This window comes from Enterobacter sp. FUJ80071 (assembly GCF_038739915.1).
GTDB lineage: Bacteria > Pseudomonadota > Gammaproteobacteria > Enterobacterales > Enterobacteriaceae > Enterobacter > Enterobacter kobei.
Window position 1 is genome coordinate 1,943,745 of sequence record NZ_JBBXKH010000001.1, and the last position, 456,558, is coordinate 2,400,302.

General features: G+C 54.6%; 449 protein-coding genes, 2 tRNA genes, 1 other RNA gene, 14 pseudogenes and 1 other annotated feature (2 of these 467 running past the window's edge). Of the genes and pseudogenes, 229 read left to right on the top strand and 237 right to left on the bottom strand.

Features of this window, described 5'->3' with window-relative positions; all coding sequences use genetic code 11:
• Positions 1-102: the 5' end (the start) of a 6-phosphofructokinase II gene (pfkB, locus tag AAER43_RS09445; RefSeq protein ID WP_050863155.1), read on the bottom strand. It extends 831 nt beyond the left edge of the window; the window shows 102 of its 933 coding nt (coding positions 1-102); it begins with the start codon at positions 100-102; its stop codon lies off the left edge, out of view.
• Positions 103-398: 296 nt separating this feature from the next.
• On the opposite strand from pfkB, the gene AAER43_RS09450 reads away from it, so the two are divergent.
• Entirely contained in the window at positions 399-1,157 is a 759-nt protein-coding gene (locus AAER43_RS09450; RefSeq protein WP_014883489.1) for a YdiY family protein, read from the top strand.
• 61 nt (positions 1,158-1,218) lie between these two features.
• Here the strand turns inward: AAER43_RS09450 and yniD are convergent, their stop codons facing one another.
• Positions 1,219-1,326 (bottom strand): small membrane protein YniD, encoded by a 108-nt coding sequence (gene yniD / locus AAER43_RS09455; protein ID WP_008500658.1) that lies wholly within the window; start codon positions 1,324-1,326, stop codon positions 1,219-1,221.
• Between the two features lie 98 nt (positions 1,327-1,424).
• Positions 1,425-1,517: a stress response membrane protein YncL gene (gene yncL / locus AAER43_RS09460; protein WP_071819746.1), complete on the bottom strand. Its 93-nt coding sequence runs from the start codon at positions 1,515-1,517 to the stop codon at positions 1,425-1,427.
• Positions 1,518-1,838: 321 nt separating this feature from the next.
• Here yncL and thrS point away from each other — a divergent pair, with 321 nt between their 5' ends.
• The 14 genes from thrS to selO all read left to right on the top strand — a co-directional run bounded on the left by thrS (position 1,839) and on the right by selO (position 14,486).
• Complete coding sequence (gene thrS / locus AAER43_RS09465; RefSeq protein WP_014883490.1) at positions 1,839-3,767, top strand: threonine--tRNA ligase; 1,929 nt, start codon at positions 1,839-1,841, stop codon at positions 3,765-3,767.
• A gap of 3 nt (positions 3,768-3,770) precedes the next feature.
• Positions 3,771-4,313 carry a translation initiation factor IF-3 gene (infC, locus tag AAER43_RS09470; RefSeq protein ID WP_059287945.1) on the top strand — a complete coding sequence of 181 codons (543 nt, stop codon included), beginning with the start codon at positions 3,771-3,773 and terminating at the stop codon, positions 4,311-4,313.
• Between the two features lie 97 nt (positions 4,314-4,410).
• Positions 4,411-4,608, top strand: a complete 198-nt coding sequence (gene rpmI / locus AAER43_RS09475; protein ID WP_001124225.1) for a 50S ribosomal protein L35 — start codon at positions 4,411-4,413, stop codon at positions 4,606-4,608.
• A gap of 50 nt (positions 4,609-4,658) precedes the next feature.
• Positions 4,659-5,015 (top strand): 50S ribosomal protein L20, encoded by a 357-nt coding sequence (gene rplT, locus AAER43_RS09480; protein WP_000124850.1) that lies wholly within the window; start codon positions 4,659-4,661, stop codon positions 5,013-5,015.
• A 117-nt stretch (positions 5,016-5,132) separates the two neighbouring features.
• Positions 5,133-5,257 (top strand) — a sequence feature (Phe leader region).
• The gene (gene pheM / locus AAER43_RS09485; protein ID WP_001386830.1) at positions 5,138-5,182 is read left to right on the top strand and encodes a pheST operon leader peptide PheM; all 45 of its coding nucleotides are present in this window, start codon (positions 5,138-5,140) and stop codon (positions 5,180-5,182) included. (Overlaps the previous feature by 45 nt.)
• A gap of 62 nt (positions 5,258-5,319) precedes the next feature.
• Entirely contained in the window at positions 5,320-6,303 is a 984-nt protein-coding gene (pheS, locus tag AAER43_RS09490; RefSeq protein WP_010426091.1) for a phenylalanine--tRNA ligase subunit alpha, read from the top strand.
• A gap of 15 nt (positions 6,304-6,318) precedes the next feature.
• A complete protein-coding gene (gene pheT, locus AAER43_RS09495) occupies positions 6,319-8,706 on the top strand; it encodes a phenylalanine--tRNA ligase subunit beta (RefSeq protein ID WP_050861860.1) in 2,388 nt (795 codons plus the stop codon).
• A gap of 4 nt (positions 8,707-8,710) precedes the next feature.
• Complete coding sequence (gene ihfA, locus AAER43_RS09500; RefSeq protein ID WP_003857805.1) at positions 8,711-9,010, top strand: integration host factor subunit alpha; 300 nt, start codon at positions 8,711-8,713, stop codon at positions 9,008-9,010.
• 103 nt (positions 9,011-9,113) lie between these two features.
• The gene (gene btuC / locus AAER43_RS09505) at positions 9,114-10,094 is read left to right on the top strand and encodes a vitamin B12 ABC transporter permease BtuC (protein ID WP_050861859.1); all 981 of its coding nucleotides are present in this window, start codon (positions 9,114-9,116) and stop codon (positions 10,092-10,094) included.
• A gap of 33 nt (positions 10,095-10,127) precedes the next feature.
• Positions 10,128-10,679 carry a glutathione peroxidase gene (locus AAER43_RS09510; RefSeq protein ID WP_014883493.1) on the top strand — a complete coding sequence of 184 codons (552 nt, stop codon included), beginning with the start codon at positions 10,128-10,130 and terminating at the stop codon, positions 10,677-10,679.
• Positions 10,679-11,434 (top strand): vitamin B12 ABC transporter ATP-binding protein BtuD, encoded by a 756-nt coding sequence (btuD, locus tag AAER43_RS09515; protein ID WP_023332773.1) that lies wholly within the window; start codon positions 10,679-10,681, stop codon positions 11,432-11,434. Before AAER43_RS09510 ends, btuD begins: the two co-directional genes overlap by 1 nt.
• A gap of 74 nt (positions 11,435-11,508) precedes the next feature.
• Positions 11,509-11,973 (top strand): NlpC/P60 family protein, encoded by a 465-nt coding sequence (locus AAER43_RS09520; RefSeq protein ID WP_014883495.1) that lies wholly within the window; start codon positions 11,509-11,511, stop codon positions 11,971-11,973.
• Between the two features lie 292 nt (positions 11,974-12,265).
• The gene (locus tag AAER43_RS09525; protein ID WP_014883496.1) at positions 12,266-12,976 is read left to right on the top strand and encodes an EAL domain-containing protein; all 711 of its coding nucleotides are present in this window, start codon (positions 12,266-12,268) and stop codon (positions 12,974-12,976) included.
• A 67-nt stretch (positions 12,977-13,043) separates the two neighbouring features.
• Positions 13,044-14,486 carry a protein adenylyltransferase SelO gene (gene selO, locus AAER43_RS09530; RefSeq protein ID WP_050861858.1) on the top strand — a complete coding sequence of 481 codons (1,443 nt, stop codon included), beginning with the start codon at positions 13,044-13,046 and terminating at the stop codon, positions 14,484-14,486.
• Between the two features lie 44 nt (positions 14,487-14,530).
• Here the strand turns inward: selO and AAER43_RS09535 are convergent, their stop codons facing one another.
• The 5 genes from AAER43_RS09535 to AAER43_RS09555 are packed head-to-tail and all read right to left on the bottom strand — an operon-like array spanning position 14,531 to position 19,305.
• Positions 14,531-15,301 (bottom strand): 3-hydroxybutyrate dehydrogenase, encoded by a 771-nt coding sequence (locus tag AAER43_RS09535; protein WP_050861857.1) that lies wholly within the window; start codon positions 15,299-15,301, stop codon positions 14,531-14,533.
• Positions 15,302-15,311: 10 nt separating this feature from the next.
• The gene (locus AAER43_RS09540) at positions 15,312-16,703 is read right to left on the bottom strand and encodes a GntP family permease (RefSeq protein WP_045135064.1); all 1,392 of its coding nucleotides are present in this window, start codon (positions 16,701-16,703) and stop codon (positions 15,312-15,314) included.
• A 44-nt stretch (positions 16,704-16,747) separates the two neighbouring features.
• Positions 16,748-17,929, bottom strand: coding sequence for an acetyl-CoA C-acetyltransferase (locus tag AAER43_RS09545; RefSeq protein WP_050861856.1), 1,182 nt, complete (start codon positions 17,927-17,929; stop codon positions 16,748-16,750).
• A gap of 9 nt (positions 17,930-17,938) precedes the next feature.
• Positions 17,939-18,595, bottom strand: coding sequence for a 3-oxoacid CoA-transferase subunit B (locus AAER43_RS09550; protein WP_014883500.1), 657 nt, complete (start codon positions 18,593-18,595; stop codon positions 17,939-17,941).
• Between the two features lie 2 nt (positions 18,596-18,597).
• On the bottom strand, positions 18,598-19,305 hold the full coding sequence (locus AAER43_RS09555) for a CoA transferase subunit A (RefSeq protein WP_014883501.1): 708 nt from the start codon (positions 19,303-19,305) through the stop codon (positions 18,598-18,600).
• A 140-nt stretch (positions 19,306-19,445) separates the two neighbouring features.
• Here AAER43_RS09555 and AAER43_RS09560 point away from each other — a divergent pair, with 140 nt between their 5' ends.
• Positions 19,446-20,369: a LysR family transcriptional regulator gene (locus tag AAER43_RS09560; protein ID WP_045135067.1), complete on the top strand. Its 924-nt coding sequence runs from the start codon at positions 19,446-19,448 to the stop codon at positions 20,367-20,369.
• On the opposite strand, the gene AAER43_RS09565 is transcribed toward AAER43_RS09560, so the two are convergent.
• From AAER43_RS09565 to ppsR, 8 genes are all read right to left on the bottom strand, one after another.
• A complete protein-coding gene (locus AAER43_RS09565) occupies positions 20,336-21,115 on the bottom strand; it encodes a heme ABC transporter ATP-binding protein (RefSeq protein ID WP_045269457.1) in 780 nt (259 codons plus the stop codon). The two genes, AAER43_RS09560 and AAER43_RS09565, sit on opposite strands and share 34 nt — an antisense overlap.
• Entirely contained in the window at positions 21,108-22,100 is a 993-nt protein-coding gene (locus tag AAER43_RS09570; protein WP_050861855.1) for an iron ABC transporter permease, read from the bottom strand. Before AAER43_RS09570 ends, AAER43_RS09565 begins: the two co-directional genes overlap by 8 nt.
• Positions 22,100-22,921, bottom strand: a complete 822-nt coding sequence (locus AAER43_RS09575) for a hemin ABC transporter substrate-binding protein (protein ID WP_050861854.1) — start codon at positions 22,919-22,921, stop codon at positions 22,100-22,102. Before AAER43_RS09575 ends, AAER43_RS09570 begins: the two co-directional genes overlap by 1 nt.
• Positions 22,918-23,946, bottom strand: a complete 1,029-nt coding sequence (locus tag AAER43_RS09580; protein WP_050861853.1) for a hemin-degrading factor — start codon at positions 23,944-23,946, stop codon at positions 22,918-22,920. Before AAER43_RS09580 ends, AAER43_RS09575 begins: the two co-directional genes overlap by 4 nt.
• A gap of 35 nt (positions 23,947-23,981) precedes the next feature.
• Complete coding sequence (locus AAER43_RS09585; RefSeq protein WP_050861852.1) at positions 23,982-25,964, bottom strand: TonB-dependent hemoglobin/transferrin/lactoferrin family receptor; 1,983 nt, start codon at positions 25,962-25,964, stop codon at positions 23,982-23,984.
• A 77-nt stretch (positions 25,965-26,041) separates the two neighbouring features.
• The gene (hemP, locus tag AAER43_RS09590) at positions 26,042-26,230 is read right to left on the bottom strand and encodes a hemin uptake protein HemP (protein ID WP_023332785.1); all 189 of its coding nucleotides are present in this window, start codon (positions 26,228-26,230) and stop codon (positions 26,042-26,044) included.
• Between the two features lie 208 nt (positions 26,231-26,438).
• On the bottom strand, positions 26,439-27,485 hold the full coding sequence (aroH, locus tag AAER43_RS09595; protein ID WP_032636862.1) for a 3-deoxy-7-phosphoheptulonate synthase AroH: 1,047 nt from the start codon (positions 27,483-27,485) through the stop codon (positions 26,439-26,441).
• Between the two features lie 152 nt (positions 27,486-27,637).
• On the bottom strand, positions 27,638-28,471 hold the full coding sequence (gene ppsR, locus AAER43_RS09600) for a posphoenolpyruvate synthetase regulatory kinase/phosphorylase PpsR (RefSeq protein WP_014883510.1): 834 nt from the start codon (positions 28,469-28,471) through the stop codon (positions 27,638-27,640).
• 335 nt (positions 28,472-28,806) lie between these two features.
• Between ppsR and ppsA the strand changes: the two genes are divergently transcribed.
• The 3 genes from ppsA (at position 28,807) to AAER43_RS09615 (ending at position 35,323) form a co-directional block, all read left to right on the top strand.
• Positions 28,807-31,185: a phosphoenolpyruvate synthase gene (gene ppsA, locus AAER43_RS09605; protein ID WP_050861851.1), complete on the top strand. Its 2,379-nt coding sequence runs from the start codon at positions 28,807-28,809 to the stop codon at positions 31,183-31,185.
• Between the two features lie 358 nt (positions 31,186-31,543).
• Complete coding sequence (locus tag AAER43_RS09610; RefSeq protein WP_014883512.1) at positions 31,544-32,944, top strand: MFS transporter; 1,401 nt, start codon at positions 31,544-31,546, stop codon at positions 32,942-32,944.
• A gap of 3 nt (positions 32,945-32,947) precedes the next feature.
• Entirely contained in the window at positions 32,948-35,323 is a 2,376-nt protein-coding gene (locus tag AAER43_RS09615; protein ID WP_050861850.1) for a glycoside hydrolase family 3 N-terminal domain-containing protein, read from the top strand.
• A 5-nt stretch (positions 35,324-35,328) separates the two neighbouring features.
• Here the strand turns inward: AAER43_RS09615 and rprA are convergent.
• Together rprA and ydiK are read right to left on the bottom strand one after the other, a co-directional pair.
• Positions 35,329-35,436: antisense sRNA RprA (rprA, locus tag AAER43_RS09620), an RNA gene on the bottom strand.
• A gap of 209 nt (positions 35,437-35,645) precedes the next feature.
• Entirely contained in the window at positions 35,646-36,761 is a 1,116-nt protein-coding gene (gene ydiK / locus AAER43_RS09625; RefSeq protein WP_014883514.1) for an AI-2E family transporter YdiK, read from the bottom strand.
• 200 nt (positions 36,762-36,961) lie between these two features.
• On the opposite strand from ydiK, the gene AAER43_RS09630 reads away from it, so the two are divergent.
• The 3 genes from AAER43_RS09630 to AAER43_RS09640 all read left to right on the top strand — a co-directional run bounded on the left by AAER43_RS09630 (position 36,962) and on the right by AAER43_RS09640 (position 40,705).
• Positions 36,962-40,018: an FAD-binding and (Fe-S)-binding domain-containing protein gene (locus AAER43_RS09630; protein ID WP_050861849.1), complete on the top strand. Its 3,057-nt coding sequence runs from the start codon at positions 36,962-36,964 to the stop codon at positions 40,016-40,018.
• Positions 40,015-40,425 (top strand): 1,4-dihydroxy-2-naphthoyl-CoA hydrolase, encoded by a 411-nt coding sequence (gene menI / locus AAER43_RS09635; RefSeq protein ID WP_048996576.1) that lies wholly within the window; start codon positions 40,015-40,017, stop codon positions 40,423-40,425. Before AAER43_RS09630 ends, menI begins: the two co-directional genes overlap by 4 nt.
• A gap of 85 nt (positions 40,426-40,510) precedes the next feature.
• On the top strand, positions 40,511-40,705 hold the full coding sequence (locus tag AAER43_RS09640) for a YdiH family protein (protein ID WP_003857766.1): 195 nt from the start codon (positions 40,511-40,513) through the stop codon (positions 40,703-40,705).
• Between the two features lie 50 nt (positions 40,706-40,755).
• Here the strand turns inward: AAER43_RS09640 and AAER43_RS09645 are convergent, their stop codons facing one another.
• Together AAER43_RS09645 and AAER43_RS09650 are read right to left on the bottom strand one after the other, a co-directional pair.
• A complete protein-coding gene (locus tag AAER43_RS09645; protein ID WP_050861848.1) occupies positions 40,756-41,385 on the bottom strand; it encodes a helix-turn-helix domain-containing protein in 630 nt (209 codons plus the stop codon).
• Positions 41,386-41,454: 69 nt separating this feature from the next.
• Positions 41,455-42,114 carry a helix-turn-helix domain-containing protein gene (locus AAER43_RS09650; RefSeq protein ID WP_014883518.1) on the bottom strand — a complete coding sequence of 220 codons (660 nt, stop codon included), beginning with the start codon at positions 42,112-42,114 and terminating at the stop codon, positions 41,455-41,457.
• 418 nt (positions 42,115-42,532) lie between these two features.
• Here AAER43_RS09650 and AAER43_RS09655 point away from each other — a divergent pair, with 418 nt between their 5' ends.
• The 6 genes from AAER43_RS09655 to AAER43_RS09680 all read left to right on the top strand — a co-directional run bounded on the left by AAER43_RS09655 (position 42,533) and on the right by AAER43_RS09680 (position 48,519).
• Positions 42,533-43,063, top strand: coding sequence for a fimbrial protein (locus AAER43_RS09655; RefSeq protein WP_032645360.1), 531 nt, complete (start codon positions 42,533-42,535; stop codon positions 43,061-43,063).
• 78 nt (positions 43,064-43,141) lie between these two features.
• Positions 43,142-43,819: a molecular chaperone gene (locus AAER43_RS09660; RefSeq protein ID WP_050861847.1), complete on the top strand. Its 678-nt coding sequence runs from the start codon at positions 43,142-43,144 to the stop codon at positions 43,817-43,819.
• Positions 43,820-43,864: 45 nt separating this feature from the next.
• Positions 43,865-46,393, top strand: a complete 2,529-nt coding sequence (locus AAER43_RS09665) for a fimbria/pilus outer membrane usher protein (RefSeq protein ID WP_050861846.1) — start codon at positions 43,865-43,867, stop codon at positions 46,391-46,393.
• Between the two features lie 11 nt (positions 46,394-46,404).
• Entirely contained in the window at positions 46,405-47,352 is a 948-nt protein-coding gene (locus AAER43_RS09670; protein WP_023337168.1) for a fimbrial protein, read from the top strand.
• 11 nt (positions 47,353-47,363) lie between these two features.
• Positions 47,364-47,876: a fimbrial protein gene (locus tag AAER43_RS09675; protein WP_023332796.1), complete on the top strand. Its 513-nt coding sequence runs from the start codon at positions 47,364-47,366 to the stop codon at positions 47,874-47,876.
• Position 47,877: 1 nt separating this feature from the next.
• The gene (locus tag AAER43_RS09680; RefSeq protein ID WP_050861845.1) at positions 47,878-48,519 is read left to right on the top strand and encodes a LuxR C-terminal-related transcriptional regulator; all 642 of its coding nucleotides are present in this window, start codon (positions 47,878-47,880) and stop codon (positions 48,517-48,519) included.
• A gap of 94 nt (positions 48,520-48,613) precedes the next feature.
• On the opposite strand, the gene fdhF is transcribed toward AAER43_RS09680, so the two are convergent.
• The 4 genes from fdhF to ycgZ all read right to left on the bottom strand — a co-directional run bounded on the left by fdhF (position 48,614) and on the right by ycgZ (position 51,818).
• Positions 48,614-50,764 (bottom strand): formate dehydrogenase subunit alpha, encoded by a 2,151-nt coding sequence (gene fdhF, locus AAER43_RS09685; protein ID WP_057057777.1) that lies wholly within the window; start codon positions 50,762-50,764, stop codon positions 48,614-48,616.
• A gap of 181 nt (positions 50,765-50,945) precedes the next feature.
• Positions 50,946-51,224, bottom strand: a complete 279-nt coding sequence (locus AAER43_RS09690; RefSeq protein ID WP_014883526.1) for a biofilm/acid-resistance regulator YmgB/AriR — start codon at positions 51,222-51,224, stop codon at positions 50,946-50,948.
• 29 nt (positions 51,225-51,253) lie between these two features.
• Positions 51,254-51,574, bottom strand: a complete 321-nt coding sequence (locus tag AAER43_RS09695) for a hypothetical protein (RefSeq protein ID WP_045282005.1) — start codon at positions 51,572-51,574, stop codon at positions 51,254-51,256.
• A 4-nt stretch (positions 51,575-51,578) separates the two neighbouring features.
• Positions 51,579-51,818 (bottom strand): regulatory protein YcgZ, encoded by a 240-nt coding sequence (gene ycgZ / locus AAER43_RS09700; RefSeq protein ID WP_008500634.1) that lies wholly within the window; start codon positions 51,816-51,818, stop codon positions 51,579-51,581.
• Positions 51,819-52,159: 341 nt separating this feature from the next.
• Here ycgZ and AAER43_RS09705 point away from each other — a divergent pair, with 341 nt between their 5' ends.
• From AAER43_RS09705 to AAER43_RS09745, 9 genes are all read left to right on the top strand, one after another.
• Positions 52,160-53,380, top strand: a complete 1,221-nt coding sequence (locus tag AAER43_RS09705; RefSeq protein WP_014883528.1) for a diguanylate phosphodiesterase — start codon at positions 52,160-52,162, stop codon at positions 53,378-53,380.
• 188 nt (positions 53,381-53,568) lie between these two features.
• Positions 53,569-54,297 (top strand): MerR family transcriptional regulator, encoded by a 729-nt coding sequence (locus tag AAER43_RS09710; RefSeq protein ID WP_014883529.1) that lies wholly within the window; start codon positions 53,569-53,571, stop codon positions 54,295-54,297.
• 314 nt (positions 54,298-54,611) lie between these two features.
• Complete coding sequence (gene sufA, locus AAER43_RS09715) at positions 54,612-54,980, top strand: Fe-S cluster assembly scaffold SufA (RefSeq protein ID WP_008500631.1); 369 nt, start codon at positions 54,612-54,614, stop codon at positions 54,978-54,980.
• An 8-nt stretch (positions 54,981-54,988) separates the two neighbouring features.
• Positions 54,989-56,479 (top strand): Fe-S cluster assembly protein SufB, encoded by a 1,491-nt coding sequence (gene sufB, locus AAER43_RS09720; protein WP_014883530.1) that lies wholly within the window; start codon positions 54,989-54,991, stop codon positions 56,477-56,479.
• Positions 56,480-56,489: 10 nt separating this feature from the next.
• Complete coding sequence (gene sufC / locus AAER43_RS09725) at positions 56,490-57,236, top strand: Fe-S cluster assembly ATPase SufC (RefSeq protein WP_014883531.1); 747 nt, start codon at positions 56,490-56,492, stop codon at positions 57,234-57,236.
• The gene (sufD, locus tag AAER43_RS09730; RefSeq protein ID WP_014883532.1) at positions 57,211-58,479 is read left to right on the top strand and encodes a Fe-S cluster assembly protein SufD; all 1,269 of its coding nucleotides are present in this window, start codon (positions 57,211-57,213) and stop codon (positions 58,477-58,479) included. The genes sufC and sufD overlap by 26 nt, the downstream gene beginning before the upstream one ends.
• Positions 58,476-59,696: a cysteine desulfurase SufS gene (gene sufS / locus AAER43_RS09735; protein WP_045135082.1), complete on the top strand. Its 1,221-nt coding sequence runs from the start codon at positions 58,476-58,478 to the stop codon at positions 59,694-59,696. The genes sufD and sufS overlap by 4 nt, the downstream gene beginning before the upstream one ends.
• Before the next feature lie 14 nt (positions 59,697-59,710).
• Positions 59,711-60,127, top strand: coding sequence for a cysteine desulfuration protein SufE (gene sufE, locus AAER43_RS09740; RefSeq protein ID WP_050861843.1), 417 nt, complete (start codon positions 59,711-59,713; stop codon positions 60,125-60,127).
• Positions 60,128-60,224: 97 nt separating this feature from the next.
• A complete protein-coding gene (locus tag AAER43_RS09745; protein WP_023332800.1) occupies positions 60,225-61,238 on the top strand; it encodes a L,D-transpeptidase family protein in 1,014 nt (337 codons plus the stop codon).
• A gap of 62 nt (positions 61,239-61,300) precedes the next feature.
• On the opposite strand, the gene lpp is transcribed toward AAER43_RS09745, so the two are convergent.
• The 4 genes from lpp to AAER43_RS09765 all read right to left on the bottom strand — a co-directional run bounded on the left by lpp (position 61,301) and on the right by AAER43_RS09765 (position 66,163).
• The gene (gene lpp, locus AAER43_RS09750) at positions 61,301-61,537 is read right to left on the bottom strand and encodes a murein lipoprotein Lpp (protein WP_001082307.1); all 237 of its coding nucleotides are present in this window, start codon (positions 61,535-61,537) and stop codon (positions 61,301-61,303) included.
• 309 nt (positions 61,538-61,846) lie between these two features.
• Positions 61,847-63,259 (bottom strand): pyruvate kinase PykF, encoded by a 1,413-nt coding sequence (gene pykF / locus AAER43_RS09755; RefSeq protein WP_014883536.1) that lies wholly within the window; start codon positions 63,257-63,259, stop codon positions 61,847-61,849.
• 377 nt (positions 63,260-63,636) lie between these two features.
• Positions 63,637-64,782 (bottom strand): PLP-dependent aspartate aminotransferase family protein, encoded by a 1,146-nt coding sequence (locus tag AAER43_RS09760; RefSeq protein ID WP_045282009.1) that lies wholly within the window; start codon positions 64,780-64,782, stop codon positions 63,637-63,639.
• 10 nt (positions 64,783-64,792) lie between these two features.
• Positions 64,793-66,163 (bottom strand): cystathionine beta-synthase, encoded by a 1,371-nt coding sequence (locus AAER43_RS09765; RefSeq protein ID WP_050861841.1) that lies wholly within the window; start codon positions 66,161-66,163, stop codon positions 64,793-64,795.
• Positions 66,164-66,563: 400 nt separating this feature from the next.
• Here AAER43_RS09765 and AAER43_RS09770 point away from each other — a divergent pair, with 400 nt between their 5' ends.
• The 6 genes from AAER43_RS09770 to AAER43_RS09795 all read left to right on the top strand — a co-directional run bounded on the left by AAER43_RS09770 (position 66,564) and on the right by AAER43_RS09795 (position 71,240).
• Positions 66,564-67,586: an ATP-binding cassette domain-containing protein gene (locus AAER43_RS09770; RefSeq protein ID WP_014883539.1), complete on the top strand. Its 1,023-nt coding sequence runs from the start codon at positions 66,564-66,566 to the stop codon at positions 67,584-67,586.
• Complete coding sequence (locus tag AAER43_RS09775; RefSeq protein ID WP_014883540.1) at positions 67,579-68,247, top strand: methionine ABC transporter permease; 669 nt, start codon at positions 67,579-67,581, stop codon at positions 68,245-68,247. Before AAER43_RS09770 ends, AAER43_RS09775 begins: the two co-directional genes overlap by 8 nt.
• A 23-nt stretch (positions 68,248-68,270) precedes the next feature.
• A complete protein-coding gene (locus AAER43_RS09780) occupies positions 68,271-69,083 on the top strand; it encodes a MetQ/NlpA family ABC transporter substrate-binding protein (RefSeq protein ID WP_003857677.1) in 813 nt (270 codons plus the stop codon).
• 110 nt (positions 69,084-69,193) lie between these two features.
• Positions 69,194-69,403, top strand: a complete 210-nt coding sequence (fumD, locus tag AAER43_RS09785) for a fumarate hydratase FumD (RefSeq protein ID WP_014883541.1) — start codon at positions 69,194-69,196, stop codon at positions 69,401-69,403.
• A 117-nt stretch (positions 69,404-69,520) separates the two neighbouring features.
• Positions 69,521-69,688, top strand: coding sequence for a hypothetical protein (locus AAER43_RS09790; protein ID WP_014883542.1), 168 nt, complete (start codon positions 69,521-69,523; stop codon positions 69,686-69,688).
• Positions 69,689-69,833: 145 nt separating this feature from the next.
• Positions 69,834-71,240 carry a DUF1996 domain-containing protein gene (locus AAER43_RS09795; protein WP_045282012.1) on the top strand — a complete coding sequence of 469 codons (1,407 nt, stop codon included), beginning with the start codon at positions 69,834-69,836 and terminating at the stop codon, positions 71,238-71,240.
• Positions 71,241-71,287: 47 nt separating this feature from the next.
• Here AAER43_RS09795 and AAER43_RS09800 read toward each other — a convergent pair whose 3' ends face one another.
• Positions 71,288-71,428 carry a hypothetical protein gene (locus AAER43_RS09800; protein ID WP_003857665.1) on the bottom strand — a complete coding sequence of 47 codons (141 nt, stop codon included), beginning with the start codon at positions 71,426-71,428 and terminating at the stop codon, positions 71,288-71,290.
• A 125-nt stretch (positions 71,429-71,553) separates the two neighbouring features.
• Between AAER43_RS09800 and AAER43_RS09805 the strand changes: the two genes are divergently transcribed.
• Positions 71,554-72,336, top strand: coding sequence for an MBL fold metallo-hydrolase (locus AAER43_RS09805; protein ID WP_045282013.1), 783 nt, complete (start codon positions 71,554-71,556; stop codon positions 72,334-72,336).
• 72 nt (positions 72,337-72,408) lie between these two features.
• Complete coding sequence (locus AAER43_RS09810) at positions 72,409-73,044, top strand: carbonic anhydrase (protein ID WP_014883545.1); 636 nt, start codon at positions 72,409-72,411, stop codon at positions 73,042-73,044.
• 28 nt (positions 73,045-73,072) lie between these two features.
• Here the strand turns inward: AAER43_RS09810 and AAER43_RS09815 are convergent, their stop codons facing one another.
• The 4 genes from AAER43_RS09815 to mdtK all read right to left on the bottom strand — a co-directional run bounded on the left by AAER43_RS09815 (position 73,073) and on the right by mdtK (position 76,471).
• On the bottom strand, positions 73,073-74,668 hold the full coding sequence (locus AAER43_RS09815) for an FAD-NAD(P)-binding protein (RefSeq protein ID WP_050861840.1): 1,596 nt from the start codon (positions 74,666-74,668) through the stop codon (positions 73,073-73,075).
• Positions 74,669-74,786: 118 nt separating this feature from the next.
• Positions 74,787-74,863, bottom strand: a tRNA-Val gene (locus AAER43_RS09820).
• A 4-nt stretch (positions 74,864-74,867) separates the two neighbouring features.
• Positions 74,868-74,944, bottom strand: a tRNA-Val gene (locus AAER43_RS09825).
• A 153-nt stretch (positions 74,945-75,097) separates the two neighbouring features.
• Positions 75,098-76,471, bottom strand: coding sequence for an MdtK family multidrug efflux MATE transporter (gene mdtK / locus AAER43_RS09830; protein WP_014883547.1), 1,374 nt, complete (start codon positions 76,469-76,471; stop codon positions 75,098-75,100).
• 224 nt (positions 76,472-76,695) lie between these two features.
• On the opposite strand from mdtK, the gene AAER43_RS09835 reads away from it, so the two are divergent.
• Positions 76,696-77,337 (top strand): riboflavin synthase, encoded by a 642-nt coding sequence (locus AAER43_RS09835; protein WP_014883548.1) that lies wholly within the window; start codon positions 76,696-76,698, stop codon positions 77,335-77,337.
• A 32-nt stretch (positions 77,338-77,369) separates the two neighbouring features.
• Here AAER43_RS09835 and cfa read toward each other — a convergent pair whose 3' ends face one another.
• Together cfa and punC are read right to left on the bottom strand one after the other, a co-directional pair.
• Positions 77,370-78,518 (bottom strand): cyclopropane fatty acyl phospholipid synthase, encoded by a 1,149-nt coding sequence (gene cfa, locus AAER43_RS09840; RefSeq protein WP_014883549.1) that lies wholly within the window; start codon positions 78,516-78,518, stop codon positions 77,370-77,372.
• A gap of 298 nt (positions 78,519-78,816) precedes the next feature.
• Complete coding sequence (gene punC, locus AAER43_RS09845) at positions 78,817-80,016, bottom strand: purine nucleoside transporter PunC (protein ID WP_050861839.1); 1,200 nt, start codon at positions 80,014-80,016, stop codon at positions 78,817-78,819.
• 114 nt (positions 80,017-80,130) lie between these two features.
• On the opposite strand from punC, the gene punR reads away from it, so the two are divergent.
• A complete protein-coding gene (punR, locus tag AAER43_RS09850) occupies positions 80,131-81,042 on the top strand; it encodes a DNA-binding transcriptional activator PunR (protein ID WP_014883551.1) in 912 nt (303 codons plus the stop codon).
• A 17-nt stretch (positions 81,043-81,059) separates the two neighbouring features.
• On the opposite strand, the gene purR is transcribed toward punR, so the two are convergent.
• Positions 81,060-82,085 carry an HTH-type transcriptional repressor PurR gene (gene purR, locus AAER43_RS09855; RefSeq protein ID WP_014883552.1) on the bottom strand — a complete coding sequence of 342 codons (1,026 nt, stop codon included), beginning with the start codon at positions 82,083-82,085 and terminating at the stop codon, positions 81,060-81,062.
• 297 nt (positions 82,086-82,382) lie between these two features.
• Between purR and AAER43_RS09860 the strand changes: the two genes are divergently transcribed.
• Together AAER43_RS09860 and AAER43_RS09865 are read left to right on the top strand one after the other, a co-directional pair.
• On the top strand, positions 82,383-82,472 hold the full coding sequence (locus tag AAER43_RS09860) for a YnhF family membrane protein (protein WP_014883553.1): 90 nt from the start codon (positions 82,383-82,385) through the stop codon (positions 82,470-82,472).
• 163 nt (positions 82,473-82,635) lie between these two features.
• Positions 82,636-83,802: an MFS transporter gene (locus AAER43_RS09865; RefSeq protein WP_014883554.1), complete on the top strand. Its 1,167-nt coding sequence runs from the start codon at positions 82,636-82,638 to the stop codon at positions 83,800-83,802.
• Positions 83,803-83,841: 39 nt separating this feature from the next.
• On the opposite strand, the gene sodB is transcribed toward AAER43_RS09865, so the two are convergent.
• A complete protein-coding gene (sodB, locus tag AAER43_RS09870) occupies positions 83,842-84,423 on the bottom strand; it encodes a superoxide dismutase [Fe] (RefSeq protein ID WP_032636815.1) in 582 nt (193 codons plus the stop codon).
• A 122-nt stretch (positions 84,424-84,545) separates the two neighbouring features.
• The gene (locus AAER43_RS09875; RefSeq protein WP_014883556.1) at positions 84,546-85,319 is read right to left on the bottom strand and encodes a C40 family peptidase; all 774 of its coding nucleotides are present in this window, start codon (positions 85,317-85,319) and stop codon (positions 84,546-84,548) included.
• A gap of 338 nt (positions 85,320-85,657) precedes the next feature.
• Here AAER43_RS09875 and grxD point away from each other — a divergent pair, with 338 nt between their 5' ends.
• Positions 85,658-86,005, top strand: a complete 348-nt coding sequence (gene grxD / locus AAER43_RS09880; protein WP_003832760.1) for a monothiol glutaredoxin 4 — start codon at positions 85,658-85,660, stop codon at positions 86,003-86,005.
• A gap of 45 nt (positions 86,006-86,050) precedes the next feature.
• Here the strand turns inward: grxD and rnt are convergent, their stop codons facing one another.
• From rnt to eptA, 5 genes are all read right to left on the bottom strand, one after another.
• Entirely contained in the window at positions 86,051-86,701 is a 651-nt protein-coding gene (gene rnt, locus AAER43_RS09885; RefSeq protein ID WP_050861838.1) for a ribonuclease T, read from the bottom strand.
• Between the two features lie 95 nt (positions 86,702-86,796).
• Positions 86,797-87,204, bottom strand: coding sequence for a lactoylglutathione lyase (gene gloA / locus AAER43_RS09890; protein ID WP_014883558.1), 408 nt, complete (start codon positions 87,202-87,204; stop codon positions 86,797-86,799).
• A 100-nt stretch (positions 87,205-87,304) separates the two neighbouring features.
• The gene (locus AAER43_RS09895) at positions 87,305-88,402 is read right to left on the bottom strand and encodes an alkene reductase (RefSeq protein WP_014883559.1); all 1,098 of its coding nucleotides are present in this window, start codon (positions 88,400-88,402) and stop codon (positions 87,305-87,307) included.
• Between the two features lie 53 nt (positions 88,403-88,455).
• A complete protein-coding gene (locus AAER43_RS09900; protein WP_014883560.1) occupies positions 88,456-89,055 on the bottom strand; it encodes a TetR/AcrR family transcriptional regulator in 600 nt (199 codons plus the stop codon).
• Positions 89,056-89,096: 41 nt separating this feature from the next.
• Positions 89,097-90,722, bottom strand: coding sequence for a phosphoethanolamine transferase EptA (gene eptA, locus AAER43_RS09905; RefSeq protein WP_014883561.1), 1,626 nt, complete (start codon positions 90,720-90,722; stop codon positions 89,097-89,099).
• A gap of 149 nt (positions 90,723-90,871) precedes the next feature.
• Between eptA and AAER43_RS09910 the strand changes: the two genes are divergently transcribed.
• From AAER43_RS09910 to sodC, 3 genes are all read left to right on the top strand, one after another.
• Positions 90,872-91,111 (top strand): DUF1289 domain-containing protein, encoded by a 240-nt coding sequence (locus tag AAER43_RS09910; RefSeq protein WP_014883562.1) that lies wholly within the window; start codon positions 90,872-90,874, stop codon positions 91,109-91,111.
• A gap of 48 nt (positions 91,112-91,159) precedes the next feature.
• A complete protein-coding gene (locus AAER43_RS09915) occupies positions 91,160-92,056 on the top strand; it encodes an aldo/keto reductase family oxidoreductase (protein WP_014883563.1) in 897 nt (298 codons plus the stop codon).
• An 80-nt stretch (positions 92,057-92,136) separates the two neighbouring features.
• Entirely contained in the window at positions 92,137-92,655 is a 519-nt protein-coding gene (gene sodC / locus AAER43_RS09920) for a superoxide dismutase [Cu-Zn] SodC (protein WP_014883564.1), read from the top strand.
• Here the strand turns inward: sodC and AAER43_RS09925 are convergent.
• From AAER43_RS09925 to AAER43_RS09935, 3 genes are read right to left on the bottom strand one after another with little or no spacing between them, the layout of a single operon-like run.
• A complete protein-coding gene (locus AAER43_RS09925; protein WP_050861837.1) occupies positions 92,634-94,667 on the bottom strand; it encodes an FUSC family protein in 2,034 nt (677 codons plus the stop codon). The genes sodC and AAER43_RS09925 overlap by 22 nt on opposite strands.
• On the bottom strand, positions 94,667-95,527 hold the full coding sequence (locus tag AAER43_RS09930; RefSeq protein WP_014883566.1) for an HlyD family secretion protein: 861 nt from the start codon (positions 95,525-95,527) through the stop codon (positions 94,667-94,669). The genes AAER43_RS09925 and AAER43_RS09930 overlap by 1 nt, the downstream gene beginning before the upstream one ends.
• A 2-nt stretch (positions 95,528-95,529) precedes the next feature.
• Complete coding sequence (locus AAER43_RS09935; RefSeq protein WP_014883567.1) at positions 95,530-95,766, bottom strand: DUF1656 domain-containing protein; 237 nt, start codon at positions 95,764-95,766, stop codon at positions 95,530-95,532.
• 186 nt (positions 95,767-95,952) lie between these two features.
• Here AAER43_RS09935 and slyA point away from each other — a divergent pair, with 186 nt between their 5' ends.
• Positions 95,953-96,393, top strand: a complete 441-nt coding sequence (gene slyA / locus AAER43_RS09940) for a transcriptional regulator SlyA (RefSeq protein WP_021241135.1) — start codon at positions 95,953-95,955, stop codon at positions 96,391-96,393.
• 37 nt (positions 96,394-96,430) lie between these two features.
• On the opposite strand, the gene AAER43_RS09945 is transcribed toward slyA, so the two are convergent.
• Positions 96,431-97,792 carry a GGDEF domain-containing protein gene (locus AAER43_RS09945; RefSeq protein ID WP_050861836.1) on the bottom strand — a complete coding sequence of 454 codons (1,362 nt, stop codon included), beginning with the start codon at positions 97,790-97,792 and terminating at the stop codon, positions 96,431-96,433.
• 201 nt (positions 97,793-97,993) lie between these two features.
• Positions 97,994-98,461 (bottom strand): outer membrane lipoprotein SlyB, encoded by a 468-nt coding sequence (gene slyB, locus AAER43_RS09950; RefSeq protein WP_014883569.1) that lies wholly within the window; start codon positions 98,459-98,461, stop codon positions 97,994-97,996.
• Between the two features lie 255 nt (positions 98,462-98,716).
• On the opposite strand from slyB, the gene anmK reads away from it, so the two are divergent.
• The 5 genes from anmK (at position 98,717) to pdxY (ending at position 103,299) form a co-directional block, all read left to right on the top strand.
• Positions 98,717-99,841, top strand: a complete 1,125-nt coding sequence (gene anmK / locus AAER43_RS09955) for an anhydro-N-acetylmuramic acid kinase (RefSeq protein WP_050861835.1) — start codon at positions 98,717-98,719, stop codon at positions 99,839-99,841.
• 93 nt (positions 99,842-99,934) lie between these two features.
• On the top strand, positions 99,935-100,258 hold the full coding sequence (mliC, locus tag AAER43_RS09960; RefSeq protein WP_014883571.1) for a C-type lysozyme inhibitor: 324 nt from the start codon (positions 99,935-99,937) through the stop codon (positions 100,256-100,258).
• Between the two features lie 57 nt (positions 100,259-100,315).
• Positions 100,316-100,972, top strand: coding sequence for a pyridoxamine 5'-phosphate oxidase (gene pdxH / locus AAER43_RS09965; RefSeq protein ID WP_050861834.1), 657 nt, complete (start codon positions 100,316-100,318; stop codon positions 100,970-100,972).
• 125 nt (positions 100,973-101,097) lie between these two features.
• A complete protein-coding gene (tyrS, locus tag AAER43_RS09970; RefSeq protein WP_050861833.1) occupies positions 101,098-102,372 on the top strand; it encodes a tyrosine--tRNA ligase in 1,275 nt (424 codons plus the stop codon).
• A gap of 66 nt (positions 102,373-102,438) precedes the next feature.
• Positions 102,439-103,299: a pyridoxal kinase PdxY gene (gene pdxY / locus AAER43_RS09975; RefSeq protein WP_014883573.1), complete on the top strand. Its 861-nt coding sequence runs from the start codon at positions 102,439-102,441 to the stop codon at positions 103,297-103,299.
• A 77-nt stretch (positions 103,300-103,376) separates the two neighbouring features.
• On the opposite strand, the gene gstA is transcribed toward pdxY, so the two are convergent.
• From gstA to blr, 12 genes are all read right to left on the bottom strand, one after another.
• Positions 103,377-103,982, bottom strand: coding sequence for a glutathione transferase GstA (gene gstA, locus AAER43_RS09980; protein ID WP_014883574.1), 606 nt, complete (start codon positions 103,980-103,982; stop codon positions 103,377-103,379).
• A gap of 105 nt (positions 103,983-104,087) precedes the next feature.
• Positions 104,088-105,596, bottom strand: coding sequence for a dipeptide/tripeptide permease DtpA (gene dtpA, locus AAER43_RS09985; RefSeq protein WP_014883575.1), 1,509 nt, complete (start codon positions 105,594-105,596; stop codon positions 104,088-104,090).
• Positions 105,597-106,201: 605 nt separating this feature from the next.
• Positions 106,202-106,837, bottom strand: a complete 636-nt coding sequence (gene nth / locus AAER43_RS09990) for an endonuclease III (RefSeq protein WP_023338272.1) — start codon at positions 106,835-106,837, stop codon at positions 106,202-106,204.
• Positions 106,834-107,520, bottom strand: coding sequence for an electron transport complex subunit E (locus tag AAER43_RS09995; RefSeq protein WP_023337188.1), 687 nt, complete (start codon positions 107,518-107,520; stop codon positions 106,834-106,836). Before AAER43_RS09995 ends, nth begins: the two co-directional genes overlap by 4 nt.
• Before the next feature lie 2 nt (positions 107,521-107,522).
• Positions 107,523-108,143: an electron transport complex subunit RsxG gene (gene rsxG / locus AAER43_RS10000; protein WP_050861832.1), complete on the bottom strand. Its 621-nt coding sequence runs from the start codon at positions 108,141-108,143 to the stop codon at positions 107,523-107,525.
• Between the two features lie 10 nt (positions 108,144-108,153).
• Positions 108,154-109,206 carry an electron transport complex subunit RsxD gene (gene rsxD, locus AAER43_RS10005; protein WP_050861831.1) on the bottom strand — a complete coding sequence of 351 codons (1,053 nt, stop codon included), beginning with the start codon at positions 109,204-109,206 and terminating at the stop codon, positions 108,154-108,156.
• The gene (gene rsxC, locus AAER43_RS10010; protein ID WP_050861830.1) at positions 109,207-111,228 is read right to left on the bottom strand and encodes an electron transport complex subunit RsxC; all 2,022 of its coding nucleotides are present in this window, start codon (positions 111,226-111,228) and stop codon (positions 109,207-109,209) included.
• Complete coding sequence (gene rsxB / locus AAER43_RS10015) at positions 111,221-111,799, bottom strand: electron transport complex subunit RsxB (protein WP_023337191.1); 579 nt, start codon at positions 111,797-111,799, stop codon at positions 111,221-111,223. Before rsxB ends, rsxC begins: the two co-directional genes overlap by 8 nt.
• The gene (gene rsxA / locus AAER43_RS10020) at positions 111,799-112,380 is read right to left on the bottom strand and encodes an electron transport complex subunit RsxA (RefSeq protein ID WP_014883581.1); all 582 of its coding nucleotides are present in this window, start codon (positions 112,378-112,380) and stop codon (positions 111,799-111,801) included. Before rsxA ends, rsxB begins: the two co-directional genes overlap by 1 nt.
• Before the next feature lie 76 nt (positions 112,381-112,456).
• Complete coding sequence (locus AAER43_RS10025; protein ID WP_023337192.1) at positions 112,457-112,897, bottom strand: DUF2569 domain-containing protein; 441 nt, start codon at positions 112,895-112,897, stop codon at positions 112,457-112,459.
• Between the two features lie 86 nt (positions 112,898-112,983).
• Complete coding sequence (gene ydgT / locus AAER43_RS10030) at positions 112,984-113,199, bottom strand: transcription modulator YdgT (protein WP_013096896.1); 216 nt, start codon at positions 113,197-113,199, stop codon at positions 112,984-112,986.
• A 231-nt stretch (positions 113,200-113,430) separates the two neighbouring features.
• Positions 113,431-113,556: a division septum protein Blr gene (blr, locus tag AAER43_RS10035; RefSeq protein WP_168112406.1), complete on the bottom strand. Its 126-nt coding sequence runs from the start codon at positions 113,554-113,556 to the stop codon at positions 113,431-113,433.
• Between the two features lie 243 nt (positions 113,557-113,799).
• On the opposite strand from blr, the gene AAER43_RS10040 reads away from it, so the two are divergent.
• Positions 113,800-114,840: an oxidoreductase gene (locus AAER43_RS10040; RefSeq protein ID WP_050861829.1), complete on the top strand. Its 1,041-nt coding sequence runs from the start codon at positions 113,800-113,802 to the stop codon at positions 114,838-114,840.
• Between the two features lie 52 nt (positions 114,841-114,892).
• Here AAER43_RS10040 and add read toward each other — a convergent pair whose 3' ends face one another.
• From add to AAER43_RS10085, 9 genes and pseudogenes are all read right to left on the bottom strand, one after another.
• Positions 114,893-115,894 (bottom strand): adenosine deaminase, encoded by a 1,002-nt coding sequence (add, locus tag AAER43_RS10045; protein ID WP_023332825.1) that lies wholly within the window; start codon positions 115,892-115,894, stop codon positions 114,893-114,895.
• A gap of 96 nt (positions 115,895-115,990) precedes the next feature.
• Positions 115,991-116,866 (bottom strand): annotated as a pseudogene (locus AAER43_RS10050) (aminotransferase class I/II-fold pyridoxal phosphate-dependent enzyme); the annotation flags it as partial.
• Positions 116,854-117,042: a hypothetical protein gene (locus tag AAER43_RS10055; RefSeq protein WP_342701909.1), complete on the bottom strand. Its 189-nt coding sequence runs from the start codon at positions 117,040-117,042 to the stop codon at positions 116,854-116,856. The gene AAER43_RS10055 and the pseudogene AAER43_RS10050, both read right to left, overlap by 13 nt.
• Positions 117,039-117,701, bottom strand: a complete 663-nt coding sequence (locus AAER43_RS10060) for an MT-A70 family methyltransferase (protein WP_342701827.1) — start codon at positions 117,699-117,701, stop codon at positions 117,039-117,041. Before AAER43_RS10060 ends, AAER43_RS10055 begins: the two co-directional genes overlap by 4 nt.
• Before the next feature lie 218 nt (positions 117,702-117,919).
• A pseudogene (locus AAER43_RS10065) lies at positions 117,920-118,136 on the bottom strand (hypothetical protein); the annotation flags it as partial.
• Positions 118,133-118,300 carry a hypothetical protein gene (locus AAER43_RS10070; protein WP_164474822.1) on the bottom strand — a complete coding sequence of 56 codons (168 nt, stop codon included), beginning with the start codon at positions 118,298-118,300 and terminating at the stop codon, positions 118,133-118,135. The pseudogene AAER43_RS10065 and the gene AAER43_RS10070, both read right to left, overlap by 4 nt.
• Positions 118,297-118,725: a regulator gene (locus AAER43_RS10075; protein WP_231070029.1), complete on the bottom strand. Its 429-nt coding sequence runs from the start codon at positions 118,723-118,725 to the stop codon at positions 118,297-118,299. The genes AAER43_RS10070 and AAER43_RS10075 overlap by 4 nt, the downstream gene beginning before the upstream one ends.
• The gene (locus AAER43_RS10080) at positions 118,722-119,339 is read right to left on the bottom strand and encodes a lambda exonuclease family protein (protein ID WP_231070031.1); all 618 of its coding nucleotides are present in this window, start codon (positions 119,337-119,339) and stop codon (positions 118,722-118,724) included. Before AAER43_RS10080 ends, AAER43_RS10075 begins: the two co-directional genes overlap by 4 nt.
• A gap of 281 nt (positions 119,340-119,620) precedes the next feature.
• Positions 119,621-119,833, bottom strand: coding sequence for a hypothetical protein (locus AAER43_RS10085; protein ID WP_001514161.1), 213 nt, complete (start codon positions 119,831-119,833; stop codon positions 119,621-119,623).
• Positions 119,834-120,177: 344 nt separating this feature from the next.
• Between AAER43_RS10085 and AAER43_RS10090 the strand changes: the two genes are divergently transcribed.
• On the top strand, positions 120,178-120,384 hold the full coding sequence (locus AAER43_RS10090) for a hypothetical protein (RefSeq protein ID WP_016063429.1): 207 nt from the start codon (positions 120,178-120,180) through the stop codon (positions 120,382-120,384).
• Between the two features lie 31 nt (positions 120,385-120,415).
• Here AAER43_RS10090 and AAER43_RS10095 read toward each other — a convergent pair whose 3' ends face one another.
• The 3 genes from AAER43_RS10095 to AAER43_RS10105 all read right to left on the bottom strand — a co-directional run bounded on the left by AAER43_RS10095 (position 120,416) and on the right by AAER43_RS10105 (position 121,986).
• Positions 120,416-120,766 (bottom strand): hemolysin XhlA, encoded by a 351-nt coding sequence (locus tag AAER43_RS10095; protein ID WP_342701910.1) that lies wholly within the window; start codon positions 120,764-120,766, stop codon positions 120,416-120,418.
• Position 120,767: 1 nt separating this feature from the next.
• Positions 120,768-121,193: a hypothetical protein gene (locus tag AAER43_RS10100; protein ID WP_111966483.1), complete on the bottom strand. Its 426-nt coding sequence runs from the start codon at positions 121,191-121,193 to the stop codon at positions 120,768-120,770.
• A gap of 67 nt (positions 121,194-121,260) precedes the next feature.
• Positions 121,261-121,986, bottom strand: a complete 726-nt coding sequence (locus AAER43_RS10105; protein WP_111966484.1) for a helix-turn-helix transcriptional regulator — start codon at positions 121,984-121,986, stop codon at positions 121,261-121,263.
• Between the two features lie 104 nt (positions 121,987-122,090).
• Between AAER43_RS10105 and AAER43_RS10110 the strand changes: the two genes are divergently transcribed.
• From AAER43_RS10110 to AAER43_RS10120, 3 genes are all read left to right on the top strand, one after another.
• Complete coding sequence (locus AAER43_RS10110) at positions 122,091-122,324, top strand: helix-turn-helix domain-containing protein (RefSeq protein ID WP_060617458.1); 234 nt, start codon at positions 122,091-122,093, stop codon at positions 122,322-122,324.
• Positions 122,325-122,362: 38 nt separating this feature from the next.
• A complete protein-coding gene (locus AAER43_RS10115; RefSeq protein ID WP_000449472.1) occupies positions 122,363-122,584 on the top strand; it encodes a CII family transcriptional regulator in 222 nt (73 codons plus the stop codon).
• Between the two features lie 130 nt (positions 122,585-122,714).
• Positions 122,715-123,587, top strand: a complete 873-nt coding sequence (locus AAER43_RS10120; RefSeq protein ID WP_342702028.1) for a helix-turn-helix domain-containing protein — start codon at positions 122,715-122,717, stop codon at positions 123,585-123,587.
• A gap of 242 nt (positions 123,588-123,829) precedes the next feature.
• Here AAER43_RS10120 and AAER43_RS10125 read toward each other — a convergent pair.
• Positions 123,830-124,024 (bottom strand): annotated as a pseudogene (locus AAER43_RS10125) (PTS sugar transporter subunit IIBC); the annotation flags it as partial.
• A gap of 177 nt (positions 124,025-124,201) precedes the next feature.
• On the opposite strand from AAER43_RS10125, the gene AAER43_RS10130 reads away from it, so the two are divergent.
• Positions 124,202-125,230 carry a Mal regulon transcriptional regulator MalI gene (locus tag AAER43_RS10130; protein WP_014883587.1) on the top strand — a complete coding sequence of 343 codons (1,029 nt, stop codon included), beginning with the start codon at positions 124,202-124,204 and terminating at the stop codon, positions 125,228-125,230.
• 104 nt (positions 125,231-125,334) lie between these two features.
• Here the strand turns inward: AAER43_RS10130 and AAER43_RS10135 are convergent, their stop codons facing one another.
• Both AAER43_RS10135 and manA read right to left on the bottom strand, forming a co-directional pair.
• The gene (locus AAER43_RS10135) at positions 125,335-126,867 is read right to left on the bottom strand and encodes a YdgA family protein (RefSeq protein WP_050862541.1); all 1,533 of its coding nucleotides are present in this window, start codon (positions 126,865-126,867) and stop codon (positions 125,335-125,337) included.
• Between the two features lie 99 nt (positions 126,868-126,966).
• On the bottom strand, positions 126,967-128,142 hold the full coding sequence (manA, locus tag AAER43_RS10140) for a mannose-6-phosphate isomerase (protein ID WP_014883589.1): 1,176 nt from the start codon (positions 128,140-128,142) through the stop codon (positions 126,967-126,969).
• Between the two features lie 199 nt (positions 128,143-128,341).
• Between manA and fumA the strand changes: the two genes are divergently transcribed.
• Entirely contained in the window at positions 128,342-129,988 is a 1,647-nt protein-coding gene (gene fumA, locus AAER43_RS10145; RefSeq protein ID WP_014883590.1) for a class I fumarate hydratase FumA, read from the top strand.
• Between the two features lie 139 nt (positions 129,989-130,127).
• The gene (gene fumC / locus AAER43_RS10150) at positions 130,128-131,522 is read left to right on the top strand and encodes a class II fumarate hydratase (protein ID WP_023330260.1); all 1,395 of its coding nucleotides are present in this window, start codon (positions 130,128-130,130) and stop codon (positions 131,520-131,522) included.
• Here fumC and tus read toward each other — a convergent pair whose 3' ends face one another.
• The 4 genes from tus to rstA form a co-directional block, all read right to left on the bottom strand.
• Complete coding sequence (gene tus / locus AAER43_RS10155; RefSeq protein WP_050862540.1) at positions 131,523-132,452, bottom strand: DNA replication terminus site-binding protein; 930 nt, start codon at positions 132,450-132,452, stop codon at positions 131,523-131,525.
• Between the two features lie 73 nt (positions 132,453-132,525).
• Positions 132,526-133,824 (bottom strand): two-component system sensor histidine kinase RstB, encoded by a 1,299-nt coding sequence (rstB, locus tag AAER43_RS10160; protein ID WP_014883593.1) that lies wholly within the window; start codon positions 133,822-133,824, stop codon positions 132,526-132,528.
• A 75-nt stretch (positions 133,825-133,899) separates the two neighbouring features.
• Positions 133,900-134,160, bottom strand: coding sequence for a hypothetical protein (locus AAER43_RS10165; RefSeq protein WP_014883594.1), 261 nt, complete (start codon positions 134,158-134,160; stop codon positions 133,900-133,902).
• Between the two features lie 237 nt (positions 134,161-134,397).
• Positions 134,398-135,114, bottom strand: coding sequence for a two-component system response regulator RstA (gene rstA, locus AAER43_RS10170; protein ID WP_032636775.1), 717 nt, complete (start codon positions 135,112-135,114; stop codon positions 134,398-134,400).
• A gap of 128 nt (positions 135,115-135,242) precedes the next feature.
• On the opposite strand from rstA, the gene AAER43_RS10175 reads away from it, so the two are divergent.
• Positions 135,243-135,578 (top strand): GlpM family protein, encoded by a 336-nt coding sequence (locus AAER43_RS10175; protein ID WP_014883596.1) that lies wholly within the window; start codon positions 135,243-135,245, stop codon positions 135,576-135,578.
• On the opposite strand, the gene folM is transcribed toward AAER43_RS10175, so the two are convergent.
• From folM to ydgH, 3 genes are all read right to left on the bottom strand, one after another.
• The gene (gene folM, locus AAER43_RS10180) at positions 135,575-136,297 is read right to left on the bottom strand and encodes a dihydromonapterin reductase (RefSeq protein ID WP_014883597.1); all 723 of its coding nucleotides are present in this window, start codon (positions 136,295-136,297) and stop codon (positions 135,575-135,577) included. The genes AAER43_RS10175 and folM overlap by 4 nt on opposite strands.
• 40 nt (positions 136,298-136,337) lie before the next feature.
• The gene (locus AAER43_RS10185; protein ID WP_050862539.1) at positions 136,338-137,720 is read right to left on the bottom strand and encodes an amino acid permease; all 1,383 of its coding nucleotides are present in this window, start codon (positions 137,718-137,720) and stop codon (positions 136,338-136,340) included.
• Positions 137,721-137,905: 185 nt separating this feature from the next.
• Positions 137,906-138,850: a DUF1471 family protein YdgH gene (gene ydgH, locus AAER43_RS10190; RefSeq protein WP_014883599.1), complete on the bottom strand. Its 945-nt coding sequence runs from the start codon at positions 138,848-138,850 to the stop codon at positions 137,906-137,908.
• A 535-nt stretch (positions 138,851-139,385) separates the two neighbouring features.
• On the opposite strand from ydgH, the gene pntA reads away from it, so the two are divergent.
• The 3 genes from pntA to AAER43_RS10205 all read left to right on the top strand — a co-directional run bounded on the left by pntA (position 139,386) and on the right by AAER43_RS10205 (position 143,531).
• Positions 139,386-140,915, top strand: coding sequence for a Re/Si-specific NAD(P)(+) transhydrogenase subunit alpha (pntA, locus tag AAER43_RS10195; RefSeq protein ID WP_023330268.1), 1,530 nt, complete (start codon positions 139,386-139,388; stop codon positions 140,913-140,915).
• 10 nt (positions 140,916-140,925) lie between these two features.
• Positions 140,926-142,314 carry a Re/Si-specific NAD(P)(+) transhydrogenase subunit beta gene (gene pntB / locus AAER43_RS10200; RefSeq protein WP_023330269.1) on the top strand — a complete coding sequence of 463 codons (1,389 nt, stop codon included), beginning with the start codon at positions 140,926-140,928 and terminating at the stop codon, positions 142,312-142,314.
• A gap of 107 nt (positions 142,315-142,421) precedes the next feature.
• Entirely contained in the window at positions 142,422-143,531 is a 1,110-nt protein-coding gene (locus tag AAER43_RS10205; protein ID WP_045269495.1) for a mechanosensitive ion channel family protein, read from the top strand.
• 39 nt (positions 143,532-143,570) lie between these two features.
• On the opposite strand, the gene uspE is transcribed toward AAER43_RS10205, so the two are convergent.
• The 7 genes from uspE to AAER43_RS10240 form a co-directional block, all read right to left on the bottom strand.
• Positions 143,571-144,521 (bottom strand): universal stress protein UspE, encoded by a 951-nt coding sequence (uspE, locus tag AAER43_RS10210; RefSeq protein ID WP_050862538.1) that lies wholly within the window; start codon positions 144,519-144,521, stop codon positions 143,571-143,573.
• 109 nt (positions 144,522-144,630) lie between these two features.
• Positions 144,631-144,813: a hypothetical protein gene (locus AAER43_RS10215; protein WP_014883604.1), complete on the bottom strand. Its 183-nt coding sequence runs from the start codon at positions 144,811-144,813 to the stop codon at positions 144,631-144,633.
• A 146-nt stretch (positions 144,814-144,959) separates the two neighbouring features.
• On the bottom strand, positions 144,960-145,712 hold the full coding sequence (gene fnr / locus AAER43_RS10220; RefSeq protein WP_006174991.1) for a fumarate/nitrate reduction transcriptional regulator Fnr: 753 nt from the start codon (positions 145,710-145,712) through the stop codon (positions 144,960-144,962).
• Between the two features lie 183 nt (positions 145,713-145,895).
• Entirely contained in the window at positions 145,896-146,411 is a 516-nt protein-coding gene (gene ogt, locus AAER43_RS10225; RefSeq protein ID WP_014883605.1) for a methylated-DNA--[protein]-cysteine S-methyltransferase, read from the bottom strand.
• Positions 146,412-146,421: 10 nt separating this feature from the next.
• A complete protein-coding gene (gene abgT / locus AAER43_RS10230) occupies positions 146,422-147,948 on the bottom strand; it encodes a p-aminobenzoyl-glutamate transporter (RefSeq protein ID WP_023330270.1) in 1,527 nt (508 codons plus the stop codon).
• 51 nt (positions 147,949-147,999) lie between these two features.
• Positions 148,000-149,445: a M20 family metallopeptidase gene (locus AAER43_RS10235; RefSeq protein WP_023337204.1), complete on the bottom strand. Its 1,446-nt coding sequence runs from the start codon at positions 149,443-149,445 to the stop codon at positions 148,000-148,002.
• Positions 149,445-150,755: a M20 family metallo-hydrolase gene (locus tag AAER43_RS10240; RefSeq protein ID WP_050862537.1), complete on the bottom strand. Its 1,311-nt coding sequence runs from the start codon at positions 150,753-150,755 to the stop codon at positions 149,445-149,447. The genes AAER43_RS10235 and AAER43_RS10240 overlap by 1 nt, the downstream gene beginning before the upstream one ends.
• Before the next feature lie 175 nt (positions 150,756-150,930).
• Between AAER43_RS10240 and AAER43_RS10245 the strand changes: the two genes are divergently transcribed.
• Positions 150,931-151,854: a LysR family transcriptional regulator gene (locus AAER43_RS10245; protein ID WP_014883609.1), complete on the top strand. Its 924-nt coding sequence runs from the start codon at positions 150,931-150,933 to the stop codon at positions 151,852-151,854.
• 340 nt (positions 151,855-152,194) lie between these two features.
• Positions 152,195-152,758: a DNA endonuclease SmrA gene (smrA, locus tag AAER43_RS10250; protein WP_014883610.1), complete on the top strand. Its 564-nt coding sequence runs from the start codon at positions 152,195-152,197 to the stop codon at positions 152,756-152,758.
• Between the two features lie 38 nt (positions 152,759-152,796).
• Here the strand turns inward: smrA and AAER43_RS10255 are convergent, their stop codons facing one another.
• Positions 152,797-154,458 (bottom strand): methyl-accepting chemotaxis protein, encoded by a 1,662-nt coding sequence (locus AAER43_RS10255; RefSeq protein ID WP_050862536.1) that lies wholly within the window; start codon positions 154,456-154,458, stop codon positions 152,797-152,799.
• Positions 154,459-154,602: 144 nt separating this feature from the next.
• On the opposite strand from AAER43_RS10255, the gene AAER43_RS10260 reads away from it, so the two are divergent.
• The 4 genes from AAER43_RS10260 to AAER43_RS10275 all read left to right on the top strand — a co-directional run bounded on the left by AAER43_RS10260 (position 154,603) and on the right by AAER43_RS10275 (position 157,786).
• A complete protein-coding gene (locus AAER43_RS10260) occupies positions 154,603-155,481 on the top strand; it encodes an aldo/keto reductase family oxidoreductase (RefSeq protein WP_023337208.1) in 879 nt (292 codons plus the stop codon).
• Between the two features lie 109 nt (positions 155,482-155,590).
• Positions 155,591-156,025: a translesion error-prone DNA polymerase V autoproteolytic subunit gene (umuD, locus tag AAER43_RS10265; RefSeq protein ID WP_014883613.1), complete on the top strand. Its 435-nt coding sequence runs from the start codon at positions 155,591-155,593 to the stop codon at positions 156,023-156,025.
• Entirely contained in the window at positions 156,009-157,271 is a 1,263-nt protein-coding gene (gene umuC, locus AAER43_RS10270; protein ID WP_014883614.1) for a translesion error-prone DNA polymerase V subunit UmuC, read from the top strand. The genes umuD and umuC overlap by 17 nt, the downstream gene beginning before the upstream one ends.
• Positions 157,272-157,339: 68 nt before the next feature.
• Entirely contained in the window at positions 157,340-157,786 is a 447-nt protein-coding gene (locus AAER43_RS10275) for a hypothetical protein (protein WP_050862152.1), read from the top strand.
• Between the two features lie 17 nt (positions 157,787-157,803).
• On the opposite strand, the gene AAER43_RS10280 is transcribed toward AAER43_RS10275, so the two are convergent.
• Positions 157,804-159,240, bottom strand: a complete 1,437-nt coding sequence (locus tag AAER43_RS10280; protein WP_045134986.1) for a PLP-dependent aminotransferase family protein — start codon at positions 159,238-159,240, stop codon at positions 157,804-157,806.
• 95 nt (positions 159,241-159,335) lie between these two features.
• Between AAER43_RS10280 and AAER43_RS10285 the strand changes: the two genes are divergently transcribed.
• Positions 159,336-160,103: an arylamine N-acetyltransferase gene (locus tag AAER43_RS10285; RefSeq protein ID WP_050862153.1), complete on the top strand. Its 768-nt coding sequence runs from the start codon at positions 159,336-159,338 to the stop codon at positions 160,101-160,103.
• A gap of 50 nt (positions 160,104-160,153) precedes the next feature.
• On the opposite strand, the gene yajD is transcribed toward AAER43_RS10285, so the two are convergent.
• Together yajD and AAER43_RS10295 are read right to left on the bottom strand one after the other, a co-directional pair.
• Positions 160,154-160,501: an HNH nuclease YajD gene (yajD, locus tag AAER43_RS10290; protein WP_006808895.1), complete on the bottom strand. Its 348-nt coding sequence runs from the start codon at positions 160,499-160,501 to the stop codon at positions 160,154-160,156.
• 77 nt (positions 160,502-160,578) lie between these two features.
• A complete protein-coding gene (locus AAER43_RS10295; protein WP_014883618.1) occupies positions 160,579-161,472 on the bottom strand; it encodes a PhzF family phenazine biosynthesis protein in 894 nt (297 codons plus the stop codon).
• A 195-nt stretch (positions 161,473-161,667) separates the two neighbouring features.
• On the opposite strand from AAER43_RS10295, the gene AAER43_RS10300 reads away from it, so the two are divergent.
• Complete coding sequence (locus AAER43_RS10300; RefSeq protein WP_057057698.1) at positions 161,668-162,693, top strand: LLM class flavin-dependent oxidoreductase; 1,026 nt, start codon at positions 161,668-161,670, stop codon at positions 162,691-162,693.
• A gap of 110 nt (positions 162,694-162,803) precedes the next feature.
• On the opposite strand, the gene AAER43_RS10305 is transcribed toward AAER43_RS10300, so the two are convergent.
• Entirely contained in the window at positions 162,804-163,838 is a 1,035-nt protein-coding gene (locus AAER43_RS10305; protein ID WP_014883620.1) for an AI-2E family transporter, read from the bottom strand.
• A 423-nt stretch (positions 163,839-164,261) separates the two neighbouring features.
• On the opposite strand from AAER43_RS10305, the gene mdtJ reads away from it, so the two are divergent.
• Together mdtJ and mdtI are read left to right on the top strand one after the other, a co-directional pair.
• Positions 164,262-164,624, top strand: a complete 363-nt coding sequence (gene mdtJ / locus AAER43_RS10310; RefSeq protein ID WP_014883621.1) for a multidrug/spermidine efflux SMR transporter subunit MdtJ — start codon at positions 164,262-164,264, stop codon at positions 164,622-164,624.
• Positions 164,611-164,940 (top strand): multidrug/spermidine efflux SMR transporter subunit MdtI, encoded by a 330-nt coding sequence (gene mdtI, locus AAER43_RS10315; protein ID WP_014883622.1) that lies wholly within the window; start codon positions 164,611-164,613, stop codon positions 164,938-164,940. Before mdtJ ends, mdtI begins: the two co-directional genes overlap by 14 nt.
• A 38-nt stretch (positions 164,941-164,978) precedes the next feature.
• On the opposite strand, the gene AAER43_RS10320 is transcribed toward mdtI, so the two are convergent.
• From AAER43_RS10320 to puuD, 8 genes are all read right to left on the bottom strand, one after another.
• The gene (locus AAER43_RS10320) at positions 164,979-165,800 is read right to left on the bottom strand and encodes a serine protease (protein WP_014883623.1); all 822 of its coding nucleotides are present in this window, start codon (positions 165,798-165,800) and stop codon (positions 164,979-164,981) included.
• A gap of 277 nt (positions 165,801-166,077) precedes the next feature.
• Positions 166,078-166,452, bottom strand: a complete 375-nt coding sequence (asr, locus tag AAER43_RS10325) for an acid resistance repetitive basic protein Asr (protein ID WP_014883624.1) — start codon at positions 166,450-166,452, stop codon at positions 166,078-166,080.
• A gap of 149 nt (positions 166,453-166,601) precedes the next feature.
• On the bottom strand, positions 166,602-168,089 hold the full coding sequence (locus AAER43_RS10330) for a carboxypeptidase M32 (RefSeq protein ID WP_050862156.1): 1,488 nt from the start codon (positions 168,087-168,089) through the stop codon (positions 166,602-166,604).
• 123 nt (positions 168,090-168,212) lie between these two features.
• Positions 168,213-169,484, bottom strand: coding sequence for a 4-aminobutyrate transaminase (gene puuE, locus AAER43_RS10335; protein ID WP_050862157.1), 1,272 nt, complete (start codon positions 169,482-169,484; stop codon positions 168,213-168,215).
• A gap of 25 nt (positions 169,485-169,509) precedes the next feature.
• Positions 169,510-170,790, bottom strand: coding sequence for an FAD-binding oxidoreductase (locus AAER43_RS10340; protein WP_050862158.1), 1,281 nt, complete (start codon positions 170,788-170,790; stop codon positions 169,510-169,512).
• The gene (puuC, locus tag AAER43_RS10345; RefSeq protein ID WP_050862159.1) at positions 170,787-172,280 is read right to left on the bottom strand and encodes an aldehyde dehydrogenase PuuC; all 1,494 of its coding nucleotides are present in this window, start codon (positions 172,278-172,280) and stop codon (positions 170,787-170,789) included. Before puuC ends, AAER43_RS10340 begins: the two co-directional genes overlap by 4 nt.
• Before the next feature lie 155 nt (positions 172,281-172,435).
• On the bottom strand, positions 172,436-172,993 hold the full coding sequence (puuR, locus tag AAER43_RS10350; RefSeq protein ID WP_013096835.1) for an HTH-type transcriptional regulator PuuR: 558 nt from the start codon (positions 172,991-172,993) through the stop codon (positions 172,436-172,438).
• A 25-nt stretch (positions 172,994-173,018) separates the two neighbouring features.
• Positions 173,019-173,771 carry a gamma-glutamyl-gamma-aminobutyrate hydrolase gene (gene puuD, locus AAER43_RS10355; protein ID WP_196238017.1) on the bottom strand — a complete coding sequence of 251 codons (753 nt, stop codon included), beginning with the start codon at positions 173,769-173,771 and terminating at the stop codon, positions 173,019-173,021.
• Positions 173,772-173,997: 226 nt separating this feature from the next.
• On the opposite strand from puuD, the gene AAER43_RS10360 reads away from it, so the two are divergent.
• Together AAER43_RS10360 and AAER43_RS10365 are read left to right on the top strand one after the other, a co-directional pair.
• A complete protein-coding gene (locus tag AAER43_RS10360; RefSeq protein ID WP_032636739.1) occupies positions 173,998-175,416 on the top strand; it encodes a glutamine synthetase family protein in 1,419 nt (472 codons plus the stop codon).
• Positions 175,417-175,772: 356 nt separating this feature from the next.
• Positions 175,773-177,164 (top strand): APC family permease, encoded by a 1,392-nt coding sequence (locus tag AAER43_RS10365; protein ID WP_032636736.1) that lies wholly within the window; start codon positions 175,773-175,775, stop codon positions 177,162-177,164.
• Positions 177,165-177,239: 75 nt separating this feature from the next.
• Here the strand turns inward: AAER43_RS10365 and AAER43_RS10370 are convergent, their stop codons facing one another.
• Positions 177,240-178,493, bottom strand: a complete 1,254-nt coding sequence (locus tag AAER43_RS10370; RefSeq protein ID WP_023337217.1) for an MFS transporter — start codon at positions 178,491-178,493, stop codon at positions 177,240-177,242.
• 121 nt (positions 178,494-178,614) lie between these two features.
• Here AAER43_RS10370 and AAER43_RS10375 point away from each other — a divergent pair, with 121 nt between their 5' ends.
• The 3 genes from AAER43_RS10375 (at position 178,615) to bioD (ending at position 181,687) form a co-directional block, all read left to right on the top strand.
• Positions 178,615-179,520: a LysR family transcriptional regulator gene (locus AAER43_RS10375; protein WP_014883633.1), complete on the top strand. Its 906-nt coding sequence runs from the start codon at positions 178,615-178,617 to the stop codon at positions 179,518-179,520.
• 120 nt (positions 179,521-179,640) lie between these two features.
• Positions 179,641-180,861 carry a sugar metabolism global transcriptional regulator Mlc gene (gene mlc, locus AAER43_RS10380; protein ID WP_023330287.1) on the top strand — a complete coding sequence of 407 codons (1,221 nt, stop codon included), beginning with the start codon at positions 179,641-179,643 and terminating at the stop codon, positions 180,859-180,861.
• 130 nt (positions 180,862-180,991) lie between these two features.
• Entirely contained in the window at positions 180,992-181,687 is a 696-nt protein-coding gene (gene bioD, locus AAER43_RS10385; RefSeq protein WP_014883635.1) for a dethiobiotin synthase, read from the top strand.
• Here the strand turns inward: bioD and clcB are convergent.
• From clcB to AAER43_RS10450, 13 genes and pseudogenes are all read right to left on the bottom strand, one after another.
• The gene (clcB, locus tag AAER43_RS10390; RefSeq protein ID WP_069683674.1) at positions 181,622-182,932 is read right to left on the bottom strand and encodes a voltage-gated ClC-type chloride channel ClcB; all 1,311 of its coding nucleotides are present in this window, start codon (positions 182,930-182,932) and stop codon (positions 181,622-181,624) included. The two genes, bioD and clcB, sit on opposite strands and share 66 nt — an antisense overlap.
• Positions 182,933-183,034: 102 nt before the next feature.
• The gene (gene osmV, locus AAER43_RS10395; RefSeq protein WP_014883637.1) at positions 183,035-184,183 is read right to left on the bottom strand and encodes an osmoprotectant ABC transporter ATP-binding protein OsmV; all 1,149 of its coding nucleotides are present in this window, start codon (positions 184,181-184,183) and stop codon (positions 183,035-183,037) included.
• Entirely contained in the window at positions 184,183-184,830 is a 648-nt protein-coding gene (gene osmW / locus AAER43_RS10400) for an osmoprotectant ABC transporter permease OsmW (protein WP_014883638.1), read from the bottom strand. Before osmW ends, osmV begins: the two co-directional genes overlap by 1 nt.
• Positions 184,831-184,838: 8 nt before the next feature.
• Entirely contained in the window at positions 184,839-185,738 is a 900-nt protein-coding gene (osmX, locus tag AAER43_RS10405) for an osmoprotectant ABC transporter substrate-binding protein OsmX (protein ID WP_032636729.1), read from the bottom strand.
• An 18-nt stretch (positions 185,739-185,756) separates the two neighbouring features.
• A complete protein-coding gene (gene osmY, locus AAER43_RS10410) occupies positions 185,757-186,467 on the bottom strand; it encodes an osmoprotectant ABC transporter permease OsmY (protein WP_032636727.1) in 711 nt (236 codons plus the stop codon).
• Between the two features lie 273 nt (positions 186,468-186,740).
• Positions 186,741-187,484: a YoaK family protein gene (locus AAER43_RS10415; protein WP_050862161.1), complete on the bottom strand. Its 744-nt coding sequence runs from the start codon at positions 187,482-187,484 to the stop codon at positions 186,741-186,743.
• Positions 187,485-187,654: 170 nt separating this feature from the next.
• A pseudogene (locus tag AAER43_RS10420) lies at positions 187,655-188,154 on the bottom strand (glutathione S-transferase family protein); the annotation flags it as partial.
• A gap of 60 nt (positions 188,155-188,214) precedes the next feature.
• Positions 188,215-189,453: a His-Xaa-Ser system radical SAM maturase HxsC gene (gene hxsC / locus AAER43_RS10425; RefSeq protein WP_050862162.1), complete on the bottom strand. Its 1,239-nt coding sequence runs from the start codon at positions 189,451-189,453 to the stop codon at positions 188,215-188,217.
• Positions 189,450-190,907, bottom strand: coding sequence for a His-Xaa-Ser system radical SAM maturase HxsB (gene hxsB, locus AAER43_RS10430; RefSeq protein WP_045269509.1), 1,458 nt, complete (start codon positions 190,905-190,907; stop codon positions 189,450-189,452). Before hxsB ends, hxsC begins: the two co-directional genes overlap by 4 nt.
• A gap of 218 nt (positions 190,908-191,125) precedes the next feature.
• Entirely contained in the window at positions 191,126-191,503 is a 378-nt protein-coding gene (gene hxsD, locus AAER43_RS10435; protein WP_045269511.1) for a His-Xaa-Ser system protein HxsD, read from the bottom strand.
• A 45-nt stretch (positions 191,504-191,548) separates the two neighbouring features.
• On the bottom strand, positions 191,549-191,863 hold the full coding sequence (locus tag AAER43_RS10440) for a hypothetical protein (RefSeq protein ID WP_127353087.1): 315 nt from the start codon (positions 191,861-191,863) through the stop codon (positions 191,549-191,551).
• Between the two features lie 324 nt (positions 191,864-192,187).
• The gene (locus AAER43_RS10445) at positions 192,188-193,369 is read right to left on the bottom strand and encodes an MFS transporter (RefSeq protein WP_047028291.1); all 1,182 of its coding nucleotides are present in this window, start codon (positions 193,367-193,369) and stop codon (positions 192,188-192,190) included.
• Between the two features lie 50 nt (positions 193,370-193,419).
• Complete coding sequence (locus tag AAER43_RS10450) at positions 193,420-194,547, bottom strand: alpha/beta hydrolase (protein ID WP_057057697.1); 1,128 nt, start codon at positions 194,545-194,547, stop codon at positions 193,420-193,422.
• A gap of 114 nt (positions 194,548-194,661) precedes the next feature.
• Here AAER43_RS10450 and AAER43_RS10455 point away from each other — a divergent pair, with 114 nt between their 5' ends.
• Positions 194,662-195,546 (top strand): LysR family transcriptional regulator, encoded by an 885-nt coding sequence (locus AAER43_RS10455; protein WP_032636721.1) that lies wholly within the window; start codon positions 194,662-194,664, stop codon positions 195,544-195,546.
• 112 nt (positions 195,547-195,658) lie between these two features.
• Positions 195,659-196,333 carry a type A chloramphenicol O-acetyltransferase gene (gene catA, locus AAER43_RS10460; protein WP_050862164.1) on the top strand — a complete coding sequence of 225 codons (675 nt, stop codon included), beginning with the start codon at positions 195,659-195,661 and terminating at the stop codon, positions 196,331-196,333.
• A gap of 11 nt (positions 196,334-196,344) precedes the next feature.
• On the opposite strand, the gene AAER43_RS10465 is transcribed toward catA, so the two are convergent.
• Both AAER43_RS10465 and AAER43_RS10470 read right to left on the bottom strand, forming a co-directional pair.
• Positions 196,345-196,659 (bottom strand): YebG family protein, encoded by a 315-nt coding sequence (locus tag AAER43_RS10465; protein WP_050862165.1) that lies wholly within the window; start codon positions 196,657-196,659, stop codon positions 196,345-196,347.
• Positions 196,660-196,728: 69 nt separating this feature from the next.
• Positions 196,729-197,082, bottom strand: a complete 354-nt coding sequence (locus tag AAER43_RS10470; protein ID WP_014883647.1) for a helix-turn-helix domain-containing protein — start codon at positions 197,080-197,082, stop codon at positions 196,729-196,731.
• A 336-nt stretch (positions 197,083-197,418) separates the two neighbouring features.
• On the opposite strand from AAER43_RS10470, the gene AAER43_RS10475 reads away from it, so the two are divergent.
• Together AAER43_RS10475 and oqxB are read left to right on the top strand one after the other, a co-directional pair.
• Positions 197,419-198,594, top strand: coding sequence for an efflux RND transporter periplasmic adaptor subunit (locus AAER43_RS10475; RefSeq protein ID WP_050862417.1), 1,176 nt, complete (start codon positions 197,419-197,421; stop codon positions 198,592-198,594).
• Between the two features lie 24 nt (positions 198,595-198,618).
• Entirely contained in the window at positions 198,619-201,771 is a 3,153-nt protein-coding gene (gene oqxB, locus AAER43_RS10480; RefSeq protein WP_050862416.1) for a multidrug efflux RND transporter permease subunit OqxB, read from the top strand.
• Between the two features lie 66 nt (positions 201,772-201,837).
• Here oqxB and AAER43_RS10485 read toward each other — a convergent pair whose 3' ends face one another.
• Positions 201,838-202,317 carry an Rrf2 family transcriptional regulator gene (locus tag AAER43_RS10485; RefSeq protein WP_023330297.1) on the bottom strand — a complete coding sequence of 160 codons (480 nt, stop codon included), beginning with the start codon at positions 202,315-202,317 and terminating at the stop codon, positions 201,838-201,840.
• A gap of 198 nt (positions 202,318-202,515) precedes the next feature.
• A pseudogene (locus AAER43_RS10490) lies at positions 202,516-202,728 on the bottom strand (sensor histidine kinase); the annotation flags it as partial.
• Positions 202,729-202,784: 56 nt separating this feature from the next.
• On the opposite strand from AAER43_RS10490, the pseudogene AAER43_RS10495 reads away from it, so the two are divergent.
• Positions 202,785-203,015 (top strand): annotated as a pseudogene (locus AAER43_RS10495) (MipA/OmpV family protein); the annotation flags it as partial.
• Positions 203,016-203,055: 40 nt separating this feature from the next.
• On the opposite strand, the gene AAER43_RS10500 reads toward AAER43_RS10495, so the two are convergent.
• From AAER43_RS10500 to AAER43_RS10520, 5 genes are all read right to left on the bottom strand, one after another.
• Positions 203,056-203,280, bottom strand: a complete 225-nt coding sequence (locus AAER43_RS10500) for a hypothetical protein (protein ID WP_014883667.1) — start codon at positions 203,278-203,280, stop codon at positions 203,056-203,058.
• Between the two features lie 149 nt (positions 203,281-203,429).
• On the bottom strand, positions 203,430-204,548 hold the full coding sequence (asd, locus tag AAER43_RS10505; RefSeq protein WP_050862415.1) for an aspartate-semialdehyde dehydrogenase: 1,119 nt from the start codon (positions 204,546-204,548) through the stop codon (positions 203,430-203,432).
• Between the two features lie 437 nt (positions 204,549-204,985).
• The gene (gene dmsD / locus AAER43_RS10510) at positions 204,986-205,600 is read right to left on the bottom strand and encodes a Tat proofreading chaperone DmsD (protein ID WP_050862414.1); all 615 of its coding nucleotides are present in this window, start codon (positions 205,598-205,600) and stop codon (positions 204,986-204,988) included.
• 93 nt (positions 205,601-205,693) lie between these two features.
• Positions 205,694-208,132, bottom strand: a complete 2,439-nt coding sequence (ynfE, locus tag AAER43_RS10515) for a selenate/tellurate reductase subunit YnfE (RefSeq protein WP_050862413.1) — start codon at positions 208,130-208,132, stop codon at positions 205,694-205,696.
• A 131-nt stretch (positions 208,133-208,263) separates the two neighbouring features.
• Positions 208,264-208,557, bottom strand: a complete 294-nt coding sequence (locus AAER43_RS10520; protein ID WP_023330302.1) for a DUF1161 domain-containing protein — start codon at positions 208,555-208,557, stop codon at positions 208,264-208,266.
• Positions 208,558-208,663: 106 nt separating this feature from the next.
• On the opposite strand from AAER43_RS10520, the gene AAER43_RS10525 reads away from it, so the two are divergent.
• On the top strand, positions 208,664-209,374 hold the full coding sequence (locus tag AAER43_RS10525; RefSeq protein ID WP_050862412.1) for a YnfC family lipoprotein: 711 nt from the start codon (positions 208,664-208,666) through the stop codon (positions 209,372-209,374).
• 100 nt (positions 209,375-209,474) lie between these two features.
• Here AAER43_RS10525 and speG read toward each other — a convergent pair whose 3' ends face one another.
• Positions 209,475-210,035, bottom strand: coding sequence for a spermidine N1-acetyltransferase (speG, locus tag AAER43_RS10530; protein WP_050862411.1), 561 nt, complete (start codon positions 210,033-210,035; stop codon positions 209,475-209,477).
• Entirely contained in the window at positions 210,035-210,373 is a 339-nt protein-coding gene (locus AAER43_RS10535) for a DUF1283 family protein (protein WP_008502414.1), read from the bottom strand. Before AAER43_RS10535 ends, speG begins: the two co-directional genes overlap by 1 nt.
• 295 nt (positions 210,374-210,668) lie before the next feature.
• Between AAER43_RS10535 and rspA the strand changes: the two genes are divergently transcribed.
• From rspA to AAER43_RS10555, 4 genes are all read left to right on the top strand, one after another.
• A complete protein-coding gene (gene rspA / locus AAER43_RS10540) occupies positions 210,669-211,883 on the top strand; it encodes a starvation-sensing protein RspA (RefSeq protein ID WP_014883675.1) in 1,215 nt (404 codons plus the stop codon).
• A 14-nt stretch (positions 211,884-211,897) separates the two neighbouring features.
• A complete protein-coding gene (locus AAER43_RS10545) occupies positions 211,898-212,920 on the top strand; it encodes a Zn-dependent oxidoreductase (protein WP_050862410.1) in 1,023 nt (340 codons plus the stop codon).
• Positions 212,921-212,990: 70 nt separating this feature from the next.
• Positions 212,991-214,358 carry an MFS transporter gene (locus tag AAER43_RS10550; RefSeq protein WP_014883677.1) on the top strand — a complete coding sequence of 456 codons (1,368 nt, stop codon included), beginning with the start codon at positions 212,991-212,993 and terminating at the stop codon, positions 214,356-214,358.
• A 219-nt stretch (positions 214,359-214,577) separates the two neighbouring features.
• Positions 214,578-216,041, top strand: a complete 1,464-nt coding sequence (locus AAER43_RS10555) for a mannitol dehydrogenase family protein (protein WP_032636706.1) — start codon at positions 214,578-214,580, stop codon at positions 216,039-216,041.
• A 43-nt stretch (positions 216,042-216,084) separates the two neighbouring features.
• On the opposite strand, the gene ydfZ is transcribed toward AAER43_RS10555, so the two are convergent.
• Positions 216,085-216,288 (bottom strand): putative selenium delivery protein YdfZ, encoded by a 204-nt coding sequence (gene ydfZ, locus AAER43_RS10560; protein ID WP_014883679.1) that lies wholly within the window; start codon positions 216,286-216,288, stop codon positions 216,085-216,087.
• Positions 216,289-216,576: 288 nt separating this feature from the next.
• Between ydfZ and AAER43_RS10565 the strand changes: the two genes are divergently transcribed.
• Positions 216,577-217,008: a universal stress protein gene (locus AAER43_RS10565; protein WP_014883680.1), complete on the top strand. Its 432-nt coding sequence runs from the start codon at positions 216,577-216,579 to the stop codon at positions 217,006-217,008.
• Positions 217,009-217,042: 34 nt separating this feature from the next.
• On the opposite strand, the gene AAER43_RS10570 is transcribed toward AAER43_RS10565, so the two are convergent.
• Positions 217,043-217,729, bottom strand: coding sequence for a GntR family transcriptional regulator (locus tag AAER43_RS10570; protein ID WP_050862408.1), 687 nt, complete (start codon positions 217,727-217,729; stop codon positions 217,043-217,045).
• A gap of 91 nt (positions 217,730-217,820) precedes the next feature.
• Positions 217,821-218,567: a bifunctional NADP-dependent 3-hydroxy acid dehydrogenase/3-hydroxypropionate dehydrogenase YdfG gene (ydfG, locus tag AAER43_RS10575; RefSeq protein ID WP_023330307.1), complete on the bottom strand. Its 747-nt coding sequence runs from the start codon at positions 218,565-218,567 to the stop codon at positions 217,821-217,823.
• Positions 218,568-218,709: 142 nt separating this feature from the next.
• On the opposite strand from ydfG, the gene dcp reads away from it, so the two are divergent.
• Positions 218,710-220,743: a peptidyl-dipeptidase Dcp gene (gene dcp / locus AAER43_RS10580; RefSeq protein WP_050862407.1), complete on the top strand. Its 2,034-nt coding sequence runs from the start codon at positions 218,710-218,712 to the stop codon at positions 220,741-220,743.
• Positions 220,744-221,039: 296 nt separating this feature from the next.
• Positions 221,040-223,610, top strand: a complete 2,571-nt coding sequence (locus tag AAER43_RS10585) for an EAL domain-containing protein (protein ID WP_057057787.1) — start codon at positions 221,040-221,042, stop codon at positions 223,608-223,610.
• A gap of 77 nt (positions 223,611-223,687) precedes the next feature.
• Here the strand turns inward: AAER43_RS10585 and uspF are convergent, their stop codons facing one another.
• The gene (gene uspF / locus AAER43_RS10590; RefSeq protein WP_023338284.1) at positions 223,688-224,122 is read right to left on the bottom strand and encodes a universal stress protein UspF; all 435 of its coding nucleotides are present in this window, start codon (positions 224,120-224,122) and stop codon (positions 223,688-223,690) included.
• A 319-nt stretch (positions 224,123-224,441) separates the two neighbouring features.
• On the opposite strand from uspF, the gene AAER43_RS10595 reads away from it, so the two are divergent.
• Complete coding sequence (locus tag AAER43_RS10595) at positions 224,442-225,650, top strand: MFS transporter (RefSeq protein ID WP_047028158.1); 1,209 nt, start codon at positions 224,442-224,444, stop codon at positions 225,648-225,650.
• A gap of 19 nt (positions 225,651-225,669) precedes the next feature.
• Here the strand turns inward: AAER43_RS10595 and AAER43_RS10600 are convergent, their stop codons facing one another.
• Positions 225,670-226,659 carry a 2-hydroxyacid dehydrogenase gene (locus tag AAER43_RS10600; RefSeq protein ID WP_023338286.1) on the bottom strand — a complete coding sequence of 330 codons (990 nt, stop codon included), beginning with the start codon at positions 226,657-226,659 and terminating at the stop codon, positions 225,670-225,672.
• A gap of 191 nt (positions 226,660-226,850) precedes the next feature.
• On the opposite strand from AAER43_RS10600, the gene AAER43_RS10605 reads away from it, so the two are divergent.
• From AAER43_RS10605 to AAER43_RS10620, 4 genes are all read left to right on the top strand, one after another.
• Positions 226,851-227,174, top strand: a complete 324-nt coding sequence (locus AAER43_RS10605; protein ID WP_050862405.1) for a hypothetical protein — start codon at positions 226,851-226,853, stop codon at positions 227,172-227,174.
• Between the two features lie 127 nt (positions 227,175-227,301).
• Positions 227,302-229,941 carry a YdbH family protein gene (locus AAER43_RS10610; RefSeq protein WP_050862404.1) on the top strand — a complete coding sequence of 880 codons (2,640 nt, stop codon included), beginning with the start codon at positions 227,302-227,304 and terminating at the stop codon, positions 229,939-229,941.
• Positions 229,938-230,129 carry a YnbE family lipoprotein gene (locus tag AAER43_RS10615; RefSeq protein ID WP_010430706.1) on the top strand — a complete coding sequence of 64 codons (192 nt, stop codon included), beginning with the start codon at positions 229,938-229,940 and terminating at the stop codon, positions 230,127-230,129. The genes AAER43_RS10610 and AAER43_RS10615 overlap by 4 nt, the downstream gene beginning before the upstream one ends.
• A gap of 7 nt (positions 230,130-230,136) precedes the next feature.
• Positions 230,137-230,454, top strand: coding sequence for a YdbL family protein (locus AAER43_RS10620; protein WP_023330315.1), 318 nt, complete (start codon positions 230,137-230,139; stop codon positions 230,452-230,454).
• On the opposite strand, the gene feaR is transcribed toward AAER43_RS10620, so the two are convergent.
• Positions 230,455-231,363 carry a transcriptional regulator FeaR gene (feaR, locus tag AAER43_RS10625; RefSeq protein ID WP_014883693.1) on the bottom strand — a complete coding sequence of 303 codons (909 nt, stop codon included), beginning with the start codon at positions 231,361-231,363 and terminating at the stop codon, positions 230,455-230,457. It lies immediately after the preceding gene.
• Between the two features lie 240 nt (positions 231,364-231,603).
• On the opposite strand from feaR, the gene AAER43_RS10630 reads away from it, so the two are divergent.
• Positions 231,604-233,103, top strand: a complete 1,500-nt coding sequence (locus AAER43_RS10630) for an aldehyde dehydrogenase family protein (protein WP_014883694.1) — start codon at positions 231,604-231,606, stop codon at positions 233,101-233,103.
• A gap of 87 nt (positions 233,104-233,190) precedes the next feature.
• Here AAER43_RS10630 and AAER43_RS10635 read toward each other — a convergent pair whose 3' ends face one another.
• From AAER43_RS10635 to paaZ, 3 genes are all read right to left on the bottom strand, one after another.
• The gene (locus tag AAER43_RS10635; protein WP_050862403.1) at positions 233,191-234,297 is read right to left on the bottom strand and encodes a GGDEF domain-containing protein; all 1,107 of its coding nucleotides are present in this window, start codon (positions 234,295-234,297) and stop codon (positions 233,191-233,193) included.
• Positions 234,298-234,415: 118 nt separating this feature from the next.
• Positions 234,416-236,689 carry a primary-amine oxidase gene (gene tynA, locus AAER43_RS10640; RefSeq protein WP_023338290.1) on the bottom strand — a complete coding sequence of 758 codons (2,274 nt, stop codon included), beginning with the start codon at positions 236,687-236,689 and terminating at the stop codon, positions 234,416-234,418.
• Between the two features lie 205 nt (positions 236,690-236,894).
• Positions 236,895-238,934, bottom strand: a complete 2,040-nt coding sequence (gene paaZ, locus AAER43_RS10645) for a phenylacetic acid degradation bifunctional protein PaaZ (RefSeq protein ID WP_014883697.1) — start codon at positions 238,932-238,934, stop codon at positions 236,895-236,897.
• A gap of 285 nt (positions 238,935-239,219) precedes the next feature.
• Between paaZ and paaA the strand changes: the two genes are divergently transcribed.
• From paaA to AAER43_RS10685, 8 genes and pseudogenes are all read left to right on the top strand, one after another.
• A complete protein-coding gene (paaA, locus tag AAER43_RS10650; protein ID WP_050862402.1) occupies positions 239,220-240,149 on the top strand; it encodes a 1,2-phenylacetyl-CoA epoxidase subunit PaaA in 930 nt (309 codons plus the stop codon).
• A gap of 12 nt (positions 240,150-240,161) precedes the next feature.
• A complete protein-coding gene (paaB, locus tag AAER43_RS10655; protein ID WP_006175064.1) occupies positions 240,162-240,449 on the top strand; it encodes a 1,2-phenylacetyl-CoA epoxidase subunit PaaB in 288 nt (95 codons plus the stop codon).
• 8 nt (positions 240,450-240,457) lie between these two features.
• Complete coding sequence (gene paaC, locus AAER43_RS10660; RefSeq protein ID WP_045269529.1) at positions 240,458-241,204, top strand: 1,2-phenylacetyl-CoA epoxidase subunit PaaC; 747 nt, start codon at positions 240,458-240,460, stop codon at positions 241,202-241,204.
• Between the two features lie 11 nt (positions 241,205-241,215).
• Positions 241,216-241,713, top strand: coding sequence for a 1,2-phenylacetyl-CoA epoxidase subunit PaaD (gene paaD, locus AAER43_RS10665; protein ID WP_050862401.1), 498 nt, complete (start codon positions 241,216-241,218; stop codon positions 241,711-241,713).
• 7 nt (positions 241,714-241,720) lie between these two features.
• Positions 241,721-242,791: a 1,2-phenylacetyl-CoA epoxidase subunit PaaE gene (gene paaE, locus AAER43_RS10670; RefSeq protein WP_050862400.1), complete on the top strand. Its 1,071-nt coding sequence runs from the start codon at positions 241,721-241,723 to the stop codon at positions 242,789-242,791.
• On the top strand, positions 242,788-243,555 hold the full coding sequence (gene paaF, locus AAER43_RS10675; RefSeq protein ID WP_014883702.1) for a 2,3-dehydroadipyl-CoA hydratase PaaF: 768 nt from the start codon (positions 242,788-242,790) through the stop codon (positions 243,553-243,555). The genes paaE and paaF overlap by 4 nt, the downstream gene beginning before the upstream one ends.
• Entirely contained in the window at positions 243,555-244,343 is a 789-nt protein-coding gene (paaG, locus tag AAER43_RS10680) for a 2-(1,2-epoxy-1,2-dihydrophenyl)acetyl-CoA isomerase PaaG (RefSeq protein ID WP_100246810.1), read from the top strand. Before paaF ends, paaG begins: the two co-directional genes overlap by 1 nt.
• Position 244,344: 1 nt before the next feature.
• Positions 244,345-244,836: pseudogene (locus tag AAER43_RS10685) on the top strand (3-hydroxyacyl-CoA dehydrogenase NAD-binding domain-containing protein); the annotation flags it as partial.
• A gap of 77 nt (positions 244,837-244,913) precedes the next feature.
• Here the strand turns inward: AAER43_RS10685 and AAER43_RS10690 are convergent.
• Positions 244,914-245,495: a recombinase family protein gene (locus tag AAER43_RS10690; RefSeq protein WP_059386969.1), complete on the bottom strand. Its 582-nt coding sequence runs from the start codon at positions 245,493-245,495 to the stop codon at positions 244,914-244,916.
• Between the two features lie 422 nt (positions 245,496-245,917).
• Here AAER43_RS10690 and AAER43_RS10695 point away from each other — a divergent pair, with 422 nt between their 5' ends.
• A complete protein-coding gene (locus AAER43_RS10695; RefSeq protein ID WP_342701922.1) occupies positions 245,918-246,346 on the top strand; it encodes a tail fiber assembly protein in 429 nt (142 codons plus the stop codon).
• Here AAER43_RS10695 and AAER43_RS10700 read toward each other — a convergent pair.
• From AAER43_RS10700 to AAER43_RS10830, 27 genes and pseudogenes are all read right to left on the bottom strand, one after another.
• A complete protein-coding gene (locus tag AAER43_RS10700) occupies positions 246,327-246,923 on the bottom strand; it encodes a tail fiber assembly protein (RefSeq protein WP_342701923.1) in 597 nt (198 codons plus the stop codon). The genes AAER43_RS10695 and AAER43_RS10700 overlap by 20 nt on opposite strands.
• Positions 246,923-248,041 (bottom strand): phage tail protein, encoded by a 1,119-nt coding sequence (locus AAER43_RS10705; protein WP_342701924.1) that lies wholly within the window; start codon positions 248,039-248,041, stop codon positions 246,923-246,925. Before AAER43_RS10705 ends, AAER43_RS10700 begins: the two co-directional genes overlap by 1 nt.
• Before the next feature lie 2 nt (positions 248,042-248,043).
• Positions 248,044-248,622 carry a phage tail protein I gene (locus AAER43_RS10710; protein ID WP_006687313.1) on the bottom strand — a complete coding sequence of 193 codons (579 nt, stop codon included), beginning with the start codon at positions 248,620-248,622 and terminating at the stop codon, positions 248,044-248,046.
• The gene (locus tag AAER43_RS10715; RefSeq protein WP_150343933.1) at positions 248,615-249,718 is read right to left on the bottom strand and encodes a baseplate J/gp47 family protein; all 1,104 of its coding nucleotides are present in this window, start codon (positions 249,716-249,718) and stop codon (positions 248,615-248,617) included. Before AAER43_RS10715 ends, AAER43_RS10710 begins: the two co-directional genes overlap by 8 nt.
• Positions 249,709-250,056 carry a GPW/gp25 family protein gene (locus tag AAER43_RS10720; protein ID WP_063617128.1) on the bottom strand — a complete coding sequence of 116 codons (348 nt, stop codon included), beginning with the start codon at positions 250,054-250,056 and terminating at the stop codon, positions 249,709-249,711. Before AAER43_RS10720 ends, AAER43_RS10715 begins: the two co-directional genes overlap by 10 nt.
• A 55-nt stretch (positions 250,057-250,111) precedes the next feature.
• Entirely contained in the window at positions 250,112-250,708 is a 597-nt protein-coding gene (locus tag AAER43_RS10725) for a phage baseplate assembly protein V (protein WP_063617127.1), read from the bottom strand.
• On the bottom strand, positions 250,705-251,877 hold the full coding sequence (locus AAER43_RS10730) for a contractile injection system protein, VgrG/Pvc8 family (RefSeq protein ID WP_063617126.1): 1,173 nt from the start codon (positions 251,875-251,877) through the stop codon (positions 250,705-250,707). Before AAER43_RS10730 ends, AAER43_RS10725 begins: the two co-directional genes overlap by 4 nt.
• The gene (locus AAER43_RS10735; protein WP_168216494.1) at positions 251,865-252,077 is read right to left on the bottom strand and encodes a tail protein X; all 213 of its coding nucleotides are present in this window, start codon (positions 252,075-252,077) and stop codon (positions 251,865-251,867) included. The genes AAER43_RS10730 and AAER43_RS10735 overlap by 13 nt, the downstream gene beginning before the upstream one ends.
• Positions 252,077-252,961: a phage tail protein gene (locus AAER43_RS10740; RefSeq protein ID WP_165712795.1), complete on the bottom strand. Its 885-nt coding sequence runs from the start codon at positions 252,959-252,961 to the stop codon at positions 252,077-252,079. The genes AAER43_RS10735 and AAER43_RS10740 overlap by 1 nt, the downstream gene beginning before the upstream one ends.
• Positions 252,961-255,426: a phage tail tape measure protein gene (locus AAER43_RS10745; RefSeq protein WP_342701925.1), complete on the bottom strand. Its 2,466-nt coding sequence runs from the start codon at positions 255,424-255,426 to the stop codon at positions 252,961-252,963. Before AAER43_RS10745 ends, AAER43_RS10740 begins: the two co-directional genes overlap by 1 nt.
• A 92-nt stretch (positions 255,427-255,518) precedes the next feature.
• Positions 255,519-255,656: a GpE family phage tail protein gene (locus AAER43_RS10750; protein ID WP_001148841.1), complete on the bottom strand. Its 138-nt coding sequence runs from the start codon at positions 255,654-255,656 to the stop codon at positions 255,519-255,521.
• Positions 255,622-255,936, bottom strand: a complete 315-nt coding sequence (locus AAER43_RS10755) for a phage tail assembly protein (protein WP_000084225.1) — start codon at positions 255,934-255,936, stop codon at positions 255,622-255,624. Before AAER43_RS10755 ends, AAER43_RS10750 begins: the two co-directional genes overlap by 35 nt.
• A gap of 98 nt (positions 255,937-256,034) precedes the next feature.
• A complete protein-coding gene (locus AAER43_RS10760) occupies positions 256,035-256,316 on the bottom strand; it encodes a hypothetical protein (RefSeq protein ID WP_000215406.1) in 282 nt (93 codons plus the stop codon).
• Between the two features lie 2 nt (positions 256,317-256,318).
• The gene (locus tag AAER43_RS10765) at positions 256,319-256,843 is read right to left on the bottom strand and encodes a phage major tail tube protein (protein ID WP_162837902.1); all 525 of its coding nucleotides are present in this window, start codon (positions 256,841-256,843) and stop codon (positions 256,319-256,321) included.
• Positions 256,840-257,883: pseudogene (locus tag AAER43_RS10770) on the bottom strand (phage tail sheath subtilisin-like domain-containing protein); the annotation flags it as partial. The pseudogene AAER43_RS10770 and the gene AAER43_RS10765, both read right to left, overlap by 4 nt.
• Before the next feature lie 36 nt (positions 257,884-257,919).
• A pseudogene (locus AAER43_RS10775) lies at positions 257,920-258,801 on the bottom strand (hypothetical protein); the annotation flags it as partial.
• A 13-nt stretch (positions 258,802-258,814) separates the two neighbouring features.
• The gene (locus tag AAER43_RS10780) at positions 258,815-259,912 is read right to left on the bottom strand and encodes a hypothetical protein (RefSeq protein ID WP_032438842.1); all 1,098 of its coding nucleotides are present in this window, start codon (positions 259,910-259,912) and stop codon (positions 258,815-258,817) included.
• 214 nt (positions 259,913-260,126) lie between these two features.
• Positions 260,127-260,585 carry a phage virion morphogenesis protein gene (locus AAER43_RS10785; RefSeq protein ID WP_032438841.1) on the bottom strand — a complete coding sequence of 153 codons (459 nt, stop codon included), beginning with the start codon at positions 260,583-260,585 and terminating at the stop codon, positions 260,127-260,129.
• Positions 260,586-260,587: 2 nt separating this feature from the next.
• Positions 260,588-261,409, bottom strand: coding sequence for a phage minor head protein (locus tag AAER43_RS10790; RefSeq protein WP_032438840.1), 822 nt, complete (start codon positions 261,407-261,409; stop codon positions 260,588-260,590).
• Complete coding sequence (locus AAER43_RS10795) at positions 261,390-262,886, bottom strand: DUF935 domain-containing protein (protein ID WP_006687283.1); 1,497 nt, start codon at positions 262,884-262,886, stop codon at positions 261,390-261,392. Before AAER43_RS10795 ends, AAER43_RS10790 begins: the two co-directional genes overlap by 20 nt.
• Entirely contained in the window at positions 262,886-264,409 is a 1,524-nt protein-coding gene (locus tag AAER43_RS10800; protein ID WP_059329515.1) for a hypothetical protein, read from the bottom strand. The genes AAER43_RS10795 and AAER43_RS10800 overlap by 1 nt, the downstream gene beginning before the upstream one ends.
• Entirely contained in the window at positions 264,406-264,951 is a 546-nt protein-coding gene (locus AAER43_RS10805; RefSeq protein WP_000124057.1) for a DUF3486 family protein, read from the bottom strand. The genes AAER43_RS10800 and AAER43_RS10805 overlap by 4 nt, the downstream gene beginning before the upstream one ends.
• Positions 264,951-265,262 carry a hypothetical protein gene (locus AAER43_RS10810; protein WP_006122433.1) on the bottom strand — a complete coding sequence of 104 codons (312 nt, stop codon included), beginning with the start codon at positions 265,260-265,262 and terminating at the stop codon, positions 264,951-264,953. The genes AAER43_RS10805 and AAER43_RS10810 overlap by 1 nt, the downstream gene beginning before the upstream one ends.
• Positions 265,255-265,587, bottom strand: a complete 333-nt coding sequence (locus AAER43_RS10815) for a hypothetical protein (RefSeq protein ID WP_020803495.1) — start codon at positions 265,585-265,587, stop codon at positions 265,255-265,257. Before AAER43_RS10815 ends, AAER43_RS10810 begins: the two co-directional genes overlap by 8 nt.
• Positions 265,584-266,234, bottom strand: a complete 651-nt coding sequence (locus AAER43_RS10820) for a hypothetical protein (protein ID WP_342701926.1) — start codon at positions 266,232-266,234, stop codon at positions 265,584-265,586. The genes AAER43_RS10815 and AAER43_RS10820 overlap by 4 nt, the downstream gene beginning before the upstream one ends.
• A complete protein-coding gene (locus AAER43_RS10825; RefSeq protein ID WP_117056490.1) occupies positions 266,218-266,946 on the bottom strand; it encodes a transglycosylase SLT domain-containing protein in 729 nt (242 codons plus the stop codon). Before AAER43_RS10825 ends, AAER43_RS10820 begins: the two co-directional genes overlap by 17 nt.
• Positions 266,947-266,948: 2 nt before the next feature.
• Positions 266,949-267,299 carry a putative holin gene (locus AAER43_RS10830; RefSeq protein ID WP_048994561.1) on the bottom strand — a complete coding sequence of 117 codons (351 nt, stop codon included), beginning with the start codon at positions 267,297-267,299 and terminating at the stop codon, positions 266,949-266,951.
• 131 nt (positions 267,300-267,430) lie between these two features.
• Between AAER43_RS10830 and AAER43_RS10835 the strand changes: the two genes are divergently transcribed.
• Positions 267,431-267,754, top strand: coding sequence for a hypothetical protein (locus AAER43_RS10835; protein WP_237423165.1), 324 nt, complete (start codon positions 267,431-267,433; stop codon positions 267,752-267,754).
• Here AAER43_RS10835 and AAER43_RS10840 read toward each other — a convergent pair.
• The gene (locus tag AAER43_RS10840) at positions 267,675-268,241 is read right to left on the bottom strand and encodes a DUF2441 domain-containing protein (RefSeq protein ID WP_342701927.1); all 567 of its coding nucleotides are present in this window, start codon (positions 268,239-268,241) and stop codon (positions 267,675-267,677) included. The genes AAER43_RS10835 and AAER43_RS10840 overlap by 80 nt on opposite strands.
• 243 nt (positions 268,242-268,484) lie before the next feature.
• Here AAER43_RS10840 and AAER43_RS10845 point away from each other — a divergent pair, with 243 nt between their 5' ends.
• Together AAER43_RS10845 and AAER43_RS10850 are read left to right on the top strand one after the other, a co-directional pair.
• A complete protein-coding gene (locus AAER43_RS10845; RefSeq protein ID WP_342701928.1) occupies positions 268,485-269,255 on the top strand; it encodes a DNA adenine methylase in 771 nt (256 codons plus the stop codon).
• Positions 269,256-269,312: 57 nt separating this feature from the next.
• Positions 269,313-269,579, top strand: a complete 267-nt coding sequence (locus AAER43_RS10850; RefSeq protein WP_016191699.1) for a hypothetical protein — start codon at positions 269,313-269,315, stop codon at positions 269,577-269,579.
• 120 nt (positions 269,580-269,699) lie between these two features.
• Here the strand turns inward: AAER43_RS10850 and AAER43_RS10855 are convergent, their stop codons facing one another.
• A complete protein-coding gene (locus AAER43_RS10855) occupies positions 269,700-270,065 on the bottom strand; it encodes a helix-turn-helix transcriptional regulator (protein WP_023214060.1) in 366 nt (121 codons plus the stop codon).
• A gap of 89 nt (positions 270,066-270,154) precedes the next feature.
• On the opposite strand from AAER43_RS10855, the gene AAER43_RS10860 reads away from it, so the two are divergent.
• The 22 genes and pseudogenes from AAER43_RS10860 to AAER43_RS10965 all read left to right on the top strand — a co-directional run bounded on the left by AAER43_RS10860 (position 270,155) and on the right by AAER43_RS10965 (position 284,837).
• Positions 270,155-270,343 carry a DNA-binding protein gene (locus AAER43_RS10860; protein WP_032438825.1) on the top strand — a complete coding sequence of 63 codons (189 nt, stop codon included), beginning with the start codon at positions 270,155-270,157 and terminating at the stop codon, positions 270,341-270,343.
• Between the two features lie 52 nt (positions 270,344-270,395).
• The gene (locus tag AAER43_RS10865; RefSeq protein WP_020803508.1) at positions 270,396-270,701 is read left to right on the top strand and encodes a helix-turn-helix domain-containing protein; all 306 of its coding nucleotides are present in this window, start codon (positions 270,396-270,398) and stop codon (positions 270,699-270,701) included.
• 9 nt (positions 270,702-270,710) lie between these two features.
• A complete protein-coding gene (locus AAER43_RS10870; RefSeq protein WP_342701929.1) occupies positions 270,711-271,622 on the top strand; it encodes a DUF3102 domain-containing protein in 912 nt (303 codons plus the stop codon).
• Positions 271,623-271,625: 3 nt separating this feature from the next.
• Positions 271,626-273,395, top strand: a complete 1,770-nt coding sequence (locus AAER43_RS10875) for a DDE-type integrase/transposase/recombinase (RefSeq protein ID WP_117056492.1) — start codon at positions 271,626-271,628, stop codon at positions 273,393-273,395.
• A gap of 10 nt (positions 273,396-273,405) precedes the next feature.
• Entirely contained in the window at positions 273,406-274,572 is a 1,167-nt protein-coding gene (locus AAER43_RS10880; RefSeq protein ID WP_020803496.1) for an AAA family ATPase, read from the top strand.
• Between the two features lie 2 nt (positions 274,573-274,574).
• The gene (locus tag AAER43_RS10885) at positions 274,575-274,844 is read left to right on the top strand and encodes a hypothetical protein (RefSeq protein WP_000835317.1); all 270 of its coding nucleotides are present in this window, start codon (positions 274,575-274,577) and stop codon (positions 274,842-274,844) included.
• A 17-nt stretch (positions 274,845-274,861) separates the two neighbouring features.
• The gene (locus tag AAER43_RS10890) at positions 274,862-275,473 is read left to right on the top strand and encodes a DUF3164 family protein (RefSeq protein WP_020803510.1); all 612 of its coding nucleotides are present in this window, start codon (positions 274,862-274,864) and stop codon (positions 275,471-275,473) included.
• 78 nt (positions 275,474-275,551) lie between these two features.
• Positions 275,552-275,740, top strand: a complete 189-nt coding sequence (locus AAER43_RS10895) for a hypothetical protein (RefSeq protein WP_020803515.1) — start codon at positions 275,552-275,554, stop codon at positions 275,738-275,740.
• Entirely contained in the window at positions 275,737-276,033 is a 297-nt protein-coding gene (locus tag AAER43_RS10900) for a hypothetical protein (RefSeq protein WP_032438819.1), read from the top strand. Before AAER43_RS10895 ends, AAER43_RS10900 begins: the two co-directional genes overlap by 4 nt.
• The gene (locus AAER43_RS10905; RefSeq protein ID WP_020803512.1) at positions 276,020-276,709 is read left to right on the top strand and encodes a DUF2786 domain-containing protein; all 690 of its coding nucleotides are present in this window, start codon (positions 276,020-276,022) and stop codon (positions 276,707-276,709) included. The genes AAER43_RS10900 and AAER43_RS10905 overlap by 14 nt, the downstream gene beginning before the upstream one ends.
• On the top strand, positions 276,706-276,933 hold the full coding sequence (locus tag AAER43_RS10910; RefSeq protein WP_023304080.1) for a hypothetical protein: 228 nt from the start codon (positions 276,706-276,708) through the stop codon (positions 276,931-276,933). The genes AAER43_RS10905 and AAER43_RS10910 overlap by 4 nt, the downstream gene beginning before the upstream one ends.
• Entirely contained in the window at positions 276,923-277,138 is a 216-nt protein-coding gene (locus AAER43_RS10915) for a hypothetical protein (RefSeq protein ID WP_045285386.1), read from the top strand. Before AAER43_RS10910 ends, AAER43_RS10915 begins: the two co-directional genes overlap by 11 nt.
• Entirely contained in the window at positions 277,128-277,556 is a 429-nt protein-coding gene (locus tag AAER43_RS10920) for a regulatory protein GemA (RefSeq protein ID WP_020803499.1), read from the top strand. Before AAER43_RS10915 ends, AAER43_RS10920 begins: the two co-directional genes overlap by 11 nt.
• Positions 277,553-277,942, top strand: a complete 390-nt coding sequence (locus AAER43_RS10925; RefSeq protein WP_020803523.1) for a Mor transcription activator family protein — start codon at positions 277,553-277,555, stop codon at positions 277,940-277,942. Before AAER43_RS10920 ends, AAER43_RS10925 begins: the two co-directional genes overlap by 4 nt.
• Positions 277,943-277,961: 19 nt before the next feature.
• Positions 277,962-278,291 carry a phage protein Gp27 family protein gene (locus AAER43_RS10930; RefSeq protein WP_023304082.1) on the top strand — a complete coding sequence of 110 codons (330 nt, stop codon included), beginning with the start codon at positions 277,962-277,964 and terminating at the stop codon, positions 278,289-278,291.
• Positions 278,292-278,422: 131 nt separating this feature from the next.
• Positions 278,423-279,370, top strand: a pseudogene (locus AAER43_RS10935) (3-hydroxyacyl-CoA dehydrogenase family protein); the annotation flags it as partial.
• Positions 279,360-279,782 (top strand): hydroxyphenylacetyl-CoA thioesterase PaaI, encoded by a 423-nt coding sequence (gene paaI, locus AAER43_RS10940; RefSeq protein WP_014883705.1) that lies wholly within the window; start codon positions 279,360-279,362, stop codon positions 279,780-279,782. The pseudogene AAER43_RS10935 and the gene paaI, both read left to right, overlap by 11 nt.
• On the top strand, positions 279,782-280,987 hold the full coding sequence (gene pcaF, locus AAER43_RS10945) for a 3-oxoadipyl-CoA thiolase (RefSeq protein WP_050862398.1): 1,206 nt from the start codon (positions 279,782-279,784) through the stop codon (positions 280,985-280,987). Before paaI ends, pcaF begins: the two co-directional genes overlap by 1 nt.
• A 26-nt stretch (positions 280,988-281,013) precedes the next feature.
• Positions 281,014-282,330: a phenylacetate--CoA ligase PaaK gene (paaK, locus tag AAER43_RS10950; RefSeq protein WP_014883707.1), complete on the top strand. Its 1,317-nt coding sequence runs from the start codon at positions 281,014-281,016 to the stop codon at positions 282,328-282,330.
• A gap of 89 nt (positions 282,331-282,419) precedes the next feature.
• Entirely contained in the window at positions 282,420-283,355 is a 936-nt protein-coding gene (gene paaX / locus AAER43_RS10955; protein WP_014883708.1) for a phenylacetic acid degradation operon negative regulatory protein PaaX, read from the top strand.
• A gap of 9 nt (positions 283,356-283,364) precedes the next feature.
• Positions 283,365-283,961 (top strand): phenylacetic acid degradation protein PaaY, encoded by a 597-nt coding sequence (paaY, locus tag AAER43_RS10960; RefSeq protein WP_047344072.1) that lies wholly within the window; start codon positions 283,365-283,367, stop codon positions 283,959-283,961.
• A 219-nt stretch (positions 283,962-284,180) separates the two neighbouring features.
• Entirely contained in the window at positions 284,181-284,837 is a 657-nt protein-coding gene (locus AAER43_RS10965; protein ID WP_057057784.1) for a TetR/AcrR family transcriptional regulator, read from the top strand.
• Positions 284,838-284,906: 69 nt separating this feature from the next.
• On the opposite strand, the gene AAER43_RS10970 is transcribed toward AAER43_RS10965, so the two are convergent.
• A complete protein-coding gene (locus AAER43_RS10970; RefSeq protein ID WP_047344178.1) occupies positions 284,907-285,890 on the bottom strand; it encodes an MDR family oxidoreductase in 984 nt (327 codons plus the stop codon).
• Between the two features lie 426 nt (positions 285,891-286,316).
• Here AAER43_RS10970 and leuE point away from each other — a divergent pair, with 426 nt between their 5' ends.
• Entirely contained in the window at positions 286,317-286,961 is a 645-nt protein-coding gene (gene leuE / locus AAER43_RS10975) for a leucine efflux protein LeuE (protein WP_032640470.1), read from the top strand.
• Positions 286,962-287,191: 230 nt separating this feature from the next.
• Here leuE and AAER43_RS10980 read toward each other — a convergent pair whose 3' ends face one another.
• Positions 287,192-287,713 (bottom strand): hypothetical protein, encoded by a 522-nt coding sequence (locus AAER43_RS10980; protein WP_050862396.1) that lies wholly within the window; start codon positions 287,711-287,713, stop codon positions 287,192-287,194.
• Between the two features lie 53 nt (positions 287,714-287,766).
• Entirely contained in the window at positions 287,767-287,970 is a 204-nt protein-coding gene (locus tag AAER43_RS10985) for a hypothetical protein (RefSeq protein WP_127353096.1), read from the bottom strand.
• Between the two features lie 1,617 nt (positions 287,971-289,587).
• Here AAER43_RS10985 and AAER43_RS10990 point away from each other — a divergent pair.
• From AAER43_RS10990 to AAER43_RS11015, 6 genes are all read left to right on the top strand, one after another.
• Positions 289,588-289,728: a hypothetical protein gene (locus AAER43_RS10990; protein WP_158008929.1), complete on the top strand. Its 141-nt coding sequence runs from the start codon at positions 289,588-289,590 to the stop codon at positions 289,726-289,728.
• A 261-nt stretch (positions 289,729-289,989) separates the two neighbouring features.
• The gene (locus AAER43_RS10995) at positions 289,990-291,423 is read left to right on the top strand and encodes a hypothetical protein (protein WP_127353095.1); all 1,434 of its coding nucleotides are present in this window, start codon (positions 289,990-289,992) and stop codon (positions 291,421-291,423) included.
• Positions 291,424-292,102: 679 nt separating this feature from the next.
• A complete protein-coding gene (locus AAER43_RS11000; protein ID WP_050862393.1) occupies positions 292,103-292,606 on the top strand; it encodes an SMI1/KNR4 family protein in 504 nt (167 codons plus the stop codon).
• 37 nt (positions 292,607-292,643) lie between these two features.
• Positions 292,644-294,182 (top strand): hypothetical protein, encoded by a 1,539-nt coding sequence (locus tag AAER43_RS11005; protein WP_050862392.1) that lies wholly within the window; start codon positions 292,644-292,646, stop codon positions 294,180-294,182.
• A 10-nt stretch (positions 294,183-294,192) separates the two neighbouring features.
• Complete coding sequence (locus tag AAER43_RS11010) at positions 294,193-295,227, top strand: hypothetical protein (protein WP_050862391.1); 1,035 nt, start codon at positions 294,193-294,195, stop codon at positions 295,225-295,227.
• A gap of 612 nt (positions 295,228-295,839) precedes the next feature.
• Entirely contained in the window at positions 295,840-296,982 is a 1,143-nt protein-coding gene (locus tag AAER43_RS11015; RefSeq protein ID WP_050862390.1) for a hypothetical protein, read from the top strand.
• A 464-nt stretch (positions 296,983-297,446) separates the two neighbouring features.
• Here AAER43_RS11015 and AAER43_RS11020 read toward each other — a convergent pair whose 3' ends face one another.
• Positions 297,447-297,944: a hypothetical protein gene (locus AAER43_RS11020; protein WP_049010933.1), complete on the bottom strand. Its 498-nt coding sequence runs from the start codon at positions 297,942-297,944 to the stop codon at positions 297,447-297,449.
• Positions 297,945-298,200: 256 nt separating this feature from the next.
• On the opposite strand from AAER43_RS11020, the pseudogene AAER43_RS11025 reads away from it, so the two are divergent.
• Positions 298,201-298,605: pseudogene (locus AAER43_RS11025) on the top strand (integrase); the annotation flags it as partial.
• 30 nt (positions 298,606-298,635) lie between these two features.
• Here AAER43_RS11025 and AAER43_RS11030 read toward each other — a convergent pair.
• The 3 genes from AAER43_RS11030 to AAER43_RS11040 all read right to left on the bottom strand — a co-directional run bounded on the left by AAER43_RS11030 (position 298,636) and on the right by AAER43_RS11040 (position 300,856).
• Positions 298,636-299,319 (bottom strand): cupin domain-containing protein, encoded by a 684-nt coding sequence (locus AAER43_RS11030; RefSeq protein WP_080361051.1) that lies wholly within the window; start codon positions 299,317-299,319, stop codon positions 298,636-298,638.
• 41 nt (positions 299,320-299,360) lie between these two features.
• Positions 299,361-299,705 carry a carboxymuconolactone decarboxylase family protein gene (locus tag AAER43_RS11035; protein ID WP_007712977.1) on the bottom strand — a complete coding sequence of 115 codons (345 nt, stop codon included), beginning with the start codon at positions 299,703-299,705 and terminating at the stop codon, positions 299,361-299,363.
• A gap of 236 nt (positions 299,706-299,941) precedes the next feature.
• On the bottom strand, positions 299,942-300,856 hold the full coding sequence (locus tag AAER43_RS11040) for a LysR substrate-binding domain-containing protein (RefSeq protein WP_057057783.1): 915 nt from the start codon (positions 300,854-300,856) through the stop codon (positions 299,942-299,944).
• Between the two features lie 176 nt (positions 300,857-301,032).
• Here AAER43_RS11040 and AAER43_RS11045 point away from each other — a divergent pair, with 176 nt between their 5' ends.
• The 6 genes and pseudogenes from AAER43_RS11045 (at position 301,033) to AAER43_RS11070 (ending at position 306,647) form a co-directional block, all read left to right on the top strand.
• Positions 301,033-301,809: an SDR family oxidoreductase gene (locus tag AAER43_RS11045; protein ID WP_014882906.1), complete on the top strand. Its 777-nt coding sequence runs from the start codon at positions 301,033-301,035 to the stop codon at positions 301,807-301,809.
• Positions 301,810-301,854: 45 nt separating this feature from the next.
• Positions 301,855-302,337 carry an OsmC family protein gene (locus tag AAER43_RS11050; RefSeq protein WP_023330332.1) on the top strand — a complete coding sequence of 161 codons (483 nt, stop codon included), beginning with the start codon at positions 301,855-301,857 and terminating at the stop codon, positions 302,335-302,337.
• Between the two features lie 36 nt (positions 302,338-302,373).
• Positions 302,374-302,460 (top strand): annotated as a pseudogene (locus tag AAER43_RS11055) (carboxymuconolactone decarboxylase family protein); the annotation flags it as partial.
• 28 nt (positions 302,461-302,488) lie between these two features.
• Positions 302,489-303,517 carry an alcohol dehydrogenase catalytic domain-containing protein gene (locus tag AAER43_RS11060; RefSeq protein ID WP_050862386.1) on the top strand — a complete coding sequence of 343 codons (1,029 nt, stop codon included), beginning with the start codon at positions 302,489-302,491 and terminating at the stop codon, positions 303,515-303,517.
• Positions 303,518-303,521: 4 nt separating this feature from the next.
• On the top strand, positions 303,522-304,727 hold the full coding sequence (locus AAER43_RS11065; RefSeq protein ID WP_050862385.1) for an MFS transporter: 1,206 nt from the start codon (positions 303,522-303,524) through the stop codon (positions 304,725-304,727).
• A gap of 369 nt (positions 304,728-305,096) precedes the next feature.
• Entirely contained in the window at positions 305,097-306,647 is a 1,551-nt protein-coding gene (locus tag AAER43_RS11070) for an LA2681 family HEPN domain-containing protein (protein WP_072093699.1), read from the top strand.
• 277 nt (positions 306,648-306,924) lie between these two features.
• Here the strand turns inward: AAER43_RS11070 and AAER43_RS11075 are convergent.
• A pseudogene (locus AAER43_RS11075) lies at positions 306,925-307,272 on the bottom strand (serine hydrolase); the annotation flags it as partial.
• 52 nt (positions 307,273-307,324) lie between these two features.
• On the opposite strand from AAER43_RS11075, the gene AAER43_RS11080 reads away from it, so the two are divergent.
• The 3 genes from AAER43_RS11080 (at position 307,325) to AAER43_RS11090 (ending at position 308,948) form a co-directional block, all read left to right on the top strand.
• On the top strand, positions 307,325-307,816 hold the full coding sequence (locus AAER43_RS11080) for a DinB family protein (protein ID WP_050862383.1): 492 nt from the start codon (positions 307,325-307,327) through the stop codon (positions 307,814-307,816).
• Positions 307,817-307,875: 59 nt separating this feature from the next.
• Entirely contained in the window at positions 307,876-308,358 is a 483-nt protein-coding gene (locus tag AAER43_RS11085; RefSeq protein ID WP_050862382.1) for a glutathione peroxidase, read from the top strand.
• A gap of 155 nt (positions 308,359-308,513) precedes the next feature.
• On the top strand, positions 308,514-308,948 hold the full coding sequence (locus AAER43_RS11090; RefSeq protein WP_050862381.1) for a cell envelope integrity TolA C-terminal domain-containing protein: 435 nt from the start codon (positions 308,514-308,516) through the stop codon (positions 308,946-308,948).
• A 115-nt stretch (positions 308,949-309,063) separates the two neighbouring features.
• Here the strand turns inward: AAER43_RS11090 and AAER43_RS11095 are convergent, their stop codons facing one another.
• Positions 309,064-309,465: a RidA family protein gene (locus tag AAER43_RS11095; RefSeq protein WP_014883721.1), complete on the bottom strand. Its 402-nt coding sequence runs from the start codon at positions 309,463-309,465 to the stop codon at positions 309,064-309,066.
• 139 nt (positions 309,466-309,604) lie between these two features.
• On the opposite strand from AAER43_RS11095, the gene AAER43_RS11100 reads away from it, so the two are divergent.
• Positions 309,605-310,207 (top strand): TetR/AcrR family transcriptional regulator, encoded by a 603-nt coding sequence (locus AAER43_RS11100; RefSeq protein ID WP_050862380.1) that lies wholly within the window; start codon positions 309,605-309,607, stop codon positions 310,205-310,207.
• Between the two features lie 107 nt (positions 310,208-310,314).
• Here AAER43_RS11100 and AAER43_RS11105 read toward each other — a convergent pair whose 3' ends face one another.
• Both AAER43_RS11105 and AAER43_RS11110 read right to left on the bottom strand, forming a co-directional pair.
• On the bottom strand, positions 310,315-310,806 hold the full coding sequence (locus tag AAER43_RS11105) for a hypothetical protein (protein WP_342701930.1): 492 nt from the start codon (positions 310,804-310,806) through the stop codon (positions 310,315-310,317).
• A complete protein-coding gene (locus AAER43_RS11110) occupies positions 310,803-311,600 on the bottom strand; it encodes a winged helix-turn-helix domain-containing protein (RefSeq protein WP_057058069.1) in 798 nt (265 codons plus the stop codon). The genes AAER43_RS11105 and AAER43_RS11110 overlap by 4 nt, the downstream gene beginning before the upstream one ends.
• Positions 311,601-312,162: 562 nt before the next feature.
• Between AAER43_RS11110 and AAER43_RS11115 the strand changes: the two genes are divergently transcribed.
• From AAER43_RS11115 to AAER43_RS11145, 7 genes are all read left to right on the top strand, one after another.
• Positions 312,163-312,606 carry a winged helix-turn-helix domain-containing protein gene (locus AAER43_RS11115; RefSeq protein ID WP_057058068.1) on the top strand — a complete coding sequence of 148 codons (444 nt, stop codon included), beginning with the start codon at positions 312,163-312,165 and terminating at the stop codon, positions 312,604-312,606.
• A 66-nt stretch (positions 312,607-312,672) separates the two neighbouring features.
• Entirely contained in the window at positions 312,673-315,480 is a 2,808-nt protein-coding gene (locus AAER43_RS11120) for an ESPR domain-containing protein (RefSeq protein ID WP_231070109.1), read from the top strand.
• Positions 315,428-318,229: a hypothetical protein gene (locus AAER43_RS11125; protein WP_342701931.1), complete on the top strand. Its 2,802-nt coding sequence runs from the start codon at positions 315,428-315,430 to the stop codon at positions 318,227-318,229. Before AAER43_RS11120 ends, AAER43_RS11125 begins: the two co-directional genes overlap by 53 nt.
• Positions 318,230-318,254: 25 nt before the next feature.
• Positions 318,255-318,653, top strand: coding sequence for an autotransporter outer membrane beta-barrel domain-containing protein (locus AAER43_RS11130; protein ID WP_342702029.1), 399 nt, complete (start codon positions 318,255-318,257; stop codon positions 318,651-318,653).
• 68 nt (positions 318,654-318,721) lie between these two features.
• On the top strand, positions 318,722-319,312 hold the full coding sequence (locus tag AAER43_RS11135; protein WP_050863007.1) for a hypothetical protein: 591 nt from the start codon (positions 318,722-318,724) through the stop codon (positions 319,310-319,312).
• A 59-nt stretch (positions 319,313-319,371) separates the two neighbouring features.
• Positions 319,372-319,998 carry a hypothetical protein gene (locus AAER43_RS11140; RefSeq protein ID WP_050863008.1) on the top strand — a complete coding sequence of 209 codons (627 nt, stop codon included), beginning with the start codon at positions 319,372-319,374 and terminating at the stop codon, positions 319,996-319,998.
• Positions 319,999-320,047: 49 nt separating this feature from the next.
• Complete coding sequence (locus AAER43_RS11145; protein ID WP_050863009.1) at positions 320,048-320,611, top strand: hypothetical protein; 564 nt, start codon at positions 320,048-320,050, stop codon at positions 320,609-320,611.
• Positions 320,612-320,686: 75 nt separating this feature from the next.
• On the opposite strand, the gene AAER43_RS11150 is transcribed toward AAER43_RS11145, so the two are convergent.
• Complete coding sequence (locus AAER43_RS11150; protein WP_050863010.1) at positions 320,687-321,862, bottom strand: MFS transporter; 1,176 nt, start codon at positions 321,860-321,862, stop codon at positions 320,687-320,689.
• 133 nt (positions 321,863-321,995) lie between these two features.
• Between AAER43_RS11150 and AAER43_RS11155 the strand changes: the two genes are divergently transcribed.
• Together AAER43_RS11155 and AAER43_RS11160 are read left to right on the top strand one after the other, a co-directional pair.
• Positions 321,996-322,499, top strand: coding sequence for a MarR family transcriptional regulator (locus tag AAER43_RS11155; RefSeq protein WP_032645249.1), 504 nt, complete (start codon positions 321,996-321,998; stop codon positions 322,497-322,499).
• A gap of 54 nt (positions 322,500-322,553) precedes the next feature.
• On the top strand, positions 322,554-323,477 hold the full coding sequence (locus AAER43_RS11160; RefSeq protein WP_050863011.1) for a LysR substrate-binding domain-containing protein: 924 nt from the start codon (positions 322,554-322,556) through the stop codon (positions 323,475-323,477).
• 47 nt (positions 323,478-323,524) lie between these two features.
• On the opposite strand, the gene AAER43_RS11165 is transcribed toward AAER43_RS11160, so the two are convergent.
• Entirely contained in the window at positions 323,525-323,995 is a 471-nt protein-coding gene (locus AAER43_RS11165; protein ID WP_023337245.1) for a hypothetical protein, read from the bottom strand.
• Between the two features lie 267 nt (positions 323,996-324,262).
• On the opposite strand from AAER43_RS11165, the gene AAER43_RS11170 reads away from it, so the two are divergent.
• On the top strand, positions 324,263-324,739 hold the full coding sequence (locus tag AAER43_RS11170; protein ID WP_014883727.1) for a WbuC family cupin fold metalloprotein: 477 nt from the start codon (positions 324,263-324,265) through the stop codon (positions 324,737-324,739).
• A gap of 64 nt (positions 324,740-324,803) precedes the next feature.
• On the opposite strand, the gene AAER43_RS11175 is transcribed toward AAER43_RS11170, so the two are convergent.
• From AAER43_RS11175 to AAER43_RS11205, 7 genes are all read right to left on the bottom strand, one after another.
• Positions 324,804-325,343: a cysteine hydrolase family protein gene (locus AAER43_RS11175; RefSeq protein WP_342701932.1), complete on the bottom strand. Its 540-nt coding sequence runs from the start codon at positions 325,341-325,343 to the stop codon at positions 324,804-324,806.
• Positions 325,344-325,680: 337 nt separating this feature from the next.
• Positions 325,681-326,280, bottom strand: coding sequence for an NAD(P)H-dependent oxidoreductase (locus AAER43_RS11180; RefSeq protein ID WP_048996299.1), 600 nt, complete (start codon positions 326,278-326,280; stop codon positions 325,681-325,683).
• A 73-nt stretch (positions 326,281-326,353) separates the two neighbouring features.
• On the bottom strand, positions 326,354-326,947 hold the full coding sequence (locus tag AAER43_RS11185) for a TetR/AcrR family transcriptional regulator (protein ID WP_032636662.1): 594 nt from the start codon (positions 326,945-326,947) through the stop codon (positions 326,354-326,356).
• Between the two features lie 34 nt (positions 326,948-326,981).
• Entirely contained in the window at positions 326,982-330,071 is a 3,090-nt protein-coding gene (locus AAER43_RS11190) for an efflux RND transporter permease subunit (RefSeq protein ID WP_050863013.1), read from the bottom strand.
• On the bottom strand, positions 330,068-331,177 hold the full coding sequence (locus AAER43_RS11195) for an efflux RND transporter periplasmic adaptor subunit (RefSeq protein ID WP_050863014.1): 1,110 nt from the start codon (positions 331,175-331,177) through the stop codon (positions 330,068-330,070). Before AAER43_RS11195 ends, AAER43_RS11190 begins: the two co-directional genes overlap by 4 nt.
• A 75-nt stretch (positions 331,178-331,252) precedes the next feature.
• Positions 331,253-331,867, bottom strand: coding sequence for a TetR/AcrR family transcriptional regulator (locus tag AAER43_RS11200; RefSeq protein ID WP_014883733.1), 615 nt, complete (start codon positions 331,865-331,867; stop codon positions 331,253-331,255).
• 194 nt (positions 331,868-332,061) lie between these two features.
• Entirely contained in the window at positions 332,062-332,856 is a 795-nt protein-coding gene (locus tag AAER43_RS11205) for an SDR family oxidoreductase (protein ID WP_045135147.1), read from the bottom strand.
• 96 nt (positions 332,857-332,952) lie between these two features.
• On the opposite strand from AAER43_RS11205, the gene AAER43_RS11210 reads away from it, so the two are divergent.
• Positions 332,953-333,321: a MerR family transcriptional regulator gene (locus AAER43_RS11210; RefSeq protein ID WP_045135148.1), complete on the top strand. Its 369-nt coding sequence runs from the start codon at positions 332,953-332,955 to the stop codon at positions 333,319-333,321.
• A 22-nt stretch (positions 333,322-333,343) separates the two neighbouring features.
• Here AAER43_RS11210 and AAER43_RS11215 read toward each other — a convergent pair whose 3' ends face one another.
• The gene (locus AAER43_RS11215) at positions 333,344-334,255 is read right to left on the bottom strand and encodes a LysR family transcriptional regulator (RefSeq protein WP_050863015.1); all 912 of its coding nucleotides are present in this window, start codon (positions 334,253-334,255) and stop codon (positions 333,344-333,346) included.
• Positions 334,256-334,354: 99 nt separating this feature from the next.
• On the opposite strand from AAER43_RS11215, the gene AAER43_RS11220 reads away from it, so the two are divergent.
• Both AAER43_RS11220 and AAER43_RS11225 read left to right on the top strand, forming a co-directional pair.
• Positions 334,355-335,458: an alkene reductase gene (locus AAER43_RS11220; protein ID WP_049010923.1), complete on the top strand. Its 1,104-nt coding sequence runs from the start codon at positions 334,355-334,357 to the stop codon at positions 335,456-335,458.
• Between the two features lie 20 nt (positions 335,459-335,478).
• Positions 335,479-336,018: an ester cyclase gene (locus AAER43_RS11225; protein ID WP_032628944.1), complete on the top strand. Its 540-nt coding sequence runs from the start codon at positions 335,479-335,481 to the stop codon at positions 336,016-336,018.
• A 40-nt stretch (positions 336,019-336,058) separates the two neighbouring features.
• Here the strand turns inward: AAER43_RS11225 and AAER43_RS11230 are convergent, their stop codons facing one another.
• Positions 336,059-336,526: a nuclear transport factor 2 family protein gene (locus AAER43_RS11230; protein ID WP_014883739.1), complete on the bottom strand. Its 468-nt coding sequence runs from the start codon at positions 336,524-336,526 to the stop codon at positions 336,059-336,061.
• 104 nt (positions 336,527-336,630) lie between these two features.
• On the opposite strand from AAER43_RS11230, the gene AAER43_RS11235 reads away from it, so the two are divergent.
• Positions 336,631-337,209: a TetR/AcrR family transcriptional regulator gene (locus tag AAER43_RS11235; RefSeq protein WP_023330349.1), complete on the top strand. Its 579-nt coding sequence runs from the start codon at positions 336,631-336,633 to the stop codon at positions 337,207-337,209.
• Positions 337,210-337,507: 298 nt separating this feature from the next.
• Positions 337,508-337,909, top strand: coding sequence for a VOC family protein (locus tag AAER43_RS11240; RefSeq protein WP_023330350.1), 402 nt, complete (start codon positions 337,508-337,510; stop codon positions 337,907-337,909).
• Positions 337,910-337,927: 18 nt separating this feature from the next.
• Here AAER43_RS11240 and AAER43_RS11245 read toward each other — a convergent pair whose 3' ends face one another.
• Both AAER43_RS11245 and AAER43_RS11250 read right to left on the bottom strand, forming a co-directional pair.
• Positions 337,928-338,686: a hypothetical protein gene (locus AAER43_RS11245; RefSeq protein WP_023330351.1), complete on the bottom strand. Its 759-nt coding sequence runs from the start codon at positions 338,684-338,686 to the stop codon at positions 337,928-337,930.
• A 1-nt stretch (position 338,687) separates the two neighbouring features.
• Entirely contained in the window at positions 338,688-338,885 is a 198-nt protein-coding gene (locus AAER43_RS11250; RefSeq protein ID WP_014883742.1) for a hypothetical protein, read from the bottom strand.
• Between the two features lie 260 nt (positions 338,886-339,145).
• Between AAER43_RS11250 and AAER43_RS11255 the strand changes: the two genes are divergently transcribed.
• From AAER43_RS11255 to AAER43_RS11290, 8 genes are read left to right on the top strand one after another with little or no spacing between them, the layout of a single operon-like run.
• Positions 339,146-339,580, top strand: coding sequence for a nuclear transport factor 2 family protein (locus tag AAER43_RS11255; protein ID WP_050863016.1), 435 nt, complete (start codon positions 339,146-339,148; stop codon positions 339,578-339,580).
• The gene (locus AAER43_RS11260) at positions 339,577-340,296 is read left to right on the top strand and encodes an SDR family NAD(P)-dependent oxidoreductase (protein WP_014883744.1); all 720 of its coding nucleotides are present in this window, start codon (positions 339,577-339,579) and stop codon (positions 340,294-340,296) included. The genes AAER43_RS11255 and AAER43_RS11260 overlap by 4 nt, the downstream gene beginning before the upstream one ends.
• Positions 340,293-341,552 (top strand): FAD-dependent oxidoreductase, encoded by a 1,260-nt coding sequence (locus AAER43_RS11265; protein WP_050863017.1) that lies wholly within the window; start codon positions 340,293-340,295, stop codon positions 341,550-341,552. The genes AAER43_RS11260 and AAER43_RS11265 overlap by 4 nt, the downstream gene beginning before the upstream one ends.
• Before the next feature lies 1 nt (position 341,553).
• A complete protein-coding gene (locus AAER43_RS11270) occupies positions 341,554-342,276 on the top strand; it encodes a DUF1365 domain-containing protein (RefSeq protein ID WP_050863018.1) in 723 nt (240 codons plus the stop codon).
• Entirely contained in the window at positions 342,273-343,493 is a 1,221-nt protein-coding gene (locus tag AAER43_RS11275) for a cyclopropane-fatty-acyl-phospholipid synthase family protein (RefSeq protein WP_014883747.1), read from the top strand. Before AAER43_RS11270 ends, AAER43_RS11275 begins: the two co-directional genes overlap by 4 nt.
• Positions 343,490-343,975 carry a DUF2878 domain-containing protein gene (locus tag AAER43_RS11280; RefSeq protein ID WP_014883748.1) on the top strand — a complete coding sequence of 162 codons (486 nt, stop codon included), beginning with the start codon at positions 343,490-343,492 and terminating at the stop codon, positions 343,973-343,975. Before AAER43_RS11275 ends, AAER43_RS11280 begins: the two co-directional genes overlap by 4 nt.
• The gene (locus AAER43_RS11285) at positions 343,972-344,496 is read left to right on the top strand and encodes a hypothetical protein (RefSeq protein WP_014883749.1); all 525 of its coding nucleotides are present in this window, start codon (positions 343,972-343,974) and stop codon (positions 344,494-344,496) included. Before AAER43_RS11280 ends, AAER43_RS11285 begins: the two co-directional genes overlap by 4 nt.
• Positions 344,493-345,020 (top strand): DUF3833 domain-containing protein, encoded by a 528-nt coding sequence (locus tag AAER43_RS11290; protein ID WP_014883750.1) that lies wholly within the window; start codon positions 344,493-344,495, stop codon positions 345,018-345,020. The genes AAER43_RS11285 and AAER43_RS11290 overlap by 4 nt, the downstream gene beginning before the upstream one ends.
• 2 nt (positions 345,021-345,022) lie before the next feature.
• Here the strand turns inward: AAER43_RS11290 and AAER43_RS11295 are convergent, their stop codons facing one another.
• Together AAER43_RS11295 and AAER43_RS11300 are read right to left on the bottom strand one after the other, a co-directional pair.
• Entirely contained in the window at positions 345,023-345,481 is a 459-nt protein-coding gene (locus AAER43_RS11295; protein ID WP_023330358.1) for a DMT family transporter, read from the bottom strand.
• A 3-nt stretch (positions 345,482-345,484) separates the two neighbouring features.
• A complete protein-coding gene (locus tag AAER43_RS11300; RefSeq protein ID WP_014883752.1) occupies positions 345,485-345,919 on the bottom strand; it encodes a DMT family transporter in 435 nt (144 codons plus the stop codon).
• Positions 345,920-346,014: 95 nt separating this feature from the next.
• On the opposite strand from AAER43_RS11300, the gene AAER43_RS11305 reads away from it, so the two are divergent.
• A complete protein-coding gene (locus AAER43_RS11305; protein WP_023330359.1) occupies positions 346,015-346,947 on the top strand; it encodes a LysR family transcriptional regulator in 933 nt (310 codons plus the stop codon).
• Between the two features lie 4 nt (positions 346,948-346,951).
• On the opposite strand, the gene AAER43_RS11310 is transcribed toward AAER43_RS11305, so the two are convergent.
• Both AAER43_RS11310 and AAER43_RS11315 read right to left on the bottom strand, forming a co-directional pair.
• On the bottom strand, positions 346,952-347,980 hold the full coding sequence (locus tag AAER43_RS11310) for a methionine synthase (protein ID WP_014883754.1): 1,029 nt from the start codon (positions 347,978-347,980) through the stop codon (positions 346,952-346,954).
• A 23-nt stretch (positions 347,981-348,003) separates the two neighbouring features.
• Positions 348,004-348,978: a DUF1852 domain-containing protein gene (locus AAER43_RS11315; protein ID WP_014883755.1), complete on the bottom strand. Its 975-nt coding sequence runs from the start codon at positions 348,976-348,978 to the stop codon at positions 348,004-348,006.
• A gap of 353 nt (positions 348,979-349,331) precedes the next feature.
• Between AAER43_RS11315 and AAER43_RS11320 the strand changes: the two genes are divergently transcribed.
• The gene (locus tag AAER43_RS11320) at positions 349,332-349,871 is read left to right on the top strand and encodes a DUF2058 domain-containing protein (protein ID WP_032636630.1); all 540 of its coding nucleotides are present in this window, start codon (positions 349,332-349,334) and stop codon (positions 349,869-349,871) included.
• A 7-nt stretch (positions 349,872-349,878) separates the two neighbouring features.
• On the opposite strand, the gene AAER43_RS11325 is transcribed toward AAER43_RS11320, so the two are convergent.
• Positions 349,879-350,565: an RluA family pseudouridine synthase gene (locus AAER43_RS11325; RefSeq protein WP_023330362.1), complete on the bottom strand. Its 687-nt coding sequence runs from the start codon at positions 350,563-350,565 to the stop codon at positions 349,879-349,881.
• An 89-nt stretch (positions 350,566-350,654) separates the two neighbouring features.
• Positions 350,655-351,260 carry an FMN-dependent NADH-azoreductase gene (azoR, locus tag AAER43_RS11330; protein WP_008502313.1) on the bottom strand — a complete coding sequence of 202 codons (606 nt, stop codon included), beginning with the start codon at positions 351,258-351,260 and terminating at the stop codon, positions 350,655-350,657.
• Between the two features lie 205 nt (positions 351,261-351,465).
• Between azoR and hrpA the strand changes: the two genes are divergently transcribed.
• Complete coding sequence (hrpA, locus tag AAER43_RS11335; protein ID WP_050863020.1) at positions 351,466-355,368, top strand: ATP-dependent RNA helicase HrpA; 3,903 nt, start codon at positions 351,466-351,468, stop codon at positions 355,366-355,368.
• A 70-nt stretch (positions 355,369-355,438) separates the two neighbouring features.
• Here the strand turns inward: hrpA and AAER43_RS11340 are convergent, their stop codons facing one another.
• The 4 genes from AAER43_RS11340 to AAER43_RS11355 form a co-directional block, all read right to left on the bottom strand.
• A complete protein-coding gene (locus AAER43_RS11340; protein WP_050863021.1) occupies positions 355,439-356,098 on the bottom strand; it encodes an O-methyltransferase in 660 nt (219 codons plus the stop codon).
• A gap of 102 nt (positions 356,099-356,200) precedes the next feature.
• The gene (locus tag AAER43_RS11345) at positions 356,201-357,580 is read right to left on the bottom strand and encodes an efflux transporter outer membrane subunit (RefSeq protein WP_050863022.1); all 1,380 of its coding nucleotides are present in this window, start codon (positions 357,578-357,580) and stop codon (positions 356,201-356,203) included.
• A complete protein-coding gene (locus tag AAER43_RS11350) occupies positions 357,577-358,659 on the bottom strand; it encodes an HlyD family secretion protein (protein ID WP_023338306.1) in 1,083 nt (360 codons plus the stop codon). Before AAER43_RS11350 ends, AAER43_RS11345 begins: the two co-directional genes overlap by 4 nt.
• Positions 358,660-358,681: 22 nt before the next feature.
• Positions 358,682-360,334, bottom strand: a complete 1,653-nt coding sequence (locus AAER43_RS11355; protein WP_342701935.1) for an MFS transporter — start codon at positions 360,332-360,334, stop codon at positions 358,682-358,684.
• A 203-nt stretch (positions 360,335-360,537) separates the two neighbouring features.
• On the opposite strand from AAER43_RS11355, the gene AAER43_RS11360 reads away from it, so the two are divergent.
• Positions 360,538-361,332, top strand: a complete 795-nt coding sequence (locus AAER43_RS11360) for a YdcF family protein (protein WP_050863023.1) — start codon at positions 360,538-360,540, stop codon at positions 361,330-361,332.
• 54 nt (positions 361,333-361,386) lie between these two features.
• Here the strand turns inward: AAER43_RS11360 and gap are convergent, their stop codons facing one another.
• Entirely contained in the window at positions 361,387-362,388 is a 1,002-nt protein-coding gene (gene gap, locus AAER43_RS11365) for a type I glyceraldehyde-3-phosphate dehydrogenase (protein ID WP_050863024.1), read from the bottom strand.
• Positions 362,389-362,577: 189 nt separating this feature from the next.
• Here gap and cybB point away from each other — a divergent pair, with 189 nt between their 5' ends.
• A complete protein-coding gene (cybB, locus tag AAER43_RS11370) occupies positions 362,578-363,108 on the top strand; it encodes a cytochrome b561 (RefSeq protein ID WP_014883764.1) in 531 nt (176 codons plus the stop codon).
• A gap of 90 nt (positions 363,109-363,198) precedes the next feature.
• On the opposite strand, the gene AAER43_RS11375 is transcribed toward cybB, so the two are convergent.
• Together AAER43_RS11375 and AAER43_RS11380 are read right to left on the bottom strand one after the other, a co-directional pair.
• The gene (locus AAER43_RS11375) at positions 363,199-364,266 is read right to left on the bottom strand and encodes an oxidoreductase (protein ID WP_050863025.1); all 1,068 of its coding nucleotides are present in this window, start codon (positions 364,264-364,266) and stop codon (positions 363,199-363,201) included.
• A 13-nt stretch (positions 364,267-364,279) separates the two neighbouring features.
• Positions 364,280-365,023: a DeoR/GlpR family DNA-binding transcription regulator gene (locus AAER43_RS11380; RefSeq protein ID WP_050863026.1), complete on the bottom strand. Its 744-nt coding sequence runs from the start codon at positions 365,021-365,023 to the stop codon at positions 364,280-364,282.
• Positions 365,024-365,761: 738 nt separating this feature from the next.
• Between AAER43_RS11380 and AAER43_RS11385 the strand changes: the two genes are divergently transcribed.
• From AAER43_RS11385 to AAER43_RS11400, 4 genes are all read left to right on the top strand, one after another.
• A complete protein-coding gene (locus AAER43_RS11385) occupies positions 365,762-367,099 on the top strand; it encodes a TolC family outer membrane protein (protein ID WP_023337257.1) in 1,338 nt (445 codons plus the stop codon).
• A 121-nt stretch (positions 367,100-367,220) separates the two neighbouring features.
• Positions 367,221-381,632: an Ig-like domain-containing protein gene (locus tag AAER43_RS11390; RefSeq protein ID WP_057057769.1), complete on the top strand. Its 14,412-nt coding sequence runs from the start codon at positions 367,221-367,223 to the stop codon at positions 381,630-381,632.
• 72 nt (positions 381,633-381,704) lie between these two features.
• A complete protein-coding gene (locus AAER43_RS11395; RefSeq protein WP_057057768.1) occupies positions 381,705-383,885 on the top strand; it encodes a type I secretion system permease/ATPase in 2,181 nt (726 codons plus the stop codon).
• Positions 383,882-385,057, top strand: a complete 1,176-nt coding sequence (locus AAER43_RS11400; protein ID WP_014883770.1) for an HlyD family type I secretion periplasmic adaptor subunit — start codon at positions 383,882-383,884, stop codon at positions 385,055-385,057. The genes AAER43_RS11395 and AAER43_RS11400 overlap by 4 nt, the downstream gene beginning before the upstream one ends.
• A 35-nt stretch (positions 385,058-385,092) precedes the next feature.
• Here AAER43_RS11400 and AAER43_RS11405 read toward each other — a convergent pair whose 3' ends face one another.
• Entirely contained in the window at positions 385,093-385,977 is an 885-nt protein-coding gene (locus tag AAER43_RS11405) for a hypothetical protein (RefSeq protein ID WP_032629235.1), read from the bottom strand.
• Positions 385,978-386,264: 287 nt separating this feature from the next.
• Between AAER43_RS11405 and AAER43_RS11410 the strand changes: the two genes are divergently transcribed.
• A complete protein-coding gene (locus tag AAER43_RS11410) occupies positions 386,265-387,728 on the top strand; it encodes an EAL domain-containing protein (protein WP_045268119.1) in 1,464 nt (487 codons plus the stop codon).
• A gap of 24 nt (positions 387,729-387,752) precedes the next feature.
• Here the strand turns inward: AAER43_RS11410 and AAER43_RS11415 are convergent, their stop codons facing one another.
• A complete protein-coding gene (locus AAER43_RS11415; RefSeq protein WP_050863029.1) occupies positions 387,753-388,025 on the bottom strand; it encodes a CsbD family protein in 273 nt (90 codons plus the stop codon).
• 135 nt (positions 388,026-388,160) lie between these two features.
• Positions 388,161-388,637: a GNAT family N-acetyltransferase gene (locus tag AAER43_RS11420; RefSeq protein WP_050863030.1), complete on the bottom strand. Its 477-nt coding sequence runs from the start codon at positions 388,635-388,637 to the stop codon at positions 388,161-388,163.
• 89 nt (positions 388,638-388,726) lie between these two features.
• Between AAER43_RS11420 and AAER43_RS11425 the strand changes: the two genes are divergently transcribed.
• Entirely contained in the window at positions 388,727-389,683 is a 957-nt protein-coding gene (locus tag AAER43_RS11425) for a LysR family transcriptional regulator (RefSeq protein WP_050863031.1), read from the top strand.
• On the opposite strand, the pseudogene AAER43_RS11430 reads toward AAER43_RS11425, so the two are convergent.
• From AAER43_RS11430 to AAER43_RS11455, 6 genes and pseudogenes are all read right to left on the bottom strand, one after another.
• Positions 389,680-389,796: pseudogene (locus AAER43_RS11430) on the bottom strand (AraC family transcriptional regulator); the annotation flags it as partial. The gene AAER43_RS11425 and the pseudogene AAER43_RS11430 overlap by 4 nt on opposite strands.
• Positions 389,797-389,992: 196 nt before the next feature.
• Positions 389,993-390,613: a tetratricopeptide repeat protein gene (locus tag AAER43_RS11435; protein WP_047625446.1), complete on the bottom strand. Its 621-nt coding sequence runs from the start codon at positions 390,611-390,613 to the stop codon at positions 389,993-389,995.
• Positions 390,610-391,416 carry an SDR family oxidoreductase gene (locus AAER43_RS11440; RefSeq protein WP_032636602.1) on the bottom strand — a complete coding sequence of 269 codons (807 nt, stop codon included), beginning with the start codon at positions 391,414-391,416 and terminating at the stop codon, positions 390,610-390,612. The genes AAER43_RS11435 and AAER43_RS11440 overlap by 4 nt, the downstream gene beginning before the upstream one ends.
• Positions 391,403-392,068 (bottom strand): iron-containing redox enzyme family protein, encoded by a 666-nt coding sequence (locus AAER43_RS11445; RefSeq protein ID WP_032636601.1) that lies wholly within the window; start codon positions 392,066-392,068, stop codon positions 391,403-391,405. Before AAER43_RS11445 ends, AAER43_RS11440 begins: the two co-directional genes overlap by 14 nt.
• On the bottom strand, positions 392,065-393,507 hold the full coding sequence (locus AAER43_RS11450) for an AMP-binding protein (RefSeq protein WP_050863032.1): 1,443 nt from the start codon (positions 393,505-393,507) through the stop codon (positions 392,065-392,067). Before AAER43_RS11450 ends, AAER43_RS11445 begins: the two co-directional genes overlap by 4 nt.
• Positions 393,497-394,135, bottom strand: coding sequence for a thermostable hemolysin (locus tag AAER43_RS11455; RefSeq protein ID WP_224955198.1), 639 nt, complete (start codon positions 394,133-394,135; stop codon positions 393,497-393,499). The genes AAER43_RS11450 and AAER43_RS11455 overlap by 11 nt, the downstream gene beginning before the upstream one ends.
• A gap of 169 nt (positions 394,136-394,304) precedes the next feature.
• Between AAER43_RS11455 and AAER43_RS11460 the strand changes: the two genes are divergently transcribed.
• From AAER43_RS11460 to AAER43_RS11475, 4 genes are all read left to right on the top strand, one after another.
• A complete protein-coding gene (locus AAER43_RS11460) occupies positions 394,305-394,847 on the top strand; it encodes a cytochrome b (RefSeq protein ID WP_045268124.1) in 543 nt (180 codons plus the stop codon).
• A gap of 187 nt (positions 394,848-395,034) precedes the next feature.
• Positions 395,035-395,310 (top strand): metal/formaldehyde-sensitive transcriptional repressor, encoded by a 276-nt coding sequence (locus tag AAER43_RS11465; RefSeq protein WP_003857256.1) that lies wholly within the window; start codon positions 395,035-395,037, stop codon positions 395,308-395,310.
• Positions 395,311-395,340: 30 nt separating this feature from the next.
• Positions 395,341-396,459 carry an S-(hydroxymethyl)glutathione dehydrogenase/class III alcohol dehydrogenase gene (locus AAER43_RS11470; protein WP_023338313.1) on the top strand — a complete coding sequence of 373 codons (1,119 nt, stop codon included), beginning with the start codon at positions 395,341-395,343 and terminating at the stop codon, positions 396,457-396,459.
• 285 nt (positions 396,460-396,744) lie between these two features.
• The gene (locus AAER43_RS11475) at positions 396,745-398,436 is read left to right on the top strand and encodes a methyl-accepting chemotaxis protein (RefSeq protein WP_050863033.1); all 1,692 of its coding nucleotides are present in this window, start codon (positions 396,745-396,747) and stop codon (positions 398,434-398,436) included.
• An 89-nt stretch (positions 398,437-398,525) separates the two neighbouring features.
• Here the strand turns inward: AAER43_RS11475 and AAER43_RS11480 are convergent, their stop codons facing one another.
• The 4 genes from AAER43_RS11480 to AAER43_RS11495 form a co-directional block, all read right to left on the bottom strand.
• Complete coding sequence (locus AAER43_RS11480; RefSeq protein ID WP_110820268.1) at positions 398,526-400,907, bottom strand: glucose/quinate/shikimate family membrane-bound PQQ-dependent dehydrogenase; 2,382 nt, start codon at positions 400,905-400,907, stop codon at positions 398,526-398,528.
• Between the two features lie 250 nt (positions 400,908-401,157).
• Entirely contained in the window at positions 401,158-402,081 is a 924-nt protein-coding gene (locus AAER43_RS11485) for a LysR substrate-binding domain-containing protein (RefSeq protein WP_014883781.1), read from the bottom strand.
• Between the two features lie 182 nt (positions 402,082-402,263).
• Positions 402,264-403,148, bottom strand: coding sequence for an SDR family oxidoreductase (locus tag AAER43_RS11490; protein WP_014883782.1), 885 nt, complete (start codon positions 403,146-403,148; stop codon positions 402,264-402,266).
• A 64-nt stretch (positions 403,149-403,212) separates the two neighbouring features.
• Positions 403,213-403,602 carry a YdeI family stress tolerance OB fold protein gene (locus AAER43_RS11495; RefSeq protein ID WP_050863035.1) on the bottom strand — a complete coding sequence of 130 codons (390 nt, stop codon included), beginning with the start codon at positions 403,600-403,602 and terminating at the stop codon, positions 403,213-403,215.
• A 139-nt stretch (positions 403,603-403,741) separates the two neighbouring features.
• Between AAER43_RS11495 and AAER43_RS11500 the strand changes: the two genes are divergently transcribed.
• Genes AAER43_RS11500 through AAER43_RS11515 form a run of 4 tightly spaced genes read left to right on the top strand, consistent with a single transcriptional unit; the run spans position 403,742 to position 406,235 of the window.
• Positions 403,742-404,245, top strand: coding sequence for a hypothetical protein (locus AAER43_RS11500; protein ID WP_014883784.1), 504 nt, complete (start codon positions 403,742-403,744; stop codon positions 404,243-404,245).
• A gap of 9 nt (positions 404,246-404,254) precedes the next feature.
• On the top strand, positions 404,255-404,701 hold the full coding sequence (locus tag AAER43_RS11505; protein ID WP_014883785.1) for a YetF domain-containing protein: 447 nt from the start codon (positions 404,255-404,257) through the stop codon (positions 404,699-404,701).
• Between the two features lie 11 nt (positions 404,702-404,712).
• Positions 404,713-405,231, top strand: coding sequence for a 2-oxo-tetronate isomerase (locus AAER43_RS11510; RefSeq protein ID WP_014883786.1), 519 nt, complete (start codon positions 404,713-404,715; stop codon positions 405,229-405,231).
• A 17-nt stretch (positions 405,232-405,248) separates the two neighbouring features.
• On the top strand, positions 405,249-406,235 hold the full coding sequence (locus AAER43_RS11515) for an SDR family oxidoreductase (RefSeq protein WP_057057682.1): 987 nt from the start codon (positions 405,249-405,251) through the stop codon (positions 406,233-406,235).
• Here the strand turns inward: AAER43_RS11515 and AAER43_RS11520 are convergent, their stop codons facing one another.
• The 8 genes from AAER43_RS11520 to AAER43_RS11555 form a co-directional block, all read right to left on the bottom strand.
• Positions 406,236-407,861 carry an alpha-amylase family protein gene (locus AAER43_RS11520; protein ID WP_050863037.1) on the bottom strand — a complete coding sequence of 542 codons (1,626 nt, stop codon included), beginning with the start codon at positions 407,859-407,861 and terminating at the stop codon, positions 406,236-406,238.
• Between the two features lie 8 nt (positions 407,862-407,869).
• A complete protein-coding gene (gene cydB / locus AAER43_RS11525) occupies positions 407,870-408,880 on the bottom strand; it encodes a cytochrome d ubiquinol oxidase subunit II (RefSeq protein ID WP_014883788.1) in 1,011 nt (336 codons plus the stop codon).
• The gene (locus tag AAER43_RS11530; RefSeq protein WP_014883789.1) at positions 408,880-410,283 is read right to left on the bottom strand and encodes a cytochrome ubiquinol oxidase subunit I; all 1,404 of its coding nucleotides are present in this window, start codon (positions 410,281-410,283) and stop codon (positions 408,880-408,882) included. The genes cydB and AAER43_RS11530 overlap by 1 nt, the downstream gene beginning before the upstream one ends.
• Before the next feature lie 68 nt (positions 410,284-410,351).
• Positions 410,352-411,224 carry a manganese catalase family protein gene (locus tag AAER43_RS11535; RefSeq protein ID WP_008502274.1) on the bottom strand — a complete coding sequence of 291 codons (873 nt, stop codon included), beginning with the start codon at positions 411,222-411,224 and terminating at the stop codon, positions 410,352-410,354.
• A 15-nt stretch (positions 411,225-411,239) separates the two neighbouring features.
• Positions 411,240-411,746 carry a ferritin-like domain-containing protein gene (locus AAER43_RS11540; protein WP_050863038.1) on the bottom strand — a complete coding sequence of 169 codons (507 nt, stop codon included), beginning with the start codon at positions 411,744-411,746 and terminating at the stop codon, positions 411,240-411,242.
• A gap of 25 nt (positions 411,747-411,771) precedes the next feature.
• Positions 411,772-411,975, bottom strand: a complete 204-nt coding sequence (locus tag AAER43_RS11545) for a hypothetical protein (protein WP_023335667.1) — start codon at positions 411,973-411,975, stop codon at positions 411,772-411,774.
• A gap of 23 nt (positions 411,976-411,998) precedes the next feature.
• Positions 411,999-412,493 (bottom strand): ferritin-like domain-containing protein, encoded by a 495-nt coding sequence (locus AAER43_RS11550; protein WP_050863039.1) that lies wholly within the window; start codon positions 412,491-412,493, stop codon positions 411,999-412,001.
• Between the two features lie 94 nt (positions 412,494-412,587).
• Complete coding sequence (locus AAER43_RS11555) at positions 412,588-412,773, bottom strand: general stress protein (protein WP_014883792.1); 186 nt, start codon at positions 412,771-412,773, stop codon at positions 412,588-412,590.
• A gap of 528 nt (positions 412,774-413,301) precedes the next feature.
• On the opposite strand from AAER43_RS11555, the gene AAER43_RS11560 reads away from it, so the two are divergent.
• Both AAER43_RS11560 and AAER43_RS11565 read left to right on the top strand, forming a co-directional pair.
• A complete protein-coding gene (locus tag AAER43_RS11560) occupies positions 413,302-414,645 on the top strand; it encodes a VOC family protein (RefSeq protein WP_014883793.1) in 1,344 nt (447 codons plus the stop codon).
• Between the two features lie 43 nt (positions 414,646-414,688).
• Positions 414,689-416,194, top strand: a complete 1,506-nt coding sequence (locus AAER43_RS11565; protein WP_050863040.1) for a carboxylesterase/lipase family protein — start codon at positions 414,689-414,691, stop codon at positions 416,192-416,194.
• On the opposite strand, the gene AAER43_RS11570 is transcribed toward AAER43_RS11565, so the two are convergent.
• The gene (locus AAER43_RS11570; RefSeq protein WP_014883795.1) at positions 416,181-417,023 is read right to left on the bottom strand and encodes a LysR family transcriptional regulator; all 843 of its coding nucleotides are present in this window, start codon (positions 417,021-417,023) and stop codon (positions 416,181-416,183) included. The two genes, AAER43_RS11565 and AAER43_RS11570, sit on opposite strands and share 14 nt — an antisense overlap.
• A 114-nt stretch (positions 417,024-417,137) precedes the next feature.
• On the opposite strand from AAER43_RS11570, the gene AAER43_RS11575 reads away from it, so the two are divergent.
• From AAER43_RS11575 to rimL, 4 genes are all read left to right on the top strand, one after another.
• Entirely contained in the window at positions 417,138-418,307 is a 1,170-nt protein-coding gene (locus AAER43_RS11575) for a pyridoxal phosphate-dependent aminotransferase (protein ID WP_014883796.1), read from the top strand.
• Between the two features lie 10 nt (positions 418,308-418,317).
• Positions 418,318-419,091, top strand: coding sequence for a transporter substrate-binding domain-containing protein (locus AAER43_RS11580; RefSeq protein ID WP_023330389.1), 774 nt, complete (start codon positions 418,318-418,320; stop codon positions 419,089-419,091).
• A 242-nt stretch (positions 419,092-419,333) separates the two neighbouring features.
• Positions 419,334-420,989, top strand: a complete 1,656-nt coding sequence (locus tag AAER43_RS11585; RefSeq protein WP_014883798.1) for a glucan biosynthesis protein — start codon at positions 419,334-419,336, stop codon at positions 420,987-420,989.
• 105 nt (positions 420,990-421,094) lie between these two features.
• The gene (gene rimL / locus AAER43_RS11590) at positions 421,095-421,634 is read left to right on the top strand and encodes a 50S ribosomal protein L7/L12-serine acetyltransferase (RefSeq protein WP_047027944.1); all 540 of its coding nucleotides are present in this window, start codon (positions 421,095-421,097) and stop codon (positions 421,632-421,634) included.
• On the opposite strand, the gene ydcK is transcribed toward rimL, so the two are convergent.
• Complete coding sequence (gene ydcK, locus AAER43_RS11595; RefSeq protein ID WP_050863041.1) at positions 421,629-422,609, bottom strand: YdcK family protein; 981 nt, start codon at positions 422,607-422,609, stop codon at positions 421,629-421,631. The two genes, rimL and ydcK, sit on opposite strands and share 6 nt — an antisense overlap.
• Positions 422,610-422,731: 122 nt before the next feature.
• Between ydcK and tehA the strand changes: the two genes are divergently transcribed.
• Entirely contained in the window at positions 422,732-423,733 is a 1,002-nt protein-coding gene (gene tehA, locus AAER43_RS11600; protein WP_050863042.1) for a dicarboxylate transporter/tellurite-resistance protein TehA, read from the top strand.
• A complete protein-coding gene (gene tehB / locus AAER43_RS11605; protein ID WP_045268131.1) occupies positions 423,733-424,326 on the top strand; it encodes a tellurite resistance methyltransferase TehB in 594 nt (197 codons plus the stop codon). The genes tehA and tehB overlap by 1 nt, the downstream gene beginning before the upstream one ends.
• On the opposite strand, the gene pepT is transcribed toward tehB, so the two are convergent.
• A complete protein-coding gene (gene pepT, locus AAER43_RS11610) occupies positions 424,323-425,552 on the bottom strand; it encodes a peptidase T (RefSeq protein ID WP_045134041.1) in 1,230 nt (409 codons plus the stop codon). The two genes, tehB and pepT, sit on opposite strands and share 4 nt — an antisense overlap.
• 111 nt (positions 425,553-425,663) lie before the next feature.
• Here pepT and AAER43_RS11615 point away from each other — a divergent pair, with 111 nt between their 5' ends.
• Positions 425,664-427,259 (top strand): ABC transporter substrate-binding protein, encoded by a 1,596-nt coding sequence (locus AAER43_RS11615; protein ID WP_057057681.1) that lies wholly within the window; start codon positions 425,664-425,666, stop codon positions 427,257-427,259.
• A gap of 135 nt (positions 427,260-427,394) precedes the next feature.
• Complete coding sequence (locus tag AAER43_RS11620) at positions 427,395-428,069, top strand: DUF3313 domain-containing protein (protein WP_023330395.1); 675 nt, start codon at positions 427,395-427,397, stop codon at positions 428,067-428,069.
• 34 nt (positions 428,070-428,103) lie between these two features.
• On the opposite strand, the gene AAER43_RS11625 is transcribed toward AAER43_RS11620, so the two are convergent.
• The gene (locus AAER43_RS11625) at positions 428,104-429,000 is read right to left on the bottom strand and encodes an EamA family transporter (RefSeq protein WP_050863043.1); all 897 of its coding nucleotides are present in this window, start codon (positions 428,998-429,000) and stop codon (positions 428,104-428,106) included.
• A 174-nt stretch (positions 429,001-429,174) separates the two neighbouring features.
• On the opposite strand from AAER43_RS11625, the gene AAER43_RS11630 reads away from it, so the two are divergent.
• Positions 429,175-430,047, top strand: a complete 873-nt coding sequence (locus AAER43_RS11630; protein WP_014883807.1) for a helix-turn-helix domain-containing protein — start codon at positions 429,175-429,177, stop codon at positions 430,045-430,047.
• On the opposite strand, the gene AAER43_RS11635 is transcribed toward AAER43_RS11630, so the two are convergent.
• Positions 429,937-431,193, bottom strand: coding sequence for a benzoate/H(+) symporter BenE family transporter (locus AAER43_RS11635; protein WP_050863044.1), 1,257 nt, complete (start codon positions 431,191-431,193; stop codon positions 429,937-429,939). The genes AAER43_RS11630 and AAER43_RS11635 overlap by 111 nt on opposite strands.
• 92 nt (positions 431,194-431,285) lie before the next feature.
• On the opposite strand from AAER43_RS11635, the gene AAER43_RS11640 reads away from it, so the two are divergent.
• Both AAER43_RS11640 and AAER43_RS11645 read left to right on the top strand, forming a co-directional pair.
• Entirely contained in the window at positions 431,286-431,813 is a 528-nt protein-coding gene (locus AAER43_RS11640) for an XRE family transcriptional regulator (protein WP_047344229.1), read from the top strand.
• Positions 431,814-431,893: 80 nt separating this feature from the next.
• Positions 431,894-433,858, top strand: a complete 1,965-nt coding sequence (locus AAER43_RS11645; protein ID WP_050863045.1) for a U32 family peptidase — start codon at positions 431,894-431,896, stop codon at positions 433,856-433,858.
• Here the strand turns inward: AAER43_RS11645 and AAER43_RS11650 are convergent, their stop codons facing one another.
• Positions 433,859-434,089, bottom strand: a complete 231-nt coding sequence (locus AAER43_RS11650) for a DUF2554 family protein (RefSeq protein ID WP_014883811.1) — start codon at positions 434,087-434,089, stop codon at positions 433,859-433,861. It lies immediately after the preceding gene.
• A gap of 243 nt (positions 434,090-434,332) precedes the next feature.
• Here AAER43_RS11650 and AAER43_RS11655 point away from each other — a divergent pair, with 243 nt between their 5' ends.
• Positions 434,333-434,695: a hypothetical protein gene (locus tag AAER43_RS11655; RefSeq protein ID WP_014883812.1), complete on the top strand. Its 363-nt coding sequence runs from the start codon at positions 434,333-434,335 to the stop codon at positions 434,693-434,695.
• A 228-nt stretch (positions 434,696-434,923) separates the two neighbouring features.
• Here AAER43_RS11655 and ftrA read toward each other — a convergent pair whose 3' ends face one another.
• The gene (gene ftrA, locus AAER43_RS11660) at positions 434,924-435,931 is read right to left on the bottom strand and encodes a transcriptional regulator FtrA (RefSeq protein WP_050863046.1); all 1,008 of its coding nucleotides are present in this window, start codon (positions 435,929-435,931) and stop codon (positions 434,924-434,926) included.
• Between the two features lie 73 nt (positions 435,932-436,004).
• On the opposite strand from ftrA, the gene AAER43_RS11665 reads away from it, so the two are divergent.
• The 8 genes from AAER43_RS11665 to zinT all read left to right on the top strand — a co-directional run bounded on the left by AAER43_RS11665 (position 436,005) and on the right by zinT (position 444,023).
• A complete protein-coding gene (locus tag AAER43_RS11665; RefSeq protein WP_048996998.1) occupies positions 436,005-436,418 on the top strand; it encodes a rhodanese-like domain-containing protein in 414 nt (137 codons plus the stop codon).
• A 156-nt stretch (positions 436,419-436,574) separates the two neighbouring features.
• Positions 436,575-437,678, top strand: coding sequence for a cobalamin-independent methionine synthase II family protein (locus AAER43_RS11670; RefSeq protein ID WP_014883815.1), 1,104 nt, complete (start codon positions 436,575-436,577; stop codon positions 437,676-437,678).
• 202 nt (positions 437,679-437,880) lie between these two features.
• The gene (urtA, locus tag AAER43_RS11675) at positions 437,881-439,152 is read left to right on the top strand and encodes an urea ABC transporter substrate-binding protein (protein WP_045282099.1); all 1,272 of its coding nucleotides are present in this window, start codon (positions 437,881-437,883) and stop codon (positions 439,150-439,152) included.
• Between the two features lie 24 nt (positions 439,153-439,176).
• Entirely contained in the window at positions 439,177-440,751 is a 1,575-nt protein-coding gene (gene urtB, locus AAER43_RS11680; RefSeq protein WP_045134037.1) for an urea ABC transporter permease subunit UrtB, read from the top strand.
• Entirely contained in the window at positions 440,751-441,824 is a 1,074-nt protein-coding gene (gene urtC / locus AAER43_RS11685) for an urea ABC transporter permease subunit UrtC (protein ID WP_023330406.1), read from the top strand. Before urtB ends, urtC begins: the two co-directional genes overlap by 1 nt.
• Positions 441,824-442,621: an urea ABC transporter ATP-binding protein UrtD gene (gene urtD / locus AAER43_RS11690; RefSeq protein ID WP_023330407.1), complete on the top strand. Its 798-nt coding sequence runs from the start codon at positions 441,824-441,826 to the stop codon at positions 442,619-442,621. Before urtC ends, urtD begins: the two co-directional genes overlap by 1 nt.
• 9 nt (positions 442,622-442,630) lie before the next feature.
• Positions 442,631-443,329, top strand: a complete 699-nt coding sequence (gene urtE / locus AAER43_RS11695; RefSeq protein ID WP_050863047.1) for an urea ABC transporter ATP-binding subunit UrtE — start codon at positions 442,631-442,633, stop codon at positions 443,327-443,329.
• 52 nt (positions 443,330-443,381) lie between these two features.
• On the top strand, positions 443,382-444,023 hold the full coding sequence (gene zinT / locus AAER43_RS11700; protein WP_050863048.1) for a metal-binding protein ZinT: 642 nt from the start codon (positions 443,382-443,384) through the stop codon (positions 444,021-444,023).
• 47 nt (positions 444,024-444,070) lie between these two features.
• On the opposite strand, the gene ydeE is transcribed toward zinT, so the two are convergent.
• Positions 444,071-445,264: an efflux MFS transporter YdeE gene (gene ydeE, locus AAER43_RS11705; protein WP_050863049.1), complete on the bottom strand. Its 1,194-nt coding sequence runs from the start codon at positions 445,262-445,264 to the stop codon at positions 444,071-444,073.
• A gap of 194 nt (positions 445,265-445,458) precedes the next feature.
• On the opposite strand from ydeE, the gene eamA reads away from it, so the two are divergent.
• Positions 445,459-446,358, top strand: coding sequence for an O-acetylserine/cysteine exporter (eamA, locus tag AAER43_RS11710; RefSeq protein WP_014883823.1), 900 nt, complete (start codon positions 445,459-445,461; stop codon positions 446,356-446,358).
• Positions 446,359-446,396: 38 nt separating this feature from the next.
• On the opposite strand, the gene marB is transcribed toward eamA, so the two are convergent.
• From marB to marR, 3 genes are read right to left on the bottom strand one after another with little or no spacing between them, the layout of a single operon-like run.
• Positions 446,397-446,615: a multiple antibiotic resistance protein MarB gene (gene marB / locus AAER43_RS11715; protein WP_014883824.1), complete on the bottom strand. Its 219-nt coding sequence runs from the start codon at positions 446,613-446,615 to the stop codon at positions 446,397-446,399.
• 33 nt (positions 446,616-446,648) lie between these two features.
• Entirely contained in the window at positions 446,649-447,029 is a 381-nt protein-coding gene (gene marA / locus AAER43_RS11720) for an MDR efflux pump AcrAB transcriptional activator MarA (RefSeq protein ID WP_008502237.1), read from the bottom strand.
• 19 nt (positions 447,030-447,048) lie between these two features.
• A complete protein-coding gene (gene marR / locus AAER43_RS11725) occupies positions 447,049-447,483 on the bottom strand; it encodes a multiple antibiotic resistance transcriptional regulator MarR (protein ID WP_014883825.1) in 435 nt (144 codons plus the stop codon).
• 256 nt (positions 447,484-447,739) lie between these two features.
• Here marR and AAER43_RS11730 point away from each other — a divergent pair, with 256 nt between their 5' ends.
• The gene (locus tag AAER43_RS11730) at positions 447,740-448,405 is read left to right on the top strand and encodes a MarC family NAAT transporter (RefSeq protein ID WP_014883826.1); all 666 of its coding nucleotides are present in this window, start codon (positions 447,740-447,742) and stop codon (positions 448,403-448,405) included.
• Between the two features lie 127 nt (positions 448,406-448,532).
• Positions 448,533-449,426 carry a lysozyme inhibitor LprI family protein gene (locus AAER43_RS11735; RefSeq protein WP_080361068.1) on the top strand — a complete coding sequence of 298 codons (894 nt, stop codon included), beginning with the start codon at positions 448,533-448,535 and terminating at the stop codon, positions 449,424-449,426.
• A gap of 80 nt (positions 449,427-449,506) precedes the next feature.
• Here the strand turns inward: AAER43_RS11735 and AAER43_RS11740 are convergent, their stop codons facing one another.
• Positions 449,507-450,703 carry a sugar transporter gene (locus AAER43_RS11740; protein ID WP_023337287.1) on the bottom strand — a complete coding sequence of 399 codons (1,197 nt, stop codon included), beginning with the start codon at positions 450,701-450,703 and terminating at the stop codon, positions 449,507-449,509.
• A 177-nt stretch (positions 450,704-450,880) separates the two neighbouring features.
• Between AAER43_RS11740 and AAER43_RS11745 the strand changes: the two genes are divergently transcribed.
• The 3 genes from AAER43_RS11745 to AAER43_RS11755 all read left to right on the top strand — a co-directional run bounded on the left by AAER43_RS11745 (position 450,881) and on the right by AAER43_RS11755 (position 453,053).
• Positions 450,881-451,669: a PhzF family phenazine biosynthesis protein gene (locus tag AAER43_RS11745; RefSeq protein WP_023337288.1), complete on the top strand. Its 789-nt coding sequence runs from the start codon at positions 450,881-450,883 to the stop codon at positions 451,667-451,669.
• A 27-nt stretch (positions 451,670-451,696) separates the two neighbouring features.
• On the top strand, positions 451,697-452,488 hold the full coding sequence (locus AAER43_RS11750; protein ID WP_057057680.1) for a PhzF family phenazine biosynthesis protein: 792 nt from the start codon (positions 451,697-451,699) through the stop codon (positions 452,486-452,488).
• Positions 452,489-452,570: 82 nt separating this feature from the next.
• On the top strand, positions 452,571-453,053 hold the full coding sequence (locus AAER43_RS11755) for a GNAT family N-acetyltransferase (RefSeq protein WP_023330415.1): 483 nt from the start codon (positions 452,571-452,573) through the stop codon (positions 453,051-453,053).
• Here the strand turns inward: AAER43_RS11755 and AAER43_RS11760 are convergent.
• On the bottom strand, positions 453,007-453,885 hold the full coding sequence (locus tag AAER43_RS11760; RefSeq protein WP_014883831.1) for a LysR family transcriptional regulator: 879 nt from the start codon (positions 453,883-453,885) through the stop codon (positions 453,007-453,009). The two genes, AAER43_RS11755 and AAER43_RS11760, sit on opposite strands and share 47 nt — an antisense overlap.
• A gap of 98 nt (positions 453,886-453,983) precedes the next feature.
• On the opposite strand from AAER43_RS11760, the gene sad reads away from it, so the two are divergent.
• Both sad and AAER43_RS11770 read left to right on the top strand, forming a co-directional pair.
• Positions 453,984-455,372, top strand: a complete 1,389-nt coding sequence (sad, locus tag AAER43_RS11765) for a succinate-semialdehyde dehydrogenase (protein WP_050863050.1) — start codon at positions 453,984-453,986, stop codon at positions 455,370-455,372.
• A 112-nt stretch (positions 455,373-455,484) separates the two neighbouring features.
• Positions 455,485-456,558, top strand: the 5' portion of a protein-coding gene (locus AAER43_RS11770; RefSeq protein ID WP_050863051.1) for a methyl-accepting chemotaxis protein. Its footprint extends 516 nt past the window's final position; the window shows 1,074 of its 1,590 coding nt (coding positions 1-1,074); it begins with the start codon at positions 455,485-455,487; its stop codon lies beyond the right edge, outside the window.

Genomic DNA, 456,558 nt, shown 5'->3' on the forward strand with positions numbered 1-456,558 from the left:
CACAGGGGCGCTACAGCGTAGTTTACCTTCAGGGTAAATGTGCGGGGTGATAGTCGCGGAGTCGAGGGAAGGGGAGAGCGTCAGCGTATAAATAGAAGCCATCATAACCTCCTTTTAGTATGGGTTCTTTTAAGCCTGGCACCGATCGACAGGAAGGCAATGTAAATAACAGTATGATTTTAAAAATGAATGCTGAAACAATCGCGATAAAAGATATATAAAATAAAACGCGCTTTGGGATCGTTCTTATTCAAAAAATGAAATAAGAAAATATTGCTATGTTATTTGCGCCTTTTTATAATTTGTTACCTTTCTCTGGACGCCTTGTCATTGATCCTCAAGAAAGTTTCCGAGACCGTGGTGGTCTCTTTTTTTGTTGTACGGACTCCTTAAATAAAATGAAGCTTTTGAAGACAGTACCCGCAGCACTGATGCTGGCGGGTGGCGTATTTGCATCACTGAATGCAACCGCCGATGACACCGTTTTTACTGTCATGGACGATCCCTCCACTGCCAAAAAACCCTTCGAAGGTAATCTGAATGCCGGGTATCTCGCGCAATCAGGTAACACAAAAAGCTCTTCTCTGACGGCGGACAGCACCCTGACCTGGTACGGTAATACCACAGCATGGTCGCTGTGGGGGAATGCCAGCAACACGTCCGCTAACGATGAACGCTCTTCCGAGAAATATGCGGCAGGTGGACGTAGCCGTTACAACATGACCGACTATGACTACATATTCGGTCAGGCAAGCTGGTTAACCGACCGTTATAATGGCTATCGCCAGCGTGATGTATTCACGACGGGTTATGGTCGTCAGTTCCTGAATGGGCCTGTACACAGCTTCCGTTTTGAATTCGGTCCTGGTGTTCGCTACGACGAGTACACCAACGGCGAAGATGAAACCCAGCCGCTGGGTTATGCGTCAGGTACCTACGCATGGCAGATGACCGATAACACCAAATTCACTCAGGGTGTGTCTGTGTTTGGTGCCGAGGATACAACGCTGAACTCTGAAAGTGCCCTGAACGTGGCTATCAATGAACACTTCGGTTTGAAAGTGGCCTACAACGTGACCTGGAACTCTTCACCACCAGCAAGCGCGCCTGAACATACCGATCGCAGAACCACCGTTTCACTGGGTTATAGAATGTAATCATGGCGGGCCGAAAATATCGGCCCGTTTCTCATTTCTGCCAGACGTCCCTTCTGATTCTCTAACCCCAAATCATTGCCGCCCAACGAAGTAGCAGCATCGCGCCGCAGATGGCAATCAGCACCAGCACCATTTTCCAGTGTTTTACGGCAAATCGTTTTGTTGGCATAACCTAATCCTTGTCCGTTGATACGCATAGTCTATCAAACGGGGCCGAAATATGCCCCTTCCCGGAAGCAATCGGGTTATGCCGGTATGGGGTTCAGCTCAGAACCAGTGGAATCGATCGGCGAGAATCAACAATAAACCGGTTGCTGACAGGATATTTAATATCACTACCGTTCTACTGGATACGTTCATGGTAAGCACCTGTGGATTTTAAAGGCCTGTTCAAAGTTAGCTCAGCATCGGCGAAATGCGAGTGCCAGAGAGACGCAATCTGCAACTATCTGCAACATGCCAGTCCTTCATTGTGGCAGCAGAGGGTGCAATCCCCTTGCTGTTAGTGTTAACATTAAGTCCCTTGCCGTAAACCCGCATTTATCTGAATTCGGCAGGTGCAGGATAACGAACCAATTTGACGATTGTTGGTCAGATGTTTCGTAATCTACTGTTTAATCACGATTATTTTCTTTGTATATGCTCTTATGTGTGGGGCATCACTGCAAATAAGGATATAAAATGCCTGTAATTACTCTTCCTGATGGCAGCCAACGCCATTTCGACCGCGCTGTTAGCCCAATGGATGTTGCCCTGGATATCGGTCCTGGCCTCGCGAAAGCGACCATCGCCGGCCGTGTGAACGGTGAGCTGGTTGATGCGTCCGATCTGATTGAAAACGATGCGACGCTTGCAATCATCACCGCGAAAGACGAAGAAGGTCTGGAGATCATTCGTCACTCCTGTGCGCACCTGTTAGGTCATGCTATCAAGCAGCTGTGGCCAAACACCAAAATGGCGATTGGTCCGGTTATCGACAACGGTTTCTACTATGACGTTGACCTTGACCACACCCTGACCCAGGAAGATATCGACGCGCTCGAAAAACGTATGCACGAGCTCGCCGAAACGAACTATGACGTTATCAAGAAGAAAGTCAGCTGGCACGAAGCGCGTGAAACCTTCGTCAAGCGTGGCGAGAGCTATAAAGTCTCTATTCTTGACGAGAACATCTCTCATGATGACAAGCCCGGCTTGTACCATCACGAAGAATACATCGACATGTGCCGTGGACCGCACGTGCCGAATATGCGTTTCTGTCATCACTTTAAACTGATGAAGATCGCAGGCGCCTACTGGCGTGGCGACAGCAACAACAAAATGTTGCAGCGTATTTATGGTACCGCATGGGCCGATAAAAAAGCCCTGAACGCCTATCTGCAGCGCCTGGAAGAAGCGGCGAAGCGTGACCACCGTAAAATCGGTAAACAGCTTGACCTGTATCACATGCAGGAAGAAGCGCCGGGTATGGTATTCTGGCATAACGACGGCTGGACCATCTTCCGTGAACTGGAAACGTTCGTACGCTCCAAGCTGAAAGAGTACCAGTACCAGGAAGTAAAAGGCCCGTTCATGATGGACCGTGTGCTGTGGGAAAAAACCGGCCACTGGGACAACTACAAAGATGCGATGTTCACCACCTCATCCGAGAACCGTGAATACTGCATTAAGCCAATGAACTGCCCGGGCCACGTTCAGATCTTCAACCAGGGTCTGAAATCCTACCGTGACCTGCCGCTGCGTATGGCGGAGTTCGGTAGCTGCCACCGCAACGAGCCATCAGGTGCGCTGCACGGTCTGATGCGTGTTCGTGGCTTTACTCAGGATGATGCGCATATCTTCTGTACTGAAGATCAGGTTCGTGATGAAGTTAACGCCTGTATTCGTATGGTCTACGATATGTACAGCACCTTTGGCTTCGAGAAGATCGTGGTCAAACTCTCAACGCGTCCGGAAAAACGTATCGGTAGCGATGAGACATGGGATCGCGCAGAAGCGGATCTCGCCGTGGCGCTGGAAGAGAACGGTATTCCGTTCGAATACCAGCTGGGCGAGGGTGCATTCTACGGTCCGAAAATTGAATTTACCCTGTATGACTGTCTCGACAGAGCTTGGCAGTGCGGTACTGTACAGCTGGACTTCTCCCTGCCGCAGCGTTTAAGCGCCTCTTATGTTGGCGAAGACAACGAACGTCAGGTACCGGTTATGATTCACCGTGCAATCCTCGGTTCACTGGAGCGCTTCATCGGCATCCTGACCGAAGAGTTCGCGGGCTTCTTCCCAACCTGGCTTGCGCCAGTGCAGGTAGTGGTGATGAACATTACCGATTCTCAGGCAGATTACGTTAAAGAATTGACGCAGAAACTACAAAATGCGGGCATTCGCGTAAAAGCAGACTTGAGAAATGAGAAGATTGGCTTTAAAATCCGCGAGCACACTTTACGTCGTGTCCCGTATATGTTGGTCTGTGGTGATAAAGAGGTGGAAGCAGGCAAAGTTGCCGTTCGCACCCGCCGTGGTAAAGACCTGGGCAGCCTGGACGTAAGTGAAGTGATTGAGAAGCTGCAACAAGAGATTCGCAGCCGCAGTCTTCAACAACTGGAGGAATAAGGTATTAAAGGCGGAAAACGAGTTCAAACGGCACGTCCGAATCGTATCAATGGCGAGATTCGCGCCCAGGAAGTTCGCTTAACAGGTCTGGAAGGCGAGCAGCTGGGGATTGTGAGTCTGAGAGAAGCAATCGAAAAGGCTGAAGAAGCTGGAGTAGATTTAGTTGAAATCAGCCCTAACGCCGAACCGCCAGTTTGTCGTATCATGGACTACGGCAAGTTCCTTTATGAAAAGAGTAAGTCTTCTAAGGAACAGAAGAAGAAGCAAAAAGTTATCCAGGTTAAGGAAATCAAATTCCGTCCTGGTACCGACGATGGCGATTATCAGGTAAAACTCCGCAGCCTGATTCGCTTTCTGGAAGATGGCGATAAGGCCAAGATCACACTGCGTTTCCGCGGTCGTGAAATGGCCCACCAACAGATCGGTATGGAAGTGCTTAACCGCGTCCGTGAAGATCTGAGTGAACTGGCAGTAGTCGAATCCTTCCCTACGAAGATCGAAGGCCGCCAGATGATCATGGTGCTCGCTCCTAAGAAGAAACAGTAAGGCCTTCAAGCAGCAAAATCTGTGGAGCCTTCGGGTTTCATAGGTTTTGTTCGCCTATGTTTCGTTTATTTAACAATGCGAAGTGGAAGTTATTAAAATGCCAAAAATTAAGACCGTACGCGGTGCTGCTAAGCGCTTCAAAAAAACCGGTAAAGGTGGTTTTAAGCACAAGCACGCTAACCTGCGTCACATTCTGACTAAGAAAGCTACCAAGCGTAAACGTCACCTGCGTCCAAAAGCCATGGTTTCTAAAGGCGATCTGGGCCTGGTAATCGCGTGCCTGCCGTACGCATAAGTCGTTAACGTTTAACTTTTTTAACTTAGAATAGATACAGGAGAGCACACATGGCTCGCGTAAAACGTGGTGTAATTGCACGTGCACGTCACAAGAAAATTTTGAAACAAGCTAAAGGCTACTACGGTGCGCGTTCACGCGTATACCGCGTTGCCTTCCAGGCTGTTATCAAAGCAGGTCAGTACGCTTACCGTGACCGTCGTCAGCGTAAGCGTCAGTTCCGTCAACTGTGGATTGCGCGTATCAACGCAGCAGCACGTCAGAACGGTATTTCTTACAGCAAATTCATCAATGGCCTGAAAAAAGCCTCTGTTGAAATCGACCGTAAGATCCTGGCTGACATCGCAGTATTCGACAAAGTAGCGTTCACCGCTCTGGTCGAAAAAGCGAAAGCAGCACTGGCATAAGCCAGTTGAGAGAGGGGGCTTTGCCTCCTCTTTTCATTTAACACCATCAGAAGATTGACATTTATCCGTGCAGGCTTTTCAATAAGTTCTCAACGGTTTTTACCCAACAAGGTAACGCAAGCATGAATGCTGCTATTTTCCGCTTCTTCTTTTACTTTAGCACCTGACTCCAGGAGGCTAGCGCGTGAAAGATGAAACGAAAAACAGCGCCAGATAAGCCTCCCGATGGAGGCTTTTTTTGTATCTGAATTTGAGAGAATAACTCCACCAAATCGGTGTCTGCACCGACATAATGAGGAAAATCATGTCACATCTCGCAGAGCTGGTTGCCAGTGCAACAGCCGCCATTAATCAGGCCTCAGATGTTGCCGCGTTAGACAATGTCCGCGTCGAATATCTTGGGAAGAAAGGGCACCTGACCCTTCAAATGACAACCCTGCGTGAACTGCCGCCAGAAGAACGCCCGGCAGCGGGTGCGGTGATTAACGAAGCTAAAGAGCAGGTGCAGCAGGCACTGAACGCACGTAAAGCCGAGCTGGAAAGCGCGGTGCTGAATGCGCGCCTGGCCGCAGAGACGATCGACGTTTCTCTGCCGGGTCGCCGTATCGAAAACGGGGGGCTGCATCCGGTTACCCGTACCATCGATCGCATTGAAAGTTTCTTCGGTGAGCTCGGCTTTACCGTGGCGACTGGCCCGGAAATTGAAGATGATTATCACAACTTCGATGCCCTGAATATTCCTGGCCATCATCCGGCACGCGCTGACCACGACACTTTCTGGTTTGACGCCACGCGTCTGCTGCGTACCCAGACCTCTGGCGTACAGATCCGTACCATGAAGGATCAGGAACCGCCAATCCGCATCATCGCGCCGGGTCGCGTTTATCGTAACGATTACGATCAGACCCATACCCCAATGTTCCACCAGATGGAAGGTCTGATTGTTGATAAAAACATCAGCTTCACCAACCTGAAGGGCACGCTGCACGATTTCCTGAACAACTTCTTTGAGGAAGACCTGCAGGTTCGTTTCCGTCCATCCTACTTCCCGTTCACTGAACCGTCTGCGGAAGTTGACGTGATGGGCAAAAACGGCAAATGGCTGGAAGTGCTGGGTTGCGGCATGGTGCATCCAAATGTACTGCGCAACGTCGGTATCGATCCGGAAGTGTACTCCGGCTTTGCCTTCGGTATGGGCATGGAGCGTCTGACCATGCTGCGTTACGGTGTGACCGATTTACGTGCATTCTTCGAAAACGATCTGCGTTTCCTCAAACAGTTTAAATAAGGGCAGGACAGAACAATGAAATTCAGTGAACTGTGGTTACGCGAATGGGTCAATACCACGCTGGACAGCGACGCGCTGTCTGACCAGATCACCATGGCGGGCCTGGAAGTTGACGGCGTTGAGCCGGTTTCCGGTGCCTTCACCGGCGTCGTGGTCGGTGAAGTGGTCGAGTGCGGCCAGCATCCGAACGCCGACAAACTGCGCGTGACAAAAGTGAATGTCGGCGGCGACCGCCTGCTGGACATCGTTTGCGGTGCGCCAAACTGCCGTCAGGGCCTGAAAGTCGCCGTGGCAACCGTGGGTGCGGTACTGCCGGGTGATTTCAAAATTAAAGCGGCTAAACTGCGCGGTGAGCCGTCTGAAGGCATGCTGTGCTCCTTTTCCGAGCTGGGTATTTCCGACGATCACAACGGCATCATTGAGCTGCCGCTGGATGCGCCAATTGGCACCGATATCCGCGAATACCTGAAGCTTGATGACAACACCATCGAGATCAGCGTTACGCCAAATCGCGCTGATTGCTTAGGTATCATCGGCGTGGCGCGCGACGTGGCCGTGCTGAACCAGACCGAACTGAACGCGCCGGAGATCGTACCGGTAGAAGCGACCATCAGTGACGTACTGCCTATTCAGGTTGACGCCGCGGATGCTTGCCCACGCTACCTCGGCCGCGTGGTAAAAGGCATCAACGTGAAAGCGCCAACACCACTGTGGATGAAAGAGAAGCTGCGCCGCTGCGGCATTCGCTCTATCGACGCGGTGGTTGACGTCACCAACTACGTTCTGCTGGAACTGGGTCAGCCAATGCATGCGTTCGATAAAGATCGTATCGAAGGCGGTATTGTTGTCCGTATGGCAAAAGAGGGCGAAACCCTGGTTCTGCTTGACGGCACCGAAGCGAAGCTGAACGCGGATACGCTGGTGATTGCTGACCACAGCAAAGCGCTGGCGATGGGCGGTATCTTCGGTGGCGAACACTCTGGGGTAAATGACGAAACGCAAAACGTCCTGCTGGAATGCGCCTTCTTCAGCCCGCTCTCTATCACCGGTCGCGCACGCCGTCATGGCCTGCACACCGATGCGTCTCACCGCTACGAGCGTGGCGTTGACCCTGCGCTGCAGTACAAAGCGATGGAGCGAGCGACTCGCCTGCTGATCGACATCTGCGGCGGTGAAGCCGGTCCGGTTATCGATGTTACTCACGAAGCGACGCTGCCGAAACGCGCAACCATTACCCTGCGCCGCAGCAAGCTCGATCGCCTGATTGGTCATCATGTTGCCGATGCCCAGGTGACCGACATTCTGACGCGTCTGGGCTGTGAAGTGACCGAAGGTCAGGACGAGTGGAAAGCCGTTGCGCCATCCTGGCGTTTTGACATGGAAATCGAAGAAGATCTGGTGGAAGAAGTGGCCCGCGTATACGGCTACAACAACATCCCGGACGAGCCCGTTCAGGCCGGTCTGGAGATGGGTACCCATCGTGAAGCCGACCTGTCCCTGAAGCGTGTGAAAACCATGCTTAACGACAAAGGCTACCAGGAAGTGATCACCTACAGCTTTGTTGACCCTAAGCTGCAGCAACAGATCCACCCGGGCGAGGAGGCGTTGATCCTGCCAAGCCCAATCTCCAGCGAAATGTCCGCAATGCGTCTGTCCCTGTGGACCGGGCTGCTGGGCACTATCGTTTACAACCAGAATCGCCAGCAAAACCGCGTGCGAATTTTCGAAAGCGGTTTGCGCTTTGTACCGGATAATCAGGCAAATTTAGGCATCCGTCAGGATCTCATGCTGGCTGGTGCTATCAGTGGCAACCGTTATGAAGAGCACTGGGACCTGGCAAAAGGTACGGTTGATTTCTACGATATGAAAGGCGATCTGGAAGCCATTCTGGATCTGACCGGTAAATTATCTGAAATTGAATTCCGTGCAGAAGCGATTCCAGCCCTGCATCCGGGCCAGAGTGCGGCGATCTATTTAGACGGCAAACGCATTGGTTTCATTGGTGTTGTTCATCCTGAGCTGGAGCGTAAGCTGGACCTGAACGGCCGTACCATCGTGTTTGAGCTGGAGTGGAGCCCGGTTGCAGACCGCGTCATTCCTCAGGCGCAGGACGTCTCCCGCTTCCCGGCGAACCGCCGTGATATCGCGGTTGTGGTCGCGGAAAACGTTCCCGCAGCAGATATTTTGGCCGAATGTAAGAAAGTTGGCGTAAATCAGGTAGTTGGCGTAAACTTATTTGACGTGTACCGCGGCAAGGGCGTAGCAGAAGGTTTCAAGAGCCTCGCTATCAGCCTTATCCTTCAGGATACCAGCCGTACACTCGAAGAAGAGGAGATTGCCGCTACCGTCGCCAAATGTGTAGAGGCATTAAAAGAGCGATTCCAGGCATCATTGAGGGATTGAACCTATGGCGCTTACAAAAGCTGAAATGTCAGAATATCTGTTTGATAAGCTTGGGCTTAGCAAACGGGATGCCAAAGAGCTGGTAGAGCTGTTTTTCGAAGAGATCCGTCGTGCTCTGGAAAATGGTGAGCAGGTAAAACTCTCCGGTTTTGGCAATTTTGATTTGCGAGACAAAAACCAACGTCCGGGCCGTAACCCGAAGACGGGGGAAGATATTCCCATTACAGCCCGCCGCGTGGTGACCTTCAGACCCGGCCAGAAGTTAAAAAGCCGTGTCGAAAACGCAACGCCCAAAGCAGAGTAATATGAACTAACCAAAAAGGCCGCCCACGCGGCCTTTTTTCTTTGCGCTCTCTGGCAAACCGACCGTAAAATCAAAGACATCACACGCTAATAAAACCACGCTCATGCTTGATTATGCTCATCGCCAACACCGTTCCGACCGACGTCGCCTGCTATTGCTGGCGCTGTTGCTGATTGTCGCCGCGGGTATCAGCCTCTGCGCGGGCGACAGCTGGATTGGGCCCGAACGCTGGCTGGGGCCTGACGGGCAACTCTTCGTCTGGCAAATTCGTCTGCCTCGCACCGTGGCGGTGATGCTGGTCGGTGCTGCACTGGCGCTGTCAGGTACCGTTATGCAGGCGCTGTTTGAAAACCCGCTGGCGGAACCCGGGCTGCTCGGGGTGTCGAACGGTGCAGGCGTTGGGCTGATTGCGGCGGTAATGCTGGGCGGAGGAGAACTCTCCGGATGGAGTATTAGCCTCAGTGCCATTTTCGGCGCATTACTGATCACCATCATCCTGCTTCGCTTTGCCAGACGGCACTTGTCGACCAGCCGCCTGCTGCTTGCCGGGGTTGCGCTGGGGATCATCTGCAGCGCGCTAATGACCTGGGCGGTTTACTTCTCGACCTCCTTTGACTTGCGTCAGCTGATGTACTGGATGATGGGCGGCTTTGGTGGCGTTGACTGGCATCAGGGCTGGCTGATGGCACTTCTGGTGCCTGGGATTGTATGGGCAGCCCTGCAGGCGCAGCCGCTGAACATGCTCGCGCTGGGGGAGATCTCAGCCCGTCAGCTTGGCATGCCGATGGCGTTCTGGCGTAACGTGCTGGTCATTGCCATCGGTTGGCTGGTGGGCGTGAGCGTGGCGCTGGCGGGAGCGATTGGTTTTATCGGGCTGGTTATCCCGCATATGCTGCGTCTGTGTGGCTTCACGGACCATCGAACCTTGCTTCCGGCTTCGGCCGTGGCCGGAGCCGTCACGCTGCTGGTGGCTGATATCATCGCTCGTCTTGCCCTGACAGGCGCGGAGTTACCGATTGGTGTGGTAACCGCCACGCTGGGCGCGCCAGTCTTTATCTGGCTACTATTAAAATCCGGACGTTAAAAAACGACCCGTAAGACAACCTGAGGGAATGCTATGCAGACTGATATCCTGAATACCGAAGTGACGACCATTGATGGCGAGAAAACCACGCTGGAAAGCTACAAAGGCAACGTGTTGCTTATCGTCAACGTGGCGTCCAAATGCGGCCTGACGCCACAGTACGAACAGCTGGAGAACATTCAGAAAGCCTGGGAGAAAGATGGTTTCACCGTGCTGGGCTTCCCGTGCAACCAGTTCCTGGGCCAGGAGCCGGGCAGCGAAGAAGAGATCAAAACCTTCTGCAGCACCACCTATGGCGTAACGTTCCCGATGTTCAGCAAAATTGATGTTAACGGCGAAGATCGCCATCCGCTATACGCGAAGCTGATTGCTGCCGCGCCGAAGGCCGTTGCGCCTGAGGGCAGTGGTTTTTACGAGCGTATGGCCAGCAAAGGCCGCGCGCCGCTCTATCCGGACGATATTCTGTGGAACTTCGAAAAATTCCTGATCGGTCGCGACGGCCAGGTCGTTCAGCGCTTCTCGCCGGATATGACGCCTGAGGATCCGATTGTCATGGAATCGATCAAGCTGGCGCTGGCAAAATAATGTCACTGCTGATGCAGCTCACGGACGTCGCCGAGAAGGGGCGTCTGGAGCCGATGACCGGCGCTATCAATGCGGGGGAAATCCTGCATCTGGTTGGGCCAAACGGCGCGGGAAAAAGCACGCTGCTGGCGCGGATGGCAGGGCTGACCACCGGGCCCGGGCAGATCACACTGCTGGAACATCCTCTTGCTGACTGGTCTCCCGGCTCGCTGGCCCACCGGCGCAGCTATCTGGTGCAGCAGCAGGTGCCGCCGTTTGCGATGCCGGTCTGGCATTATCTGATGCTGCATTTGCACGACAAACAGAATACGGCACTGCTTACGGAGGTGGCGGCGGCGTTAGGACTGGAAGATAAACTGCCCCGCCATGCCAGCCAGCTTTCCGGCGGTGAATGGCAGCGAGTGCGTCTGGCGGCGGTCATTCTGCAGATCCACCCCGCAGGCAACCCTCACGGGCGGATGTTGCTCCTGGACGAACCCATGAGTGGTCTGGATGTCGCCCAGCAGGCGGCGCTGGATTCGCTGTTAAGCGCGTTGAGCCGGAAAGGTATTGCCGTGGTGATGAGCAGCCACGACCTTAACCATACGTTGCGCCATGCCCATCGGGTGTGGCTACTGTCGCGCGGCAGGATGATTGCCAGCGGCGCGCGGGACCAGGTTCTTACGCCGCCACATCTGGCACGTGCCTATAACATGTCGTTCCGCAGGCTGGATATCGAGGGACATAAGATGCTGATTTCTACGGGGCAGGAGTAACCGTTTCTTGCCTGTTAACACACTTGCGCGCTAAATTACCGAAAGAACAATAAAAGCAGAGGATTCGTCTGAAAATGCGATTCTGGTTTATCCTGGTGGCGGCACTCTTTCTTGCGGGATGCAGCAGCCATCGTGCACCGCCGCCTAATCCGCGGCTTTCAGATTCTATCACCGTCATTGCCAGTCTGAACGACCAGCTGAGCAACTGGCGCGGGACGCCTTATCGCTACGGCGGTATGAGTCGCGGCGGAGTGGACTGCTCTGGTTTTGTGCTGATGACGTTTCGTGACAAGTTTGATTTACAGCTTCCGCGCGAAACGCGTAAGCAGGCTGAAATTGGGACTGAAATTGATAAAGACGATCTGCTGCCGGGAGACCTGGTCTTTTTCAAAACCGGTTCGGGAGAAAGTGGCCTGCATGTCGGCATTTATGACACGGACAACCAGTTTATTCATGCCTCAACAAGCCGGGGTGTGATGCGCTCTTCTCTGGATAATGTTTACTGGCGTAAAAATTTCTGGCAGGCACGACGTATTTAATCTGCCCGAACACGTCTCACTGCCGGCAGGGTAACTATTAAATCATGCCGGTTTTTCTTGAATAAGCTGATTAAAGTTAAATTTACCTAAAATTAGCGTCATCCTTATGTGTCTGTTTTATCTAAAACTGGCTATTACTCTGTAACCAGGATAAGATTATTTTAGATTCAGGGATAAATCTGAAAATTAATACGGAACTAATGAAATTAAACTTATTAAAATCAAGACAGTGGAATTGTGTCGGCAATTGCTCCAGGATGTCCTCTCTCATCTTTAATGCGGGGCGAGTGCAATGATGATTACGCTAGATAATGCATACCAGTCTGAACTGATGCTTTTGCCTGCACGTAATAGTGCTGGCGAGCTTAAAGGTTTAGAAGTTCTGGTTAACTTTACTGGCGTCGGCACCGATGTGAGGATCCCCACTGAGCTCGTTATCCCCCGGCTTTCAGCGGCAGAAGAGTTAGCGCTGTTTAACGAAAAACTGCAATTGCTTGATACCTGTAAACTGTTTTTTATTCAGCATCAGTTAATTGCATGGATAAATATTACCCCGGCTATTGTTGAATTTTTATTAAGTAATGGGAATGCTGTTTCAATTCTTGAGCGGTATCCTTTTCTTGAGTTTACTGTTAATGAGAATTATCCAGGTTTAAATAACGGAAAGGATGATCTGCAACTGGCGAGAATGGCGATCCATTTCCCCCTGGTCCTCGCAAACTTTGGTGCAGGCGCGGCATCGCTCAAAGCTGTCTATGATGGATTATTTAAACGGGTCATTCTCGATAAAGGTTTCATCCAGCAGCGGGCTTCAGAGCTCTCTTTCGAACCTTTTATGCGCGCTATCCTCTGGCAAATAACGCCGCACTGCCAGTCGGTGATCGTCTCAGGTATTGACGACCACGGTCTGCTGCAACGCGTCTTGTCCTTCAATTTTGGCGCCATGCAGGGCACGCTGTGGCCCGCTGTCCCGGCGGAGCACGTCACGACGCTGGTTCAGTAGCGATAACCCTGTCTTTCGCCCGTGTTTAAGTTCGGGCAAACCCTCTACACTAAAAGCAGGAGGACTTATGACCCTGTCTTTTACTGCTCACTGGCATGACGAGTTGCCTGGCTTTTACACCGCACTCAAACCCACACCGTTACACAATTCACGTCTTATCTGGCACAACGACCGGCTGGCCGATGAACTGGCCGTTCCGCCTGAGATGTTTAAGCCTTCCGGGGGCGCGGGCGTCTGGGGAGGCGAAACGCTTCTGCCCGGTATGCAACCCCTTGCCCAGGTCTATAGCGGACACCAGTTTGGCGTCTGGGCGGGACAGCTGGGCGACGGCAGGGGGATCCTGCTGGGCGAACAACAGCTTTCCAACGGAGAGACGGTTGACTGGCATCTGAAAGGCGCAGGTCTTACCCCTTATTCTCGGATGGGTGATGGCCGCGCAGTATTACGTTCAACAATACGTGAATGCCTGGCATCTGAAGCCATGCATGCTCTGGGGATCCCCACCACGCGCGCGCTGTCGATTGTCACCAGCGACACGCCGGTTATGCGCGAAACGGTAGAAAAAGGGGCGATGCTGATGCGTATCGCACAAAGCCATCTGCGCTTTGGCCATTTTGAGCACTTTTACTATCGTCGTGAGACGGACAAGGTTCGTCAGCTCGCGGACTACGCTATTCGCCGCCATTGGGCGCATTTGCAGGATGAGGCTGATAAATACGTTCTCTGGTTCCGGGACGTGGTCGCCCGTACCGCCAGGATGATTGCTCGCTGGCAAACGGTGGGCTTTGCGCATGGGGTAATGAACACTGACAACATGTCGCTCCTCGGGCTGACCTTTGATTATGGGCCGTTTGGTTTTCTGGATGATTATCAGCCGGGGTATATCTGCAACCACTCTGACTATCAGGGACGTTACAGTTTTGACAACCAGCCAGCGGTTGGGCTATGGAACCTGCAGCGGTTTGCGCAAACATTGTCGCCGTTTATGGATGTCGATGCCCTGAATGATGCACTCGACAGCTATCAGGACGTTTTGCTGCGGGAATATGGCACGCTGATGCGCAACAAGCTGGGGCTGATGACCCAGGAGAAAGGGGATAACGAGATCCTGAACGATCTGTTTGCACTGATGGCGCGTGAGGGGAGTGATTATACCCGCACTTTCCGGATGCTGGGCCAGACGGAGCAGCACAGTGCTGCATCGCCGCTGCGCGACGAGTTTATTGACAGGCAGGCCTTTGACGACTGGTTTGCACGTTACCGCTCCCGCTTGCAGCAGGAACAGGTCGATGACGCCGCCCGTCAGACGCAGATGAACGCGATGAATCCCGCGATGGTGTTGCGCAACTGGCTGGCGCAGCGGGCGATTGAACAGGCAGAGCAGGGAGAGTATGACGAGTTGCACCGTCTGCACCAGGCGTTGCGCACGCCGTTTGTCGACCGGGATGATGACTATGTCAGCCGCCCGCCAGACTGGGGCAAACGGCTGGAAGTGAGTTGCTCAAGCTAAACATTTCTGGCCGGGTAGCGGCTTCGCCTTACCCGGCCAGAAACTCACTGTGCCACCCAGCCGCCATCCATATTCCACGCGGCGCCGCGAACGTTAACGGCGCTGTCGCTGCATAAAAACAGCGCCAGTTCGCCCAACTGCTCCGGGGTGACAAATTCACCTGAAGGCTGCTTTTCCCCGAGAAGCTGGTCCCGCGCCAGTTCCGGCGGGACGCCATCCGCGATGCGCTTATCGATTTGCTGTTGTACCAGCGGGGTCAGCACCCACCCCGGGCAGAGGGCATTGGCGGTCACGCCGGTGCGTGCGGTTTCCAGCGCCAGAGATTTGGTAAAACCCACCACGCCATGCTTGGCGGCAACGTAGGCGGACTTCTCTTTCGACGCAACCAGCCCGTGAACGGAGGCGATATTAATGATGCGTCCCCAGTTTTGTTCACGCATGGCGGGCAACGCCAGCCGGCTGGTGTGAAACACCGCAGAAAGGTTAATGGCGATAATGTCGTTCCATTTCTCCACCGGGAAGGTCTCCACCGGAGCCACATGCTGTATCCCGGCATTGTTAACAAGAATATCCACGCCGCCAAACTGCGATTTGGCGTAGCGCATCATGGCTTCAATCTGCAACACGTCACGCAGGTCGGCATCGTGGTAGCCCGGCTTTTTGCCCAGTTGTGCAATTTCTTCTCGCGCTGATTCGCTGTCACCGAAACCGTTGAGAATCAACTGCGCCCCTGATTTCGCCAGCACGCGAGCGATCCCCAGGCCAATGCCGCTTGTCGAGCCGGTCACCAGGGCGATTTTACCGTTGAGATTCATTTTTCTCTCCTTACACAATGCCGGTCAGATAGAACACGGCAATGACAAAAAGCACTGCCAGGCTTTTAATGATAGTGATAGCGAAAATGCCGCCGTAGGCCTGACGATGGCTCAGGCCGGTGATGGCCAGCAAGGTAATCACCGCCCCGTTATGGGGAAGCGTATCCATCCCGCCGCTTGCCATTGACGCCACGCGGTGCAACACCTCAAGCGGGATATTGGCCGCGTGGGCGGCAGCAACAAAGGTGTCCGCCATGGCCGCAAGGGCAATACTCATTCCGCCGGACGCTGAGCCGGTGATCCCGGCGAGAACGGTCACGCTGATGGCTTCGTTCAGCAACGGGTTCGGGATGGCAGACAGCGCTTTAGATAACACCAGAAAACCGGGCAGGGCGGCGATAACCGCGCCGAAACCGTATTCCGAGGCGGTATTCATCGCCGCGAGGATGGCGCCGCTCACCGCCGTTCGGCTGCCTTCTGCCAGACGTCCCCGGATATTGCGAAAACCAAAAATCAACACCAGCACAATACCGGAGAGCAGCGCCGCCTCCACGGCCCAGATGGCGGTGATCTTGCTCACCTCGGTCACAATCGGTTTCGCTAGTCCTGGCAGGGTAAGCTCATGACTCGTACCATACCAGCCGGGGATCCAGCGGGTAAACAGCAGGTTCAATATGCCCACGACCAGCAGCGGGGAGAGAGCAATCAGCGGATGCGGGAGATGAATATTGTCCGGCGTTTCAGGTTCGTTTTTCAGGTCCGTGCCATAACCTTCATTGTTATTGATCGCCTTACGCCGCTGCCGCTCCAGCCAGAGCAGGCCAAAGAAGATAATAAACAGAGAGCCGATAAGACCCAGCCACGGGGCCGCCCAGGCGTTAGTGCCAAAGAAGCTGGTGGGAATAATGTTCTGGATTTGCGGCGTGCCGGGCAGGGCGTCCATGGTAAACGAGAACGCCCCCAGCGCCACGGTAGCGGGGATTAACCGTTTAGGGATGCCGCTCTGGCGGAACAGTTCGGCGGCAAACGGGTACACCGCAAATGCCACCACGAACAGCGACACGCCGCCGTAGGTTAACAGCGCACACACCAGGACTATCACGGGGATAGCGTGCCGACGACCGAGGATCTGGATCGCGGCGGCAACGATGGAGCGTGAAAAACCGGAAAGCTCAATCAGCTTGCCAAACACCGCCCCCAGCAGGAACACCGGGAAATAGAGCTTAACGAAGCCGACCATCTTTTCCATAAACAGGCCAGTAAACGTCGGGCCGACGGCACCCGGATCGGTCAGCAGCACGGCACCAAGCGCCGCAATCGGCGCAAACAAAATCACGCTGTATCCGCGGTAGGCCGCCAGCATCAGTAATCCCAGCGCCGCCAGGGCTATTAACACACTCATTACGACTCCTCACTTTAATTATTATTCGGGTACCAACGAGAGGTTTAACGCTCAACGGTCAGGGCAATGCCTTGTCCGCCGCCAACGCACAGGGTGGCAAGTCCCTTTGTTGCCTCCCGGCGCTGCATTTCATGGAGCAGGGTCACCAGGATGCGACAGCCGGATGCGCCAATCGGATGGCCCAGGGCGATGGCGCCACCGTTAACGTTGACGTTCTGTTCATCCCAGCCAAGCTCTTTGCACACCGCCAGTGCCTGTGCGGCAAAGGCTTCGTTGGCTTCAATGAGATCGACGTCGTCGAGCGTCCAGCCCGCCCGCGCCAGCGCCGTCCGGCAGGCGCTGACCGGGCCGATGCCCATCATCGACGGATCAACGCCCGTCACGGCGTAACTCACAATGTGGCCAAGAACAGGTAACCCGCTTTCCCGCGCCTTTTCCTCGCTCATCAGCAGTACCGCGGCGGCCCCATCGTTAAGGGTGGAGGCGTTCCCGGCCGTGACCGTGCCCTCGTCATGCAAAAATGCGGGGCGAAGCTGTGCAAGCTGCCCGGCGGTGGTTTCCGGGCGTGGCTGTTCATCATGGCGGACAATCTGTGGCGCACGTTTGCCCTGTTTCACCGTCACTGGCGCTATCTCGGCGTCAAACCGACCAGTCTCAATGGCGGACGCCGCCTTTTGCTGTGACCGGAGGGCGAAGGCATCCTGTTGCTCGCGGGAAATGCCGTACTCACGGGCGACGTTTTCCGCAGTGATGCCCATGTGGTAATCGTTGAAGGCGTCCCACAGGCCGTCGGTGATCATGCTGTCCAGCAGGCCCGTATGCCCAAAACGCAGCCCTGAACGTGCGCCATCCAGCAGATACGGGGCGTTACTCATGCTCTCCTGGCCGCCAGCGATAACCACGTCTGCGTCACCGCAGCGGATTGCCTGGGCGGCGAGCTGTACCGCTTTCAACCCCGCGCCGCACACCAGATTGACCGTTGTCGCCGGGGTGCTGACGGGTAATCCGGCAGTGATGGCCGTCTGGCGGGCGGGGTTTTGCCCGCTCCCGGCCGTCAGCACCTGACCGAAAACCAGTTCGTCTATTTGCTCTGGGTGAAGGCCGCTGCTCTCCAGCAGACGCTGTACCGTGACGGCACCCAGCTCAACGGCTGAAAGGGGCGAGAGCGATCCGCGAAAACTGCCAATGGGGGTTCGCGTTGCCCCGACAATCATGACCTTTTTCATGTTGAGTCCTCAGTTGAAGCGCATCTCGCGAACGTCGTCCGCCACAATGATTTTTCCGGCCGTTTTACGGACAATCTCGTCGATACCGACACCCGGGGCGTACTCCCGCAGGATGAACGCGCCGTCCGCTATCTCCAGCAACGCGAGATCGGTCAGGACCCGACGGATGCAGCCCACACCGGTGAGCGGCAGCGTGCAGCGCGGCAGCAGTTTGGAGTCACCGTTTTTTGCAGCGTGGGTCATCACCACAATGATGTTCTGCGCCCCGGCAACGAGATCCATCGCGCCACCCATCCCTTTCACCATCTTTCCGGGGATCATCCACGAGGCAATGTTGCCCTCGACATCGACTTCAAATGCGCCCAGCACGGTCAGATCCACATGGCCGCCGCGGATCATGGCAAACGACTGGGCCGAGTCGAAAATGGCCGCGCCGGTCCGCGCAGTGACCGTCTGTTTACCGGCGTTGATCATGTCGGCATCAAGGCTCTGCTCATCGGGAAAAGCCCCCATTCCGAGCAGACCGTTTTCCGACTGCAGCATCACGTCCATTTCCGGGGGAATATAATTCGCCACCAGCGTAGGGATGCCGATCCCCAGGTTGACGTAATACCCGTCGCGCAGTTCGCGGGCGACGCGCATCGCCATCTGTTCTCGGGTTAACATCGTCAGACTCCTTGCGCGCGCAGCGTGCGCTGTTCAATGCGTTTTTCAAACTGGCCGACAATCAGCCTGTCGACGTAAATTCCCGGCGTATGAATAGCCGACGGAGGCAGTTCACCCGGCGGAACAATCTCTTCCACCTCCACAACCGTGATTCGGCCCGCCGTTGCCATCAGTGGATTAAAATTTTGCGCGGTATGGCGATAGATAACGTTGCCGTACCAGTCCGCTTTCCATCCCTTAACCAGCGCGAAATCACCGGTAATGGCCTCTTCAAGAATGTAATTTTTACCGCCAAACTGGCGCACATCTTTGCCCGCTGCCACGGGGGTGCCATAACCGGTGGCCGTATAAAACGCCGGAATACCGGCCCCGCCCGCGCGGACCTTTTCTGCCAGTGTCCCCTGCGGAGTAAGTTCGATTGCCAGTTCCCCGCTCAGTACCTGCTGCTCAAACAGCGCGTTCTCGCCGACGTAAGACGCCACCACTTTGCGAACCTGGCGCGTTTCGAGCAGTATCCCCAGACCGAAACCATCCACGCCGCAGTTGTTTGACACGACCGTCAGATCTTTCACCTGACGGCGTCGAACCTCTGCAATCAGGTTCTCAGGAATACCGCACAGCCCGAAGCCGCCCGCCAGCAAGGTCATGCCGTCCGTCAGCCCATCCAGCGCCTGCGCATAGCTGCTGACGCGCTTATCCAGTCCTGCCATAGTCATCCCTCCCGTTAACCGTGCCGGTATCATTAGGGGTGGCGACTCATTTGTTAATTTTGAATTTGTGACCCACTCATTTGGATTTCTTATTAATTTCCTGTTAACTAAATTTTTTCAATTAGTTAACAGGATGAAAAATGAGAATGAGTGTCAAACAGTTACGCGCGTTTTTAGCGGTAGCTCACACTCTCAATTTCGCGCACGCCAGCGAACGCTTAAATCTTTCCCAGCCAGCGCTGAGCCTGACGATTAAAAGCCTGGAAGATGCGCTCGGTGGGCCGCTGTTGCAGCGGAGCACGCGCAAGGTTGCCCTCACGCAGGAGGGAGAAACATTTCTGCCGATGGCGCGGCAACTGCTGGCCGACTGGGATAACGTGGAAGAGGCAATGCACCAGTGCTTTACGCTCCAGCGCGGCAAAATCTCGGTCGCGGCGATGCCGTCGTTTGCCGCCAACGTTTTACCGGAAGTGCTGAAAGCGTTTCGCGATCGCCATGCCGGGGTCAACGTCACCGTGCATGATGTCATCAACGAGCAGGTGATTGAGATGGTGCGGGAAGGGCGGGTTGAGATGGGAATAGCTTTTGAGCCGGCACCCACGCATAACCTGCTGTTTACGCCGCTGGGGCTGGACAGGTTTGTCGCCATTGTGCCGAAAGATTCCGCGCTTGCGGGAAAAAAGCGCCTGGCATGGGAGGAGTTGCTGACGCTGGATTTCATCACCCTGCAGCGCCCTTCGGCGGTACGTCTGATGATGGAGGAGGAGCTGGCGCGGAGCGGCAGAAAGCTGGACGTGGCGCTGGAGAGTCATCAACTGGTGACGGTAGGGCGCATGGTCGCCAGCGGGCTGGGTGGCAGCGCCGTGCCGGCGCTCTGCGAGGCGCAGATGGCTTCCCTGGGCGCGGTCTGTATTCCGCTGGATAACCCGCCCATTGAAAAGTGCATCGGGGTGATCCATCCCGGGCACACGCAGCTCTCTAAAGCGGCGCATGCCCTGCTGGAAACGCTGAAGGATTTTTATCACCCCGCTCAGGGAGCGAGGAACACCTGCGGCACGGCATGAGCCGGATGGCTGCCGACCAGCACCTGCGCGCCATACCAGCGCGCCAGCGTCCCGGCTTGCAAAACGTCCTCCGGTGCCCCCCGGGAGACCAGCCTGCCGTTATGCAGCAGCAGGATACGATCCGCCCACAGTGCCGCCAGATTAAGATCGTGCAGAACCACGCAGACGTGGAGATGCCCCCGACGGGTCAGGGTTTTCATCAGGCGCAGCAGATGTTGCTGGTGGAAGAGATCCAGTGCGGAGGTCGGTTCATCAAGAAACAGCCAGCCGCGTGGGGCGCCGTCGCACCAGAGTTGGGCCAGTGCCCGAGCGAGCTGGATCCGTTGCTGCTCGCCTCCGGAGAGTGCCGAATAGCGTCTGCCCGCCAGGGGTAAACAGCCTGTGATCGCCATGACCTCCTCAACCACTGACGCCTCAGGGGAGCGCGTCCAGGGGGCGCGCCCCATACCGACCACGGCTTCCACCGGCCAGTCGAATCCGGGCTGCGTATTTTGACGCATCACTGCCCGGTAGCGGGCGAGAGTCTCCGTTGGCCAGTCCGCAAGCGGCGTGCCTGCCAGACTGCACCGCCCGCTTGCGGGTGTGAGATAGCCGGTCAGCAGCCGTAATAATGTCGATTTCCCGGCACCGTTAGGGCCAATCAACGCGACCAGCTCACCCTGAGATAAGGTCAGTGATACATCGTCGATCAGCGTCCGTTGCCCGGCGTGAAAGACCAGGTTTTCCGCACAATAGCGTTCAGCCATGCGCACCTCCACGACGAAAGATACGCCACAGGAACCACGGCGCACCGAGAAGGCTGGTCAACAACCCGACGGGCATTTCCGCCGGGGTGACCAGAGTGCGCGCCAGCGTATCGGCAGCCAGCAGCAGTAACGCTCCGGCCAGCACCGAGCCGGGGATCGCGGCCCGGTGGTCGGCCCCCAGCCACATACGCATCAGGTGTGGGACCACAAGGCCAACAAAGCCAATCACGCCGCTGATGGCCACCGCCGCAGCGACCAGCAGGGCGCTGCACAGCAGCAGGATCCGCTGTACCCGGGCAACATCCACCCCGAGATAGTGCGCCTCTTCATCACCCAGCTGCAGCAAATTGAGTGGACCAGCCTGCCGCCAGATAATCAGAACCGCAGGCACCATCAGCGAGGTCACCGCAAGCAGGGTGGACCACTGCGCCTGCCCGAGGCTGCCCATTCCCCAGAGCGAAAGCTGGCGAAGCTGCGCATCGTTGCTAAGCCAGGAAAGGAGACCGACGGCCGCGCCGCACAGGGCGTTGATGGCGATCCCCACCAGCAGTAAACGGGACAGGGAACCGTGACGCTGCTGGCTGAGCAGGAAGATCACAACGGTTGCAGCCAGCGCGCCGAGGAATGCCGCAACCATCGGGGCGTAAAGCATCATCAGGGCCGGCAACGTGACAGGAATAACCACCCACAGCGCGACCGCCAGCGCCGCGCCGCTGCTGATCCCAAGCAAACCCGGGTCTGCCAGCGGGTTGCGGAACAGTCCCTGCATCACGCACCCGGCCAGCGCCAGCGCGCCGCCAATCACCAGCGCCAGCAGCACGCGGGGCAGGCGAATGGTCAGCCAGATCTGACGCATCGCCTCATCGCTGCCGTTCCACAGCAGGCTGACCGGCAGAGGCAATGCTCCAAAGCCTGTTGCCGTAAGGGTCATGATGCTCAGAATTGCGGCCAGCATCCACAACGACAGTGCGATCCGCCGGGACATCAGGGCAGTTGCTCCGCTTTAGCACGTAACTGCCGGATGGCTTCCGGCGTGCGCACGCTAAAACCCAGCAGCGCCATGTCATCAATCGCCAGCAGCTGTTTGTGCCGTCCCGCCGGGGTTTGCGCCAGTCCAGGCAGCTTCCACAGATTCGCCTCGCCACCCAGCGCGTTCACGCCGTCCTGCGAAATCACCACCAGGTCGGGCTGGCTGGCAATAATCCCTTCCTGCGACAGCGGCTGATACCGTGTGAAACCCTGCATCGCGTTCTGCAACCCGGCGGCACGAATGGCGGCATCGGCGCCGGTTTGCTGTCCGGCGGCCATGGCGGTCATTCCCCCGTGGTTGAGGATAAACAGCACCCGTTTGTTGAGCGGTTCTGCGGGCAGAGCCGCCACCGCCTGACGTAGCGAGCGGCGCAGGCTCTCTCCCTGCGCTTCACGGTGGGTGGCCTCGGCAATAATGCGGATCTTTTCGTCAATGACGCTCAGATCGTTGCGGCCAGGAACGGTAATCACCCTGACGTGACTGCGTTCAACCTGCTTTAGCGCCAGAGACGGCTGCGCCTGGTCGCTGGCCAGCACCAGCGTGGGACGCATGGACAAAATCCCTTCGGCGTTAAGCTGGCGCAAATAGCCCACATCGGGGAGCGCGTTCGCTGCCTGCGGCCACTGGCTGGTACTGTCGCGTGCGACCAGCGAAGAGTCCGCGCCAAGCGCATAAACAATCTCCGTGACGTCGCCGCCAAGGGTGACAATTTTCTCCTGCGCGGCGGCAAACGCCACCAGCGGCAGGGCGGTCAGCAGGGCAAACCACGTTTTCATGCGGCCAGCCCTTTTGGCGTCAGGGCATCAATCTGGCTACGCCACTGGCTCTGCTCCGGCTCGCCTTCCGTACGCTGACCATAGAGTTGGGCAATTTGCGTGCCGTCTGCGGCAAACAGTTCCAGGCTGGTGACGTGACCGTCTGCAGTCGGTTTGCGCGTGACCCAGCTCTCCGCAATCGTCTCCTCCAGCAGATGCAGGGTAAAGGTGGGGTTAAAGATGTTCAGCCAGCCTTTCATCGGCACGACTTTTTCCACCGCGCCGGTGAAGATCTGCACGCAGCCGCGGTTACCCACGAAGATCATGATTTCGTTGCCGTGCTGGCGCGCGGTTTCCAGCAGCAGTGCCAGCGCATTGTTTTCAATCTGGCAGGCGAGGTCGTCGCCCACCAGGCGAAATGCCTGCTGGCGGCTGAGGTTGTGGCGTTTCAGCAGGCCGAAGAACTGGTGCACGTCAGTCATCGCACGCCACGCTTTGTCCACGAGGGCGGCATCTGCATTTTCGGCATGCAGCGGGGCCTTGGCAGCCTTCAGCTCAAGCGGCGGGTTATCGGCAAAGATAAAGCGGGTCAACACGTCAGCCCAGGCGGCGAGGTCGGTGTTGTCCGTGGTGTAAACTTTCAGTACGGCATCACCCTGATGATCGAAAAACTGAATGCTCTGCCGCTCGCCGCGTGCGGTGGTTTCGCTGAGGTGAAACGCGCTTGCCCACTGGTTGAGGAACAGGCGCAGATCCAGTCCGCGCGGGTTCAACACCAGCCCGGCGTGGCCGTTCAGGTGCTGCTGGGTGAAGCTGCCTGCCTGCTCGTGAACAGCATAGTCGTTGCGGCAGATGCATTTTGTTTCCCCTACGGCTTCAAGCGCGCCTAAGATCTCGCGAATTTCACCGCGCAGTCGCCAGGCATCATGGCCCACGCGCGCAAAGGTCAGTTCTGCTTCACTGAGGTTCATTAACCCTGCAATATCGCGCGCATACTTACCCGGGTTTTCTTCTTTTAGCGCCAGCCAGCGCGTGTAGTGATCCATTGTCTTTTCCTTCTGAATAGTTTCCCCGCGGGGAATTACCACTGATAACTCACAAAAATCTTGCCGTTACGACCGTCCTGCGGAATACCCTGAGGAGACCAGTACTCCTTGTCGAAGGCGTTACCCAGCACCAGCGTGGTGGTGATGCCCTTGAGCTGCTCCTGGCCCTTATAGCTGATGTAGATGTCGTTGACCGCATAGCCCGGCTGTTTGCTGTAACTGCTGCTGACATGGGTTGAACGATCGACAAAGGTGCCGATCCAGCCCACGGAGAAGCCGCTTTGCGCCACCGGAATATCCAGCCTGCTGGTGACGGTGTCCGGGTTGATGCTGGAGATGTACTCGCCGGTATCGGTATCTTTTCCGCGCGTGCGGTTATAGGCCAGATCGAGGTTAAACAGGTCGGCCGAGTATTTTGCCATCACGTCCCAGCCCCAGATTTTGGCGTTCGGAACGTTGTACGACATGGTGGTCGCCGCGGCAAAATTGACGGTGGTGGAGATGTAATCTTTGGCTTTGGTATCGAAATAGCTGGCCTTGAACTCCAGCCCGTCGTTGGCGAGCATCAGGTCGTCAAAGCGCAGGCCAAAACCAAACTCCTGCGTTTCGTTGGTTTCCGGGCGCAGGTTCGGGTTAGGCACCCAGTAGTTAGTGTAGAAACTGCCGATGGAGAAGTGTTTGGCGTCGTTATACATCTCGCCCATGGTCGGGGCGCGGAAGGCCTGAGCGTAAGAGCCAAACAGCATCAGCCAGTCGGTAGGGCTGACGGTTAACCCGGCGCGGGAGGACCACTTGTCGGCATCCACGTCGTCGTAGCCCTCGCTGCTACCCCGATAGTTGTCATAGCGCGTGCCGCCCAGCAGGGTAACGGGCAGATCGCGCAGGGTGATTTCATCCTGCAGCCAGCCGGAGCTAAAGTCGATTTTCGCCTCCGGGAAGCCGGTGGTGGTGCCACCCGGACGTTGTTCCTGACGATAATATTCCCCGCCGTAGGTCAAAAGGTGAGAGGCAAAGGTGTCGCCAAACAGGCGGGTACGGTTTTCTACTTTGCCGCCTTTGGTGGTCTGCTTGCGGAACTCACCGGTGCTGTCGATGTTCTGGGCATTTATGCGCGCCTCTGACCAGTAAACTTTTGCATCGGCGTTCAGCCAGTCGTTCCCTTCCGGCGCCAGACGGTAACCCAGCTGTGCATCACGCTGGATGGTGGAGCGGTCGGTGATGGGGTTGCTGCTGGTGGCACCGGAGGTTTGCGGGTTTTTCGGCTCCTGCGCGGCGTTGTTGTAGTAGCGCAGGGAGCCGCTTAACGTCTGAGCCGGGTCGATTTTCCAGCTGCCTTTCGCCAGCATGTTATTAATGGATTCGTCGTTTGGGGCACGCTTGCCGTCGCTCTGGCGGATATCGCCGCGGTCGCGGCTGGACCATGACACCAGACCGTCAAGCGTATCGGTGCGGCCATAGGCGCTGGCCCCCATCCCGAGGCTATGATCGCCCGTCGCACCGGTACCAAACACGCGGTAACCGCTGTTTTTGCCCGGTTCCAGGAAATCGCTGGCGTCAACGGTGTCATAGGAAATCACGCCACCCAGCGCACCGCTGCCGTAGAGCAGCGCCGACGGACCGCGCACAACTTCGATACGTTTGATCAGCGCCGGGTCGAGGAACGTGCTGTTGAGGTGTCCGGTGTCGGTACCCTGACGCACGCCGTCAACCAGCACCAGCACGCCGCGGCGGTCATAACCGCGCAGATTAACGTCCTGACCGTTGGTGCGGCCGGTGCCGTCCAGCGTCAGGCCTGGCACGTTACGCAGCAGGTCGGCGGCAGAGCTGGCGGTCTGTTTTTCCGGGGCAGCGGCGTCAATCACGCTCACCATCATTGGGGCTTCGAAGGCGCTACGGGCGTTGCCGGTCGCGGTGACGGTTATTTCATCTGCGGCAGCAAACGCGACGCCCGGCAGGGTACTGACAATCGCCAGCGCCAGAAGTGACGGGCGTAAACATGCGGTATGCAGGTGTGGCATAGCAACTCTCCATAAAGAATCGAAAGCGCTGGCTGCCTGGGGGTCACCTGGGTGGCTGGCGTATTTTTAGGTGTTGTTTATTTTGTGAGGATCAGTTTTCCGGCATGGGTCTGGCGCAGAAGATAGCGCTGGCCGTCATGCTCGATAATCACCCGGCCCTCATCACCCAGCAGGCTTTTGCTGTCGATGCGACGATCGGTGGAGGCAGGGGCGGGCGCTGTGTGTTTGTTTGCTGGCGTTGCCGCGCGGTTATCCGTAGGTGACATAATGTTTATAAATAACAATCAATGTAACAATGATAATCATTATCAATAAACTGCAATTTCACGGCAAGCGTTTTTGTGAAAATAATGTGACGGGATCAAATTTTGGGGGAAGGTGCGGTCTGATGCCCTCACCCCGACCCTCTCCCATGGGGAGAGGGAGAAGGGCACGAACCGTAGGCCGGGTAAGCGCAGCGCCACCCGGCGGGGGTCAGAAGCGCGTATCTATCGCAGACGCCAGCTTTTCCAGCAGCAGTTCGCTGTCTTCCCAGCTCAGGCACGGATCGGTGATTGACTGGCCGTACACCATCTGCTGTCCGGCAACGATTTTCTGCGTGCCTTCCTTGATAAAGCTTTCGGCCATAATACCCGCGATGGCGGTTGAACCGCTGCGGATCTGCTGGCAAATTTCATCGCAAACGTCCAGCTGGCGGCGGTGTTGCTTCTGGCAGTTACCGTGGCTAAAGTCCACCACCAGATGTTCCGGCAGATCGAATTCGGCCAGTGTTTCGCAGGCGGCGGCGATATCGTCGGCATGGTAATTGGGTTTCTTCCCGCCACGCATAATGATGTGCCCGTAAGGGTTACCGCTGGTCTGGTAGATAGTCATATGACCACTTTTATCCGGCGACAGGAACATGTGGCTGGCACGCGAGGCGCGGATCGCGTCAACAGCGATACGGGTGTTGCCATCGGTCCCGTTTTTAAAGCCGACCGGACAGGAGAGGGCGGAGGCCATCTCGCGGTGGATCTGGCTTTCAGTGGTGCGCGCGCCAATCGCGCCCCAGCTGATCAAATCGGCAATAAATTGCCCTGTCACCATATCGAGAAATTCAGTCGCCGTTGGGACGCCCAGCTCGTTGACCTGGAGCAGCAGCTTGCGTGCCAGTTCGATACCGTGATTCACACGATAGCTGCCGTTGAGATCGGGATCAGAAATCAGCCCTTTCCAGCCCACCACGGTACGCGGTTTTTCAAAGTAGGTGCGCATCACAATTTCAAGGCGATGCTGATACTTATCCCGCAGTCCCTGAAGGCGTTTGGCATAATCCAGTGCTGCATCCAGATCGTGGATAGAGCAAGGGCCAATCACGACCAGAAGACGCTTGTCTTCACCATTCAGGATTTTTTCAATACGTCGGCGGGAGGCCGTAACATGTTCCGCAACCGTGGCGGAAACGGGATGCCGCTGAGCCAGTTCAGCCGGTGTGACCAGGCTGTCAATGCGCGCCGTGCGGAGTTCGTCGGTTTTATTCATGATTTGTCTCAGAAAATTTTTGCTTCATCGGCAGACTACCGGGAAGTGATGGGCATCACATTAAACCAATCCCTGCTGATTTCAAGTTCGGGGCGATACCGCCCCGTTGTTGCAGAGGATGATACCCGAATCTGAGTTAATGTACTAGCATATTAGTACATGCGACGATTAAGTCCCATAATGTCGAGAATTTTGGTGGCGATCTCTTCTACCGAATAGTTAGTGCTGTTCAGCCACGGGATCTGGTTTTTGCGGTACAGCGCTTCCACTTCGGAGACCTCCATGCGGCACTGGCGCATGGAGGCGTAGCGGCTGTTCTCGCGGCGTTCTTCGCGGATCGCGGCCAGACGCTCCGGGTTAATCGTTAGTCCGAACAGCTTGTGCTGCAGCGGCTTGAGCGCAGCGGGCAGCACCAGGTTATCCATGTCGTCGGCAATAAAGGGGTAGTTGGCGGCGCGAATGCCGAACTGCATCGCCAGATAGAGGCTGGTCGGCGTTTTACCGCAACGCGACACGCCAAGTAAAATCACCTGTGCCTGGTCGAGATTGCGCAGAGAAATACCATCGTCATGCGCCAGGGTGTAGTCGATGGCGGCAATACGTGCATCGTATTTGGTCAGGTTGCCGGGGTTCAGCCCATGGGTACGGTGGGCGATAGGCGTCGGGTCAAGCTTCAGCTCGCTCTGGAGCGGGGCCACCAGCGCCTGGACGATATCCTGGCAGAAGCCCTCGCTTTGCAAAATGATGTGGCGAATTTCGGGGATAACGATGGAGTAGAACACCAGCGGACGGACGCCGGTCTGCTGATAGATGGCGTCGATCTGGTCCTTCACCGCTTTGGCGCGGCTCTCATTTTCCACGAACGGCAGCGTGATGCTGTTAATCGATACGGGGAATTGCGACATGACCGCGTGGCCCAGCACCTCGGCGGTGATCGCCGTACCATCAGAAATATAAAAAACGTGACGATCGACAGCATTATCCATTTTACCCACCCTGAATATCATACGTGATTGTCTGAAAGCATAAATTAAAAAAGTAATTTACACAGCAAAGAACTTATCCTAATTATGAATGAAACACTGTTTTTGATTTTCCTGAAAAGTGGATTTCATTTTTCAAATAGCGGCTTTATTTTTGTGGTTAACGGCTGAATATAGAGGAATCATCGGGTTAATCGCTGGTGGGAAACTATCCGAAAAGTTGAAAATTTAAATTGCTTACACGATTCACCGTTTTTTTAGCGCAAATAAATATGCCAGTATAAATACGTAGTCAGGTGTTACTTACTCCGATCAAATATCACAAAAGGATTGTTTCGATGTCCAACAATGGCTCGTCACCGCTGGTGCTTTGGTATAACCAACTCGGCATGAATGATGTAGACAGAGTTGGGGGCAAAAATGCCTCCCTGGGTGAAATGATTACAAATCTGTCCGGTATGGGTGTTTCCGTACCAAACGGGTTTGCCACAACCGCCGATGCGTTTAACCTGTTTTTAGACCAGAGCGGTGTAAACCAGCGCATTTACGACCTGCTGGATAAAACGGATATTGATGATGTGACCGAGCTTGCTAAAGCCGGGGCGCAGATCCGCCAGTGGATCATCGACACACCTTTCCAGCCGGAACTGGAAAAAGCCATTCACGATGCTTACAACCAGCTCTCCGCTGACGATGCGCAGGCCTCCTTTGCCGTCCGTTCTTCCGCAACCGCAGAAGACATGCCGGACGCGTCGTTCGCCGGGCAGCAGGAAACCTTCCTGAACGTTCAGGGCTATGATGCGGTGCTGGTGGCCGTGAAGCACGTATTTGCTTCCCTGTTCAACGACCGCGCCATCTCCTATCGCGTGCACCAGGGCTACGACCATCGCGGCGTCGCACTCTCCGCTGGCGTCCAGCGCATGGTGCGTTCAGACGTAGGCTCATCCGGCGTGATGTTCTCCATTGATACCGAATCCGGCTTCGACCAGGTGGTGTTCATCACCTCTGCATGGGGTCTGGGTGAGATGGTGGTGCAGGGCGCGGTGAATCCTGACGAATTTTATGTACACAAGCCTACGCTGGCCGCGGGTCGCCCGGCGGTGGTGCGCCGCACCATGGGCTCGAAAAAAATCCGCATGATCTATGCCCCAACCCAGGAGCATGGCAAGCAGGTTAAGATTGAGGATGTGCCGCAGGAGCAGCGCGACCGCTTCTCCCTGACCGACGCCGAAGTGCAGGAACTGGCGAAGCAGGCGGTGCAGATTGAAAAACACTACGGCCGTCCGATGGATATCGAATGGGCGAAAGACGGGAACACCGGCAAGCTGTTTATCGTCCAGGCGCGTCCGGAGACCGTCCGTTCTCGCGGTCAGGTGATGGAGCGTTATACGCTGCACACCCAGGGCAAAATTGTGGCGGAAGGTCGCGCGATTGGTCACCGCATCGGTGCCGGTCCGGTAAAAGTGATCCACGACATCAGCGAGATGAACCGTATTGAGCCAGGCGACGTACTGGTGACCGACATGACCGACCCGGACTGGGAACCGATCATGAAAAAAGCGGCGGCCATCGTCACCAACCGCGGCGGTCGTACCTGCCATGCGGCGATCATTGCCCGCGAACTGGGTATTCCTGCGGTTGTCGGCTGCGGTGACGCAACCGAACGCATGAAGGACGGACAGAACGTAACCGTCTCCTGCGCCGAAGGCGATACGGGCTACGTGTATGCCGATATCCTCGACTTCAGCGTGAAGAGCTCCAGCGTGGATACCATGCCGGATCTGCCGCTGAAAATTATGATGAACGTCGGTAACCCGGACCGTGCGTTTGACTTCGCCTGCCTGCCGAACGAAGGCGTTGGCCTGGCGCGTCTGGAATTTATCATCAACCGCATGATCGGCGTGCACCCGCGTGCGCTGCTGGAGTTTGACGACCAGGACGCGAAACTGCAGAACGAAATCCGCGAGATGATGAAAGGCTACGACTCGCCGAAAGAGTTCTACGTTGGCCGTCTGACCGAAGGGATCGCCACGCTGGGCGCGGCGTTCTACCCGAAACGCGTGATCGTGCGTCTGTCTGACTTTAAGTCAAACGAATACGCCAACCTGGTCGGCGGTGAGCGCTACGAGCCGGAAGAAGAGAACCCAATGCTGGGCTTCCGCGGCGCCGGACGCTACGTGTCCGACAGCTTCCGCGACTGCTTCGCGCTGGAGTGTGAAGCGGTGAAACGCGTGCGCAACGACATGGGGCTGACCAACGTCGAAATCATGATCCCGTTCGTGCGTACGGTGGATCAGGCGAAAGCGGTAGTGGACGAGCTGGCGCGTCAGGGGCTCAAGCGCGGTGAAAACGGACTGAAGATCATCATGATGTGTGAGATCCCGTCCAACGCCCTGCTGGCCGAGCAGTTCCTCGAGCACTTTGACGGCTTCTCTATCGGCTCGAACGACATGACGCAGCTGACGCTGGGTCTGGACCGTGACTCCGGCGTGGTCTCTGAGCTGTTCGATGAGCGTAACGAGGCGGTGAAAGCGCTGCTCTCCATGTCCATCCGTGCGGCGAAGAAACAGGGTAAATACGTCGGGATTTGTGGTCAGGGTCCTTCTGACCATGAAGACTTTGCCGCCTGGCTGATGGAGGAGGGGATTGATAGCCTGTCCCTGAACCCGGACACCGTGGTGCAAACCTGGCTGAGCCTGGCGGAACTGAACAAGTAACGCCAGCATGACCCGAAAAGGCGAGGATATTATTCCTCGCCTTTTTTATTTCATTCCTTATACCCGTCATACTTCAAGTTGCATGTGCGTTGGCTGTACTCGTTCACCCCAGTCACTTACTTATGTAAGCTCCTGGGGATTCACTCCCTTGCCGCCTTCATGCAACTCGAATTATTTAGGGTATATTTGCTCCCCATCACAAATAAAGTAAAAAACCAAATATCATAATTTGTCTGTTAATTTAGACAATTGTTAGCGCGCAAAGCGTTGCTAATACTTGAGCCTTACTGCGCATTTCTCTTCAGAAGATGCGCAACTGGTTGAAATACGTTTTAACCTGATAAAAAGGCAAATAACAATGACACTTTCCTCTGTATTGCGTACCAAAGATAAAATAGGTTATGGCTTAGGTGATATGGCCAGCGCGCTGGTCTGGCAAACGGCCACGTTATTTCTTGCTTACTTCTATACGGATGTTTTTGGTTTACCCGCGGCCATTATGGGGACCATGTTTTTAGTGGTGCGCGTGGTTGATGCGTTTGTCGACCCGTGCATTGGCGCACTGGTTGACCGCACCCAGACGCGTCATGGTCGTTTCCGTCCCTGGCTGCTGTGGTTTGCCATTCCTTTTGGCGTAAGCTGCCTGATCACTTTCTATGTACCGGACGTCGGGCCGACGGCTAAAATCGTTTATGCCTGCCTGACCTACGCTATCCTGAGCCTGATTTACTCCGCGATTAACGTGCCTTACTGCGCCATGCCGGGCGCATTGACGCTGGACCCGCGCGAGCGTCACTCCCTGCAGTCATGGCGCTTTGGTCTGTCATTTATTGGCGGGTTGATTGTGACGGTTATCGCCTTGCCGCTGGTCTCACTGCTGGGCCAGGGCAACGTGCAGAAAGGCTATTTCTATGCCATGAGCCTGATGGGGCTGCTGGGCATTGTGCTGTTCTTCTGCTGCTTCCTGATGACCCGCGAGCGGTATTCTCCGCGCAATGATACCTCCGGCTCCATGCTTACCGATTTAAAACTGCTGGGCCGCAACAGCCAGTGGCGTATTGTGTTCCTGTTTAATATTTTGCTGCTGACCGCGGTGGTAACGCGCGGCTCCGCCACGATGTATTATGTGAACTACGTGCTGTTGCGCCCGGATCTGGTATTTGCCTTTATTGTTTCCGGAATGGTTGCCTCCTTAAGCGGCGCATTATTATCTGAACGGCTGCTGGGGAAATTTGACCGCGTTCGTGCTTACCAGTGGACGATTATTTCCTTCGTCATTTTCGGCGCGCTGATTTTCTTCCTGCCGCCTTCGCAGGTCTGGCTGATCTTCGGCCTTAACATTGTCTTTAGCTTTATTCAAAACCTCACCACACCGCTCCAGTGGACCATGTTCTCCGATGTGGTCGATTACGAAGAGCATCGCAGCGGCCGTCGCCTGGACGGGCTGGTCTTCTCCACCGCGCTGTTTGCCATCAAATTTGGCCTGGCGCTCGGCGGGGCGGTGGTGGGCTGGGTACTGGGCATGGTGGATTATGCGCCGGGCCAGGCAGCCCAGACGCCGCACGTGCTGTCGACCATTAACGCGCTTTTCACCCTTATCCCATGCGCGCTGTTCCTCTGCATGGTGGCGCTACTTTCCATCTACAAGCTTAACAGCCGGCTGGTGGATTCCATCGCCCGTGAGCTGGCCAGCAAACGTGAGGTCAGACCCGAAGCGGGGCAGCTCAGCCCGGCAACCCCTTCCGCACTACAGGAGTAAAACATGACAGCTATCTATAAGGACGCGGGACGTCCCGTGCACGAGCGCGTCGCCGATTTACTGGCGCGTATGACCCCGGAAGAGAAGTTCGCCCAGATGCATGCCTACTGGCTGATCCTCGACGAAAACGGTAACCACCGCGAGCGAAGCGATCTGAGCGACGAATTCGCCGGTGTGAGCGAGCAGGCGTCGCTCGGGGAACGGCTAAAACTGGGCGTCGGGCAGATCACCCGCCCGCTGGGCACCCATATTGTTGACGCAAAAACCGGCGTGCGCGCGGCGAACCGCCTGCAACGTATGATGATGGAAGAGACCCGTCTCGGCATTCCGGCGCTGTTCCACGAGGAGTGCCTGGTAGGACTGCTGTGCAAAGACGCAACGCTGTTCCCGTCCTCGCTGAATTACGGTTCCACCTGGAACCCTGAACTTGTGCAGCGTGCAGCAGAGCAGATTGGCAAAGAGGCGCGCTCTGTGGGCTGCCAGCAGGGGCTGGCCCCGGTACTGGACGTTTCCCGCGACGTGCGCTGGGGCCGCACCGAAGAGACCTTCGGGGAAGATCCGTGGCTGGTGGGGGTGATGGCGACGGCATACGTCAAAGGGTTGCAGAGCGACAAGCGCGATCTGCTGGCGACGCTTAAGCATTACGTGGGTCACTCGTTCAGCGAAGGGGCGCGCAACCATGCTCCGGTCCACCTGGGCTTTAGCGAGCTGAACGACACCTTCCTGCTGCCGTTTGAAATGGCGGTCAAGCTGGCCAATGCCGGTTCGGTGATGCCCGCCTATCATGACATTGATAATCAGCCGGGACACAGTGACTGCTTCCTGTTGACCACCGTGTTGCGTGAGCAGTGGGGTTTCGACGGCATCATTGTCGCGGATTATGGCGGCGTCAGCCTGCTGCATCAGCACCATGGCATTTCCCACGATGCGGCAGAATCGGCCGCACTGGCATTTAACGCCGGGCTTGATGTTGAACTGCCGAAAGATGACTGCGCACGACACCTCGCAGAGGCCGTTGAGCGTGGGCTGATTTCCATGGACAAAGTCGATGAAATCGTGGGGCGTGTGCTGACCGAAAAATTCCGGCTGGGGCTGTTTGAACACCCGTATGCCGACGAAAACGGGATCGATCTGCAAAACGAGGCAACCCGCCTGGTCGCGCGGGACGTGGCGACGCAATCTGTCACGCTTCTGGAAAACAACGGCATTTTGCCCCTCGGTGGAAAACCGCGCGTGGCGCTGGTGGGCCCGACCGCAGACGATCCGCTGGCCCTGCTCAGCGGCTACAGTTTCCCGGTTCACCTGATTATCAGCGATATGGTGGAGGAGACTTCGCAGGTGACGACTCCGCGCGCGGCGCTGGAACATTACCTGGGCGCAGCGAACGTGCGCTACGCCAAAGGGTGTCACATTATCGAAAAACGCATGGCGGGTACACCTGTCTTCCCTGGCGACAGCGGCGGTAAACCGATGCAGCAGTCACCGGTGTCGCAGAGCACCGCCTTGATCCCCGAGGCGGTAAACGCTGCGCAGCAGAGTGATGTGGTGGTGGCCTGCGTCGGCGACCTCGCCGGGCTGTTCCAGAGCGGCACGGTAGGGGAAGGCTCCGATACCGACTCGCTAAACCTGCCCGGCGTGCAGCAACAGCTACTGGACGCGCTGGTGGCAACCGGAAAACCGGTCATCGTTGTCATGACCGGCGGGCGTCCCTACAACCTGCAGGGGCTGGAGGATAAGGTCGCGGCGTTGATGATGGCATGGGCGCCAGGGCAGGAAGGTGGCTGGGCGATTGCGGACGTGCTAACCGGTCGCGCCGAGCCGCAGGGGCGCCTGGTGGTGAGCGTGCCGAAAAGCGCCGGCGCGATGCCGTATTACTACAATCACAAGCTGAAAAGCGGCGGGACGCCGTTCGCGTTCCACTTCGGTGCACGTTATCCGTTTGGTTTCGGTCTCGGCTGGACGCAGTTTAGCTGGGGAGCCGCGAAGGTAGCGGCAGCGAGCGTGCCAGTCGACGGCGAGGTGGTCATCAGTCTGGATGTCACCAATAACGGCGAACGCAGCGGCAGCGAAGTGGTGCAGGTTTACGTCAGGGATAAGGTCGCCACGCAGGTACGACCGCTCCAGGAGCTGAAGGCCTTCCAGCGCGTCACGCTCTCGCCGGGGGAGACTGCCACGCTGACCTTTACGCTGCCGGTGGAGATGTTTAACTTCACCCGTCGTGATGGCAAGCGCATTGTTGAGCCGGGTGAGTTTGAACTGCAGATTGGCGCATCGTCGGCGGACATCCGTGAGATCGTGTCGGTCAACGTCACCGGGGAGACGCGGGTTGTACCTGCTGAATGGCGGATGCTCAGTACCTGTGAAGTGACACGCGCGTAGTCAGGATAAAAAAAAGCCCATCGTGGGAGATGGGCAAAGACTACACACAGCAATTCGTTGTTTCACTCAGGGGATTTCCATGCTTATAAATCAAGGTGTTGATCTATAACCGTGAGCTAATAGTAGGCATGTGCGCTTTTAGCGTCGATCAGATTCGTCTCAATAGTTAAAGAGAAGTAAAGATTTCTTGAGGTTTATAGCAGACTTACTGTTGAAAGGGCGGGTCTGACCAGTGTGCAACGAATAAATACTTTAGCAGCATTTAAGTATTGTGGGGAAGGATGTAGGCCGGGTAAGCGTTAGCTCCACCCGGCAACAAAACTTAATGCGTGTTCTTCTCTTCCAGCTCTTCCAGTTCGCCCAGAATCACGTCCGGGTCAGTTTCCGGCGGTGGAATTTCATGCACCCAGGCGGAGAACAGACGCCAGGTCACGGCGAGCAGTACCGGGCCAATAAACAGGCCAATCATTCCGAAGGCAATCAACCCACCGATCACCCCGGAGAGGATCAGAATCAGCGGCAGGTCTGCGCCCATGCGGATGAGGATGGGACGAATCACGTTATCCATGGTGCCGACCACGCAGCTCCACACCAGCAGAACCGTTCCCCACGTGGTGTCACCTGTCCAGTAAAGCCAGATAATGCTGGGAACCAGCACCAGTAAGGGGCCAAGTTGCGCAAGACAGGTCATCAGCATGACAACGGTAAAGACGGTCGCGTACGGGACACCGGAAATCGCCAGGCCGATACCGCCCAGCACCGCCTGCACCAGGGCCGTTACCACCACGCCAAGCGCCACGGCGCGCACGGCCTGTGCCGCCAGCAGCACGGCGGCATCGCCGCGTTTGCCCGCCAGTCGGGTGGCAAAGTGACGAACGCCTAACGCCACCTGCTCGCCGCGCCAGTAGAGCAGGGCGCTGAACAGCAGCATCAGGGTACAGTGCATCATAAAGCGACCAATATGGGCCGCCTGACCCACAAACCAGGTGGTGGTGGTGCCAATATACGGACGCACTTTCGCCATCAGCGCGCTGCCGCCCATCTCCAGCAGGCTGTGCCAGCCGCTATAGAGTTTGGCACCCACAACAGGGATGCTGTTCAGCCAGGCGAGATCCGGCAGCGTCAAATCGCCACTGGTAACGGCACGAATCACCGGACCACTGGAGTCCACCAGGCTATTAACCAGCAAGGCAATCGGAATAATAAACAGCAGGAACAACAGTAGCGTCATCACCAGTACGGCGAGACCGCGACGGCCGAACAGCAGTTTCTGCAAACGCAGCAGCAAAGGCCAGGTAGCCACCACAACGGTTCCGGCCCAGGCGAAGCCGAGAATAAAGGGTTGAACGATCCACAAGCAGGCAATAATCATGAGGGCCAGGAACAGCACCGACAGCAAAATTTGCGCAACATCCCTGGGCTGGCGAACATTGACCATAAATAAAACTTTCCTTAAAAGAACGCCAGTATGGCTGGCGGGAACGGAAAACCGCGTCTCTCTAATCATTAATGATCTCAGCGGTTTTTGACAGGCGGATTTTGCCCGTAATTCTACGAAGCACATAAGAAAAAAATGTGATAAAACTTTCCAGACACAACGCAAACGATTTCACATTACTCTAATTAGGGTCGACAGTAATGATCCCACAGATTTCTCAGGCACCTGGCGTCGTTCAACTGGTGCTTAATTTTTTGCAGGCACTGGAGCAACAGGGTTTTACAGGTGATACCGCCACGAACTATGCCGACAGGCTGACGATGGCCACCGATAACAGTATCTACCAGCTTCTTCCCGATGCCGTCGTTTTCCCTCGTTCAACCGCCGACGTGGCGCTGATTGCCCGGCTGGCCACGCAAGAGCGGTTCGCCTCTCTGGTCTTTACGCCGCGTGGCGGCGGCACCGGGACCAATGGTCAGGCGCTGAACCAGGGCATTATTATTGACATGTCGCGCTATATGAACCGCATCATTGAGATCAATCCTGAAGAGGGATGGGTGCGGGTTGAAGCGGGCGTCATCAAAGATCAGCTAAATCAGTATCTCAAGCCTTACGGTTACTTCTTCGCGCCGGAACTCTCCACCAGTAACCGTGCGACCCTTGGGGGCATGATCAATACCGATGCGTCCGGTCAGGGGTCGCTGGTCTACGGAAAAACCTCCGATCACGTGCTGGGCGTGCGTGCGGTTCTGCTGGGTGGCGATATTCTTGATACCCAGCCGATGCCGGTCGAACTGGCGGAAACGCTGGGTAAAGACAACACCACCATCGGGCGTGTTTATCGCACGGTGCTGGAGCGCTGTCGTGACAACCGCCAGCTGATCCTCGATAAATTCCCCAAACTGAACCGCTTCTTAACGGGCTACGACTTGCGTCACGTCTTTAACGACGATCTGACGCAGTTCGATTTAACCCGGGTGTTGACCGGCTCTGAAGGCACGCTGGCGTTTATCACCGAGGCGCGGCTGGATATCACCCGTTTACCGAAGGTGCGTCGCCTGGTGAACGTCAAATATGACTCCTTCGACTCCGCGCTGCGTAATGCACCGTTTATGGTTGAGGCGCAGGCGCTGTCGGTAGAAACCGTCGACTCTAAAGTGCTGAATCTGGCGCGGGAGGACATTGTCTGGCACTCCGTGCGGGAGCTGATTACCGACGTGCCGGATAAAGAGATGCTGGGTCTCAATATCGTGGAGTTTGCTGGCGATGACGCGGAATTGATTGAGAGCCAGGTGACGACGCTCTGCCAGCGTCTGGATGATCTTATTGCGCAGGGTGAAGGCGGCGTGATTGGCTGGCAGCTCTGTAACGATCTGGCCGGTATTGAGCGTATCTATGCGATGCGTAAAAAAGCCGTGGGCCTGCTCGGTAATGCAAAAGGCGCAGCGAAGCCGATTCCGTTTGCCGAAGACACCTGCGTGCCGCCTGAGCATCTGGCGGATTATATCGTTGAGTTTCGCGCGTTGCTGGACAGCCACGGCCTGAGCTACGGCATGTTCGGCCACGTCGATGCCGGGGTGCTGCACGTGCGCCCGGCGCTGGACATGTGCGACCCGCAGCAGGAGATCCTGATGAAGCAGATCTCTGACGATGTGGTGGCCTTGACTGCCAAATATGGCGGTCTGCTGTGGGGGGAGCACGGGAAAGGGTTCCGCGCGGAATACAGCCCGGCCTTCTTCGGGGAACAGCTCTATGCGGAATTACGCAAGGTCAAAGCGGCCTTCGACCCGCATAACCGCCTCAATCCCGGAAAGATCTGCCCGCCTGAAGGCGTGGATGCGCCAATGCTGCAGGTGGATGCCGTAAAACGCGGGACTTACGACAGGCAGATCCCAATTGCGGTACGTGCCTCCTGGCGCGGCGCGTTGGAGTGTAACGGCAATGGCCTGTGCTTTAACTTCGATGTGAAAAGCCCGATGTGCCCGTCGATGAAAATCACCAGCAACCGTATCCATTCTCCGAAAGGGCGGGCGACCCTGGTGCGCGAATGGCTGCGCCTGCTGGCCGATCGCGGCGTTGATCCGCTCAGGCTGGAGCAGCAGATACCGGAAAAACGGGCCAGCCTGCGCTCGCTGATTGAGCGCACCCGCAATAGCTGGCATGCCAGTAAGGGCGAGTATGATTTCTCCCATGAGGTGAAAGAGGCGATGTCCGGCTGTCTGGCCTGTAAAGCCTGCTCGACGCAATGCCCGATTAAGATCGATGTGCCGGAGTTCCGCTCGCGCTTCCTGCAACTCTACCACACGCGCTATCTGCGCCCGGTGCGAGACCATCTTGTGGCAACCGTGGAAAGTTACGCACCGCTGATGGCGCGCGCGCCTAAGACCTTTAACTTCTTTATCAACCAGCCGCTGGTGCGTAAGCTCTCCGAAAAGCATATCGGTATGGTCGATCTGCCGCTGCTGTCGGTGCCGTCTCTGCAGCGCCAGCTTGTCGGGCATCGCTCGGCAAACATGACCCTGGAACAGCTTGAGGCGCTCACCCCCGAGCAAAAAGCGAATGTCGTGCTGGTGGTGCAGGATCCGTTCACCAGCTACTACGACGCCCAGGTGGTCGCGGACTTCATCCGCCTGACCGAAAAACTGGGGTATCAGCCCGTGGTTCTGCCGTTCTCGCCCAACGGCAAGGCGCAGCACATTAAAGGCTTCCTGACGCGTTTTGCGAAGACCGCGCGGAAAACCGCTGACTTCTTAAACCGCGTGGCGCAACTGGGTATACCCATGGTCGGCGTCGATCCGGCGCTGGTGCTTTGCTATCGCGATGAATATAAACAGACGTTGGGTGATAAGCGCGGCGAATTCCACGTCATGCTGGTGCATGAGTGGCTGCCGTCAGCCCTGGAAGCGCGCGCTGTTCAGGATGTCAGCGGTGAACCATGGTATCTGTTCGGCCACTGCACGGAAGTGACAGCGCTGCCCGGCGCTCCGGCGCAGTGGGCATCCATTTTTGCCCGGTTCGGGGCGAAGCTGGAGAGCGTTAACGTGGGCTGCTGTGGGATGGCCGGTACTTACGGTCATGAAGTGAAAAACCACGCCAACTCGCTCGGCATCTATGAGCTGTCCTGGCACCAGGCCATGCAGCGTTTGCCGCGAAACCGCTGCCTGGCGACGGGCTACTCCTGCCGCAGCCAGGTGAAACGGGTAGAAGGTAACGGCGTACGCCACCCATTACAGGCTTTACTGGAGATAATTGGATGATCTGGAAACGTGCCGTCACGCTGCAGGCGCTGAATGCCATGGGCGAGGGGAATATGGTGGGGCTGCTGGATATCCAGTTTATCCGCATTGGCGACGATGATATTGAGGCCACAATGCCTGTCGATCATCGGACTCATCAGCCGTTTGGTTTATTGCACGGCGGTGCGTCCGTGGTGCTGGCCGAAACGCTGGGCTCGGTTGCAGGGTATCTCTGCACCGAAGGTGAGCAGAAGGTGGTCGGGCTTGAGGTGAATGCCAACCACATTCGCTCAGTGCGCAGCGGACGCGTACGGGGTATTTGCCGCGCGCTCCATGCCGGCAGCCGTCACCAGGTGTGGCAGATTGATATCCTCGATGAGCAGGATCGCCTCTGCTGCTCGTCGCGTCTGACGACGGCGGTCGTGTAAAGTTTTCAGATGAATTGCCTTTGGTCAAAAACTAGCCAGCAGGTTGTGATATACTGGCCAGGATTTGTACATAAGCGAGGACATCATGGATACTGAAATAACCCCAACACAGCTGGCAATTGAATATTTACGTCGCGATAAGAGCAACCTGTCTCCGGCGCAGTACCTGAAAAAGCTGAAACAGCTTGAGCTGGAATTTACAGATTTGCTGGCGCTCTCTTCAAATGAACTGAAAGAAGAGATCTACTTTGCCTGGCGGTTGGGCGTTCACGTCCATTGAGTGAGTGTTGTTGAAAAGGCCGCAATTGCGGCCTTTTTTGTGCCTGACATTCAGTATCTGGCAGGAAGTTTGTTGATTTTAAGGAGACGACCTTCTTCCATTTCGATAAACCCGCCGGTTTTTAAATCGGCCAGAATGCGCATGACCCCGCTTCGGGAGAGCTGGGTTTTCTCCCTGATATACCTTTCCGCCGTCACGCTGCCGCGATAGCTCTCATCTTCCTCCATCAGCTTTATGAGCTGCTGGCGAATCATCTCATACGCCGTCGGTGCCCCCTGAGGCATCACGTTGTTATAAAGACGGCTATAAACAAACATGAGCTGTTTTGAAAGCAGCCCCCACAAGGCCTTTTCTTTGATGATGTCATTAACCCGCTCGGCGGTGAGCGTGCCTATGAGGCAAGGGCTTACGGTCTTGAGGTAGTCATTAAAATAAATGTCGGTCAGATTAGCAAGGCCGAAGAGGGCGGGGCTGCGGGCCGTGGAGAGCATCATATCGTCGCTTCTTCTGTAGATAGCGACCGTCCCCTCAAGAATTAAATAGCATATTCCCTGACCATCGATCTGAAGGTCAAGTCGCTCGCCGCGAGCGGTTTGTCGTGTCGTACAGTCAGGCAGTAAGTGAGAAATAAGCTCTTGCGCGTAGGGTGAGCCACGTTGAGGCTTTTCTGGAAGGGACATGGTCGCTGCTAACCTTTAAATAAACCTGGCTAAGTATAGCGTCTATCGTCTCTGGCGGCACGGCGGCGGTCAATATTTTCGTGGCAGATGATGAATGTCGAGCAACACGCCACGCTCCATGGTGATGTACTTCCCGGTGCGCAGTTCCGAGAGGATACGCATAATTCCGCTGCGCGAAAGATAGGTCCGGCTTTTGATGTAGGCTGCCGCCGTCGTATTTAACCGGATTGCGTCGGGTTCCTGCATCAGTTCTACAAGCTGGAAGCGGATAATATCGTAGGCCGACATTTGCGATATTTGCGCGCAATGTTCGTAGACCCGCGAGGCGGTATAAATAAGCAGCTTAGAAAAGTGCTCCCATAAATTATGTTGCGACACAATTTGATTGAAGCTCTCCAGCGGCACGCGGGCGATCTCTGCGGTCTCCAGCGCCCGGACATACAGGTGCTCAGAGGAAAACTGACTGCTGACACCGAGAATAAAAGGGGTAGATTCAGAGTTTAAAACAATGCCGTCGCCGCGCCGGTGAAGCGCCACGCTCCCCTGGAGAAGCAAAAAGCATTGCCGAATATCATCTTTATAATAATGTACCGTTTCGCCACGGCCGATGATCATTCTGTTGGCCACAGGCAAAACATGTTTAATCAGCGTGTCTATATGGGCGAACGGTTTTAAATCCAGAACTGAGGACTGGTGATTATTCAGTTGGGTGGTTAAACGCGTATTCATAAGATACCTCACAGCGACGCTTTGTATGATCAATTTTTGATCTGCGAAGGGAATTATCTTAAAAATGAAGAACTCAGGGAATATTCCCCGCAGGTCTAAAAGTAGACCGGGGGATATCAGGAGTCTAACGTTCTGAATCACAGGAGAAAGTGTGTCGGGTCTACAATTAGACTCGCTCACTATTCGATAATTTTCTGCTGTGATAAATGTTGTTTTTTCGTTAAATTACAGTCTACAGCTAGACCATCAAAAAGTTGTTTTCAGGAAAATGATTATATAAATTTTATCCAGTCAGTCAGAAAGACCTTATGTCATCGATTGGGAAATAAAAGAATGTTAACTGGTTCTTTTATCGGCTTTCTGCTACGTGAATTTCAATAATAAATAAAGTTATCCAGTAAACAGGAACATGATGATTATGAAAAAGAATATTATTTTAGCAATGGTAGCGGCAGGTTCCGCCTTAATGATGGGCAATGCCTTTGCGGCTGCGGGCACCGTAAACTTTAATGGCAACATCCTGGATTCAGCCTGCGATGTTGCGGTGGCCTCTCAAAACCAGGTGGTGGTATTAGGTGATTATTATAAAACAGAATTTCCAACCACCGGTTCAAGAACGGCGGCAACGAAATTCAATATTATTCTGAAGAATTGCCCGGTAACCGTGACCAGTGCCAAAGTCCGTTTTGACGGCACGCCCGATATGACCAATACGGATCTGCTGGCGATTGATACGTCCGTCGCCGGTGCCGCAACCGGGGTTGCCATCAATTTGATGACTGCTGATAAAGCCGACCTGCCGCTGCATAGCAGCAATAGCTACAACTATTCGTTAAGCAGCAGTGCTGACAATACGTTGGATTTCTATGCGCAGTATATTTCAACGGCGGCAGCGGTAACATCCGGTCCTGCAAACTCCGTCGCTAACTTCTCTGTTGTTTATAACTAATTACTCAGCAGCAAAAAGTCCGCTCCGCAAGGTGTTGTCTGGGGGCAGTCATTGCCCCCTTGTATCAAGAGGTTCAAAATGAATGTTATTAGCAAAGCCCTGCTGAGCGCGGCTGTTATTATGGCGTCGCTGTCACAGGCTTCTGCCGGGGTTATTATTGGCGGTACCCGCGTTATTTTTGATGGTGGAAAAAAAGAGGCCTCCATCAGCATCAATAATGCGGATGAAGCCCCTTACTTAATCCAGTCCTGGATTGAGATGCCAGAAGGTAATGCTAATAAAGCGCCTTTTATCATCACCCCACCGCTCTACAGGCTTAACGGTGGTCAGCAGAATATTGAACGTATTTTGATCACCGGCTCGTTGCCGCAAGATAAGGAAAGTCTGTTCTGGCTGAACATTAAAGCGATACCGTCAGCCACGAAACAGGTTAATTCATTGCAGATTGCCGTGAAGACACGCATCAAGCTTATTTATCGTCCGGAAAAGCTGAAGGCGTCAACGCCGGAGGAACAGGTAAATAAATTAACCTGGTCCCGCAGCGGAAATAAAATCCAGGTCTCTAATCCTACACCCTATGTCATTAACTTTAATGACATAAACGTCGGGGGTAAAAAACTGGAGGAGGCCTCATGGGTGGCGCCGGGCGCAGTGGCTGCATTTAGCTTACCGCCCGGCATTTCTGGCAATCAGATCCAGTTCAGCGTGATTAACGATTATGGCAGCCCGGGAATAAGACACCAGGCCAGTTTTTAATAGTTGAAAAACGGGCGCTCTCATTAGTGGGTCAGGTTTATGATGATGGCAACGAAAAATATAAAAATGCAACCCGCGCGTCTGGCTGTTTATATCACCTTCGCGCTGACGCATGCTGTATCTGTGGCGCATGCCCGGGAAACCTTTAACGCCGAGCTGGTGGAGCTGGATAATCCCGGGATGGCAAAAGCCGATTTATCTGCGTTTGAATCCGGTTCGCAGGCACCAGGGAAATACCATGTTGATATCATTCTTGACGACCAGCTTATTGAGACGGGCGATATTGATTTTATTGCAGTAAACGATGAGAAGGGAAATGACAGCCTGCTGCCTTGCCTGAGTATTGCACAGCTAAAAAGCTGGGGCGTCAAAACCGCACTGTTCCCCGGCCTGACGAGCGAAACGACATCCTGTGTCAACCTGCAGGCAATCCCGCATGCCAGTACCGATTTTCAGTTCGGCGCGCAGCGGCTGGTCATCAGTATTCCTCAGGCCGCGATCGATCTGCCTGCACGAGGGTATGTTTCCCCGGAACAATGGGATGAAGGGATCACCGCCGCGATGCTCAACTACAGCCTGAGCGGGGCGAACAGCCGGGCAAAACAGGCCGGCATTAAGAACAGTAACAGTCAATATGCCAACTTACGCCCGGGCATTAACGTTGGGCCGTGGCGGCTGCGCAACTACACCACCTGGTCGCGGGATGAGACGGGCCAGGACACGTGGGATACCGTCTACACCTACGCACAGCGGGCCATTATCCCGCTCAACGCACAGCTCACCCTGGGCGATAGCGCCGCGCCCGCAGACGTGTTCGACAGTATGCCGTTTCGCGGCGGACAACTGGCTTCCGACGACGACATGCTGCCTGATTCGCTGAAAGGCTATGCACCCGTAGTTCGCGGTATCGCGCGGACCAATGCCCAGGTGGTGGTGCGGCAAAATAGCTATCAGATTTATCAGACCTATGTTGCGCCTGGTGCATTTGAAATTACGGATATGTACCCCACGGGCGGCGCGGGCGATCTGGATGTCACCATTAAGGAAGCTGACGGCAGTGAGCAACATTTCACTCTACCGTATGCCTCTTTGCCGGTATTACAACGCGAGGGGCGCCTGAAATATGCGCTGACCGGGGGCCAGTACCGCTCTTATAACCATAACGTTGATAAGACGCCGTTTGGGCAAATCACCGGGATCTATGGTCTTTCGCGGGGCGTCACGCTCTACGGTGGGTTGCAGGCGTCGAGCAAATACCAGTCTGTCGCAGCCGGGCTCGGGAAAAACATGGGCGATTTGGGTGCGATTTCTGCGGACGTGACCCAGGCCTGGTCCACCCCGCAGGACGGCAAAAAATCCAACGGGCAATCCTGGCGCGCGCGTTACAGCAAGAACTTTGTGGGGACCGGAACCCAGTTTTCGATTGCGGGCTACCGCTACTCGACCCGCGGTTACTACGGCATGCAGGAGATCCTCGATTCCTGGGGTGACAGCACTGCGCTTCAGGACCGGCGTCGCAACCGGGCCGAACTGACGATGAGCCAGACGTTGGGCAACAATCTGGGTTCGCTGACCCTGAGCGCGGCTCGTGAAGACTACTGGAATTCGGGTAAAACGATGGCGTCATACAGCCTGGGTTACAACAACTACTGGCACAACATCAGTTACGGACTGACCTGGACTTACAGTAAAAACGGCAGTGCGGGTTCTTATGATGGTAATAAACGATACGACAGCGATCGGCTCCTGGCTTTCAACGTCAGTATTCCCCTTGAGAAATTTTTGCCGCAAACCTGGGCTAACTATGGCGTGAGCGCCAGTCAGCATAACGGTATCACACACAACATCGGTCTGAACGGGGTGGCGCTGGAAAACCATGCGCTGAACTGGAACGTGCAGCAGGGGTACGGGTCGGATGGCGTGGGCTACACGGGCAACCTGAATGGTGATTATAAAGGAACCTACGCTGAACTGACGGCGGGCTACAGCTATGACAAAAACAGCGAGCGCCTTAACTATGGCCTGCAGGGAGGCGTTCTCGCTCACCGGGAAGGGATCACCTTCTTACAGCCTCTCGGTGAGACCAATGTGCTGGTTAGCGCCCCGGGTGCGCACGATGTTGATATCCGTAATCAGGCGGGGGTCAAAACGGATTACCGGGGCTATACGGTGGTCAGTAATCTCTCCGTTTACCGTAAAAATGAGATCGCCCTTGCTCCGGAAAGTATGCCGGATGATGTTGAGCTGGAGATTAATACCCGCACAGTGACCCCGACGCGTGGCGCGATCGTGGTGGCTGATTATCAGGCGAAGGTGGGGCGCCGGGTGTTGTTTAATTTAACGCATAACGGCCAATTTGTTCCCTTCGGGGCAATGGCGAGCCTGAACGGTGTGGATAACAGCAGCGTTATTGTTGGCGATAAAGGACAGGTCTATCTCACCGGTCTGGATGCACGGGGAACGGTCGTTGTTACCTGGGGGACGGAAAGCGACCGGCAATGCCGCGCACCGTTCGTCCTCCCTCCACCATCATCGGCAGGCGGAATTACCGAACTCAACGTCAATTGTCTTTAGGGTTTTTTAAAATGCGCTTAATTACGATGATATTTCTGCTGTGTATCGCAGCAGGCTGGAGCAGTGCCCATGCAGGCACCTGCACGACGATTACGCCCCAGGAATCTACGTTGTCCATCGGCACCATTACGGTGCAGCGCGATGTGGCCGTTGGTACCGTTTTATTTTCGCGTAATGCGTCAATCACCAGCGCCTATTTAACGGGATGCACGAGTCCGGTAATGCTGGGATTTAGCATGCGATATCTGAATGCAACCCAGAGCGCTTTCGGAAATCACGTCTATGACACAAACGTGAGTGGAATTGGTATTCGTTTTTCATCTGGGGGATATTTTGAAAATCCGACCAATACCTTTTCCTATACCGCGCAGGCCAGCTATGTCGAATGGTGGGGCGGTAAAATAGAACTTATCGTGACCGGACCGGTCGCGTCAGGTTCACTCACGCCGGGAGTACTGGGCGTGGTGATGCTGCAGGGGAGCGATGGCATTTACCGTGATGCTCTGACGACCACGCTGCTGGGGGGAACGGTTAACGTGCTGGCCTGCAGCATCACCACCCCGCAGCTGACGTTCCCTATCGGCGATATTTCTGCGGCGACGTTTGGCTCGACGGTGGGCACCACACCGGCGGGCGCCCGGAATACGCAAAATCTTGGACTTAACTGCGATCCTGGCGCCAACGTGAATGTTTCGATCAGCGGTATTCAGAACCCGGACGTTGCGACGACGAGCGTGCTGGCACTTACGGGGCAAGGGAATACCGGCACGGCGAAAGGGGTTGGCGTTCAGTTGCTCTATAACGGCACGCCGCTGGCGTTAAATACGCGCCTGCCGTTAACCGTTGCCGCGGGCGGTCAGCAGACATTTCCGTTAACGGCGCGTTATTACCAGACAAAAACGACGGTTGAGCCCGGCACGGCCAATGCCTCTGCGACCTTAAATTTGACGTATCAGTGATGGATAAAGCGATGAATATTTTGCGCACGGCCGCGCTCGCCGCCACAGTAATAAGCAGCAATATCTTTGCGGCGGACAGCGTTAATGTCAGCGTTACCGGCAATATTATTGCCGCTCCGTGTATATTTAATGGAGGGAATGCCAGTCTGAATATTAATCTTGGCAATATACAGGCATCAAATATGGCTACGCCGGGATCTTCATCCGATCCTGTGCCCTTTAACCTCTTATTTACCCAGTGCCCGACGGGGACGCGCAGCGTGACGGTCTCCTTTACCGGCACTCCCGATCCGGATGCGGGAGCGGATTATTACATGAACAGCGGTTCAGCCACGCACGTTGCGATTGCGATGAGTGAGGCCGCGACAGGTGTGCTGAAAGGAACGGGTGCAAGCCTCACTCAACCTGTTTCAGCAGACAGAACGGCAACGATAGCCATGCTGGCATCGGTCAGATCCTTCACCGGCGGTGCGACGCCGGGGAGCATCAGTGCCGTCGTGGTCATGACGATGCAGTACAACTGATATGCTGAATATTGTGATTAAAGAGACCGACGCATTTTTCAGAGCGGGATTGCAGTGTTTTCTTGAGGATTTCTTCTTTCATAATTTCAAACATCTGCTTCACTTTGACGGCGAACTTTCTCATGAAAATGTCAGTGCTGCTGATATTATTTTTCTCTCTTTATGTCAGGGGGAAACCCTGACCTGTTATCCCGAATTACAGGCGCGGAAAAAAGGAATTGTGGTTGGGCTGGTGGATGATGAACATCGTTTCTCGACATATCCGTCCTGTTTTCAGGATATGATTTTTATCTCGCGCCGCGCTTCGCTGGACAGGATCACCGAGGCGCTGTTTATCGCATGGTACCGCACACAGCTCTCAAGCTTTCACTGGAGGAAGAGAAGCTGCAGCGAATGCCAGCATAAAATATTATCGCCACAGCAAATTCGCGTTATGGTGAATTTTTACAGAGGATTATCGGTAGGGCAGATCGCGAATAAGCTTAAAACAAGTGATAAAACTATTTTTACCCATAAATATTTGCTGATGCAAAAATTCAACCTGCGCAGTGATTTTGAGCTGGTGGCTTTGATTCACAGGATGGTGGAGAAGAATACCCCTGCAAACCGGTTGCGAGACTATCTGACTCACCATCATGGTTAACCAGTATTCCCAATAACATACCAGGGGCGCAATAGTGTCATTCATTATCGCGCCCCTGATTCTGCGAATTACAAAACCGTTAAGCCTTTTTTCCTTACACGTTCACGGCATTGATCAACCGCGTTTTCATCGTCTGGTAAGACGACGCCGCAAAATCCTCCGCCCAGCGCTGGTCCTCAATGGCTTCCAGCATTACCGCGCAGTACTTGGTTTCCGGCGTTTTAGAGACAGGGTCAAGGTTGTCCTGCGTTAACTCGTTGCAGGCGCCAATCCACCACTGGTAGGTCATATAGACCGCACCGGCGTTGATACGCTCACTGATGCTGGCGCGGGTGATGACCTTGCCCCTGCGTGAACGAACCCACACCAGCTGGCCGTCACGGATGCCCAGCTTATCCGCATCGGCTGGATGCATCTGTACCCGGCCAGGTTCGTCGGCCAGGATTTGCAGCGCGGCGCAGTTCCCGGTCATTGATCGGCACGAATAATGTCCCACTTCACGCACCGTGCAGAGCACAAGAGGGTAGTCATCATCAGGGGTTTCTGCCGGTGCGCGCCACGGTGCAGCAAAGAGCTGCCCCTTGCCGGTTGGGGTGTCGAACTGATTGTCTTTGTACAGGTATGGCGTTCCCGGATGATCCAGCGTCGGGCACGGCCACTGCACGTGGCCCATTTCGCCCATTTTTTCATAGGTCACGCCATAGAAAAGAGGGCACAACGCGCGCATCTCGTCCCAGATCTGCTGGTTATCGTCGTAGTGCATCGGATAGCCCATTTCGGTGGCGAGCAGGCTGATGATCTCCCAGTCACGCTTAACGTTGCCGCTGGCCTGAATGGCCTGGCCAAAACGCTGGAACCCCCGGTCGGCACAGGTAAAGACGCCGCCGTGTTCCCCCCAGGAGGTGGCAGGGAGCAGCACGTCAGCCACTTCCGCCGTTTTGGTCATAAAGATGTCCTGAACCACGACAAAATCGAGAGCGTCAAAACCGCTGCGGACCAGGCCGAGATCGGCTTCCGTCTGGAGCGGATCTTCCCCCATGATGTAATAGGCTTTGACCTTGCCTTCCAGCGCCAGGTGAGGCACTTCGGTAATGCGCGTCCCGACGCGATCGTCCATCTTGTTGACGTCAATTCCCCAGGCATCGGCGAACTTTTGTCTGACGGCGGGATCGGTCACATCCTGATAGCCGGGGAACATATTCGGCAGCACGCCCATGTCACAGGCACCCTGAACATTGTTTTGTCCACGCACGGGACCGACGCCGACGGCAGGACGACCGAGGTTGCCGGTCAGCAACGCCAGGCTGGAAAGTCCTTTAACCACATCCACAGCCTGACCAAACTGGGTCACGCCCATTCCCCACATCACGGTGGCGGAAGGGGCCGCCGCGAACGTACGCATTGCCTGACGAACGTCACTGGCGGAAATGCCGGTGAGGTGTTCAACCCGCTCTGGGGCATACTCTTTGACCGTCTGCCGATAGGCTTCAAGCCCTTCAGTAAAGCGTGCGACGTAGTTTTTGTCGTACAGCTCCTCTTCCAGCAGCACATAGCCAAAAGCGTTGACCAGCGCCATGTTACTGCCGTTTTTCAACTGCAGATGCTGGTCGGCAATGCGCGCCGTTTCGATGCGGCGCGGATCGCAGACGATGATTTTTGCACCGTTTTCCCGGGCTTTCAGCACGCGACGGGCGACGATAGGGTGGGAGTCTGCGCAGTTGTAGCCAAATACCAGCAGACATTTTGAGTTTTCAATATCGTTGATTGAATTACTCATTGCGCCGTTGCCAAGCGTCTCCTGTAAACCGGCCACGGAAGGGCCGTGACAAACGCGCGCGCAGCAGTCTACGTTGTTCGTGTTCAACACCGCACGGGCAAATTTTTGCATCACGTAGTTGGTTTCATTACCGGTGCCGCGTGATGAACCGGTGGTCATGATCGCGCGCGGACCGAATTGCGCTTTGATACTGCTGAGCTTGTGGGCGGTGTAGCGGATAGCCTCTTCCCAGGTCACGGGGGTGAATGCCTCTCCCTTACGATAACGGATCATCGGTTGGGTCAGGCGGGGAGTGAGCAGACGGGTGTCGTTGAGGAAGTCCCAGCCGTAAAATCCTTTCAGGCACAAGGTCCCCTGGTTTGTGACCCCCTCTGCCGCTTCGGCGCGGAGGATACGGTTATTTTCAACAACAAGGTTTAATTTGCAGCCTGCACCACAGTAAGGGCAGACGCTGGCGATTTTTTTCATCAATAACAGACCTGTTAAGAAATGAAGCAAAATGACTGGTAAGCCCAGTCCCGTAAAAGGGATTAAGCAGAAACCATGCCATATTTAAAGTGCTTGTTTTACAGGGTGTTATGAGGGCGGGGGCGTGTCATCGTCAAATGTTCGTCAGTTTTGACGATGACACGAGAGCAGCGGCTGGGAATTAAAGGTCGTCCATGGTGTAACCCACGACGATTTCAAGCGTCTTACGAATAACATCCGCCTGAACAACATCATGGGTGGCTTCCAGGGTCTGGATGAGCCACAGAATGATGGCTTTATTTGACAGATGGCCTTCGGAAGCCAGAACACAGCGTACTGCAGTAGAAAAAACAGCGGACTCTTCAGCAAAACGATCGCCTGCGTGACGGAAATACTCCGACAGCGCGCTTTCTAAAAAAGCAGAATGGTATTCGGGTTGAAGCTGAATATTTTGTCTCATTTGTTCTCACCGTAGCTGTTAAATTGCAGTCAATGTATTTTTTTGGGATCGGACGGTTTTCCATTTCCAAATAACGGCACTACATTGTCTCGGTTATCATTGAGAGGTCCCTCTCTTGTTATTCGTCCTTGCGCGGTTCTGCGACGTTTTAATGGCAAGCTGTTTGAGCCGATTTCGGCAATCACCTTCGCCAGTGTCTCCCGCCGCCGGGGATCCTTTTCATGTACTTTCATATCCCGCAGACGCTGTACAAGAGCCTCAGTGGTGATCGGGCCGTGCTCTTTCAACAGTGAAAGAACGGCTTCCCCAATCAACTGGTCAGTCAGCTTATCTGCGTCACTGCTATTCATAACCTTACCGTTCGAAGAGCAGACCAAGCAGCATGTGATAGTGCTCTTCCTCTTCAGGGCCATCGGCTTTTTCGAGGCGGCTTAACAGCTTGGTACAGAGCGATTTGCGATTAAGGTTTCGCCCGTCGCTCAGGATTTCAACCACAACTTGTCCCAGCGTTTCCTGTTGAGTGGGAAGCGCGGCTTTTTCGAAGTACTGTGCGATCGCTGCTGCGGAATCTGCGACGTAACCTTTCTGCTGCATGTTTCGCTCCTGTAAAATTTTGTAATCAGTAACGTTACATTTAAGGTATACACAATTTCCAAATCTGTACATAAAAAATGTACAGATTTTTAATAAAATCAGGATATATTTTATAAATTCTTTATTTTTCAATTTGTTGCGTGTTGTTCATGAAACGGTAATGTTACAGAATATATTGTACAAATTGACGAGCCACTGTTAAGTTGTACAGCGCCCCATAAATGCACCATTAACGGCCGTAAATGATTGAGATGTAAATTATTTGTCAGGCAATTAATGTGCTATAAAAAGAAGTCTCCCCACATGTTTTTGTGGTCAAACCTTAACCCCCCAGGACTCGCATGCTTACAACCATCATTTACCGCAGTCACATCTGCGAGGACGTGCCAGTGAAAGCGCTGGAAAATATGGTCGCTGCTGCAAATAGTAAAAACCGGCAATCCAGCGTCACGGGGATCTTGCTGTTCAACGGCACACATTTTTTTCAATTGCTTGAAGGGCCTGCGGAAAACGTAACGTCCATCTACGAACAGATCTGCTCTGACACGCGCCACCATAATGTGGTCGAGCTGATGCGCGATCACGGGCCTTCACGGCGTTTCGGTAAAGCGGGTATGGAACTCTTTGATTTGCGCCAGTACGACAGGGAAGAGGTGCTCCAGCAGGTGCTTGATAAAGGCACAACCCGCTACCAGTTGACCTACAACGACCGAGCGCTGCAGTTTTTCCGCACCTTTGTCGAGGCCACAGAGAAAGCCAACTATTTTGAGCTGCCGCCTGCGGATTCCTGGGATTTCGTCCCGGAAGAAACGCGCTTATCTGCGCAGCCTGAAGTCGTGGCAAAAGGGGCGGACTGTAGCTTTGCGTTTCAGCCTATCGTCGATCCTTTCATGCAGCAGGTTGTCTCCTGGGAAGCGCTTCTGCGCACTCCATCCGGTGACTCACCGGGAGCGTATTTCGCCAATCGCACGCGTGAAGAAGTGCATGCTTCTGATTTGCAAAGCAAACAGGTAGCTCTCTCCATGGCCAGCGCGCTGGGGTTACAGGATCAGACTTTATCCATCAACCTGCTGCCTATGACGCTGGTCAACGTGCCCAATGCCGTGGACTTTCTGCTCACCGCTATTGATGCAAATGGCTTTGTGCCGGAGCAAATTGTGGTGGAGTTTACCGAAAGTGAAGCCATTTCCCGTTTCGATGAGTTTACGCATTCGGTCAGACAGCTAAAAAGTGCGGGTATCAGCGTAACCATCGATCACTTCGGTGCCGGTTTTGCCGGGTTGCAGCTCCTGGCGCAATTCCAGCCGGACAGAATTAAGATTAATCGCGATCTGGTCGCGAACGTGCATAAAAGTGGCCCACGCCAGGCCATTATTCAGGCGATAATCAAATGCTGTGCCTCACTGGAAATACAGTTTTGCGCGGTGGGCGTGGAGAAGGCGGAAGAGTGGATGTGGCTGGAGTCTGCGGGCATTTCTCAGTTCCAGGGGCATCTTTTTGCCAGCCCCCGACACGGCGGTATCCCGGCTATCGCATGGCCAGAGAAAAAATACGATTTCTGACGAAGCTGTACAAAAACCTGCAGACTTGACTGTACGACAGGCAAAATTTGTACAACAATGTATTAACAGCTGGATGGCCTTGCAGGCCATTCACCCGTGCAAAATGAGGTCTGAATTCTACAAATGGGTTGTACAATCTGATAAGGTTGGTGTAGTTAGGTATGGAAGTTCTGAGCGTGAGGGAGTTAATGGCCTATTACAGTATCGGCGAAGTGGCCGAACGATGCGGTATCAACCCCGTTACGCTGCGTGCCTGGCAGCGCCGTTATGGATTGTTGAAGCCGCAGCGCAGCGAAGGGGGTCATCGTCAGTTTGACGACGAAGATATCCTGCGTATCGAAGAGATCAAGCGCCTGATGAAAAGCGGCGTTTCGGTCGGAAAAGTAAAATCCTTGCTGGAAAATAAGGAAGTGATGACTCAGGGTAACTGGGCTTCTTTCCAGGAAGAGATGATGACCGTTCTGCGTTACGCCAGCCCGGCAAAGCTGCGCGCCAAAATCGGTGAATTCCGCCGCGATCACGCGATGGATGCGCTGATCGATAACATCATTTCACCCGTCCGTCAGCGAATGAATCAGGATCAAAACACTGTACGCCATATGGCGAGTCTGTTTGACGGTGTCCTGATTGAATTTGCGATTGCAAGCCTCGCGGAATCGCGCAAGAAAGCGGGTAAAGACGCACTGCTGATTGGCTGGGAATGCGATGACCGTACACATCTTTGGCTTGAAGCCGCGCGTTTAGCCCAGAAAGGCTGGCATATTGACGTGCTGGCGGAACCCATTGATTCGCCGCGTCCTGAACTGTTCCCCGGGCAAAAAATCTTCGTCTGGACGGGAACATCGCCAACGCCCCGTCAACAGGAACAGCTCGATCACTGGCGTGAGCAGGGATTTAGCGTTTCATTTCACCACTGATTATCTGAGGCCTTGCGGCCTTTTTTTTGTTTTTTCTCCTTTCCAGAGCAAAAGCTATCTTAAAAATAGGCATTTCCGATGCATATTTTACGTCCTCGTTTTGCGCTTTCTCGCTGATTAAATAAGCCATTATTTTTCAAAGTATTGAACAATTACATCCATCCCGCCCGCATCTTCAGACAGGGTCTATGCTTAATAAAAGTAGACAAAAAGGGCGGTTTAGCCGAATGCCCCTGCTGACAGAGGGTTGAAGTGATAATCGTTATCACTAACATGGTGTTATGCCCTGATGGCTAATCAGATGAGGTGGACCTATGGAACTGCATTCAGAAACCTTCAATCCTGCCGATTTTGCCTGGCGTGGTTTGACGCTCACGCCTGCGGCGGCAGCGCATATCCACGAGCTGGTGGCGAAAAAGCCCGAGATCCTCGGCGTACGTTTAGGCGTTAAGCAGACCGGCTGCGCGGGCTTTGGCTACGTGCTGGATACTGTCACCGAACCCGAAAAAGATGATCTGGTCTTTGAAACCGACGGTGCGAAGCTGTACGTCGCGCTGCAGGCCATGCCGTTTATCGACGGCACGGAAGTGGATTATGTACGGGAAGGTTTAAACCAGTTATTCAAATTTCATAACCCGAAAGCCCAGAACGAATGCGGCTGCGGCGAAAGCTTTGGGGTATAGGCGGTACTATGTCTCGTAATACTGAAGCAACGAGTGATGTAAATACCTGGAGCGGCGGGCACCTTAATTATAAAGAAGGGTTCTTCACGCAGCTGCAGACCGATGAGCTGGCGAAAGGCATCAACGAAGATGTCGTGCGCGCCATCTCGGCCAAACGCAACGAACCCGAGTGGATGCTGGAGTTCCGCCTGAGCGCTTACCGTGCCTGGCTGGAGATGGAAGAACCGCACTGGCTGAAAGCCCATTATGACAAGCTGAATTATCAGGATTACAGCTATTACTCTGCGCCATCCTGCGGCAGCTGCGATGATACGTGTGCTTCGCAGCCCGGTGCAGTACAGCAGACCGGTGCGGAGAACAGCTTCCTCAGTAAAGAGGTGGAAGAGGCGTTCAATCAGCTCGGCGTCCCCGTGCGCGAGGGGAAAGAGGTCGCCGTAGACGCTATTTTTGACTCCGTTTCGGTGGCGACCACCTATCGTGAAAAGCTGGCGGAGCAGGGGATTATTTTCTGCTCCTTTGGCGAAGCGATTCATGATCATCCCGAGCTGGTGAAAAAGTACATCGGCACCGTGGTACCGAGTAACGATAACTTCTTCGCCGCGCTCAACGCGGCGGTGGCGTCGGACGGGACCTTTATCTACGTGCCGAAAGGCGTGCGCTGTCCGATGGAGCTCTCCACCTATTTCCGCATTAACGCCGAAAAAACCGGACAGTTCGAACGCACTATTCTGGTGGCGGATGAAGGTAGCTACGTCAGCTATATCGAAGGGTGCTCCGCCCCGGTGCGCGACAGCTATCAGCTGCACGCGGCGGTCGTTGAAGTCATTATTCACAAAGACGCTGAGGTCAAATACTCAACGGTGCAGAACTGGTTCCCCGGCGACGGCAATACCGGTGGGATCCTGAACTTCGTCACCAAGCGTGCGCTGTGTGAAGGTGAAAACAGCAAAATGTCCTGGACGCAGTCGGAAACCGGCTCAGCCATTACCTGGAAGTACCCGAGCTGCATTCTGCGCGGGGATAACTCCATCGGTGAGTTTTATTCTGTGGCGCTGACCAGCGGTCATCAGCAGGCCGATACCGGCACCAAGATGATCCACATCGGTAAAAACACCAAATCAACCATCATCTCGAAAGGGATCTCCGCCGGGCACAGCCAGAACAGCTATCGCGGGCTGGTGAAAATCATGCCAACGGCGACCAACGCCCGTAACTTCACCCAGTGTGACTCGATGCTTATCGGGGCCGACTGCGGAGCGCATACCTTCCCGTACGTCGAGTGCCGTAATAATTCAGCACAGCTGGAGCATGAGGCGACGACGTCGCGTATTGGGGAAGATCAGCTCTTCTACTGCCTGCAGCGCGGGATCAGTGAAGAAGATGCCATTTCGATGATTGTGAACGGCTTCTGTAAGGACGTGTTCTCTGAACTGCCGCTGGAATTCGCCGTTGAAGCACAAAAACTCCTCGCCATCAGTCTTGAACACAGCGTCGGTTAAGGGAAAGCACATGTTACGTATTAAAGATTTACAGGTTAGCGTGGAAGATAAAGCGATCCTGCGTGGCCTCAATTTTGACGTCAAGCCGGGTGAAGTTCACGCCATCATGGGGCCTAACGGCTCCGGGAAAAGTACGCTTTCAGCGACGCTGGCGGGACGTGAAGATTACGAAGTGACGCACGGCTCGGTCGAATTTAACGGCAAAGATCTGCTGGAGATGTCGCCGGAAGATCGCGCGGGTGAAGGTATCTTCATGGCCTTCCAGTATCCGGTCGAAATTCCGGGCGTCAGCAACCAGTTCTTCCTTCAGACGGCGCTGAATGCGGTGCGCAAGTACCGCGGACTGGAAGCCCTGGATCGCTTCGACTTCCAGGATCTGATGGAAGAGAAGATCAAACTGCTGAAAATGCCGGAAGACCTGCTGACCCGTTCGGTCAACGTTGGTTTTTCCGGTGGCGAGAAAAAGCGTAACGATATTCTGCAGATGGCGGTGCTGGAGCCACAGCTGTGCATTCTGGATGAGACCGACTCCGGTCTGGATATCGACGCCCTGAAGATTGTCGCTGACGGGGTGAACTCCCTGCGTGACGGCAAGCGTTCGTTCATTATTGTCACTCACTACCAGCGTATTCTCGACTATATCAAGCCGGATTACGTCCACGTGCTTTACCAGGGACGCATTGTGAAATCCGGTGATTTCACGCTGGTTAAACAACTGGAGGAGCAGGGTTATGGCTGGCTTACCGAACAGCAGTAATGCACTCCAGCAGTGGCACCGGCTGTTCGAGGCGCAGGGGAATCGCTCTGAGCTAGCGCAGCAGCACCTGCAGCAGATGCTGCGCCTCGGCCTGCCGACGCGTAAACATGAAAACTGGAAATATACCCCGCTCGATGGCCTGCTGAGCGGCGAGTTTGTGGCGCGTCCGGCGGCGATCGGTCCGGAGCGACGAGATGCCCTGGCGTTGACCGTGGATGCGGTACGGCTGGTCTTTGTCGACGGCGTTTATCACCCTGAACTGAGCGATGACACCCGGGAGAGCGGTTACGGGATTGTGATTAACGACGAACGCCAGAGTCTGGGCGCCCCGGTTCAGCCGGAGGTTTTCCTGCATTTGACCGAGAGCCTCGCCCGCAGCGTGACGCATATCCAGGTTAAGCGTAACCAGCGTCCGGCCAGACCGTTGCTTCTGATGCATATCACCCAGGGCGTAGAGGGCGATGAAATCAACACCGCCCACTATCGCCACCATCTTGAACTGGCCGAAGGGGCCGACGCGACGGTGATTGAGCATTACGTGAGTCTCAATGACACCCGCCACTTTACCGGGTCGCGTCTGACGATGAACGTTGCCGCCAATGCGCAGCTCCACCACATTAAGCTGGCGTTTGAGAACCCCCAGAGCCACCACTTCGCGCATAACGATATCCTGCTGGGACCGGATGCCGCGGCGTACAGCCATAGCTTCCTGCTCGGCGGTGCGGTGCTGCGCCATAACACCAGTACCCAGCTTAACGGTGAAAATACCACGCTGCGTATCAACAGCCTGGCGATGCCGGTCAAATCAGAAGTGTGCGATACGCGCACGTGGCTTGAGCACAACAAAGGTTACTGCAACAGCCGCCAGCTGCACAAAACCATCGTCAGCGATAAAGGACGCGCGGTATTTAATGGTCTGATTAACGTCGCGCAACACGCCATCAAGACTGACGGGCAGATGACCAACAACAATCTCCTGCTGGGACGCCTGGCGGAGGTCGACACGAAGCCGCAGCTGGAGATTTACGCCGACGACGTAAAATGCAGCCACGGCGCCACGGTCGGGCGGATCGACGACGAACAGATGTTCTACCTGCGTTCCCGCGGTATCGACCAGCAGGCGGCGCAGAAAATGATTATCTATGCCTTTGCGGCGGAGCTTACGGAAGCGCTGCATGATGGCGTACTGAAGCAGCAGGTGTTGGCCCGTATTGGTCAGCGTCTGCCCGGAGGCGAAGCATGAGTTTTCCCGTAGAGAAAGTACGGGCAGATTTCCCGGTTCTGACCCGTGAAGTGAACGGTCTGCCGCTGGCTTATCTCGACAGCGCGGCCAGCGCGCAGAAACCGAATCAGGTGGTGGATGCGGAAGCCGAGTTCTACCGCCACGGTTATGCAGCGGTACATCGGGGTATTCATACCCTGAGCGCGGAAGCCACCCAGCGCATGGAGAACGTGCGCACGCAGGTGGCTGCCTTCCTCAATGCGCGCTCGCCGGAAGAGCTGGTGTTTGTGCGCGGCACCACCGAGGGGATTAACCTCGTCGCCAACAGTTGGGGTAACGCTCAGGTGCATGCCGGGGATAACATCATCATTACCCAGATGGAGCACCACGCTAATATCGTACCGTGGCAAATGCTGTGTGAGCGCGTTGGCGCGCAATTACGCGTCATCCCGTTGAACCTCGACGGAACGTTACAGCTTGAGCAGCTTGACGCCTTGCTGGACGATAAAACGCGGCTCGTGGCGGTCACCCAGGTCTCTAACGTTCTGGGTACTGAAAACCCGGTTGCGGAGATTGTCGATAAGGCCCATCAGGCCGGGGCGAAAGTGCTGATTGACGGTGCGCAGGCGGTAATGCACCACGCGGTGGATGTCCAGGCGCTGGACTGCGACTTCTACGTGTTCTCTGGACACAAGCTTTATGGCCCAACCGGTATCGGCGTGCTGTATGTGAAAGAGGACATCCTGCAGGCGATGCCGCCGTGGGAGGGGGGCGGGTCAATGATCGCTACCGTTAGCCTCTCGGAAGGGACCACCTACGCCCGTGCGCCGTGGCGTTTTGAGGCGGGCACGCCCAACACCGGTGGGATCATCGGGCTGGGGGCGGCGGTGTCTTACGTTTCCGGAATTGGTCTTGATGCCATTCACGAGTACGAACAGCTGCTGATGCATTACGCGCTGCAGGAGCTGGCCAGCGTGCCGGACCTGACCTTGTACGGGCCGGCTGACCGACAGGGTGTGATTGCCTTTAATCTGGGACAACACCACGCCTATGACGTGGGCAGCTTCCTCGACAATTACGGCGTGGCCGTGCGCACCGGGCACCACTGCGCCATGCCGCTCATGGCCTTTTACCAGGTTCCGGCAATGTGCCGCGCATCGCTGGTGATGTATAACACAATGGAAGAGGTCGACAGGCTGGTGGCGGGGCTAAAACGCATTCACCAGTTGCTGGGCTGACAAAGAGGCGAACGATGGCAGAACTGCCGGATAAAGAGAAATTGCTGCGCAACTTTGGGCGTTGCGCAAACTGGGAAGAGAAATACCTCTACATCATTGAGCTGGGGCAGCGTCTGCCGCCGCTTAGTAAAGAGGCGCATACCCCGGAGAACAGTATTCAGGGCTGTCAAAGCCAGGTGTGGATTGTGATGGCGCAGTCTGACGATGGCACGATAACCCTGCAGGGTGACAGCGATGCGGCAATAGTAAAAGGGCTGATTGCGGTGGTCTTTATTCTTTATCACCAGATGTCAGCGCAGGATATTGTCGCCTTCGATGTCCGCCCGTGGTTTGAAAAAATGGCCCTCACCCAACACCTCACCCCGTCTCGTTCCCAGGGACTGGAAGCGATGATTCGCGCCATTCGCGCCAAAGCGGCAATCCTTAGCTAGACTTACAGAACAGCATTCATTCTGTTTCGCGAGGTGGTTCCCGCCTCGCTGGTTTTTCAGCTTTCTGGCATTCTGCCAGTGAATAAGGAATCTCAGCATGAAGCGCGCGTCTCTCATCACTCTATTACTCCTCAGTTCGCTCGGTGCACTTAATTCGGCCCGCGCGATGGACTATCCGTTGCCGCCCGCAGGCAGTCGCCTGATTGGGCAAAATCAAACCTACACCATACAGGAAGGGGATAATAAGCTGCAGACCATCGCCCGCCGGTTTAATACCGCAGCGCAGGTGATCCTCGAAACGAACAATACGATTGCGCCGGTAAACCCTGCACCGGGAACCGTTATCACGATCCCGTCGCAGATGCTGCTACCCGACACGCCGCGCGAGGGCATTGTTGTGAACCTCGCTGAGCTGCGGCTTTACTATTTCCCGCCGGGAGAGAACATTGTCCAGGTTTTCCCACTTGGCATCGGGCAACTGGGGCTGGAAACACCGGTGAGCACGACCCGCGTCAGTCAAAAAATCCCGAACCCAACCTGGACGCCGACGGCCGGTATCAGAGCCCGTTCGCTGGCGCAGGGAATTAAACTGCCTCCTGTGGTTCCCGCAGGGCCAAATAACCCGCTGGGACGCTATGCCCTGCGTTTGGGTATTGGTAATGGGGAATATCTTATCCACGGAACCAGTGCGCCAGACAGCGTTGGCTTGCGCGTCAGTTCCGGCTGTATGCGAATGAACGCCCCGGATATTAAAGCCCTGTTCGAACAGGTACGGGTTGGTACTCGGGTACAAATCATCAATGAGCCAGTGAAATTCGCGGTCGAGCCGGATGGTAAACGCTATATTGAGGTCCATCGTCCGCTGGCGCAGGTGGAAGGTGAAAACCCACAGATTTCGCCCATTACGCACTCCGCCGACTTTGCGACCTTTGTTTCACAGTCCGGAAGCGATAAGGCGCTGATCGATAAAGCCCTGGCGCGCCGTGCGGGGATCCCGGTTATGGTTTCTGCGGGAAGCGGCACGTCGGCCAGTAACAGCGTATTGTCAGTGCAGAACAGTCGTGTGTCCGCGGCGGTAGCGGAAGAGGCAGGGGAGAAGATGACGCAGTAGAGCCGTTTGACGCAGGCAAAAAAAATGGCGCACAATGTGCGCCATTTTATTAACAGGTACTATTACTTACGGTATTTAGTAGCCTGGTTGTCCAGACGCTGGTTAGCGCGAGCTGCGTCGTCTTTAGCAGCCTGAACGTCGGAACGCATTGCGTTCACGTCGTTGCTCAGCTGGTCAACTTTAGCGTTCAGAGTCTGAACGTCAGAAGACAGCTGATCGATTTTAGCGTTGCTGGAGCAACCAGCCAGCAGAGTAGAACCCAGGATTACCGCGCCCAGTACCAGTTTAGTACGATTCATTATTAATACCCTCTAGATTGAGTTAATCTCCATGTAGCGTTACAAGTATTACACAAAGTTTTTTGGGTTGAGAATATTTTTTTGATGGGAATACGCCTATTTTTGATCGTTCGCTCAAAGAAGCATCGAATCGGCCCTTTTTGAGTAAAAAGCTATGTAAAAAAAGGCATTTTTCATCGGATTCATCTTAGATAATTCGCAATTAAATAGAAAAACCCGATTTGCTTTTTGAATGAGTTTGGCTAATGACTGGAATAAAAAAAGCGCCCATTGGGCGCTTTTTATCAAAATTAATTCGTTCGTGAATTATTACAGCACGTGAACGGATGCAGTATTGGTCGTTCCGCTTGGTACCAGCGCACCAGAAACCATAACCACAACGTCGCCTTTCTGTGCAAGACCGCTTTCCAGAGCCATAGCTTTACCCTGAATGTAGAAATCGTCAGTAGAGGCAATCTCTTTAACCAGGTGTGCAACGACGCCTTTGCTCAGCACCAGCTGACGCGCGGTGGTTTCGTTGGTGGTCAGGGCCAGGATAGTGGCATCCGGGAAGTATTTACGCACTGCACGCGCAGATTTACCGCCCTGGGTCGCAACCACAATCAGTGGCGCTTCCAGTTTCTCAGCAGTTTCTACCGCACCGCGGCAAACGGCTTCGGTGATGCGCAGCTTGCGGCTGTCGTTATTGAAGTCCAGACGGCTGGTCATCACGCGGTCAGTACGTTCACAGATGGTCGCCATAATGCCAACCGCTTCCAGAGGATATTTCCCTTTTGCGGATTCGCCGGACAGCATAACAGCATCGGTACCGTCGAGGATGGCGTTAGCCACGTCGCCTGCTTCAGCGCGGGTTGGGCGTGGGTTTTTGATCATAGAGTCCAGCATCTGCGTCGCGGTAATAACCACTTTACGCGCGCGAACACATTTTTCGATCATCATCTTCTGCGCGAAGATCACTTCTTCAACCGGGATTTCAACGCCCAGGTCGCCACGTGCAACCATGATGCCGTCAGACGCTTCGAGGATTTCGTCGAAGTTGTTCAGGCCTTCCTGGTTTTCGATTTTGGAGATGATCTGGATCTTCTCGCCGCCGTGCGCTTTCAGGTGCTCGCGAATTTCGACCACGTCAGAACGCTTACGGATGAAGGACGCTGCAACGAAGTCAACGCCTTGTTCGCAGCCGAAGATCAGGTCTTGCTTGTCTTTTTCAGCCAGTGCTGGCAGTGCGATAGAAACGCCCGGCAGGTTAACGCCTTTGTTTTCGCCCAGGTCGCCGTTGTTCAGCACTTTACAGATAACCTTGTTACCTTCAATCGCGGTCACTTCCATACCGATCAGACCATCGTCGACCAGGACGGTGTTACCGACGGACAGATCGCTGGTGAAGCCTTCATAGGTGACCGCAACGATTTCGCTGTTACCGACTACGGATTTGTCGGTGGTGAAGGTAAAGGTCTGGCCCGCTTTCAGAGAGACGTCGTTGCCGCCTTCCAGTTTGATGGTACGGATTTCCGGACCTTTAGTGTCGAGCAGGATAGCCGCTTTTTTACCGGTTTTGCTCATCACGTTGCGCAAGTTCTGGATACGCTGACCGTGTTCTGCATAGTCACCGTGAGAGAAGTTCAGACGCATCACGTTCATGCCGGCGTCCAGCATTTTGCTCAGCATCTCTTCGGATTCGGTTTTCGGGCCGATAGTACAAACAATTTTCGTCTTTTTCATGACAGTCTTAGTCTTTAAGTTGGGAAGGATATGGAAATCTCGCTCCGGGGGCGCACCGCCGCAGAGTCAAACCTGTGTTGCAAAAGAGTATATGACACGCACTAAGGATAGGAGACATCAAATGAGCGTGCAGAAGAAAGTGTGCCTGAGTGACAGCCCAACGAAGGAGAGGAGAAGTTGTACGTTGTTTTTTGTATTCCAAGCGCTGAAACCATTCACCAGGGATTTGGCGCGCATTATACGCTGATTTTAAGATAAAAGGAAAATGGAAACGGTGTTTCAGAAATAATCAATGCCGTTTTACATAATATTGTTATCAACGCGTTAAGCCATGATGACAACTTATCGCGGCAGGTGATTGACCTGCCGCATTTTGCTTATTTTTGCAGCGCCTGACTGAGGTCGGCGATGAGGTCTTTAGGATCTTCAATCCCCACCGACAGGCGAATCAGCTGTGGCACAATACCGTTTGCCAGCCGTTGCGCCAGCGGAATCGAGGCGTGCGTCATGCTGTAAGGCTGGCTCACCAGACTCTCCACGCCGCCCAGGCTTTCCGCAAGGGTGAACAACGTCAGGTTGCGAATCACCTCTGTGGCGCGTTGCGCATCACCTTTCACCACGACAGAAATCATCCCGCCGGGCAGCGCCATCTGCGTGCGGGCAAGCTGATATTGCGGGTGCGACTCCAGTCCGGGATAAAAGACCCGTTCAACCAGCGGATGCTGTTCCAGCCATTGCGCAATCGCCAGCGCGTTGCTGCTGTGTCTCTCTATGCGGAGCGAAAGGGTACGAATACCGCGCAGGGTCAGGAAGCTGCTAAACGGGTCCAGTACGCCGCCGACCGCGTTCTGCAGGTAGCCAAGCCTGTCCGCCAGCGCCGGATTATCACCCACCACCGCCAGCCCGGCCACCACGTCAGAGTGGCCGTTAAGGTATTTGGTTGCTGAGTGCACCACGATGTCGAAACCCGACGCCAGCGGACGGTGAATGACCGGCGATGCGAAGGTGTTATCCGCCACGCTGATAACGTTATGACGACGGGCGATGTCAGCGATAGCCGCTAAATCCGCCAGCTTCAGCAGAGGGTTGGTAGGTGTTTCAACCCAGATCATGCGGGTGTCCGGGCGAATAGCCGCCTCAAGCCCGGCTAAATCGTCCGGCTTAACCCAGCTGACCTGCAGACCGGTGCTGCGTTTGCGGACATTTTCAATCAGGCGATATGTGCCGCCGTAGACGTCATCAATGGCGACAATATGGCTGTCTTTATCCAGCAGTTCAAGCACGGTGGAGATGGCGGCGAGGCCGGATGCAAAGGCGTAGCCGCGCGTTCCGCCTTCCAGTTCGGCGATGGCGGTTTCGAGCGCATGGCGCGTCGGATTGCCGCTGCGGGAATACTCATAGCCGGTATGCTCCCCGGGAGAGGGTTGCGCAAATGTCGAGGTGGCGTAAATCGGCGGCATAACGGCGCCATGCTGATCATTGAACGCGCCGCTGTGGACGCTCAGGGTTGCCAGGTTTTTCATCATCTGTTCCTTATGGCTGAAGACGGTTGCGCCACGCGGTCAGCACGTCGCTGCGCGTAATCAAACCGAGAAAACGGTCGTTGTCATTAATGACGGCCACCAGACCGCGGTCAAAGATGGCGTGCAGGGCGCTTTCCGGGGCGCGTTTATCGAGAAATTCCACCTGACGCGTCATGGCCTCTGTCACGGGAAGGGCGAAGCGGTCAGCTTCACCGCCGATATGCCGCAACAGATCCCACTCGTCGATAATGCCGACGACCCGACCGTTTTCCAGTACCGGCAGTTGGGATATGTCGTACAGGCGCATGCGTGCCAGAACGGTGGAGAGCGTGTCATCCGGGGCGGCGGTGACGGTAGCGCCTTCATCGTGGCGCAGGGCAATGTAATCAGAGAGATCGCCTGCCTGAGGGCGCGTGATGAGCCCCTGCTGGCGCATCCAGTCGTCGTTGAACATCTTCGAGAGATATTTATTGCCGCTGTCGCAGGCGAAGGTCACCACGCGTTTCGGCGTGGTTTGCGCCTGGCAATATTTCAGCGCCGCCGCCAGCAGGGTGCCGCTGGAGGAGCCCGCCAGAATGCCTTCCGTTTTCAGCAGTTCACGCGCGGTGGCAAACGCTTCGCGGTCGGTAATGCGCCAGGCGAGGTTCACGCCTTCAATGTGGGCCAGCGGCGGAATAAAGTCTTCGCCAATGCCCTCAACCAGCCAGGCGCCCGCATCGTGGTAGCGACCGGTCTCGACCTGATCGGCGAGCACAGACCCGGCCGGGTCGGCCAGCACAAACTCCGTATGTGGAGAATGCTCGGCAAACCACGCCTGCAGGCCGCCCAGCGTCCCGCCTGAGCCGACGCCGACCACGATGGCGTCAATTCTGCCGTCAAGCTGCTCATACAGTTCCGGTGCCGTGGTGGTGCGGTGTGCCAGCGGGTTGGCATCGTTATTGAACTGGTCGATATAAAACGCGCCGGGCAGCTCATCGGCCAGGCGCTGGGCGTAATCCTGGTAATAGGCCGGATGCCCCTTGTTGACGTCGGAACGGGTCAGTATCACCTGGGCACCCAGCGCGCGCAGGTGGAAAATCTTCTCGCGGCTCATTTTGTCCGGCACCACCAGGATAAGCGTATAGCCTTTCTGGGCGGCGATCAGCGCCAGCCCGAGGCCGGTATTCCCCGCCGTTGCTTCAATAATCGTGCCACCCGGCCGTAGCTGGCCGGTACGCTCCGCGTCGTTAATCATCGATAACGCCACGCGATCTTTAATGGAGCCGCCGGGGTTTTGGTTCTCCAGCTTCAGAAACAGCGAGCAGGGACCGGTATCAAGCTTGTGCAGCTGGATCAGCGGTGTCCGGCCAATCAGTTCGGTGACGGAGTGGTAGATCGTCATGATGTTTTCCTTTCTGGGTGTCATGACGGGATGATAGGGCGGTGAAATTTTCGCAATAAAGAACACTTCACTGCTTTTTATAACAGACGGGAATATCAGTGCTGTTTTTGGATGTCAGGACAGCAAGACGTAAAGTTGTCTGGAAGTGAGGATGGCTATCTCGGCATAAAATGCTGCAATAATGACCGTTTTTTTAGCATATCAGTTAAGCGTTATGCGTCTGGCAGATAATCATTGCTGAAATCAATCTAAATACTTCCCGCCGTGTAGAGTCGTTGTTTATTACTGAAAGTTATAACACATGCTTTTTTGTTCATTTAAAAACTGATAACGCCTGTTTACTATCGTTTGGACATCCATACTTCTAAACCGCCATTGGCGGATCGGATAATGAATTAGAATGATTGTACTCAGAAATATTTCGAAGGTTTTTGACAACGGTAAGGCGGCGCTCACAGCCGTTGATAACGTCAATTTGACGATTGAGCAGGGACAGGTTTACGGCATTATCGGCTACAGCGGCGCCGGGAAAAGCACGCTGATTCGTCTGCTGAATGGTCTGGAGAAACCCAGCGCTGGCAGCGTCACGATTAACGGGCAGGACATCTCCGCCGCAAAAGGTGAAGCCCTGCGTCAGGCACGCCTGAAAATCAGTATGGTGTTCCAGCACTTCAACCTGCTGTGGTCGCGCACGGTAAGTGAGAATATCGCGTTCTCCATGCAGATCGCCGGTGTGCCAAAAGCCAGAATCAAGGCTCGCGTGGCGGAACTGGTGGCGCTGGTTGGGCTGAAAGGGCGTGAGAATGCCTACCCGTCACAGCTGAGCGGCGGACAAAAACAGCGCGTGGGGATTGCGCGCGCGCTGGCCAATAACCCGGACGTTTTGCTGTGTGATGAAGCCACGTCCGCACTCGACCCGCAGACCACCGATCAGATCCTCGATCTGCTGCTGGATATCAACCGTCGTTTCAAGCTGACCATCGTGCTGATCACCCACGAAATGCATGTGGTGCGCAAGATCTGCGACCGCGTGGCGGTGATGGAAAACGGTAAGGTAGTGGAAGAGGGGGATGTGCTGAGTGTATTCACCCATCCGCAGCAGCCGATTACGCAGCAGTTTGTCCGCCAGGTAAGTCAGTACGCCGAGGAAGAAACCTTCAATACCGAACTGGCAAACGATCTGGAAGGCACGGTCATCCGTCTGACCTTTACCGGCCACAGCACGCACAAGCCGGTCGTGGGTGAGCTGACCCTGCGCTACGGTCTGCCGTTTAATATCCTGCACGGGAAAATGACGCAAACCGCCCACGGCGTTTTCGGCCAGCTCTGGGTCCACGTCGTGGCATCTGATGAACAACTGAACAATATCCTCGCCGACCTGAAGCACAGCGATATTGAAGGCGAGGTCATTAAACATGGCTGAGAATCTCTTCCCGCACCTCAAATGGGATCAGCTCTGGGCGGCGACGCAGGAGACGCTGTACATGACCGCGCTTTCCGGGGTGGCGACCTTTGTGCTGGGGATCGTGCTGGGCCTGGCGCTGTTCTTAACCGCGCGCGGCGGGCTGTTTCAAAACCGCACGGTCTACAGCGTGATTTCGATTGTGGTGAACGTGTTTCGCTCAATACCGTTCATCATTCTGATCGTCCTGTTGATCCCGTTCACCAAGACCATCGTCGGTACCATTCTTGGTGCCAACGCGGCGCTGCCGGCCCTGATTGTGGGGGCCGCGCCGTTCTACGCACGCCTGGTGGAGATTGCCCTGCGCGAAGTGGACAAAGGGGTAATCGAAGCAACGCGCTCAATGGGCGCACGACTGAGCACGCTCGTGTTTCGGGTTTTACTGCCGGAATCATCACCTGCACTGGTATCAGGGATAACGGTAACGCTGATTGCGCTGGTGAGTTACAGCGCCATGGCGGGGGTGATTGGCGCCGGCGGTTTGGGAAATCTGGCTTATCTGGAAGGATTCCAGCGCAACCATGGTGACGTCACGCTGGTGGCAACGGTGACCATTCTGATCATCGTTTTCATTATCCAGTTCTGCGGCGACGCTATGACTTCTCTGTTAGATAAACGCTAATAAATACACACAGGAACCACATCATGAAAAAGACACTGACACTGATCGCCGCAGCCACCCTGAGCGCCCTGAGCTTCGCCTCCTGGGCGGATACGCTGACTGTGGGCGCATCCAACACCCCGCACGCCGAAATTCTGGAGCAGGCAAAGCCGATTCTGGCGAAGCAGGGGATTGACCTGGAGATTAAACCGTTCCAGGACTACATTCTGCCCAACACCGCGCTGGCGGGTCATGACATTGACGCCAACTATTTCCAGCATATTCCTTACCTGAACAGCGTGCTGAAAGATCACGCGGGCGATAAGGATTACGATTTTGTCAGTGCGGGTGCTATCCACATTGAGCCAATCGGTATCTACTCCAAAAAGTACAAGTCGCTGAAGGACCTGCCGGAAGGCGGTAAGATCATTATGCGTGATGCCGTTTCCGAAGAAGGCCGTATTCTCTCCATCTTTGAAAAAGAGGGCGTGATCAAGCTGAAGCCCGGCATCGACAAAGTGACGGCGCGTATCAGCGACATCGTTGAGAACCCGAAGAAGCTGCAGTTCACGCCTAACGTCGAAGCCTCTCTGCTGCCGCAGATGTACAACAACGATGAAGGCGCTGCGGTCGTGATTAACGCCAACTATGCGATTGACGCCGGTCTGGACCCGGTGCACGACCCGATTGCGGTAGAGAGCGGTGAAAATAACCCGTACGCCAACATCATTACCGTGCATCGCGGTGACGAGAAGAAGAAGGACATCGTCGCACTGGTGAACGTGCTGCACTCCAAAGAGATTCAGGACTGGATCCGCACCAAATACAAAGGTGCTGTGATTCCGGTTAATAACTAATTAGCTGATTTTACAGATGAAGCCCGGCGAGATCCTCGCCGGGCTTCTTTTTTGTATCCGGCAGGAGAATCATTTAAGCTCAACGTTTAAAAGGCAACGGAGTGATGACGATGGGTAACGTGACCAAAGATGAAGCGCTGTACCAGGAGATGTGCCGGGTGGTCGGTAAGGTGGTGCTTGAGATGCGTGATTTAGGGCAGGAGCCGAAGCATATTGTCATTGCGGGTGTGCTGCGCACGGCGCTGGCGAACCAGCGCATCAAGCGCAGCGAATTGACAACCGAAGCGATGGAGACGGTGGTTAAAGCGCTGGCCGGGTGATGCGCCCGCGTTTCGCGCGTTTCTCAGATCCCGCATATCAACAGTCGTTATTGTTATTTCCCCTCCATTGTTAATGGGTGTTTTACTGAACGCAGGTGAAGCAAGAGGGGCAAGACGATGAAAAAATGGATCAGCACGTTACGGCGGTTTTTTGCCACCCGACCTGTGAATGCGGAGAACAGCGCGCAACGTGTTCTTGAGTCAATACTGCCTGCTGCCAGCCTGTACGGTGTGGACGTTGCTAACATAGACCCGGAGTGGTTCCATGATAAAACGTCACGCTGAACTGCGCCGCACGCGCGAAATGTACTGGAATGAGCTGTGCGTTACGTCTGTAAAGCCACAATGAGGAGAAAAGTACGCGGTGAATCATTCGGTTAATTAACCCGTTGTTTGTTACCTATAGGTCCTTTCATTAATGGAGATAATGATGAAACGGACCACGTTAACCGCGGCTCTTTCAGCCCCTGCGTTACTTCTCGCCATGCATGCGGCGCACGCTGCGCCACAGGCTCATGTCGTCTGCGGCTACTCCCATACCCTTGGCGATGATGCCATTATGATGTTTGGCAGGCCCAACGAGGCCATGCTGCATGACTTCTTCGGCAACACGCACACCGATGCCAGCTCGAGCCGGGAAACCCTGCGCACGCTGGAAGAAACCACCTGCGATAACAAAGCGGATAGCTCGGCATACTGGGCACCTTCGCTGCGGCTGCCTGATGGCACTATCGTAAAACCCGCGTATCAAAAAACCTATTATCAGGCCTCGAATGTGGAAACCTGGCCGCTGCAGCCTTTCCCGGCGGGGCTATCACTGCTGGCGGGGGATCACCATGGATCTGCGCCTAACCCGCATATCACGTTCTTATGTGCTAACGGCAAAGGTTACACGACAAAAACAGGCGAAGTGTGCGGGCTACGCAAGGCGGGAGACGCCGTGCAGTTTAATATCGGTATTCAGTTTCCAAACTGCTGGGATGGCGTGAATCTCAAGCCCGCTCACGGCGTTGCCAATGCGACGTACGATACGAAAGGGCAATGCCCGACCGCGTTTCCGGTGAAAATTCCGACCGTGAACATGAACATCGCTTATGTGCTTCCGACAATTTCATCCCTTGATACCAGCAAAGTACAGCTTTCCCTCGATCCCATTATGCATGGTGACGAACGCGAAGAACGCTGGGGAAGTCTCTACACTGCGCATGCTGATTTCATGAATGGCTGGACGGAAGAGGGGGCGCGCTTTATGACCGAACTGTGTATGAATCGCGGGCTGGACTGCGGCACGACCGTGCCATATGCCTATTCAAAAGCGCAGGCAAACGTCTGGCTAAGCAGCCTTGAGCCGGGGCTCTCCCAGCCTCAGCCGCAGGCTTTGCTGGTACAGGATAACTGGCAGAACGGAGGCCGAACGCAAAACAGTGAAACCCTCTCACTGGTAAAGTTTACGATCCCGCCGCTGCCAGCGGGACAGGATCCTTCTCTGTTTAAATATCGCGTTCGCATATACGGCGGTAAGGTAGAAACTGACGGCGCCGATCAGATCTTCTTCTATCCGGCCAGCAACGACTGGGATCCTGCAACGGTGAGATGGGCTGACCGCCCGGCCTGCAACTATCGATCCGATGCTGTGCTGTATCTCAACCACTCGCGCGAGTACAGAATGGTGGATGTCGACAAAGCCGTGCGCAAGGCGCTGGCGGAAGGGAAAACCGAAATCTCGTGGTATATCGGCGGCGACCGCCAGGGAAACCATTACCAGTTTGAACCGGCTTCTTCGGCGCAAAGCCTTGTACTGATGCTGACGGGATTTAAAAAGACGCCTGAACTGTAGCTCTCCGTTGAGTGCCAAAAAAAGCACCGGCTGACCGGTGCTTTTTATCAGATCTTGCAGGCATCACCGCAGTCGTCGTCGGCGACAATCGCCTGGGCTTTTTTGTCCGCGTCATCCAGACGTTCCGCGTTGCGTTCTTCCGCTTCATCCAGTCCGTTAAAAACCAGGTTATCGAGATCAATTTCCATGTTGCACCTGCTATGTTCAGTTATTGATACGGGCACAGTATAGGGCAAAAAAAGCCAGCAATGTACCACGCAGCACATAAGGATAATCCCTGCCATACTCAGTGCTTTATCACTGAGGAGCGCTCATGATTACACTCTGTAAAACCTGCGGTACCTCCTACGATGCACAGCCGGAAAGATGCCCGATTTGCGAGGATGAACGGCAGTATGTCCCGGCCAGCGGCCAGGCGTGGATCGAGTATGAGACGGTAACGGCCACGCACGCGAATAAATGGCAGCAGCTGGAGCCGCAGTTGTACAGCATCAAAACGGTACCGTCTTTTGCGATTAACCAGCGCGCGTTGCTGCTGCGTACCCCACACGGCAATATTTTGTGGGACTGCATCGCCAACCTTGACCCGGCCACCCACGCTATCATCACCGCGCTCGGCGGCCTCCGCGCCATTGCGATTTCCCATCCGCACTATTACACCACCATGCAGGAGTGGGCCGCGGCGTTTGATGCGCCGGTCTATCTGCACGCCAGCGATCGCGAGTGGGTGATGCGCGCCAGTCCGGCGATTAATTACTGGGAGGGCGATGCGCTGGAGATCGTGCCATCGGTTACTTTGCTGCGTCTCGGCGGCCATTTCGCAGGCGGCACGGTGCTGCACTGGCAGGAAGGCGAGGGCGTTTTGCTGGCGGGGGATATTCTGCAGGTCACCCCCGGGAAGGATGCGGTGTCGTTTATGTGGAGCTACCCGAATATGCTTCCGTTGCCTGCCCGCAAGGTTGAGGAGGTCACCCGGCGCCTGGTGGGCAAATCTTTCACCCGTCTTTACGGCGCGTTCGAAGGGCAGAACATTCCGGCGAATGCCGACGCTATCGTACAGCGGTCGGGCCAGAAATATATTGCTTGTCTGAAGTGAAGCGCGATGGGTAAACTTTACGAGTGTGATCGCGATCATACCTAAACTAAAACAGATAAAAGAGAAATTGCTATGCAACATATCATTGAAGGTTTTCTCAGCTTTCAAAAAGAGATTTTCCCGCAACGTAAAGAGCTCTTTCGCAGTTTAGCGTCCAGCCAGAATCCCAAAGCGCTGTTCATCTCATGCTCCGACAGCCGTCTGGTCCCGGAACTGGTTACTCAGCAAGAGCCGGGACAACTCTTTGTCATTCGTAATGCTGGTAATATTGTACCGCCGTTCGGGCCTGAGCCTGGCGGTGTCTCTGCCACTATCGAATACGCGGTTGTGGCGCTGGGCGTGACGGATATCGTCATCTGCGGCCACTCCAACTGTGGCGCGATGAAGGCGATTGCCGATAACGCGAACCTGGAGCCGATGCCTGCTGTTTCACACTGGCTGCGCTATTCCGATGCGGCCAAAGCCGTGGTTGAGAAGAAAACCTGGGATAAGCCGCTCGATAAAGTGAATGCGATGGTGCAGGAGAACGTGTTTGCGCAACTGAGCAACATTAAGACTCACCCGTCCGTCGCGGTGGGGCTGCGTAACAACTCCCTTCGCCTGCACGGCTGGGTCTATGACATTGAAAGCGGCGAAATTCGTGCCCTGGATAAAGCGACGAAAACCTTTGTCTCGCTGTCTGAAAACCCGGACGTCTTCTTCGAGTAATATCGCGTTGCAGGGCATGGAAGCCCTGTCAGTTCTCTACGTACGGTAATCGACGCCGTAAACCTGTGGCCGGTTTTTCAGCCGCCCTGGCCATCGCCTCTGCAATCTCTGCACACTCCGCCAGCCCCTGAACAAAGGGATGATCGTGCATCAGCCACGGTATCGCGCCAAACGCGATGCGCCCGCGAACCGTTTCAGGTGCATTTAGCGTGTAATCTTCACCGACATCGGGTATCTCATCGCCGGTCGTTTCCAGCGCTCTGCGCAGTGAGGGGAAAGGCAGATCTTTGGTTTTGAGCGGCTTTTGCCCGCGTGCATCGATGAAAACGTCAAAGCGGTAAACGGTCTCTTTTGTGGACACCACCGTGCGGTCGCTGCCAACATCCAGCGTATAGTCGTCGCCCAGGGCCGCCACGCTGATGATGCCAGCCTCGCGAAGCGCAAGCAGTCTGCGGATAGACTGCGGAGGGATCGCCGCATAGTTGTCGATAAACACGCGGGCCAGCCCGTTTTTGAAGCGCTCTCTGTCCTGATCGCTAAGATGGGGAACAATCTCCTGAACGACCTCATGCAGCCGAAGGACGGTATAGCGCCAGGCGACGGTGCGCCGTTCGCGTTTGTTCCGTTCAACTTCATTGAGGTTCTCTTCCGCCCAGCTAAACGGACCGTGCTGTTGACGACCCTCAAACCAGGCGTCACGCAGGCTGTCGGCGTTGTGGCGTTGCAGAGAAATTTTCTCGCACCATGCCGGGTCGGCACGTTGAAGCTCTTTCACCATCAGGGCAAAAATGCGGTCAAGCAGGCCATCCGATCCTTTGGCTATCTCGCCTTCAACCACGGATGCGGTTAAAACGGACAGCGGTTCGTAAGGGATAGGGCAGTAAAAATCGGCTTCCGGCAGAATGCCTGTCCGCGACATCAGCGTAATGTTTAACGCTTCACTGCCTTTATCCAGGATGAATTTACCGTCACGAAACTCACCGTGCTGCATCACCACCGCCATCGCCGCATCCAGACCGCTTAACGATGTTCCCATAATGCCAACGCGGCAAGGGGGAATGCGGGCGTCCATCAGACCGGACCACGGGCTTGGGAAGAATGTGCGCGTGGCTTCGTCCTCGTCTGGCCAGACGTGACCGGTGGCGATAACCGCAAGGTCAAAGCGTTCAGGAAAGATGTTGCCATTGACGGAAAGCGTGACGCCGGTTGAGGAGGGAATGACGTCGGTAACGGCGGCGGATTCATGGATGTTAACCTCGAACCCCTGCTTTTTAGCTTCTTTGACGATGGTTTGAAAGCTGTCGCGAAAATATTCACCCAGCAGGATCCGGGGCAGGAACTGCCGATCGTGGAGCGTGGTTTTATCTACCTTAAAACGCGCCAGGTGCGCTTCGCTCTGTCCCTTCAGCCAGTCGAGGTAGGTCATAAAAATGGGCGGGATTTCAATGCTCGCAATGTTCGCCAGCATCAGGCGAGAATTATCGTCGTCGTTATAAGGCATGCCCACGCCAGCGTCATCGGCCTGTTCAAAGACGGAAACTGAGAGCGGGGTGCTGTTTTTAAGCAGATGATAAAAGGTGTAAATCCCTGTGGGGCCGGAGCCGATAATGGCGATACTCTTCATCAACGCGCTTCCTGTATTTTTTCCATAAGAAAAGCGTAGCAGGAGAATAATGATGAAAATAAGGGATTAAGAAAAATCAGGGTATCTGAAGAGAATTTGCACCATTTCAGGACTGAAATGGTGCGTCCGAGTGGACTCGAACCACCGACCCCCACCATGTCAAGGTGGTGCTCTAACCAACTGAGCTACGGACGCAGAATGGTGCGTTCAATTGGACTCGAACCAACGACCCCCACCATGTCAAGGTGGTGCTCTAACCAACTGAGCTATGAACGCAACGTGTTGTCGGTGACAACGGGGACGAATATTAGCGGCACAGCATCAAGGTGGCAAGAGGGAAAATGCATTTTTCTCTCTGATTTCACGCGATTGCTTCATTACCGCGCAAAGTGAAGAGAAAGTAGCCGCCAGCAGGCGGCTACTGCGTATTTAACGCGCAGCGCGTTGCAAAATTACGGTTGATGGCTGGCGCTGCAGGAAGCGCATGCGCATCATCATCATGATCGCGGCTGACGTCAGACCAATGATAAAGCCCATCCAGAACCCGGCGGGTCCCATGCGGTCAACCACCAGATCGGTCAGGGCCAGGATGTAGCCGCACGGCAGTCCCAGTACCCAGTAGGCGATGAAGGTGATAAAGAAGATGGAGCGCGTATCTTTGTATCCGCGAAGCACGCCGCTGCCAATCACCTGGATAGAGTCTGAAATCTGGTACACCGCGGCGAGCAGCATCAGGTGCGAGGCAAGTGCCACCACTTCCGGGTTGTCGTTATAGAGCAGGGCAATTTGCTCGCGTAATGCAACGGTAAAGAGCGCCGTACAGACCGCCATGCAGACACCGACGCCTAGCCCGGTCCGTGCGGCCGTTTGCGCATCCAGCGTCGAGCCCTGGCCCAGACGGAAGCCGACGCGAATCGTCACCGCCGCCGCCAGCGACATCGGCAGAACGAACATCAGGGAGCTGAAGTTGAGCGCAATCTGGTGCCCGGCCACGTTAACGATCCCCAGGGGTGAGACCAGCAGGGCGACGACGGCAAAGAGCGTCACTTCAAAAAACAGGGCCAGCGCAATCGGCAAGCCTAACTGCATCAGGCGCGTCATGATGCTCCAGTCCGGCGTACTGAATCTTTTCTCATTACGAATATCGCGCATAGAGCGGGCGTGTTTCACAAAGGTAAGCATACAGAAGAACATCACCCAGTAGACCGCCGCGGTTGCCACGCCGCAGCCGACGCCGCCCAGCTCTGGCATCCCGAAATGACCGTAAATAAAGATATAGTTCACCGGAATATTCACCAGCAGGCCGATAAAGCCCATCACCATCCCGGGCTTGGTTTTCGCCAGGCCTTCGCACTGGTTACGCGCCACCTGGAAGAAGAGGTAGCCCGGTGCCCCCCAGAGCAGGGCACGCAGATAGCCCACGGCTTTGTCAGCCAGTGCCGGGTCAATGTTATCCATCGCGCGAATGATATGACCGGCGTTCCAGAGCACGACCATAATCAGCACGGAGACAAATCCGGCCAGCCAGAACCCCTGGCGGACCTGATGGGCAATGCGTTCGCGACGTCCCGAACCATTAAGTTGAGCAATAACCGGCGTCAGCGCGAGCAGCAGACCATGGCCGAACAGGATGGCCGGAAGCCAGATTGATGTACCGATGGCGACGGCCGCCATATCAGTGGCGCTATAGCCACCTGCCATGACGGTATCCACAAATCCCATTGCGGTCTGGGCCACTTGCGCGATGATCACTGGTATCGCCAGTGCCAATAACTGCCGCGCTTCATTCATGTACTTCTGCACGTGAACACCTTTATTTTGTAGTTATAAGAGAGACTAAAAAAGCCGCCGTAACGGGCAGCAAGAAGAAAATGCGGGGGGTGCCAGCTATTGTAGCGGGCTTTAGCTATTTATCTAGTGAAAAAATCGCCAGAAAATGCGCTCCGCTGGCAACCTCTTTTTCCAACTGTTATTGTGGTGGGATTAAACGGTGTAACCACCGTCCGGAGAAAACAGGAGTTGTAAGCATGTTTACTGGTATTGTGCAGGGCACTGCCAAAGTGGTGTCCATTGATGAAAAACCTAATTTTCGTACGCATGTTGTAGAGCTGCCGGAATATATGCTTGATGGCATCGAAACCGGCGCCTCGATTGCCCATAACGGCTGCTGTCTGACCGTCACCGAAATTAATGGCAACAAGATCAGCTTTGATTTAATGAAAGAGACCCTGCGTATTACTAATCTGGGCGAGCTGGCTGTAGGTGATACCGTCAACGTTGAGCGTGCGGCGAAGTTCAGTGATGAGATTGGCGGCCATCTGATGTCGGGGCACATCATGACCACGGCTGAAGTGGCGAAAATCGTGACATCGGAAAATAACCGTCAAATCTGGTTCAAAATGCAGGATCCGTCATTAATGAAATACATCCTCTATAAAGGATTTATTGGCATTGATGGGATTAGCCTGACGGTTGGAGAAGTGACGGCAACGCGTTTTTGCGTGCATTTAATTCCTGAAACGCTGCAACGCACCACGCTGGGTTCGAAAAAACTCGGGCATCGCGTGAATATCGAAATCGATCCGCAAACCCAGGCGGTAGTGGATACGGTTGAGCGCGTGCTGGCGGCAAAAGAAGCGGCAATAATAACGAGCACAGAAGACGAATAAAAAATAACCCCGGGTAACCGGGGTTATTTTTTTTAGCGGGCGACCCGCAAGCCGTGCTCAATCCCCCGGCTGAAAACAACCTGCCAGAGCTGAATATCCCGCGCGCGAAACGCCCCCGCGCAGGCATTCAGATAATAGCTAAACATCCGCTTGAATCGTTCAGAGTAGTTGTCCGCAATCTCCGGCCAGGCTTCCTGAAAACGTGCATGCCATGCCATCAATGTGGTGTCGTAATCCGCGCCAAAGTTATGCCAGTCTTCCATCACGAAATGGGACTCGCTGGCGTTGGCAATCTGGCGCACGGACGGTAAACAGCCATTCGGGAATATGTATTTGTTGATCCACGGGTCGACGTTGTTGTCGGTGCGCTTAGACCCGATGGTGTGCAGCAGGAAAATGCCGTCTGGTTTCAAATTGCGATCCACGACGTCAAAATAGGTGTCGTAGTTTTTCGGGCCAACATGTTCGAACATACCCACGGAGACAATACGATCAAACTGTTCGTTCAGGTCACGGTAATCCTGCAGCCGGATGTCAACATCAAGACCCTGGCAGCGTTCTCGGGCCAGCTTTTGCTGTTCTGCTGAAATCGTGACGCCGACGACGCTGACGCCGTAGTGCTTCGCCATAAAATACGCCAGCCCACCCCAGCCGCAGCCGATATCCAGCACACGCATTCCGGGCTCAAGCTGCAGTTTCTCGCTAATCAGACGCAGCTTGGCCTGTTGCGCCTCTTCAAGCGTCGATGCCTCTTTCCAGTAGGCGCAGGAATATTGCATGAAGGGGTCCAGCATACGGCTGAACAGATCGTTGCCAAGGTCGTAGTGCTCTTTGCCGACGATCCAGGCGCGTTTTTTACTTTGCAGGTTAAACAGGCGGGCTGAGGCGACGCGCAGGGTGTCTTTCAGATGGCGAGGGAGTTGATTTTCCAGACCAGCACGCAAAACGCGGGTGAAAAATATATCCAGCCGTTCGCATTCCCACCAGCCATCCATATAACTTTCTCCCAGGCCTAACGATCCCTCTCGTAACACGCGTTTAAAAAAGTCGGGATGTTTAACCTGAGGATCGGATGGCGATGATCCATTAATCGTGATGCCTGCTCGACCTAACAGTTCACTGACGATCCGGGACCAGTTATCGTCCGGAACGCTGACTTCTTCTATACACGATGAACTCATAGCTTCTCCATCACCCTACTGTGATCAGAACCTTCAAACAGCGTAGACGCTTTTTTTGGTTTGTGAGAAATCTCACGGTATATACCGCGAGGCTAGTATCCGACGTAGAACAGAGGAAGGGAGATAACCCTTGCCGAAATGCCTTCCATGGTAAAACGGGAGCACTCCGGCTCCCGTTAACACTTAATATTTATCGTATTTAATCGAACCAAATTTAGTATAGGCCGCAAAATTTGGTGATTCAATAGAAAATTGTTAGCAACCTAATCACCGAAAAGTTACATAATTTTTGCAGTAATTACGCATGTGACGTTTCTGCCTGCGCGCGGTTATCCTGCGCACGCTGCGCGGCTGACTGCATACGATAGCCCATGCCGGCCAGCGCAACGGTAACCAGCATCACGCTGGTGGTGGTCAGGAGTGGCGTGGCAATCAGTGCCGAGACCACCAGACTGGCCAGGAAGCATAGCCCCAGTTGCAGCGTATTCTGAAGTGCGGCCGCACGGCCCGTCGCCTGCGGGAAGGGACGAAGCGCCTGCGCCACAACGATAGGGTATATCGCGCCGTTCGCGATGGCCATTACGCAGAATGGAATCAAAATTTCAGCCAGACCGACGCCGGGAATAAAGCCGACGGCCCAGGTCCCGATAACGCTCAACGCATACAGCACCAGCAACCACGGCAGCATCTGCTGGCCTTCCCATTTTTGCAGCGCCGCGCGACAGCCGTACCCGCCTACCAGGAACGCGATGGTCTGCGGAACATAGCTCAGACCGATGGCCGCCGGGCTGTAGCCCATATCGTGCAGAATAAAGGGTGAACCGGTCAGCCATGCGAAGAAGCTCGCCGAGCAGGCAGCATAAATCAGCACATTACCGCGATACGCTTTGGCGCTCAGCAGGGAGGCAAAGGTAATTGGGCTGGCGTCGGCATGCGCCTCTTTTTTATGCGCGGGCTTGAGGGCGAACGCCGGCAGCATCAGGATCAGCGTGATGGCAAACAGCGTGGCAAAGATGGCCTGCCAGTCGAAATGCGCGAGGATCCAGCTACCCAGCAGCGGGGCGAGGGCAGGGGAAAGCCCCACCAGCGGCATAATGGTCGCGAAAATTCGGTTTGTACGGTTCGCCGGATAGTAGTCGGTGACCAGCGCCTGCCAGGTGACGGCTGCGGCGCAGACGCCGACTGCCTGAATAAACCGCAGTACCAGCAGCCAGGTGGCGTCGCGAACCCATAGCATCCCCAGACAGCCCACGGCAAAAATGGCCAGACCCAGCAACAGTACCGGCTTGCGGCCAAAGCGATCCGAGAGCGGTCCCCACAGTAGCTGCGCGAAGGCAAAACCGGCGAGGAACAAACTCAGGCTGGCGCTGATCGCGGCGGCAGGGGTTTGCAGATCTTCCTGCATGGCGGCGAAAGCCGGCAGGTACATATCGGTGGCTAAAAAGCCCAGCACGCTTAAGCCGCCGAGCCAGACTAAAAAACCTTTCCTGGGTTGCATTGTTTTCTTCTCCTGAGGAGGCAGGTGTACATTGGCGCAGAGTGTAGGGAGTGCAAAGCGGCTTGTGAAACGCTAATATTTGGCGGGTGCATTCAAATTTTTTGCAGGCAGAAAATGTGGTCAGATTATTCTCTTGAAGTGGTCGATGCTGTCGCGCGTAACGGCAGCTTTAGCGGTGCAGCGCAGGAGCTGCACCGCGTCCCGTCGGCAATCAGCTATACGGTGCGTCAGCTAGAAGAGTGGCTGGCCGTTCCGCTGTTTGAACGGCGACATCGTGATGTGGAATTAACGCCTGCCGGGGCGTGGTTTTTGAAAGAAGGGCGTTCTGTTATCAAAAAAATGCAGATCACCCGCGAACAGTGTCAGCAGATCGCTAACGGCTGGCGGGGGCATCTTTCCATCGCGGTCGATAATATCGTGAAGCCGGAGCGCACCCGGCAAATGATCGTCGATTTCTATCGTCATTTTTCTGACGTTGAGTTGCGTGTTTCGCAGGAAGTGTTCAACGGCGTGTGGGACGCGCTGTCGGACGGCAGGGTAGAAATGGCGATTGGGGCGACGCAGGCGATTCCGGTTGGGGGACGCTATGCCTTTCGCGATATGGGGATGCTGAGCTGGAAATGCGTAGTGGCACGCGATCATCCCCTGGCGGCCATGGAGGGGCCGTTAAGCGACGATACCTTGCGTAACTGGCCGTCGCTGGTGCTGGAGGACACCTCCCGCTCGCTGCCCAAGCGTATCACCTGGCTGCTGGATAACCAGCGTCGCGTGGTCGCCCCGGACTGGGAATCGTCGGCGACCTGCCTCAGTGCAGGGCTGTGCGTCGCGATGGTGCCCGTTCATTTTGCGCGCCCGAGAATCGACACCGGCGAGTGGGTTGAACTGACGCTGGAGAATCCGTTCCCGGATGCGGCTTGCTGCCTGACCTGGCAACAAAATGATGTTTCACCTGCTATGGCTTGGCTGCTGGATTATCTGGGGGACAGCGAAACGCTTAACCGGGAATGGTTACGGGAGCCAGTGTGACTGGCTCCGTAAAGCGATTAACGACGGTAGTCGCGGAACGGACCATCCGCAACGGAACGGCGTTCGATGAGGCGCGGGTGGACTTCAATGGACTGCGACTCTTCACGTTTGTTGACGATCCTGTCGAGCAGCATGTTGAAGGCCGTTTCACCCAGCGAATCTTTCGGCTGGTGAATGGTGGTCAGCGCAGGGGTAAAGAAGCGCGCGTTGCGCACGTTGTCATAGCCGATCACGGAAATGTCCTGCGGGACGCGCAGACCCAGCTCATCGGCCGCACAGAGCGCGCCCATCGCCATGATGTCGCCCCCGCAGAAAACGGCGGTAGGACGATGTTGCTGGGAGACAATCTGCTGCATCGCGCGGTAGCCTGATTCCGGCTCAAAGTCACCCTGTACGATCCAGTTTTCTGGCACGGTGATCAGTGCTTCTTCCATCGCTTTCATAAAGCCAGCCAGACGACCTGCGCCGGTGTTACGCTCAAGCGGACCCGGGATCACGCCAATCTCACGATGACCGCGTTCGATCAAATAACGGCCCGCCATATAGCCGCCTTCAAAGGCGTTGTCGATAACGGAATCCGTGAAATCCGCACGGGCTTCACCCCAGTCCATCACCACCATCGGGATATGCCGATACTCTTCAAGCATCGACAGTACGGATTCCGGGTACTCGGAACACATCACCAGCAGGCCATCCACGCGCTTCTGCGCCATCATGGAGAGATAGGCTCGCTGTTTTTCAATGCTATTCCACGCGTTGCCTAGAATCAGGGTATAGCCTTTCTGGAAGCAGTTTTTCTCTACCGCTTCAATGATCTCAGCAAAATAGGCCGCTTCGCTGCTGGTCGCCAGCAGACCAATCGATTTGGTGTGATTCACCTTGAGGCTGCGCGCAACCGCACTTGGCGAGTAGTGCAGCTCTTTGATCGCTGCCCAGACGGCGTTGCGCGTCTCTTCCGCCACAAAGCGGGTTTTGTTAATTACATGTGATACGGTTGTAGTGGAAACGTTTGCGCGTTTTGCTACGTCTTTAATTGTTGCCATTAAATGTCACTCCAGACCATATCCTAAACTCCTGAAATACTTGAAGGTAAACGTTTGCCTTCTCTCACCCTTATCACGCAATTTTAGATTGCGGTACGCCAGGAAAACGACACGGGACGTCAGGAGGGGGTCAATGGCCGGTACGCTAATAAATTTAGCGTGGAATTTTGTCCTATCTTGATGAAAAGGGGAAGAGGTAAAGTGGTTATCAGCTTAAATCCGGGAAGATTTTTGACGTAAACTGTGCAAAAATGAGCAAGCTCACTTTTCGTGGGGGGATTAAAAGGAGAAAAATTGATGAGTTCCGATCTGAAGTTTTCGCTGTTCACCACCATCGTTGTGCTGGCGCTGATTGTGGCGGCTGGCCTGACGGCTGCGCTGCACTGATTTACGCGGAGGGAGAATCTTCTCCCTCCCGGTTTACCGGATTGTTACTTCTCAGGCAAAAATCTTTTGCCATTTTGTTAACTTCTCATTTTTTGTGATTGATGTCATGCTTTCCGCTTCTTTGTTCTGTGTCACGACATGACACGGCATCCGGAGTTGACGCATGAAAATCAATTTTCCCCTGCTGGCCCTGGCGATTGGCGCTTTTGGGATTGGCACCACCGAATTCTCCCCGATGGGGTTACTGCCTGTTATCGCCCGGGGCGTGGATGTCTCGATCCCTGCGGCCGGGATGTTAATCAGCGCTTATGCCATCGGCGTGATGGTGGGGGCGCCGCTGATGACGCTACTGCTTTCACACCGCGCGCGCCGTAATGCGCTGATTTTCCTGATGGCGATTTTCACCCTGGGCAACGTGCTCTCTGCCATTTCACCTGACTACACCACCCTGATGCTGTCGCGCATTTTGACCAGCCTGAACCACGGCGCGTTCTTTGGGCTGGGCTCGGTCGTGGCCGCAAGCGTGGTGCCGAAACATAAGCAGGCAAGCGCCGTGGCGACCATGTTTATGGGGCTGACGATTGCCAACATTGGCGGCGTACCGGCTGCGACCTGGCTGGGTGAAGCGATCGGCTGGCGTATGTCATTCCTGGCAACCGCCGGGCTGGGCGTGGTGGCGATGGTGGCCTTGTTCTTCTCCCTGCCGAAAGGCAGCGCGGGTGAACGTCCGGACGTGCGCAAAGAGCTGTCGGTACTGGTGCGCCCGCAGGTGCTTTCTGCACTGCTGACCACCGTGCTGGGGGCCGGGGCGATGTTTACGCTCTATACCTACATTTCACCGGTGCTGCACGATATCACCCATGCAACCCCAATCTTTATTACCGCGATGCTGGTATTGATTGGCGTAGGGTTCTCAATGGGTAACTACCTTGGCGGGAAATTTGCTGACCGTTCAGTGACCGGAACGTTGAAAGGCTTTTTAACCTTGCTGATTGCCATCATGATCGCGATTCCGTGGCTGGCGCGTAACGAGTTTGGCGCGGCCATCGCGATGGTTGTCTGGGGCGCAGCCACCTTCGCCGTGGTGCCGCCGCTGCAGATGCGCGTGATGCGTGTCGCCCACGAGGCGCCGGGTCTCTCTTCTTCAGTGAATATCGGTGCGTTTAACCTGGGGAATGCCCTGGGTGCTGCGGCGGGCGGCGCCGTCATTTCTGGCGGTCTGGGATACAGCTTTGTGCCGGTGATGGGGGCGATTATTGCCGCGCTCGGCCTGCTGCTGGTGATGATGTCCGGCCGGAAACAGCCAGAAGCCGTTTGCACGGCGGAATAATAAAAATAACGCAGAAGGGGGACCCCTTCTGCGTCTCTCTTACGCGGCGAAGTTCTTCGCGACGAAGTCCCAGTTGACCAGTGCCCAGAAGTGCTCCAGGTAGTTCGGGCGCGCGTTACGGTAATCAATGTAGTAAGCGTGCTCCCACACGTCCACGGTCATCAGCGGCGTAGCGCTGGTGGTCAGCGGGGTGCCTGCATTAGAGGTGGACACGATTGCCAGTTTGCCATCCGCTTCTTTTACCAGCCACGTCCAGCCAGAGCCGAAGTTCTTGATGGCGGCATCCGTAAACTTCGCTTTGAAATCGGCGAAGCTGCCAAAGGCGGCGTTAATCGCGGAAGCCAGTTCACCGGCAGGTTCACCACCGGCATTGGGTGCCAGGCAGTGCCAGTAGAAGGTGTGGTTCCACACCTGAGCCGCGTTGTTAAATACGCCACCCTCTGAGCTACGGACGATCTCTTCCAGCGTTTTGCCTTCGAAATCGGTGCCTTTGATCAGATTGTTCAGGTTGGTGACATACGTCTGGTGATGTTTGCCGTAATGGTATTCCAGGGTTTCCGCAGAAATGTGCGGTGCCAGGGCGTCTTTTGCATACGGTAGTGCAGGTAATTCGAACGACATTGCTTCTCTCCTTATTGTATTTAGCGTTGCCAATAACCACACAGACAACAAGGACAGGATAGCAAATTGAAAGGGTATGCAAAAGAGGAACTTACCCTGCCACGGATGCGGCAGGGCAGGGGTTAGCGAATAGTTTTCGGCGTCATCACGCGACGTGCGCCGACGTAGTGACGCACCCAGTAGTCTTCACTCAGGGAGGTGATCTGAATATCCTGGCCGCTGCGCGGTGACTGGATAAATTTCCCGTTGCCGACATAGACACCCACATGGTCAGCCGTGCCGCGGCCTTGCGTGCGGAAGAAGACCAGATCGCCGTTTTCCAGCTCACCACGGCTCACCGGAGAGGCGTCGCGCAGGTGGTACATCTCATTAGCGGTACGCGGAATGCGGAACTTAACCAGATCTTTATAGGCGTAATAGACCAGGCCGCTACAGTCGAAGCCGGTTCGTGGCGAACTGCCACCCCAGCGATAAGGTTTGCCAATTTGCCCCATCAGTTTATTCATCGCGGTTTTTTGCGCTTTCTGTACACGGACTTTATGTACTTCCGCGATTTTCGTGACTTTGGTGCATTTCGCTTTGTGGCCTTTACGCGTAATGCATTTTTCAGTGACGAGGTTAGCAGCGGTCAGCGAAGTTTTACTTTTGGTGGTGTGGGCAGTGCGGGAAGATTTTGTTTTGGTCTTGCTGGAAGCGGTTTGTGTCGTCTTGGTGGTCGTCTTTTTCTTTTCGTTCTTTGTGGTGGTTTTTTTCTTACGTTCTGTGGCTTTCACCAGATGGCTTTTTTGTACAGCAGAATGCCGCGCCTGCTGAGAGGCGTTTGCCACTGGCGTGAGAGTGAGTGATGTAAACAGTAAAGCACAGAGCGTGATCGAGATTTTTGTTATCCGCGCCACTGGGCAGTCCCCTGATAAATGCAGGTCATCAATAATACCCGCGAGTGATTTACAAAGCCCGTCGATTCTAATCCATAAAAACCCGAGAAGTTAATAGCATTTTTCAATCTAAAAACCTGTTTCGTTAGCAAGTGCAAAAAAATTCATCGTTCTGTCGCACAATTGTTCACTCCCTAAGCAAAACCCTGACTGCCGCAGGGTTAAACACCATTTGCAATGCAACTTTTGTAGAGTCGAGGTAAAATGTATAAACGTGACGAAAATGTTATTTTCCGATGCCAGCCTGACCCGCTACAATGTCAGACTATTGCCGTAACAGAAGTTAAAGGAAGCAAGACATGAGCACCACTATTGAAAAAATCCAGCGCCAGATCGCTGAAAACCCGATTCTGCTGTATATGAAAGGTTCTCCGAAGCTGCCAAGCTGCGGCTTCTCCGCGCAAGCGGTTCAGGCGCTCTCAGCCTGTGGTGAGCGTTTTGCTTACGTTGATATCCTGCAGAACCCGGACATCCGTGCTGAGCTGCCAAAATACGCTAACTGGCCAACCTTCCCGCAGCTGTGGGTAGACGGTGAGCTGGTAGGCGGCTGCGATATCCTGATTGAAATGTATCAGCGCGGTGAACTGCAGCAGCTGATCAAAGAAACCGCGGCGAAGTACAAAACCGAAGAGCCGGACGCAGAGTAAGTTTGCTGCGCAAATAAAAAAGCGACCTGTTAAGGTCGCTTTTTTTTATTCTTCGCTGTCACCTGTTGGCAGCGGCCAGCCGCCCAGACGCTTCCAGCGGTTGACGATCTCACAGAACAGCTCTGCGGTGCGCTCCGTGTCATACAGAGCCGAGTGCGCCTGCGTGCCGTCAAATTCAATACCCGCCGTAATACAGGCTTTTGATAACACCGTTTGCCCCAGCGCCAGACCGCTCAGTGCTGCCGTGTCGAAGGTCACAAACGGGTGGAAAGGGTTGCGTTTGAGCGAGGCGCGCTCCGCTGCGGCCATGGTAAAGGTGTGATCGAAGGTGGCGTTATGCGCCACCATGATGGCGCGGCTGCAGTTACTCTCTTTCATGCCTTTACGCACCATTTTAAAAATGGCGTGCAGCGCATCATATTCGCTTACCGCACCGCGCAGTGGGTTATGCGGATCGATACCGTTGAAGGCCAGCGCTTCCGGCTGTAAGTTTGCCCCTTCGAAAGGTTCAATGTGGAAATGCAGCGTGGTGTCTGGTATAAGCCAGCCCTGTTCATCCATCTTCAGCGTGATGGCGGCAATTTCGAGCAGCGCATCGGTTTTAGCGTTAAATCCGGCTGTTTCTACATCAATGACAACGGGATAAAAACCACGAAAACGGTCGCACAGACCGCTAAATTGAGCGTTATCGGACATCAGGGTCTCTTACAAGGGGAAAAAGCAGAGCGCATTATGGCAAATTTTGCGGGGTGATGCAGTAAAACTACGGGCGCATATTGCGCCCTGAGGGATCAGTTGCCCAGACCACGACCGGCATCTTTGGCTTCAATCAGCTCGATTTTGTAACCGTCCGGATCTTCCACAAACGCAATCACAGTGGTGCCGCCTTTAACCGGACCCGCTTCACGGGTGACGTTACCGCCGTTGCTGCGGATGCGTTCGCACGCTTCGGCTGCGTTGTCCACTTCCAGCGCGATATGGCCGTAGGCGTTGCCCAGGTCATAGCTGTCCACGCCCCAATTATAGGTCAGCTCAATCACCGCTTCATCCGTTTCCGGGCCGTAACCCACGAACGCCAGCGAGTATTTGTATTCCGGGTTTTCGCTGGTGCGCAGCAGTTTCATGCCCAGTACGTTAGTGTAGAAATCAATAGAACGTTGCAGATCGCCAACGCGCAGCATGGTGTGAAGTAGGCGCATAATTTCCTCATTAACCAATGGATTTGAATATTTTTTTGAACAGAAACGATGTTTTAGTATAGCGGCGAAGTGTCGCCGCTATCAATGAACAATGGCGAGATTAGAGAGAAGGGTAGTCGGTGTAACCTTCAGCGCCGCCGCCGTAGAAGCTTTCAGGACGCTGCGGGTTCAGAGCGGCTTTCTGTTGCAGGCGGGCGACCAGGTCCGGGTTGGCGATATAGTCGCGGCCAAACGCAACGGCATCAATCAGCCCTTTGCCGATCAGGTCTTCCGCTTTCTCAGGCGTATAGGCACCCGCACCGATGATCACCCCGTGGAAGCGCTCACGCACTTTCTGACGGAAGGCTTCCGTATAAGGTTTACCGCCGGCCCAGTCTGGCTCAGACATGTGCAGATAGGCGATACCGCGTTTTGCCAGCTCTTCAATCAGATAGAGCGCATCCGCTTCTTCGTTCGGGCCGTTGTCGACGTTCTGGAAAGAACCGATCGGGGAGACGCGAATGCCGATACGATCCGGGCTCCACTCCTGGCATACGGCATCAACCACTTCCAGCACCAGACGGGCGCGGTTCTCGACGCTGCCGCCATACTGGTCGGTACGCTGGTTAGATGATGGTGACAGGAACTGGTGCAGCAGGTAACCGTGCGCGGAGTGCAGCTCAATCAAATCAAAACCTGCTTCACGGGCGTTGGCAACGGCCTGACGGAAATCGTTCACGATACCCGGGATCTCATCCAGCTCCAGGGCGCGCGGCGTTGAGGTATCGACGCGGATCGCGTTACCGTTTTCATCACGCAGCGAGGTACGGGTGTTAGCATTCAGGGCAGAGGCTGAAACCGGTGCCTGGCCGCCAGGCTGAATGCTGCTGTGGGAGATACGCCCGGTGTGCCACAGCTGGACGGCAATGCGTCCCTCTTCAGCATGCACGCCCGCGGTAATTTTCTGCCATGCGGCGATCTGTTCCGGGCTGTGCAGCCCCGGCGCACCCGCATAACCTTTAGCCTGAGCAGAAATCTGCGTAGCTTCGGTGATGATCAGGCCGGAACTGGCGCGCTGACGATAGTATTCACCCATCAGTGGGGTGGGGATGTCACCCGGCTCAATGCTGCGCAGACGGGTAAGCGGAGCCATGAACACGCGGTTTGGCGCGGTAACGGCACCCACTTTTAAGGGGGTAAATAATTTTTCAGCTGACATAAAGACTCCTGAGTAGACCAGTCGACTAGTAATAAGATAAATAAAAACGCCTGTTAAATGCCAGGCGCAGTAATTGTGTTTTTCACATGTGCCAGCGCGCTTTCCAGCGGCACGGCACTGCGCGAAATCTTGGCCTGCAGGTTAGCGCCTAACCATAGCGCGTATAACACCTGCGCCTGAGTCAGAGGTTCACCCGAAAAGGCCAGCGTTTTTTCATTGCGGCCTTTTTCCAGCGCCTGGGCCAGCAGGGCGATAACACCGCTGGCACCTTTATCCATCGCCGTGCGCATATCTTCGGAGAGATCGCACACTTCGGCAGACAGTTTTACCGTCAGGCATCCGCTGATAATGCCCTGCTGACAGAACTGATTCAGCGTTTCCTGATAGTAGTTAAGAACACGATCCCGATAGTTACCTTCACCCGTGGCGAAGTGGGTCGCGAGACGCTGATGGTAGCCCGCATAGTGCCGCTCCAGCATCGCCACGCCAAACGCCTCTTTGGACCGGAAGTAGTGATAAAACGACCCCTTCGGTACCTCAGCGGTTTTTAATAGCTCGCTTAACCCCATGCCGGTGAAACCGCGATGCATGCAAAGCCGCTCGCCAGTCGCCAGTAGATGTTCGCGGGTATCGTGTTCAGTATTTCTGCTCATGACCTCACTCTAATAGACCGTTCGGTCTAATGCAAGCCTGTTTACTGCCGACACCCATTCAGAATATCCAGCTGCTGTTGATAAACCTTTGATTTAATGTCCATCATACCCAGCACCGTTGAGAATAAATTGTCCTGCGAAACCGCATTTTTTGCCGCATAGTCGCGTAAGCACTGCGCGTTGATGCCAAAGTTTTTTGCATAATCCGGCGATAGCCAGAACATAAACGGGATGTGCGTTTGTTGCTCGGGTGCCAGCATGTATGGCGTACCGTGCAGGTAAATACCGCTTTCACCCAGCGATTCACCGTGGTCTGATAAATAAATCAGGGCGGTGTTCATGTTCGCCTGACGGGCCTTCAGTGCGTCAATGGTTTTGCTGACCATGCTGTCGGTGTACAGGATGGTGTTGTCATAGGTGTTCATCAGCGCCTGATGATCGCAATCCTGAATTTCGTTCGTGTCGCAGGTTGGGGTGAATTTACGGAAATTGTCCGGGTAACGGCGATAGTACGCCGGACCGTGGCTGCCCATCAGGTGGATAACCAGCACCGTATCTTGCTTCACGCCATCCAGCACGTTGTCCAGACGGTAGAAGTTCACATCGTCAATACAGGATTTGTCTTTGCAGAACTGATCCAGATTCCACTGCGTCATGTCGGTATGAGGCACGCGATCGCAGGCGCCTTTACAGCCGCCGTCGTTATCGCGCCACAGCAGGTTGACGCCCGCGTGCCTGAGCACGTCAAGCAGCCCTTCCTGATGCCGAGCCAGGTCGGCATCGTATTTGCTGCGCGTCATGCCGGAGAACATGCAGGGAACGGAAACCGCGGTTTCGGTGCCACATGAAGAGGCCTGCGGGAAGTTAATCACGTCCTGCTTTTTCAGCTCGGGGTTGGTTTCGCGCCCGTAACCGTTCAGGGAGTAGTTTGCCGCGCGAGAGGCTTCGCCGACGACAAGCACCAGAACGGTTTTCTTTTGCTGACCCGCAATCAGCGAGCCTTTATGCGCATCTTCGCCAATGCGCACCAGCGTTTGATCGCCGGCAAACCAGCGCATTTTGCTGTACTTCACCACGGCGCTGACATAGTTCGCCGGGGTAACCATTTTGACGATGCTTTTGTTATTGCGGAACAGCGACGCGTAATCTTTATAAAACAGTGCGGCAATCAGGATGATCACCAGCAGAGCGCCCAGCATCGCGGCTACGCGCGTCAGCAGCGCGTACCACCATTTTCCGGTACGAATTCGGGTGAGAGCCAGCACCACGGAGGGCACGAGGCCAGCAACAACAATCCACAGAATCATCTGCGGGGTCACCAGGGCGGTGGCTTCCTGAGAGTTGGTTTCGAACACGTTGACGATCATGTTCTGATCGATGACCGCGCCGTAGGTATACATAAAATAGGTTGCCGCAGCGCAACCGACAGTTAAAACGATCAGCAGCGGCTTACGGATGTACGGGATATTGAGCAGGCTAAAAACAATTACCCAGCCACAAAACAGCACCACCGGCACGGACGCGGCAAAGAGAATGTCGTGCAGATGCGCAGGGGCAATAATGGCCCAGCTGCGCTGGATAAACAGCCCGTTCAGCAGGGTAAAAAAGAGTGCACAGCCCAGAGTAAATTTAATATCGTTACATTGTAACTTTTTGATTAACTGCATCGATCGAAAAACCTGTTCTTATGATGATGGGCTGAGTATAGAGAGGGAAGATTAGTGAAACCTTAATGCCACAAAACTGTGGTAAAGCCCTTGCACCTGACGCGTTTAGCGTCTTCACTGTAGATGAGAGTGGTCATGCGGAGGTCAGTGTGGCAGAGCAACTGGAGTTTTTCCCCATCCAGAGCCCGTGCCGGGGTATTTGTCAGGTAGATGAACGCGGATATTGCCGCGGGTGCATGCGCACCCGTGACGAGCGCTTTAACTGGCAAAACTTCAGCGACACGCAAAAACAGGAGGTGCTCCGGCTATGCCGGCAGCGACTTCTGCGCAAAATCCGCGCAAACAAAGCCGCTGAGACCGAAGAACCTCAGCAACCTTCACTGTTTTAACACGGTAATTGCGTATACTCATGACATCACGTCCTTGAGGAAAATGTTATGGTTCAGCGAATTACCCTTGCCCCCCAGGGGCCAGAATTCTCCCGTTTTGTGATGGGCTACTGGCGCCTGATGGACTGGAATATGTCCCCCCTCCAGCTGGCGAGCTTTATTGAAGAGCATATCGATTTAGGGGTCACGACCGTCGATCATGCGGATATTTACGGTGGCTACCTGTGTGAAGCCGCATTTGGCGAGGCGCTCAAGCTTGTTCCGGCACTCCGCGACCGCATGGAGATCGTCACGAAGTGTGGGATTGCCACCACCGCAAAACCTGAGCACGCCCTCGGCCATTACATCACCGACAGCGCGCATATCATCAAGAGCGCTGAGCAGTCGCTGGTCAATCTGGCGACGGATCGCATCGACCTGCTGCTGATTCACCGCCCAGACCCGCTGATGGACGCCGATGAGGTGGCGGAAGCGTTCCTGCATCTGCATCAGAGTGGGAAAGTGCGTCACTTCGGCGTCTCAAACTTTACCCCGGCACAGTTTGCACTGCTTCAGTCTCGGCTGCCGTTTACCCTGGCCACTAACCAGGTGGAAATTTCCCCTGTCCATCAGCCGCTGCTGCTGGACGGTACGCTCGACCAGCTGCAACAGCTGCGTATTCGCCCGATGGCCTGGTCCTGCCTGGGAGGCGGACGCCTGTTTAATGATGAGGCGTTCCAGCCGCTGCGCAATGAACTGGAAACCATCGCCCGTGAGCTGAACGCGGAGAGCATTGAACAGGTGGTGTATGCGTGGATCCTGCGTCTGCCGTCAAAACCGCTGCCGATTATTGGCTCCGGAAAAATCGAACGCGTTCGTTCCGCACTGGCCGCGGAAGAGCTGGAGATGACACGTCAGCAGTGGTTCCGCATCCGCAAAGCCGCGCTGGGTTACGACGTGCCTTAAACCGCCATAATCTGACTTTCCGGTGAAATCTTTGCCTCTGGTATACACTTAAGGGGCAAAAAATAACCCGCGGAGGTCATATGAAGCGTTTTGCTCTGGCATTGGTCACGCTGGTTGTTTGCGCAGGAGCGCAGGCAGCCAGCGACGAAGTGGAAATGAATCTCGTCACCTCTCAGGGTGTGGGTCAGTCTATCGGGACGGTGAAAATCACTGAGACCGACAAGGGGCTGGAATTCGCGCCCAATCTCAAAGCACTCCCGCCCGGCGAACACGGCTTTCATGTTCATGCCAAAGGAAGCTGCCAGCCTGCCATGAAAGAGGGTAAACCGTCCGCGGCGGAAGCCGCCGGGGGGCATCTCGATCCGCAACATTCAGGCAAACATGAAGGGCCAGACGGTATGGGGCACCTTGGCGATCTGCCGGTGCTGGTGGTGAACAATGACGGTAAAGCCACCGATCCGGTCGTGGCCCCGCGCCTGAAAAAACTCGATGAAGTAAAAGGCAAAGCGCTGATGATCCATGTGGGCGGCGATAACATGTCCGATCAGCCTAAACCGCTTGGCGGCGGCGGGGCACGTTATGCCTGCGGCGTGATCTGATCTCCAATGGTGCCCGGTGGGGGAGCCTGTTCCAGCTGCGACAGCGAGCAGTGCAGGCGCCAGATGATTGAGGCTAAATCACGGGCTGCGGGAAGATGGTGATGCGCGAGGGTATCGCAGATCCGTTGCAGTTCAGCCAGCGTGACCTCCAGAGGCCGCTGCTGGACACCGCGTTCACTCATCACGTCGCGTAGCAGGGAAATGCAAACATCACGCACCTGCGACAGCGGGTCGGACCGCGTTTCCCATGCGCGAAGCTGCCAGACCACATGCGAACAGTTCAACAGCACCACGCCCCAGCGCAGCAGCCAGCGGCGGGAAAGCGCGTCATGGCTGTTATTGAGCTGGCTGACATGGTGATACACCAGCGATTCATACTCGCTTTCACGCAGATGCGGTTTGCGGCTGAGCTGGTCGACAAACCCTCTGCGTAATTCCCTGATATGTCGTCGGCTCTTACGTGCATCAGAGCCGGGACGCAATACCGCAAATGCGAGCCATGCCAGCCCCACGCCCAGGATCTTTGCCAGGTTATCATTGAGAAAATCGGCGTAATCATACACCGGCGGATTCGTCACGGAGATAAACGAGCCCATAAAGACAATCAACTGGCCCCACAGGCCCGCCAGTTTCGGCATTTGCAGCTTGAGGAGTTGCATCGTCGTTAACAGCGGAAACAGGAACAGCAGGAACTGCCAGAGATCGCTTATCTGCACCATCAGGCCAAACTTCACGGCGAAACTGAACAATGACAGGAGTACCAGCGTGCGCAGCAGTAGCGTAAGAGAGTTAAACGGCGAGGCCGCGACGGAGTAAAGCACGCAGCTTATGGCGGCAAGCGTCAGGGCCGCGGCACCGGATTCCCACTGCGTGGTGATGCTCCACGCCCCAACCAGCGTCAGCGCACAAAAGGTGCGAAAACCACTCCACAGTGCTTCCAGATAATCGGTATGTCGGGCGAGAGCCGGGCTGCCGGGGACATTAAATTCCGTTACCGGCGTGGCATTCTCGACGGCATTAATCCAGCGGCTACTGCGCAGATATAACCGGCAAAAGTAATTCAGGCGCTGCCAGAATGCGCGATGGCGATAATCATACTCATCCGTCGGGGCGAGCGGGGCGATGATCTTCGCGACGGTGTAAATATCCGCGTCAGGACGCGCAAGCGTCGCGAGCAGCGTCTCAATGACGGCGCGGGTATTTTCAGGGGGCGTCGGCCAGTTGAGCAGCATCCGGCGCAGGCTGGAGATGGCGCTGGTCATACGCAGCTGCTGGTGCAGCAAATAGTTGAGCAGCGTGTTCTGACGACGAAAACGGTAATGACTCCAGAAAGCCTGTATGCGCAACAGGTTCATGGTCAGGATCTGCCCGATAACCTTTTCATGCGCGAGACGGATGTCATCACTGGTATCCGGTTGCCACAGCAGGCTTGCATGTTCCAGCAACCGGGTATGCATGGTCTTCAGCGCGGTAATCAGCATCGTACCGTCGGAGGTGCTGGGCAGGATCATCATCATAAACCCGCCGCTGAGGATCCCGACAATCACCTCACAGACGCGCGCCTGTGCAATATCCCACAGTTCGGTGGTATCGAGCACATTGACGACCGGGAAGGCAATGATGGCCGCGGTATAGCCCGCTAACTGGAAAGCGTAGGCCACGTTATTGGTAAAATGGGCGCAGGCCCAGGTACAACATCCCAGCCACGCCGCCATGCTCAGCAGGAATAGCCACGGATCGTTCAGCGTATGCCCCGCGATAATTAACGCCGCGGTGGCGCCTAACAGACTCCCCGCGATGCGGCCAAGGCTTTTGCTGATCACTCCGCCAACGGTAGGGAAACTCACCACCGCGGCTGAGGTCATCGCCCAGTAGGGTTGGTCAAGATTCAGGTAATAGGCGACCGTCAGCGCCAGACACATGGCGATGCCATTACGCAGCGCGTAGCGCCACTGAGGACGCGTCGCTTTCATCCACGGCGTGTTTTGCCAGGAGAGCGCCTGCAGCTTCATTAACGGCTTCCGATGGAGACGGTGCAGGTGGTGCCGGATACCAGCGTGATGCCCTCGGGTAAACGGTCAAACTCCACGCGCACAGGCACACGTTGAGCCAGGCGCACCCAGGGGACGTTCGGCTTTATGTCCGGTACGAGGCCGGAATCCGTTTCAACGCTTTGATCGTAAATGGCGCGACCGATGCTGGAGACGTGACCCTGTAACGTTTGCGAACCGCTGTAAAGGGTAATGGCCGCAGGTGAACCCTCGCGAATGTGGCGAAGCTTGGTCTCTTCAAAATAGCCCACCACGTAGAAGGAGTGGCTGTCGACAAGGGCAAAAACAGGCTGGCCGGTGGTGGCGTAGTTACCCACCCGGGCAGAGAGGTTAGTCACCCATCCATCTACAGGTGCGGTAATCACGGTTTGGGTCAGTTCCCACTGTGCCTGCTTAAGCGTCGCCTGGGCTACGTTGACGCTTGCCTGCATGGCCTTGACGTTAAGGTTAGCGGTATCCAAATCTTCCGCTGAGATGTAGTTTTGCGATAAGTGACGGCGGCGATTGGCTTCGTTATTGGCCTTCGCCAGGTCTGACTGGGCTTTCGCCAGCTGCGCCTGGGCATTCAGAACGGCAATATGGTAGGGGGTATCGTCGATACGGAACAGTTCCTCTCCCTTTTTAACATACTGGTTATCCTTCACCAGGAGCGTGGTAATACTTCCCGACACCTGCGGGGTGATGCTGACCTGCTCGGCGCGAACTTTGCCGTCACGCGTCCAGGGGGACTGCATATAAAAATTCCAGAGCCACCAGCCGGCGATCAGCGCGAGGACCAGGACAAACAGGGTGGAAAAGTACTTCAGCGTTTTCAGAGGCATATTCACCACACGGTCAAAACAGCAAGGCCCAGACTGACACAGAGGGCGAACAGGGAGAGATCCATCAACATGGGATGCCAGATTTCGCCGGAATACATCCAGTCGCGAAGCAGGCGGTGCGCAACGAGCCAGAGGATAAAGCCCACCAGCACGGCTTTAAACAGGGGAGGAAAGTAGACTGACGCACCGAAGATCAGGTCCTGGAGGGGTAAACCCTCTGAGCGATGAAAAAAGGTCACAAGCAGAGATCCTTTGCAGTGAACAGAATGCCGCGTTGGCTTGTCTGAGTATAAAGAAGCATCAGAATTCAGTGTAAGTCATACTTTTGAGTTAGATGAATGCAGTATTGCATTTGTTTTGCCAATACAAATGCTGCACACTATTCTAAAATCAGTATAATAACTTAGCAAGCTAATTATAAGGAGATGAAATTGGAATCGCCATTAGGTTCTGATCTGGCAAGGTTGGTACGCGTCTGGCGTGCTCTGATTGACCATCGCCTGAAACCTCTGGAATTGACACAGACGCATTGGGTCACGCTGCACAACATTCATCAGTTGCCGCCTGACCAGTCGCAAATTCAACTGGCAAAAGCGATAGGTATTGAGCAACCGTCGCTGGTGCGTACGCTTGATCAACTGGAAGAGAAGGGGCTGATCTCCCGGCAAACCTGCGCCAGCGATCGTCGCGCCAAGCGGATTAAACTCACTGAGAAAGCCGCGCCCATTATTACCGAAATGGAAGCTGTGATTACCAAAACGCGCGGTGAAATCCTTTCAGGCGTTTCACCGGCGGAGCTGGAAATGCTCATCAGCCTCATTGCTCGCCTTGAGCAGAACATCCACGAGCTGCAGTCTCGCGACTGACCAGACAACAAGGCCTTGCATCTGCAAGGCCTTTTTCCTACCTAAAGACAACGACGCGGTTTCGGCCAGTCTCTTTCGCTTCATACATCGCTTTATCGGCGCTTTCCACGCACTCCTCTGCGGTCACGGACGATGATGTTGCCGTAAACACACCCATGCTGATGGTAATGGGCTCCGGTAGCTGACCTTCGCTGGTGGTTTTATCAAAGCTGCGCAGCTTCAGCCGTATGCGTTCCGCCACCTGGCATGCTGCGTCTGAAGGGGTATTTGCCAGCATCAGGACAAACTCTTCACCACCGATACGCGCCGCGATGTCCTGCGGGCGCACGGAATCCACCAGCAGATTGGCGACAAACTGTAAGACTTTATCCCCCTGCAGGTGACCGTAGTTGTCGTTGATGCGCTTGAAGCGATCGAGATCGCTGACGATAACCGAAACAGGGCGGCTGGATTTTGCGACAGCCAGCGCCTGATTTAACGATTCATAAAAATAGCTGCGGTTATACAGGCGCGTAAGCGGATCGCGAATCGAATTCTGATACGACTGCTGATACTTTAAATGCGATTCGCGATACAAGCTGAAGACATCGCAGAGCAGAACAAAAATAATCAGCAGCGTGGCGACGGTTTCAAATAACCGGGCGCGATACCACGATATGCCTTCGGCATGTCCACTAAATAACAGTATTGTGAGCGTGACGATGTAGCAGACACAGAGAAAATTACCGGTCACCCAGAACAGATTACGTACGCGCGTAATAAACATTAGCGTGGCTAATGTCACCACCCAGAGGACAATTAATGAAATATTAATGCTGTGGCTCCAGAGAACCATAAACTGCCGCGTTTCATTATCAACCAGATCGAGGGATAAAAAATCAAAATGGCTGGAATACATCCACGCCAACATCACGCCACCGGCAGTAAAGAGAAATGTCGTGCTGACGATAGCGATATGCGTCAGCCGCGAAAGGGGCTGATTACGCAGGGGAAACAGCAGGGCCGAAGCGATGAACAGGACCGCCATGATGAGATGGCGGAACATATAGTAGATCATCGCATCGTTATAGTTCACGACGTTGAACTGGTAGAGATCCAGCCAGGCGGGAAAACTGGACAGCGTTCCAACCATCAGCAATGCCGAACCGGCAAAGGCAAAAGCGATGGCAACCAGATACAGGCGCCTCTTATCACACCAGTATTTCATTGCCATAAAACAGGCAATAAACAGGTGAAATACCAGTAAAAAAATGGTGAGCGTGGGGAACAACAGCGGTGAAAAAGACGGAACCCATTCAACCAGTGTTGAAAATAAACCCTGTAATATTCCGATGACAACAAGGCAACCGAAACAGAACGAGATATAACGACCTTTTACAGTAAGACGATTCGCAAGCATATAATTTTTTTTAAATAATTAAAAATGAATGAACAGAAGGTAATAGCGAAGAGTCTAATCAATTGAAACAATAATTACTTTGCGCAGAAACAATATACGGCGGGGTAAATAATGGGCGGGGTGAATATATTTTGTAAATATATTCATGAAAATGATATATATTGTAAAGGGATGTGGCCTGAAAACCACATCCCTTTTTAATTAACGTGGGGAAACGGTCACCTGGCTTCCGTTGCTTGCCAGCACGACACGCTGACCTGCAGAGAAACGGGTATTTCCCTGTTTCTGAACAACCATAATGGTGCTGCCGTCGTCTTTACGAATTTCCAGCTCAACACCCTGCGTTTTGTTCATCGCACCCTGAACGCCCTGGCCTGCAACACCACCCGCCACAGCGCCCGCAGCGGTCGCCAGAGAACGGCCTGTACCGCCGCCAACGGTATTCCCGAGGAAACCACCCAGAACAGCACCGCCGATTGCGCCCATAACGTTGTTGTCATCGCCACCCTGAATTTGTACAGGACGGGCGTTAACAACGGTACCGTAAGTCACGCTCTGAACCTGTTTTGCTTCAGAAGCGCTGTAAACGTCGCCAGACAGTGAGCTGTCATTCACACAGCCAGCCAGGGTTAAACCAATCAGCGAAACGCCCAGTACACGTACAATCATTTGAATCTCCTGTTCACCAAAAACGCCCAATTGGAGGCATCCATTATGGCTAAATTATATGGCATAAGGGGCCATAGTTCATATCTTTGCACTAACAATAAGAAAATTGTACTTGAATTTGACTTAACGAGACATAAACAGGTTCTGCTCATGTCACCCGCATGACATTGTTAAAAAATATTATCGCTGGATGGCAAAGCCGTGCTGTTTATGGTTGAGTGGATAACCTTAGCCCACGCAACGTAAGGAAAGCGCATGAAATCGGGTCGCTACATTGGTGTGATGTCGGGCACCAGTCTGGATGGGGTAGATGTCGTTCTGGCCGCCATTGATGAACGTATGGTCGCTCAGCAGGCGAGCCTGACCTGGCCCATTCCCATTTCACTGAAAGAGGATATTCTGAGTATCTGTCAGGGGCAGCAATTGACGCTCTCTCAGCTAGGGCAACTTGACGTCCGCCTGGGAGCACTGTTTGCTGATGCGGTACAGGCGTTAATGCAAAAAGAAAATCTTCGACCGCAGGATGTGGTTGCCATCGGATGCCATGGACAGACCGTCTGGCATGAGCCGGTTGGTGATGCGCCGCATACGATGCAAATCGGTGATAACAACCAGATTGTGGCGAAGACGGGCGTCACGGTCGTTGGCGATTTCCGTCGTCGCGATATTGCGCTTGGTGGCCAGGGGGCACCGCTGGTGCCGGCGTTCCATCAGGCGCTACTGGCACACCCTTCAGAACGCCGGATGGTGCTGAATATCGGCGGAATTGCCAACCTGTCAATGCTCATTCCCGGGCAGCCTGTCCGCGGCTACGATACCGGTCCAGGTAATATGTTAATGGATGCCTGGATCTGGCGGCAGTGCGGGCAACCCTATGATAAAAACGCCGAGTGGGCGAGCGAGGGTAAAGTGATTCTCCCGCTGTTGCAGTCGATGCTCAGCGATCCCTACTTTGCTTTACCGGCGCCGAAAAGCACGGGGCGTGAATACTTCAACGTTGGCTGGCTTGAACGTCAGCTGGCGCCATTCCCGGCACTGGCTCCGAAGGATGTCCAGACGACGCTTGCCGAATTAACGGCGGTGTCGATCTCTGAGCAGGTACTTCTCAGCGGCGGATGCGAACGCCTGCTGGTGTGCGGCGGTGGAAGCCGAAATCCGCTGGTGATGGCGCGTCTGGCCGCGTTACTGCCGGGTACGGAAGTGACGACGACAGACGAGGCTGGCATCAGTGGGGATGATATGGAAGCGCTGGCTTTCGCCTGGCTTGCCTGGCGCACCATCGCCGGGCTTCCGGGTAATTTACCGTCGGTAACCGGCGCGCGCGAGGCCAGCGTCCTCGGGGCGATTTACCCGGCAAATCCTCGTCATAATCAGAGTTAACTGAAATTCAGCGCGGCGTCTCGTCGTTAGAATGGAATGAAACAGGAGGGCAGCCATGCCCTCCAGGACCAGGAAAGTCTTCGGAATACGCCCATGAAAAAAATTCTTCTTATTGTCGCGCCTTTATTGCTGTCAGGATGCAGCGTCTACAACCAGTTCCTTGAGCGTATGCAGACCGATACGCTGGAGTATCGCTGCGATGAAAAACCGCTGACCGTGAAGCTGAATAATCCACGTCAGGAAGCCAGTTTTGTTTATGACAATAAACTGCTGACCCTCAAGCAGGGCATGTCGGCCTCCGGGGCACGTTATTCCGACGGTATCTACGTCTTCTGGTCGAAAGGGGATAGCGCCACGGTCTACAAACGCGACCGCATCGTGCTGAACAATTGCCAGCTTGAAAATCCGAAGCGTTGAGATTTTTACAGGGGCGGCGCACAATAGCGCCACCCAATCTCAACGTCAGCTAACGCCATGTCAGATAACGACGAACTGCAGCAAATTGCGCATCTGCGCCGTGAATACACCAAAGGTGGCCTGCGTCGCCAGGATCTTCCCGCTGAACCCCTCGTGCTTTTTGAACGCTGGCTGAAACAGGCCTGTGAAGCGAAACTGGCCGACCCAACGGCCATGGTTGTCGCAACGGTAGATGAAAACGGTCAACCGTATCAGCGCATCGTCCTGCTCAAGCATTATGATGAGAAAGGGCTGGTGTTTTATACCAACCTCGGCAGCCGCAAAGCGCACCATTTAGAAAACAATCCGCGCATCAGCCTGCTGTTCCCCTGGCACATGCTGGAACGTCAGGTCATGGTCACCGGCAAAGCGGAACGTCTCTCGACCCTTGAGGTGGTGAAATATTTCCACAGCCGTCCGCGTGACAGCCAGATTGGTGCCTGGGTTTCAAAACAGTCCAGCCGAATCTCTGCACGCGGTGTCCTGGAGAGCAAGTTCCTGGAACTGAAACAGAAGTTCCAGCAGGGGGAAATCCCACTGCCAAGCTTCTGGGGCGGCTTCCGCATCCCGATTGAGCAGATTGAGTTCTGGCAGGGCGGTGAACATCGCCTGCACGACCGCTTTTTATACCAGCGCGAGAATGGCAGCTGGAAAATCGACAGACTGGCACCGTAATCCCCGAAATTTGTTGATTTAAGCGCTAGCGCACACCGCGCTTGCGCTTTATTCTATGGTCCTTTCGCATCAGGCGAAAAGTCGTGTACCGGCAAAGGTGCAGTCGTTTATACATGGAGAATTTGATGGCAAGCAGTAACTTGATTAAACAATTGCAAGAGCGGGGCCTCGTGGCCCAGGTGACGGACGAGGAAGCGTTAGCAGAGCGACTGGCGCAAGGCCCGATCGCGCTCTATTGCGGCTTCGATCCCACCGCTGACAGCTTGCATTTGGGGCATCTTGTTCCATTGTTATGCCTGAAACGCTTCCAGATGGCGGGCCATAAGCCTGTTGCTCTGGTGGGTGGTGCAACCGGTCTGATTGGTGACCCAAGCTTTAAAGCCGCTGAGCGTAAACTGAATACCGAAGATACCGTGCAGGAGTGGGTGGATAAGATCCGCAAACAGGTTGCACCGTTCCTTGACTTCAACTGCGGCGATAACGCTGCCATTGCTGCCAACAACTATGACTGGTTTGGCAGCATGAACGTGCTGACCTTCCTGCGTGATATTGGCAAGCACTTCTCTGTTAACCAGATGATTAACAAAGAAGCGGTGAAGCAGCGCCTGAACCGTGACGATCAGGGTATCTCCTTTACCGAGTTCTCCTATAACCTGCTGCAGGGCTATGACTTTGCTTGCCTGAACAAACTGCATGGCGTTTCCCTGCAGATTGGTGGTTCTGACCAGTGGGGTAACATCACGTCCGGTATCGACCTGACCCGTCGCCTGCACCAGAACCAGGTCTTCGGCCTGACGGTTCCACTGATCACCAAAGCAGATGGCACCAAATTCGGTAAAACGGAAGGCGGCGCGGTGTGGCTGGATCCGAAGAAAACCAGTCCGTACAAATTCTACCAGTTCTGGATCAACACGGCGGACGCCGATGTTTACCGCTTCCTGAAGTTCTTCACCTTCATGGATATTGCAGACATCAATGCGCTGGAAGAAGAAGACAAAAACAGCGGTAAAGCACCGCGTGCACAGTATGTGCTGGCCGATGAAGTGACCAAACTGGTTCACGGTGAAGAAGGTCTGGCGGCGGCGAAACGCATTACGGCAAGCCTGTTCAACGGTACGCTGAGCGATCTGAGCGCAGCGGACTTCGAACAGCTGGCGCAGGACGGCGTGCCGATGGTTGAGATGGAAAAAGGGGCTGACCTGATGCAGGCGCTGGTGGACTCCGAGCTGCAGCCGTCTCGCGGACAGGCGCGTAAAACCATCGCGTCTAACGCGATCACCATCAACGGTGAGAAACAGGCTGACCCGGAATACACCTTCGTTGACGGCGACCGTCTGTATGGACGCTACACGCTGCTGCGCCGCGGTAAGAAAAATTACTGCCTTGTTTGCTGGAAATAATTCACAGTCTCCAGGGGCGTGGGAAACCACGCCCTTTTTGTTTTTTCAGGGTTTGGTAAGAAAAAGATGAAGAACATCCTCGCCATTCAGTCCCACGTTGTTTTTGGCCATGCGGGCAACAGTGCAGCGGAATTCCCGATGCGCCGCCTCGGTGCTAACGTCTGGCCCCTCAACACCGTGCAGTTTTCCAACCACACGCAGTATGGTAAATGGGCCGGCTGCGTGATGCCGCCCTCGCACCTCACCGAGGTGGTTCAGGGCATTGCGGATATTGACCAGCTCAAACGCTGTGACGCCGTTCTGAGCGGTTATTTGGGCTCAGCCGAGCAGGGGGAGCACATCCTTGGCATTGTGCGTCAGGTGAAAGCAGCGAACCCGGCGGCAAAATACTTCTGCGACCCCGTCATGGGACACCCGGAGAAAGGCTGTATCGTAGCGCCCGGTGTTGCAGAGTTTCACGTTCGCCATGCGCTGCCTGCCAGCGATATCATTGCGCCAAACCTTATTGAGCTGGAGATCCTCTGCGAGCACCCGGTTAACAGCGTAGAAGAGGCGGTAAGCGCGTCTCGCGAGCTGATAGCCCAGGGGCCAGAGATTGTACTGGTAAAACATCTCGCCCGCGCCGGGCTGAGCCAGTCGCGTTTTGAGATGCTGCTGGTGACGAAAGATGACGCCTGGCATATTAGCCGTCCGCTGGTGGATTTTGGCCTGCGTCAGCCAGTGGGAGTGGGGGATGTGACCAGCGGTCTGCTGCTGGTGAAACTGCTGCAGGGAGCAACGGTCAGAGACGCGCTTGAGCATGTGACTGCGGCGGTGTACGAAATCATGATTGCGACGAAAGAGATGCAGGAATATGAACTTCAGGTCGTCGCGGCACAGGATCGTATCGCGAAGCCGGAGCACTATTTCAGCGCCACCCGGCTTTAAACGATGCCGGGTGGCGCTGCGCTTACCCGGCCTACAAAACCCGTAGGCCCGTGCAAGCGAAGCGCCGCCGGGCGATATTAGCTAAGACCTTCCGCTTTCAGTGCCGCAGCCACCGCAGGACGCTCCGCCATACGGGTCATATACGATGTAATATGGTCTAACCCTTCCATATTGAGCTTAACCGCCCGCGCCCAGCGCAGCACGGTAAACAGATAGGCATCGGCAATCGTGAAACGGGAACCACAAATCCACTGATCGTCTTTCAGCGACGCGTTTACATACTGCAGCTTTTTCTCAAGAAGCGCGCGCAGGGTCGGTTTGTACTCTTCCGGCGTATCCGGGCGGAACAGGGGAGTAAAGCCTTTATGTAACTCGGTAGCGATATAGTTTAACCACTCCAGGGTCTTATAACGTGCAATGCTGCCGGTGGGGGCAAGAAGCTGGCGATCCGGTACGTTGTCCGCCAGGAATTGCATGATGGCAACGCCTTCTGTCAGCAGAGTTCCGTCATCCAGCAACAGCGCTGGAACTTGTCCCTTTGGGTTAATGGCAAGGAAATCATCGCCATTCTCCAGACGCTTTTTCATCAGATCAACGCCATCGAGCGTGAAATCTTTGCCGCTCTCGCGCAGGGTGATATGGGAAGCAAGAGAGCACGCGCCCGGTTTGTAGAACAGTTTCATCGGTAACTCCTTTTTGCTGAGGTTTCAGCTATGTTAGTGCGCGAACAGGCAAAAAAAAAGCCGCTAATGCATTAGCGGCTTCTCAACAGTCGTTTCTCAATAATCTTACGCAGTCGCGGTTTCGCTTGCCTTGGCCGTCTTGTCGTCGTCCTGAGTCATACGATTCAGTTTCGGCGCGGTCAGCAGCATCAGAACTGCAATCACCGCTGTCGCGATACCAATCTGCATGAACACGGTACCGTAGACATTCAGGGAGACCAGTGGGTCAGTGACGTTTTCCGGCACGGCCATCAGGTTCGCAATCTTACCTGCGATAATTGCTGCACCGGCAGTGGTCAGGAACCAGCTACCCATAATGAAGCCCATCAGACGCTGTGGAACCAGCTGTGCCACCATCGCCAGGCCCAGACCGGAGATCATCAGTTCGCCGATAGACTGCAGCGCATAGCTCAGAATCAGCCAGTTTACGGAGACGATACCGGCGTCGGTCGCAAATTTCGTACCCAGCGGCAGCACCAGGAACGCACCGGAGCACAGCACCATACCAATCGCAAACTTGTGCGGCATTGGCAGACGGTCGCCCATCTTGTTATAGATAGCTGCCAGAATCGGGCTGCCAATCATAATCCAGAACGGGTTCAGTGCCTGATACTGCTCCGGCTCGAACGCGATACCCAGGATAGAGTGCTCAACGTTACGAATGGCGAAGAAGTTCAGAGAGGTTGGCATCTGGCTGTACAGTACGAAGAAGATAATCGCTTCCAGCATCAGAATGAAGGCCACAATCATCTTACGGCGCGCAGCACCCTGCATCGCGAACGCTTCTTTTGCGAAGATGACCACGATACCCAGCGCAACCACGCCCAGCACCGCACGTGCGATACCCTGGTTGTGCAGCAGCCAGGTGGCGATTGCCGCCAGAATCACAACGCCCACGATGGTCGCCAGCAGTTTGCCCATATGGACGGGTTCGAAATCGGGTTTTGAACCGTAGTCTTTGACCCAGTTGCGGCAGAACAAGAAGTTCACTACGGTGATCAGCATGCCCACGAAGCTCAGCGCAAACGCCACGCTCCAGCCGAATTTAGCGGCCAGCCATGGTGTTGCCAGCATGGAGAAGAATGAACCGATGTTGATGGACATGTAGTACATGGTGAATGCACCGTCCAGACGTGGGTCATCTTTGCTGTAACAGGTAGAGAGCAGGGAAGATGGGTTCGCTTTAAACAATCCGTTACCGACCGCAATGGTCGCCATACCCATATACACCACTGCGGCGTCATGGCCAGACCATGCGACCAGACCATAGCCAATCGCCAGAACAATGGCGCCCAGCATGATGACACGTTTGGTGCCGAGAACTTTATCACCCAGCCAGCCGCCGATAGCAACCAGGCCGTATACGAGGGCACTGAAGGAGGAGAACAGCGTGATGGAATCGGCTTCGGACATACCCAGCTGTTTTACCAGGTAAACCGCCATGATCCCTTGCAGGCCGTAGTAACCAAAACGCTCCCATAACTCGATAGAGAAGATGAGATAAAACGCTTTAGGTTGTTTAAAAGCGTTAAGACTCACGCTTTCATCTGTTGGTTTATTGTTTGCAGTCGACACATATACCTCTTTTTTTACATCCCATATTAACGGGGGTGTTCATAGCGTGATGGCCGTAGTCCATCCGCCTTATAGTTATATTGGGAGGAGAAACGGCGGGTAATGTTCACTATCCTGACCCGTCTGGCAATACGTTTGTAATAATCTGTTACATTTATCTGGGGTGGTATAATCGTCGGTTCATGCAAATGTTATTCAGCGTTAAATTTCATACGGTGCGTAAAGGTAGTTTTTTCAACTGGCATTCCCCCTCCCCGATCGGCTTTTGGCGATATGTTCTGCTATTTGCCGTTTGTGGCAGTGATATAGCCCATATTCTGAAAAATAGCTGGTCTTATCTTCCGGTTCTGATCGGTTATATCTTGTCTGGCAAAGGCTTTGGAATGATTTTGACAACAAAAAATCAACATGAAGTTATCAGAGTGATCGCGATCACAGATGTATAGAAATTTTTGGCTATGAAAAAAGTATTAACCTGTTTGAGCGTTAACGCGCCGAACAAGTGACAAGTCAGCAGGGGCAAGAGGCGGATGATTTATGGTCAGGAGAGGGACGTTTGGAAGGCCTTCTCCTGATGTGGGATTGCGATTCTTCAGACCAGCAATTCAGGGATACACTTTTTCTTTGAATTCGCAGAGGTCTTCAATAATGCAGGAGCCGCAACGAGGTTTACGGGCGATGCAGGTATAACGGCCGTGCAAAATCAGCCAGTGATGGCAGTCAACCTTGAATTCGGCGGGCACCACTTTTAACAGCTTCTCTTCGACCTGCTCAACATTTTTACCGGGGGCGAAGTTGGTGCGGTTAGAAACACGGAAGATATGCGTATCCACGGCGATCGTCGGCCAGCCGAACGCCGTATTAAGCACCACGTTCGCGGTTTTGCGTCCTACACCCGGCAATGCTTCCAGCGCTGCGCGGTCTTCCGGCACCTCACCGCCGTGCTGTTCCAGCAAGATCCGGCAGGTTTTAATCACATTCTCTGCTTTGCTGTTAAACAATCCGATGGTTTTGATATAAGACTTCACGCCTTCCACGCCGAGCTCCAGCATCGCTTTTGGCGTGTTAGCGACCGGATAGAGCAGGGCGGTCGCTTTATTGACGCTCACATCGGTAGCCTGTGCAGAGAGCAACACGGCGATCAGCAGCTCAAACGGGGAGGTAAAATTCAGCTCCGTCGTCGGATGCGGGTTCTCGTCCCGCAGACGGGTTAGGATCGCAATGCGCTTTTCTTTATTCATGAGGCCTTCTCGGGGATCCCTTCCTGGACGCTACGCTCTGCTGCGCGGCGCTTACGTTTTTCATCAATCAGGTATTTTACTGCCAGCATCATGCCAAGGCCAATAAACGCGCCAGGTGGCAGCATCGCCAGCAGGAATGGCGTATCGGTATGGAACACCTCGATACGTAGCGATTTGGCCCAGCCGCCCAGCAGCGCGTCGGCACCGTCAAACAGCGTCCCGTTGCCGAGGATCTCGCGCAGTGAGCCGAGCACGAACATCGCACCGGTCGCACCCATACCAATCGAAAAACCATCCAGCGCCGACATGGCCGGACTATTTTTCACGGCGAAGGCTTCCGCACGGCCGACCACAATACAGTTGGTCACGATCAGAGGGATAAAAATTCCGAGCGACTGATACAGACCGAAGGCGTAGGCGTTAATCAGCATCTGGACGATACTGACCACCGACGCAATGATCATAACGTAAATCGGAATACGGATTTCCGACGGGGTCCAGCGGCGCAGGGCGGAGATGGAGAGGTTGGTCAGGGTCAGCACCAGCGTCGTTGCCAGACCGAGACCAAGCGCATTGGTGGCCGTTGACGTCACGGCCAGCAGTGGGCACATCCCCAGCAGCTGAACCAGCGCGGAGTTGTTCTTCCACAGTCCCTGGACAATAACCTCTTTAACCTGGCTCATGATCACTCTCCACAGGCCGGAAGATTGTTGATTTGCGCGGGTAGCGTTTCAGCATACAGCCCGGCCCGTTTTACGGCGTTCACCACCGCGCGCGGGGTGATGGTCGCGCCCGTGAACTGGTCAAACTCGCCGCCGTCTTTTTTCACCGCAAACGCGGTGTCATCTTCACCATGGATCGCTTTACCGGCAAAGTGCAAAATCCAGTCGCTCAGACGGGTTTCAATTTTATCGCCCAGACCCGGCGTTTCATGATGTTGCGTCACGCGGGTGCCCAGTATGGTGCCGGAGAAATCGCTGCCGACGAGCAGCTGAATGGCGCCGGAATAGCCGTCGGGCGCCGTCGCCTCCATTACCGCGCCGACCGGTTTATCCCCTTTGCGGGCGATAAACAGGCGGTGCGGGCCTTTTCCAAGCTGCGGCGCGTCTACCACGAAGCAGCTCTTTTGCAGGTCATTATCGTAAAAATCCGACGGGATCACCTGATCGAACAGCGCTTTTTGCTGCTTCACCGCCTGTTCATCAATGGTCGATTTGGTCAGCTCATTCACCAGCGCCGTCATTCCGGTGAGTACGGCGGCGAAAACGGCCAGCGTGACGCCATGTTTTTGCATTGTTTTCAGCATCGCGACACCCTTAACGATGGCCGTACACGCGCGGGCGCGTGTAATAGTCGATGAGTGGAACTGTGATGTTGGCGAGCAGGACGGCAAACGCCACCCCGTCCGGATAACCGCCAAAGCTACGGATGAGCCAGACCAGCAGTCCTGCCAGCGCACCGAAGATTAAGCGGCCACGGTTAGTCGTAGACGCCGTCACCGGATCGGTCAGGATAAAGAACGCGCCCAGCATCGTTGCACCGGAGAGCAAATGCATCTGCGGGCTGGCCAGCGACTCAGGGGAGAAGACCCAGCCAAGAGTGGCACAAACCGCCAGCGTCACGAGGAAGCTGACCGGAATATGACAGCGGATGGCCTTCTGCTGCAGCAGGAACAGGCCACCCAGCAGATACGCCAGGTTAACCCACTGCCAGCCTGCACCCGCGAGCATACCGCTGTAGATGGCGGATTTCATGATTTGCTCGACGCTGTGCCCGGCATGCAGGGACGTTTTGAACGTATCGAGCGGCGTCGCCTGGCTGATGCCGTCCACGCCCATACGCAGCGCGTTCATATCCGCGCCGAGCGCCGTATGGCCGGTAAAGATCACGTGCAGGGCATCCATAAAGCCTGGCACCGTGGCGGCAATGTCATGCGGTGGAAGCCAGCTGGTCATTTGTACCGGGAAGGAGATCAGCAGCACCACATAGCCGATCATCGCCGGGTTAAACGGGTTATGGCCGAGCCCGCCATACAGCTGTTTGGCAATAATCACGGCAAAAACGGTACCGAGGACGACCATCCACCACGGGGCAAACGGCGGAATACTGATGGCCAGCAGCAGGCCGGTCAGCAGCGCGGAGTTGTCGGCAATAATGCGGGAGACCGTCATCTTGCGAAGCTTCAGCACCAGCGCCTCTGCCGCTACGGCGCTGATACAGCCCAGGGCTATCTGGAACAGGGTTCCCCAGCCGAAAAACCAGCACTGAACGGCAATACCCGGCAGCGCGGCCAGGCAAACCAGCATCATAATACGCGATGTCTGACGCTGATTATGGGTGTAAGGGGAACTTGCGATTCTGAAAACCATTTAATCCTCGTTAACGGCTTGCTGTGCGGCTTTCTTCGCCTGAACGCGCGCAATTGCGGCAGCGACGGCGGCCTTGCGCGGGTCATCGTTAGCGGCCTGCGGCTGCTCTTCCTGCTGCGCTGCTTTACGCGCTTTGGCGCGGGCTATCGCCGCTTCAACGGCAGCTTTACGCGGGTCAACCGGTGCTTCTGGTTCTGCTGCAGGTGCCTGCTGCGCCGCTTTACGCGCTTTGGCGCGGGCAATCGCGGCTTCAACAGCGGCTTTACGCGGATCGACCGCGTCCTGTTCAACCATCACCTGCTGATCCTCGGCCTTACGGGCTTTGGCACGGGCAATCGCCGCCTCGACAGCGGCTTTGCGTGGATCGACCTCCCCATCCGGTTGCGCTGTTTGCGCTTTTTCTGCCTGACGTGCGCGAGCCGCAGCCTTGCGTGCTTCACGCGCGGCGATGGCTTCAATGTTGTCAGGCTTCTCACCTGCAGGGATCACCACCGTCTGGGCAGCATTGGCTTTTTTCTCGCGAACGCGTGCCAGGGCGGCGTTAATTGCATCCTGATCTTTTTTGCCAGGCTGGACGGCGGCCTGCTTATGACGCTCCTGACGGGCCGCTTTTTCACGTTCCAGCCGCGCCTGACGTGCTTCAAAGCGCGCTTTGGCTTCTGCTGCACGTTTTTCTTCCATGGAGATGGCATAAATTTCGGCCTTCTCCTGGCGGAAGTATTGCACCAGCGGAATATTGCTTGGGCAGACCCAGGCGCAGGCGCCGCATTCGATGCAGTCGGCCAGGTTATGCGCTTTGGCTTTATCGTGTAGCTGGCCTTTGCTGTACCAGTAAAGCTGCTGCGGGAGCAGATCCGCCGGACAGGCATCGGCACAGGCACTACAGCGGATGCAGCCTTTCTCTTCCTGCACTTCGCCCATCTCGGTGGAAGAGGGAGCAAGCAGGCAGTTCGTGATTTTGACTACCGGGACATCCAGCCATGGCAGGGTAAAGCCCATCAGAGGGCCACCCATGATCACCATCTGATCGGTACCCGGGCAGAATTCAGCCTGCTCCAGCAAATGACGCACCGGCGTACCGAGGCGCGCCCAGACGTTACCCGGACGGGAGACCGATTCGCCAGTCAGCGTCACGACTCGTTCGGTTAACGGCTCGCCGTCAATTACCGCACGTTTCACGGCATAAGCTGTGCCGACGTTTTGCATCAGCACGCCGATATCCGAAGAACGTCCGCCGTGCGGCACTTGCTTCCCGGTGAGGATTTGCGTCAGCTGTTTTGCGCCGCCAGACGGGTACTTGGTTGGAATAACGCGCAGGGCGATATCATGGCTACCCGCCAGCACGGCGCGCAGCATGGAGATAGCCTGCGGTTTATTGTCTTCGATACCAATCAGCACTTCTCGCGGCTGCAAAATATGCGCGAGGATACGGATGCCTTCCACTACCTGAGCGGCGCAATCCTGCATCAGACGATCGTCGGCGGTGATATACGGCTCGCACTCTGCGGCATTGATAATCAGCGTCTGGATTTTATCGCTACCGCCGCGCAGCTTGACGCCGGTAGGGAAGCCGGCGCCGCCCAGCCCGGCAACGCCGAACTGGTGAATGCGCTCGATAAGCGCTTCGCGGCTCTGGCTGCGGTAGTCGCTCCAGCCGTCACGTTCGATCCAGCGATCTTCGCCGTCGGCTTCAATGATCACGCTCAGCTCTGACAGTGCCGACGGATGCGCCACCGTATGAGGGGCAATCGCGATCACTTTACCGGACGTTGGGGCGTGTACAGGCAGCATACGTCCGCGACCAAAGGTCAGCGGCTGACCGCGAAGGACGGTATCACCTTCTTTTACGCACAGCTCACCTTCCGCGCCGATATGCTGCTTGAGCGGCATGACGTAACGCGTCGCCAGCGGAATCTGGCGCAGCGGCGTGCCGTTAGACTGGGTTTTCATCTCCGGCGGATGAATACCGCCGTCAAAGTCCCAGATCTTCTCTTTTCTGAAAGCAGAAAATAACTTAAGCATGTTGTTCCACAGGAATGTTGCGAACCGGAATGGTTTGAAGATCCCACTTCCAGCTTTCGGTAGTCGCTTCAACCGGGCGCAGCGTAATACATTGCGTCGGGCAGGGTGCTACGCAGAGGTTACAGCCGGTGCACAGATCCGCCACGACGGTGTGCATGGCGCGGGTGGCACCAACAATGGCGTCAACCGGGCAGGCCTGAATACATTTAGTGCAGCCGATGCAATTTGCCTCGTCGATCACGGCGAGGGCGCGGACCGGCTCCTGCACATCCGCATCGCCATCAACGGGCTGTGGGTCAACGTTAAGCAGGGCCGCAATTTTCAGCATCACCGCTTCGCCGCCGGGAGCACAGCGGTTAATTTTCTCACCCTGAATGCCCACCGCTTCAGCGTAAGGGCGACAGCCAGGGTAGCCGCATTGCCCACACTGGCTTTGCGGCAGAAGCTCATCAATTTTTTCTACAACGGGATCGTCCTCTACCGCGAAACGGCGGGAGGCGTAACCGAGGATAAGGCCAAACGCTAACCCCAGGACGCTAATAGAGGCGATGGCAATCCAGATAGCATTCATTACAACTTCACCAGACCACTGAAGCCCATAAAGGCCAGAGACATTAAACCCGCGGTGACCAGCGCAATCGCGTTACCGCGGAAAGGCGCAGGGATATCCGCAGCGGCCAGACGTTCGCGAATCGAGGCGAACAGGACCATTACGAACGAGAAACCGACGGCGGCGGAAAAACCGTACAGCGCCGACTGCATAAAGTTATGGCCAAGGTTGATGTTCAACAGCGCCACGCCGAGTACCGCGCAGTTGGTGGTGATCAGCGGCAGGAAGATACCGAGCAGGCGATAGAGCGCCGGACTGGTTTTACGCACCACCATTTCGGTAAATTGCACAACAACGGCAATGACCAGAATAAAGGCCAGCGTACGGAGGTAGATTAACCCCAGCGGGATGAGGATCCAGGTATCTATCAACCACGCGCAAATCGATGCCATCGTCATGACGAAGGTGGTTGCCAGCCCCATGCCCATCGCCGTTTCCAGCTTTTTGGAAACGCCCATAAACGGGCACAGGCCAAGGAACTTCACCAGAACGAAGTTGTTAACCAGCACAGTGCCGACAAAGAGCAGTAAGTAATCGGTCATTATTTAGCCTGAAATAAAAAAGCCGCCTATTATCGGACAAACCGGGTCAGGCGACAACAGGTTATCTGTAAGGTTATTACGGGTTCACGAAGGTGTTTTTTACCCGCGTCGACCGTTTGAAATAGGGCACCAGCAGCGCCGCGGCCAGTAACGGGAAAAGTAGCTGGCGGACCGCAAGCACGTCAGACACCGGCGAGAACGCAAACGCCTTGACTGCCAGCAGGACTGAGATTAACAGCCAGATAATATAGTGCTTAGGCACCCCTTTGCGGCGTTTGAAGAAGGCGATGGTCAGCCACAGGGTGTAGTACCACATGCCGATCGCGAAAACGAAGGACACAAACCACATCGCAATATTAAGCACACTTTGCGACATCAGGGTCTGAATAGCGTGAGGGGTGATCAGTGCGGTAGTATAAAGCAGCAGCGCAAGCGATGCGCTTAACAAGGCAACCAGCAGCCATGCCAGTGGGGCGATTAACCAGCCTCCAATGCGTTCTCCAGGCGTTGCGGTCATGAACTCTCCCATAATCTGCGCGAAATGTTGTACAGCCAGTTTGCAGGGCGGAGAGTATATAACATTTCGCGCGGATGGCTACTTTCTTATAAAACGTAACGCCAGACAGACTTAGGCACTTCACCGACGTTGAACAAACGACCGCCGGAGACCAGCTCCGCACGGCGATGATCGGCGGCGCGATACATATTGATGATGTCCTGATTATCCGACAGGGTGTAGTTCAGGTGGTCAAACAGTTTTTCCAGGCTCTCAAGCGAATTGATCTTGCGAAATTTTAATAAATAGTCCTGAACTGTCATATTAATAAGTTTCCATATAAAAGTGAGTAATACCCGTTAAGGTAATTCGTTCGAATAATAAACGGATTAATAAAGACGTAAACAGCCCACTCAGGTAACGCGACGAAATTAGGAGTTTTCTTTGCTGAAATTCAGGCATCAGACGATGCCTGGAAGAGAAGGTTAACCGTGTTCACCTGGGCTGGCAATACGTAACTGACATAATATGTCACTCGTTATTGCAGTAACCGGTTACTTAGGTTGGGCGACTGTGACAGGCTCCGGCGGCTGGTAGTTATCGATATGGCTGGCAACGCCGAGCAAAATGACCGATACCCCAAGAACAATCCATCCCGCTAATTCAATGATTCGATTAATAATTGATGTCATGACTCGTAATTGTACTTTATCCATAAATACAGGGCGCAAATGTTACAGCGAGGCCTCACCAACGGCAAGCGCTTTGGGAACGGTTCCCTTAAACAAAATCAGAAGGTTAATACTATGTAACGAAAACAACCGCCACAACCTGCTATTTTAAGTCATACGGCACATTATTAATCTGCGCTTATGGCAGGCTTGCCAGTGTGAAATAAGAACATCATAAAAGAGGACGGCACTATGAGTGATAATATCCGCGTCGGTCTGATAGGTTATGGGTACGCGAGCAAAACGTTTCATGCACCTCTGATAGCCGGAACGCCCGGAATGATGCTGGCAGCAGTATCCAGTAGCGATGCTACCAAAGTCCATGCCGACTGGCCTTCCGTGCCGGTTGTCTCTGAGCCAAAACATCTCTTCAACGATCCGAATATTGATTTAATTGTCATCCCTACACCTAACGACACGCATTTCCCCCTGGCAAAAGCCGCGCTGGAGGCAGGAAAGCACGTCATTGTTGATAAACCTTTCACGGTGACGTTGTCACAGGCGCGTGAACTGGACGCGCTGGCAAAAGGCCTGGGCAGACTGCTTTCCGTTTTTCATAACCGCCGCTGGGATAGCGACTTCCTGACGGTAAAAACGCTACTCAGCGAAGGTACGTTAGGTGAGATCCTCTTTTTTGAATCGCACTTTGACCGTTTTCGCCCGCAGGTAAGAAACCGTTGGCGGGAGCAGGCCGGTCCGGGGAGCGGCATCTGGTACGATTTAGCCCCTCATCTTTTGGACCAGGCTGTCAACCTGTTTGGTCTGCCGGTGAGCATGACGGTCGATCTGGCCCAGCTCAGACCCGGGGCGCAGACGACCGATTACTTCCACGCGGTGTTAAGTTATCCGCAGCGCCGCATCGTGCTGCATGGGACGATGGTCGCGGCCGCGGAATCTGCCCGTTATATCATTCACGGCACGCGGGGAAGCTATGTGAAGTTTGGCCTCGACCCACAGGAAGACCGTCTTAAAAACGGTGAGCGTTTGCCGCAGGAAGACTGGGGCTATGATATGCGCGACGGCGTGGTCACGCGGGTTGAAGGTGAGGTACTGGTTGAGGAAACGTTGCTGACGATGCCGGGCAACTATCCGGCCTATTATGCGGCTATTCGCGATGCGTTGAACGGAACAGGAGAAAATCCGGTTCCGGCCAGCCAGGCGATTCAGATTATGGAGCTGATTGAGCTGGGTATCGAATCTGCCAAACATCGCGCCACGCTCTGTCTGGCATAGGGTTCAGATACTGTAGGCCGGGTAAGGCGCAGCCGCCACCCGGCAAAAAGGCTTACGCGGTTGCCACTTTATTCCGCAGAGCCTGCTTCTCTTCCGGCGTCAGGAACGCAATTTCCAGACCGTTGATCTGCGCCTGACGGATCTGCTCGCGGCTCAGACCCGCCTGCGGTGCGGCGTTGTTGTACTCGTGGATGATATCCACGCCCTGTACCGCCGGATCGTCAGTGTTCAGCGAGGCCAGCACGCCGTGTTCCAGGAAGGTTTTCAGCGGGTGCTGCGCGAGCGTTGCCACGGTGCTGGTCTGAATATTGGACGTCAGGCACGATTCAATCCCGATACGCTGTTCTGCGAGGAAATCCATCAGGGCGCGATCTTCTACCGCCTTCACGCCGTGACCGATACGCTCGGCGCCGAGCTCACGAATGGCCTGCCAGATACTTTCCGGACCTGCCGCTTCACCCGCATGAACGGTAATGTGCCAGCCGGCATCGCGTGCGCGGTTGAAGTGAGAGAGGAACAGGCTGCCCGGGAAGCCCAGTTCATCACCGGCGAGATCGACGGCAGTGATGGCATCGCGATGGGCCAGCAGCGCCTCCAGCTCCTGCAGGCAGGCCGCTTCGCCAAACGTACGGCTCATAATACCAATCAGACGGGCCTGGACATCGTAGGTTTCACAGCCCTGGCGGACGCCTTCAATCACGGCTTCCACCACGCCTGCAACGGGCAGGTTGTGGGTCATCGCCATATAGCCCGGCGAGAAGCGCAGCTCAACGTAGTGCAGGCCGTTACGGGCCGCATCTTCAATGTTCTCAAACGCCACGCGGCGGCAGGCATCCAGCGAGGCCAGCATCTTCACGCCCCAGTCGAGTTTGCTCAGGAAGCTGACGAGGTCAGGTTCATTAGAGGTGACCTGAACGTGCGGGATCAATGACTCCAGCGTTTGAGCGGGAAGCGTTAAATTGTACTGGCGGCCAAGATCGAGGATGGTTTGGGCACGAATGTTACCGTCAAGGTGACGATGAATATCAGTTAAAGGCAGGCGTGTATCAATCATGGTCGCACTCTTTTCTGGTTAAAGTGCGCCATATTATAAAAACAAAACGGGGTAAAAAGCTATTTGCGCAAGGGAATATTCCGTTGCGCAAACTGATTACAGGAGCGTGTTAATTCCGGCAATGAGGCGTTTCACCCCTTGTTCCAGCTTGCTGCGCGGGCAGCCTGCGTTCAGGCGCACGAAACCGTTACCTTCGTTTCCGTAGGTATATCCCGGCATGATGGCCACTTTTTGGTGCTCAATCAGTACTTTTTGTAGCTCGTGGTCATCAATACTTAGCGGGCGCAGATCAACCCAGGCCAGATAGGTGGCCTCCGGCGGCTGCCAGTTCAGTTTCGGAAAAGCACTGTTTAATTCCTGCGCGATATACAGCAGATTTTCTTCGAGATAGTGCCTTAGGGCATCCAGCCACGGCGCTCCCTGCTGGTAGGCGGCGATATGTGCCGTCAGTGCCAGTACGGAGGGGGAAGAGAGTCCGTCCCGGCCTTTTAAGGCGCTGAGATAGCCGTTACGGCTCTCTTCTTCACCTATCAGGCCGTAAGCGCCCGTCAGCGCCGGAATATTAAAGCTTTTCGAGCCGGAGGTAAGCAGCGCCCATTTGCCGCGCGCCACCTCATTCCACGGCGTGTGACGATGCGCACCCCACACCATGTCCATATGAATTTCATCGCTGATGACCGCAACGTTATGGCGCACGCACAACTCTGCCATGTGGGTCAATTCTTCGCGGGTCCAGACCTTACCGGTTGGGTTTTGCGGGCTGCACAGGAGCAGGATTCTATTTTCCGGTTTCGCCAGTGCCGCTTCCAGAGCGGCCATATTGCCCAGCCAGCCAGAAGCATGCTTTTCCATCTCAACCGGCACCACATGACGCCCATTGCCTTCAATGGCTTTGTAAAACGCATCGTATGCCGGGGTGTGCACCACCACGCCGTCGCCAGGAGCGGACCAGAGACGAATCAGCTCGGATATACGACGAACTCCAGGAGGCTAACTCCCAGAGCTTCAATTTTCTTGTGATGCTTGTTGATGATGGGAGGCACCGTTTCGTTCCAGTTAGGCTTTGGCTTCTTGCGAATGGCCTGCTGTATTTCCTCCGTGCAGCGGCGGCAGGCGGCGCGGATTGCGTTTTCATTTGCTGGTGTCATGCGGCCTCCGTTTTCATAACATCGATGGCGCAGCCGGGCAGCAGTTCTACCGCGGCGGTAGCGCACTGATTTCCCCAGTGATGCCAGCCTGGAGCCGCGCTGCGGCTGAAAAGCTCAATCCGCGGCACATCGCCGTAAAGCAGCTCCAGCCGGTGGCGTACTTCCCAGGGCTTTTCGCTGTGTGCGCCGAGCGGGCTATAGACCACCTGCTTAATCCCGGCGTGCTTACGTTCCAGCCCGGCGCCACGGGTGGCAATCAGCAGGTCTTCGGTATTGGCCCGGGTGTGGTTGCCGCCGTTCATGCGCGTCTCGGCGTTAAGCAGATAGAGGAAGTCGTAAAAGTCGGTGACTTCACCCTCAGCCAGCGCCTTGTTGATGCGCAGCTCGGCGTTCTGATTCAGCTTCACCCAAGTAAAGCCTTTCATCGTGCGAACGGTGAAGCCCCAGGCCTCAGCCAGTTCAATCGCCTCCTGGTTATGCGTGCCGGTGTACCACATCGCCAGCACCGCGTTTTCGGCGGCAAGTTCCCACACCGGCAGACGCTTGATGTCGATTAACTTCATGGTGGAGTAGTGATCGGCAGCGGCTCCGTTGCTGATGGTGTTGCCGTAAGACCAGGGCGGGTCAGCCATTATTAAGCTGTATTTTTGATTCGGCATCTTCTTCCTCCCATCAGATAAACGACGCGGTTGAAATCTTCGTAGCTCTCAATATTCCTTGAATAATCAAGCATCCTTTGCGTGCCGTTGGAATAAATTCTCCCCGGGTAAATACCGCTAGAAGATCTAAACTCCATCGTCTGGATAAGCGTTCCTGGGTTTTTTGTGCTGGCCAGTTCATTCGTAGACATGAAGGCTATCTTCTCTTCATCGATGACAACGAAGGCGTAGAAGTCACATGCACTAAGTGATGCTGCGCGGCCATAACCTTTCCCAGAAGCTGAATGCGCCGTTATCCAGCGCGAAAGACTGGGTGACTTCGCTGGCCAGGGCTAATTGGCCGGGGTTGGCGAAGGAAATGAAAGCGTGCCTGCCTTTCCATGCCTTCAGGGCGCATGTGTCCGGCGTAATCGGTCCGCCGTGAAAATGGATCATGCACCCTCCCGCTCCGGATCGTTAACATCCCAGCCATTACGCTCATTATTGGTTTGCAGCCGCTTATCTCCGACCTCTTCAATGCTGCGGCCGGTAATCTCTGCGACTTCAGCGTTTGAGTGTCGCCACAGCAGCGCCAGCTCTTCGAGAGACCACGCTTTCATAGCACTGACTCCATTTCGTCGATGTAGAGGCCCTGAGCAATCAGGCGGCGACGGCGGGCGGCGCGAGCAATACACTCCTGCCGTCGGCCTTCCTGTGACTGCTCTATGGCGCGCCGGGTGAACAGCCGCGATTTACCCTGTGGCGTTACGACCTTTGGCTTGCTGGCCAGACTAAATGTCCGGTCGCAGATGCCGTCCTCGTTGATCCATTTTTCCGACTCAACTATCTGCGCTATCTGTCCGGAGCCGCGGGTAATGCCGTTGGCGACCCGGTTAAACTCAATGAGCGATACGCCAAACTTCTCAGCGATTTCGCTGCCGGTGACCGGGCGGCCGCGCGTCTGAATCATCCAAATAACGCGTTCGCGGAGGCCCGAGAATTGCCCGGTTCGACCGGGCCTGCGGTAAAAGGGTGTGCGTTTCATGCTGCACGCTCTGTGATTTTCTGAATTTCCGATTCCAGATCTGCAAGGAAGCTCTTAACCTCAGACTCGATTTCGCGCGCCAACTCTTCATCGAAATGAATGCGCTTCTTGAAATAGGCGAGGTCAGGCGGCAGGCGATCATCGAAACTAACGAAATCACACCATTTCCGCCCGGCGCACATCATCTGCGCATGCATTTGCAGCATGTACTGGCGCTTTGGCTCGCCAGTTTTCAGCGTTTCAAGATGGGTCCAGGTGTTGGGGCATTTGATTTCGATAAGCCCGTCATCGTTAACAAGTCCGTCCGGGCTGGCTGCGAATCCTGGTATGGTTGGGTGATCGATGAGTCCAACTTCAGTGATTTCAGCATCGAACTCATTCAGGGCGTACATTTCGCGCGCCACTGGCTCAAGTTCAGTGCCGCGCATCATCGCGGCATTCGAAAACCCTTCCTCCAGCTTCCCGGTCAGCCGTTGGCAAATCAGCTCGGCCATGTAGTTCTGGCGGCTGGTGGAGTAGCCCGACTTAGTCCGGGCCATGACATCAGCCAGGCGACTCGCTGTGACCTTGCCGCAGCGCGCAGCAAACCATTCAGGGGTGCGTTGCTCCATCATTCAGCCTCCGTCTCTGCGGCATTGACAGGTTCGGCGTTATCGACAGCAAGACTCATGTCATACATGCGTCGCTTCTCAACTGCGCCGATAGTGGTGCATCATACCTTCACCTCAACCTGTTTCAGGAGGCCAATCCAACCAGAACAGGATCATCGTCTCCTGTGCGGTTGAGATGGCAGTATTACCATCACCAAGCATCGGCGCCCGGTGCTTGAGGCTGGTTATGTCGTCACCCGCTGATGCGGGAGAAATGCTTTATCAGTCCGCTGTAAACTGCTGAGCTACAACTCATCACGAATCTGTGAGAGTGTGCTGATCGCCTGGTAATGACCGCGACGCTGCTCTTCTGTTTTGAACGCACGCATATCGTCTTTTATCGATGCGATTGCCTTATTCAGAACTTCCACTTGCGCTTCTTTAATCGCCTGTTTGCGTGGCTTCTGACGCTTCTTAGGAAGGTCTCTTAAACACGCCGGAATGTATGTCTGAGTCATAAAAAATCCTCTTGTGATTCAGCACAGCCCACTCAGGTTCAAATGGACTGGAATAAATCTTTTTTCGCTTTGCCATAATTGCCGCTCTCCCTGAGCCCGCCTATGGTCCGACGCATGGTTTACTGTCGCGCCGTTCGACTGACCGAATCTCCACTTCGCCGCTGGCTAACTTCGCTCAGCTGTCGATGTTTCGTTTCGATGGACTTATTAAAAACCATAGTTGTTTTATCGTCAACAACAATAGTTGTATTTATAGTTGTTTTGGTTTTATTTGGTTGTATTTAAAAGGAATTTATTTTTATAAAAGATTGGTGCTATGCTGCAAAAAACATCATGGGGTGGCTATGGAACGTGATGAACTTGCAGATGACCGGATGGCCTTCATGGCTGGAGAGGTTGGGTGTGTGGTGTTCGAACTGATTTACAACGGGATTGAGATCAACAAAGACAACATTGTGGGATTTCTGGAAGGGAAGCGTAAAGCCGTCGGGAACGTGATCCACAAGGGGGTGCTACGGGATGCGGCTGAGATGGTACGGAAGGGCAAATAAAAACCCGGCGCGGTGGCCGGGTGATAAAATTCTATTTCAAAACAAGTCCGTTCAGAGCATCAAGAATTTTAGAAGCATAATTACCGAATACATAAACACAAAAAGCAAACACAACCGATAGAATGGCAGAAGAAGCCTTAAACGTTGTCTTCATGGATTTTACTCCATTTTCGATTTCACTCAGCCTTGAGTCGATGCTCTTAATGTCTGATTTAATCTCAGTAATATCTCGCTTAATGTATTCTACATCAGATTCTAAGCGTGCAACTCTGGATTGCATGTCATCGCCTCCGCCATTACCGTTGCCATACCTTAAAGTATGCACGTTGAACTCTTCGTTAGCAACTGGTTGGCTTCTTTTGAGATATGCTGAATTTGCCATATCAGACTTTCCATTCTTTTGATAAGTAGAAAAAACACTCTGAATCGTGAATCAATCTACTTTTATCTTTATCATCAATAACATGAAGTGACATCGTTACCTTGTAAACGCCCTCTTCTTTAACAAGAATGTTCATGAGGGACATATTTTCAATGCTCACTGAATCACTTCCGGAGGTCGTGCCAGCCACAATAGGGTCCGATTGCAATGACTGACCGCTACCAAAATCAATTCTCTGGTCGCCAAAAAATAGGTCGACATCGACACGATAGTTAACTTTCGTTTTAATAATAAGCCCAAAGGAAACGTCAATACTGATTTTCCCTGAGAGATCATCTGGCTTTATCCATGGCTGGGGATAATTTAAGGAGCGAGATATTTTCCCGGGGAATATCTGGGATACATATAAAAATGAAATCTTTTCCATCGCTTATCCTCGCTAATAAGCCATTTGTTACCATATCTTTACAGCTAAACCAGCCGCAGCTTTGTATCTACAGCAGTACCGAGTACCAGAAAAGACGACCAATTATCTCGACGTCTTCAATATCAGCCTCTTCGTCTGGGTAGGAATCGTTGTTGTAACTGCGGATGATCAGTTTTCCACCTGGCTTACGATACAGCTGTTTAATGCGCTTGAGTTGACCACTCCCGCCATCTGTCTGACCAATGGCATACAGTTTCCCGTCAACTATGCGTTTGTTGTTCGTATCTACGGCTACAGTCGTACCATCCGGTATTACGGGTTCCATACTGTCGCCAGTAGCAGGGAAGCACAGGATGCCAGACCCATCTGTATTAGCTCCAACGCGTCGGAGGGTTGCCTTTGAGAACCTGAGCTTAAAGCCATTGTGATCCTCGCATTGAACGCGTCCATCGCCACAAGCAAATTCAATATCCTTAAGAAAAGGCACTTCAACCTCGTCAGCAGGAAGCGGGGTGTTTTTGTCCCATGCGTCGACAGTTCCCCACTCTGATTCAGGACCAATATTTGATTCTTTAGCGTCTGATCGCATGGGGCCAACACCTGAACTTAGCCATTCAGGTTTAACCATCAAAGCATTTGCCAGCTCTACCAACTTTGTTGTCTGGTTAGCTTTTCCCGTTTCTATCTTCTGGATAGCAGCTTGGCTTACCCCAACCAGATCCCCGAGAGCCTTTTGTGTAAGGCCTCGTAATGTCCTGGCTTCCTTCAGTCTTTCAGCGAGTGTCGTTTTCATATACGCAATCTACAACCGTGGTTTTATTTCATCAAACGAAAATGGTTGTTGACTAAATACAACCATAGTTTTATTCTTCATTTATATTCACTACGGAGGTTGTTATGAATCCAACCATTAAAACCGCCATTACCATCGTCGGGTCTCAAAAAGCCCTTGGTGAAGCATGCGCAGTATCGCAGCAGGCGGTTTACAAGTGGCTACACAACAAAGCAAAGGTTTCTCCGGAGCATGTGAACAGCATCGTGAAAGCAACTGGTGGTGAAATTCAGGCCTACCAGATTCGCCCTGACTTACCGACGCTGTTCCCATCACCGATCGACAACAACGCCGCCTAATGGCGGCATAACCAATTAATTCAGAGGAAGTATCGCAAATGGAAACCTTAACAACACGCAACAAAGCGGAGGCAAGACGAATTGAGAGCTGGGTACAGCGGCAAATCGCTGATCTGGGTACCGCCCGGATAGCCGAAGTAGCTGGCATCAACAAATCCACAGTCAGCCGGTGGCGGGAAAACCTGGTACCGAACATGTCGCTGCTGCTGGCCATCCTGATTTCGAACAGGGATGGAGTGAAGGGAGATTTTGAAGCATGAACGCAGAAAGGGCGAAAGCCGCGGTGCGCTAACACCAACGGCTTTCAGGTGCAATAAACGTCAGTCAATTGCGAGGCAATTATGCCAAGTAAATCGAAGAGAGTAAACAAACCGGAGGTAGCACGTGAGCATGTCACTTATGGCGAAAGCAATGGGGGTCAAAGTGGGAAACTCACTGCGTAAGCTCGTCCTGATTAAGTTGGCCGATAACGCCAACGATAAAGGCGAATGCTGGCCTTCGTATCAACATATCGCCGACCAATGCGAATGCAGCAGAACGGCTGTTCGTAACCATATTGATGCGCTTGAAGAAATGGGGCTTTTGAAGCGGGAAAACCGCATCGGAGTGGCTAACGGGAAGGGTAATACATCCAATGTTTACTACCTGAATCTCGATGTTACCCCTATGCCACTAAAAAGCACAGGGGTGTGCAATGACGTTGCACCCCCTATGCCACCAGATGGCACACCCCCTATGCCACCAGATGGCACCAGAACCAGTCACTCTTTTGAACCAGTCAATGAACCTAACTCTCTCTCTGGGCGCGATGGTTTTGTGAGCGAGGCAGCGAAGACAAGAATGGGCCTGCCAACCGGTAGTGGAATTCCATTCCCCGCTCAATTCAAACCTTCTGCTGAGCATATCGCTATGGCTTCCGAGAAAGGGGTCAGCATCGAAACCGAGCTGCTCAACTTCCGTGACTACCACACAGCGCGAGGCACAACCCTGATTGACTGGAATTCAGCATTCCGTGTCTGGATCCGCAACGCTCGCGTAAACCCGCTGGCATCAAAGCGAAGTCGCAGCGAGCCAGAAACCCCGCACTGGAATATCTCCGGAAATTATCTGCGGGATCGGCATGGACAGCCGCATCCTCGAAACCTCGTCTGGCTTTGCGGTTATCGAGCCGTGCACCAGACTGGTACAGAATCAGGTTCTGCTAATCCTCAGCGGCGGACGGACTCAGTTTGCCAGAGTCATGGGCAGGGCACTGATTTGTGATGATGGTGAAGCGATAGAGGGGGAGGCTGCGGAAGAGGTTGAGGTGATGGGGCGGGTGACGTTCTTCATCAACAGCGTGATGCAGGATGACAGGGTGGTGTGATGGGGCATGGGTGGGGCATAAAGTTACCGCGAAACGACGTTAGTACATTGCACATGACAAATCGTATCGCGGCAACATAGCAGAAGTTACCGCACATCAATCCAACATCAAGCCACTTCATTAAAAGACTTAATAGTCTCCAGATGAAGATCGCCTGCAGTATGGGGGTACCGAGGAACGGGATCAGGGTAATGACGTCTTTACTGCTCAGTGAGCTGCCGATCCCGAGCATGATCCCACAGAACGAGAGGAGTGCCACGGGCAGCATAAAGGTTTTACCCAGTTGCTGGAAAAACTCCCACAGCGATATTTTTTGTGCTGCTTTCGCCGTCATAAAACGACTCCTTTATTGTTAAAATCAGTTTATCTGCTTCAATGCTGCGAGAAGATAAAACGTTTTATCAAAGTTTAGTGCGCGCTAAATCACATTCTCAGGCTTTGACTGGTAGTATAAAGATAACGTATTGATAAAACGTTTTACCGATCTCATTTCAGGGAGTCACGCCGACACATGGCTGTAGCGAAAAAAATCACTATCAACGATGTCGCGCTGGCGGCGGGGGTCTCCGTCAGTACCGTTTCTCTGGTGCTGAGCGGAAAAGGGCGCATCTCGCCTGCCACCGGGCAGCGAGTTAACGAGGCGGTTGAACAATTAGGCTTTGTGCGTAACCGCCAGGCGTCGGCGCTGCGCGGTGGACAAAGCGGGGTGATTGGCCTGATTGTCCGGGATCTGACGTCTCCGTTTTATGCAGAATTGACCGCCGGGTTAACCGAAGCGCTTGAAGCGCAGGGGCGGATGGTCTTTCTGCTGCACGGCGGACGCGAAGCCGATCAGCTCCTTTCCCGGCTGGATATGCTGCTCAACCAGGGCGTGGACGGGGTGATCGTCGCCGGGGCGTCGGGCGTGGGTAGCGAACTGTGCGAGCGTGCCGCCGAAAAAGGCGTGCCGCTGGTCTTTGCTTCGCGCGCCAGCTACCTGGACGAAGCGGATACGCTGCGTCCGGATAACATGCAGGCCGCGCAAATGTTGACCGAGCATCTTATTCGTCGCGGTCATCAGCGCATTGCCTGGCTGGGGGGTAAAAGTTCGTCCCTGACCCGCGCCGAACGGGTCGGCGGCTACTGCGCGACGTTGATCAAATACGGTCTGCCGTTCCACAGTGAATGGGTTGTTGAATGTGAATCCAGCCAGAAGAAAGCGGCTGAAGCGATAAATGCGCTGTTGCGAAGCAACCCGACGATCAGCGCCGTGATTTGCTACAACGATGTGATTGCTATGGGGGCCTGGTTTGGCCTGATCCGCGCCGGGCGGCAGAGCGGTGAGGGCGGGGTGGAAACTTTCTTTGGCCATCAGGTCTCGCTGGGGGCGTTCGCCGACGTTGGTGAAAACGCGCTGGATGACCTGCCGATCGTCTGGGCCACCACTCCCGCGCGGGAGATGGGTTATACGCTGGCGGACAGAATCATGCAGCGCATCGAGAATACGGATGTCCAGGCCGGGCACCAGATTGTGGCGGCGCGCCTGGTAACCGTGAAATAGACGCCTCTGCACATCGCCCGGCGGCAACGGCCCCCGATCGTAGGCCGGGTAAGCGTCAGCGCCACCCGGCAATAAAAAACCCCTCATGCGAGGGGTTTTGACGTTTACTGCTGCGGTGCCGCCGGTTCGGCTGGCGCTGCGGGTTCAGCCGGTCCCGGCATCCCCAGCGTCGGCATACCAAACATGCCGACGAAGTCTTCCAGCGGCATTTTGTCGCCGTTGAGCGTAACCTGACCGTTGGTGTACTGCAGGCTGGTGGAGATAGTATTATTTTCCACCTTCGTGATGCGGAACATCTGGCCCATCGCCGCCAGGCCTTTCACCTGCTGGTTCGCCAGTTTACCGGCGTCTTCGTCGCCGTAGCCTTCCAGCTTCGCAATCTGGGTCATAAACTCGGTTGCCATATCCATCGGGATAGTCAGCTTGCTGTCGAGGGACTTCACGCTGCGATCCACTTCCTGCGCCAGCGTCTGCGGTTCACCCGTTGCGGTTGCCGGATCTTTCAGGAACAGAGACAGGTTGAAGTTGGTTTCGCCTTTGCTGTTTTTCCAGCTCAGAGGTGCAACGGTGATCACCGGCTCGCCTTTCAGCAGGATCGGCAGGTTGTTGAACAGCACCGCCATCGCCTGCTGCTGATACGCTTCCGGGTTCTGTTGCAGGGCGGTATTGGTCAGCAACGCCTGGCTCTCTTTGCTGTATTTCTGGCTAAATTCATGCCACGCCTGGCCGTCGATATTGCCGATCTTCAACGAGAGTTTGCCGGTGCCCAGATCCTGGTTCTGTACCTTCAGGCTTTTCAGCGAGTAGTCCAGCTGGGTGTTGATGCTTTTCCCGTCTTTGGAAACGTCGGATTTGCCGTTGACGTCCATGCCTTCCAGCACGGCCATCTCTTTACCTTCAATCGCGATAGCAATCTTATCAACGGAGAGCGTCTGATCGCCGATACGCTCTTTAAAATCGGTCATACGGCTGTTGCCGTCGGCCTTCAGCTTATTGAAGGTGAGCTGAACTTTTTGGTTGTATTCGTTTACGGCGTTGACCAGGCCGCTTTCCGCTTCACCCGTCAGGGAGAAGACATTGCCATCCCGATCCGCGTCGACTTTGAAATTGCCGCCGCTGAAGGCGACTTTCTCATTCTCTTTCTCATAGTTCAGCGCTTTTAGGGCAATATCGGAACTGGTATCACCGGAGTAGCTGATGCGGGTGTTAATGTCGAAAGGGGATTCATTCTTTGCCAGATCAAACAACGGTTTAGTGACGTCGTTATTCACCAGCACGGTGTGAACTGATGCCATGGACGGTATCAGATTAAACGATTTCAACTGTGCCAGCGGGAGCGGACCGTGGCTGACGACTTCATCCAGCACCACGCTCTGGCCTGGCTTCAGCCAGCCGTTTTCATTACCGGCCATTGGCTTCACCACCAGTTGCATATGGCTGGTGAACACGCCGCGCTGATAGTTCTGATAGCTCAGTTCCAGACCTGCTTCCGGCGCGCTGCGCTTAATCTCTCCATTAGCCTGTGCCACCATCTCAGCCAGACGGCCTTCCAGCTGTTTCCCGGTAAACCAGGAGGCACCCGTCCAGACCACGCCTAACGCTACAATCACTCCAACCGCTACGACCGATTTTTTCATTGCGACTATCCCTAAAATGAAACCAGGCGGTAAAAACCGCCCGGAGATATTAAGCCTGCAACTAGCTTAGCAAGAGTTGTTAAAAAATTCAGTAAGTGCTTAAAGCTTATTGAAAACGCGCGCCAGACGACCGGTACCGCTTACGCTAACCGGAGACTCATTCGCTGCAACGAACGCTGACTCACCGGGCTTAAGTACCAGACGCTGTTCACCTTTATGCAGCGTGGCTTCGCCTTCGACACAGAACAGGATTGCTGCACTTTCCTGCGCAATGGTGGTTTCGGTCGGGCTCAGGTCGTGCAGGGAGAAGGCAAAATCGTCCACCGGGATCGGGAAGTCCAGCTCTGCACCTGTTTTGACAGGCTGGGTGAGCAGCTCACCTGCCGGTTTTGCCACAAACTTCACGTTGGCAACCAGCTCAGGAATATCGATATATTTCGGCGTCAGGCCCGCGCGCAGCACGTTATCGGAGTTGGCCATCACCTCCAGCGCCACGCCCTGCAGGTAGGCGTGCGGGGTTTCCGCGAACAGGAACATCGCTTCGCCCGGGTTCAGTTTCACCACGTTCAGCAGCAGGGGAGAGAACAGGCCGCTGTCGTCCGGGTAGAACGCGGAAATCAGACGGATGGTTTCCCACGGTTCACCGTGCTGGCTGTCCAGCGTCGCTTTCAGCACCGCCAGCGCGTGAGATTTCTCTTCACCCTGCATATTCAGCAGGCTGGCAAACAGCTGGCTCAGCGCGTCGGCATTCGGGTTTTCAAGGAAGTGGGCGATAGCCTTGTTAGCACCCGCGACCGGTTGCAGCAGGGAAACGATCTCGGAAAATTCGCGGAATGCGTTCATCGCCAGGAACGGGGTCAGCGCAAAGACCAGTTCCGGCTTGTGATTCGGATCTTTGTAGTTACGCTCGGCAGCGTCTAACGGGATACCCGCCGCGTTCTCTTTCGCAAAGCCGATTTCAGAGGCTTTTTTGTTCGGGTGAACCTGGATGGAGAGCGGCTGGTCGGCACACAGGACTTTAAACAGGAACGGCAGTTCACCGAAGCGCTGAGCAACGTTGTCGCCCAACAGTGCGGATTTATCGGCATCGATCACGTCACGCAGGCTGCGTACCTGGCCGCTGGCGTCTGCAATTTTTGAGCTGCTCTTCGGGTGTGCCCCCATCCACAGCTCTGCCATCGGCAGGTTGTTGGGGTTAGCGATACCGTAGAGATCCGTTAACGCAGTTTTACTTCCCCAGGCGTAGTTTTGCACTGAGTTAATGAGTTTTTGCATTATCAAGCCCTGATTCAATTGTGGAATTAACTTCGGGTATTAAAGCAATAAACCACATGGAAGTAACCTGTGGATGTAAAAAGTCGTACTAGTCTCAGTTTTTGTTAAAAAATTGTGTAGGATAAGCTGACTCGCTTTTAAGCCGGGCAGCGGAACATCTGCCCTGAATAAACAGACCGAAGCAGTAAGTGAGAGAACAATGTCGAATAAACCCTTCCATTATCAGGATCCTTTCCCCCTCAGTAAGGATCAGACCGAGTATTACCTGTTAACCCGCGATCACGTCTCCGTTTCTGAGTTTGAAGGACAAGAGATCCTTAAGGTGGATCCGCAGGCGCTGACGCTGCTGGCGCAGCACGCTTTCCACGACGCCTCGTTTATGCTCCGTCCTGCGCATCAGCAGCAGGTTGCCGATATTTTGAGCGACCCGGAAGCCAGCGAGAACGATAAATACGTTGCCCTGCAGTTCCTGCGTAACTCCGATATCGCGGCGAAAGGCATTCTGCCAACCTGTCAGGACACCGGCACGGCGATTATCGTTGGTAAAAAAGGCCAGCGCGTCTGGACCGGCGGCGGTGATGAAGCGGCGCTGGCCCACGGTGTTTACAACACCTATACCGAAGATAACCTGCGCTACTCGCAAAACGCGGCGCTGGATATGTACAAAGAGGTCAACACCGGCACCAACCTGCCCGCACAGATAGATCTCTACAGCGTCGACGGTGATGAGTACAAATTCCTCTGCATCGCCAAAGGCGGCGGTTCGGCCAACAAAACCTATCTCTACCAGGAAACCAAAGCGCTGCTCACCCCGGGCAAGCTGAAGAACTACCTGGTCGAGAAAATGCGTACTCTCGGTACGGCTGCATGCCCGCCGTACCACATCGCGTTTGTGATTGGCGGTACCTCGGCTGAGAGCACGCTGAAAACCGTCAAACTGGCCTCAACCAAATACTATGACGGTCTGCCAACGGAAGGTAATGAACACGGCCAGGCATTCCGCGACGTGCAGCTTGAGCAGGAGCTACTGGAAGAAGCGCGTAACCTGGGGCTCGGCGCACAGTTTGGCGGTAAATACTTTGCTCACGACGTGCGCGTGATCCGTCTGCCGCGTCACGGTGCATCCTGCCCGGTCGGCATGGGCGTTTCCTGCTCTGCGGATCGCAACATCAAGGCGAAGATCAACCGCGAAGGCATCTGGATCGAAAAACTGGAAAACAACCCAGGCAAATACATCCCGGAAGAACTGCGTAAAGCGGGTGAGGGGGAAGCGGTTCGCGTTGACCTTAACCGTCCGATGAAAGAGATCCTGGCCCAGCTTTCTCAGTACCCGGTGTCGACTCGCCTCTCTCTGAACGGCACGATTATCGTCGGCCGTGACATTGCGCACGCGAAGCTGAAAGAGCGTCTGGATAACGGTGAAGGGCTGCCGCAGTACATTAAAGATCACCCGATTTACTACGCAGGACCGGCCAAAACGCCTGAAGGCTATGCTTCCGGCTCGTTAGGTCCTACCACGGCGGGCCGTATGGACTCCTACGTTGACCAGCTGCAGGCCAACGGCGGCAGCATGATCATGCTGGCAAAAGGCAACCGTAGTCAGCAGGTAACGGACGCATGCCATAAGCATGGCGGTTTCTACCTTGGCAGCATCGGCGGCCCGGCGGCGGTCCTTGCGCAGGGCAGCATCAAGAGCCTGGAATGCGTGGAATACCCGGAACTGGGTATGGAAGCCATCTGGAAAATTGAAGTGGAAGATTTCCCGGCGTTTATCCTGGTGGATGACAAAGGTAACGACTTCTTCAAGCAAATCCAGTCGTCCCAGTGTTCAGCGTGTGTGAAGTAAGTTAAAACCTTGTCGGGTGGCGTTAGCGCCACCCGACACCAAAAAGAGCGCACAAAGCGCCATAACGTTTCTCAGAAGTCATCAATACTTATCTCTTAAGCATGTGAGCAATCCCGACAGTGTTATCAAGGAGAAAGTAATGACAACGGTACGCCATGAGAAAGACTCTATGGGCGCAATCGAGGTTCCGGCTGACAAGCTATGGGGCGCGCAAACCCAGCGTTCGCTGGAGCACTTCCGCATTTCGACCGAAAAAATGCCCGTCTCGCTGATTCAGGCGCTGGCACTCACCAAACGTGCAGCGGCAAAAGTAAACCAGGATTTAGGCCTGCTGGGCGCAGATAAAGCCACCGCGATCATTAATGCCGCCGACGAAGTGCTGGCCGGTAAACATCCCGACGAATTTCCCCTCGCCATCTGGCAAACCGGTTCCGGTACCCAAAGCAACATGAACATGAACGAAGTGCTGGCGAACCGGGCAAGTGAACTGCTGGGCGGCGTGCGCGGCATGGAGCGTAAGATCCACCCGAACGATGACGTTAACAAAAGCCAGAGTTCCAACGACGTCTTCCCGACGGCGATGCACGTAGCGGCGGTGATCGCGATCCGCGAGCAGCTTATTCCGCAGCTCAACGTGCTCAAAACCACGCTCAACGAGAAAGCGCAGACCTTCCGCGACATCGTTAAAATTGGCCGTACTCACCTTCAGGACGCTACGCCACTGACGCTCGGTCAGGAGATTTCCGGCTGGGTGGCGATGCTGGAACATAACCTGAAGCATATCGAGAACAGCTTGCCCCATCTGGCGGAGCTGGCGCTCGGTGGCACGGCGGTCGGTACCGGGTTAAATACGCATCCTGAGTACGCGGTGCGCGTGGCGAAGGAGCTTGCAGCCATTACCGGCCAGCCATTCGTCACGGCGCCCAATAAATTCGAAGCGCTGGCGACCTGCGATGCGCTGGTTCACACCCATGGCGCGCTGAAAGGTCTGGCGGCTTCGCTGATGAAAATTGCCAACGACGTCCGCTGGCTGGCCTCAGGGCCGCGCTGCGGTATCGGTGAAATCAGCATTCCGGAAAACGAGCCGGGCAGCTCTATCATGCCGGGTAAAGTCAACCCGACCCAGTGCGAAGCCATGACCATGCTCTGCTGTCAGGTGATGGGCAACGACGTGGCGGTTAACCTGGGCGGCGCGTCCGGCAACTTCGAGCTGAACGTCTATCGTCCGATGGTGATTCACAACGTGCTGCAATCTGTTCGTCTGCTGGCCGACGGGATGGAGAGCTTTAACGAGCATTGTGCGGTGGGCATAGAGCCAAACCGCGAGCGCATCAGCCAGCTGCTGAATGAGTCTCTGATGCTGGTCACCGCACTCAATACCCATATCGGTTACGACAAGGCCGCCGAGATCGCCAAAAAGGCGCACAAAGAGGGGCTAACGCTGAAAGCTGCCGCTCTGGCGCTGGGTTATCTAACGGAGGCGGAATTTGACGCCTGGGTTCGCCCGGAAGCGATGGTCGGCAGTCTGAAATAATCATCCCGCCACATACAGGTGCAGCCGCGGAATAATCAGCTGTAGCGGCTGCGCCTGAGGCCGATAACGGTGCTGAACATTTTCAGCATCGTAATTCAGCAGCTCACCAATATCCGGCACGATGGCGCCCTGATCGGCATCATAAAGCGCAATCAGCGGCGTCGGGCAGGCATATTGTACCTGTTTTTGCTGACCGGAATACCAGACGCGAGCGATAGGCTGCACCTTTACCGGACGCTTAATTTTGAGGCGCGTATCCGCCGGTAACGAGGCGATGCTGTGATACTCCTGCTCCAGACGCTCAATCCACTGTTCACGCGACCACGGTGCAACGGTACGCGGTGCCTTAAGACTTTTTTCCAGCTGCGCCAGCACCTCATCCCGGGTGAAGTTTTTAATGATGTGCTTATTCGCCCAGCCGAAGCGCAGCGTGGCGGGGTGACGCAGTACGGTCAGCGTGCGGTAGGCATTAAGGGTAATTAATCCCGGAAGCTGGCGGTGCACCCACTCAAACCGGGCGGCCGGAGCGAGGCCGGACTCTTCGGTCACAATCTTCTCAAACGTTGCTTTCAGGGCGTTGATATGCGCAATCTGGTTTTCCAGCGCCTCGCGCGTGGTGGCATCGGTTTGCAGGCAGATCACGCCCGGCAGGCGCACGGCCGCCTTGCTGCTGCGCTGTTCCGACTGCTGCTGAATAAAAAGGTGGCGGTAGTGCTTCAGGGCCAGCTCAAGCGCGGCGCTGCCGATATGCTGCTTCACCTCAATGGCGTCGAGCGGATCGTGCTCCGCGCCTTTGGCGATATCGGGCAGGGTAAAGACGCGCGCGGCCAGCAGGCGGCAGGTCTGTAAACGCGCGGTCAGCGTCAGCAATTCGTGTTCTATTTCGCGGAACGTGCTGTTCAGCCGTTCGATGAGATCGTAGGTTGCCATAAACACTCTCATTAGTTACAACATACTTATCATATAGCACAGCACGCCGGGTCAGGCCAGCGTGCGGTTAAGGTCAGACAGGGACGGGAAGGGCGATGTTATGGTACACCGGCCAGTTAAAGCAGAAGCGTGCGCCGCCGAGTTCGCTCTCCTCACAATGCACCGTGCCGCCCATGGCCTGCGCAATAGAGTAAACAATGGCCAGCCCCAGTCCGCACCCGCCGGTGGCGCGATCGCGGCTGGGATCGAGGCGGACAAACGGTTCAAATACGGTTTCTCGTGCTTCCGGGGCAATTCCCGGTCCATCGTCTTCAACTGTCAGGCTTGCCTGGTTACCCTGCAAATCCAGTCCAATCTGTAGCGTACTTTCGCTGTAGCGCATGGCGTTGTTCAGCAGGTTATCAAGCACGCGCTCCATCAGCCGCATATCGAGCGCGCCGTAATCGCCGGGCGTGACGCGCGTCAACAGCGTGCGTTGCGGGTTCACGCTCTGGACATCATCAATATGGGTTTGCAGCCAGGCGGGCAGATCTGGCGCACTGAGGTTCAGCTCGTTTTGTGGGCGGTCGAGGCGCGCGTAGGTGAGCAGCTCTTCAATCAGCGCTTCAAGCTGACCAATATCGCGGTTTAGCGCGAGTGACTCCGCTTCTGTCAGATTCTCGCTCATCTCCAGACGATAGCGCAGGCGAACCAGTGGCGTGCGCAGCTCGTGGGCAATACCGTCGATTAGCTGTTTTTTACTGGCGATCAGGGCATTGATGTTATCGGCCATCTGGTTAAAGGCCACGCCCAGCCGTTCAAAGCTGGAACCGCTGTCGAAGTGAATGCGCTCGGTGAAATGTCCCTCGCCAAAACGCTGTGCGGCGGATTCCAGCTTCAGCATGTCCTGCCAGTGGGGACGCATCCAGATAAAGACCGGAAACGCGAGCGAAATGGCGATAAAGGCCATCAACGCCATGTCCAGCAGGCGCATCTGGTGAAGATAATAGAGATAAGGAACCGGCCCGACAGCCAGCACATAATGGCTGCGCGGAATACGCTGGATAAAGGTGTATTTCTCATCCAGCGCCACGATATCGCCATCGCGCAGGCGCTGCATTGCGGGCGGATCTAACTCGAAATCTTTTAATGGCTCGATGCGTAAATCAAATGACAGGTTCAGATCGAGTTCTTTGAGGGTGTTCGCCCAGTCGTGCGGCGGGATCTCTCTGAGTTCGCTCCGCATCAGATACAGCGAGCTTTTCATCAAATCGTCCAGCGACTGCCTGCCCGCACGTTCGGCGGTAAATTTATAGACCAGCCCGACCAGCATGGTCATGACCAGGAAGCAGACAAACAGTAAAAGATAAAACTGCACAAACAGCTTTTTCATTCCATCTCACCGGAAAAACGCGATAGGCAGAATATACATGAAAAACCTCACCTGTTTTCATGTCTGTGACGCTTCTTACATTGCATGCGCACTTCTTTTAACCTTGGCGATGAGTTTTTCCGTGACGGCCAGGCCTTCCGCAATGTGCGTATCAATCACATCCGTTCCGAAGTCCCTGATTAAGTCCAGGAGCATTTCGTAAGACTGAATCAGTTCCAGCAGGTCAAAGAGCGCTTTTAGGTCGGTACCTGAGGGGGAGGATTGCTTAAAGGTTAGCTGATTAACAATCCATTCAAGATTGGTTTTGATGGCTTCTACTTCATGGTAGCTATACATATTTCATAGGCTTAAATCCTCATTTCAAGATTTCATGGGAGGGAAGGTGCGGAACAGGTGTGAGCAAGTAGCGGGGCCGGTGCGGCCTGAAGAAGAGACAATTGAACTTTAATTATGGATTAGATAGCGTGCTTAGCAAGTATTTGTTGCGCAAACGGGTAATTAAACGCGAGAAAGAGAAGGCATCGCGGTGTAATGCCTTCATTTCGAGCATGTTTGGTTAGCCGGTGAGCGTAATCAGGTTTCCCAGGCGTGCGGGGCAAACAGATAACCTTTGTTACGCACGGTTTTAATGCGGTAGGGCTCGGTGGCATTATCCTGCAACTTTTTGCGCAGGCGCGAAATCGCAACGTCGACGCTGCGGTCCATGCCGTCATAGCTCACGCCACGCAGGTTTTTCAGCAGCGCGTCACGGTCCATGATTTGCCCGGCATGCGTTGCCAGTTCCCACAGCAGATCAAAGTCGGCGGTGGAGAGGGCGATAAGCTCGCCGGAAAGCAGCACCTGGCGGTTGATCGGATCGATAGACAGCGTACCAAAACGCATCGCTTTGTGCGGCGTCAGAGAGGGGGCGGGCGATTCGCGTTCGACACTCGCGTGCTGGCGCAAATGCAGGCGCAGACGGGCAAGCAGAACGGCAGGCGGTGTGGTTTTCAGAATGTAATCGTTGGCACCCATCTCCAGCGACAGGATATGGTTCATATCGCTGTCCAGAGAGGTGAGCAACACGATAGGACCTTCCCAGCGGGCGCGCAGGTCGCGGCAGAGGGTCATGCCGTCTTTGCCAGGCAACATGATATCCAGCAGCACCAGGTCCGGGTTTTCACGGACGACCACCTCTTCGGCCCGATCGCCGCGAGGCTCAACAATGACGTCCATATCATGTTTGCCCAGATAGGCGGCGATCAACTGCCCGACTTCGGGTTCGTCTTCAACATAAACAATCTTATTCATACAACGTCTGTTTTCGTGAAAAAAGCCAACATACACCGCGGAACCTTAACCTTCCATTAATCTTTCAAAATTAACGCCGCTTCCGTTATTCTGGCTCATATTGTTATTTGATTGTTATAGGAAAAAGTATGGGGCTGGTGATCAAAGCGGCGCTGGGAGCGCTGGTGGTGTTACTGATAGGCATTCTGGCAAAAACCAAAAACTACTATATTGCCGGGCTGATCCCGTTGTTCCCGACCTTTGCGCTTATTGCCCATTATATTGTGGCGTCTGAAAGGGGAACCGAGGCGCTACGCACCACCATTGTGTTTGGTATGTGGTCTATCATCCCCTATTTTCTCTACCTGCTTTCGTTATGGTATTTCACCGGTTTTCTACGGCTTCCCCTGGCGCTGGGCGGGGCAGTGGTTTGCTGGGGGCTCAGCGCCTGGGTGTTAATTTTCTTCTGGAGCCGCTTTCACTAGCGTAACGGGCGGCCGCCGTCCACGGCAAAGGTTCTGCCGGTGACATAGCAACTGGTGAGCAGGTAATCCACAAGGTCGATCACCTCTTTCTCGCCTGGGGCTATTTTCATGAGCGACTTATTGAGCGCCTGCTGGCGATACTCCGCATCATCGTTTTCATTAAATAAAATCATCGCCGGAGCGATGGCATTCACCTTCACCTCAGGCGCGAGCTTGCGGGCGAACGAACGCGTCATGTTATCCAGCGCGGCTTTACTGGCCGCATAGGCGATGTGCTTGTCGCTGCCGCGTTCCACTACATAGTCGGTGAAGTGAATAATGTCCCCTGCAGCATGACCATGGCCACGCAGCAGATCCTGCAGGGCGTGGTTAAGCAGATAAGGGGCATTGACGTGGATCTGCAGCATCGCGGAGAGCGTTTCGCTGAGTGACGTGCCGGGTTTCTCGGCCCGCCAGGCGCTGGCGTTATGGATCACGGCGCGCAACCCCGTGGTGGTGGCTTTCACTTTCTCCGCAAAGGCCAGAATGCCCTCATCAGTGGAAAAATCGGCCTGAATACAGACGGCTCCGGCTTTGCGCAAACCCTCAATTGACGGGTATTCCGTACGGTAACTGACAATGACCGGATGGCGAAGGTTGAGAAAATGATGGGCGAGGGCGAGGCCGATACGGCGGCCTCCACCCGTGATCAGTATTGGGCGAAGCGGTGTATTTCCCATCGTATTCTCCTTTACAGTTCAACAATGGGAAAGACGAGGGCTATCCCATTAACATCCAGGTTGCCGGAACGGCAGCAACCAGTAACAGTCCGATTAAGGCCATCTCACGCCGTCTCAGCGCGTTCTCCAGCTGATGCGTGCGGCGGGCGTAGATAAACACCAGCAGACCCGGCGCATACAGCACTACCGACAGCAGCAGATGCATAGGCCCGGAAGCATACAACAACCACAGACCGTAAATACAGGCCCCGATACCCACGATATAATGCGCCGGACGCGTGGCGATTTTTAACAAATACGCGCCCACTAAGAAATAGGGTACCAGAATCATCTCTGAGGCGATGGTCAGCAGGGTGTTATAGTCTGAACCTGTGAGCCAGATCAGCACCAGACAGACCTGAACGCTGATGTTGGTCAGCCAGAGAGACGCTGAAGGGGCATTATTTTGGTTTTGACGGGCAAACAGGCGTGGAAACGCTTTGTGCGTCGCGGCCAGGAACGGCACTTCAGCCGCCATGATGGTCCAGCTCAGGTACGCGCCACAGACGGAGACGATCAATCCCGCGGCAATCACAACGTCACCCCACGGGCCAAGCATTTTCACCATCAGCCCGGCCATTGACGGGTTACGCATTTCGGCCAGTTCAGGACGCGCCACCACGCCCAGCGACAGCAGCGTGACCAGCAGATACACGCCCAGCGCCGCCAGGACGGCCAGCAGCGTGGCACGGCCCACATCACGTTTGTTACGCGCGCGGGCAGAGACCACGACTGCCCCCTCAACGCCGATGAATACCCACAGGGTGATCAGCATCGTGTTTTTCACCTGCTCCCAGACCGGAACGCCCAGCGCAATGCCGCTGAAATCAAGCGTAAACACATCAAGACGAAATGCAATAAAGGCCAGTAGGATAAACAGGCCGAGCGGCACCAGTTTCGCCAGCGTTGCCACCAGGTTGATGCTGGCGGCGGTCTGGACGCCGCGCAAAATCAGCCAGTGAACTACCCAGAGCAGCACCGAGGCACCGACAATTGACTGCCAGGTATTGCCGTCACCAAACAGACGCAGTTCAGGCGTATCGGTAAAGAAGCTGAGCGCTGAGAAAACGATCACCAGATAGGAGACGTTGGCGATCACCGCGCACAGCCAGTAGCCCCAGGCGGAGCAGAAGCCGATCAGCTCGCCAAATCCTTCACGCGCATAGGTGAAAATACCGCCGTCCAGATCGGGGCGAATGCGGGTGAGCAGCAGCATGGCGAACGCCAGCAGCAATATCCCGACGCCGGTAATCCCCCAGCCGATGAGTAACGCGGCGGGGCTTGCGACGGCAGCCATGTTCTGCGGTAAACTGAATACGCCCGCACCCAGCATTGAGCTTAAAACGAGTGCAGTCAGAGCACTCAGGCCAAGTTTCTTTTCCATTGGCTTCCTGTTATGAAAAGTCCCAATCCAGAATAATTATTTCGCTGCGGCGCATAAAAATGGTGGATTACACTAAGGCGCGGGATTTTACGGAGTGTCACGAAAGCATGCAATGATGTGTGGCAGAAATTCGAAAAAAGTAACAAAAAAAGGCGGCGTTGCGCCGCCTTTGGTCAATGATTTTGTTACTTGTACAGATCGGCGCTGATGGTCACGTTGTTACCACGTTCCTGCCACTGGCGGGTGATATGGTAATACTTCGCCCCTTTCTTCGCCGCACGCTTCGCGACCTGGTAAGAGACTTCCGTCATGTTGCCGTAGTTGCCGGTAAACTTGATGCTGTCGAACGGCACCATCTGTGCAGCAGTGGCTTTGTTCAGCTCTTCAATTTTGGTGCCGTCTGGCAGCGTCACGGAATAGCGGCCACCTTTCGTGGATTGCGTTTCAAAGAAACGGCCCACTTCTGCGCTTGGCGCCGCAGTCGTCGCTACGCCTGGAATTTCAACTTTCTTCGCTTCTTCGCCGCCTTTCGCTATCGCCGCGCGACCCGCTTCGGAGTCAGCAGGGATGGCATCCGGGCTCTGCAGAACGCGTTTCTTCGCATCTTCTTTATAGATGAATGCGGTAATACGCTGGTTGCCGCCCTGGTTAGCATCCACCTGGCGCACGATATAGAACGAGTAGGCCCCTTTCTCTTTCGCGGCTTTGGTGATGGCATCGTTCACTTCAGGCTGGCTGCGATAGAAGCCCTGAACGGTAACGGTGTCGTACGGTTCCAGCTCAATTGCCTGATCTTTTGGCAGCTCAACGATACCGTTAATCACACGGTTTTTCGGTGCGTCTGCTTTTGGCGCATTGTCTTTATACAGCGCAATGGTTACGCGCTGGTTGCCGCTGTTGCCATAATCAGACTGGTCAACAACGTAAAACGAGGCCGCCCCGTTTTTATCAGCGGCTTTTGATGCGGCGGCGACGGCATCGCCAATAGAATTATAACGACCCACAATGACCGTATGGTCAAAAGGTTTTAACGCTGCCGCTTGCTCTGGCGTTAACTCTGTTGCGGCATTCGCAGACAGGGCGGTCGCACAGAGAAGTGCGGACGCCAGGAGTGTGTTCTTAAGCTTCATAAAAATAATCCTTCGCCTTGCGCAAACCATGTACTGGTATTGTTGTTAATTTGAGACGGCCCCGATTATGGCATTTAAAACCCGTCGCTGTCTGCGCCATTTTTCACTGCCTGTGCTCACTGAATTAACGAATTCGATAACATTTAGTGATATGTTGAAAAAACAGGCGTTTGACAAGTAAAACTGATAAAGCATATGACTTTTACAAGTTAATTTAATGTTAATAACTTGTTCTCTTATGGCGCTATATCATGTTTTTACCGCTTCGCTTGCGCTATTTATCGGTTCTGGCGATGAATTTAAGGTAAATATCACTGTCAGTGACGCCGATCGCTTATTTTTCACAGATAAAGTAAGAAATAGTGTTTTCTGGCGGTAGATCACGGGCGCTATTTTCAGTAGGTTATAGACAGTTTGTTACTGTTTTATTTTCCGGGGTTAATCATCTCTCATCGCTATGAGAATGGCGAAAATTGATACAAACCGCGGGCATTTATCGACAAACCATCATCAAAAACCGATGGAAGGGAAAACTATGCGTATTGGGGTACCAAAAGAACGGTTAGCCAATGAAACCCGCGTAGCGGCAACACCGAAAACGGTGGAGCAACTGCTTAAGCTGGGTTTTACCGTCGCGGTTGAAAGCGGCGCAGGCAAACTGGCGAGTTTCGATGACGAGGCCTTTATCCAGGCGGGTGCGGAAGTGGTGGACGGTGCTGAAGTCTGGCAGTCGCCGGTTATTCTGAAGGTTAACGCACCGGAAGAGAGTGAGATTGCGCTGCTGAATCCGGGCACCACGCTGGTGAGCTTCATCTGGCCTGCGCAAAATCCAGCGCTTATGGAGAAGCTGGCTGCACGTGGCGTGACCGTGATGGCGATGGACTCCGTGCCGCGCATTTCGCGCGCGCAGTCGCTGGATGCCTTAAGCTCCATGGCTAACATTGCGGGTTATCGCGCGATTGTGGAAGCGGCTCACGAATTTGGACGCTTCTTTACCGGTCAGATCACCGCGGCGGGGAAAGTCCCTCCGGCAAAAGTCATGGTGATTGGTGCGGGTGTGGCAGGGCTTGCCGCAATCGGTGCGGCAAACAGCCTCGGCGCTATCGTGCGCGCATTTGATACCCGTCCGGAGGTGAAGGAACAGGTCCAGAGTATGGGAGCCGAATTCCTTGAGCTGGACTTTAAGGAAGAAGCGGGCAGCGGTGACGGTTACGCGAAAGTCATGTCCGAAGCCTTTATCAAAGCCGAAATGGAACTCTTCGCCGCTCAGGCGAAAGATGTCGACATTATTGTGACCACCGCGCTGATTCCGGGTAAACCTGCGCCGAAGCTTATCACCCGTGAGATGGTGGATTCCATGAAGCCGGGCAGCGTGATTGTCGACCTGGCGGCGCAAAACGGCGGTAACTGTGAGTACACCGTTGCTAATCAGGTGACGACCACCGCCAACGGCGTGAAGGTGATCGGCTATACCGATCTGCCAGGCCGCCTGCCAACGCAGTCGTCTCAGCTGTACGGCACCAACCTGGTTAACCTGCTGAAGCTGCTGTGCAAAGAGAAAGACGGAAACGTCACCGTTGATTTCGACGATGTCGTGGTGCGCGGTGTTACCGTTGTCCGTGATGGTGAAATCACCTGGCCGGCACCGCCGATTCAGGTTTCTGCTCAGCCTCAGGCCGCGCCGAAAGCGGCACCAGAGCCAAAAGAACCCGCTAAACCGGCGTCTCCATGGCGTAAATACGCCATCATGGCGCTGGTCATTATCCTGTTCGGCTGGCTGGCTGACGTCGCGCCGAAAGAGTTCCTCGGCCACTTTACCGTCTTCGCGCTCTCCTGCGTGGTCGGTTACTACGTGGTGTGGAACGTCTCCCACGCGTTGCACACGCCGCTGATGTCGGTAACCAACGCCATCTCCGGGATTATCGTGGTCGGGGCGTTACTGCAGATTGGTCACGGCGGCTGGATCAGCTTCCTGAGCTTTATTGCGGTGCTGATCGCCAGCATCAATATTTTCGGTGGTTTCACCGTGACTCAGCGCATGCTGAAAATGTTTCGTAAAGGCTAAGGGGTAGCATATGTCTGGAGGATTAGTCACAGCCGCATACATTGTTGCTGCAATCCTGTTTATTTTCAGTCTGGCGGGGCTTTCCAAACACGAAACGTCTCAGCAGGGGAATAACTTTGGTATCGCCGGGATGGCGATTGCGCTGATCGCCACCATCTTCGGGCCGGACACCGGCAACGTGGCGTGGATCCTGGTGGCGATGATCATCGGCGGCGCGATCGGTATTCGCCTGGCGAAACGCGTTGAAATGACCGAGATGCCGGAGCTGGTTGCTATTCTGCACAGCTTTGTGGGTCTGGCGGCCGTGCTGGTGGGCTTCAACAGCTACCTGTATCACGAACCGGGTCTGGAACCGATTCTGGTCAACATTCACCTGACCGAAGTGTTCCTCGGCATCTTTATTGGTGCGGTGACCTTCACCGGCTCAATTGTGGCGTTCGGCAAACTGCGCGGTAAGATTTCGTCTAAACCGCTGATGCTGCCAAACCGTCACAAGCTGAACCTGGCGGCGCTGGTGGTATCGTTTGTGCTGATGGTCATCTTCGTGCGTACCGAAAGCGTGGGCCTGCAGGTGCTGGCATTACTGGTGATGACCCTCATCGCGCTGGCATTTGGCTGGCACCTGGTGGCGTCTATCGGTGGTGCGGATATGCCGGTAGTGGTCTCCATGCTGAACTCCTACTCCGGTTGGGCGGCGGCGGCGGCAGGCTTTATGCTGAGCAACGACCTGCTGATCGTCACCGGTGCGCTGGTGGGTTCATCTGGTGCGATCCTGTCTTACATCATGTGTAAGGCGATGAACCGTTCGTTTATCAGCGTTATCGCCGGGGGATTTGGTTCTGACGGCTCCTCTACCGGTTCTGATGAAGAAGTGGGTGAGCACCGTGAGATCAGCGCGGAAGATACCGCAGAGATGCTGAAAAACTCGCACTCGGTCATTATCACCCCGGGCTATGGCATGGCGGTGGCGCAGGCGCAGTATCCGGTCGCAGAAATTACTGAGAAGCTGCGCGCGCGTGGGATCAAGGTTCGCTTTGGTATTCACCCGGTGGCGGGACGTCTGCCAGGCCACATGAACGTGCTGCTGGCGGAAGCGAAAGTGCCTTACGACATCGTGCTGGAGATGGACGAGATCAACGATGATTTCGCCGATACCGACACCGTGCTGGTCATTGGCGCTAACGACACCGTTAACCCGGCGGCGCAGGACGATCCGCGCAGCCCAATCGCGGGTATGCCGGTTCTGGAAGTATGGAAGGCGCAGAACGTGATTGTCTTCAAACGCTCCATGAACACCGGCTATGCTGGCGTGCAGAACCCGCTGTTCTTCAAAGAGAACACCCACATGCTGTTTGGCGACGCCAAAGCCAGCGTGGATGCGATTCTGAAAGCACTGTAATTTCGCTTCACCCTGACAAACCGCTCTTCGGGGCGGTTTTCTTATTTCTGCGGTCAGCTTTTCTCCTCTGTCTATACTTTACCCTTTGTGTAAGACGAGGAGGTGTAATGCAATTTCTGTCCCGCTTCGACATCATCGCGTTGATGATGACGCCGACATTTTGGGTAGGCGTCGCCACGGTTGTCTTTGTCACGCTGCTGGTGTACTGGCTGCTGACGCGCCTGATCGCGTTCGTTAAGAAAGGGATCACCACCTGGGGCGACAAACACCCGACCACCAACCGGATGCGTTTTATCCTGAGCGATATGCTTAACAGGACGAGTCGGATCCTGCTTTTTGTCGTAGCACTTCTGTTCAGCCTGCGTTTTGTTGACTTACCCGATCATCTTTTTGGCACGGTCAGCCATGCCTGGTTCCTGGTTTTCGCGATTCAGGTAGCACTGTGGATGGATCAGGGCGTTGTGTCGTGGCTACGTCACGTCATGCTGGCACCGGGAAGTCATAAAAACCCGGTTACGCTGGTGATCACCGGGCTTATTCTCCGTGCCATTGTCTGGTCAGTGATGCTGCTGTCTATTCTTGCTAACGCGGGCGTCAACATCACTGCTCTGGTTGCCAGCCTTGGGGTGGGGGGGATTGCCATCGCTCTCGCCGTACAAACGATCCTGAGCGACGTGTTTGCCTCCCTGTCCATTGGTTTTGATAAGCCGTTTGAAATTGGTGATTTTGTGGTGTTCAACGACGTGGCGGGGACGGTAGAGCACATTGGCCTTAAAACGACCCGCATACGCAGCCTGAGCGGGGAGCAGATCGTCTGCGGCAACGCCATTTTGCTCCAGCAAACGCTCCACAACTACAAACGTATGCAGACACGTCGTATCGTCTTTACCTTTGGCGTGGCCAGCGACACGCCGCCCGATAAGCTGCGCTACGTGGGGGATATGGTCAGGCAAATCATCACCGATGTGGGTGAGACAAAATTCGATCGTGCCCATTTTCTCGGATTTGACCGCGACCGTCTGACGTTTGAAGTCGTTCATATCGTCAATACCGCGGATTACAACAAATACATGGATATCCAGCAGGAGATCAATATCCGTATTCTTGAAGGGCTGAATGCTCAGGAGATTAAGCTGGCACTGCCGAGCATGGTATTGCACGCGCCGTGGATGCAGGATGAGGCGGGTGAACAGCCGAAGCCGGTGATGGAGAGCTGAAAAAAAAGCCCGCCGGAGCGGCGGGCTGACGGGGTTCTGTTAATCGTCTTCCGGATCGTCCAGCTCAATCGGCGTCTGGAACTCATCTGGCTTAATGACCAGCAGGTCACAGCGCAGATGGTCGATCACCTGTTCGGCGGTATTGCCGAGGAACGCGGCAGAAATACCGGTCCGGCCAATGGTCCCCAGGACCACAATCCCGGCCTGCAAATGTTCTGCTAAATCCGGGATCACCTCTTCAGGCAGCCCTTTCTCTACGTGCGTCATGTTCTCATCAATGCTGAACTTCTGGCGCAGCGCTTTCATGGCCAGCAAATGCTGGCCGCGAATGGCGTCGTTATAGACGCTGGGGTCAAATTCAGGCAACTCAATGGCGATATTGATTGGGGTGACTGGATAGGCGCCCACCAGATGCACTTCAGTGTGATTGACCTGGTCAGCGAGCTGGATGGTTTCCTTCACCAGCTTCTCGTTGAGTGAATTATGATAATCCTCTTCGCTGGCGAGGTTTACCGCCACTACGGCTTTCCCGCCCTCCGGCCACGGCTGGTCTTTCACCATCCAGACCTGGCAAGGGCATTTACGCAGCAAGTGCCAGTCGGTTGGGGTGAAGATCACGGATTCCAGCTTGTCGTGCTGGTGCGCCATCTTCAGCAGCAGGTCGTGTCCACCGGCAACGACTTCCTGGATAATGGCTTCAAAAGGTCGGTTATGCCAGACCACTTTGATATCAATAGGAACCCCCGCTTCAAGGTAATACTTCGCCTGTTCACGGATCCACGCGGTACGCTGACTGATGACGCCCTGACGCATAGCGGTGCGCTCGTCAGGCGACAGAAGGGTGGTCATCTCATACGAGAAGTCATAGATCGGCAAAAACGCTTTGATTTTGCCGCCAATCCGTTGATGTAGATACACAGCACGTCGTAATGCCGGCTGATCGTCCTGATTAGGATCGATAGCTACCAGCATGTTTTGATACTTGGCCATACAGGTCTCCTTACTACTGTCACCACAGTCTGTAAGTAAAAGAGTAACCTATATATCCTGAATGAAACAGAGGAGAGCTTTTGTCAGATCAATAATTCATGAAAATTTATCAGAGGAAAAGCACCGTGGTTGTCACCGCGATAAACGCAATAAACAGCAGCACCATCACCGCTATTGCAAACGTCGTGGAGTCCTGCACGTAGGTTTTTTCCTCCCCCTTCATTGGGCCGACAAGCATGATCCAGATGAAGATAAAGGTCACTGAGGCAATCACGACTGAAACGAAAAACAAACTTTCTCTCAATTCATAACCTCAACGACAACCTTTCAGGCGCTGTGTGGGGATGTGCTACGGTGAAGACGGCTTAAAGCGGAAGTGATTATACCAGACTAATAAATCATGTGAATTTATCAGTCTGGTGATCAACATGCGGAGAGTTATGCCACGTTGCGGGCATGACCGGCAAGCACTGCCAGTGCTTCACCGTTTTCGATAGTGATGTATTTACCCTTAACGGCCAGCATCCCGCTTTTCTGGAAACGACCCAGCAGACGGCTGATGGTTTCCACGGTCAGGCCCAGGTAGTTACCGATATCACCACGGGTCATGGTCAGACGGAATTCGCGCGGCGAGAAACCCCGTTCGGCGAAGCGGCGGGAGAGGTTGTAGATAAACGCGGCCAGGCGCTCTTCTGCATTCTTTTTAGAAAGCAGCAGAATCATGTCCTGATCGCCTTTGATCTCACCGCTCATCAGACGCATCATCTGCTGACGCAGGTTAGGCATCTTACCGGACAGGTCGTCCAGCGTTTCAAACGGGATTTCGCAGACCATAGAGGTTTCAAGCGCCTGAGCAAAGCTCGGATGATGGCCTGTGCCGATGGCATCAAAGCCCACCAGGTCACCCGCCAGATGGAAGCCGGTGATCTGCTCATCACCCTGTTCGGTGATGGTATAGCTCTTGATGGTGCCAGAGCGGATAGCATAGAGCGATTTCAGTTCGTCTCCGGCTTTAAACAGCGTCTGCCCTTTCTGAATAGGCTTTTTGCGCTCGATGATATTATCAAGCTGATCGAGTTCATGCTCATTCAGGGTAAACGGGATACAGAGCTGGCTGATGCTGCAATCCTGGCAATGGATAGCACAACCGCCAGACTGAATGCGTCGTATAATTCGCTTTTCCGGGATCATAGGTTTGCTCAAGCCTTAATTGATATTGGTCAATTTTAACATCTTTTTGGTAAGTACGTAAGCCTGACAAACCATCAATAAGGACAAGAGACGGCAATGTGTCGCCATCTTCTTGAAATTCCACAGCTTGATTATGGATTTTTAGCCTAACCGGTAGAAAATTAAGCACAAAAAGCCTGGGATCTACAGCAGAAGATATCCTTCGTGACGCAGCAACCACTCCTTGCGCTGCACGCCACCGGCATAGCCGGTCAGGGTACCGTTGCGTCCGATGACGCGATGGCAGGGAACGACAATGCTAACGGGATTAGAGCCATTGGCGGCCCCCACCGCACGCGCGGCGCCTGCGCGGCCCAGCTGCTCCGCGAGCTGGCCGTAATGCATGACCTGCCCGCAGGGAATGGCCCGCAGCGCCTGCCACACTTCACGCTGGAAAGGGGTGCCAGCCGTGGCGGTGGGGAGTGTATCGATGATGCTGAGATCGCCCTCGAAGTACGCCGCAAGCTTATCGCTCAGCCCACCCGGATTGGTGGCGCGGATACGTTCAAAACCTTGCGCCCGATAATGAATGTTCAGCAGCTCTTCCATGCGGTCGCTGTGCTCTTCCCATTCAACGGCGCGCAGACAAGACTGCTCGTCCGCGATCACCCACAGCGGCCCAAGCGGCGTCGCAATTTTATCTTCGAGTAATCTCAGCATCCTCATTCCTTTAGTTCAGCCTCGGGTAGATCCCCGGCCCAATCGGCAGGCCGACAAGATACCATGCCACCAGCATCACCAGCCATACCCCTAAAAAGATAAGCGGGTAGGGCAAAACCAGCGAATAGTAGGTACCCAGTTTTGCCTCGGGTTTATAGCGCTGCAGAAAGCCTAAAAACAGCGGGACAAACGGCGAAACCGGTGCAAGCGGGATCACTGACGAATCGGCGATGCGGAACAGGATCTGCGCAAACGCCGGATGGAAGCCCAGCATCATAAACATCGGCACGAAGATCGGGGCCAGAATCGACCAGATGGCGGAGCCGCTGGCGATGAACATGCACAGCAGGGACGACAATAGCGCCAGGCCGACAAACGCCGGTACGCCGCTTAATCCGGCAGCTTCCAGCGCGTCGGTCAGGCCCACGGCCATAAACTTGCCCATGTTGCTCCAGTTAAACATCGCCACAAACTGCGCCAGCGGGAACACCATGACGATAAAACCCGCCATCTCTTTCATCGGTTCGATCATCAGCTGCGGCAGATCGCCCTGACGGCGAATTTTGCCGGTGGCGATACCATAAGCGAGCGAAACGACAAAGAAGAAGAGAATGATCAGCGGCACAATACCCTGTATAAACGGCGAGGGCAGGACGGTATGTTTAACCGGATCGCGCAGAATACCGTTTTCCGGCACTACCATCAGCGCGACCATGGCGATGAATATCAGCGAGACAATACCGGCCACGCGCAGGCCGAATTTCTGCTCTTTGCTCAGCGTCTCCAGCGTTTCATCGCTACGGCCTTCCCATTTGCCCAGACGCGGCTCGATGATCTTGTCGGTAATCAGCCCGCCGACAATCGTCAGAACAATCACTGAGCTGGCCATAAAGTACCAGTTGTCAATTACGCTGACGTGCATTGCTGCGTCAATGGTTTTCGCCGCCTCCGTGCTGATGCCCGAGAGCAATACGTCGGTGGTGACAATCAGCAGGTTGGCGGTAAATCCGCAGCCGACACCCGCAATTGCCGACAGCAGGCCCGCCACCGGGTGCCGCCCGACGGCGAGGAAGATCAACGCCCCCATTGGCGGCATGATCACCAGCGCGGCGTCGGAGGAGATATGGCTGAAGAAGGCGATAAACAGCACCATATAGCTGGCGTAACGTGCGCTGACGTGGGATGCCATTTTTACCATCAATGCAGGCAGCAAACCCACGCGCTCTGCCAGCCCGGCCCCTAATACCAGTGCCAGAATGGCGCCCAGCGGGGCGAAGCCGCTGAAGTTTTTTATGACGTTAGGTAAAAACCAGTGCAGCCCGTCAACGCTGAGCAGGTTTTTCACCGCCACCAGGCTGCCATCGGCCGGACTTCGCACGCTCACGTCAAAGGCGGAGAGCACGGCGGTGGCAACCATCAAAATGACAATCAGATAGATAAACAGCAGGAAAGGGTGTGGCACTTTATTGCCGATCCTTTCAACCCAGCCATAGAGCTTACCGGATGGGGAATGCGAAGGTATGGATGACATACTCATGGGCGTTCCTCGAGAGTGTTGTGTTGTTGTGTTGTGTTGTGTTGTGTTTTTTTATTTTAAAGGTGACGGTGTCACGCCCTGTGGGATCGGACACACGTACGGTTTTTCTTGTATTTGTTGTTCGAACTCTTCACGACATTTTTTTAGCAGGGCTGCATCCTGCAGCAGATTCAGTGCCGTGGCGCCCATGACTTTCCCGGCCAGCAGCATGCCTTTGTGAGCAATGGAGGTTCGCCCCTGTGCCACCAGTTGCCAGGTATGCAGCGGCGTCCCCACGGTAAAGCAGGGGCTGAAGCACTGGGCGACCGGCATTTTCCAGCTGACGTCACCCACATCCGTTGAACCCGCCAGCACGTTGTCGGTAATGGCATAGGGCGCAATCTCATCCACCAGGAGTGTCTCCTGATGACGGCGGGCAAAGGCTTTACCGGCGTCTCCGCCCGTGGCGGCTATATTTTTGAGGCTGTTCTGCAGGTCGTTGGGCGTGAGCGTAGCGCGGATCTCACGGGCAAAGTCGCGCTCTTCAGCAGTCCACGCCGGCGTGCCGTAGTGTTGTAACGCCCGATACATTGCCGCCTCAAGCGTGCGGTTTGGCAGGTAGCTGGAGCAGGCTTTATCAAAGCGACACTCCACGGTGGTTTCGGTCATCATTGCCGCGCCCTGGGCGATTTTCTCAATGCGTTCGTAGATCTGCTGCGCATCGGCCATTTCCGGGGCGCGGATCAGGTACAGCACTTCGGCCTGGGCCTGCACCACGTTGGGCGAAATCCCGCCGGTATCGGTGATGGCGTAATGGACACGCGCTTTCTCAATGATGTGTTCATTAAGGAAGTTGGTGCCGGTCGTCATCAGCGTCACGGCATCCAGCGCGCTGCGCCCCAGATGAGGGGAGTTGGCCGCATGCGCCGCCACGCCGTGAAAACGCCAGGCGGCCTGAATATTGGCCAGGGTGCTGACGTTAAACATGCCGGCAAAGGCTTCCGGGTGCCAGGTGACGGCGGCATCGACGTCATCAAACAGTCCTTCCCGCACCATAAAGGTTTTGCCGGAGCCGCCTTCTTCCCCGGGGCAGCCGTAAAAACGCACCGTTCCGCTACCGCCATGCTGTTCAAGCCAGCTTTTTACCGCCACCGCACCGGCCAGCGCCGCGGTGCCGAGGAGGTTATGCCCGCAGCCGTGACCATTCGCTCCCGGCGTGGCGGATTGCGCGGTTGCACAATGCGCCTGCTGGCTTAGCCCGGCCAGCGCATCGTATTCACCGAGCAGGGCGATAACCGGTTTCCCACTGCCGTAGCTCGCAATAAAAGCGTTTGGAATACCGCCCGCCTCGCGAGTCAACGTAAAGCCTTCGGCTTCCAGCGCCCCAGCGAGTCGTTCGGCGGACCAAAATTCTTCAAAGCGGGTTTCAGGGTGATCCCAGATGGCATCGGCTATATCGGTTAGCGTCTGACATCGCGTATCGATGGCATCGGCAATAAAAGCGTAGTTCTCCTGCATTACACACCTCGCGTCCACGGAAAATTGAGCGCAGTACGCGCCAGCGTTTCGATGGCGATAGCCATAACCTGTTCATCGAAGTCGAATTTTTCGTTGTGATGGCCGGCGCTCAAATCCGTGCCGAATACCATATACGACGCCATGCCGCCGTTTTGCTGCACGCGGGTCATCATCAGCGTGGCGTCTTCGGAGCCGGCGGGGGCTTTGACCTTATCGATAGCGCGATCAATGCCGGAAACCTGGCTCGCCTGTTCGCGCAGATAATCAACCCAGGCCGGTGTGGGCGCGCTGGAGGTGGCGGCCCCCATCAGACGCATCTCCGCCTTCACGCCGTAGAGTGCGGCCGCCCCGGTAATGACGGCCTGCGCGCGTTCAAAGACATACTGATTTATGGCTTCGCTTTCCCCGCGGGTTTCCACTTTGATGAGCGCATTCGCGGGCACCACGTTGCGGCCGCTTCCGGCCTGCATGACCCCGACGTTGACGCGGGAAGCCCCTTCACTGTGCGGTGCGATGCTGTGTAAGGCGAGAGCGGCCTGCGCGGCGGCGAGCAGGGCGTTTCGCCCGTCCTCCGGTTTTCCGCCTGCGTGTGCGGCAACGCCCGTAAAACTCACGTCGAACTTGGTGGTCGCCATAAAGTTATCGCTGCCGCAGATCGCCGTTCCGGCAGGCACGCCGGTACCGATATGGATGGCAGTAAAATAGTCCACGCCATCCAGCGCCCCGGCGGCAACCATAGCGCGTGCGCCGCGCGTCCCTTCTTCGGCAGGCTGAAAGATGAGCCTGATGGTGCCGCTGAGCTGCGCTTCATTCTGCTTAAGCACCTGCGCCAGTCCCAGACCAATGGTGGTATGGCCGTCATGCGCGCAGGCGTGCATCATTCCCGGGTTGCAGGAGGCAAAACCGTCGCGGAACGGGCGATGGCTGTTGTCCTGCGCTTCGCTTAAATCAAGGGCATCCATGTCTACGCGAAACGCCAGGGTTGGCCCCGGGCGGCCGGTCTTAAGGGTCGCCACAATGCCGGTAAATCCGCCTTCAAACGGAGCCAGCCATTTTTCGGGTGCGCCTTGCGCACGTGCTCGGGCAAATTCTCGCGCCAGCGTTGCGTCATCGGGCAATCCCATTCGGCTTTCGGCATCCACCACATCACGCCCCATCGCCAGTTCGTACCCCAGCGAATCAAGAATTTCAGCGACTTTCGCTGCAGTTCTAAACTCTACCCAGCCGGATTCCGCAAAATGGTGAAAATCGCGACGCCACGCGCTCAGCTGCGGCGTTAATGTCTGGATGTACTGCGCCAGTGTGTCCATATCTCTTCCCGTCATCATTAAAAAATGTGAACTGCTTCACGCTGTGATAGTTTTTACTTATCACTAACCGATTTTTCACAGTTTTAACCGTTCAGGAATTACCCTCGCACATCCCTTTCCATTAAAGTAGATGACAGTTTCTTTACTCTGATAAACAACGGTTATCGGTCGGGCTATGACATTTCAGATTAAATTTCATCAAATCCGGGCGTTTGTTGAAGTCGCGCGTCAGGGCAGTATTCGCGGTGCCAGCAGGACGCTGAATCTTTCGCAGCCAGCGCTGACCAAATCGATCAAAGAGCTGGAAGAAGGTATGGCGGCACAGCTTTTTGTGCGCCGGAGTAAAGGTGTTGCCTTGACCGAGTGTGGCGAGGGCTTCTACCAGCGCGCCAGACTGATTCTGGAAGAGTTGCGTGCGGCGCAGGATGATATTCGCCAGCGGCAGGGGGAACTGGCCGGGCAGATCAATATCGGGATGGGCGCCAGCGTTTCACGCAGCCTGATGCCCGCCGTTATTACGCGCTTTCATGCACAACACCCCCAGGTCAAGGTGCGGATTATGGAAGGGCAGCTGGTGTCGATGATCAATGAATTACGCCAGGGTGAGCTGGATTTCACCATTAACACCTATTATCAGGGGCCTTACGACCATGAATTTACGTTCGAAAAGTTGTTTGAAAAACCGTTTGCGGTATTTTGCCGGGAAGGGCATCCGGCGACAGGGGCAACATCCATTAATGAACTTTTGCATTATAACTGGACAATGCCGACGCCGCGGGGAAGCTATTATAAGCAATTAGAAGATCTATTTCGCCACCGCTCGCAAATACCGCGAATTGGGGTGGTGTGTGAAACATTTTCGTCCTGTATAAGCCTGGTTGCGCAAAGTGATTTTTTAAGTATCCTGCCGCAGGAGTTGGGCTCTGACCCGCTTCTGGCGCACCGTCTCGTCATTCTGCCGGTTGTCGAATCGCTTCCAAAAGCCGCGTATTATTTAATTCAGCGACGTGATTCACGTCAGACACCTCTTGCCGAATCCTTAATTACGCAATTCAGAAGGGAAGCGAGAAAAATAGATGCAGCGGAAAATTCAAAATAAAAAAACAGAGTCTGCCCGACATCAGACAGACCCTACAGTACACACAGCAGTACGTCCTTTTGCCAGTCCTGAGTATTATTTCCATGGGGCAGGTTTATTTAGTTATAACACCTTTTCCGAAAAAAGACAGGTTGACGAGTGATTGATTTCACGAATTTTTAACGTAAATCACTTATTTTACCTTCACTGAAGTTTTAGTTAAGTCTGGTTTAAGTGCGTATCACCCTTATTATATATTCGCCGGGTAAATATATATGCCGTGAGTGGGCCGCTGACGGTTATTGAGACACATGTCTGGCACAGGTATAGTACCTCCCTCAGAAGTAGCCGGAGGATCCCCATGAACCCTGACGACAAATCACTTTTTCTTGACGCCATGGAGGATGTCCAGCCCATGAAGCGCTGCTCGGATATCCACTGGCAGCCGATGAGAAACGCACGGGCGCGGCAGGAGATGGATACTGAACAGCTGGACAACTTTCTGACGCTGGGGTTTCTGGAACTCCTGCCCCTTGAAGAACCGCTGGCGTTCCAGCGCGAAGGGGTACAGCAGGGCGTTATAGAGAAGCTGCGTTCGGGGAAATACGACCGACAGGCCAGCTTAAACCTGTTGCGTCAGCCCGCCGAACGCTGCCGACAGATGCTGTATTCCTTTATCAGTCAGGCCCGTCGTGACGGATTACGTAACCTGATCATCATTCACGGGAAAGGGCGCGAACAGAATTCGCATCCCAATGTGGTGCGCAGCTATCTGGCACGCTGGTTAACTGAGTTCGAGGAAGTGCAGGCTTTCTGCGTGGCGCTGCCGCATCACGGCGGCAGCGGGGCATGTTACGTTTCACTGCGGAAATCCGATGAAGCGAAACAGGAGAACTGGGAACGGCACGCCAAGCGCAGCCGTTAAGGCGGTTTTCGCGGGCGAGGCGATCGCCCGCCTGTGACTCAGAAGGTTTCCCAGTGACTGTCAGGCGTGGCGTTAGCCGTTGCCGGACGCAGTAGCTGCGGCGTTTTCACATTTGCCGGACGTGAGGCGACCGCGTGTTCTTTTCCGTTCAGACGAAACGCGGCCACAGCCTGACGCAGCTGTTCGGACTGATCTTCCAGTGCCGCCGCCGCCGTAGCGGACTGCTGCACCAGCGCGGCGTTTTGCTGCGTCACGCTGTCCATTTGCGAAACGGCCAGGCTCACCTGTTCAATACCGCGGCTCTGCTCATCGGAGGCCGACGAAATCTCACCCATGATATCGGTTACGCGGGTCACGGCGGCGACAATCTCCTTCATGGTCGCGCCCGCTTCGCTAACCTGCTCAGAACCGGTATTCACCTGGTTGACGGAGTTCTCGATAAGCCCTTTGATCTCTTTCGCCGCCTGTGCACTGCGGCTCGCCAGCGTACGGACTTCGCCTGCGACGACCGCAAAACCACGCCCCTGTTCCCCGGCGCGTGCGGCTTCTACCGCGGCGTTAAGCGCCAGAATATTGGTCTGGAACGCGATGCTGTCAATCACGCCAGTAATGTGGGCAATCTGCTGGGAACTGTCGGCAATTTCGGTCATGGTGCGAACCACGTTATCCACGACGTGGCCACCACGTGCTGCGGTTTCAGAGGCATTCTTCGCCAGTAACGTAGCCTGACGGGCGTTATCGGAGTTCTGTTTAACCGTCGCGGTCAGCTCTTCCATGCTGGCGGCCGTCTCTTCGAGCGAGGCGGCCTGCTCTTCGGTGCGAGCGGAAAGATCGTTGCTGCCTGCGGCAATTTCACCTGCGCCGGTGTAGATGGAGTCGGTACTGCCGCGCACGGCGCTGACGGTAGTCACCAGAGATTGTTGCATCTCATGCAGGCCTGCGGCCAGTTGACCCATTTCATTGCGGCCAGAGAGCGCGATATTCTGCGTCAGGTCGCCCCCCGCAATGGCGCGAATATGGTTCATAATGGTGTTGAGTGGTTTTAACAGCAGGTGTTGTAACCCCTGCCAGATGACCACCAGCACGGCGATAACGGCCAGGAAAATGACTGCCAGCGTCCACTGCATTTGCGTAAAGCTGCTTTGGTTCTCTTCGGTTGCCGCTTTCAGCAGCGTGTTGTTTTCGGCGCGCCAGCGGTTGTAGACCGCTTCCATATCATCCTGTGCCTGCTGAGCATCCAGATCGCCATAGGCCTGGTAGTTGTCGGCGCGAAGATACTGAATCGACAAACGCATGACCTCATGCATCTGATTCCAGGATTTTTGCATCTCGTCAGTTAACGCCGCATTCTGGCCGTTAACCTGCGGCAGTTTCTGCCACGCTTTGTTATAGGTTTCTGCTTTAGCCAGCGAGTTACTTGCGGTATCAAGCAGTTTGTTGATCGCGGCAAGGGAAGCCGGATCGCGCTGGTTTTTCAGGTAGCGGATCGCCACGCGGGTCACGGTGACGCGCGTTTTTACCAGCGTGTTTACGCTGTCGCTCAGATTTTCCTGCTGGGCATTGAGCACGCCGGAGTTCTGGAAGTTATGGCGATCGTTGCTGACGGCGGAGTAGAACAACCCTCCCGTGACAACTTGCAGCAGACAGAATATGGTGAGGGCAAAGATAATACCGGTAATCACGTGCAGATTTTTCAGCATAGCGGTCGTCCGTTAGAGAAGAGGCAGAGGTACACCAATACTATCGTCGTATAGAATTTAAACTTTAATTTAACTCGCGCTTAACGAAGGGCTCCGGTCAGGAACCTGTTGTAAATCCGGATCATTTTTATGAGGAAGGTCAACATGAGCAGCATTGATAAAAGCGGGACGTACGCGCTCGGTACGCGGACGGTTAAACGACTGGGGTACGGCGCGATGCAGCTTGCCGGACCGGGCGTATTTGGCCCTCCGAAAGATAAAAATGCCGCGCTGGAGGTGTTACGCGAAGCCGTGGCGGCGGGGGTGAATCATATCGATACCAGCGATTTTTATGGTCCCCATGTGACCAATCAGCTGATCCGCGAGGCGCTTCATCCGTACCGGGACGATCTCACTATCGTCACCAAGATCGGGGCCCGCCGCAACGATAAAGGTGCCTGGCTGCCGGCCTTTTCCGCGCAGGAGCTGACTCAGGCGGTGCATGATAACCTGCGTAATCTGCAGGTGGATGTACTGGATGTGGTGAATCTGCGGATCATGTTTAGCGCTCACGGCCCGGCAGAAGGATCGATTGCTGAACCGCTTTCCACCCTCGCAGAGTTACAGCAGCAAGGGCTGGTACGCCACATTGGTCTGAGCAATGTCACGGCCACTCAGGTTGCGGAAGCGCAGAAGATGGTGCCTGTTGTCTGCGTGCAGAACATGTACAACATAGTGAACCGCGGCGACGATGCGCTGGTGGATTTACTGGCGCAGCAGGGGATTGCCTATGTGCCGTTTTTCCCATTGGGCGGCTTTACGCCACTGCAATCCAGCGATCTGCAGGCCGTCGCGGATTCCCTTGGCGCAACCGCGATGCAGGTTGCGCTGGCATGGCTGCTGCAACGTTCCCCGAATATTCTGCTGATCCCCGGCACCTCTTCCGTGGCGCATCTGCGGCAAAATCTCGCAGCAGGAGAACTGCAACTGCCGCCTGACGCTCTGGAAACGCTGAATACGCTGGTAGGCCGATCGTTGAACTAAATCCGTTCAAACTTCAATACGTTCGGCTTCACCGCCGGAAAGCATCTTGATCCTGGCCCATAATCCGTAATACTGTATTTATATACAGTATTACGGCAGGAAAGCATTTATGGGCACTCTCTTTTCTTATCACTCTAATCAAGTCATTGAATTACCTCTCTTTCTGGAGCGCGTCGCCTGCGGCTTCCCCAGCCCGGCGCAGGATTATGTGGAGGATCGTCTCGATCTTAACCGGCTGGCGGTCAGGCACCCCAGTGCGACCTACTTTATAAAAGTGAGTGGTGACTCGATGATTGGGGCTGGGATCGGCGACGGCGATCTGCTGGTGGTCGATCGTTCGTTAAATGCCGAACATGGGGATATCGTCGTGGCGTCGGTTGCCGGTGAGTTTACGGTGAAAGAGCTACAGACCCGTCCGGTTTTGAGGTTGCTGCCGCATAATGCCCGCTATCAGCCGATTACCTTCCAGTCAGAAGAGGAGCTACAAATCTTCGGCGTTGTCACTCACACCCTCAAAACGTATAAACATGTTCGCACTGGTTGATGTGAATAGCTTTTATGCCTCCTGCGAGAGGGTGTTTCGCCCCGATCTGGAGGGCAAACCCATCGTGGTGGTCTCGAACAACGACGGCTGCATTATTTCGCTGTCGCGGGAGGCCAAACAGTTCGGCATAAAAATGGGTGAGCCCTACTTTAAATTCAAGGAGAAGGGTTATCCGGCGCGGGTGTATGTTTTTAGCTCGAACTATGCGCTGTATGCCGATCTCAGCAGCCGGGTGATGCAAACGCTGACCGATCTTGCTCCGGCAATTGAGATCTACTCGATTGATGAAGCCTTCGTGAACGTGTCGGGCGTCAGCCGCTGCATGTCGCTGGAGGCTTTTGGCCATCAGATGCGCAACCAGGTCGCTAAAAATACGGGGCTGACCGTTGGGGTCGGTATTGCCCCGACCAAAACGCTGGCGAAGCTGGCCAACTATGCGGCGAAGCGGTGGTCTGCCACCGGCGGCGTGGTCGATCTATCGGATCGCGAACGGCAGAGAAAACTGCTGGCGAAGGTGCCGGTAGAGGAAGTGTGGGGTGTCGGGCGACGCATCACGAAAAAACTCAACGCCATGGGGATTACCACGGCGCTGGAGTTGGCGGAAGCATCCTCCTGGGTCATTCGCAAACATTTTAACGTGGTAATGGAACGCACGGCGCGCGAGCTTCGCGGTGAGCCTTGTCTTGATCTGGAAGAGTTTACCCCGACGAAGCAGCAAATTATCTGTAGTCGTTCGTTTGGACACCGTATTACGCAATACGAAGAGATGCACCAGGCCATTTGTGCCTACGCGGAGCGTGCCGCCGAAAAACTGCGCGGCGAGCATCAGTATTGCCGCTTTATCAGCGTATTTGTGCGCACCAGCCCGCATGCGGACAACGAAATTTATTACGGCAACCAGGCCTCAGTCACCCTGATGACACCCACCAATGACACGCGCGATATCATCCGTGCTGCTACGGAGGCGCTGGGGCGTATATGGCTTGACGGGTATCGCTATATGAAAGCGGGGGTGATGCTGGCGGATTTTTTCAGCAGCGGCGTCGCCCAGCTGAATTTGTTTGATGATAACCGCCTGTGTGCCAATAGCGCAGCGCTGATGGAGATAATCGACAGCGTAAACCATTCCGGCAAAGGGAAGATATGGTTTGCCGGGCAGGGGATTGAGAAATCCTGGGCGATGAAGCGTGAGATGCTGTCACCGGCGTATACGACGCGGTACGCAGATTTGCCGGTGGCAAGGTAGGATATTGTCATAAACGATCGCCGCGTTATACTCACGGCGTTAATAAGAATGTATGACGGGGCAGGGATATGTACGAGAGCCTAAAAATGATATCAGTCGCGCTGCCCCTCATTGCGCTTTTCATCCTGTTAAGATTTGCTGTCAGACGTATTCGCCAGGCAAAGCGCCTTATTTCAGATCATAACGGGATGAAAAAGATATCTGCTAACCCCTCAATTTTTGGCGGGAATGCAGGTAAAACATGGTTTTATGATGACCAGTTTTTATATGAAGTTAAAAACAACGCCACCCGTAAGATTGCGCTGGCTACTATCATTAAAATCGGGCCGGGGAATATCGAGATAAATAGCCGACGGGTCTGGATTGTTATTTACCGTGACGGTGCTAATGAAAAGCAGGTGCAGTTTTATAACAATCTCACCCTCTGGAATCATAACTTCACGGCTTTTCTGGCCGCGATAAAAAGAGCCAATCCTGACGCTGTCGTTAAAGAGCGCGCAATCCTCAATTTGTGAAAAAGGACCGCAGACCGTCACGGCCGCGCATCCGCCAGTTCATAACACAGCGCCCCAATCCGCTCCACGGCATTCAGCAGGCGGGGCGTCGGTTCGTTTGCGCAGTTTAGCCGCAAAAAGTGAGACAGCTCTGCGGCAGGGGAAAACAGCGGGCCGGGGCTGACGCCAATACCCAGCGCCAGCGCGCGACGATGTACCTCCAGCGCGTTGACCTGCAAAGGAAGTTCTACCCACAGCAAGTAACCCGCGGCGGGCGCGTTAACACGCGTGCCGGGAGGAAAACTTGCCTCGACCCGCGCCACGACGGCGTCTATTCCCTCCGCAACGCGACGCTTGAGCCGCCGCAGATGACGATCGTAATCGCCGCTCGCCAGGACTTCGCTCGTTGCGGCTTCCAGCAGCGGAGCACCTGCCCAGTCTCCGGCCATGCGGGCCTGTAAAACCTGCGGAAAGTAGCGCCCGGCGGCAATCCAGCCGATTCGCCAGCCGGGCGCAAGCGTTTTAGACAGGGAGCTGCAATAAATGACATTTCCACTCTGGTCGAACGCTTTACAGGCTGGGGGACGTTGCCCCTCGCCGACAAGATCGCCGTAAACATCATCTTCAATGAGAGGAATATCTGCCGCGTCAAGCAGGGCAACGAGTTCCTGCTTACGCGTGACGGGCATACTGGCGCCCAAAGGGTTTTGCACCGTAGGGGAGGCCAGAACGGCGGCCGGGCGGTGGCACCGAATGGCGTCCGCCAGCGGTTCCAGCAGCAGGCCCTCAACAGGATCGGTGGGGATCGATAAGGCCTTCAGACCCAAATCCTCCAGCAGCAGGAGCGTACCAAAGTAGGCTGGCTGCTCAATCGCCACCACATCACCGGGCTGGCACACGGCTCGTAGCGCAAGACGCAACGCCTGCGTCGCACCTGCGGTGATAATAAGGTCATCCGCGCTGAAACGGGCTCCCCACTGTGCAGAACGCGCGGCAATCTTGCTTCGCAAATCACGCCTTCCCGGCGGCAGGCTATAGCTCTGACCGTGCGCATCCAGACGTCGGCCCGCGGAGTGCAGCGCCCGCTGTAGCGTCTCGCCCGGCAGCCACGCAGGATCGGGCAGGGCTGCACCCAGAGGCACCAGACGGGCTTCTGAACTGCTGAACAGCGACCGGGCCATGGCCGACAGGGTGACGGGAACCGGGCCTGGCGGAGAACGAGAAGGCTCCACAGGCTGCGGAAGGCTTGTCTGGTGGATGTAATAACCTGAACGCGGACGTGCAACAATCAGCCCCTCGGCCTCAAGGCAGCGCAGCGCTTCAAGCGCCGTCGGAAGACTGACATGCTCGCGTTCGGCCAGTTTACGCGCGGAGATGATCTTGTCACCGGCTCGCAACGCGCCAGACGTAATTGTAAGACGCAGCATATCCGCAATACGGCGATAGTGAGGAGAGGACGGGGATGGGGCAGACATGGTATCTGTTCAGGCTAATTTTCGATAAAACTGACTATACAGCCAATAATGCACGCCATCTATAGTGTCCGACATGTTCAGGACAAGGAGGCATTATGCACAGCGATAATTTTGATATTTCCACGTATTTCAAACGCATAAACTACACTGGCCCCGCGGCTGCCGATACGGGTACCCTGCATGCGCTTATGCGTCATCAGCTTTTTGCAATCCCGTTTGAAAATCTGGATGTACAGGCGGGGAAAATTGTCTCGCTGGCACCTGACGATATTGCCGATAAGCTGTTAACACCGGGGCGCGGCGGCTACTGCTATGAGGTGAACGGGCTGTTTGCCATGGCGCTGGAGGCGTTAGGTATTCCTTACCGTTTTGTGGCGGCACGCCCGATGTTCTACCCCGTACGGCGGCCAAAAACCCATATGGCGTTAATTGCTGAGGTGGAGAGCCGACAGTGGCTTTGCGACCTCGGGTTTGGCAGCTATGGCATTCGTGCGCCAATGGCTCTGGACACGCTTGATGTTGATATCGCACAGGATTTTGACACGTTCCGGCTTAGCCGCAGCGCTGAGGGCGAATATCTGCTTCAGGCGAAGGTGGCGGGAGAATGGGCCCGTCAGTACGGCTTTGATCTCACCCCACAGGAGTGGATTGATTTCGTTCCGGCCAACTACCTTAACTCCACGCACCCGGATGCCATTTTTGTGCAGAAGCGTGTGGTGGTGCAGCATCGACCGGAGGGACGCGAGATTTTACTGGGGAATATGCTGAAAATCATTACGGCGAAGGGCACGGAAACCCGGCAGCTGGCGGAGGACGACATCCCCCGTATTCTGAAAGAGCGTTTTGCGTTGATCGCGGCGTAAAGCAGAAGGGGGCCTGTGCCCCCTGAGCCTCCCGCACCGCGGTTGAAGCATTACTTCTTCTTGTTCATCATCGCTTTTAAATCGGCAAACGGGTTAAACGTGGCGACGCCCACGTCTTTTTGCGCGTCTTCCCCGGCGACCACGGTGGTACCGTACTGATCCGCTTCGGTGTATTTCGAATGTTCGTGATCGTGGCAAAACAGGCACAACAGCTCCCAGTTACTGCCATCTTCCGGGTTGTTGGTATGGTCGTGATCGATATGGTGAACCGTCAGTTCGCGCAGATTGGAATAGACAAACTCGCGCGAGCAGCGTCCGCATACCCAGGGATAGATTTTTAACGCTTTTTCGCGATAGCCACTTTCAAGTCTCGCGTAGTTTTTGGGGATCAGAGCCATTGCTGGTTTTACCTGTGATAAAAATAGTGTGCCAATATATCCCATCAGGCACGGTAAATGTACAGGACCTTCCTCCGCTAGAGCGAGAATGTGCCTTCAAGCGTCATCACGCAATTTCCGCCAACGCGAACCACCGCCTCTCCCGACGAGGCATCGTATCCCGCGAACAGCACGCTTGCTCGTCCCATATCAACGCCCTGACTGACGTTAAGATTAAGCGTCGTTTTATTGCGGTGCAACGCCAGCAGCGCTGTCGCAGCGGCAGTCGCGCTGCCTGTGGCAGGATCTTCTGTCATGCGGGGAGTAAACATGCGGGCCTGCACATCATGAGGTTCATCAGCATTCGTATCCAGGGTGTAGGCATAGAGGGAAACGGCGCCATCCAGCGGTAAGGTCGCGCGAAAACCCTGTAAATTCGGCACGCATCGACGAAGCGCCTCACGAGAAGCCAGCTCGGCTATCAGAAAGGGCAGACCTACCGACGCGACCACAGGCCTATGTACCTCGGTACGGATATCTTCCGTGTTCAGGGATAAGCAGGCAGCCACGCTTTCCGGGCTGACTTCAGAGCGGCACGAGAGTGCCTCAGGCACCAGGAGTTCTGCGCCAGTGACCGTATCGTTGTCGCGCAACAGGCGAACGGGCACCACACCGGCTATTTCCTCGAAGTGTAGCGTATCAGGCAGGCGCTGATGATTCATCGCGGCGTAATGGGCAAGCACGTAAGCCGTTCCAACATTCGGGTGCCCGGCGAAGGGGATCTCGCGCGAGGGCGTAAAGATTCGCACGCGTGCTGTATGGGAAGGATTGTCTGGCGGCAAAACGAACGTGGTTTCGCTGTAGCCAAATTCAACGGCGACCTGCTGCATTTGTGCTTTGTTCATGCCTTGAGCATCGAGTACGACGGCAACAGGGTTACCCAGAAACGGAGTATCAGTAAAAACATCCGCAACAACATAGCGTCTTTTCATTTTCTGTCCGATGTAAAAGTCCTGATATAGAGATGTAACGTTAAATCAAACCGATAACCAGCCGTTTTTCACCCGACGGACCTGAAAAAAATTCAATCAATTTATTTGAATCATTCCGTTAAAGAAACGCCATTTATTCTCCACAGGTAATGCGTACAGTAGGGAGAACGCAACGCATTATCAGGACACAGGATTATGAAAAAGATCGGCTTTTTATCGTTTGGTCACTGGACGCCTTCTCCGCAGTCCGGCACGCGCTCGGCAGCAGACACCCTGCTGCAGTCCATCGACCTGGCCGTAGCAGCCGAAGAGCTGGGGGCGGACGGCGCCTATTTTCGCGTGCACCACTTTGCTCGTCAGCTGAGCTCTCCGTTCCCTCTGCTGGCCGCAATTGGGGCCAAAACGAAAACCATCGAGATCGGTACCGGCGTGATTGATATGCGCTATGAAAACCCGATGTACATGGCCGAGGATGCCGGTGCGGCGGATCTGATTTCCGGCGGTCGTTTGCAGCTTGGCATCAGCCGGGGCTCCCCGGAGCAGGTCATTGATGGCTGGCGTCATTTCGGCTATGTCCCGCAGGAAGGGGAAAACGAATCAGATATGGCACGCCGTCATACCGAGGTGCTGCTTGAGGTTCTGCGCGGCGAAGGATTTGCAAAGCCGAATCCACAGCCGATGTTTCCTAATCCACCGGGGCTGCTGCGACTGGAACCCTATTCCGAAGGGCTGCGCGAGCGTATCTGGTGGGGCGCCGGTTCGAATGCGACCGCAGTATGGGCCGCTAAGCTCGGCATGAATCTGCAAAGTTCTACGCTGAAAGACGATGAAACCGGTGAGCCGTTCCATATTCAGCAGGCAAAACAGATCCGCGCGTACCGCCAGGCGTGGAAAGAGGCAGGGCATACGCGTGAGCCGCGCGTGTCGGTCAGCCGCAGTATTTTTGCCCTGATGGACGACCGTGACCGGATGTACTTCGGTGCCAGCCGCAACGACAGCGATAGCGTGGGGTATCTTGACGAGAAAACGCGCGCGATCTTCGGACGCAGCTATGCCGCGGAGCCGAACAAGCTTATCGAACAGCTGAAAAAAGACGAGGCGATTGCTGAAGCGGATACGTTACTGTTGACCGTACCGAACCAGCTCGGTGTGGATTACAATGCGCATGTGATTGAGTCCATTCTCAAACATGTCGCACCGGCAATGGGCTGGCGCGAGTAGTCGACGCGCTGGGATAAGCCCCGTCGCCGCACGTGGCGTGAATCTTCATTTGTAACTATTCGGGCGCTTATCGCGAAGACAGGAGGATCTATACATTCCTCCTGTCAGCGCTATTTCTGGCTCATATCGCTCAGCAGCACGGCGATGCTTTGTCCGCCCTCGGTCTGTTCCAGACCAATCTTCACAATGATGGTCAGCGGAACGGAGAGCAGCATACCGACGGGACCGAGCAGCCAACCCCAGAAAATCAAAGACAAAAAGACGACCAATGTGGATAGCCCCAGCCCGCGTCCCATCATCCGTGGCTCAAGAATATTGCCGAACAGCAGGTTAATGGCCAGATATCCGGCCAGCAGAACCAGCGCATCATACAGCCCGCTGAAAACCAGCACCTGAAGGATAGGGGGGATCGCTGCCAGCACGGAACCGATGTTGGGAATGTAGTTGAGCGCGAAGGCCAGTAATCCCCAGACGAACGCGAAGCGGACGTCCAGCGCCAGCAGCATCACCCAGACGACACCACCCGTAACCAGGCTAATGGCGGTTTTCAGCACCAGATAGCGTGAGACGCTGTCCAGCGCGCGTTGAATCGCCCCCATGCCCTCAACCGGACGGACCATTATCTGCTGCAGCTTTGCCGGCAGTTGAGGCACCTCCAGCAGCATAAACACCACCGTTAAAAACAGCAGGAAAATGGAGGTCATGGCATTCGAAAGCTGCGCCAGCAGGCTGGTGACGATCGTCATGGCCGCATTGGGGTCGATATATTTAAGGAGTTCCTCAACCGAGACTTCAATACCTGCGCGTTGCAGCCAGGGTTCAAGCTGCAGCAGCGGTATCGCCAGCGACGATCGGTACTTCGGTAACGTGCGCGCCAGTTCATTCAGCGAGGTGCCGAGATAGGCAACCAGTAATACCATGGCAACAATAATCACGCTGATGAGCAGGGTAATCGCCAGCACGCGCGGGATGCGTAGCCGCGTCATGCGCCGTACCAGCGGGTTAAGGATCACCGCAATAAACAGCGCCAGAATAAAGGGCACGATGATGTCGGCTGCAAATCGCACGCCCGTCAGTATGATCACCAGCATGCCCAGCATGATGACAATTTTTAACCCGTTCAGGGTAATAATGGGTTTAGCCATGGTGACTCCGAAATACGCTTTTTATTTATAATAAAGGTGAAACGCGTTGCAATAAACTAACCAAAATCAAACGGTGTGGGTAAAGAATTGCAAAGACTTTGAGTAAAATCCTGGCTTATGGTACAAATTTAGCGTGTTTAACTACCGAGGACAATTTTCATCCGCAAAGACGAGAAGCAACAACGCGGATAATTGTAATTTTATGGACAATGTGTTCAGGACGTATTCTTCAAACAACACCGCTGTATTTTTCACCTCCTTCTGCCTGGTTGCTGGTGAGCAACACTGGCGCACCGCCCTATAGTTATCTCTTCTGCCTGAGCTGGCGCTACGCGCTTAGCTGTCTGATTTAATTTCATATTTTTTTTGGTTTGCCGCATGCGGCGGGCCACGATGGATTATATTCTCAAGCAGGAGAAAAACATGTTTTACTGGATTTTACTCGCTCTGGCTATTATCGCTGAGATTACCGGCACGCTGTCGATGAAGTGGGCGAGCGTCAGCGATGGCAATACCGGTTTTATTTTAATGCTGGTGATGATTTCACTTTCCTATATTTTCCTCTCATTTGCGGTGAAAAAAATTGCGCTGGGTGTGGCGTATGCGCTGTGGGAAGGGATCGGTATTTTATTGATTACACTCTTCAGCGTCCTGATATTTGATGAAACATTAACAACAATGAAAGTCGCCGGGTTAACGACGCTGGTCGCGGGTATTGTGCTGATTAAATCAGGTACCCGTAAACCGACCAAACAGCAGAAGGAGCAGAACCATGCAACAGTTTGAATGGGTTCATGCGGCCTGGCTGGGTTTCGCCATCGTGCTGGAAATTTTCGCCAACGTTCTGCTGAAATTCTCCGACGGTTTTCGTCGTAAAGTCTATGGCCTGATGTCGATAGCCGCGGTTCTGGGGGCGTTCAGCGCCCTGTCGCAGGCGGTCAAAGGTATCGATCTTTCGGTGGCCTATGCGCTGTGGGGCGGTTTTGGTATCGCCGCCACCCTTGCCGCCGGTTGGGTACTGTTCGGCCAGCGGTTAAATAACAAAGGCTGGATAGGACTGATATTGCTGCTGGCGGGTATGGTCATGATAAAACTCGCCTGATAACCCGTTACCCCTTTTTCTCCCGCAGCCGCGCTGGCTTACTCTTGAGCCAGCGCTTCCAGCTTATCGCGAAAACCGGTGACGGATAAGGCCCGGTTATCGGCTCGCCATCGGTCTTTCGCCGCCGGAGCGGAGCTTTGAACACCAATCAATTGCCAGCCGTTATCGGTTTTCAGCATCAAGGGCGAACCACTGTCACCCGGTAACGTATCGCACTGGTGCGACAGCACGCTGGTTTGTGCCCAGCCCGTTACAACACAGTCGGTATGGGTGTAAAGCGCATCCAGATGATCGACCGGGTAGCCTGACTGCGTGACCTTACGGTCGGCGGCTTTCAGCGCGGCGGTGAGCGCCGCTTTATCTCCGTCGAATAACGGCAGTGGCGTAATGCCTGAAGGCGGGTAGCGCAGAATGATCAGGCCAAAATCCCATGACGCTGCCGCGGGCGGCACTATCCAGCCATCACCATCCGGTTTCAGTCGTTTACCCAGAGAAGGATCAACCCGGCCTTCGATGCCGTGGATTTCATAGCGCCAGACACCTTTTTGCGACACAAACCGTAAGGCTACCGCTTTGTCTGGCTTTCCGTTAGGGGGCGTCAACAGGCAGTGGCCTGCCGTTAGGGCTAATTGCGGGGTGATCAACGTCGCGGTGCACAGATTGCCGCTGGCGGTTTCCAGTTGTCCAATAGCATCCCAGGGGGCCTGGGTTGGGTCGGTGACGCGAGTACGATCGTCATGACCGAAAAAAAGCGTCTTAAGCTCTTTCGCGCTAATGGCGTCATCGCCGCCATCATCCGCCTGTGAAAATCCAGAAAAAAGACCAAACGTTCCCAGCAACAACACAACAGATTTACGCATATCACACTCTGGTGGGGGTAATTATGATTATTAAAAGTGAACCCTATGAAAATACTATAGACGGGACAGCACGAAAGTGGGAGTAAAATCAGCGTGCTACAATCAGGAAAGATAAAAATGGCTTGCGATGAGCGCGCATAAAATAAGCAGGAACAGAATGAGCTCAAACCGATAGCGTCGCAGCATACGCCCTCCGGATAAAAAAACGGCGCAGAACCTTTTCCGGTTCAGCGCCGGTTTACCAACGTGCCCCGAAGGACACGGTTAAGCTTGTACCTTACGCAGCTGGCTGAGCAGCTGGTTTAGCAGCTTCGTGTTTTACTGCTTTTTTGTGATGCTTTTTAGCGGCCTGGGCTTTCTGCTCTACAGCAGGTTTAGCGGCTTTTTTATGGTGCTTTTTAGCGGCCTGGGCTTTCTGCTCTACAGCAGGTTTAGCGGCTTTTTTGTGGTGCTTTTTAGCGGCCTGCGCTTTCTGCTCTGCAGCAGGTTTAGCGGCTTTGTGGTGTTTTTTATGATGTACAGTTTTTGCTGGCGCAGCAGTGGTCGTTGCAGTTGGCGCAGCGGCCGCTGGTGCAGCAGTGGTTTCAGCAGCAAACGCAGCAGAAGACAGACCCATAGCAGCGGCAACAACCAGAGCTAATACTTTTTTCATGTTCATACCCTCGAATTTGGTTTTTCATTTAACCCCACTGCGGGGCCGTTGAAATAACTATATCCCTGTAAATTCGAGGTTTCCGTGAGTGATTGGTATCGGCGTGTAACCATATGTACAACGCCGGGGGAGACTCCCCGGCGTTGTTATTACAAATAGCGCGAGGTGAGATGTTCGCGGAAGTAGCGGATATTCAGATCTTCGCCCGTTGCCTGGGTGATTAATTGCGACGTGCTGAAGCGGCTGCCATGCTGCCAGATGTTCTGACGCAGCCACTCAAACAGCGCCGAAAAATCGCCCTCGGCGATAGAGGCCTGTAGTCCCGGCAGGGCGGTTTTTGCGGCATGGAACAACTGTGCAGCATACATAGCGCCCAGCGTGTATGACGGGAAATAACCAAACCCACCGTCGGTCCAGTGGATATCCTGCATACAGCCGTTGCGATAGTTGTCTTTGGTTGATAACCCGAGCCAGGCCTGCATTTTTTCATCCCACAGGGCGGGAATATCGTCCACCTCGATCTCGCCGTTAATCAGCGCACGCTCAATTTCATAGCGCAGCACCACGTGGGCCGGGTAGCTCACTTCGTCTGCATCAACGCGGATGTAACCTGGCTTCACGCGCTGGTTCCAGGCGATAAAGTTATCTTCGCTGAAGGCGGCCTGGCTACCAAAGCGGGCGTGAACGGCAGGGAGCAGATGCTTCAGGAAAGCCTCGCTGCGTCCCAGCTGCATTTCAAAAAACAGGCTCTGAGATTCGTGGATGGCGGTTGAACGCGCCAGCGCCACGGGTTGTCCTGCCCAGGCTCGCGGCAGGTTTTGCTCGTAGCGCGCGTGTCCGGTTTCGTGGATCACGCCAAACAGCGCGCTGAGCAGCTCGTCCTCGTCATAGCGCGTGGTGATACGCACATCTTCCGGCACGCCGCCGCAGAACGGGTGGGCACTGACGTCCAGACGACCGCTGTTAAAATCGAAGCCGAGCATCTTCATGGCTTCCAGTCCGAGTTCACGCTGGGTAGCCGTCGGGAAAGGGCCTTGTGGCGGGACGAACGACCGCTGAGCCTGTTTTTCCACCACGTTCGCCAGCAGGTCCGGAAGCCAGGTTTTCATATCACCAAACAGCACGTCCAGGCGCGCGCTGGTCATGTCCGGTTCGAAAATATCCAGCAGGGCATCGTACGGGGTACAGCCTTTGGCCTCGGCGCGAAGACGGGCTTCTTCACGGCTGAGTTTGACGACGTCTTTTAGATTGGCGGAAAAACCCTGCCAGTCGTTAGCGGGGCGCTGAGTACGCCAGGCGTGCTCACACTTGCTGCCCGCCAGCGATTTGGCTTCAACCAGCGATTCCGGCAGCAGGGTCGCCTGCTGGTAGTGGCGCGTCATTTCACGCAGGTTAGCCTGTTCGACGTCATTCAGATCTTCCTCTGCCGCTGCGGTCAGCCATTCGCCCACTCTTTTATCGGTAAGGAGCTGGTGCTGCAGGACGCTCATTTCCGCCAGCGCTTCACCGCGCGCGGCACTGCCGCCGGGCGGCATCATGGTAAACATGTCCCAGCTGGCGATGGAGGAGAGATGCGAGAAGCGGGAGAGGCGCTGGAAGGTTTTCACAAGTGACTGATAGGCGGATGGATTTTGCAATTCTAATTTCCTCTTGCCAGGGATGTGTTTCAGGGAGCATACAATGAAACAGGCCAAATTCCCCAACATTTCCTCCGTGGAAACCGTCTTCCGGAAGTCCGGGAGACGGTTCTCAGTGGGCACTTATGCCTTTTCACGCATAACCTGTTGCAGGATCGCCAGCGCCTGGGTGAACTGGGCATCCGGAATGGTCAACGGATAAAGGAAGCGGATCACGTTTCCGTACTGGCCGCAGATCAGTAACAGCAGGCCCCGGGAAAGTGCCTTTTGCTGAATCTCCTGCGCGATGGCGGCCGACGGTTCACGGCTCTCGGGATCAAAAAACTCTGCCGCAATCATCGACCCTCTTCCTCTTATCGCCACGAGCGCAGGGAAGGTACCCTGAATCTCCTCCAGCGTGGCGCTCAATCGATCGCCCAGGTGACAGGCGCGCGCGCACAGTGACTCGTTGTCGATAATATTCAGCACCGCGTGCGCGGCGGCCACCGCAAGCGGATTGCCTGCATAGGTTCCCCCGAGTCCACCGGGGGCTGGTGCATCCATGATCTCAGCGCGGCCCACCACGCCGGACAGCGGCATTCCGCCAGCTAGGCTTTTGGCCATCGTCATCAGGTCAGGCTTGTCAGCGTAGTGGTCCATGGCAAACAGCTTACCGGTACGGGCGAAACCGCTCTGCACTTCATCGGCAATCATCACGATCCCGTGCTCATCACAGATGCGGCGGATGGCGGCCACCAGCTCTGGCGGCGCGACGTTGAATCCGCCTTCACCCTGAATGGGTTCAAAAATAATCGCCGCTACCTGTTTCGCCTCAATATCTGCTTTGAACAGGCGCTCAATCGCCGTGATGGCATCCTGCGTCGTGATGCCGTGCAGCCCGGAGGGATACGGTACGTGATAAACCGACCCGGGGAAGGGGCCAAATCCCAGCTTATAAGGCGCGACCTTGCCGGTTAACGCCATGGTCATATAGGTTCGGCCGTGAAAACCTCCCCCAAAGGCAATCACGCCAGGCCTGCCGGTGTGGGCCCGGGCGATTTTAATGGCATTTTCCACCGCTTCCGCGCCCGTCGTGAAGAACGCGGTTTTAGCCGGGCCCTGTACCGGGGCCAGCTCGTTAAGTTTTTCGGCCAGGGAAACGTAGCTTTCATATGGCACAATCTGGTAGGCCGTGTGGGTGAACTGGTGCAGCTGTTTTTCCACTGCGGCCACCATTTCAGGATGACGATGGCCGGTATTCAGTACCGCGATCCCGGCGGCGAAATCAATATAGTCATTGCCTTCCACGTCGGTAAGCGTGGCATTCTCCGCCGTGCGGGCAAAGAAATTACACATTACGCCTACGCCGCGCGGGGTGGCCGAAAGTCTGCGCTGATGAAATTCCTGGTTACTCATGTCAGATACCCTTTTGTCGAAATGATCAAACGCCAAGACGATCGCGCAGGCTGTAATACGCCGCGCCCATCGCCGTAAATGGAATCCGCAGGCTGCGACCGCCCGGGAAGGGGTAGTGCGGGAGGTTGGCAAACGCATCAAAGCGCTCTGCGTCACCGCGCAGCAGTTCCGAAATCAGCCGTCCGGCCAGGTGGGTGCAGGTCACGCCGTGGCCGCTGTAGCCCTGCATGTAGTAGATGTTTTTATCCAGACGACCAAACTGCGGCATGCGCGACAGGGTTAGCAGGAAGTTGCCCGTCCAGCGGTAGTCGATTTTGACCCCTGCCAGCTGAGGGAAGGTTTTCAACAGCTTTGGCATCACCAGACGCTCGACATCGTCCGGATCGCGCGCGCCATAGACTACGCCACCGCCGTACAGCAGGCGGTTGTCGGCGGTGAGACGGTAGTAGTCCAGCAGGTAGTTGCAATCTTCAACACAGTAGTTATTGGGGATCAGCGTGCGGACGACCTCTTCCGACAGCGGGGCGGTGGTCACCACCTGGGTGCCGCAGGGCATGCTGCGTTTTGCCAGTTCTGGTTCGACCTTATCGCCCAGATAGGCATTTCCGGCGACGATCACATAGCGGGCCGTCACCTGACCATGCTGCGTGCTTACCACGGCCGGGCTGGTGTGCTGAATGGCGGTCACCGGGGATTGTTCATACACCCGCCCGCCGTTAAGGCGAATGGCGTCCGCTTCGCCGATCGCCAGGTTGAGCGGATGAATATGTCCCCCGCTGCGGTCCAGCAGCGCGCCGGTATAGCGTTCGCTGTCGACTTCCCGGCGGATCGCGCTGGCATCCAGCAACTCCAGCTGCGTGTTGCCGTAGCGTTCCCAGTTGGCTTTTTGCTCTTCCAGCGTCTCCAGCTGCTTATGGTTCAGGGCAACAAACAGCCCGCCGGGACGATAGTCGCATTGGATCTGATAGCGCTGAATACGCTCCCGGATGATTTCCCCGCCTTCAAACATCATGCTCCCGAGGACTTTGGCAGCATCGGGGCCATAGTTTTTCTCAATCACGTCGATATCGCGGCTGTAGGAGTTAACCAGCTGGCCGCCGTTGCGTCCGCTGGCACCGAAGCCGATGCGCGCCCCTTCAAGGAGCACCACGTCGTAGCCCATTTCAGCGAGATGCAGTGCGGAGGAGAGGCCGGTATAGCCGCCGCCTACCACGCACACGTCACAGCTGATTGATTCGCTAAGCGTCGGGAATGGTTCGTAAGCGTTCGCGCTGGCCGCATAATAGCTGGTGGTATGTTCGGTCATGATTGAGGCTCCAGGGCAATCCAGATGGTTTTCAGTTCGGTAAATTTTTCCAGCGCGTGCAGAGACTTATCGCGGCCGTTGCCGCTCTGCTTATAGCCACCAAACGGTACGGTCATATCCCCGTCGTTATAGTTATTGACGAAGACCGAGCCTGCTTTCAGGCGACGGCTCATGCGGTGCGCGCGGGAGAGGTCGCGTGTCCATACCGCCGCGCCAAGCCCATATTCACTGTCGTTGGCCAGCGTTAAGGCTTCCTCTTCGGCTTTAAAACGGGTGACGACCAGAACAGGCCCGAAAATCTCTTCCCGGCACAGCGGGGAGGCAGGGTCGATGTCGACAAAAATGGTTGGACCTACCGCAGAAGGCCAGGATTGTGCCCGCCCGTCCAGCAGCAGCGTACCTTTCCGGGCGCCCTCGCGAATAAACGTGTGAACGGTATCGGCGTGCGCGGCGTCGATGAGCATTCCCATCGTGCTGTCGGGATCGAGCGGATCGCCCGGCTGCCAGTGGCGGGCCTGCACTTTCAGCTTTGCCAGAAAGTCATCGGCGATGCTCTCCTCAAGCAGCAGGCGGGTCCCGGCGATACACACTTGCCCCTGGTTATAAAAAATCCCGGCGGCGGTCGCGCTCACGGCCTTGTCCAGGTCCGGACAGTCGGCAAAGACAATGTTGGCGCTCTTGCCGCCAGCCTCCAGCCAGACGCGCTTCATGTTGCTTTCGCCTGCGTCCTTCAACAGCTGCTTGCCGGTACGGGTAGAGCCGGTAAACGTCAGCACCTCAACGTCCGGATGCAGGGCCAGTGCCTGGCCCGCCTCGTGGCCGTAACCGCTTATCACATTCAGCACGCCGTCCGGCAGGCCCGCCTCTTTCGCCAGCCCGGCCAGCCGAAGGGCGGTGAGAGGCGATTTTTCGGACGGTTTCAATACCACGCTATTGCCCGCGATCAGCGCCGGGCCCAGCTTCCAGCAGGCCAGCAGCAGCGGGAAGTTCCAGGGAACGATGGCGGCGACAACCCCGATCGGCTCGCGCACAATCATCGCCAGCTCGTCCGGCCCCGTAGGCGCCACTTCGCCGTAGACTTTATCCGCCGCTTCGGCGTACCAGCGAATGGCGCGCGCCGCGCCGGGAATATCGTCGCGTAGGCTGTGGCGGATGGGTTTACCGGTGTCCAGGGTTTCCAGTAAGGCCAGCTCTTCGCCGTGGCGTTCTATCAAATCGGCGAACTTATTGAGAACGTATTTGCGCTGCGCCGGTGACGCCTGCGACCAGTCGCCACGGTCAAATACCTCACGCGCAGCCTGAACCGCGAGGTCTACGTCCGTCTGCTTGCCCCGGGCCACATTCGCCAGCGTCTGCCGGGTAGCGGGGTTGACGGTTTCAAACGTGGCCTTATCGGCGGCGTCACAATAGGCACCGTTAATAAATAACCGGGTCTCAATGGCACTGTTTTTTGCTTTATCCTGCCAGTAAGTCAGGTGCTGAAAATGCATATTCACTCCTTTCTTTCGCAATCAGATAAATAAAGGCATGGCCGTTTCAGGCAATACGAAGCCGTGAGGCATCCCGGGGATTAACCCGTAAAATGCCGACATTGATCGTTTTTATTTGCCCCGGCGTAAGTCTTTACGCCGGGGCTGAGTGGTCATCAGAACGTGGTGGGGGTGTGGGCACTGATAATGCGGCAGATGCCTGCCGAGGTATTGCTGAAGCTGTGCGGTATGCCGGTATTAATGGCATAGCTTTGCCCCGCAACCAGGTGATAAGGCTGGCCATTAATGGTCAGCACAATTTCACCTTCCAGTATCGTACCAATCTCCTCACCCTGATGTTTGATCCTCTCTCCGGTCGTGGTTCCAGGCTGGTAAGTTTCAAAAATCATCGCCAGCGTACGGTTCGGATTTCCGTTGTGAACCAGCTTCATCGAAACCCCCTGACTGCCTATTTCGATAAGGTCTTCCTGATTAATAACCACCTGCGGTTCATCAGGTTTTTCCGGTTCCGAAAAGAATTCCGAGAGCGACAGCCCATAGACTTTCAGCAGCTTCTGAAGCGTACTGATGGCAGGACTGACTTTATCCTGCTCGATGGTGCTGATGGCACTGTGTGTTAACCCAGACAGTTCGGCGGCACGCCGCTGCGAGAGACCCAGTTGCTGGCGGATCTCAGACAGACGTTTCCCTGGCGCCAGTCCGTCATCGCTCATAGTTGCATTTCCTTTACGGTAGTGGTCAAAGTCGTTGCTTCTCGGCAATGTGGCTTTGACAGGCGGTGATAAAACCTTCAAACAACATACGTGACAGGGCGTACTCGCTGCTGTTCCATTCGGGGTGCCATTGCACGCCGAGGGCAAAAGGATGGTCATGCACGCTGACCGCTTCAACCAGCCCGTCCGTCGAGCGGGCCTCCACGCGAAGCCGTGGTCCTAACGTTCGTGCACCTTGCCCGTGTAACGAGTTTACCCAAAATGTGTTACAGCCTGGTATTAATTGAGACAGCAGTCCTCCCTCCTGAACCTGAACTTCATGAGACGGGGCGTATTGTAGCTCAACCGGCAGTTCAGGATCTTCCCGGTGCTCAAGCAGGTCATTCTGCTCGAACAGGCGACGATACAGCGTCCCTCCCGTCGCAACAACCAGTTCCTGCAGCCCCCGGCAGATGGCGAAAATGGGGATGCGCCTTTCGAGCGCGGCGGCAATCAGCGCCATACTCAGAAGATCACGCCCGGGATCGGCGTCAGGCTCATCGCCGTTTTCACCATAAAGGTGCGGCTGCACGTTACTTGGGCTGCCCGGCAGGTAAATCCCGTCCAGGGTTGGCAGCAGAGTGGTAAGCAACTCTGGCTCTGCCAGCGCATGCGGTAAGGCAATAGGTAAGCCCCCCGCATTGATAATGGCATTCAGGTACTTTTCTTGCAGGGTCTGGGTCTCATGACCCTTAAGCCTGTTTCTGCACATCACCACGCCAATGACTGGCTTGTTCATTATATTTTCCATGATCGCCCTCACAAAGTGGACTAAATTTAGGCCAGTTTCACCTGTAAAACGGCCTTTTCGTTCAATATTTTCTCAATCTAGCAACGAGATCTGCCTTTTGCAAACTTAATTTAACATTTGACAAACAATTTATTTGCATACAGATTCGATAGGGTGGACATTATATTTGACAGTCCTGAGCAGCGAACGCAAATCCCAAAAACGGTGGTAAATCATGGAAACCAATATCGTAGAAGTTGAGAACTTTGTTCACTACACGGATGAGAGGCGGGGCAGCGCCTTTACGCAGGAGGTGAAGCGCTATTTAGAACAGTATCCGAACACCCAGTTTATTGATGTCCTCCTGACCGATTTGAACGGCTGTTTTCGCGGTAAACGTATTCCGGTTGCCGGACTGAACAAACTCGAAAAAGGCTGCTATTTCCCGGCGTCGGTGTTCGCCATGGATATTCTGGGTAACGTGGTGGAAGAAGCGGGCCTGGGGCAGGAGCTCGGCGAGCCTGACTGTGTTTGTGTGCCGGTGCCGGGCACCCTGACACCGTCCGCGGCGGACCCGGAATACATTGGTCAGGTGCAGCTCACCATGGTCGATGAAGATGGCGCTCCCTTTGACGTTGAGCCGCGGAACGTACTCAACCGGCTCTGGCAGCAGTTGCGCCAGCGCGGTCTGTTCCCCGTGGTAGCGGTAGAGCTGGAGTTCTATTTACTTGATCGGAATCGCGATGCCGACGGCTATCTGCAGCCACCCTGCGCGCCGGGCACCGACGTGCGTAACACGCAAAGCCAGGTCTACTCTGTTGATAATCTTAACCACTTTGCTGACGTGCTGAACGATATTGATGAGCTGGCGCAGCTGCAGTTGATCCCCGCCGATGGCGCAGTGGCTGAGGCCTCGCCGGGTCAGTTTGAAATTAATCTGCACCATACGGAAAACGTGCTGGATGCCTGTGATGATGCGCTGGCGCTAAAACGTCTCGTCAGGCAGATGGCAGAAAAACATAAGATGCACGCCACGTTTATGGCGAAGCCGTATGAAGAGCATGCGGGCAGCGGGATGCATATCCACATCAGTATGCAAAACAACAGAGGCGAAAACGTGCTCGCGGACGCCAGCGGCGAGGATTCCGCGCTGCTGAAACGCGCGCTGGCCGGGATGATCGATTTGATGCCAGCGTCCATGGCGCTGCTGGCACCGAACGTCAACTCGTACCGCCGTTTCCAGCCGGGAATGTATGTGCCGACGCAGGCGTCGTGGGGACACAACAACCGCACGGTTGCCCTGCGTATTCCCTGCGGCGATCGCCATAACCATCGTGTCGAATACCGGGTGGCAGGGGCAGACGCGAATCCGTATCTGGTGATGGCGGCGATTTTTGCCGGCATTCTGCACGGGCTGGATAACGATTTACCGCTGCAGGAAGAGGTTGAAGGCAATGGTCTGGAGCAGGACGGACTGCCGTTCCCGATTCGTCAGAGTGATGCGCTGTGGGAGTTTATGCAAAACGATCGCCTTCGCGAGCGGCTGGGCGAGCGTTTCTGCCACGTGTATCACGCCTGCAAAAATGATGAATTACTGCAGTTTGAACGCCTGATTACCGAAACAGAAATCGAGTGGATGCTGAAAAACGCCTGATAACGCGCCCCGGTAAGGGGCCGCTTTGTTTCATCTCATACGTATCACCATACGGCCTGCGCGGAGCCTGGCCGAACTGTTCGCTGGCACGCCAGCTATCTCCCGGGAGTCGCGTTATGGAGCGCAGGCGGCACAGGGACTTTCTTAACGACACTGTGTGACGAGGTAGGAAATGATGCAGATGTTCAACTATCCGCAGGGCGAAGGGGGCCAGTCAGGCTTCCATGGTGAATGCGAGCCAGAGACGGTGCGCTGGTACGGTCGCGTTTGTTCTTCACAACTTCCCCCTTTGCTAAGCAGGTTTGCGTTAAGGTCAACGCGATTGCAAACCACGGTAAGCATGGGGGGGACGGTGTATGGCGACTAACACGTCTCTTGACGCGCCGGGCATGGCCGGCAGAACCCGACTGCGCAGTTCTCTTAAGCTTTGGCAGGTGGTGATGATGGGGCTGGCTTACCTCACCCCCATGACCGTGTTTGATACCTTCGGTATTGTGTCCGGTATCAGCAACGGCCACGTGCCCGCCTCGTATCTCCTGGCGCTGGCTGGCGTCATGTTTACCGCCATCAGCTACGGTAAACTGGTACGGCAGTTCCCGGAAGCGGGCTCCGCGTATACCTACACGCAGAAATCGATTGGACCCCACGTGGGCTTTATGGTCGGCTGGTCATCGTTGCTGGACTATCTCTTCCTGCCGATGATCAACGTGCTGCTGGCGAAGATCTACCTTTCCGCGATGTTCCCTGAGGTCCCGCCGTGGGTCTGGGTGGTGGGGTTTGTGACGATCCTGACGCTGGCGAATCTGAAGAGTGTTAACCTGGTCGCCAACTTTAATACCCTGTTTGTGCTGGTGCAGGTCGCGATTATGGTAGTGTTTGTCATCCTCGTGGTGCATGGCTTGCACAAGGGAGAAGGGGTCGGCACCGTCTGGTCGCTGCAGCCGTTTATCAGCGAGAACGCACATCTGATCCCTATTATTACCGGCGCGACCATCGTCTGCTTCTCTTTCCTCGGTTTTGATGCGGTTACCACGCTATCGGAAGAGACGCCAAACGCGGCACGGGTCATTCCCAAAGCCATTTTCCTGACCGCGCTGTACGGCGGGCTGATATTCATTGTTGCCTCGTTCTTCATGCAGCTCTTTTTCCCGACCATCGCGCGCTTCAAGAACCCGGATGCCGCGCTGCCGGAAATCGCACTGTACGTGGGCGGTAAGCTCTTCCAGTCGGTGTTTTTATGTACCACCTTTGTCAATACGCTGGCTTCGGGTCTGGCCTCGCACGCCAGCGTCTCGCGGTTATTGTATGTGATGGGGCGTGACAACGTCTTTCCGGAGCGGGTGTTTGGTTATGTGCATCCGAAATGGCGTACCCCGGCCCTGAACGTCATTATGGTGGGGATAGTGGCCCTGTCGGCGCTGTACTTTGACCTCGTGACCGCAACGGCGCTGATCAACTTTGGCGCACTGGTGGCGTTTACGTTTGTTAACCTCTCGGTGTACAACCATTTCTGGCGACGTAAGGGGCTAAACAAAACGTGGAAAGATCGTTTCCACTATCTCCTGCTGCCGCTTATTGGGGCGGTAACGGTCGGCGTGCTGTGGATAAACCTCGAAGCGACGTCCCTGACGCTTGGCCTCATCTGGGCGGCACTGGGGATCCTTTACCTGACATGGCTAACGCGCCGTTTCCGAAAACCGCCTCCGCAGTTTGAAGCCGGTAAGATAGAGCAGGCCTGGGATTCCTGAACGATAAACGGCACCAGTACGCTGGTGCCGTTTAGGTCGCTCGTACGTCTTACCGGACATCAGCCCGCACGTTTATTATCTCAACCGTTGATGAAGACTTGCCCCCACCAGCAGCGCGGCACAAAGCATCAGGGCGATAAACCCGCCCACGCCGTTCCAGCCGTAGTGATGCCAGAACACGCCCCCCAGCGTCCCGGCGATGCTGGATCCCAGGTAATAGCTAAACAGGTACAGCGACGATGCCTGTCCTTTGGCTCGACGCGCGCGCGGGCCAATCCAGCTGCTGGCGACCGAGTGCGCGGCGAAGAACCCGGCGGAGAAGAGCAGCATCCCGGCAAAAATCAGCCACAGTGAGGAGAAGAGCGTCAACAGCAGGCCGAGCAGCATTACCGCTGTGAAGACCAGCATGACCGGCCCGCGGCCGAAGCGTGCGGTCATCGCCCCGGCTTTTGGCGAACTCCACGTGCCGGTGAGATAAGCCACAGAAAGCAAACCGACCATGGCCTGATTCAGATGCCACGGCGAAAGCATCAGGCGATAGCCAATATAGTTAAACAACGTGACGAATGACCCCATCAGCAGGAAGCCCATCAGGAACAGGCGCGGCAACCCTTTATCACGCCAGTGCAAACGGAAGTTAATAAACAGCGTTTTCGGGCGCAGAGAAATCGGGCGGAAATGGCGTGATTCCGGCAGGATTTTCCAGAACATCAGTGCAGATGCCAGCGCGAAACACCCGATAACCGCCAGCGCAATACGCCAGCTAAAGAAGTCCGTAAAGACCCCGCTCAGCAGACGCCCACTCATGCCGCCAATTGAATTCCCGCTGATGTACAACCCCATCGAAAAGGCAACGAAGCTCGGATGGATCTCTTCGCTGAGATAGGTCATCCCGACCGCGGCCACGCCGCTGAGCGACAGCCCGATCAGCGCGCGCATCACCAGAATGCCGTGCCAGCTGGTCATCATGGTCGAGAGCAACGTACAGACCGAGGCCAGCATCAGGGCAGTGACCATCACCGGTTTACGGCCAATGGCGTCGGACAAAGGGCCGGTAAAGAGCAGGCCAATTGCCAGCATCGCGGTTGAAATCGAGAGCGAAACGCTGCTGCTGGCGGGCGATACGCCAAACTCATGGGAGAGAACGGGGAGGATCGGCTGAACGCAATAGAGCAGGGCAAACGTGGCCAGACCGGCCGAAAAGAGCGCCAGGGTAACGCGCATAAATTGGGGAGTACCACGTTTAATGAACTGAACCGGCTGCGATGCTACGGGTAAATCATTGATATCGCTGGCCGGAGAGATATCAATGGAGGTTGTACGACTCACACAGTTTCCTTGCTTAAACATCCCCGTGATTTCGGGTGACGGGTATGACCACACGATCAGGGTAGGAAAATGTAAATATTCTGTCTAATATATTAATAATCTCAAATGATACTTTAAAAATATGAATATCGAACTGCGTCATCTTCGCTATTTTGTCGCCGTTGCTGAGGAGCTGCATTTTGGCCGCGCGGCGGCACGGCTGAATATCTCTCAGCCCCCGTTAAGCCAGCAGATTCAAATCCTCGAACAGCAGGTGGGCGCGCGCCTTCTGGCCCGCACCAACCGCAGCGTGAGCCTGACGGCGGCGGGTAAGCAGTTTCTGACCGACAGCCGACAAATCCTGAGCATGGTTGATGACGCCGCCGCCCGTGCAGAGCGGCTTTACCTCGGAGAAGCCGGTGAGCTGCGAATCGGGTTTACGTCGTCCGCGCCCTTTATCAGCGCCGTCTCCCAGACGCTTTCCTCATTCCGCCGCCATTTCCCGGATGTGCATATTCAGACGCGCGAAATTAATACCCGCGAGCAAATTGCACCGCTGAATGAAGGCGCACTGGATTTGGGGTTGATGCGGAATACGCAGCTGCCGGACACGCTGGCGTGGCAGGTGATTCTGCATGAACCCCTGATGGCTATGATCCCCCTTGACCACCCGCTGGCCTCGCGTCCGGCGGTATCGCTCGCAGAGCTGGCAAAAGAACCCTTTGTCTTTTTTGATCCTCAGGTCGGAACGGGCCTGTATGACGACATTCTGGGACTGATGCGTCGCTACGATCTTGCTCCGGTTATCACCCAGGAGGTGGGCGAGGCGATGACCATTATAGGGCTGGTCGCCGCCGGACTGGGGGTCTCTATTCTTCCGGCCTCCTTTAAACGGGTACAACTGCGAGAAATGCGCTGGGTTCCCATCGCCGAAGAGGATGCCGTTTCCGAGATGTGGCTGGTCTGGTCAAAACATCGTGAACAGAGCCACGCCGCGCAGCGCTTCAAACAGCAGTTAATCAGCGCTTCAGGTGGGCAAAACCGGTAGGGAAAAGGGATAAAAATGTGCGGTAAATCACAGAGCTAAGTAAATATTTGACGACAGCTATGGAAGTGCTTCACCATAGCCCAAAGTTTATTTCGAAGCTCGAAAATAAGGGAGTACGAGGTGGTTGCTGATAGTCAGCCAGGGCACATTGATCAGATTAAGCAGACCAACGCTGGCGCGGTATACCGCCTGATTGATCAGCTTGGTCCGGTTTCGCGTATCGATCTTTCGCGCCTGGCACAGCTGGCACCTGCCAGTATCACCAAGATTGTCCGTGAAATGCTGGAAGCGCACCTGGTCCAGGAGACGGAAATTCAGGAGCCGGGCAGCCGTGGCCGTCCGGCGGTCGGGCTGGTGGTTGAGACGGAAGCATGGCATTACCTGTCACTGCGCATCAGTCGCGGGGAGATCTTCCTCGCGCTGCGCGATCTGAGCAGCAAACTGGTGGTGGAGGATCGGCTTGAGCTGCCGCTCAACGCGGAACAATCGCTCCTCGATGCCATTGTCTCCCATATCGATAACTTCTTTATCCGCCATCAGCAGCGGCTGGAACGCTTAACGGCAATCGCCATCACCATGCCGGGCATTATTGATACCGAAAACGGCATCGTGCACCGCATGCCGTTTTACGACGATGTCAAAGAGATGCCGCTGGGAGAGGTGCTGAAAAACCATACCGGCGTGCCGGTCTATATTCAGCATGACATCAGTGCCTGGACCATGGCGGAGGCCCTGTTTGGCGCGTCGCGCGGTGCGCGTGATGTGATTCAGGTGGTGATCGACCATAACGTTGGGGCGGGTGTCATCACCGACGGGCGTCTTCTTCACGCCGGGAGCAGCAGCCTGGTGGAAATCGGGCACACTCAGGTCGACCCGTACGGGAAGCGCTGCTACTGCGGGAACCATGGCTGCCTGGAGACCATTGCCAGTGTAGAAAGCGTGCTGGAGCTGGCGCAGGTCAGGCTCAGCCAGTCCATGAGCTCCTCGCTGCACGGCCAACCCTTAACGGTCGATTCCCTCTGCGCCGCCGCGCGTCAGGGAGATTTGCTGGCGAAGGATATTATTACCGGGGTGGGGAATAACGTTGGTCGCATCCTGGCGATTATGGTGAACCTCTTTAACCCGCAAAAAATCCTGATTGGCTCCCCGCTCAGCCAGGCGGCGGAGATCCTCTTTCCGGCGATCTCGGCCTGTATCCATCAGCAGTCGCTTCCCGCCTACAGCAAGAATATTGCGGTGGAAAGCACCCAATTCTCTAACCAGGGCACCATGGCAGGTGCGGCACTGGTCAAAGATGCCATGTATAACGGCTCGCTGCTTATCCGCCTGTTACAGGGTTAACTCTTTTCCGCAGATGTACGAAAAATTGCGCTATCTCAAGCCGGGTAGCGCACGCATCCCGTAGACTTCCTCCACTGAATTATTTACCTGGTTTATATTTTCGAAGCATACCCAAGAGGTGGAGTGAGTCATGCTTAAGCGTTTCTTTGTTACTGGTACAGATACCTCTGTCGGCAAGACCGTCGTATCCCGCGCATTGCTGCAGGCGCTTGCAGCAAGCGGTAAACGCGTGGCAGGGTACAAGCCGGTCGCAAAAGGGAGTAAAGAGACGCCAGAGGGATTGCGTAATAAAGACGCTCTGGTGCTGCAAAGCGTCTCGTCGCTGGAACTGCCTTATCAGGCGGTCAATCCCATTGCCTTAAGCGAAGAGGAGAGCAGCGTGGCGCACAGCGGTCTGATTAATTATCCCCTGCTGTCCGATGGGCTGGCGAACCTGAGCGAGAAGGTTGATCACGTGGTGGTCGAAGGGACGGGCGGCTGGCGCAGCCTGATGAATGATTTGCGTCCGCTCTCTGAGTGGGTCGTCCAGGAACAACTTCCGGTAGTGATGGTGGTGGGTATCCAGGAAGGGTGCATCAACCATGCGCTACTGACAGCGCAGGCGATTGCCAATGACGGCCTGCCGCTGGTGGGCTGGGTGGCAAACCGTATCAACCCGGGGCTGGCGCACTACGCGGAGATCATCGACGTGCTGAGCGCCAAACTGCCTGGGCCGCTGGTGGGTGAGCTGCCTTATCTGCCTCGTGCCGAGCAGCGCGAGTTAGCGCAGTACATCGATCTCTCTGCCCTCGGCGGCGTGTTGGCCGTAGATCGAGTCGTGGCGTAACGTCCGCGACAGCACGGACGCCACCACACAGGCGACCAGTAAACCGGGCAGTAAAACATACTGTCCGGTCATTTCACAGACCATCAGCGCCGACATAATGGGCGCATGCGTGGTCGCAGCAAGTAGCGTTGCCATTCCCGCCAGTCCCAGCAATATTGCCGTCTCTGAACCCGGTAACCACAGCGCGAAAAGCTGCGCAAACAGCATCCCCGTCGCCATGCCGACAAACAGCGTGGGCGTAAACACGCCGCCCGGTGCACCCGAACCGCTGCTGGCCAGTACCGCCAGCAATTTACAGATAAACACTCCGGCAATCACCGACAGCAGCGGCGGGGCGAGCAGAAAAGCCTGAACCACGCTGTAGCCATTCCCCCATACCTTCGGCGTGAGGAGGGACAGCAGCCCGACGATCAACCCCCCCAGCGCCAGCTGCCACGGCGGCGAAAGTTTGAGACGCAGAAACAGTCCGTGGCTAAACGTCATTAGCCACATCAACAGGGGTCCGCAAAGACCTGCCAGCAAACCCATGGCGACCAGCAGGGCATAATCTGTCGCGGTCAGTATGCCGCTCAGATGGACTTCATAGAGCGTGCTGGCGCCGGGTGCCAGCAGGCGGGTGGTCAGAAGCGCCACCACCGCCGCAATAACCACGGGACCGAGTGAGGCCAGCATGAGCGTGCCAAACAGAATCTCTGCAATAAACAGGCTTCCGGCTAAGGGGGCATGATAAGCGCTGGACATCCCGGCCGCGGCACCACAGGCGATCCAGAGCTTCCATTCAGATTTGGGCGTAAAACGGCGAGCGAAAAAGGAGGCGGCGAGAGCGGCAAGCAGGATCATAGCCCCTTCGCGCCCGATGGCGCTTCCGCTGGCGACGACCAGCAGCGACGCCAGGGATTTTACAAGGCTGGCACCGTAATCAAACTGGCCGTCCCCGGTCTCCAGCGCCTCCATGTAATCGGTTGGCGCGTGAGGCCGCTGGGCGGTCAGTCGTTGCCATCCCCAGAGCAGTACCCCGGCGGCCAGCCCACCCAGCGCAGGCGTCAGCGCGCGCCGCCAGGACGAGAGCGATGCGGCGGCATTCACCAGGCTACCGCTGTCGTTGCTGAGAAGCAGCCACTCCAGCAGGTACATGCTGTGACGAAACACCGCAACGGCCAGCGCCGCCAGCACGCCGGTGACGGTGGCAATCAACAGTCGGCGAAACATCGCCCGGATGTCGGGGTAAGCATGAAGACGTTGCATGGGTCGCGATTACAGGGGAACGATACAATATTGTGGCGGGAAATCGCGGGGTTAGCAAAAGGTATGCGTGCGAAAGCGCCGGGCGAGGCCCGGCCAGAAGGGTTAACTGTCGCTATGAATATTCAGTGCCCGACGCGTACGCCCGGAACTCAGGTACTCGGCAATATAGTCCTGCGAAATCTCGCCGTTGTAACGCCCGTCCTCATCCACGATCGGCATCCAGCTGGTATTGCTTTCATACAGACGTGACAACACGACGCGCAGGTTGTCTTCCGCCTTGCCGGTCATGCGGAACGGATGCAGGATGTCGGCACAGGTACCGCTGGCGTTGCGCGCTTCGCGACGTTTCACAAAGCCGAGCGGTTTTCCGTGCTCGTCGACCACGGTAATTGCGCGAATGTCATTGTCGTCCATCGTGGCAAAGGCTTCAGGAAGCGGCGTTGAGCTCCGCGCCGTAATGGTCGGCTGCTGGTCGGTGACGTCGCCTGCGGAGACCAGCAGCAGCCGCTTCAGCGTCCTGTCCTGACCAACAAACGAGCCGACAAATTCATTGGCCGGTTTTGCCAGCAGTTCATCCGGGCTGGCACACTGCACGATTTTCCCCTGACGGAAGACTGCGATTCGGTCGCCGAGCTTCAGGGCTTCATCAATATCGTGGCTGACCAGCATCACCGTTTTCTTCAGCTTGCGCTGCATCTCCAGGAACTGGTTCTGGATCACCTCGCGGTTGATGGGGTCCACCGCGCCGAACGGTTCATCCATCAGCAGTACCGGAGGATCCGCCGCCAGGGCGCGGATGACGCCGATACGCTGCTGCTGGCCGCCGGACATCTCGCGCGGATAGCGGCTAAGAAACTTACGCGGATCCATTGCCACCATATCCATCAGCTCTTCGGCGCGGGTTTTGCAGCGCGCTTTATCCCAGCCCAGCATGCGCGGTACAACGGTGATGTTCTCTTCGATAGTCATGTTCGGGAACAGGCCAATCTGCTGGATCACGTAGCCAATATTGCGGCGCAGGGTCACCGTGTCCATCCCGCTGGTGTCTTCACCGTTAATGAGGATTGTTCCGCTGCTGGGTGTGATAAGGCGGTTAATCATCTTCAGGGTCGTGGTTTTCCCACAGCCGGACGGGCCGAGCAGGACACACATTTCCCCTTCGGGAACGTTCAGGTTGACGTTATCGACGGCCTTAAAGGTCTGGCCGTGCTTCTGTGAAAAGTGTTTGGTGAGGTTTTCCAGTTTTATCATTATCGAATCCCCTTTGGAGTCAGAACCACCTGCAAACGGTGCAGCAGCCAGTCGAGCACAATAGCTAAAAGACAAATCATCAGCGCGCCCGCAATCAACATGCGAATATCACTTCCGCCAATACCGTTGAGCAGCAGCAGGCCCAGGCCACCCGCGCCGATTACCGCGGCAATCGCCATCACGCCAATATTCATGACGACGGCGGTACGGATCCCACCGAAAATTACCGGCAGCGCCATCGGGATTTCCACCCAGCGCAGACGCTGCCAGAAGGTCATGCCGATGCCCCGTCCGGCTTCACGCAGCCCCGGCGGCAGGCTGTCGAGCGCCGTATGGGTGTTACGTACAATCGGCAGCAGCGAGTAGAGAAACACCGCCGTAATCGCGGGCAGGGCGCCGATACCCTGACCGATCAGCGAAAAGAGCGGGATCATCAGACCAAACAGGGCGATGGACGGAATGGTCAGCACGATGGTAGCGATGCCCAGTACCGGCGTTGCCAGCCATTTATGACGGACAATCAGAACGCCCAGCGGGACGCCGATGAGGATGGCTAAACCCACGGCCAGCGCCACCAACCACAGGTGCTGCAGCGTCAGGGTTAACAGATAGTCCCAGTTATCCAGGATGTAGTGAACGGTATCCATAGCGCCTCCTACAGCAACTGTTTGCTACGCAGGAAATCACGGGCGACCTGCTGCGGTGACTGATGGTCGATATCCACCTTCTTGTTCAGCTCGGTGATAACGTCGTTGTTGAGCTGGGCGGAGAGGGTATTGAGCGCCTCTTCCAGACCCGGATTAGCCTCCAGCGTGTCTTTACGCACTACCGGAGTGACCGCATAGCTCGGGAAGAAGCCTTTATCATCTTCCAGCACCTTCAGGTCAAAGCCCTTCACGCGCCCGTCGGTGGTGTAAATCAGACCGGCGTCGACAAAGCCGTCGCGCACCGCGTTATAGACCAGTCCCGGGTCCATCTGACGGATCTGCGGGCGGTCCAGCGTCATGTTATAGGCGGCCTGCAGCGGCTTCATGCCGTCGCTGCGCCCGGCAAATTCCAGGTCCAGGCCCAGCAGCCAGTTTTTGTCCGGGTTGGTTTGACGGATCTGCTCAATCTTCGCCACCATCTCTGACATGGTGTTGATGTGTTCCGCCTCGGCGCGCTTGCGCTGCATGGCGAAAGCATAGGTATTGTTCATGTCAGCGGGTTTAAGCCATACCAGACCGTGCTTTGCGTCCAGGCGTTTCACCGTCTCGTAAGACTCCTGCGGCGACATGCGTTTGTTGATGTGGTTAAAGATGATTAATGACGTGCCGGTGTACTCCCAGGTCATATCAATCTGTTTGTTGATCATCGCGTTACGGGAAATCACCGTGGCGATATTGGTTTGCGGCTGTACCTGGAATCCTTTCTTCTGTAAATACTGCACGGTCATGGCCGAGAGAATATGCTGCTCGGTAAAGCTTTTGGTTGCCAGGATCAGCGGGGCTGCCATTGCCTGGCTGGTGAAGAGCGCCGCGGCGCACAGCGCCGTCAGGCCGGAAAACAGTCTCATAAAAGCTCCTTGTTATTGTTATTGAGCGAGATGGGGGCTCATCACGCGACCCAGCGCCGCCAGCAGGGTGTCGAGGATCAGGGCGAACAGGGCGGTGGCCGCCGCGCCGAGGATCAGGGTCGGAAAATCGTTCAGGTAGATGCCGGGGAAAATCAGCTCACCGTAGCTGCTGGCACCAATCAGGAAGGCCAGCGGCGCGGTACCGACGTTGATGGCGGTGGCGATGCGGATCCCGGAGAGCATGACGGGCCAGGCGTTGGGCAATTCAACCTGACGCAGACGCTGCCATTTGGTCATCCCGATCCCGTTTGCCGCTTCCAGTAACGAGGCCGGAACGGAACACAGTCCCGCGTAGGTATTGCGCACAATGGGCAGCAGCGAGGCAAGAAACAGCGCGATGATGGCGGGCGTATCGCCGATGCCAATCACCACCATCGCCAGGGCCAGCACGGCCAGCGGTGGCAGCGTGTTACCCACGTTGAAAATTTGCATCACATATTCGGCGATACCCCGCGCGGCCGGGCGGCTCAGCAGGATACCGGCCGGAATACCGACCAGCAGGGCAAAAAACATCGACGAGAAAACCAGTATCATGTGCTGTTGCCCGAGATAAATCAGGTCAACCTGACGCGCCTTGATTGTCTCAAGTCCGATCCCCCAGATGAGAAGGGCAAGAACCACGATAATCGCGCCAACAAACAGCAGCGAACGTTTGAGTAATGGGTGCATTGCGGTGTGTCTCCCTGTGCGCATGCGTTATAGCAACCACCGGTTGCCTGTTGTTATGCCATGTTTCGGCAGGGGTAATTGACCTATAGCAAGCGTTTGGGAAGGGTTCCAGCGAAGGGGGAAAATCAGTAACCCTATGAAAAGCGTGACAACCTTAAGTCAGGCCTTATGGCGTAAGGGCTGAATATGGCGCAGGCAGAATAGTCCTAAAGCGCAGCCCATAAAGTGACAGGGTCACGTATCGCGATGTTCCTGTCACCCTGCCTGAGAGCTTTATCTGCTGAGTAGGGGGCGTATACGGCGAACACGCACTGAGATACTGATAATCGATACGGTCGCGACAACGGAGAGCATCAACCCGAGCGCCAGCATGGCGTTGAAGCCAACCCATCTGAAGAGCAGTAACCCGGCGATACCCCCGGTAATGAACGAGAAAAGGGTGGTTAAGTGGGTTTTCAACTGACTTTTTTGTGCCGCGGTATCTTTGGAGTAATCCCTGCGAAGCATGGCAACCGTGACGGAGGCCAGGGAAATTCCCGCGTCCGTCAGCGTGCCGGTAATGTGCGTCGATCTCACCCGTCCGCCGGAAAGCTGTGTGGAGGTTGAATTATGAATGCCCATCAGACAGCACAGGAAAATAATAATCTCGCGGTTGCTGGTGAGCGCATGGAAATACATCTCGTAGAGAGATACGCCGGTTAATAATATCCCTTCGACAAAAAGGATTTGGCAAAAAACCAGCCTGACGTTATGGATAATGCCCCATATCACGATAAGACGCGCAAGGATTGCACCCGCCACAAAGGAGAGAATAATCGAGCCAAAGAAAATGATATCGCTCAGATCGGTGGAGGAGACTTCGCTGGATAATTGTGAGGTGTTGCCGGTCATATGAGAGGGGAAAAAGCCAAAGGCCCCAAGGGCAATGGCGTTGAGTAAACCTGCTGAGGTCGCCAGCCAGAGAGCAAGCCGGCGATCCTCCTGGTGCGTTCGTTCTTTCTTGAGTTTAATCAGCAAGAATACCTCCGGGGTGAGCTTTGCCTGAATAATCAGGCTAGCAAAGCGTGTCGACGGGCTGTCCAGGATATTGCTTAATTATTATTCCCTCTGGCGACGTTGAGGGTTTAGTAATTAAATAAAATATCCTTACGAAAAGTATTCCAAACTGAAACCTCACGCTACGCCATTATTTTCCATCGATTCACCGACAGCCTAAGCACCACATCCGCAAGGGTAAGAGCGATGCGCTGCAGTTGGCTTTCCAGAATGGTGATGCAGTGGTTCCACTCTTTTATTCCTGCCGCAATGCGCTCAGGGTCGTTAAAGCCTGGGTTGTTACGCCACAGCGCTGGGAAGATATAGCGCCTGGCGTCGTTAAGTTCGGTCGCCAGCCAGTCCATCCAGCTCTCAACTTTGGCTCAGAGCTGTGACTCTGCGGGCAGAAGATCGCGACGTCCGGCTTTGCGCGCCAGATAACGGCAGGTGGCGTTAGATTCCCACAGTACGAAATCGTCATCGATCAGTACCGGCACGATGGCATTGGGGGTCAGGGCTCGGAAAGCATCCGTTTCCGTTGAGGCAAAACCGCTGCCGTCATCTTCCTGCTGCCCGTCGATGCCCGCATCTCGCAGGTCCAGAGCACTTTGCGCACGTTGATGGAGGTGGTTTGGCCGAGGATCTTTAGCATAGTGCTGGTGTCCTTTAAGGGTATGAACGATCTAAAACAACACACTGGCTTGAACAGAATTCAACCTCCAAAACTCGGGTGTTTTCTCTCCAGGTCTGTAACAAAAGGACTGATATGGTTGGATAACCAAAATTTATCCGTCGAGGAACTGAAAAAACCGCAGCATGCGTCGCGTTTCATACAGGAGGTACAAACAGGGCTCCAGCTATTCTTAAAGTCGCTGATACTCTGTTTGCAATGGGCTCGTGTGTCTTCATTAACAATACATAAAGGAAGGTTAAAGACCCTTACATCAATACCATATAACTGAAAAATCTCGATGGTGGCGGATAGCGTATCCTTATACTCCCAGGGATCGATAAATACGGCTTCCCGGTTCAGTTTTGCATATCCCATGTTCTCCATGCCCATAAGCGCAACATGCTTAACGAAAAAGAGATTTCGGGAAATAAATTCTGCCAGCGCAGTTAAATATTTTACCGTTAATTTGTTCAGTACAACGCGCAGTTCAATGTCAATCCCGTGTTTGTAGCAATTTAACAAACCGGCCATTGTTTGATCAAATGCCCCTTCGCATTGAACAACATAGTCGTGAATCTCTGAAACATGACCAAAAAGGGGGATGCCGGCGAGCAAATGATGATTACTTTTCTGTGCCAGACGCGCTGTATAGTTCCCCTGACATAAGTAGCGGCCATTCGTCAGCAAGTGTATTAACGTCTGTTGGTTTCTTTCTGAAATCGCCTCAATAATATGAAGCAATCCTTCCTTTAACATTGTCGGTTCCCCCCCCGTAATACAGAGTGCTTCCGGAAAGTGCTTATCATCAATCAGGGAAAGAGTTTTTAGGATCCGCTGCTCAATATCACCCTGGTTAATTGCTGCTTCCGGTTTAGGAGGCTGCGGGCACATTACACAGAGGTTGTTGCAAACTTCAGTCACCAGGAATGCGTTGTTCTTAGAGCTTGCACGAAATAAGCGATGGATCCGCCCCCGCTCGCTGATGGTTATTACATCGCCCTCACTGAAAACAGTTTCTTCTGAAACGACGATAACCGGTGTCTCCCCCTGGGCGATTAAGTCTTCAAAGTTCGGATTGTTCTTTGTACAAATGATTGCGCGTGCAGAGGGCAATGCTGACAGTGGTATCGATTTGCCGGAGGTCAGAAAGACAATGCAATCCGCTGCGATTTGATTTAATTCGACAGCGACTTTACCAAATAGTGCTTCCTTCAGGTGCCAGATGCTTTCTGCCTGAGTAGAAAGAAAAAGCGTATCGTCAGTGCATCGTGTTTTCATTTCATTCCCCATTGCATCAGAATACGACGGGTCTCGCGATCGCCTTCAACAAATCGTTTAATAATCATCGAAATAATACCTTTGTTTTTTAAACAGAAATCGTCTTTACCGGGATGGCCATAAACTGAACCTGTTACCTGATAGCGGCGTACAGGGTCTGCGCCGCAGTAGGGAGCAAACGCACAGTCAGAACAGACGGGCAGGCAGTCATTGACTCCTGCAGAGGCGAGTTCTTGCATGACTGAGCCAAAGAAAAGTTCTTCTGGGCTATTCTCAAAAACACTCCCCATTTTGAAATGCTGATCGCCCGTTTCTGCCATCATTCGGCTTTCATCGCTTGGGTAGATGTTTCCATCATAGTTATACAGTGTGACCCCAAAACCAGATCCACAGGGGGACTGAAGATCCACAAATCCTGTTGCCCAAGGCGTCATGAGCTTTTTCATGATCAATGCAGCATAGGATTCGCGAAATGCAATTCCATCGTGATTAATGCGAATGATGTAATCGAGACACTTCTCATAAAACGCCAGAAATTGTTCCGTGGTATACCCGATTTTATGGAAGTATTTCTGTGCGAAGCCATAAGGATTAAGTTCGCGGATGAAAATACTCCGAAATCCATGGCTTACATATTCATTTATAATCTCTTCAGCCATATCAAGGCTTGGCCGGGTCGTTGTCATCAGTGCGCTAACTCTGTCAAACGCATCACGCCGTTTGATTTTATTAAGCGTTGAAATGAGTGCACTCCATGCACCTGATTTTGCATATTTACGGTTAGCATCATGCAACGCCTGAGGGCCATCAAGCGATGTGCTGATTGAAAAATTATGCTCTAGCAAAAAGTCGAGATCTTCGTCATTCAACTCGCACAAATTAGTACAAACCACGAATTGAATATCTTTTCGGGTATTTTTCCTGTTGACCAAGGCGACGGCCTGACGGATGAGGCCCATATTCAGCGTGGACTCTCCCCCCTGAAATTCAAGCGTAAGCTTGTCTGAAGGCATAGATAAGAATAAATCAATACTCTTTTCAAGGGTCTCCGGACTCATATCATAACGAGATTGATCGGACTGGCAGCTCTTACGAGAGGCCTGACAATAGACGCAGGAGTTGTTACAGCGAACGGTGAGGACAAAAATATGGAGCTGAGAAAAGTTTTCCAGGAATGATTTCTTTGTTCTGTATCGGGAGGAGAGTAAAGCGATCTGGTTGTCATCAATTCCGTTACTGACCATGTGTTTGGCCTTCAGTTCATACCAAAGCGTTTCATCTTCAATCTTCTCCTTATTGATGAGTGTAGTAAGTTGTGAAGGGCTAATACACATCCACTCGCCATAATCAGTAGAAAGGAAATAATTTCCGTCATCCAGTTGGCTGAATCTGAATGGAAGTAGTTGATATGACTGAGAAGCAAACTCAGCGGGAGATTTAAATCTAACGCTCATTGTGCATGATGTCCTGTATACTGAGATCAAGGATGTTAGTCAGGAAGGTATTCATAATGAGAGGTGCATCTGAGAGATATTTTTTATTGATACTTATCCTCAGACAGAACGCCTCTTTAGTGGTAAACTCTACACTCAAATAATCATTGAATTGTTGGGCTATATTCTCTATAGCGCCCTGAGTATAAAAATGTGGGTCAAGCTTGATTATCATCGTCTTATACTACCGATTTTAAAATATCTTGAGTGTCAGCCTGTACCCGTTTTTCAACAAACACGGCGGCCGGGGAGAATGCTTTCCTGACGATCTCTTCATGTAAGGCTGAAGTTTCATCATGAATGATTTGACGCATCTGATTTTCATGAAGTAAATGTAAAAAGCGCTTTGCTACGGTATTCATATCATTAACGCTGTCGTTTTTTTGGTAGATATAGATACCAACATCTTCATTTTCTGATTTGACGGCATGAATGAAGAAATCATCGGTAAACGAGTAGCATGTTTTCATTATAGCTTCACGGCTATAGAGTTTTTTGTTTAGGGGCAACAAAAAATATTCCCCTAATTCATTCTTTCCATGTTTGAGGTTATCCATGAGCATCTCCTTCCGGAATGGCCAGCCTGCAGCTGGCCATGAGTGTTAGCACGTTGAACCAGGCGTGCAGGAATAGTGGCTGGAATGGCTTGCATGACTTGAGTGGCTGTAATGCGCCGCGAATGCTTGTCCTTCCAGAGAAGGTTTAGCCAGTAAAACAGACGTACCAGGTTGCTGTACGCTGTTGCTGGCGGCAACCTTGGAGTGCGTTGGTGCAATTACTGGTGTACTGTTGCTGGCGAACGCTGGGGCGCTCGCACCCGCTATCACCCCAGCAACAATACCCGCAACGACAGGTACGATATTTTTACCTGAAAGTTCGTTGACAGAGTCTTTTACGACTTTTGGCAATGCTTTCATCTGTAATCCTTATCATAGAACGAGAGATAACAGGATTGTTATCGTGAATATGATAAGACACTGTGATATTCGTTCGGGATAATATTTATGTTTGTTATTTGATTTTAATCATGCAGCGAGTAAATAGATTGATTTCAAATTGGAAATTGAAAGGGAACATGTAAGCATTAATTATGCACTTAGTGAAATTAATTCATTTTTTATATGAATAGCCTGCTATCGATAATGTTAATTTTAGCCAGAGATGGAACATCCAATTAACGGAAGGCTAATATATACATTAAAAATTTTATCGCACAATTCTCGGTCAAAACATCGTATCGCTCATTTATAACGCGATGTGATAAACGTCAACGCAGCCGCACAAAGCAGCACTATGCCGCTCAGGGCAAACGTGCTCTGCCAGCCGAGGCGATCAAACACCATACCGCCCGCCGTTGAACCCAGTGCAATGGCGAGCTGGATCACCGCGACCATTAACCCTCCGCCCGCTTCGGCATCCTCCGGTAGCGTTCGGGCGACCCACGCCCACCAGCCCGTCGGTGCTGCCGTCGCCAGCATTCCCCACAAGCCTGACAGCAGGGCAACAATCCACACGTTATGCCCGGTCAAAATCAACGCGCCAGCGATGGCGGCCATCAGCAGTGGAATCGCTATTAACGTCAGGTAAAACGCCGCGTTCAGAACCAGAGTAACGAGAAGGGTGCCAACAAATCCGGCAATGCCGATGGCGAGCAAAATCAGCGATAGCCCGGAGGCGCTGACGTGCGTGACGGTCTCGAGAAATGGGCGCACATAGGTAAACAGCGCAAACTGTCCCATAAAGAACAGGCTGCAGGCTATCAGACCGACGGATACGACAGGCTGGCGAAATAGCCGAAAGACGCCTTCACCTGACGCACCGTTTTTACGCCCGCTCATATTTGGCAGGCTAACGTACTGCCACAGGAATGCGGCGATTGCCACGGGCACCAGACAAAGGAAGGCACCGCGCCAGCCAATGGTTGCACCCAGGTAGCTGCCTAGCGGGGCGGCCACGACCGTTGCCAGCGCGTTACCACCGTTGAAAATAGCCAGCGCGCGCGTGACCTGATGATGGGGAACCAGGCGAATAGCCGTTGCCGCCGACATGGACCAGAACCCGCCGATGGCGATACCGATCAGCGCGCGACCGGTCATATACGTCTGATAGTTCGTGGCGAAGGCAATAATGAGCCCCGAGAGCGCCATCAGTATCGTCATGCCCAGCAGAAGGTGTTTACGATTCATATTCCCGGCAAGCCGGGAGAGGAAGAGGCTGGTCAGTACCGCCAGCGCGCCGGAGATAGCAATGCCCTGGCCTGCAAGCCCCTCCGTCACGCCTAAATCTGCGGCAAGCGGGGTGAGCAGGCTCACGGGCATAAATTCCGAGGCAATCAGGACGAATACGCAAAGGGTCATGGCAAAAATGCCTCCCCAGTACGCATGTTCCTCATGCTGTGAAGTGGTGTGGTTTAATGTGGACATCGTCTGATTTCGCGAAGAGAGCCGCCCGTCGAAACGGGCAGCAGGGAGGTTTATTTCAGGCTGTTTTTAAAGAATTGTTCAAACTGTGCGAATGGGATCTTCCCGGCAGCATTGTCGTAGAGATCGACATGGTTGGCGCCCGGGACAATCACCAGTTCTTTCTGCTTGCTGCCGACCGCGTTAAACGCATCTTCGGCGAAATAACGGGAGTGCGCCTTTTCGCCGGTCACGATAAGCGTCGGGATAGCGATCTCTCCGGCATAGCTCAGCAGCGGCATGTTCATGAACGAGAGCGGCATAGTTGCCGTCCATGCGCCGGTTGAGTTGACGGAACGCGCGTGGAAGCCACGCGGCATGCGGTAGTAGTCATAAAACTCTTTCAGCACCGGATTCGGGTTGGCGGGCAAGGCTTCTGGCAAAATACGTTCTGATGCGGTCACTTTGCCGTTCTCGTCAACATAAATGTCATGGCCGCCCTGTGCAAAGGTGCCGTTCCCGGCATCCTTCCAGCGCTGTTCATTCAGGTACTGCAGCACAGCATGGCGATCTGCCGAAGAATAACGATCTTTGCCGTCGCCTACGCCGTGACCCATCGCCCGGCTCATGTCATACATTACGCTGGTGGCGACAGCTTTGATGCGCGTATCCATGGATGCCGCATTCAGCGCCATACCGCCCCAGCCGCAGATCCCAAGGATGCCAATGCGCTTACGGTCGACCTCTTTCTGCACGCCAAGGAAATCAACCGCGGCGCTAAAGTCTTCGGTGTTGACGTCCGGTGACGCGACGTTGCGCGGCTGACCGCCACTTTCGCCCGTCCAGGAAGGGTCGAACGCCAGGGTTACAAACCCTTTTTCCGCCAGGGTCTGCGCGTAGAGACCGCTGGACTGTTCTTTGACCGCGCCAAATGGCCCGCTGACGGCAATCGCTGCCAGCTTACGGTCGCCACGGTTTTTAGGAAGATAGAGATCGCCTACCAGGGTAATACCGTAACGGTTCTGGAAGGAGACCTTACGGTGGTCAACCCGGTCACTTTTGGCAAAGGTTTTGTCCCAGGCTGTAACCATCGAGACGGGGGCGTTAGGATTGGTGGCTTCTGCATAACTCATGGTTGTCACTCCACTTAATGATGCGCATAGCAGCATCGCAACAGACAGTTTTTGGGTGAATATTTTCATGTATCGATACCCTGCGGTGTTGTGTTGCGGCCATTATAGTTAGCAGAATGAGTGCTGATTAGAGGCCATAATCTGCTAGAATTAATATCAAATTGTTATGAATTGCGGGGCGTAATGGCGAAGCGAGAAAACTACAATGAGCTGTATCTGTTTATGCAGGTGGTGCGGGAGGGGAGTTTCACCGCGGCTGCGCAGCGGCTTGGGCTGGCGCAATCCGGGGTGAGCCGCTCGGTGCGCGAGCTGGAGGAGCGGTTGGGCGTCCAGCTTCTCGTTCGCACCACGCGTAAGCTGTCGTTAACCCACGCCGGAGAGCAGCTCTATCAGACAGCCGAATCCGCGTTCGATGCACTTGATTCGGGTCTGGCGACCCTCGCACATTATCGTCAGACACCGTCCGGCACGGTGCGCATTAACGCCAGTCAGCACGCCATCGACAAATGCCTGCTGCCAAAGCTCGCCATTTTTAAACAGCGTTACCCGGATATCAGGCTGGAACTCATAAATGAAAGCCGCTTCGTCGACATCATCACCGAGCGGTTTGATGCGGGTGTCAGGCTGGGAGCTGAGGTCAGTCAGGGAATGATTGCGGTGCGCATCACGCCCGATATGGAAATGGCCGTAGTGGCTGCACCGGGGCACTTCAGGCGTTATGGTTTTCCCCAGACGCCAGCTGATTTAGTGGCGCATCCCTGCATTGCCTATCAGTTTGCTGATGGAAGTGATTATCAGTGGGAACTGGTCGAGGACGGGAAAAAAATCACCCATCGGCCAGAAGGGCAGTGGGCATTGTCAGACAGCTATATGGAAGCCCAAGCCGCCCGTCTTGGGCTTGGGCTGGCTTATGTTCCGCTTGAGCTGGTGGCTGATGATCTTGAAAAAGGAACGCTTATCCGCGTATTGCAGCGCTATAGCCTGCGCATGGACGGGCTGTATCTTTATTATCCGCACCGCAACGTATCGCCGGCTTTGAGGGCCGTTATTGATACGCTGAAAATGTAATTTCTGTGAACGTGTTTTTCTTCGACATGTGAACTGCAGGCCCCTGCTTGCTTAAGTCAGGAAAAAAACTTAGGCTAACGTCAAGATCTGCTTGCTCAACAAAGGCTTAAAAATGGAAAAAATAATCCCGGAATATACGGCTGTTGATTTATCCCGTTGGGCAAGAAAGGAGCATTTTGAGGTATTTCAGGGGTTTGCTCAATCGACGTTTAACCAGACGGTGTTGGTCGATATTACCGTGCTGCTAAGCCATATTAAAAATGTTGGCTGGAAGTTTTATCCGACGATTATTTTTCTTGTTGCTAAAGTCGTTAACCGTCACCCAGAATTCCGTATGGCCATGAAGGACAATGAGCTTGTCATATGGAATGAAATTCATCCAAATTATACGATTTTCCATAATGAAACAGAGACCTTTTCATCATTATGGAGTCATTACGATGGCGATATACAGCACTTTCAGAAAACCTATTCTGAAGACATGGCTCGCTATGGCGATAATCTTGCGTATTGGCCAAAAGAAGAATCCAGGGAAAATATCTTTTTTATATCCGGCATTCCGTGGGTAAGTTTTACGAGCTTTAGCGTTAGCGTGGCTAATATGAAAAACTTTTTTGCCCCTATGTTTACGCTTGGAAAATATTACGAGCAAGCGGGCAGGGTAGTATTACCTCTCGCCGTTCAGGTACATCATTCTGTCTGCGATGGTTTCCATGTGGCAAGGTTTTTTAATGAGTTACAAGAGGTCTGCGATGCGTTACCACAGCAGACCGGGCAACAGGAATGATGATGTGGCCATCAGGCCGCTTTAACCGCCCTGATTTTTTTACTTTCAGCTGCACCTGACTCGGTTTTATCGTCAGCAGGGGTATCAAGAGCCGGGAGCTTACTGGTTCGCAAAATATGCTGCACGGCATCTTTCTGCTCGGCGAGATACAGACCAAGATCTTCAGCCTGCGTTTCATCCATCTGCATTCCGCTTTGCAAAAGCCAGTCGGTAAACGCCTCTGCCATATCAAGCAGTTTGTCGTGAGCGTCAGCCTCTTTCTTACTGGCAAATGTCATTTTCTCTTCACCTTTTCTTACGACAACATATTTTGTTTCAACAGCCATCATGCACCTCTCATACTGTATTTATGTACAGTATAACAGAGGCCGGAAAAAGTTGCAGCAAAATGTGCGTTACGTGTGCGCCTGCTGGGTTTCACGGCAGGCCACACTGCGCCGCCATGCGCCTGGAGCCTGGCCATATTGCCGTTTAAAACTGCGGTTGAAGGATTGCTGAGAGTCAAAACCCAACGCGATCGCCACGTTCAGAATCGGTTCGTCGCTGTGGGTTAAGCGCTCAACGGATTTTTGCAGCTTTTGCGCGCGAATGTACCCGGCGAGAGGGTAGCCCGTATGTTCTTTAAACAGGCGCTGAAGGTGCCATTTCGAATAGCCGGAGCGCCTGGCGACGGACTCAATATCCAGACGGCTATCAAGGTTGTTGTCGATCCAGTCGAGTAAATCATGCATAAATGCGCCCGTGTTCATCGGGTTACCTCCACGCAGCCTGTTAAATGGTATCTTTATCTGTTGCATTTAAAGGTGGCGCGTTTTTGCAGTAATTGCAAGTTTTATTGTTGCATTTAAATCCTTACCTGAAACGGGCCTTTTTAACATCCGCTCGAATAGCACATAAAGTGCAACAATTATTCTTGCACTTAGTTTAGCGCCTTCCTACAATCGCCGCGAATAGTGTATTCGCAACTGTTACAGTTTTGTGGCGATGAACGACACAAATGGCCTTAAGCCAGCCCGGACAAAGGAAGTGGCGCGGTGCCTCCTGCCGCGTCTTGCCCGGCGGCTACAATTACCGGAATAAAAATAATGAGCCTGCAAAAAACCTGGGGAAACGAACCTCTGCATGCGCTGGGAGCGATATTGCTCTCCCTGTTGCTTGTCGGATGTGATAACAGCGCCGCGCAAAATGCTGCACCACCTGCGCCCGCCGTCAATGCTGCTGATGTGGTTGTGAAATCCATTAGTCAGTGGGATAGCTTTAACGGCCGGATCGAAGCCGTGGAGAGCGTTCAGCTTCGCCCCCGCGTCTCTGGCTATATCGACAAAGTGAATTTCACCGACGGCCAGGATGTGAAAAAGGGTGAGGTGCTGTTCACGATTGATGACAGAACCTATCGTGCCGCGCTGGAGCAGGCGCAGGCGACGCTGGAGAGAGCCAAAACGCAGGCCAGCCTGGCCCGAAGCGAGGCTAACCGTACCGATAAACTCATCAATACCAACCTGGTATCCCGTGAAGAGTGGGAGCAGCGCCGTGCGGCCGCCATTCAGGCGCAGGCCGATATTCGCGCCGCGCAGGCTGCGGTAGACGCCGCTCAGCTTAACCTCGATTTCACGAAAGTAACGGCACCGATTGATGGCCGCGCCAGCCGCGCGTTGATCACCAGCGGTAATCTGGTCACGGCGGGCGACAGCGCCAGCGTGCTGACAACGCTGGTCTCGCAGAAGACGGTTTACGTCTACTTTGACGTGGATGAGTCAACCTACCTCCACTATCAAAACCTCGCCCGCAGCGGGCAGGGGGCGTCCAGCAATCACACTGCGCTACCGGTTGAAATTGGCCTGGCGGGTGAGGAAGGGTATCCCCATCAGGGCAAAGTGGATTTCCTGGATAATCAGCTGGCGCCGAGTACCGGTACGATCCGTATGCGCGCGCTGCTGGATAACGCGCAGCGTCAGTTCACGCCGGGTCTCTTCGCTCGCGTTCGCCTGCCGGGCAGCGCTGAATTCCAGGCCACGCTTATTGACGACAAAGCGGTGCTGACCGATCAGGATCGCAAATATGTTTATATCGTGGATAAAGAGGGCAAAGCACAGCGACGCGATATTACGCCAGGGCGCCTGGCGGACGGCTTACGCATCGTGCAGCAGGGGCTGAAACCCGGCGATAAAGTCATCGTCGATGGTTTACAAAAAGTGTTTATGCCGGGTATGCCGGTTAACGCGAAACCCGTCGCCATGACCGCCAGCACCGCCCTCAACTGATCATCTGACCTGAGAATCCTACCCATGGACTTTTCCCGCTTTTTTATCGACAGGCCGATTTTCGCTGCCGTCCTGTCGATTCTGATTTTTATCACAGGATTAATCGCCATCCCGCTGTTGCCGGTGAGCGAATACCCTGATGTCGTACCGCCAAGCGTGCAGGTGCGCGCGGAGTACCCGGGCGCCAACCCGAAAGTGATTGCTGAGACCGTGGCGACGCCGCTGGAAGAGGCGATCAACGGCGTTGAGAACATGATGTACATGAAATCCGTCGCGGGTTCTGATGGCGTGATGGTGACGACCGTCACTTTCCGTCCGGGAACCGACCCGGATCAGGCGCAGGTTCAGGTACAAAACCGCGTGGCGCAGGCCGAGGCGCGTCTGCCGGAGGATGTGCGCCGTCTGGGCATCACGACGCAGAAACAGTCTCCTACGCTGACCCTGGTGGTGCATCTATTTTCGCCTGGCGGTAAATATGACTCTCTGTATATGCGCAACTACGCCACGCTGAAAGTGAAGGACGAACTGGCGCGTCTGCCCGGTGTCGGCCAGATCCAGATTTTTGGCTCAGGCGAGTACGCGATGCGCGTCTGGCTGGATCCCAATAAAGTAGCGGCGCGCGGGCTGACCGCCTCGGATGTCGTCACGGCGATGCAGGAGCAAAACGTGCAGGTGTCGGCCGGGCAGCTGGGCACCGAGCCGCTGCCGAAGGAGAGCGATTTCCTGATCTCCATTAACGCCCAGGGGCGTCTGCATACCGAAGAAGAGTTTGGCAATATCATTCTCAAAACGTCTCAGGACGGGTCGCTGGTACGCCTGCGCGACGTGGCGCGTATTGAAATGGGATCGGGCAGCTATGCGTTGCGTTCGCAGCTTAACAATAAAGACGCGGTCGGGATCGGTATCTTCCAGTCTCCTGGCGCAAACGCCATCGATCTGTCTAACGCGGTGCGCGCTAAAATGGCGGAACTGTCCACCCGTTTCCCGGAAGATATGAAGTGGGCGGCACCTTACGATCCGACGGTATTCGTGCGCGATTCTATCCGTGCGGTGGTGCAAACGCTGCTGGAAGCGGTAGTGCTGGTCGTACTGGTAGTGATCCTCTTCCTGCAAACCTGGCGTGCGTCGATCATTCCGCTGATCGCGGTGCCGGTTTCGGTCGTGGGGACGTTCAGCGTTCTCTACCTGCTGGGCTTTTCGCTTAATACCCTGAGTTTGTTCGGGCTGGTATTGGCTATCGGTATCGTGGTGGATGATGCCATCGTGGTGGTGGAAAACGTCGAGCGAAATATCGAAGAGGGGCTTGCTCCGCTTGCGGCGGCGCATCAGGCGATGCGTGAAGTGTCCGGGCCGATTATCGCGATTGCGCTGGTATTGTGCGCGGTGTTTGTGCCGATGGCGTTCCTCTCTGGCGTCACCGGCCAGTTCTACAAACAGTTTGCGGTAACGATTGCCATTTCGACGGTGATCTCCGCTATCAACTCGCTGACGCTCTCGCCAGCGCTGGCTGCTCTGCTGTTAAAACCGCACGGCGCACCGAAAGATTTCCCGACCCGGCTTATCGATCGTCTGTTCGGCTGGATTTTCCGACCGTTTAACCGCTTTTTCCATCGTAGCTCGACTGGCTATCAGGGGCTGGTGGGTAAAACGCTCGGCCGACGTGGCGCGGTGTTTGTGGTGTATCTGCTGCTGCTGTGTGCCGCAGGCGTCATGTTTAAAGCGGTTCCCGGTGGCTTTATTCCGACACAGGATAAGCTGTACCTGATTGGTGGCGTGAAAATGCCCGAAGGCTCGTCGCTGGCGCGTACTGATGCGGTGATCCGCAAAATGAGCGAAATCGGGATGAATACCGAAGGCGTGGACTATGCGGTTGCTTTCCCGGGGCTGAATGCGCTGCAGTTCACCAATACGCCGAACACCGGAACGGTCTTCTTTGGCCTGAAGCCGTTCGACCAGCGTAAACACAGTGCTGCGGAAATTAACGCTGAAATCAATGCGAAAATTGCGCAAATCCAGCAGGGCTTTGGCTTCTCCATTCTGCCGCCGCCGATTTTGGGGCTGGGGCAGGGGTCGGGTTATTCCCTGTACATTCAGGATCGTGCCGGTCTTGGCTATGGCGCATTGCAGAACGCGGTGAATACCATGTCCGGTGCGATTATGCAGACGCCGGGGATGCATTTCCCGATCTCGACCTACCAGGCCAACGTTCCACAGCTGGACGTGCAGGTTGACCGTGACAAGGCGAAAGCGCAGGGCGTGTCGCTGACCGATCTGTTCGGTACGCTGCAAACCTATCTGGGCTCGTCTTATGTGAATGACTTCAACCAGTTCGGGCGTACCTGGCGTGTAATGGCGCAGGCCGACGGACCGTACCGCGAGAGCGTGGAGGATATTGCGAACTTACGTACCCGTAATAATCAGGGTGAAATGGTGCCAATTGGCAGTATGGTTAAGATCAGCACCACCTACGGGCCGGATCCGGTGATCCGCTACAATGGCTACCCGGCGGCTGACCTGATTGGCGATGCCGACCCGCGCGTACTCTCCTCCGCCCAGGCGATGACGCAGCTGGAAGGTATGTCTAAGCAGATATTGCCGAACGGAATGAATATTGAATGGACGGATCTGAGCTTCCAGCAGGCGACACAAGGTAATACGGCGCTGATCGTCTTCCCGGTCGCGGTGCTACTGGCCTTCCTGGTGCTGGCGGCACTGTATGAAAGCTGGACGCTGCCGCTGGCGGTGATCCTTATCGTGCCGATGACAATGTTGTCCGCGCTGTTTGGCGTCTGGCTGACCGGTGGCGATAACAATGTGTTCGTGCAGGTAGGGCTGGTGGTACTGATGGGGCTGGCATGTAAAAACGCGATTCTTATTGTGGAGTTTGCCCGCGAGCTGGAAATTCAGGGCAAAGGTATCATGGAAGCCGCGCTGGAGGCCTGCCGCCTGCGTTTACGCCCGATTGTGATGACCTCCATTGCCTTCATCGCCGGAACCATTCCGCTGATCCTAGGCCACGGCGCGGGTGCAGAAGTGCGCGGTGTCACCGGGATTACGGTCTTCTCCGGGATGCTGGGCGTCACGTTGTTTGGTCTGTTCCTGACGCCGGTGTTTTACGTGACGCTGCGTAAATTCGTTACGCGCGGTAAAGAGGAAAGGGACGTTCTGCCTGCATAGGGATGTTGCAGAAAACAAAAAAGCGCCTTCACAGTAAGGCGCTTTTTTTTCGCATCAGAACAACCGTTAAAACGTTTCTTTATACTGGGCCATAAGCTCAGGTACCGGATCGCAGCCGCTGCTATCGGCTTTTTTGACCTCTTCCAGCGCGCTTGCCACGGTGTGTCGGGCTAATACCGCCAGCGAAGCCTGCTCAGCTTCTTCGGATACCGATTTAAAGTACCAGCAGGCGTTAGCGCTGACCACACAGCGAGCCGGTACGTCAGGACGCGACGCCCACAGCTTTTTATCTTCAGTGACCGAAAGGTAGATGTCACGCAGGGTGATCTCTTCCGGCGGGCGCCCAAGATGAATGGAGCCGTTGCGGCCAAGCGTGGAGACGATAATTCCGTCACGCGTAAGGGGAACCATCAATTTGCGGATAAAGCTCGGGTTGGCTTCCAGGCCGTAGGCCAGAACGCCACTCGTCGAACGTTTACCTAATTGCTCCGCCATCGCTACGCTGAGGACCATCTGCAAAGCTGTCGGGAAGCGGTAATCTAACATTTCTCTGTCCTGGGTCGCGGTGAATCTTGTTCTTTTTGGCACCGCAGAGGTGAATAAGCAATAAACAACAATATAACAAATAGGGTAATTTTTTTGAAGCAATCTGCGGCATTTGCGATCAAACCCCCTGTTCTGGTTTAGCTAAACGTGCGGTTCGGGAAGGCAACCGTCACCTGGAGGCCACCTTCTGCGGACGCACTCAGGGCTGTACTTCACGGCATTTTCAATGAGATTGTCTATCAGCGATATCAAACTTTGCCTGACGCCGCTAATCCGGATGTTCTTCTCGGCGAAGAATTCCAGTTCAATTCTGCGCGCTGAGGCTAACGGTTCCAACTCGGCCATTCGCTCCGGTATGAGCGACGTTAGCGGCACGGACTCCGTCGCGGCGTCAATGCGCGCCTCACTATGCTGCGGTACGGCTTTTAAGGGGGAGAGATCGTCAGGTGTGCGTAAAATGCGGAGCGCTGGCGCTGACCGGCAGTTGGGGCTCCAGCAAGTATATGCAAACGTATTACGGCGTGAGCGATGCCCAGTCGGCGGCATCGGGGTTTGCCCGACATGACGCCGGCGCAGGGATTTACGCCTGGTCGATGGATCTTGACTGGAACCACAAGCTCACCGCCCGCTGGAGCGTGCTTGCCGCAGCGGGCGTAACGCAGTTGACGGGAGAGGCAGGCGATAACCCGATTGTGTAACGAAAAACGTCGCCCACGGGGAGTTTGAAAGTGACGTATCTTATCTCATTAATACCTGAAACAGCTGAACAAAGATATATATTGTCGCTGCCACTTGTATCGTCCGGAACCCCCATCTGAAATAGCGCCATTCATGGCGTTCTCTGGCATCAGCTGCTTCAATAGCGGGGTCAGAACATTTTCTTTTCCTGGCCCTGAATGCACTGATTATCCACAAGATGAGAAGAAAGATGACGATGGTTTTCTCAAGGATTGGATTACCCACAAAATGTGACTCCGTCCTGCCCGCGGTTACAAGCAGGATGGATGAACTACCTTCACATAGCAACCACTAAATGTAGGGGTAATATTCGTTTTCGCTCTGGTGGATTTGCAGTGATTCCGTCACGAGATGTTTTACTCGTAAAATTCGACTTATATTTTGCCAAGCAAAATATTCAACATCCGGCGCAACGGTTCTGCCGCCCCCCATAATAGCTGATCGCCCACCGTTAGAACCGAGTAAATAGGGTCATTATTCAGGGACATTTTTTTGTAACGGCCAACGCCAACCTGTAGCGAACCGCTGATGTAAGCTGGGGTCAATCGACTGACACTTTCATCCTTGTTATTGGGTACGTAGTTAACCCAGGGGTGGGAATGCGTTACTAAGCTTGCGAATTCTTTTTCGCTGACTTCACGCTTGAGCTCCAGGGTGATGGCAGCACTATGGCACCGGATCACGCCGACACGAATACACAAACCGTTTACCGGGATTGTACCTGGAGAAAGCCCAAGAATCTTGTTCGTTTCTGCCTCACCTTTCCACTCTTCGCGGCTATTCCCATCGCCTAAATCGCTATCAATCCATGGAATGATGCTGCCCATAAGAGGTACGCCGAAATTCTGGATGGGCATGTCAGCACTGTTAATAAGCTCACTGACTTTATTGACTAAAGGAAGCACCGATCCTGATGACATGAGTTCATCTGAGGATAAATGCTGGCTGATATATGCGCTTTGAGCGATTAATTCTCTAACATATTTAGCCCCTGCACCTGATGCAGACTGATACGTCATTACGCTCATCCATTCGATTAAGTCAGCCTTTATCAGTCCAGCAAGCCCCATAAGACTCAGGGTGATGGAGCAGTTGCCACCAACAAAAAGTTTAATTCCTTCTTTGATTGCACGATCAATATTAGAACGATTGACGGGGTCGAGAATAATACAGGCTTTCTCATCCATCCGTAACGCTGAGGCCGCATCAATCCAGTAGCCTTTCCAGCCGTGATCAATCAAATCAGGATATATTGCTTTAGTATAATCACCGCCCTGACAGGTTATAATGATATCCATTTCGGACAGGGCATTGATTGAATTAGCATCTTTTAGCGTATAGCCGACGCCACCAATGACAGGACCGGCGGCACCTGCACTTGAAGTACTGTAAAAATGCACAGAAATACCGTCGAAGTCGTTCTCTTCGACCATTCGCTGTAACAAAACAGAACCTACCATTCCTCGCCAACCGACGATGCCAACCTGCTTCATTTGCTTAACCTTTGTAATGTTATGATATTGTTAACTTGTGTTCGGGGGACGTTATATCGCATCTAAAGTTGAAGGTCATTACGTATGGCATCAGATTTAATCATTATTAAAATGTTTCATACGGCATCAGTGATTTTTATAGCTAAACCAGACAAAAATTCGCAATCACCTGGTATTAAATAAATAATCATGGGCTGGCGCGTCATACATAAGTAATGAGCGTTAAGCATTTAGAGCAATTGTGGACATACGAGCCACACATATTACGTCGCTTTCATTAAGGGCTAAGAAGGGCTCTGAATGGTTAAGGTTGAGGAAATAAAAATGAGGAATTCGCCTGCCTGGATGAAGAGGTTTATCTGTTATCTTTTTTTAAAAATCCGCTTCCGGCACAAGCAAGACCGCAAGCGGACAATCTCAACACCTCATCACATCCCTTAGCGATACAGCGTCTTTTCCGCAACAGGGATAACCAGCGCGGATCGCCAGTCCGCCAGCGTCAGCTGCGCAAGCCTGCCCAGCGCGGTGTAAAAAGGATGACCCGCATTGTCGACAAATACCGACAGGAAGCGGGTACTCCACGGCAGCAGGTGCCACGCCAGGAGCTGGTCGCACTCCGAATCGCGGCCATTCTCAATCAGCCACGCCGCCAGCAGCAGCAGGGTACCGAAATGATCTTCCGGTTCGTTCTGCTGTATCTCAAAAGCGATGCCGTTTTCACGCATCCACTGGCGCAGCGCAAGGGTTGAGTCACCAAACAGCACGGATTCGCGATCCAGCCAGACGGAACCCCACGGCGGCGCGGGCAGGGCATAAGGGCCAATAAACAACCGTTGCCAGGCGTCCGTCAGCGGCTCATCGGAAGACGTGGCAAAGGTATCGGCAACGGGCTGCAGCGTTTCCGGAGACAGGGGCCAGTCCTGAACCCATTCGCCAGCGATAAGGGCCTGCACCAGGGGCGCAGTCTGCTCGCTGTCAGGAGCGAAATAAAACAGCGCGCCCAGCACCCGGGCGCTGAACGCGAACGATTCACGCTGTAAGACGTCTTTCATTAAACCTTCCTTGCTTGCGCGGGGCACGCCCGCGCGACTGTGTTAATCAGTAATACACACCATAGAATAAACCACGGCCATCCGTTTCACCCCTTATACCTTCTCAATCTGTACCAGGTTGGTGTGCTGCGGGTTGCCCTTGGCCAGCGGAGACGGGCGATGGGTCGTCAGTGTGTTGATGCAGGAGCCGTGGTCGATACGATCGCCATCCATATTGGCGTCATGCCAGGCGCCCTGGCCCATGGCACTCACGCCGGGCATGATGCGAGGCGTGACTTTCGCTTCAATTCTCACCTCACCGCGATCGTTAAACACGCGCACCGTATCGCCGTTCTTAATGCCGCGTTTTTCGGCATCGAGAGGATTAAGCCAGACCTCCTGGCGGCAGGCCGCTTTCAGCACGTCAACGTTACCGTAGCTAGAGTGGGTACGGGCTTTGAAATGGAAGCCAAACAGCTGCAGAGGATACTGCGCGCGCGCGGGGGCATCCCAACCGTCAAATGTTGAGGCATAGACGGGAAGAGGGCTGATGGTTTCGTCTTTTGCCAGTTCCCAGGTCGCTGCAATTTCAGCCAGCTTACTTGAGTAAATTTCAATCTTACCCGATGGCGTTTTCAGCGGATTGGCTTCCGGGTTTTCGCGGAACTTTTTATACGCCACAAAGTGTCCGTTCGGATCTTTGCGCTTATAAATGCCCATTTTCTTCAGCTCATCATAGGACGGAAGTTGAGGGTCTTTTTCGAGCATTTTGGCATACAGATACTGCAGCCATTGCGCTTGCGTCCGTCCTTCGGTGAATTTCTGATGGATATCCGGCCCAAGACGTTTCGCCACTTCACTCATGATCCAGTAGATGGGTTTGCGTTCAAACTTCGGTGCGGTGACGGGCTGGAGGAAAATCAGGTAGCCCATGTTCCCGGCGTAATCGTTAGGAATAATATCTTCCTGCTCGACGGTCATTAAATCCGGCAACACGATATCGGCATACTTCGCTGACGACGTCATGAAATTATCGATGACGACAATCATTTCGCACTTGCTTTCATCCTGCAGGATATCGTGGGTTTTATTGATATCGGAGTGCTGGTTGATGATGGTATTACCCGCGTAGTTCCAGATGAACTTAATCGGCACATCCAGCTTATCTTTACCGCGCACCCCGTCGCGCAGGGCAGTCATTTCCGGTCCGCGGGCGATGGCGTCCGTCCAGCTAAAGCAGGAGATCTGCGTTTTGACCGGGTTTTCCGGCAGCGGCATCCGTTCGATGGTGATGGTGTACGTCGACTCACGCGCGCCGCTGTTACCGCCGTTGATCCCTACGTTGCCGGTCAGGATCGGCAGCATCGCGATGGCGCGGGACGTCAATTCGCCGTTCGCCTGACGCTGTGGACCCCAGCCCTGGCAGATATAGGCTGGCTTCGCAGAACCGATTTCCCGGGCAAGCTTAACGATGCGATTGGCCGGTATGCCCGTAATGCGCGAGGCCCACTCCGGGGTTTTCGCCGTTCCGTCATCGCCCTGGCCGAGAATATACGCTTTGTAGTGCGCGTTAGCCGGCGCGCCTTCCGGCAGCGTTTTTTCGTCGTAGCCGACGCAGTACTTGTCGAGGAAAGGCTGGTCGACCAGATTTTCGTTAATCATTACCCATGCCAGACCGGCCACCAGCGCGGCATCGGTCCCTGGACGAATTGGGATCCATTCATCTTCACGTCCGGCTGCCGTGTCGGTATAGCGCGGATCGATGACAATCATACGCGCGTTGGACCGCTCGCGAGCCTGCTCAAGATAATAGGTAATCCCGCCCCCGCTCATGCGCGTTTCCGCCGGGTTGTTGCCGAACATCACCACCAGTTTGGTGTTTTCGATATCCGAGGTGCTGTTACCGTCATTGCTGCCGTAGGTGTAAGGCATTGCGCAGGCGATTTGCGCCGTGCTGTAGGTGCCGTAGTGGCTCAGGAAACCGCCGTAGCAGTTCATCAGGCGCGCCACCAGCGACGCGTAAGGGGAGGAGCGGGTGATATTGCCGCCGACAATACCGGAGGAGTAGTTGATGTACACCGCTTCATTGCCGTATCTGGCGACCACGTCTTTCAGGCTGGCGGTGATGGTGTTGAGCGCTTCATCCCAACTGATACGCTCGAACTTGCCTTCACCGCGTTTGCCCACGCGCTTCATCGGGTAGTTCAGACGGTCAGGGTGGTTGATGCGACGGCGAATAGAACGTCCGCGCAGGCAGGCGCGAACCTGGTGATTGCCGTAGATATCCTCGCCGGTGTTATCCGTTTCGACCCAGTACACCTCATCGTCGCGGACGTGCAGACGCAATGCGCAGCGGCTGCCACAGTTAACCGAGCAGGCGCCCCAGACGACTTTATCGTCAGCAGGTTTCGTGGCGCTTTGCACTGCGGCGGCAACGCGTTTCACGCCAAAAGGCAATGAGACGCTACCGGCGGCGAACGCCAGCGATCCTATCGCCGTAGATTTCACGAGTGTTCGACGGCTAATCCCGCCGTGATGTTCGATATCGGACATGGCTCACCCCACCAATGTAATTGCGTATTATTTTTCCCGAAATGATAACCGGGCTAATGGTGGGGTGAGTGTTACTGATTTAGGGGTAGTAAATATTAATCCTTATCAAATCAAAGGGGATTGAGGGGAAATTACTGCGGTTCAGTTGGCGCATTATCCTGACTGGCGGACGCCGCTCCGCTCCCTGTGCGGGTGTACAGAATTTTAAAGGTGTCGTTGGCACAATGGCCTACCACCTGTGCGTCCGGCTGATCGGCCTGATCGTTCGGCACAATGTTCAGCGTGAATCCTGACTCCGGCACGCCGTTGTTGATGATCTTCTGCTGAATATCGCTTTTCACGCGCTCGCAGGAATCGGGTGCCGCCAGGGCGGCCGTTGAAGCACTCATTAACAGCAGGGCGGTAATCCAGGGTAACCGTTTCATCTGTCGCTCCTTTACTCTGTGTGTAGACATTAATTTTAGCAGGCTTCGTGTAAACAACTGTATTTGCTAATATGATTGGGAATAATCTCTCTGTACGGTAATCAATGTGAAGAAATATGCAGCGATAACGCTCCTGGCAGCCACTCTCGCGGGGTGTGACAACAACTCCGCACCACTGTCGTTTACGCCGGAGATGGCGAGTTTCTCGAACGAATTTGATTTTGACCCCCTGCGCGGCCCGGTTAAAGACTTTACCCAGACACTGTTCAACGAGAAGGGCGAAGTGTCTAAACGGGTGACGGGCACCGTGTCGACAGAAGGGTGTTTCGATACGCTGGAACTGCACGACCTGGAGGCCAACACCGGCGTGGCGCTGGTGCTGGATGCGAATTACTACGTTGATGCCGAAACCCAGCAGCGCAAAGTGAAGCTGCAGGGGAAATGCCAGCTGGCCGAACTGCCGTCAGCCGGGGTGACGTGGGATACCGACGATAACGGTTTCGTGGTGGCGGCGCACGGCAAAGAGATGGAAGTGAAGTACCGCTACGATGCCGATGGTTACCCGTTGGGCAAAACTACCGTCTCCGGGGATCAGCATCTGTCTGTCCAGTCGACACCGTCTAAAGATGTACGCAAAAGGATGGATTACTCGGCAGTGAGTTTGTTAAACGACAAGCCGCTGGGTAACGTGAAGCAGAGCTGCGACTACGATCGACACAACAATCCGGTGAGCTGCGATCTGATCATCACCGATGACAGCGTCAAGCCCGCCGTTGAGCGCAAGTACACCATCAAAAACACGATTGAATACTACTGAGCAATGTATTGATATTATTGCACAATGTAGGCCGGGTAAGCGCAGCGCCACCCGGCAAGAAAGACGGCGCAATTGTTGATGACAGGGGTTGTCATCAAACTCACTGCGCGGTTGGTTTCAGCAGGCTGGCGCCTGAGGGTTTATGCCCGGCCTGGTGCTGATGCTGGAAGATGCACATGCGGATGGTATTGCGGTATTCACCGTTGATAAAGAACTCGTGAATCAGCTCGCCTTCCACCATAAAGCCCAGCTTGCGGTAGATATGAATCGCTTTCTCGTTCTCTTTGTCCACAATCAGGTACAGCTTGTAGAGATTCAGAACGTTGAATCCGTAATCCATCGCCAGCTTCGCCGCGCGTGAGGCCAGGCCTTTCCCCTGGTGCTCAGGCGAAATGATGATCTGGAACTCTGCCCGACGGTGAACGTGGTTGATTTCAACCAGCTCCACCAGCCCGGCTTCTTCGCCGCCACACTCCACCACAAAACGACGTTCGCTCTGATCGTGAATGTGTTTGTCGTACAGATCCGACAGCTCGACAAAGGCCTCGTAAGGCTCTTCGAACCAGTAGCGCATCACGCTGGCGTTGTTGTCGAGCTGATGGACAAAGCGCAGGTCTTCACGCTCCAGCGGACGGAGCTTAACGTCACACGAAGCCGACATTATGGGGCTACCGTACGGCCAGTGCGGCGGTCCAGGCAGCGCAGGGTGTTAGGCTCCCAGTAGGCATTGACGTTTGCACTTTGCTGACACTTATCGCGTGCGTCAAAAGCGACATCTTCTTTATCCCACTCTTTTTCAGCACGTTTGTTGACCTTCTGACGAAGGCTACGGGTGTCATTCCATTGTTCTTTGTCCATGGCGGCGTTCTGGCGGCTTTGCGCGCTGTCACCAGACTCAATAATGAGTTTGCTGGTTTCCGCTGTCGCAGAGGCGGCAAAAGCGAACGATGACAGCGCCAGCAGGGCTGTCAGACAAAGGCGTTTGCTTAATGTTGTCATAGCGTTTCCTTTTAAACGGGTGCAGATAATCAAGTAACCCCTTACAGATTCTACACCAAAGAGAAAAGACGGCATACCCGCAGCGCAGGTATGGAAAGTTAACGCCATCATCGGGTCTGATGTTTAAATAAATCCTCACCTGAAGTGAAAAAGGTACAAAAAAGGGTTTATAAGGGCGGTGTAAGGTGTCCGGTTTTGTGATCGCCAGCTGATTTTATGATCATTATACTTGTATGGTAGTATTGCAATTGAGTAAATTTCCGACATCACAACGAACGATGTAAGGAAAGGAATTATGAAGATTGTCGCGGCTGACGTGTTTGTTACCTGCCCGGGGCGGAACTTTGTCACCCTTAAAATCACCACCGATGACGGGATTGTCGGCCTCGGTGACGCTACGCTGAACGGACGCGAGCTCTCCGTCGCTTCGTACCTGAAGGATCACCTCTGCCCGCAGTTAATTGGCCGCGACGCGCACCGTATCGAAGATATCTGGCAATTCTTCTATAAAGGCGCCTACTGGCGTCGCGGACCGGTCACCATGTCGGCCATCTCCGCCGTGGATATGGCGCTGTGGGACATCAAAGCCAAAGCGGCCAATATGCCGCTCTACCAGCTGCTGGGCGGCGCCTCCCGTGAAGGCGTCATGGTCTACTGCCACACGACCGGTCACACCATTGACGACGTGCTGGAAGATTACGCGCGTCATAAAGAGATGGGCTTCAAGGCGATCCGCGTGCAGTGCGGTGTGCCGGGTATGAAAACCACCTACGGCATGTCGAAAGGAAAAGGGCTGGCCTACGAGCCTGCCACCAAAGGCGACTGGCCGGAAGAGCAGCTATGGTCGACCGAGAAATACCTCGATTTCACACCCAAACTGTTCGACGCGGTGCGCAGTAAATTTGGCTTCAATGAACACCTCCTGCACGATATGCACCACCGTCTGACGCCCATTGAGGCGGCGCGCTTCGGTAAGAGCATCGAAGACTTCCGCATGTTCTGGATGGAAGATCCCACGCCTGCCGAAAACCAGGCCTGCTTCCGTCTTATTCGCCAGCACACCGTCACGCCCATTGCGGTGGGCGAGGTGTTTAACAGCATCTGGGACTGCAAGCAGCTTATCGAAGAGCAGCTTATCGACTATATCCGCACCACAATCACGCATGCGGGCGGCATCACCGGCATGCGTCGCATCGCTGACTTTGCGTCGCTCTACCAGGTACGTACCGGTTCGCACGGCCCGTCGGATCTGTCGCCGGTGTGTCATGCCGCCGCGCTGCATTTTGACCTGTGGGTACCGAACTTTGGCGTGCAGGAATATATGGGCTATTCCGAACAAATGCTCGACGTCTTCCCGCACAGCTGGCGCTTTGATAACGGCTATATGCACCCGGGTGACAAGCCAGGGCTGGGCATTGAGTTTGACGAGAAGCTGGCGGCGAAATACCCGTACGATCCGGCGTACCTGCCGGTGGCACGTCTTGAAGACGGTACGCTGTGGAACTGGTAAACGAGGAGCGAACGATGAAAAGCATAGTCATTCAACAGCCGAACCAGCTGGTCATTGAAGCGCGTCCACGCCCGCAGCCAGGCGCAGGCGAAGTGCGCGTCAAAATCACACTCGCCGGGATCTGCGGTTCGGACAGCCACATTTACCGCGGCCATAACCCGTTTGCGAAGTATCCGCGCGTGATTGGCCACGAGTTTTTTGGCGTGATCGATGCCGTTGGCGAGGGCGTGGATCCGTCCCGGTCAGGAGAACGCGTGTCGGTTGACCCGGTGATCAGCTGCGGACACTGCTACCCGTGCTCCGTCGGAAAACCAAACGTCTGCACCTCGCTGGTGGTGCTGGGCGTTCACCGCGACGGCGGTTTCAGCGAATATGCAACGGTACCCGCAAAAAATGCCTGGCGCATCCCGGATGCGATCCCGGATAAACACGCCGTCATGGTTGAGCCATTTACCATTGCCGCCAACGTGACGGGGCAGGCCAACCCTGGTGAACAGGACGTGGTGCTGATCTACGGCGCAGGCCCGATGGGGCTGGTCACCGTGCAGGCGCTGAAGGGCGTCTATAAGGTGAAACAGGTGATTGTGGTTGACCGCATAGACGAACGCCTGGCAATGGCCCAGCGCAGCGGCGCGGACTGGGTCTTTAATAACGGCGAGCAGTCGTTGCAGGCCGCGCTGGACGAAAAAGGCATCAAACCGACGTTAATCATTGATGCCGCCTGTCATCCGTCCATTTTACAGGAAGCGATAACCCTGGCCTCGCCGGCGGCGCGCATCGTGCTGATGGGCTTCTCCAGCGAACCGAGCCAGATTGTTCAGCAGGGCATCACCGGCAAAGAGCTGGCGATTTTCTCCTCGCGCCTGAACGCCAATAAATTCCCGGTCGTCATCGACTGGCTGACAAAAGGACTGATCGACCCGGAAAAACTGATCACCCATACCTTTGACTATCACCATGCAACAGACGCCATTGAACTGTTTGAGAAAGACCAGAGGCAGTGCTGCAAGGTCCTGCTCACGTTCAACCCAGAATAATTCACGCGGTGAAGAGCCCGCGAAGACGGGCTCTATGTGGTACGCATCTTACCTTTCAGAGATAGCCATTATGACGCAAGCACAACCTCAAAGAACCACCTCCGATCTGGTGAAAGCCGCCGTTTCAGGCTGGCTGGGCACCGCGCTGGAGTTCATGGATTTCCAGCTCTACTCGCTGGGGGCCGCCCTGGTATTTCATGAAATCTTCTTCCCGGAACAGTCCGCTGCGATGGCACTGATCCTGGCGATGGGAACCTACGGTGCAGGCTATATCGCGCGTATCGTCGGCGCCTTTATTTTTGGTCGCATGGGCGACAGCATTGGCCGTAAAAAGGTACTGTTTATCACCATCACCATGATGGGGATCTGCACCACGCTGATTGGCGTGCTGCCCACCTATGCACAGATCGGGATTTTCGCGCCCGTACTGCTGGTGACGCTGCGCATCATTCAGGGACTCGGGGCAGGGGCAGAGATCTCCGGGGCCGGGACCATGCTGGCGGAGTACGCACCGAAAGGTAAACGCGGCATCATCTCCTCGCTGGTGGCGATGGGGACTAACTGCGGGACACTGAGCGCGACCGCTATCTGGGCCGTTATGTTCTTTGCCCTCGACCGCGAACAGCTGCTCGCCTGGGGCTGGCGCGTGCCGTTCCTCGCCAGCGTCGTGGTGATGATCTTTGCCATCTGGCTGCGTATGAACCTCAAGGAAAGCCCGGTCTTTGAGAAAGTGAACGATGCTCAAACCGCGCAGCCGGACACATCGTTAGGTGCCATGGTGAAAAGTAAATCTTTCTGGCTGGCGACCGGTCTGCGTTTCGGTCAGGCGGGCAACTCGGGTCTGATTCAGACGTTTCTGGCCGGTTATCTGGTCCAGACTCTCCTGTTCGATAAAGCCATTCCCACCGACGCGCTGATGATAAGCTCCATTCTTGGGTTTATCTCTATCCCGCTGCTGGGCTGGCTGTCCGATAAAGTGGGACGCCGTCTGCCGTACATTATCCTTAATATCTCCGCCATTATTCTGGCCTACCCGATGCTGTCGATCATCGTCGATAAAAGCTATGCGCCGGGAACCATTATGCTCTCCATCATCGTTATCCATAATTTCGCGGTACTGGGGCTGTTTGCGCTGGAAAATATCACCATGGCGGAGATGTTTGGCTCGCGAAATCGCTTTACCCGGATGGCTATCTCCAAAGAGGCGGGCGGTCTGGTGGCAGTGGGGTTTGGTCCGGTGCTGGCGGGGATCTTCTGTAACATGACCGGTTCCTGGTGGCCGATTGTGGCCATGCTGGTGGCTTACTCTGTGATTGGTCTGGTCTCGGCCTGCCTGATGCCCGAAGTGCGGGATCGTGATTTGAGCGCAGCGGAAGATGCTGCGGAGGCCACGCCAAAAGAGCCTGTGGCCTACGGCACGGTATCGTCACGGCGGTAATGGTACACAGCCTGCGTGACTTGTCACACAACTTTGTCTTTGTGTCACACCACCTGAACAAAAGTTAATATAAATCAAAATCTCAAATGGCAGTATCAGTATGGTGGATGGCAGAGATTTTTTACCCCAACTGCCATTCTAGTTGGTGTAGTCAGCAGGCGCTGCCGCTTTATAACAAGCGGCAGCGATCCACAGCTTTCTAATTAACGAGTCTTAATCATGGAAAACACGTTATTACAGGCCAAAGCGACGCTGCCTCAGTACAATCGCGACAGCCTTAAAGCACGCATTGTTCATTTAGGATTTGGCGCCTTTCACCGCGCGCATCAGGCGGTGTATGCCGACATCCTCGCGTCTGATTATGGCAGCGACTGGGGCTACTGTGAGGTCAACCTGATTGGCGGCGAGCAGCAGATTGCCGACCTGAAGGCGCAGGATAACCTCTATACCGTAGCGGAGATGTCCGCCGATGCGTGGACATCCCGCGTGGTGGGCGTGGTCAAAAAGGCCCTGCATGCGCAGGTTGACGGGCTGGAGACCGTACTGGCAGCGATGTGCGAACCGCAGGTGGCGATTGTTTCACTGACCATTACCGAGAAGGGCTACTGTCACTCTCCCGCAACCGGGCAACTGATGCTCGATCATCCATTCATCGCCGCCGACCTGCAAAACCCGCATCAGCCGACGTCCGCGCCGGGTGTGGTGGTGGAAGCGCTGGCGCGTCGCAAAGCGGCGGGGTTACCGGCTTTTAGCGTGATGTCCTGCGACAACATGCCGGAAAACGGTCATGTGATGCGCAACGTAACCTGCTCCTATGCCCGGGCGGTAGACGGCGAGCTGGCGGACTGGATCGAGGCTAACGTCACGTTCCCGTCAACCATGGTGGATCGCATCGTACCTGCGGTCACGCCTGATACGCTGGATAAAATCGAACAGCTCACTGGCGTGCGTGATCCGGCGGGCGTGGCCTGTGAACCCTTCCGCCAGTGGGTGATCGAAGATAACTTTGTGGCGGGGCGTCCTGCGTGGGAAAAAGCCGGGGCCGAGCTGGTATCAGACGTCATTCCGTTTGAAGAGATGAAGCTGCGCATGCTTAACGGCAGCCACTCCTTCCTGGCTTACCTGGGGTATCTGGCCGGTTATCAGCATATCAACGACTGCATGGAAGATGAGAATTACCGCGTTGCGGCTCACGCGCTGATGCTCCACGAGCAGGCGCCGACCCTGAAGGTGAAAGGCGTCGATTTAGGACATTACGCCGATCTGCTGATTGCCCGCTACAGCAACCCGGCTCTGCGTCATCGCACCTGGCAAATCGCGATGGACGGCAGCCAGAAGCTCCCGCAACGCATGTTAGATTCCGTGCGCTGGCATCTGGTGCATCAGAAACCTTTCCCCCTGCTGGCGCTGGGCGTGGCGGGCTGGATGCGCTATGTCGGCGGAGTGGATGAGCAGGGTAATGCCATCGAGGTGAGCGATCCGCAGCTGGCGGTGATTCAGGCGGCAGTGAAGGGAAGTGCTGAAGGGGAAAGCCGCGTGCGTGCGCTGCTCGGCATTGAGTCTATCTTTGGCAAAGAATTACCGCGTGAGACGGTCTTTGTTGATGCGGTGATGACCGCGTACCGGTCTTTGGTGCAAAAGGGCGCGAAAGCTACCGTGGCGCAGTACGCGTCTCAACGGTAATTCAGTACATGCCGCCGTGCGCGGCGGCATGTCAGCGCACAACTTAGTGCATACCCAGACGAATCAGCTCAATCGGCTCGAACTTACCTTCGCATCCTTCCACTTCCACCGTTTTGCTGCGGCGCACCTGCGCGGCATCCAGCCCGTCGCTGTGGATCGCTTTAATCACGCCAGTTTTGCCTGTGCCGCTAATCATCACGCGGCTGCCAGTGGTAATTGCATTGCGGTTACGGTCGTATGTCATCATGGTATTTTCTCCTCTCTAACTTATCCGTTACGGCGGTATTTCAGGTTTCACCGTTCACGGGGCATATAAATACGCCTGTCTGCAAGTGATGTTTTTGTTTTTGATCAAAGTCACACTTTTTTCTTAATGACATGGGGTGCTGACGGTTCGCGACAGCAATTTACAAAGCAGACCGTTATTTTCATTTATTGATAGTTTCAACATGGAAGCGTTTAGGGTTGGTTTATATTCCTGCTGCCATTCTGGGTGCAGGAAATAACCCTTTCATCGGAATAAGGAGTCAGGCTTATGTATAAGAACATTTTGATGCCTGTAGATGTGTTTGAAATGGATTTGAGCGACAAAGCGGTTCGCCACGCGGCAAGCCTTGCAAAGGCAGAGGGGGCATCAATTACCCTGGTCAACATTCTGCCTGCCAGCAGTCGGTCTCTGCTGCGCGGATTCAATGCCGATATCAAAAAGTTTGAAGAGTATATGACCGCGGAATCCGCGAAGAAAATGAACGAATTAAAAAGACTGTTTGATATTGCCCCAGAGAATATTCACAGCATGGTTCGTTTTGGCAACGTTCGCGATGAAATTATCAAGCTGAGCAAAGAGGGGAAATATGATGCGATTGTCATCGGGTCGAAAAACCCGAGCATCACCACCCATCTGCTGGGATCGAATGCGGAATCCATTCTGCGCTACGCCACGATTCCGGTGTTAGTCGTTCGCTAAACCCAACGCCGCGCCCAACAGGGTGCGGCGAATATTACTCCTCGCTAAACCACTCGCTGTTTTCCTGACGAATAAGCTGCACGGATTCGCTGATTTCCTGCAAATGCAGCGTCATCGCTTTTTCCACGCCGTCCGGGGCGCGTTTTTCCAGCGCGCTGAAAATATCGTGATGCTGTCTGAGCAGCATTTCCGGCGGGGAGACGTGATCGAGGCTCATATAACGCACGCGGTCGATGGTGGCCTTGATGTTCTCAATGGTATCCCAGGCCAACTGACAATCCGCTATTTGTGCCAGTTTCTGGTGGAATTCATCATCGAGCTGGAAGAAATCGTTGAGCTGCTTACGGTCGATCGCTATACGCTGCTGATGCAGGTTCTGCTCCAGGAGGTAACACTGGTTATCATTGATAAGCGTTGCCGCCCTGCGGGCGACCGCGCATTCAATGGCCTGGCGAACGAAACAGCCGTTACGCACCTGAGAAAGTGAAATTTTGTTTACGTAGCTGCCGCGCTGCGGGCGGATCTGAATCAGGCCGTTTTCAGCAAGCTTAATGAACGCTTCACGCACCGGCTGACGGGAGACGTCAAAACGCACCGAGACCTCTTTTTCAGAAAGCGGCGTTCCCGGCGGAATCAGGCAATGGACAATATCACGTCGCAAAATGCGATAGATTTGCTGGTTTACGGGCTGGGTGGGATTGAGTTGCGATTCAGCGGCCATGAGTTGTCATTTCTCAGAGAGTTAGCCTGAACATACTACCATTCTTTTCGAACCCGAAACAGACCCGGCCCGCAGGCCGGGTGGGGCTTATTTAGCCACGATGGACGCTAAGTCCTGCAAAACTCTGGGTGACTGGCATCATTTCCACGGTATTGATGTTGACGTGCTTAGGCAGCGTCGCCACCCACCAGACCGCTTCAGTGACATCTTCCGGCGTCAGCGCGTTAGCATTTTCGTAGGTTTTATCCGCTTTCGCGTCGTCACCCTTGAAGCGCACGTTGGAGAATTCGGTGCCGCCCACCAGACCCGGCTCGATATCGGTAACGCGAATGGCGGTGCCGTGCAGATCGGTGCGCAGGTTCAGGCTGAACTGACGGACAAACGCTTTGGTCGCACCATAGACGTTGCCGCCCGCGTAAGGCCAGCTCCCGGCGGTAGAACCAATATTGATAATGTGACCGCGATTACGCTCAACCATGCCCGGCAACACCGCGCGAGTCATATAGACCAGCCCTTTGTTGTTGGTGTCGATCATGTTTTCCCAGTCTTCAACGCTGGCTTTGTGCGCGGGCTCCATGCCCAGCGCCAGTCCGGCGTTGTTGACCAGCAGATCAATGGCGCGCCACTCGGCAGGCAGGTTAGCAATCATCTCTTCAATGGCTGCGCGGTTGCGCACGTCCAGCTGTGCGGTCAGGATGCTGTCACCTAATTCGTCTTTCAGCTCCTGCAGGCGCTCCTGACGACGGCCCGTTGCAATCACCTTGTGCCCGTTGGCGACGAAGCGACGCGTGATGCATTCACCAAAACCCGCCGTTGCCCCGGTAACTAAAATAATCATCTCACTGTTCCTCAACGCTTTTTGTGTTGTACTAACATAGCACGGCCGCAGAGGGTGCGTTAAGGCAACATTTGTATGACAGCATTGCAGGTGATGGCGGCCTGGCCTACTCTGGGAAGATATCCGTTCTGAGGAGTGAAAGATGACGGCCACGAATCCTTTTTTTGAAATCAGTCTGTTGCCTTACCAGGCCCCCCATTTTGATCAGATTAACGACAGTCACTATCGTCCGGCGTTCGATGAAGCGCTGCGTCAGAAGCGGGCGGACATTGATGCGATTGTCTCGCAAACCGCCGCGCCAGACTTCAATAATACCGTGCTGGCACTGGAGAAAAGCGGCGTTATGCTCTCGCGCGTCAGCAGCGTCTTTTTCGCCATGACCTCTGCGCATACCAATCCGTACCTGCAAGAGTTAGAGGAGCAGTTTTCCACTGAACTTGCCGCGCTGGCGAATGACATCTGGCTGAATGACACACTTTTCGCCCGCGTTGAGAGCGTCTGGCAAGATCGCGGTGCGCTGGATGCCGAGTCCCGTCGGCTGATCGAGGAGACGTACCAGCGGTTTATTCTGGCCGGTGCGCGTCTAAATGAGACAGAAAAAGCCGAGCTGAAGGCGCTGAACACCGAGGCAGCCTCCCTGACCAGCCAGTTTAACCAGCGTCTGCTTTCCGCCGATAAAGCGGGTGGGCTGGTGGTGGATTATGCGCATCAGCTTGAGGGTCTCAGTGCAGAAGAGATCGCCGCCGCCGCGCAGGCGGCCGCGGAAAAAGGGCTTAACGACCGCTGGCTGATCTCGCTGCTGAATACGACTCAACAACCTGCGCTCTCTGCGCTGCGCAATCGGCAGACGCGTGAAAACCTGTTCAACGCAGGCTGGACGCGTACCCAGAAAGGGGATGAAAACGATACCCGCGCGCTGATCCTGCGTTTGACGGCGCTCCGTGCGCGTCAGGCTCGCCTGCTCGGCTTTGAGGATTACGCCAGCTGGAGTATTGCCGACCAGATGGCGAAAACCCCCGACGCCGCGCTGGCCTTTATGCGCGGCATTGTGCCTGCCGCCCGTGCCCGTGCGGAGCGCGAACAGGCCGATATTCAGAAAGTGATTGATGACGAGCAGGGCGGTTTCACCGTGCAGGCCTGGGACTGGGCCTTTTATGCCGAGCGCGTGCGCCAGGCGAAATATGCGCTTGATGAGTCGCAGATCCGGCCCTACTTTGCGCTCAATACCGTGTTGCATGACGGCGTGTTCTGGGCGGCCAGCCAGCTGTTCGGTATCCGCTTCGTGGAACGCTTCGATATTCCGGTTTATCATCCGGACGTTCGCGTATGGGAAATTTTCGACCATACCGGTGAAGGGATGGCGCTGTTTTACGGCGACTTCTTTGCCCGCGATTCCAAGCAGGGCGGAGCCTGGATGGGCAATTTCGTTGAACAATCTTTTGAGTTTTCTGCCCGCCCGGTTATCTACAATGTCTGTAACTACCCAAAACCGGGTAACGGGGGCACCGCGTTACTCTCCTGGGACGACGTAATTACCCTGTTCCACGAGTTTGGGCATACCCTGCACGGTCTGTTTGCCCGCCAGCGCTTCGCCACGCTGTCCGGTACCAATACGCCGCGTGATTTCGTTGAATTTCCGTCGCAGATCAATGAACACTGGGCCAGCCATCCTCAGGTATTTACCCGCTACGCCCGTCACTACGAAACCGGTGAACCGATGCCGGACGCGCTGCGGGAAAGCATGCTCAACGCGACCCATTTCAACAAGGGTTATGACATGATGGAGCTGCTGGGTGCGGCATTGCTGGACATGAACTGGCACGCCATCAGTGAAGCCGTATCTGACGTTGAAGCCTTTGAAACGGCTGCGTTGAAAAAAGAGGGGCTGGACCTGCCCGCGGTACCACCGCGTTATCGCAGCAGCTATTTTGCCCATATCTTCGGCGGCGGCTATGCGGCAGGGTATTACGCTTATCTGTGGACGCAAATGCTGGCAGACGATGGCTATCAGTGGTTTGTCGAGCAGGGTGGTTTGACTCGCGAAAACGGACAGAAATTCCGCGAGGCCATTTTGTCGCGCGGGAACAGCACTGATTTAGCTGAACTTTACCGGAACTGGCGCGGGCACGATCCGCGGATTGAACCGATGCTGGAGAATCGTGGGTTAAGTGAATAGTGTCCATTTGGCTGAAAAAAAGAACCGGGCGTGAAGCCCGGTTTTTTATACCCTTTAATCAGCGATATTTTAGCATGCTTTTGAAAGATAACCGGTGAAATTGAACGCGCCGAAAAAAGGATTTTTTATTAATAGAGACAAAGCGCTACATTCGAGAACTGTTAATAATTTGATCTGGGTTGTAAGAAATAAAATCTTCTTTCAAATGTGTTTTTTAATTCTAAATTTTTGCCCTTTTATGCCGATAAATGAGGATAACAAAAAAATCGACGTTATAGCAGTTAAGAAGGCGAAAGATGACCCTACCTCTGACCACTCCTGGCTTTACGGATGCTGAGCATTCTAAGAGGCTGATAAATAAAACCTTTACCTATGTTGTAACGTTGCTGATTGCTATTTTTGCGGCGGCAATAATTTCTTTGTTGATAATAAAAAATAATGTTAATGAAATCAGCGATTCGCATGATGATTTCTTACTAAGAAAAGCGTTAGATACCCGACAGGAGAGCATCCGTAGCCATTTGAAAGATTATGCCGAGTGGGGGGACGCCTACAAACATCTTCATCAGAATGTTGACATGCACTGGGCATGGGATAAGCAGAATCTTGGCAAGTCTCTGTATGATAACTTTGGCTATGAGGGGGTGTTTGTTCTCTCTCCGGAAGGCGCCACGCGCTACAGCGTGATTTCCGGGAAACGGATACCTGAAGATCTGGAGCGTTGGTTGGGTCAATCCACAAAAGACCGTTTACTCAGTAAACTGAGCAAAAAAAAGGGATTGCCGGTGTCTATGCTAACGCTTATCGACGGCATACCGGCCATTGTTTCTGCTGAATGGATAACAACGGGTGATGATTCGAGTGTGCAACCGTTACCGGGCAGGCCTTCAGTCATGGTGTTTGTCGACAAATTAACGGCTAAAAAACTCCTTGCGATTGGGCATGATGCCGCCATCAAAAATGTTCGCATTTCACCCAATGAAGTGAATAATCAGACGTCATTGACCATAAGCACGCCAAATGGTGATGTGCATATTTTATGGGACAGTGAAAATCCTGGCCAGGCGCTGATCGTTTATTTCCTGCCATTACTCATTCTTTCCGTACTGCTGACAATATCAATGACGGTGATCCTTATGCGTCATATTATGCACAAGGCGAGAATTCATGACGAAAATGCCTTTCTCCTTGAGCAAGCACGGTTGAATCTTATCACCAGTGAAAAACGATTCAGGGATGTCAGTGAAACAACCAGCGACTGGTTCTGGGAAACTGACTTATCGTTAAAGATTACATGGCTATCAGGTCGTTTCACCACGGTAACGGGATATGAACATAGTCAATGGATAGGCCGCAGGCTGGATGAGCTCTTTCCGTCGACAAGTCACTTACTTCATGATCGTGTCCGCCACCGGGAATTAACTGGACACTTCGAATTTAAGAATTGCCCTTATATTAACTATCAGCAATCCACGTCCTACTGCACGCTTCTGGCTAAATTTTCTTCTCAGCCTGATGGTTCGGTGGTTTTACGGGGCGCGGCAACAGATGTCTCTCTGGAAGTGGAAGCAACTAAACGTGTGGAATTTCTGTCACGGCATGATGAATTAACGGGGCTTCCAAACCGGTATCATATTAAGGAGTTTCTGGCGGGCCGGTTAGCGAATGAAGGCGTCAATAATTATCCCTTTGCAATGATTTGCCTGGATCTGGACAAGTTCAAACCCGTCAATGACATTTTTGGGCATTCCACCGGCGACGCTCTGCTTGGTGAGGTCGCCTTACGTCTTAAAAGCTGTATTCGGAGCGGTGATTTTGTTGCACGGCAGGGCGGGGATGAATTTATGCTGCTCCTCGGTAACACCAGCCAGACAGACCAGATTGAAGAGGTGTGCCAGCGCATCGTGTCAGAACTCAACCGTCCTTTCACCATTGATGGCAATGATGTGACAATAGGGGTAAGCATGGGGATTGCACTGGCGCCACAAGACGGCAACAGCGCAAACGATCTTCTGCGCTATGCTGACATTGCGCTTTACCAGGCAAAACAATCCGGGAGAAACCGATGGGTCTATTATCGCCAGGATATGTCGGAAAAGCTGACCGAACGCAGAAAACTCGAACTGGAGCTGAAGACCGCCATTCGCGAAGACCAACTCTATCTGGTTTATCAACCGCGTTATAACCTCCGATATTCGAAAACAGATGCCGTCGAAGCGCTGGTCCGGTGGCAACACCCGGATCGAGGAACCATGATGCCCGATCAGTTTATCCCGTTGGCTGAAGAAACAGGGCTGATTATTAGCCTCAGCAACTGGGTCATTCGTAAAGCGTGTACGGAGGCCAAAGATCAATTGCCAGGGTTATCGGTATCAGTCAACATTTCGGCTATTGAATTCCAGGCGAGCGATCTGGCTGAAAGAGTAAAAGAAATTCTTCACGAAACGGGACTTGAACCCACCAGGCTGGAAATAGAAGTGACTGAAAATGTCACGCTTTCCGATCCAGAAAAAACGTTGCACACCATGAAAGCCCTCAAAAAAATGGGCGTACGGATTCTGATCGATGATTTCGGTACCGGCTATGCCTCTCTGAGCTATCTTCGAAAGTTTCAGTTTGATGGGCTAAAGCTCGATAAAAGCTTTATTTTTACCTTAGCGGATTCGCCACAGAACCAATCGGTAGTCGAGAAGATAATCGATTTGGGTAAAGCCTATTCCATGGAAGTGACCGCTGAAGGAGTGGAGACCAGCGAACAGTTGGCTTTTCTTAAAAAAAATAAGTGTGATGAAGTTCAGGGGTATTTACTTGGAAAACCCGCCGCCATTGCCGATCTCAATTTAAACGCCAACCTGGTGAATACATAAACGCGTTTTAGCAACTTCCGCGCCCCCTGGAACAGGGAAGCATCAGCGAAAAAAAACCGGGCTTTTCGCCCGGTTTTTTATCTTACGACCAGCACAGGGCATTTTGCGTGGCGCACCACTGCCGCCGCATTTGAACCTAACAGATACGTTGATATGTCAGGCTTATGGGAGGCGATGATGATCAGGTCGGCGCCGATGGTGTCCGCGAGTTTAAGGATCTGATCTTTTGGCGATCCCGTAACGGCGTGCGTCTGCACCTTTTCTGGCGGAATTTTAAATTGCTTAACGATTTCATCCAGTTTTTCTAAAGCCGCATGCTGGAACTCTTTTAGCTTCGGCATCTCCACGGAGTAGGCCAGGCCTAAAGATGAATAATAAGGTAGCGAAGGAATGACCGTAAGAAAATGGACTTTAGCTGTGTTAAGTGCGGTATGAGCCTGAACGAAAGGAATCACCATATGCGTCAGGCTATCTTCGGAAATATCAATTGGAACCAAAATTGAATTGTACATGTGTCCCTCCTGAGTGTTTTTTACACAATTCAGGTTAGACCGTTAATTCCAGGAAAACAGAGAGCAGGTTGTCATAACGGAGACAAATTTCGGTTCTGTGATAGCCATACAGGCGAACGTTCCCGGCATGGGGTCAATGACACGTTCAGCCTGTCGTGATGATGAACATCCTGGCCTGCTGGGCCTGGGCAAAGCCACCGCTTCTTTATGACGCGATCTGCACGACAATCCGTACCTGCAACGCGACGTATCAAACCGCGCAATGCCGGGTATACTACGTTTTAATTTTTTCAGGCGACCCTTTGTAAAGGCAGGCAGTATGTCTCTTCGTTCGCTGCGGGCGTTATGCCTGACCAGTTTTTTCATTGCGGATGTTCGCGATGGCCTCGGCCCTTTTCTCGGTATTTTTCTCACCGAACGTCACTGGACGCCTGATGATATTGGTATTCTGATGACGGCGGGTGGGCTGGCGGGTTTACTGGCCACGCTCCCGGCGGGATTCATCACCGACACCTCCCGAAACAAACGCGCTGTACTCGCGCTACTTTGCCTGTTGATCACCCTGAGCACGCTTCTGCTCTGGTTTAGCCAGCAGAGCGGCGTTGTCGCCGTTTCACAAATTATCACCGGCATCTGTGCGGCGTTTGTGGGGCCATTGATCACCGGAATTACCTTAGGGCTGACCGGCCAGAGTGGGTTCAGCGCGCAGATGGGCAAAAATGAGGCGTTTAATCATGCGGGCAATTTTATGACCGCACTGATGGCTGGCGGCATTGCCTGGTACTGGGGCGTCGGCGGAATTTTCCTGCTGATGACCTGTACGACGTTGCTAACGTTGTGTGCGCTGCTTGCCATTCGCAATAAGGATATCGACAACAATGCCGCGCGCGGGTTGTCCTCTTCAGCGAACCTGCCTGTTCCGGGCTTTGCGGTGCTGATTAAAAACCGGGCGCTGTTTGTTACCGGACTGACGCTGCTCCTGTTCCATCTGGCGAACGCTGCCCTGTTACCGATGCTCAGCATGAGGGTTGCGGCGGCACCCGCCTCAATCAACCCCGGCTTGTATGCAGCGGGCACTGTCATTATTTCTCAGGCCGTGATGATCCCCGTCGCCATTTGGGTCGCACGGAGAATAGAACACTACGGCTACTGGCGATTAATTATGCTGGCGCTGCTGGTGATGCCGGTGCGTGCGGCGCTGGCGGCGTCCACGGACGCGCCGTTGATGATGATCCCGGTGCAAATTCTCGACGGGCTGGCCGCAGGCATCCTCGGCGTCGTGGTACCGTCGTTTATTGTTGTGCTGTTGCGAGGGAGTGGGCACGTCAATGCCGGGCAGAGCGTGGTGATGTTGATGCAGGGCGTTGGGGCATCGATGAGCCCGGCGCTAACCGGCACGATAGCCGGGTATTACTCCTTTGCGACGGCATTCAGCGTGCTGAGCGCGATTGCGCTGGTGGCCGTCCTGCTCTGGTGGCGCGTTGCTCACCGAACCTGGGAAACAGACAGTACGCCGGGTGGGGCATAGCCGCCACCCGGCGTCATACTTATGCCAGCTCGTTAGGGCAGGTTTCGCCTTTTTCCAGCTGCTGCAGGTTACCCAGCGTGGTTTCTGAAATGCTGATCAGCGCTTCAGCCGTCAGAAACGCCTGGTGACCGGTAAACAGGACGTTATGACAGGCAGACAGGCGGCGGAACACGTCGTCCTGAATCACATCGTTGGACTTGTCTTCAAAGAACAGATCGCGTTCGTTCTCATACACGTCCATCCCGAGTGCGCCAATTTTCTGGGTTTTCAGCGCTTCGATAGCGGCCTGAGAGTCAACAAGGCCACCACGGCTGGTGTTGATGATCATCACGCCGTCCTTCATCTGGTCAAACGCCGCCTGGTTCAGCAGGTGATAGTTTTCCGGCGTCAGCGGGCAGTGCAGGGAGATCACATCAGACTGCGAGAACAGGGTCGGCAGGTCAACATATTCCACGCCCAGCTCCAGCGCCGCGGCGCTTGGATACGGATCAAATGCCAGCAGACGCATGCCAAAGCCTTTGAGGATCCGCAGGGCAGCGACGCCAATTTTCCCGGTCCCGATCACCCCTGCGGTTTTACCGTACATAGTAAAGCCGGTCAGCCCTTCCAGCGAGAAGTTGGCATCACGGGTGCGCTGATAAGCGCGGTGAATACGACGGTTGAGCGACATCATCATGCCAATCGCATGTTCCGCGACGGCTTCCGGGGAGTAGGCCGGAACGCGCACCACCTTCAGCCCCAGCTCTTTCGCCGCATCGAGATCCACGTTGTTAAAGCCTGCACAGCGCAGGGCGATATACTTCACTCCCTGTTTTTTCAACTCTTCCAGCACCGGACGACTGCCGTCATCGTTAACAAAAATGCAGACGCCTTCACAGCCGTGCGCCGTTTTGGCGGTTTTTTCGGACAGCAGAAAGTCGAAAAATTCAAGCTCAAACCCGTAAGCTTCGTTAACATGTTGCAGATACTTTTTGTCGTACTGCTTTGTGCTATATACTGCGAGTTTCATAAGACTTTCTCCAGTGATTTTGCATTCACGTTAGCATGATTAAAATTATCTTACAATTTCTAAAATATTATTGAATTCAATAAGTTCTATGAATTATTCTAGAGCATCTTGTTACCCTAACTCCATGATATTCTTAATGCCAGAAACATCAGGAATCGGGTGGATTTTCAGGCAGAGATGGAGAGTAATGTATGCCGTTACAACTGGAGTTGTCTTTATCCCCGCCAATGTTGCCTGCCTTGTACTATTTCATTATATCTATTGCGTTTTTATTGTTGCTGTACAGAGGTAAACTCAAAGTTGAAAGAGCTGGAAAATATCCTCTTTTCATTGCTTACACCTTGTTTGTGTTAGCCAGTGCTGCCATACAACTCAACGTGTTCGCCAATGGCCAGGACTTTGTGAGCGGTTTTCTGCATATCAACTTTGACCCATGGCGGTATGACTCCGTGTATTGGGGGTCATTAATATTTGCCATGCTTTACCTCCTGGCGATACCTCGTAACAGGTACTAGCTTCGCAACTTAACGCTACAGCTTCTATCCTTAAACTTGCCTTTGGCTTCAATTGACCCGCTAAACATGCGACAATGTTCAGCATTGCTGGCTTAATTCTTTCGCTAAATCAGGATATTAACTGCCCATGAAGGGTAAATACAAAGCCGCACTTGCGCTTTTACTGCTGTTCATTTTATTGCCGCTGACGCTGCTGATGACGCTCGCTCAGTGGGTACCGACGCTTGCCGGAATCTGGCTTCCCGTCGGGACGCGTATCGCTTTCGAAGAGAGTCCTAAACTGACTCGTCATGCGCTAGTGATGCCCGATCTCCGCTATCTGGTTGAAGAGTGCGAAATTGCTCGCATTGAGAACGTGACGCTGTCACATCCGAGCCGCTGGCAGCTGGATATCGGCGCGCTGGATCTTAACGCCGTCTGCCTCAGCAAAATTCCCCAATCCGCGCCGTCGACCGTTGCCCCCAAAACGCTGGCGCAGTGGCAGGCGGTGTTACCGAATACCTGGCTGACCATTCACCGTCTCACCCTCTCGCCCTGGCAGCAGTGGCAGGGTGAGCTGAAGGCCTCGCTGACCCCGTCCAGCCAGGAGATAGCCTATAAAGGCGAGCGGGTGAGCATTCAAGGAACGCTTCGCGGCCAGACGCTTTCGGTCAGCCAGTTCGATGTTCAGCTACCCGATCAGCCGCAGCCCATCAAACTGGTGGGGGAGTTCACTCTGCCGCTGGTGCCGGATGGCGTGCCGGTAAAAGGCCACGCGGTGGCGACCTTTAACGTGCCACAACTGACGTCTCTCGTCGATGCCGATCTGGACTGGGAAGACAACCGTGGACAACTGGTGGTGATGGCGCGAGACAACCCTGATCCACTGCTCGATCTGCCGTGGCAAGTTACGGCGGAACAGCTGAACATCAGCGACGGGCGCTGGAACTGGGATCTGTCCGGTATGCCGCTGAGCGGACGCGTTTCGCTTCGCGCCGATAACTGGCAGCAGGGGCTTGAGAAAGCCACCCTGACCGGGCGTTTGAACGTGCTTACCCATGGTGATGCGGGGAAAGGCAACGCGGTACTCAATATTGGGCCAGGCAGGCTCAGTATGGAAAACAGCGACTTGCCGCTGCATCTCAGCGGTGAGGCGAAGCAAAACGACCTCATTCTTTATGCCAAATTGCCGGCAACACTGACTGGCAGCCTATATGAACCGCAACTCGCCTTTGAACCGGGCGCACTGCTTCGCTCGCGCGGGCGCATCATTGACTCGCTTGATATCGATGAAATCCGCTGGCCGCTGGCAGGTGTGAAGCTGACGCAGAAGGGCGTGGACGGGCGTTTACAGGCTATCCTGCGTGCCCATGAAAACGAGATGGGCGATTTTGAACTGCATCTGGACGGGCAGGCGAACGACTTTTTACCCGACAGCGGTCTCTGGCAGTGGCGCTACTGGGGAAAAGGGAGTTTTACGCCGATGCATGCCCGCTGGGATGTCGCCGGGAAAGGCGAGTGGCGTGACAAACTCATTGAGCTCACGGCGCTCTCCACCGGTTTTGACAAGCTCCAGTATGGAACCATGGAGGTCAGCACGCCGCGTCTGGTGCTGGATCAACCCGTGCGCTGGTTCCGTGACGCCGAAAAGCCGACGTTCAGCGGCGCGCTGGCGCTCAATGCCGGGCCAACCCGTTTCTCCGGTGGCAGCACGCTGCCACCGTCGGTGCTGACCTTTAGCGTCGACGGCACCGATCCGACGGTGTTCCAGTTTAAGGGCGACCTCCATGCAGAGAAAATCGGCCCGGTACAGGTGAATGGTCGCTGGGATGGTGAACGCCTTCGCGGGCAGGCCTGGTGGCCGAAACAGTCGCTCACCGTGTTCCAGCCTCTGATCCCTCCGGACTGGAAAATGATGCTGCGTGACGGGGAACTCTATGCGCAGGTGGCTTTCTCGGCGGCGGCCGATCAGGGCTTTGAGGCGGGGGGGCACGGCGTGCTGAAAGCCGGTAGCGCCTGGATGCCGGATAACCAGATCAACGGTGTCGATTTTGTGCTGCCGTTCCGCTTCAGCAAGGGGACCTGGTCCCTGGGCACGCGCGGCCCGGTTACGTTGCGTATTGGCGAAGTGGAAAACCTGGTGACCGCGCGCAATATTACCGCCGATCTACAGGGGGATTATCCCTGGACGGAGGACAATCCGCTGCTGCTTACCAACGTGAAAGTGGAAACCCTCGGCGGGAAGATTACGATGCAGCAGTTGCGGATGCCGCAGCACGATCCGGCGCTGCTCCGCGTGGACAATATCTCGTCAAGTGAACTGATCGGCGCCGTCAATCCTAAACAGTTTGCCATGTCAGGCCCGGTAAGCGGGGCGCTGCCATTCTGGCTGGACAATGAAAAATGGATCATTAAAGATGGCTGGCTGACCAACCCTGGCCCAATGACGCTGCGTATCGACAAAGATACGGCGGATGCCATCGTGAAAGATAATATGGTTGCGGGTGCCGCGATCAACTGGCTCCGCTATATGGAAATTTCTCGTTCGTGGACAAGAATCAATTTAGATAACCTGGGTGAATTAACCATGCAGGCGACCATCAAGGGAACCAGCCGCGTGGATGGCAAAAGCAGCTCCGTCAACCTGAACTATACCCATGACGAAAATGTCTTTACCCTCTGGCGCAGCCTGCGTTTTGGAGACAACCTGCAAACCTGGTTTGAGCAACACGCGGCGATACCCGGTCTCCGCAGTTCGACTGGCAAGGAAAGTGAGGAACAACAATGAAAAAGATGGCTGGTGTACTCACCGTTGCCGTTGCTGCGCTAATGACCGGCTGTACGCCGCGTATTGAAGTCGCTGCGCCGAAAGAGCCGATTACCATCAATATGAATGTCAAAATCGAACACGAGATCCACATTAAGGTCGATAAAGACGTTGAAACCCTGCTGAAATCGCGCAGCGATCTGTTCTGAGGATGCCATGAAACGTTTAGCTCTGATTCTACTGGCTCTGGGGATGAATGCGCAGGCGGCTGCGCTGACCTTAAATGATGCCCGGGCGCAGGGGCGCGTGGGGGAAACACTCAGCGGGTATATTGCCCCGATCCAACAGGATGCAGAAACGCTGGCGCTGGTAAACCGTATTAACGCGGCGCGCACCGAGAGCTATCAGAAGCTGGCCGACAGCAATAATTTACCGGTCGATGAAGTGGCGAAAATGGCGGGGCAAAAACTGGTTGCCCGTGCGCAGCCGGGCGAATACGTGAAGGGAATTAACGGCAAATGGCTGAAAAAATAGCTAGCGGTGGCGCTTGCGGTATTCGCCGGGCGAGACGCCAAAACGCTGCTTAAAGGCCGTTGAAAAATGGCTATGGTCGGTGAACCCCCAGCTGTAGCCAATTCCCGCCAGCTTTTCATCATCCCCGGCAGAGCGCAGCACCTGCGCACAGAGATCCAGCCGACGGTTTTTAATGTACTGCGCGACCACCAGCCCCTTCTCGGCAAACATGCGGTAGAGGCTGCGCACGGACATCCCGCTCTCGGCGGCAATCCACTCCGGGCGCAGAGAGTCAGACTGAATATGATCGTCAATCAGCGCCACGACATGCTGGAACTGGCGTTCCTTGCGCGGCTGAATCACGTCGCGTTGCTGAAACGCCGGGCGCAGCAGGCAGACCATGGCTTCGAGCGCGGCTTCGCTCTCCCGGTCACTCAGGTCGGCGTTGTTCATGCTTTCCATCAGCAGGCGATGGCTCAGCTGTACCGTTGGCAGCGAGCGAGAGAGGGCGAGCGCGCAGCTAATCTCATGAAAACGACACTGTTGCTCAATAATCTGGCGGGGTACCAGCAGCGAAATCTGGCGGGATTTTTCCTGCCAGTTGATTGAGCAGGGCCGGGAGGCGTCAAGCAGCGTGATATCGCCTGTTCGGAGCACAGCGCGACGGTCATCCTGTTCAATTTCCGCACTGCCCTCAAGCTGGAAGACGGTATAGAACCAGGCATCATTACTCTGTTTGATCTCCTGACGGGAGCGAAACAGATTTACGCCGCCGGCGGTGACGGTGCTGAGCTTCAGGCTGCGCGCATAGCTGGTCTCCAGTTCGCCGACGAATTTTCCCCCGGTGGGCTGTGCATTAAAACGCCCGCACACCTGGTTAATCTGCGCCAGCCACTGCTGATACTGTTCCTGCTCGCTTGCACACGCCATCGTTTCTCTCACTGCACCGTCAATGTTTTCGCATTGTTGCATTTATGTTGCGTTTTGTCAGGGCTCTGGGCTGACTATAGGAAAGAACACTCATCGGGAACAGCGATATAAGGTGGAATTATCACGATTTGCGGCACCTGTCACAGGTGGCAAAGCGAATGTCACAGAGACAAAAGCGAGAATGCGAAACCCCTCTTAGACTGGATGAACACCCTGCGAATAATAACGAAGGAGTATCCTATGTCCGAATCCCAGGTGGCTATTCAGCCTGCCGTGCAGCAGTTTTTAGACCGACATCATGGCCTGTGGATTGAAGGGCGTCAGGCCGCGTCGGACAGCGAAAAGCGGCTCAACGTCTATAACCCGGCCACGGGCGAGGTGATTGCCTCGACGGCCGATGCCAGCGTCGATGACGTTGACCGTGCCGTCATGTCCGGCTGGCGTGCTTTTGTTGCCCGCAGCTGGGCCGGAAAATTACCGGCGGAGCGCGAGCGGATCCTGCTCCGTTTCGCCGATCTGGTTGAACAGCACAGCGAGGAGCTGGCCCAGCTTGAAACGCTGGAGCAGGGGAAATCGATTAACATTTCCCGTCTCTTTGAAGTGGGTTGTACCCTGAACTGGATGCGCTATACCGCCGGGCTGACCACCAAAATCGCAGGCAAAACCCTCGACCTGTCTATTCCCCTGCCACAGGGGGCGCGTTATCAGGCATGGACACGTAAAGAGCCGGTTGGCGTGGTGGCCGGGATTGTGCCCTGGAACTTCCCGCTGATGATTGGAATGTGGAAAGTGATGCCTGCGCTGGCGGCGGGGTGCTCGATTGTCATCAAGCCATCAGAAACCACGCCGCTGACCATGCTGCGCGTGGCTGAACTGGCCAGTGAAGCGGGCATTCCGGACGGGGTATTCAACGTGGTGACCGGGAGCGGCGCGGTGTGCGGCGCAGCGCTGACCTCGCATCCGCATATTGCAAAGGTGAGCTTTACCGGCTCAACGGCGACGGGTAAGCAAATTGCCCGCGCGGCGGCAGATACCCTGACAGGCGTGACCCTGGAACTGGGTGGCAAAAACCCGGCTATCGTACTCAAAGATGCGGACCCGGCGTGGGTGATCGAAGGCCTGATGACCGGGAGCTTCCTGAACCAGGGGCAGGTGTGTGCGGCGAGTTCCCGTATCTACATTGAAGCGCCGCTGTTTGACACGCTGGTCAGCGGCTTCGAACAGGCGGTGAAATCCCTGAGCGTCGGGCCGGGTATGTCCCCGGAAGCATTTATCAACCCGCTGGTGTCGCGTGCGCATTGTGACAAGGTGCAGACTTTCCTCGATGAAGCGCAATCTCGCCACGCAGAGCTGATTGTCGGTAACCGTGGCCCGGAAGGGAAAGGCTATTACGTTTCGCCGACGCTGGTGGTCAACCCGGATGCCGCGCTGCGCTTAACCCGCGAAGAGGTGTTTGGCCCGGTGGTCAATCTGGTGCGCGTTGCCGATGGTGAAGAGGCGCTTCAGCTGGCAAACGACACCGAATATGGCCTGACCGCCAGCGTCTGGACGCAGAATATCAGCAAGGCGCTGGAGTACACCGACAGGCTGCAGGCGGGCACCGTCTGGGTAAACAGCCATACGCTGATCGACGCCAACCTGCCGTTCGGCGGCATGAAGCAGTCCGGCACAGGTCGCGACTTTGGCCCGGACTGGCTGGACGGATGGTGTGAGACGAAGTCGGTTTGCGTGCGGTATTAAGAAACAAGCCGGGTGGCGGCTACGCCTTACCCGGCCTACTTTCTCTGGTTTTGTAGGCCGGGTAAGCGCAGCGCCACCCGGCATTATTCAAAGCGACCACCGATCCCGCCCGGCCTCTTTCGCCCGATAAAGCGCCGCATCGGCGCGGGCGATTATTTCGGTGCCGGCTAACCCCTCCGTCATGCCGGCAATCCCCATGCTCACGGTCACATGGTCGCTGACCGTCGAGGCGCCATGCGGTATGGCCTCCGTGCGCAGCCCGTCCTGAATACGCATGGCAACCTTTTCTGCGATGTTTAGCGGGCAATTGAAAAGGATCACCACAAACTCCTCGCCGCCGTAACGTGATACGACGTCGTCCGGCGTTCGTACCGACTGCTTCAGCACCCGCGCCACGCGCGTCAGGCAGTCATCACCCGCCTGGTGGCCGTAGGTGTCGTTGTAGCGTTTGAAATAGTCGATATCCAGCATAATCAGCGAGAAAGGTTTCTTCTGCTCAACAGCGTTTTCCAGCACCACCTCCATTCTCCGGCGGTTGGCGGTTTTGGTTAGCGGATCCTGATGCGCCAGCGCATCCAGCCGAGAGATCAACAGTTGATTTTGCTGATTACGACGCCAGGCTTCATCAAACCAGCTCAACAGGATAAAACGCCCGCAGATCAGGATCAGGGTAAACACGCTCCAGATGATGACAAAGTGAAGGTTGAGGCCATCGTTGAGTATCCAGCTTGCGACCGGAAGGGTGATCCAGAGCGGAAGCACAAAGGCGAGTAATCCCTCAGGGTAAAAGTAGAGCGCCGTTAACCCTGCGAGTAACAAAATCACGCACAGCGGCCAGACGTGGGGCAGCAGCAAATAGGTAATAAACAAAAAACAGGATACCGACCAGATGGCGCTACAGATAAAGAGCACCACGCTGATACCCGCAATACGCCGCCAGGCCATCAGGATCAACGCGGCAGAGAGGATAATAATGCCGAGCATCGAGGCATCGACCAGGGTCGTCAGTTGCGGTATATGAGGATAAAGCGGATCGCTGGCCTTAAGCAGGACGTGTCGCAGCAGGATCATCACGGCGAAGCTGACGTTGACGAACGCCAGCCAGGGCAGGTTCATCGCCAGCCCATGCATGACCATCGCGTGGCGCGTCGACCAGGTAGCGCGTTCCAGTGTCGGTTTTTTTCTTTTTTCCATAAAGCCCTTTCCCGTCCGGGGGATAAATCATGCAGGTGAGATATCTGTAACTATAAGCAAGCATGGACGATCCTCAAACGGCAGGGCAAAAAAAACCGGGCGATTGCCCGGCGGTGGGTTATTTTTCGTCTTTTTTCTTTCCGAGCGTTGGCGTCTCGTCGAAGAAGTTCCACGGTTTAAGCAGGGCATGCACCCATTCCGTTGGCATGATCGGCCACTCTTCCGCACGGGCGACGTGGGTCGTGCCGGTGGTCATCCAGACTACGTCATCCTGATCGTTAAGCGACTCGTTATCTTTGCTGTACTGTCCCAGTCCCGTGTCGTGGATGGAGCGGTTAGGGAATTTACCTTCCGGATAGCGTTCATCCGGGTGGTAACGGGTCACCCACAGCTGTTTATCCATAAAGCTCAGGCGATGGTAGATCCACTCATCCGGGGCAAATTTCGCGCCGGTTGCCACCGGGTGGGTGCCGCCCGCGTAGGGAATAATCTGATACGATACCGGGTTGCCCATGCGGTTCTCTTTACGGGTGTTGCTCAGCAGGCGAATAGTGCCCGGGTCAAATTTCTGTGCCGCCTGCTGTTCGGTATCAATGTCGTACTGATTGACCTGCATGGTACTGGTGCGCGGGCCACCGGCGGTATTGGGTTTCACTTCCGGATCCATCGCCACCAGCTTGTTGTTAATACCATCGACATCCATATCAAGACGGAAGTTATAGATGTGCTGGTGCGTGGTGCCCACAATGTTGTGGTCAATCAACGTGCCGTAACGGGTATCGTCTTTGGCGGTGGCGTCATGCATGGTTTTGGCCTGAACGCCTTTCACGGCTTCAATACCCGTCGCGCCAGCATCAATGCCGAGGGTGCCGTTCTCATGGAATACCCAGTCGAAGATGTAATCGTAGTTACCGACGGTACTCACCCAGCGCACCACCAGTTCACGACGCTCGGCGCTGACGTTTGGCTGACCCATCTCCTGATGCTTGTATTCCGGCCCGGCATAGCGTTCGAAAATGGCGATTGCGCGCGGGATCTCCATCGGCGCGCCGGTATAGTCCGGGATGGTTTCATTGAGCATCACGGCGTTGGACGGCACGTCTTTACCCCGCACCAGCGGCGAGGTCAGGGTGCCCATGCCGTAGTCGCCGGAGTCGAGATAGGCTTTAAAGTACCAGCCCACGTCCGGATCGCCGTAAGGGACAATCATGCCGCCGAGCGACCCCTGATACATCACCTGACGTTTCTTGCCGTTGTCGTTATACGTGACGGTTGAGATCATCGGGCCCACGCGCGAGTCCAGGCTCAGGTGGAAATCCCAGTTCTGCCAGTGCACTCTGTCGCCGGTTATGGTGTAGTTCTTGCCTTCCGGTTCAATGATATCGAGCGGTTTTTTCGGTGTCTCTATGCGGTCGCGGCCATCATAGGGACGCGGGGTCAGGGGAACCGGGATAACGGCACCTTCTTCAATCTTCTGGATCTTCTTCTGCTCAAGGTCGACCACCGCCACCAGGTTTTCAATCGGATGTGCCCAGTAGTTGCCGTCGCCGACATCCAGATAGCTCACCACTTTCAGCAAACGGTCTTCCTGCTTAAGGCCATCTTTACCGTCGAAATAGCCGACGGTCAGCGGCGTGGTAATCACTTTTTTCGGGTCGGTTATGCCGTGCTTTTTAAGCACCTCAGCAAATTCGGTACTGTCGTTAATGATCTGCTGAACCGCGGTGAAATCATCCAACAGCACCATGCCGTGCGCGTCTTTGACCGGTTCCCAGCGCAGAATTTTTTTATCCTTCAGATCCACCAGGCTCTCGATGACATGCTTTCCGTCGAGCATGACGATCTTCGCCTGGCGAGGGGCATCGACTGCCGTACCGTTGAGCACATAGTCCCACACTTTGGCTTTCTCTGGCTCCGCAAGGGCGATCTGGGTAAAGCGGGTATTCGGTTTAAAATCCGCAGAGGCTTTAACAATCTCTACGGCTTGCTTAATTTCGTCTGCCGTGAGCGCATTTAACGGGTGAGGACTTTTTTCAACCTGGAAGGTCTGATCGAGACCGGACTGGAAAACATCGTTGATGAACGTCTCTGAGATAAAGGCCTTGTTGCCTTTCATCACCACCGGCACCTCAAGCGTGAGGGTTTTACCGTTGACGATAGCGGTTTTTGCGCCCGGTTTGACCTTCACAAAGGCGCCGTCTTTCGCAATGGTGAACATCTGTGCGTAATCGTCCCACTGCACGTCTGCGCCGAAGTCCTGCAGCGTTTTGTCCATCGGGACCATATGCGCCTCGCTGCCGTGGGCGAAAACAGGGGATTGCCAGGCGCAACACAGCGCAACGGCCATGGCCAGTGCCGTTCTACGGGCAGAAAAAGAAGAATTGCTTCCCATCGTAGACCTCATCTTGTTGTGTTTATTGTGTTGTGTCAGCCTTATCCTGACAGACGCCTGAGAAAAGCGTTTGCCTGCATCTGCCAGGTTATTTGTTGCACTTGCCAGGTTAAAAAAAGAGCGGGGCGGTGTCACACCCCGGCTGGTCGTCGTAGGCCGGGTAAGCATCGCGCCACCCGGCAGGAAAGGCGGTGAAGGGAAGGTGTCAGAATTCGCCCCGCTGGCGCGCCACCAGCGTCAGGATGGAGTAGAGCGCTACGGCCTGCTGGTGCTGGTTGAAAATCTCAACCGCCCACTCCACCACGCCCGTCGGTTTTTCTTCCGCGGTGCGCTGCTTCTTCAGCGTTTTGCGTTTGCAGGTGAGGCGCACCTGAATGGTGTCGCCCGGTTTGACCGGCTCGATAAAGCGCAGGTTTTCCATACCGTAGTTGGCAATCACCGGTCCGACCCCCGCATCGACGAACAGTCCCGCGGCGGCGGAGATCAGGAAGTAACCGTGAACCACCCGTTCGCCAAAGATCGACTCTGCCGCACCAATCTTGTCCATATGGGCGTAGAAGTGATCTCCGCTCAGACAGGCAAAGTTCACAATATCCGCTTCCGTCAGGGTGCGACGCGGCGTCAGCAGGCTGTCGCCCGGCTGCAGCTCCTCAAAGTATTTGCGGAACGGATGCACGCGATCTTCCTGCACGGTTGCGCCACGCACCCACTGCTTGCCAATGGCCGCCAGCATGGTCGGACTGCCCTGAATCGCCGTGCGCTGCAGGTAGTGCTTCACCGCGCGCAGGCCGCCCAGTTCCTCACCGCCGCCCGCGCGACCGGGCCCGCCGTGCACCAGCTGCGGCAGCGGGGAGCCGTGTCCGGTGGACTCTTTGGATGATTCCTCGTTGAGGATCTGAATACGCCCGTGGGCACGTGCCGCACCGGCAATGAACTGGCGGGCAAGGGCTAAATCAGCGGTAACCAGCGTTCCTGCGAGGCTGCCGCCGCCCGCGCGGGCAAGCGCCATCGCGTGCTCTGTATGGCGATACGGCATCAGCGTCGCTACCGGGCCGAAAGCTTCAGTTGAGTGCACCGCAGGGGTTTCGTCCGGCTGCGGACAGAACAACAGGGTCGGTGGGAAGAACGCGCCTGCGGCCTGTAAATCCGCTTTGCCACCCAGACGGATCTGGCATCCCGCCGTAACCAACAGGTCCACTTTCTCCTGCACGTCGGCGCGCTGTTCGGCATTCACCAGGGCGCCCATCTTCACCCCGTCCTGCGCCGGATCACCCACCACCACTTTTTCCAGCCGGGCAATCAGCGCCTGGCTGACGGCATCAATCTGATTCTGGGGGACGATGATACGGCGGATAGCGGTACATTTTTGTCCGGCTTTGGCGGTCATCTCGCGAACGACTTCCCGGATAAACAGGGCAAACTCCGGCTGCTCCGCCGTGACGTCTTCACCCAGCACGCAGCAGTTCAGGGAATCGGCCTCCATGGTGAACGGTATCGCGTTCGCCACAATATTCGGGTGAACGCGCAGGCTTTGCCCGGTACTGGCGGAGCCGGTAAAAGTCACCACGTCCTGGCTGTCGAGATGGTCAAGCAGGTCTCCCGCGCTGCCGCAAATCAGGCTAATGGCGCCGTCCGGCACCAGTCCGCTGTCCACGATAGATTTCACCATCGCCTGTGTCACCTGCGCGGTGGCGGTGGCCGGTTTAATGATGGCGGGCATCCCGGCAAGCCAGGTCGGCGCCAGCTTTTCCAGCATCCCCCAGCAGGGGAAGTTAAAGGCGTTGATATGTACCGCCACGCCGGATTTCGAGGTCAGAACGTGGCGAGCGGCAAAACCGCCTTCTTTTGACAGCGGGATCAACTCATCTTCCGGCCACAGCGTGTCATCCGGCAGCTCCCGGCTGCCCAGGCTTGCGTAAGTAAAGAGGGTGCCGATCCCGCCTTCAATATCCACCCAGCTGTCCGCTTTCGTCGCCCCGGTCTGGGCGGAGAGGGCATAGAACGTCTCTTTTTCGCTAAGCAGGTGTTTCGCTACCGCTTTCAGCATGGCTGCACGTTCAATAAAGGTCATCTTATGAAGCGCTTCGCCACCGCGCTCAATCGCATAGCGACGAGCGGCCGCCATATCCAGCCCTTCGCTGGTGACTTCCCACAATGCTTCGCCGCTGATGGCGTGATGAATGGCGCGTTCACGGCCCCGGCCAGACTGCCAGGTACCGGACAAGAAGCTGGCTAACTGCTGCATCGCTTATCTCCAAGTGTTACGTAATTTCACCATTAATAGTTTAATTATGAATCATAAAAAGCAAGCTGAGATTTTAATGAATTGTTAATGCTGTGATCTGGCCTGATGAATTGCAGCCCGTCAGACCGCTTTCTGCAAGGGCGATAGCAAAAGCCTTGCGAGCACCATCACAAAACAAGGAAACAATTCTTGGGGTTATATTTAACCTTTGTGTAACTTTTAAAAAACAAAGTGATTCATCATTTCGCTTTAATTTGCAAACTAACGAATCATAAAGGTGATGACGTGACGCAAGAACAACGGTTTGAGCAGCGCATAGCGCAGGAGACGGCGATTGAGCCTCAGGACTGGATGCCTGACGCCTACCGTAAAACGTTGATCCGCCAGATTGGTCAGCATGCGCATTCCGAAATCGTCGGCATGCTGCCGGAAGGTAACTGGATCACCCGCGCACCCACGCTGCGCCGAAAAGCGATTCTGCTGGCGAAAGTACAGGATGAAGCCGGACACGGACTTTACCTCTACAGCGCGGCAGAAACGCTGGGCTGCGCACGGGAAGACATCTACCAGAAGATGCTCGACGGCAAGATGAAGTACTCCTCCATTTTTAACTATCCCACCCTGAGCTGGGCCGACATCGGTGTCATCGGCTGGCTGGTGGACGGGGCTGCCATCGTCAATCAGGTGGCGCTGTGCCGCACCTCTTACGGTCCGTATGCCCGGGCGATGGTGAAAATCTGCAAAGAAGAGAGCTTCCACCAGCGTCAGGGTTTTGAAGCCTGCATGGCGCTGGCCCAGGGAAGTGAGGCGCAGCGCCAGATGCTGCAGGACGCCATCAATCGCTTCTGGTGGCCTGCGCTGATGATGTTCGGGCCGAACGACGATAACTCGCCAAACAGCGCCCGCAGCCTGGCCTGGAAAATCAAACGCTTCAGAAACGACGAGCTGCGTCAGCGTTTTGTCGACAACACGGTGCCGCAGGTGGCGATGCTGGGCATGACGGTGCCGGATCCTGACCTGCGTTTTGATGAAGAGAGCGGTCACTACCGCTTCGGCGAAATCGACTGGCAGGAATTTGAAGAGGTGATTAACGGGCGCGGCATCTGCAACCACGAACGGCTGGCCGCTAAACGTAAAGCCTGGGAAGACGGGGCGTGGGTGCGGGAAGCCGCCCTGGCCCACGCAGGAAAACAACGCGCCCGTCAGGCCGCATAAGAGGAAATAATCATGAGCAATGTCTACTGGCCGCTGTACGAAGTGTTCGTACGCAGCAAACAAGGGTTGTCCCACCGTCACGTGGGCAGCCTGCATGCCGCCGACGATCGCATGGCGCTGGAAAATGCGCGCGATGCTTACACCCGTCGCAGTGAAGGATGTTCTATCTGGGTGGTGAAGGCGAGCGAGATTATTGCCTCCCAGCCGGAAGAGAGCGGCGAATTTTTCGATCCGGCGGAAAGCAAGGTTTACCGCCATCCGACGTTCTACACCATCCCCGATGGCATCGAGCACATGTGAGGCGAAGGATGAAAACAGTCACAGCCTATGCCCTGCGTCTGGGCGACAACGGTCTGGTGCTCTCCCAGCGTCTGGGGGCCTGGTGCGGCCACGCGCCGGAGCTGGAGATCGATCTCGCGCTGGCCAATATCGGTCTTGACCTGCTGGGCCAGGCGCGCAATTTCCTGGCCTACGCCGCTGAATGTGAAGGTGAGGGCGACGAAGATACCCTGGCGTTTGGGCGCGACGAGCGCCAGTTCCGCAATGTCCTGCTGGTGGAGCAGCCCAACGGCAATTTCGCCGACACCATTGCCCGTCAGTACCTGATGGATGCCTGGAACGTGGCGCTGTATGAGCGCCTGACCCGCAGCACTGACGGCCAGCTTGCCGCCATCGCCGCCAAAGCGATCAAAGAGGCGCGCTACCACCTGCGCTTTAGCCGCGGCTGGCTGGTACGCCTGGGCGACGGGACCGAAACGTCCGCACAAAAAATGCAGCAGGCCATCAATAACCTGTGGCGCTTTACGGCAGAGCTGTTCGACGCCGATGACGTTGAACTGGCGCTGATAGATTCCGGCGTGGCGGTGGACCCACGCACCCTGCGCCAGCCGTGGGAAAGCGAAGTGTATGCTGGTCTCAAAGAAGCCAGCCTGAGCGTACCCGATGAGGTGGCGTACCGCACCGGGGGTAAGAAGGGGCTGCATACCGAACATCTGGGGCCGATGCTGGCAGAAATGCAGTATCTCCAGCGCGCGTATCCCGGCCAGCAGTGGTAAAGGAGAAGGCTATGCAACGTCTCGTCGACATCGCACCGGCGCAAATCCCGCAGATCTGGTCGCTGTTAAGCCAGATCCCGGACCCGGAAGTGCCGGTATTAACCATCACCGACTTAGGCATGGTGCGCAGCGTCAAGGCACAGGGGGAAGGCTGGGTGATTGGCTTCACGCCAACCTATTCGGGCTGCCCGGCAACGGAACACCTGCTGGGGGCGATCCGCGACGTGATGACCGCGCATGGCTTTACCCCGGTGCACATTGTGCTCCAGCTTGACCCTGCCTGGACCACCGACTGGATGACCGCCGACGCGCGCGAACGCCTGCGGGCTTACGGCATCAGCCCGCCCGTGGGGAATAGCTGCCACGCGCACGCCCCGGCGGAGGTGAGCTGCCCGCGCTGCGCCAGTACCGACACCGCGCTAATCAGTGAATTTGGTTCGACGGCCTGCAAAGCGCTTTACCGCTGCAACACCTGCCGCGAACCCTTCGACTATTTCAAATGCATTTGAGGCTGCCATGACAACGTTTCATTCATTAACAGTGGCAAAAGTGGAACCCGAAACCCGCGACGCGGTGACCATCACGTTTGCGGTGCCGCAGGCGCTGCAGGAAGCCTACCGCTTTCGCCCCGGACAGCACCTGACGCTGAAAACGAAGCTGGGCGGGGACGAGCTGCGCCGCTGTTACTCCATCTGCCGGAGTACCGCGCCGGGTGAGATCAGCGTGGCGGTCAAAGCCATCGAAGGCGGGCGTTTTTCCCGCTATGCCCGAGATGAGATCAAAGCAGGCATGGCGCTGGAGGTGATGGTTCCGCAGGGGCAATTTGGCTATCAGCCGCAGGCCGAACGTGAAGGCCACTACCTGGCGATAGCCGCAGGCTCCGGCATCACCCCGATGCTGGCGATCCTCGCCGCCACGCTGGCCACCGAACTGAACAGCCATTTCACTCTGATTTACGGCAACCGCAGCAGTCAGAGCATGATGTTCCGCCAGGCGCTGGCGGACCTGAAAGATAAATATCCGCAGCGGCTGCAGCTGGTCTCCATCTTCAGCCAGGAGCGGCTGGACAGCGATCTGCTGTATGGCCGCATCGACGGGGAAAAGCTGCAGGCGCTGGCGAAAACCCTGATCAACTTCCGTCAGTACGACGACGCGTTTATCTGCGGCCCGTCGTCGATGATGGACGAGGCCGAAGCCGCGCTGAAGGCGCTGGGGATGCCGGAAAAATCCATTCATCTTGAACGCTTTAATACGCCGGGGACCGCCGTGAAACGCACGGTAAACGTGCAGGCGGAAGGGCAGAAAGTGACCGTGCGACAGGACGGGCGCGACCGCGAAATTACCCTGACGGCAGACGACGAAAGCATCCTCGATGCTGCCCTGCGTCAGGGGGCGGACCTGCCTTATGCCTGTAAAGGCGGCGTGTGCGCGACCTGTAAATGCAAAGTGCTGCGCGGGAAGGTGGACATGGCGACCAACTACAGTCTGGAGCCGGACGAGCTGGCCGCCGGGTATGTGCTGAGCTGTCAGTCACTGCCGCTCACCGCCGACGTGATCGTCGACTTTGACGCAAAGGGGATGGCATGAGCGAACTGACTGTTACCCGTCATGGCCGCGTGCTGCAGCTGACGCTGAACCGTCCGGCGGCGCGTAATGCCCTGAATAACGCCCTGTTGACGCAATTAGCCGACGCGCTGGAAAGCGCTGCGGTTGATGCCGACATCTCGGCCTGTGTGATCTACGGCAACGAACGCTGCTTTGCCGCCGGGGCCGATCTCAACGAAATGGCAGAGAAAGACCTGCCCGCCACCCTGAACGATATCCGCCCGCAACTGTGGGCGCGCATTAACGCGTTTAACAAACCGCTGATCGCCGCCGTCAACGGTTTCGCGCTGGGCGCCGGATGTGAACTTGCGCTGCTGTGCGACGTGGTGATTGCCGGGGATAACGCACGATTTGGCCTGCCGGAAATCACCCTCGGCATTATGCCGGGGGCGGGCGGTACCCAGCGACTGATCCGCAGCGTCGGTAAATCCCTTGCCAGCAAAATGGTGCTGACCGGAGAGAGCATTACTGCGCAGCAGGCGATGAGCGCCGGGCTGGTCAGCGATGTCTTCCCGGCATCCCTGACGCTGGAGTATGCCCTGAAGCAGGCGGCAGTGATGGCGCGCCATTCCCCGCTGGCGCTGCAGGCGGCGAAACAGGCGCTTCGTCAGTCTCAGGAGGTGCCTCTGCAGGCTGGCCTGATGCAGGAGCGTCAGCTTTTTACGCTGCTCTCTGCCACCGAAGACCGCCGGGAAGGTATCGACGCTTTCTTGCAAAAACGCACCCCCGACTTTAAAGGACGCTAATTGTGGAATGTATTCTCAGTCAAGTAGAACAGGGCGTAATGACCATTACGCTGAACCGTCCGGAGCGTCTGAATAGCTTTAATGACGTGATGCATCAGCAGCTTGCAGAATGCCTGAAACAGGCCGAGCGCGATGACACCATCCGCTGCCTGCTGATCACCGGCGCAGGGCGCGGTTTCTGTGCCGGTCAGGATTTGAACGACCGCAACGTCGACCCCAACGGCCCGGCACCGGACCTGGGGATGTCGGTTGAAACCTTCTATAACCCCCTGGTACGCCGCCTGGCAAAACTGCCGAAGCCGGTCATTTGTGCAGTCAACGGCGTAGCGGCCGGCGCTGGCGCCACGCTGGCGCTCGGCTGCGACATGGTGATTGCCGCCCGTTCCGCCAACTTTGTGATGGCCTTCAGCAAGCTCGGCTTAGTGCCGGACTGCGGCGGCACCTGGCTGCTGCCACGCGTGGCCGGACGTGCCCGCGCCATGGGACTGGCGCTGCTCGGCGATAAACTCAGCGCCGAACAGGCGCAGGCGTGGGGAATGATCTGGCAGGTGGTGGATGACGACCAGCTCTCCACTACCGCGCAGCAGATGGCGCTGCACTTTGCGTCTCAGCCAACCTTTGGGCTGGGGCTGATCAAGCAGGCCATTAACGCCGCGGAAACCAACACCCTGGATGCCCAGCTTGACCTGGAGCGCGACTATCAACGTCTGGCCGGTCGCAGCGACGACTACCGCGAAGGCGTCAGCGCTTTCCTGGCGAAGCGCACGCCGAACTTTACGGGGAAATAAGATGCTGAACATACGCACGGTTGCCGTGATTGGCAGCGGCACGATGGGCGCGGGCATTGCCGAAGTTGCCGCCAGCCACGGCCATCAGGTTCTGCTTTACGACATCGCCGGCGATGCGATTTCACGCGCCATCGACGGAATTCGCCAGCGTCTGGCCTCCCGGGTAACGCGCGGAAAGCTCTCCGCCGATGCCAGCGCCCAGATCCTGGCCCGGCTGCTTCCGGTGACGGATATCACCGCGCTTTCCGCGGCCGAACTGGTAATTGAAGCGGCCTCCGAACGACTGGAGGTGAAAAAGGCATTGTTTGCGCAGCTGGCGGAGATCTGTCCGCCCCAGACGCTGCTGACCAGCAACACATCGTCCATTTCCGTCACGGCGATTGCGGCAGACGTGAATCATCCGGAGCGCGTGGCGGGGCTGCACTTCTTTAACCCCGCGCCGGTGATGAAGCTGGTGGAGGTGGTCAGCGGGCTGGCGACCTCTGCGGAAGTTGATGCGCCGCGCGATAAATGCGCCCATTTCCGTGAGATAAATGGCATCGCTGCGGCGTTTCAATATTTGCAAAAGAATTACATTCCTACTGCGTTATCCTTCCTCTGACCATCCACCGGAAAGTATCGGTAAAGCGTCGATAACCCTACACCGTAGATAATGGCCAACTGGTGACGGGTGTGCCCCTTCGCCAATAGCCGCCCAATCTGCTCTCGCTCATGCGCTTTTAATGCGTTGGGCCTTCCACCTACGCGTCCCTGTGCCCTGGCTGCTGCCAGCCCGGCCAGTGTTCGTTCGACGATCAGCTCGCGTTCCATCTCCGCCAGTGCCGACATCACATGGAAAAAGAAACGCCCCATGGCAGTACTGGTATCAATGCTGTCTGTTAAAGAGCGAAAGTGGGCACCGCGTTCATGTAACTCAGATATAAGTGCGATCAGGTTCTTAACGCTGCGTCCCAGCCTGTCCAGTTTCCACACGACCAGGGTGTCTCCGCTATTAATGCACTTTAAAGCGCGTTTCAGACCGGGGCGGCTGGCAACTTTTCCGCTCATACGGTCTTCAAAAATGCGGTCACAGTTTGCGCTTGTGAGTGCATTACGTTGTAAATCGCTGTTCTGGTCGATTGTTGATACGCGGATATAACCAATGATGGCCATCAATTTTCCTCCTCTATGTCGCGCTGGGAGGATTTTTACAGATTTCGCTATGTGTAACTGCTTTTCCAAAAACCTTCGTTTGGGAACAGCGGCGAAAAAGAACGTGGGGACTGGGGCAGGTCAAATTCCGGATATGAGTGCATTTCCTTTTAGCAGCAATTGGTTTCAGTTGCCAAGCGGTTGGATTATTCAATCCATGCCGGTAAGTATGGATCTAAATGTCACGTCCGGTAACGCTCCCTTGCCTATTGCTTTCCCGACACGAACAGTATGCGCAGTTGCTACCGGTGGCTCACTGACAGGATACTCTGCAGACCCCGGGACACTGACCTTAAATATGGCAGATAACTTCCGGATTCCGTGGCGTCGATTTAATTCCACTGCGGTATCGAGTATAACGATAATTGCAATAGGGTATTAATATGCAAATGTATAAATATTTTGACGATATATTTTATGCTTACTTATTAAAAGAAAATTATGAGGCCAATAAATTATGGCCCGAAGGCGGCAAGGATGTTGATGAGGAAATATTTACAGAATTCTCCGGCTTGCCGCCAGATGGTAAAATTAGAGGAACTGATAATGAAGGTTCGCCTGCATGGATTGATAAACCTGAACCAACGCACGCTGAACTTATTGCGTTTGCCGACGCTGAGAAGCAATCCCGTATTGTTCAGGCTAACGTCTACATCAACAGTAAACAGTGGCCCGGCAAAGCGGCGATCGGCCGTCTAAAGGGAGACGAATTAGCCCAATACAATTTGTGGCTCGATTACCTTGATGCACTAGAGGCCGCTGATACATCAACGGCTCCCGTCATTACCTGGCCTACTCCGCCAGTGGTGTAGGCCACTCGACATCTGGTGCGTTGGAAGTATCTACTGCTTCCAGCGTGTCCAGATAATCAAGCCATGCGTTATACTGCTCCTTCTCCGTGTCTTTCAAGCGCCCCATAACTGCTTTGCCGGGCCACTGTTTACTGTTCATGTACGCGTTAGCCTGGTCAATTTTTGCTTGTTTTTCACTTTCCGCTGCTGCTACATCAGCGGTATGCTGCGCATCTGCATCCTCTACCCATTTTTCCCCATCCCATTTATCGTAGGGTCCTGAAGGTGCAATGGTGGTATAACCATCATGAACAGGGCCAATGTAGTCGACAGTGGAAGACATGCCGTCTGTTGTTGAATAGACAATTTCACTTCGATGATCTTCGTTTTGCACCCACTCACCATTGCCGAAAACCGCAATTTTCCCTGAGATTTCTTCACCGGGATCAATATCCGTTGAATGTCCCGGCATGCTTACCCCGATGTTAATAAATTCGTCAGACCAGCCAGTATATTCGGACGTTACCACACCATAATAAAAACAACGGACCTCACCCGATTCTACGGCCAGTCCATGTTCATCAAAAACAGGTTTCATTATTTTGCCCTTACCAGGAAGTTAAATGCGATGTTACGCGGTCGCGTTTCTGTAGCAGTTCGAGCCACATTTGCAGCTGAAAAATTAGCACCTACGTAGCGTACGCCGGTGACAGCTCCCGTTGCCCACACCGGAACTTTCCCTAAATCGGTTGTGCCAGTAAATGCCCCTGTAGGAACGCCTATTCCACCAACGATACTCCCGTTATCACTTACGCCAAAAGAACCTGTGATGTTCTGAAGAGCATCAAGCTGAGCAGACAGAAGTGCGCGCCCAGAGTCAACTCCACGGCCATCATCCCATGTTCGAATAAATTCACCACGTGACTCGGGTAATGTTAGGCTTGGTATAACCTGAGCTAATTTTGGGTAAGTAGTGGCTGAGAACGAGGCTCCATTAAATTTCAGGAATACCATATCAGCCCATTCCGTCATCACCGTATTTGGCATCGCGGCAGACGGCCAGAAAAACGGAATACCGATAGCTGGAGCCCCCGCTCCCAAACGAAGGTATTCGAGAAGAGCAGCGACTGACTTACCTGATAATGCAGTTAACGTATTGTCCAGCGGCTGCTTACCCGCCAGTGCGTTTGTCATGGTAGTGGCGAAGTTAGGATCGTTACCCAATGCCGCCGCAAGTTCGTTCAACGTATCCAGTGCTGCTGGTGATGACGCGACCAGAGCGGCAAGCGCAGCTTTAACAAAGGCAGTTGTTGCCAGTTGGGTATTATTGACCGTTTGCGCTGCTGTTGGGGCGGTAGGAATACCCGTTAATCCTGGGCTGGCCAACGGCGCATAATCAGCGACCACTGTTTTGACATGGGCGGTGGTGGCCAGTTTGGTGCTGTTATCCGTTTTAACTACAGTCGGTGCAGCTGGATTTCCGGTAAATGTAGGGCTGGCTTTCGGCGCATACTGAGTATGCGGGTCAGCTGCAGCGATGTGTTTCTCGAGGTCTGAACCGCCTTTTTCAACCTGTTGTTTCAGGTATGACGTGCGGCTGGCCAGCTGTTTAGCCTGACGGTTAGATATCCCGTCAGGCCCGCCCAGAACAGGGTCAGAGACCTCGATTTGGTAGACGCCTTCTTCCCACTGCGGGGTTTCGGGTAGGTTTGCCATAGTTAACTGCTCCCGTGGTTATAGCTGCCGTCATAATTGACGGTGTTGTTGTAGCGAATAGCGACAGACTGATATTCCAGGCTCGCCAGATGGCAGCGGGCCGGAGCAAAGGCAGCGAGCGTCTGTCGTAACAGCGCCGCCTGATCGTTAGTGATGGGTTGCTGAAGGATGACGCGATAAACCGCCCATGCTTCAGCATCGCCGTGGACAAAAAGCCCGTTGTAAGTGTGTTTGCCGTCGTAGCCGATCTGACCAGTGCCTTCAATCAGATCCACTTCACCGAAGCCGAAACGGCGGATAATTTCCCGGATTGACCACGGCGTCCCTTTATAGCGGTGCAGCTCGATGGCGGATTTGATAAGCATGCGACGCACATCATCCGATTCCGCCAGCTCCCAGCCATCGCCGAACAACGAGAACTGCTCGCCCAGCCATGGCAGCGCGGAGCTGTCGACAATATCGACCAGATAGACCATCAGTACGCTCAGGTCGATGTTGTCCAGCCGCCCGGCCAGCTTGCCCAGCGTTCTGAGGCTGATATCCCCCTCAAGTGGTGGCGGGAGTTGTAGCGGCTCAGCCATCAGAAACCCCGGTCATGTTGAGAGTGATCGCCGTACAGTTTGCCCACTCGCTTTCAGCAACGACCCTCAGCGCGGGTGTCACCAGTTCAACCTGGTAAACCCCGGCAACGGACAGCACGCTGATAATCTGACTGGGGACAATATCGCGGCCCAGTGCTGCAGTACGGGACGCCACCCAGTTCTGTATGGCACTGTTAGCTGCGTCTTTTATCGAGTTGGCATCCTGGTCACGGTAGATCGTGATGTTGGCTTCGATGGTGTAATCCACCTGGACAGGCGTTTTAGCCCGCACGGTATCAGTGAGCGGCCTGACTTTCTCATCTGAGCAGAAACTCTCAACCAGTGTGAGGATGCTGTCATCCGGCAGGCCGGTACTGAGTAGCGGATACAGCTCAACTGTGCCCGGAACCGGGGAGAGCACGGCAACGTCGACGATATTGGGATGGGCCTGCATGGCATGAAAGCGGTATGCCTTACGGCTTCCGGCATTCGTGAACGATTCCGGGGCCAGTTTGATGCGCTCGCGCAGTCTGTCGTTGTCTTCCTGTTCTGAGCCGCCAGAACTGGCCGCCAGATTGGTCACCTGCAGGTCAACGTTATCAATCTCATCGAGCAACTGACTGACCTGCGCAGGTTGCCATCCGTTGCCAGCGACGCCCGGTTCGGTACAGGTGGCAGTGGTGTTGACCAGCAGCAACCCGGCCTTCAGCACCACGTCCGTATCGGTGGAAAATATAATGCTGTCGGAGGCACTGACGCGGGTACCAGCGGGGATCAGCACATCAATGGCCAGTTCCTCCTCCACGGAGAACTGGAGTGGGATGGAGGCAGGCTGCGCGGCCAGACGGTACACACCGACCAGTTCACCGAGGTAATCAATCATCGGCTCACGGGCAAAGGCGACCAGATTCTGTTTGGCCGCTTCCTGCGCCGCCACCCTGACCAGCATTTCGCGGTATGCCCACAGGTCAATCAGCAGGCGCTCGGCCTGAGCGGGATACAGCGTTTTACCGGTTGCGGCTTCGTACTGCGCAATCATCTCAGCCGTGATTTTATCGGCATCGCGTTCAATAAAGTCGGGTTCTGTCAGCGCCATAGCAACTCCTGAGTCCGGGTCTGCCCGTCAGAGCCTTTCCAGCTCACCCGGAGCGTAAGATGTTCGCCGTCAACGGCGGGTTTAACCGACATAAGCTGGCAGCGAGGCTCCCAGCGGCGAATGGCATCGACGGATTCGCGCACCACATGTGGGATAGCACGGTCGATAGGCCAGTCGATATAACGGTGCAGATTGCTGCCGAACTCCGGGCGATGTGGGTCGCTGCCGCGAGGAGTACGCAGGATGATTTGGATGGCCTGCCAGATATCATCCAGCCCCTGGACGATTTCGCCGGGGGCCTGCAGGGCCGGTTGCCAGAATACGGAGGTTGTTTTCATAGGGGCAGTATTGCCCCTGTGCGGGAACGCCGATATTAAAGGCGTTTAAGAAGATTCAGTGGGAGTGGTGGTTGGAGTTATCGCCGTCTGACAGCATGCTACCGGTTGAGTGGGCGTTCCCTTTAATCTCGACATTACCCTGAATTGTCGCGGCAGCACCTTCGCCACCAGAGCCTGCCATACCGCCTTCATAGGTCAGTTTACCTCCGACCAGAAGGTTGCCGGTGATTTCGGTCTCAGGGGCATCTATCGTGGCTTTCTGAGTTTTCACCGTCACGTCAGCGCTGCATTCAATCACCATATGCTCGATGCCACCCCGGATGGTGAGCGTGTGCGAAGCGCGGTTATAGCTGAACTCGGCCCCGTCGCTGAATGTTGTACCGCGAACGTCTTTGTTGCCGAATGGCGGCTTATCGACGTCTGAATAGACTGCGCCGAGAATAACGCCATCCTCACCATTTTCGTCCAGCAGCACTTTGACCTGTTCACCCACATCCGGGAGCCAGTAGTCTTTGTTGCTCTGGGTATTGCGCTGCAGGACGTCAAGCCAGTTGGTGCGCATATTGTCGCACTCCGGCAACCGGACGCGGGCTTTCACTCCATCAGCATCGACAGCGCTGATTGTTCCGGTCTGCAGAGTTACACCCGTCATTTTTTCTTCTCCTTTATTACCGTTGAGGTACTGCCGTCCGGTTTGTAGACGGTCAGCGTCTGGGTCTTACCGGTCTTGTTGCCTTTTTTCGCCTTGCCCTGAGTCACCGGCCCCCGCGCCACGTCCAGTTCTGTCACATAACCGCTGTTGCGGTCAAAAGCGTGTCGGGCTGTGGTTATCAGCCATGGCCCGGATAACTGGCCAAAACCCACCAGTTCAATTTTGTTGCCCGCCGTCAGCTGTGGCGTGCCCATTAACGTCAGGGAGCCGCTCTGCTGATATTCGTTATGGCTGGCCAGCGCGGAGTCCGCCTTGATTTTTGCGCTGTCAGGGTCACTGACGCGGCTGTTGACCTTCAGTGAGTCGGCGCTCGTGACCTTGCCGCCTTTGGCCTGTTTTTCGCTTTCGCTGGTGCCACCGTCAGCCTCGTAGACGATCAGCTTTTTGCTGCTGCTCTTCTGGTGTTTTACCTTCGCGGACTTGTAGACCCGGTTGATGGTGTCGCGCAGGGAAAAGCGGGCCACATCCTGCGGTTTCAGTTGCTTAACCGGCTCCTGACCACGAAGCGTGGCCAGATGGGAGAAAATCAGCTGGTCACTGACGACCTTCACCGCATAGCCATACTCACTGGCCAGCCGCCGCAGGAAGCCTACGTCCGTTTCAGCGTACTGCGTTACGCGGTCAATTTTGATGGATTCAATGCTGCCAACCAGCTTCAGCTGATGCTTTTTGGCGATACGCCCGGCAATGGCTGCCAGCGTGGTGCTCTCAAAACCGCGACTGGATTTAGTCCGTAAGGCGTTATTAACCGACGTGGCCACGCCCCGAATGGCGACAACGGACGCGGGCGAACTGACCTCTATCTCGTCTATCGAGAACGTACCGCAGGACAGCAGTTTCTCGCCCTGATAGCCCATCTTCAGCGTCAGCGTGTCACCCTTGCCCGGATACCACTTATCCAGCCAGCGACCATCGGTGTCGTCCAGCTCCACCTCAATGGTATCGGACTCGCTTTTGATGTTATCGCTGTAGGTCACGCGGGTGACATAAGGTGCGATATCGTTAGTGATGTTCTTCTGCAGATACCACAGGGTGAATACCGGACTCAGAACGTCGCTGATGCCGGTCAACGCTGATGCGGCCTGTGTGGTGTTGTTTACCTCAGCCATGGGGCAATATCCTCTTCTGTACTGGCATCGGTAGCCTCGATAACCGGAATCAATAACAACAACCCGGAGGGCAGCACTGGCGTGATGGCCACATGCGGGTTAGCGGCGATAATCCGGGGATAACCCAGCGGGTCACCATAGTACTGCCATGCGAGAGCGTCCCAGCGCTCTCCGTCACGGGTGACATGTTCAAGAAACATCACACACTCCTCGCCAGAATTTTGGCGGCCATGGTGCTTAACCCCGGCGACATGCGGGTGAAGGTAGTGCTGGCTGAATTCAGCTGACCAGAGACGGCATCAAGCGACGCTGCGATATTGCTGCCGTCAACGCCGCTCAGCGAAGACTGCGCCTGTTGCACATATGTGGCCGCATCACTGGTGGCTCTGGCCAGACTGATGGCTTCGGGCATGGATTCGGAGAGCGCATTAAATGCCGGAACGCTCTGACCCAGCGCCCCGGACACGTTGCCCAGACCGCTCATCAGCCCCGGTACGCGGGTCAGCGCGACAGCTGGGTTATCCTTCATCTTCTGTGCGACCCGAACGGCGCTGATGGTGGTCTGGAGAACGGACTGCGCCTGTTTGGCATAATTGACACCGTCGCGGACGTACTGCGCCACCCCTGAAGGTGAAGGAACGGCACCCGAAACCGCCCCGACGCCGGGAACCTGCGTGCGTATTGCTGGTGGCTGCAGCGGGTTCTTCGGGTCACCGATGTACTCCCGCAGCGATGCAGTGGCGTTGACGGCCAGCACGTTGCCGGTGCTGTCGGTCTGTTCGCTGGTCGCGGTCACGTCGGTAATGACGAACCAGCCACGATAGTCACCATTCCCGAAGACCAGCGCCAGCGCCTGATGGGCTTTCATGGCCGTTCGCAGGCGTGCCAGCTCGACGTCGGGCACACAATAATGCTGATGGAATACCAGGCTTATCTGGATTTCGTCCAGCTTATCGCCGACGAACTGCAGGCCGGGCTTGCCTTCGATTCTGGCATGTTCAGCATAATCGACGCCGAATGTGGCCTCGAAGCCGTCCCAGTAGGTAATCAGCTCAAACTCAATATCACCCAGTACTGCAAACATTATTCGTACCCCCGACGTTGTTTCTGAGCCATAAGGCGCTCCAGCATTTTCTCCAGTTCATGCAGGCTCATATTCAGTGCACCGGACAATCCGGCAGGTGCGGCAGTCTCTTTGCCATTGAGGTAAAACTGGGGATTAAAGCTGACCTGAATACCACCAGAGGTTCCGCCACCGGCAGTTGCCGCGCCACGACCTGAATAACCCGCCGCCATGATTTCCGGCGACGGGATTCGGGGAACATCCGGTGTCATTTCGGTGGCCAGGCGCTGACCCGCCAGTGCGGCCAGTGGTGTTGTACGCTGCAGTCCGATAGCGGCCCCCTGCGCGATGTTGTCACCAAAGCCTATAAACACGCGGCTCGGCGAATGAATACCCAGCTTTTCCTTAAACCAGCCGCCAACACTGTCGCCCATATCGGTTACGGTGGTTTTGAGCGACTCCCATTTGTTTTTGATGCCGTTTATCAGCCCGTCGATAAGATGGCCACCGAAGTCAGTGAACTTCGCGGGCAGATCAACGCCGAGATATTTCAGCGCAGCCGCAAAGGCTTTATAGAGCAGACCAACCGGCGACCAGTTAATCAGCAGCTTACCAATCCCCACGATACCGCCGTTAAAAGCCTCTTTAATGTCAGCCCAGCGCTGCTTAAACCAGCCGCTGACCGCTCCCCAGTTGCGGTAGATAAGGTAAGCCGCTGCCGCGACAGCGGTGATGGCGAGACCAATGGGATTCATCAGCAGCGCCCTGCCAATCCAGAGAACGGCACGTCCGGCGATCATAATGCCGCGAACCAGCCCACCTGACAGCACGCCCCCCAGAGTTCTGGCACCTCTGGCGACAGCGCTGAAGCCGGTCACCAGCCAGCGGAGTTTGCCGCCTTCACCCAGCGCGAGCGTCAGGCGAAGCCAGGTGGCCCGCAGGAGCACGGCATTTTTCCAGACGTTAACAAAGGGAGAAATAAGGAGATTCAGCCCCAGCTTGAGACCGATAGTGGCCATCTTGAAAGCGAGTAATGCTCCCACAACCTTTATGGTGCCACTAACAAGTTGCGGATTTGCGGCTATCCATTTGCCGACGCTGTCCATTAAAGGAATAAACGTCTCGCCCAGTTGAATTAGGGCTGGTCGTAGTGATTCACCAATGCTGATGGCTGCCTCGTTAAACCCAACCTGGGTTCTGCGCCAACGTGCCTCAAGAGTATCATTTTGCTTTGTAAAATCAGTGCTCAACGTATTTTGGGCTGTAGGGCTTTTCATTTCCTGCTTATTGGAAAGATATTTATCCCAGCCCTGACGCATAGACAGTAAATGGTTAACGGTCTGGATATCAGTGAAGACTTCTGCCAGACCAAAGGACTCCATTAGCTTCTGCTGGCCTTCCCGATCACCAACGGCACCAGCTTTCTCCCATTGCTGAACAAACGCCTTACCTTTGTCGTCAATAAAAGCGTTGGCAATCATTAGTGAGGACTCATACTGCGAGAATCCTTGCGCTACTAGGTTCTGCATGGATTTCTGATAATTAATCCCGGCCTTGGCATATTTCTGAATGGTATCGTTTCGCCCCATAGCCGCCAGCCAGTTGGACATATTAGTGACGGCTTCTTCTGCAGAGCCGCTACCTTTGCCGACTTCCAAACTGGAAACGATCTCCATGATCGCTTCTTTCCCGGTAATGCCACGCGCCGCAAATGCTTTCGTCATCCCCGGCAGAGCCTTCGCCATGTCTTTTAGCTCAAACGAGCCGAGTTTTGCACCGGTAGCAGCCATACCAAATGCCTGCTCCAGTTCTTTAGCGTCAGTAATTTTGAGCGCATCGCTGAAGGCATAAGTCATTTTGGCGAGATCGGTCATATCGGCCTTAGTTGCTGTAGCTGTCTTCCCAAGCATCTCAGCAAATGTTGCTGCCTGTTCAGGAGCCATACCATCAGCAACCAACTGTCCGACTCCACCCATAAGAGACTCCTGCAGTTGGTTAATCTTCAGCGAGGCCTGCCTGATAGCCAAGCCAATCGCACGTTCCTGTTTTGCATCCAGATCGCCGGTGACACTGATATCCCGCAACTGTGATTCAAACGAGGCATATTGTTTGACCGAGGCCATGACCGGTGCGCCCAGTGTTCTGCCGATGGCATAGGTTTCTGCTCCCTGGCCATAGAGCGCCATGCGGTTAGCTTTCAGCGCGTCACTGGTGGTTGATACTGCTGACAAACGGCGCTGCTGGCGCTCAATTTGCTCCATTGTGCGGCTTACCCGCAGCAGGTCGCTGTTGAGGCGCTGCATCCGGGAAGAGCCTAACTGGCCATAACGTTCAGTTGCACGAGTTAAGGCATTCTGGCGTTCCTGCAGGCGGCGCGATGTATCGCCCAGGGAATCTAGGGCGCGTCGGGTGCCACTGACGGCTGAGCGGAAGCTGCTCCCGACAATGCCGCCAATAATGACGCCGACTGAAAATTCACTGGCCACGGTTGTTATCCTCTGAAAGCGGAAAAACGGAAGGAAAATGTCTGAGAGCCATGCAGAACAGCCGCGAGGGGCGGCTGTTAAGTGATGAGTCGTTACTGATTGTCGCCGAACTCGCTTTTGATTTGCTCTTCAGCCTGCTCCAGCCACATCTCCAGATCGTCAGTATCGAGGGCATCAATCTCCCCCGGCTGAAATCTAAACCACCTCGCCAGCAGCCCCTGCGCCTGCATCAGCGTTTTCGTCGCTCTTGCCCAGCCCAGTGACTTGCTGAAATCGTTTCTGCAGCTCCATGTAATCGGCAAGATCCATGTTATCGAGGTCTTCGGGGAGAATACCGGTGCTACGGGCAATGAGCGGCTCGTCCCAGTCAGCCGGGTCTTTACTGATTTTGCGCACCTGCTTCAGGTCTTTGACCGTCAGGCGTTTCAGTTCAACCTGCTCAACTCTGGTGCCTGCTGCGGTGGTGAAGGGGTAAGACAGCTTAAAAGTATCGGATTGGGTCTGTGACATGATCGTGCTCCTGTGTAAGTTCAGAGCAGTATGTCTGGAGGTGGACGTGACGGATATTAAAGGGGATTAAGAAGAAAGGGGCCGAAGCCCCTGTGATATCAGTGAGTGCGAAAGCCTTTGCAGTTACGCAGGAAGGCGATAAGAAGCGCCTTTCCTTCAGATTTGCCGATGCCGGTGAACCAGTGGTCAGGTGGCTCCCATGCCTCAATCAGGTCAGCGAGCTTCCGTGCTTTAGAGCGGGTGCAGTCAATCGGGTCATTGGTTTTCTGGGTATTAAAAAGGTTTTCCACCCCCGGAATATCAAGGATGGTAAACCACGTACCATTTCCCATGCCAATCGAACCACAGTTCCCGCCTTTATCTTCAATCTCGACGGTCACCGTCAGCCCCCGATATTGATGCGGTAGTCAGTCAACTGGTCAACGCCGCCGACTCGGAAGATGTTGGCCAGATAGTCCAGCTCCAGCAGCTCTTCACCATCCAGTACCTGCTTGATGTACGTGCAGGTGAAGCTGCTAGAGAACTCGGCGTTCTCGTGCTGTTTGAACGTCCCCAGCGGGTTCTTCTTGAACATGATCGTCAGGAATGTGACCAGCGGGATTTCGTCAATCAGCCCCTGCGAACTGTAGCGCTGGACGCTGGAACGGCACTGCAGCGCCAGCGACTTATACGGGTTCGCAGCAGACAGCATCGCGTCGCGGTAAAAGCTGTTCCACTTGATCTCACCCTCCAGCTTGTCGAAGCCTGCCGGGAGTTCCACTTTGCCCACCATCCCCAGCGCCTTATGCTCCTGCATGGTCATGGAGACGTCCGGGAGTTTGACCTCCTCGGCCCGGCCCAGCAGGTTAGCGCCATCCAGGTAGATGTTGGCATTCGTGATGCGGTTGATCTCAATCTTTGCCATCAGCTATTCCCCTTCAGGGTTAACAGATATTCCGAGGTGATCTCGGTCTCAAACGTCAGTCGCTCCAGCGGTGGTGGTGGCGTGTATTTGTAGCTCAGCAACAGGTGACCGGCGGCAAGCTCCGTCTCTTCGTTGCGGGCCGGATCAAACCAGCAGCTGAAGCCCAGCAGCGCACCGTCGCCAATCAGCTTGCGACCGTAGGCGTTGACCGACTCCGTCAGCGCATCAATCAGCGCCTGGGTAATCGGCATGTCGATGTACTGCTGGCTGAAGTAACGCAGGGACTCGTTGATCACATCACCGGTACGGCGAACGTTCTCAAAGTTGCGCATATGGGTGACCGTTGGCCATGCCGCCATACGGTTGCCCCACAGACGCAGGCCGCTGCCGTAGCTGCTGAAGACCGTGGTGATGCCCTGTTCGTTGAGCAGGTTCACCTCGCTCTGCGGGTCGTCAATCATTGCCGACAGCTGGCGCTCCACGCCGGTGATACCCAGAATTTCCTGGTTGGAGGACGACCACCAGTAGCCCTTGTCCAGGTCGACTTTGGCACGCAGACCTGCAGCACGCTGGCTCAGCGGCTCCAGCCGTTCGCTGTTGGTGGCCGCGTCGTACACCTTGACGTGCGGGTAGCACAGACGGACGCGGTCGGAGCTGGTGTTGAAGTTAATGGTGCCTTCCGGGCCACGCCCCGCCAGAGCCTGCGCAAAAGTGGTACCAATCGGCGCGTCGATGTAGGTCACCGCGCCCAGCTTCTCAGCCATGGCGATAAGCTCAACCGAGACGCTGTTCTGGGTGCAGAAGACCGGGGCAATCAGTATTTTTGCGAAGTAGCCAAACAGGTTGAAGCTGTCGTTAAGCAGCTTCATGCCGGTACGGTTGCCCGCAGCGTTAACGGCACCGATGATATCAGCCGGGGTGACTTTAGTTGGATCAGCATAGTTATAGCTGGCCTTCACCGTTGCATCTGCGGCAATGCTCTTACCAAGGTTGGTAATCACTCCGGTCTGTGCATCAAGCGAGTAGTCCTGACCTTCCACATAAGGCTGGCCATCGCTGTCCGGTTTCAGTACCAGCTGACGGCAGTACTTCACTTTGCCGCCGACACCGTCGTATTTATCCGCCACCGGCATCCCTTTACGGCGCAGGGTGTAACCGAATGACGGCTCGTTTTCGTCGGCGCTGTCGGTGCCTGGTTGCGGTTTGCCAACGTAATGCAGCATCAGGTTGTCACCCCAGATATCGGTCGGGACTTTGTCCTTGTTCTGCGCGTCTTTCATGGAGGCCATGGAGACCGGCTCGCCGATCGCCACATCTTCCAGCTGGAAAAGGTCTTTCAGAATTTCGATGGTGATACGCTTGCGCTCGTTGGCACCAATCGCGGCCTGAATCGCCGGGTGGAACTTCAGCAGCGACATCACGCTGGCCCCCATGGTCATCAGGTTCGGACGCAGGCCGGTGGCGTTACGCACCGCTTCGATCCCGCCTTCAATGATGCCAATCGGGTCACCCTTGCCACCGCCCCAGCGGTCAGCCGCAGCCAGCGCTTTGACGTTAGCCGCGCGATAGACGTTTTTGTCCTGGGCCAGACGGGCCGCATACAGTTCGCGCTTCAGGTTGACGCCGCTCGTCACACGGCGAATGGCTTTGGCCTCTTCGTTGAACATCGACTCCGCCTGCTCGCGATAGTCCACCGGCGCAGCCAGATCGTGCTCGTTGAGAACCAGGTCCAGCTTGCCGGTTTTCTCGCGCACCAGAACGTTACTGTCAGCCCCCACGGCACGCTCGGTGTCGTACTCCACAAAAGCGGATTTACCGAAGGTCGGCACGGTCACACCTTCCTTATCGGTAAGGACAATGGGGAAGATGCGTTCGCCGATGAACGCGGCATTTTTATAACCGCGTGCGATGCTGGTCAGCACCGGGTCAACGACGCGCTTACCCTTTAAATAGTCAGACATGTTCTCTCCTTAATTACAGGCAGCGGGAGACAGCAGCGTCGTAGCTGATGCCTTCTTTTTTCGACAGTTCCAGCGCTTTCTGATGCAGCGCCAGACGTTCCGGGTCGGCTTCAGCAAACTCCGCTGACGTCGTTTTGATATCCGTGTTCACGCGGTCTTTGGTCGCGTGCTCACTGAAATTCAGTACCGGATCAGTGCTGTCCAGCAGCGTCTTAAACGCCGTGGCCAGCGGGGTGCGGGTATCGCCTTCAGCAAACTCAACCGGCTTGTCACCTGCAGAAACCGCGTCCAGGATGGCCACGACTACCGACTTCGCTTTGGGGGCCAGGCGGCCATCGCCAACCAGCTTCTCGGCAAAGGAGACGTTCTCCGCGTGCAGTTTGTCCTGCTTGCTCTTCGCTTCCTGTTCTGCCCGCTGGGTGGCTTCCGCTTTCAGACGTGTGTTTTCCGCCTGAAGCGCTTTGATTTCTTCTTCAGTCATGGTGCTGTTCTCTTGTTGAGGGTTGGGATTGTGCTCACTGAAGTCCGGTTCAGACTTCCCGGTGTCGCGGTAAGCCTCTTCACGCAGGGAGTCCACCTGCCATGAAGGAAGCACCTTATCGGTCTCGTCCAGCCCGAACTGAGCAATCAGAAAATCGCGCAGACGGCCCCATAAAGAGGCATTGGTGATATCACTCCAGTCGGCAAACTCCACGACGCCTTCTTCTTTCTCACCAAACGAAACCTGCTTCAGCCCCTTAATGGAAGGTGGCTGCGCCCCCAGAAAGCCGACATGACGCAGGTAAAGCGTGCCGGGCTTCGGGTTGTTCGGTGAGTCAGGGAGATAGAACGAGGCGGAGACCTTCTTGAAGCGTCCGTTGCCCACCAGTTCGGCAAACTGCGGGTCGAGCTGGTCAGGCTCTGCCAGCAGATCGCCGCCGTTAAGCGACAGGGACTTCACCCAGCCCCACGCCGGGTCTTCCGTTTTTGGGTGGCCAATAACGAGTGGTGCTTCATGGACGGACGGGTCATAGGCTTTCACGCAGGCGGCAAGATCGCTTTGCGTGAACGGCAGTTTCGTGCCGTGCATATCGGTATGAGTACCGGCTTTAAAAATGTGAATGGCTGGCATTTTGCTGTCCCGCGTTACGTTGTCGGGGACAGTCTGTGGAAAAAGCGTCAGCGGCGCTTTTAATCTGCTTTAGAAAAAATCGGGGGTATCAGTACGGGGAATGTCACGCTGCAGGCGAATAGTGGTGCAAAGCGGGGGCTGTAAAGCCTTTATAAAGGTAATACAGCCCCTCAGCGGCTGGCAATGATAAATCACCCGCCTGTAGAGACAAAACTCAGCGACGGGCCGCTGCTTCAAGATGGCGGACAATCGTATCGAGGATGGGGACAACCACTTCAGGCTGCAGTTCACCGTCCCCCGTCAGCGGCAGGAAAGGACGGGCCGGAAGTTCGACGGACTCATTACGCCCCGTTTTACCCCCACACTGGTGAATAGCGCCGTAAACAACGTTAGTGCCGACAGCAGCCTGCCGGTCATCATGATCGGTTGATACTGACCCCATCAGACGCCCGGTATCCTGCAGTGTTTGCCCGTCGCGCTCCTGCGCTGCCAGCGAGGGAGTCCACCCCGGACGCCCCTCATCGAGAAAGTTAAACTGCGTTTCCGCCAGCAGGGTTCCGGCGATTTTGCGCATCGCGGGTTCCAGGTCTGTGGCAGCCAGATCCAGCGCACGGAGGCTCCGGCGCAGGGATTCATCGTTAATGGTGACATTGACCAGGTTATCGGAAGCCATCGTTATCCTCTCAGTTCCTGCTGTGCCAGCGGTTGAAGCGTACCCTGATAGCGGGCAAGGTCGGGACGGTATGCAGCCCCCGGCGCATAAGACCAGCCGACGTCGGTGGCCACCTTCGTGGTGCCGGTATTGAAGGTAGCGACATTCTGCATCTCGCCTGTTTTCTCTGAGACCAGCTTCAGCTCCCATCCCATGGCTGAGCCAGAACCTGACACCTTCAGGCCACGGGCACGCACATCCGCCGCGCTCAGGGCAATCACGCCACAACGGCAGCGCCAGCCGTTCGGCGGGTAGAACGCCTGCCAGAACGGGTCATCATAGCGCAGCACCAGACCATGCAGCGCCAGATGGCTCTTGCGGGTATGGCTGTCGTTGATGCCGGTATACATCCAGTACGGCCTGTCGTCGACGTTCTCCATCTGCTCGGCCCAGCGACCGGCGCTGTAGAGTACGGACATATTGGTGCGAAAGATGGTGTCGAGCCGCCACGGGCTGCCCTGCTGGATGGTGACCGGCTCGCCCGTTACCGGGTCGGTGGTATCACGTGGCCCCCACCATCCCTTGCGCTGCAGCTCCGGCTCCAGCTCCTGCCGGAACCAGCGGCCTGTTTTTCCTTCATCGACAGCCTGCTGCAGTGCCCCGCGAATATCTTCCAGGATATCAAGGCGGGTCACTTTGGCGACGGTAAAGGCGCGGGCATGGGCATCCTGCCACATCTCCTCCCAGTCCCACGTGAAGCTATACCCTTTGGACTTCAGGTAACTGATAGCCCGTTTGGGGGGCAGCGTCATGCAGTACGCCAGTTCAGCCGTTGTCACGCTCATGCAGACGCCCCCAGACAGTTGCAACAAACATAATCCGTGCCAGCCGTTCCTGCAGGTCTTCAGCGTTCATCTGCGGGTACAGCTCGGCCAGTTCGCCCAGCAGCTCAGACGGATTGACGCCATCTTCAACCCGCTTAAACAGAGGAGCCAGTACGGGTTCCAGCGTGCCATTTAACGCGCCTCCGTTCATCAGAATATCCAGCGCGTCGTCCAGGGCCTGCTGTGCCTGAATATCGGCATCAATCGCCTCGGCAAATGACAGCGGCAGCATGTTCTTCTGGCGTTCTGACGGTGGTGTCTCGTCAATATCACCGTCCTGCAGCTGGTACTCACGCTTGAAGTATTGCGGGGTGAAGACCACACCGGCACGGCTGAGTTTCTCGTCGCGGGTTGCCTGGGTATCGTCGACCGTTCCCTGTTCCCACATCTTCCAGACGGGGCTGGCCACATCGCCAAAGTTCATTGATACCGCCATCCTGATGGCCTGATTCACCGCGCTTTCCACGATATCAGCGTCAGCGTCACGGATATCATCGGTGACTTCCAGTCCGGCCTGCGCGGAGGCGCGGTTACTGTTGGCCTCGGTGGTCTGGTTCTGCCCCAGCAGGGCGATGGAGATTTCACTGCGGGCAAGCGTGATCAGGTTCTGATAAATATCGCTGCTGTCGGCCTTGCCTGCGGCCTCCTTAATTTCAATGGAGGAATCGTCGGGGATAGCGGCCACCGCGTCTTCCACCATTGCCTCCATGGAATCCAGCAGCAGGTCAATCTCACCCTGAGCGGTACCGCGCGGATGCTTGCCGATAACCCACGGTGAGCCATATTTCTCGGCAAAGCGCACCCAGAACTTCATGCCGCCTTTTTTGAAGGTCACGGGCCAGAAGCACATCGACAGGTCAGGGAAGCCATACGGGTTATCGTAGGTCGCGTCCTGACGCGGTACCACAAACTTGTTCAGCGGTACCGGCTCGCCTTCCAGCCCGGCGTCCTTGGCGCGAAAGCGCAGCAGGTTGTCGTTGTCGAACTGGAACCACTCAGGGGGTTTACCTACGATATCGGCAATGGCCCAGGATTTAACAGAGCGTCCCCACATGATCTCACAGGGCTGATACCCGTAGAGAACGGCGTCGGTCATCTCGCCGATGATGCGGGACAGATCCAGATCGTCGAGCATATCCCGGATGAAGCTGAATACCCGCGCCGGGGCATGACCACGTTCAAGACCGCGCTCCAGCGATTTGACCGCCGCCTTACGCCTGCGGATGCAGCCACCGACCAGCGGGTCGGTACGCAGCTCGCGATAGATGCGGATATCCCGGCCCTGAGATTTCAGAATGGGGTCAGGGTTAGGCAGGTACATCCCCAACCCGAAGAAGTCGATGGAACGGCTGCGCGAGGCGATCTGCTCCGTCAGTGTTTTATTAGGTTCGGCAAATTTGACGAACTCACTGGGTGAAACCCAGAGTCCACGGGCCATCAGTAATCCTCCAGCATACGGGCCGCCTGACGACGACGGCGTGAGCTTGCCTTCACCGGCCCTTTGTTAATTTCACGACTGGCGAAGTACGCCAGCGCCAGTGCGATGGCTGAATCCCCGTGACGCTTGCCACTGTCAGACTTCGCTTTTGAGCGCTGTTCCGGCACGCGGGGAACGCCGTTTACCACCTGAACGGCCCGCAGGTCATCCAGCGTATCTTCATCCTTCGGTAAATCCACCAGGTTGCCATCTTCCAGCGCAGCCTTGACCGGCGGCATATGCTCGCGATACCAGTTTTCAGTTGGCATCACCTGCTTAACCCGGCTGGAGCCGTAGCGCTGCATGGCGTATTCGGCGAGGTAAGAGCCGTTACCACGGGCATCAAGCGCCGCGCCTATCAGGTTTGGCAGGCCGTCCATCAGGTACCAGGCGATTTGCTCCTGCTGTTTGAACGGCACGTTGCGCAGCTCCAGCACGAACGGCACGCGGCGAACCAGGTTCTTCTCCTGCAGCAGGGGATAGTCCACCGACAGGTCACCGCTGCGGCCAAAGTCGCGACCCAGGAAAGAACGTGCGTCAGCGGGGAGCGCCTCCAGCAACGGTTTCAGATGTGTATCAAGCCACTCCTGCGTCTCGCTCCAGCGGACATCATCGGGCTTCAGCTCGTAACCCTCCGGGCAGGTCAGACGCAACACCGGCGTGCCAGCCGACATACGGGACTCAATCAGGGCGCGGGACAGCCAGGCTCCGCCACCGTTGGCCGGAACACAGTCAAGCTCCTCCGATGCACCGGCACCGTAGAATTTGTACACCGATGCCATCCACGCCTGCTCGGATGCTTCCGACCATTCTTTCCCGGTACGCAGGCAGACGCGGTGGAACAGCCCTTGGGACACAGCCTCCTGAAAAGTAATGCGATGTACGCTGCCCCCCTGACGCCCGGCCCGGATATCACCGATAAGCGTATTGAACGGGTTATCGTCACCGTCATGGGTGGAGATAACGCGCACTTTACCGCCCCAGATAAGCATCGCCAGCGCCGCCTTCAGCAGTTCGTCCAGTTGCTCATGGAACGCCGCTTCGTCGATAACGATGATGCCCTGACGGCCACGCAGGTTAGACGGACGGCTGGAGAGCGCGACAACGCGGAAGCCGGAGTCAGGGAATTTGATGGTGTAGGTCTTGATATGCTTGTCGTCTTCGTCCTCTTCCCAGAAACCCTCTTCGATTTCACTGGCGGCATAGTTGAATGCCCGCGCCCACATCGCACACGCCTGGATATATTCGACGGTCATGTCCTGGTTATAGGCGATGTAATACACGTTCATCCCACCCGCAGGGGCTGAAGAGGCTGCGGTCAGCACGTCATCGGACGCCTCAGCCCAGGTGATACCGGTTCGGCGGCTCTTCTCAATCACCTTGAGCGGAGACGTGTCAGCCACCCAGCGCTGCTGGTAGGGCATCAGAACGGCGGGGATATCCAGCGCCGAGGTGTCAGGCAAAACAGGAGCAAGCTGGCTCATGAGGCAATCCCCAGAATTTCACGACGCAGCGCCTGTACCGCATCGGTTGACAGTCCACCCTTACGGGCAATTTTCTCGGCGTTGCTGGCCGCCTGCTGCGCTCTGGCCCGGACTTCAGACTGGAACTTCTTGAGGTTGACGGAAGCGCGGGACAGCGTGGCCACGTTCTTTGCCACCTTCGACAACAGCGCCACGCGCTCTTTGGGGTCGACTTCGCCTTCTTCCGCTTCCTGCAGCTGGACGATGCTCTCGAACAGCTCGGTCTGAATCAGGGCGATCACCGCCTCCGAACGTGCATCCTGATCGTCAGCCGCACCTTCGGTCAGCATCCGGGCCGCTTCAGTGGCTGCACGGATAGCGCCATAGCGGCGCTCAATCTTCTGGCCATAGCGATGGATAGCCGATTTGCTGATGACATAACCCTGCTCACGCAGCAGGGACTCCAGCTCGTTATACCCGCTGAAGCCGGATTCAGTCAGCGCCCGCTCAAGCCAGCGACGCACGTCTTCCGGCAGCTTTTCTATCGTGCTGCGTCTGGCCATCATTCACTCCAGTACTTTTCCGGGCGGGCGATGCCGGGGCCGCATTCCACGGTGTACTCAACCAGATCGACACCGAGGCGGGTCAGGTCGGCAAACCAGTCGCCGGAGGGTTTTTTCTCCAGATCAACCATTTTGCGATCAGCCAGATAATCCAGCTCACGGCGCAGTTCCAGCGGTGTGGTGTCCGGGTAGATGGCGCGGGACACGTCCAGCAGCAGCGTCTCGCTGGCGGTGTACGGGCGGGTTTTGTTCAGAGCAACCAGCAGACTCCAGCGCAGGGACTCCCGGCGCACGCGGGCGATATCAACCATTACGACCTCCTGTATGGCGGTACTGCTGTACCAGTTCCAGTTTGTTGTAGAGCGCGTCCAGCTTGGCTTCGATGACCGTCTGGCCCCGGATATAATCCTCTCGGCGGACGTAGTTCAGCGGTAAATCCGCCTTAAACCGCATAAATTCTTTTTCCAGCTCGCCCCAGTTTGAGGCGGACTGCTGCAGCGACTGCTCAAGGGAGGCGAACCGCGCCGCCTGACGCTCTTCCGCTTTACTGAACAGCCATTTGGCTATGCCACCGACAAAGCTCATGAAGGTGATGAGGAAACCCACCACCGTCCAGAATTCAACCTGCAACGTCATTTCTGTAATCCTTCCCGTTCGTCCAGCAGACTGTTTATCTGGCTGCGCCAGCTGCGGCACTGCTTCGCGTTGTCGATGATGTTGGCGAGGACGTCACGCTGAGAGACGCCTGAGTCGCGTAGCCAGGCGTCAGCGGTTTCAGGTCGCCCGGACGCTGCGCCAGTGCCGGTGCCAGCGGCGGCAGTTGCGTCTGAATGACCGGTGTCGACGGATGCGTTGTCATATCCGAGCGCGGCGTTGTACTGGCGCACGAAACCGCGAGTAAACACGCACTCAATGGGATGGCTCTTACCTTTTTCATCAATCCAGCGCTGTGTGACATCGTTAATTTGCCCCTGTAGTTGTTTGTTCTGGCTCTCAAGCTGAGCAATCTGCTCAAGGTAACTGGCTTCGGCCTGATGGCCTGCGGCAACCTGCTCCTGATACCGCTTTGCCCAGGCCCGCAGCGCTGCGTTCTCAAGCGTGGTCTGTTCGGTTTTGTAGGTATCAAACGCTGACTGCAGCCGACTGAGCGCTGCGTCACCGTCACGTTTTGCGTCCTCAGAACCGTCGTGATAGCCCCAGCGGTTCAGCCCATAAAGAGCAGCCACCAGAACAAGCGCCAGCACCATGCCGCGCCACGGCAATCTTTTAACCAGGTACCACACAGCTGCTGCCTCCCCATGTGAGATAGCGCGGAGCCAGCTCCCGCAGGATGCGCTGCGGATAGTGGCGGTTCTCCCGCCAGTTGGCGGCGCTACGTCCGGCATTCACCGTGGCGACATGGCCAAACCAGCGGGCACTGTCCAGTCCCTGCTGTGAGGCCAGCCGTTTGTCCCGCTGTACCCAGCCCAGACCGCCGTTATAGCCGGACAGCGTCATGGCCATACGTTCGCAGCCGTTGGCGGCGCTGACGCGCTGCCACAGCCAGCGGTCGTAGCTGACCAGCGCCCGGATGGCCCATGCCGGATTAAACGGCTCGCGGCTGTTCAGCCCCGGCATCAGCTGACTTATCCAGTCAGCGGTGGCGGGCATAAACTGCGCCAGCCCCTGAGCGCCAACCGGCGAGACCGCATCAGGTCGCCAGCCGCTTTCCTGATGCAGCTGTGCGGCGAAGTCGGCCACCGGCGCTGACATTCCCCATTCAAGCCGGGCATTACGGATCACATCGTCGCGATACTGCAGCGCAGCCTGCGGTGGCTGCGCTGCGCGGGCCTGACTGAAGAAACCGCCACACCAGAGCAGCCAGGCAATAACCAGGTTGCCAGCGAGCTGCCACCAGAAGCTGTATTTATCGTTGCGTGGCTCGCCATGCTTGATGGCGGTTACGCCCAGACCAAAGGCGAGCAGGATGATGAGGGTGATTTGAGGCCAGTTCATGGTCACAGCCCCGTAGCCACGGCCAGACAGACCGCTGCAACAATCAGCGCACGGCGGATTAGCGCAGCGGAAAAGACCAGGTGAAGGCCAGTCTGGACGGGGAAGCGACCATCAGCCATCAGCCTGTCATCGTGCTTCAGGTACTGACCGGGGCGGGATTTGGGGAAAAGCGAACGGTCAAGCCAGTAGCCCAGCACAGCTGCCAGCGTGATAAGCGACAGCTTGTAGACAACCACCGGCAACTGCTGGGGCGATACCAGACCGATGGTGCCGAGCAACAGCACAGAGGTCAGCAGCCAGCCGCTGAGACGGGGCTTTTTAACAGGGGGAATGAATTTTTTCAGGTTTTTCATGGGTGTCTCCTTGTTGTGTGGGAGACAGCATCACAAATGTGGCGGGATACGGATTTTAAAGCGCGTTATAAGTGTTCGCAGAGGGAAGCGGCCAGAATGGTGGCACACAAAACACAGGGGAGGCAAGCACGATGACTGAACCGAAACAGCCCGGTTTTAAAAAAGGGTTCCTCTTTGGGATCAGAACCGGAGAGAAAAATAAAACTTACACGCTAAGCGTGGATGCATGTTGCCCAACCGAAGCGATTGCAGAACTGAAAAACGCGCTGGATGCACTTGAAGAGAGAAGAAGTCATTTCGCCAGCGGAGAAAACAACGTCATGATGATTGGCAATGTGGCGGCGACATCACGATTTAAAGCCGCACCTAATCCTGCTACTCAGTTATCCTGCGACCAACGAATACTGGAAGCGGAATCAGCAGTTCCCAGAACGGTTCTTCCTCACCAGTCTTAACCGGGGCCGCTTCTCCCGACCAGTAAAGCCAGGCCCGGTGATACAGTTCCAGCACCGGGCAATCACTGTTCAATAACCTCATATCTCCGCGATGCACCGGCTCATCTGTGATGACTTCATATATCGGTGCCGTTCTGATTTCCTCTTCGCCTCTCTCATCGGCCAGTAATCCCCGGAACTTCCTGACTTCACTCAGATGCTGACAGGCAAACAGTGACTGATAGCGGGAGGGTTTGTCAGGAAAATGGCTACGGCGAACTAACTCAAACACCAGACCGACCAGCAGACTTCTGCTGACTCCGCTGTCATCTTCCATTTTAGGGCCGGGGTTATAGAGATAGTTATGACCGTGCCTGGAAAGACCATCGGGATACATCTGATGAAGGAAAGCGGCCAGCTCCGGCGCTTCAGGTTCGTATTTTACGGTAATTACATGGCAAGGCGAAGGCAGACGATTAGCGGAATCAAGTGTGTAATACGTTCCCATTCAGAAAACAATCCTTATCGAACAAACACTGCACGTAGGTTACACATCCAGTAAATTGCGTTAATAGAAAACAGTTATCCATAAACCGCATCCTGGCAGTGAAAGAACGACCAGCCCGGTGCTCGAACACCGGACTGGTCATCAACCCACAGGTATGCACTGTGAGCCGACCAGGGTTCAGTCAGTCTCGCGAGACCAGACTAGCCTGCCATATTTTCACTGATTGCAAAAGGCTTACGGATAATGAAAGAACAATATTTACCTATCGTTCCCTGGATTGGCGGCAAACGTCGTCTGGCTAAGCATATTCTGCCGCTGTTCCCGGCCCATACCTGCTATGTGGAGCCGTTCTGCGGGGCAGCTGCGCTCTATTTTCTTAAGACACCCAGCAAGATCGAAGTCATTAACGATATCAACGGTGAGCTGGTGAATCTGTATCGGGTGGTAAAACATCACCTGGAAGAATTTGTCCGCCAGTTCAAATGGGCACTGGTCAGCCGTCAGATTTACAAATGGCTGCAGGATACGCCGGAGGAGACACTCACCGACATACAGCGGGCGGCCCGGTTCTACTACCTGCAGAAACAGGCATTTGGCGGTAAGGTCGCCGATCACACTTTCGGAACCTCTACAACCAGTGCGCCGCGCTTCAACCTACTTCGCATCGAAGAAGAACTGTCGATGGCACACCTGCGTCTGTCCAGAACTCTGATAGAGCATCTTGACTGGAACCAGTGCATAGAGCGATATGATCGCCCGCATACGCTGTTCTACTGCGACCCACCGTACTGGGGAACGGAAGGCTATGGTGTGGAGTTCGGGCTGGAAAACTATGATCACATGGCAGAGCTGGCGCGGAGCACCAAAGGGAAGATGATTATATCGGTGAACGATATCCCGGAAATGCGGCAGTCGTTCAATGGACTGAACATTCAGACAGTTGATATCAGCTACAACTTGAAGGTCACAGGTAAAGCTACGCCAAGGAAAGAATTAGTGATTTGTAATTTTTAATTAAATAGAATCGTTAATAGACCGCCGAATTTGAACCCACTTACAATGGATAACGCTATGAAATTTAAGACCGCTGTTCTGATTTCTACCTTTTTAGTCGCGGGAAATACCATGGCTGATAGCGTCATGAAAGCTGAATTTCATTCATTACAAGAATGTCTGTCAGCTATAAAGGCAAATGGTGGCGAACCACTCAAAATCATTCAGGATAAGCCAGACATGGTGACTGGACGATTGCCAAACGAGAAAATGTTCGCCTGCGAAAAGAAAGAGACAGGGTCTAAAGGCACTTACTTTGAAGGTTGGTTTATGGTCAAAGATTAACAGTTTTGTCGTGGCAAGAGCTTAGGCCTTGCCACCTTACTTTTTTTTGATAAGCCTTTCCCGATAAGCAGCTAACTCAACCACATTCCCTTTACCGTGAAATTCTTATAAGCCCTCTCCCTACCCAGCAAACTTGCTTGGTTTTGGTTGAGTGAGGACTTTGCCGACCTCAAGAATAGCCCTCCGCTGCTCAGGACTCATATCATCAAACGCATCCATCAGGGCCTGTTTCTCCGTTGATATACCCTGCACTGATGAAGTCCCATCTCCCAAGATAAATTGTTCACCAACACCTGTGAGAAGCCAATTGAGATTTATACCCAACTGTGTGCATAGCTTCGTTAGGCCTGCAATATTAGGTTCCCTGTCGCCATTCAAATAGCTTTGAGCGGTACGGTAAGGCAGCTCGCAAATCTCAGCGAACTCTTTGATTGAGCTGATTTTCTTTTCTTTTAGTACTTCTTTTAATCGCTCAGCTATACACATTTGCGTCTCTTTCGTTGCTTTATACACGTTTGTGTATATAATCTATCACACATAAGGCAAACATCATTGCATCAACAAAGGAGACAACGATGACTGCAGAACAAGTCAAATCTCTCTTCCGCCAGCGCGGGGTCACTTTCACCCGCTGGGCTGAAGAAAACGGCTACAGCCGCAATGAGGTCTATCGTGTTCTTAACGGCTTCACCAAAGCTCGTTACGGCAAATCACACGAAATTGCAGTGAAGCTGGGTCTGAAACCAGATTCGAATGCGGCGTAACGTTTTAGCCCGTGTAACAGATTATCACATATCGCAAAAAGGGGAATGTGACATGAGTAAGGCAAATGTATCCAGTTCTGGCTCCCGCATTCTGCGCGTTCTTAAAGCACTGCGTGGCCACGCCCTGAACGGTGTTTCTAACGGTGAACTGGCATCGGCTCTGGGCGAGTCACCGGCGAATATCAATCGTGCGCTGAACACCCTTATCGAAGAAGGTCTGGCCCTGAAACTGGATAACGGGCGTTTTGCCCCTGGAGTCCAGCTCTTACAAATCGCCATGGCGCACAGTACCGAAATGGCGCGGGCGCAGGATCGTATCAATGAAATTAACCAGCGCGTTATGGCTGGCAGTCGCTAAGGAGTTGAAATGGGACGCACAAAATCACAACCAGTTGAACTAGTGGAAGATGCACCGCTGAGTGATGGCCTCAACGTTAATATTAATGCCATGACCGAACATCGCCTCGAAATCATGCAGCAGTTCGGTGATGGTCTGCCGTATGAACGTGATCGTATCGTTCACGAAACACGGTTTTATATGGCGCAGAGTGCTGAGGCCATGCTGGAAGCAGGTAAACGCCTTGTAATTCTTAAAGAAAATGAACCTCACGGCGATTTTATAAATATTCTTGAAAATGACCTCGGCCTTGAGCCGCGCGTCGCACGCCGCATGATGCAGGCCAGCGTGAAATTTTTGGGTAATGGCGATCAAAATTCAAAACGGACAGCGCTGACCGTTTTAGGTAAGACCAAGTTGTATGAACTGATGGTTCTGGATGACGAAGAACTCGACGCATTGGCTGATGGTGGAACCGTCGCCGGGGCAACGCTTGATGATATTGATCGCATGACCAGCCGCGAACTGAAGGCAGCGCTACGTGAAGCGCGTGAAACCAACGCAGCACAACAGCGCGTGCTCGCCGACAAAAACGAAAAAATCGACTCGCTGTCCACAAAACTGGAGAAGAAATCCCGTATCCAGCCGCCTAAGCCTGACGAAGAGGTGAAGAAGTTGCGGGCGGAAGTGACGGCGTTAGCGGTTGAGGCGGAATCTGCCATCGCGGTTCGACTGTCCAGCGCCTTTGAGACCCTGTGCGCATACTGCGCTGAAAACATGATTGATACCCCCAGAGACTTTATGGCCGGTCTGGTCTGCCAGCTGGAAAGCACCGCGCGTGGCCTGCGCTCCACATTTGACCTGCCGGACGAGCCGACAGGCAACGTCGCCCCTTCATGGCTGACTGACCCGACGCCACAGATTAACGGGCAGGAGGCATAACCCATGAGTGCCGCCCTGACTGAACGACTGGTTTATGTTGCCCGCGCGGCACGTGACGCGGGGCATGGTAAGCGTGGTGCGATATATGATGCCGCCTGCGCCGAACTGGGCATGTCCCGCGCCACCCTGCTGCGCAAGCTGAAGGAGGTCTCAGTGACTGACAAACGTAAAAAACGCGCCGATGCCGGGCGCAGCGCCCTGAGTCGCGACGAAGCCGCGTTGATATCCGCCACGCTGCGCGAGGCCACCCGTAAGAACGGTAAGCGCCTGTATTCCATCGCGGATGCGGTGGAGACCCTGCGCTCGAACGGCTTTATCACTGCTGGCAGAACGGACGAGGCGACAGGCGAATTTTTCCCGCTGTCCGAGGACACCATCAGTCGTGCCCTGCGTAACTATGGCCTGCACCCGGAACAGCTTGACGCCCCGGCCCCGTCGTCTGAGATGGCCAGCCTTCATCCCAATCACGTCTGGGAGATTGATGCCTCGCTTTGTACGCTTTACTACCTGAGCAACGGCCATAAAGGGTTGCAGGTGATGGACAGCGCGAAGTTCTACAAGAACAAGCCCGCCAACATCGCCCGTATCGCCAGTGACCGCGTGTGGAGTTATGAGATTACCGACCATACGAGCGGCTGGATTTACGTTGAGTACGTGATGGGCGCGGAATCCGGTGAGAACCTTTGTTCTGTTCTCATCAACGCCATGCAGGAGCGCGGCGGCGCGGACGTGCTGCACGGCGTGCCGAAAATACTCTACCTCGACCCCGGTTCGGCAAACACCGCTGGCATGACGAAAAACATGTGCCGCTCGCTGGGCATCAATCTGATAGCGCACAAGCCGCATAACGCCCGCGCCACCGGGCAGGTGGAAAAGGCCCGTGACATTATCGAACGTAAACTGGAGCCGGGTCTCAAATTCCAGCCGGTTCATAGCTTGGACGAACTGAACGCACTGGCGGTGAAATGGCGCAGCCACTTTAACGCCACGGCGGTCCACAGCCGCCACGGTAAAACCCGCACGGATATCTGGCTGAAGATTACTGCTGACCAGCTGAAAAAAGCGCCATCCGTTGAGGTTTGCCGCGAACTGGCGGTGGCCGCACCGGAACTCCGTAAGGTCACACCAAAACTGCGCGTCTCGTTCCGGGGCAATGAGTTTGACGTTTCGACGGTACCGGGCGTACTGGTCGGCGAAAAACTGATGATTACCCGTAACCCGTGGCGCAGCGATGTGGCGCAGGTGGTGCTGACCGGTGAGGACGGTCACGAGACGTTCTTCCTGGTCGAGGAGGTCAGAAAGAACGAGTTCGGCTTTGCCGAAAGCGCGGCGGTATTTGGCGAAAACTACAAAGCCCTGCCGGAGACCCCGGCGCAGACGGCGGCAAAAGAAATCGAAGAGCTGGTTACGGGCACCGATAACGCCACCGATGCAGCTGCTGCACGCAAGGCGAAGGCGCTGCCGTTCGGCGGGCGACTTGACCCGTACAAACATATCGACGACACCACGCTTCCGGCCTATATGCCGAAGCGCGGTCAGGCTTCAGACGTGCGCGGGCCGCGTATTGAGCAGCGTCCGCTGACCCATGTGGAGGCGGCGAAAGCCCTGCGCGAGAAGTTTGGCGCTAACGGCCATATCTGGACGCCGGAACATTACCGCCAGTTAACGGCACAGTACCCGGACGGCGTACCGGAAGCCGCTCTGGATGAGGTCATGGTCACCCTGACCACTCCGGCCCGCAACAGCGTTATCAGCATCGTTAACGGTAACTGAGGAGGAAGGCATGCTGGTACTGAAGCAACAACTGAAAGAGGCCCGCATCCCGCAGGCGGCGGTGGCAAGAGCCGTCGCCGTTTCCGAGGCCACGCTGGCCCAGATTGTGAACCATAACGAGTGGCCCCGCACCAGCCCCGAAGAGGTACGCCAGCGTCTGGCGTTGTATCTGGAAAGTAAGGGGATTGATACAGCGAAAAGTTTTGATGCTGCACAGGGCGCTGTCACACCCCGTACAGCGGGTACTACCGATAAAACCAACCTCAGTGAGGAAGAGAACATGTTACTCAAAAAGCAGGTGTTATTTCCAGCAACCAAAAAAGCGTTTGGTCTTTTCCGTGACCCGTTCGCCGATGAAGCCATGCAGGGCGCGGACGATGTGTTCACCACGCCGGATATCCGCTACGTGCGTGAGGCGCTGTTCCAGACCGCCCGCCACGGTGGCTTTCTGGCGGTTATCGGCGAGTCCGGTGCGGGTAAATCCACGCTGCGCCGCGACCTGATTGAACGCGTCAACCGCGAGAACGCGCCGGTGATTGTTATCGAGCCATACATCATCGCCATGGAAGACAACGACGTGAAGGGCAAAACCCTGAAGGCGGCAGCTATCGCCGAGGCCATCATCAGCACCATCGCGCCGCTGGAGAGTATCAAACGCAGCCAGGACGCCCGTTTCCGCCAGTTGCACCGCGTCCTGAAGGACAGCAGTCAGGCGGGTTTTAGCCACGTTCTGGTGATTGAGGAGGCCCACAGTCTGCCCATTCCGACGCTGAAGCACCTCAAACGCTTCTTTGAGCTGGAATCCGGCTTCAAAAAACTGCTGTCCATCGTGCTGATTGGCCAGCCTGAGCTGGCGGACAAACTGTCCGAACGCAACATGGAAGTCCGTGAGGTCGTCCAGCGCTGCGAGGTGGTTGAACTGCTGCCGCTGGACAACAGCCTCGAAGAGTTTCTGACGTTCAAACTGCAACGCGCCGGTAAGCAGCTGTCTGACATCATGGACGCCAGCGCAGTGGAAGCCATCCGCGCCCGTCTGAGCAATCTGGGCAGCAACCGGAAAAGCATGGTCAGCCTGCTGTATCCGCTGGCCGTCAGTAACCTGGTGATAGCCGCCATGAATCTGGCTGCTGAAATCGGGGTTCCGCAGGTCAACGCCGACGTCGTCAAAGGAGTTTAATCATGAAATCCATCGCCGATATCAACCAGCAGATGAACAAGGTGCAGTCCGCCATTATGGCGCTCAACGCCATGAACACTACCGTGCAGAGCGTCATGATTGCTGGCAGTAAGCCGGTTATCCGTATCGCCCGCAACGGGCACTGTGCCCGCCTGCTGGAGCAGGGCAAAGCGAGTTATACCCATGTTGGCCATGACGGCTCAGGGCGCTTCCGTCAGGGCGTCTTTGAGTTGCATGGCTGCCGTATTACCTGGTCAGAGTCGTTACATTAACCATAAGGTGAACAGAGATGAGCGAAGTAAATAAAGAAAACTACATGAAAGACCGCAAGGGGCGTCTGGTGCCGGTTGACCAGGTGTCTGACTATGACCTTGCGATGGACTCTTTCGTTAAAGAACAGGTTGCCGCCGCGAAGGTTAAACGCGATGAACTCAGCGACTTCAAGCGTCGTGCCTTTGACGAGTGCTATGCCTGGCTTGACCTTGTGGCCGAGAAGTACGGCAGAACACGCGGCGGTGCCAAAGGCAACGTGACCTTCAGCAGCTTCGACGGTGCTCAGCAGATCACCATCCGCGTGCAGGAAACCCTGACCTTCGGGCCAGAGCTGCAGATTGCCAAAGACCTGATAGACGAGTGCGTCACCGAGTGGTCGGAAGGCGCGAACGCCAACCTGCGGGCCATCATCAGCGATGCTTTTCAGGTGGACAAAGAGGGCCAGCTTAATACCGGACGTATTCTTTCCCTGCGCCGCGTCAAGATTCAGGACGAGCGCTGGAACCGGGCAATGGAGGCTATATCGGAATCACTGCAAGTGGCAATGTCCAAAACCTATATTAATTTCCGGGAGAAAGATAAACACGGGAAGCTAATTAATATCCCGTTAGATATCGCTGCCATTTAATTTTAATTCAATTTCTTTTTATTTCGGCGTCAGCGCTGTGGGTTTCTGCACGCCGAAAACAGCATTAAGGAATAAAACATGTCCATCAAATGTACCAACTGCCAGAAAGGTATCACCACCCTGAAGTTCAGCGACGCCAGCGTCATTACCTCCGGTAAGTACCGTGTGCCAGCCGTCCTCATCACGCTGGTATGCCCTCACTGCAGCCAGCATTACTACACCGAAGTTCCGGCCATGGAGTTCATCCCCTGCGAGGCAAAAAAATGAAAGGCATGAAATTATATAACCGCTCCACTATATACAATCTGGCCCTGAAAACCTTTGGCCCTGAAGCACAGGCGCTGAAGCTGATGGAAGAAGCCGCCGAGCTGGCCGCTGCTGCCGCCCGCAACATGAACGGACTGGGCAGTGAAGTTGATCTGGCTGGCGAACTGGCTGACGTTGAAATCATGATTGAACAGTTCCGCCTCAACGGGATGGGCCTGATGATTGATTTTCATAAGCAGAAAAAGCTGGAACGCCTTGCCGAACGCCTGGGGGTGACTTATGCCGCAGAATAATGAAAAGCTGCTGGAGAAGTTAAAAAAGCTGCTGGCGCTGGCTAAATCTGACAACCCCCATGAAGCTGCACTGGCCCTACAACGCGCCCAGAAGCTGATGCAGGCCTATAACATCACCCAGGCTGACCTCGCACTCAGCGATATTGATGAAAGCGTCAGTCACTACTGGGCAGCAGGTAGCGTTAACCCACCGCGATACATGCTGGGTCTGCTGGATATTATCCAGGTGGCATTTGGCGTTAAGTCTATTATTCACTCCGGCTTTAAACCCAGCGTTGGTTTTTACGGTAATAAAGACCGGGTTGAACTGGCCTCATATACATGGGAGGTACTGGCCAGACAATTAATCGTGGCCCGTAAAAACTATATTCGACAGCAGAATAAAAGAATCAAAAACACGACCAAGACCAGTCGTGGTGACAAGTTTGCCGAAGGCTGGGTTCTGGCCGTGCGCAGCGAGGTTCATTTATTTGCTATGTCCCGCGAAGAACGGGAGCTGGCAAGCCTCTGGCTTGAACAAAAATACCCTGACTCAGGCACAACTACGGGCCGTGGGGCCGGGAAGTCACGTGACGCAGACATGTCCCGCCACATCGGTTACAGAGAAGGGGAAAACGTCCGCCTGCATCAGCCCGTTGGCGGGCAGGAGCAGCATAAACTGAGGGCTGAAAGATGATGTTATCGCGTAAGAAGAAAGCACCGAACCCTTGTCGTACAGCTGCTAAATATCTTTTTGCTCGCGCCTTTTTTAAGAACGTAAGGCCCGGCATTCAAATTGGCATTATTGCTGGACGAGAGCAGGTTAAAAATTACATGTCAGGTGCATGGTGGAATAACGATCCGGTTACTACAGCCCGTAACATTCATATTAACTGGGGTGGGATTCATTATGATGGCTGAATCAATTGTATGTGCCCTGTTCTGGTATGGTCTCGTGGGGTGGTGTACTGCTGAACTGCACCGCCGCTCAGGTTTTTACTCACGTTACAGCGGTGCCGGACACTGGATCAGTTGGGCCGTTATGTTCATGTGCTGGCCTGTTGCGCTTCCTTTATATGTCGATTATATCGGTGGCGCAGGTAAAAGGAGCGACGATGATGACTAAGCAGCGTCTTATTCAACTCATCCATATTGCCCGCAATGACCTCCAGATGGATGAGGACACCTACCGCCAGATGCTACAGGGGCTGACCGGCAAAGCCTCAACCAAAGGGATGGATACCCCACAGCTAAACCGCGTGCTGGAATCCATGAAAAATAAAGGCTTTCGCATTAAGCCTGCCGGGAAAGCCAAGTCCGGCTTACCGCTGGATAGTCATCCGCAGTCAAAGAAAATCCGTGCGCTATGGCTTGAAATGGCTGCCGCAGGCATCGTCCGAGACAGTTCAGAGCAGGCGCTGGCGCTGTGGGTTAAACGGGAAACAGGCATCAGCGCGTTACGCTGGCTCAGCAATGAGCAGGCAAGTAGCGTGATTGAGAAACTGAAGAAGTGGCAGCGCAGAGCTGCGGGAGTGAAGCAATGAGCGACCTGAATCAGTTTCGTAGTAAAGGGCCGGAACTGTTGGTAGAACTGGCACAGCATACCTCTGAGACCGTCCGCGAGATTATTGATATCGAACCCGCAGTTGCCGACCAGATTGGTCAGGCCGTCGCGAACCGCATGATGCAGGTCTGGGGTGGGCAAAACGTCTATTTTCCGATGGGCATGGTCTGGAAGGTCAGTCAGCGCGACCGGGAAATCTTCCTGGAGTTTGACGGACGCAACCATCACGAACTGGCCCGCAAATTCGGTGTTTCACTACAGTGGGTTTACAGCGTGGTGAAGCGGGTCAGAAAAGAAGAATTGGATCGGATGCAGGGCAAACTGTTTGATGGTGACTCTGATTCAGAGAAGGTGGAAAATAGCTAAGCTATTTATAGGAGGACAGATGGCCAGACCAAGCAATATTGATAAACTGCCAGAGGATGTTCGTGCCGAGCTTCATAGCGAATTATCGCGCACAAACTTCACCGGTTATGAATGGCTCTCGCTCTGGTTAGCCGATAAAGGTTACAGCGTATCGAAGTCAGCCATTCAGCGTTATGCTGTCGCGAATAAAAATGAAATTCTGGGCCTACAGCAAGAGAGTCGATTCCATCAGGCACAGCTTCGACTTAATGCGCTTGGTGTAGCGGCAACAATTTCACCAGGAAAAGACCTTGGAAGTTTGAAGAATGATGCAGATGCACTACTAAAATGGGCGTTGTTTGGTTACTGAATGAGTGGGGGGCATCGTCCCCCTTAATTTTCATATACTGTAAATGAATTACATAACCTTTTGTTTGTCTCTTCCCATCACGTACCATAAAGTCCCATTTATCTTACGGTACCCCCTATATTTATCTCACGTCTAATCAGGAAGTGGCAGACGCGCTGGGTGAACTGGCGCTGAACTGGGGTAAACAACCCGTTCGCTGCCAGTCAACGCCTGGGTTCATCGTCAACCGCGTCGCGCGCCCGTTTTATTCCGAAGCCTGGCGTGCGCTGGAAGAGCAGGTCGCCCCACCGGAGGTGATTGACGCTGCGCTGCGCGAGGGCGGCGGTTTTCCGATGGGGCCGCTGGAGCTGACCGACCTGATTGGTCAGGACGTGAACTTTGCGGTGACCTGCTCGGTGTTTAACGCCTTCTGGCAGGAGCGTCGTTTCCTGCCTTCGCTGCTGCAGCAGGAGCTGGTGCTGGCCGGAAGGCTGGGTAAAAAGAGCGGAAAAGGGGTTTACGACTGGCAGGGGGAGAAACCCGTCGTGCAGTGGGTTGAGACCGTTAATGACAGCTACAGCCCGATGCGCGTGGAAAAAAGACGTGACGGTGTCACAGAAATTGATGATGTGTATCTGGTTGAAACGCAGGGGGAAACCGCTCAGGCACTGGCGCTGCGCCTCAACGGCCCGGTAGTGGTGGTGGACCGTACTGAGCGTGACGTGGCGGTGATTGCGGCGGCCGCCAGCAACCCGCACACCGCGACGCAAAAAGCCATCCGCTACCTGCAACAGCAGGGTCACCGGGTGGTGCAAATTGCTGATTATCCCGGCCTGCTGGTCTGGCGCACGCTGGCAATGATTGCTAACGAAGCGCTGGATGCCCTGCAAAAGGGGGTCGCCAGCGAGAAGGACATCGACACCGCCATGCGTCTGGGCGTGAACTACCCGAGCGGCCCGATCGCGTGGGGCGAGCGTCTGGGCTGGCAGCGCCTGTTGACCCTGCTGGAGAACCTGCAACGACATTACGGCGAAGAACGTTATCGCCCCTGTTCACTGCTGCGCCAGCGGGCGCTTCTGGAGAGTAGCTATGAGTCATAACGCCTGGCATAACGCCCGCACGATGTACGAAAAGGACGCCTGCGCGCAGGCGATGGGGATGGACATTGTCGATATGGACGAGGGCTACGCGGTGGTGACGATGACCATCACCCCGCAGATGCTCAACGGCCACAAAACCTGTCACGGCGGCCAACTTTTTTCGCTGGCTGACACCGCCTTTGCCTACGCCTGCAACAGCCAGGGGCTGGCGGCGGTGGCCTCCGGCTGCTCGATCGATTTTCTGCGTCCGGGCTTTGCCGGAGATAAGCTCACCGCCACCGCGCGGGTGATGCATCAGGGCAAACTGACCGGCGTGTACGACATTGAAATTCAGAACCAGCAACAGAAAACCGTCGCCCTGTTCCGCGGAAAATCACACCGCATCGGCGGCACTGTCACAGGAGAGGCCTGATGCGTGACGCATTTATTTGTGATGGCGTTCGAACGCCAGTGGGGCGCTACGGCGGCGCGCTTTCTGCCGTGCGAACGGACGATCTCGGTGCCGTACCGCTGCGTGCGCTGCTGGACCGCTACCCGCAGCTCGACCTGGAACGGATTGATGATGTGATTTTCGGGTGCGCCAACCAGGCGGGGGAAGATAACCGCAACGTGGCGCGAATGTCGGCGCTGCTGGCCGGTCTGCCGCAGACGGTATCCGGAACCACCATTAACCGCCTGTGCGGCTCGGGTCTGGACGCAATAGGCTTCGCTGCTCGCGCTATTAAAGCAGGTGATGGCGACCTGCTGATGGCGGGCGGCGTCGAGTCCATGTCCCGCGCACCGTTTGTGATGGGAAAAGCCACCGCCGCGTTTCAGCGCCAGGCGGAGATCTTTGATACCACCATCGGCTGGCGATTTGTGAATCCGCTCATGCATCAGCAATTCGGAACTGACAGTATGCCGGAAACGGCAGAGAATGTAGCTGAATTGTTAAATATCAGCCGTGCCGATCAGGACGCGTTCGCGCTGCGCAGCCAGCAACGAACCGCTCTGGCGCAACAGAAAGGCATTCTGGCGCAGGAAATCGTGCCGGTACGGGTACCGGGTAAAAAAGGGACGGTCACCGAATTCAGCGCGGATGAACATCCGCGCGCAGAGACCACGCTCGAACAGCTTTCCGGGCTGAAAACGCCGTTCCGAAAGAACGGGGTGGTGACGGCGGGGAATGCGTCCGGCGTCAACGACGGCGCGGCGGCGTTAATCATCGCCAGCGAGAAAATGGCGCTGGCGCAGGGATTAATCCCCCGCACGCGGATCGTGGCCATGGCAACGGCAGGCGTGGAGCCACGTTTAATGGGGCTCGGACCGGTGCCTGCCACCCGCCGGGTGCTGGAGCGTGCCGGTCTCAGCATCAACGATATGGACGTCATCGAACTCAACGAAGCCTTCGCCGCGCAGGCGCTGGGCGTCCTGCGTCAGCTGGGTTTGCCGGATGATGCCGCGCACGTTAACCCGAACGGCGGCGCGATTGCGCTGGGCCATCCGCTGGGAATGAGCGGGGCCAGACTGGCGCTGGCCGCGAGTAATGAATTGCATCGACGCAACGGGCGCTACGCGCTCTGTACGATGTGCATCGGTGTGGGTCAGGGCATTGCCATGATCCTTGAGCGTGTTTGATCAAATTTCACTGTGAGCACCCTACAATGACAAATACAACAAAGCTTGATCCGATTGAAACAGCCTCCCTTGACGAGTTACAGGCGCTGCAGACTGAGCGTCTGAAATGGACGCTGCATCACGCCTACAACAACGTGCCGATGTACAAACGCAAGTTTGACGCCGCGGGCGTTCACCCTGACGATTTCAACGAGCTGGCGGATATCCGCAAATTCCCGTGCACCACCAAGCAGGACCTGCGGGATAACTATCCGTTTGATACGTTTGCCGTGCCGATGGAGCAGGTGGTGCGCATTCACGCATCGTCCGGTACCACCGGCAAACCGACCGTTGTCGGCTACACGCAGGGCGACATTGACAACTGGGCCAACCTGGTGGCCCGCTCCCTGCGCGCCGCGGGCGGTAGCGCGAAGGACAAAATTCACGTGGCGTATGGCTATGGTCTGTTTACCGGCGGACTGGGCGCACATTACGGTGCCGAGCGCTTAGGGGCGACGGTGATCCCGATGTCCGGCGGCCAGACGGAGAAGCAGGCGCAGCTGATCCGTGATTTCCAGCCGGACATGATCATGGTGACGCCATCCTATTGCCTCAACCTGATTGAGGAGCTGGAACGTCAGATGGGCGGCGATGCCAGCACCTGTTCCCTGCGCGTGGGGGTATTCGGCGCCGAGCCGTGGACACAGGCCATGCGCCGTGAAATCGAAAAACGCCTGGGGATTACGGCGCTGGACATTTATGGCCTCTCCGAAGTGATGGGGCCGGGTGTGGCGATGGAGTGTATTGAAACCGCCGACGGTCCGACCATCTGGGAAGATCATTTCTATCCGGAGATCGTCAACCCGAACGACGGCACGCCGCTGAACGACGGCGAGCAGGGCGAACTGCTGTTCACCACGCTCACTAAAGAGGCGCTGCCGGTGATCCGCTACCGCACCCGCGACCTGACGCGTCTGCTGCCCGGCACCGCCCGTACCATGCGCCGCATGGACCGGATCAGCGGTCGCAGCGACGATATGCTGATCATCCGCGGCGTCAACGTCTTCCCGTCACAGCTGGAAGAGGAGATTGTGAAGTTTGAACATCTCTCACCCCACTACCAGCTGGAGGTGAACCGTCGCGGACATCTTGATTCACTTTCCGTGAAGGTGGAGCTGAAAGAGAGCAGCTTAACGCTGACCCACGAGCAGCGTTGCCAGGTGTGCCACCAACTGCGTCATCGTATTAAATCGATGGTGGGGATTTCCACCGATGTGATGATAGTCAACTGCGGCAGCATCCCGCGTTCAGAGGGCAAAGCCTGTCGAGTGTTTGATCTGCGTAAAGTCGCGGCCAACGGTTGAGTTTCCCACAAGTCAGCCCTCTCCCCTTGGGAGAGGGTTAGGGTGCGGGGAATGTGCTATGATTCATCCAGACCAAAAATAACAACAGAATGAATCACATGAATAAACTCGATGCCTTTATCCAGCACGCGGTTAGCTCGGTTCCCGTTAGCGGAACGTCGCTTATCTCCTCATTATACGGTGACGCGCTTTCACATCGCGGCGGCGAGATTTGGCTTGGCAGCCTCGCCGCCTTACTGGAAGGCATGGGGTTTGGCGAGCGCTTCGTGCGCACCGCGCTGTTTCGCCTCAACAAAGAGGGCTGGCTGGACGTCTCGCGCATCGGGCGTCGCAGCTTTTACCGCCTGAGCGATAAAGGGCTGCGCCTGACCCGTCGCGCGGAGAATAAGATTTACCGCGCCGAACTGCCCGCCTGGGACGGAAAATGGCTGTTGCTGCTCTCCGAAGGGCTGGACAAAACCACCCTTGCCGACGTCAAAAAGCAGCTGATTTGGCAGGGGTTTGGCACGCTGGCGCCGAGCCTGATGGCCTCGCCGTCGCAGCATCTGGCGGATGTACAATCTCTGCTTCACGATGCTGGCGTGGCGGAGAACGTCATTTTCTTTGAGGCCCACTCGCCGCTGGCGCTCTCCCGCGCGGCGCTGCGTTCACGGGTAGAAGAGTGCTGGCAGTTAACCGAGCAAAATGCGATGTATGAGTCGTTTATTACTTCGTTCCGGCCGCTTCTGCCGCTGTTAAAAGAGGCCGCGCCGGAGGAGCTGACGCCGGAACGGTGCTTCCAGATCCAGCTGCTGCTGATTCACTTTTATCGTCGTGTGGTGCTAAAAGACCCGCTGCTGCCGGAAGAGTTACTGCCTGCGCACTGGGCGGGACAAAGTGCCCGACAGCTCTGCATCAATATCTATCAGCGTGTCGCACCGGGGGCGCTGGCGTTTGTCAGCGAGAAGGGGGAAACCTCCGTCGGCGAACTGCCCGTGCCCGGCACGCTCTACTATCAACGCTTTGGTGGTCTTTCAAGCGCATAAGGAGTGAGGATGCCTGTTTATCAAATTGACGGTCTGACGCCGGTAGTGCCAGACGAGAGCTACGTCCACCCAACGGCGGTGCTGATTGGGGACGTGATTCTGGGTAAAGGCGTTTATGTCGGCCCTAACGCCAGCCTGCGCGGTGATTTTGGCCGCATTGTGGTGAAAGATGGCGCCAACATTCAGGATAACTGCGTCATGCACGGCTTCCCGGAGCAGGACACGGTGGTGGAGGAGGACGGGCATATCGGCCACAGTGCCATTCTGCACGGCTGCATTATCCGCCGTAACGCGCTGGTGGGCATGAACGCGGTGGTAATGGATGGGGCGGTCATCGGTGAAAACAGCATCGTCGGCGCGGCGGCGTTCGTGAAGGCGAAAGCGGAGATGCCCGCTAACCATTTGATTATCGGCAGTCCGGCCAAAGCGATCCGCGAGCTGAGCGAGCAGGAACTGGCCTGGAAGCAGCAGGGCACGCGGGAGTATCAGGTGCTGGTGGAGCGCTGCAAGCTGACGATGCACCAGGTCGAGCCGCTGCGCGAGGTTGAGTCTGACCGGAAGCGACTGACGTTTGATGAGAATTTAAGGCCGAAGTCGGCGGTGTAGGGGGGAGGTCCGCTTTGTGCCAGGAGCGGACGTTTGCAATTCGCCATTGTTCTCGATAAGCAAGTCCATGAACAAAGCCTTCAATGTCGTTATAGCGACAGGCTATGTCATTGTCTATTCGGCAGAAGCGACCACTTCGTCACCAGCGGGGATAAACTGATTGAAGCTGTCGTGCAAAATCACTTATTCTTTCTATTAATAAGATGCAGAGGATAAGTCATGACCGGTGAAATTCGCGGAAGGGGAAGACCACGAAAAACAGAAAGTACCTATGCAGATACTCGTAATGACCTGATCCGCAGCGGACTTGAACTGCTAACGCAGAATGGTTTTCTTTCGACGGGAGTCGATGCCATTGTCAAAAATGCCAGTGTTCCTAAAGGCTCATTTTATTACTATTTTAAGAGTAAAGAAGAATATGCTCAGACCGTTCTGAATGCCTATGACAGTTTCTTTGAACATAAACTCAAGAAACATCTTCATGAATCATCCTGTGCACCGATGGTACGTCTGGAAAATTTCATAGATGATGCCTGCGATGGGATTAAAAAGTACAACTTCACTCGTGGCTGCCTGGTTGGCAATATGATGCAGGAGAGTCCGGGGCTTCCGCCATCCTTTATTAATCAACTTCAGAGTATTATTGAGAGCTGGCAAGCACTTGTTGCGGCCTGTTTGTCCGATGCGTTATCTTCAGGCGAAATATGTTCCGGTATGAATGATAAGCAACTTGCGGCCATTTTCTGGAGTGGCTGGGAAGGAGCAGTCATGCGCACCAAACTTTATTGTTCAACCCAACCTGTGTACGATTTCTGGAACTATTTCAAAACTTCTGTACGCTATCAACCGTCGCCGGAAGTGACGGCTGAAAAGTAAAAAGAGGAGCCTAAACCGGCCCCTTAATAAATCAGCATCAATTCCAGGCAGGACCCGGCATCTATCCAATTAGCTACATTGAATCACTGCCCGACCACGAATTCCGCCATTTAGAAGTTTTTCGGCTACATTGATGGCCTCACTGAGTGGATAAACGGTCGTCAGGCTATCTAGTCTGGACTCAGGTAAATACTGTACCGCCTGCTGCCAGATCGCCGCTCTTTTTTCTTTCGCGAACATCACGCTGTCAATCCCTTTCAGCGTGACGCCACGCAGGATAAACGGAGCCACATTCCCCATCAGTTCCATACCCTGTGCCATGCCGCAGGCTGCAATAATACTGCCGTACCTCACGCCGGCGCAGGCGTTGCAGAGCGTGTGGCTGCCGACTGTATCAATGGCGGCAGCCCAGCGTTCTTTCTGTAACGGTTTTCCGGGTGATGAAAGCTCGGAACGATTAATGATCTCGTCTACACCGACCGTTTTATAAAGCCAGGCAGCTTCTTCCGGGCGACCAGTAGACGCGGTAACGCGGTAACCCATCGACGCCAGGATCATGGCCGCAATACTCCCGACACCTCCGCTGGCACCGGTAACAAGTACCGGACCATCTTCAGGCTTAATACCATGATTCAGGAGTGCGTCGACACACAGCATCGCGGTAAAGCCAGCTGTACCGATTGCCATCACGTGTTTGCTGTTTGCGCCCGTAGGGAGCGGCGTCAGCCAGTCTCCATTTACCCGCGCTTTTTCGGACAGCCCTCCCCAGTGTTTTTCCCCAACACCCCAGCCGGTAAGAAGAACCTTATCCCCTGCCTGAAATTCCGGATGTGAACTGGCGGACACCGTACCGGCAAAATCAATGCCTGGCACCATTGGAAAGTGCCGGACTATCGGGCCGCGGCCCGTAATGGCCAGCGCGTCTTTGTAATTGATGGATGAATAGTCAATATTGACCTCCACATCCCCCTGCGGCAGCTCACTTTCAGCGATTTCAGCAAGTTGTGTACTGTAGCGATCATCTGTTTTGTTGATTAACAAAGATTTAAACACTTTCACCTCGTCTTCCTGGTCGTTTACAGGTCAGTTATTAAGTCGTTTATGAATATTATTGACCGATCGTCTAATAATCAATGCTACTATCCCATTGTTTTGTCAGCATTCAAGAATTATTATTTTTTTCATTAGCTTAAAGCTGTTTTTTTTGATCAGTATCAATCTGAATTCGGGTTTATCTCGTGAAGAGAGGAAATGGCGGAAACCCATGGAGGATGCACAGTTAATGCTTCAGGACGCGGCTGCTAATGCGGTAAAATAAGCAGGCTTTGATGAATTAGTCTGAGCAGCCTGCTAATGCTGCAGTAGGCTGCTTAGTGCCATCAGCAGACATTGGCTGAATAGAAAGCTGCCGTGATGTGTTTTCATTAACGCTGGTTACGTTAGAATAGGCTCGTTGAAAACGGGAGAGCTGGAGTAAAAATGTTTGCTGATTTTGGTATCGTGAATTTCTGGACGTATCTGCTTGGTGCGACACTGATAGTCCTTGCTCCTGGCCCTGAAACGATGTTCGTGATTAAAACGAGCATAACCAGCGGCATCAAGCGGGGCTTCGCTGCAATATTCTCCATCCTCCTGAGCGACGTTATTCTGGTTCTGTTGGCATGGTGTGGGCTGGCCGCGGTCATAAGCTCAACCCCTGCCTTATTTAACGCCATCAAATACGCAGGCGCTGCATATCTTTTTTATCTCGGTGTCCAGACGATACGCGCTATCTTTAAGCCAGCTGTAGAAACAAGTGAGGAAAAGAAATCTTCATCTGATGCTGGAGGGATCATCGGACGCGGAATGCTGGTTACTCTACTGAATCCAAAGACGCTGCTGTTCTATATCTCTTTCTTTGCCCAGTTTATCAATGTTCAGGCTGAACACTCCTGGATGGCGTTTATCATTCTTGCGGCAGTGATGTTCGCAATTACTCTCGTTTATTTCGGCTTTCTGGTTTTCTGCGGCTCTTATCTGCTCAGCCGTCTGAAAGGCAACAGTAGGTTATCTGCCATTGGAAACGCGCTGGTAGGTATGTTCTTCATTGGATTTGCAGCACGACTCGCAAGCGCAACTTCCTGACTGGACAGCTAAACCGCCGTGAGGCGGTTTTTTTACGGTCTTTCGCAGACCAGAACATCCGCTCCTCGCTCATAGCGGACATCGGCCTGCAAAAGTCCGTTTCGTGCCAAAAGTGCGTATTGCAAAGTCTGCATTGCATTCACCGGAAAGGTACAATGCAGACGATTAGATTACCTCTGCCAGTCACGGAAAAGCTCCAAATGAGGCCTGGCTGAGGAGCTGTTGACCTTCTATTTCAGCTTCTGCCTCAGATCGATATAGACATCAGTCAGCTTTGCGACATTGGCTTCATCCATGGAGAGTTCTGAGAAGTCAACAAACCAGTTTCCAGTACTGTGCTTATTGATAACAAATAGCTTTTTACCGTTCACAAATCGATACTCAACATCGTAGTCTTTATGGGTCCACGAGAGATTATCCGGAATAGTGAATTTTGTCGGCTGCGCAGGATTTTGCGGATCCCATTTTAAAAAGCCAGTGTACATGGTTATCCAGCTTTCGAGGCTGTCCTTCGTAACATATCCGAAGTGGCTCGACATATCCCCACCGTAGTATATAGCCATTACTGCATATTCGCCTTTATCGTCAAGGCGAAGAATTCCATCAAAACCATCTTTGTACTGCGGTTCATTGACCAGCATCACTTCAACACCGGTTTTGTACTGTGTCCAGGTATAATAAAAAGCCGGCTTCCCGGGCGTTGAACAGCCCGCCGTAAGTAACACAAATATAAGCCCTAAAATTCTAATCATCATTATTCCCTATTTAATAAAAACCATGTCTTTATCACAGTAAAAAAATATATTTAATTTCCTTCGCTGAAGTAAAACGAGGGAGAAATGCCGCATGGGTACTTAATAGCGAACAGACCATTAAGCCTGAGTGCATAAAACCGCCGTTTCAGGTCTTCCTGACTTACGTCACAGCTTTGGAATACTGGAAGGACATTTTTCCAGCTCTGACGGCAGTTCCAGTGCAGCCAGTCCCACGCAATTTGTACAACTGCCACTTAATCACTCCTTATCAGGATTGTTTTGATCCCGCTGCATCGACAGCTTCGATTTATCTTGTGATAGTCCGCAAAGCTGTAAATGGGTAGCCAGGTGAAAGCAAAGGCCCTGTTTTCACCCTGCATACATACACATCTATGTTATATCGGCGAAAAACGACTTGCATGAGCGGTTGTTTGAGCTAAATGTGACGCTTCACTAATCAGAAGAAAGCCGTCAGGTTCTCGCTCACAGCGGCTTATATCAAATGGATGTATGACAGGCTGGCTTAGCCAGATTTAGGGCAACAAGAAGGTGAACACGTCAATGTCGAGTCCCTGTACGAAAGATTTTGGCACAGTGGTAGAGGGGAGTTCAGGGGCGTTATCGTTTGGACTGGTACCGTGCCTGGTCATGGCTGGGGTCTTCACCAGTCTGTCACGAAAACAGGCATACTGTACTGGCTTATGTTAGCGGCAGCCCTGGTTGCTACGGTGGGATTCTTCATGTGCATTTTTAGCATGGCGAGAGTCATTAACGACGTCGTGTCAACCAATATGGTGAGACGTTTGCCGCTTTCCATGGGGCGCTATTGTAGTGACGATTCGGGCCTGTGGGTATCTGTACCGCAGGGGGTAGAACTCTGGGTAAGTGTCTATGACTCAGGCTGGACGGTCTTACACAAAAATGCAGTCATGTTCCTTGAGACTGCACCTGACCCTTCCGTGGCCCTTGAATCCTTTGCTGACTTAACGAGCCCCACAAGCTGGAGTGGCAGCCTTGCAAACATATGGCAGGCACGAGCTGACGCTTTCGGTGAACTCATCCACCACCCGCGGGCTGACATTTCAGACGCTGCAAGAGACATCCATGAGCGCTTAATGCTTATGATTGAGCGTCAACGGGATCGGGAACAGCAGGAAGATCGTAAAGGCGAACAGCGATTTGAGTGAAGACATTTAATCGGTCTCCGCTGAGCGACACGGCGTATCACGCTTCAGAATCATATGTTTAAAAGAATGTGGTGTTTTCCATCAGCCCTGGTTCGGGTAAACGGCGAGGTAGCCGCAGTTCGCCAGCAGTGCCTCGCCACATATCCTGATGCAAAGACCCTTTATGACGCTGTCGGTAGCCCGGGAGCTAGTTTTTTGTCGCTTCCCGACTCGGCTGAAACAGCTTCGCTCGTCTCTGCGGCAGCGTTGATTTGTGCCCGAAATGCTTCCAGCCTCTCCGTCGGACATTTCATATCAAATCGTAAACGGTGTGAAGGATCGCTGAACTTAGATGCTGAAACTTGGGCGTCCCGTTAGGCTCAATATATCAGGGCTGGGCGATGCGCATGTCTACCGACAAAATCTGCGGTACAAGCTGTTTGATTGTTGGCAAGGGAAGGGCAAAGCTTGTGCAGGGGATATGTCATTGATGTTTGCGCTTGAGAACTGTCGTCCGCTTGGTACCAGAAACCGACGTTTATTTAGCACTTTGCTGAATTTTTCCATCCTCTCTGTATCTCGTACCATACAGAATCGTTATGGCGTTATATAGTCAGTTTATCAACATCTGAAGCTCTGGTATTTCGAATGGGTTGAAGGTCCATTATCAGTTAGGCGTTGGGCTTTTAAGTAGAAAGGTTGGTGATGATGAGCGTAAGTGAGTTCTGCCAAATGTCGATTGAAGGGATCATCAGTACGATGGCGTTTATTGCCGATCAGATGCAACAGCGCATGCAGCAAAAGGGCATGATAATAGCGCAGAATGTAGTGATGCTGAAAAAATAGTACTTCTCACGTTTCCCCTGTGGAGTATGACACCCCCCAAAATCTCACTGCAAAACGCATCGCATAAAAAATCCGCCCTGCAATGAGAACGTAATAAGCACCTACTAATTTCAGTAGTCACAAAAGTTGAAATAATATGTGGATTAGAATAAGAATAAGTTTACTCTGTAGTCATTGTTTCGAGCAGCGTGGTGAAGTTTATCTGCTTGGGATTTTTAATTAACTCTGGTTTGAGATTTCTCTTCTCACAAGGATATGATTGTGGCAAAGCCTAAAACTCCTTCTAAACTGATTAAAGGTAATATATTTGAATATTACGTACCTAAAATACGCGGGGCAAAACCAAGGCCTAAGCAGATTATTAACAAAAAAGATCCAACTAAAAAGATTTATGATAAAAGCAAACCAGCTAGTTTTTTAAAAAATTCTTTTACGAAGACGACAAGAATCCCATTCGGAAGTGGAGCAAAAAAAAATCTTTCAGCGCGTTACCCGGCACTACCCCTACCACAAATTGTACATGCCGCGCTTGAGTGTGGGTATGGTCGTACAGGAATGTGGTCATCTCATCTTCTTCTAAATCATAACGAGTCACTTGAACTGGCGTCTTACTTACTTAAAAGATTACTAATGGTGGCTTCATGTATCAAAGTAGGTAAAAACGATGCTTATTTCACGCAGGAGTTTTATTCAAAAATAGAACCTTCAGAAAAAGTTGCAATCTCATTTATAGCAGGTGGTATAGGTAGTTTCATTGCTGCATACCATTGGCTTGCTGCTGCGGGTGAAAAAATCAATGTTATGTTGCATACCAGTATTTATACTAAAGGGTTGCATCCCTCGATATTAGCAAATCCTTTCACTACTAAAAAATCACCCGACTATCTTATTGAGTCTGATACCGGAGAATGGCATATATTTGAAAGTAAAGGTGGCACGGATGCCGGGCGTAATAAAAGGATTCAGGAAGGTTTACTGCAGCTTGGTGCTATAACACATCTGGCATGGGCTTCACCTGCTTTGACTTTAAAACAGGTGCAAACCAATGTATGTACGCACACGTCCATTGATGCTGGCCGTCCTTTGAAGGTGCTTGCCTATGATCCCCCGGGTGAGTATACCGAAGAAGGGAAAAACATCATTCTTGATGAAGCCGTTTGCAAGCTGCTGAAAATCGTTGAAAGTTTAGATCAATTCCATGTGCTCGGGACAGAGATGAGAACAGAAGATGACTGGGAATGGAAGACTGTGCCGCAGATAAAAAACTTAATGGTGGCTCTGCCATCTCAATATTTCGATCTTGAAGAGGAGCTTAGAACACGGCTTGGATTATATTTTATCGCTACTGAAATTATTGATAAATATAAGAGGGGAGCACAGTGGTCGGTAGAGTTCATCATAAAAAATATCGGTAAGAAAATTTCATCCTACGAATTTAAATATAAAGGTAAGGCTATAGTGGAGAAATTTTTGAACTTTATTTCAGAACTTAATGAAGTTGATGAATCCACCTCCTTTATTTTACGTTGTCGTCAGTATCTGAAACTTGATGAAATACTTAATGAATTCAATTCTTTATTTGAGAAAGTTATCATTAAATCGGCTTTACCGAAATCGCACCGAAATGGAATTAAAGGATCTGATGCTTTGACCTCAAGCGGAATGTTAATCAGAGAAGTTAATAAAGTAGATTAATATATTCAGATATAAACGAGGATGGGTATCAATTCCTATGACTAAGCTTCTTTCCTGCTAAAAGAGCATCAGTATGCTCCACGAAGCCGAAGCCGAAGCCGAAGCCGTGAACGCTTCCGCAAGCATACACTTTTATACTTCCCGCTCTATATCGGCTACAAGAAATCTGGGGCACGGAGGCCATTGAGATGAAGTGGCTTAAGTCGACAGAAGCGGAAACGCCCGACTCATAAAGATGCTTGCCAAAGCCATGCTGGATAAGTGAGCGCTTCAGTTAGTACTTGGGCGAAACTACGTTGACAGGCCAGAAGCAAGAAGCCGAGATGATGAAGTGTGATGCGGCCGATCTTTCGCGACGTCGCTGCAGCAGGGTTACGAGTTTGTCCCTACCGGACTGACTCTACGCATTCAAGAGCTGGTAATTGAACACAGACGCCTCGGTTATCGGCGCATTTGGGAGCGACCGCGTCGGCGACCTTCGTGCAATCACATGAGGTATATCTCATTCTTGATTCTGGCGGGCCAAATGAGCCTTGCCGCAAAAAACTGAGAACGGCTGACACAGTTTGACAGCGGGTTGTGATTAACTCATTAGCTGACCGTCATACGTATAAAATATTACTCAATTCTCAGCGAAAACTGCCGTTAATAATCATATGGATTGAAAGGAACAGAAACAATGAAGCAACTATGGGAAAAACTGGAAGTCATTCTGCAAGACCGCGACCCTGAGGTATTAATAGATCTTGCACCTCCGGCCACAGATGAAGAAATCGTCGCGTTAGAGCAGGCCCTGAGTGTAATCTTGCCAGCCGATTTTGTAGCCTTCATGAAAATTCACAATGGTCAGCGTGGTATGAGCCATGGATTATTTGATGATTGCGAATTCTTATCCACTTCACGCATTTTGCAGGAGTGGCGTGTCTGGAAAGATTTACTTGATGGTGGCGATTTTGATGGAGCTGAGTCGTGTCCGCAAAGTGGTATTCGTTCGGAATGGTGGAATCCCTCCTGGATCCCGTTTACTTACAATGGAGCGGGCGATCATCTTTGTCTTGACCTTGCCCCGACTGACGCTGGGATTCGCGGGCAGATTATCACGCTCTGGCATGATGATGGGGAGCGTAGAAAACAAGCGGACAGTTTCAGTGATTGGCTCAGACAGTATGTAGAGCAAATCTAGGCTTTTTTGCAATTGATTCGATTAGCCAGGAGGGTAAATGGATTTAACATATGAAGACTTAAAACAACAGCGCCTGCAAAAACTCTTCCACGATTGCCAGCAGCAAGTGTTGTCACAAATTATTGGGCCTTTTGGGCTTTCAACGGCCATGTTTGAGGATCGCAATGGCGGCAATGTAACGACGATGCATAATTTCGAGCGTGAAGAGTCGGATTTCATCGCTGATAAAGACATGTCCAGTCATGCGAAATCGCGTGAGGATTACCAGCGCAAAGAATATGAAAGTAAAGATTTTACAAAAAAAAGCGTGAAACTCCGGGCCGGTGGTATTGATGGTTATACGGGAAAAACGACCAACGCGGCGGATATGGATCTCGACCATGTCACTTCACTAAATACATTGTCCAAAAATAAGAAAGTGCATCTTGCTCTTGAAACCGGGAAAGGCGTTGAAAAAGTCGTCAAAATGGCCAATTCCGACGAAAATCTGGTAACCACACATAAGTCGATTAACCGTTCAAAAGGCGCTGCTGAACTCGATACTTTTGCAGAAAAAAATGGTGAAAGATTTGAGCTGGACCCAGAACGAGTAGCAGCAGCGAAGAAACAATCTAAGAACCATATTTCGACAACGCTTAACTCGGCGCTAATGAAAAAACAAAGCGCAGAGTTATTGCAGACAGGCGGCCAACAAGCGTTGCAGATGGGGCTCAGACAAGCTCTTGGGCTATTGCTCACTGAACTGGTAAATGGCTTGTTTAACGAGTTCAAAGTGCTTATTCAACATGGTGTTGAAGTGGGAAAAACATTGTTTGAGGAGGTCCGACAGCGCTTAATGCGCGTAGTTGCTTCCGTGACCAAAAAAATTCCCGATGCGCTGGGACAAATGTTCCAGGGTGGAGTGAGTGGATTCATGAGTAATTTACTCACCTTCTTGCTTAATAATTTTCTCTCTACCGCAAAGCGTTTCGTGACCATGATTCGGGAAGGGCTGTTGGGACTTTTCCGGGCATTTAAAATGATTTTCTTCCCACCGGCACATATGACGGCACAGCAAGCGTTACAGGAAGGACTGAAAATGCTCACTGCTGTCATCGTGACTTCGGTCGGTATGTTGTTGAACGAAAGCATCGCGACGTTTATGGCGACTGTACCGTTTCTGAAACCTTTTGCAGATATGTTAACCCCAGTTCTCATAGGCATTGCCACCGGATTGCTTTCTGCCTTTCTCTCGTATCAGATTGATACGTTTTTTGATCGCTCCCGTTTTACGTTAAGCGAAAAATTCATGGATGAGATGCTCGCAGACGGTATACGTCGTGAAGCGTTTGCCAGTGAGCTGGTGACACTTTCAGAACGTTCGCTGGGTAATATTGAAAATTACGCGACTGCTATAACCCAGTATCAAGCTATTGGGGAAAACCTGGCTACTGCAACGATTTCGACTAAAGCAACACTGGCATGTCTTGAGAGAACTACTGCCGAGACAGCTGTGCAAGTGGCGCGGAGTACTGCTGCAATTGTGTTTATTAATGAAAGCCAGGCCGAAATTGATGACTTTCTAAAAAATATTTGAGAACAGTAAGATGAGTTTATTAAAAAAGCAGGAACTTCAGGTTATCCAGGCGTTTTCGTCCGCAGATTTGCCGGAACGTGTCTTTCGCGACAGCAACATTAAAGAATTGATTAGCAGTATGACGGAGGAGCAGCAAACGGTTCAGAAGAGCGCGAAGGATCTTGACCGCCTGCGCAGGGAACAGAGGGACGGAAACTTTATAACTAACTGGTGGAATGATCGCGACGATTTGTTACAGGATGCGCAGATTGATCTCAATAAAGCCATTGGTCGCCTGACGCAAAAATCTTCTCAGTTATTGATTGTCAATACGGCGCTATCCAAGCTACTGAACGAGCAACAACAGATTTTATTGAATCAGCAAAACATTCTGGAAGGCCAAACACGCTCCCTTGCTGAACAAAATGAACAAATCCTGAAACAACAGGTGCTACTGGAAGAACAGCAAAAAGAGATTAATAAGGCCAACCAGGGATTAATGGATGCAAAAGGGGTAACGCAAGATCAGGCTAAGCAGCTAATTGGCTGCGTAAAAAGGGTGACAGAGGCGGAAAACAAAATTGGCGAGGCAAACGCCACCTTGCTGGCAGAACTTGAACAGCGTATTGCTAACTTTTCTTCTGATCTTGCGCAAAAATTGCAAAGTGGCCTTGATGACCAGGTAGGACGGCATAGCATGCTTGAACAGACAATGGTGGACAATCAGGCTGTTCAAAAGAGTTTCGTTGAGAAGATGCAGCAGTCCTTGTTGCAGGAACAGCAGTTGTCTCATCAGCAACTGCTCGGCGAGCTTGAGCGAAACCGGATGGATTTAGTTAATTCGGTTAAATCAACCGTAAACCAGTGTGATGCGCTCCAGCATGAAATATCCGTTGTTGTGGCGCAACAAGCTGATAGGCAAACAGGCATTGATCATGCTATTGCTGAGTTACAGGTGAATTTTCTCAAATCCCGATTTCGTCATCGCTTTGCACTGACGGTGATGGGTTGCATTGTTGGGCTTTCTGTCGGTTGGCAAATTGCGCAGCACTTTATGATCTTCTGATTGTGTTAAACCGCATCTGCATAATGGATGCGGTTTGGACTGACCCCACACAGAAAACAATTCCTGTCCTCACGACGAAGCATTTTCGATGTCCTCCGGACTGATTTCCCAGAGACGCTCGGTGCATATAACTTGTACAAGGTTCTGTCAGCTGCGATGCAGCCGTGATTTCGCTGGCTTAAAGCCACGTTCCGAAACGCCTTTGACTATGCCATACGCCACAATCCGCCGCCGGGAGCAACACATTTATGGCGAACGGATGCTTATTGGATCATTATCTGCTTTGTTAGCTCCTTCTGAAGTTGGCGGAACCCAGCCTGAGCTTCTGATTGCCTATGTTAGTTAAGGAGTCTGGCCCGTATTTCTTTATTCGGCGTAAGGGGGATATGGGATCGTGTTGCAATGCTGGATACGGAATGACAGCGTTCAACAACCGGTATGACTACTTCGATTTTAAACGCATAGGGTTAATACTGAGCACTCATAGGCATCTTTCTTAAAGCCAACTTAACGACTCCGGAGTCGTCTCTCATACCTGTGACGATTCAAATATTCTGTTGCAGTTCACTTCCTGATAGGATTAATCTGAATATTTTCCACTGGGACAGGGATATGAAAAAAACGTTGATTGCAACATTAGTAAGCATAACGATGTTAACCGGGTGTGGGCCTAAAGAGTTAACTCCAGAGCAAAAGCAGGAAGTGGCGGCACTTAAGGCTGAGCTGTCCCAAACGGAGGGAGAAATCTCTGCAGCGAAACATATTGATCAACAATTTTCAGGTGGACTGATCAAGAATTTAATCACCGCAAGATTGGAAGTTTTAGGAACGAATAAGGCTCTTTTAGAACAGCGTATAAATGCAATTGAGTCAGGAGCCAAAATTGACGTCGTTGTTTCAGGTGTCAAGCCAGACCCTGAACTTGCTGCTTCTATTAAAGCTGAGATGGAGGACCTGGCAGTAAAAATAAACGAAGCAAAAACAGATGCCAGCCAGTACAGTGGTGGTTTAATACAGGTCTTAAAACTGTCAACGGTTGCTACTGAAGAGCAAAGCATGGCGATGTTGCAGCAAAAATATCTCACGGCTAAATATGGGCTTGCTGAAGTTAAGCTTGCACCGGTTCAGGATAATGTTGCAACCGCCAGCAGTAAGAAGGACACAACCGCTGAAACAAGACATGAACAGCCCCCTCTGCTGCCACCAGCTGATGGTCCGTTCGGACTCGAGGCTGGCCTGACTCAAAAGAATATCGAAGATATGATCGGGGCAAAGCTAAAACCACTTCCTGACAGCGTAAATCTCTATACTTCCGATAAGTTACCGAAGCCCAACGCTGATTTTGAAATGTATGGTTTGTTGATCTCGCCTAAAGCAGGCTTATGCCAAATCAGAGCTGTCGGTAAAAACATTGATACTGATAGTTATGGGCTTGCCTTGAAATCTCGCTTTGAAGAGTTGAGTAGCTCGTTAAGCTCGCTTTATGGAAAGGCTGAAACCACAGACCTTTTACTGTCAGGTTCTATCTGGAAAGAACCTCAGGACTGGATGATGGGGCTTAACAAAAAGGAACGATTCCTTTCAGCTACCTGGAAGGGAACGCAGGAAACGCCGCTGAAAAATAACATTGGTGCTATTTCTATTGAAGCAAGAGCGAACAGTTCTGCGCAGGGGTATGTTTACCTTCAGTATACATTTACAAATGATGATGTTTGCCAGGCTGAGATCGATGGGGCTAAAAAAAGCTCTCTATAATTTTTCTTAATCAGGCCCCTTCGCAAGGGGCTTTTACTATTTTACTATAAGGGCTCAACATATGTTATATGATGCTGACCTGCTCACTTTTAATTAATACGTTGTGATCGTTGGCATTTCTTCTTCAGAAACGTGAGGGCATCCCTATAAAGACGCGTTGTTCTGAAATCACCCTCTATAAATGACGAAGGAAATCTCGGAGCAAGGCTAAGTCAGGCCGATAGGGGCGAATTAGTATAGAGCCAGATAATAACGCATCACTTTTTTCGAGATGTTATTTCGATCTAACTGGCGATAGGTGTTTCTGTACCGGCCTCAGCAATTCATCGTTGGTCTGCGGAACATCTCGTTATAGTGATGTCGCGTCAAACGACGAACAACGGTGATGTTTCTTCTTGATATAGCATACTGAAAATGACGTTACTGAACGCCCCACAGACATATTTGATGACAAAGACAGTTAGCTACGCATCCTGCTCTAAGACCACTATAAATTCCAGTCTACGCGGTCTGATAAAACCTTGCACTCCAAATGCTGTAAGCTGCCACAATGGTTTGCCATCCACCTCATCAACCGTTTCCAGCGTGCAACCCATTTCATCAAGCAAGAGGGTTAATTCTTTTGAGTCGGGCTCCAGTAAACGATCCACCTTACTGTGCCCCATATAAGACCACTCGCCATTCTTTTCTTTAAAATAGAGGAATGGGCTACATTCCTTTTGCACTTTCTCAAGACGGGTGAAGTAGTTTCGGTACTCATTATCGCCAGAAACGAACAATAGATTATCCAGAGGTCCATTGACCTCTCTGCGTGCAAAGATGGCGCGAATTAATGTGGAGGAATTGCCACGCGAGGGATTTAAAAAACCGCCCTGCGACAGTCCCTTTTCGCCCGGTTTCAGGAATTTATAACGCTTCTGTATGTCCCTGAACGCATAGTTTTCACCGACGGTAAATGCCATTGCTCTTCTCCTGAAAAAATCTATCTAAAAAATAATTAACGACCAAAAAGTTGAAAACTTTATCCAATAGTAGAAAAAATCGCGACTTCATGCTGTTTATAGTTTGTCGGGAATTGCAAGCATGCCTGTAATCCATACCATTCGCTTATTAGATAATTTCCGGAGAATAGTTCAGATATCCTCCAAGGCCAATGTACGCTCTTCGCTCATAAAGGACAACCATACTCAAATCTCCCACATTGCAGGAGATTTGAGTATGAACACGTCACCGTGGAATAAAGACCGTATCATAGGCCAAAAAAGACCACTTCAGATATCTCATATCTGGGGGATTCGAATCCGGCTTGAACTGGAAGGTAAAACGCGTGATTTAGCTCTGTTCAATATGGCCTTAGACAGTAAGCTACGAGGCTGCGATCTGGTGAGCCTCAAAGTATCTGATGTTGCATATGGTAGCTCGGTTTCAAGCAGAGCTACGGTGCTGCAACAGAAAACCGGTAGCCCTGTGCAATTTGAGATAACCAAAGGGACAAGAGAAGCTGTTGCTGCATTGATAAAGCTTGGCAATTTGCACAGTAAAGACTTCTTATTTCGGTCTCGGATCGGAACTAACCGGCACATATCAACCCGACAATACAGCCGAATTTTTCATGGGTGGGTATGCCCGCACCGATGATAACAGCGCTCTGCTTCATAATGTCGCTCCGGTCAGGGTTGTCGGGCTGAGATGTCCCGTTTTCAGATAAAAAAGTGCGGCAGAGGCGGTGGCTATCAGAGCTGGCATATCACCCGGCGGAAACCGCAGCCAGCTTCCTGACTCATAGCGACCTTCCGGCGCACGGAGCTCCCCCTGTAAAAGAATGAGCTCTGCTCCGCCAATAAGCGGTGCACAGAAGATCCGCTCGCCCGGAGCAAGCTTCTGAAGCTGAACGGTTTCTGAAGCACCGGAGAATAAAGGGCAGACTTGTCTTTGCGGCTGACCGTGCCAGTTAGCTGCCTCCTGCGTATTTATCCTGACCGGCTGGCGCTCATCGGCAGACATCTGGCGCAGCTTGACGAAAATGGTTGTGCCGTCGCGACTTGAGGGCTGGTGAGAAGAACCATCCGGGCTGCGCAGATACCAGCCGGCAGGATAGTCGACCCCGTTTTCGGTAAAAATACCGTCGAGCACCAGAATCTCTTCTCCACCGGGATGGCTGTGTGCGGGAAATTCGGATCCGGGCGCATACCAGACAAGGCTGGTTGCGCGGGCCTGCTCGCGACCAATCCGGTCAAGCATCACGCGCTCAACGCCGGGCTGGGGGGAAGGTATCCACTGATAATCGTCCGGAGTAACGATCGCACGCTGTGAAAAATCAGAATTCAGTAACATCATAGTGAGTGACCAGACGGCCCCGCAGGGGGCCGTCTACAGGCCTATTTGTTCGGCAGATTATCGTACACATCCAGAGCTCGCGCGGTATACGTCAGCGCTGCGCCGGTATTCAGGTTAATGGCAACGGCCAGCGCTTCGGCGATCTCTTCACGCGTGGCACCGTGCTTGACCGCAGCGTCCACGTGTACAGCCAGGCATCCGTCACAGCGGGTGGTGACGGCCACCGCCAGTGCAATCAGTTCATGGGTTTTGGGATCGAGGTGCTTGTTTTCTGACGCCCCTTTGTCCATCTGCTGAAAACCTTTCATAAACTCTGGCTGCAGTTTGGCAAATTTGCCGATGGTGGCAAGCAGGCCACTGCGATATTCATTCCAGTTCAAGAACATTGAAAACTCCGGTTGTTGTTTGTTTCAGAAAAGTCATTTCATGACGTCGAAAATACGCACGTCAGGCGCGCTGTGTATTACCTTTCGTTGAGGGCGATTATCAGAAAGCCAGACAGCTTCAACAAATCAGATAATCTTGCGGAGCAGCGAAGAAATTCTATGTCGTGGTTTGGCAGGGAATAAGCATTACGCGCCCGGCGTGATTGCAGGAGCAGCGTAATGCCTGAGTGGGCAGTTTATGAACGATTCGAGACGACATCCTGAAGAAGCCAGTCGTGGAAAACTTTCACATCATCACGCATGACTTTTTGCTGCGGGGTCACCACATAATAAGACCACTTGAGCGGCCACCGATGGTCAGGATGCAGCTGGACCAGCTGTCCGGTTTCGATAAGCTTTTTCACCAGCGCGTATCGCACGATAGCCACGCCCCTGCTACTCAGCGCCGCCAGAATCACAGCTGAAGTGGAATTAATATGTAGCCCGCTTTCCAGCGCTTCGGGGGCACCGACCGTTCTCAGTACATCATCCCATGAAGGAAAATCCGCACCAGGATGCGGCGTGTCATCGTGAATGAGTTTTTGCGTGGCGAGCCATTCACTGCAGGCCATTTTCCCGGACGGCACCAGGTGGGGACTGCAGACCAGCACCGCTTCCTCATCCATCAGCCAGGTTTTATTCACGCCAGGCCAGTCGCCCTGTCCGCAGCGAATACCGATATCCGCCTCGCCGTGCGACACGTCCATCAACTTTTCCGTAACATTAAGCCGCAGATCGATATTTTCGTGCGTTTCCGAAAACCGGTTCAGACGATCCATCAGCCAGTTCATCATCAGTACCTGCGACGCCGTCACCACCACCACCGAGCGCGACCGGCGACCACGAAGCTTGTTTAATCCGGTTTCCAGTTTGTCGAGCCCCTGCGTGATGTCCTGGAGTGCCTCCTGCGCTTCGTCAACCAGCGTCAGCCGCTCTTTTCCTGAGCGGGTGCGGTGAAGAAGCGGGTGCCCGACCCAGTCTTCCAGCGAGCGTACCAGCTGACCTACTGCGGCGGGCGTAACGCCCAGTTCCTGAGCCGCGCCGGTAAAGCTGCCATGCCTGGCGGTGGCTTCAAAAGCGTGCAGCCATTTAAGTCGGTTTAGCGATCGCATTGTGGTCATCCTGATTCATAATTTTCCTCAGTATACGCCAGCGAGAAAGATTTTCTTTCCTGAGTCGCAATTTCTTCTCAGTCGTCAATCAGGGGCCCGGGTGGCATTCTGATTTCACACGATGAGGAGCGCGGCTTTTCATCAATGACAACCATATGAATTCAAAGAGGTTAGCGATGAACGCATCTTTTGCCGGTAAAAAACTGTTAGTGGTCGGTGGTACAAGCGGTATGGGCTTCGAAACGGCGAAGCTGGTTCTGAAAAACGGTGGCAGCGTTGTGCTGGTTGGCAATCGCCAGGACAAAGCCGAGCAGGCCCGCCAGGCGCTGGCTGCTGATGGTCAGGTTTCTATCATCGTTGCCGACCTGATGAAAGAAGAAGGTATGCAGCACGTGGTGAACACCATTAACGCCGAACACAAAGATATCAGCCTGCTGGTCAATGCGGCTGGCGTATTTTTCCCGAAACCGTTCACCGAGCATGAAGCGTCAGACTATGACATGTATATGAGCATTAACCGCGCGACATTCTTTATTACCCGTGACGTGGTGCGCAATATGATCGAGGCCGGCATTAAAGGCTCCATCGTTAATATCGGCTCCATGTGGGCACAGCAGGCCATCGGCGCCACGCCGTCTTCAGCTTACTCAATGGCGAAAGCGGGTCTGCACGCGCTGACCAAAAACCTGGCCATTGAGCTGGGTGAAAAAGGGATCCGCGTGAATGCGGTGTCTCCGGCCGTTGTTCACACGCCGATTTACGAAGGCTTCATTCCAAAAGACGACGTGAAGGACGTAATGAACAGCTTTGACAGCTTCCACCCGATCGGCCGCGTGGGTACCCCGGTCGATATCGCGGAAACCGTTGCTTTCCTGCTTTCTGACAAGACTGGCTGGGTCACCGGCGCTATCTGGGATATCGATGGCGGCGTAATGGCTGGCCGTAACGCCTGATGGCCATGCCGCACGCGCTGACCCGCGTGCGGCACTGGAGTAATTATGCAAATCCAGACCGCGCATTATGACCTTGTCACCTCGTGGCAGGGGGGTATGGCCAGCCGGACGCTCTGCCAGTCCTTTTCCGAAGACAACGCTTTGCCTGCCCTGCAAAGTCATGTTATCGATTCCGATGAACCGGTTTCGCTGGGTGGCGAAGGGCTGGCTCCCGACCCTCAGGAACTGATTCTCGCCGCGTTTAATGCCTGTATGATGGCCGCCTTTATTCAGGAAGCGAGAAATGAAGGTCTCGCCCTTACGCATCTTGAAATACATACTGACGGGCACCTTCCAAAGGGTATACCGGCCTCCGGGGACAAGCGTGCAGATGATGCTTCCGGCACGCTTCAGTATGTCATCCATGTAAGCGGTGACGGCACGGTGCATCAATTTGATGGGGTTCATCAGCGGGTGATTAACGCCTCTCTGAACCGGTGGTTACTGGCCCAGAATATGCTGATCGAAGGTGACTTAATACTGTGCTGACGCGGCTGGATTATTCTGCTCAACAGGATGAAATGGTTAGGTGAAAAAGAGACCGTGGAAGCCGTTGCAACCGTCGCCGCCTATAACATGGTGTCTCGTTTTCTCGTCGCCCTTGCCATCTGATAATCCTCATTTTTTACCTGTGCAATTTATGAATAAAAAATATCGTGCTATGCAGGTCGTTGCCCCCGGTGTACTGGAAATGACAGAGCGGCCAATACCCGTTCCCGGCCCGGATGAGGTGCTCGTTAGAATTGAAGCATGCGGCGTATGCGGTGCCGATCTCCGGGACGCGGAAAAAGCACCGCTGGCGGGCCAGTCCGGCCGTATCCCGGGACATGAAATCGTCGGGTTTATTACCCGGAAGGGGAACCAGGTGCCCGATATCTGGCAAACCGGTCAGCGGGTAGGGATTGGGCGACTGGGTGGGTACTGTCAGCATTGCAACCCCTGCCGGAGCGGGCTTTTTCAACTCTGTGAAAACCAACTGACGCCCGGTCTCAGCTGCGATGGCGGCTACGCAGAGTACATTGTCATGCGTCATACCGCGCTCATAGCCATTCCCTCCGCGCTCTCTGCCGTGCATGCCGCTCCGATCCTTTGCGCCGGTACCGCTACCTTCAATGCGCTGCGTAATTCAGGCGCAAGGGCGGGCGACAGAGTGGCGGTTCTCGGATTGGGGGGCCTTGGCCACATGGCCGTTCAGTACGCCAGTAAGATGGGTTTTGAGGTGACTGTGATTGCGCGGGGTAGTGAAAAAGAGCAGGCTGCTTTTGAGCTGGGTGCGCATCACTACATCAATATCCTTGATGAAAACGCATCAGAACACCTGAAAAATGACGGCGGTGTGGATTTTATTGTGGCAACGGCGCCGGCTTCAGAAATGGTTTCAGCCCTCATGTCCGCGCTGGCTCCACGGGGAAAAGCGATCCTGCTGGGTACCGGAAAAACGCCGCTGCTGGTCACACCGGGTATGATGATCGGCGCTGAACGTACCCTGACAGGATCCTTTGTCAGCACACCGGTGCAAACCGAGCGCGCGCTGCAGTTCAGCCACCTCTTTCAGGCTTTGCCTGTTACAGAGCGACTGCCATTTGAAAGGGCAAATGAGGCGCTCAGCAGACTGAAACAGGGTCTGGCGCGATACCGGATAGTGCTCACCATGAATCAGGATAATTAATCACATGTCCGCAGAACATTTCCTGCCCGTAGCAGATCAGAAAAACAATATCATCCGCCTGTCGGCCGCACAGGCTCTCGCCGGTGCTAACTCCGTCGTCTTTTATGCGACAGGCGCGATTGTTGGTAACGCACTGGCTCCCAGCAGTTCGCTGGCCACTCTTCCCATCACCATGTTTGTTCTGGGGATGGCGGCCTGTATCTTGCCGTTAGGTTCACTGGCGCGGACAAATGGTCGTAAGGCCGCCTTTATGGTCGGCACCGGGGCAGGCGTCATTACCGGACTGACGGCTGCTCTGGCCGTCTTCATCGGCTCATTCCTGCTGTTCTGCATTGCTGCATTTATGGGCGGTGCCTATGCGGCGGTCGCGCTAAGCTTTCGTTTTGCCGCAACGGATGGCGTTACGCCCGAACGCCGGGCCCGGGCCCTGTCGCTGGTTATGGGGGGAGGAGTGATAGCTGGCGTGGTTGGTCCTATGCTGGTTTCCGGAACGATGCACCTCTGGCCGCCTCATACCTTTGCCGTCACGTTCATCGCCCAGGCGCTCGTGGCCGTTATATCAGCGTTCATTCTTAAAGGCGTGAAAACGATAGATTCCGTCAGCACGGTTGGAACAGGTGGACGACCTCTGAGCGTAATAGTCCGACAGCCGGGGTTTGCCAGAACCGTATTCAGCGGTGCGGTAACCTATATGGTGATGAACTTCCTGATGACGGCAGCACCACTCTCGATGCACATGCACGGCATTTCTCAGCAGGCGTCAAATCTCGGTATCCAGTGGCATGTTATTGCCATGTACGGTCCCGGTTTTTTCACCGGTAAATTAATTAACCGCTTTGGGGCTATGCGTATCGCCGCTGCGGGTCTGCTTATCACGGCATGCTCTGTGCTGGCCGGACTCGGTGGAACCGATATTTTCCACTACTGGCTGTCGTTAATATTGCTGGGTCTTGGCTGGAATTTTGGCTTTACCGGCGCATCGGCAAAAATCATTGAATATCACCGTCCCGAAGAGAAAACCCAGGTCCAGTCCCTGAACGATTTTGTTGTGTTTGGGGTGATGATTGTAGGATCGTTTTCTTCTGGTGCTCTGCTTAGTCTCTACGGCTGGAACGCCGTCCTGTGGGGATCCCTTGTTCCCGTTGGGCTTGCATTTTTAGGTATTATTAACGAGTTGCGGGCAAAAAAGGACCATAAATTAAGCTCCTGACACGGTTTTATCTGCTGCTGTAAGTGGATTATGTTTATGTGAAGGGTATTTAAAGCCCAAAATTAATGAGCATCATTTTGGGCATACTTGCCGATGCTTACTGGTTCCATGTTCTCATTAACGTCCGCTTTTCGCTCTGAGCGGACCTTCAGCGCTGTTGGCTTGTCCGCTCCGTGCCAGAAGCGGACGTTACTAACAAAAGTCTGAGTTCATCTATGGGGAGCGGGTCAGATGTATTGCGATTTTTGTCATCATGGAAATTTTTTGTCGGAGATGGCATGTTTTCAATTGACCGTACCTATATAATGATAGGTATTGTTGGCCTAGTTTTAAGAGGATTAAATGGATATTAATTATATATTTTAAAAAATGAGGTATATAAATGAGCTTATAAATTCAGGAACATTTGATTCCGCCTATAAAAATGTAAAGGATATACTGAGCGGCATAGATGATATAAATACCATTAAGGCAAATAGAATAATTATATTGTCTAATTTGGCTGGAAATCTTATTGGCATTGGAAGCTTTAGTAACATAAAAAGTATAGCCGAAGAAGGTTTAAGTATATTTATAAATAATAAAGATGATATGCTAACAATAATGAAAAAATCATCATATTACTATAACGTGGCAAATGGCATGAGCGCAGTTCTTGATTTTAATCCTCATGATGACGCAGATATTGATAGTTCGATTAAACTGAATGAAGTAAAAAATAATTACTGGAAAGCGTTTAAATTTTCGCGAGAAGAAGGATGCATTCCTCCTGAGTTAATAATAAATCTAGCTAATGCTTTAAAAAGACAATATCGTATATCTGAATCAATGGGTTATTATGAACAAGCTATATCTATTGATGACTCAATTCCCCAGGCGTGGGTCAATAGATCTGAAACATTAGAATTGCTTAATGAATTATCTACCACATATACATATAAAATGATTAAGGAAGTGATTCGAGGTTATGAATGTGCAATAAAGTCAGGGAAATGTATTCCTTCATGGATTGCTACTTATCAAAGAAAAATAAGGTACAGCGAAAGTGTATTGAGTGAATCATTTGAAGATACCGTTGAGGATATAAATACAGATGAAAGGCTTACGCGGGAGGAGTATGATGCTTTATCCCTCTACCAGAGATTTTGTATAGATAATAACCTAATGTTATCTGATCATTCTCTTTATTGCAATTGTTATGCATCTTCTAAAGATAATATATCTATTGCGACCACTGAGAAAGGTGTCTTTGGGGATTTTATTGTGCCAATGGAAATGGTGTTAAACAGGCTTAAAGCTGAGTACTCTTTAGCAAGGAAAATGTTTTTCGAATATAAGATTGGTAGTGATTTTTTTGATGAGGATTCTGAAGCGTGTTATTCTGAATTGTATAATGGCGAGGTATTATATGAAAACGTTGAGAGGTTAAGGATAGCATTTAGATCCTGCTTTGGTGTCTTAGATAAAATAGCAGTTGCTCTATGTAAGTTGTTTGATTTAAAACCAGGTAGAGGGCATATATATTTTCATAACTTCTGGCAGATTCGTGATGAGAAAAGAAAGGATAAAATAAACAAAATAAATAATAAAGGATTGCTAGGTTTGTTTAGTATTGCAATGGATTTAAACGATAAAAATGGTGAGCTTGCTTTTTTTAGAAATTGGAGGAATGATTTAGAGCATAAACTATTAGTAATTCACGAAAAAGACATGTTAGTGGATTTATATAACTCTTATGGTTATTTTGATGAAGTGAAATTTATTGAGAAAGAAGAATTTGAGCAACATCTATTACAACTCATAAAAATTGTAAAGTCAGCGGTTATCCTTTTTGTATTAACAATACGTATAGAGGGGAAAAGAAATATTCCTGATGATGTATTTGCTATTACAAATACCATCGAGAGAAAAATATTTTAGCATATTTTTTTTGAGCGATATAAAGACCAGTATTTATTATGTTTCTCTTAATAGGAATAAAATTCCCTGCTTAAATTTGGGCTATTACAGAGCAACTATCCCTGCTCCTCGCTCATAGCTGCCCGTTGTCTTTCCAACGGACAGCTTTGTGCCATTGATAGTACTCAGGATGCCACGGGTTTGAAACACGAAGGTCTGCTGATCGCTCATAGCGGACCTTTTGCTCGGTCAGTTCGTCCGCTCCGTGTTGGGAGCGGGCGTTTGTAGTTCATGAAACTTGCGGCGTTTTATCTTTCGGCGCTCGCCAGTTGGCGAGATAACGCAGCACATTATCGCTATTCAGCTCACTATAGAAATTATCACCCGTGCTTAAGTAGCGAATGAATTTTCCAAGCATCGGAACATCCATATTCTGGCGCGGCAGGCCGGAGGTGTGGGTGACCAGTTCGAGTAGCGTAATTTTTTGTGCATCCGCGCTAAGCGGCGTTCCCGATGGTAGCAATGTCGCCAGGGTATCGTTCCAGTTCAGTTGCCCCTCATATACCAGACAAGCCACCACTTCTGCCGTAATCCCTTTGCTGAGCGAGCCGAGTGCAAACAGGGTGTTGGGCCTGACCGGGTACCGGCCTGACAATGTTGCTGATATGATAATTTTTTTGTTGATTCGGAGGGGAAAAATGAACACAAACACGATAGTCACGCTATTAAAGTTCAAGCGCTGGGCAGATGCAGAAACATTACAAGCGATAAAGAAGGTAGATACGTTAGCGAATGCTGATAAGCATCATCTGATGCTCAGGCTTATGAACCATGTTTATGTCGTTGATATGATTTTCAGAGCCAACATTACTGGCCAAAAGCACCAATACACCGCGTTAAATACGCCAGAAACCCCGACTGCAGACGAGCTTCTGACAAAGATGTTTGAATGCACTGAATGGTATATTCAACACGTCGGTACAATGAACACGCCTGATCTTTCTGAAGTCGTTAAATTTCGTTTCGTCGATGGTGGGTATGGTGAAATGAAGGCAGGAGATATGCTCAATCATGTCCTTTTTCACAGTTCATCTCATCGCGGCGCGGTGGGCTGGATGCTTTCAGAAACGGGAATAACCCCTCCTAAGGATGTGTTAACCGTTTTCCTGAGGGATCATCATCACGAGTGATTCAACCTGAGGGTTAACCAGATTTCACGCTGAACCGTTTCTCTTTTAAGGATGCCAGTATGACCAATTTTCATCAACTTACCGCCACCAGCCTGGATGGCCGTCTTATCTCAATGGACGACTATGCGGGTAAGGTGGTTTTGGTCGTGAATACTGCCAGCCAGTGTGGCTTCACGCCGCAATACGCGGGCCTTGAAGCGCTCTACACGAAATACGCCGGTCAAGGGTTAGTGGTGCTTGGCTTTCCCTGTAACCAGTTTGGTAAGCAGGAGCCCGGCGGCGCCGATGAAATCTCGAAGACTTGTTACATTAACTACGGCGTAAGTTTCCCCATGTTCGAGAAAGTTGAGGTAAACGGTGGCGCAGCGCACCCGGTGTTTCGTTATCTGCAAAACGAATTGCCAGGCGTGCTGGGAGGACGGATCAAATGGAATTTCACGAAGTTCCTGATCGGACGCGATGGGATACCCTTCAAGCGTTTTGCACCGATGACGACGCCCGAGAAAATGGAGGATGCAATTCTTGAGGCTCTGGGGAGGTGAGCGCTTTAGTAGTGATTTAGCGTGCATGATGAACGACGAAATCGCAGGTTATTATCCTTGCGCCATAAAAAGGTTCATTGGAAGCATCGGGTTTTGTGAAAAATTGGTAGTTGAAACATGTCCAGTCAATACAGAAAAATAGACCACTATTTCTGATGCTTAAATGGACTGAGAGGCAAGAAGTGATCGTGTCTGAAACAATAAAGAAAATTGTTATAGTGGCATTTGTGGTGAACATGGCCGCAGGATGTGCGCCGTTGCATCCTTCTGGATGCCATAAGACCACGGCAACGGGCAGTTGCAGTTCAGGGCGCTGGGACGATCAGGATGAGTGGGGCGCGCAAGCGCGGGCAATCAGGGCGGCAATAAATGCCAAACTGGATGAGCCGCAAAACTGGAAAGGGAAAAAATGCAGGCTGCATATTGAATTTGCTCAGGATGGCACGCCTTTAAACATATCCACCAGCAACGGCAATAAAGCCTATTGTGAAGCGATAAAATCAGCAGCCCATAAAGCCAAATTCCCGGCATTCAACAATCCGGAAGTCTACAGAGATTTTCAAAAATCCGGTTTCGATATGCGTGGGTAACACGCTAACCGCCCTTTGTAAGTTAGCGTCACGCTAAGTTACCACTCACTATGTCCGCCCCGGTTGCACATTTACACACAGATACCGGTTCTTCTGATATCTGTGTGCAACGTGTTCATTCCTGATGTTCAGGGATCCGGGCGATAACCTTTATCTCAAAATCAAATCCCGCCAGCCAGGTAACGCCCACGGCTGTCCAGTTCGGATACGGTGGCTTAGGGAAAAGTGTTTGTTTCACCTGCATAATGGCTGGAAATTGATTCTCCGGATCGGTATGAAAGGTGGTCACATCAACAAGATCGGCAAACGTACATCCTGCAGCGTCAAGCGTGGCCTTGAGATTATCGAAGGCACGCTCTACCTGCGTTGCAAAGTCGGGTTCGGGTGTACCGTCTTCCCGGCTACCCACCTGTCCGGAAACAAACAGTAAATCACCAGAGCGGATCGCTGCAGAATAACCGTGCTGCTCATACAGCGCGTGGCGATTTGCAGGGAAAACGGGTTTCGGTTGGTTCATAACGGATCCTTTCTTTGGACAGGGACAATGGATGCGCGGCATAAATAAATGAATTAAGATACGCGGCGTATGTCAACTTAATCACACATACGCCGCGTATGTCAAACGACTTGCGTGGTGTAGATTGCAAGGAGTTCTTATGGCAGCCAAACGCCGCGCCGAAACGATGGAAGAAACCCGCACTAAATTGATTGCGGCTGCACGTAAAGCCTTTGCTGAAAAAGGGTTTGCCGCAGCCTCGATGGATGATTTAACCGCCAGCGTGGGCCTGACGCGCGGGGCCCTGTATCATAATTTTGGCGATAAAAAAGGGTTACTTGCCGCTGTCGTTACCCAGATTGATTCTGAAATGGCGCAAAGCGCCAAAAGTGCAGCGGCACATGTGAAGGATGACCAGCAAAAGCTTCTGGCAGAAGGGATAGCCTATATCGAGATGGCGCTGGATGAAGAAGTCCGTCGCATCGTTCTGCTTGATGGTCCGGCTTTTCTTGGGGACCCGGGAAAATGGCCGAGCCAGAATAACTGCCTCGACGCTACGCGTAAGAGCCTTTCCGACCTGATTGAACGCGGATTAATCGAACCGGTAGATGTTGATGCCACCGCCTGGCTGTTAAACGGTGCCGCACTGAATGCCGCCCAGTGGGTGGCCGCCAGCGAAGATCCGCAGCAGGCATTACCAAAAGCGATTCAGGTTTTTACCCTGCTGGTAAATGGCCTGGTGAAGGGCGTCACGCTTTCATAAATTCCCATCCACGGCCTGAACGCTCGTTCTGATAATGAAGTGTTCTGGCATTATGTGGCTGGCTTCCTGAGTGAGGTCGAATTATCAGGCTGACATCATGCTGATGATTATTGAGACATTACCTGTCGACCTGTTGTTTTTTTACACGATATCAGAGGGATGCCGTTTTGACCTATAATGAAGCTATTTTCGCTGGTTTGCTGTATCTGGTAAATATAATCAATATTTTCGCTGCTTAAGGAAAACGGAACCAAATGGAAGAATCGTTTTTCTTTTTCCTCAGAGATAAAGGATTTTTTGTTACCGATGAAGCGAACATGATAGTTTTCGCCGTCTGTCTGATACTCGACCCCGGTTACGGATTTAACAGGTTTTTTTATACCGTCAGATGAAATGTAATCTCCCACGATCTGTACGTTGCCTTTTCCGCGATACAGGTACAAAGTAAATTTAGCATGAAGGCTATCATTGGCGACATAACTGTCAAAAGCAGAAGAACAATGGATCACCCTGTTATCGGCGCGGGATTTGAGTATGGAAAAGTAAAATCCTGAAATGACCAGCAACAATATGGATAGCGCCAGAATTGTTATTTTCATGGTCTGAAATAGCCTGTTTTGCATGTCCTGTTAGTCTCGTTTTGCGTGCTACATGAGAGATAAAAAATCCTGAAGTGTTGCCGGTAAAGGCTTACATAGCGATTTGGATATTTGGTGCAGTCAGATATGAGCGGTGGCCATGTTTCTGTAAGTTTTTGAGTTTCTGTTTTATTTATCATTTCGCGTTTATTAATATAAATTTTACATCCCGCCTTCTCAAGCGATAACTGATAAGCATTGGTTATATCCTGATGATAAGGCATATTGTATTTGTAAAGTGAAAAAATAAAAATGCCAAAGGCAATTATTATAAATAAACCAGATAAGGGTAAAGTGAATATATTTAATTTTTCAGAGAGTAAACGCATCGAAGGGTTAACATTTGCAATGGCTTTATTTTCATAAAAAAGGTTTTTATCCCGGCCATGATTAATGTCATTTGCAGTGTCAGGTATTGTTACGGATATGGCATCATTAAATTTAAACCCTTTCCTGGGGAGCGTAATGATAAAGTCAGTATTGCTTTCCGAAACACTCTTCAGGGCCTTACGCGCGAGGAGAATATTCTGATACAGCGTATTAGGTGATACCTCCCTGTCATCATTTCCCCATCCTGCCGTGTAGAGTTCCGCCTGGGTGATGATCTCGCCAGGCGAACTCAGCAATGCTTCAAGGCAGCGAGCGCAGGGCTCATTTAGCGTCTCCTTCAATAATTCAGGTTGGTTGAGGACGTACAGCTCGTTCCGTTCGCAATCAAAAACTATCCTGCTGTCAATTAGAAACGTTTTCCCCATGACCACCTTCCTTCACTGATCTTACCGGTTGGATCTTAGTCCAGGCCTTAAGCGGATGCCATAAAATCCTTAACTGTCCTTAACTTATGATGAATTCACACTTCTAATAACATTATAAATCAATACATTACAGGTATTGCTCTCAGCATTAAGATCAACCGTCTCAATTGATCTGTTGAGGTCTGGCTCAGAGAATCTTGGGTGGTAACATCCAGATCCAGTAGAAAAATCCTGGTTGGCTTCTGGCAGTGAGTATCCCGAGTGTATGCGAACAAAACTGGGTAAAAACTCTACAAAACTGAAATATTTAGTATTTAACGCTTCATTGAAAAAGCTACTCCTTACGAGTAGGTACGATAGCCCTTGGTTGTTTAAGTTGGTGTTATGTATGTGTTTATTTGATTTTTGCAGATTAATGCATTGGTTTTAATGGGGATGGTAGTGTGATGTTTTTATGGTTTCGATGTGTTTGATATTAAATTTCACATGAAAGTATGATGTTCAGACAATTCTTACATGCCAGCGTCACTGTTGCAGAGCCTGTATAAGGAGGTACTGAGATATGCGTAAATTTGGTTATATTCTGGGTGATGACAGAAATGGTGTGTTAGTGCTGCGTGAAAACAGAGTGTTGATCCCCTTAAATGCCAATCCGCTCAGCCAGAAGCCTATTTACCTGAGACAAACCATGTTCAGATTGCTTGAATATCTTCTGGAAAAAGGGAATTCAGGACTTATTCGGGACGAAATAATTATGAGAGCTGTCTGGGAAGCGTATGGTCTGCAGTCCTCATCACCGCGTTTATGGCAGGTTATGAATGAATTAAAGAAGCGCTTAAGCAGGCTTGGTATCGATGATGAATTTATCATTCGCGTCGAAGGGCGGGGTTACATGGTTAATACAGGAGGGTATGAACCTGTTTACATCCGGGCGTCATATGACCGCCTGAATCGGTTCTTTATGGCCCGAACTCAGAATACTGAAGTCGTGAAATCATTTAAATAAAAATATCGCTGCTCCTGATGGAGCATTAACATCCATTTTATTACGCCTCAGGCGTAAGGAACTGTCATGAACGCAATCTATAAAGTCATATTTAACAGAGCAACGGGGCAACCTGTGGTTGTTTCTGAACTAGGGAAGGGGAAGCTGAAAAGTTCAACCTGTAAGGCTTTGAAAACAGCGATACTGATGAGCGCTGCATTATTTTCGATGAAATCGAACGCTACAGTATGCGATACTACTACTTTCTCTTGCCAGCTTGATGCAAATTGGTCATTTGCAACTAATAATAATAAGAATGGCGTTGCCAACATATCAGATGGTAATCGTTGGGATATAACAGGAGTCCAGTCGTGGTTGAAAGGCGATAAAAGTTTTGTTCAATATGATAACCTGCAAACAATATTTAACAATGGATATGCGGTTTATCGCCAGGGCAAAAAAGTCACCTCACTTGATGCCGCACAAACGAAGATAAATTACTCTGGTTATGATGATACAATAACAGTGTATGATTCAATTACTCAATCATACAAGACAATGCGAGTTTATTCTTCAAACGCCTTTTCTGAACAAGATTCTTATAAGATAGGTTATTCTCCTAGTTTTATGGTTGAAAATGCATCAGTATATGTGGATACACGACTTGTAGATGTTTCTTCTGGAGAGGTGAATGTAAATCTTACGGGGGCGACATATACTACTGGAGAAATAAGAAATAGTAGTCTGGTTAATGTTGATGGTACCCAAAATAGCTCTGTTGCAAACTGGAATTCAAAACAACAATTTATAACCACCGCAACGGTTGATTGGTCAACAGCAAGTAGTTCGGCTGATTTCAATGTTATTAGTGATAAATATAAAGGCAGCTTCGAAGCATTCGATGGTAGCACCCATATTGTAAACAATATAAATGATTTTAAAACATACAATAACTGGCTTGTGCAACAATTAAAAGCCGGTTCGCTAGCGCCAGATGAATACACCAATAGACTGAAAGATGCCTATATCAGAAATGAGGAGATTTACCAATACTCGCAATTTCCAGATAACAGTGATAGCAATGCTTATGGTGAAGCAAAAGGTGGAATTATTAAAGTGTATGGTAATTCAGGCTTGGCAACTATTTCAAAAACTGGAAAGATTGAAGCTGTCACAGGTAGCGTTGATAACTTTAGTGTATTATGGTTAACCGATAAGGGGACGGCCATTAATGAGGGTGAAATTATATCCAGTGGCCGTATAGCTGAAGTTTCAACTGGAGCTAAATTGACGAATAATGGTCTATTATCTCTTGGGGGAGGTAATATTTATCTTTATAATTCAGGTTCATTTTCTCTTAGACCTATATATGTGTCAGATATAGGCAGTAAATTTTTAAATAACGCTACTTATAATATCAATGCTAGATATGCATATCTTTCAAAAGAAACTAATGGGACTATTTATGGTGTGCATTTGGTAAATGGTGCTGAATCTGTAAATGATGGGCAGATAAATAGTGGGTATTGGGGTGGTGGCACCATATCCAAAGAATTCTCAGGCATGATAAGAAGTGTCGTTGTTGAAAGCAATGCTAGCTTTATTAATGGCTCGAAAGGTGAAGTCACATTAGGCGTCGGTAGTGATGGACTCACTCAAAGTTATCTTGGTTCAGGAAGTGCGGCGATTCAAGCTAACACAGACGGTAAAGCCTACAATGATGGGACGATTACTCTCAATTCAGGCTCTGATGGCGTATATGGTTTTCTAGCTAATGGTACCAATATTGAGATGATCAATACGGGGACGATTAATGTAAATAGTGATGGGGATTCTGGTCAATTCATTCCAGGTCAGAGTGTTGGTATATTATCGCAAAATTTATCTGACGGAACCATTGATAACCGCGGCACGATCAACCTAAATGGAGCTAATAACGTTGGCATTAAAGCTGTTCGTGGCGGACAGGCGGCATCTTCTGGTGTTATCAATATTAATATTGCCGCTGGCCAAAGTACCCTACGTAACTACGGGGCTTGGGTGGACGGGGCTGGCTCGAATATTGGTATTGCCGGAGATATTAATCTAAACGGCGATGGTGCTATTGGTGTGCATGCCCGTGACGGAGGGGTTATCAACTTGAGCGGTAATGCAGCCATTAATTTTTCATCAGGTACAAAACAGATTGGTTATTTTATCTATGGTTCCGGATCACAGATTAATAACAGCAGCAGCAGCGTCCAGAATGTCTCATCAGATAATTCGACGTTAATGCGCCTTGATGGTGGGGCCAACTTTACCGGCAGCGCCATTCAGGGTTCCAGTATGGTTTCGTCAGGAAAGAATTCCGTGGTCTTATCGGCAACGGGAACTGGCACGTCGGTAAATACCGGCAGCCTGACCCTCGATCTGTTGGGAACGGGATCCACTGGCGTACTCATTGAGGGCGGAGCCACGGGTGTCATTGATGCCAACACCGCGCTGCAACTCAATAATGCCAGCGCTATTGCGGCGATCGCAGATGGAAATGGCTACGATCTTACCGGCGCACTGACGACCACCGGCGATTCATCTACAAAACTCAATTCCGCCGCCGCTTTGTCTTCGACACAGAATACGGTGACCGGTTATATCGCCCGCAATGGCGCCACCCTTGAAAATTCAGGAAGTATCTCTTTTGACGGCGAGAATACAATCGGGATAGAAGTACTGGATGGTTCCGCAGGGACGAACAGCGGCAGCATCACATTGAACGACGGCGGCGTTGGTCTGAAGGCCAGCTCCAGCAACCTGATCACAACCGTCAATAACACCGGGGATCTGACGCTGAAAGGCGGTGCCGATGATAATCGTACCACCGGTAACCGGCAGCGGTGCCGTGGTGGGTGTCGTTGACGGCAACGAGTACGATCTGGCCGGGGGCGTAACCAATAGTAACATGGGTACCATCTTGACCAATGAAGCCAGCATCACTTCCGGTCTCGCTGGCGCTACAGCCTTTATCACACAGAATCAGGGCAAGTTGATCAATACCGGTCGTATCGATCTCAGCAACGGCTCCGGGAATACCGGTATTAAGGTCATCAGCGGCCAGTTCGAAAACAAAGCCAGTGATATTACCGTCAGCGGCGTGGCTGTGGACGTGGAAGGGGCTAACTCCAAGGTATTCAGTACCGGAGGTAGCATCATTGCCACAGATGGAGAGGCCGCAATTCGCCTGAGTCAGGGGGCTTCACTGGATTTAGTGGGCAGCGGTATGGGTGTTGTCGAGGGCCGGGGTACGGCACATGGGGTGCTGCTGGATACCGGCGCGAAAGGACTCATTATCAACGGCGCGCGGATCGATGTGAACGCAACCGGCGCCAGTGGCAATGGTATCGAAAACCGGGCCGAAATCGCGGGCATTCAGCTTAACGGTACCACGATTAATGTGCAGGACGGTAAAGGCGTCCGGACATCAGCGACCCTGGCACAACAGAACAGTGGCACGATTAATGTGGATGGAAGCGGTACAGGTATTGCTTTCATGGCCGCCGATGGTGGGATCTCTGTAAACGATCTTGATTTGTCTCGCTCGTCAGGGCTGACGATCAACGTTCTTGGCAGCGGCGGTACCGGTATCCTGGCGAACACTGCAGATGGTGCGACGGTGCAAAGTGCGGTCAGCGTGAATGTCACTGCGGCAGACGGCGGCTCCGCGCTGGTGGTGAATAATAACGCGAAGCAGGTGGAACAGACTGGCGTTCTCCGTTCTGCATCAACGACCGCAGCGGTAGTGGATGCCGCAAAGGTCAGTACCTTTATTAATACCGGAGACATCATTGCCGCGTCAAACACGGCGCTGGCAATGGCCTTTGATGATGGTGTCGATACGGTCATGCGCAATGGTTCCGGAGGCGTAATCCAGGGGGTTATTGCGCTTAACAACGGCAATAACAGCCTCTACCTTGATGATGCCAGTACCCTGACCGGTACGGCGACACTGGGAGACGGTAACAACAATGTCACCCTGACCGGTACCGCCCGTGCGGACGCGGTTATTGCCGGTAGCGGCGACAATACCTTTACGGTGAAAGGAAAAGGCGCTGTCTTTAATCTTCTGGATGGTGGCATGGGCAGTAATGACACCCTTGTGTTCGATGCCGCCGTGCACCGTCTGACCAGTGCATCGACGATCCAGAACTTTGAACGTGTGGCACTGAAAAACAACTCGCTCCTTACCCTGGACGAAGCTCTGGTTCTGACTGATGGCGGCATCGCGGCTGGCGGTGTTGATGTTGAACTTGGCAGCGAACTGGCAGTGAAGCCTTCCGTCGCGGGAGATTTCACCTTTGACCCGGCCCTTACCGGTCAGGGTCTGGTATCGGTAAGTCTCGATTCCTCACAATCTGATTTTGCTTTCACCGGCAACACCGGAAGTGATTTCGCGGGAACCCTGAAACTGGGCTCCAGTCATTTCCAGCTGGAAGGGGATAACACGTCTTCACTGACGCAGGCCGCCCTGGTCGCCGGGAATGGTAGTGTCGTCACGGTCGGGACGGGCGAGCAACAACTGGGCGGTTTGTCCTTTGACGGGGGGACCGTTCAGTTCGGTGCGGTTATGCCAGGCGATATCATCGCGGACAATCACATCATCACTTCTGCCGATGGCACGCTTGATATCGGTGGTAAGGGCACTGTACAGGTCACACTGGGTGGGGGAGTGATTAACCATGTTCCTGCCAGCCTGAGTAAAAAATCGCTGATGGAGCAGGATGACGCCACCACGCTGGTCCAGCTTGCCGGGGCAAACGGCACGGTAAAAGGAACGGGCGGCCAGCTTAACCTTGTGGATGAAAACGGCAACGTTATTAGTGATGTGCAGCTCCTGGACATCGTTCAGGACGGCAACACCGTGGCGAAGGGAACGTGGGATTACCAGATGGTAAGCAGCTCTGACGGTATCACCAGCGACGGGCTTTATATCGCCTATGGCCTGAAAGAAGTCGAGCTTCTGGGCACGGGTGAAAATGCCCTGACGCTTGCGGTTGGTGCTGATGCTCAGGGATTACAGACCGATCTGCGCGTGAAGGTTACTGGCAGTGGCGATCTGGCAATTGATACCGGCAACGGGCAGACGGTGAGTCTGTCTAATGGTGGAAATGACTACACTGGCGCGACCAGCGTGTTCAGTGGAACCCTGCGCCTCGATGCAGACAATGCGCTGGGCCTGACGTCTGCTGTGAATGTCGCCGCAGATTCTGTGCTGGATATGCACGGTTCACTCCAGACAGCAGGCGCGCTGAATACTGAGGCCGGAAGCCAGGTGATGCTGAACGACGGCAGCCGTTTGACGCTCAGCGATGCCCGGCGGGAGGCAGGAAATAATGACGCCGGGACGATCGCGGGTAACACCCTTACAGGGGCGGGGGAACTCGAGGTACTTTCCGGCGAACTTCACGTCGATGGCGCGAATAGTGGCTATACCGGGGATGTTGCCCTGAACGGCGGCGCAAACGCCATTCTTAACGATGTGTTGGGTCTGGGGGGGAGCGGAACGGTCGAGATGACGTCTGCTAACGATACGCTGACGCTTAGCAATGGTGCCGCTGGGGCGCTGACGAAAACGCTGGCAGGAAGGCGGGTACACCTGGAAACTGGGTGAGCGTGATGAGCGCACGGCCTACTACATCCAGCCGAAAGCACAGGCTATCTGGATGGGTGTTAAGGCTGATGATCTCACTGAAAGCAACGGAACCCGGGTCACCGGTGAAGGGGACGGGAATATTCAGACGCGCTTGGGTGCCCGTGCCTTTATCAAAGGACACAGTACGCTGGATGACGCTAAGGAGCGAACCTTCGAACCGTTTATTGAAGCCAACTGGATCCACAACACGGAGACGTTCGGCGCCACTCTGAACGGCGTACGGGTGAATCAGGCCGGTACCCGCAACATTGGCGAGCTGAAGGTTGGGGTGGAAGGTCAGTTGAGCCGCAATGTCAACCTGTGGGGCAATGTGGCGCAACAGGTGGGTGACGATGGTTACAGCGACAGCAGCGCCATGCTGGGCCTGAAAGTGAGCTTCTAATCAATAACCGGGCAGGCTTAGTGATAAGCCTGCCCTCAAAAACCGTATTCGAGGGAAGAGGTAGATAAATGAGCCAGACAACCCGTCAGTTTTTTACGTTTTATATGGTCATTATGGCACTGTCTGTGGTGCTGCTGGGAGGATGTGATATGAAGAAAAAAGGGAATGAAGTTGCTTATGTTGACCTGGCCGCCGTGCTGTCAATGTCAGGACTTGCGGAGCAAGAAAAGGAACGCATGAACCTGGTTATTGATGCGCTAAAAAAAGCGGAAACCGAGGCCGGGAAGCTGTACGAAAAAATGGATAAAGAGCAAAGGGAAAAGGCCCGCCAGGCCGATCAAATTATGCTTCGCCGGTTGCTGACAGAAGCCGGTCAGTCTGCCAGAAACAGTATACTGTCAGAGGTTCGTCAGGCTGCGGATAAGATTAGACAGCAGGATGGGTTACGCATCGTGATGGACGGTTCATTAATCCTTGCGTCGGCTGACGATACCAACATAACCGTTCAGGTCACGGAAGCGCTTAAAGACGTTAAGGCAGACTTTGGTCCTTTACCTTCCATCTCAGTGACCCGTCCAAAATCTGAACCTGCCACAACGGCAAAAGAGGTTAAAGAGAGTAAGGAAGCAACAAGCTCCAGGAATAATACCACAAAATAATTCAGGAGAAGGCGGCCCCCGATAAGGGCCGCCGCGAAGTAAACAATCAGGGATTTCAGATGAAAATATTGTTCGTTGGAGCCGATAATTTCTGGGCTGAAGGTGTCAGATATCTGTTAGAAGATATATATGAAGAAACGGTAAAACTGGTTTCTGTTCAGGATGGCCATAATTTTACGAATCAGACTGGCGTGATGTTTGAAGAATATCATTTTGTGTTTGTTGATTTGATGAGTTATGTGCCAGCACTTTACGGTAATTTATACCTGACGTTAAATAAGGCGACCGAAAAAATTGTCTTCATTACTTCTGTGAACTCTCCTTTCGTCAATATCCATCGTAATTTGAGATCGAAGTCCATAAAGGTGTCGAAAGATGCAACGTTACAGAAAATGAAGGTTGATCTTTTGATGTCGTGTATTTGTGAAAGTAATAATATTATCCCCTGTGACGCTAATCAATCCGGGTTTAAACGTACAAGAGACATTATGAGCGCCTTTGAGCTTGAGGTGATTAGATCAATCTCTACAGGAGAGAAAGTAAAAAGCATTGCGATAAGAATGAATAAGAGTGATAAATCAATATATCATTTGCTTTCTAAAATAAAATTGAGGATGGGCTTCAAAAGCAAACATGAATTCCTTTCGTTTTTATCAACATTCAACGCGTATAAGATAGAGCGATAATTATACATCGAAAGTAGGTCTCTGCTTATTATTCAGCCAGGGGAAAGCTATGCTTATATCAAAAATAAATAAATCAAAGCCATTTAGAATAACTGTGTTTCTCGTCGTTGCATTTCTTTATGGTTGTGATATTAATGGAAGTGAGCAGCGTATTGGGTATATCGATATGAAAGCTGTACTGACTGAGTCAGGATTATCTCAGCAAGAGAAAATGCATCTGGAACAGGTTGGCAGAGTGCTTAAAAGTGCCGATGATGAAGCAGAAGCATTATATAAAAAAATAGAAACAGATAAATTAAAAGAGCTGCGTAAAAATGATCAACTCCTGTTGCAAGAAGTATGGCGTTTGGCTCAGCAGTCAGCAAGGAATCTCATCACCAATGAGGCAATAAAAGCTGCAAAAGTGACGGGCGAAAAAAAGGGGCTGCAAATAATGCATTATGGTCCTTTGATACTCTCGTCTGAACACCATACAGATATCACCGATCAGGTCGTTGCTGCCCTCAAAGATACGCGCGTTAAGTTTGAACCTCTGCCCAGGTTATTAATAGCGCTACCTGAAAATGCAGAAAAAAATCAGCAGGTGGCGTCAGGGCTGATAAGTATTAAGTAAATTTCATTTCAGCTTTTATCTGATGACGCTGGATGAAATGATCATCCAGCCCTGCGCTAGCAGGTGCCCGGCATTTCACTGCTCGTCATAAACCCCGCTACCGTGCACCTTCACCACGGGTTTAAACTTCAACGCGATGACGATCAGCAGCACCACCCCCGCACTCATCACCAGCCAGGCGCTGGTCAATGAAACCGCACTGTCGCGAACAATCCCCGCGATTAACGGCATCAGCGCGGCAATCATATATCCGCCCCCCTGAACTCTGGAGAGTAACTTCCCGGCCTCAGCGGGCGTGCGGGCGTGATCGAACGTGACGATGAGCGACAGTGGGAAAAGGGCGCCGATCCCTGCGCCAAGCAGCAATGTGGATACTACCGGCGTTGTACCCGGTGCAAAGACCAGACACAGTAATCCTGCCAGCAGTAGCGAGAGCACAGCGATCAGCGGCACACGGCGGTCAGGGCATTTACCAATCAGCGCGGAGACGGCAAACCCGGCGACCACTTCGGTCAATGTCAGCCAGGCCAGCATATAGCCACTGCTGCGTGCGGACCATCCCGCCTGAATATAGAGTGGGGGCAGCCAGGCTAAAACCAGCGTGTAGGCGCCAGTTCCCACCCCGAAAAAGAGCAACAACAGTCCTGTCCGGGAGGAGGAGAGCGTCACGGTTTCGTGTACCGTTTTTTCCTCCTCAGGGCGCTTAACGAGGGCCAGCCACAGCATCAGGGCAAGCAGCGCTAATACGCCTGCCATCGCCAGCGCGGGCTTCAGCGTGAGCCATGAAAACAACGGCTCGGCACTGGCGGCGGCTAATGCCGCGCCGGCCATAATGCCCGTGCTGAAGAGCGACATCACCGTGCTGGCCGTTTGCGTATAGTCCTTTTTTATCAGGGCAGGCATTAACGCCTGGATCACGCCTATGCTGGCCCCGCCCAATAACGCGGTACCCATAAGACTCGCCAGTGAGGCGCTAAAACCCCGTAATAAACAGGCCGCAAGCAGGATGAAGAGTCCGAACGCGATCCCCCGGACGGCGCCGATCCTGGCTAAAAGCCAGGGGCCGCATAAGGCGGCCAGGCCCATCATCGCGACCGGCAGGGTGGTCAGCAGGCTGAATTCCGTGGCCGACAGCCCAACTTCATGCTGCAGCACGGAGAACAAGGGGCCGACAGAGGCCAGGACAGGGCGCAGGTTCAACCCGACGATAAAAGCAATAACGGCGAAGAGTAAAGGTGACGTGCGTTTCAACGTGGAATCCTTTTCGATTGTGTACGGCCAGGGCAAAATGCCACAAGCATTTATCTTAACGTTAAGATAAAATCCTTTTTTGTGTAAGATGTAGCGCACAACACGATAAATAACCACTCAACACGGGGGGAAAATGAAAGACCATGTAGATTTTGTTGTCGACCAGTGGAGTCGTGCCATGCCTGAGCTGGACGTCTCGTCGATGAAAATTTTTGGACGAATGCTCAGGCTGATAAAGCATCTGGCAAAAGCGCGCGCGCAGGCCATGGCGCAGTTTGGTTTTCGCGAGGGGGAGTTTGACGTCCTCGCCACGCTGCGTCGCGCCGGTGAGCCGTACTGCCTTTCGCCCACGCAGCTGTACAAAGCGTTGCTGATTACGTCCGGGGCGATGACGAACCGGCTCAGCCATCTTGAACAGCAGGGGCTTATCAGGCGAATCGCCGACCCGAAGGATAAGCGCAGCACGCTCGTGAGCCTGACGTCCAGCGGGAAGGATCATATTGAACAGGCGTTGCTCGTTCACACGGAAACGCAAAATGCAGTATTGAGACATTTATCTGGTATGCAACATGCGCAGCTTGAATCCCTGCTCAGGGAATTACTGCTGACGTTTCCGACTGAGGAACGGGGTGAATAGTCCCCGGGTGCCGATAAAAAAGCTACATGATTCAACCTCATCGAAAGGGAAAATATGTCATTACCGCCACTGTACGCGCTACGCGCGTTTGAAGTCGCCGCGCGGCTGAACTCCTTCAGCAAAGCCGCTGAAACCCTGAATATCACGCCGGGAGCGGTCAGCAGGCATGTCAGGACGCTTGAACTGTGGTTTGACTGCGAGCTTTTCAAACGGCAGGGGCCGAGAGTGGAGGTCAATGAAGCCGGACGTATTCTGGCCGGACAGCTTGGCGAAAGCTTCTCGAATATGGAGTGGGCATGCCGGGCATTCAAAAGTGAAAATCACCTTCTGCGCCTTAAAGCTCCCAGCACCCTTACGATGAGATGGCTCCTGAATGTGCTTAAATCTTTACGCGAAAACCATGCGAAGCCTAAAATCGAAATCGCCAGCGTCTGGATGGACTTCGATACCGTTGACTTCAGCCGTGAGCCATACGATTGCGCGATCCTCCTCGGTAATGGCTATTTCGGCGAGTCAACAGAAAGCCGGCTGCTCTTCAGTGAATGGCTCATTCCGGTTTGTCCCCCGTCTTTGCTTGAATCTGCCCGGCACCAGCTTGCTCAGTGCGATCTTATTCATCCCTCACCGGACAGACGGGACTGGAAACGCTGGTTGAAAAGGACAGGGTTATTCCCCGGGCTCGACATGAGCGGCGGGCTTGTGTTCGACACCCTGGAGCAGGGCAGCCTTGCGGCCATGCACGGTCACGGTGTGGCGATGGCTGACCTTCGACTCACGCTGGACGCACTAAAAAGTGGCCTGCTCGTACTGCCCTTCAGGGAAGCGATAGCAACCGGGGATGGCTACTATCTTGTCTGGCCGAAAAATTCGCTCAGAAGACAGAGTATTGAACGTTTGCTGGCGTGGCTTAACCTTAACGCGCCTGTGGTGCCTTCTTTGAATATCGTCTGTCTTGATTACGATGATAATCAGGTTTAATAAATAGCGGAATATTAATTGTGGGGTATTCCGCATCCTGAACGTATTTATGCGTAGGGAATATTCGCCATCTTTTTATATCTTTCCGGCAGGGCGCTGTTCAGGCTAAGTAATTTATCCAGAATATAAAGCGCAGGCGTCCCCTTTGCGCGCTCTGCGTCGATCAGCGCCGTGCGTAACAGATTGGCAGCCGAGGTCATGTCACGGAAATACTCCTCCGATTCACGCGTTTGATCTTCGCCCGACGCGGCGTAACGCACCTTTGGCCACTCCGCAAAGTCAAGCAGCGGAAGGATCCCATCTTCTTTTGGTAAATGCGCTGAGAGCAACTCTTCGGCGTTACCCGGATTGCTTTGGGCGAAAGCCAAAAGATGCAGTCGATGGATGAAAGGCGATAGCGCTTCTGAGCTTTCCTTTTCTGCTGAAAGTAACGTTATCAACTCATGCAAATTTGCATTGAGGCTATATTTATGAGGCGAGATAATATTCAATACAGGGAATAAAGCATCGAGTGTCATAGCTGCTCCATACAGGCTTAATATTATTTATTTTTTCTATCCCAGGGATGAATGGATGGTATTGCAGGGCTATCGCTTTTGAAAAACGATAAATAGTGGGAATAAATGTGAGTTTTACTCAACGTTGCGCTTTGGAGTGCGATCACGCACATCCTCACGCTGCAGCGTTTTGTTTCACAAACGCCATCGCTCATCGACCGTCCAGAATGGTATAACGTCGTGCGGCTAAAGGGTGGCCGCCCGCTGACTCCATTCACAAAGGTGTATATGAAACAAATTACGTTCAGTGACCTGCAGCAACAAAGCGAGCAGGCTGCCAATTCTCCTCGCTTACGCGCGCACCGCAATTTACATCCCGAACTGAGCGACCCGGTACAACGCCTGGCTATCGCGATGGAGCCAGGTACCTATGTTCGCCCTCATCGCCACCCGCACACGTTTGAACTGCTGACGGCTCTGAGCGGTCGCTTTCTGGTGTTGAATTTTGATGACAGCGGTAACGTGACCCAGCGCGTGGTGTTAGGTGAAGACTGCAAAGTGCTGGAGATGGATGCCGGTACCTGGCATGCCGTGCTGTCGCTGGATAAAGGCGGCGTCATTTTTGAGGTGAAACACGGCGGCTATCAGCCTGTTCCGGAGCACGATACCGCTCCATGGTCACCGGCTGAGAACGCGCCCGGTAGTGCGGAGCTGATGAAATGGTACGCTCAGGCACAGGTGGGTGATGGAGGTTTTACCCTGTAATTTTCTCTACTTTTCCCGACGCGCGGAAAGGCGCGCCGGGATAGAGAGAGACGCTCCCGCCAACTCAACTGACCGTATTAAAATGCCAGTCGCCGGCAGTCGACAGCATCACGAACGGGCCGGCCAGCGTGCTGTTGTGATGCGCAATGATGTCAGTGGCGGGTAAATGTGCGTTATCCATTGTGGTATGCGCATCTGAAATCAATATCGTCCTGAAGCCCAGCTCCGGCGCGGCCCGGCAGGTGGTGTCGACACAAAATTCTGTTTTCATCCCGGCAATGACCAGCTGTTTGATGCCTCTCTGATTAAGTTCACGCAGCAATTCGGTATCCCGAAAACAGCTGGAATGGCGCTTGGTGAAAACAACATCCTGCTCCTTCACGTCCAGCTCGGGTATCAGCTGCGTCAACGGCCCCTGCGCTGAAAAGGGCGAGTCGTCTGGTCCAACATGGCGGGCAAAAAAGACGGGTACCTGAGCGTGGCGCGCGTTGGCTATTAACAAACGGATATTTTCCAGAACGGCATCGGCGGAACAGGGTGAGACCGGGCCCCGGAAGAGGCCCTGCTGCATGTCGATAATTAAGAGAGCATTGTCAGAAATCATTTTCTTTCTCCATTCAGAGGGCGGTGAACGGAGAGGTATTTCCCCGTCCAGTTAGGCGGGGATTGAGGTTCTGTTTGTCAGTCGTTTGCTACAGATACGCTCATGCCGCCGAAGGTGCCGGTGGTGGTGAGGGTGGTTGTTGGCTGAACTGACTGATACATGGAATGACCTTTGTTTATTCATTACGCTATATGCGGAATTATCACGTTAGTTATAGCGTTGCTTAACGCATTGCTTCAAGACACCAACTTGAGTAGGGGTACGATGCAGCGGCAGGAAGCTGTCAGCAAAGGCTCGTAACCTGCTGTGCACGCCTTTGCTGACTGAATAGCCGGGATTATTTAAGGCCCTCTAGTCCCTTCAGGAACTCCTCCACCTGCTCAGGCATCGCCGTGTCTGCCTGGTAAAGAATATCGAGTTTGACGTTCTTCAAACCGCAGAAGCCGAAAATGCCCTCGACTATTTGAGTCTGAATCGCCGTCGAATAACCATGTTTATCGAAACCGTTAAGATCGCTGCCAGCAGTCGCAATAAGGCGAACGGGAACGTCGCGCAAATTGCCCACAATCCGGCCGTCTTCTGCCACTTTATACGCCCAGTTCAGCGTCAGAACGCGATCAAACCAGCCTTTCAACAGGCCGGGAACGGACCACCAGTACACCGGGAAAACGAATACCAGCATATCCGCCCGCTCGACCCGCTGCTGCTCGCGCAGAATATCTTCAGGAAGGGCGCTCGGATCGCCGTGGTACAAATCAAGATCGGCGCGGGACATGGCCGGGTTAAACCCTTCGGCATGCAGATCGGCCATCTCCACCTGCGTACCCTGTTCACGCAGTTTCCCGGCAATGCGGGCGGCCAGCGAATGGGATAACGAATTGTCGACAGGGTGAGCCGTCACGATCAGTGCATTATTAATGGCATGTGTAGCAGACATAGCGACCTCGAATGGGTGAGAATTGACGTTTATATTACTATTGGTAACTTAGCTGTCAATCCGCACCCAACGATCATTTTGTGCTATTCACGTAGGTCTCCAGTACCCCGGTGATGGCGCCGCTGAGGGTATCTTCCGCAACATTTCGGGCGAGCACGCCGTTACACGCGGCGGTGCTGAGCGCGTCCGCCGCACCAATGATGGCCGTCAGTACCGCTTCTCCCTGAACGCCTTTCAGGACGACAAAAGGGGAAAGCGCGGTACGCAGGCAGTCGGCGCATTCGGCAACGCACGCCTCACGAAACGACTGCAACGCGCGAGAGCCGGACAGCGCCGCGGCGATGGGCCCGGTTTCGGGCCCGGCGGTCATGGCGCAATCAATATAGGCGGCGCTGAAAAAGCGGATCGTCTTGTCCAGCGTTTTGCTGTCTACCGCCAGCGTCTCACGGAATTTCGCCAACTGCCGATCGCTATAATCCTGATACAAGGCCATCAGCAACCCTTCACGATCGCCAAAATGGTCGTAGGGGATAGGCTTGGTCACGTTGGCCCGCTCCGCCAGGTAACCCAACGTCAGTGCCTCCGTGCCTTGCTGGCGGACAATTCCGCGCGCCACTTCCAGCAGCTGTACGCGGCGATCCTCTTTTCTTAAGCGCTTAACAACCATGCTTTCCTCGGAACAGTTATCTACTTAGGGTAGTTTACACGTTTTCTGCCGGGGACTGCACGCGCTGTTCAGCAGGGCGGATCCGGAACCAGATCGCATACATCGCAGGCAGGAACACCAGCGTAATGGCCGTGCCGCCTAAGGTTCCGCCAATCAACGTGTAAGCCAGGGTTCCCCAGAATACCGAATGCGTCAGAGGAATAAACGCCAGCACGGCGGCAAGTGCCGTCAGCAGTACGGGCCGGGCTCGCTGAACCGTCGCCTCGACCACCGCGTGGAACGGATCGAGACCGTCCTTCTGGTTATGATCGATTTGCCCAATCAGGATTAGCGTATTGCGCATAAGAATGCCTGAAAGGGCGATCAACCCCACCAGCGCGTTGATGCCAAACGGCTGATTGAAAATCAACAGGGTTGGCACCACGCCAATCAGCCCCAGCGGCGCGGTAAGGAACACCATCACCATCGCCGAGAGCGAACGCACCTGCAGGATGATGATCAGCAGCGTCAGCGCAATCATGATCGGGAACAGCGGAATCATTGCCTGCGTGGCTTTGCCCGATTCCTCAATCGAACCGGCCATCTCAATGCGGTATCCGGCCGGTAGCGTATCTATAATCGGCTGGAGCTGTTTCATGATGGCGACCGATACATCCGGTGGCTGAAGATTGTCGGCGATATCACCCCGCACGGTAATGGTCGGAGTGCGGTCGCGGCGGCGCAAAATCGGGTCTTCCATACCGATCTCAATCTTGCCAATTTGAGACAGCGGAACGCGCTGCCCCGCATTGCCGACGAGGGTAAAACCCTCAATTTTTGCCGGGTCGAGACGGATATCCCCCGCGGCGCGCCCCATGACCTCTACCGAGCGAATATCTTCCCTCACGGCGGTAATTGGCACGCCTGAGAGCAAGAACTGAAGCTGCTCAGCCACGGCACTGGACGTTAAGCCGGTGGCCTGCAGACGGTTTTGATCGAGGGTGAAATGCAATACCGGAACGCGTGATCCCCAGTCGGTATTGACGGTACGCATCATTGGGCTTGCCTGTAGGACGCCTTTCACCTTGTCTGCGATATCGCGTAAGGTACCGACATCCGGCCCCGAAACGCGCCAGGCAACCGGGAAGGGCGAGTACGGGCCAAAGACCAGCTGCGTCACCCGCACGCGGGCGTCAGGCGCCAGGCCGCTGGCGACAGCCTCCCTGAGCCTGAACTTGAGCGCTTCGCGTGACGTCTCGCTGTCCGTCAGGATTACGATTTTTGCAAAAGACGGGTCAGGTAATTCGGGGGCCATCGCCAGGTAAAAGCGGGGCGATCCCTGGCCAATATAGGCCGTCACGATGTTGGCCTCAGGCTGCTGGCTCAACCATGCTTCTATTTTTGCGGTTGCGGCACGGGTCTGTTCGATTGAGGTGCCATAGGGCATCTGCACTTCAACCAGTACTTCCGGGCGGTCGGATGTCGGGAAAAATTGTTTTTTTACCAGTCCCATGCCGAATATGGCGAGGATGAAAATAGCGACCACGGCACCGGCCACCCGCCATTTTCCGGCGATAACGCGGCTCAGCATCCGGCGAAAACGGTTATAACGCGGCGTGTCATAGATGGCGGCATGGCCTCCTTCCACTTTGGGAATGGCCGGGAGGATCTTCACCCCAAGATAGGGGGTAAACACCACGGCGACAAACCACGATGCAATCAGGGCGAGGCCGACAATCCAGAACATATTGCTGGTGTATTCCCCGGCGGTTGACTGGGCAAAACCGTTTGGCATAAAGCCAATTGCCGTCACCAGCGTACCCGCCAGCATTGGCGCGGCGGTATGGCTCCAGGCGTAGGCGGAGGCTTTGACCCGGTCGTAACCTTCCTCCATTTTGACCACCATCATTTCGATGGCGATAATGGCATCATCAACCAGTAAGCCGAGGGCAAGGATCAGGGAGCCCAGCGTGACGCGGTCAAAGTTTATCCCCGCGGCTTCCATCACCACGAAGACCACCGCCAGCGTCAACGGTACCGCCGCTGCAACCACCACCCCCACGCGCCAGCCCATGCTGACAAAACAGACCACCATGACCACCAGCAGGGCGACGAAGAATTTGATCATAAACTCATCCACCGCCGAGCTGATGTTGACTGACTGGTCGGTGACTTTGCTCAGGGTCATGCCCAGCGGCAGACTCGCGTTTATTTTTGCCGTTTCGGCATCCAGCGCTTTACCCAGCGCCAGACCATTCCAGCCCTCACGCATGACGATACCCAGCAGAAGGGCGGGTTCATGCTGGTTACGTATCAGCATCGTAGGGGGATCTTCATAGCCCCGTTCAACCGTCGCCACATCGGACAGCCTGAGCGTTTTGCCCTGAGCCACAACGGGTGTATCGCGGATCTTCTGCAACTCATCAAACGCGCCGTCGAGGCGGATAAATATCTGGGCGCCCCGGGTCTCAATAGAGCCCGCTGCTTTTAACGCGTTCTGATTGTTAAGGGCGTTGAAAATATCCTGCGGCGAGAGACCCATCGTGGCCAGTCGGTCATGAGAAAAAGCGATGTATATCCGCTCCGCCTGTTCGCCGATAATGTTCACTTTCTTCACGCCGGGTACGTGCAAAAGTTGCTGGCGCATGGCTTCGGCATCACGTACCAGCTGCCGCTGGGGTTCACCTTTCGCTTTCAGGGCAAAAAGGGCAAAGGTGACATCGGCAAATTCGTCATTGATCATCGGGCCGATCGTCCCGGCAGGGAGGTTCAGGGATTCGTCTCCCAGCTTTTTCCGCGCCTGATAGAACGCCTCCTGCACTTCTGCGGGAGGCGTTTTGTCTTGCAACGATAAGGTGATAAACGCCATGCCGGGGCGGGTATAGGTTTCCGTCCGGTCATACCATTTGAGCTCCTGCAGGCGTTTTTCCAGCGGTTCGGCCACCTGATCCTGCATCTCCTGCGCGGTTGCGCCGGGCCAGACGGATATCACCGTCATTTGCTTCACCGTAAAAGGGGGATCTTCCGCGCGGCCAAGCCCAAAAAAGGCGTAGATACCGGCAATCGTCACAAGGACGATCAGAAACAGGGTGATGGAGCGCTCGCGCACGGCAAGCGCTGACAGGTTGAAGCGACTTCCGCTCATGGCGTGTTCTCCGCCAGCGCGGCATTGCGTTGTTCTGCAAGCCTGACGATTTCACCCTCGTGCAAAAGGTGTGCGCCCAGCGCCACAATCTTCTCGCCTGGCTTCACGCTGCCCGTGACCTGCGCGGCATCTTCACCCACGCTCAGCACCTTCACCGGCGTCCAGGTAACCTTTGCCGGCCTGGCGGAAATGCGCCAGACTCCGGGGCCTTTGCCAGCATCGTAGAGTGAGGCGAGCGGAACCTGCATGACCTGACGTTCCGCTTTTGGGTCCTGAACGTTCAGCGTGACGGTTGCCCCCAGCGGCGCGTTTGCCAGGTCACCATTCAGCACGTAGCGGGCTTCATAGGTGCGGGTTGTGGCATCGGCTGAATCAGACAGCAGGCGCAGCGTTGCGCTGACCGGGTGTTTTTCATTGCCATAAAGTGTGGCCAGTGCAGGGCTGCCAACGGCAGGGCGCAAGGTCTCCGGGAACTGCACGAGCGCTTCACGTTGTCCCGCCCTGGCGAGTCGGATCACCACTTGCCCGGCACTCACCACCTGACCTGGCTCGGCGAGGGTTTCCATCACTACCCCGTCTGAATCCGCCAGCAGTACGGCATAGCCCGTTGCGTTTTGCGCCACGTTGGCCTGCGCCCGGGCTGCGCTGAGTTCCGCTCTGGCGGAATCGGCGGCGGCTTTGATCTGATCATACTCCGAGGCGGACACGGCGCCGGACGCCACAAGACCGCGATAACGCACCTCATCGCTGGACGCTTTTCTCGCACGCGCCTGGGCAGCATCCACCGTGCGCTGCTGTGCCTGGGCCTGTAATTTCAGGTCAACCGGATCGAGGCGCAGTAACGGCTGACCCTGTCTGACGGTTTGCCCGGTATCGACGAGTCGCTCAAGGATTTTCCCCTGAACCCTAAAACCCAAATCACTTTGCGTTCTCGCCACCACCACGCCGGTAAAGGCGTGCGCAGTATTGTTCGCAAGCGCGATGGCGGCGGATCTGACAAGCGGTGGCTTTGTGCGCGGATCGTCACTCGCGGAATTATCGCCGCACGCCACGAGGACAAACGGCAGAAGGCTAACGGCAAGGCGGGCTGTATTGAGCCTGAGCATGGGAAACCCTTATAGAAGTAACAGGACAGTTTCCGCATTCTCAGACTAGTGACCAATAAAGTCAATGGTCACTAATCAGGGGGCCAGGCTTCTTAATACCAGCGAAGAGAGAAGCACCGCCGCAGTGGGGGCCGTTTCGAGGTTATATTGCAGCTGTATGGGATTGATATAAGGGCACATCACCATGTGGATAGCCTGCGTGACCTCATCCAGCGGCGTTTTTCTTTCGAATTCACCCGCCTGCCTGCCTTCAATAATGATGCTCTCAATCAGCTTCATCAGGCCGTCTGTATACCTTTCAGTAGACGGCCATTTGTCCCGTGCGGCGACGGCGGCAATGTCGTAAAGCTTCCGATCGTGGAAAAACAGCTCGCTTCCGGCCTCGGTAAGCGCTTTAAACAGACGGCGTAATTTTTCGCTGGCTGACGGCGCATCCTCGATGGCAGAAAGCACCGCCGCCATGATCAGCTCCAGGCGGTTAGCGCAGATCACTTCGCCAATAGCCTGTTTGGAATCGAAAAACTTATAAATGTAGGACTTAGAGAAACCGATGGATTTCGCGAGTTCGGCGACGGTGGTTTTTTCATAGCCGTAATGCCCGAAGTGCTCAAAAGCCGCTTCGACGATTTGCTCTCTGACAGAATGGTCAAGTGGACCACGTATTGATGGGGCGTTCATATTTTTAGTCATTATTTAAGCTTAGCGTGACAGGCCAGGATTGACAACGAGTGACCATTTCGTCATTTGGTTACTGTTGTTTCCTCATGCGTTCAAACGGGAAGACCCACCCGGTGGGGTAAGTGTATCACTGTTTTTCGCGCATTAAGGCATCTATCTGTCAGCGTTTCAGGGCAATCCTTTGCACTGAAACGACACGGTTTTGCTTAAGTCGATCGTGGACGCAATACTTTTTCAGCGATGAGTAACAGACGCTTACGCGTGACAAACCGGTATAACTGCCCCAGAAGCCAGTTACTGCATCCGGTGATCAGGTAGTTACGGTTGGTATCGACCGCCTTCAACGCCAGCGTAACCACCTTATCCGCTGGCATCCTTTTACCCACCGAGGCTTCTTCCGCATTCACCACATCAAAAAAAGCCGTATCCGTTGCCCCAGGGCAAAGCGCCAACACGCGAATGCCCTTTGCACGGTACTCTCCCCAAAGCGCATTTGAAAAGGAGAGCAGGAAGGCTTTGGTCGCGCCATAAATGGCCATATAGGGATCCGGTTGCATCGCGGCCGTTGAGGCCACATTAATTACCACTCCTGCGCCTTTGCGGAGCATTTCCGGTAGCAAAGCGTGAGTCAGTGCCACGGGGGCCACGCAGTTCACATATATCTCATCACGTTGCCTGTCGATCGACAGCGCTTCGAAGGGGCCATAGGTGGCGAACCCGGCGCAATTAATCAGAATGTCGGGGAAGCGCCTCAGGAGGCCCAGCCGTTCCGCGATGCGGGGAACGGCATCTGATTCCACTAAGTCCTGCACGATAATAGTGATTGATACGCCATGCTTTTTGGCCAGCTCTGCGGCAAGCGCCTGTAGCTTTGGCTCCGAGCGGGCAACCAGGATCAACGACACGCCGCGGGCAGCGAGTTGCCTGGCGAAATCACGACCTATTCCCGACGATGCCCCGGTAATCAACGCTATTTTTCCTGAATAATCAAAAATATTCATACCTCAAATCCCGTTTCCCTGATATGTGTATCACAGGATAAACCGTGCACTTAAGTACACGGTCAAGCGTGATTTTGAAAAGGGGAGGACGACGCGATGCGCATTGGCGAACTGTGTGTGAAAACGGGCTTATCGAAGGAGACGGTCCGTTACTACGAAAGGCAAGGGTTGCTGGAGAAAATCCCGCAACCGAATCGCAGCAACAACTACAAAGTCTACTCCGCCGTCGATTTACAGCGTTTGAAAATGATCAAGCATGCCAAAATGCTGGGCTTTACCCTGGCCGAAATTTCGGATGTTTTAGCTGTCTGGGTCGACGATAAATTTACCGCTGAGCAAAAACAAAGCGCGCTGCGCCGCAAGTTGCAACAGCTGGAAGAGAAGGAAGCCGCATTAACTGAACTCAGATCCAGGCTGGTCAACGCCCTGGATAAGGTGGGTCAGCCTTGTGTCGATGAATTTTAAGCGGGTCTAATCAACATTCACGCTACCGTTTTTTTAGCCAGTCGAGAAAAAACTGGCTAAAGGCCGTGACCTGAAGCGGCTGCAGTTTACGCTGCGGGTAAACAAACTGTAGCCCGACATCTTTGCGGTCGTATCGGCTAAAACCGGTAAAACTTTCAGCAAACAGGACGGTGAGTCTTCCGGCCTCAACATCGTCCTTCACATCCCACCAGGATTTCCCCGCAATGCCAGCGCCGCTGAGCGCCCACTGACGAAGCAATGCCCCGTCGTCGCACACCATGGCTGGCTCTACGCGAACGACACTTTCCTCGCCATCTTTTTCAAAGCGCCATTCGTTCATCACCACGCCCTGAGACTCAAGTGCAAGGCATCGGTGATGGGCTAACTCCGCAAATGTGGCGGGGACGCCGCGGTTGCTAAGATACGCCGCAGAGGCCACCAGCACCCGATGATTTGGGCGGATGTTTCTGACGACCAGGCTGCTGTCCGGCAGGTTACCGAAACGCACGCTCATATCCAGCCGGTTAGCGACCAGATCTTCAACATGTTCTCTTAACGCGATGAAAAATTTCACGTCAGGATGGTGTCGGGAAAATTCCACCACGGCGGGGCTAAGATACTGTCTGCCAAAATCCGAGGGGGCAGAAAGGCGAATATTGCCGCTGAGGACGCCCTCTTTTTGCGTCAGGAGCGACTCGGCATGGCGCATCTCTTCCAGCACGCGCAGCGCGGCATGATAAAACTCTTCTCCGGCACGGGTCAGCGTGATGGATCGCGTTGAACGGTGAAACAGGCGAGTCTGGTAACGTTCTTCAATCGCCTTCAGTCTGGCCGTCATGGTCGCAGGAGAGAGCGACAGCCGTCGTCCGGCGGCGGAAAGCCCCCCAGCCTCGGCCACTTCAACCAGCAATGCCATATCTTCAAGCTTGCCCATTATTCATATTTTCCGAAAAGTGCATCAGTTTTCAGTGTAATTATCAAAATGAAATACCGCCTGTAAAGTGATTTCATCCAAACCATAAGGGATGAAAACATGAACCGTTCCTCACTTTTTGACCGTTACCGGTTGGGTCAGCAGGACCTGAAAAACCGTATCGTTATGGCGCCAATGACCCGCGCGCGTTCCCTTCAGCCAGGCAATATTCCCTCGTCGCTGATGGCGGAATACTACCGGCAGCGGGCCAGCGCGGGTTTAATCATCACCGAAGCCACCCAGATCTCCCCGCAGGGCCAGGGATACTCCTGGACTCCCGGCATCCATTCGCCGGAGCAGGTTTCAGGATGGCAACTCACGACGGGGGCCGTGCATCAGGCGGGCGGGGTGATTTTTTCTCAGCTCTGGCACGTCGGGCGAATGTCGCACGCCAGTTTTCATCAGGATGGTCTGCCCGTGGCCCCGTCAGCGCTGGCACCGGACGCGAAAGTGTGGGTGGTGAACGAAAAGGGCGAAGGCCAAATGGTTGACTGCCCGCAGCCAAGAACGCTGACGCGCAAAGACATTCACGGCATCATCGCGGACTATCGCCAGGCGGCACTGAATGCCGTCCAGGCCGGCTTTGATGGCGTGGAAGTTCACGGCGGAAACGGCTATTTGATTGACCAGTTCCTGCGTCAAACCTCCAATAAACGCACGGACGAGTATGGCGGCACGCTTGCTAACCGGATCCGCTTTGCCCAGGAGGTCTTGTACGCGATTGCGGAGGCCATTGGGCCCGAGCGTACGGGCATCCGCCTTTCGCCGTTTATTACCCAGCGGGGGATGAATGACCCGCAGGTGATCGACGCCATCCTCGCTCTGGCGGCCTGGTGCGAACAACACGGGATAGCATTCATCCACCTGGCGGAAGCCGACTGGGACGACGCGCCGCAGGTACCCGACACTTTCCGTCAATCCCTGCGCGAGACGTTTAGCGGAACGCTTATCGTCGCGGGCAACTATGACCTTAACAAAGCCGAACAAATACTTACGGCTGGCTATGCCGATTTGATTGCCTTCGGACGGCCATTTATTGCCAACCCGGATTTACCCCACCGGCTGGCGCACAAGTTGCCGCTGGCCCAGGTGCGCGATCCCGCTACGCTGTTTGGTGGCAGTGCGACGGGATATACCGATTATCCCACCTTGCCGTTATCCTGATAAATGATTGAGAGAAAATGATGAACTATTCAACCTCTTTTCGTTCTGTTTTATTGCCGCTTATTATTATCGGTCTGTCGGGCGCCGCTTATTCGGCGCAGGAGGAGTGGGTGAAACCACAGCAGCTGATTGTCGATAAAAGCCTGCCGCAGGCGCAATTAGCCGCGAATGAGGCTGCAGCCAGAAAATATGCAACGTTCTGGAATACGGGGACGCCGTCTCTGGCGCGTGAAGCGCTTGCAGTTAACTTTATTGATAAAACGCCGCCGGAAGGGCGTAAACAGGGACCCGAGGGCGCTATTTTAGCCTCCCGGGCATTTCGTACTGCCGTACCTGATTTACGCTGTGACGTTGAGCAGATGATAATTTCCGGTAATCGTGTGGTCTCCCATTTACATTTTCACGGCACGTTTACCGGAACATTCGGCGAGCTGAAAGGAAAGGGGCAGAAAATAGATTTTATCGCCACGGATATCTATGAAATTAATGACGGTAAAATTGTGGCTAACTGGCATATTGAGGACAACCTGACGCTGATGAAACAGCTGGGCGCACTGTAAATTCATCACTCCGGGGGTGCCCCGGAGTGATGCGAAAATCCTATAACCCCAGATCGCTCAGCGAGGGGTGATCGTCCGGGCGTCTGCCCTGCGGCCAGTGGAACAGTCGCTCAGATTCTTTTATTGGCATATCGTTCACGCAGGCAAAACGACGCTTCATCAACCCGTCCGCTTCAAACTCCCAGTTTTCATTGCCGTAGGAACGGTACCAGTTGCCGGAATCATCATGCCATTCATAAGCATAGCGCACCGCGATCCGGTTATCCGTAAATGCCCAGAGCTCCTTAATCAGGCGGTAACCCAGCTCTTTTTTCCACTTCCGTTCCAGAAACGCCTGCGCTTCTTCACGGTTGGTGGCGAATTCTGCGCGGTTGCGCCATTGGGTATCCAGCGAATAGGCCAGTGCGACTTTTGCCGGGTCGCGACTGTTCCAGCCGTCTTCGGCGAGTCTGACTTTTTCGATGGCGCTTTCACGCGTGAAGGGCGGTAAAGGAGGGCGTGTATTCATGGCGATTACCTCAGTGTGATATTATGTAGACAGATCTGTCTACTTGCGTTAATCTATGCCTGAAAAATAACGTTGTCAACATCCCTTTTTGAGGCTGCCGAAAAATGAAAACAGAACCCGCAAGCAACGAGACAAAAATCAGCGTCAGGGATAAAATATTACATACCGCTCACGATCTCTTTTATTCCACGGGCTTCAAGGCAACGGGCGTGGATACGTTGATTAAAGAGGCGAAAGTGACCAAGGTAACTTTCTATCGCCACTTTCCGAGTAAGAGTTTATTGATTCTCGCCTATTTGCACTATCGGCATGAAATATGGATGAACTGGTTTGAGGCCTCATTGCGGCGTAATCTCAACGCCGGTCAGACATCGTCAGAGGCATTATCTGCCGCGCTTTACGAATGGTTTGTTTCACCCGAGTTTCACGGCTGTGCGTTTATTAACGCCAGTGCAGAGGCGAAGTCTGAAGATATTGAAAGTGAAATAAAGGCGATATGCCGTGACCATAAACTCGAAACAAAGAAAATGATTACGTCGCTGACGAAGATCGCTGATGAGCGCGTGATCAACGAAATCATGTTGCTTATTGACGGCGCCATTATTCATGCGCAAATGGGCGTGGAGACGGATGCTGTCCTCCACTCGTTATCACGCGGTCTGGAACAGTTAATGGAAAAATAAGCTTTTCCGGGGGGGGGGGGGTAACGGCTGTAAACACCCGCACCCCAGTAACCGGTACGGGGGCGGGTCTGTTCTTTCCAGCCAGATGCGAGCAGTTCTTTCGCAATATACCGGTTGATAATTCCGTGTCCCATCAGCAGGACGGGTCCGTCGGCATCCTTCGCTGCCTTCATCAGGATCCCCGCCGCCTTAGCGGCACGGATTTTTGCGACGCTAACCGATCTATAAAATATTTTTATGCGCGCGTATTCTGTGGGAATGCGCTGGGCATAACCATTCAGGGTAAAGGAAACGGAAAATGAGAACACAGAAGCGATGTCTGGGGTGCGTGGCTATTGTGGTTGATGACTACGATCGCGCAATTGAATACTACACCGACAAGCTGGGGTTTACCCTTGTCGAGGACACGCCGCAGCAGGATAAACGCTGGGTCGTCGTCACGCCAAATCCGGAAAGCGACTGCAATATTCTGCTGGCACGGGCTTCTAATGAGAGGCAGGAAGCCTTTATCGGCAATCAATGCGGTGGCCGTGTTTTCCTGTTCCTTCAGACGGATGATTTTTGGCGCGATTACCATGCCATGAAAGAAAAAGGCGTTCATTTCTGTGAAGCACCTCGTGAGGAAGAGTACGGTACGGTGGTGGTGTTTGAAGATCTCTACGGCAACCGCTGGGACCTCTTTCAAAAGGCCCAGGGCTGAATCGCACCAGAATATTGGTCACTCCCGCTGCGCCAGAGAAAGCGCGCTGGCGCTGGCGGGATCGAACAGTGACAGGCTCTCTATCTGATTGAGTAAAATCACCTTTCGGAATGACATAGCGCTGCGGGGTTCGGAGTCGAGCGTAATGTCATGCTCCGCATACCACTTGCTGTAATTATTCTCGATGCGCAAATTCATTGTCTTCTCGTCTCTGTACCCGCTTAACATCGGTATCAGCACAATATTGGCCGTGTTTTCGTATTCCAGCGTCGCGGTGTGGATCATGCCGATATATATCCGCCGCGACCGAAGCGTCACCTGCGCCAGCTCGCCTTGCTCCATACACTGATAGAGCAGTTGTTCAATACCGCTCGACTGGGCAAGCCGTTTGTAGAGCTTTTTCCGGCTTTCACCGTCCAGCCTGGCGCTGCCTGCCCAGTTGGAGCGATAGAGGCAAAACAGGATGGCAAACGCCAGCATCACGACCACAGGCGCCTGAATGCCTAAAAAACTCCAGTTCATAAAGTCGATTTGCCAGTCGGTATATTTCGGTGAGGCAAAGTGAAAGGCGTTATTGGCGGCAGAAAGGGCGAGAAGCAGGAGCCAAAGCAGTCCCGTGGCAACCACGCCCTGCAGCACGAAAATACAGCCATAAAGCGCAACAAGGAAATAGACGTCCCAGCCGAAAGAGCGCTTGATTTTAAAGCGCGTCGACAGATCGCGACTGGTGTACCAGTACCCGCATACCATCAGCACCATAAATATCGCCGTTCCCATATCAGGCCCTCTTCAGCGCGTTGACGTGACGCAGAAAATCCTGCCGTACCTCATTGCTTTTGTAGTTCACCGATGCATTCCCGTCCTGGTCGATGATGATGCGGTCACCATCCTCCACGGCTTCGATGATCTCCTGCTGACTCATCACCTGCAGCAAGGATTCAGGGCTTGAGAAAAGAGAAAGAAAGACGCGTTTCATGTCGGTCATCCTGATGAATTTAAAAGGATAAGCCTGGAAGAGGATGGGGGAATTTGCCTTAAGGTTAAACTGAAAAAACATTGCCGGGTGGCGGCTATGCTTTATCCGGTCTATAAAATTTACTGTTTTAGGTGACAATCAACTTATTGATAAATAGGAAAAATAAAAAATATAGCTGCACAAACTTGGACAAATAACATTAATTGTGTAAGTTTTAATTATGCGATTACACCACGTTGTTTACAGCCAGGATGTGACCCATGAGCACTTTGCCCTCTGTCGTGAGTCGGTTTGTTGAGTACTACAGCGCACTGGATAGCCAGCCGCCCTCCGCACTGGTCGGGCTTTATCATTCGGATGCCACGCTAATCGATCCGTTCGGCGAGCACGACGGTATCTTTGCGCTTCAGCGCTATTTCACCCATCTGCTGGCGAATGTCGAAAACTGCCGTTTTACCATTGATCCACCGCTGTGCAGTGAAAACCGCTTTGTTGTGACCTGGGTGATGCGCTGGTCGCACCCGCGCATCGCCGGAGGGGACCCGCTCGAACTGCCAGGCTGTTCGGTGGTGGACACGGAAAAGGGGCTTATCACGCGTCAGCGCGACTACTACGATGCGGGAGAGATGATCTACGAACATCTTCCGCTGCTGGGCTGGGCGGTACGCGGCGTGAAGCGGAGGGTGAAATCATGAAAACGGTGCTGATCACCGGCGCAAGCTCAGGTATTGGCGCCGGGCTGGCGACCTCCTTCGCCGCGGAGGGCTACCACGTGATTGCCTGTGGGCGGGATCCTGCGCGCCTTGAAGCCTTGCATCAGACCTGCCCCAATCTCACGGTTCGCCTGTTCGATATGACAGACAGGGACGCCTGTCGCCAGGCGCTGAGCGGCGTTTACGCCGATCTGGTTATTCTCTGCGCCGGTACCTGCGAGTACCTCGATCGGGGCGTAGTGGACGCGGCGCTGGTGGAGCGGGTTATGAACACCAATTTCCTCGGCCCGGTGAACTGTCTTGCCGCGTTGCAGCCGCAGCTGGTTGCCGGCAACCGCGTGGTGCTGGTGAGTTCGATGGCCCACTGGCTTCCGTTCCCGCGGGCAGAAGCCTACGGCGCGTCTAAAGCCGCGTTGAGCTGGTTTGCGGACAGTCTGCGCCTGGACTGGGAGCCCAAAGGGATTGCCGTCACGGTGATCTCCCCAGGCTTTGTCGATACCCCCCTGACGCGCAAAAACGATTTCGCCATGCCGGGCAGGGTGAGCGTTGACGAGGCGGTCAAGGCGATCCGTTCCGGACTGGCGAAAGGGAAAATGCACATCGCGTTTCCCACCCGGTTCGGCTTCATTTTGCGGCTGCTCTCCAGGCTACCCGCGTTTTTGCAGCGCACACTGCTGCGCAGGATGGTACGTTCATGAAGATTGCGATTATCGGCAGCGGAATTGCCGGACTGACCTGCGCCTGGCGGCTGGCCGGTCACCATCAGGTGACCCTGTTTGAAGCGGGCGCCACGCCTGGCGGCCATACCGCAACGGTAGATGTCTCGACGCCACAGGGCACCTGGGCGATTGATACCGGCTTTATCGTCTACAACGACCGGACCTATCCGCGCTTTATGGGCCTGCTCAGCGAGCTCGGCATCAGCGGGCAAAAAACGCAGATGAGCTTTTCGGTGCACAACCCCCAGACGGGGCTGGAGTACAACGGACACACCCTGACATCGCTGTTTGCCCAGCGCCGAAATCTGGTGAATCCGGCATTCTGGCGTCTGCTCGGAGAGATCGTCCGCTTTAATCGGCTGGCAAAACAGGCGCTGGAAGGGGACGTGGATCCGCACGCCACGCTGGAGACGTTTCTGCAACAGCATGGCTTCACGCCGTTTTTTGCGCGCCACTACATTCTGCCGATGGGCGCCGCCATCTGGTCGTCGTCGTTGCAGGAGATGAAGCGTTTCCCGCTGCCGCTCTTCCTGCGCTTTTTTAATCATCATGGTCTGCTGGATATTACCCATCGTCCGCAGTGGTACGTGGTACCGGGCGGCTCGCGGGAGTACATCCGCTCCATGCTGGAAAAGCTGGGCGACCGCCTGACGTTACGCCTGAACGCGCCGGTGCAGCGTGTCAGCCGCCACAAAGACGGGGTCACGCTTCAGCTCGAAAACGCCAGCCATACCTTCGATCAGGTGATTTTTGCCTGCCACTCCGCCGAGGCGCTGGCCATGCTTGAGGCGCCGACGCCAGCAGAGCGCGAGGTGCTGGGGGATATCGGCTGGCAGCGCAACGAGGTAATTTTGCACAGCGATCCGCGCTGGCTGCCGGTACGCAAGCGCGCGTGGGCCAGCTGGAACTACCGCCTGAGCGAGCATGAGCAGGCCAGCGCCTGCGTCACCTACAACATGAACATTCTGCAAGGGCTGCCAGAGGGGAGCCCGCTGTTCTGCGTCACCCTGAACCCGGAAACGCCGGTGGATGAACGCTTCGTGTTACAGCGCTTTGTTTATGAACATCCGCTGTTTAACCCGCAAAGCTGGCGGGCGCAGGCGCGTCGCGGTGAGATCAACGGTCACCAGCGAAGCTGGTTCTGCGGGGCTTACTGGTACAACGGTTTTCACGAGGATGGCGTGCGCAGCGCGCTGGACGTGGTCAACGCGATCGCGGCCGGAGAGGGGAACTGAGATGAACAGCTGCCTCTATCACGGCGTATTACGCCACCGCCGCCTCCAGCCGAAAACCCACGAATTTCGCTACAGCGTCTTTATGGCCTGGCTGGATCTGGATGAACTGCCACTGCTGGCTGACGTCGGCGTACGGCGCAATCGCTTCGCCGCCGCCGCGTTTTATGACACGGACTATCCGCTGGGTACGCCGCTCAAAGAGAACGTCCTGAACACGCTGGAGGGGCTCACCGGAGAACGTCCCGGCGGACGAGTCATGCTCCTGACGCAGCTGCGCTATTTCGGGTTTCATTTCAATCCGGTCAACTTCTACTACTGCTATGACGAGAAGGGGGCGCTGGGCTGGGTGCTGGCGGAGGTCCGCAACACGCCGTGGAACGAGCGGCATTACTATGCCGTCAACGGTCAGGACGCGCAGCCAACGGAAAAAGCGTTTCACGTTTCCCCCTTCAACCCAATGGACATGATCTACCACTGGCGCTTCAACAACCCGGATAACACGCTGCATATGCACATTGAAAATCATCAGGACGCGAAGGTGTTTGACGCCACGCTGGCGCTACGCCGGGAGCCTCTGACGCGTCCGGCACTGCGTGCGTTACTGCTGCGCATTCCCCTGATGACCCTGAAAACCGTTTTCGCTATTTACTGGCAGGCGCTGAGGCTGTGGCTCAAGCGCGTGCCGCTGCATAACCATCCCGTCAGCAGGAGTGAACGCTCATGACCGATCCCGTCTTTGCGCTAGAACCCGATATCCCGCGCAACGTCCGCATTGCGCGTTGGCTGCTTTTCCGTCTGTTAAGCGGTATTCGTGGCGGCTCGCTCACGCTGCGTGAAGGGGCACAGACATTCCATTTTGGCGAGACATCCTCCGCGCTGCACGCCGACATTCAGATCCTCGCGCCCGGCGTCTACTGGCGCGTCTTAACGGGCGGGAGCCTTGCCGCCGCAGAAGCCTGGATGGATGGCGAATGGGAAACCACGCAACTCACGCCGCTTCTGGAAATCCTGGCCCTTAATGGCGAGGTGCTTGGCCGTCTGGAGAAAGGGTTCCGGCTGCTCGGTAGACCGCTGGAGCGGCTGCGCCACTGGACGCGGCGCAATTCCCGGGCCCAGGCGCGTGAAAATATTGCCGCGCATTACGACCTGGGCAACACCTTTTATTCACATTTTCTGGATAAGGAGCTGCTTTACTCCAGCGCGCTGTTTACTGCGGATGAGCAGGATCTCACGGCGGCGCAGCAGGCCAAAATGGCGCGTCTGTGCGAACAGCTGGCGCTGTGTGAGTCCGATCACCTGCTGGAAATCGGTACCGGCTGGGGGGCGATGGCGGAATACGCGGCACGTCACTACGGCTGTCGGGTAACCACCACCACGCTGTCGCAGGAGCAGTATATCTGGGCAACCGAGCGGATCGCCCGCGCCGGGTTGCAGGACCGCGTTGAGGTTCTGCTTTGTGATTATCGCGACCTCACCGGGCAGTACGACAAGCTGGTCTCGATAGAGATGATTGAAGCCGTCGGGCAACGCTATCTGCCCGTGTTCTTCCGAACCTGTCAGGCGCGGCTGCGCCCGGGTGGCCGGATGGCGATTCAGGCCATTACCATTCAGGACCAGCGCTACCGCGACTACAGCAAAAGCGTCGATTTTATCCAGCGCTACATTTTCCCCGGCGGCTTCCTGCCGAGCATCACAGCGATGAATGAGCTGATGACGCGCCATACCGATTTTGTGGTCCGTAACCTCTTTGACATGGGGCCAGACTATGCCCGCACGCTGGCCCACTGGCGGCAGCGCTTTGTTCATGCCTGGCAGGAGATTGAAAAGCTCGGCTTCGACGAACGGTTCCGCCGTATGTGGCTGTACTACTTTGGCTACTGCGAAGCCGGGTTTAACGCCCGCACCATCAGCGTGGTGCAACTGACCGCCGAACGCGTATGAGACGTTATCTTCAGGTCTTTCTGCTGGCCGTCGGGTTCGATCTTTACTGGGCGCTGGTGGTGATCTTTCGTGAGCAGGGCCTGATTATCTGGCTTGCGCTGGCGGTGCTCGCCTGCCTGTTTTTGCCGCCGGTATACCGCCTTTACGCCATCGGTCTGGCTGCAGCGGGCAGCGTACTGGATGCGCTCTGGGCGTTGACGGGGCTGATTGCCTTCACCGGCGAGTCCCTGATGCCGCTATGGATGGTGGCATTGTGGCTGATGTTCGCCACCGTCTGGACACAGCTTGCTCGCACGACCACGTTACCCGGCTGGCTGCTGACGCTGCTGGCCGCCGTGGGAGGGCCAGTGGCGTACCTGATTGGCGAGCGGCTGGGTGCTATTACCTTTCAGGAGCCGACCTTTATCGTCGTCAGCTGGATGGTGCCGGGCTGGCTGGTATTAATGTTGTTTTTCCACCTGCTGATGGGGAGACAAAAATGAGAGCAGCGGTTTTCCTCCTTTGGCTGACGATGGTGATCCCTGCGGCCCACGCCGCCGACTGGCTGGCCTGGCGTAAGGTGGGTGACGCCACGCTCACCTGGGGCCCGTTTACGGTTTATACCTCCCAGCTGCGCACGCCGGACGGTCGCTACCGCGCGGCGGATCAGGATCAGGCGTTGATTATCACCTACGCGCGCGACATTGAACGTGATGAACTGGTGGAGGCCACGCGCGATCAGTGGCAGGCGCAGGGGATTTTGCAGCGGGAGCCGCAAAGCGAAGGCTGGTTACAGATGCTTCGTTCGCTGTGGCCGGATGTCCGGCCGGGCTCACAGCTGGCGTTTGTCCTCGATGATAAGCAGGGACAGTTCTGGTACCGCGCGTCAGCAACGCAGAAAAGCTTTATTCCACTTGGCCCGCGCCAGTCAGAAGCATTCAGCACGCGCTTTCTGGCCATCTGGCTCGATCCCCGCACGCAATATCCTGAACTGCGTCAGCAGTTACTTGGAGGACAAAAATGAAACGTTTCCTGATGATGGTGCTGGCATTGACCATGCTGCTGGCAGGCTGTAGCACAGAGGTGGCCGAGTATCGCCAGCAGCAGCCACGGCTTGATATCTTCGACTACTTCCAGGGGAAAACCGAAGCGTGGGGCATGGTGCAGGATCGCAGCGGTAAACAGATCCGCCGCTTTCACGTGGAGATTGCCGGGGATGTTATCGGCGATACGCTGACGCTCAATGAGCACTTCGTGTATGACGATGGCGAGAAGCAACAGCGGGTATGGCACATCCGCAGGCTGGGGAACGATCGCTACGAGGGAACGGCGGGGGATATCGAAGGGGTCGCTACGGGGCAGGCGGCAGGTAACGCCTTTAACTGGCATTACAGCATGAAGGTCAAAGCCAATGGCAGTAGCTGGCTATTGAAGTTTGACGACTGGATGTACCTGCAGGATGAGACCCATCTGTTTAATAAAACCGAGATGAAGAAATTTGGCGTCACCGTCGCCACGGTGACGCTGTTCTTTACCCGGAAGACGTGAGTCTAGTCGCGGGCGCTGTAGATTTTGCTGCTCGAGTAGATGAAATACAGCGCAATCCCCAGGCAGATAACCGCGCCCAGACGGCTCGGCGAAAAGGGAATAGCGGGATTACCCAACCAGCCAAAGTTATCTATCAACATGCTCATGGTGAGCTGGCCGAATATCACCGCCACCGTGGCGACGGCGGTGCCGATGCGCTGTACGGCAAGCACCATAATCACGATATAGGGCACGCCAAACATCGCGCCGAGGAGCTGCCATTTGGGTACGTCCAGCAGCGTGACCGCATGCTTAGGCTCAAAGAAAAATATGAGCAGGGCGGTCACCAGTGCGCCGACGGAAAAGGTCAGAAACGCGCTTTTGAATACCCCCACGCTGCTGCCGAGCTGTCCGTTAATCGCGGCCTGAATGCTCAGCGTAGCGCCGCCGCAAACGGCGAGAAGAATCATAATCAGTGTCATACGTTACCCCTGTGCGACCAGAACCAGTGCCGCAATGATGAACCCCAGTGCAATAATGCGCTTCGCATTTATCTTTCTGTGCGGCGAGCCCAGCAGACCGTAGTGGTCAATGATCAGGCTTTTAAAGACCTGACCGGCCAAAATCCCAATCATGGTCATTGCGATGCCGATGGCGGGTGTCGCAACGGTCAGGATGACCACGTACACCGGGCCGAGCACGCCGCCGAGCAACTGCCAGCCGGGCTGGGCAAAAAACGAGGGGCTGTTACGCGGGCTAAAAAACAGCATCAGTAAAAACGTCAGTGCGGCACCGACCCCAAAAATGCTGAACGTGGCCCATAAGTCGCCCACTTCGCCCCCCAATGGCCCCAGTAATCCCGCCTCAATGGAGAGACCCATCCCTCCGGCTATCACCAGTAAAATCAACACAAACTGCATAACGCTTCCTCCGTTTTAAGGCGAAGAAGATTACGTCGGTCGTCCAGTGAGAAAAATGCCATAATGCAGGAAACACCTTTGCAGGAAATGCATTAATGTTCGATGCCAGTAATATCAACGTCCGCGCGCTGCTGATCTTTATTGAGGTCTATGAAGCGCAGAATTTCTCCGTCGTCGCGCGGCGGCAGGGGATATCAGCCTCACAGATTTCGCGCGTTATTCACCAGCTTGAGGATGCCCTCGGTCAGCAGCTGTTCTACCGCAATACGCGCGCGGTGATCCCCACCGAAAGTGGTCATCTGTTTATCCGCTATGCCCGGGCGATGGTCGAAAACGTCGAAGAGGCGCGGCGTGAGCTGGATGAACGTTCGTCGGAACCATCCGGCACAATCCGCATTAATGGGCCGGTATTTTTTGGGCAGAGGCATGTTGCGCCAGGCCTGGCGGAGCTGACCGAGCGTTATCCGCGGTTAAACATTGAGCTCACGCTGACCGATGACTTTATCGACCCGCACCGGGATGCGGCCGATCTTATCTTTCGCATTGGCATGTTGACGGACTCGACGTTCCACGCCCGCATTTTTGGTCAGCAGCGTTACCACCTTGCCGCGTCGCCCGCGTATCTGCGCAAACACGGTGTGCCGGACGATCCGGCCACGCTGAGCGATCATCAATGTCTGGTCTATCGCGGTTCGTCCGGGCCTAACCGCTGGCTGGTGCGTCGCGAGGGGGAGAACTGGATACACTATCCGGTGGTGGCGCGGATGACATCCAATAATGCGGAGTCGTTGCTCACTGCCGCGCTGGGCGGGATGGGAATCGTCCTGTTTCCGGACTGGCTGATTGGCGACAGGCTCCAGCGGGGAGAGCTTGTCGCACTTCTGCCGGAAATGGCGTGTGCGATCAACACGGAGCCGCTGAACATTGCGGCGATCTATCCACATGCACGTCATCCGCCCCTGAACGTCAGGGCGGTGATTGATTATTACGTCGAACGCTTTGGTACGCCGCCGTACTGGCAAACGTAAAGGATTACGCGCCGAGCTCTTTGCGGATAATCTCTGCGCCTGCGCTGAGGGCTCGCAGCTTACCGTTTGCGACGTGACGGGAAAGGGGGGCCATACCGCAGTTGGTCGAAGGGTAAAGCTTGTCGGCATCGACAAACTGCAGCGCTTTACGCAGGGTATCGGCGACTTCCTCCGGCGTTTCAACGGTGTTCGTTGCCACATCAATCGCGCCAACCATCACTTTTTTACCGCGGATCAGCGCCAGCAGATCCATCGGCACGCGGGAGTTGTGGCACTCCAGAGAGATAATGTCGATGTTCGAGGTCTGCAGCTTAGGGAAAGCCTCTTCGTACTGGCGCCACTCAGAGCCGAGCGTTTTTTTCCAGTCGGTATTGGCTTTGATGCCGTAGCCATAGCAGATATGGACCGCAGTTTCGCACTTCAGCCCTTCAATGGCGCGTTCCAGCGCGGCGATGCCCCAGTCGTTGACCTCGTCAAAAAAGACGTTAAATGCCGGTTCGTCGAACTGGATAATATCCACGCCTGCAGCCTCTAGCTCCCGCGCTTCCTGATTGAGGATTTTGGCGAATTCCCAGGCCAGCTTTTCGCGGCTTTTATAGTGCGCGTCGTAAAGGGTGTCGATCATGGTCATCGGTCCGGGGAGGGCCCATTTGATCGGCTTATCCGTGAGCTGGCGCAGGTACTTTGCATCGTCGACGAATACCGGTTTCTGACGTGCCACAGCAGAAACCACGGTCGGCACGCTGGCGTCATAACGGTTACGAATGCGTACCGTCTGGCGGTTTTCAAAATCCACGCCGCTCAGGTGTTCGATAAAGGTGGTGACGAAGTGCTGGCGGGTCTGTTCGCCGTCGCTGACAATGTCGATTCCCGCACGGATCTGCTCATCCAGTGACAAACGCAGCGCATCCTGTTTTCCTGCCAGTAATTCCTGATCCTCTAATTTCCACGGAGACCACAGCGTTTCAGGTTGTGCAAGCCAGGTCGGCTTAGGCAGGCTGCCAGCCGTAGACGTCGGGAGCAATGTTTTCATAATAAAAGACCTATTTTGATGAATTAAAGCGTGTAGTTATCAGACCACTGCTCAAGAATGTGTTTATAAGGCTTAATAAAGTATTCTTCGGTGAATCGACCCTGTTCAATCGCCAGACGGCTTCGTTCTTCACGGTCATAAACAATTTTGGTGAATGAGTGATCCTGCTGGTTCAGATCCGGTCGGAAGCACAGTCCCGCCGACGAGTTGGCGTTATAAATTTCCGGGCGATAGATTTTCTGAAACGTTTCCATCGTGCTGATGGTGGCGATCAGTTCAAGATTGCTGTAATCGTTCAGCAAATCACCGGTATAAAAGAACGCAAAAGGCGCCACGCTGTTTTCTGGCATGAAATAGCGTACCTTCAGGCCCATTTTGGCAAAGTACAGCTCCGTTAATGACTCGCCATCCGGCTGATACTCAATGCCAAGTACAGGATGCTGGTTGCCGGTGCGGCGGTATGTGTCTTTGCTGGAAACGCTGAGGCAGATCACCGGTCCTTTTCTGAAGTTCTCTTTATATTCCGGCGAACTCACAAAATGGCGGAATATGTTGCCGTGCAATTCACCAAACTTTTCCGGAACGCTGAAGTGCTGTTGGTTCTTGTTATGTTCCAGCAGCAGAACGCTGAAATCATAATCCCGCACGTAAGACGAAAAGTTATTGCCGACAATTCCCGGGATACGCAGGTTGTTTTTCTTGTCGACGATGGTGGTTTGCAATATCTCAATGGCCGGGAACGGCTTATCCGCACCAATGTTCAGATCGACGGAGATAATTTCAAGCTCAACCGCGTAGCGATCGGCGTTGGGGTTATCCCAGCGCGCCAGTGCGTTGAAGCGGTTATTGATCATCACCAGGGTATTGCGCAGGTTTTCCTGACGCTTTTCTCCGCGCGCCAGGTTGGCAAAGTTGGTGGTGGTACGCGTATTTTCTGACGGGTTGTAATTCTCATCGAAGCAACTGCGCTTAAGGGTATAGGTGAAAGCTTTGCTCATTGTCGTTATGCATCCTAAGTTCATGTTGCTAAGAAGTTACCGATGCATAATTTATGCCTGACCCCGCGGCGCAGGGGAAGTGACTTAATTTCACTGCAACATGAGCGAAGTTCATGAAGCGTGATACTCGCGTGTTGCTGCCTTCTTGCCGGGTGGCGCTGCGCTTACCCGGCCTACGGTTCAGCGTTGTTTGTAGGCCCGTGCAAGCGCAGCCCCGCCGGGCGAAGCTCGCACTATGTCTGCAATATGTGCTTTGCCGTCGCCGTTAACCCGCTGTAGAGGATTGGCATTTTTTTATTTCTGTTCAATTCCCGCTATAATCCCCAAAATTTCCAACCGGTTTAGAAACGATCATGACAAAACTCACCTTACAAGAGCAGATGCTGAAAGCGGGCCTCGTTAGCAGCAAGAAAGCGGCGAAAGTGCAGCGTACGGCAAAGAAATCACGCGTTCAGGCTCGTGAGGCGCGCGAAGCAGTAGAAGAGAATAAAAAAGCGCAGATCGAGCGTGACAAGCAGCTCAGCGAACAGCAGAAGCAGGCCGTGCTGGCAAAAGAGTTTAAAGCACAGGTGAAGCAGCTGATTGAGATGAACCGCATCACCGTGGCGAAAGGCAATATCACCTTTAACTTCACTGACGGTAATCTGATCAAAAAACTCGACGTCGACAAGCAAACCCAGACTCAGCTGATCAACGGCCGTCTGGCGATTGCCCGTCTGGTGATTAACGCCAGCGGCGACTGTGAATACGCGATTATCCCGGCAGTCGTGGCCGATAAAATTGCCCAGCGTGATGCCGACTGCATTGTGTTAAACAGCGCGCTCAGTCAGGAAGAGCAGGATGAAGACGATCCCTACGCGGACTTCAAAATCCCTGACGATTTGATGTGGTAAACCGCCGTCAGAACGGGGCGGTGTGACGGGCAGTAACCGGCTCGCCGCTTACCGGATGAATAAAATTCAGCTCGCAGGCATGTAGCATCAGCCGGGGCGTGATTTCCGCCCCTGGCGCGTCAAGACCGCCATACAGATCGCAGCCCAGAATCGGGTGCCCCAGCTGCTGGCAATGAATACGCAGCTGATGGGTTCGCCCGGTTTCCGGGGTAAGCGTCACCCGCGTTAATGGCACTCCCGTTCCCTGATAAAAACGTTCCACCACCCGATAACGGGAGCGGGCGGGTTTACCGTTAATGGCGCAGATTGACATCAGCGGGAACAGCGCCGGATCTTTGGCAATCGGGGCATCTATCACGCCCTCATCGTTTTCCAGATGTCCGCAAAGCAGGGCGCTGTAAACTTTCTCCACGCTGCGCTGGCTGAACTGCTGGCAGAGCGCCGCATTGATCGCTTTATTACGCGCAATCACCATCAGCCCGGACGTGCCGAAATCGAGACGATGTACCAGCGTGCAGCCCGGGAACGTCTGAACCAGACGATAATGGACAGAATCAAGGTTTTGCGGATTTTTCCCCGAGAGGCTGAGCAGACCGGAAGGCTTATTGATCAGCAGCAAATGTTCATCCTGCCAGAGGATCTCGATGTCGTCATGACACGGTGGGGCAATAAAAGAATCAATAATCGCAGACATCAGGCCGCCCGGCTGGAGAGTGGGAGCGGATGATAACGAAATGTGGAGAAAAGAAAAACCCTCCCACCGGGCGGTGAGAGGGGGAAATCTTAGGCGGCAACCAGGCTGTCGATCGCGGCTTTGGCGTCGGTCTGCGCTTTCGTTGCCACTTCAGGACCGTAAGCGATGCCTTCCGCGAACACGAAGTTCACGTCAGTGATGCCGATGAAGCCCAGGAACAGGCTCAGGTACGGCGCAACCAGGTCGGTTGGGGTGTCTTTATGGATACCGCCGCGGCTGGTCAGTACGATCGCACGCTTGCCTTTCACCAGACCTTCAGGGCCGTTTTCAGTGTAACGGAAGGTTACGCCAGCACGCGCCACCAGGTCGAAGTAGTTCTTCAGCTGAGTAGGGATGTTGAAGTTGTACATTGGGGCGTTAATCACGATAACGTCGTGCGCCTGCAGCTCAGCAATCAGTTCGTCGGACAGGGCCAGGGCTTCCTGCTGACGCGGGCTCAGCGGAGCATCGCTCGGACGCAGCGCGCCAACCAGTTCACCGTCCAGCACAGGAATAGGGTTTGCCGCCAGGTCGCGCACGGTGATTTCGTCAGCGGAATGCTGTTCACGCCACTGTTCAACGAAATAATCAGACAGCTGACCAGACTGAGAGTACCCTGCCAGAATACTGGATTTCAACACTAATACTTTGCTCATGGGTGATTCCTGTTTTTGCATTTGATTGAAGGGGGTTGCCCCGTTGCTTGTTGACACTCTATTCACAATCCTGCCACAGAGATAGCGCAATATATCGAAGTCTATGTTCGAATTTTTTGAATAAGGCGTAGAAAGCGTCAATGTGGTACTCTATAGCAATCATTAAAAAGAGATTTTACCCGGCAGAGCACTGCCCATTAACGCTATGACAGAACACCAAAAAATCACCTTCCCGATGCTCCTGCAAAGGCTTGATGCCCTGATGCTGCGCGATAAACAGCGGTTTGCGCGTCGTCTGCACGGCGTGAAGAAGGTTAAAAATCCTGATGCACAACAGGCCATTTATCAGGAGATGGCGAAAGAGATTGAACAGGCAGCAGGGAAAGTTGTGCTGCGCGAAGCTGCACGTCCGGCAATTACCTACCCGGAAAACCTGCCTGTCAGTCAGAAAAAACAGGACATCCTGGAAGCCGTGCGCGACCACCAGGTGGTAATTGTCGCAGGGGAAACCGGTTCGGGGAAAACCACTCAGCTGCCGAAAATCTGCATGGAGCTGGGGCGCGGGGTGAAAGGTCTGATTGGCCACACCCAGCCGCGTCGTCTGGCGGCGCGTACCGTGGCGAACCGTATTGCCGAAGAGCTGCAAACCGAGCCGGGCGGCTGCATCGGTTACAAGGTGCGATTCAGCGACCACGTCAGCGATAACACCATAGTCAAGCTGATGACTGACGGTATCCTGCTGGCGGAAATCCAGCAGGATCGCCTGCTGATGCAGTACGACACCATCATCATCGACGAAGCGCACGAGCGCAGCCTGAACATTGACTTCCTGCTCGGTTACCTGAAAGAACTGCTGCCGCGTCGTCCGGATCTGAAAATCATCATCACCTCCGCGACCATCGACCCGGAGCGCTTCTCGAAGCATTTCAACAATGCGCCGATAATTGAAGTGTCAGGACGCACGTACCCGGTGGAAGTGCGCTATCGCCCGATTGTCGAAGAGGCGGATGATACCGAGCGCGACCAGCTCCAGGCCATCTTCGACGCTGTCGACGAACTGGGCAACGAAAGTGCGGGCGACATTCTGATCTTTATGAGCGGCGAGCGCGAAATTCGCGACACCGCCGATGCGCTCAGCAAGCGCGATCTGCGTCATACGGAGATCCTGCCCCTGTACGCGCGCCTGTCGAACAGCGAGCAGAACCGCGTGTTCCAGCCGCACGGCGGACGCCGCATTGTACTAGCGACCAACGTGGCGGAAACCTCGCTGACCGTACCGGGGATCAAATACGTGATCGACCCGGGCACGGCGCGTATCAGCCGCTACAGCTACCGCACCAAGGTGCAACGCCTGCCAATAGAGCCGGTTTCTCAGGCGTCGGCCAACCAGCGTAAAGGCCGCTGCGGTCGTGTGTCGGAAGGGATCTGTATTCGTCTCTATTCCGAAGACGATTTCCTGTCGCGCCCGGAGTTTACCGACCCGGAAATTCTGCGTACCAACCTGGCGTCCGTTATCCTGCAGATGACCGCCCTGGGGCTGGGCGACATCGCGGCGTTCCCGTTCGTGGAGGCGCCGGACAAACGCAACATTCAGGACGGTGTCCGCCTGCTGGAAGAGTTGGGGGCCATTACCACCGACGAGCAGGCTACGGTCTATAAACTGACGCCGCTGGGTCGTCAGCTCAGCCAGTTGCCGGTCGACCCGCGTCTGGCGCGCATGGTGCTGGAAGCCCAGAAGCACGGCTGCGTGCGCGAGGCGATGATTATTACCTCTGCGCTCTCCATTCAGGATCCGCGCGAGCGTCCGATGGATAAACAGCAGGCGTCAGATGAAAAACACCGTCGCTTCCACGACAAAGAGTCCGATTTCCTCGCCTTCGTGAACCTGTGGAACTATCTCGGCGAGCAGCAGAAAGCGCTCTCCTCGAACCAGTTCCGCCGCCAGTGCCGCGTGGATTTCCTCAACTACCTGCGCGTGCGCGAGTGGCAGGATATCTACACTCAGCTGCGCCAGGTGGTGAAAGAGCTGGGCATTCCGGTGAACAGCGAGCCGGCGGAGTACCGTGAAATTCATATCGCGCTGCTGACCGGCCTGCTGTCCCACATTGGGATGAAGGACGCAGAGAAGCAGGAGTATACCGGCGCGCGCAATGCCCGTTTCTCCATCTTCCCCGGTTCCGGCTTATTCAAGAAGCCGCCGAAGTGGACCATGGTGGCCGAGCTGGTGGAAACCAGCCGCCTGTGGGGACGCATTGCCGCGCGGATCGACCCGGAATGGGTTGAGCCAGTCGCGCAGCATCTGCTGAAACGCTCATACAGTGAACCACACTGGGAGCGTGCGCAGGGGGCAGTGATGGCGACCGAGAAGGTGACCGTTTATGGCCTGCCGGTGGTGGCCGCGCGTAAGGTCAACTACAGCCAGATTGACCCGGCGCTCAGCCGCGAGCTGTTTATCCGCCACGCGCTGGTGGAGGGCGACTGGCAGACGCGCCATGCGTTCTTCCGCGAAAACCTGAAGCTGCGCGCCGAGGTGGAAGAGCTTGAGCATAAATCCCGCCGTCGCGACATCCTGGTAGACGACGAGGCGCTGTTCGAGTTTTACGATCAGCGCATTAGTCACGATGTGATTTCCGCCCGCCACTTTGACAGCTGGTGGAAGAAGGCCAGTAAAGAGACGCCGGACCTGCTCAATTTTGAAAAGAGCATGTTGATTAAAGAGGGGGCGGAGTCGGTCAGCAAGCTCGACTACCCGAACTTCTGGCATCAGGGCAATCTCAAGCTGCGTCTGACCTATCAGTTTGAACCGGGGGCCGATGCGGACGGCGTGACCGTCCACATTCCGCTGCCGCTGTTAAACCAGGTCGACGAGAGCGGGTTTGAATGGCAGATCCCCGGCCTGCGCCGCGAGCTGGTCATTGCGCTGATTAAATCGCTGCCGAAACCGGTGCGGCGTAATTTTGTGCCTGCGCCGAACTACGCGGAAGCGTTTTTGGGCCGCGTCACGCCGCTGGAGCTGCCGCTGCTGGACGCGCTGGAGCGAGAATTCCGCCGCATGACTGGGACGACCATTGACCGCGAAGACTGGAACTGGGATCAGGTACCCGATCACCTGAAAATCAGCTTCCGCGTGGTGGATGATAAAAACAAAAAGCTGCTGGAAGGGCGTTCCCTGAGCGAGCTAAAAGAGGCGCTGAAAGGCAAAGTCCAGGAGACGCTCTCTGCGGTGGCGGACGACGGTATCGAGCAGAGCGGGCTGCATATCTGGAGCTTTGGTCAGCTTCCGGAAAGCTACGAGCAAAAACGCGGTAACTATAAGGTGAAAGCCTGGCCAGCGCTGGTGGACGAGCGCGACAGCGTGGCGATCAAACTGTTTGATAACCCGCAGGAACAGCAGCAGATGATGTGGCGCGGGCTGCGTCGCCTGCTGCTGCTGAACATTCCGTCGCCGATTAAATATCTGCACGAGAAGTTGCCGAACAAGGCCAAGCTGGGTCTGTACTTTAACCCGTACGGCAAAGTGCTGGATCTGATTGACGACTGCATCTCCTGCGGCGTGGACAAACTGATCCACGAGGCGGGCGGTCCGGTCTGGACGGAAGAGGGCTTTGCTCAGCTTCATGAAAAGGTCCGCGCGGAGCTCAACGACACCGTGGTGGAGATTGCCAAACAGGTCGAGCAGATCCTCACCGCCGTGTTCAACATCAACAAGCGCCTGAAGGGGCGCGTGGATATGACCATGGCGCTGGGGCTGTCGGACGTGAAGGCGCAGATGGCGGGGCTGGTGTATCGTGGCTTTGTCACCGGCAACGGCTTCAACCGTCTCGGCGATACGCTGCGCTATCTGCAGGCAATTGAAAAACGTCTGGAGAAAATGGCCATCGACCCGCACCGCGATCGCGCGCAGATGTTGAAAGTGGAAAGCGTGCAGCAGGCGTGGCAGCAGTGGCTAAACAAGCTGCCGCCAGCGCGCCGCGACGATGAAGACGTGCAGGCGATCCGCTGGATGATCGAGGAGCTGCGCGTCAGCTTCTTTGCCCAGCAGCTCGGTACGCCGTATCCGATTTCGGATAAGCGTATCCTGCAGGCGATGGAGCAGATGTCTGGCTAAAAGCCTTGCCCGATTTTCTCCCTCTCCCTGTGGGAGAGGGTCGGGGTGAGGGCATCAGCCCGCACAATTTTCACCCGTTCACAATCGCCAGCGTAAACCCATCCCATCCCTTAACCCCCACCGTTTGCAACGCGGTGGCGGTTAAGCGCGGGTTATCTCCAGTCATCTCGATAAAACGCCGCACGCCCTGCACGCGCGCGTCGTCGCTTTGCCCGTTAACGACTTCACCCTCGCGCACCACGTTATCGCCGATAATTACCGTACCGGGAAGGGAATAGTGCAACGCCCATTCCAGATAGCCGGGATTGTTCGGCTTATCGGCATCAATAAAGATCAGGTCGAACGGCGGAACGTCACCAAAATTTTCGAGCGAGCTCAGCGCCGGGCCTTCAATCAGTTCAATGCGATCGTTCAGCCCTGCGAGGTGAATATTCTGACGCGCAATGTCGGCATGTCTCGGGTCGGCCTCGAGCGTGATCAGCTTTCCGTCCGGCGGCAGGGCGCGCGCCATCCAGATTGAGCTATAGGCACCCAGCGTCCCGATCTCGAGAATGCGTCTTGCCTGCGTCATGCGCACGAACAGCGCCAGCAGCTGCCCCTGATTGGCCGCCACGTCGTGTTCGGGCAGCCCGGCGCGCTTGTTGTTTTCCAGTACCTGAATCAGTACGTCATCGTCAGGGATCAGCGAAGAAATCATGAAATTATCTACTGCAGACCACTGTTGTTGCATAGATTGACTCCTTGGGAAGGATTGCCGGGTGGCGGCTACGCCTTACCCGGCCTACGGGTGCGAAATCCAGGACCGGTAAGCGCAGCGCCACCGGGCAGGATTTCAGGCACTGCCCCAGCCGCCGCCCAGCGCCCTGTATAAATCAATCTGCGCCAGCAGCAGGTTATTTTTCACCTGCACGACGCTGGTCTGGACCGAGAACAGCGTGCGCTGCGCGTCCAGCACGTCTAGATAGGAAGAATAGCCGTTGCGATAGCGATTCTGCGCAATGCGCAGCGTCTCCTGCGCCACATCCTGCTGGGCGAGTAGCTCCGTCAGCTGTTCCTGATAGCGCGTAATGGCATCAAGGCTGTTGTTCACTTCCGCAAACGCGTTACGCACGGTTTTTTCATAGGCGTACAGCGCCTGGTTACGCTGGGACTGGGAAATATCCACCTGCGCATTCAGCGCCTGGCGGTTCAGCAGCGGGGCAAGAATACTGCCCCCGGCGCTCCAGAGCTGAAGCGGATTGTCCAGCAGGCCAGAAAGGGTACGATCCTGAATCGATCCGGTGGCAGTCAGGTTGATCGATGGCAGCAGGCTAGCGCGCGACGCGGCAAGGGAGGCATCCGCCGCCACCAGCTGGCGTTCAGCCTGAACGATATCCGGGCGACGGTTCAGAAGCGTGGAAGGCAGCTGCGACGGCAGCTTCAGCGGCGTTAGCCTTGCAAAGCTTTCGCTGCGCGCTACCGCGCCGGGATTGCTTCCCAGCAGCAGGCTAAGCGCATTTTCCTGCTGCGCAATCTGATGCTGTAACACGGGCACCTGCGCCCGCGTTGAACGTAATTCGGAGTCAGACTGCATCAGCTCCAGGCGCGAACTGTAGCCGGTTTCAAACTGACGTTTCGCGAGGTTAAATGCCTCTTCGCGGGACTTCAGTGTGGCTTCAGTCACGCGCAGCTGTTCGTCAAGTGAGAGCAGGGTGACGTACCCGGAAGCCACGGACGAGGCGACGGTCAAATCCGCGGCGGCAGCGGCGGCTTTTTGCGCCTCCAGCGACGCCTGAGCGGCATTCGCCGTGCTGCGGTTGACGCCCCAGATATCAACGTCGTAGCTCGCCGTCAGGCTGCCTCTGTACACCGTACCGTAGACGGGCAACCCGGTCGCAGCGGATTGCGAACGGGCGCGCGTCCCCGTGACGCCCGCGTCAAGCGAGGGAAACAGGCTGCCGTCGGCCGCAAAGACCCGCGCCTGATACTCGTTTATCCGTTCGCGGGCGATCAACACGTCACTGTTATTCTTAAGCGCCTGGTCCACATAGCGGTTCAGGTGGTTGTCATGAAAATTACGCCACCAGAGCTGTTCCGTCGGGCTGGCTGGCCCCGAGGTGGCCCGCCATTGCGCAGGAATGTGCAGCGTGGGCTGCGCCGGTTTGACGTCGACGGACTGGCATCCGGCCAGCATCACCGCCACGACCAGTCCGGCTATCGGACGCAGGATCATGGTTTCGCCTCCCGCGTATCAATTGTTACCTGTACCGACATGCCCGGACGCAGCAGGGCGGATTCCTCTGGCTTACCGAGTACCTCAATGCGCACCGGAATTCGCTGGGCAATTTTGACAAAGTTACCGGTGGCGTTATCCGGCGTGATCGCGCTGAATTCCACGCCGGTTGCGGGAGAGATGCTCTCCACGCGGCCCTGATACGCTTTGTCGTTCAGGGCATCGACGGTGAATTTCACCGGCTGACCAACGCGCAGCTCCGCGAGCTGGGTCTCTTTGATATTGGCAATAACCCAGTGCTGGGGGGGCACAAGGGTGGTGAGATGGGTCCCGGCGGTCACATACGCCCCGAGACGCACGGCAATCTGCCCCAGCTGGCCATCACGCGGGGCCACAATGCGGGTGTTTTCCAGATCGATCTGCGCCAGCTCCAGCGCCGCGTTGGCGTTCTCAACGTCCGCCTCCAGCGCCCCGCGATTGACAATCACCGTCTGCAGATCCTGACGCGACATCTCAAGCGTTGCTTTCGCCTGGTCGATATCGGCGCTGCCCTGAGCCGCGCTTGCCAGGGCGGCATCGCGTTCGCGAACGGAAAGTGACCCATCCGCCGTCAGATCCTTCACGCGCTTCAAATCCGCCTGGGTTTTCAGGCTCTGGGCGCGGGCATTTTTCAGCGCGGCTTCATTTTTGGCAATCGTCGCTTCGGCGCTTTTACGCTGCTGCAGGTTATTATTCAGGGCGGCAATTTTCATCGCCAGCTGCGCCTCGGCCTGATGCACCCGCTGACGGTAGATGCGGTCATCAATCTGCAGCAACAGATCGCCTTTTTTGACCTGCACAAAGTCCTGAACCTTCACCTCTGTGATATAGCCATTCACCTGCGGGCTGATAAACGTCGTTTGCCCCCGCACGTAGGCGTTGTCGGTAAACTGCACGTGTCGGGTAAAGGGCGGTAACTGCCAGGCGTAAAGGATCACCAGCACGCCGACAAGACCGATGGCAGCGGCGGTGAAAACGGAAACAATGCGCACATTTTTGCGGGTGTTGGCCTGCTCTTTGGCGGCATCCTGCTGACTCATAAATTCTCCAGAACTCTTTCAATTACTTGTTGCCGGTGGCGTTCTTCAGCGCCATACGGGCAGTGATGCGCAGACGCAGCAAGCGCCATAAAATCCAGACCAGCGTGGCGGCAGCGATGCTTGCCGTCAGAAGATAAGTATCGTTGTAAGCCAGAATATTTGCCTCAAGGGCGGTGACGCTTTGTAGTTGGGTAATCGCCTGAGTCCCCAACAGCGAACTGTCACCGATCAGGCTTTTATACATCTGGGTATAAAGCTGAATGCGCTCGTTGACCAGCGGGTTGAGCGTGGTGAGCTGGTCTGCCAGCAGGCTGGAGTGGTACTTCTCACGCCAGGTCTGGAAAGTACCGAGGATCGCCGACCCGAGCAGACCGCCGAGGTTCTGGCTCATGCCAAACATGACCGAGAAGCTGACCAGATTACGCGGGTCGGCGATCACTCCGCCAATGGCGGCCAGCATGGCCGGGGCGAGGAAGAAGGCGCTGCCGAAGCCCAGCAGGAACTGGCTGACCATCAGCTGGTCCGGGCGGGTCAGGTTATTGGACTGGCTGTCCAGCAGCGAGGCAATGATCATCAGTGCCAGGGAGGTGATAATCGGCCACGCCAGTTTTGTGGGCTTGATGGTGAGACAGCTGGTGACGATCCCGCAGACGATCCCGGCGAAAATGGACCACGCCAGATGGGTCATCTGCTCATTCTGTAATCCCACATACTGTAACCAGCCAATCACCCCGGTATTTTGCTCCGCCAGCACGATGCGGATCAGCAGCATAATCAGTCCCAGACGGACGATGCTGCCGCTCGACAGCCAGCGGGTATTCAGCAGCGGATTAGTGCGGTTATGTTCAAAGACGATGGCGGACACAATCAGCACCAGCGATAACGCCAGCGACCAGCCGATCCACGGCGCTTCAAACCACCAGTCCAGACGTCCCAGCGACAGCACCGCGCACAGCAAGGCCATGCCCGGCGCCAGCAGAAAGAAGGTGACAAAGTCTTTCTTCTCAGAGACCTTGCGTCGGTCGCCCGGCGGCAGCTTCAGCGCGATCACGCAGGCCAGGGAGATCAGCGCCAGCCCCAGTTCAAAGAAATACAATCCGCGCCACTCGTCCAGCTGGAGCAGTTCAGTCGAAAACAGCCGGGCCAGCGGAATGGCGAGTGACGAGCCGGTAATGCCTATGGTCAGCGCCTTCAGGCGATGTTTCGCCGGCCAGGCCTGGATCTGGTAGTAAATCCCCAGCGAGCTGAGCGCGGCGGCCACCATCCCGTGCGCGGCGCGCACCATCAGCGCTGAGCTGAGATCGTTAACAAACAGATGGAAAAAGGTGACCAGCACATACAGCACCAGAAACCCTTCGGTGAAGGCGCGCAGACCGTACTGCTGGCGGAATTTGACCAGCAGCAGATTGATGGAGATGTTGGTCATCACATAGACCGCGGGCAGCCAGGCGATTTCCGTTGACCAGGCGCCGAAGGTGCCCTGCAGGTTTTGCAGATTGGCGGTCACCACCGCATTACCCAGCGCCCCCGTCAGGCACACCAGCAGGCCCACGACGCCGTAGGCAATCCGTTTGGGCGTGCTGTGTTCAGGTGTGGAAGGCGACCCCAGCAGAGCGGGTTTCTCATGTGGCTGCCACTCGCGAGGAGCATAAGGATCGCGTTCGGGCAGGCGCATAACGTTGTTTACCTTAGAAATAATGGAAAAATGTGTCGACTGGCGATTCTACGTCTGCCGCAAATGATAATTCAAGTGAATATGATTTACGCATGTTAATCAAATGTTGAGAGGGCTTTTAAGGAAAAAGAGCGACACAGCACCCCCGTTGTGTTGATAAGTCGAAGTCGCTACCCTGAGGTAACACTGAGGAGGAGTTCACCATGGTTCAGCCCCATTTCCCCGTCCTGCCGGACGCTACGCTTACGGCCATCAATACTGTCGGTGAATGGCTGGCGCAGGACGATCTCCGCGGCACGTCTCAAACCCCGGATGTTGACGCGGTGATTCTGGCAGGAAACGCGGTGATCCCGACCATTGAAGCAGCCTGCCGTATTGCCGCAGAAAAGCAGGTTCCGCTGCTGATTAGCGGCGGCATCGGTCACTCGACAACGTTTTTGTATGACGCGATCCGTCACCACCCCCGTTATCACCCACTGCCGGCGTCCGGGCGGGCGGAAGCAAGCATTCTTGCCGACATTGCGCGGGAGTTCTGGCAGATCCCCGAGTCGCGCCTGTGGGTTGAAGATCGCTCCACTAACTGCGGAGAAAACGCCCGATTTAGCTGGAACATGCTGAAACAGCACCAGCGAACAAGCGGACGAATGCTGGTGGTGCAGGATCCGACGATGCAGCGCCGTACGATGGCGACATTCGCCCGCGTTTGCCGCGATGAGCCCGTTTCTCCGCAGTGGATTAGCCACCCGGGAATGACGCCAATACTGCAAAACGGCAAAAACGGCGTGGTATTTAGCGAGGGTAACGCAGGGCTGTGGGCCGTTGAGCGTTACCTTTCGCTGGTGATGGGGGAACTGCCGCGTCTGCATGACGATGAGAACGGCTATGGCCCGGCCGGGCGGGATTTTATCGCGCACGTCGAATTCCCTGAGGCTGTCACCGAAGCCTGGAAACAGCTTCAGCAGGATCCGGTCCTGAAGGTGGCGCGTAAAATCATCTGAGCACGGGGCAATCCCCTCGCCCCTTTGGGGAGAGGGTCAGGGTGAGGGGGAATTTCACAGCGCGGCGAACTTATCCAGCGTACGCACCAGCTGCGTCACGAAACCATACTCGTTGTCATACCACGCGACGGCCTTCACCAGTTGCAGGTCTCCCGCTTCCGACACCTCCGTCTGTGTGGCGTCGAATACCGAACCGTAGTGCGAACCAATCACGTCTGACGACACAATTTCATCATCGGTATACCCGAACGATTTATTCCCCTGGGTCGCCTTTTTCAGCGCAGCGTTGATCTCCTCAACGGTAACTTTCTTGCCCAGAATGGCGACCAGCTCGGTGACGGAGCCGGTTTTTACCGGCACGCGCTGCGCGTGGCCTTTCAGCTTGCCGCTGAGCGCAGGGATCACCAGGCCGATGGCTTTTGCAGCACCGGTCGTGTGCGGAATAATGTTCTCAGCTGCTGCCCGCGAGGCGCGTAGATCTTTCCCGCGCGGTCCATCGACCAGCGCCTGGGTGCCGGTGTAGGCATGGATGGTGGTCATGGTGCCCACTTTTATTTCAAACGCATCGTGCAGGGCTTTTGCCAGCGGGGCCAGGCAGTTGGTGGTGCAGGACGCGACGGAAATAATGGTGTCACTGGCGTCAATCGTGTCGTCATTCACGCTATAGACGATGGTTTTCATGTCACCTGCAGGTGCCGAAATCAGCACTTTTTTCGCACCTGCGTCCAGATGTGCCCGGGATTTCTCTTCAGAGGTGTAGAAGCCGGTGCACTCCACGACAATATCCACCCCCGCCGTTTTCCATGGAATATGCTTTGCCTCTTTCTCCGCGTATACCGCAATGGTTTTACCGTCGACGATCAGCGCATCTTCAGTGAAATCTACGCTCCACGGGAAGCCACCGTAGTTGGAATCATGTCTGAGCAGGTAAGCCAGCACTTTCGGGGAGGTGAGGTCGTTGATGGCGACGACAGTATTACTGTCCTGAGTTTCAAGAAGGCGGCGCAAAACAAGGCGTCCAATGCGTCCGAATCCGTTAATGCCAATTTTACTCATTGTGTTCTCCTGTGAACATGTCGATAAGACAGTTTGAACTCATCCAGGCTTAGACCATCACGGACAGGGCGGCAATTGAAGATACTTCATCCGCAGGGAAGTGACTGAAAAGTCATACAGAAAAGTTAATGAATTTTTAAGGAAAGGAGATTATGTTGGCGCAGTGACTGTTTTTTTTCAGGAAATCCCATGCGTACTAAATATTCAAGCCTGCAGATTGCGATTCACTGGCTGGTGTTTTTGTTAGTTGTCGTCGCCTACTGCGCGATGGAGTTTAGAGGCTTTTTCCCGCGTACCGATCGCCCGGTGATAAACATGATCCACGTCTCCTGCGGGATCTCGGTGCTGGTGCTGATGGTGGCGAGATTGCTCATCCGCCTTAAATATCCCGCACCGCCTATTCAGCCGAAACCCAAAGCGATGATCACCGGTATGTCGCATCTTGGGCATCTCATCGTCTATCTGCTGTTTATTGCGCTGCCGCTGATTGGCATTGTGATGATGTATAACCGCGGAAACGACTGGTTTGCCTTTGGCCTGCTGATGCCGCATGCGGCGGAAGGGAATTTTGATCTGGTGGATATGCTGAAGGAGTGGCACGAGACGCTCGCCAATCTCGGCTATTTCTTGATTGGTCTGCACGCGGCGGCGGCGCTAATGCATCACTATTTCTGGAAAGACAATACGCTGCTGCGCATGATGCCGAAAAAGCGTCAGTAGTCTTTTCGCCCGGAGGCGCTTCGCTTGCACGGGCCTACAAACGGCTCAAACTCGTAGGCCGGGTAAGCGCAGCGCCACCCGGCTTGTTTTTTAACCCAGCAGCGCACGCTCTTCAGCCGTTAACGCCAGCGTCTGCGTTGTCCCGGTCTCTGATGATTTCACCGCCGCTTCCAGCACAGCCATGACCGCTAACGCCTCGACAGGGTGAACGGGATGGGGGATTTCCCCGCGCAGCGCATCACGCACATGGATGTAATACTGGCGCTGGTCGCCTTTCGGTGTGGCAACGGTCTGCGTTGCACCGTCTGCCCCGAAGAACACCATGCTGTCGCTGTCTTCTCCCCAGGTTTCGCTGCCGGGGATCACTCCCGCAAGCAGTTGTGCTTCCTGCTGATCGATTCTGGCCTTTACCACGCTGCCTTTATCCCCGTGAACGGTAAAGCGGGCCGTCCCGCCAGCGACCAGCATGCTGGCGTGCAGAATAACCTTGTGCGCCGGGTAATTTAAAACCACGTGCGCCCAGTCGTCGATCTCCGCACCCTCGCGCAGCGTCGCGATATTCCCCTGAACCGACTCAGGCAGGCCAAACAGCTGTAGCGTCTGGTCGATCAGGTGCGGCCCCAGGTCAAACCACAGACCGCTACCGGGAACGTTCTGCTCGCGCCAGCGCACGCGGACTTCCGGACGGAAGCGATCAATATGCGACTCCAGGTGCTTGACCTTGCCGAGCGTGCCTTGCGCAATAATCTGTTTAATGCCGAGGAAATCGCTGTCCCAGCGGCGGTTATGAAAAACAGAGAGCAGGAGCTGTTTTTCATCCGCCAGCGCGATCAGGTCGCGGGCTTCCTTCATATCGAGGGTAAAAGGCTTATCCACGACGACATGTTTCCCGGCGTTCAGGGCCAGCGTAGCCAGCGGGGCGTGAGTGGCGTTAGGCGAGGCAATCACCACCACGTCGATATCAGGATGCTGAATAGCCTCTTCCGGTGTCGCGACCACAAGCACATCCGGAAGATCGCGTTTTACCTTCTCTTCATCACGGGAAGAGACCACCGCCAGCCTAAGCCCGTCCACGGACTGGATCAGCGGAGCATGGAAGGTTTTACCCACAAATCCATACCCGATCAGCGCAATGTTGATTGTTTGAACTTTACTCATGACCTTCTCCACGTTATTGCGCGCATACGGTGACCTGTAATGCGCCAGGGTCCCCAAGCTCAGGCCAGGGACGATCTAAAAAGAGTTGATGAATGTCGGATAACCCCGAAACCAGATACGGTTCACAGCGGTTAACTTTCAGATGGTCGGCCACGATCCAGTGTTCATGGCTTGCGGCGAGCATCGCACGTTTCACCTCAGCATCGGCCTCTTTACCGGCACTCAGACCGAGTTCGGCATGAATGGCGCACGCCCCAAGAATGGCGATATCTGCCCGATAGCGGGAGAGCAACGACAACGTGGCGCTTCCGGCAAACAGGCGCTGTTTCGGGTCCCATTTCCCGCCGAGCAGGATCAGATCAATGTTTTCCCGGTCGCTAAAATGCTGGGCGATGTCCAGCGAAGTGGTGATCACGGTGTGAGGCCCCTGAAGAAAGGTCGCGACGGCCATCACCGTGCTGCCGGCATCCAGAAAGAGGGTGGAACCGGCTGGAACCGCCTGCGCGACCTGTTTCCCCAGGCGTTGCTTGCTTTCAGGCAGCAGCGTGTTGCGGCCCTGACGATTCATGGCGGAAAGATTAAGGGCGATAGCGCCACCGTGGTTCTTCTGGGCCAGCCCCTGATTTTCCAGGTCGGTGAGATCCCGACGGATGGTATCTGCTGAAACCTGCAGCTTTTCTGCCAGCTCAGTAATGCTGGCCTGACCTTGATCGCTCAAAATATCAAGGACATAACGTTGACGTGCGGTCTTGTGCATGGCTGCACTCCTGCAAAATGTCGCAATAATTCGCATAATACAGCATTTTTGCGCAGAGGGAAGCAGGGGAATGGGGTAAGCGGTCGGGAGGTGCAGTCATTCCGGTAGGTGATTATTACATTTGTATTAAGCAGATATCATTAAGCCGTTTTGAATGTTAACCACAGTGTTATTGTTATGTTTTATTTAATGATTTGGGTTATGTAACCATTATAATACCATTGCATAGAATAAAACTCTGTAAATAAGATTTATAGTAGCTATTAATCTCTTACTTTAGTTTTTTAATGGATTTTTATTTTGGTGCGAGGTCGGTAATGACTTAAATTGACACTTCTTTGAAAATCTTTGTGTCTGACGCTCTTCGAAATTAACGCAAAAATGTACAGAGAGCAGATTAGGAATTTTCCTCAAATAACAGAGGGTTTATATGTTTCATTTGAAATGCCCTTTTTATGGTTTTGTCCAGAAACCCCATCTTTTTTCTTATTTGTAACACCACATTAACATTGTGGGTGTAGTGGCCTATACCACATTTTGTTATGCTGCAAATCAGTTTAAGAAATAAGTAAATTCTTAATTGAAATAAGACGACGGACTTTCTCACTTCCAATGGAAATGGGTATGGGGGAGTTTTACCTGAAATTCAGTGAGGACGCTAAAGAAGATATTTGTCTAATTATCTATACCTCTTTTTGGGTAATTGCCTGAGTTTGGCTCAGAGTCAGGGAGATAAAAATGACGATATTGCGAAAGCCTATGTTACGCCGATTTACAACAGCACTGGCATTAATTTCATTCGCCATAAATACGGCTTATGCCAATAGTCACCAGGCAGGGATTGCCGCAGTGGCAAAGACGACCTTAAAAGAAAGTATTCTTTTTGCTATCGATCGCGATCCCTCAATTAGTCAGCAGGCCGCGCAATTAGGTATTGGTCAGGCGCAAATAGATGAAGCGCGTAGCGGCTGGATGCCACAAATCGCGTTGAACGGGAGCACGGGTCATAGCCAGACCACCGATTCCAGCGGATCGCTGAAGAATTCTGCGGCCTGGGGGATTAGCCTGACCCAGCTGCTGTACGATTTCGGGAAAACCAATAACAGCATCAGCCAGTCTTCCGCCCAGCGCGATAGTTACCGCTACCAGCTGATGAGTACGCTCTCTGATGTGGCGGAGAAAACGGCACTCAGCTACGTGGAAGTTAAACGCTATTCCGATCTGCTCCAGGCGGCAAAGGACAACGTTCAGGCGCTTAAAAATGTTGAGCAACTGGCAAAACTGCGTGCGGATGCAGGGGTGAGCTCCACTTCCGATGAACTGCAGACCCGCACGCGTATTGCTGGCATGCAGGCAACGGTCGCGCAGTATAACGCCGCCTTAAACAGCGCCCGCGCAAGGCTTGCGGTCTTAACCGGGATGCAGGCTGACGCTTATTCGCCCGTGCCTGCGAACCTCGCCGTTGAGCCTGATTCGCTTAACCGCATTGATTATTCCTTGATACCCACGGTGTTAGCGGCGCAGAACCGGGAGCGTTCGGCCCAGTACGGCGTGGAAACGGCGAAGTCCCAGCACTGGCCGACCTTAAGCCTGAAGGGGGGGCGTACCCGTTATGAGTCGGACAACCGTTCTTACTGGGACGACCAGATCCAGCTCAATATTGATGCACCGCTTTATCAGGGCGGCGCGGTCTCCGCACGTGTGCGTCAGGCAGAAGGCGCACGGGCTATGGCCTCTTCTATGGTTGATCAGGCGCGCTTCGATGTTCTGCAAAAAGCCTCCGTTGCGCAGGCTGACTGGACCGGTGCACGGGGAAGAATGGAAGCCGGTAAGCTGCAGCTGGAAAATGCACTGCGTGCCCGTGATGTTTATAAAAATGAATACACCCTGAGCAAGCGGAGCATTAATGATTTGCTCAGCGTTGAGCAGGATGTCTGGCAGGCCACGTCGGCAAAAATAATCGCTGAGTATGATGGGTGGAGTTCGGCAATTAATTATGCTTCCGCGGTTGATAATTTAATGTCGCTTATTGGAATAGAGAAAAACGCTGCCGCAAAATTACCCGATTTGAGTTAAAAAAAGACGCGCATAGCTGCGCAAAATAAGACTGAAAATAATGGGTGTTTTTTCCCAGGGATAGCTACATCCATCTGGTGGACATATCCACAGGAATCCGCACACCTGCAAGGAGAAGAATATGAGTAACGTAAAGGTTGTTGATGTCATCATTCGCAAAACGGCAGAAAAAACGAAATTAACCGGAGACGGAAATCTCTCTGTATCCATTTCATCGCCGAGTGTGATTGAGATCCAGGGCTCAGCTCAGGATGTGGTGCGTTATGTCCGCCAGGGTAAAGACCTTCTCATTTATATGAAAGATGGCAGCGTTATTCGCTGTAATAACTATTTTGTCGAAGATCCTGAAACCCATCATCAGTCAGAGCTGGTATTCAACGATCATCAGGAACTGACGCATATTTCTTTTGCCGATGCAGGGGAAGCGTCTGGCGCTGCTGTCACTGAGTTAACCGCCCAGGCCACACCCATTAGCAGCATTGAACCTTTCCTTGAGCAGGAAAGTGTCCTGAGCGATGCGCCGTGGGGCTGGATTGCGGGTGCTGCCCTGGGCGGTGGCGCCATCGGGGCGCTGCTGGCCAACGGCGGTGACGGCGAAACGAAAACGAAAGTCATTGATAACACCAAAGAAGTGGAAAGTGCCACGCCGACCTTTTTGCTGTCGGACAAGGTGGGTGACAAGCAGGGTGTGCTGAGCGCGAACGCGATCACGGACGATAACACCCCGACCTTTAGCGGTAGCGGCCAACCGGGCGCGACCATTCAGATCAAAGACAGCAGCGGAAGCACCATTGCCAGTGCGATGGTGGGTAAAGACGGCACCTGGACGGTAAAACTCCCGACCCAGTCTGACGGAGAGCATACGTGGTCGGTCGTGCAGATCGACGGCAGCAAAACCACCTCTGCAGGCAGCATCACGGTAACCGTCTCCACGGCCGAGGCCTCCATTACGCTGGCGACAACGGCGGGTGACAACGTGATAAACGCCAGCGAGCAGTCTGCCGGTTTTACGCTGTCCGGCAGCAGCCAGCATCTGGCGAAGGGAACCGACGTTTCCGTGACGCTGAACGGTAAAACCTACACGGCGGAAGTGGGGGCCAACGGCGCGTGGAGCGTAAAAGTGCCAGCGGCAGACGCGCAGGCGCTGGGCGATGGCACCTGGACGGTCAACGTCAGCGGCAAAGACGCGGCGGGGAATACCGTGAGCGGAAGCCAGACGATTGGCGTGGATACCGTTGCGCCAACGCTCTCTGTCGATACGCTCGCGCAGGACAATATCATCAATGCCGCCGAGCACAACCAGCCGCTGACGCTGACCGGTAAAACCAATGCGGAAGCCGGACAAATTGTGACGGTAACGCTGAACGGCAAAAACTATAACGCCACGGTGGGCAGCGATGGCACCTGGTCCGTCACGCTTGCCGCCAGCGAGGTGCAGGCTCTCAGTGAGGGCAACCACACCCTGACGGTGAACGTCAGTGACAAAGCGGGTAACGGTACATCAGCGACGGCAGATTTCTCGGTTCATACTGCGGCGCCGGTCATTACCATTCACACCGTGGCGGGCGATGATATTCTCAATACCAGCGAGCAGGGCCAGGCACAGATTATCTCCGGCCAGGTGAGTGGTGCCGCCGCAGGCGATGTGGTGACCGTGACCGTGGGCGGTAAGACCTTCACCGGCGTGGTGCTGGCAGACGGCAGCTGGAGCGTAGGCGTCCCGGCGTCCGTTGTGGGTGCGCTGGGAGAAGGCCACCACACCCTTTCGGTGTCCGTGACCAATGCGGCAGGCAACACCAGCAGCGCCACGCACGGCATCACGCTGAGCGGCAACCCGCCGGAATTCACGATTGACGCCATCAGCCAGGATAACGTGCTGAATGCCCAGGAGGCGATGCAGCCGCTGAGCCTGTCCGGCACCAGCAATCTGCCTGACGGCAGCGCCATCACCGTCACGCTGAATAACGTGAATTATCCGGCCACCGTCGAAAACGGTATCTGGTCCATCCAGGTGCCGGTTTCCGACGTGTTGAATCTGGCGAACACGCTTTACACCGTTACCGTTAGCGGCACCGACAGCGTGGGCAACAGCGGTTCTGCCGAAGCGAATCTGCTGGTGGATACCGTGCTGCCGCAGGTCATTATCAACACCTTTGCAGGCGACAACCTGGTCAATAACGCCGAAGCGGGCGTGGATCAAACCCTCAGCGGTCGCGTTACCGGCGCGGCGGCGGGCGATACGGTGTCTGTTACCGTGGGCGGTAAGAGCTACAGCGCCACGGTAGGCAGCGATCTCACCTGGAGCGTCACCATTCCGTCGGCGGATCTTCAGGCGTTCGGCGATGGTGATTTAACCTTCACCGCATCGGTAACCAACGGGCACGGTAATACCGGCACCGGCGAGCGTGATATCAACATCAACGCTCAGCTGCCGGGTCTGCGCGTGAACACCATTTCCGGCGATGACGTGATCAACGCCATCGAACAGCAGCACGATCTGACCGTCACCGGTGCCAGCACCCATCTGGCTGCGGGCACACAGATTGTCGTTACCATCAATAACGTCGAGTACGTCACCGCGGTTAACGCCAGCGGCAACTGGCAGATTGGCGTTCCGGCGGCGGATCTTCAGGCCTGGACGGCGGGCGAGGTGACGGTCAACGTCAGCGCGAAAGATGCCTGGAACAACACCGTTTCGGCAGAACACCCGATTGAACTCGACCTCAACGCCGTGGCGGTCACCATTGATACCGTCTCCAGCGATGACATGCTCAACGCGACAGAAAAAGGCAGCGATTTAACCCTGTCCGGCCAGACGCAGGGCGTGGAAGCGGGGCAGACCGTGGTGGTGAAATTCGCCGACCAGACCTTCACTGCCCAGGTGCAGCAGGATGGCTCCTGGAGCCTGACCGTACCGGCCAGCGCGATGGACACGCTGATCGACGGTCGCGCACAGGTGAGCGTCAGCGTCACCAACATCAACGGTAACACTGCCGACGCGTCGCGCGTGGTCACGGTGGATACCCTGCCGCCAGCGATTACCCTCGATAACCTGACCGCGGATAACATCATTAATGCGGCCGAAGCGCAGCAGGATTTAGTCTTAAGCGGCAGCAGCACGGCAGAATCGGGCCAGACGGTCACCGTAACGCTGAACGGCAAAACGTACCAGACCACGGTCCAGACGGACGGTACCTGGCAGTTGAGCGTTCCGGCGGCTGACGTTGGCGCTCTGGCCGACGGTATCGTGACCGTGACGGCCAGCGTGAGCGACGTGGCGGGTAACACCAGCAGCGCCGATCGCGTCGGTCTGGTAGACGCAACCGTGCCGCAGGTGACCATCAACGACTTTGTCACCGCCACCAACACCATTAACCAGCTTGCCCATTCTCAGGCGCAGATCCTGAGCGGCTCCGTGACCGGCGCGGCAGCGGGCGACCGGGTGACCATCACCATCAACAATGTGGATTACACCACCGTGGTGGATGCGGCGGGCAACTGGAGCCTCGGTCTGCCAGCGTCCGTGGTGCAGGGGCTGGCCGACGGTACCTGGACCATCGACGTCTCCGTGACCGACAGGTCCGGTAATACCGGAAGCAGTTCGCTGGATGTGGTGGTGAATACCGTGACGCCGGTCATCGGTATTAATACCCTGGCAGCAGATGACGTGATCAATGCGACCGAGAAAGGTCAGGATCTGCAACTCTCTGGTACCAGCAACCAGCCGGAAGGAACCCGTATCACCGTCACCCTGAACGGCATCGACTACACGGCTATTGCCGATGCCAGCGGTAACTGGAGCGTCATCGTACCGGCGACGGCAGTAGGTGCGCTGGGCGAAGCGCATTACACCGTGACGGCGAACGTGACCGACAGCGTGGGCAACAGCGCCTCTGCAAGTCACGATGTGCTGGTGGACAGTTCGCTGCCGGTTGTGACGATCAATACCCTGGCGGGCGATAATATCGTTAACGCAGCGGAGGTTGCGGCAGGGCAAACCCTGACCGGTAAAGTGACTCACGCGGCGCCAGGTGACACTGTCACGATTATCCTTGGCGGCCAGACATACACGGCCACCGTGCAGGACGATCTCACCTGGAGCCTGCCGTTAAGCGAGGGCCAGTTAACCGCGCTCGGCAATGGCGATTTGACGCTGTCAGCCAGCGTCACCAACGCCCACGGTAATACCGGCTCATCCTCTCTTGACTTCACCATCGACGCCCAGCTTCCTGGACTGCGTATTGACACCGTGGCGGGCGATGACGTGATTAACATCATCGAACACGGTCAAAACCTGATTGTGTCCGGCTCCAGCACCGATCTGGTCGCGGGCAGCACCGTCACGGTAACCATTAACGGCAGCAACTATTTCGCCACCGTGCTGGCGGACGGCACCTGGAAGGCGGCGATCCCGGCCGCGGATGTGTCGCAGTGGGCGGAGGGTGCGCTCGATATCAAGGCAAGCGCACAGGATATCTCCGGCAACCCGGTGACTATTGGCACCGTTGTGGATGTCGATCTCGCGCCTGTCGCCATCACTATCAGCAGCGTGACCGACGATAATGTGCTGAACGCGGCGGAAAAAGGTCAGGATCTGCTGCTTTCCGGCACCACCTCTAATGTGGAAGCGGGTCAGACCGTGACCATTACCTTTGCGGGTAAAACCTGGACCACGACCGTGGATGCCAACGGCGACTGGACGTATACCGTACCGGCAGCCGATCTGAGCGGCCTGAAAGACGGCGACGCCAGCGTGCAGGTTAACGTCACCAACGCGAACGGCAACGCGGCGTCTTCGGCGCAGGAATTCAGCGTCGATACCACTGCGCCAACGGTCAGCATCAACACCATCAGCAATGATAATATGCTCAACGCGGCTGAGGCGGGGCAGGATTTGACCCTGAGCGGCTCCACCACGGCCGAAGCCGGCCAGACGGTGACGGTCTCGTTCAACGGCAAGCAGTACACCGCGCAGGTGCAGGCGGACGGCAGCTGGACACTCAACGTGCCGGCGGCGGATCTGGCAGGCATCAGCGACGGTAACGCCACGGTCACGGCATCGGTTTCCGATAAAGCCGGTAACCCGACAAGCGCGGATGCCTCCGTTCTGGTGGATACCACCGTGCCACAGATTAGCTTCAACATCGTCGCGGGCGATGACATCGTGAACATTGCTGAGCACGGTCAGGCGCTGATCGTCTCCGGTAAGGTGACGGGCGCGCAGGCGGGCGATGTCATCACGGTGACCCTGAACGGGAAAGACTACACCGCAATGCTGGATGCGTCCGGGAGCTGGAGCGTGGGCGTTCCGGCAACGGACGTGGGCGCGCTGGTGAACGGCAACCTGACGATTGCGGCGACACTCACCGATAAAGCGGGTAACAGCACCACCGCAACGCATGACGTTGAGGTCTCCCTGACCGCGCCGGTGATTGCCATCAATACCCTGGCGGTTGACGACGTGATCAACGCGGCCGAAAAAGGCCAGGACCTGCTGGTTTCCGGCAGCAGTAACCAGCCGGACGGCACCACCATTACGGTGACCCTGAACGGCATCAGTTACACCGCCATCACGGACGCCAGCGGCAACTGGAGCGTCACCGTACCGGCGGCAAACGTCTCGGCGCTGGGCGAAGCGAGCTACGCCGTGACGGCAAACGTGACCGACGCGGCAGGTAACAGCGCGAGTACCAGTCACAGCGTTGTGGTCGACAGCGCGCTCCCGGTGGTGACCATTAATCCTGTCGCCACGGATGATGTGATTAATGCGGCAGAGGTCGCCGCAGGCCAGACCCTGAGCGGGAAAGTGAGCGGGGCAGTTAGCGGTGACACTGTCACTATTTCCATTGGTGGCAATATCTACACCGCCACGGTACAGGACGACCTGAGCTGGTCGGTCAACGTGCCGTCCACGATCTTAACCGCCATCGGTAACGGCGATCTGACGGTGTCCGCCAGCGTCACCAACGGCCATGGCAATACCGGCACCGGCGAGCGCGACATCACCATCGATGCCAGCCTGCCCGGTCTGCGCGTCGATACCGTCGCGGGCGACGATGTGATTAACAGCATCGAACATGCGCAAAACCTGATTATCACCGGGTCAAGCGATGGCCTGGCAGCCGGTTCGGCACTCACGGTAACCGTCAACGGAAAAACCTACGCGGCAACCGTGCTGGCAGACGGCACCTGGGCGGCGGCGATCCCGGCGGCAGACGTTAGCGCGCTGGGCGCAGGCACGGTCACCGTAACGGTTAACGGCCAGAGCACGGCGGGCACGCCGGTCACCATCAGCCACGACGTGAAGGTAGATTTGGCCGCAGTCGCCATCAGCATTAATCCGATTGCCACCGACGACGTGATTAACGCGACGGAAAAAGGCGCGGACCTGGTCCTGTCCGGCTCCACCACCAATGTGGAAGCTAACCAGACCGTCACCATCACCTTCGGCGGCAAGTCGTACACCGCGACGGTCGATGCCAGCGGCAACTGGACGACCACCGTACCGTCTGCCGATTTGGGCAGCCTGAAAGACGGCGACGCCAGCGTACAGGTGAGCGTGACCAACGTGAACGGCAACAGCGCGTCAGCTGGCCGTGAGTACAGCGTGGACGCGACGGCGCCGACGGTCTCGATTGACATCATCAGCGACAACAACATCATCAATGCGGCCGAAGCGCAGCAGGATCTGGTCATTAATGGCGTGACCAACGCCGAAGCGGGCCAGACGGTGACGGTCACGCTGAACGGTAAAGACTACACCACCACCGTAGCGGCAAACGGCAGCTGGAGCGTAACCATGCCGTCTGCGGATCTGGGCGCGATTGCTGACGGTAACTACACCGTCAGCGCCGCCGTCGAGGATAAAGCGGGCAACCCGGCCTCTGCCGATCGCGACGTGCTGGTTGATACCACCGTTCCACAGCTGACCATCCACACCGTATCCGACGACGATGTGATCAACAGCGCCGAACATGCGCAGGCGCTGATTGTCACCGGTTCTGTGACCGGCGCGGCGGCGGGGGATGTGGTCACCGTGACGATCAACAACAAATCGTACACAGCCACTCTGGATGCCTCCGGCAACTGGAGCGTGGGCGTACCGGCGGCGGATGTGACCGCGTTGACCGCGGGAGATTACACCATCACCGCGGCGCTGACCGATAAAGCGGGCAACAGTAACAGCACCTCACACAGCGTGGAGGTAAACCTGAGCGCGCCGGTGCTGACCATTGACACCGTTTCCGGTGACGATGTGATCAACAGTTCAGAGAAAACCCAGGATCTGACGATCTCCGGTACGGCTTCCGGCCTGGCGGCAGGCGCGGCGGTGACCGTGATGCTCAACGGCAAAGCGTACGGCGCAACGGTGGACGCTAACGGTAAATGGACGACCACGGTTCCGGCGGATCAGGTTGGTCAACTGGGTGAAGCGCTTTACACCGTTACCGCGTCAGCAACGGACGGCGTTGGCAACAGCACCAGTACCTCTCATACCGTGAATGTCGAGTCCGTTCTGCCGGGTGTCATTATCAACACCGTGGCGGGCGATGACGTCATTAACGCGGCGGAAGTGGCTTCAGGCCAGACCATCAGCGGCAGCGTGACGAACGCGGAGGCGGGTAATATCGTCACCGTGACCCTTGGCGGTAACAGCTACACCGCGACGGTGCAGAACGATCTGACCTGGTCCGTGAGCGTGCCGGAGTCTGTTCTGACGGCGCTGGGCAACGGCGATTTGACGGTGTCAGCGACCGTGACCAACGGCCACGGCAATACCGGGGCGGGCGAGCGCGAAATCGTTATAGACGCTAACCTGCCGGGCCTGCGCGTTGATACCGTCGCGGGTGACGACGTGATCAACAGCATCGAACACGGTCAGAACCTGATCGTTACCGGTTCCAGCGACGGGCTGGCGGTGGGGACCACGCTTACCGTGACCCTCAATGGCAAAACGTATGCCGCCTCCGTGCTGGCAGACGGTACCTGGAGCGCGGCAATCCCGGCGGCAGACGTGGGTGCGCTGGCAGCAGGCACGGTCACCGTTACCGTGGCAGGCCAAAGCACCGCGGGTAACCCGGTCTCCATCAGCCACGATGTGAACGTGGATCTGGCCGCGGTCGCCATCAGCATTGATGCGATTGCTACCGACGACGTGATTAACGCGGCGGAGAAAGGCGCGGATCTGGTGCTTTCAGGCAGCACGTCGAACGTTGAGGAAAACCAGACCGTTACCATCACCTTCGCCGGGAAGACGTACACCGCGAAAGTGGATGCCGACGGCAACTGGACGGCTACCGTGCCTTCCGCAGATCTGGCGGGCCTCAAAGACGGCGATGCCAGCGTGCAGGTGAGCGTGACTAACGTGAACGGCAACAGCGCCTCTGCGGGCCGCGAGTACAGCGTGGATGCCACCGCGCCAGCCGTCACCATTGATACGGTCGCGGGCGATAACGTGATCAACGCCAGCGAAGCGTCCGCAGGCGTGGCCATCTCCGGTACCACCACCGCGGAAGCCGGGCAGACGGTTACCGTGACGTTGGGCGGTAAGAGCTACACCGCGCAGGTGCAGCAGGGCGGTATCTGGAGCGTCAACGTGCCGGGCACCGATCTCTCCGCACTGGCGGATAACGGCTATACCGTGCAGGTCAGCGTGAGCGACGCGGCGGGTAACCCGGGCAGCGCGGGTAAAGCGATTACGCTTGATACCACGCCACCGACCGTCAGCGTTAACGTTGTAGCGGGCGATGACGTGATCAACAGCGTGGAACACGGACAGGCGCAGATCGTCAGCGGCACGGCAACCGGCGCGAACGTCGGGGATAAAGTGGTCATTACGCTGGGTTCGAACCAGTACACCACCACCGTTGACGCCAGCGGCAACTGGAGCGTGGGCGTGCCGGCCAGCGTGATTTCCGCCCTGACCGACGGCACAGTGACGCTGAGCGCAACCATTACCGACAGCGCGGGCAACAGCAGCACCCAGACGCACGACGTGGTGGTCAACACCGCCTCCGTGGCGTTGACGGTAAATACCCTCAGCGGCGATGACGTTATCAACGCGGCAGAAGCGGGTAATGCGCTGGTGATTAATGGCTCCAGCGCCCAGTTTGCCAGCGGTACGCAGGTGACCGTGACCCTGAACGGCAAGACCTACACCGCCACGATTCAGAGCGACGGCACCTGGACGACTACCGTCCCGGCCGCCGACGTAGGCGCACTGGCCGATGGCGCACGCTATCAGGTGTCTGTTTCGGCGCAGGACAGCGCGGGTAACAGCGCCTCGGCAACGCACGACATCAGCGTAGATACCACCGCGCCGGTGGTAAGCATTGCGACGCTGTCGGGTGACGATGTGCTGAACGCGGCAGAAGCGCAACAGCCGCTGACGGTTCACGGTGCCTCCAGCGCCGAGGCCGGCCAGACCGTTACCGTGACGCTGGGCGGCAAAACCTATACCGCTACCGTGGCCAACGACGGCACCTGGACGCTGGACGTACCCGCGGCGGATCTGGCCGCGCTGAGCCAGGGGGCGCTGACGGTGACCGCCTCGGTCGACGACAAAGCCGGGAACAGCGGTCAGACGACGCACACCTTAACGGTGGATACCGTTGCGCCGACCGTGACCATCAGCACCGTGGCCGATGACGACATCGTTAACAATGCCGAGCAACTGGCGGGCCAGACCATCAGCGGTACCACCACGGCGGAACAGGGCCAGAAGGTGACCGTCTCCTTCAACGGGCACAGCTATCAGGCCACCGTCGGGGCAGACGGATCGTGGTCGGTCTTCGTGCCGGGCCGTGACTTCCTCGGCCTGAGTGACGGGCAGTACGCGATTACCGCCACGGTGAGTGATAAAGCGGGTAACCCGGGCAGCGCAACGCACGACGTAACGCTGAACGGTGACGTCCCAACTATCACCATCAACACCTTTGCGGAAGATGACATTGTCAGCGCCGCCGAACACGGCACGCCGCTGGTCATCAGCGGCACCACCGACGCGCCTGCGGGCCAGACGGTGACCATCACGCTGAACGGTAAAACCTACACGGCGACCGTTCAGAATGACGGCACCTGGCGCTATACGGTCGGAAGCGCAGACGTGACCGCGCTGGCGGACGGCGGTTCGTACGTCATTAACGCGCAGGTCAGCAACACCATCGGCAACAGCGGCAGCGATAACCACAGCGTCACCGTGGATCTCACCGCGCCGTCGATGGGCATCAGCATTGATTCTCTGCAAAACGACACTGGCCTGAGCGCGAGTGATTTCATCCCCAACGACGCTCAGGTCGTGGTCAACGGCTCGCTGACCGCGCAGCTCGGCAATAACGAGAAGGCGCAGATCAGCCTCGACGGTGGGGCAACCTGGATTGACCTGACCGTGACCGGCACCACATGGCGTTATACGGACGGCCGCACCCTGACCGACGGGACCTATCAGTATCAGGTGCGGGTGATTGATAATGCGGGCAACGTGGGGTCAACGGACAGCCAGGACGTGGTCATTGATCTGACGAAACCGGCGGCAACGACCATTACCGTGGATTCCGTTTCCCAGGATACCGGCCTGTCCGACAGTGACTTCATCACCAGCGACAACCAGATCAGCCTGAAAGGGACGCTCGGCGCGGCGCTGGGCAGCGGTGACCACGCGCAGATCAGCCTCGACGGCGGTCTGACCTGGACCGACGTCAGCGTCAGCGGGCTGAGCTGGACGTATGTCGATGGCCGTACGCTGGCCGACGGAGATTACAACTACCAGCTGCGCGTGATTGACGACGCGGGGAATATCAGCGCCACCACCAGCCAGGTAGTGACCATTGATACCGTCGCGCCGGACGCCAGCAAAACCATCGCCATCGACCGCATCAGCGACGATACCGGCCTGAGCAGCAGCGACTTTATCACCAACGATACGTCCCTGACGCTGCACGGCTCGCTCGGCGCGACGCTGGCTGACGGCGAGTACGCCCAGATCAGCATCGACGGCGGCGTCACCTGGCAGAACGTGATTGTGACCGGCAACAGCTGGTACTACGTCGACAGCCGCACGCTCGGGAACCAGACCTATGACTACTACGTTCGCGTGGTGGATGCGGCGGGCAACGTGGGGGCCAGCGCTCATCAGCAGGTGACCGTTGATACGGTCGCCCCGGATGCGGCGATTACGGTGACCGTGGATAACATTACCGTCGACACCGGGTTTGACAACAATGACTTCCTGACCAGTTCGACCTCGTACACGCTGCACGGCACGCTTGGCGCAGAGCTGGGGGCGGGTGAGTTCGTTCAGGTGAGCATGGATGGCGGCACCACCTGGGTGTATGCCACCGTGAGCGGGACCCAGTGGAGCTACAGCGATACGCGTACCCTGACCGACGGTAGCCATAACTACCAGGTGCGGGTGATTGACCAGGCGGGTAACGTCGGGGCAACCACCTCGCAGGCGGTGACGGTGGATACTCAGGCGCCGCAGTATGGCATCACCATCGACAGCATCAGCGAAGATACCGGTCAGTCCGGGAGTGATTTCATCACGATGGACACCACGCTGACCATTAACGGCTCGCTGGGCAACGCGCTGGCAAACGACGAGCGCGTGCAGATAAGCCTCGACGGCGGGAATACCTGGTCTGACGCCACGGTCACCAACCAGCGCTGGAGCTACACCGATACCCGCGATCTGGCGGACGGCGATTACACCTACCAGGTGCGGATCATCGACCAGGCGGGCAACGTGGGATCTACCGCGTCGCAGGTGGTGACGGTGGATACCACGCCGCCAGACACGGTGGGAACGGTCGTGAGCTATACCGACGTTGAAGGGGAACGTACGGGCACCTTTGGCAGCTCGGTCGCCACTGACGATAACTCACCGGTGATCAACGGGACGCTCAACCGCGCCCCGGACGACGGCGAGATCGTCCAGCTTTACCGCGATGGCGTCTTGCTCGGCCAGGTGACCATGAACGGCAGCGCAAGCTGGTCCTTCCAGGATAACGGCCTGAGCGATGGCAATCACACCTACATTGTGCGTGTCACCGACAAGGCCGGTAACTATACGGAATCGGACGGCTTTGTGCTGAGCGTGGATACCAGCATACCGACCACCACGGCGGCGATTACCGCGCAGACCACGTCGGATACCACGCCGATCGTCAGCGGGACCGTCTCCGCCGATCTGGTGAACGGTGAGTATCTGGTGGTGACGGTGAACGGGAAAACCTACACCTCCCAGACGGGCGGTGCGGTGGTGGTCGATCCGGATCACAACACCTGGTATCTGCAGATCCCGGACAGCGATGCACTGAACGTCGCGAGCTACAGCGTGACGGCGCAGGTGAAGAGCAGCGCGGGTAACGGCAATACCACCGGGACGACCACCGGCAGTCTGGTGATTGACACCACCACGGTGAATACCGACTGGGCAACCACGGCGGGGAACAGCAACAACTCCACCATGACCCTTGGCATGAACAGCAGCGGTCTGTGGAATATCATTGCGAACGGCCAGTCTTACTCCAGCAGCGATAGCTCGACCTATGCCGGAAATACGCTGACCAACACCCGTAATTACTACGTGGTGAGCCAGACCGCCGCTGACTTTGACCGTAACGGCACGCAGGACATTTTCGCCACGGAGAACACCTACGCGGGATCCACGCAGGTGATGTGGACCTACGATGGTAGCACCTATAACGCCAGCCAGCTGGGAATGGGCACCACCATCTGGTACGGCGGCGTGATTGCGTACGACAAAACCGGTGATGGTTATCTGGATCTGGCCTACGGCGATGCGGGTGCAGACTCCATTACGTACCTGATCAACAACAACGGGGTACTGTCGCCGGACGGCACCAACGGCGGCGCAGGTTTCTGGGGACAATTCACCACCATGCGTGAAATCTCCGGCGTTGACCTGAACAACGACGGTACGGTGGATATTGTTCAGCACACCAACCGCAGCGGCGCGTACTCGTTAACCGTAATCAACAACAACGGCAACGGCACGCTCTCTATCGGCCAGAACCTGACCAACGTGTTTGTGGTCAATGCCGCGAACACCACCACGGCGGCGTCCATGACGTGGGCAGACTTCAACGGCGATGGCTACATGGATCTGTACCTGGGCAGCAGCTACAACAACAACGGCGGGGTGATCTACTACAACGACGGCACCGGGAAGCTCTCAACCACCAAGAGCGCGGTGGAAGCCTCTAACGCGTCGGCGGGGTATCTGTCGGTGGCGGTGGACTGGAACGGCGACGGGCAGATGGACATCATCAAGCTCAGCACCTACGGCGCGTCACAAACGGCGACCCTGTTCACCAACAACGGGTACGGTTCCACCTGGACCTCCAGCCAGCTGGCGTCCGGTATCGCCTACGCTACCGGCGTGGCCGCGGTGGACTACAACTGGGACGGCGCGAAGGATCTGCTGGTGTCTCAGCAGAACGGCAAGGTGGTGCTGGTTCAGAACAGCAAAACCATTGCGGACGGCACCGCGATGCATCTGCACATTGTCGATAGCGAGGGTATCAACGCTTACTACGGCAACACGGTCAACCTGTATAACGCCGCAGGCGTGCTGGTGGCCTCGCAGATCATCAACGCCCAGTCCGGTATCGGGTCGAACGATACCTCTGCGCTGGTGAGCTTCTACGGTCTGGATCCGAATGAAACCTACTCGGCAGAGATTGTGAAGATCACCAACGGTGTGTCGGATAACGTCACCTGGAGCGGTCTGGATGCGGGCAACGGCAAAGAGGGCTACGTCCTGACGGCCGAAGCGGCGACCGGCGGCCACAGCGGGACAATCACCGGGACCGGGTATAACGACACCTTCATTGCAGAAGATGGCACCTATACCTACAACGGCTCCGGCGGCTGGAATACCCATTCCGACTACGACACCTGGAGCAACACCGGTGGGATGGACGTGGTGGATTACCGCAATGCGACCTCCGGCGTGACCGTTGACCTGCGCCTTTCAACCGCACAGGACACTGGCTTTGGTACCACACGGCTGTTGAATATTGAAGGCATTAACGGTTCGGACTTCGACGATGTTATCACCGGCAACAGCGCTGATAACCGTTTCGAAGGCCGCGGCGGGAATGACACCTTCAACATCGGCAGCGGCGGTCACGATACGTTGCTCTACAAGCTGATCAACGCGTCGGATGCCACGGGCGGTAACGGTCACGATGTGGTGAACGGCTTTACCGTCGGCACCTGGGAAGGGACGGCGGACACGGACCGTATTGACCTGCGCGATCTGCTCTCAGACAGCGGCTATACCGGCACGGGCTCAGCGAGCTATGTGAACGGCGTGGCGACGCTGGACAGTAGCGCGGGCAATATCACCGATTACATCCGCGTGGTGCAAAACGGCAGCAATACCGAGATCCAGGTTGACCTGGACGGTACCGGCGGCCAGTTCTCGCCAACCACTCTGGTGACGCTGAACGGCGTGCAGACGGATCTGGCGACGCTGCTGGCAAATCATCAACTGTTAATTGCGTAAAACCCTGCCGCGGGGAGCGATCCCCGCGGCCTTTTGGCATTTCTATACACGAATAGCGTTAACCCGGAGATTATGAAGACACATCCACAGTACGAACCCTGGCTGCAGGGCATGCTGATCATCGCGAAGCACTATCGGCTGGACTTTTCCGCGGAACATGTTCGGGTCGCGATTAACCATGAAAGTCAGTCTCCGCGCCAGCTGGTGCTGGAGGAGATGGCGCGCCAGCTAGGGCTGGGGATGCGTGTAGTGGCGGCGGAAGCGGTCTCTCTCGATCCGTGGCGTTTACCGCTGCTGGCGGAATTCACCGGCGGACAAATCGCAGTGATTACCCGCATGGACAACGAAGGCAACGTCAGCCTGCAGTTTAGCGGAGACGGTGGCCTGGAGACGACGCTGACGCTGGAAGCGCTCGGGACACGGTTAAAAACCCTGCTGGTGCTGCGCCCGCTGGAGTCCACACCGGATGCCCGCGTGGACGATTACATTAAACCGTATGAGAAAAACTGGTTCTGGCAGCTGGCGCTGAAAGACTGGCGACGCTACAGCGACATTATGCTGGTGGCGCTGGTGGCTAACGTACTGGCTCTCTCTGGCATGGTCTTTTCCATGCAGGTGTACGACAGGGTCGTACCGTCGCAATCAGAAGCCACGCTGTGGGTGCTGTTTGGCGGCGTCATGATTGCCATTGTCTTCGAATTCGTCATGCGCATGCTGCGCGTGCATATATCTGACGTGGTGGGGAAACGCGCCGACCTGCGCATTTCAGAGCGTGTGTTTGCCCACGCGCTGCGGATTAAAAATGGCGCACGCTCCAAATCAACCGGTTCGTTTATTGCGCAGATCCGCGAGCTGGAGTCGGTGCGTGAACTCATCACCTCCACCACCATTGCGGCGATCTCCGATCTGCCGTTCTTCCTGCTGTTCGTCTTTATTCTGTGGATGATTGGCGGCCCGCTGGTGCTGGTGGTGCTTCTCGCCGTGCCGCTGTTGCTGATTCCGGGCCTGCTGGTGCAGCGTCCGCTGGGCAAACTCTCCAGCGAGGGGATGCGCGAATCCGCGATCCGTAACGCCACGCTGGTGGAGGCGGTGCAGGGCATTGAGGACATCAAGCTGATGCGCGCCGAACAGCGTTTCCAGAACCAGTGGAATAACACCAACGATGTCGCCGCCAGCGTCGGCATGAAGCAGCGCTGGCTGACGGGCCTGCTGCTGACCTGGACCCAGGAAGTGCAGTCTATCGTCTATGCGGTAGTCCTGCTGGTGGGCTGTTATCTGGTGATCAGCGGGGATATGACCACCGGTGCGCTGGTAGGAACCTCGATTCTGGCGTCGCGCACCATCGCGCCGCTGTCGCAGATCTCAGGCGTGCTCTCCCGCTGGCAGTCGGCAAAAGTGGCCCGTAAGGGGCTGGACGACCTGATGCAGCGACCGATTGACGATCCGCAGCACGGGAAGAAGGTGCATAAAGCCCATCTGCGCGGCGACTACGTGCTGGAGGACGTCGGGTTTTACTACGATGAAGAAGAGAAACTCAGCGTGCTTAACATCAGCAAGCTACAGATCCGTGCCGGGGAGCGCGTGGCGGTGCTTGGCCGAAATGGCTCCGGCAAAAGCACGCTGCTGCAACTTCTGGCGGGCATGCAGGAGCCGCAGCAGGGCAGCATCCTGCTGGACGATATCGCGCTTAACCATCTGGACCCGGCCGATCTGCGTCGCGACATGCAGTTGCTCAGCCAGCAGGCGCGGCTGTTCTTTGGCTCCGTGCGGGACAATATCCTGATGGGTAACCCACTGGCGACTGACGAAGAAATTCATCAGGCGCTGGTGAACAGCGGCGCGCTTGAGTTTGTGCGCAAGCAGAAAATGGGGCTGAACACCCTTATCAATGAAGGCGGCACGGGGCTGTCCGGCGGGCAGCGTCAGGCGCTGCTGCTGGCGCGCGCGCTGATCACTTCTCCGACGATTCTGCTGCTGGATGAGCCTACCGCCTGGCTGGATGAAGTGAGCGAGAAGCAGTTTATTCAGCATCTTCACCAGTGGCTGGGCAAGCGCCGGACGCTGGTGGTGGCCACCCACCGCCTGCCAATTCTGGACCTGGTTGACCGCATCATTGTGCTGGAAAACGGCAAGGTGGTGATGGACGGCCCGCGCGACGCGATCCTGCATCAGCACGGTATGGCGACGCCAAAAGCCGCGCAGCGCACCGTGACCATGAAAGCGGCGGCGGTTGCTGAGGAGGGTGTGGCATGAATGATTTAACCCGTTTTAATAGCCGTCTGAAAGAGCCACGCCTGCCGAGGTCGTCGCTGGTGGCATGGGCGCTGTTCGCCCTGCTGGCGGTATTTCTCGCCTGGGCGAGCCTGTTCGAGCTTGATGAAGTCACCACCGGCAGCGGCAAGGTGATTCCGTCTTCGCATGAGCAGGTGATTCAGTCCCTGGAAGGGGGCATTATTCACAGCCTGATGGTGCGCGAAGGCGACATTGTCGAACGCGGTCAGCAGCTTGCGCAGTTAGACCGGACAAAAACCGAGTCCAGCGTGCTGGAGAGTGAGTCCCGTCTGAATGCCGCGCTGGCAACGGCGGCGCGCCTGAAGGCCGAGGTCAACGACACGGCGCTGATTTTTCCCGAAGAACTGGATGACGACGTTGAACTGGTCAAACAAGAGACGGCGCTCTATCAGTCCCGTCGCGAAAGCCTGGAAAAAGGGCTGGCCGGCCTGCGTCAGGGGGCTGAACTGGTGCAGCGTGAACTGTCGTTAACCCGTCCGCTGGTGACCCAGGGGGCGGCCAGCAAGGTGGAGGTGTTACGTCTTGAGCGTCAAAAAAATGAGCTTGAGAATAAAATCACCGAGATGAAAAACCAGTATTACGTTCGCGCCCGTGAAGAACTGGCAAAAGCCAACGCGGAAATTGAAGCTCAGCGTTCGGTGATGAAAGGACGTGAGGATTCCCTGACCCGGCTGACCTTCAATGCGCCGGTGCGTGGCATCGTGAAGGATATTGACGTGACGACCGTGGGAGGCGTTATTCCGCCGAATGGCAAGCTGATGAGCCTGGTGCCGCTGGACGATCAGATGGTGGTTGAGGCAAAAATCTCCCCGCGCGACGTGGCATTTATCCATCCCGGCCAGAAAGCGCTGGTAAAAGTGACGGCCTATGACTACTCCATTTACGGTGGGCTGGAAGGGGAAGTGACCATGATTTCACCGGATACTTTGCAGGATGAGGTGAAAAGGGATGTTTACTACTACCGCGTTTATATCCGCACCGACAGTAACCATCTGACCAATAAGCAAGGTAAGGAATTTCCGGTCTTTCCGGGGATGATTGCGACGGTGGATATCAAAACCGGCAGTAAAACCATTCTTGATTATCTGTTGAAGCCGCTCAACAAAGCGAAAGAAGCGCTGCGGGAGAGATAAGGGCAGGGCGTTCGGGGAACCGAACGCCCTTTTTATTATACCGTTAATGTGACGTTGTTGGGGTGGCGTCGTTCTTTCGGTACCACGTTAATGTAATGGGTGACATACGCGAAATAGAGTCCGGCATAGTTTTCGACCAGTTCGAGAAAAGCCGGATACACCGACAGGCGACCGTCACCGCGATCTTTCAGATATCCTGCCTCTTGCGCTGTTTTGATAATCCGGTTGACGTGGATCCGCGAAACAAAGAATTCTTTCGCGAGCGTGCTGGCTGAATAATCAATAACTGCACCATGAGCAGATTTGTTTTTTATGGCCTGCAGATAAAGATAAAGCATAATCATGCGTCCGCCATCTTTATCAATAAATAATCCTACCTCGGGTAACACTTTCCTGAAGGTTAATCCCCGGAAGAGATATTCCGCTGCGCGGCGGAAAAAATTATTTCTCAATGTGTCATTATCCAGCAGGTTTACATCAATATTAAACGTCGGATAAAGAATGCTGACGGGCAAAAATGCACCGGACATATAGCGTTTAAGTTCACTCAATCCTTTTTCGGTCGGGGCTATTCGTGTTTTACGACGGTCATCCGTACAGCGCCAGGTCCTGATGCGCCCCGTGGTTCTGAGAAGAGTAATGATCGCAATCACACTATTAGGGCTGGCTATTTTATAGCGGGAGCATAGCTCTTTAATCTCAGATACTGACTCGGCCTGATTGCCAAATATAAAACAACACATGGCGAGAATAATGTTGAACCGCGCTTCCTGAAGCATTGTCTTGTAGAACAAAGGTTGTTTTTTATAGATGGTGTCATTAATTGTGTAGTGCTCTAATATTGCCTCACCAAATCGTGGGTTGCTCTTTATAACATCCCGTCGATGTAGCAAGGCCCTGGATGAGATGTGATTATCCATAGCATTTTTCTCGTGTTTGATGAACCGATAGATGAAGTATCCAGTCTTCTTTTTCGGAATTTTCATTATACCTGAGAAACAGTGTTTTGCCGTCGTTATTTGAAAAGAAAGATATATTTACATTTGTCGACAGAAGAGAGAGTGATTAACGCAAAGATGTTCCGGTGCGGAACGTTGATAACAGTATCTTAACCTGATGGCGTACTGTAAAATTATTCTATACACCAGCTGTATTACATATTCCGTATTCATAATAAGAATGGCGATTTTGTGCCCAGGAGCAGGTTATGACCCACAAAATTTCTCACAGAAATGTTGCTCGCGACGATCGGCGGTTTGTCATCTCAACCTGCGGTTTTACCTTCCAGGGGTATGCTTTGCTCCTGAAAAAGTACGGCATAGACGCTTCGCATATCCACTTTGAGGGAGATGATGTCTGCCAACGGGATAGGGAAAATATCCTTAATAATCAACATGCTCATATTGTTGTGTTTCCGGGTAAAGGGATTGTCACTCTGCTGGAAAGTCTGACGCGGCTGGCATCCGTACTGAATGCATTGCCTGTTATCCGATGCGTGACCCTTTATAGTGATATACCTGACAGCTGGTTATATCGCACTCTGGGTAGCCTTTTACATAACAGCCATCAATTATCACTGATTCGGATCGCCAGCGTTTCTGATGTCATCAACTGCTTCCACACCCATAATAAGGGGTTTAAAGACCACTCGCGATTATTACGCGATCACTGTCTGGGGTATTCTCCGCAGGAAAACCTGAAATGGCTAACAAGAAGAGAAATTGACGTTTTATTGAATTTCTACCGCGGTATGTCCGTAAAAGATCTGTGCGAAAAGCTAGGACTTTCTAATAAAACGGTTTATACCCATCGTAAGGAAGGTGTGCAGAAGTTACATTATATTAAACGATGGTTAAACGATCCGCATAACTTCAAAGCGGAAAGAAGTCACAAAAACCATCGTCTTAAAGCAGAATTCACGGATAAAGAAGCAGATATTTTTAATGCTCTGGTGAAAAGGGAAATCTTCCCGGCCTACCAGATCATTACCGATCGCGACAAAAAAGGGGTGGGCTTTGAGATACTGATCCGCTGGAATAAAAACGGCAAAATAGTCAAGCCTGCCTGTTTTCTTAATGACATTTCAAATCACGAGATATGGTTAAAAATAACGGCCCTGGTGATCCACGCTGCCGTGTCCGGGATTAATAAATATAATGGGAAATTCTATTTTTCAGTCAATATTCCGCCTCGTCTCGCTTCCGGAAAAGCGTTGCCGGAGATGGCCCGGAAAGCCATCGGCATGTTGCTCAAACCCCAGTGGGCGGAAAAGCTTGTCTTTGAATTTGCAGAAGATATCGATGTGACCAAAGACAAGAAGATCCCTGAAACCATGCGGCATCTGCGTAATACCGGGTGCAGACTGTTTCTGGATGACTGCTTCTCTAACCATCACACCATGTTTCCTGTCAGGCAAGTGCATTTTGACGGGTTGAAACTGGACCGCGACATCGTTGAGCATTTTGTGGCGAACGACAACGATTATAATCTGATTAAAGCGATTCAGATATACAGCGACATGACCGGAACGGACTGCATTGCTGAAGGGGTGGACAGTGAAGAGAAATTTGAAAAATTAGTCGAACTGGGCGTGAAAAACTTTCAGGGATATTATCTCTCACGGGCTGTGAAGGAGGAGGAATTAGATCGCATGGTAAGACAGTTTAGCTAAAAATAAAGCCCCGAAGGGCCTTGATTATTTACGACCCAGTAGCAGGCCGAGAACAATACCGACGGCACCGGCGGCGATAAGGCCGGTTAGCGGGTTATTTCTGACCGCTTCTGTTACATCAGAAACCGCATCGCTGGCCTGCGCGGCATATTTTTTAGCCGCGCCTTTTACCTGGTGCTTTGGTGAATCGACGAATTCACCAAACTGCTGCTGTGCAGAACCTGCAATTTCATCGAGGTTATTTTTTGCTTTATCTTCAGCAAACTGGGTGTTTTTATCAGTACCGAAATCAGACATCTTTGCCTCCTTGTGTTGATAATTAAAGGATAGCCGCTCTTTGCAGATATGAGAGACGAAAGGTTAATTTCGGCACCTGGCAGGGCTGTTTTCGGATATATCTCTGTGCGAAAGGACTCGCACAGAGAGACGCTGTTATTCGGCAAAACTCAGCAGCGCGTCGCCATCAAGGCGATAGCGCACCCATTCAGACTGCGGCAGCGCGCCAATGCTCAGGTAAAAATCAATGGCGGGCTGGTTCCAGTCCAGAACGCTCCATTCCAGGCGACCACACTGCCGCTTTACCGCGAGTTGCGCGATATGTTTCAGTAACGCTCTTCCCGCGCCTTTACCGCGATACTCCCGGGAAACGTACAGGTCTTCCATATAGATACCGTTGCGTCCGAGCCAGGTTGAATAGCTGGTAAAGAACACGGCATAGCCGATGATGTTGCCTTCATACTCAGCGATCAACGCTTCGGTGTGACTTCCCGCGCCAAAGAGCGTTTCACGGATCTCCTCTGGCGTGGTAACCACTTCTTCCGGCGCTTTTTCATAGACTGCCAGCTCGTAGATCATGGCGTAAATGGCCGCGGCATCTTCGGGACGGGCCTGACGAAGGATAATGCTCATTGTTATTCCTGCTTTTTGTCTGTTTCGCGATTGATGGCGTTAAGCATACGGAGTATTGTCCGAAGAATTAAGTGCAATGAAATCAACAAATGATGAATATTATGCATCCGGCTTTACGATGTCTTGATTTAAACCTGTTGCCCGTTTTCGACGCGATTTACCGCCATCGTTCTGTTCGTCTGGCAGCCGATGAGCTGGCGATGAGCACATCGGCACTGAGCCATGCGCTTTCGCGTCTGCGCGCGACGCTGAACGATCCGCTCTTTTTCCGGGAAGGGCATCGTATGTCCCCCAGCGTGTATGCTTCTCAGCTCGCACCTTCCATCGCTTCCGCACTGTCATTCCTGAATCATGAGCTGACCCCGCAGCCGGAGTTTGACGCCCCCAGCAGTACCGAGAGCTTACACATTGCGATTACGGATTTTACCGCGCTTTGCGTTTTTCCGACCCTGATGCACACCTTGCAGCATGCTGCCCCTGGTTTGCGTTTTGAATTGCGTTATTTGCCCCACAGCCCGGCGCTGACGGAGCTATTAGCCGGGGAAGTGGATCTGGCGCTCGGGTTCAGTACCTCGGAGGATATTCGTCATCCGGAACTGGAGGAGATAGGCTGGTTCGAAGATGAGTATGTGGTCATCAGTAACGCCAGCCGCACACGGCTGACGCTGGAGGATTATCTCGCGGCCCGACATCTGGTGGTCACGCCCTGGAATGAGAAACAAGGCGTCCTGGATCTGCGGCTTGAGCAGTTGGGCTATACCCGGCATATAGCGATCAAAACGCCGTCGATGCTCAGCGCCCCGTTTATCGTTGCACAAAGCGATCTGCTGATGGCGATCCCGCGGTTTGCGGCTGAGAAGCTTGTCGCGGCTGCGGATCTCAGGATATTTGCTTTACCATTTTCAATCCGCGCGTTTGAAGTGAAAATTTACTCGCATAAACGCAGCGGCCAGCGGGGGGCGACCCGCTGGCTTAAGGAGGAGCTGCATAAACTGGCGCAGGCGGTAAGACGTTCAGCTGATGGCGGGGGAAGTCATCCGTCTTAATTTAACGGCAGATAGATATCCGTTTGCAGCGCATGTTCCGGCACCTCGTGGACAAAATTGATGTTGGAGATCGTATCCAGCGAGCCTGTGTGACGCCCGACAGCGTATCGTCCTTGCCTGCGCGGTCGGGCAGGATCCTGACCGATCTTGCGATTTTTATTTGTAACAGGGTTTCGCAGGATTTGATTAGGAATGAGAGAGGCGTTCTTGATATTGATATGACCCTGTTTCGGAAAGAATGTTAGTCGCTGGTATGCCGTTCTGACGTCAATTATCGAACGGCATCCAGTAATTTTCTGCGAAAGTGTTTTATGGAATGCTTTGCAAATCCCTTTCAATATCACGACGGCGCCCGTTGTCAGCGATTTCGCGCCCTGGGCGAGCCGGTGCTTTCAGTGCTTTGGTTAGAAAACGCCTGGCTTCATCCGTTCTTTTCTCTTTTAGAAGGTAATCGCCGTAGAAATAGTTAGGGTCTATACCGTCAGGGTTGATGGCCAGCGCTTTTTTCAACATTTCATCAGCTTTGTCTTTATCACCAAAACCGATCGGCCAGCCGGGAACCTGATAATAAAGAGCCCCCAGGCTTGTCCAGGCTGATCCCTGAAGCGCGTTAGGTTCAATTTCAATCGCTTTCTCCAGGTTAGTGCGGGCTTGTTTAACAAGGCTCAATGCTCCCAGACCACCTTTTGCGCCAGCCCAGCTGCTATCAATGATTGCAGACCAAATTAACAGTGGTGCGCTTGTGTTGTTTTTCATCTGACTTGCCTGATGCGCTTTCTGACTAAGTGAACTAAAGCAGTTCTCTTTTTTGGCTTCCAGAGTTTGATACTGGCACACAGACCAATCGTGTTGTAATTCCTCGAGGGGGGTGTCCGCCAGTGCTACAGTCGGAACTGCTGCAACAAGAAATAGAGCATACAGTTTTCTCATTTGTGTTCTCCTTTTAACGATTTTCTGGCGAATTCCTGAATAACAGGTAATTTTTTTGCTAATGCTCCGTCGACGACGTGAGGAAACCAGGCATTAATTTTGACGAACAGACGCTCCATAATTCCAAAGCGATACCGTTTCTGCTCCGTTTCAAGAAGCCGTGCAAGCTGGGATGCGACATAAATCGGCGAATCGTTGTTATTACCGAGTTTTTGGTTAAGGGCGTAAACCTGTTCGCTGTTGAGCGTGGTTTTTGTTGCGCGTGGAGCGGCATACAAAACGGTAATACCGCTTCCCTGCAATTCCCGACCAAGTGCTTCGGAAAAACGATGTGTCGCAGCCTTGGTTGCGCTGTATACACTCCACGCCGGATGCCCTATTTCCCCAAAAATTGAACCAATATTAAGCACGATGCCAGGTCTGTTCATTTTATCCAGCAAGGCCCGGGTCAGAAGGGCAGGAATCTCGATATTGGTTCGGATCTGTTCACGAATATCGTCGAATGATTGCTGTTCAAGCAATGCAAAGCGACTGCTTCCTGCGTTATTGATGAGAATGTCCAACCCACCATTCTGAGACAGACTGTTCGCCAGCCCTAATATCTCTTCGTCGGAATAGCTGCGCATCAGGGCGATATTGTGTCGCTCCGGGTGAGGAATGGCATTCTTTAAAAGCGACATTGCCTTTTCATTACGCCCTACGAGATAGAGTCTCGCGCCTTTATGCGCCAGTTCTCGCGCCAGCGCCTGACCGATTCCTCCGCTGGCACCGGTTAGCAGAACGGTTTTATTAAGCAGATTCATGGGCGTTATCTCCCAGTTGGTCAAGCATCTGTCCGTAGAGATGATAAATACGACGAGCCGTGTGGATGATGGCCTCCTGATCGCACTTGTCAGTGATTGAATCCATGAGGGACGCAAAGAATTGCAAATGGCCCTGATCGAGTTCTCCGTGAGAACGCAGGTAGGTGGTTGCCTGCTCAGGCAGCGCCAGAGTATTTTCCAGCTGAGCCGCAACAGCTGTTGCAATTGACACACTAGTGCCTTCCAGCACGAGCACCATGCCAAATATGCTCATCGGATTTACCCGCTCAATTCGGTAGTAGAGGTAAGCGATCATCATTTCGATGGGCAGGCCCGGCATACCATTCCTTACCGCCTCAGGATCCCCCCCACATGCGCGAATATCATTGAGGATCCACTCCTGATGCCCATATTCCTCATCAATATATTCAGCGATTGCGCCACGTACTGCTTCGTGAGAGGCAGGAAGGCAGCTGCCAGCACACATTAGTAGCGGAACGGTATGACTGACGTGATAATAAGCCTGTGTCAAAAACGCGATATACATCTCCGCCGAGATATCGCCTGTCTGGCAACGCGCAATAACAGGTGAATTAAGTAAACGTTGACGTTCTACAGCGGTCTGATTCTGTAATTCCTGATAAAAGCTCATGCGTCTTCCTCCTGGCTGCAGGTGAGAATAATATGTTTCAGGGACTGCCAGATGGCGCTTCGTTTAGGGCGACCATTTGCGGTAATCATTTCGGGAGAAGATATTTCGGACGTAAACAGCAATCGGTGAAATTGCGCGTAGTCTGGAAGATGCGCGGAGATACGCATTAACTGTTGACGCGCCAGCTCCTTTTGTCCTTCAAAAGCATCAACAAGCGCAACGTTACGTGTTAAACCGTCACCAAAAATGACTACACGGCGCACAGCAGGGCATGCCATCGCTTCTGCTTCAGGCCATTCTGGAGAAAAATTGCGACCGTATGCGTTTATCTGAACGTTTTTTAAACGGCCAATAATATGAATAAATCCATCATCATCAACGCTTGCAAGGTCGCCAGTAGGAACCGTTGTATTTTGTGATTCCTCCCCGAGATACCCCAGGGCATTGGCTGGACTCGTTACGTGTAGTTGCTGTAAGGGATCAACGGTAACGTTTATACCTGGCAGAGGTTTGCCAACGCTGCTCTTTTTGGAAGAACCAGGCAAATTAAGAGCGACAACAGAACCGCACTCTGATAACCCATAGCCTTCAAAAACGGGTAAGCCTGCATTTGCTGCCAGTTCCATTAACGGCGTCGGAATTTTCCCGCCACCCACGGCAACAAACCGCAGAGAACGTGTACTTTCAGGTGCCACCTGATGCAGATGGACTAACACCCGTAATATTTCAGGTACAAGAACCAGGCTTTCAGGTTGCCATGTCACTAAGGCCTGTAAAAAACGTTTGGGGTTAAATTGACTTGAACCCTCAAAGCCTGTCTGGGCCGTGGGTAATATCACTGTTTCTGCACCCATTAATAATGGGATATAGATTCCGCACAAATTCTCGAGCAGAATGCTGAGCGGCAGGCTGACAAGATGTTTCTCCGGTGCGATCGGACGCAGAGCGGTAGCGAGTGTTTGCGCGGTCCATAACATTCCCTTCTGACTCAGGCACACGCCTTTAGGTTCACCGGTGGTTCCCGAGGTAAAGGTAATCTTGGATGTCCCCACAGGCAACGACGTTGGGGCAGTTAACTGTCTAACCTGCAGCTTACCGAATGGGAAATCATGTCTGTGCCATCCAGACATACTCTCACCACCAATTTGCGCATCAATCGACGCTGAAGCACGCACCCATTCTTTTTGCGTTTCCGAGAAAAAGGGAGGAATGGGTACAATGACGATCCCGACAGATATACAGGCAAGATCGATAATGGCCCACTCCGGACTATTATCAAGCTCAAGCGCCAGCCTTCTAATCCCCAGGGCGTGGAGCAACGATGCGGCGTTTACGACTGCCTCTAAATATTGCTTCCAGCTCCATAACGTTGTTTCACCCCTAAGAGCAGTTTGAGCAGGGTATTGAAGAGCTTGCTGTTTCAGTGCGTTAAGAAACATGATGTTCTCCCGACATATTAGTCCATGGAGCCTCGGGTAAAGTGTTTATTAACTTCATCAATAGACTGCCCTGAGTTAGCGCAGAATGACCGCCAGCCAGTTCACCGGCCATAATTTGTGGGTCATATTGATAGTATTTTCCCCATTCATGTGCATCATTCCCAAGGCGAGCGGGATTGGCCGGCATGATGAGGATGGGATTCAAATTAAGTCGATGAAAGGTATTGCGAATTTTTTTCGTACCGGTAAACACGATCCATGAAAATTGATACTCAGTAAGGACCTGGCAGAGCGCTGCAAACATGATTCGTGCACTTGCACCATCCCTCGCTGCAAAATTTCCAATTTCGACAATTGCGGCGCGAGAAACAGATTGCGACAGCCGTGACGAAAGCGTTACCTCAATGGGGCTATCGAGATATTTTTCCAGATAAAGAGATCCCTGAGAGGCGATATGTACGCCACTGGCAGCCTTAAGTTCACCATTTGCATCGTAAAGGCCAATAAGCCATGGCATGCAACGGGAAATCGAAGCCTGATAAACCTGCTGATAGTTTTCACGGATTAACGCTGAAATATCATTCTGTTCGTGTTCACCGTGAAGCCATTTAAGAGTGTAGGGGGGCATTATTCGCATCATGAGACCTCTCATATGAGTATCTTCAATATGAGCGATTAATATTATGACAACCTTAAGAAAGATTTTTTTCTTATGTTGTAAGTCGTGAATGAAATTAAGGTATTCTTAAGAATAAACAACACATACTGGCGTATACTCGAAAAAAAAGGATTGAGCAATGAACAGAAATTACGCCAGCAGTCAGATCGCATTGCACTGGCTTGTATTTGTAGCCATTATTATCGCCTATGCAGCTATGGAGTTAAAAGGGCTGGCGGTTAAGGGTAGCCCGATCCGTGTAACTATGGCGATAGTGCACTATACTGCGGGCTTTAGCGTTATGTTGCTAATGATTATCCGGGTTGTCCTGAAAATGACACATCGCGACCCTGAAATTATACCACCACCACCACGCTGGCAAATTGTGGCGTCAAAAATAATACACGGATTGTTGTATTTAATGTTTCTCCTGTTACCGTTGCTGGGGATTGCATCGCTTTACTTTGGGCAGATTGAATGGTCCTTTTTTGGAATAAAAATGCCTATAGCCACCTATCTTAATACAGATGCACAGCATACCCTCAAAGAAGTGCATGAGTTTATTGCAAATGCCGGGTATTTTCTTGTCGGTTTCCATGCTCTGGCCGCATTATTTCATCATTACTTCGTTCGTGATAACACGCTGGTGAGAATGTTGCCGATAATACATCGACATAAATAAGTTTTAAGAACGCCTTGTTGTGGTAGTTATTTCGCATACCGAGGAGCACTCATCCTGATTCGTCATTTGTCATAATATTGTCTTTTACCCATATCGCATAAACCCATGCAATAACCCTATAAAACTTCATGTTTACAGAAAGTTGATTTCATTGATACCATACCCCCCTATAGTATCAGGAGGGCGTATGCCGCATTCACCCGAAGATAAAAAACGTATTCTTACTCGCGTCCGTCGCATTCGGGGCCAGGTCGATGCCCTTGAACGCGCGCTGGAGTCGGGCGATCCCTGTCTGGCTATCCTGCAGCAAATTGCCGCCGTGCGCGGTGCTGCCAATGGCCTGATGGGCGAAATGGTAGAAATTCATCTCAAAGATGAGCTGGTGACGGGAGAGACAACGCCGGATCAGCGAGCCGTGCGCATGGCAGAAGTCGGCCATTTGCTGCGCTCTTATCTAAAATAAACCCACACACCTGACAAAAAGGGAAGACCTATGAAATCTCGCGCTGCTGTTGCATTTGGCCCCGGCCAGCCGCTGAAAATCGTTGAAATCGACGTCGCACCACCGAAAAAAGGCGAAGTGCTGATCAAAATTACCCATACCGGCGTTTGCCATACCGATGCGTTCACGCTGTCCGGCGACGATCCGGAAGGTGTTTTCCCGGCGGTACTGGGACACGAAGGCGGCGGGGTCGTGGTGGAGGTGGGCGAGGGCGTGACCAGCCTGAAGCCTGGCGATCACGTTATCCCGCTGTACACGGCGGAATGCGGCGAGTGTAAGTTCTGTAAATCCGGCAAGACCAACCTCTGCCAGGCCGTCCGCGCCACGCAGGGAAAAGGGCTGATGCCGGACGGGACGACCCGTTTCTCTTATAACGGCGAGCCGATTTACCACTACATGGGCACCAGCACCTTCAGCGAGTATACCGTTTGCGCGGAGATCTCTCTGGCGAAGGTGAACCCGCAGGCGCCGCTGGATAAAGTCTGCCTGCTGGGCTGCGGCGTGACGACCGGCATTGGCGCGGTCCATAACACGGCAAAAGTCAAAGAGGGCGATACCGTGGCGGTGTTCGGTCTCGGCGGCATTGGTCTGGCGGTGATTCAGGGCGCGGTGCAGGCGAAGGCCGGGCGTATTATTGCGGTCGACACTAACCCGGAGAAATTCAAACTGGCGGGTGAAATGGGCGCGACAGATTTCGTTAACCCGAAAGATCACGAAAAACCGATTCAGGATGTCATTGTTGAGATGACCGACGGCGGCGTGGACTTCAGCTTTGAGTGTATCGGCAACGTTAACGTCATGCGTTCCGCGCTGGAATGCTGCCACAAAGGCTGGGGCGAGAGCATCATTATTGGTGTGGCCGGCGCGGGTCAGGAGATTAAAACCCGTCCATTCCAGCTGGTCACCGGACGCGTGTGGCGCGGCTCCGCGTTTGGCGGCGTGAAGGGCCGTACCCAGCTTCCGGGGATGGTTGAAGATGCTATGGTCGGTAAGATTCAGCTCGATCCGTTCATTACTCACCGTTTGCCGCTAGAGCAGATCAACGAAGCGTTTGATCTGATGCACGACGGAAAATCTATCCGTACCGTTATTCATTTCGGTGACAAGTAACTCTTCTGCCAGCGGTTTTTAGCCGCTGGCATTTCTTTAATAATCTTCTCTAAAGTGTGACCAGTGCGGCGTTTTTAGCCGTAATCTTAATCCCTGCCGTGCCGATGACTATCTATACCCGTCATACTTCAAGTTGCCTGTGCGTTGGCTGCACTCGTTCACCCCAGTCACTTACTTATGTAAGCTCCCGGGGATTCACTCCCTTGCCGCCTTCATGCAACTCGAATTATTTAGGGTATAACACGCATGTATTTACGCATCTTCCCTACAAGAGAGTCGACGGTCATGGACAACACTACTTCGATGCAGGCGCAGCGTAAGCTGGGCTTCTTGCATCACATCAGGCTGGTTCCGCTGTTTTCCTCCATTCTCGGTGGCATTATTTTGCTGTTTGCCTTGAGCTCGGGTCTGGCGGGATATTTCCTGCTGCAGGCCGATAACGATCTGCAGGATGTCACATCAGAGATTCAGGTGCGTATGGGGCTGTCGAACAGCTCAAACCATCTGCGCACCGCGCGTATCAATCTGATCCACGCCGGCGCGGCAAGCCGTATCGCAGAGATGGATGCGATGAAGCAGAACATCAGCGAGGCGGAAACGCGTATCAAGCAGTCCCAGGATAGCTTTAACGCGTATATGAATCGCTCCGTGCGTACCGCTGAAGACGAAGCGCTGGATGCTGACCTGAAAGCGCGCTACGACGCCTATATCGCGGGCATGCAGCCGATGGTCAAATTTGCCAAAAACGGCATGTTCGAAGCGATCATCAACCACGAAAATGAAACCGCGCGCCCGCTGGATGACGCTTACAATGCCGTGCTACTGAAGGCGATTAAGATCCGCACCGACCGTGCCAATGCGCTAACGGCGCAGGCGCACAGCCGCACGCAGCTGGGGCTGATGTTTATGGTGGGCGCGTTTGTGCTGGCGCTGGTATTGACCGCGATGACCTTCGTTGTGCTGCGCCGCACGGTCATTCATCCGCTACAGCGTGCTGCGAAACGTATCGAGAATATTGCAAAAGGTGACCTGACGATGCCGGACGATGTGGCCGGACGCAGCGAAATTGGCCGTCTGACGTGCGATCTGCAAACCATGCAGCACTCCCTCGAAACAACGGTTGGCACCGTGCGTCAGGGCGCGGAGGAGATCTATCGCGGAACCAGCGAGATTTCTGCCGGTAATACTGACCTCTCTTCGCGCACCGAGCAGCAGGCCGCGGCCATTGAGCAGACCGCCGCGAGCATGGAACAGTTAACCGCCACGGTGAAACAGAACGCTGATAACGCGCATCATGCCAGCAAGCTGGCGGAAGATGCCTCCGGAAAAGCCAGCCGTGGCGGCCAGATGGTCTCCGGCGTGGTCAAAACGATGGGCAACATCTCCAGCAGTTCGAAGAAGATCTCTGAGATTACCGCCGTGATTAACAGCATTGCTTTCCAGACCAATATTCTGGCACTGAACGCGGCGGTAGAAGCGGCGCGCGCGGGTGAACAGGGGCGTGGATTTGCGGTGGTAGCCAGTGAAGTGCGTACGCTGGCAAGCCGTAGCGCCAACGCGGCAAAAGAGATCGAAAGCCTGATCAATGAGTCGGTTTCCCTTATCGATCAGGGGTCGGGTGAGGTGGTGGCTGCGGGTAACACCATGAATGAAATCGTCGACGCGGTTAAGCGCGTGACCGACATCATGCTGGAAATTGCCGCCGCATCGGATGAGCAGAGCCGCGGAATTGTGCAGGTCAGCCAGGCGATTTCGGAGATGGATAAAGTGACTCAGCAGAACGCCTCGCTGGTGGAAGAAGCATCCGCAGCCGCGGCATCCCTGGAAGAACAGGGCGCACGTCTGACCGAGGCTGTGGGGGCGTTTCGTTTAAGCGGCGCGAAGCCTGGCCGCGCGGTGACGTCTGTGCCAGTGGCGAAGAACGCGCCGTTGCGCCCGGCGGCGACGGTTTCCGGAGATAACTGGGAGACGTTCTGAGTCGCCAGCAGTGTCGGGTGGCGCTTCGCTTACCCGACCTACAAAATCGACCTACAAAAAAAGGGACCCTTCGGTCCCTTTTTCACAGCTTATTTCTTATCAGGTAACGCGTATGCGATAACGTAATCACCGCGATCCGGTGACTGGCGAGCGCCCCCGGCGTTAATGATGATGTACTGTTTACCGGTTTTCGGTGAGACGTAAGTCATCGGCCCGGACTGGCTGCCAACCGGCAGTCGGTCTTTCCAGATCTCTTTCCCGGTGGCGGTATCAAACGCACGCAGGTAGAAATCCTGAGTACCGGCGAAGAACAGCAGGCCGGACTGGGTTGAGAGCGACGCGCCCAGCGTTGGCATCCCGATTGGGATAGGCATGTGCATGCGAATGCCCAGAGGGCCGGTGTCTTCCACCGTACCGACAGGCACCTGCCACACCAGTTTGCCGGATTTCAGATCGACCGCGGACATGGTGCCGAACGGCGGTTTCTGGCACGGAATGCCGAGCGGTGACAGGAAACGTTCACGCATTGCGCCGAACGGCGTGCCGTCCATCGGGACGATGCCCATCTCAATGCCGCTGGCGTCTTTCGCCACGTTAGCGCGCGGCACCATGTAGTTTGCCAGTCCGAGGCGCATATCGTTGACGAACATCAGGCTGTTGTTCGGGTCAACCGAGACGCTGCCCCAGTTCATTCCGCCCAGCGAGCCAGGGAACTGCAGGGAACGGTCAAGACCCGGCGGGGTGAAGACGCCCTGATGACGCATCTCTTTAAACTGAATACGGCACAGCAGCAGGTCGACAGGCGTCGCGCCCCACATGTCGGATTCAGTCAGCGTCTGGTTGCCAATCATCGGCATGCCGACGGAATACGGCTGGGAGGGTGAGTAGCGTTCACCTTCAACGTTACCAGCCGGTACAGGACGCTCTTCTACCTTCGCGACCGGCTTACCGGTTTCGCGGTTGAGCATAAAGATCATGCCCTGCTTGCTGGTCTGCACCAGTACAGGCGTGGTGCCGCCTTTGCCGTCAGGCAGGTCGTACAGCAGCGGCTGGGAAGGCAGGTCGAAGTCCCACAGATCGTGGTGGGTGGTCTGGAAATGCCAGCGCACCTGGCCGGTGGTGGCATCAACGGCGACGATAGAAGAGCTGTATTTATCGTCCAGCGCGGTACGCTCACCCGCCCAGAAATCCGGGGTGGCGTTGCCGGTTGGCAGATAAATCAGGTTCAGTTTGGCGTCGTAAGACATGGCCGACCAGACATTTGGCGTACCGCGGGTGTAGGTCTGTCCTTCCGGCGGCAGGCCGCTCAGGTTCGGATTACCCGGATCCCACGCCCAGGCCAGCTTACCGGTGTGAACGTCATACGCACGTACCACGCCCGGCGGTTCGCCGGTGGAGAAGTTATCCGCGACGCGACCGCCGACGACGACCACGTTCCCGGCGACCAGCGGCGTGGAGGTCTGCTGATAATATCCCGGCTTGATCTCACCCATACCGATGCTCAGATCCACGGTGCCGTGGTCGCCAAAATCTTCGCAGACCTTGCCGTTATCCGCATTGATGGCAATCAGGCGGGCATCGGTGGTCGGCAGGAACAGACGGCGAGGGCATGCGGCAGGCTGCGCGGTTTCCTGTGACGTTGTCACGTTCTGGTGGTCTTCAAAATAGCCCAGACCGCGGCAGCGCTGCCAGTTAGGCGCGGTGGCTTTAGAATCGTAGCGCCATTTTTCTTTCCCGGAGTCCACGTCCAGCGCCAGCACTTTACTGTACGGGGTACAAACGTACAGCGTATCGCCAATCTGTAAAGGCGTGTTCTGGTCTTCCGCGCCAGAGCCGTTGCTCTGTGGAATATCGCCGGTATGGGCAACCCAGGCGACTTTCAGTTCGCTGACGTTTTGCTTGTTAATTTGATCCAGTGCGGCGAAGCGGTCACCGTGTGTGGTGTTGCCCCAGTGCGCCCAGTTCTTTTGCTGCTCACCGGGTGCGACGGGTTTAACCGGAACGGGTTCATTCGCCGCCACGAGAGTCTGGGGCTTAAACATCCAGCCAAGGCTAACCAACATCGCCACGGCCAGGACCGCCGCAACACCAAAAGCAGGCGCCTTGTTGGGGGAATTGTGGTTTGCTCCACGCAGGTAAGGCCAGACGATGGCACAAAGGAAAGCCAGTACGGCGAAGGTAAACAGGCGGGAGAAGAGCGGCCAGAAATCCCAGCCCGCATCGCTTACCGCCCAGACCAGCGAGGCAATAAACGCGATGCTGTAAAGGACAATCCCGCTGGTGCGATTGAGGAAAATCAGGATCGCGGCAATCACCATTACCACGCCCATTATCAGGAAGTAACAACTTCCGCCCACGGTGGCGAGCTTAAACCCCAGCCCGCCGACGGCCAGACCGATGAGCAACATCAGTCCGGCAAGAAGCCACTGCAGGATACGCGGTATCCCACGTGGCGCGCTGCCAAATGCCATTTCTGTCTCCTTAGATCCCGCCGCTATGCCGGGTGTACCAGTTGGGTAATAAAATCGGCGGGAATAATGATTAACACGGGTGAATTCACCTTTATCAAAAGATTTACGAACCATTTGGTGAATTCGTGGCTATGATAAAACTGTTAAATTGTTTTACGCAATTGTTAATGAATCATTCCGCATTATTTGATTAGCGCACAGGACAGATCCCTCGCCCCGTTGGGGAGAGGGTTAGGGTGAAGGGAAGAATTCAAACCGGCATGGATTTACGGATGGCGCTCAGCAGCGTCTGCGCACCCGTTGAGAGCGGCGTGTCTACGCGGGTTAAAATGCCGATAGGTTCACCGGCACCCGGGGCGGTCACCGGCAGAGCGGTCAGGGTTCCCTGACGCAAATCATCTTTTACCGCACCGGAGGGAACGAACCAGACGTAGTCATAATCGAGGGTGAGCTGGCGTGACAGCGAGGCCGACAGCGTTTCGATACACCCTGAGGGTAGCGTACATCCCTGCATTTGCAGCAAGTTTTCGGCGGCCTGGCGCGGGACGGTGCCTTTTGGGCAGACCACCACGGGCCATTCCATGACGCGGCTTAACGTCACGGTATCCTGCAGTAAAGGATGGTCGGGACGCACCACCAGCTTCAGGGATTCCAGAAACAGCAGTTCGTAATTGAGACCGCCCATCAGTTCAGGGTCGGACATACGACCGATACCCAGATCCAGTTCCCCCGATTTGAGCCCCGCGAGCAGCATGGTGTTATTCATGGTGGCAACCTGAATCGTGGTATGCCGTTGCTGCTTGTGGAATTGACCAATCACGGGCGGCAAAATGCCCAGCGCCGCGGTAGGCAAGGCACCCACACGTACCACGTCACTGGTGTGCTCTTCTTTTCTGTGCAGGGACTGGCCTGCGGTGTTGAGCGCATCCAGCACCTTAACGGCGTGCGTCAGGAACTGTTCGCCCACGAGGGTAAGCTGTGCGCCCAACCGACCGCGATCGAAAAGACGGGCGCCGGTGAGCTGTTCCAGCTCGTTAAGGGTTTTTGAGAGCGCAGGCTGGCTCAGATTAAGGGTTTCAGCCGCTCGCCCCAGCGTTCCCTGTTGAGCGACGGCCACAAATGTATGCAAATGGCGCAAGCGTATGCGCTGACTGAACAGACCATTTTTTTCCATAGGCGATGTTAAAAACAGAGCGATGCGAGTGACAAGTTAAGTTGTTTAATTTTGATAACCTGATAGCAAAATATTTTTAACATTTGATCTGTTTGAGTTACAACATGTTTTTCGGGAGGGGCTGCAGGCGAACGTCCTTGTTCATTTATTGCTCAGTGCCGAGGGGTTACATCAGTACCCCATTAGATCACGCCATCCCCGCCGTCAGAACACCACACCTGACCGGACGTATAGGAACACGCATCCGAGGCCAGCGTGACGTACAGCGGAGCAATTTCTACCGGTTGACCCGGACGCCCCAGTGGCGTATCGCCGCCAAACTCCTTCACTTTTTCCATTGGCTGACCGCCGCTTGACTGCAGCACCGTCCAGTACGGTCCAGGCGCCACCGCGTTGACGCGAATGCCTTTTGGGCCCAGCTGTTTGGCTAAGGATTTAGTAAATACGGCCAGACAGGCTTTCGTCTGGGCGTAGTCCAGCAGCACGGGGCTGGGCTTCACTGCCTGAACCGAGGAGGTGTTAATGATAACGGACGACGCCTTCAGATGGCGCAGCGCCGCCTTGGTGATCCAGAAGGGGGCATAAACGTTGGTTTTAAACGTCGCGTCAAAGTCTTCGGTGGTGAGCTCTTCCAGAGACTCCCGGTACTGCTGACGGCCCGCGTTATTGATCAGAATATCCAGGCCACCCAGCTTAGAGACGGCTTCCTCGACCAGATTCTGACAGAAGGTTTCATCCCGGATATCCCCCGGCAGCGCGATGGCTTTGCGTCCTTCCGCTTTGATCAGCGCGATCACCTCTGCGGCGTCTTTTTCCTCTTCAGGCAAATAGTTGATGGCAACGTCAGCCCCTTCACGGGCATAGGCGATAGCCACCGCGCGACCTATCCCGGAGTCACCCCCGGTGATCAGCGCTTTTTTGCCGGTAAGGCGGCCATGCCCTTTGTAGCTTTTTTCCCCATGATCGGGTACAGGTTGCATCTCTGATGCCAGTCCCGGCGGCGTTTGCGGCTGTTCCGGGAACGGGGGTTGCGGGTAAGCGTTCGTACGTTGTGTAGTATCACTCATAGCTGACTCCTTAAGCCAAGGGGTGAGATTTGATGGATAGTTGCAGCGTTAACGCTTCGCTGAATTATTTCTGCAAACGATCAACACGGACGACGGCAGGAGATGATTTTTTATCAAGCGAACCGTTGATACTGATCATCTGGTCGGGTTTTACCGTTCTGCCGTCGAAGACTGCCTGGGGAATATTAACGTCGATTTTTCCGGTTTTATCCTGGAATACAAACTTATCGCCGCTACCATCAATAAGATTACCGCGTAATGAAATTGTCGCGCCGTCATGCATTTGTTTGGCCTGATCGATGGTCATAATACGCGCATCATCGGTTCCACGATATCCGCTATCCAGCGCGTGAGGCGGGGGCGGCGCGTCACCTTTTTGTAACCCGCCGTTATTATCTGCCCATGCTGATGGAACCAAAAATATCAAAAAAGCGGAAATAAGTGATAATTTCATCTGATATCCTTCATTTTTGGGTGTCTTGACTTATTAAGTATTGTTGCTATTCCTTTATGTGGCAAATGTGATAAGTCTTAAAAACAATCTCTTTTGAAATCAAAACACTCATAAAATAAGCGAAACGGTGACGACAACCATGAAGCGTGAAAATGAAAAGTTACCCGGGATAGATGAGAGTTATCGCTTGCTCAGGTTTGAATATGCATTTCGCCAGGTGGGTTTTGTGCTGCTTTTAGGTATTATCATCGCAGCGATGGCCGGTCTGTTTTCCAGCGGCATGGTGAGCGACACGTCCAGGACCAATTCTGCTAAATCTCTGACCATTCACTATGAACGCTTTGGCCGTCGGGAGACCGAGTCAAGGATGCAATTTACGTTTCCGGTGAAAACGGCGGGTCACTTCACGCTCAGCATCACCAGCGAGCGCAGCGACGTTTACGAACCCGGCAGCGTCTGGCCGCAGCCGGACAGAATGTATAGCCGTGGGAAAACCCTCTATTTCGTCTATGACACGCTCCAGAAGTCAGACAGGTTCTCCGTGTTGTACTTCACGACCCCGACCCGGGCCGGTAAATGGAATACTGTCATCCGCGCAAACAACGAGCCGGAGATCACCGTCTGGCAATTTATTTACCCGTAGGAGGCTGATATGGATATGGTCTTTCGTGCGCTGGCGATTTATCTGTTTCTCGTGGTGGTATTTAAAGTGGCGGGGCGACGCGCGCTGCTACAGATGACCAGCTTTGATCTTATTCTACTGTTAATTATTAGTGAAGCCACGCAGCAGGCGCTTCTGGGGCAGGACTTTTCTGTCACCGGGGCGATGATAACGATTACCACGCTGGTGGTAGTGGATATTCTCTTTGGGTTGATGAAGAAATATTTTTCCCCGGTGGAAAATATTCTGGATGGTAATCCCGTCATTCTGGTAGAGAATGGCGTGCCGTTAGCGGATAAACTTAAAAAAGTCGACGTATCCTGTGATGATATTCTGGTGTCAGCGCGTCAGAATAATGGCATTACAAAAATGAGTGAAATCAAATATGCCATATTCGAACGTAATGGGCATATTTCAATCATTCCTTTTGAGAAATAAGAGGCGGCAAAATGAGCAATCTGTTTCACGACGATCATTATACCGTAAGTGAATTAACGAAAAAGCTGGCGAGTAAATTAACCGATGCCGGGCTGCGCTTAACCACGGCGGAATCCTGTACGGGGGGAAAGCTCTCGGTCGCGTTGTGCGCAGAAGAGAACACCGCCGATTTTTATGATGTCGGGCTGGTGGTATTCAGCGATGAAGCAAAAGCGCGGATCCTCGGCGTGCGTTCTGAAACGCTGGCGCGCTATACCGCCGTCAGCGAACCGACGGTGGGCGAGATGGCCGCCAGTATCCGCGATATGGCCCAGGCGGATATCAGCATTGCCATCAGCGGATACGCAGGCCCTGAAGGGGGCGACGATGGGACGGCGGCAGGGACGGTCTGCTTTGGCTGGAATATTTGCGGCGAGACGAAAACCCGCACCGTTCTTTTCTCCGGTGACTGTCAGGACGTGGTGGAAAAAGCGGTGCATTTTGCGCTGGCTGAACTGGTAACAACCTTGTCGGACGACAATATCGGGTAAATTCACGTGGAGGTTGTATGGCTGTCATAGTGATTACTGGCGGGACGGCGGGCGTGGGAAAAGCCACGGCACTGCACTTTGCAAAGGCGGGCTACGATGTGGGACTTATCGCCCGCGATGAAGCCAGCCTGCACTCCACTCAGGAGGAATTAAAGCGCTTTGGGGTCAATGCCCACGCGGTGCAGGCGGACGTCGCCGACAGTCAGGCGGTGGTGGATGCCGCTAACGAGATTGAGTATCGCCTTGGGGCGATTGACGTGTGGGTTAACAATGCCATGGGCGCCGTGCTGGCACCGTTTCGCACCCTTACGCCGGATGAGTTTCGTCGTGTGACTGACGTGACCTACCTCGGCTTTGTCAACGGCACTCGCGCCGCGCTGGAGCTGATGGTGCCCCGCGACAGAGGCGTGATTATCCAGGTGGGATCCGCGCTGGCCTACCGTTCCATTCCTTTGCAGTCCGCTTACTGTGGCGCCAAAGCGGCGATCCGCGGCTTCACCGATGCGGTGCGTACCGAACTGATGCATGAAAACAGCCGGGTTCAGCTTTCGATGGTTCAGATGCCGGGGCTTAACACGCCGCAGTTCGAATGGGCGAGGAATAAGTTCGCCTGGGCGATGCGCCCGGTGCCACCGGTTTTTGAGCCCGAAGTCGCCGCCCGCGCCATCTTTAAGGTTGCACAAAAACCGGTACGGGAACTGTGGGTGGGAAGCAGCACGATTCAGTCGATCGTCGGGCAATTTCTTTTCCCGAGTTTACTTGACCGGCTGATGGTTAAAAAAGCCTGGGAAGGTCAGATGACCGACGATCTGAACGCACCGGATCGCCGGGACTATCTTGACCAGCCGGTTAATGATCTGCACAAAATCCATGGCCGTTTTACAGACGAGGCGAAGAACCGAGCCCCGTCCGTCACCTCCGGTATGCCTGGCAAGGTGGCACTGGGCGCCCTCGCGGTGGCGGGGATTATGCTGACCCGCCTGATAATTCGAGGGAGAAGATAATCAGCGCAGCGCGCTACGGTGGGTCCAGAACCAGCGGTAACCGTAACCGCCAAGAGTGAGCTCGACGGTTTTGCCGCACACCAGCGCGTCGTCGTAGCGTTTGTCCGCGAGACAGGCGGTCCAGGTGGCATTGCGGATCCCTTTTGCGGCGAACTTCACCGGCTGGTCGCTGAAGTTGACGAAGGTCAGGATGCTGCGTTCATCGGTCTCGTAATACAGCCCCAGCACCGCGTCGTGATCGAGGGTAATGAGACGAAAGGGCGCAACGGCAATTTCGGGGAACTCTGAGCGGGTATTGGCAATATCCATGATTCGGTGCAGAAGCGAGTTGCGGTGAAGCAGCGAATCAGCGACGTTGATTTTCTGATAGCGATACGGGCCGCGATCGATGATGGGGGCAATAAATTTTTCCGGGTTGGCCGCGGAAAAACCGCCCCCCGCCGATCGGGCCCACTGCATCGGCGTACGAACGGCGTAACGCTCTTCCAGTTCCAGGTCGTCGCCCATGCCGATCTCATCCCCGTAGCGCATCACCGGGACACCCGGCAGGGAAAAGAGCACGGCGTGACAGAACGCCAGCCGCTTGTGATCGCCATTCAGCATCGGCGCAAGGCGGCGGCGGATCCCGCGCTGATAGACGTTCATCTCTTCGTCAGGGGCGAAGGTATCAAGGACAAACTGCTTATCTTTCTGACTAATGCCCTCCAGATCCAGCTCGTCATGATTGCGCAGCCAGTTGGCAAAACAGCATGAGTCGGGCGGGACGATCATCTTTTTCACCGCATTACGCAGCGGACGGGCGCTTTTCCTCGCCAGGCTGACGTAAAAATACTTATTGAGCCAGAAATTGAGCACCAGATTCAGGCGATCGTTATTGCCGAAGTAGTCTTTATACGTCTTGACGTCGACGTCGACTTCACCAAGCAGGATCGCGTCTGGATTACGTTGCTCAATAAGACGGCGCATATGCTCCAGGATCCACAGCCCTTTTTTTTCGTCACCGTTTCCTGCCTGTCTGGTGAGGTGGGTGGCGGCATCCAGGCGAAAGCCCGACACCCCCAGCTTAAGCCAGAACAGAATGATGTTCTCAATCTCTTTAAGTACCGCAGGCGAGGTCAGGTTCAGATCCGGCTCATGGCGATAAAACATATGCCGGTAGTACTGTCCCGCCTCGTCGTCCCAGCTCCAGACGCTCTTTTCCACGCCGGGAAACATTGGGGGCGTGTCGTCATCGTCGTTGTCCGACCAGAGGTAGTAATCACGATAGGGGGATGCCGGGTTTCGGCGGGCCTGCTGGAACCACGGATGCGCGTCTGAGGTATGCTGGATCAGCAGCTCAATTATGACCTGCATGCCCAGCTCCCGGGCCTGTTCGATAAAGGCGATGATATCGGCCAGTTTACCGAAGCGCGGATCCACCTGCAGATGGTCGCTAACGTCGTAGCCTTCGTCCAGAAAGGGGGTGAGGTAAAATGGGGTGATCCAGATAACCGTCGCGCCCATGCGGCGGATATAACGCAGCTTGGCCGCAATTCCGGCGATGTCTCCACAACCATCGCCGTTCATATCATAAAACAGTGCGGTATCAATTTGATAAATAATGGCCCGTGTATGCCAGTCTGTCATAGCGTTCCTCAGTGATAGCCTTCAGTATCCGACACTTTGCCCCGGAAGACGTAGTAGCTCCAGGCGGTGTACACCAGAATCACCGGAATGATCAGCAGGGTGCCGACCAGCATAAATAGCTGGCTGGCGGGCGGTGCCGCGGCTTCCCACAGGGTGATATGGGGCGGAATAATGTTTGGCCACAGGCTGATACCCAGGCCGCTAAAACCGAGGAAGATCAGCCCCAGCGTGAGCAGGAACGGACGCGAGTGGCTGGCCGGGTTGCGGGTCAACCGCCAGATCAGCACCGTAAACAGCCCTACCAGCAGGGGAACCGGCAGGAACCAGAAGAAGTTGGGCAAGGTAAACCAGCGGTCGGCCACGTACTGCCAGCCAAGCGGCGTCCAGACGCTGACCACCGCAATAACCACCACCAGTGCCAGCAGCACGTGGCGCGTCAGCTCGCGCATGCGGTTTTGCAGTGCGCCTTCGCTTTTCATTATGAGCCAGGTGGTCCCCAGCAGCGTATAGGCAACGACCAGCCCGATGCCACAGAAAAGATTGAAGGGCGTCAGCCAGTCAAGCGCAGAGCCGACAAAGCGCCGGCCTTCCACGTCAAAGCCATTGATCACTGCCCCTACGACGATCCCCTGGCTGAAGGTGGCGAGCAAGGACCCGCCTGCGAAGGAGTAGTCCCAGAATTTGCGGTGTGAGGGCGTCGCTTTAAAACGGAACTCAAAGGCGACGCCGCGAAAGATGAGGCCGATGAGCATGGCGGTGAGGGGGATGGTCAACGCATCAATAATCACCGCGTAGGCCAGCGGAAACGCGCCGAACAATCCCGCGCCGCCGAGCACCAGCCAGGTTTCGTTACCGTCCCACACCGGGGCCACGCTGTTAACCATCACATCGCGTTCCCTGGCATCGCCCACGAAGTTGAACAGCAGACCGATGCCCAAATCAAAGCCATCCATAATGATGTACATCAGCGTGGCAAAGACGATGATGGCAAACCAGATAACAGCGATATCAACGCCCATCAGATTCTCTCCTGTTCTGAAACGGACTCCGCGGCAGACAGCGGACGGGCGGGAGTGCCCGACGTGTTTGACGTCAGCGTATCGACGGGCTGCGGACCTTTCTTAATCAACCTGATGAGGTAAACATACCCCACGCCGAACACCGACGAGTAGACAACGAAGAAGGCCAGCAAGCTGATGCTCATTTGCAGAGTACTGTGCAGGGAGACCGCATCTATCGTGCGCAGATAACCATAGACCACCCACGGTTGACGGCCCACTTCGGTGGTCACCCAGCCGGCGAGCAGCGCCAGCAGACCCGCTGGCCCCATGCAGAGCGCAAACCAGTGGAACGGGCGCGAGTGGAAAAGCCGGTGACGGTAGCGTAGCCAGAGGCTGAGCAGACCGAGGGTAATCATCAGCAGCCCCATCCCGACCATGATGCGGAACGACCAGAAAACGATGGTCGAGTTTGGGCGATCTTCTTTCGGGAAATCTTTCAGGGCCGGAACCTGTTTATCCAGGCTATGTGTCAGGATCAGGCTGCCGAGCGCGGGGATCTCGAGGCCGTATTTGGTGCGTTCCTCCTCCATATCCGGCAGGCCAAACAGCAGCAGTGGGGTGGCCTCGCCGGGCGGATTTTCCCAGTGTCCCTCAATGGCGGCGATTTTGGCGGGCTGATGCTCAAGCGTGTTCAGGCCGTGCATATCGCCCACCACCGCCTGGATGGGGGCGACCAGCAGCGCCATCCACATGGCCATCGAGAACATGGTTCGGATGGCGGGCGTATCGTTACCGCGCAGCAGGTGCCAGGCACCCGACGCGCCGACAAACAGCGCGCTGCTCAGAAACGCGGCAATAGCCATATGAATCAGGCGATAAGGGAAGGAGGGGTTAAAGACGATTGCCAGCCAGTCTTGCGGAATGACCTGTCCGTTCTCGATGGTGAACCCCTGCGGCGTATGCATCCAGCTGTTGGAGGCGAGGATCCAGAAGGTCGACATTAAGGTGCCGAGCGCGACCATGCAGGTGGAAAAGAAGTGCAGGCCCGGGCCAACCTTATTCCAGCCGAACATCATTACACCCAGGAAACCGGCTTCCAGGAAGAAAGCGGTTAAGACTTCATAGGTGAGGAGTGGACCGGTGATACTGCCCGCGAACTGTGAGAATCCGCTCCAGTTGGTGCCAAACTGGTACGCCATGACCAATCCGGAAACGACCCCCATACCGAAGTTAACGGCAAATATCTTTAGCCAGAAGTGATACAGCGATCGCCAGACATCGTTTTTGGTGCGCAGCCACATCCCCTCCAGCACGACCAGATAGCTGGCGAGTCCGATGGTGATCGCGGGAAAAAGGATATGGAACGAGACGGTAAAAGCGAACTGAATTCTGGCCAGATGAAATGCATCGAGTTCGAACATGGTCCGTACCTCTGAAACGATGGGGCACGAGAATTGCCGGGCAGTTTATGGCTGCCCGGCAAAACCGATTACGGTTTAGTCTTACCGGCACCCAGCTCGGCACCGGTCAGCGGGTCGGAATGTGGATCGGACTTCGTACGGGCAGACATCGCCTTGACCAGGGTTGCCTGTTCGGTTGTGAGCGTGACGCTTGCGCTGCCATCGCCGCCGTCAACCGCAGGCTGGGGGGACTCAACGTAATCGAAATGTTTATCGCTGTTCCAGCTTCCGCGAACCTCTCCACCTTCAGACATATTGTAGTACTTGTTGGTGAATTCCTCGATTGGCGGCAATTTTCCCGGCGGGAAATTATTACGGATAGACTGCAGCGCCTTCTCAAAGGAGAGCTGATGCGCCGCCTCGCGCGTCATCAGAAACGCCAGGGCATCCTTTACGCCGGGATCGTCGGTCACGTTGATCAGCCGTTCATAGATGATTTTCGCTCTGGCCTCTGCTGCCACGTTTGAGCGCAGGTCCGCCGTTGGCTCGCCGATGGTGTCCACGTAGGCCGCCGTCCAGGGCACGCCCGCAGAGTTAGTGAGCGGGGTGCCACCACCGTAGAGCAGGGAGGTAATATGGCTGTCATTGCCGTTTTCGGTCATGGACCGATACAGCTCGGCCTCGTTTTCCACCCCTTCCGCCAGCGCGCCTTTCGCGCCTTTATTCAGCATGCCCACCAGGGTACCGATGATTTCGAGGTGGCTTAACTCCTCGGTCGCGATATCCATCAGCATATCTTTACGGCCCGGATCGTCATCGCTCAATCCTTGCGTAAAGTACCGGCAGGCGGCAGCCAGTTCGCCCTGCGGCCCACCGAACTGTTCCAGTAAAAGATTGGCGAGGCCTGGGTTCGGTTCAGCAACGCGAACCGTATATTGCAGCTGTTTAACGTGTCGGAACATGGCGATTCTCCCTGATTATTTTTTTGCTTCGACGCCCGATGCGTCTGAACGCAGCAGGAACTGTTCCGTGGTCTGCGGAATATGACGAATCAACCAGTCGGCCATCTCGCGCTCTTCCGCGAGGATCGTCTCAATGGCAGGCACCGACGCAACGTCACCCGCTTTTTTAGCCGCGGCAAGCAGCGAGGTGTAGCAGGCGATTTCAAACTGTTCAAAGACATAGCCGCTAATTGACCCCTTCACAATCTCATCAGAAGGGAACATCCCGCCGATGGACTGACCCAGCGCCGCCATCTTGCTCATTGAATCTTTCAAAACTGAATGAGAAATATCATTGCGATCAAGGATCTCCTCCAGCAATGTAATTTGGCGTTTTGTCTCATTAATATGTTGTTCAATTCTGGCGCGAACATCAGGATAATTATCGATACGGCTGGCCATGGATTCCAGCATTGACTCAGCTTGCTTTTCCATCGCATGGGCATCGCGTAGCCAGTCATGGTAGTGTTCTACGTGATTCATTATTATATCCTCATTTGGGGTTCGCTTATTTGGTCTCACTTTCAGCAGCCTGATCGGCACGCGCGGCACTGTAGCCAGATAAATGGCCGACAATATTAGCGTAGATGCTGATGATAATGACCCATAGTACGCTGCTCTTCCACCATATTACGGAAGGGATAGCGAGAATGAACCATATTATAGCTGCCGTTAAATGGCACCGTTTAATTGTCCTGGGACTGATACTCATTTTATTTAACCTGTGTTATAGCGTCATTTTTGCGCTTTTTGGTTAATATTTCCTACGGCCAGATCGGTGAGTTTAAGGTCGGTCTCTTTTTCTTCTTCCAGTGTTTCTGCAAGAAGCTTAACGGCTTTTTTATCGCCAAGCTGCTCTGCCAGGGTGGCAAGGGTACCGTAGCTGGCAATTTCGTAATGCTCCACTTTTTGGGCTGCGGCAATTAACGCGGCATCACGCACTTCATTTTTTTCCGTGCTTTCGATAACTTCGTTCGCCTCTTCAATTAAGCCTTCCATTGCCACGCATTTCATGCGCTTGAGCTTGATACCGTCTTCCTGCTCGATAATCTGATCGATGCGTTCGATCTGACCTTGCGTCTCTTCAAGGTGTGCGGTGAAGGCGGCGCTCAGCTTCTCGCTGGAGGCGGCGCGGGCAAGTTTGCTTAACGCTCGGGTAAGCTGCTTTTCTGCGCTGTAGGTATCCGACAGAAGATGAATAAATACATCCTCTACACTTTTCATATTCATAATTATTACGCTCCGGTAAAATAAAGAAAGGGTACTGCGAGCTTTTCAGCCCGCAGCATGCTCTCTGGTTTTATTAAAAGAGTACTAAATAAGATCAGGAGTTATCAGATTTACGGCCTCCGCCGTGACTGTTCTGTCCCCCTTTCTTACCCGCTTCAGATGCGCGTTGCGGATCGTTTTTAAAATTACCACCGCTGTGCTGGCCACCTTTACGACCAGCTTCTGATGCTTTTTCACGGTCTTGCGCGAAATTACCTGAACCACCACGATGCTCTGCCATATTAAACCTCATAGTCATATATTGGTTATGTCAGTACGATACGAATATATTCCGTATCACTCGTCGTTCGAGTAATAACTCTAGTCGCTGTGCGCTATTCGTCAAATGCGCTTTGCTATTTGCGGTTGCGTTATTTTTAAATATTTGTAAATTTGCGCTTCGCTTGCGTTGGAAATATGGATAGACAGGAAGGACTTGTAAACAACTGTTCAGATTATTCCTAACTTTGAGCTAAAAATTTGAAAGCTGAGGATAAAAATAATGACGCCCTCAAATTGGTTGATTTGCAGTCAGGGAAAAATAAAAAATACTCCTTTATAGCTAGAAAGCGAAACCATAAATAATTATAAGGAAAATCCTGGATAAAAAGCGACAGGCGCGAAAGGGCGGTTTCGTTAAGGCTTGTTCAGAGGCCAGTCGCACACGGTTTGACCACTGTCGTCTTAAGATCACAAATCAGAAATCTTTCCCCCCGGAAGGAACGGGTTTCTCTACACTCCAGGTAATATTCACTGGAGGCATGACATCATGGCGAACACCATCACGGCTGATGATATTCGGGAACATTTTTCGCAGGCTATGTCGGCGATGTACCAGCAGGAAGTTCCGCAGTACGGCACGTTGCTCGAACTGGTCGCGGACGTAAACCTGGCGGTTCTGGAAAATAACCCGCTATTACATGAACAACTGGCGAACGCCGATGAACTTGCCCGTCTGAACGTGGAGCGCCACGGCGCGATCCGCGTCGGCACGGCGCAAGAGCTTTCCACCCTGCGTCGTATGTTTGCCATTATGGGCATGTATCCGGTCAGCTATTACGATCTCTCTCAGGCGGGGGTGCCGGTTCACTCAACGGCGTTTCGTCCGGTAGATGATGCGGCGCTGTGCCGGAATCCGTTTCGTATCTTTACCTCACTGCTGCGCCTTGAGCTGATAGAAAACGTCCCGCTACGCGAGCGCGCGGCGGAGATCCTTGCTCAGCGGAACATTTTTACCCCGCGCTGTCTGGCACTTCTCGATCTCTGGGAATCAGAAGGGCAGTTTACTGACGTCCAGGCGCGTGAGTTTGTTCAGGAAGCGCTGGAAACCTTCCGCTGGCACCGCCATGCGACGGTCGATCAGGAAACTTATCTGGCACTGCATAACGAACATCGCCTGATTGCGGATGTGGTCTGCTTCCCGGGGTGCCATATTAACCACCTCACGCCGCGCACGCTGGATATTGACCGGGTGCAGGAGCTGATGCCGAAGTATGGTATTGAGCCCAAAATTCTGATCGAAGGGCCGCCGCGTCGTGACGTGCCCGTGTTATTGCGTCAAACCAGCTTCAAGGCGCTCGAAGAGCCGGTGCTGTTTGCCGGTGAACATAAGGGCACCCACACCGCCCGCTTCGGTGAAATAGAACAGCGCGGCGTGGCGCTGACGCCGAAAGGCCGTGAACTGTACGATAGCCTGCTGGCTAAGGCCGGTACCGGCAAAGATAACCTGACGCACCAGCTTCATTTGCGTGAGATTTTCAGCGCCTTCCCGGACAGCGAGCTGTTAATGCGCCGCCAGGAACTGGCTTATTTCCGCTACCGTCTGACGCCCGCCGGGGAAGCCCATCGTCATGCGTTCCGTCCCGGCGACGATCCGCAGCCGCTGATTGAGCGCGGGTGGGTCGTTGCCCAGCCGATTACCTACGAAGATTTTCTTCCGGTCAGCGCCGCCGGGATTTTCCAGTCCAATCTCGGGAATGAAACTCAGGCGCGCAGTCACGGTAATGCCAGCCGCGACGCGTTTGAAGCCGCGCTCGGCTGCCCGGTGTATGACGAATTCTCCCTCTATGAGGAGGCTGAAACGCGCAGCAAACAGCGTTGCGGTTTGCTCTGAAACCGTTACTCTGCAGGGGTGTGATGGAAAAAATAAGGTCGTTATGCAAAATCCTTCCGCCCCTGTGGTTGAAACGCGCCAGGGCGCACTGACTGGTTTAACCGATGAAAATGTCCACCGCTGGTGCGGTATTCCCTATGCTGCACCGCCAGTGGGTGACTGGCGCTGGCGCTCACCGCGTCCACCAGAACGCTGGGATGGCGTTCGCGATGCCACTGCATTTTCGGCCTCAAGCTGGCAAAGCAGCGAATATTGTCAGGAGCTGGGCGGGGGCGATCCCGGCCAGTTCTCTGAAGACTGTCTCTATCTGAATGTCTGGTCCCCCGTCGACCGCCCGGGATCGCTTCCGGTGATGGTCTGGCTGCACGGGGGCGGGTTTACGATTGGTGCCGGTGGTCTGCCACCGTATCACGGCAAATCCCTGGCCGCGCGCGGCGTGGTTGTGGTCACGATTAACTACCGTCTCGGCCATCTCGGCTTTTTCGCCCATCCCGCGCTGGAGGGGGAAGAAGAGCGGGTAGTGCATAATTTTGCTCTGCTTGATCAGATTGCCGCGCTTGAATGGGTGCGGGAGAATATCACCGCGTTTGGGGGCGACCCGCATAACGTGACCCTGTTTGGTGAGTCCGCTGGCGCCCGCAGCGTGCTGTCGTTGCTGGCCTCGCCGCTGGCGGAAGGGCTGTTCCACAAGGCGATAGTCCAGAGTGGATATACCTTGCCCGACACGCCGCGCCAGCAGGCGCTGCAAAAAGGGGAAGCACTGGCCGCCCATTTTGGGCTGGAAAACGCGACGGCAGAGCAGCTGCGCGCGATCCCACCTGAGTCATTCTGGCCGCTGACCGCGCCACTCAACATCGCCCCGGCGCCGATCGTCGGGGATTGCGTCCTGCCGGAGGCCATGCTGGATGTCTTTTTCGCTGCCCGCCAGCACCCTGTGCCGGTGATGATAGGTTCTAACAGCGATGAAGCCAGCGTCATGGCGGTGTTTGGCATCGATCTCGCCGGGCAAATCCAGAAGCTTCGCCGGGAGCGTCGTTTTGGGCTGGGGCTCATCAAGCTGCTTTATCCGGGTGTGAAAGGCGACGAGGAGCTGGGCAGACAGGTGTGTCGCGATATGGCATTTACCACCATGGGCTATGTCGTGATGCAGGCGCAGCAGCGTGTCGGCGGGCTTTGCTGGCGTTACTGGTTTGACTATGTCGCTGAAGCGGAGCATGCCACCTATATCAACGGCGCGTGGCATGGCAATGAAGTGCCCTACGTGTTCGATACCCTCGGCCAGGTGGAGCCTTCACGTCAGTATGTCAACGAACGGGATCTGCAGTTTGCTGCCAGGGTAGCCGATTACTGGGTAAGCTTTGCGCGCGATGCCGGAACGCATGATAGCCTGTCGGGGCCGACGCACTGGCCCGCGTGCCGTAAAGGGCGGGACGTGCTGCTACGTATCGGTGTGAATAAACATGCAGGTTTCCGGCTTGAAAACCGCTTTATGCACGCGCGCATGAGCCTCTTTAAACGGGTGATGAAGCACCACGTCAGCCTCGATTAAGTAAACAGGCGCGAAACGCCGCCAGTCCATTTTCTTCGTCAGGCGTTTCGCGCAGCACCAGCCGGTAGCTCGCGCCGGTTTTTACGCTTGTCTCATAGGGCCGCATCAGCCTTCCGGCACCCACATCTTCTGCCACCAGCGTTTCGTCGGCAATGGCGACGCCCAGCCCCTGAATGGCGGCGGTAATGGCGAGATCCATCGTATCGAAGTGTTGATTTTTGTGCATAACAAACCCGGGACCTTCCTGCTTCGCCAGCCACAGTGACCAGTCGGTTTTATCCCGCGTAGGGTGAAGGAACGTCAGTGAACCCAGCGTTGTACCTGCCCGCACCGGGCTGATGACCGGCGTGAGCGCCTCTTCGAACAGCAGATCGCCTGCGCTCATATGCGTGCCAAACACAATGGCCGCGTCGTAAGATTCGGTTTTGAAATTGACGTTATGATCGGTGGTGGTCGTCAGCGCGATCTGCAGATCCGGATGCGCGTGCTCCACCTCCAGCAAGCGCGGTACCAGCCAGCGCATGGCGCAGGTGGGGGCCTTAAGCCGGATCACGGTATGCTGGCTACGGGCCTGGTCGGCCACGGTCAGCAGCTGTTCGAAAGTGGATTGCAGCTCCGGAAGCAGGGCGCTGCCCTGCGGTGATAGGCGCAGCCCGCGGGCGTGGCGCTCAAACAGCGGAAAGCCAAACCACGCCTCAAGGGAGGCGATCTTACGGCTCACGGCCCCCTGGGTCAGACACAGCTCTGCGGCGGCATGGGTAAGATTCAGATGACGCGCGGTGACTAAAAATGCGTCGATGGCGTTAAGGGGGAGCGAACGGCGAGACATTGAAACACCTCAGCTATGCATTTTTCTCATGGCTATTATGACAACAATTCGATTGTCCCGGCAACGCACTTGTTGTTTGAATAGTTATGCAATGTCCATGAGAAGGGAAAGAGGATGACTTTACGAACGCCGGTACAAACGCGCTCCAAACTGCCAGATGTGGGGACCACCATTTTTACCGTTATCGGCCAGCTTTCGGCACAGCATAACGCCATTAACCTTTCTCAGGGCGCACCGAATTTTTCCTGTGACCCGAAACTGATTGCAGGCGTCACCCGAGCGATGGCGTCAGGGCATAACCAGTACGCGGCGATGACCGGCCTGCAGCCGCTGAAAGAACGCATTGCCGATAAAATTGCCACGCTCTACGGCACGCAGTATGACCCTGCCAGCGAGGTGCTGGTGACCGCCAGCGCCAGCGAAGGGCTCTATTCAGCGATAAGCGGTCTCGTGCACCCCGGTGATGAGGTGATCTACTTTGAACCGTCCTTTGACAGCTACGCGCCGATTGTCCGTCTGCAGGGGGCTACCCCGATTGCTATCAAACTCACGGTGCCGGATTTTGCCGTCAACTGGGATGAGGTGCGTGCCGCGATCACCCCGCGCACGCGCATGATCATCATTAACACGCCGCACAACCCGAGCGGTCAGGTCTTCTGTGCCAATGACCTGCAACAGCTGGCGGCGCTGACGCGCCAGACCGACATCATTATTTTGTCTGACGAAGTGTACGAACACGTGGTTTTTGACGGTGAACCGCATCATGGAATGGCCACGCACCCGCAGCTGGCGGAGCGCAGCGTGATTATTTCATCTTTCGGAAAAACCTATCACGTCACCGGCTGGCGCGTAGGGTATTGTGTCGCCCCGGCGGTACTGATGGATGAGATTTGTAAAGTCCATCAATTTTTAATGTTCTCTGCCGATACGCCAATGCAGCACGCCTTTGCGGAGCATATGGTCGATCCGCAAACCTGGCTCTCGCTGTCGGCGTTTTACCAGCGTAAGCGCGATCTGCTGCACGGTCTGCTGGCCGATTCGCCGTTTACCCTGCTACCGAGCGCCGGGTCGTTTTTCATGCTGGCGGATTACAGCGCGTTCAGCGATGAGCGCGACAGCGAGCTGGTGAAACGGCTGATCGTGGAGTACGGCGTTGCCACCATTCCGCTGTCGGCGTTTTATGCGGACGGTACGGATAATAAATTGATTCGTCTCTCTTTTGCGAAAGATGAGGCGACGTTACGGGCAGGTGCCCAGGCCCTGTGTCGGGTTAAATCACGCTGAGGAGTATAAGATGAAATTACGCGCGTTAGTCGTCGGCATGGGATTGCTGTGTACCTTTTCTTCCTTCGCGGCGACCGAGCTGCGTTATGGTCTGGAAGCGGAATATCCGCCGTTTGAAAGCCGTAATGCCTCAGGCGAACTGGAAGGGTTTGACGTTGAGCTGGGGAATGCCATTTGCAAAGCGGCAGCGCTGAAGTGCAGCTGGGTGGAAACCTCGTTTGACGCGCTGATCCCGGGTCTGGTGGCGAAGAAATTCGACGCCATTAATTCGGCGATGAATATCACCGAGCAGCGCCGCAAGAGCATTGATTTTACCCAGCCGATTTACCGCATTCCGTCGCAGCTGGTCGGCAAGGCCGGTACGGCGGTAGAAGCGACCCCAGAAGGGCTGAAGGGGAAAACCATTGGCGTGCTGCAGGGCTCAATTCAGGAAACCTATGCGAAAGAGCACTGGGAAAAGCAGGGTGTCACCGTGGTGTCTTATAAAGATCAGAATATGGCCTGGGGCGACCTGCTTAATGGCCGTATCGACGCCTCGCTGGTGATGTCCGCGGCCGGGCAGGCAGGTTTCCTCAGCAAGCCGCAGGGGAAAGGGTTTGGCTTCATCGGCAAACCGGTGTCTGACGACACTATCCTCGGGAGTGGGATCGGTTTTGGGTTGCGTAAAGGTGACGAGGCCACCAAAAAGCAGCTTGATGCCGCGATTGATAAAGTGCGTGCCGACGGCACGATCGCTAAACTCGCTGATAAGTACTTTCCGGGTATCGATGTCAGCGTAAAATAACCGCCTCATTAGCCCCGGTGACTGATGTCGCACCGGGGCATTTTTCTACACATTTTCCAGGCTTTCTTTACACCACTTTCGGGCCGTTCTGGTCGACAGAAAATATTTCTCACTTTGTTCATATAATCACCGGGCAACAATTGGATTCTTAACCATTTTTGTTTAGGCTGTGCGTTCTTTCTTGCCGTCATTTCGCCGAGCGCGAAACACATTCACACGACCATAAGGACGTTTTTCCAGGCATGAATCGCAGACGTTTTCTAAAAGGCTCGCTGGCAGTGGCAGCCCTGAGCGGCACCTCTGGCCTTGCTTCCCTGTTTTCCAAAGCGGCATACGCTGCTGACTCTGACATCGCTGACGGTCAGAGCCGTCGTTTTGACTTCTCCGTACTGCAATCCATGGCGCATGACCTGGCGAAAACCCCGTGGGGTGGTGCGCCACGTCCGCTGCCGGACACGCTGGCCACCATGACGCCGCAGGCGTACAACGCCATCCGCTACGATGAGAAGCAGTCTCTGTGGAACAACATTGAAGGGCGTCAGCTGGACGTGCAGTTCTTCCATATGGGAATGGGGTTCCGCCGCCGCGTGCGGATGTTCTCGCTGGACCAGTCGACCTCTATGGCGCGTGAGATCCACTTCCGACCGGAGTTGTTCAGCTACGGTGAAACCGGTGTGGATACCAAACAGCTGGAAGGGCAAAGCGATCTTGGCTTTGCAGGCTTCCGCGCCTTTAAGGCGCCGGAACTGGCGCGTCGCGATATCGTCTCTTTCCTCGGCGCAAGCTATTTCCGTGCGGTTGACGATACCTACCAGTACGGCCTTTCCGCGCGCGGTCTGGCGGTAGACACCTTTACTGACACGCCGGAAGAGTTCCCGGACTTCACCTCCTTCTGGTTTGAAACCGTTAAGCCAGGTGACACCACGTTTACCGTCTATACGCTGCTGGACAGCCCGAGCATTACCGGTGCCTATAAGTTCGTGATCCACTGCGAGAAGAGCCAGGTGATCATGGAGGTGGAAAACCACCTCTATGCGCGTAAAGACATTAAACAGCTCGGCATCGCGCCGATGACCAGTATGTTCAGCTGCGGCAATAACGAACGACGCATGTGCGACACCATTCACCCACAAATCCATGACTCAGACCGTCTGGCGATGTGGCGCGGCAACGGAGAGTGGATCTGCCGTCCGCTGAACAACCCGCAGAAGCTGCAGTTCAACGCCTATATGGACAAAAACCCAAAAGGGTTTGGTCTGCTGCAGCTGGATCGTGATTTCTCGCACTATCAGGACGTGATGGGCTGGTATAACAAGCGTCCAAGCCTGTGGGTAGAACCGCGCAACGACTGGGGTAAAGGCGCGGTTGGTCTGATGGAGATCCCGACCACCGGTGAAACGCTGGATAACGTGGTCTGCTTCTGGCAGCCGGAGAAAACGGTGAAAGCGGGCGACGAGCTGGACTTTAAATATCGCCTGTACTGGAGCGCAATGCCGCCGGTGCGTTCCCCGCTGGCTAATGTTTTCGCCACCCGCACCGGCATGGGCGGTTTCCCGGAAGGCTGGGCGCCGGGTGAAAATTACCCGAAAGTGTGGGCGCGCCGCTTTGCTATCGACTTTGTCGGTGGCGACCTGAAGGCCGCTGCGCCAAAAGGCATCGAGCCGGTGATTACTCTCTCCAGCGGTGAGGCGAAGCAGGTTGAGATCCTGTACGTAGAACCGTTTGACGGTTATCGCATTCTGTTTGACTGGTACCCAACCTCGGATTCGACCGAGCCGGTAGATATGCGCCTGTTCCTGCGCTGTCAGGGGGATGCCATCAGTGAAACCTGGCTGTATCAGTATTTCCCGCCAGCGCCGGATAAACGTCACTACGTTGATGACCGGATAATGCGTTAATCCTTGTGGGATTGTGCCGGGTGGCGCTAACGCTTACCCGGCCTACAAATGCGTCCAGAGTAGGCCGGGTAAGGCGCAGCCGCCACCCGGCAATTGAGGGGCACCATGTCTGCAGAAATTATCCCCGTTACCCAGAATATCGAGCTTCGCGCCGTCGAAGAGCGCTATACCGCCGATCTCCATCACCTCGTCGTCAAAAACAAAACCTGGCTGCAAACTGCCTTTGACTGGGCGCAGCACGTGGGCGCGGAAGAGGATACCCGCCGCAATGTGCTAAGTAACCAGATGCTGCACCAGCGCGGCTACGCCAAAATGTTTTTGATCTGGCGGGATGATGCGCTGGTCGGCGTGCTGTCGTTTAATTCGATAGAGCCTGCCAACAAAGCGGGTTATATCGGTTACTGGCTGGACGAGGCGCACCAGGGGAAGGGGATCCTCTCTCAGTCATTGCAGGCGTTTATGCGCTATTACGCTGAGCGCGGCGAGATCCGCCGTTTTGTGATTAAGTGCCGGGTGGCGAATCAGAGCAGCAACAACGTTGCCCGGCGCAACGGTTTTACGCTGGAAGGGTGCCTGCGGGAAGCGGAATACCTGAATGGCCGCTTTGAAGATGTGAACATCTACGGGAAGATTTTTACCCTATAGCGCCCCCAGCAGCGGTGTGCGGGTGATGCGCTGGTCGCCGTTAATCACCTTTTCGCCACGCAGGTGAATGCTCTCACCCGAAAAGGCTTCAATGACCGCATCGTCGGTGATTTCAACCCGATGCTCGATCAACACATCGCCGCTGATCCGGGCGCGTCCCTGAATCACCACTTTATCGTCAAGCATGATCGGCCCCCCGCGCAGCCATGCCTGACCGCCGATCAGGACGTGGTGCTTAATGACGCAGTTGCCTTCCACGACGGCATTTTCCGCCACCTGCGAACTGTAGCGCACGGTGGGGATGGCGTCGTCGTCGAAACCGGCAATCAGACGGGCGTTACCGTATACCTTTGCGCAGTCGCACACCCAGACGTTATTGAGATCGTTCCCTTCGAGGATCGCACTGTCGAATACCTCAGCGCGGTGTTCAATAAACGCATTGTTCACCATCGCTTCGCCGTAGATCTGTGCCTGATGCACAACGCGCGACCGGCTTACCGTCGCTTTGTCATAGATTTGCAGGATCTGGTCGTGGTCCGGCGTCAGTCCTTTGGCGGCGATGATGACGCTGTTATGCAGGATGCGCGCGTCGCCGAAGATGTGGCACTCGCCCCGCACGCAGGAGTGCTGAATGGTGACCTTGTCACTTATCCGCGCGCCGTGACTGACTTCGGCGCTGTCCAGCCAGCAGTGACCGCTGATGCGGGCGTCATGGCTGACGGTACAGGGCAGGGTCAGGCGCGCGTGATCCGACACGGTAGCACCGGCGAACACCACGCTGTTCTCGTCATAGATCCAGCAATCCCCATTCTGTGACAGGGCGCGCGCGTCATCAATCCAGCCACCTTTCGTACCGGCCGTGACATCGTTAAAATCTGCCGTGGCGATGATCTGCCGTAAGGTTGTCGTGTGGGTTGTTTCGCCGCTTTTCCATTGCCAGAGGCGGGTTTCATCGCTGAGCCGATACTTTTTCATCGTGTGATCCCTGATAAGCGTCTTCACTAAACGTAGCAAACTTTTGGTTTTTCGTTGTGCTGGCTTCCGTTGCGGAAACCCCTTAAAATGGCATTTAAAATACATTTTAAAAATTAAAATTAATGGATAAACTCAATCCCCCACAGAAAGTGCTTAACTTGCCCGCTGGGTATTTTGGCATGGTGCTTGGCATCATTGGCATGGGTTTCGCCTGGCGATACGCCAGCACGCTCTGGCCGGTGACACGGTGGCCGGGTGATGCTCTGGTGGCCCTTGCCGTTACGTGCTGGTTTTTGCTGACGGTGGCCTTTATCATCCGCGCGATCCGTTTCCCGCGCAGCGTGCTGGCAGAGATGAGGCATCCGGTGATGAGTAGCTTTGTCAGCCTTTTTCCGGCGACGACGATGCTGGTCGCCATCGGTTTTGTGCCCTGGTGCCGCCCGATTTCAGTCGTGCTTTTTGGCGTGGGGGTGGTGACACAGCTGTCTTATTCCGCCTGGCAAAGCGCGGGACTCTGGCGTGGCAACCATCCGCAAGAAGCCACGACGCCGGGTTTATATTTGCCAACCGTGGCGAATAATTTTATTAGCGCCATGGCGTGCGGCGCCCTGGGGTTTAACGACGCCGGTTTCGTGTTCCTGGGGGCGGGTGTCTTCTCCTGGCTCAGCCTGGAGCCGGTTATACTTCAGCGCCTTCGCAGTGCCGGAGAACTTCCGACCGCGCAGCGCACCTCTTTGGGGATTCAGCTTGCGCCCGCGCTGGTGGCCTGTAGCGCCTGGTTTAGCGTTAACGGCGGTGAAGCCGACACCTTTGCCAAAATGTTGTTCGGTTATGGCCTGTTGCAACTGCTGTTTATGCTGCGTCTGTTGCCCTGGTACATATCCCAGCCGTTTAATGCTTCTTTCTGGAGTTTCTCCTTTGGTATATCCGCACTGGCAACCACCGGGCTGCATCTGGGGCACAGCAGCCCGTCGGGCTTTTTCCACGTGATTGCCGTACCGCTTTTTATCTTCACCAACGTCATCATTGGGATCCTGTTGGTCCGTACTTTTATTCTGCTGCTTCAGGGCAAACTTCTGCTGCGCACTGAAAAAGCACTGCTTATGCAATCTGAGGAAAAATAATGTCCGTCGATGAAAATTACTTCACAGAGAAATATGGTTTAACCCGTACACACTCAGAGGTGGTGTACAGCGCGGGGATCGTGAAACCGGGTAAAACCCTGGATCTGGGCTGTGGCAATGGCCGTAACAGCCTTTATCTGGCGGCCAACGGGTACGAGGTCACTGCCTGGGATAAAAATCCGATGAGCATCGATAATATCGAGCGCATCAAAGCGGCAGAAGGCATTGAGAATCTTCACTCGGCCATCAAGGATCTCAACAACCTGAGCATTGACGGCGAGTATGACTTTATTCTGTCTACCGTGGTGCTGATGTTCCTGGAGGCAAAAACCATTCCGGGTCTTATCGCCAATATGCAGCGTTGCACCAAACCTGGCGGTTATAACCTGATCGTTGCCGCGATGGACACGGCGGATTATCCGTGCACCGTCGGCTTCCCGTTTGCGTTTAAAAGCGGTGAACTGAGCAACTATTATGAAGGCTGGGAGTTGCTCAAATACAACGAAGAGGTTGGCGAACTGCACCGCACCGATGAACACGGCAACCGCATCAAGCTGCGCTTTGCTACGATGCTGGCGCGCAAGTCTGCTTAACGCGCGGCCAGCAGGCAGAGTTGCAGGGCAGTGTGGTAAGACGCCTCGAACGACGACAGCGGCAAGAATTCAAACTTCGAATGGAAGTTATGCGCGCCGGTGAAGAAGTTCGGGGTGAGCAACCCTTTTGCCGAGAGCGCTGCGCCGTCTGTACCGCCGCGCATCGGCGTCGGTTTTGGGGTGATACCCAGTGATTCCATCGCCGCAAACATCAGATCGATGGCACGCCTGTCTTCGCCAATCGCATTGCTGATATTGCTGTAAGTATCTTCAATGCGATAGTCCACTTTTGCCGTCGGATACCGGGCGGCGATCCGTGCGGCGACATCAGCAATCTGCTGCTTGCGGGAAGCAAAGTTGTCCTTGTCAAAGTCCCGAATATTGGCCTTCAGAACGGCCTCGTTCTGCCCGGCCTGAATGCCGTTAAACCAGATGTAGCCTTCACGGCCCTCCGTGCACTCTGGCGTTTGCTGGCGGTCAAACTGGTTGATAAAGTCGGTCGCCATTAATAACGGGTTTACCAGCACCCCTTTAGCAGACATCGGGTGCGCCGTTACGCCGGTAAAGCGGATCTCAGCGGCTGCTGCATTAAAATTCTCATAGACAATCTCCCCCAGCTCGCAGCAGTCGATGGTCCAGGCAAAGTCGACGTCGAAGCGTTTCAGATCTAACGCTTTTGCCCCCTTAAGGCCAGTCTCTTCGTCGGGGACAAACGCGACCACAATGTCGCCATGTTTATGCTCGGCGGTCAGGTTTTCCAGCACGGTCATGACCACGGTCACCGCTGCTTTATTATCTGCGCCTAATACGCTGGTACCGTCGCTGAAAATAATCTCTTCATTCGGGTAAGACAGAATTTCCGGATGCTCACTTACCCGTAGCCAGATCCCTTTCTCTTTATTCAGACAGAGATCTTCACCGGTAAACGTTAATATTTGTGGATGAATATCCGGCGATAATCCCACGTCCACGGTATCAATGTGAGTAATAAATCCAATGCGCGGTGCACCGGGTACATTACCTTTTTTAACCGCCGTTACCGTGGCGAATTCGTCGATCACAATGTCGTCTAAACCCAGCTGTGCCAGCTCCTGCGCCAGCTCTCGTGCCATCTCGTGCTGCCCCGGTGTTGAGGGTAAGGTTTTGACGCTGGGATCGCTCTGACTGGTAATGGCGAGATAGCGGAAAAAGCGATGTGTTAATTGTCTGGAAAGCGGCGTGCCCATAGTGTTTTCTTCCTTATTTATTTTTCGGGTGTTTGCCACATCACTTTAATGTTATTTATGAAATGGCAAAAGAATTAATTAGCCGTCGAATTAAAAAGACAGGAATAAATGATGACAAGCAAACGCACAACATTAATGCTGGCACTTGCTGCGCTTACGGTCAGTTCCTCCGTTGCCGCGAAAACGCTGGTGTATTGCTCCGAAGGGTCACCGGAAAATTTTAATCCTCAGTTATATACCTCAGGCACCAGCGTGGATGCGAGCGCCGTACCGGTCTATAACCGGCTGGTCGATTTCAAACCCGGCACCACAGAACTGGTGCCGAGCCTGGCAGAGCGCTGGGAGGTGAGCGATGACGGTAAGGTTTACACCTTCCATCTGCGCCAGGGCGTGAAATTTCAGAGCAACAAATCCTTCACGCCGACCCGGGATTTTAACGCCGATGACGTGATCTTCTCGTTTATGCGCCAGAAAGACGTCAATCATCCTTATCACAACGTCTCTAACGGCAGCTACTCCAACTTTGAAAGCCTGGAGTTTGGCAGCCTGATAACCGCCATTGATAAAGTCGATGACCACACCGTGCGCTTTACCCTGGCACACCCGGAAGCGCCGTTTGTCGCCGATCTGGCCTGGTATTTTGCCTCGATTCTCTCTGCCGAGTATGCCGATGCGATGCTGAAAGCAGGCACGCCGGAGAAGGTGGATATGGAGCCGATCGGCACCGGGCCGTTTAAGCTGGCGCAGTATCAAAAAGATTCCCGCATCCTGTTCAAGGCGTTTGCCGACTACTGGCAGGGCAAATCAAAGCTGGACCGGCTGGTGTTTACCATCACGCCGGATGCCTCCGTACGTTCTGCCAAAATTGAAAAGAACGAGTGTCAGGTAATGCCGTTCCCGAACCCGGCGGACCTGCCGCGCATGAAAGCCAATAAAAATATTAACCTGATGAGCAAAGCCGGGTTGAATACCGGTTTCCTGGCGTTTAATACGCAAAAACCGCCGCTGGATAATGTGAACGTCCGCCGGGCGCTGGCGATGGCCATCAATAAGCCCGCCATTATCGACGCGGTGTTCCACGGCACCGGAACCGTCGCGAAAAATCTGTTACCGCCCGGCGTCTGGAGCGCCAACAGCGAGCTAAAGGATTACGCGTACGATCCTGAAAAAGCAAAAGCGTTGCTGAAAGAGGCGGGTCTTGCTAACGGCGTGAGCATTGACCTGTGGGCGATGCCGGTGCAGCGGCCCTATAACCCGAATGCGAAACGTATGGCCGAGATGATTCAGGCTGACTGGGCGAAAATCGGCGTACAAACCCACATTGTCACTTACGAATGGGGAGAATACCTCAAGCGGGTGAAGGGCGGGGAGCATCAGGCTGCGCTGATGGGCTGGACGACCGCAACGGGCGATCCTGACAACTTCTTTGGTCCGCTGTTTACCTGTACGTCGGCAAATGGCGGCTCCAATTCGGCGAAATGGTGCTATAAACCGTTTGATAACCTCATCGCCGAAGCAAAATCGATAACCGATCACGATAAACGTGTGGCGCTGTATCAAGAGGCCCAGCAGATGATGCATGACCAGATGCCAGCGGTCATGATTGCCCACTCAACGATTTTCGAGCCGGTGCGCAAGGAGGTGAAAGGCTACGAAATCGATCCGTTTGGCAAACATATCTTCTGGCAGGTGGATATCAATCCGTAATTTTTCGCTGCCCGGTATGAAGCCGGGCCTTCTTTTTGCAATTTGTGCTACTTACATCATTTTTTGTCACAACAAACCCGCCTGACTTTTGCTATAACTTCAAATGCATACTTGCAGATAACATGGAAAACTATCATGCGTACTCAAACTTTTTTTAAAGTTGCAGTGCTTACTGGTTTATTGGCCCTGGCAGGCTGTTCTTCAAAAGTCGCCGCCCCCGAACAATATTCAGGCTTTTTAAAAGATTACTCCGGCTTGCAACAGACGACATCTGCGACGGGCAAACCGACGCTGCGCTGGGTCGATCCTAATTATAACGAAGCGAATTACGACAGTATTATCTGGACGCCGATTACCTATTACCCTACGCCTAAACCGACCACTCAGATTGGGCAGAAAACCCTTGATGAGCTGCTGAACTACACCAATACCAAAATGAAAACGGCTATTGGTACTCGTAAGCCTATAGTGGCGACACCAGGTAAACATAGCCTGATTTTCCGGGGTGCCATTACAGGGGTGAGTTCGCAGAAAGAAGGCCTGCAGTTCTACGAAGTGGTGCCTGTCGCGCTGGTAGTGGCGGGGACGCAGATGGCAACCGGCCATCGCACCATGGATACCCATCTCTTCTTTGAAGGTGAGCTGATCGACGCAGCCACCAACAAACCGGTGATGAAGGTGGTTCGTAAGGGCGAAGGTAAAGAGCTGAGCAACGAAAGTACGCCAATGACCTTTGCGACGCTGAAGCAGGTTGTGGATGATATGGCGACAGATGCCACCATGTTTGATGTGCATAAAACAGCAAAATAAATCATGCACGGCCTGCAGATTGCAGGCCGTTTTTTTACGCCGTCCGTAAACGCCTGAACCAGGTTTCGGGTTTAGTGAACATCACCATATTCCCGCCCAGAATCAGCAGTAAACCGACGATACCGTTGAGATGCCAGACGTAGCCCTCATACACCGTTGAGATGGAGAGCGCTACCAGCGGGAAGAGTAGCGTGCTGTACGCCGCTTTCCCGGGGCCAATACGCCCGACCAGCGTGAAGTAAGCGCCGAAAGCAATCACCGAACCAAACAGAGCCAGATAGAGCAGTGCGCCGATGTAGCTCACCGTCCATTCCGGGGTAAAGCTGTCCCCTCTGAAGAGGGCAATGCAGCCCATCACCAGCGTACCGTAAAGCATCGCCCAGGCGTTGGTGGTCATGGTTTCCAGGCCTCTGCGCTGATGGCGCATGCTGATCATGTTGCCCAGCGAGAAACCATAGGTTCCAAGCGCAGAAAGCCCAATGCCCGTCAGAAGCGATACGCTCCAGCCGCTGGCAAGCAGATCGTCCCAGAAAAGGGTAATAATCCCGACCAGACCCAATGCCGCCGCCGTCCAGAAACGCGCGGGCGGGCGCTGCCCAAAGAAAATAAAGCTATTAATGGCGTTATAGAGCACCGCCATGGAGAAGATGACTGATTCCAGCCCGGTATTGATGTGCGCGGCCGCGGTATAAAAGCACCAGAAGTTAAAGCAGAAAACGCAGCATCCCTGAAGCATGCAAAAAAGGTGATCCCGTAGCGCCAGCTTACGCAGTCGACGCAGGACAAGTAACACCACCATCATCGTGGCGCTGGCCACGGCGAAACGCCAGAAAATCGACACCGGGGCCGCCACGGGACCTTGCTGCAGGAAAATGGCAATCCAGGTGGTTCCCCAGATGACCACGACCAGTCCGTATAATAATGCGTTCATATCATTTCTCTTCTCAAACCACGAAAGCCCGCAGTATGGCGCTGAAATGCGCCGTGGGCTTTCACCGGCTTGCGGCAGACTTGCAAAATCTTGCGCTTTTTTCTCTCCGGGGGACTGGCAACGGGGAACAACAATTCTTAGACTGACAGTTCGATCACTCACGCGCTAACGGTTATGTCTCACGCTTACGATACCTTTGAAACGCTTAGTCAGCAGAATGCCGTCCTGCGGGAGACGGTCTCGCTGAACTCGGGTATTCAACTGGCGGCGTGGTACAACAAGCACGATACGATAACGGTTAAAAGCAATCATCACACCCTGAGCCTGTACGTGGCCGACGGTTATGAGAGCTATCAAAAAACGCCGGGCGGCTGGAAGAACGGCGGGGGACCGGACCGTTTCTGCCTGATGCCGAAAGAGAGTGAATCGACGTGGGATATCCGTGATGACCTGTCGTTTGTCCATCTCTACTGCACCGATGAACACCTGCGCGACGTGGGCGAAAAAATCTGGGATAAGCGGCCGCTGTCGCTGACGCTGGACGAACGCATTTTTGGCAGTGACCCGAAGATCACCGCGCTGTATCGCCAGTTTTTACTTGGCTGCGACTGGCAGCAGCAGGCCAATCAGCTCACCCTGAGTACAGCATCCACGTTGCTGATGACCCATCTGCTGCAAAACTACTCCAACGTTCAGTGGAAGCTGCCGGTCGTCACCGGCGGGTTATCGCCTTTCGTTCTGCGCAACGTGCTGGCCTTCATAGAAGAGCATCTTGGCCAGCCGTTAACCCTGGCCGAGCTGGCGGCGCAGGCAGCCCTCAGCGAATACCATTTTGCCCGCATGTTCCGCCAGTCGACGGGGCTGGCACCGCATCAGTACGTGATGCAGCGACGCATGGAAAAAGCAAAAAACCTGGTGCAGCATAGCGCAATGCCACTAACGGACATCGCGCTGGCCTGCGGATTTAACTCCGCCAGCCACTTCAGTAACCGTTTTCGCAGCGTGATGGGTATGACGCCGTCCCAGCTGCGCGCGGCGAGCGCGTGAAAACAGGGCATAGCATATCCCGCCCAGCACCAGCCCCCAGAATGCCGAACCGATGCCCAGAAGGGTGACGCCGCTCGCGGTCATCAGAAACGTGACGATGGCTGCGTCACGTTCGGCTTCATGATTCAGGGCCTGAAATAAACTCCCGCTGAGGGTTCCAAGCAACGCCAGCCCCGCCAGGGTCTGGATCCAGCTCAGCGGCAGTGCAGCCATGATCCCGGTAATAGACCCGCCGAAAACTCCAGCCAGCAGATAAAACCCACCGGCTGCAATGGCCGCCAGCCAGCGTTTAGTCGTATCCGGGTGGGCATCAGCGCTTTGACAGATGGCGGCGGTAATGGCCGCGATGCAGATGGAGAAGACGCCAAAGGGGGAAAGCAGCAGCGCCAGGCCACCGGTAACGATGATGAGCGGTGAGACCGCCAGCGAGTAGCCGGAGGCTTTCATCGTGGCGAAGCCCGGCGCATTCTGTGAGGCCATGGTCACCAGGAAGAAGGGCAAACCGATACTCACCAGGCTGGTAAAAGTAAAGTCGGGGGCAATAAACTCAGGCATCACAACGGAGAGGCTGACTTTATCGGTGGCAACGTCACCACTTATCCATGCCACGAGACCACCTGCCAGCAGCGTAAACACGATGGCATAGCGCGGCGCCAGCGCTTTTGCCAGCAGCCACGCGGCAATCATGCTACCGCACAGCAGAAAGTGGCCGTCAAGATGTGCAAACGCGTGCAGGCCAAACTGCAGAAGCACGCCTGCCAGCATGGCGGCCGCGAGCGAATGGGGGATCAGCGTCATCAGACGAGCGAAAAGCCCCGTAATACCGCAGAGTAAAATAAGCGCGTTAGCGAAGATAAACACACCGATAGTTTCAGACAGCGTCACCCCTTGCAGGCTGGTGGCGAGCAGGGCGGCCCCGGGGGTTGACCAGGCCGTCAGTACCGGCGCTTTAAACCACCAGGAGAGCGCCAGCGTGCTGACCCCCATCCCAATCCCCAGCGCGGTCATCCAGCCCGCGATTTGCTGCGCGCTGGCACCTGCCGCGGCGGCGGCTTGCCAGATAATGGCGGCCGAACTGGCATAACCCACCAGGACGGCGACAAATCCAGCCAGTGTGACTGGAATAAGATGAGAGGAAGGGCGCATGGCAACTCCGTTGTGCGTTATAACGTCCGTATTACGGTAGCACTGTGCGTTATAGCGTACAAGTGGTATGATCATCGGCACCAGGAGGGAACATGGACATCACACAACATCTTGCAGCAACACTGAAAATACTGCGTCAGGCCCGCGGCTGGAGCCTGTCAAAGCTGGCGGACGAGGCCGGCGTGTCGAAAGCGATGCTCGGCCAAATTGAGCGCAATGAATCCAGCCCGACGGTATCGACCCTGTGGAAAATCGCCACCGGGCTGAACGTTCCGTTTTCCGCGTTCATCACGCCAGAGGCAGACAGGCAGGCTGTGTTTGATCCCCAGCAGCAGGCGATGGTCGTCAAACCGCTCTTTCCGTGGGATGAGACCCTGAGGTTCGATCATTTCTCTATTACGCTGGCGGCGGGTGCCCTGAGCGAATCCACGCCCCATGAGGCGGGCGTTATTGAACATGTGGTGGTCATTAGCGGAGAACTGGAGATGAAAATCGACGGCGAATGGCGGACGGTTTATGCCGACTCGGGCGTCCGTTTTGCCGGTGATAAACCGCATGCCTACCGCAACAGCAGCGACCGGCCGGTGCATTTTCACTCTCTGATCCATTATCCCCGCTGAGGCTACGCAAAACTGTTTCGCTGTCGTAGACTTCTGACTACAATAGCCGCCATTTTGACCATAACGGATAACGACGAAGTATGCGCCTGCAATCCCATCATCTTGAACTTTTAAGCCCGGCCCGTGACGCCGCCATTGCCCGCGAAGCGATCCTTCACGGCGCGGACGCCGTCTACATTGGCGGCCCTGGCTTTGGTGCCCGCCATAACGCCAGCAACAGCCTGCGCGATATTGCCGACCTGGTGCCGTTCGCCCACCGTTTCGGGGCGAAAGTGTTCGTGACCCTGAACACCATTCTTCATGATGATGAGCTGGAGCCTGCGCAACGACTGATCGCCGATCTCTATCAGACCGGCGTCGATGCCCTGATTGTTCAGGACATGGGGGTTCTGGAGCTGGATATTCCGCCGATTGAACTGCACGCCAGTACCCAGTGTGATATCCGCACGGTGGAGAAGGCGAAGTTCCTCTCCGACGTCGGCTTTTCGCAGATCGTTCTGGCCCGTGAGCTGAACCTGAATCAGATCCGTGATATCCACCAGGCGACAGACGCGACGATCGAGTTCTTTATCCACGGCGCGCTGTGCGTGGCCTATTCCGGTCAGTGCAACATTTCCCACGCCCAGACGGGCCGTAGCGCCAACCGTGGCGACTGTTCGCAGGCCTGCCGTCTGCCGTATACCCTGAAAGACGATCAGGGCCGCGTAGTGGCGTTCGAAAAACACCTCCTCTCCATGAAGGATAACGATCAGACCGCCAACCTGGGCGCGCTGATTGATGCGGGCGTCCGTTCCTTCAAGATTGAAGGGCGTTATAAAGACATGAGCTACGTGAAGAATATCACCGCGCACTACCGTCAGATGCTGGATGCCATCATCGAAGACCGCGGCGATCTGGCGCGCGCGTCGGCAGGTCGTACCGAGCATTTCTTTATTCCGTCGACGGACAAAACCTTCCACCGTGGCAGCACGGACTATTTCGTGAATGCCCGTAAAGGCGATATCGGCGCGTTCGACTCACCGAAGTTCATCGGTTTACCGGTCGGTGAAGTGCTGAAGGTGGCGAAAGATCATCTTGATGTTGAAGTGACGGAGCCGCTGGCGAATGGCGATGGCCTGAACGTGATGATTAAGCGTGAAGTGGTGGGCTTCAGGGCTAATACGGTCGAAAAAACCGGTGAAAATCGCTATCGCGTATGGCCGAATGAAATGCCTGCCGATCTCTACAAGGCGCGTCCGAACGCGCCACTTAACCGTAACCTCGATCATAACTGGCAGCAGGCGCTGCTGAAAACCTCCAGCGAGCGTCGTATCGCGGTGGATATCGAGCTTGGCGGCTGGGAAGAACAGCTGATTCTGACCATGACCTCTGAAGACGGCATCAGCGTGACGCATACGCTGGATGGCCTGTTCGAGGTGGCAAACAACGCAGAAAAAGCGCTTAACAGCCTGAAGGATGGCGTGGCGAAGCTGGGGCAGACGATTTACTACGCGCGCGCTATCGAGGTTAACCTGCCGGACGCGCTGTTTGTGCCGAACAGCCTGCTTAACCAGTTCCGCCGTGAAACGGCAGAGCTGCTGGATGAAGCGCGTCTGGCCCAGTATCCACGCGGTAGCCGTAAAGCGGAAGTTGTTCCGGCCCCGGTATACCCGGACACGCATTTATCTTTCCTGGCGAATGTCTACAACCATAAGGCGCGTGAATTCTATCATCGCCACGGTGTGCAGCTGATCGACGCGGCCTATGAAGCGCATGAAGAGAAGGGCGACGTGCCGGTGATGATCACCAAGCACTGTCTCCGCTTCGCCTTCAATCTGTGCCCGAAACAGGCAAAAGGCAATATCAAGAGCTGGAAAGCGACGCCCATGCAGCTGGTCAACGGTGATGAAGTCCTTACCCTGAAGTTTGACTGCCGTCCCTGCGAAATGCATGTTATTGGCAAGATGAAAAACCATATTTTCAAAATGCCGCAGCCGGGCAGCATTGTCGCTTCCGTCAGTCCTGACGATCTGATGAAAACCCTGCCAAAACGTAAGGGGAGCTAACTACCTTACGTGCGTCTCCGGTTTGCGCGATTTCTGCCACAGGTGGTGTTCGCGCAAACCCTCCGCTGACTCTTCCGCTGCGCTGCGTAATTCATCGCTGTCGGCCTCGTGCCGCAGCTGATGCCCCACATTCTTTACCCATACATATTCATGCCCTTTGTGCCCGGCCATAAGCTGCCCTGAAAACAGCGCACAAATAAGCATGACGAGAGATAACCCTTTTTTAATCATGGTTTCACCGCTGAGTGACGTTGCGGGGATAATCATGGCGATTATTTCTTAGTGTTATTATTCAATAATTCAAAGTACGGCAAAGAAAATGTCAAAGAGTGTTGGCTCAGAATTGTTTTTAAGAAATATCCTAAATGCGCCTAAAGCACTGTCAACTACCACTTCTGGACCATAAACAGGCGTTTGAATTAGGGATAATCCTATATAATAGGGATTCTCTGGCTAAGGAATGAGTCTTAATAAATGAAAAAAATAATCGCGTTTGCGCTCCTCGTGGCTGCCGTGGGTGCTACGGCAGGGGTTCGCTATATCGGGAATGACGAACCAGAATATATTCAGTCCGCAGAAACCCGTGTTGGTTCATATTTAACCAGCGATTACGGGCGTGTAGCCTGCAATAGCAAAAAAGTAGACGATCAGCGCTGGGAATTAGATTGCCTGCATCAGGCAAGAGGAAAAGTATTCCAGTTTGCGGTGTATCCTTCTGAAAAAGCCCCCTATGGTGTTTCGCGTTCGTTTTATCTCGAAGCGATTAATGATGAAGCAAAACAGAGCGCCGAACAGGGTCTGATGCGTTATTTGCAAATCAACACGAAGGCGAGTTAATAGAGCTGTTTAGCTTTCGTTAAGTTAATCAGTGTTAGTTTGTAAGGGATCCGCAGCCCGACCATGGAGCGTCGGGGACGTAGAGACCAAAATACAAATCTATCCATGCAAGCATTTACCGCCAGATAATGGCGGTTTTTTTTTGCCATTTCGCGTATGTGCCCCTCATCCCAGCCCTCTCCCTCAGGGAGAGGGGCGTCTGTGTCGGTATTATGTTGCGGGGAACCCTCAGCGGGCAGGACCTGGACGCGAAAATTGCTTGCGGTACTGGGCCGGCGAAAGGGCAAATTGCTGACGAAAGTGGTGGCGCAACGTCGCCGCCTGTCCAAAACCGGTCTGTTCAGCGATGCTGTCGATGCTCATCCGACTGCTTTCCAGGTAATCTTTTGCTCTCAACAGACGCTCATTGATCAGCCAGCGCGACGGTGTCGTTCCCGTTGCCGCCTCGAAGCGACGAAGGAAGGTACGCTGGCTCATGCCCACCCGACGCGCCAGCGAGTCGACGCTGTGCGGTTCAACGAGATGGTTGTGCAGGAAATCAAACAGCTGTCCCAGACGCTGGCTCTCCCGTAGCTGTGCCACCGGGCGGCTCAGCTGTTGCGGCTGCGAACCATCCCGGTGGGGAGGAATAACCAGCCGACGCGCCACGCTGTTGGCGGTTTCCATGCCATAATCCCGGCGGACGACGTGCAGACAGAGATCGATGCCCGCCGCGCTACCAGCAGAAGTCAGAATATCCCCCTCGTCCTGATAGAGTACGTCTTCAACCACGTCGATGTCAGGGTAGCGGGCTTTAAGCGCCTCAATGTAGCGCCAGTGGGTTGTGGCTTTGCGCCCGTTCAACAGTCCCGTTGCGGCCAGCACAAACACACCCGAACAGATGGACAGCAGCTGGCATCCACGAGCGCTGGCCTGGCGCAATGCGTCGCACAGGGCCCTGGGAACCGGCGCGTCCAGCCCCCGCCAGCCGGGAACCACGATCAGATCCGCAGACTCAAGCAGGCTCAAATCACCATCAGTCACCATGCGGATCCCGCCCGTCGCCCGCATTTCTCCGCTATCCACACCTGCCACAGCAAAGCGATACCAGGTGTCGCCCAGCTCAGGACGTGGTAGGCCGAATATTTCTACCGCCACGCCAAACTCAAAGGTACACAGGCCGTCATACGCCAGCACCACCACCTGAGGGCGGGAAACTTGTCTTAAGTTTGTCATCTTTTTGCTGTTTTCTGGCATAAGCAAGCGCATTCATGGGCTGAATTTGTGGATAGAGTAGTGTTAACACAAACGCCAAAGATGAGGAAGGATCATGAGCTATGTTACTGAATTTCCGGCTGCCGAGCCGCAGGAAGCCGTTACCCATTTTCTGCGTCGCCTGAGTGTCGAAACCGACTGTGCCGATGTGCATCATGCCATCGCCAGTCATGAGCAGGACTTTGTGCTGCTGCATGTGGTAGGGAGTGCGGAACAATTTGCCCGACGTCATGTCCCCGGCGCACTGCACATGCCGTGGAGCCAGATTACTGCTGAACGCATGGCCCGGTGGCCGGACGGCACGCTGTTTGTCGTTTACTGCGCGGGGCCGCACTGTAACGGCGCGGACAGGGCTGCGCTGAAGCTGGCGCGACTCGGGTTGCCGGTCAAAATCATGCTGGGCGGGATCACCGGCTGGGAAGATGAACGCTACGCGTTTGCCGGTCAGGGATCCGTTTCCGCCCTGTGAAGATGAATTTTTTTCAACACCCGTGAAATTTTCTCGTTTGCCGGAGTCGGTGAGGTATGACATCTTTTTTGGACATTTAGACATCCAGAAGTCTAAAGATTCAAATAATGAATTATCACTGCCGGCAATTATTACCGTCAGACAGAGGAGATTTCCATGCAACGACAGCACGCCCCATACCGCGCCGATGTAGTAGGCAGTTTTTTACGTCCGGATGCCATTAAACAGGCCCGCCTGAAGTTCGCCAGCGGTGAGATAGATGCCGGACAGCTTCGCGCGGTGGAGGACGATGCCATTCGCCACGTCGTCGAGCAGCAGTGTGCGTGTGGTCTGCATGTGGTGACCGACGGTGAATTTCGCCGTGCCTGGTGGCACTTCGATTTCTTCGATGGCCTGCAGGGGGTTGAGCGTTACGATTCGCAGCAGGGTATTCAGTTCAACGGGGTACAGACCAAAGCCCACGGCGTGCGCGTCACCGGCAAGCTGGGCTTTGGCGATCATCCGATGCTGGACGATTTCCGCTATCTGAAAAGCATCAGCGGTAATGCGCAGCCGAAGATGACCATTCCCAGCCCAAGCGTGCTTCATTTCCGCGGCGGCCGCAAAGATATCGACGCGACGGTTTACCCGGACCTGAACGTCTATTTTGACGATCTGGCGACCACCTGGCGCGACGCTATCCGGGCCTTCTATGATGCAGGCTGCCGTTACCTGCAACTTGACGACACCGTCTGGGCCTACCTCTGTTCGGACGATCAGCGTCGTCAGATCCGCGAGCGCGGCGATGATGCCGATGAGCTTGCGCAGATCTACGCCCGCGTGCTGAACAAGGCGCTGGAAGGTAAACCGGACGATCTGACCATCGGGCTGCATGTCTGCCGCGGCAACTTCCGTTCAACCTGGATTTCGGAAGGGGGATACGAGCCGGTGGCGGAAGTGCTGTTCGGTACGGTGAACGTAGATGCCTTCTTCCTGGAATATGATAACGACCGCAGCGGTGATTTTGCGCCACTGCGCTTTATTCGCCCGGGCAAGCAGCAGGTGGTGCTGGGGCTGATAACCACCAAAAACGGAGAGCTGGAGAACCCGGAAGGGGTTAAAGCCCGTCTGGAAGAGGCGGCAAAATATGTGGCCAAAGAGCAGATCTGCCTCAGCCCGCAGTGCGGCTTTGCCTCGACCGAAGAGGGCAACAGCCTGAGTGAAACTCAGCAGTGGGACAAAGTCCGTCTGGTGACACAGATCGCCAGTGAAGTCTGGTAAAAACACCGCCCTAGCGCTGCATTATAAAAGTGCAGCGCTGTGCCATTCTGAGTCGTTCTCTTTACATCCCGCGTTCAATCTCCCGCCATAGCGCAATGTTCATTCTGGCATCCTTTTTGCTCCTGCTTCGCTGACACATTTTTTTCCGCGTCCATGCCGTAACGGACGTTTTTGCACAGCGTTCTTTTTCAGGAGTGAAAATATGCAGCGTCGTACCTTATTAAAAGCCTTTGCGTTATCCGCGTCCGTCGCGGCGATGGGAATGAGTTTTGGTGTGCAGGCGGCCGATACCATCAAAGTGGGGATCATGCATTCTTTGTCCGGCACGATGGCCATCTCCGAAACCCCGCTGAAAGATGTCGCGCTGATGACCATTGACGAGATCAACGCCAAAGGGGGCGTACTGGGGAAAAAACTGGAGCCGGTGGTGGTGGATCCCGCTTCAAACTGGCCGCTGTTTGCCGAGAAAGCGCGTCAGCTGCTGAGCCAGGATAAAGTCGCGGTGGTGTTTGGCTGCTGGACCTCCGTTTCGCGTAAATCGGTGCTGCCTGTCTTTGAGGAACTGAACGGCCTGCTGTTCTATCCGGTGCAGTATGAGGGTGAAGAAATGTCACCCAACGTCTTTTATACCGGTGCCGCACCGAACCAGCAGGCCATCCCGGCGGTGGAATACCTGATGAGCGAAGACGGCGGCGCGGCGAAACGCTTCTTCCTCTTGGGCACCGACTACGTCTACCCGCGCACCACCAACAAGATCCTGCGTGCGTTCCTGCATTCGAAAGGCGTTGAGGATAAGGACATCGAAGAGGTTTACACCCCATTTGGTCATAGCGACTACCAGACGATTGTCGCCAACATCAAGAAATTCTCCGCAGGCGGCAAAACTGCCGTGGTCTCGACCATCAATGGCGATTCCAACGTGCCGTTCTATAAAGAGCTGGCAAACCAGGGGCTGAAAGCAACCGACGTGCCGGTAGTGGCGTTCTCCGTCGGTGAAGAAGAGCTGCGCGGTATCGACACCAAACCGCTGGTGGGTAACCTGGCTGCGTGGAACTATTTTGAGTCCGTGGACAACCCCACTAACCAGGCCTTCGTGGCGGATTACAAAGCCTATGCGAAAGTGCACAAACTGCCGAATGCCGACACTGTCGTCACCAACGACCCAATGGAAGCCACTTACGTAGGGATCCATATGTGGGCGCAGGCGGTGGAAAAAGCGGGCACGACCGACGTAGATAAAGTACGTGCCGCAATGGCCGGCCAATCGTTTAAAGCGCCTTCCGGCTTTACGCTCACCATGGATGCTACCAACCATCATCTGCATAAGCCGGTCATGATCGGTGAAATTGAAGGCAACGGCCAGTTCAACGTGGTGTGGCAGACGGAACAGCCGGTCCGCGCACAACCGTGGAGTCCGTTCATCGCCGGGAATGACAAAAAGCCCGACCAGCCGATGAAAACTGCCAGCAACTAAGCCATCACCTCAGGGAGACAAGCCATGAACGTCATGCGCACGATCGTCGCTCTTATATGGCTTACCGGACTGCTGCCAGGGATGGCGCAGGCATCGGATGCCGATCGTTTCGTTGCTGCCAGCCGCACCCAGCAGGCGGAATTACTGACGCAGTGGGCCGCCGCGCCGGATGCCGCCAGGCTGCCGCTGCTTCAGGCGTTGCAAAAGGAAAACCTGTATACCGACAGCCAAAAGCACGCTTTTGCGCAGCGTAATGGCGGAATGGTTCCCCTCGGTGAAGCAAAGGCGACTGAAGGGCAGACCAAAGCGGTACGGCTGACGAACCGACTGCGCGTACTTGCTGCCACGGCTATCGCTACGCATCAGCTGGTAAGTGACAGTGTCACGGAAAGGCGGGCGGCGGCCCGTCAACTGCAGCGAGATGCGCAACCTGCGATGCTCCCTTTTCTGGAAAATCGGGTAAACCGTGAAACGGATGCGGTAGCGCGTCAGACGCTGCTGCTGGCGGTGGCGAATCTCCAGCTGGCAAGCCCGCAGGCGGAGGTGCGTCGCCACGCTGCTGAACTGTTAGGCCAGTCCGACGATCCGGACGTAGTGTCCCGACTCACCCCGTATACCCAGGCGCAGACCGAGCCTGACGCCGGCGTTCGCGCCGCTGCCGAAGAGAGCCTTAACCAGATAACGCACCGCCTGATGTGGGGCGATCTGCTGGGTCAGGCGTTTATGGGGCTTTCCCTCGGTTCGGTGCTGCTGCTGGCTGCGCTGGGGCTGGCTATCACCTACGGCCTGCTGGGCGTCATCAATATGGCGCACGGTGAAATGCTGATGCTGGGCGCGTATGCCACCTGGATGGTGCAGCAGGCCATGACCAGCCTCGCGCCACAGTGGCTGGCGCTCTATCCGGTTATCGCCTTACCGGTCGCGTTCTGCCTGACGGCGGCAATCGGAATGGTGCTGGAGCGCACCGTGATCCGTCATCTGTACGGTCGTCCGCTGGAAACGCTGCTGGCAACGTGGGGCATCAGCCTGATGCTTATCCAGCTGGTGCGCATGACGTTTGGCGCCCAGAACCTGGAGGTGGCGAACCCGGCATGGCTTTCCGGCGGGGTACAGGTTTTCGCCAACCTGACGCTGCCGTGGAACCGTATTGTGGTGCTGGGTTTTGTGCTGCTGGTACTGTTCTTTACCTGGCTGATTCTGAATAAAACCCGTCTGGGGCTAAACGTGCGCGCGGTGACGCAAAACCGCAGCATGGCTGCCTGCTGTGGGGTGCCGACAGGGCGTGTCGATATGCTCGCATTCGGGCTGGGCTCCGGCATTGCCGGGTTAGGCGGCGTGGCATTATCGCAGTTGGGTAACGTCGGACCGGAGCTGGGCCAGGGATACATCATCGACTCGTTCCTGGTGGTGGTGCTCGGTGGCGTGGGCCAGCTGGCAGGGAGCGTGGCCGCGGCCTTTGGTCTGGGCATTTTCAATAAAATCCTTGAACCACAGATGGGCGCGGTGCTGGGCAAGATCGTGATTCTGGTGGCGATCGTGCTGTTTATTCAGAAGCGTCCTCAGGGGTTATTTGCGCTGAAAGGGAGGGTTATTGACTGATGAGCCAGCCGCTTACCTTAACGCTGGCGCGCAAAGCGCCACGCACAACGCAGATCGCAGGCAGCCTGCTGGTGGCGTGTCTGCTGATATTACCGTTTTTCGCCTTACTGCCTGCAACGCATCCGCTGGCGTTATCGACCTGGATGCTGACGCTGACGGGTAAGATCCTCTGCTATGCCATCGTTGCGGTGGCGCTCGATCTGGTGTGGGGCTATGCCGGTATGCTGTCTCTTGGGCACGGTATCTTTTTCGCACTCGGCGGTTATGCGATGGGCATGTATCTGATGCGCCAGGCGGCGGGTGACGGTCTGCCCGCGTTTATGTCATTTCTCTCCTGGAGTGAGCTGCCGTGGTTCTGGTGGGGCACCCAACACTTCGCCTGGGCGCTGGTGCTGATTGTCATGGTGCCGGGGCTGCTGGCGCTGGTGTTTGGCTGGTTTGCCTTCCGCTCGAAGATCAAAGGGGTCTATTTCTCGATTATGACCCAGGCGCTGACCTATGCCGGGATGTTGCTGTTCTTTCGCAACGAGACCGGTTTTGGCGGCAATAACGGTTTCACCGGCTTTACCACGCTGCTCGGATTTTCGGTGACGGAAACCTCCACGCGTATTGCACTGTTTCTGGCGACCGTACTGTTGCTGCTCCTGGCGTTGGGGACGGGATTTGCGCTGGCAAAAAGCAAATTTGGCCGAATCCTGACCGCCGTTCGTGACGCAGAAAACCGTCTGACGTTCTGTGGTTACGACCCGCGCGGGTTCAAACTGCTGGTCTGGACGCTCTCCGCGGTGCTGTGTGGCCTGGCGGGGGCGCTCTATGTCCCGCAGGTGGGCATTATCAACCCCGGTGAAATGTCGCCGACGAACTCGATAGAAGCCGCCATCTGGGTGGCGCTGGGCGGGCGCGGCACGCTGGTGGGGCCGGTGATTGGCGCGGCGCTGGTGAACGGGGCGAAGAGCTTTTTCACCGTCGCCATGCCGGAGTACTGGCAGCTGTTCCTGGGGCTGATTTTTATCGCCGTCACGCTGTTCTTACCACGCGGTGTCTACGGTCTGTTTCGTAAGGGAGAGAAATAATGCAGCCAACGGAAGGATTATTTACCCGCCAGTTGCCCGGCGACCGCTACCGTGACCAGACGGATCCGGTGCTTCAGCTTGAGGCCATTAACGTCAATTTCGACGGTTTCCAGGCGCTGACCGATCTCTCGCTGAATATCGGCGTGGGCGAGTTGCGCTGCGTGATTGGCCCCAACGGAGCCGGTAAAACCACGTTGATGGATGTGATCACCGGCAAAACGCGACCAAAAAGCGGGAGGGCTATTTACGATCAATCGATCGACCTGACCGCGCTGGAGCCTGCGGCCATAGCCCGTCAGGGGATTGGGCGAAAGTTCCAGAAACCCACGGTCTTTGAGGCGCTGACGGTGTGGGAAAACCTTGAGATCGCCATGAAAACCGATAAATCCGTCTGGGCGAGCCTGCGGGCAAAACTCAACGGTGAGCAACGCGATCGCATAGATGAGATGCTGGTTTTACTGCGTCTTGGCAACGAACGCGATCGCCGCGCCGGGCTGCTGTCGCACGGGCAAAAGCAGTTTCTGGAGATAGGTATGCTGCTGGTCCAGGATCCGCATCTGTTGCTGCTGGACGAACCCGCCGCCGGGATGACCGACGCAGAGACGGAATACACCGCCGAGTTGTTCAAAACCCTGGCGGGTAAGCACTCCCTGATGGTGGTGGAGCATGACATGGGCTTTGTCGAAACCATTGCCGACCACGTGACGGTATTGCATCAGGGGCGCGTGCTGGCCGAAGGCTCGCTTCGCGAGGTGCAGGCCAACGAGCAGGTGATTGAGGTCTATCTGGGGCGCTAAGGAGAGAAGATGTTACAGGTTAACGAACTGAATCAGTATTACGGTGGCAGCCATATCCTGCGCGGCGTCAATTTTGAGGCCGCCACCGGAGAAGTCACCTGCCTGCTGGGGCGCAACGGCGTCGGGAAAACGACGTTGCTGAAGTGTCTGATGGGGCTGATCCCGGCGAAAACCGGGGAGGTCATCTGGCAGGGTAAGACGATCACCCACAGCAAACCGCACCAACGGGTACAGTCTGGCGTGGCGTATGTCCCGCAGGGACGCGAGATTTTTCCGCGCCTGACCGTGGAAGAAAATCTTCTGCTGGGGCTGTCGCGCTTTTCCGCCCGCGAGGCGAAGCAGGTACCGGAGGAGATCTGGCAGCTTTTCCCGGTGCTCAAAGAGATGAAGCACCGCCGCGGAGGCGATCTCTCCGGCGGACAACAGCAGCAACTGGCGATTGGCCGTGCGCTGGCAAGCCGCCCGCAGCTGCTGATTCTGGATGAACCGACGGAAGGCATTCAGCCTTCGGTGATAAAAGAGATTGGCCAGGTGATCCGCACGCTGGCGAACAGAGGCGATATGGCGATCCTGCTGGTCGAGCAGTTTTACGACTTTGCCGCCGAGCTGGCCGACAGCTATCTCCTGATGTCGCGCGGCACCATTATCCAGCGTGGACGGGGGGAAAACATGGCGCAGGAGGGCGTTCGCGGGCTGGTTGCGATTTGAAATGTTATAATATAACATTCTCATTCTTGTAAAACGGAATGAGGGGGTTATTTTGGCTGCACATGCTGGTAAATGGATCATGACTCTGGGGGCGCTGCTGGTCAGCGGCCAGCTGTTAGCGCACTCGCACGGTCATCAGATGACCGAAGCGGAGCAGAAAGCGGCGAACGGCGTGTTTGAGGATAAAGACGTGAAGGAAAGAGCGCTGTCTGACTGGGACGGTACCTGGCAGTCCGTTTATCCTTTCCTGCTGGATGGATCGCTGGATCCGGTCTTTAAACAGAAAGCGCAGAAGGATAAAAGCAAAACCTTCGACGAGGTGAAAGCCTATTATCGTAAAGGCTATGCGACGGACGTGGATGCCATTGGCATTGAAAATAACGTGATGGAGTTCCACAAGGGCAAAGCGGTTAGCCGTTGCCATTATAATTACAGCGGCTACAAAATTCTGACCTATGCGTCAGGCAAAAAAGGCGTTCGCTATCTGTTTGAGTGTCAGGATGCCAGCAGCACGGCGCCGAAGTTTGTGCAGTTCAGCGACCATACCATCGGGCCGAAAGCGTCCTCGCACTTCCATATTTTTATGGGCAACACCTCCCACGAGGCGCTGCTGAAAGAGATGGATAACTGGCCGACCTATTATCCGAATGAGATGTACAAAGAGCAGGTGGTAGAAGAGATGTTGCACCACTGATGCTTTATTGCCGGGTGGCGGCTGCGGCTTACCCGGCCTACAAGTTGCTACGCTACCTTGGGTGACTCACACCACGCCTTCACGTTCATCCCACGCAAAATCATCAGCCACGCAATGACGATGGCGACCATCATAATCACAAACAGCGACCAGTGCGGCAGGTTGGTCAGGATAATCCCGGTGATCATCGGGTTTGCGGCCGCGCCCAGCCAGCCCAGCGCCTGTGCGGAGAAATAGCTTGCCTTCATCCCCGGCGGGGCGATGTTGTCGATCAGCATGTATTCACCCGGCGCATAAATAATCTCACCCAGCGTAAAGATCGCGGCAGCGATACCCCAGTAAATCAGATTCTCCCCGGAGAGCATAAAGCCACCCAGCCCCAGGATAAAAAACAGCGTCGCGGCGGTCATCAGGGGGCGAATATTGCTGGCGGAAATCTTGCGCCCAAGCGCGTATTGCAGCGTCACCACCACGGCGGCGTTAACGGGCAGCACCACGGCGACGACCTTCTGCGCGAAATCGCTGTCGGCGTGGGCGGCCAGAACATACTGTGAAATGCAGCTGGCGAACGATCCGCCCACGTACGACGCGAGCAGGCCGGAGAGGGTGAACCAGAACAGGGCGCGGTCTTTCAGCAACACCGACGGCTGCCAGGGCATTTTTTCCTCGGCGGTATCCAGCGCGACGCTTTTTTGCACAAAGAAATGGATAAACGCGAGCGGCAGCGCGGCGCAAAAAGCGGCCAGCCAGAAGGGCAGCTGTAAGCTGTACATCACCAGCAGGGTGCCGATGGGCGGGCCGACCGTCCAGCCAATGTTCAGGAAGCTATAGTTGAGCGAGAAAACACGCGCTTTTTGGCTTGAGGTGAGCACGTCGGAGAACCAGGCTTTCAGCACCGTCGAAAATACGGAGTAGGCGCAGTTGATCAGGGAAAAGAACAGCACCACCAGCGTGACGTTATCCACCAGCGGGATCGCGACAAATCCAGCAATAAACGCCACGATCGCAATCAGCATGTAGCGTTTTTTATCAAACTTATCCGCCAGAATGCCAAATCCCAGGCTGAACACCACGCCGATGGTCAGCGCAATCGTCAGGGCATAACCAATATTCTCGACGCTCATGTTGTAGACGCGCGTGAGATAAATGGTCATGAACGGCAGCGTCGCTCCCCGACCGATGGTTAACAACAATGACGATGCCAGCAGCGCTGCGGTTGAGCGCCTGAGAGATGGTTTCATATTTCTGCCCGACAGTTGCTTATGCTTTTATTAGAGGTGTGTTAACAGGATTACCATGACATAAGGGGCTTGTATAGCACCTGGTTTATCCGTAAGTGCTTCAGCTGCCTGCCAGAATTAATGATCTTCTCGCAGCGTCCTTTTTTCTGTTACCTTGAAGTGTTAACAAATTATTAATAATTCAGGGGCAGGGTATGACGCGTAAAGACGGACTGCTGGCGTTGCTGGTGGTCGTAGTATGGGGGCTCAATTTTGTCGTCATTAAGCTGGGATTGCACAATATGCCCCCGCTTATGCTGGCCGGTTTGCGTTTCATGTTAGTGGCGTTCCCGGCGATCTTTTTTGTTGCGCGTCCAAAAATCCCGTTCAAATTACTGCTGGGCTATGGCCTGACCATCAGCTTTGGCCAGTTCGCGTTTCTCTTCTGCGCCATCAAGTTTGGTATGCCTGCCGGTCTTGCCTCGCTGGTTTTGCAGGCGCAGGCGTTCTTTACCATCATTCTCGGTGCGTTCGTATTTGGCGAACGTTTGCAGGGCAAACAGCTGGCGGGGATTACGCTGGCGGTGTTTGGCGTACTGGTGCTTATTGAAGCCAGCCTGAATGGTCAGGATGTGGCGCTGCTGGGCTTTATGCTTACGCTGGCGGCGGGGCTGAGCTGGGCGTGCGGGAATATCTTCAACAAGCTGATTATGCAGCACGCGGCGCGGCCGCAGGTGATGTCGCTGGTGGTCTGGAGCGCGTTAATTCCGGTCATTCCGTTTCTGGCGGCGTCGTTTATTCTGGATGGTCCGGATGTGATGCTGAGAAGCCTGGTCGATATCGATTTGACCACGATCCTTTCTCTGATTTATCTGGCCTTTGTCGCCACGATTGTGGGCTATGGGATCTGGGGTTCGCTGCTGGGGCGTTATGAAACCTGGCGCGTGGCGCCCCTGTCTCTGCTGGTGCCGGTGGTTGGGCTCGCCAGTGCGGCGCTATTGCTGGATGAAACGCTGAGCGCGCTGCAGTTGCTGGGGGCCGTGCTGATTATGGCGGGGCTGTATATCAACGTGTTTGGCTTGCGGGTACGGCGGGCGGCGCGCGTCAGAGGCTAGAGCATAAAAAAGCCCCGCAGTGGCGGGGCAAAAACGAATCAGAAGCCGTGCTGATTATAATAAGGCACGCCTAATTCGTCGGATTTGTCGCTACCAGTCCCCATGTGGTTGAAATCATAGGGTGACTGGTCATGTGCTGACGGCAAAATCATCGTGCCACGATTATTTTGCTGCGTTGCACCTGGGGTTTGCTCCGCGAAGGTCTGGCTGGAAAACAGCACCAGCAAGGCGAGGGCGGCGGAGGCGATAACTTTCATGATTTCCTCGGTTACGTCTTTTACAGGCGATGATTAACTACAATGTTTTAACGGATACAGGTATCGGGATTCTCCGGGTACGCTGGTGATTCGGTACTTATGAGGCGGCACGTCAAAATAGTTCTTAAACGTACGCGTCAGGGTTTGCTGTGATTCAAATCCGTAACGCTCTGCCAGATAAAGGATCGGCTCATTGCTTTCTTTCAGTTTCTGGGCAATTTCCGTCAGCTTGCGACTGCGAATATATTGACCTAGTGAATGGCCGGTCTCTTTTTTGAACATCCGTTGCAGGTGCCATTTGGAGTAACCTGAACGCTCTGACACTTTTTCAAGGGAGAGCGGCGATTCCAGGTTATCTTCGATCCAGTCCAAAATGCTATGAATGGTGATAGCGTCAGTATTGCGTCTGGACATCGTCATACCTCTTTTCTGTTTACGGCAGTATTTTCTTCAGCAAAAGCTCAAGGGTTGCCACTTCATCTGCCGTTAAGTTTTTTGTTAGTTCCTGATGCAGTGTTTGTCCTACTAATTGATGACATTGCTCGCACATGGCCGCGCCATCGCAGGTGAGCTTGACCAGCACGCCGCGTTTGTCATTCGGGTTAGGGCTTCGTTCTACCCATCCTTTGCAGACGAGACGATCCAGCATGCGGGTTAACGCACCCAGATCGACAGAGAGCACCTTTTTCAGCTCAACCGGCGTGATACACACTTCGCAGCGAATGGAACACAGCACTTTGAACTGTGTTGCGGTGATATCCAGCGGCGACAGATAGTCATTGAGCAGGCGATCTTTTTTCTGGTTAACCATATGAATAAGACGACCCAGCGGAACAACGTCGTTAAAGATATCACTGGTGCTTTTCACAATGGTTGCCCTGGCAAGTAGTTTAGTCACGGCAGATATTATTGCTCAGGCAAGTATAAGTCAACTGAATGAATCAGCCGATGCCACGAATTGCTAAAACGTTTCATGAACTTTTTTTGAACGCTTTCAAATCATATAGATAACTCAGGGTTATCCTTACTTACGGAAAATAATCGTTACGTTGCGCAGATGGCTTAACGTCACACTTTCCCCCTATACTTGCGGGGATGAATATGGATAAGGACGACGATGCATTATGTTGGATTTAATTAAAGCAGTGAGTCTTGGGCTGGTGGTGCTGCTGCCGTTGGCAAACCCGTTAACGACGGTGGCACTTTTCCTCGGGCTGGCAGGGAATATGAACAGCGCCGAGCGTAACCATCAGTCAATGATGGCTTCCGTCTATGTGTTCGCCATCATGATGGTGGCTTACTATGCGGGACAGGTGGTGATGAACACCTTCGGGATTTCCATCCCTGGCCTGCGCATCGCCGGGGGACTCATTGTCGCCTTTATCGGTTTCCGCATGCTGTTCCCGGCGCAGAAAGCTCATGAATCGCCGGAGGCCAAAAGCAAATCCGAAGAGCTGGAAAGCGAACCGAGTGCAAATATTGCCTTTGTGCCGCTGGCTATGCCGAGCACGGCGGGGCCGGGTACCATCGCGATGATCATCAGTTCCGCCTCTACGGTACGTGATAGCGCCACCTTCCCGGACTGGGTCCTGACGGTTGCGCCACCGCTGATTTTTGCGATTATCGGGATCATTGTGTGGGGGTCACTGCGCAGTTCCGGTGCGATTATGCGCTGGGTAGGCAAGGGCGGTATCGAAGCTATTTCACGTCTGATGGGCTTCTTACTGGTCTGTATGGGCGTGCAGTTTATTATTAACGGCGTGCTGGAGATTATTAAAACTTACCACTGAGGTGATTGCCGGGTGGCGGTTTCGCCTTACCCGGCCTACTTATATATTTATCGTGAATATAAATCGATTCCGAAAGTTCTTTATTTTCCTTATTTTTAGGTTCAAAAAGGATTCCTTTGCTTGTCGCGTGTTACCGCTTAAAGTAACGTACTGCACTCATTTCTTCTCAGGATATAGTTATGCGTGCTACACATTCTCTCATTGCGTTAAGTCTTTTATTTTTACGTTAAATGCCAATGCTGGCCTGTTTGATTCTACCCCTGATTTTAAATGCGGTCGTGAAGATGCTGTTTCTGCAACGCAATCCAAAATCAGAAATGATGCTGTGAGTAAAATACAGCAAGCGTATCTTGCCACGCCTTCTCGATTTTATGGCAAACCGCTTAATGATTACATTGCTAAAGTGAATCAAATCAGTCTTATGTTAGAAAATGTCACCACAAAACCTTATAAAAATGACGAGATGACGCGCGATTGCACGGCTAGAGTATCACTGGCTGTGCCAGCAGACATCATGAACTACGTTGCCTCCAGCCCGGATAAATTGACAGGACTCACCAACGGTGGCGGTAAAGTTCTCAACAACAGTGTGCAGTGGGATAACTTTGCGTATTCTTTGTCTTTAGCCGACAACGGTAAAGACATTTCTGTATCATATGAATACGCCAACAGAGACTATATTTCTGAATCAATGGCGGGTGTAACGGTTCTGGCTCTGAATAAAGGTGAGCTTGAAAAGGCTGAGTTAACCAATAAGTTAAATAATGCCAGCGAGGCATATTATGAGAGCGATCGTCGTCTGAATGCACTTTGGAAGTATCTTCCTGATTCTGTTAAAGCAGCCATGAAAAAAGAACAGAATGTATGGATTAATGAAAAAGCCAAAGCCTGCGGTAAGATTACCGATGCCTCGTCAATGACAACGCCACTAGCGACCAGAACCAGTATCTACACCTGCCAGACTAAAATGACTGATGACAGGTTCCATTATTTAGGTGGTGATGACGAAGCGGGGTATTAATCAGAAACGCAAAAATAATATTGCAGACCAAATGGTTTTGTAGGCCGGGTAAGCGCAGCGCCACCCGGCACAAACAAACGTCACCCGTGCTGACCCTGTTCCTCCAGCGCCACCGGCCATTTGCGGAAGATGAGCACTGACCAGATAAGCGCGACCAGGGCCGGAATAGCGCCCAGATACCCAATCGCCGACATCGAGACATGAAGGCTAATCTGATTTCCCACCAGCGCGCCCGCGCCGATGCCCAGATTAAATATCCCCGAGAACAGTGACATGGCAACGTCCGTCGCGTCCGGTGCCAGCGCCAGCACTTTTACCTGCATGCCAAGGCCGATGATCATGATCGCCACGCCCCAGAACAGGCTCAGGATCGCCAGATGGTTTTCGCTGCCCGCGGCGGGCATCAGCAACAGCAGGCAGGCGAGCAGCAGGCCAATGGCGCCGCTCACAAGCAAGGAAGCATGCTGATTACCCAGCTTGCCAAACAGCACGCTGCCGATAATGCCCGCACCGCCGAGGATGAGCAGTAACAGGGTGGCAAAATTGGCGCTAAACCCTGCCACCACCTGAACAAACGGTTCAATGTAGCTGTACGCCGTGTAATGCGCGGTCACCACGATTACGGTAAGCAGATAGATACTCAGCAGCGCAGGGCGACGCATCAACAGCGGCAGGCTTTTCAGCGAGCCAGAGTGTTCGCTCGGCAGCGCGGGCAGCAGCTTAATCAGACACACCAGCGTAACCAGTGCCCCCATGCCGATCGCGAAGAAGGTCGTACGCCAGCCGAAGTATTGCCCCACGATACGGCCAATCGGCAGACCCAGCACCATCGCCAGCGCGGTGCCGGTGGCAATCAGGCTCAGCGCCTGGGCGCGTTTACCCGCCGGGGCCAGGCGTATAGCCAGCGACGCGGTGATCGACCAGAACACCGCATGGGCGAATGCAATGCCAATCCTGCTCATGACCAGCACCGTAAAATTCCACGCCATAAACGACAGAACATGGCTGGCGATGAACAACACGAAGAGACCGATCAGCAGTTTGCGCCGCTCCATCTGGCTGGTCAGCAGCATAAACGGCAATGACATAAGCGCCACCACCCAGGCGTAGATGGTCAACATAATGCCCACCTGAGCCGTTTCCATCTGGAAACTGTCGGCAATGTCAGACAACAGCCCAACCGGAACAAACTCTGTGGTGTTGAAAATAAACGCGGCAATGGCCAGCGTGACCACGCGTAGCCACGCAACCCTGCGGGAAACTGTGTTCGTTGTCATAGGGATGTCGGAGATTCGTTGCTGGAAAGAAGAGGAGACGATCTTAAAACGTCAAACGGCGAAAACTCAACCATTATGTGACGCAGATCTCAATATTTACCTTGTGAAAGCGGTAGCCGGGGAGGGTGTTTTCATTGAATATAAAAGAACAACACAACAAAAACAGGCGGTAAGACAATGCAGGAGATTGATTTTTATCTGGTAGATGCGTTCAGCGATACTTCGTTTGGTGGCAATCCGGCGGCGGTTTGTCCGCTGAAAGAATGGTTACCCGATGAAACGCTACTGAAAATGGCGCAACAGCATAATCAATCGGAAACGGCCTTTTTCGTCTGCAGCAAAGGGGGCATTGAGCTACGCTGGTTTACAACGCTCACCGAAGTTAATCTCTGCGGGCATGCCACTTTGGCCGCCGCGTACGTCCTGTTTCATGAACTGGATTACCCCGACTCGCGGATCCACTTCGACACCGCATCTGGCCGCCTGACGGTCAGCCGGGAGGGAGAGTGGATGACGCTGGATTTCCCGGCGTGTCCGACACATAAAGAGACGCCACCGCCAGAGATGATCGCGGCGCTGGGTATCCGCCACTACGTTGACGCCCGTAAAGGGCGCGCGTGGGTGATCGTCCTGGAAAACCGCCAGCAGGTTGAAGCCCTTATGCCGAACCTGTCTGCGATGACACCGGGTGAGCACAAAGTTAGCGTGACGGCACCGGGCGAGGGGGAATATGACTTTGTCAGCCGCTTCTTCTCTCCGGGCGTTTCCGTCCCGGAAGATCCGGTCACCGGGTCCGCGCACACGATGCTGATCCCCTACTGGAGTGAAACACTGGGCAAAACGACCCTGTTTGCCCGACAGGTGTCGGCGCGGGGCGGTGACGTGCGTTGTGAGCTGAGAGGGGAACGGGTGCTGATGAGCGGTCAGGCGTCGTGCTACCTGAAAGGCACGGTGTATCTGCGCTAAAAACTGATAACAAGAGAGGGAGAGACAATGCAGGAAATTGATTTTTATCTGGTGGATGCCTTCAGCGACAGGGCGTTTGGCGGTAATGCGGCGGCGGTTTGCCCGCTGGAGGAGTGGCTGCCCGATGAGACGCTGCTTAAAATGGCGCAGCAGCATAATCAGTCTGAGACCGCCTTTTTTGTGCGAACCGACGACGGGTTTGAACTGCGCTGGTTTACCACGCTGCACGAAATTAACCTGTGCGGACACGCGACCCTCGCGGCGTCACACGTGATTTTTGAATATCTGGATTATCCGCATACCGAAATTCACTTTACCACGCGCTTCGTGGGCGAGCTGACGGTCAAGCGCAGCGGCGACTGGCTGACGCTGAATTTCCCTGCGTGGCCGACGGAGGCCGTCGATAATCCCCCGGCAGCGTTGTTCACCGCGCTGGGCATCACAAAGGCGAAAGAGGTACGCGCCGGACGAGACTATATCGTGGTGCTGGAGAGCCAGCAGCAGGTGGAGGCGCTCACGCCGGATATCGCGGCAATGGTTCCGCTGGGGAAAATGGTCTGCGTAACGGCGCCTGGAGAAGACTATGGCTTCGTCAGCCGCTTTTTCTGCCCGGGCGAAGGGGTGCCGGAAGATCCGGTTACCGGATCCACGCACAGCATGCTGATCCCCTACTGGAGCGAAAAGCTGGGAAAAACGTCACTGAACGCACGTCAGGTGTCATATCGTGGCGGCGATCTGCGCTGTGAACTTAAGGGCGATCGCGTGTTGATCGCCGGTCAGGCCACGTTGTATCTGAAAGGCCGTATCTTTTTGCGCTAGCCGGGCAGCGCGATAAGTTAATACTATGAAGCACCATGGCAGAGCTGCGCTATTTTAAAATAAAAACAGCAAGGAGCCTGCCATGTATTCCATTACCTCTGAATCCGCTCGTCATCCGGACATCCTCACACTGATTGCAGCCCTTGACCGCTATCAGAGCGAACTCTATCCCGCAGAGAGCAATCATCTGCTCGATCTTTCAGCGCTGCCCGACGCATCGCTTATCCTGATGATCATTCGTGACCAGCAGCTTCAGGCTGTTGGCTGTGGAGCCATCGTGCTTAACGGGGATGGAACCGGTGAGATGAAACGGGTCTATATTGACCCGACCCACCGGGGACAGCATCTGGGAGAGAGGCTGCTGGCTGCTCTGGAAGATGAGGCCCTGAGCCGTCATTGCCACACGGTACGGCTGGAGACAGGGATAAAACAACACGCTGCGGTTCGTCTGTATGAACAGTGCGGGTACGAACTGCGCCCGGCATTTGCCCCCTATGTTGACGACCCGCTTAGCCTGTTTATGGAGAAGGCGCTGGTTGAAGACGTTCGTTTAGCAGCGCTATAAACGCTTCCAGCTGGCGGGTCATCGCCCCCCGTCGCCACACCAGCCAGGTGGTGAGCCAGCGCCAGTTTTCAGCCAGCGGCCAGGCCTCAATCTGATGATGTCCTGGCATACTTTCCAGCATGGAGCGCGGCATCAGCGCGATGCCCGCGCCCGCAATGACGCAGGCGAGCATGCCGTGATAGGACTCCATCTCGTGAATGCGGCCAGGCGTCGCGCCGTCTGCATGAAACCAGCTCTCCAGATGTCGGCGATATGAGCAGTTGGCGCGAAAGGCATAAACGTCGCTGCCGCTCACCTGCGTGGCGCGTGTGACCTCCGTATGCCCGGCAGGCGTGACCAGCATCATCTCTTCCCTGTAGACCGGCATCCCCTCCAGTTCCGGGTGTGACAGCGGTCCGTCAACAAAGGCGGCGCTCAGCGTTCCCTCCAGTACACCCTCTATCATCGTTCCGGAAGGGCCGGTAGAGAGGGCAAACTGAATGCGCGGATAACGCTGGTTAAACTGCGCCAGCGATTCAGGGATGCGCACGGCAGCGGTGCTTTCCAGCGCGCCAAGAGCAAATAACCCCTGTGGTTCATCCCCCGCGACGACCATACGCGCTTCATCCACCAGCGCCAGAATCTGTCTGCTGTAGCGCAGGAAGTTATGCCCGGCGGGAGATAACCGCAAACGCTGGTTCTCACGAATAAACAGCTCAACGCCGAGATCGGCCTCCAGCTGGCGGATTCGTGTTGTCAGGTTCGAGGGAACGCGATGCACCTTCTGCGCCGCCTGGGTGATGCTCCCCGTCAGCGCGACGGCGTTAAACATTTCAAGCTGGGTTAAATCCATAGCATTCTCGTTTCGTGAATAAGGTGGTTAGTATTATTCATTTCTAAGAAATAGCAGAGTGAGCCACAATTAATCAACCGAAATGCGTGGAGAACATCATGACTTATTCATCTGCTACACATGCCCTGTCTGTTAATCCGGCTACGGGTGAAACGATCGCCGCGTATCCGTGGGCGACGCAGGAAGAGGTTGAACAGGCTATCGCCCGGGCTGATGCCGGTTTTCGTCAGTGGCGGAGCGAAAGCGTCGCCCGGCGGGCGCAGAAGCTGCGCGATCTCGGTGCTGCGCTGCGTCATCGTGCGGAAGAGATGGCCCGGATGATGTCCCGGGAGATGGGCAAACCGGTTCTGCAGGCGCGGGCGGAAGTGGCAAAATCTGCGGGTCTGTGTGACTGGTATGCGGAACACGGCCCGGCCATGCTGAATGCAGAGCCAACCCAGGTGGAAAACCACAACGCGGTTATTGAATACCGCCCGCTGGGGCCGATTCTGGCGGTGATGCCGTGGAACTTCCCGCTCTGGCAGGTACTGCGCGGGGCGGTGCCGATCCTGCTGGCAGGTAACAGCTATCTGCTTAAGCACGCGCCAAACGTGCTTGGCTCGGCGGATCTTATCGCACAGATTTTCGCGGATGCCGGTTTCCCGGAAGGCGTTTTTGGCTGGGTTAATGCCACCAATGACGGCGTAAGCCAGGCGATTAACGACCGTCGCATTGCGGCGGTGACCGTGACCGGCAGCGTGCGTGCCGGGGCCGCAATTGGTGCCCAGGCAGGTGCTGCGCTGAAAAAATGCGTGCTTGAGCTGGGCGGCTCTGACCCGTTCATCGTGCTCAACGACGCTGACCTGGATCTCGCCGTGAAAGCGGCGGTGGCGGGTCGCTATCAGAATACCGGGCAGGTGTGCGCGGCCGCCAAACGCTTCATTGTTGAAGAGGGTATTGTGGATATCTTTACCCAACGCTTCGTCGCGGGCGTAGCCGCCCTGAAGATGGGCACACCCGATGAAGAAGAGAACTACATTGGCCCGATGGCGCGTTTTGACCTGCGCGATGAACTGCATCAGCAGGTTCAGGCCACCCTGGCTGAGGGGGCCACGCTGCTGCTGGGCGGAGAGAAAATCAGCGGCGAGGGGAATTATTACGCGCCTACCGTGATGGCGAACGTCACGCCGTCGATGACGGCCTTCCGCCAGGAGCTGTTTGGTCCGGTAGCGGCTATTACCGTCGCGAAAGATGCTGAGCACGCCCTGACGCTGGCAAACGACAGCGACTTTGGCCTCTCTGCTACGGTCTTCACCGCCGACGCCGCGCTTGCGGATAAATTCTCTCGCGAGCTGGAGTGCGGTGGGGTGTTTATCAATGGTTACAGCGCCAGCGATGCGCGCGTGGCCTTTGGCGGTGTGAAGAAGAGTGGTTTTGGCCGCGAGCTCTCCCATTTCGGCCTGCATGAATTCTGTAACGTGCAGACGGTGTGGAAGAACAGAGTGTAATTCGTTTGTAGTGGCCCTCAATTTGAGGGCCACTGTCATTTCTCTGCAATGGTTCTGTCATTTTCGTTTCGTAGACTCGCACGCGTCTAACGTCTTGTTACTGAAGAAAATCATGAACCTAACGCAAATTTTTCGTCGTATTGCGCAGCGCTGTATCCCACGTCAATTTGGCCTGCTGACGGGTATCTTTTGTATTATTGGCCTTTTCTCCGCACTGCAACTCTCCTCATCTTTTCTGCATAACGCCTCCCTGAAGGACGCTCAGCGCAACGAGCGACAAAATCTGCTGGCGTATCAGCAACAGAGCAAGCTTGATCTGGCGCGTGTCTCCCTGCTGGCGGCAAGCGATCTGCTTAACCGCTCCGGCGTCTGGTTTATGCAGGATAAAGAGACCGGTTCAGAAGGAAGCTGGCACAGTCTGGTGGATGAGGCGCAAGCGTCGCTGGCGGTTTCTCATCAGGCGTGGCAAGCCTGGCGGGCACTCAATCCGCCGGAAGATGAGGCCCTGGTGAACAGCTATCAGCTTTTCTACGGTGCCATTAAAGAGCAATCGGAAGCGCTTGTCAGAACCCACACCATTGATGCCTTTTTTACTGTCCCGGCCCAGGCGTTTCAGAGCGACTTCAACGATAACTACGCCCGTTATCAGCAGGCCAGCGAGAAGCAGGCCATGCAGGGGCGTCAGGGACTTATGACGCAGCTTTCAAGGCTGCAGACGTTGTTCCTGTTTGCGCCGGTTTTACTGCTCGCCATCGCCGTTGCCGTCTGGTTCGGCATGTCCAGGTGGGTGATCACGCCGTTACGTCGACTGATTGCGCATATTAACCAGCTGGCAGCCGGAGATCTTTCCGGTACGCCGCCTGCCGTCAGGCGTTTTAATCGTGAGACGGGGCAGCTTAGCGACAGTATCGCCACCATGCAGCACGGTCTGCAGCAGCTGGTGACCCAGGTCAGCCATGCCACGACCGCAATGGTTGAAAATATCGGCTCCCTGGCGCAGGGGAATCAGAAGCTGTATCAGCAATCGGCGCGTCAGGCAAAAGAGCTGGAAGAGGTCACGACCCATATCGCGACGCTGGAAACGCATGTGGAAGGGAATACCGGCTACGCCAGACTCGCCAGCTCGCGCGCGGACGAAGCGCGTCAGGCCGCGGTAGGCGGTGACCAGATGATGTCGACCGTGAAT

Bases quoted from the DNA above. Each gene is read 5' to 3' on its own strand.
- AAER43_RS11760 (WP_014883831.1), bottom strand. From the start codon at position 453,885: ATGGATTTAACCCAGCTTGAAATGTTTAACGCCGTCGCGCTGACGGGG.
- AAER43_RS10115 (WP_000449472.1), top strand. From the start codon at position 122,363: ATGGAAACCTTAACAACACGCAACAAAGCGGAGGCAAGACGAATTGAG.
- AAER43_RS11440 (WP_032636602.1), bottom strand. From the start codon at position 391,416: ATGAATCTGCTTAATAAAACCGTTCTGCTAACCGGTGCCAGCGGAGGA.
- AAER43_RS10535 (WP_008502414.1), bottom strand. From the start codon at position 210,373: ATGACAACATTAAGCAAACGCCTTTGTCTGACAGCCCTGCTGGCGCTG.
- AAER43_RS09995 (WP_023337188.1), bottom strand. From the start codon at position 107,520: ATGAGCCAGGTTAAAGAGGTTATTGTCCAGGGACTGTGGAAGAACAAC.
- AAER43_RS10785 (WP_032438841.1), bottom strand. From the start codon at position 260,585: ATGGCTTCCGATAACCTGGTCAATGTCACCATTAACGATGAATCCCTG.
- clcB (WP_069683674.1), bottom strand. From the start codon at position 182,932: ATGCAACGTCTTCATGCTTACCCCGACATCCGGGCGATGTTTCGCCGA.
- nth (WP_023338272.1), bottom strand. From the start codon at position 106,837: ATGAATAAAGAAAAGCGCATTGCGATCCTAACCCGTCTGCGGGACGAG.
- AAER43_RS10375 (WP_014883633.1), top strand. From the start codon at position 178,615: ATGAATATCGAACTGCGTCATCTTCGCTATTTTGTCGCCGTTGCTGAG.
- AAER43_RS11480 (WP_110820268.1), bottom strand. From the start codon at position 400,907: ATGGCATTTGGCAGCGCGCCACGTGGGATACCGCGTATCCTGCAGTGG.
- AAER43_RS09780 (WP_003857677.1), top strand. From the start codon at position 68,271: ATGAAAAAGACACTGACACTGATCGCCGCAGCCACCCTGAGCGCCCTG.
- ydgT (WP_013096896.1), bottom strand. From the start codon at position 113,199: ATGACAGTTCAGGACTATTTATTAAAATTTCGCAAGATCAATTCGCTT.
- AAER43_RS11180 (WP_048996299.1), bottom strand. From the start codon at position 326,280: ATGTCTGCTACACATGCCATTAATAATGCACTGATCGTGACGGCTCAC.
- AAER43_RS11045 (WP_014882906.1), top strand. From the start codon at position 301,033: ATGAACGCATCTTTTGCCGGTAAAAAACTGTTAGTGGTCGGTGGTACA.
- pepT (WP_045134041.1), bottom strand. From the start codon at position 425,552: ATGGGCACGCCGCTTTCCAGACAATTAACACATCGCTTTTTCCGCTAT.
- AAER43_RS10600 (WP_023338286.1), bottom strand. From the start codon at position 226,659: ATGAAACTCGCAGTATATAGCACAAAGCAGTACGACAAAAAGTATCTG.
- AAER43_RS11315 (WP_014883755.1), bottom strand. From the start codon at position 348,978: ATGAGCAAAGCTTTCACCTATACCCTTAAGCGCAGTTGCTTCGATGAG.
- AAER43_RS10795 (WP_006687283.1), bottom strand. From the start codon at position 262,886: ATGGCCCGTGGACTCTGGGTTTCACCCAGTGAGTTCGTCAAATTTGCC.
- AAER43_RS11290 (WP_014883750.1), top strand. From the start codon at position 344,493: ATGAAACGTTTCCTGATGATGGTGCTGGCATTGACCATGCTGCTGGCA.
- AAER43_RS11200 (WP_014883733.1), bottom strand. From the start codon at position 331,867: ATGACTAAAAATATGAACGCCCCATCAATACGTGGTCCACTTGACCAT.
- AAER43_RS10070 (WP_164474822.1), bottom strand. From the start codon at position 118,300: ATGAAAGCGTGGTCTCTCGAAGAGCTGGCGCTGCTGTGGCGACACTCA.
- AAER43_RS11100 (WP_050862380.1), top strand. From the start codon at position 309,605: ATGGCAGCCAAACGCCGCGCCGAAACGATGGAAGAAACCCGCACTAAA.
- AAER43_RS11220 (WP_049010923.1), top strand. From the start codon at position 334,355: ATGAACCGTTCCTCACTTTTTGACCGTTACCGGTTGGGTCAGCAGGAC.
- AAER43_RS11015 (WP_050862390.1), top strand. From the start codon at position 295,840: ATGAAAAAAACGTTGATTGCAACATTAGTAAGCATAACGATGTTAACC.
- AAER43_RS11665 (WP_048996998.1), top strand. From the start codon at position 436,005: ATGAGCTATGTTACTGAATTTCCGGCTGCCGAGCCGCAGGAAGCCGTT.
- ftrA (WP_050863046.1), bottom strand. From the start codon at position 435,931: ATGCCAGAAAACAGCAAAAAGATGACAAACTTAAGACAAGTTTCCCGC.
- oqxB (WP_050862416.1), top strand. From the start codon at position 198,619: ATGGACTTTTCCCGCTTTTTTATCGACAGGCCGATTTTCGCTGCCGTC.
- AAER43_RS10790 (WP_032438840.1), bottom strand. From the start codon at position 261,409: ATGAGCGTGACAACGGCTGAACTGGCGTACTGCATGACGCTGCCCCCC.
- rpmI (WP_001124225.1), top strand. From the start codon at position 4,411: ATGCCAAAAATTAAGACCGTACGCGGTGCTGCTAAGCGCTTCAAAAAA.
- AAER43_RS10630 (WP_014883694.1), top strand. From the start codon at position 231,604: ATGTCCGAATCCCAGGTGGCTATTCAGCCTGCCGTGCAGCAGTTTTTA.
- AAER43_RS11470 (WP_023338313.1), top strand. From the start codon at position 395,341: ATGAAATCTCGCGCTGCTGTTGCATTTGGCCCCGGCCAGCCGCTGAAA.
- AAER43_RS11285 (WP_014883749.1), top strand. From the start codon at position 343,972: ATGAGAGCAGCGGTTTTCCTCCTTTGGCTGACGATGGTGATCCCTGCG.
- AAER43_RS11390 (WP_057057769.1), top strand. From the start codon at position 367,221: ATGAGTAACGTAAAGGTTGTTGATGTCATCATTCGCAAAACGGCAGAA.
- fumA (WP_014883590.1), top strand. From the start codon at position 128,342: ATGTCGAATAAACCCTTCCATTATCAGGATCCTTTCCCCCTCAGTAAG.
- ydfG (WP_023330307.1), bottom strand. From the start codon at position 218,567: ATGATTATTTTAGTTACCGGGGCAACGGCGGGTTTTGGTGAATGCATC.
- AAER43_RS09760 (WP_045282009.1), bottom strand. From the start codon at position 64,782: ATGAAAAACCTGGCAACCCTGAGCGTCCACAGCGGCGCGTTCAATGAT.
- AAER43_RS10470 (WP_014883647.1), bottom strand. From the start codon at position 197,082: ATGAACACGGGCGCATTTATGCATGATTTACTCGACTGGATCGACAAC.
- AAER43_RS11050 (WP_023330332.1), top strand. From the start codon at position 301,855: ATGCAAATCCAGACCGCGCATTATGACCTTGTCACCTCGTGGCAGGGG.
- AAER43_RS11340 (WP_050863021.1), bottom strand. From the start codon at position 356,098: ATGCAACAACAGTGGTCTGCAGTAGATAATTTCATGATTTCTTCGCTG.
- ydeE (WP_050863049.1), bottom strand. From the start codon at position 445,264: ATGAAACCATCTCTCAGGCGCTCAACCGCAGCGCTGCTGGCATCGTCA.
- AAER43_RS10550 (WP_014883677.1), top strand. From the start codon at position 212,991: ATGACGCAAGCACAACCTCAAAGAACCACCTCCGATCTGGTGAAAGCC.
- tynA (WP_023338290.1), bottom strand. From the start codon at position 236,689: ATGGGAAGCAATTCTTCTTTTTCTGCCCGTAGAACGGCACTGGCCATG.
- slyB (WP_014883569.1), bottom strand. From the start codon at position 98,461: ATGATTGTACGTGTACTGGGCGTTTCGCTGATTGGTTTAACCCTGGCT.
- AAER43_RS10720 (WP_063617128.1), bottom strand. From the start codon at position 250,056: ATGAAAACAACCTCCGTATTCTGGCAACCGGCCCTGCAGGCCCCCGGC.
- AAER43_RS09540 (WP_045135064.1), bottom strand. From the start codon at position 16,703: ATGAGTGTGTTAATAGCCCTGGCGGCGCTGGGATTACTGATGCTGGCG.
- tehB (WP_045268131.1), top strand. From the start codon at position 423,733: ATGTCCGTCGATGAAAATTACTTCACAGAGAAATATGGTTTAACCCGT.
- AAER43_RS11250 (WP_014883742.1), bottom strand. From the start codon at position 338,885: ATGAAACGCGTCTTTCTTTCTCTTTTCTCAAGCCCTGAATCCTTGCTG.
- anmK (WP_050861835.1), top strand. From the start codon at position 98,717: ATGAAATCGGGTCGCTACATTGGTGTGATGTCGGGCACCAGTCTGGAT.
- gap (WP_050863024.1), bottom strand. From the start codon at position 362,388: ATGAGTAAAATTGGCATTAACGGATTCGGACGCATTGGACGCCTTGTT.
- mdtI (WP_014883622.1), top strand. From the start codon at position 164,611: ATGCAACAGTTTGAATGGGTTCATGCGGCCTGGCTGGGTTTCGCCATC.
- AAER43_RS10910 (WP_023304080.1), top strand. From the start codon at position 276,706: ATGATGTTATCGCGTAAGAAGAAAGCACCGAACCCTTGTCGTACAGCT.
- AAER43_RS11325 (WP_023330362.1), bottom strand. From the start codon at position 350,565: ATGTCTGCGATTATTGATTCTTTTATTGCCCCACCGTGTCATGACGAC.
- AAER43_RS11140 (WP_050863008.1), top strand. From the start codon at position 319,372: ATGAAAATATTGTTCGTTGGAGCCGATAATTTCTGGGCTGAAGGTGTC.
- urtA (WP_045282099.1), top strand. From the start codon at position 437,881: ATGCAGCGTCGTACCTTATTAAAAGCCTTTGCGTTATCCGCGTCCGTC.
- AAER43_RS10885 (WP_000835317.1), top strand. From the start codon at position 274,575: ATGAAATCCATCGCCGATATCAACCAGCAGATGAACAAGGTGCAGTCC.
- AAER43_RS10800 (WP_059329515.1), bottom strand. From the start codon at position 264,409: ATGAGCCAGCTTGCTCCTGTTTTGCCTGACACCTCGGCGCTGGATATC.
- speG (WP_050862411.1), bottom strand. From the start codon at position 210,035: ATGTCGGCTTCGTGTGACGTTAAGCTCCGTCCGCTGGAGCGTGAAGAC.
- hrpA (WP_050863020.1), top strand. From the start codon at position 351,466: ATGACAGAACACCAAAAAATCACCTTCCCGATGCTCCTGCAAAGGCTT.
- AAER43_RS11360 (WP_050863023.1), top strand. From the start codon at position 360,538: ATGGTTCAGCCCCATTTCCCCGTCCTGCCGGACGCTACGCTTACGGCC.
- AAER43_RS09665 (WP_050861846.1), top strand. From the start codon at position 43,865: ATGGCAACGAAAAATATAAAAATGCAACCCGCGCGTCTGGCTGTTTAT.
- AAER43_RS11120 (WP_231070109.1), top strand. From the start codon at position 312,673: ATGAACGCAATCTATAAAGTCATATTTAACAGAGCAACGGGGCAACCT.
- AAER43_RS10850 (WP_016191699.1), top strand. From the start codon at position 269,313: ATGAAATTTAAGACCGCTGTTCTGATTTCTACCTTTTTAGTCGCGGGA.
- AAER43_RS11475 (WP_050863033.1), top strand. From the start codon at position 396,745: ATGGACAACACTACTTCGATGCAGGCGCAGCGTAAGCTGGGCTTCTTG.
- AAER43_RS11450 (WP_050863032.1), bottom strand. From the start codon at position 393,507: ATGTTTCTTAACGCACTGAAACAGCAAGCTCTTCAATACCCTGCTCAA.
- AAER43_RS11020 (WP_049010933.1), bottom strand. From the start codon at position 297,944: ATGGCATTTACCGTCGGTGAAAACTATGCGTTCAGGGACATACAGAAG.
- AAER43_RS11065 (WP_050862385.1), top strand. From the start codon at position 303,522: ATGTCCGCAGAACATTTCCTGCCCGTAGCAGATCAGAAAAACAATATC.
- AAER43_RS10280 (WP_045134986.1), bottom strand. From the start codon at position 159,240: ATGTCTGCCCCATCCCCGTCCTCTCCTCACTATCGCCGTATTGCGGAT.
- fumD (WP_014883541.1), top strand. From the start codon at position 69,194: ATGGGTAACGTGACCAAAGATGAAGCGCTGTACCAGGAGATGTGCCGG.
- AAER43_RS10635 (WP_050862403.1), bottom strand. From the start codon at position 234,297: ATGGAAAAAAGAAAAAAACCGACACTGGAACGCGCTACCTGGTCGACG.
- AAER43_RS10695 (WP_342701922.1), top strand. From the start codon at position 245,918: ATGCAAATGTATAAATATTTTGACGATATATTTTATGCTTACTTATTA.
- sufS (WP_045135082.1), top strand. From the start codon at position 58,476: ATGAGTTTTCCCGTAGAGAAAGTACGGGCAGATTTCCCGGTTCTGACC.
- AAER43_RS09915 (WP_014883563.1), top strand. From the start codon at position 91,160: ATGGTTCAGCGAATTACCCTTGCCCCCCAGGGGCCAGAATTCTCCCGT.
- AAER43_RS11190 (WP_050863013.1), bottom strand. From the start codon at position 330,071: ATGAGCGGAAGTCGCTTCAACCTGTCAGCGCTTGCCGTGCGCGAGCGC.
- AAER43_RS11615 (WP_057057681.1), top strand. From the start codon at position 425,664: ATGACAAGCAAACGCACAACATTAATGCTGGCACTTGCTGCGCTTACG.
- AAER43_RS10240 (WP_050862537.1), bottom strand. From the start codon at position 150,755: ATGGACACACTGGCGCAGTACATCCAGACATTAACGCCGCAGCTGAGC.
- AAER43_RS10520 (WP_023330302.1), bottom strand. From the start codon at position 208,557: ATGAAACGGTTACCCTGGATTACCGCCCTGCTGTTAATGAGTGCTTCA.
- AAER43_RS11205 (WP_045135147.1), bottom strand. From the start codon at position 332,856: ATGAATATTTTTGATTATTCAGGAAAAATAGCGTTGATTACCGGGGCA.
- AAER43_RS10855 (WP_023214060.1), bottom strand. From the start codon at position 270,065: ATGTGTATAGCTGAGCGATTAAAAGAAGTACTAAAAGAAAAGAAAATC.
- AAER43_RS11535 (WP_008502274.1), bottom strand. From the start codon at position 411,224: ATGTTCCGACACGTTAAACAGCTGCAATATACGGTTCGCGTTGCTGAA.
- AAER43_RS09705 (WP_014883528.1), top strand. From the start codon at position 52,160: ATGCTTACAACCATCATTTACCGCAGTCACATCTGCGAGGACGTGCCA.
- AAER43_RS10725 (WP_063617127.1), bottom strand. From the start codon at position 250,708: ATGACGGGTGTAACTCTGCAGACCGGAACAATCAGCGCTGTCGATGCT.
- AAER43_RS09790 (WP_014883542.1), top strand. From the start codon at position 69,521: ATGAAAAAATGGATCAGCACGTTACGGCGGTTTTTTGCCACCCGACCT.
- AAER43_RS09640 (WP_003857766.1), top strand. From the start codon at position 40,511: ATGGATACTGAAATAACCCCAACACAGCTGGCAATTGAATATTTACGT.
- rsxG (WP_050861832.1), bottom strand. From the start codon at position 108,143: ATGCTGAAAACAATGCAAAAACATGGCGTCACGCTGGCCGTTTTCGCC.
- AAER43_RS11185 (WP_032636662.1), bottom strand. From the start codon at position 326,947: ATGGTTGTTAAGCGCTTAAGAAAAGAGGATCGCCGCGTACAGCTGCTG.
- AAER43_RS09550 (WP_014883500.1), bottom strand. From the start codon at position 18,595: ATGTTAACCCGAGAACAGATGGCGATGCGCGTCGCCCGCGAACTGCGC.
- hxsC (WP_050862162.1), bottom strand. From the start codon at position 189,453: ATGAAAACACGATGCACTGACGATACGCTTTTTCTTTCTACTCAGGCA.
- AAER43_RS09545 (WP_050861856.1), bottom strand. From the start codon at position 17,929: ATGAAAAAGGTCATGATTGTCGGGGCAACGCGAACCCCCATTGGCAGT.
- AAER43_RS11320 (WP_032636630.1), top strand. From the start codon at position 349,332: ATGACAAAACTCACCTTACAAGAGCAGATGCTGAAAGCGGGCCTCGTT.
- AAER43_RS09945 (WP_050861836.1), bottom strand. From the start codon at position 97,792: ATGCTTGCGAATCGTCTTACTGTAAAAGGTCGTTATATCTCGTTCTGT.
- AAER43_RS09655 (WP_032645360.1), top strand. From the start codon at position 42,533: ATGAAAAAGAATATTATTTTAGCAATGGTAGCGGCAGGTTCCGCCTTA.
- btuC (WP_050861859.1), top strand. From the start codon at position 9,114: ATGCTTGATTATGCTCATCGCCAACACCGTTCCGACCGACGTCGCCTG.
- umuC (WP_014883614.1), top strand. From the start codon at position 156,009: ATGTTCGCACTGGTTGATGTGAATAGCTTTTATGCCTCCTGCGAGAGG.
- AAER43_RS09575 (WP_050861854.1), bottom strand. From the start codon at position 22,921: ATGAAAACGTGGTTTGCCCTGCTGACCGCCCTGCCGCTGGTGGCGTTT.
- paaZ (WP_014883697.1), bottom strand. From the start codon at position 238,934: ATGCAGCAGTTAGCCAGCTTCTTGTCCGGTACCTGGCAGTCTGGCCGG.
- asd (WP_050862415.1), bottom strand. From the start codon at position 204,548: ATGAAGCAGGTTGGCATCGTCGGTTGGCGAGGAATGGTAGGTTCTGTT.
- aroH (WP_032636862.1), bottom strand. From the start codon at position 27,485: ATGAATAAAACCGACGAACTCCGCACGGCGCGCATTGACAGCCTGGTC.
- AAER43_RS11155 (WP_032645249.1), top strand. From the start codon at position 321,996: ATGAAAGACCATGTAGATTTTGTTGTCGACCAGTGGAGTCGTGCCATG.
- AAER43_RS11455 (WP_224955198.1), bottom strand. From the start codon at position 394,135: ATGCCCCCCTACACTCTTAAATGGCTTCACGGTGAACACGAACAGAAT.
- AAER43_RS10360 (WP_032636739.1), top strand. From the start codon at position 173,998: ATGGAAACCAATATCGTAGAAGTTGAGAACTTTGTTCACTACACGGAT.
- pdxY (WP_014883573.1), top strand. From the start codon at position 102,439: ATGAAGAACATCCTCGCCATTCAGTCCCACGTTGTTTTTGGCCATGCG.
- sufD (WP_014883532.1), top strand. From the start codon at position 57,211: ATGGCTGGCTTACCGAACAGCAGTAATGCACTCCAGCAGTGGCACCGG.
- pntA (WP_023330268.1), top strand. From the start codon at position 139,386: ATGCGTATTGGGGTACCAAAAGAACGGTTAGCCAATGAAACCCGCGTA.
- asr (WP_014883624.1), bottom strand. From the start codon at position 166,452: ATGAAAAAAGTATTAGCTCTGGTTGTTGCCGCTGCTATGGGTCTGTCT.
- AAER43_RS09535 (WP_050861857.1), bottom strand. From the start codon at position 15,301: ATGAATCTCAACGGTAAAATCGCCCTGGTGACCGGCTCGACAAGCGGC.
- AAER43_RS10810 (WP_006122433.1), bottom strand. From the start codon at position 265,262: ATGGTTGATATCGCCCGCGTGCGCCGGGAGTCCCTGCGCTGGAGTCTG.
- AAER43_RS11215 (WP_050863015.1), bottom strand. From the start codon at position 334,255: ATGGGCAAGCTTGAAGATATGGCATTGCTGGTTGAAGTGGCCGAGGCT.
- AAER43_RS09645 (WP_050861848.1), bottom strand. From the start codon at position 41,385: ATGTCCCTTCCAGAAAAGCCTCAACGTGGCTCACCCTACGCGCAAGAG.
- paaI (WP_014883705.1), top strand. From the start codon at position 279,360: ATGAGTCATAACGCCTGGCATAACGCCCGCACGATGTACGAAAAGGAC.
- AAER43_RS11620 (WP_023330395.1), top strand. From the start codon at position 427,395: ATGCGTACTCAAACTTTTTTTAAAGTTGCAGTGCTTACTGGTTTATTG.
- AAER43_RS09800 (WP_003857665.1), bottom strand. From the start codon at position 71,428: ATGGAAATTGATCTCGATAACCTGGTTTTTAACGGACTGGATGAAGCG.
- AAER43_RS10165 (WP_014883594.1), bottom strand. From the start codon at position 134,160: ATGTATAGCTACCATGAAGTAGAAGCCATCAAAACCAATCTTGAATGG.
- AAER43_RS10320 (WP_014883623.1), bottom strand. From the start codon at position 165,800: ATGCGTAAATCTGTTGTGTTGTTGCTGGGAACGTTTGGTCTTTTTTCT.
- AAER43_RS09795 (WP_045282012.1), top strand. From the start codon at position 69,834: ATGAAACGGACCACGTTAACCGCGGCTCTTTCAGCCCCTGCGTTACTT.
- marA (WP_008502237.1), bottom strand. From the start codon at position 447,029: ATGTCCAGACGCAATACTGACGCTATCACCATTCATAGCATTTTGGAC.
- AAER43_RS11540 (WP_050863038.1), bottom strand. From the start codon at position 411,746: ATGAATCACGTAGAACACTACCATGACTGGCTACGCGATGCCCATGCG.
- AAER43_RS10300 (WP_057057698.1), top strand. From the start codon at position 161,668: ATGAAAAAGATCGGCTTTTTATCGTTTGGTCACTGGACGCCTTCTCCG.
- AAER43_RS10090 (WP_016063429.1), top strand. From the start codon at position 120,178: ATGGAACGTGATGAACTTGCAGATGACCGGATGGCCTTCATGGCTGGA.
- AAER43_RS10780 (WP_032438842.1), bottom strand. From the start codon at position 259,912: ATGCCAGCCATTCACATTTTTAAAGCCGGTACTCATACCGATATGCAC.
- paaD (WP_050862401.1), top strand. From the start codon at position 241,216: ATGCAACGTCTCGTCGACATCGCACCGGCGCAAATCCCGCAGATCTGG.
- puuC (WP_050862159.1), bottom strand. From the start codon at position 172,280: ATGCATTTTCAGCACCTGACTTACTGGCAGGATAAAGCAAAAAACAGT.
- AAER43_RS10735 (WP_168216494.1), bottom strand. From the start codon at position 252,077: ATGTTTCTTGAACATGTCACCCGTGACGGAGAGCGCTGGGACGCTCTC.
- AAER43_RS10545 (WP_050862410.1), top strand. From the start codon at position 211,898: ATGAAAAGCATAGTCATTCAACAGCCGAACCAGCTGGTCATTGAAGCG.
- grxD (WP_003832760.1), top strand. From the start codon at position 85,658: ATGAGCACCACTATTGAAAAAATCCAGCGCCAGATCGCTGAAAACCCG.
- urtE (WP_050863047.1), top strand. From the start codon at position 442,631: ATGTTACAGGTTAACGAACTGAATCAGTATTACGGTGGCAGCCATATC.
- AAER43_RS09570 (WP_050861855.1), bottom strand. From the start codon at position 22,100: ATGTCCCGGCGGATCGCACTGTCGTTGTGGATGCTGGCCGCAATTCTG.
- AAER43_RS10080 (WP_231070031.1), bottom strand. From the start codon at position 119,339: ATGATGGAGCAACGCACCCCTGAATGGTTTGCTGCGCGCTGCGGCAAG.
- AAER43_RS11640 (WP_047344229.1), top strand. From the start codon at position 431,286: ATGGACATCACACAACATCTTGCAGCAACACTGAAAATACTGCGTCAG.
- AAER43_RS11740 (WP_023337287.1), bottom strand. From the start codon at position 450,703: ATGACAACGAACACAGTTTCCCGCAGGGTTGCGTGGCTACGCGTGGTC.
- AAER43_RS10920 (WP_020803499.1), top strand. From the start codon at position 277,128: ATGATGACTAAGCAGCGTCTTATTCAACTCATCCATATTGCCCGCAAT.
- AAER43_RS10715 (WP_150343933.1), bottom strand. From the start codon at position 249,718: ATGGCGCTGACAGAACCCGACTTTATTGAACGCGATGCCGATAAAATC.
- AAER43_RS11090 (WP_050862381.1), top strand. From the start codon at position 308,514: ATGCTTAAATGGACTGAGAGGCAAGAAGTGATCGTGTCTGAAACAATA.
- AAER43_RS11110 (WP_057058069.1), bottom strand. From the start codon at position 311,600: ATGGGGAAAACGTTTCTAATTGACAGCAGGATAGTTTTTGATTGCGAA.
- AAER43_RS10690 (WP_059386969.1), bottom strand. From the start codon at position 245,495: ATGGCCATCATTGGTTATATCCGCGTATCAACAATCGACCAGAACAGC.
- rstB (WP_014883593.1), bottom strand. From the start codon at position 133,824: ATGAAAAAGCTGTTTGTGCAGTTTTATCTTTTACTGTTTGTCTGCTTC.
- AAER43_RS09670 (WP_023337168.1), top strand. From the start codon at position 46,405: ATGCGCTTAATTACGATGATATTTCTGCTGTGTATCGCAGCAGGCTGG.
- AAER43_RS09580 (WP_050861853.1), bottom strand. From the start codon at position 23,946: ATGGATCACTACACGCGCTGGCTGGCGCTAAAAGAAGAAAACCCGGGT.
- puuD (WP_196238017.1), bottom strand. From the start codon at position 173,771: ATGAACAAGCCAGTCATTGGCGTGGTGATGTGCAGAAACAGGCTTAAG.
- AAER43_RS09900 (WP_014883560.1), bottom strand. From the start codon at position 89,055: ATGAGCAGAAATACTGAACACGATACCCGCGAACATCTACTGGCGACT.
- AAER43_RS11040 (WP_057057783.1), bottom strand. From the start codon at position 300,856: ATGCGATCGCTAAACCGACTTAAATGGCTGCACGCTTTTGAAGCCACC.
- AAER43_RS10815 (WP_020803495.1), bottom strand. From the start codon at position 265,587: ATGACGTTGCAGGTTGAATTCTGGACGGTGGTGGGTTTCCTCATCACC.
- osmX (WP_032636729.1), bottom strand. From the start codon at position 185,738: ATGAGACTGTTTTCCGGCCTGACGGCGCTGTGCGCCGCGGCGCTCTTC.
- AAER43_RS10060 (WP_342701827.1), bottom strand. From the start codon at position 117,701: ATGCCGAATCAAAAATACAGCTTAATAATGGCTGACCCGCCCTGGTCT.
- paaF (WP_014883702.1), top strand. From the start codon at position 242,788: ATGAGCGAACTGACTGTTACCCGTCATGGCCGCGTGCTGCAGCTGACG.
- cydB (WP_014883788.1), bottom strand. From the start codon at position 408,880: ATGGGCGTTGATATCGCTGTTATCTGGTTTGCCATCATCGTCTTTGCC.
- AAER43_RS11095 (WP_014883721.1), bottom strand. From the start codon at position 309,465: ATGAACCAACCGAAACCCGTTTTCCCTGCAAATCGCCACGCGCTGTAT.
- AAER43_RS11235 (WP_023330349.1), top strand. From the start codon at position 336,631: ATGAAAACAGAACCCGCAAGCAACGAGACAAAAATCAGCGTCAGGGAT.
- AAER43_RS09555 (WP_014883501.1), bottom strand. From the start codon at position 19,305: ATGGCAGGACTGGATAAGCGCGTCAGCAGCTATGCGCAGGCGCTGGAT.
- sad (WP_050863050.1), top strand. From the start codon at position 453,984: ATGACTTATTCATCTGCTACACATGCCCTGTCTGTTAATCCGGCTACG.
- AAER43_RS09835 (WP_014883548.1), top strand. From the start codon at position 76,696: ATGTTTACTGGTATTGTGCAGGGCACTGCCAAAGTGGTGTCCATTGAT.
- AAER43_RS09815 (WP_050861840.1), bottom strand. From the start codon at position 74,668: ATGAAGAGTATCGCCATTATCGGCTCCGGCCCCACAGGGATTTACACC.
- AAER43_RS11545 (WP_023335667.1), bottom strand. From the start codon at position 411,975: ATGAGTATCAGTCCCAGGACAATTAAACGGTGCCATTTAACGGCAGCT.
- AAER43_RS09695 (WP_045282005.1), bottom strand. From the start codon at position 51,574: ATGAATAGCAGTGACGCAGATAAGCTGACTGACCAGTTGATTGGGGAA.
- AAER43_RS10175 (WP_014883596.1), top strand. From the start codon at position 135,243: ATGGGGCTGGTGATCAAAGCGGCGCTGGGAGCGCTGGTGGTGTTACTG.
- AAER43_RS10990 (WP_158008929.1), top strand. From the start codon at position 289,588: ATGATGAGCGTAAGTGAGTTCTGCCAAATGTCGATTGAAGGGATCATC.
- AAER43_RS10730 (WP_063617126.1), bottom strand. From the start codon at position 251,877: ATGGCTGAGGTAAACAACACCACACAGGCCGCATCAGCGTTGACCGGC.
- AAER43_RS11415 (WP_050863029.1), bottom strand. From the start codon at position 388,025: ATGTCTGATTTCGGTACTGATAAAAACACCCAGTTTGCTGAAGATAAA.
- AAER43_RS11060 (WP_050862386.1), top strand. From the start codon at position 302,489: ATGAATAAAAAATATCGTGCTATGCAGGTCGTTGCCCCCGGTGTACTG.
- AAER43_RS11500 (WP_014883784.1), top strand. From the start codon at position 403,742: ATGAAGCGTGAAAATGAAAAGTTACCCGGGATAGATGAGAGTTATCGC.
- AAER43_RS11080 (WP_050862383.1), top strand. From the start codon at position 307,325: ATGAACACAAACACGATAGTCACGCTATTAAAGTTCAAGCGCTGGGCA.
- AAER43_RS11225 (WP_032628944.1), top strand. From the start codon at position 335,479: ATGAACTATTCAACCTCTTTTCGTTCTGTTTTATTGCCGCTTATTATT.
- AAER43_RS09710 (WP_014883529.1), top strand. From the start codon at position 53,569: ATGGCCTATTACAGTATCGGCGAAGTGGCCGAACGATGCGGTATCAAC.
- tus (WP_050862540.1), bottom strand. From the start codon at position 132,452: ATGGCAACCTACGATCTCATCGAACGGCTGAACAGCACGTTCCGCGAA.
- AAER43_RS10305 (WP_014883620.1), bottom strand. From the start codon at position 163,838: ATGGCTAAACCCATTATTACCCTGAACGGGTTAAAAATTGTCATCATG.
- AAER43_RS10980 (WP_050862396.1), bottom strand. From the start codon at position 287,713: ATGATTAGAATTTTAGGGCTTATATTTGTGTTACTTACGGCGGGCTGT.
- AAER43_RS10900 (WP_032438819.1), top strand. From the start codon at position 275,737: ATGAAAGGCATGAAATTATATAACCGCTCCACTATATACAATCTGGCC.
- AAER43_RS09510 (WP_014883493.1), top strand. From the start codon at position 10,128: ATGCAGACTGATATCCTGAATACCGAAGTGACGACCATTGATGGCGAG.
- AAER43_RS11750 (WP_057057680.1), top strand. From the start codon at position 451,697: ATGCAGGAAATTGATTTTTATCTGGTGGATGCCTTCAGCGACAGGGCG.
- AAER43_RS10135 (WP_050862541.1), bottom strand. From the start codon at position 126,867: ATGAAAAAATCGGTCGTAGCGGTTGGAGTGATTGTAGCGTTAGGCGTG.
- AAER43_RS11280 (WP_014883748.1), top strand. From the start codon at position 343,490: ATGAGACGTTATCTTCAGGTCTTTCTGCTGGCCGTCGGGTTCGATCTT.
- AAER43_RS11520 (WP_050863037.1), bottom strand. From the start codon at position 407,861: ATGACAGACTGGCATACACGGGCCATTATTTATCAAATTGATACCGCA.
- uspE (WP_050862538.1), bottom strand. From the start codon at position 144,521: ATGGCCAAGTATCAAAACATGCTGGTAGCTATCGATCCTAATCAGGAC.
- AAER43_RS10275 (WP_050862152.1), top strand. From the start codon at position 157,340: ATGTACGAGAGCCTAAAAATGATATCAGTCGCGCTGCCCCTCATTGCG.
- AAER43_RS11655 (WP_014883812.1), top strand. From the start codon at position 434,333: ATGAAAAAAATAATCGCGTTTGCGCTCCTCGTGGCTGCCGTGGGTGCT.
- dcp (WP_050862407.1), top strand. From the start codon at position 218,710: ATGACGGCCACGAATCCTTTTTTTGAAATCAGTCTGTTGCCTTACCAG.
- urtD (WP_023330407.1), top strand. From the start codon at position 441,824: ATGCAGCCAACGGAAGGATTATTTACCCGCCAGTTGCCCGGCGACCGC.
- AAER43_RS11530 (WP_014883789.1), bottom strand. From the start codon at position 410,283: ATGTTCGAACTCGATGCATTTCATCTGGCCAGAATTCAGTTCGCTTTT.
- AAER43_RS09930 (WP_014883566.1), bottom strand. From the start codon at position 95,527: ATGCCTCTGAAAACGCTGAAGTACTTTTCCACCCTGTTTGTCCTGGTC.
- lpp (WP_001082307.1), bottom strand. From the start codon at position 61,537: ATGAATCGTACTAAACTGGTACTGGGCGCGGTAATCCTGGGTTCTACT.
- abgT (WP_023330270.1), bottom strand. From the start codon at position 147,948: ATGAGTATGTCATCCATACCTTCGCATTCCCCATCCGGTAAGCTCTAT.
- AAER43_RS09765 (WP_050861841.1), bottom strand. From the start codon at position 66,163: ATGACGATCTACCACTCCGTCACCGAACTGATTGGCCGGACACCGCTG.
- eptA (WP_014883561.1), bottom strand. From the start codon at position 90,722: ATGCAGTTAATCAAAAAGTTACAATGTAACGATATTAAATTTACTCTG.
- AAER43_RS11570 (WP_014883795.1), bottom strand. From the start codon at position 417,023: ATGTCTCGCCGTTCGCTCCCCCTTAACGCCATCGACGCATTTTTAGTC.
- AAER43_RS11105 (WP_342701930.1), bottom strand. From the start codon at position 310,806: ATGAAAATAACAATTCTGGCGCTATCCATATTGTTGCTGGTCATTTCA.
- AAER43_RS11435 (WP_047625446.1), bottom strand. From the start codon at position 390,613: ATGAGAAAACTGTATGCTCTATTTCTTGTTGCAGCAGTTCCGACTGTA.
- yncL (WP_071819746.1), bottom strand. From the start codon at position 1,517: ATGAACGTATCCAGTAGAACGGTAGTGATATTAAATATCCTGTCAGCA.
- AAER43_RS11755 (WP_023330415.1), top strand. From the start codon at position 452,571: ATGTATTCCATTACCTCTGAATCCGCTCGTCATCCGGACATCCTCACA.
- ycgZ (WP_008500634.1), bottom strand. From the start codon at position 51,818: ATGCAGCAGAAAGGTTACGTCGCAGATTCCGCAGCAGCGATCGCACAG.
- gloA (WP_014883558.1), bottom strand. From the start codon at position 87,204: ATGCGCCTACTTCACACCATGCTGCGCGTTGGCGATCTGCAACGTTCT.
- AAER43_RS09675 (WP_023332796.1), top strand. From the start codon at position 47,364: ATGAATATTTTGCGCACGGCCGCGCTCGCCGCCACAGTAATAAGCAGC.
- AAER43_RS10805 (WP_000124057.1), bottom strand. From the start codon at position 264,951: ATGGCCAGACGCAGCACGATAGAAAAGCTGCCGGAAGACGTGCGTCGC.
- AAER43_RS11085 (WP_050862382.1), top strand. From the start codon at position 307,876: ATGACCAATTTTCATCAACTTACCGCCACCAGCCTGGATGGCCGTCTT.
- AAER43_RS11625 (WP_050863043.1), bottom strand. From the start codon at position 429,000: ATGAACGCATTATTATACGGACTGGTCGTGGTCATCTGGGGAACCACC.
- AAER43_RS10185 (WP_050862539.1), bottom strand. From the start codon at position 137,720: ATGGAAAAGAAACTTGGCCTGAGTGCTCTGACTGCACTCGTTTTAAGC.
- AAER43_RS10930 (WP_023304082.1), top strand. From the start codon at position 277,962: ATGGCCAGACCAAGCAATATTGATAAACTGCCAGAGGATGTTCGTGCC.
- AAER43_RS11295 (WP_023330358.1), bottom strand. From the start codon at position 345,481: ATGACACTGATTATGATTCTTCTCGCCGTTTGCGGCGGCGCTACGCTG.
- AAER43_RS10895 (WP_020803515.1), top strand. From the start codon at position 275,552: ATGTCCATCAAATGTACCAACTGCCAGAAAGGTATCACCACCCTGAAG.
- AAER43_RS10450 (WP_057057697.1), bottom strand. From the start codon at position 194,547: ATGAAAATATTCACCCAAAAACTGTCTGTTGCGATGCTGCTATGCGCA.
- fumC (WP_023330260.1), top strand. From the start codon at position 130,128: ATGACAACGGTACGCCATGAGAAAGACTCTATGGGCGCAATCGAGGTT.
- cfa (WP_014883549.1), bottom strand. From the start codon at position 78,518: ATGAGTTCATCGTGTATAGAAGAAGTCAGCGTTCCGGACGATAACTGG.
- AAER43_RS11230 (WP_014883739.1), bottom strand. From the start codon at position 336,526: ATGAATACACGCCCTCCTTTACCGCCCTTCACGCGTGAAAGCGCCATC.
- rstA (WP_032636775.1), bottom strand. From the start codon at position 135,114: ATGAATAAGATTGTTTATGTTGAAGACGAACCCGAAGTCGGGCAGTTG.
- mdtJ (WP_014883621.1), top strand. From the start codon at position 164,262: ATGTTTTACTGGATTTTACTCGCTCTGGCTATTATCGCTGAGATTACC.
- AAER43_RS11510 (WP_014883786.1), top strand. From the start codon at position 404,713: ATGAGCAATCTGTTTCACGACGATCATTATACCGTAAGTGAATTAACG.
- AAER43_RS10245 (WP_014883609.1), top strand. From the start codon at position 150,931: ATGACATTTCAGATTAAATTTCATCAAATCCGGGCGTTTGTTGAAGTC.
- AAER43_RS11265 (WP_050863017.1), top strand. From the start codon at position 340,293: ATGAAGATTGCGATTATCGGCAGCGGAATTGCCGGACTGACCTGCGCC.
- AAER43_RS11555 (WP_014883792.1), bottom strand. From the start codon at position 412,773: ATGGCAGAGCATCGTGGTGGTTCAGGTAATTTCGCGCAAGACCGTGAA.
- AAER43_RS09775 (WP_014883540.1), top strand. From the start codon at position 67,579: ATGGCTGAGAATCTCTTCCCGCACCTCAAATGGGATCAGCTCTGGGCG.
- AAER43_RS10105 (WP_111966484.1), bottom strand. From the start codon at position 121,986: ATGAAAACGACACTCGCTGAAAGACTGAAGGAAGCCAGGACATTACGA.
- AAER43_RS11745 (WP_023337288.1), top strand. From the start codon at position 450,881: ATGCAGGAGATTGATTTTTATCTGGTAGATGCGTTCAGCGATACTTCG.
- yajD (WP_006808895.1), bottom strand. From the start codon at position 160,501: ATGGCTCTGATCCCCAAAAACTACGCGAGACTTGAAAGTGGCTATCGC.
- selO (WP_050861858.1), top strand. From the start codon at position 13,044: ATGACCCTGTCTTTTACTGCTCACTGGCATGACGAGTTGCCTGGCTTT.
- AAER43_RS11495 (WP_050863035.1), bottom strand. From the start codon at position 403,602: ATGAAATTATCACTTATTTCCGCTTTTTTGATATTTTTGGTTCCATCA.
- AAER43_RS11355 (WP_342701935.1), bottom strand. From the start codon at position 360,334: ATGCGCCTGCCCGAACGCGATCCTTATGCTCCTCGCGAGTGGCAGCCA.
- AAER43_RS10205 (WP_045269495.1), top strand. From the start codon at position 142,422: ATGCAATTTCTGTCCCGCTTCGACATCATCGCGTTGATGATGACGCCG.
- tehA (WP_050863042.1), top strand. From the start codon at position 422,732: ATGGATAAACTCAATCCCCCACAGAAAGTGCTTAACTTGCCCGCTGGG.
- osmY (WP_032636727.1), bottom strand. From the start codon at position 186,467: ATGCACCCATTACTCAAACGTTCGCTGCTGTTTGTTGGCGCGATTATC.
- paaX (WP_014883708.1), top strand. From the start codon at position 282,420: ATGAATCACATGAATAAACTCGATGCCTTTATCCAGCACGCGGTTAGC.
- AAER43_RS11310 (WP_014883754.1), bottom strand. From the start codon at position 347,980: ATGAAAACATTGCTCCCGACGTCTACGGCTGGCAGCCTGCCTAAGCCG.
- AAER43_RS11485 (WP_014883781.1), bottom strand. From the start codon at position 402,081: ATGGAAAAAAATGGTCTGTTCAGTCAGCGCATACGCTTGCGCCATTTG.
- paaK (WP_014883707.1), top strand. From the start codon at position 281,014: ATGACAAATACAACAAAGCTTGATCCGATTGAAACAGCCTCCCTTGAC.
- AAER43_RS11170 (WP_014883727.1), top strand. From the start codon at position 324,263: ATGAAACAAATTACGTTCAGTGACCTGCAGCAACAAAGCGAGCAGGCT.
- rnt (WP_050861838.1), bottom strand. From the start codon at position 86,701: ATGTCCGATAACGCTCAATTTAGCGGTCTGTGCGACCGTTTTCGTGGT.
- AAER43_RS11375 (WP_050863025.1), bottom strand. From the start codon at position 364,266: ATGAGTAAAGTTCAAACAATCAACATTGCGCTGATCGGGTATGGATTT.
- AAER43_RS11160 (WP_050863011.1), top strand. From the start codon at position 322,554: ATGTCATTACCGCCACTGTACGCGCTACGCGCGTTTGAAGTCGCCGCG.
- AAER43_RS10610 (WP_050862404.1), top strand. From the start codon at position 227,302: ATGAAGGGTAAATACAAAGCCGCACTTGCGCTTTTACTGCTGTTCATT.
- paaC (WP_045269529.1), top strand. From the start codon at position 240,458: ATGAAAACAGTCACAGCCTATGCCCTGCGTCTGGGCGACAACGGTCTG.
- AAER43_RS09770 (WP_014883539.1), top strand. From the start codon at position 66,564: ATGATTGTACTCAGAAATATTTCGAAGGTTTTTGACAACGGTAAGGCG.
- AAER43_RS10705 (WP_342701924.1), bottom strand. From the start codon at position 248,041: ATGGCAAACCTACCCGAAACCCCGCAGTGGGAAGAAGGCGTCTACCAA.
- AAER43_RS10485 (WP_023330297.1), bottom strand. From the start codon at position 202,317: ATGTTAGATTACCGCTTCCCGACAGCTTTGCAGATGGTCCTCAGCGTA.
- AAER43_RS11465 (WP_003857256.1), top strand. From the start codon at position 395,035: ATGCCGCATTCACCCGAAGATAAAAAACGTATTCTTACTCGCGTCCGT.
- sufC (WP_014883531.1), top strand. From the start codon at position 56,490: ATGTTACGTATTAAAGATTTACAGGTTAGCGTGGAAGATAAAGCGATC.
- AAER43_RS10555 (WP_032636706.1), top strand. From the start codon at position 214,578: ATGGAAAACACGTTATTACAGGCCAAAGCGACGCTGCCTCAGTACAAT.
- AAER43_RS10710 (WP_006687313.1), bottom strand. From the start codon at position 248,622: ATGGCTGAGCCGCTACAACTCCCGCCACCACTTGAGGGGGATATCAGC.
- AAER43_RS09810 (WP_014883545.1), top strand. From the start codon at position 72,409: ATGCAACATATCATTGAAGGTTTTCTCAGCTTTCAAAAAGAGATTTTC.
- AAER43_RS09525 (WP_014883496.1), top strand. From the start codon at position 12,266: ATGATGATTACGCTAGATAATGCATACCAGTCTGAACTGATGCTTTTG.
- AAER43_RS10455 (WP_032636721.1), top strand. From the start codon at position 194,662: ATGGCGAAGCGAGAAAACTACAATGAGCTGTATCTGTTTATGCAGGTG.
- fdhF (WP_057057777.1), bottom strand. From the start codon at position 50,764: ATGAAAAAAATCGCCAGCGTCTGCCCTTACTGTGGTGCAGGCTGCAAA.
- AAER43_RS11645 (WP_050863045.1), top strand. From the start codon at position 431,894: ATGCGCCTGCAATCCCATCATCTTGAACTTTTAAGCCCGGCCCGTGAC.
- rsxB (WP_023337191.1), bottom strand. From the start codon at position 111,799: ATGAATGCTATCTGGATTGCCATCGCCTCTATTAGCGTCCTGGGGTTA.
- ogt (WP_014883605.1), bottom strand. From the start codon at position 146,411: ATGCTGAGATTACTCGAAGATAAAATTGCGACGCCGCTTGGGCCGCTG.
- tyrS (WP_050861833.1), top strand. From the start codon at position 101,098: ATGGCAAGCAGTAACTTGATTAAACAATTGCAAGAGCGGGGCCTCGTG.
- AAER43_RS11275 (WP_014883747.1), top strand. From the start codon at position 342,273: ATGACCGATCCCGTCTTTGCGCTAGAACCCGATATCCCGCGCAACGTC.
- pcaF (WP_050862398.1), top strand. From the start codon at position 279,782: ATGCGTGACGCATTTATTTGTGATGGCGTTCGAACGCCAGTGGGGCGC.
- AAER43_RS11350 (WP_023338306.1), bottom strand. From the start codon at position 358,659: ATGAGTCAGCAGGATGCCGCCAAAGAGCAGGCCAACACCCGCAAAAAT.
- paaY (WP_047344072.1), top strand. From the start codon at position 283,365: ATGCCTGTTTATCAAATTGACGGTCTGACGCCGGTAGTGCCAGACGAG.
- AAER43_RS11550 (WP_050863039.1), bottom strand. From the start codon at position 412,493: ATGAATATGAAAAGTGTAGAGGATGTATTTATTCATCTTCTGTCGGAT.
- AAER43_RS11635 (WP_050863044.1), bottom strand. From the start codon at position 431,193: ATGCGCCCTTCCTCTCATCTTATTCCAGTCACACTGGCTGGATTTGTC.
- AAER43_RS11420 (WP_050863030.1), bottom strand. From the start codon at position 388,637: ATGAGCATTATCCTTCGTCAGGCCCGTCCCGAAGATGCCGCGGCCATT.
- AAER43_RS10295 (WP_014883618.1), bottom strand. From the start codon at position 161,472: ATGAAAAGACGCTATGTTGTTGCGGATGTTTTTACTGATACTCCGTTT.
- AAER43_RS10235 (WP_023337204.1), bottom strand. From the start codon at position 149,445: ATGCAGGAGAACTACGCTTTTATTGCCGATGCCATCGATACGCGATGT.
- AAER43_RS11210 (WP_045135148.1), top strand. From the start codon at position 332,953: ATGCGCATTGGCGAACTGTGTGTGAAAACGGGCTTATCGAAGGAGACG.
- AAER43_RS11010 (WP_050862391.1), top strand. From the start codon at position 294,193: ATGAGTTTATTAAAAAAGCAGGAACTTCAGGTTATCCAGGCGTTTTCG.
- AAER43_RS10835 (WP_237423165.1), top strand. From the start codon at position 267,431: ATGACTGAACCGAAACAGCCCGGTTTTAAAAAAGGGTTCCTCTTTGGG.
- paaE (WP_050862400.1), top strand. From the start codon at position 241,721: ATGACAACGTTTCATTCATTAACAGTGGCAAAAGTGGAACCCGAAACC.
- puuE (WP_050862157.1), bottom strand. From the start codon at position 169,484: ATGAGTAACCAGGAATTTCATCAGCGCAGACTTTCGGCCACCCCGCGC.
- AAER43_RS10100 (WP_111966483.1), bottom strand. From the start codon at position 121,193: ATGGAAAAGATTTCATTTTTATATGTATCCCAGATATTCCCCGGGAAA.
- urtB (WP_045134037.1), top strand. From the start codon at position 439,177: ATGAACGTCATGCGCACGATCGTCGCTCTTATATGGCTTACCGGACTG.
- cybB (WP_014883764.1), top strand. From the start codon at position 362,578: ATGCGTACTAAATATTCAAGCCTGCAGATTGCGATTCACTGGCTGGTG.
- AAER43_RS10740 (WP_165712795.1), bottom strand. From the start codon at position 252,961: ATGTTTGCAGTACTGGGTGATATTGAGTTTGAGCTGATTACCTACTGG.
- AAER43_RS10595 (WP_047028158.1), top strand. From the start codon at position 224,442: ATGTCTCTTCGTTCGCTGCGGGCGTTATGCCTGACCAGTTTTTTCATT.
- rimL (WP_047027944.1), top strand. From the start codon at position 421,095: ATGTCTGCAGAAATTATCCCCGTTACCCAGAATATCGAGCTTCGCGCC.
- AAER43_RS11575 (WP_014883796.1), top strand. From the start codon at position 417,138: ATGACTTTACGAACGCCGGTACAAACGCGCTCCAAACTGCCAGATGTG.
- AAER43_RS10615 (WP_010430706.1), top strand. From the start codon at position 229,938: ATGAAAAAGATGGCTGGTGTACTCACCGTTGCCGTTGCTGCGCTAATG.
- AAER43_RS09860 (WP_014883553.1), top strand. From the start codon at position 82,383: ATGAGTTCCGATCTGAAGTTTTCGCTGTTCACCACCATCGTTGTGCTG.
- AAER43_RS11405 (WP_032629235.1), bottom strand. From the start codon at position 385,977: ATGGATAATCACATCTCATCCAGGGCCTTGCTACATCGACGGGATGTT.
- AAER43_RS11000 (WP_050862393.1), top strand. From the start codon at position 292,103: ATGAAGCAACTATGGGAAAAACTGGAAGTCATTCTGCAAGACCGCGAC.
- AAER43_RS10110 (WP_060617458.1), top strand. From the start codon at position 122,091: ATGAATCCAACCATTAAAACCGCCATTACCATCGTCGGGTCTCAAAAA.
- AAER43_RS11125 (WP_342701931.1), top strand. From the start codon at position 315,428: ATGATAATCGTACCACCGGTAACCGGCAGCGGTGCCGTGGTGGGTGTC.
- ihfA (WP_003857805.1), top strand. From the start codon at position 8,711: ATGGCGCTTACAAAAGCTGAAATGTCAGAATATCTGTTTGATAAGCTT.
- AAER43_RS09690 (WP_014883526.1), bottom strand. From the start codon at position 51,224: ATGAGACAAAATATTCAGCTTCAACCCGAATACCATTCTGCTTTTTTA.
- AAER43_RS09895 (WP_014883559.1), bottom strand. From the start codon at position 88,402: ATGTCAGCTGAAAAATTATTTACCCCCTTAAAAGTGGGTGCCGTTACC.
- AAER43_RS11650 (WP_014883811.1), bottom strand. From the start codon at position 434,089: ATGATTAAAAAAGGGTTATCTCTCGTCATGCTTATTTGTGCGCTGTTT.
- AAER43_RS09650 (WP_014883518.1), bottom strand. From the start codon at position 42,114: ATGAATACGCGTTTAACCACCCAACTGAATAATCACCAGTCCTCAGTT.
- AAER43_RS10890 (WP_020803510.1), top strand. From the start codon at position 274,862: ATGAGCGAAGTAAATAAAGAAAACTACATGAAAGACCGCAAGGGGCGT.
- pdxH (WP_050861834.1), top strand. From the start codon at position 100,316: ATGTCAGATAACGACGAACTGCAGCAAATTGCGCATCTGCGCCGTGAA.
- mliC (WP_014883571.1), top strand. From the start codon at position 99,935: ATGAAAAAAATTCTTCTTATTGTCGCGCCTTTATTGCTGTCAGGATGC.
- punC (WP_050861839.1), bottom strand. From the start codon at position 80,016: ATGCAACCCAGGAAAGGTTTTTTAGTCTGGCTCGGCGGCTTAAGCGTG.
- slyA (WP_021241135.1), top strand. From the start codon at position 95,953: ATGAAATTGGAATCGCCATTAGGTTCTGATCTGGCAAGGTTGGTACGC.
- AAER43_RS11400 (WP_014883770.1), top strand. From the start codon at position 383,882: ATGAATGATTTAACCCGTTTTAATAGCCGTCTGAAAGAGCCACGCCTG.
- AAER43_RS11240 (WP_023330350.1), top strand. From the start codon at position 337,508: ATGAGAACACAGAAGCGATGTCTGGGGTGCGTGGCTATTGTGGTTGAT.
- AAER43_RS11505 (WP_014883785.1), top strand. From the start codon at position 404,255: ATGGATATGGTCTTTCGTGCGCTGGCGATTTATCTGTTTCTCGTGGTG.
- pheT (WP_050861860.1), top strand. From the start codon at position 6,319: ATGAAATTCAGTGAACTGTGGTTACGCGAATGGGTCAATACCACGCTG.
- AAER43_RS11165 (WP_023337245.1), bottom strand. From the start codon at position 323,995: ATGACACTCGATGCTTTATTCCCTGTATTGAATATTATCTCGCCTCAT.
- AAER43_RS11380 (WP_050863026.1), bottom strand. From the start codon at position 365,023: ATGCACAAGACCGCACGTCAACGTTATGTCCTTGATATTTTGAGCGAT.
- thrS (WP_014883490.1), top strand. From the start codon at position 1,839: ATGCCTGTAATTACTCTTCCTGATGGCAGCCAACGCCATTTCGACCGC.
- AAER43_RS10130 (WP_014883587.1), top strand. From the start codon at position 124,202: ATGGCTGTAGCGAAAAAAATCACTATCAACGATGTCGCGCTGGCGGCG.
- AAER43_RS11195 (WP_050863014.1), bottom strand. From the start codon at position 331,177: ATGCTCAGGCTCAATACAGCCCGCCTTGCCGTTAGCCTTCTGCCGTTT.
- AAER43_RS11005 (WP_050862392.1), top strand. From the start codon at position 292,644: ATGGATTTAACATATGAAGACTTAAAACAACAGCGCCTGCAAAAACTC.
- uspF (WP_023338284.1), bottom strand. From the start codon at position 224,122: ATGTACAATTCAATTTTGGTTCCAATTGATATTTCCGAAGATAGCCTG.
- AAER43_RS11115 (WP_057058068.1), top strand. From the start codon at position 312,163: ATGCGTAAATTTGGTTATATTCTGGGTGATGACAGAAATGGTGTGTTA.
- AAER43_RS10750 (WP_001148841.1), bottom strand. From the start codon at position 255,656: ATGCAGGCGCAGGGGCTGCTGGCGAGGTGGTTTAGATTTCAGCCGGGG.
- AAER43_RS10285 (WP_050862153.1), top strand. From the start codon at position 159,336: ATGCACAGCGATAATTTTGATATTTCCACGTATTTCAAACGCATAAAC.
- urtC (WP_023330406.1), top strand. From the start codon at position 440,751: ATGAGCCAGCCGCTTACCTTAACGCTGGCGCGCAAAGCGCCACGCACA.
- AAER43_RS10880 (WP_020803496.1), top strand. From the start codon at position 273,406: ATGCTGGTACTGAAGCAACAACTGAAAGAGGCCCGCATCCCGCAGGCG.
- sufA (WP_008500631.1), top strand. From the start codon at position 54,612: ATGGAACTGCATTCAGAAACCTTCAATCCTGCCGATTTTGCCTGGCGT.
- pntB (WP_023330269.1), top strand. From the start codon at position 140,926: ATGTCTGGAGGATTAGTCACAGCCGCATACATTGTTGCTGCAATCCTG.
- manA (WP_014883589.1), bottom strand. From the start codon at position 128,142: ATGCAAAAACTCATTAACTCAGTGCAAAACTACGCCTGGGGAAGTAAA.
- btuD (WP_023332773.1), top strand. From the start codon at position 10,679: ATGTCACTGCTGATGCAGCTCACGGACGTCGCCGAGAAGGGGCGTCTG.
- AAER43_RS11630 (WP_014883807.1), top strand. From the start codon at position 429,175: ATGTCTCACGCTTACGATACCTTTGAAACGCTTAGTCAGCAGAATGCC.
- AAER43_RS09660 (WP_050861847.1), top strand. From the start codon at position 43,142: ATGAATGTTATTAGCAAAGCCCTGCTGAGCGCGGCTGTTATTATGGCG.
- rsxA (WP_014883581.1), bottom strand. From the start codon at position 112,380: ATGACCGATTACTTACTGCTCTTTGTCGGCACTGTGCTGGTTAACAAC.
- AAER43_RS11300 (WP_014883752.1), bottom strand. From the start codon at position 345,919: ATGCAGTTTGTGTTGATTTTACTGGTGATAGCCGGAGGGATGGGTCTC.
- purR (WP_014883552.1), bottom strand. From the start codon at position 82,085: ATGGCAACAATTAAAGACGTAGCAAAACGCGCAAACGTTTCCACTACA.
- AAER43_RS10860 (WP_032438825.1), top strand. From the start codon at position 270,155: ATGACTGCAGAACAAGTCAAATCTCTCTTCCGCCAGCGCGGGGTCACT.
- AAER43_RS10040 (WP_050861829.1), top strand. From the start codon at position 113,800: ATGAGTGATAATATCCGCGTCGGTCTGATAGGTTATGGGTACGCGAGC.
- AAER43_RS11305 (WP_023330359.1), top strand. From the start codon at position 346,015: ATGTTCGATGCCAGTAATATCAACGTCCGCGCGCTGCTGATCTTTATT.
- AAER43_RS10120 (WP_342702028.1), top strand. From the start codon at position 122,715: ATGTCACTTATGGCGAAAGCAATGGGGGTCAAAGTGGGAAACTCACTG.
- AAER43_RS10875 (WP_117056492.1), top strand. From the start codon at position 271,626: ATGAGTGCCGCCCTGACTGAACGACTGGTTTATGTTGCCCGCGCGGCA.
- AAER43_RS10965 (WP_057057784.1), top strand. From the start codon at position 284,181: ATGACCGGTGAAATTCGCGGAAGGGGAAGACCACGAAAAACAGAAAGT.
- fnr (WP_006174991.1), bottom strand. From the start codon at position 145,712: ATGATCCCGGAAAAGCGAATTATACGACGCATTCAGTCTGGCGGTTGT.
- AAER43_RS10095 (WP_342701910.1), bottom strand. From the start codon at position 120,766: ATGGCAAATTCAGCATATCTCAAAAGAAGCCAACCAGTTGCTAACGAA.
- AAER43_RS11565 (WP_050863040.1), top strand. From the start codon at position 414,689: ATGCAAAATCCTTCCGCCCCTGTGGTTGAAACGCGCCAGGGCGCACTG.
- feaR (WP_014883693.1), bottom strand. From the start codon at position 231,363: ATGGCGTGTGCAAGCGAGCAGGAACAGTATCAGCAGTGGCTGGCGCAG.
- yniD (WP_008500658.1), bottom strand. From the start codon at position 1,326: ATGCCAACAAAACGATTTGCCGTAAAACACTGGAAAATGGTGCTGGTG.
- AAER43_RS10440 (WP_127353087.1), bottom strand. From the start codon at position 191,863: ATGAAAGCATTGCCAAAAGTCGTAAAAGACTCTGTCAACGAACTTTCA.
- AAER43_RS10570 (WP_050862408.1), bottom strand. From the start codon at position 217,729: ATGGCCGCTGAATCGCAACTCAATCCCACCCAGCCCGTAAACCAGCAA.
- AAER43_RS11270 (WP_050863018.1), top strand. From the start codon at position 341,554: ATGAACAGCTGCCTCTATCACGGCGTATTACGCCACCGCCGCCTCCAG.
- AAER43_RS10620 (WP_023330315.1), top strand. From the start codon at position 230,137: ATGAAACGTTTAGCTCTGATTCTACTGGCTCTGGGGATGAATGCGCAG.
- ydfZ (WP_014883679.1), bottom strand. From the start codon at position 216,288: ATGATGACATACGACCGTAACCGCAATGCAATTACCACTGGCAGCCGC.
- paaB (WP_006175064.1), top strand. From the start codon at position 240,162: ATGAGCAATGTCTACTGGCCGCTGTACGAAGTGTTCGTACGCAGCAAA.
- menI (WP_048996576.1), top strand. From the start codon at position 40,015: ATGATCTGGAAACGTGCCGTCACGCTGCAGGCGCTGAATGCCATGGGC.
- AAER43_RS09585 (WP_050861852.1), bottom strand. From the start codon at position 25,964: ATGCCACACCTGCATACCGCATGTTTACGCCCGTCACTTCTGGCGCTG.
- rsxD (WP_050861831.1), bottom strand. From the start codon at position 109,206: ATGGTTTTCAGAATCGCAAGTTCCCCTTACACCCATAATCAGCGTCAG.
- AAER43_RS10865 (WP_020803508.1), top strand. From the start codon at position 270,396: ATGAGTAAGGCAAATGTATCCAGTTCTGGCTCCCGCATTCTGCGCGTT.
- AAER43_RS11245 (WP_023330351.1), bottom strand. From the start codon at position 338,686: ATGGGAACGGCGATATTTATGGTGCTGATGGTATGCGGGTACTGGTAC.
- AAER43_RS11410 (WP_045268119.1), top strand. From the start codon at position 386,265: ATGACCCACAAAATTTCTCACAGAAATGTTGCTCGCGACGATCGGCGG.
- AAER43_RS11580 (WP_023330389.1), top strand. From the start codon at position 418,318: ATGAAATTACGCGCGTTAGTCGTCGGCATGGGATTGCTGTGTACCTTT.
- pykF (WP_014883536.1), bottom strand. From the start codon at position 63,259: ATGAAAAAGACGAAAATTGTTTGTACTATCGGCCCGAAAACCGAATCC.
- ydiK (WP_014883514.1), bottom strand. From the start codon at position 36,761: ATGGTCAATGTTCGCCAGCCCAGGGATGTTGCGCAAATTTTGCTGTCG.
- AAER43_RS10755 (WP_000084225.1), bottom strand. From the start codon at position 255,936: ATGTCACAGACCCAATCCGATACTTTTAAGCTGTCTTACCCCTTCACC.
- AAER43_RS09450 (WP_014883489.1), top strand. From the start codon at position 399: ATGAAGCTTTTGAAGACAGTACCCGCAGCACTGATGCTGGCGGGTGGC.
- AAER43_RS09630 (WP_050861849.1), top strand. From the start codon at position 36,962: ATGATCCCACAGATTTCTCAGGCACCTGGCGTCGTTCAACTGGTGCTT.
- AAER43_RS11560 (WP_014883793.1), top strand. From the start codon at position 413,302: ATGGCGAACACCATCACGGCTGATGATATTCGGGAACATTTTTCGCAG.
- hxsD (WP_045269511.1), bottom strand. From the start codon at position 191,503: ATGGATAACCTCAAACATGGAAAGAATGAATTAGGGGAATATTTTTTG.
- AAER43_RS09565 (WP_045269457.1), bottom strand. From the start codon at position 21,115: ATGGCTGAACGCTATTGTGCGGAAAACCTGGTCTTTCACGCCGGGCAA.
- AAER43_RS11730 (WP_014883826.1), top strand. From the start codon at position 447,740: ATGTTGGATTTAATTAAAGCAGTGAGTCTTGGGCTGGTGGTGCTGCTG.
- AAER43_RS11460 (WP_045268124.1), top strand. From the start codon at position 394,305: ATGAACAGAAATTACGCCAGCAGTCAGATCGCATTGCACTGGCTTGTA.
- AAER43_RS11135 (WP_050863007.1), top strand. From the start codon at position 318,722: ATGAGCCAGACAACCCGTCAGTTTTTTACGTTTTATATGGTCATTATG.
- ppsR (WP_014883510.1), bottom strand. From the start codon at position 28,471: ATGGATAATGCTGTCGATCGTCACGTTTTTTATATTTCTGATGGTACG.
- AAER43_RS09745 (WP_023332800.1), top strand. From the start codon at position 60,225: ATGAAGCGCGCGTCTCTCATCACTCTATTACTCCTCAGTTCGCTCGGT.
- sodC (WP_014883564.1), top strand. From the start codon at position 92,137: ATGAAGCGTTTTGCTCTGGCATTGGTCACGCTGGTTGTTTGCGCAGGA.
- pheS (WP_010426091.1), top strand. From the start codon at position 5,320: ATGTCACATCTCGCAGAGCTGGTTGCCAGTGCAACAGCCGCCATTAAT.
- AAER43_RS11385 (WP_023337257.1), top strand. From the start codon at position 365,762: ATGACGATATTGCGAAAGCCTATGTTACGCCGATTTACAACAGCACTG.
- azoR (WP_008502313.1), bottom strand. From the start codon at position 351,260: ATGAGCAAAGTATTAGTGTTGAAATCCAGTATTCTGGCAGGGTACTCT.
- AAER43_RS11425 (WP_050863031.1), top strand. From the start codon at position 388,727: ATGATGAATATTATGCATCCGGCTTTACGATGTCTTGATTTAAACCTG.
- AAER43_RS11490 (WP_014883782.1), bottom strand. From the start codon at position 403,148: ATGAGTGATACTACACAACGTACGAACGCTTACCCGCAACCCCCGTTC.
- AAER43_RS10085 (WP_001514161.1), bottom strand. From the start codon at position 119,833: ATGACTCAGACATACATTCCGGCGTGTTTAAGAGACCTTCCTAAGAAG.
- AAER43_RS10025 (WP_023337192.1), bottom strand. From the start codon at position 112,897: ATGACCGCAACGCCTGGAGAACGCATTGGAGGCTGGTTAATCGCCCCA.
- AAER43_RS10475 (WP_050862417.1), top strand. From the start codon at position 197,419: ATGAGCCTGCAAAAAACCTGGGGAAACGAACCTCTGCATGCGCTGGGA.
- AAER43_RS10870 (WP_342701929.1), top strand. From the start codon at position 270,711: ATGGGACGCACAAAATCACAACCAGTTGAACTAGTGGAAGATGCACCG.
- smrA (WP_014883610.1), top strand. From the start codon at position 152,195: ATGAACCCTGACGACAAATCACTTTTTCTTGACGCCATGGAGGATGTC.
- AAER43_RS09610 (WP_014883512.1), top strand. From the start codon at position 31,544: ATGACACTTTCCTCTGTATTGCGTACCAAAGATAAAATAGGTTATGGC.
- sufB (WP_014883530.1), top strand. From the start codon at position 54,989: ATGTCTCGTAATACTGAAGCAACGAGTGATGTAAATACCTGGAGCGGC.
- add (WP_023332825.1), bottom strand. From the start codon at position 115,894: ATGATTGATACACGCCTGCCTTTAACTGATATTCATCGTCACCTTGAC.
- folM (WP_014883597.1), bottom strand. From the start codon at position 136,297: ATGGGAAATACACCGCTTCGCCCAATACTGATCACGGGTGGAGGCCGC.
- AAER43_RS11585 (WP_014883798.1), top strand. From the start codon at position 419,334: ATGAATCGCAGACGTTTTCTAAAAGGCTCGCTGGCAGTGGCAGCCCTG.
- gstA (WP_014883574.1), bottom strand. From the start codon at position 103,982: ATGAAACTGTTCTACAAACCGGGCGCGTGCTCTCTTGCTTCCCATATC.
- AAER43_RS10825 (WP_117056490.1), bottom strand. From the start codon at position 266,946: ATGAACTGGCCTCAAATCACCCTCATCATCCTGCTCGCCTTTGGTCTG.
- ynfE (WP_050862413.1), bottom strand. From the start codon at position 208,132: ATGTCCGATATCGAACATCACGGCGGGATTAGCCGTCGAACACTCGTG.
- rplT (WP_000124850.1), top strand. From the start codon at position 4,659: ATGGCTCGCGTAAAACGTGGTGTAATTGCACGTGCACGTCACAAGAAA.
- punR (WP_014883551.1), top strand. From the start codon at position 80,131: ATGTGGTCAGATTATTCTCTTGAAGTGGTCGATGCTGTCGCGCGTAAC.
- AAER43_RS10605 (WP_050862405.1), top strand. From the start codon at position 226,851: ATGCCGTTACAACTGGAGTTGTCTTTATCCCCGCCAATGTTGCCTGCC.
- hemP (WP_023332785.1), bottom strand. From the start codon at position 26,230: ATGTCACCTACGGATAACCGCGCGGCAACGCCAGCAAACAAACACACA.
- AAER43_RS10845 (WP_342701928.1), top strand. From the start codon at position 268,485: ATGAAAGAACAATATTTACCTATCGTTCCCTGGATTGGCGGCAAACGT.
- puuR (WP_013096835.1), bottom strand. From the start codon at position 172,993: ATGAGCGATGACGGACTGGCGCCAGGGAAACGTCTGTCTGAGATCCGC.
- AAER43_RS10840 (WP_342701927.1), bottom strand. From the start codon at position 268,241: ATGGGAACGTATTACACACTTGATTCCGCTAATCGTCTGCCTTCGCCT.
- AAER43_RS09615 (WP_050861850.1), top strand. From the start codon at position 32,948: ATGACAGCTATCTATAAGGACGCGGGACGTCCCGTGCACGAGCGCGTC.
- rsxC (WP_050861830.1), bottom strand. From the start codon at position 111,228: ATGCTTAAGTTATTTTCTGCTTTCAGAAAAGAGAAGATCTGGGACTTT.
- AAER43_RS11670 (WP_014883815.1), top strand. From the start codon at position 436,575: ATGCAACGACAGCACGCCCCATACCGCGCCGATGTAGTAGGCAGTTTT.
- AAER43_RS09680 (WP_050861845.1), top strand. From the start codon at position 47,878: ATGCTGAATATTGTGATTAAAGAGACCGACGCATTTTTCAGAGCGGGA.
- AAER43_RS09805 (WP_045282013.1), top strand. From the start codon at position 71,554: ATGATTACACTCTGTAAAACCTGCGGTACCTCCTACGATGCACAGCCG.
- AAER43_RS10055 (WP_342701909.1), bottom strand. From the start codon at position 117,042: ATGACACCAGCAAATGAAAACGCAATCCGCGCCGCCTGCCGCCGCTGC.
- eamA (WP_014883823.1), top strand. From the start codon at position 445,459: ATGACGCGTAAAGACGGACTGCTGGCGTTGCTGGTGGTCGTAGTATGG.
- AAER43_RS10915 (WP_045285386.1), top strand. From the start codon at position 276,923: ATGATGGCTGAATCAATTGTATGTGCCCTGTTCTGGTATGGTCTCGTG.
- bioD (WP_014883635.1), top strand. From the start codon at position 180,992: ATGCTTAAGCGTTTCTTTGTTACTGGTACAGATACCTCTGTCGGCAAG.
- AAER43_RS10925 (WP_020803523.1), top strand. From the start codon at position 277,553: ATGAGCGACCTGAATCAGTTTCGTAGTAAAGGGCCGGAACTGTTGGTA.
- AAER43_RS10365 (WP_032636736.1), top strand. From the start codon at position 175,773: ATGGCGACTAACACGTCTCTTGACGCGCCGGGCATGGCCGGCAGAACC.
- AAER43_RS11255 (WP_050863016.1), top strand. From the start codon at position 339,146: ATGAGCACTTTGCCCTCTGTCGTGAGTCGGTTTGTTGAGTACTACAGC.
- AAER43_RS11445 (WP_032636601.1), bottom strand. From the start codon at position 392,068: ATGAGCTTTTATCAGGAATTACAGAATCAGACCGCTGTAGAACGTCAA.
- ppsA (WP_050861851.1), top strand. From the start codon at position 28,807: ATGTCCAACAATGGCTCGTCACCGCTGGTGCTTTGGTATAACCAACTC.
- osmW (WP_014883638.1), bottom strand. From the start codon at position 184,830: ATGGATACCGTTCACTACATCCTGGATAACTGGGACTATCTGTTAACC.
- AAER43_RS11260 (WP_014883744.1), top strand. From the start codon at position 339,577: ATGAAAACGGTGCTGATCACCGGCGCAAGCTCAGGTATTGGCGCCGGG.
- sufE (WP_050861843.1), top strand. From the start codon at position 59,711: ATGGCAGAACTGCCGGATAAAGAGAAATTGCTGCGCAACTTTGGGCGT.
- AAER43_RS10905 (WP_020803512.1), top strand. From the start codon at position 276,020: ATGCCGCAGAATAATGAAAAGCTGCTGGAGAAGTTAAAAAAGCTGCTG.
- AAER43_RS10465 (WP_050862165.1), bottom strand. From the start codon at position 196,659: ATGGCTGTTGAAACAAAATATGTTGTCGTAAGAAAAGGTGAAGAGAAA.
- ydgH (WP_014883599.1), bottom strand. From the start codon at position 138,850: ATGAAGCTTAAGAACACACTCCTGGCGTCCGCACTTCTCTGTGCGACC.
- hxsB (WP_045269509.1), bottom strand. From the start codon at position 190,907: ATGAGCGTTAGATTTAAATCTCCCGCTGAGTTTGCTTCTCAGTCATAT.
- AAER43_RS09865 (WP_014883554.1), top strand. From the start codon at position 82,636: ATGAAAATCAATTTTCCCCTGCTGGCCCTGGCGATTGGCGCTTTTGGG.
- osmV (WP_014883637.1), bottom strand. From the start codon at position 184,183: ATGATAAAACTGGAAAACCTCACCAAACACTTTTCACAGAAGCACGGC.
- AAER43_RS09925 (WP_050861837.1), bottom strand. From the start codon at position 94,667: ATGAAGCTGCAGGCGCTCTCCTGGCAAAACACGCCGTGGATGAAAGCG.
- AAER43_RS10830 (WP_048994561.1), bottom strand. From the start codon at position 267,299: ATGAAAAACCTGAAAAAATTCATTCCCCCTGTTAAAAAGCCCCGTCTC.
- AAER43_RS11395 (WP_057057768.1), top strand. From the start codon at position 381,705: ATGAAGACACATCCACAGTACGAACCCTGGCTGCAGGGCATGCTGATC.
- AAER43_RS11345 (WP_050863022.1), bottom strand. From the start codon at position 357,580: ATGATCCTGCGTCCGATAGCCGGACTGGTCGTGGCGGTGATGCTGGCC.
- AAER43_RS09560 (WP_045135067.1), top strand. From the start codon at position 19,446: ATGAGAATGAGTGTCAAACAGTTACGCGCGTTTTTAGCGGTAGCTCAC.
- umuD (WP_014883613.1), top strand. From the start codon at position 155,591: ATGGGCACTCTCTTTTCTTATCACTCTAATCAAGTCATTGAATTACCT.
- catA (WP_050862164.1), top strand. From the start codon at position 195,659: ATGGAAAAAATAATCCCGGAATATACGGCTGTTGATTTATCCCGTTGG.
- AAER43_RS11515 (WP_057057682.1), top strand. From the start codon at position 405,249: ATGGCTGTCATAGTGATTACTGGCGGGACGGCGGGCGTGGGAAAAGCC.
- marB (WP_014883824.1), bottom strand. From the start codon at position 446,615: ATGAAAGTTATCGCCTCCGCCGCCCTCGCCTTGCTGGTGCTGTTTTCC.
- AAER43_RS10565 (WP_014883680.1), top strand. From the start codon at position 216,577: ATGTATAAGAACATTTTGATGCCTGTAGATGTGTTTGAAATGGATTTG.
- AAER43_RS09520 (WP_014883495.1), top strand. From the start codon at position 11,509: ATGCGATTCTGGTTTATCCTGGTGGCGGCACTCTTTCTTGCGGGATGC.
- AAER43_RS10255 (WP_050862536.1), bottom strand. From the start codon at position 154,458: ATGCTGAAAAATCTGCACGTGATTACCGGTATTATCTTTGCCCTCACC.
- AAER43_RS10700 (WP_342701923.1), bottom strand. From the start codon at position 246,923: ATGAAACCTGTTTTTGATGAACATGGACTGGCCGTAGAATCGGGTGAG.
- AAER43_RS11030 (WP_080361051.1), bottom strand. From the start codon at position 299,319: ATGATGTTACTGAATTCTGATTTTTCACAGCGTGCGATCGTTACTCCG.
- AAER43_RS10340 (WP_050862158.1), bottom strand. From the start codon at position 170,790: ATGACCGAACATACCACCAGCTATTATGCGGCCAGCGCGAACGCTTAC.
- AAER43_RS11145 (WP_050863009.1), top strand. From the start codon at position 320,048: ATGCTTATATCAAAAATAAATAAATCAAAGCCATTTAGAATAACTGTG.
- AAER43_RS10445 (WP_047028291.1), bottom strand. From the start codon at position 193,369: ATGTCCACATTAAACCACACCACTTCACAGCATGAGGAACATGCGTAC.
- AAER43_RS11070 (WP_072093699.1), top strand. From the start codon at position 305,097: ATGAGGTATATAAATGAGCTTATAAATTCAGGAACATTTGATTCCGCC.
- dmsD (WP_050862414.1), bottom strand. From the start codon at position 205,600: ATGAAAGACGTCTTACAGCGTGAATCGTTCGCGTTCAGCGCCCGGGTG.
- AAER43_RS11175 (WP_342701932.1), bottom strand. From the start codon at position 325,343: ATGATTTCTGACAATGCTCTCTTAATTATCGACATGCAGCAGGGCCTC.
- AAER43_RS10260 (WP_023337208.1), top strand. From the start codon at position 154,603: ATGAGCAGCATTGATAAAAGCGGGACGTACGCGCTCGGTACGCGGACG.
- leuE (WP_032640470.1), top strand. From the start codon at position 286,317: ATGTTTGCTGATTTTGGTATCGTGAATTTCTGGACGTATCTGCTTGGT.
- ydcK (WP_050863041.1), bottom strand. From the start codon at position 422,609: ATGAAAAAGTATCGGCTCAGCGATGAAACCCGCCTCTGGCAATGGAAA.
- rspA (WP_014883675.1), top strand. From the start codon at position 210,669: ATGAAGATTGTCGCGGCTGACGTGTTTGTTACCTGCCCGGGGCGGAAC.
- AAER43_RS10585 (WP_057057787.1), top strand. From the start codon at position 221,040: ATGACCCTACCTCTGACCACTCCTGGCTTTACGGATGCTGAGCATTCT.
- AAER43_RS10075 (WP_231070029.1), bottom strand. From the start codon at position 118,725: ATGAAACGCACACCCTTTTACCGCAGGCCCGGTCGAACCGGGCAATTC.
- AAER43_RS11035 (WP_007712977.1), bottom strand. From the start codon at position 299,705: ATGTTCTTGAACTGGAATGAATATCGCAGTGGCCTGCTTGCCACCATC.
- sodB (WP_032636815.1), bottom strand. From the start codon at position 84,423: ATGTCGTTCGAATTACCTGCACTACCGTATGCAAAAGACGCCCTGGCA.